Origin of the sequence: Streptomyces melanosporofaciens, assembly GCF_900105695.1 — a bacterium.
Lineage (GTDB): Bacteria > Actinomycetota > Actinomycetes > Streptomycetales > Streptomycetaceae > Streptomyces > Streptomyces antimycoticus.
In genome coordinates this window covers 6,059,522-6,520,894 of sequence record NZ_FNST01000002.1, presented here as the reverse complement: position 1 = coordinate 6,520,894, position 461,373 = coordinate 6,059,522, and the positions used below count along the sequence as shown (strand labels likewise).

The following is a 461,373-nucleotide window of genomic DNA, read 5'->3' as shown; positions in this document are numbered from 1 at the left end:
CGGTGAGCGTCATGCGCCCCAGCAGATCGCGGACCCGCTCGGCCACGGGTGCGGTGGGGTCGCGGTAGAGGTGGCCGGTCACCGCAGCTCCAGGACGCGCACCCCGTACGGGCCGAGCGACACCTCCGCGACCGGTGCGCCGGAGGCGAGGTCGTGCGGGGTGCCGTCGGCCTCGGGGCGGACGGTGAGCTCCTCGGCGCTCTGGCTGACCAGCCATACGAAGCGGCGCCCGTCGTCATGGACGAGGAGGTCCGCGCCGACGTGGGGGCTGTCGACCGTCACCGGGCGGCGGGCCCCGGCGACATCGGCGAGCGCCGCGTACAGCCGGTGGGTGTCCTCGGGGTTGGCCCGCGCGGTGCGGGCGGCCATGTGCTCCAGGGGGTAGGTGGCCAGGACGGTGCGGCCCTGCCCGGTGTCGTGCACCAGGAGGGCGGGCCGCCCGTGGGCGTCGACGGCCACCACCCGGGCATCGCGCGGAACGACCGGCAGATACGCCCGGCTGTCCTCGTTGCCCGCGACGGGGAAGCGCAGCGAGGTCCTGGCCGCGAGCCCGCCGAAGTCCTCGGTGAACGTCATCTCCAGGACGTCGTCCTCGATGGGCTCGGCGACACCGTAGGAGAGCTGCAGTTCGACGCCGAACAGCCCGTCCAGGTCGTCGAACCACGGGCCGCGGGTTCCGGGGTGCTCGCCGGAGCAGAACGAGAGGTAGACCGTGGCACCCGCGCGGGCGCGGCGCTCGAGCTCGCGCCGGGTGCGGGTGGTGAGCTGGCGGGTGGCCGGCAGCAGATACAGGGCGGCGTCGCCGGGCAGTCCGTCGGCCTCCCGGGTGAAGCCCACCGGCAGGTCGGCGGCGCGGGTGGCGACATAGCTCTGGTGCAGGGAGGTGAAGATCAGCGGGCGGTCGGCGGGCCTGCTGTAGGGGTAGCCGCGCTCCAGGAAGGCGGGCACGACCAGCGCCGCGTCCGCGTCGGCGCGGCGGCAGTGTACGAAGTCCACGTCCTTCAGCACCTCGGCGAACGCGGCGAGTTCGAGCAGTGGCGCCTTGGGGGCGCCGGTGCTGTCGGTGATGCCGAAGTGCATCTCGAAGGGGTGGTGGTCGTACGGCGAGCGGTCCCACAGGTCGTCGTAGTCGGTGTTGTTCCAGGCGATCCAGCCCGTGGCCCCGCCGAGCAGGGAGTTGTGGAGGGTCTGCCGGTAGTAGACGGCCGCGTTCCGGTCGGAGACGGTGTCCGTGGAGAGGCCGAACTCCTCCAGGACGACGGGCTGTCCGGTGACCGACGCCAGTTCGCATTCGAAGGCGGCGCGCAGATGCTGGCGGGGCCGGTCGGTGTCCGAGCGGTACACATGCGGGCCCACGAAGTCCACGTACTCGGCGGTCTCGCGCAGGGAGAAGCCGTTGTCGCGGCCGGTGACCTCGATGCCCCACGCGCCGTCGCCGAGGGAGACCGGCTGGGTGCCGCCGGCCGCCCGTACGGCGTTGCACATGGCCTGCGCCCAGGCGGTCACCACATCGCGGGAGGGCGGATCCACCTGGTAGATCCGGCCGTAGCCGGGCATCTCATTGGTGATGAGCCAGCCCGTGACGGCCGGGTGGTCCTTGAAGCGGCGGGTCATCTGGGACACGAACCACGCCTGGCGGCCGACCATCCACACGTCCTCGTAGAGGTCGCGGCCACCGCGCCAGGCGGGATCCCAGTTCTCGCCCGACATGTGTCCGACGATGAAGGTGGGCACCGTTCCCATGCCGATCTCGGTGTGGGCGTCGAGGAAGTCGCGGAAGCGTTCGCACAGCGTCTCGTCGACGCGGTCGGGCTGCGGATGGAAGTCCGGCCAGTAGAAGAACGACCGGGTCATCGTCAGACCGTGCTCGTGCAGCACCCGCAGCTCCGCGCGGACCGTCTTCGGGTCGTAGTCGCGCCACATCAGGGGCCCGCCGGTGCGGGACCAGAAGTTGGCGCCGAGCCAGGGCAGGACGGCGGGGTGGTGGATGAGCTGGGCGCTGTGGCGTCGCATGGTCCTTCTCGGGTGTCGGTGGTGCGGGTGGGGGGTGGATGTGGGTGTCAGCCGGGGGCGGGGCCGGTGGACTCGCGGACGACCAGCCGCGGCCGGTCATCGAGCACCGTCTCCTCGACGTCCTCGCCGCAGCGTGCCAGGAGCAGCCGGGCGGCGGCCGCGCCGACCCGCCGCACCTGCTGGTCGACCGTGGTCAGCCCAGGGTGCAGCCAGCGGCCGAGCGTCAGGTTGTCGTAGCCGACGACGGACAGATCGTCGGGGACGCGCAGCCCGCCGCGCTGGGCGGCGCCGATGCCGCACATGGCCATGGAGTCGTTGGCGTAGACGATGGCCGTGGCGCGGTCGGCGGGCTCCAGCAGGGCCTGGGTGGCGGCGACGGCGGACACTTCGGTGAAGTCGGTGTGCAGGACCGCGTAGGGGCGCAGGCCCGCTTGCCCCAGGGCCGCCTCGAAGACACCGCCGCGCAGCCGGGTGTGCCGCAGGTCGGCGGGGCCGGCCACATAGGCGATGCGCCGGTGTCCGAGGCCGAGCAGATGGCGGACGACCTCCTCGACGGCGGCGTCCTGGTGGCCGAGGCCGACGCGCGGCACGGCGGCGGCGCGGTCGGGGGGACCGAGCAGTACGGCGGGCAGGCCGAGGCGGGCCAGCAGGGCGGGGCGCGGGTCATCCGCGCGGGCGTCGGTCAGGACGGCCCCGTCGACGCGGCCTTCTGCCGCCAGCCGCTTGTAGAGGGCGTTCTCCTCCTGGGCACCGGCGACCAGGTGCAGCAGCAGACCGTAACCGCGGGGCGCCAGTTCGCCCTCGATGCCGGTGATCAGCTCGCTGAAGTGCGGGTCCGCGCCGAGCACGTCGGTGGGGCGCCGGACGACGAGGGCGAGGGTGCGGGTGCGGGCGCTGCGCAGGGCGGCGGCGGACGCGCTCGGCGACCAGCCGAGTTCCATCGCGGTGTCCAGGATGCGCGCCCGGGTCGCCTCCGAGAGCCGTCCCTTGTCGTTGAACGCCTGGGACACGGCCGCGGTCGACACCCCGGCGGCGGCCGCCACCTGCTTGATGGTGGGGCGCCGTCCCGGCTTCACCGTGGGTGTGCTCACGCCTTGACCGCCCCGTTGATGAGCGCCTTCTGCATGCGCTTCTGGAGCACCGTGTAGACGACCCAGACGGGGACCAGGGTCAGTACGGTACCGGCGGTGAGGACGCCGTAGTCGGTGCCGGTGATGGCCTTCAGGGTGGGCAGGGCCACCTGCACGGTGCGCTGTTCGGGGTCGGGGCCGATGATGATCAGCGAGTACAGGTACTCGTTCCAGAAGGTGAGGAAGTTCAGCAGGAGCACGGTCGCGATGCCGGGCAGGCACATCGGTATGTAGATGTGCCGCAGCACCGTGTAGGTGGACGCCCCGTCCATCCGGGCGGCCTCCTCCATCTCCCTGGGGATGGTCCGCATGAACTGCACCAGGATCACCACCGACAGCGGCATCGCCGTCGCGGGCAGGAAGAAGACCATGAACAGCCGGGTGTGGAACAGCCCGGTGGCGGCGGCGAGCAGGAAGGTGGGGAAGAGCGCCGCGAACGTGGGGATGAGGAAGCCCAGCGAGAAGATCTTCTCCATCGCCGAGGCGAGCCGGCTGGTCGAGCGGGCGAGCGCGAACGCCGCGGGCAGCGCAAGCAGCAGGGTCAGCGCCAGCGCGAGGACCGTCACCAGCGCCGAGTTGACGACGGCCGTCCCCAGGTCGGCGCTGTCGTAGGCGGTGCGGAAGTTGCCGAAGCCGAAGGACGAGGGCAGCGCGAAGGGGTGGGCGAAGATCTCCTCGTTGCTTTTGAACGCGGAGGCGAGGAAGTAGTAGAGCGGCACGATCAGCAGCACCGCGTAGGTCCACACCAGGAGGTGTGCGGGCAACCAGCGTTTGCCGAGTTTCATGGTGAGCCGCCTTCGGGTCAGTAGTTCTGGCGGAACGCGCGGCGGATGGTGAGCAGCCCGACGAGCCCGGCCAGGAAGAGGATGACGCCGACGGTCTGGCTGTAGCCCAGGTCGGCCGCGATGAACGCCTTCTGGTAGACGAGGAAGGACAGCGTCGTGGACGAGCTGCCGGGACCGCCCTGGGTGAGCAGCAGCACGTGCTGGGCCGAGCCGAAGAGGGTCCACAGGAACTGCAGCATGGTGACGACGCCGACATAGTCGCGGATCACGGGGAAGTGGATGCGCCACATGGTCCGCCAGTGCCCGGCCCCGTCGAGCTGCGCCGCCTCGCCGAGGTCGTCCGGGACGCTGTCGAGCCGGGCGGCGAACAGGACGGCGGTGAAGCCGATCCCGCTCCACACGTCCAGGGCGATGAGACAGGCCAGGGCCGTCGAGGGCGAGGCGAGCCAGGCGTCGGTGAGCGAACCGAGCCCCACCGACTGCAGTGCGCCGTTGGCCAGCCCGTCCGGGGACAGCGCCGCGTAGAACACCATCGCCTTGGCGGGGGTGGAGATCAGGCCGGGGATGAACAACAGATAGCGGATGACACGGTGCCCGGGCGGCTTCTGCGCCACGTAGTAGCCCAGCATGTAGGCGCACACGATCATGATGGGCAGCGCCACCGCGAGCTGGACGGCGGTGTTGCGCACCGCGTCCCAGAAGACGGGGTCGTCGAGGACCGTGCGGACGTTGCCGAGACCGGCGAAGGACACCGGCTGGAGCATGCCCGGCCAGTGCAGGGCGGCGATCACGAAGATGGCGATCACCGGGCCGATCATGAAGACCGCGTACCAGACCAGCGCCGGGACGGCGAGGATCGTGCCGCCCTGCCGGGGCGTGCCGATACGGCCCGTGGTGGAGGGCGGTGCGGGCCGGCGGACCGCGGCCCCGCCCGGGGTCGGCGTCAACGTCGTCATGAGGTGGCTCCCGTGGAGTCGGGCTCGGGATAGGAGTGAGCGGGCGGGCGGTTCACGCGGAGCGGTACGCGGTCTCGAGCGCGGCGCGGACCTTCGCGGCGCTGGTGCCGCGGGTGAAGGACGTGCTGGTCGCGGTGATCAGCGGCTGGGCGGCGGCGGGCGGGACGTACACATCGGGCAGCAGCGCCTGGCTCACGGCCCCGCCCAGCCGCTGGGCCGCGGCGACCAGCGGGAAGTCCGTGCTGAGGGTGTCCGAGCGCAGCGCCATGTCGCGGCCGCTCTCCTTGATGAACCGGGAGACCGTGTCCGGCCGGTACATGAAGCGCAGGAACTTCTCGACGGCGTCGATCTTCTTGGTGCCGTTCGGGCTGATCCAGAATCCGATGAGGGTGTAGGTCCGCAGGATGGTGGGCTTGTCGTGGACGGCGCCGCCGGTCAGGGGCCAGCCGCCGACCTCGGTGTGCCGGGCCACCTTCTCGGGCACCTTGGCCAGCGCCGAGGACATCGCCGACTCGATCGCCGCGGCCTGGGTGTTGAACTGCGTGGTCATCGTGTCCGAGGTGAGGCCCTGCGCCTTGTCGGCGAAGACGCCCGCGTCGCGCAGCGTCACGAAGTAGTCGATGCCCTCCCGGGCACCCCTGCTGCCGAAGTCCCCCGTGGTGTAGGCGTGCCGGGCCTCGTCCTCGGTGAGGAAGGTCTGGATGATCTGGGCGAGCAGTTTCTGCCCGGTCCAGTCATTGCCGCCTACGGTCACGGGCGCGATCCCCTTGGCGCGCAGCTTGCGGGCCGCGGCGATCAGCTCGTCGCCCGTGGTGGGTATCGCGTCGACGCCCGCGCGGTCCAGCAGGGCCCGGTTGAAGGCGATCGGCCAGTTGGTGGCGAAGTAGGGGAAGGCCCGCACCCGGCCCTTGGCGTCGGTCCACTCGGCCAGCGCCTGCGGGAGCACACGCCTCCGCAGCCCCCAGTCGTCCAGGTAGCCCTTGACGTCGACCGTGGCGCCGACGTCGGTCCATGCCAGCGTCTTGTCGTAGAGGTTGACCATGACGACGTCCGGCTCCTTGCGGGCCAGCCGCGAGGTCTCGTAGACCTGCGCGAGGTCGTCGCCGTTGATGAGGTTCTTGACCTTGAGTCCCGGATTTTCCTTGCGGAACCGGTCGAGGGCCGCGAGGTAGGTCGGCGATCCCGGTGCGGTGGTGCCCAGCTGGCTGTGCACGACGAGGGTATCGGGATCGGAGTCCGCTCCGGTCAGTGCGGAGCAGCCGGACAGGCCAGGCAGGACGGTCGCGGCGGCCAGGCCGGAACCGGTGGCGAGGAAGCCGCGCCGAGTCAGCGGTGAGTGCACTGCGGGGGTCTCCAACCAGGCGGTTAACGAGTGGTTAATCGATCTACCTCGAGGGTGAGAGGAATGTAGGAGCCACTTCGCCTCTGGTCAAGCCCTTGCCGGGACCGAAAACACCGGCGCCGGGACGGCGCGTACGGAAAAGCGGAACGGCGCCCGCCGGGAGGTCCCGATGGGCGCCGAAGCCGAGCTCCGCGTACTGGCGGCGGTGCGACCGTCCGCGCGGGCGCTACTCCCAGGCCCGCCGTATCGGGGCGCCGGGGTCCGCCACCTGCGTCCATGCCTCGGCGATGCGCATGGTCGTCCGGCGCACGCTCTCGTACGGCGGCCAGCCGGGGTCGCCCGTCCTCGCGAACCGGATCCAGGTGGCGTGGACGCGGGACGCGAGACCGGCGGGCGGCTCGGCCGGGCCGAGAAGCGCCTCGGGGCCATGGAGCCGCGGCAGATCGGTGCGGTCGAACACGAACGGCAGCTCCATGACATGCGTGGCGCCGAGCCGCCCGTCCAGGGCCCGCGACCGCCAGGCGAACTCATAGACGTGTGTCCGAGACGAGGGGTGCTGGGCGTGGGCGACCGCGAGCCGCCGCGTGCCCGCGCCGAACAGGGCGTCCGTCATGATGGCGGCCCGCAGTTCCCCGGCGGACGCCCCGGGCCGCTCGCGGCGGTAGACCTCCACCAGTTGCTCCGGGGCGGGGTGGGAGCGTGCCGCCACGGCGTGGACGTCCTCCTCGGTCGAGGACGCCAGGTGCCCGAGCGGGGCCAGATAGAGGTTGCCCTCCTCGGCGTTGGTCCCGAGCAGCAGATCGATGCCCGCGCCGCGGCCGGCGGCCACGGCCTCGGCCGGCTGCTGGTCCAGGACGAGGCTGAACGGGCTCAGGCCGATCAGCGGGTCGACGTGGCCGTCGACGGTGAGATCGATGCCCGCGAGGTGGGGCATGGCCTGAACGAAGCGCTGGTCGGGGACCGACGCCAGCGCCTCCGCGGTCGGGGCGGTCCCCAGGATGCGGGCGAGTTCCCGGGTGACCCGGTCGGCCTGGGCGGGGGCGAACGCTCCCAGGCCGTTGCCGCTCTGGATGATCGCCCGCTGGAAGAGACCTTCGGCCCGTGGGTCGGCCACCACCGCGCCCACGATCGTGGCGCCCGCCGACTGCCCGAAGAGCGTCACCCGGGACCGGTCGCCGCCGAAGGCCGCGATGTTCTCCTCGACCCAGCGCAAGGCGGCGATCACATCCAGCAGGCCCCGGTTGTCGGGGGCGTCGGGGAGGTGCAGGAAGCCGGGTACACCGAGCCGGTAGTTGAGGGTGACCAGGACGACGCCGTCACGGGCGAAGCCGGTGCCGTCGTAGAGCGCCGACCGGGTGGACCCGGCCACGAATCCGCCACCGTGCACGAACACCATCACGGGGAGGTCGTCGCGTGCGGTGTCGGGCGTCCAGACGTTCACCGCGAGGTAGTCCTCGCCCGGGACCCAGCCCTGCCCGAAGTACGGGGACATGTCGAGGTCGCCGAAAGCGTCGCGCTCGGGCTGCGGTGCCGTGGGGCCCTCGGCGGTGGCATCCCGGACACCGTCCCACGGCGGGTGGGGCACCGGCGGGGCGAACCGGGCGGCACCCCGTGGCGGGGCGGCATACGGGATGTGCCGGAAGACGGTGGCATGCTCCTCCCGGCGGCCACGGACGGCGCCTTGGGAGGTGGCCACGATGGGGGCGAAGGTGTTCGTCATGTGCGGGGTGTGTCTCTTTCTCGGTCTCGCTCCGGTCCGGATCACAGACGGTCCGGATCACAGACGGTCCGGATCACAGACGGTCCGGGGTCACAGGCGCGCGAAGGCCGCCCACTCCTTGATGGCGAACCCGCCGCCGTCGCGCCGCACCTCCGCGGCGCCATGACCGCCCAGGTGGGCGGGGAAGACCAGGGTGTTCTCCTCGGCCGCCCGGCCGAGGATCCGGCGGCGGGTGGCGCGGGATTCGGCCGGGTTCTCGCAGAAGCAGCTGTTGGTGTCGGGATCCGCGATCTGCACCGGGCTGTGCAGCAGGTCCCCCACGAAAAGCGCGCGATCGCCTCGGGAATCGAGAGCGAGCACGGACGAGCCCGGGGTATGTCCGGGGGCGAGTTCCAGCCGCAGATTGGCGTCGATGTCGAGACTGCCGTCCCACAGCAGCGCCTTGCCCGCGTGATGGACCGGGGCGACGGAATCCTCGAAGACATTCTGATTGCCCCGGCCGAGCAATGACGTGTGCTCATTCTCCGGATTCCAGAACTCGAAGTCGCGCTCGGGGAGGATATAGGTGGCGTTCGGGAACGTCGGAACCCACTGGCGGCCGTCGAGGCGGGTGTTCCAGCCCACGTGGTCGACGTGCAGATGTGTGTTGATCACGATGTCGACGTCCTCCGGGCGCACCCCGGCCCTGGCGAGATTCCCCAGGAAGTCGGTGTTCAGATAGCTCCACACCGGCGCGTAGGGCCGGTGCTTGTGATTGCCCACACCGGTGTCGACGAGAATGGTCTTGCCCTCACTGCGCAGAACCCAGGTCTGAATCGCGGACCGCACATTGTCGGTGTCGGGGTCGTAGAAGTCCGGGACCAGCCAGGACGCATTGTCCCCCCAGACCTCCTCCGAACTTTCCGGGAAGAATACCCGGGGGGTCAGGTCGACCGGGCCGTAGTATTCCTCGACGCGAGTGATGGTGACATCGCCCAGCGTTATCTGCTGCATGGATATTCGCCTCGTGGGTCAGAAAGTCGATTGGCAGCAGAATCCTCGTCGGAGGGGCCCGGGGACGGTATCCGTCACCTGACTGCACCTGCCCTCCGACGACGGCCACGTGACCGATAACACGTCACCGCCGCTCCGAAAATTTTTCGGAGACCAGCTCGGAAAGATCCTCTTCATGGCCGACATCGACATGTACGCACCGAAGACCAGCAGCTCAAGGGCGGAGAGGCAGAGGAATCAGCGAACGCTTCTACCGGAAGAGTTCCGGAAGGAAGCGTTGACGTTGCGTCAGTCCCGCAGCATACTCCGCAACGATCGTTGCCCATCGGCACACCACTGCCACCCGCTCGGCCTTCGAAGAAGGGACAGCAATGGTCATCAATTCCCGTCAGGAACACAGAGATCGGCACCCTCGGTTACCCATCCGAAGGGCGTTCAGCCTCGGTGTCGTCGGCTTCCTCACCGCGGCCAGTGTTCTCGCCCTGGCCGGCCCCGCCAGCGCCGCGAGCACCCTCGGCGGTGCGGCGGCCGCCAAGGGCCGGTACTTCGGTGCCGCCGTGGCCGCCAACCACCTCGGCGAATCGCCGTACGCCGCCACGCTGGACACCGAGTTCAACGCCGTCACCCCCGAGAACGAGATGAAGTGGGACGCCGTCGAAAGGTCCCGGAACTCGTTCACCTTCGGCTCCGCCGACCAGATCGTCGGCCATGCGCAGGGCAAGGGCATGAAGATCCGCGGCCACACGCTGGTCTGGCACTCCCAACTCCCCGGCTGGGTGGGCGGTTTGAGCGCCACCGAGCTGCGCTCGGCGATGAACAACCACATCACCAAGGTGATGCAGCACTACCAGGGCAAGATCTACGCCTGGGACGTGGTCAACGAGGCGTTCCAGGACGGCAACAGCGGCGCGCGGCGCAGTTCGCCGTTCCAGGACAAGCTCGGCGACGGCTTCATCGAGGAGGCGTTCCGCACCGCACGTGCGGCCGACCCCAACGCCAAACTCTGCTACAACGACTACAACACCGACGGTCAGAACGCGAAGAGCAACGCGGTCTACAACATGGTGAAGGACTTCAAGGCCCGCGGGGTGCCGATCGACTGCGTCGGCTTCCAGTCGCACTTCAACGGCCAGTCCCCGGTCCCCGGTGACTACCAGCAGAACCTCCAGCGCTTCGCCGCCCTCGGCGTCGATGTGCAGATCACCGAGCTGGACATCGAGGGCTCCGGCACGGCCCAGGCCGACAGCTACCGCCGCGTCACTCAGGCGTGCCTGGCCGTGTCCCGCTGCACCGGCATCACCGTATGGGGCATCCCCGACAAGTACTCATGGCGGGCCAGCGGCACGCCGCTGCTGTTCGACGACAACTACGGCAAGAAGCCCGCGTACAACGCGGTGCTCGCGGCGCTGGGCGGCAGCAGCGATGGTGGCGGTGGTGGCGGCCGGACGTGCACCGTGTCGTACGCCGAGACCCAACGGTGGGGCGACCGTTTCAACGGTCAGGTGACGGTGCGGGCCGGAAGCTCCGCCATCAGCGGCTGGACGGTGACGGTGACCGTGCGTTCCGCGCAGAGCGTCGCCACGACCTGGAACGGCAGCCCCAGTTGGGACAGTAGCGGCAAGGTCATGACGATGCGGCCCAATGGCAACGGCACCCTGGGCGCCGGAGCGGCGACCAGCTTCGGCTTCACGGTCATGGCGAACGGGGACTGGTCGGCCCCCACGATCGGTTCGTGCACCGCCTCCTAGCCGACGGACAGCAGCAACCTCATGCACGACGGCGCCCCCGTGTTCGCCACCGCGGTGAGCGGTGCGGGGCGGGGGGCGCCTGCCACCACGCGGCCCAACGTGTCCAGGACGTGCAGGGCCACCCGGGACCGGGTGCCCGGCCCGGCCGTGCGCGGGCCGTTGTGGCCGCGCCGGTCCAGCTCCTCCAGGACGCTCACCGGCCGGCGGCCGGCCGCAGGGCGGGCAGCACCGCGGAGCCGACGCTCTCGATCAGCTCGGTGGGCGGATCGTAGGAGCCGACGTGCTGGAGGAACACATCGGTCACCCCGTCGGCGTGCAGCGCGGTGAGCCGTTCGGCGATCTCCTTGGCGGTTCCGAACAGGCAGAACTCCTGGGCGAAACGGAGCACCGCCGCATCGCTCACCCAGGCCGAGCAGATCTCGACGGCCGCGTCCCAGTCCTCGGCGTGGACGAGGTCCGGGTAGATCCCCTCCACCCGTGCGGGTACGTCCAGTTCGATCCCGGCCAGGGCGAGGAAGGGCGCTCCGCCGTTCTGGGCGATCGAGGCGCAGATCGGCTTGAGCAGCCGGGCTTCGGCCTCGATGTCGTCGGTCACCGCGCAGAACGCCGAGACCGTCAGCGGGATGGCCGCCGCGGTGCGGCCCGCGGCCTCGGCGCCCTCCCGCACCCCGGCGGTGGCACTGGCGAGGGTGTTCCGCGAGACGCCGCTGAGCAGGATGACACCGTCGGCGATCTCCCCGGCGAGCCGCAGATTGCGGGGGCCGCTGGCGGCCATGTGGATCGGCACGTTCGGATCCGGGTCCCGCAGTCGGGACCGTACGCCGTTGAAGTCCCACTCCTCCCCCGCGAACAGCGCCCGCAGCGTGGCGAGCCCGTCGCGCAGCTCCGCCCCGGTGCTCTGGCGCATGCCGATGGGGCCGACCGAGCTGTTGCCCACGCCGAGGCCGAGGGTGAACCGGCCGGGGGCCAGCTCGGCGACGCTGCGGGCGGCCGAGGCGACGACGGCGGGATGCCGGGTGGCGAGGTTGGTGACCGCGCTGCCCAGGCCGATCCGCTCGGTGCCCAGCGCGGCGGCGGTCAGGACCGTGAACACGTCCCGCCACAGCAGCTGGGAGTCCGGGAACCACACCTGGTCGAAGCCCAGTTCCTCGGCCCGCCGGGCTGTTGTGGCCAGCCGGTCCACCCGGTCGCACGGCGGTATGCGGACCCCGACGCGGATCCCGCTCACGGTCTCCTCCTGACGGCTCGACGTGGTGTCAGTACTATGTACGGCATGATGTACGACAGTCAATGGACCTGTGCGGTGCCGTTGTCGGCCACGCGCGGAGCCGGATCGCGCGGAACCGGATCGCATGGCGGCCGCGGTGCGTCGCCCTCCTCCCGGAGGAACAGGCCCGCGATCACCGAGACGACCGACATCGCCGCCATGTACACCGCGATGCCCAGCCATCCGCCGGTGGTGTGCAGCAGATAGGTGGCGATGTCGGGGGAGAACGCGTTCCCGGCGATCAGCCCGACGGTGAAGCCGATCGACATACCGGTGAACCTCAGACGCACCGGAAAGACCTGGGAGAAATGCGCCGCCACCACCCCGTAGTTGGCGGAGTAGCCGATGAACAGGAGCGTGAAGCCCAGCAGCATCAGCCAGTACTCCCGGGTCTGCAGCAGCGCCAGCCAGACGAATCGACGTCGGCTCAGCGATCGCAAGTGGTCGTACTAGGTACCGTTCGCTGTATGCCGTCAAGGATCCTGACAGCTCCCCTGGCGGATCGGGAGTCCATGACGGATAGGGAGAGAAGACAGCTCAGCCCCGGGCCGAAGGACCCGGGGCCGGGGAGACCAGGCAGCGAGTCTCAGTCGCCGGTCTGCCGCAGGACGCCCTCGATGAGGCAGTCGAGCCCGAAGAGGAACTGTTCGTCGCTGGGCAGTGTGGTCATGTCCTCGGCGAGCTCCACCATGTTGGGGAAGTCCGCACGCGGCAGGGCCCCGTAGAAGTGCCTGCGCCGCCGCCGCAGTTCCTCGGCCTCGGGATGGTCCGCCTTCCCCCACGGGCGGGGGGCCTGGTAGCTGGCGAATCCCAAGCTGTACTGCACGATCAGCCCGTAGACCCGCACCGCGTCCCGGTCCACGAACCCCGCCTCGCGCAGCCTCCCGATGACCGCCTCGAACGCGCCCCGCATGGACTGCGGACCGGTGCTCACCCGCGTGGCGAAGAGCCGCACGATGCTGGGGTGCTCCCGCATCATGTCGAGGAAGGCCAGCGCCAGGGCCTGCACGACCGCCTCGGGCGAGGTCTCCTCGGCGGTGGGCAGCCGGAAGTTCCCCATGACGTGGTCGGCGATCCCGTCGAGGATCTCCTCCTTGCTGCGGAAGTAGCCGTAGAGCGTCATGGCGCCCACGCCGAGGTCCGAGGCGAGCCGACGGATGGTCAGCACCTCGATGTCTTCCTCGTCGCAGATCCGGGTGGCCACCTCGATGATGCGCTCAGCAGTGAGCGCCCTCGCACGCGACCGCGGACCCGCCACCTGGACTCTCCTCCTCGCACACCACCGGAAACCGGCGACGCGCCCGGCGCCGTCGTACCGCATACCGTACAGCCGCCCTCGGGCGTTTTCCCCCTCGGGCGAACCGCCGGTCCGGCGGAGGTGAGACGTGGACGGGACGAGGTGGCCGGAGCCGATCCGGCGGTCAGGGGGCGGTGTTCGCGCGGGCGGCCAGGTCGAGGGCGATGTCCGTGATCATGTCCTCCTGGCCGCCGACCATCCTGCGGCGGCCGACCTCGACGAGGATCGCGCGGGTGTCCAGACCGTGGCGTACCGCGGCCGCCTCCGCATGGCGCAGGAAGCTGGAGTACACGCCCGCGTAGCCGAGGGTGAGGGTCTCCCGGTCGACCCGGACCTCGCGGTCCTGCAAGGGCCGGACGACATCGTCGGCGGCGTCCATGAGGGGGAACAGATCGCAGCCGTGCTTCCAGCCCATCAGGTCGGCGACGGCGATGAACGCCTCCAGCGGGCAGTTGCCCGCCCCCGCGCCCTGGCCCGCGAGGGAGGCGTCCACACGCGTGACGCCGTTCTCGACGGCGACCACGGTGTTGGCCACGCCGAGGGCGAGGTTGTGGTGGGCGTGGATGCCGAGTTCGGTGTCCGGGTCGAGCACCTCGCGGTAGGCGCGGAAGCGGTCGCGCACACCGTCCATGGTCAGTCGGCCGCCGGAGTCGGTGACGTAGACGCAATGGGCGCCGTAGGACTCCATCAGCCTGGCCTGGCGGGCGAGTTCGGCCGGTTCGGCCATATGCGACATCATCAGGAACCCGGCCACGTCCATGCCCATCTCGCGGGCGGCGGAGATGTGCTGGGCGGAGATGTCGGCCTCGGTGCAGTGGGTGGCGACGCGCACGGAGCGGATACCGAGGGCGTGGGCCCGCTTCAGGTCGTGCAGGGTGCCGATGCCCGGCAGCAGCAGCGTGGTGGGAATCGCCTGGCCGGCGGCCCCGACGACGGCCTCGATCCAGTCCCAGTCGGTGTGGGCGCCGATGCCGTAGGTGACGCTGGAGCCGGACAGCCCGTCGCCATGGGCGATCTCGATCGCGGCCACCCCGGCGGCGTCCAGGGCGGCGGCGACGGTGCTCGCCTGCTCGACGGTGTAACGGTGGCGGACGGCGTGCATACCGTCCCGCAGGGTCACGTCCTGGATGTACAGGGCGGGCGGGGCCGACGGGGTGGGGGCGGCCCGGCCGGCGTCGGTCGTGGTCATCGTGCGGTCTCCTCGCCCGAGCGGTGTGCGGCCAGGCGCTCCGCGGTGCGCAGCGCGGCCGAGGTCATGATGTCGAGGTTTCCGGCGTAGGCCGGGAGGTAGTGGGCGGCGCCCTCGACCTCGAGGAAGACCGAGACCTTCACCGCGTCGGTGTGCGCGGCCTCGGCGGGCAGCAGCGAGCGCAGCGGGTCGTCGGAACTCACCTGGTCGAACTGCACCTTCTGCTTGAGGCGGTATCCGGGCACATACGCCTGGACCCGGCCGACCATCTCCTCGACGGAGGCGGTGACCTCCTCGGTGTCGCAGCCGGAGACCAGGCAGTGCACGGTGTCCCGCATGATCAGCGGCGGCTCGGCCGGGTTGAGGATGATGATGGCCTTGCCGCGGGCGGCGCCGCCGACGCGCTCGATGGCGGAGGCGGTGGTCTCGGTGAACTCGTCGATGTTCGCCCGGGTGCCGGGGCCCGCGGAGCGGGAGGAGATGGACGCGACGATCTCCCCGTAGTGGACGGGGGTGACCGCCCCCACCGCGGCGACGATCGGGATCGTGGCCTGGCCGCCGCAGGTGACCATGTTGACGTTCGGCGCGCCGAGGTGGGCGTCGCCGTTGACCGGGGGCACCACATAGGGGCCGATGGCCGCCGGGGTGAGGTCGACGAGGGTACGGCCGAGGGGGCGCAGCACCTCCTCGTGGCGCTTGTGGGCACCGGCGGAGGTCGCGTCGAAGACGAGGTCCACGTCCGCGAACTCGTCCAGCTTCACCAGCCCGTCCACGCCCTCGTGGGTGGTGGCCACCTTCAGGCGGCGGGCGCGGGCCAGCCCGTCGGAGTCGGGGTCGATGCCGGCCATCGCGGCGATCTCCAGGGTGTCGGAGAGCCGCAGCACCTTGATCAGGAGGTCGGTGCCGATGTTGCCGGACCCGATGATCGCCACCTTGGTGCGGGTGTTCGTCTCGCTGCTCACCGGTTGTCTCCTTCCGCGGCGAACCCGACTCCTACGGCGCCCAGGTTCGAGATACGGGCTTGGAACACATCGCCCGGGGCCGCCGGGACCATCGGTCCCAGGGCCCCGGTCAGGAGGAGGTCGCCCGCCCGCAGCGGGTCGCCCCGCTCGGCGAGGGCCGAGGCCAGCCAGACGGCCGCGTTGAGGGGGCCGCCGAGGCAGTCGGCGCCGGTCCCCTCGGAGACCATCTCGCCGTTGCGGGTCATGCTCATCTGCACGCTGCGCAGGTTGACCCCGGTCAGCGGCACCGGGAAGGCACCGAGGACGTACATCCCGCAGGAGGCGTTGTCGGCGACGGTGTCGACGATGGAGATGTCCCAGTCCCGCACCCGGCTGTCCACGATCTCCAGCGCGGGGAGTGCGAAGTCGGTGGCGCGCAGCAGGTCGACGACGGTGCACTGGGCGTGTGGCAGGTCGCTGCCGAGCACGAGCGCCACCTCGGCCTCCACCTTGGGCTGGAGCAGCCGCCCGGCGGCCACCTCACCGCCCTCCGGCACGGCCATGTCCGCGAACAGGGCGCCGAAGTCCGGCTGGTCCACGCCGAGTTGGCGCTGCACGGCCAGGGACGTCAATCCGATCTTCCGGCCGACGATCCGGCGGCCGGCGGCCTGCTCGCGTTGCAGGTTCAGCCGCTGCACCGCGTAGGCGGCCTCGATGTCGCCGTCGTCCAAGAGCGTGCGCACCGGCGGGCAGGCGGTCCCGCCGCGGGCGGCCTCCGCCAGTGCGTCGGCGGCCTTGACCACGGCCCCGGGGAAGGCGTCCGTCGGGACGCGGTCGGGCACATTCGGCACGGGCTACCTCCTGAGGTGGAACGTGGGTGCCGGGCCCCCGGCGCTCCCCATGTGGCCTCCGGTATAGACGCGCGGGCCGCCACGAGCCAACTTTTGTTCCGTTACGCGGAACGCGGCGAACAGCGGCTTGCCGGACGAGGCGGCACTGACCTGCCCTACGCCTCTCCGGCCGAAAGGGCGTACCGCCTCACGGAACTCTCCGGGCGAGGGCGCCGCCCGCGCCGCACCGCTCTTGACGCCACCCAAGGACTTCCGTACAAAGTACGACCAGGATCGCGGGCTCGCCAACCTGCCACATCGGGAGAGTGCACATGCTGACCGCCCACTACGCCTCCAGCCGCTTCGGCCAGCTCCACTACGTCGAGTGCGGTGCGGGCGAGCCGGTGCTGCTGCTCCACCAGACCCCGCGGTCATGGACCGAGTACCGCGATGTGCTTCCGCTGGTCGGCGCCACCCACCGAGCGATCGCGATGGACACCGTCGGCTACGGGGCCTCGGCGAAGCCCGCCGACGATCAGAGCATCGAGATGTTCGCCGATGGGGTCGAGGACCTGGTGGCCGGGCTGGGGCTGGAGTCGTTCCACCTGGTCGGCCACCACACCGGCGGTGTGATCGCGGTGGAGGTGGCGGCGCGCCTGGGCTCCCGGGTGCGGAGCCTGGTGCTCTCGGCGACCCCGTTCATCACCCCTGAGAAGCGCGCCCGGGCGGCGTGGAAGCGCCCGGTCGACTGGGTGCAGCCGAAACCGGACGGCTCCCACCTCATGGAACTGTGGAACCGGCGGAGGCATTTCTACGCGCCGGGGCAGGAGGCCGCGCTCAACCGGTTCATGGCCGACGCCGTGCGGGTGCTGGACCGGGCGGAGGACGGCCACATCGCCGTTCGGCTGTTCGCGATGGACGAGCGGCTGCCGCGGATCACCGCCCCGGCCACGGTCATCTGTGGGCAGGACGACGATCCGTCGATGCCCAGCTTCCAGCCCATGGTGAACGCCCTGTCCGCCACGGGGCACACTGTGCCCGGAGTCGGTGTGCCGTTCCCCGAACAGCGGCCGGAGGAGTTCGCCCGGCTGGTGCTGGCAGCCGTCGCAGCCGCCGGGGCGGCGGACCGCTGACGACGGCGTGGTGTCAGGGGGCGGGGAACAGCGAGCGGTAGAAGGGCGTCTCACGAAATCCGTCCCCGTGGTGCGTGGAGCCCCAGCTCAGGGGCACCGCCGGACCACCGGCCCGCTGCAGCTGGCCGACGAGCGCGTAGTCGGGGTGCACGCCGTCGTCGCTCAACGTCGTGGTGAACTCAAACTCGAACCGGTCGCCCGGCCGCACCGGCAGGCCCTCCTCCGACAGCGGGGCGTAGACCGGGGTCCAACTGCTCGACTGGAACAGCGAGTCGATCGGCTCGTCGCCCTCGGCCACCCATAGACGCATGCCGAGCGCGAGCCCGGTGAAGCGGCCCTCCCGGGTGAACGTCAGCTCGGCGCCGTCGACGCCCTCCGGCTGCAGCTCGCCGTTGAACTCCAGCGGCTCCACCTCGGCGGCCCCGGACATATACGACCGCTTCCGCACCTTCGGGTCGCCCTGCACCCCCTCGATGACCACCCGCAGGTCGAAGGGGCGGCCCACCGCGGCGAACACCTCCTCCACGTAATGGAGGACGGGGGACGGAAAGGCGGGCGGTTCCCCGAGCGTCGCGCTCTTCAGGTCCAGGGCGACGGCGGTGGTGGCGCTGCGGTGCGGAATGAACACCCCGCCGGGCTTCACCAGGCGCTCCCGCGCGTCCCGCAGGACGGACCCCGCCCCCTCCGAACCGGCGAGCGTGCCGATGATCTCGGAGACACACATATCGACGGGCTCGGGTAGCTCGATCTCGGTGGACAGCCCCTCCACCACCGTGACCCGGTCGGCGAAACCGGCCTTCTCGATGTTCCGCCGGGCGATCTTCGCGGACTCGGGGATGACCTCCACGGCCCATACGTGGCGCGCTCCGGCGCGGGCGGCGGCCAGCGCCCACACCGCGTCCTGGCCCGTGCCGATGTCGAGCACCGTCCGGCCGGGGGCGTAGCGGCGGACGGCTTCGTTGTACGCGCCCATCCGACGCTCGTCCTTGATCATCACCTCGTACGCGACCTCGTCGTACACCGGGTACTCGCCGATCGAAGCGAACAGCCACACCGGGCTCGACTCCAATGCGCACGCCCGCACCGGCACCTTGCGACCCGGTACCGCCAACTCTGCGAGGAAGGAACGCGGCATCTTCAGACCTTTCCCTGGAGTGACCTTTCACGACCAGCATGCAGGTATAAAAACACGGAATTCCCTAGCGATCGAACTCAACCCGAGTGAATAAAGTCCGAATATAGTCCGGTTAAAGCAATGTAAAAGCGAGAGAAGTGAGGCGATCGACGCCCGATATCGCCGCCGCGCGGCCGCGGCCGCGCTCGCACGCCGACAACGGCCATCGAGGGGCCCCTGCGCCGCCATGAAGCGGCCTCATCGAACAGACGTGCCCCTATAAGCGGCATGTTCGCGATGAGGTGAGGGGTTGCTCGCGAAGGAAAAGTCGGCTTGATTTCGCGGATGGAGCCCTGAATCTGGCGCTGGACCGTCCGAAAGTCATCGGAACTCATATGCAAGCTGGTTATCCGTAGTAATTGGCGAGACAGGCACTCATGCCCGATCGTTGAAATGGCGACTTCCGCGATGCCCGTGATGTCGGCGATGCCCGCGATCAGCGCGGGACGCGTCGTACGGCTGTTCCGCCCGCGACGGATCAGGCGCCGTTCATCTGACCGCCCCTGTGTGGTCACGGACCTTGACCACAGTGACGTCCGGGGTCACCGGTTCTTCACATGATGCGCGGGAGTGTCAATGGACGCAGCGGGGCGCAACCAGCTGGGCAGACGGACGCTGTTGCGGGCCACCGCCGTGATCCCGGCAGCGGGCACGGCCGCCGTCGTATCGGGTACGACACCCGGTCACGCGGCCACCGCGAAGGCCGGCGGCCACCGGTACGACCCCAAGTCGCCGCGGTTCAGCCTCGCGGTGCTGCCGGACACGCAATACCTCTTCGACGCCGACAGCTCCGACCCGGAGCCGCTCCGGGCGACCTTCCGGTACCTGGTGTCCCAGCGCGAGGACGCCAACATCGCCTTCATGGCGCACCTGGGCGATGTCACGGAACACGGCTCGCGGGAGGAAATCACGCTGGCCGCCACGGCCTTCGGGACCATCCACGGCAAGGTCCCCTACAGCGTCCTGGCCGGCAACCACGACATCGACTCCGGCACCGACGACCAGCGCGGCGACAGCGCCTATCTCGACGCCTTCGGTCCGCGGCGGTTCTCCGCCATGCCCACCTTCGGCGGCGCCTCGCCCGACGGCTACAACAGCTACCACGTCCTGCCCGCGGGCGGGCGGGAGTGGCTGATCCTCGCGCTCGACTGGCGGATCTCCGACTCCGGGCTGCGATGGGCGCAGAAGGTACTCGACGCCCACCCCACTCTGCCCGCCGTCCTCACCACCCACGACCTGGCCTGGGCCGACGACGCGGGCAGCGCACAGCTCTCGGACAACGGCCGGCGGCTGTGGGACGGCCTCATCCGCGGCACCGACCAGATCTTCCTCGCCCTGGGCGGGCACTACTGGCCCCCCGGGCGCACCGTCCTGACCAACGACGCCGGCAACGACGTCCATATCCACATCACCAACTACCAGGACCGGTACTACGGCGGCGCCGGAATGATCCGCCTCTACGCCTTCGACCTGGTCCGCGATGTGATCGACGTGGAGACGTTCTCGCCCTGGTTCCTCGGCCGCGCCCCGGAGCAGAGAACACCTCTGGAGGCGGAGACCATCGAACTGACCGGGCCCGTCGACCGGTTCAGCCTGAGCATCGACTTCGCACGCCGCTTCTCCTCCTTCGCCCCGGTCGTACCGCGCGAGCCGCGCCCGGCCTCCGCCGTCATGCCGCGCGGCACCCTCGCGTACTGGCGCTTCGACGCCTCGGGAATCGCCGCGGGCGCGGGCGCGGACGGGCCGGTCGGCACGGATACGGTGCTCCGCGACCTGTCGGGCCACGGCAACGACCTTTGGGTGACACGTCTGCACGACAGCGGGCCCGAGGTCCTGACGTGGTCCGGCGAGCACCACGGCGACCAGCCGGCCCATGCCAGCCTGCGCTTCGACGGCGGCAAGGGACCCGACCGCGGCGCGGTCCTGACCACCTCCGCCACGGCGCCGCTGAACTCCGAGACGTTCACCGGTGGTTACACCATCGAGACGTATCTCAAGCTCCCGGACCCCTTCGAGGGCGACCACGCCTGGATGGGCATCCTCAGCTGGGAGGGACGCAACGGCGACGCCGGCAAGACCACCGGCTGGTCGCCCGACGAGCCGACGTGCAGCCTCAATGTGACCCCCGAGCGCTTCCTGCAGTTCGTGGTCTATCCGCACGTGCAGGACGCCGATCCGACCTCCTGGAGCCACGCCCTGCCGGTGGGCCGGTGGACCCACGTCGCCGTCGTCAACGACGGCCGTCACACCGTGGTGTACGTCGACGGCTCGAAGATCGCCCGCAATCCCACCCAGCCGTCGACGGGGATCGCCACCCTCGGCAAGCCCTTCGTGATCGGTGGCACCCAGTTCGAGGAGAAGTTCGGTCAGGGCTTCTACGGCTGGATCGGCGACACCCGCGTCGTCAAACGAGCCCTGCGGCCACAGGACTTCATGACCGCCCCCGTCTAGTGTCTTCTGACTGGTCCTCGGAGAGGTCCCGTGCGGGATCCATGAGTGCGTCACGGAGTTCATCGGCGGCCGGGTGGCCGATCTCCTCGGCGATCTCAAGAGCCTGTCGCCAGACCAGTCGAGCCGCTTCGTGATCGCCCGCGGCCAGATGGGTGTCGCCCAGATGACGCAGTATCTCCGTCTCGTTGAACCGGTCGCCGACCCCCCGGACGAGGTCGAGGGCCCGCTCGTAGCAGCCGGTGGCATCCGCGTACCGAGCGAGGTGGTGATGTGCGTAGCCGAGGCTGTCCCACGCCCCCGCCTCCGCGTGCCGGTCATCGATCTCCCTGTTGAGGGCCACCGCCTGTGCGCAGTAATCCAGTGTCCGCTCGTACTGGCCGAGCATGGCGTGCAGCCACCCGGCGTTGTTCAGCGCCATGGCCTGTCCGCCCCGGTGGTCGGCCCGCCGGTACAGCCTCAGGGCCCGTTCGTTGTGGTCGAGCGCCTCCCGTGGTCGGCCTTGCCGGTCGCACACCCAGCCCAGGCCCCGGTACGTGTGCGCCTGACTGACCCGGTCGCCCAGGTGGTCGTAGAGCTCCAGTGCCTGGTGGAAGTGGGTGTGGCCCTCGTCGAGGCGGCCCATCTGGGTGTAGGCCACGCCGAGGCTGCGATGTGCGTCGGCCTGCCAGGACCGCTCACCCAGCCGCCGCGCCGCCTTGAGCGCGGTACGTTGGCTGGCCGCCCAGTCGTGCAAGTGCCCCCGGTAGTCGAAGAAGGTCTCGAGGGCCCTGGCCAGTTGCCAGGCGTGTGCGTCGAGCCCCAGACCGGCCGCCAGATCAACGGCCGCGTACAGCACCCGGTGCTCTGCGGTGAACCAGTCCAGAGCCGCACCGCGGTCCGCCATCTCCTCCGGCACGACCCCCGGCCGGGCGGCGGCCAGGGGGATCTGATCCCGGTGTGCGTCCAGCAGCCCTGCCGCGGTGTGAGCGGTATGGAGGTAGAAGTCGGCGAGCCGGTGCAGTGCGGCCTCGCTGACGGAAACCGGTTGACCGTGGCCCTGTTCGGTGGCGTAGAGGCGGATGAGGTCATGCATGCGGTGGCGACCGGGGGTGTGTTCCTGGACCAGGTGGGCGGCCCGCAGTTTGCGCAGGAGGACGCGCACCCGTGCCACGGGGAGTCCAGTGAGGCTCGCGGTGGCGGACACGCTGATGTCGGGGCCCGGCGCGAGGCCGATCAGCCGGAACGCCTGCGCGGTATCGGGTTCGAGTGCGTGGTAGGAGGAGGAGAACACGGCACGCAGGTCTGCGGCCATGTCGCCGGTGTCCAGGGCATCGAGTCGGGTGGCGGCTTCCTGGACTTCCTCGGCCAGGGCCGACAGCGGCAGGTCCGGACCGGCCGCCGCGCGGGCGGCCAGGATGCTGATGGCCAGGGGCAGACCCGCGCAGTACGTCAGGAGCGTGGCGACGGCGTCGGGTTCGGCGGCCGTCCGGCGGTGGCCGAGATGACGGATGAGTAAGTGGCGTGCCTCGGTGTCCGGAAGTACGTCGAGGTCGAGTGAGCGGGCGCCATGGCTGACGGCCAAGCCGGTCAGCTGGCGGCGGCTGGTGATGAGCACGGTGCAGGTGGAGCTGCCGGGAAGCAACGGCAGGAGCTGGGCGGTGTCGCAGGCGTTGTCGAGCACGATGAGCAGGCGCTTGTCCGACGTCAGGCTGCGGTACAGCCCGGTCTGCCCGTCCAGCTCCGCGGGGATCTCCGCGGGATCGGCGCCGAGGGCGTCGAGAAAACCTCGTACCGCCACCGCCGGTGCGAGCGGTTCGCCGGAGGGGTCGAAGCCACGCAGGTTGATGTAGAGCTGCCCGTCGGGGAAATGTTCCAGACGGTTGTGGGCCCAGTGAAGGACGAGCCAGCTCTTGCCGACGCCGCCGACACCACCGATCGCGGAAACCATCACCGTGCCGCCGGGAGCGGCCTGGGGGTCCAGCAGGCGGTCCAGGGTGGCGAGTTCGGGGATACGTCCGATGAACACCGGTGGTGATGCGGGCAGTTGCCGTGGCACGGGTACCGGGCGTCGGCCCGAACCGGCTGTGGAGGGGGTCGCCGGGGCGGTGAGGGCCGGATCGGCGGTGAGAATCCGCTGGTGGAGATCTTGCAGCGGCGGACTCGGGTCGGTGCCCAGTTCCTCTGCCAGTCGACATCGGATTTCCTGGTAGTGATGCAGGGCCTGGGCAGGGCGGCCGCTGCGGTACAGGGCGACCATGAGCTGTCCGGCCAGACGCTCGTCCAGCGGATGTGCCTCCGAGCGGGTGGACAGTTCGGCCAGCAGTCCGGTGTGGCGGCCCATGCGGAGCCGGAGGTCGGTGTGATCCAGCTCCGCGGCGGTCCGTTCCCGCTCCAGGGCCTCGCGGAGCGTGGTGAACCACGGGGTGTCCAGGGCGGTGAAGGCCCTCCCCCGCCACAGCCCCAGCGCTTGGGCGAACAGTGCCGAGGCACGCTCGTCCTCGTCGGCGGCGCGGGCTTCCCCGACCAGTCGGCGGAAGCGGTGCAGATCCACCGCCGTCTCCTCGACCGAGAGGACGTAACCGCCGGATCGCCGGACGATGCTCACCTGCTCGGCGGCGGGAGCCAGTGCCTGGCGGAGACGGGAAAGGTAGCTGTACAGCGTCCCCTGAACGCGTCGCGGAGGACGCTCTCCCCACACCCGGTCCACGAGTTGGTCCACCGCCACCACGTGATTCGCCTCGACCAATAGTGCGACGAGTACGCACTGCTGCCGGGCATGTCCCAGGTTTACCTCTGTGCCGTCGACACGTACTTCGACACTGCCCAATAAGCCGAATGACACCATCGATTCTTCCCCCCGTTGTCGCATCCCCTGCACCCTTCATAGCCGCTGCGACCGGGCGATTCAAGGTTCGTCCAAGGTCTGTCCACGGCCGCCTGAGCACATTGGTTTCCGCGGCGGTCCCCCACGGGACCGACCACCGCATGGTGAATCAACACAAAGGAGAGCGTCCGTGAACACGGAAAAGCTGGAGTACGAGCCGCCGGTGCTGGCCGAGATCGGCGACTTCGCCGAGCTGACCCGGGTCACCTGCTGCGGCAGGTGGCTCGACAACCCGTTCGGCTGGACCGCCTGGTTCGACCTCTAAACCCCTGGCCCGCGTATGGGCCGGCCTCACGGCCCGGGGGACGGACGCATTCCGCGTCCGTCCCCCGGGCCCTTCCGGACCGGCTGCGGCCGTCAAACCGAGGAGCTGATTCTTCATGGTCACAGAGCAATGGGAATACGAGACACCGATTCTGGTCGAGGTCGGCCCGTTCGCCGACCTCACCCGCGACCAGAACATCGGCCGGTGGCTCGACAACCCGTTCTTCGGCTGGTGGTTCGACTTCTAAACCCCTGGCCTTGACCACGACCAGGCGAAATGGCGGACCCGGGAATGATCCTGGGTCCGCCCGACAGGGAGATCGACATGGAATTTCTGATCCTTCCGGATCACCCGGCGAGTGCGGGAATCACGACTCTCTTGCCGGACTCGGCGCGCTCACACATGATTCCGCATAGCTCCGGTCGCCCGTTGATCGTGGGTTGTTGGGCCGACCGCGAGGTCGTGACCGCTTCCGTGGGGCAGAACTCCGTCGCGGTGCTGGGAACCACCACGCTGACCTCCGCCGCATTGGCGGAACGGCTCCGCACCGTCCGCACCGTCCACGATCTGGACACGCTGGCCCGGTCGCTGCCGGGCTGCTTTCACCTGGTCGCGTCGATCGGTGGCCGCGTGCGGGCCCAAGGCACCGTCTCGACCGCGTGCCAGCTCTTCCACGGCCGCGTCGACGGCGTGACCGTGGCAGCCGACCGGCCGCAGACCATAGCGTCGATGACGGGAGCCGGCGTCGACGAAGAGCTGATCGCGTTGCAGCTGCTCACCCCCTTCGGTCCGCCCTGGCCACTGAACATGACGAGCGTATGGCGGGGAGTGCGGACGCTGCTCCCGGGCCACTACGTGGACATCCACGCCGACGGGACCGAGCGCACCACCCGCTACTGGACGCCGCCCGAGCCCGAACTCCCGCTGGAACCAGGCGTCGCCGCGCTGCGCGAGGCCCTGGAGGCGGCCGTCGCGGCACGTACCTCACGGGGCGACACCATCAGCGCCGACCTCTCCGGCGGGAAGGACTCGACGAGCCTGTGCTTTCTCGCGGCCCGGCATGACACACGGCTGGTGACCGTCCATGCCCAGTCCTCGGACCCCGCGAACGAGGACAGGGCCTGGGCCACCCGGTGCGCGGACCGGCTGCCCCATGCCCGGCACCTGGTGGTGCCCATGAACGCCACCCCCGGGCTCTACGCGGAAGTGGCGAACGGCGACACCGCCCAGGACACCGATACGCCACTGTCCTTCGCCCGTCGGCCGATGATGGAACACGTCGCGCGCCTTGTCGCCGACCACGGCTCCGCCATACATCTGCAGGGCACCGGCTCGGACGAGCTGTTCATCCCCAGCGCGCTGTCGCTGCACGCGCTCGCTCGCAGCAGCCCGCTCAGCGCGATCCGTCCGGCTCGGGCGATGAAGTCGATGCGCCGCTGGACGTGGGCGACCACGCTGCGCGTTCTCCTCTACAACCAGTCCTACCCTCAGTGGATGGCCTCGGCGGCGGAGAGCATCACCACCGCACGCGCCTGGGGCACCGCCGTCGACTGGGAGATCGCACCGAAGATGCCTCCCTGGGCCACCCCGGATGCGATCGACGCGGTACGCCGCCGGATCCGCCAGGCCGCATCGCAGAACCCCGAACCGCTGGCCCCTCTGCCCGTACACCACGAGATGCTGCGGTTGACCCAGGTCAACGGCACAGCCGTGCGTACGAGCTCGCGGATCGGCGCCGGATTCGGTGTCTCCTTCCAGGCTCCCTTCATCGACGACCGGGTGCTCGAGGCGGCGATGTCCATCAGGCCGGCCGACCGTATGGCGCCCGGCCAGGTCAAACCGGTCCTCGCCGCGGCGATGCACGGAATAGCACCCGATGACCTCCTCGCCCGGCAGAGCAAGGCCGACGCCAGCCCCGAGCTGTACATCGGGCTGCGCCGCCACCGGCGCCGTCTCATGGAACTGTTCGAGGACTCACGGCTCGCCCGGCTGGGGCTGGTGGACGTCGACGGCATCCGCACCGTCCTGAACAGCCTGCACATCGACACCAGACCGCTCATGCCCTTCGAGCTGACGCTCGCGGGCGAACTGTGGCTCCGGGCGCTGCCGACCCATGCGAGGCCTGCCGGAACACACTCACCCCAACCCGCCCGAGGAGCATCGTGACCTTCTCCCTCGCCTCCCATGTGACCAGCACCGAAACGGACACCGGCATGGTGCTGCTCGACGAACGCACCGGCCGGTACTGGCAGCTCAACGACACCGGCGCGCTGGTGCTCCGCTGCCTCCTCGCGGGCGGCACCGTCGGGTCCGCCGCATCGGCCCTGCGCGAACGCTTCGCCGGAGCGCCCGAAGCGGCGACGGCCGACGTCGAGAAACTGGTCGACGCCCTTCGAGCCGCGAAGATGGTGGCCTCATGAGCGTGCGAGCCCTGAGCCTCGAGACTCCCACCACTCCGCCGTGGCATCTGCGTCCGGCCGCGCTGACCGCGGTGGGGATCGCCCGGGTGCTCACCTACCTGCCGCCCCAGCGTCTGCGCACGGTACTGGAATGCGCGCGGCGCGGATCCCGGCCCGCGACAGAGACCCAGACCCTGCGAGCCCGTAACGCGGTGGTGGCGGTCAGCGTGCCCTGCGCCGGGCCCCGGTGCCTGCAACGTTCCATCGCCGCCGCACTGCTGTGCCGGGCGACCGGCACCTGGCCGGACTGGTGCACCGGCGTACGCACCCAGCCCTTCCAAGCCCACGCCTGGGTGGAGGTCGACGGCAAGCCCATCGGCGAGAACATCGACGAAATCCGGTACTTCCACGTCCTCATGACGGTACGGAGTCGCCGGTGAACGGCGATGGTGGTACCGGTACCACCGTTCTGGCCCGTGGACTCGGCAAGAGTTACGGCGCCGTTCCGGCCGTGCGCGACCTCGACCTCACGGTCTCCTCCGGCGAGATCTTCGGCTTCCTCGGACCCAACGGCGCGGGCAAGAGCACCTCCATCGGCATGCTGAGCACGCTGCTGCGCCCCACCGCGGGCCGCGCCGAAGTGGCCGGCCACGACATCCGTCACGAGCCCGATGAGGTGCGCCGCCGCATCGGGCTCGTCTTCCAGGAAACGACCCTCGACGCGGACCTGACCGCCGGGCAGAACCTGCGGTTCCACGCGGATCTCTACGGCCTCCCCCGGCGCGAGGGACGCGATCGAGCCCTCACCCTGCTGGACCTGATGGGCCTGGCCGAGCGGCACTCCGATCCGGTCCGCACCTTCTCCGGCGGTATGCGCCGACGGCTGGAGATCGCCCGTGGACTGATGCACACCCCACGGGTGCTGTTCCTGGACGAACCCACGACGGGACTCGACCCGCAGACCCGAGCCGTGATCTGGGAACACCTCCACGCGTTGCGACAGGAGCAGGGCATCACCGTCTTCCTGACCACACATCACCTCGAGGAGGCCGAGCACTGCGACCGGATCGCCATCATCGACGACGGGCACCTGGTGGCCGAGGGAACACCGGCCACGCTCAAGGCCGTTGTCGGCGCCGACCTGGTAGTGCTGCGCACCGGCGACGACGACACGGCCGTACGGACCATCCGCGAGCACTTCGGGCTGGAGGCGACTCCCGGGCCCCGGGGGATCGGCCTGCGGGTGTCGGACGCGGCGGGCTTCGTGCCCCGGCTGTGCGCCGAACTCACGATTCCTGTCCACTCGGTGACCGTGACTCCGCCGACCCTGGACGACGTCTTTCTGCACTACACCGGCCGCACCATCCGGGAAGTCGATGCCGGCGGCCGCGGAACGAAGGGATAGACCGTGGCCCCCACCGAAGCCTCCGAGACCACGCCGACGGCACTCCTGCCCACAGCCTCCTGGAGCGGCAACACCCACGTCCGGAATCTGCGCACGGTCCGGGTCATGTGGCAGCGTGAACTCATCCGGCTCTCCCGAAGCCCCGTCGGCCTCCTCATGAGCCTGCTCACGCCTCTGATGTTCTTGATGGTCCTGGGGACCGGACTGAACTCCGCCATGCGCACCGCGGGCAATGACGCGGACTTTCGCTCCTATTTCCTGCCCGGCATGCTCCTCATGGTCGTCCAGGCACCCGCGGTGAACACAGGAGTGTCGATCGTATGGGACCGCCGGGCCGGTTTCCTCCGCGAGATGCTGGTCGCCCCGGTGCGCCGCGGCGCGTTGATCGCCGGTATCTGCCTGGGCGGCGCGACCGCCGCCACCGCATACGGCGCGCTGGTGCTCGGCATCGCCGGGGTACTCGGCGTCACCTACGACCCGCTTCTGTTCGCACCGGTGTTGATGGAATTGCTGGTGACCACACTCGCACTCACCGCGCTGGGGGCACTGGCCGCCGTGAGCATCACACGCATAGAAACCTTCCAGGCCGTCGTCGGAATCTCGATGATGCCTCTCCTCTTCTTGTCCGGAGCGCTCTTCCCCGTCAGCGGGCTCCCCGGGTGGTTGAACGGCGCGGTGTTGGCGAACCCCCTGACCTATGCCGTCGACGCGATGCGGCGCACGCTGTCCGACGCCGGCACCGGCGGCGGGCCGCGCTGGTGGGGCTGGCAGCCGCCCATCGCGATGGAAATGGCGTTCGTCGGCGCACTGGCGCTGGTTGCCCTGGCCACCGCGGCACGGCGCTTCTCCAAGGTCGACTAGCTTCCCTCCGTTCGGAGTCTTCTGGATCGGAGGGGGTAGGTGGCGTTCGTTCCACCTGATCAACGCCGCCTTCCCCCTACGGCCAGGAGAGACATATGCCCAGAGCCCTCGTCACGGGTATCGCCGCCACCGCCGTCGCCACCGTCCTGCTCACCGGATCCGGGGCCGTGAGCGCCACCGCCACGGCCACGGCGCCACGTGAGCCGCATGCCACCGATGTCGATCGGGTCCGTATCCAGGACGACTTCGACTCGCTCGGCCCCGAGGTCCGGGGGATGAAACTGGACTCGGGGCGCACCGCCCACTACATCGATGACGGCCCCCGGGACGGAAAGCCGGTGCTCTACATCGGCGGCACGGGCACCAGCGCGCGGGTGGCCCATATGACGGACTTCCTGCGCAGCACCCGGGAGTCCCTCGGGCTGCGGTTGATATCGGTCGAGCGCAACGGCTTCGGGGACACGGAGTTCGACAAGAGCCTGGGGAAGGCCGACTTCGCGAAGGACGCGCTTCAGGTGCTGGACCGCGTCGGGGTGCGCAAGGTCAGTGTCATCGCCATCTCGGGCGGCGGTCCGTACGCCGCCGAACTGGCGTCCCTGGCCCCGGACCGGGTCCAGTCACTGCACCTGGCCGCCGCTCTGCCGCCGTACGGCGCCCAGCCTCCGTACTGCTCGATGTCCGACGAGGAACTGGGCAAGTCGCTGGAGAAGCAGATCGCCGATCCCCGCGTCTGGTGGGCGCTGCCGGACGACAGCCCGACCAAGCGCATCCCCGGCTTCGCCGACACCGCCTTCGAGGACGGCGCCCGCACCTACAACCAGCGCGGCCAGAAGGCCGACCCCGCACCTCAGGTGCATGAGCAGAAGCTCTACTGCCGGCGGCCCGGCCCCGATCTGTCGAAGCTGACGGCCCCGGTCACCCTCTACAGCGGGAAGAAGGACACGACCGTGCCGCCCGGCACGATCGACACCTGGAAGCAGCACCTGCCCGGCCACCCGGCCGTGCGCAGCTATGCCGACTCGGGGCATGATGTGCAGTACCGGCACTGGGACCAGATCCTCGTCGACCTCGCCGGGCACACGGACCGCACCGTGATCTGCTACCGGGGCCGCAGCTCCATGCCACCGGCCCGGATTGCCGACCCGCTGGTCGCCAAGGGCCGCGCCACGCTCGGCAGCTGCGCCTGGCAGAAGCCCGCCGCGGACAGCCCCGTCGGCTGACCCGGGACCCCGCCGCTCATCACTCCCCCGCGACCGGCCGCCGCGCCCAGAACAGGGCGTGGCCGCTGTCGCCTTCGGGGACGAACTCCTCGCCCTGGACGCTCAGTCCGGCCTGGGTGAGCCAGTCCCGGTAGGTCGCGGCGTCGGCGTGGCTCCACCACATCGTGGCGCCGCCGCCGAGCCAGTTGTCGTCGGTGCCGGTCCAGGCGCTGTGTCCGGTGGTGCCCAGGAACCAGCCGCCGGGACGGAGCCAGGTGGCGATCTTGGCGAGGAGGGGAGGCTGCTCGGCCAGCGGGATATGGATCAGGGCGTAGAGGGAGACCACGGCGTCGAAGGAGGCGTCCGGGAACTCCACGGCCGTGGCGTCCGCCCGGCGGAACTCGGCCTCCGGCACCAGTTCCCGCGCCCGGCGGATCTGCACCTCGCTGATGTCCACACCGGTCACCCGGTGCCCCGCGGCGGCCAGCGCGCGGGCCACCGGCAGGCCACAGCCGCACCCCAGGTCCAGCACGGCGGCGGCGGGCGGAACGCGCTGCTGGAGGGTGTCGAGCCAGGGCCGGTACTTGGATTCGGTGGCGTAGGACTCCTCGTAGTGGCGGGCGAGCGCGTCGTACCCGCGTCTGACCAGGTCCTTGGGATCGTCGATGTCCACAGCGGAGCACGGTAGTGCGGGGCGGACGCGCTCCGCGAGCGGTTTTCGGGCGCGGTACGGCGCCGTTCGCGTCGGCCGGCGAAACGGGAAGAGAGCGCGCCCGGGCAGAGTTAGTAGAAACATGAACAACAGCGTGGACGTCGCGGTCATCGGTGCCGGACAGGCGGGGTTGTCCGGGGCCTATCACCTGAGGCGGGCCGGGTACGAGCCCGGTACCGGCTTCGTGGTGCTCGACCACGCGCCCGCGCCCGGCGGGGCGTGGCAGTTCCGGTGGCCGTCGCTGACGTACGGCAAGGTGCACGGGATGTACGACCTGCCCGGCATGCGGCTGACCAGCGACGACGCGGATCCCGAGCGGCCCTCGTCCGAGGTGATCCCGGCGTACTTCGCCCGCTATGAGCGTGCCTTCGATCTGCGGGTCGTCCGGCCGGTGCACGTCGACGCCGTAGAGGACGGGGACGACGGCCGACTGCTGGTGGAGACCTCGGCCGGGACGTGGTCCGCCCGCGCGCTGATCAACGCGACCGGGACCTGGGACCGGCCCTTCTGGCCGCGCTACCCCGGGCAGGAGACCTTCCGGGGCCGCCAGCTGCACACCGCGCGGTACCCGGGGCCCGGGGCGTTCGCCGGGCAGCGGGTGATCGTCGTCGGGGGCGGTACGTCCGGGGTGCAGCATCTGCTGGAGATCGCCGAAGTGGCGGCGGAGACGACCTGGGTCACCCGCCGCCCGCCGGTGTTCCACACCGGGCCGTTCGGCGAGGACCAGGGGCGCGCCGCCGTCGCACTGGTGGAGGAGCGGGTCCGGCGGGGGCTTCCGCCGCAGAGCGTGGTGTCGGTGACCGGCCTGCCCATGACGGAGGCGATGGAGCGGGCCCGGGCGAAGGGCGTGCTGGAGCGGCTGCCGATGTTCGAGCGGATCACCCCGTCCGGGGTGGCCTGGGCGGATGGGCGTCACGTCGACGCGGACGTGATCCTGTGGGCCACCGGTTTCCGCGCCGCGATCGACCATCTCGCCCCGCTGCGGCTGCGCGAGCCGGGCGGCGGGATCACCGTCGAGGGCACCCGGGCCGTTCGGGATCCGCGGGTGCATCTGGTCGGCTACGGGCCCTCGGCCAGCACGGTCGGCGCCAACCGGGCGGGCCGGGCGGCCGTACGGGAGATCCAGGAGCTGCTGGGTGCCCCGGACGACAGCCAGTGGTCACCGGAGAAGGTCGCCGTCGGGCGTTGACGGGGTGCGGGCCGGGCCGGTGCTCCCCCGGACGACGAGGGTGGGGTTGAGCACGATGTCCCGGTCGGCGGTGCGCCCCTCGTCGAGTCGCTCGACGGCCGCCCGGACGGCGACTTCGGCCGCCTCGGCGGCGTCCTGGCGCACCGAGGTGAGGTCGATGAAGGACAGCCGGGCGAGTTGACTGTCGTCGTAGCCGACGATGGACACGTCCTCGGGCACGTGGACGCCCGCGCGCAGGAACATGCCGAGCAGACCGTGCGCGCAGCGGTCGTTCCCGGCGATGACCGCCGTGGGCAACTCCGCCCGCGCGAGCAGGTCGCGGGCGGCCCGGGCCCCGGACTCCTCTGTGTAGTCGCCGGGGTGGATCTGGATGTGGTCGGCGAGTCCGTGGCGGCGCATGGCGGCGCGGTATCCGCGTCGTCGCTCCTCGGCGGCGGGCATGGCGCCGCCGTCGATATGCGCGATGGCGCGGTGTCCTTGGGCGACGAGATGGTCGACGGCCTGGCGTATCCCGTTCCTCTCGGCGGTACGGACGACGTCCGTACCGGCGGCTCGCGTCCGCGGGTTGATCTCCACGATGGAGGGCCCGCCGACGTGTGCGGCCGGGTGGTGCCGCTCGAACGTCGTACCGATGGTGATGATGGCTTCACAGCGCAGTCCGAGCAGCTCGTCCATCGCCTGACGCTCGTCGCGGGTTTCGACCATGGCGTTGAGCACGAGGGTGTAGCCGTGCTTCCGGGCGGCGGGGTACAGGGCCTCGACGATGCCCACGTCATGCGGCTGGCGCATGGTGAACAACACGCCCAACTGGCGGCTCCGCGTGCGGCGCAGAAGCTGGGCGGCGGTGTCGGGACGGTAGCCCAGTTCCTCGGCCGCCTGGAACACCCGTCGGCGCGTATCGGCGCTCGCGCCGGGCTGGTTGCGGAACACCAGTGACACCAGGGCCTGCGAGACACCGACACGCGCGGCGACATCGGACATGGTCGGGCGCTTGGGGCGCCCCATCGGGGCTCCCCGCCCGTCCGAGGGGCCGGTGCTCCCTGGATCCCCCATCCCTGCCTCCTCGCGCTTCATGTCTTGACATGCATCGCACACCGCCCTCATAGTACGTGGCACTTGTACGTACTAGTTGTACTGACAAAAGGACAAAGTCTCTCCGCAGCCGCACGATCGTGGCTGGCTGGGCGGCCGCTCACCCGACATCGGGAAACAACCGCACGTGTCGGGGCGCCACCACACCTTCCGCTGCCTCCACGAGGAGCCAACGACGATGAACACCCGACTCGGCCCCGAGCACTCGGGCATCGCACCCCAAGAACCCGAACTACCGCTGGACACCAAAGGCCCGCATTCACGACGGCTCGGCCTGGTCGCCGTCATCGTGACCTTCGGCGGACTGCTCTTCGGCTATGACACCGGCGTCGTCAACGGTGCCCTCGATCCCCTCACCGACGACCTCGGCCTGACCGCCCTCACCGAGGGAATCGTCGTCAGCAACCTCATCTTCGGCGCCGCCTTCGGCGCCATGATCGGCGGAATGCTGTCCGACCGGCACGGCCGCCGCCACAACATCCTGCTGCTGTCCTTGGTGTTCATGCTCGGCACCCTGGGCTGCGTACTGTCGCCGAGCTGGCAGGTGCTCGCCCTCTTCCGCTTCATCCTCGGCCTCGCCGTGGGCGGGGCCTCCGCGACGGTACCGGTCTACCTGGCCGAAATCGCCCCGGTCGAGCGCCGCGGCTCCATCGTCACCCGCAACGAAGTGATGATCGTGACCGGCCAGTTCGCCGCGTTCGTCATCAACGCGGTCATCTTCAACCTCTGGGGCGAGACCGATGGCATCTGGCGGCTGATGCTGCTCGTCGCCCTCCTTCCGGCGATCGGGCTGTTCATCGGCATGCTGCGGCTGCCGGAGAGCCCGCGCTGGCTGGTCGCCCAGGGCCGTGAGGACGAGGCACTCGCGGTCCTGTCCCAGGTCCGGACCCCCGAGCGGGCCCGCGCCGAGATGGCGGAGGTCCACCGCCTCGCCGAGGAGGAGCGGGTCGCCAAGACCGCGGGCAGGGTGGATCTCGGGGTGCGATGGGTGCGGGTGCTCATCCTGATCGGGGCGGGGCTCGGCTTCTGCCAGCAGTTCACCGGCATCAACTCCGTCATGTACTACGGCACGCAACTGCTCGGCGACGCCGGGTTCTCGGGCGACTCCGCCATCATCGCGAACACCCTCAACGGCGCCTTCAGCGTCATCGGCATCGCGGTGGGCGTGTCGGTCATCAACAGGCTCAAGCGGCGCACCATGCTGCTCGGCGGGTTCGCCCTGACCACGACGTTCCACCTGCTCGTCGGGCTCTCCGCGCTGCTGATGCCCGAGGGCACCGCGAAGGCGTGGTTCATTCTCGTCTTCGTCGTGCTCTTCGTCTTCTCCATGCAGGCCACCATCGGTCCGCTGGTCTGGCTCATCCTCTCCGAGATGTTCCCGTTGAAGATCCGCAGCCTGGCCATCGGCATCAGCATCTTCGTGCTCTGGATGGCGAACGCCCTGGTCGCCCTCGGCTTCCCGCCCATCGTGAAGGCCATGGGGATCTCGAACACCTTCTTCGCCTTCGCCGCCTTCGGTGTGCTGGCGCTCCTCTTCATCGCGACCTGTGTGCCCGAGACCAAGGGCCGCTCACTGGAGGAGTTGGAGGACGACTTCCGCACCCGCTACTCCGCACCCGCCCCAGTCCGAGAGGAGGGCTCCACACCGTGACCGTCCTGACCGCCATCGCCGAGGGCCGCGAGGGAGACCACGCGCTGACCGCGGGAATCGCCGAGGCCCGTCTGCTGGGCACCGATCTGGTGCTGGTCAACCTGCGCCTGTCCGTGCTGGACCGCTCCGGCCTGCCCGGGGACCTGAAGATCACGATCGTCGAGCGCAGCGGCCCCGGTGACCGCGACCCGGTCGCCGCCGTTCTGGACGAGATCGAGACCCGGCCCGATCTCGACCGGCTGGTCATCGGCCTCCGCCGACGCTCGCCGGTGGGCAAGGCACTGCTGGGCAGTGTGAGCCAGCGGCTGCTGCTGGAGAGCCCCATCCCCGTCGTCGCGGTCAAGCCCCCGGCCTGACCGGGGCCCGTGCGTCGGGAAGGGCCCCGGCGTCAGAAAGGACCCCGGCCCGGTGCCGGGGCCCTTCCCGATGGGTGTAGCTCCGTTTGAGTCGTGCACCACCGCGCACCCTCTGTTGGCGCTGCCGTTGTCAGCCGAGCCGCTCAATCGTGCTTTGAAACGGCACCGCCTCCAAGCTGCCACATTTCATAGTTCCCACATTCTGCCGTGATCTCGGCCGCCGCCTGAGCCGCGGAGAAGAAGTCGTCGACCACCGGCGAGGTGTGCGATGCCGCCACCGCGAGGCACACCTGGTCGGACGCCAGATCCGGGACGGGCACGTAACTGATGTCCGGATGTGAGTAGAACACCGTCGCCGAACGGGCCAGGAACGAGATGCCCCGGCCGGCCGCGACATGCTCGAGCGTCTCGTCCACCCCGCGCACCAGATACCCGGCGTTGGGGTGCGGCCGCCTGGTGGGCTGCGTGCTCGTGTCCATATGCCAGACCAGCGGCTCGCCGGCCAGGTCGGCCTCGGTGATCTGCTCCCGGCCGGCCAACCGGTGGCCGACGGGCAGCACCGCCACCCGCGGCTCGGTGTACAGCGGGGCGACGCATAGGCCGGCCTCGTCTATGGGCAGCCGCACATAGCCGACGTCGATGCGGCCGTCGAGCAGCATCGCGGCCTGGTCGTCCCATTCGATCCGCTGCACGTCCACCAGAACGTCTGGGTGCTGGGCGGCGAACAGCTGTACCGCTGGGGCAACCGCGATGCCCGCCCGGAAGCCGACCGTTATCCGCCGGCTGCCCCGCGCGGCCACGGTCACCCGGCGGCGGACCGCGTGCGCGGAGGCCAGCAGCGGGCCGGCGTCGGTCAGCAACTGCCTGCCGGCGTCGGTCAGCACCACGCCGTGGCTATCCCTTGTCAGCAGCGGGGTGCCGAGATCCTGTTCCAGCGCGCGGATCTGCCGACTGAGCACCGGCTGCGCGATGTGCAGCTCATCGGCGGCGCGGCCGAAGTGCAACGTGCCGGCGACGGCGACGAAGTAGCGCAACTTGCGCAGGTCCAGATCCATGGAACCTTCCCGTCCGGCGATGCCTTCAGGGTATCACCACGGCTGAAAGAGGTCTTGGACACTCCACTCAGGCCAATGTCATTCTTAATTAGGCACCCAATGGGGCCGGAGCGAATTCGGCACAAGAATTCGACATCGGGACTTGACAGCAGGACACAAAACCAGAATTAACAATCAGAAAGCAGGCTCACCAATGAGCAGTATCAGCATTATCGGCCTGGGGAACATGGCCGGCGCCCTGGCCAACCGGGCACTCGCCGGCGGCAACGCCGTCGAGATTATCGGCCGCGACTCAGCCAAGGCCAAGGAATTGGCCGCCGCGCTCGGCGGCGCCACTGTCGGGACGGCCGGCGCCGCCCCGGCCGGGGACATCGTTATCCTCGCGGTGCCGTACGCCAGCGCGGCAGCAGTGGTGAGCGAGTACGGGGACGCACTACACGGCAAGGTCATCATCGACATCACCAACCCCGTCTCCTCCGATTTCAAGGGCTTTGTCACCCCCGACGGCAGTTCCGGCGCGCAGGAAATCACCAAGGCCGCCCCCGCCGGCGCGCATGTCGTCAAGGCGTTCAACACCCTGTTCTCCCATGTTCTGGCGGCCGGCCCAGTCGAGGGTCGCCTACTGGACGTGTTCATCGCCGGCGACGACGAGCAGGCAAAGGCACGCGTGTCAGCGTTTATCGAGAGCCTGGGACTGCGTCCGATGGACACCGGGCAGCTGCCAATGGCGCGGGCACTGGAGAACGTCGCCCTTTTGCAGCTGGGCCTCGTCGCCCACTCCGTCAAGCACACCAATTTCTTCCTCAGCGTCAGCATTCTCAGCTGAGCACACCCGCACCACCACTTCTCGCACCACATCATGCCAGTCGATCTACGGCACGAGAAGAACAGCCCCTCCATTTACCCTTACAAGGAAGTAGCATGCGCATTTTCGTCACTGGCGGGACCGGCCATTCCGGTTCGTACATCATCCCCGAGCTCATCGCCGCCGGGCACGAGGTCACCGGCCTGGCCCGGTCGGACACGGCCGCGGCGGCGGTGTCCGCACTCGGCGCGAAGGTGCGTCGCGGCGACCTCGAGGATCTCGACGGGCTCAAGGAGGCGGCCGCGGACTCCGACGGCGTCATCCACGTCGCGCACAGGCAGGATCTGCTTCCGTCCGGCGGGATCGACGCCGTCGCCGCCGCGGAGCTCCCGATCATGCTCGCGTACGGCGAGGCACTCGCGGGAACCGGAAAGCCGCTGGTCGCAGCGGGGAGCATAGGCTCGCCCGGGAACCTGGGCCGGCCGGCCACCGAGGAGGACCCGGCCCTTCCCGGCGGCGATGAGTACAGGGGCACCCTGCGGGTTCGTAACGTCGTGGAAACCGCTGTAGTCGGCCTCGCCGAGCGGGGAGTGCGGTCTTCGGTCGTGCGGATTGCCAACATCGCGCACAGCACGACCGACCGTGCCGGCTTCCTCCCCACGCTGATCGCGCTCGCGAAGGAGAAGGGTTTCGTCGGCTACCCCGGAGACGGCGCGAACCTGTGGAACGCCGTACACGTCCGCGATCTCGCCTCCTTGTTCCGCTTGGCGCTGGAGAAGGGGCCGGCCGGCACATATTGGCACGCGGTAGAGGACGGGGGCATCCCGTTCCGCGAGGTCGCCGAGGCCATTGGCAGCCGTCTGGGCCTGCCGGCCGTGAGCGTTCCCGCGGACGTACTGATGGTGCCGGGATACTTTGGGTTCCTCGCGCACATAGTCACGCAGAACTACCCGGCGTCCAACCTCATCACCCGCCGGACCCTCGGCTGGGAACCGGCTCAGCCCAACCTGCTCGCCGATTTGGACAACGGCCATTACTTCTCCGCCATCTGACGGCAGTTCCGTGTGGGTGGCGTGGCCGTCATCGTCTGGGTCAGCCAGCGCCCGGTCTGGACGTGAACGTCGAGTCCCGCACCACCAGCTCCGGCTGGAGCACGATCCGCCGGTGCTGGTGGGTGGCGGCCTCGTCGCCGGTCTCCTCGATGAGCAGCTCGGCCGCCGTCCGCCCCATCCGGAAGGCCGGCTGGCGCACCGACGTCAGCGGCACCGCGGCCGCCGCCGCGAACTCGATGTCGTCGTACCCCACCAGCGCCACCTCCCCCGGCACCGACACCCCGGCCGCGAAGAGGGCCTGCAGCACTCCGAGCGCCAGCAGGTCGTTGGCGCAGAACACCGCCGTCGGACGTGGTGAGATGCCCAGCAGCCGCGCGCCCGCGTCCCGGCCCGAGGCCACGTCCAGCCGCTCGGCCTCGATGTGCACCATCGTCTCCGCCGCCAGCCCCTCCTCCGCGAACGCGCTGAGCAGCCCGGCGCGCCGGTCCTGGCACTGCGGGAGCAGCATCGGACCGCTGACGTAGACCACGGAGCGGTGTCCCTGGGCGATGAGGTGGCGGCCGGCGAGCGCCCCGCCCTCGATGTCGTCGACCGACACCGAGCAGCCGTCGGCGCTGGGCACCTCGCGGTCCACGAAGACGAACGGGATGTCGTGGCGCCGGAAGCTCTCCAGGTTGGCCCCGGTGACATCGGCCGGGGTGACCAGCACCCCGCGCACCCGGTGCTCGGCGAAGAGTCCGAGGTAGTCGGCCTCCTCCTCGGGGCTCTGTGCGCTGTTGCACACCATCACCCCCAGCCCCGCCTCCCGCGCCGCACGCTCCGCACCGCTCGCCACGTCCACGAAGAACGGGTTCGCCATGTCCAGCACCAGCAACGCGATGATGCGGCTGCGCCCCGCGCGCAGTTGACGCGCGGACTCCTGGCGTACGTAGCCCAAGCGCTCGATCACGCCCTGCACCCGGTCGCGCGTGGCCTCGGCGACCATCTCGGGCCGGTTGATCACGTTCGAGACGGTGCCGACGGACACTCCCGCCTGCCGCGCGACGTCCTTGATCCCCACCATGCGTCCCACGACCCGGAGCCTCCGTCTTCCCGCGACCCACCGCGGTCGCGGGAACATGGTAGTGCTCTGTTCGACCGGTCGGGCAGGACCGGGCCGCGGTCCCACATCGCTCGGCACCGCTCCGGGCCACCGCGGGACCGGTTTCAGCGGGAGCGGACCAGGCTCGACCCGCGCACGACGAGTTCGGGCTGGAGGACGATCCGCTGGTGGCGGTGGTCCGCTGCCCGCTCCCCCGTCTCCTCGATCAGCAGCTCGGCCGCCATCCGCCCCATCCGGAACGCCGGCTGGCGCACCGACGTCAGCGGCACCGCGGCCGCCGCCGCGAACTCGATGTCGTCGTACCCCACCAGCGCCACCTCCCCCGGCACCGACACCCCCGCCCCGTACAGCGATTGCAGCACCCCCAGCGCCAGCAGGTCATTGGCGCAGAACACCGCCGTCGGACGCGGTGACATGCCCAGCAGCCGGGCCCCCGCGTCCCGCCCGGACGTCACGTCCAGCCGCTCCACCTCGACATGGCGCAGCGCGGACTCGCCGAGCCCCTGCTCGCGCAGGGCGCGCAGCGCGCCCTCGCGGCGGTCGCGGCACTGGGCCAGCCGCATCGGCCCGCTCACATAGGCGAGGGTGCGATGGCCGAGGCCCAGCAGGTGGCGGACGGCGAGTTCGCCGCCGGTGACATCGTCGACCGACACCGAACATCCCTCGGCGCTGGGCAGCACCCGGTCGACGAGGACGAACGGGATGGGCTGCCGCCGGAAGGAGGCGAGGTTGCGCCCGGTCATATCGGCCGGGGTCATCAGCACCCCGCGCACCCGCTGTTCGGCGAAGAGCCCGAGGTAGTCGGCCTCCTCCTCGGGGCTCTGCGCGCTGTTGCACACCATCACCCCAAGCCCCGCCTCCCGCGCCGCGCGCTCGGCGCCCCGCGCGACATCCACGAAGAACGGGTTCGCCATGTCCAGCACCAGCAACGCGATGATGCGGCTGTGGCCGGCCCGCAACTGGCGCGCGGACTCCTGGCGTACGTAGCCCAGGCGCTCGATCGTGGACAGCACCCTGGCCCGGGTCTCCTCGGACACCGACTCCGGGCGGTTGATGACGTTGGAGACCGTGCCGACCGAGACCCCGGCCTCGTGCGCCACCTCTTTGATGCCCACCCCGGATGCCATCCGTCAGGCGGGGAGCGTGAAGTCGATGACGCGGAGCGCGGGGCGTGTGGTGCCGCTGGACCTCCGCTCGTACATGAACGACAGGACGGCGATGGCCAGTGGTCTCATGTCCGTTCCTTTCCTGGTGCGCTTGTGGGCGGCGGCGCGGGCTTCTGTTCCCGCCCCGCCCCTTCCCACAGCATCGATAGGCGGCTTGCCCTTGGACCCCGTGCATTCCGGGGGCACCCCGGCCCCCGGGGCCGGCCAGGCCGGAGGCCGGGGCCCGCCCGTCGGTCCGGCAGGAACGGGGTCCCGGACCGGGACCTACTCGAGGTGGAAGACCTCCGTCAGCGGCTTCATCGCCTCGTCCGGCCGCGCGCCGTCGAGCGCTTCGAAGAAGGGCGCCATTTCGGCCTGCCAGCGGGCGTTGACCTCGGTGGCGGCCATCGCGGCCCGGGCGGCCTCGAAGTCCTCGGTCTCCAGATAGCCCACCAACAGCCCGTCCTCGCGCAGGAAGAGCGAGTAGTTGTGCCAGCCGGTCTCCGCGAGCGCCGCCCGCATCTCGGGCCAGACGGCCTCGTGCCGCTCGCGGTACTCCTCGATCCGGTCCTGGCGGACCTTCAGCAGAAAACACACCCGCCGCATCGCCGAACCGCCCTCAGAAGTCGAACTTGTCGATGTTGGCCTTGTCGAAGACGGTGGGCGGGCCAAGGATGATCTCGCCGTTCTTGCCGACCGTGTACTCGCCCAGCTTCCCGGCCTTGAACTTCTCCCCCTCGGCGCCGGTGATCTGCCCGGAGGCGAGCGCTGCCGCGGCGTACGAACCGAGGTAGCCGAGCTTCTTGGGGTCCCAGAGCGAGAACTGCTCGACGGTGCCGTCCTTGACGTACTTGCGCATCTGGTTGGGCGTGCCGAGTCCGTTCAGCACGACCTTGCCCTCGTACGAGGAGCCGCTGATGTAGCGGGCGGCCGCCGCGATGCCGACCGTGGTGGGCGCGATGATGCCCTTGAGCTTGGGATACGCCTTGAGCAGGCCCTGGGTCTCCTGGAAGGACTTCTGGTCGTCGTCGTCCCCGTACACGGTCTTGACCAGCTTCATGTCCTTGTAGGCGGGCTTGCTCAGCTCGTCCTTCATGAAGCGGATCCAGGTGTTCTGGTTGGTGGCGTTCTGGGTGGCGGACAGGATCGCGATCTCGCCCTTGTAGTCGAGCTGTTTGGCGAGGTGCTGGACCTGGCTGCGGCCGATCTCCTCGGAGCCGGCCTGGTTGATGAAGAGCTGACGGCAGGCCGGGGCGGTGTCGGAGTCGTACGCCACCACCTTGATGTCCTTCTTCATGGCCTGCTTGAGCGGGCCGCAGACCGCGTTGGGGTCGTTGGCGGCGATCAGGATGGCATCCTGGCGCTGCTGGACCAGGGTGTTGATGTACGACACCTGGGAGGAGGCGCTGGCGTCGGACGGGCCGACCTCCTTGCCCTTGCCGCCGAACTCCCCGGCGGCCGTGATCCCCGCCTGGTCGATGAGCTTCTCGTACGGGTTGTTGATCTGCTTGGGCAGGAAGGCCAGCTTGAGGCCCTTCTTCAGCGGTGCCCCGGGGTCGGCCTTGGCGTCGGTCTTGGCGGGGCCGCTGTTGTCGTTGTCCTTCTTGGTGGTGCCGCCACAGCCGGCCAGGGCCACGGCCAGGGCACAGACCGCGGCGGCGGTGGCGGCGGCGCGGCGGCGCGCGGGAGAGCTCTTCATGGGGAGACCTTTCGCGGTGCGTGGGTGGATCAGCTTGTCGAGGCGGCGGCGCGCCGGTGACGCCAGGCGCTCACGGTGGTGATCAGGCGGGGGGTGAGGACGGAGGCCACCAGCAGCAGCCCGGTGACGATCACCTGGACCTCGTTGGCCACGTCATTGAGGGTCAGCAGGTTCTTCAGGACGCCGATGAGCAGAACCCCGGCGACGGCGCCGAACAGCGTGCCCTTCCCGCCGTCGAAGTCGACACCGCCCAGCAGGACGGAGGCGATGACGAGCATTTCGAAGCCCTGGCCGTTGTCGGCCCGCGCGCTGCCGTACCGCAGGGTGAACACGACCCCGCGAAGGCCGAGATCAGCCCGCTGACGACGAACAGCAGCAGCTTGACGCGCTTGACGCGGATGCCCGCGAAGTAGGCGGCGTCCTCCTGGGCGCCGATGGCGAACAGCGACCGGCCCAGGCCCGTGGCGTGCAGCACCACGGCCGCGATGACGGCCAGCACGATGAACAGCGCCACCGGATAGGTGAGGAAGGTGCCGGGCACGGTGGTGGTGTCCACGGCCCACTTGGCGTACGTCTCGGGGAAGTCGGTGATGGCGCCCGTGCCGAGCACCACCGAGGCCAGCCCCCGGTAGAGGGCGAGCGTGCCGATGGTGACGGCGAGCGAGGGCAGCCCGACCCGGGTGACCAGCCAGCCGTTGATCAGCCCCCCGACCACCCCGACCAGCAGCACGATCGGCACGATGGTCTCGAACGCCCAGCCCGCGTCCCACAGTTGGCCGGTCAGCGCGCTGCCCAGGCCGAGCATCGAGGCCACCGACAGATCCACCTGCCCGGCCACCACCAGCAGGGTCATCGGCAGCGCCATCAGCGCCACCTCGGCGATGTCGTTGAAGGCGAAGGCGAGGTTGTCGCGGCTCGCGAAGCCGTCCGTGGTGCCCAGTCCGGTGAGGAAGACGGCCACCAGCAGCACCCCGACGGCGGTGTCCCACCTGAGCTTCATCGTGCGCTCCTCTTCCTCAGCGCACGGGTCATGCGCACCCTCACGATCCGGTCCACGCTGATGGCCGCCAGCAGCAGCGCACCCGCGATGGCGTCCTGCCAGAAGGAGTCGACCTTCAGCACGGCCAGGGCGCTGCCGATGGTGGTGAGCAGCAGCGCGCCCAGCGCCGCGCCCCACACCGTGCCGGTGCCGCCGACGATGGCGACGCCACCGACCACCACCGCGCTGACCACGGTCAGCTCCCAGCCGTGGGCGTTGTCGGCGACGACGGTGCCGAAGCGGGCCAGCCACAGCGCGCCCGCGAAGCCCGAGACGGCGCCGGAGAACAGATACGCGCCCAGCACCCGCCGCCGGATCGGCACCCCGGCCAGCCGGGCGGCCTCCGGGCTGGAGCCGATGGCGTACAGCTCACGGCCGCTGCGGTAGGTGCGCAGGACGTACGCGGTCCCGGCGAGCACCGCGAAGGCGATCAGCGGGAGATACGGGATGCCCAGCACGCTGCCGCTGCCGAGGTCCAGCACGGGCTGCGGCACATCGGCCGCGTTGATCTGCTCGCCCTGCGCCCACCAGTAGTCGACGCCCTGGATGATGTAGAGCATCCCGAGGGTCACCACCAGCGCGGGCACCCGTCCGAAGCTCACCAGCGCGCCGCTGACGATGCCGCAGCCCGCGCCGACGAGCAGGCCCAGCAGCAGAACCGTCAGCACCCCGTGGTCGGTGCCGGAGACGAACTTCCCGCAGGCGAAGGCGGACAGGCCCACCACGGAGCCGACCGACAGATCGATATTGCGGGTGATGACCACCACCGACTGCCCGACCGCGAGCAGTACCAGGATCGCGGCGTTGAGCAACAGGTCCTTGATGCCCTGGCCGCCCAGGAAGCGCGGCTCGGCGATCCAGGTGAACAGCACCAGCAGCAGGAGTGCGCCGGCGATGCTGATCTCCCGCGCGCGGAAGACGGCGTCGACGAGCGAACGCGCCGAGCGCGCCGTCTTTGGCGCGGCGGCGGGCTTCCCGGGTTTCTCGACGGTCACGCTCACGTCCGTGTCCTTTCGCCGGTGAGCCCTGTCGCGGCGGCCATCACGGACTCCTCGGTGGCCTCGGCACGCGGGATCTCGGCGACCAGCCGGCCCTCGTGCATCACCAGGACCCGGTCGGCCATGCCCAGCACCTCGGGCAGATCGGAGGAGATCATCAGCACCGCGAGGCCGTCGGCGGCCAGCGACGACAGCAGCCGGTGCACCTCGGCCTTGGTGCCGACGTCGATCCCGCGCGTGGGCTCGTCGACGATGAGCACCGTGGGCTCGGTCGCCAGCCACTTGGCGAGCACGACCTTCTGCTGATTGCCGCCGGAGAGCACCCCGACGTGGTCGGCGAGGCTGCCGTACTTGAGCTGGAGCCGGACCGCCCAGTCGGTCGCCCGGCCGCGCTCCAGCGTCCGTTGCACCAGTCCGGCGCGGCCCAGCCGGTCGAGGCCGGTGAGCCCGATGTTCCGTTCGATGGACATCTCCATCACCAGGCCCCGCTGGCGCCGGTCCTCGGGGACGAGCGCGAGCCCGGCGTCCATGGCGGCGGTCGGCGAACCGGGCCGCAGTACCGTCCCGTCGACCCGCACCTCGCCCGCGTCCGCCCGGTCCACGCCGAAGACGGCCTGGGCGACCTCGGTGCGCCCGGCGCCGACCAGCCCGGCGAGCGCGACGATCTCACCGCGCCGCACCTCGAAGGAGACGTCCCGGAAGACGCCCTCACGGGTCAGCCGCCGCACCGACAGCGCGGTTTCGCCCACCCGGCTGTCCTGCTTGGGGTAGAGCTCGGCCAGGTCCCGGCCGACCATGCGGCGGACCAGATCGTCCTGGGTCAGCCCCGTCAGCGGCTCGGAGGCCACCCACCGGCCGTCCCGCAGGATGGTGACCCGCTGGCACAGCTCGAAGATCTCCTCCAGGCGATGGGAGATGAACAACACGGCGGCGCCCTCGGCGCGCAGCGTCTCGACGACCGAGAAGAGCCGGGCGGTCTCGCTTCCGGTCAGCGCCGCCGTCGGCTCGTCCATGATCAGCACCCGGGCGTCGAAGGAGAGCGCCTTGGCGATCTCGACGATCTGCTGATCGGCGATGGACAGACCCCGGGCGGGCCGGTCCGGGTCGAGCTCGACGCCGAGCCGCGCCATCAGCGCGGCGGTGGAGGTCCGTACGGCCCTGTGGTCGATCCGGCCGAGGGCCCGACGGGGCTGACGGCCCATGAAGATGTTCTCGGCGATGGACAGATCGGGGAAGAGCGTGGGCTCCTGGTAGATGACGGCGATGCCGACGTCGCGCGCATCGGCCGGGCCGTGGAAGACCACCGGCTCGCCGTCCAGCAGCACCCGGCCGGAGTCGGGCCGGTGCACCCCGGCGAGGGCTTTGATCAGCGTCGATTTGCCCGCCCCGTTCTCACCGGCCAGGGCATGGGCCTCACCGGCGAAGAGCTCGAGCGAGACATCGCGAAGGGCCCGTACGGCGCCGAAGGATTTGTTCACCCCCTCGAGGGCGAGGACCGGCACACCGGTCGAAGCAGGCTGGCTCACGGAGTCTCCTGACGCATACCCAGGGCGGGAAATGAAATGTTTCAATGCTGGATTCCGGGAAGCTAGCCCTGCGCTTTGCGGCCGTCAAGGGGGTGTGCACGGGATATGCCCACATCGATCCAGCCCCCTTGACGCGCCCAGAACTCCGGCCCTACGGTCCAGGCGCCTTGGGTTGAATCGTTTTCATTCCATGGCTCATGCCAGTCGTTCCTACCAGCCTCCCTGGAGGAAGACCGTGATCAGCAGACGCCACCTGCTCGCCACCACCGCTGCCACCGGTACGGCCCTCACGGGTCTGCCCGCTCTCACCCCGTCCGCCACCGCCGAGGACCGCCCCGCCGCCGGGCTGCGGGTCCGGAGCACGACGGTGGAGTACGCGCCCCATCCGCTCGGCCTCGACGCCCGCCGCCCCCGGCTGAGCTGGATCCTCGACTCGGACGCCCGCGACCAGTTGCAGAGCGCGTACCACATCCGGGTCGCCACCTCCCCCGACCGGCTCGGCGACCCCGATGTCTGGGACAGCGGCAAGCAGAGCTCACGCCAATCGGTCCTGGTGCCCTACGACGGTCCGGCCCTGCGGCCGCGCACCCGGTACCACTGGTCGGTGCGGGTCTGGGACGATCACGGCCGCCCCTCCCCGTGGTCCGCCCCCGCCTGGTGGGAGACCGGGCTGCTGGGCGACGGGCAGTGGCAGGCGCGCTGGATCACCGCGCCCGCCGCGCTGACCGCGCCCCCGGCCCTGGACGGCGCCTCCTGGATCTGGTTCCCCGAAGGGGATCCGGCCACCGAGGCCCCGGCGGCCACCCGGTGGTTCCGCTCCTCGGTTCGGGCCACGGGCACCGTCCGCCGCGCCCGGCTGGTGGTGGCCGCCGACGACGGCTTCACCGCCTATGTGAACGGCACCGAGGTCGCCGCCCGCGAGGCCCTGGGCGTGCTCAAGGCGTGGAGCCATCCGGCCACCGTCGACGTCACCGAATTCCTGCGGCAGGGCGCCGCCACCCTCGCCCTCTCGGCCACCAACGCCGAGAAGGGCCCGGCGGGGCTGCTGGCCACCCTGGAACTCACCACCGACGACGGCACCACCACCCACCACCACACGGATGCCACGTGGCGCACGACCGACGCGAAACCCCCCGCCGCCTGGCCGGACCCGGACTTCGACGACAGCGGCTGGGCCACCGCCAAGCAGCTGGCCGCCTGGGGCGGCGGGCCCTGGGGCAGGGTGCTCCCCCTCCAGTCCCCCGCCCAGCTGCGCCGCACCTTCCGGCTCACCAAGCCCGTCGCACGTGCCCGGCTCTACTCCACGGCACTGGGCCTCTACGAAGCGCGCCTCAACGGCGTCCGCGTCGGCCGCGACCAACTGGCGCCCGGCTGGACCGACTACCGCAAGCGGGTGGCGTACCAGACCTACGACGTCACCGACGCCCTCCGCCCCGGGGCCAACGCCCTCGGTGTGACCCTCGCCCCGGGCTGGTACGCCGGGAACATCGCCTGGCTCGGCCAGGCCCAGTACGGCGACCACCCCGCCCTGCTCGCCCAGTTGGAGGTCGTGTACGCCGACGGCAGCACCGAGCGCATCACCACCGACCAGCAGTGGCGCGCGGCCACCGGCCCGCTGCTGACGGCCGATGTGCTGATGGGCGAGGAGTACGACGCCCGTAAGGAGACCCCGGGCTGGTCCTCACCGGGCTTCGACGACACCGGCTGGCACCCCGCCGTCACGGCCGCGGACATCACCGCCGAGGTCGTGGCCCAGACGGACGCCCCGACCCGGGTGGAACGCGAGATCAAGCCCGTCGAGGTCACCGAACCCGCCCCCGGCGTCCACCTCTTCGACCTGGGCCAGAACATGGTCGGCAGCGTCCGCCTCACGGTCTCCGGCCCGGCCGGCCGAAAGATCCGGATCCGCCACGCCGAGGTGCTGGGCCCCGACGGCACAGCCTATACGGCCAACCTGCGCACCGCCCGCCCCGTCGACACGTACACCCTCAAGGGCGGCGGCCCCGAGACCTACGAGCCGCGCTTCACCTTCCACGGCTTCCGCTACGTCGAGGTGACGGGCTACCCCGGAAAGCCCTCCCTCGACGCGGTCACCGGGCGGGTCATGCACACCGCCGCCCCGTTCACCCTGTCCTTCCACACCGACTCGGCGATGCTCAACCAGCTGCACTCCAACATCACCTGGGGTCTGCGCGGCAACTTCCTGTCCATCCCCACCGACACCCCGGCGCGGGACGAACGGCTCGGCTGGACCGGCGACATCAATGTGTTCTCCAGCACCGCCGCCTACGCCATGGAGTCCGCCCGCTTCCTCACCAAGTGGCTCCAGGACATGCGCGACGGCCAGACCGACGACGGCTCCTTCCCCAATGTGGCCCCCAACCTCGGCGATGTCGGCGACGGCGTCGCGGGCTGGGGCGACGCCGGGGTGACCGTGCCCTGGAACCTCTACCAGGCGTACGGCGACACCCAGGTGCTGCGCGAGAACTGGCCGGCCATGCGCCGCTGGATCACCTACCTGGAACAGCACAGCACCGGCCTGCTGCGGCCCGCCGAGGGCTACGGCGACTGGCTCAGCGTCGAGGCGGACACCCCCAAGGACGTCATCGCCACCGCCTACTTCGCCCACGCCACCGACCTCGTCGCCCGCACGGCCCACGTCCTTGACGAGGACCCGGCCCCGTACGAAGACCTCCTGGCCCGCATCAAGGCGGCCTTCAACCGCGCCTATGTCTCCCCCGACGGCAGGATCAAGGGCGACACCCAGACCGCGTACGTGCTGGCGCTCTCCATGGACCTGCTCCCCGCCGCCCTCCGCAAGCCCGCCGCCGACCGGCTCGTGGCCCTCATCCAGGAGCGCGACTGGCATCTGTCCACCGGTTTCCTCGGCACCCCCCGGCTGCTCCCGACCCTCACCGAGACCGGTCACACCGATGTCGCCTACCGCCTGCTCCACCAGCGCACCTTCCCCTCCTGGGGGTACCAGATCGACCGGGGCGCGACCACGATGTGGGAGCGCTGGGACTCCATCAAGCCGGACGGAAGCTTCCAGGACGTCGGGATGAACTCGTTCAACCACTACGCCTACGGCTCGGTCGGCGAGTGGATGTACCAGAACATCACCGGGATCGCCCCCGCCGCCCCCGGCTTCCGCGAGATCCTCATCCGGCCCCGCCCCGGCGGCGAGGTCCGCTCCGCCGAGGGCCGCTACGACTCCCTCTACGGCCCGGTCACCACCCGCTGGTCCCAGGGCGAGGACTTCACCCTCACGGTGTCCATCCCCGTCAACACCACCGCACAGGTCTGGGTCCCCGCCCGCCGCGCCTCGGACGTGACCCGTCGCGGCGGCCGCCTGCTGCGGATGGCGGACGGATGCGCGGTGTTCGCCGTGGGCTCGGGGACCCACCACTTCTTGACGCGTGGTGGACCGCGCGGCTAGGTTTCTTGAATCGTTTCATGAAGGAGATTCATGTCTGACGTTCCAGCCGTGAAGGCGGCCCTCAAGAGCCAGGCGGTCGAGACGCCGTCATGGGCGTACGGCAACTCCGGAACCCGGTTCAAGGTCTTCGCCCAGCCCGGTGTCCCGCGCTCCCCCCAGGAGAAGCTGGACGACGCCGCCCAGGTGCACGCCTTCACCGGAGTGGCGCCCACCGTCGCCCTCCACATCCCCTGGGACCGGGTCGAGGACTACGGGGCGCTCGCCAAGTACGCGGAGGAACGCGGCCTGAAACTGGGCGCCATCAACTCCAACGTCTTCCAGGACGACGACTACAAGCTGGGCTCGGTCACCCACCCCGACCCGGCGGTCCGCCGCAAGGCGCTGGACCACCTCCTGGAGTGCGTCGACATCATGGACGCCACGGGCTCCCGTGACCTCAAGCTCTGGTTCTCCGACGGCACCAACTATCCCGGCCAGGACGACATCGCGGCCCGCCAGGACCGCCTCGGCGAGGCCCTGAGCGCCGTCTATGACCGTCTCGGCGACGACCAGCGGATGCTGCTGGAGTACAAGTTCTTCGAGCCCGCCTTCTACACCACGGACGTCCCGGACTGGGGCACCGCCTACGCCCACTGCCTCAAGCTCGGCCCCAAGGCCCAGGTCTGCGTCGACACCGGCCACCACGCCCCCGGCACCAACATCGAGTTCATCGTCGCCCTCCTCCTGCGCGAGAAGAGGCTCGGCGCCTTCGACTTCAACTCCCGCTTCTACGCGGACGACGACCTGATGGTGGGCGCCGCCGACCCCTTCCAGCTCTTCCGGATCATGTACGAGGTGGTCCGGGGTGGCGGGCTGACCTCGGGGGTCGCCTTCATGCTCGACCAGTGCCACAACATCGAGCCCAAGATCCCGGCGATCATCCGCTCCGTCATGAACGTCCAGGAGGCCACGGCCAAGGCCCTCCTGGTCGACGGTGACGCACTGGGCGAGGCCCAGCGCACGGGGGACGTGCTGGGCGCCAATGCGGTGCTGATGGACGCCTACAACACGGACGTACGGCCGCTGCTCGCCGAGGTCCGCGAGGAACTGGGCATCGATGCCGACCCGATGGGCGCGTACCGGGGTTCGGGGTGGGCGGAGCGGATCGTTTCGGAGCGGGTGGGTGGGCAGCAGGCGGGGTGGGGGCGTAGCGCCTGCGCCGGGCCCTTCCCCACCCCGCCCCTTCCCGAATCCGGGGGCAAGCCCCCGGGCCCCCGACCCGCGCCGCCCACGGCCGCCGGCCCCCAATCACGCACCTGCGGGACACGTCTCCCGCCGCCACCGAGACCCATCCGCCGAGACCGGCCCGGTCCACACAAAGAGGACGTCATGACCGCAGAACCCCACCCCGAGGCGGCCGCGCTCCTGGAGCGATCGCATCGTCTCGGTGCCGACCCCCGCAATACCAACTACGCGGGCGGAAACACCTCCGCCAAGGGCACCGCGACCGACCCGGTCACGGGTCAGGACGTCGAGCTGATGTGGGTCAAGGGCTCCGGTGGCGATCTGGGCACGCTCGCCCACTCCGGGCTCGCCGAGCTCCGTCTGGACCGGATTCGCGCACTCACCGGGGTCTATCCGGGGGTGGATCGCGAGGACGAGATGGTCGCGGCGTTCGACTACTGCCTGCATGGCAAGGGCGGGGCCGCGCCGTCCATCGATACGGCTATGCACGGCCTGGTCGACGCCGCCCACGTCGACCATCTCCACCCCGACTCCGGCATCGCCCTCGCCTGCGCGGCCGATGGCGAGGCGCTCACCAAGGAGTGTTTCGGCAACCAGGTCGTCTGGGTGCCCTGGCGCCGGCCCGGCTTTCAGCTGGGCCTGGACATCGCCGCCATCAAGAAGGCCAACCCCCAGGCCATCGGCTGCATTCTCGGTGGCCACGGCATCACCGCCTGGGGCGACACCTCCGCCGCGTGCGAGGCCAACTCCCTCCACATCATCCGCACCGCCGAGGAGTTCCTCACCACTCGCGGCAAGGCGGACCCGTTCGGCCCCGTCGTCCACCCCACCCTCCCCCACGCCGAGCGCCGCGCCCGCGCGGCCGCCCTGGCGCCCGTGATCCGCGGTCTGGCCTCCTCGGACCGCCCCCAGGTGGGCCACTTCACGGACAACGACACCGTGCTGGACTTCGTCTCCCGCGCCGAACACCCACGCCTGTCGGCCCTCGGCACCTCCTGCCCGGACCACTTCCTCCGCACGAAGGTCCGTCCCCTCGTCCTGGACCTCCCGCCCGACACCCCCCTCGACGAGACGATCACCCGCCTCAAGGAACTCCACACCACCTACCGCACCGACTACGCGGCCTACTACAACCACCACGCCACCCCCGACTCCCCTCCCATGCGCGGCGCGGATCCTGCCATCGTGCTCATCCCCGGTGTCGGGATGTTCAGCTACGGCAAGGACAAGCAGACAGCCCGCGTGGCAGGCGAGTTCTACGTCAACGCGATCAACGTCATGCGCGGTGCGGAAGCGGTGTCGACCTACTCCCCCATCGAGGAGTCGGAGAAGTTCCGCATCGAGTACTGGGCGCTGGAAGAGGCCAAGCTCCAGCGCATGCCGAAGCCGGGGCCCCTCGCGACCCGCATCGCCCTGGTGACCGGCGCCGGCTCAGGCATCGGCAAGGCCATCGCCCACCGCCTGGTGGCCGAGGGCGCATGCGTAGTGGTGGCGGATATCAACACAGGCTCGGCCACAGCCGTCGCACAGGAGCTGGGCGGCCCGGACAAGGCCATCGCCGTCACCGCCGACATCACCTCGGAAGAAGAGATCAAGGCGGCATTCGCCCAGGCCACCCTGCACTTCGGCGGGGTGGACATCCTGGTCAACAACGCCGGGATCAGCATCTCCAAGCCCCTCCTCGAAACAACCACCCACGAGTGGGACCTCCAGCACACCATCATGGCCCGAGGCAGCTTCCTGGCCTCCCGCGAAGCGGCACGGACCTTCATCGCCCAGAACATGGGCGGCGACATCGTGTACATCGCCTCCAAGAACGCCGTGTTCGCGGGCCCGAACAACATCGCGTACTCCGCGACCAAGGCCGACCAGGCCCACCAAGTCCGCCTGCTCGCCGCAGAGTTGGGCGAGCACGGCATCCGCGTCAACGGCGTGAACCCCGACGGCGTAGTCCAGGGCTCCGGCATCTTCGCAAGCGGCTGGGGCGCACAACGCGCCGCCGTGTACGGCGTCCCCGAGGAGAAGCTGGGCGAGTTCTACGCCCAGCGCACCCTCCTCAAACGCGAAGTACTCCCGACCCACGTGGCGAACGCGGTCTTCACGCTCGTGGGCGGCGACCTGACCCACACCACGGGTCTGCACATCCCGGTCGACGCGGGGGTCGCGGCGGCGTTCCTGCGCTGACACGCGCGTGAGGGGCACGGGGTCGCAGGGGTGGGGTCCTGGACGCTTACGCGTATGTGTGGCGCCAAGCTCCGACCAGCCCCGCGCCCCCGGCCAACGGCGCCGTGAATATACGGTCCAGGGCCCCGCCCCGGAGGCCCCCCGGCCCCCGCCCCGTACGTACCCACAGCAACCACCCACGCACCCCACCCACCACGAGGTCCACGTGTCCACCAAAGAGCACCGCTTCGCCGCCGTAGACCTCGGTGCGTCCAGCGGCCGCGTCATCGTCGGTGAGGTCGCCCCCGAACGGCTGACCCTCCACGAGGCGCACCGCTTCCCCAACCAGCCCACCCGCGTCCTGGGCACCCTGCACTGGAACATCCTGTCCCTCTACCAGGGGATCCTGAACGGCCTGAAGGCAGCAGCGAGAACCACCACCCACCCCCTGACCAGCATCGGCATCGACACCTGGGCCGTCGACTACGGCCTACTGGCCGCCGACGGCACCCTCCTGGCCAACCCCGTGCACTACCGCGACACCCGCACCACCAACGCACCCGAAAAGGTCGCGAAAGTGCTCTCGCCCCAGGCCCTCTACGCCGCCACCGGCATCCAGCACCTCCCCTTCAACACCATCTACCAGCTCATCTCGGCCCAGGGCACCCCCGCCCTCACCGCCGCCCACCGCCTCCTCCTCATCCCCGACCTCATCTCGTACTGGCTGACCGGCGAGCCCGGCACCGAGCTGACGAACGCCTCCACCACCCAGCTCATCGACCCCCGCACCCGCGACTGGGCCACCCCCGTGGCGCAGGCCCTGGGCATCGATCTGGCACTCTTCCCGCCCCTGCGCCACCCGGGCGAACCCGCCGGCACCCTGCGCCAGGAGGTCCTCGCCGAGACGGGCCTCACCACCCCCGTCCCCGTGACCGCCGTCGGCTCGCACGACACCGCGTCCGCCGTCGTCGGCGTCCCGGCCACCGCGCCCGATTTCGCGTACATCGCCACCGGCACGTGGTCCCTCGCCGGGCTGGAGCTGGACGCGCCGGTACTCACGGAGGCGAGCCGCGCGGCCAACTTCACCAATGAGCTGGGCGTGGACGGCACGGTCCGCTATCTGCGCAACATCATGGGGCTCTGGATGCTCCAGGAATGCGTCCGCGCCTGGGAAACCCAAGGCACCACAGCCACCCAGACCACCACCACCGACCTCACCGCACTCCTCCAAGCGGCAGCCCAAGCCACCCCCCTCCGCTCGGTCGTCGACGCCGGCGACCCCGCCTTCATCGCCCCGCACCACATGCCCGACCGCATCGCCGACGCCTGCCGCCGCACCGGCCAGCCCGTCCCCCGCACCCCGGCCGAGACCACCCGCTGCGTCCTGGACTCCCTCGCCCTGGCCCACCGCCGCGCGATCGACGACGCCGTGCGGCTGTCCGGCCGTACGGTCCGCACCGTGCATATCGTCGGCGGAGGCGTGCACAACGCGCTGTTGTGCCAGCTCACGGCCGATGCCTGCGGGCTCCCCGTGATCGCGGGCCCGGCCGAGGCGGCGGCCCTCGGAAACGTACTGGTCCAGGCCAGGGCGGCCGGAGTGATCAGCGGCGGGCTGTCCGAATTGCGCGCGCTGCTTCACAGCACCCAGCCACTGAGGCAGTATGAGCCCACAGGTGATCATTCGGCGTGGGACCGGGCAGCCGCCCGGCTGGGGGACGCGCAGGTCACAAGGGCCGCCACCGGCCTGGGCGACGAGGAGGAACCGTGCGCGTAGCGCTCTTCATCACCTGCGTCAACGACACCCTCTATCCACACACCGGCCAGGCCGTGGTCACGCTCCTCGAACGGCTCGGCGTGGAGGTCGGCTTCCCGGAGGCGCAGAGCTGCTGCGGCCAGCCGCAGTTCAACACCGGCTACCGCCATGAGACCGAACCGCTGGTGCGCCGCTACGCCGCCGCGTTCCGCGACTACGACTATGTGGTGGCCCCCTCGGGGTCCTGCGCGGCGATGGTGCGGGACAACTACCCCCGGATCGGCGCCAAGGCGGCCGCCGAGGGTCGTGGCCAGGAGCTCGCGGACGCGGCGGCCGAGGCGGTCCCCAAGACGTACGAGCTGACCGAATTCCTCACCGACGTCCTGAAGGTCACCGACGTCGGCGCGTACTACCCGCACACCGTGACCTACCACCCCACCTGCCACGGGCTGCGGATGCTGGGGCTCGGCGACCGCCCGCGTTCGCTCCTCGCCGCCGTGAAGGGGCTGAACCTGGTGGAGCTGCCGGGGGCCGATGAGTGCTGCGGCTTCGGCGGTACGTTCGCCGTCAAGAACGCGGCCGTCTCGGCGGCCATGGGGGCGGACAAGGCGCGCAACATCACGGCGACCGGCGCCGAGGCCGTGTGCACGGTGGACAACTCCTGCCAGATGCACATCGGCGGCACACTCGCCCGACAGGGCTCCACGGTCCGCCCCGTCCACATCGCCGAGATCCTGGCCAGCACGGAAGGAAACGTCTGGTGAACCGACACCGCCAGGCGAGCGGACACCATCAGGTGAGCGAACCCCAGAGGGAAGGACACGACTGGTGAGCGGAACCCACCAAGCCACCTACCTGGGGATGCCCGCTTTCCCGGCGGCGGCCGACGCCTCGACCCGGAACACCCAGCTGCGCGCCAACCTCCGCCACGCCACCCACACCATCCGCGCCAAGCGCGCCGCGGCGGTGGCCGAACTGGACGACTGGTCGTCGCTGCGCGCCGCGGGCGCGGCCATCAAGGACCGTACGCTGCGCCATCTCGACCACTATCTGGAGCAGTTGGAGAGCGCGGTCACGGCGGCCGGTGGCCACGTCCACTGGGCGGCGGACGCGGACGAGGCGAACCGGATCGTCACCGAGCTGGTGCGAGCGACGGGCGAGCGCGAGGTCGTCAAGGTCAAGTCGATGGCCACGCAGGAGATCGGCCTCAACGGCGCCCTCGCCACCGCCGGGATCACGGCGTACGAGACCGATCTCGCCGAGCTGATCGTGCAGCTCGGCGACGATCTCCCGTCACACATCCTGGTCCCGGCGATCCACCGCAACCGGGGCGAGATCCGCGACATCTTCGCGGAGAAGATGGCCCAGTGGGGCCGCCCGGCCCCGGAGCGGCTGACCGACGCGCCCGCCGACTTGGCGGAGGCCGCGCGGCTGCACCTGCGCGAGAAGTTCCTGAATGCCAAGGTCGGGATCTCCGGCGCCAACTTCATGGTCGCGGAGACCGGCACACTCGTGGTCGTGGAGTCCGAGGGCAACGGCCGGATGTGCCTGACCCTCCCCGAGACGCTGATCTCCGTCGTCGGCATCGAGAAGATCGTCCCCACCTTCCAGGACCTGGAGGTCTTCCTTCAGCTGCTGCCCCGCTCCTCGACCGCCGAGCGGATGAACCCGTACACCTCCACCTGGACCGGCACCACGGACGCGGACGGGCCCCGCGCCTTCCACCTCGTCCTCCTCGACAACGGCCGCACCGACACCCTCGCCGACACCGTGGGCCGCCAGGCGCTGCGCTGCATCCGCTGCTCGGCGTGTCTCAATGTGTGCCCGGTGTACGAGCGGGCGGGCGGCCATGCCTACGGATCGGCGTACCCGGGGCCGATCGGCGCGATCCTCACCCCCCAACTGCGCGGCGTCCAGAGCGAACTGGACGCTTCCCTCCCGTACGCCTCCTCCCTGTGCGGGGCGTGTTACGAGGTGTGCCCGGTCGCCATCGACATCCCGGAGATCCTGGTCCACCTCCGTGAGCGCGTGGTCGAGGGCGGGCCCGTCTCCGTCCGCGGCACCCGCACCGTCATCAAGCCCGCCAAGGGCCACGCCGCCGAGCGCGCCGCGATGCGCGCCGCCCGCTGGGCCCTGGACCACCCCCGGGTGCTGCGCACCGGCCAGCGCCTGGCCTCCCGCACCCGCCGCTTCCATCCGCGTCGGCTGCCCGGTCCGGGGCGGGCGTGGAGCGATACACGGGAGCTGCCGAAGGTGCCGGAGGAGTCGTTCCGCGACTGGTGGCAACGCACCCGGGGCGAGAGCGGCACGGAGGGAAGGAAGACCACATGACCCCGCAAGCCCCCGGCTCCCGGAACCCCGGAATCCAAAGCACCCAGAGCACCCAGAGCGCCGGCACCCAGGCCGCCGGCGCCCAGAGCCCCGACTCCCGCGCCCTGGTCATGGCCCGCGTCCGCCGCGCCCTGGCCGATGTGCCGCGCGCCGAGACGCCCGACGCGGTGCCGGTCGAGCGCACCTACCACCGCGTCCACGGCGACCGCACCCCCGCCGGGACCGTGGACCTCCTCGCCGAGCACCTGGCCGACTACCGCGCGATCGTCCACCGCGCCGACACCGCCTCCCTCCCCGCCCTGATCGCCCGCCTCCTCGCCGACCGCGGCGCGACCAGCGTGGCCGTGCCCCCCGGCCTCCCCGACTCCTGGCTGTCCGCCGTCCCCGACGCGGTGCGCCGGGTCCCGGACACGGCGGAGCTGACCCCGCATGACCTGGACGCGGTCTCCAGCGTGGTGACGGCCTGCGCGGTGGCCATCGCCGAAACCGGCACCGTGGTCCTGGACGCCGCCCCCGACCAGGGCCGCCGCCGCATCACCCTCGTTCCCGACCACCACATCTGCGTCATCCGGGTGCCCGACCAGGTCGTGGACTCCGTCCCCGAGGGCCTTGAACGCCTGGATCCGGCCCGCCCGTTGACGTGGATCTCCGGCCCGTCCGCGACAAGTGACATCGAACTCGATCGCGTCGAAGGCGTCCACGGCCCCCGCACCCTCGAAGTGATCCTCACCGGGCCGCCGGCCGGGCCGGAAACCGCTGGTCAGAGCTGACGAAGCGGGGGACGCATACCCCGGCCACGGCGGGGCATATGCCATAGGGGCAGGCGACGGAACACCCGTGCGGGCGATGCGGTCTTCCTCACATACCGCCGGTAACACCGCAGTTGGGCGGTTTACGCCGATGCCGTTGTCGGTAGGGGCCTCTACTCTTATGGCATGCGTCCGACTCCTACTCAACAACCTGCCTTACTGACCACCTCCTCCACCGACCAGGCCAATGAGGCGATTCGCGTCTTTCTGCGGGCCCGGGCAGGCCGGGCACTGCGGCCTTCGGAGCGGGCCGAGTACAGCCGGTTGCTGAAGGTCTACACCCGGGCGCTGCGCGGCGAGGTGGAGAAGGCCGCCTGAGCGGCACGAGCGGCACGAGCCGACCACATCTGAAAAGCGGGGGACGCCATGGGGGCTGTGGGCAAGGTCGTCTTCGGAGCGGTGACGGCGGGGCTTCTGGGCGTCGCCGGGTACGGCGGATACAACCTCTACACGGGCGTGACCGGCGGCGATACCACCGCGGCCCATGACGGTCCGGTGACCGCGGACGAGACCCGGCGGACCGCGCGGGAATTCCTGGACGCATGGGCGGACGGCAATGACATGCTGGCCGCCGGGCTGACCAACGACGCCGAGGCGGCCATCGGCGCGCTGAGCGGCTATCGCGACGACGGCCATGTGGAGAAGGTGACGGTCACCCCGGGCACGGCCCGGGGCACCACGGTGCCGTTCACCGTCAAGGCCGAAGTGGTCTTCGACAAGACCCGTTCGAGCTGGACGTATGCATCGCGGCTGACCGTGGTGCGCGGCCGGACGACCAAGAAGCCGCTGGTCGACTGGAGACCCTCGGTCCTCCATCCCAAGCTCGCGGCCGATGAGTCCGTGCGGACGGACCTGGCGGACAATCCGCCGGTGCGGGTGCTGGACCGCGACGGCAAGGAGCTGCGGCAGGGCCGCTATCCCTCGCTCGACCCGGTACTGATCGCGCTGCGGGCGAGATACGGGGCGGACGCCGGGGGCACGGCGCGGGTGGAGGTGTCGGCGATCAAGGCCGACGGGACCGCCGGAGCGACGCTTCACGTGGTGAAGAAGGGCACGCCGGGCACCCTGCGCACCACCCTCGACGCCGGGGTGCAGAAGCGCGCGGAGAAGGCGGTGGCCACCCGCGACGGCGCCTCCGTGGTGGCGCTGAGGCCCAGCACCGGGGAGATCCTGGCGGTGGCCAACTCCGACCAGGCCGAGTTCAACGCCGCGCTGCAGGGGCAGACGGCGCCGGGGTCGACGTTCAAGATAGTGACCGCGGCGACCCTGCTGGAGGCGGGCAAGGTCAGCCCGGGCCATCTGGTGCCGTGCCCGAAGACGGCGGCGTACGCACAGGGCATGACCTTCCACAACGTCGAGGACAGCGAGAACCCCGGCGCCACCTTCGCCCAGGACTTCGCGGCGTCCTGCAACACCGCGTTCGTCTCGCTCGCCGGAGCCGTGCCCGATGGCGCGGTGGCCCAGGAGGCGCGGACCGTGTTCGGCCTCGGGCTGAACTGGCGGGTGGGCATCACCACCTTCGACGGCGAGGTGCCGAGCGGAAGCGGCGACGACAAGGCCGCCGCCATGATCGGCCAGGGCACGGTCCAGATGAACCCGCTCACCATCGCCTCCGTCGCGGCCACCGCCCAGACCGGCACCTTCAAGCAGCCCGTGATCGTGCCGCGCTCGGTCGACCACCGGGAGATCGCCACCAGCGACCGCAGCCTCAGCCCCGCCACCAGGTCGCAGCTCAGGGCGATGATGCGGCTGACCGCGACGAGCGGCACCGCCGCCCGGGCGATGTCCGGGCTCACCGGCGACATCGGGGCCAAGACGGGGTCGGCCGAGATCGACGGCCAGCCCAAGACCAACGCCTGGTTCACCGCCTACCGCAACGATGTGGCGGCCGCCGCCGTGGTCACCGGCGGCGGCCACGGCGGGGATGCCGCCGGGCCCGTCGTCCGCGCGGTACTCGAAACCGGCTGACCCTCGGCACTCGAAACCGGTACTCGAAGCCGGCACTCGAAACCGGTACTCGAAGCCGGTACTCGAAACCGGTACTCGACGAGCGGTACTCAAAGGCCGCTACCCCCTGCCCTCCCCCGCTGCCCCGCCACTTCGTACAGGGGTTGGGCTAAGGGGTTGTCCATGGTCCGACCCACGCTCTAGCCTGGCGCGGCAGCCGACAGAGCACGGCACGGCACGGCAGAACGCGACACAGAGCACGGCACCGCATCTGCCCGCGCAGAGGGGATTCCGGCGTGAAGCGCACCTCCCGCGACATACGCACCGCCAACCGCTACGGGGTGCTGCGCCATATCGTCGCCCAATCCCCCGTCTCCCGGCAGGAGGTGGCCGCCGCGACGGAGCTGAGCCTGGCCACGGTCGCGAATCTCGTCGGTGAGCTGCTCGACCTCGGGATGCTGGTCGAGGTCGGCTACGAGGACTCCGACGGCGGCCGGCCGCGCGGTCTGGTCGCGGTCAACTCCTCGGGCGCCGCGCTGATCGGCGTGGATGTGGCCGAGACGTATATCCATGTCGAGCTGTTCGATCTGGCGCTGACCGTCCTGGCCCGCGCGGACGAGGAGTTGCGCCCGCAGGAGAACGACCCGGGCAAGGTGGTCGCGCGTATCGCGGACGCGGTGTCCTCGGTGGTCGAGCAGGCGGGCGTGGCCGCGGACCGGGTGCTGGGCGTCGGCGTCAGCATGCCGGGGCAGGTGGACCGCGAGGGCGGGGTCTCGGTGTTCGCGGCCAACTGGGACTGGCATGACGTCCCGCTCCTGCGGCTGCTGGCCGAGCACCTCCCCTACCCCCTGCACCTCGACAATCCGTTGCGCGCCTGCACCGTGGCCGAGCAGTGGTTCGGGGCGGCACGCGGGCGGAACGACGCCGTGGTGGTCAACCTCGGTACGGGCGTGGGGGCCGGGCTGGCGCTCGGCGGCACCCTGCACCGAGGGGCCAGCAACAGCGCCGGGGAGTGGGGGCATACCACCCTCGTCCTGGACGGACGGCAGTGCCACTGCGGCAACCAGGGATGTGTGGAGACCTATGTCGGCGCCCCCGGCATCATGCGGAATCTGCGCGAGCTGAGCCCGGACAGCCCGCTGCTGCACCCGGACGACCAGACGGCCACCATCGAGGCGCTCGGCCGGGGCCTCACGGCAGGCGATCCGGTGGCCATGAAGGTCGTGCACACCACGGCGCGCTATCTCGGCGCCGCCCTCGCCGATCTGATCAATCTGCTCAACCCGGAGGTGATCGTGCTCAGCAGTTGGGTCGCGGCCGCCCTCGGGGAGCCGCTGCTCGCCGAGGTGCGCGCGGCGGTGGCGGTGCGCGCGCTGCGCCGCCCGCTGGCGAACACCGAGATCGTGCTGTGCCCGATCCCGTCCAACCCCGTGAGCCTCGGCGCGGCGACCTTCGCCCTGGAGGGCTCGCTCGCGTCGGTGGGACTGAAGAACCGCCACACCACACCAAGAAGCCGTGCCAAGGGCTGACCGAGGAGAACGATGAGCTCCACGCAGCACACACCACTGCCCTACTACGAGGACGTCTCCCCCGGCGCGGGAGCGCTGCCGCCACGCCCCTGGACCCCATCCTCCGACGCCGCGCGGCTGAGCCTGAACGGGACGTGGTCCTTTCGGCTGTCGCCGACCGCCACCGCCGAGGACGACTCCTTCGCCCGCCCCGGCTACGACGCCCGCGGCTGGGACGAGCTCCCGGTGCCCGGCCACTGGGTGCTGCACGGCCACGGGGCGCCGATCTACACCAATGTGCTCTATCCGTTCCCGGTGGACCCGCCGCACGTCCCCGCCGAGAACCCGACCGGCGACCATCTGCGCGTCTTCGACCTGCCCGGCGACTGGCCGGAGGGCGGGGAGGCGGTGCTGCGCTTCGAGGGCGTCGAGTCATGCGCCCGGGTCTGGCTCAACGGCGAGGAGCTCGGCACCTTCAAGGGCAGTCGGCTGCCGCATGAGTTCGAGGTCGGGAACCTGCTCGAGCCGTCGGGGAACGTACTGGCCGTCCGCGTCCACCAGTGGTCCTCCGGGAGCTATCTCGAGGACCAGGACCAGTGGTGGCTGCCCGGCATCTTCCGCGAGGTGACGCTGGAGCACCGCCCCGAGGGCGCGCTCGCCGATTACTTCGTCCACGCCTCGTACGACCACACCACCGGCGAGGGCACGCTGCGGATCGACTCCGACCCCGGCGGCCGGGTCACCGTCCCCGAGCTGGGTCTTGACCTGGCCACCGGGGAGAGCGCCACCGTCCCCGTCCAACCGTGGACGGCGGAGACACCGCGGCTGTACCAGGCGCGGCTGACCACCGTGGGCGAGAGCGTCTCGCTGCACGTGGGCTTCCGCACCGTGGCGGTCGAGGACGGACTGCTCAAGGTCAACGGACGGCGGGTGCTCTTCCGCGGCGTCAACCGGCATGAGTTCCACCCTTCGAACGGGCGGGCCGTGGACCTCGCGACCATGCGCCGCGACTTGGTGCTGATGAAGCAGCACAACATCAACGCCGTGCGCACCAGCCACTATCCGCCGCATCCGGCCTTCCTCGGGCTCTGCGACGAGCTGGGGCTGTGGGTGATCGACGAATGCGATCTGGAGACCCATGGCTTCGGCGTCCTGGACTGGCGGAACAACCCGGTGGACGACGACCGCTGGACCCCGGCGCTGCTCGACCGCGCCGAGCGCATGGTCGAGCGCGACAAGAACCACCCGTCCATCGTGATGTGGTCGCTGGGCAATGAGTGCGGCACCGGACGCGGGCTGTCCGCCATGGCCGACTGGATCCGGGAGCGCGACCCGTCCCGGGTGATCCACTACGAGGGCGATCTGTCGTGCGCCGATACGGACGTCTACTCGCGGATGTACGCGCCGCACGAGGAGGTCGACCAGATCGGCCGGCGCACCGAGGCACCGTGGGGCGATCCGGAGCTGGACGCGAAGCGCCGGGCGCTGCCGTTCATCCAGTGCGAGTACGCGCACGCCATGGGCAACGGGCCGGGTGGACTGGGCGAGTACCAGCGGCTGTTCGAGGCGCATGAGCGCTGCCAGGGCGGCTTCGTCTGGGAGTGGATCGACCACGGCTTCACCCGGCGGGCCCCCGACGGCCGCTTCTACCACGTGTACGGCGGGGACTTCGGCGAGGAGCTGCACGACGGGAACTTCGTCTGCGACGGGCTGGTCTTCCCCGACCGCACCCCCTCCCCGGGGCTGATCGAGTACAAGAAGGTCATCGAGCCGGTGCGGATCGAGGGCGACGGGGCCGACGGCACGGTCCGGATCACCAACGGCCATGACTTCGCCGATCTGTCCCCTCTCGTCTTCTCGTGGAGCTATGAGGCGGAGGGCGAGGCGATCGGCTCGGGTGAGCTGGCGGTGCCGCCGCTGCCCCCGGGCGAGTCCGCCGAGCTGAAGCTCCCGGCACCGCCGGCCGCCGAGGCGGGGGCGGAGACCCGGTGGACCGTCGAGGCGCGGCTCGCGGCCACGACGGCATGGGCCGAGGCGGGCCATACGGTGGCCTGGGCGCAGTTCCCCGCCACCGCGCCCGGCACCGGCCGGGCGCGCACCCTCGCCTCGGGAGAGGCGCCACGCCGCGACGGCGACCGGATCGTGCTCGGCCCCGGCGTCTTCGACGCGGCCACCGGCGCCCTGACGTCACTCGGCGGACTGCCCGTCACCGAACCGCCCCGGCTGGACATCTGGCGCGCGCCCACCGACAACGACAACGGCGCGTCCTGGCAGCCGGACGAGCGCTGGGGCCTGATCTGGCGCCGGTTCGGACTGCACCGGGTGCGGCACCGGACCGACGCGGTGGAGACGACGCCGGACGGTGCGCTGACCGTCCGTACCCGCGTCGCGCCCGCCGCCGTCGACTTCGGTCTGGAGACGGTCTACCGCTGGACCGCCGATGAGGGCGGACGGCTGAGCCTGGCGGTCTCCGTCAACCCGCTGGGCGAGTGGACCTGCCCGCTGCCGCGCCTGGGCCTGCGGCTCGGGGTCCCGGCCGCGCTGGGCCAGGCCGAGTGGTTCGGCGGCGGCCCGGGCGAGGCGTACCCGGACACGCGTGCCGCCGCGCGGGTGGGGCGGTGGGCGCTGTCGGTCGACGAGCTCCAGACGCCGTACGTCCGCCCGCAGGAGAACGGCGCCCGGATCGACGTCCGCTGGGTGCGGCTGACCGCGCCCGACGGATCGGGGGTGCGGATCGAGGGCGAGCCGGCCTTCTGGTTCACCGCGCGCCGCTGGACCACCGAGCAGCTCGACGCGGCCGAGCACACACCGGATCTCGAGGCGTCGAACGAGACGGTGTGGGTGAACCTGGACCACGGCCAGCAGGGCATCGGCACCCAGTCCTGCGGCCCGGGGGTGCTGGACGAGCACCGCCTGGACGTGGCGCCGGCCGAGTTCTCGTTCACGTTCTCGCGGCTGAGCTGACGGTCGCGTACAGCCGGGGCGGGCCACGGCGACCGGCCCCGGCCGTACGCGCCTACACCACCCGCACCGCGCCCGCCGGTCAGAAGAGTGCGGGGGCAGTCCAAGGGGCTGCCCCCGCCGGGGTTCGGGGGCGGAGCCCCCGGAACGGGTCCGGTGCGTAGCCCAGCGGGGGCCGGGGCAGCGTCCCGGTTCGGGAAGGGGCGGGGGCAGAGCCCCCGCGCCTGTCGCCAACACCCCCGCATCACGTGTTGTCGGCCTGCCGTACCCGGCCGCGCAGGCGGCCTTACGCGCTCCTGCCGCGCAAAGCGTCGAGCGCCCGGTCCGCGTGCACGCTCATCCGGAACTCACTCTTGACGATCTCCAGCACCTTGCGGTCGGTGTCAATCACGAAGGTGACCCGCTTGGTCGGCACCGCCGCGATCCCGCGCTTCACCCCGAACCGCTCCCGTACGGTCCCCTCCGGATCCGACAGCAGCGGATAGCCGAAGGAGTACGCATGGGCGAACTCCGCCTGCTTCTCGATCGAATCGGCGCTGACCCCGACCGGCTGGGCGCCGAGCTCCTTGAACTCCGCCGCGATGTCCCGGAAGTGGCACGCCTGTTTGGTGCAGCCGGGGGTGAAGGCGGCCGGATAGAAGAACAGCACCACCGGACCGTCCGCCAGCAGCCCACTGAGCGAACGGACGGCGCCGTTCTCGTCCGGCAGCTCGAAGTCCTCGACCACATCACCGATGTCCATGGGTGCACGCTACCCGCCCCCCGCCCGGAGCGGCGGGGGAAACGGACGTGCTCAGCGGCCCGTCAGCAGCGCAGCCGGGCGGTATGGCCGTCGATGCGCAGGATGCATTCGGTGAACAGCGTCATCGACGGGCTGTCGTCCGTGGGGACCAGCCGCAGCCCGAGGTCCATGATGGACCGGATGACCTGGGCGGTACGGCTTCCGTCGGGGTCCGGTCCGCGCAGCGCGGACCATGCCTCGAAATGCGCCCGGACGGCTTCCCAGGCCGGTCCCGGCGTGAAGTGGCACAGAAAAACCGGCTGGTCGACCCCGTACTGGCGTAACTCGCCGACTGCGGCCTCACCTTGCATAAGCCACCATGTGGCACTCATCTCGTCCCCAACTCCGTACATGGGAGTGGATGCCCATCATACGGGTGCCGAGGACCCGGCGAGGGTCGACTCCATGTCGAGGGCCCATCCCAGCAATCGCTCGTCCGCCCCCGGCCGGGCCACGCACTGCATCCCCAGCGGAAGGGAGCCCGCTGCCCGCCCCGCCGGCAGGGCGAGGGCGGGGACTCCCGCATAGCTCCAGGGGAGGCTCATCACGGAGTCGCCGGTGCTCTTCAGGCCGTACGGCGCGGGGCCCGTGGCGGCCGGGCTGATCCACAGATCGATACCCTCCCGGTCCATGGCGGCCACCAGCCGGTCGCGGAAGGCGGCACGTTCGCGCAGGGCCGCGGCGTACGCGTCGTCACCGATCCGCTGCCCCTGCCGGATCGCCTCGGCGGTCTCCTCGCGGTACCGCTCCGCATAGCGCCGAAACCATACGGCGTGGGTCCGCGCCAGTTCGTAACGCCCGATCACCACCCGTTCGGCCACGACCCGGTCGAAGTCGTCCGGGAAGGGCATGCGGCGGACCGTGAATCCGGCCGCCTCCAGGCGCCCCGCCCGCTCCTCGAAGGAGCTCCTGGCCTCGGCGCCGGCGCGGTCGAGGTAGGGGCCGAGCGGGATGCCGAGCACCGGCCGCCGCCCCGTCACCGCCTCGCCGTCGCCGGACGGCCGCCAGTCGTCGCACAGCACGGCCGCCGCCGGGGCGAGGGTCGCCATGTCGGGGGCGAAGAGGCCCACGGTGTCGAAGGTCGGGGCGTTGGCGATCACGCCGTCGGAGGGGATGCGGCCATGGGTCGGCTTGAAGCCGACGACCCCGCAGTAGGCGGCCGGGCGGATCATCGAGCCGATCGTCTGGGTCCCGATCGCCAGCGGCACCATCCCCGCCGCGACGGCCGCGGCCGAACCGCTGCTGGAGCCGCCCGGAGTGTGGCCGAGATGGTGCGGATTGCGGGTGGGACCGGGAGCGGTCACGGCGAACTCGGCGGTGACGGTCTTGCCCGCCACCAGCGCACCCACTGCCCGCAGCCGATCGACGAGCGAGGCCTGCGGCCCGGCCAGCGCCTCGGCGGGAACGTCCGAACCGGCCTGTGTGGGCAGCCCGTCGACCTGCACGATGTCCTTGACGCCCACCGGCACGCCGAACAACGCCGGCCGCCCGCCCGGACCGTCCCACCGCTCATCGGCCGCGCGCGCCTCGCGCAACAGCCGCTCACGGCGGCCGGGTTCGGGGACGAAGGCCCGAATCTCCCCGTCGGCGGCCTCGATCCGGTCACAGACATGGGCGGCCGCGGTGGCACAGAAGGTATCCACGAACCCCGAGGCTACGCCGCCCCCGCGTCAGCCCACCTCCTCAGCGGCCCCTGCCCGGGGGTTGTCCCTGCCGGCGCCGGGCGGGCGGCCGGTGACGCGTTTGAAGGCACGGCTGAAGGCGGCCTGCGAGGTGTAGCCGAGGCGCTGCGCCACGGACTGGATCGGCACGGTGTCCTGCGCCAGCCACTGGCCGGCGAGGAGCATCCGCAGCTCCGTGGCGTAGCGCAGCGGCGGCATGCCGATCGTGGTGTGGAATCGGTCCGCGAAGACGGACCGGGAGACATTGCATTCCGCCGCCAGCTCGGCCACGGTCCAGTGATGCCCGGGCTGCCGGTGCAGGGCCAGGATGGCGCAGGCCAGGCGGGGGTCGCGCAACGCGGCCACGAGGCCGGAGGTGTTGTCGCATCCGCATTCGATCCAGCCCCGCACGATCATGGCCGCCGCCACTTCGGCCAGCCGGGCGAGAATTCCGGCGAAACCCACGCGTCCGGCGCACACTTCGCGCCTCATGGACGTGAGGATCGGCATGAGCCCGGGGTAACGCTTGCCCCTTCGACGAGGGACTGCTGCGGCTGGACGAGCCCGTGCACACCTGCGTGGAGCTGCCCCAGTTCGCGGATGAGCACGGGCGCGGGATCACCCGGCGGCATCTGCTGGACCAGACGAGCCGGTGGGAGGGCGAGCTGTGGGGAAAGCCGACGCGCGTGGACGCCCAGAGCGTCCGCGAGGGCACGGAGTCGGCGGGCGGACCGCCCGGTGAGGGGTGGGCCCACAACGATGTCCGGGTGAATCTGACGGCGCTCGCGCTCACCGTCCTGTTGCGGCGTCCGCTGCCGGAGGTGCCGCGCACCCGTGTCATGGAGCCCATCGGGGCCTGAGCCTCATGGTCATGGCACGGCTACGGCAACTCCCACGTGGACGTCGGCGGCATCCGCCTGCCGGCGCCCGCTGGGGCGGCGGGCTGTGGATCAGCGCGCTCGACCCGGCCCGCGTCGGCGGGCTCTGCCCTGCGGGCGGGGAGTGGGCCGGGCGCCGGGTCGTCTCCCGCCGCTGGATCGCGGAGCTGTGGACACCGTGTTCCGCCAAACCGGAGTACGGGCTGTCCTGGTGGCTCAACGACGGCCGCGTGGTGTGGCCGCAGCCCCGTCGACCGGGCGCTGCGCCCGGGGCAACGGCGGCAACCACCTCTGGTGGGTGGACCCGGCCCGTGACCTCACGCTCGTCTCACGCTGGGGAGCCGATGTGGAAGCCCTCGTCGTGGCGGTCTCGGAAGCGGTCCGCCCCGGATGACGACCGAGGCCACCGCTCAGCGGGCCTCCACATCGGCTGTCTCCGTCAGCTGCCGCCCGTCACCTTGACGTAGTCGACGACCAACTGCTGCGGGAAGGAGGTGTTGCCGTCCGGGTCGCCGGGCCAGTAGCCGCCGACGGCCAGGTTGAGAATGATGTAGAAGGGGTGGTCGAAGACCCAGCGGTTGCCGTTGAGGTCGGCGGGGGTGCGGGTCTGGTAGACGTTGCCGTCGACGGACCAGGTGATCTTGTTGGGCGACCAGTCGATGGCGAAGGTGTGGAAGGCGTCGGAGAACTTGCCGCCGTTGGGGAGGGTGTAGCCGGCGCCGATGCCGCCCGAGCCGGAGTAGCCGGGGCCGTGGAGCGTGCCGTGGACGGTGCTGGGCTCGAAGCCCACGTTCTCCATGATGTCTATCTCGCCGCAGTTGGGCCAGCCGGCGCTGCCGATGTCATTGCCGAGCATCCAGAACGCGGGCCACATGCCCTGACCCTGCGGCAGCTTCATCCGGGCCTCGACATGGCCGGAGGCGGTGGTGAACTTCTGCGAGGTGTTGAGGCGGGCGGAGGTGTACTCGCACCGGCCGTACCAGCAGTTGTAGTTGGCCGGGTTCTCCTTGCGGGCGGTGATGACAAGGTTGCCGTTGCCGTCCAGCGCCGCGTTCTTGTTGCCGTCGGTGTAGTACTGCCGCTCGTGGTTGTTGACGTTGTCGCCGGTCTCCACGCCCCATTTGGAGCCGTCGACCCCGCTGCCCGCCGGGCCGTCGAAGTTGTCGGTGAACTCGGCGGCGGCGGCGTTGGTGGCCTTGGGGGCGGCCGTGGGGGTGGCCGTGGCCGGGGCGGTGAGCCAGGGGGTGGCGGCGAGCGCGGTCGCGGAGAGCAGACCGATCACGGTGTTGCGCACAGTTTTTCTCATGGAGCGGTGGTGCCTTCCTGTGTGGGGGATGGGACCGGTGGGTGCCGGTCCGGTGGGGGGAAGGTGTGCGTCCGGCGGCTGGGGGCCGGGTTCCGCGGCGCTAGGGCACGGGCGTACGGGTGGGAGGGGTGCCCATCAGCGCTCGTCGGGGTGTGGCGGTCGGGGGACGGTCGGGAGGGGTGCCCGTCAGCGCTCGATGGGGGGCGGTGGCCGGGCGACGGGCGGGCCGGTGCGCGTCCTCGGTGAGGAAGCGGCCGACGGGGACGGTGGCGGCGCCGAGCGCCACCGCGTGAGGGCCGAGCCGGCACAGCCCGATGGTGGTGTGGGCGTACGGCCGGCGCAGCGCCTGCGCGGCGACCGTCTCGCGGATCCGCGGCAGCATGCGGGCGCCGAACAGCAGCCCGGCCCAGCCGCCGAGGATGATCCGCTGCGGGTTGAAGAGGTTGACCAGGTTGGCGATTCCGGCGCCCAGATACACCGCCGCCTCCTCCAGGACGCGCTGTGCGGCGGACGAGGTGTCGGCGGCCGCGAGCAGCGCGGCGAACGTGGACTCGTTGTCGGCGCCGGGGGTGGTGCGGCCGCGCCGGGCCTGCCGGAAGCGCTCCAGGACCGCCTCGGCGCCGACGTACGCCTCCAGGCAGCCGCGGGCGCCGCACCGGCAGCGGCGGCCGCCGGCCTGGACGGTGGTGTGGCCCCACTCGCCCGCGCTGTTGGTGGAGCCCCGGTAGGGGGCGCCGTGGGTGATGACGCTCGCGCTGACGCCGGAGCCGATGACCGCGACGACGGCGTGCTGGACGCCGCGTCCGGCGCCGAACCACATTTCGGCCCGGCCCATGGCCTCGGCGCCGTTGTCGATGTGCAGGGGCAGCGCGGTGCCGGTGCTCAGCAGCCGCTCCAGGGGGAGGGTGTTCCAGCCGGTGGCCGATACGCCGATGCCGACGCCGAGGATGTGCCCCTGGGGGATTGCGGCTTCCTCGACGACGGCGTCCAGACCGGTCAGGATGTGGCCGACGACGGCTTTGGCGTCGCGCTCCCCGGGGGCTAACGGGTAGACCACACCGGCCCGTTGGGTGAGGGTGAGGTCGAACAGCCCGACGCGGACCCGGGTGTCGGCGACCTCGACGCCGATGACGTACCGGTGCTCGGGGACCATCCGCAGCCGGGCGCCGGCCCGGCGGCCCGCCGCGCCGAGGGCCGATCCCGCCTCGGCGACGACACCTTCGGTGGCGATGCCCTTGGTGACGGCGTCCTTGGTGGCGGCGTCCTTGACGACGGTGCCGGTGGTGATGGTGGTCGGGGTGATGGAGTTCGGGGTGATGAGGCCGTTGGTGACGGCCCCTTCGGTCACGACGCCTTCGGCGATCAGTTTGCCGATGACCGTGCGCACGGTGGTGGCGCTGAGCCCCGTACGGCGGACGAGCTCCTGCCGGGTGAGCGGGGCGTGGAAGTACAGCGTCCACAGCAGTGAGGCGCGGCTGCCGTGCCGCGGATCGCGCACGGTGGTGCGCAGCGAGGGCTGGGCTGCCTGCGCCTGGGCCGTCATCGGTCACCTCCGGGGAGACACAATGTCCAGCCCTGTTCGAGTCATGTCAATAGGTCTGGACCTTCTTGTCTCAAAGAATTTGAGGCGGGCCCCGACCCAACTCCCCCTGAACCGACAGAAGTCGAACCCTCAGCGCGCTCCGCCGGTGGCGAGGAAGTGTGCCAGCGGAAGGGTGGCCGCACCCAATGCCACGGCGTCGGGCCCCAGTTCGGCCAGCCCGATCTCGGTCTGCGCGTACGGCCGGTGCAGTGCGTAGGAGGCGGTGGCGGCCCGGATCCTGGGGAGGACCCGGCCGCCGAGGAGCAGTCCGGCCCAGCCGCCGAGGATGATCCGCTCGGGGTTGAAGAGGTTGATCAGATCGGCGATACCGGCACCGAGATAGGCGGCGGTCTCCTCCAGCACCTCGCGCGCCCGCGTCTCGGTTCCGGCGGCCCCCACGATCGCGGCGAACGCGGCCTGCTGGTCCTCACCGGCGCCCTCCGCGCCGCCCTCCTCGACACCGTCCGCGCCGCCTTCCCCGGGCGGTCGCCGGGCGCCGCGCGCCCGTAGCGGTCGAGCACCGCCTGCGCCCCGACGTACGCCTCCAGACAGCCGACCGCACCGCAGCGGCAGGCGCGCCCGCCGACCTGGACGACCGTGTGCCCCCACTCCCCCGCGCTGCTGGTCGCGCCCCGGTACGGAGCCCCGGCGGTCACGATGGCCGCGCCGACGCCGGAGCCGATCAGCGCGATCACCGCGTTGTCCGCGCCGCGGCCCGCCCCGAACCACATCTCGGCCTGCCCCTGCGCGGTGGCGCCGTTGTCGATGAACAGCGGCAGATCGGTGCCGGTGCGCAGCAGCCGCTCCAGCGGCACCGCGTCCCGACCGGCGGTCGGACCGTGGACGAGGACCTCGTCGCCCTGTTCGACGACGCCGGGGACACCGACCCCGACGCCGATGACCGCCTCCGGCTCCGTGCCGCTCTTGGCGACGACCGCTTCGAGGCCGGCCAGGATGTGGCCGACGACCGGCTCCGGGTCCCTCTCCAGCCCGCCGGGCGTCAGCGGATGCTCCCACCGGGCCAGTTCGGTGAGCATGAGGTCGAACAGCTCCACCCGCACATGGGTCTCGCCGACGTCGACCCCGATGAGATGGCCACTGCCCGGCGCCACCCGCAGCAGCGTACGGGGGCGGCCGCCGTCGGACTCGACGGACCCGGCCTCCTCCACCAGCGCGTCGGCGAGCAGTTCGCCGACGACGTTGCTGACCGAACCGGAGCTGAGCCCGGTGAGCGCCCCCAGTTCCTGACGGCTCACCGGACCCTGGAAGTACAACTGGCGCAGCAGCGTCGAGCGGTTGCCGCGCCGCAGGTCGCGGACGGTCCGTCGGTTCATCTGACCCATCGGGCTCCTTCCCCCGGCCCGAACCTACCTGACGCGGCCGCTCTTGACGCCGACTGGTTTCATCGCTTAACTCACGGTCTGAATGAAGTCTCGCGCTTCACCTTTTGAACGGTCGATGACGTCCGACCGTCAAGGGCAGCCGACGGGCCGGCCAGAGCCGCCCCTGGCCGCCGCCGCGCGGCCCGCTACTCCGTGCCCGGCGCCTGGAACAGCGCGAGCAGATCCTCCCGCCCGAACATCCGCGCCGTCTCGACGGCCGAGGGCGATCCGGAGCGAGGGTCGGCACCCTTGGCCAGCAGCACCCTCAGCACCTCCTCCTCGCCCTTGAACGTGGCCCCGGCGATGGGCGTCTGGCCCCGTTCGTTCACCCGATTGGGGTCGGCGCCGCGCTCCAGCAGGGCCGACACCGTCGCGGGGTGGCCGTAGTAGGCCGCCAGCATGAGCAGGGAATCACCCTTGTCGTTGGTGAGGTTGGCCGGGACGCCCGCGTCCACGTAGGCGGCGAGCGTATCGGTGTCACCCTGCCGGGCCAGGTCGAAGACCTTGGACGCCAGTTGCAGCACCTCCGGGTCGTGGGCGGGCTCGCTCTCGGGGTTCGATGGGGTCATGGCCTGTCGCCTCCGGCTTCGCTACCTCGGTATGTGATCACCCACCCTAAGGACGGCGACCGAGTCACCCGAGGAGGTGGTCACCCCACGGGAGGAGGCGGTCGACGCGGAGCGCCACGCCTCCATGGTGATGATTACACCGATAATCCACCCAATTGCACCTTTCGCCCGACCCATACATGCTGTGATCCTGGAACCACTCATGGTGACTGACCGTCCCCCATCAGCCAGGAGACCGTGATGATCCTGTCCATTTCCGGCGTCGTACTGCTCGGCATCGTCGTCTTCATCTTCTTCCGCAAGGACGGGCTGAAGGGGTCGCACGCCATCATCTGCGCGCTCTTCGGCTTCTATCTCGCCTCCACCGCGATCGCTCCGAGCATCAAGGCGGGCGGTGCGAGCCTCGCCAGCCTCCTGGGCGGGATCAAGATCTGACGTGGCCCGGAGACCGCTCCCCCGCCTCCGCCTCGGCGGCGCCGAAGGCACCCCGCTCATCCCGTTCCTCCGTGGCCGCGCGTTCGCCCGCACCGCGGCCGACGGCGTCGCCGATGTCCTCCACCCCCTGGTCGCGCTCTCCCGGGGGGTGCGCCTGCTCGCCGCCACCGGGCGGCGCAAGTGGGTGGAGCTGCCGGGCGACCGCCGTGGGCCGGTGTTCACCCTGGTGGTCGCCTGCGGCTTCGTTCTCTTCCTTTTGCCGTACGGGCCACTGGCGGCGGCGATCAGTCTGATCGGCGCCGCGGGCTGGGCCGGGCGAGGGCGCGCCCCCGCCGAATCCGGGACGCCCGGCACGGACGGGGCCGAGCGGCTGCGCACGCTCTACGAGGCCCTGGTGCCGTACTTCTCCGCCTCCGAGGACCCCAGCCCGCTCTACAGCCACGGCGGCGACTGGTCCACGGTGTTCGACTCCTTCGCCTTCGACGACGGCGGACGGCTCACCCGACTGCGGCTCCGCTACCCCGCCTACTTCACCGACGGCGAGCCCGCGGCCCGGACCCGGATCGAGCAGTTGCTGTACGCGAAGTCGGGACGCGGCCGTGAATATCTGTTCGAGTGGGACGAGGAGGCCAACGGCCTCAGCCTGACCGTCCTGCCCGCCCTGTCCACCGCGATCCACGCCCAGCGCTTCGTCACCGCACCTGGTGAGACGGTGCTGGGCTTCACCGACCCGTCCTCGGTGCAGCGGACGCTGCCGGTGCTGGCGGAGCCGGAGAGCTGCGAGGAGAGCGCGGGGGACACGGTGGGCACGGGGGTCGAGAGGGCGACGGGGGACGGGCCGGAGACCCATGACGTACCGCCGGTGGTCTGGCGCACCGGCCCCCGCTCGACCGAACCGCATCTGCTCGCGCTCGGCCAGCCCGGCAGCGGCACCACCACCCTGCTGCGCTCCATCGCGCTGCAGGCACTGCCCCATGGCGAAGTGCTGGTGGTGGACGGCGGCGGCACCGGCGAATACGCGTGCCTGGGCGGGCGTACGGGGGTGCTCGCGGTGGAGTCCGGGCTGGCCGGGATGCTGGCCACGCTGGAGTGGGCGGGCCATGAGACCGAGCGCCGGCTGATCGGCGCCAACCGCGCCCGCCAGCTCGGGCATGCGCCGCCGGAGGACATCCAGCGCCCGCTGTGGATCCTGCTGGACCGGCCGTCGGTGATGAGCCATCTCGCGGCCGCCGACGGCCGCACCGACCCGCAGGAGCTGCTGGCCGTGCCGCTGCGGCACGGACGGGCGGCGAACGTACGGGTCGTGGTGGCCGATCAGCTGGATGCCGCGGAGGCGCTGAGCGACGCCGTGCGGCGTCACACCCGGGCCCGGGTGGTGCTGGGCCCGGTCTCCTCCGAGCAGGTCACGGCCGTCCTCGGGGCGCCGCCGCACACCACGCCGACGCCCGAGGTGCCGCCGGGCCGCGGCTATGCCCGCCTCGGCGCGGGCCCGGTGCACCGCCTCCAGGTGCCGGCCACGCCCGATCCGTACGACGAGGCGGTGAGTGAGGCCGAGCGGCAGGCGGTGCTCCGGCTGCTCCCCGCCCCGGACCCCGCGGCGCCCCAAGCCCCGGCGCCCGTGGGCGGATGACCCGCCGGAGCGCCCCGGCGAGGTGACCCGCCGGGGCACGTCCCGGCGGGTCAGGCCACGTACGTACGGGGCGATTCGGCCTCGATCGTGGCGCCCGAGGCCACCAGATCGGCGGCCGCGGCCAGCCGGGTGGCGGCCTTCTCGGCGACCGCTCCCCCGACGGTGAACGGAAGCCGTACGTACCCCTCGAACGCGCCGTCCACTCCGAAGCGGGGACCCGACGGCACCCGGACCCCCAGCCGGGCGCCCGCCTCCGCGATGCGCGAGCCGGAGAGGCCACCGGTGCGGGCCCAGAGGGTGAGCCCGCCGTGCGGGACGGTGAACTCCCAGTCGGGCAGATGGCGTCGGACGGCGTCGACGAGCGCGTCCCGGTTGTCGCGGGCGAGCGCCCGGCGCACCTCGATGGCCTCCTCCCAGCCGCCGGTGTTCAGCAGCCAGGCGACGGCGAGCTGTTCGATGACGGGGGTGCCCAGGTCCGCGTAGGCGCGGGCGGCGACCAGACTGCGGATGACATCGGGCGCGGCGCGCACCCAGCCGATGCGCATCCCCGCCCAGAAGGACTTGCTCGCCGAGCCGACGGTGATCACGGTGCTGCCGCCCGGGTCGAAGGCGCAGACCGGGCGGGGCAGCGCCACCTCGTCGTCCAGGCGCAGCTCGGTCATGGTCTCGTCGGCGATCAGGATCGTTCCGGCGGCGCGGGCGGCGTCGACGAGCTGCCGGCGCTGCTCCTCGGTGGCCAGGGCGCCGGTGGGGTTGTGGAAGTCGGCGATGACATAGGCCAGCCGGGGCGCGGCGGCGCTGAGGACCTGGCGCCAGGCCGGGATGTCCCAGCCCCCGAGTTGGTCGGCCACGGCGACGGGCACGAGCCGGGCGCCCGCCTCCCGCATCAGCTGGAGGATGTTGGCGTAGCTGGGCGATTCGACGGCGACCCGCTCCCCGGGCCGGACCATCAGCCGACTGGCGGCGGCGACCGCGCCCATGGCGCCGGTGGTGACCATGATCTGCTCGGGCATGGTCGGTATGCCGCTTGCGGTGTAGCGGTCGGCGAGCGCCTGGCGCAGCGCGGGCAGCCCGGCGGGGTAGTCGCCGTGGGTACGGGCGTAGGGCGGCAGTTCGTCCAGGGCGCCGTGCATGGCGCGGGTGAGCCACGGTTCGGGGGCGGGCAGCGCGGCACAGCCGAGGTCGATGACGGAGGCCGCGGCCTCGGGCGGGAGCGGATCGAGCCCCCGGGTGGGCAGCGGGCTTCCGGCGGGCATGGCGGTCCAGCTCCCGGCGCCGCGCCGGGACTCCAGGAACCCCTCGCCGCGCAGCGCCTCGTAGGCGGCGGCGACGGTGGTGCGGCTGACCGCGAGCGCCGCGGCGAGCTCGCGCTCGGCGGGGAGGCGCGCCGCGACCGGAACCCGGCCCTCCAGGATGAGCAGCCGTACGCCGTCGGCGAGGGAGCGATAGGCGGGGACGCGGCGGCCCCCGGTCAGTGAGGCCGCGGCCCCGGCGACCACTCCGTCACGGGTGTGCTGCGATCCGAGCAGCCGGGCCAGTTGGGGTGCGCCGACCGCGGACGTCCATGGACTCATCGAATGCGGTCCACCTTTCGGAAATTGGCCGTAGAACTGGACTGGTTCCAGGCCACAGAGTGACATGCCGCAGGCCACTCACACCAGGAGCTCGCATTGTCCGATCGCCTTCCACGCCGCCTTGTCCAGCTCTACGTGGGGCTCGTCCTGTACGGCACGTCCATGGGGCTCCAGTTGCGCGCCGCCGTCGGTCTCGACCCCTGGGACGCCTTCCACCAGGGCGTCGCCGAGCACACCTCGCTGTCGATCGGCACGGTGACGGTCGTCGTCGGCCTCGCCGCGCTGCTGCTGTGGATCCCGCTGCGCGAGCGGCCCGGACTGGGCACGGTGTCGAATGTGATGGTGATCGGGCCGGTGGTGGACGCCACCTTGTGGCTGATACCGGAGCAAAAGGCGCTGGCGGTGCGGATCCCGATGCTGCTCTTCGCGATCGTGCTGTGCGGCGTGGCCACCGGACTCTATATCTCGGCGCGGTTCGGGGCGGGCCCGCGGGACGGGCTGATGACGGGGCTGCACCGGCGCACCGGATGGTCGCTGCGGCTGGTGCGGACCGGGATCGAGCTGGCGGTGCTGGCCACCGGTTTCGCCCTGGGCGGGTCGGTGGGGCTGGGTACGGTGCTGTTCGCGCTGACCATCGGACCGCTGTCGCAGTTCTTCCTGCGCGTCTTCGCGATTCCCGCGCCCGCCGGGACGCCGGGCCCCGCGGCCGCCGGGGCGCCGGGCCCCGGGATCGTGGCGCGCGGCGGCGCCCAGCCGCAGGTCCGGGACCTGATTTAGGGCTGGCGCGATCGGAGCGGTAGTGTACGCCCTTGGCCTACCAGGCGGACCGTTACTGCGCGCTAAAGTACCAGAAACGCTGGGTGACATCTGCTGCCAGATGTGACAAACCGGGCGCCTGTGGGTAGAACAACGGGGCGGCACGACGGGCGACGCATGTCCCAATACGGGAATCTTCACCGCCGACCGGACGTTGACCGGATGACGACGACAGCGACACCTGTCCTGTGGGCGACAAGCCCGGGAGGCACGATTCATGAGTGAGCGAGCTCTCCGCGGCACGCGACTCGTGGTGACCAGCTACGAGACCGACCGCGGCATCGATCTGGCCCCGCGCCAGGCGGTGGAGTACGCATGCCAGAACGGCCATCGATTTGAGATGCCGTTCTCGGTAGAGGCGGAGATCCCGCCGGAGTGGGAGTGCAAGGCGTGCGGCGCCATGGCACTCCTGGTGGACGGCGACGGACCTGAGGAGAAAAAGGGCAAGCCTGCGCGCACGCACTGGGACATGCTCATGGAGCGGCGCACCCGCGAGGAGCTCGAGGAGGTGCTGGCCGAGCGGCTGGCGGTCCTGCGCTCCGGTGCCATGAACATCGCCGTGCATCCGCGGGACACACGTAAGTCTGCCTGATCCAAGCGGCGGACTTGAGATAGCGAGGGCCGGGGCCACTGCTGAGCAGTGGCCCCGGCCCTTGTGCGCGTTGACGTGACCCCAGGTGGGGCGGTGGCCGCCGGTGGCCCAGCCCCGGCCCCGGCGGCTCGGCCCCGGCCCCGGTGGCTCGGCCCCCGATCCCGGTGGCTCAGCCCCGGTCGCGCGGCCGCAGCCCGGGGCCCGGTTCTTCATCGCCGTCCCGGTCCCGGTCGTGCCCGTCCCCGTCCTTGATCACCTCGCCCTGGATCACCGTGCCCTGCTCCGCGCGCGCCTGCGCGCCCCGGCGCTCCCACTCCTCACGGGCCTGAAGGAAGGGGTCGGAGGGCGATCCGGGGACGAACCCCATCCGGCGCGACAGCGCGCTCTCCGCCCGGCGCCGCAGCAGCGCCCGGGTCGGCGGGAACAGGCACACCAGCGCGGCCACGTCCGATATCAGCCCCGGCACCATGAGCAGCAGCCCGCCGAGCATGGTGAAGGAGCTTCCGGGCCGCGCCGCGGGCTCCTCCTCGCCGCCCGGCCGCATCGACGCGGCCAGGCTCTGCCACGCCCGGCGGCCGCCGCGCTTGACCACGGCCCCGCCCACCACCACGCCCGCGACCAGCAGCAGGAAGACGGTCAGCCCACCGGCCAGGTCCGCCACCAATGTCAGCAGCCAGATCTCCAGAACCAGCCAGGCGGCGATCCCCAGCGGCACGAAGGTGCGGGCGCGTGAGCGCTTCGGGCGGGTCGGGTCGCTCTGCTGCGATGCGCCGGTCATCATGCCTCCAAGTGTGCCCGGGCCCGTGCGCGATTCGGAGCCCGGGGCCGCGTGGCCAAGGGGATCGAGGGGATCTCATGGGTTCCAACGTGCGAGGTGTCCCAGAGGCTCCAGCACTCCGAAGAAGGGTCCGAAGCGGGGTCCGAAGCGGAGTCCGAAGAAGGGTCCGGCCAGGAGCCCGAAGCGGAGTCCCGAGGAGACCGGACGGAATCCGCGGGGAATCGGCGGTGGCGGTCCGGGTACCCGCTGTCGGCGGAGGTGTCGAATGACGGGTGTGCTGGAGGTCCTGGTGTGGTGGGCGGCGCTGACCGGGATCTGGCTGGTGCTGATCGGCACCGTCGACCCCCTGGAGATCCTGGTCGGGGCGGCCGCCGCACTGGCCGGCGCCCTGCTCGCCCGCGCCGGACGCCGGGCGGTGACGGACCGGTGAGCACCTCCGACGGCTGGCTGGCGGCGGCGCTGGTACCGCTGCTCGCGCTGGGGCCGGTGCTGTGGCGGATCGCCTACGGCTCGCCGAAGGACCGGCTGATCGGCCAGAACCTCACCTCGCTGCTGGCCGGGCTGGCGCTGCTGCTGGCCGCGCAGGGCTTCCACCGGACCTCGTACACCGATGTGGCGCTGGTGGTCAGCGTGCTCGGCCCCACCGGAACGCTGATCTACGCCCGCTTTCTGGGCGTCCTGCCCGACTCGCGGCTGGTGCGGTGGACCGCGCTGGTGGGGGTGCCCGCCACGGTGCTGCCGCTGTGCGTGGCGACCGGGCCCGGCCGGGCCATGGCGAAGCTGCTGCTGATCGGCGCACTGCTGATCGCGGGCAGCGTGGTGACCAGCGCCCGCAGTGGAAAGGGGGGCGTCACGGCATGACCGATGTGCTGATCGTCGTCGCGCTGCTGCTGGTCGCGGGCGCCGCCACCGCCGCCGTGCTCAACCGGGACCCGGTGCGGCAGGCGCTGGTGCTGTCCTTCCTCGGCCTCGCGCTGGCCCTGCTGTTCACCTTCCTCCAGGCGCCGGACGTCGCGCTCTCGCAGCTCGCCGTGGGCTCCGCGGTGACGCCGCTGATGATCCTGCTGACCGTGCGCAAGGTGCGGCGCCGCCCGGGGGACCGCGACGGCGCGGACAAGCGGGCGGGCCGTGAGCGATGAGCGCCCGGGTCCGGCTGTGGGTCTTCCTGGCGGGCGCCGCCGGGTTCGCCGTGCTGTTCGCCGTCGCCTGCTTCGGCCTGCCGGCGTTCGGCACCGTCCACCACCCGTACGGCGTCCGGGCGGTACAAGCCTCCTTGAGCCATCACACGGCCAATGTCATCGCGTCGGTCAACTTCGATCTGCGCGCCTTCGACACGCTCGGCGAGGAGACCATCCTCTTCTCCGCCGTCCTCGGCACCGTGGTGCTGCTGCGCCAGGCCCGGGACGAGCACCGCAAGGATCCCGAGCCCGCCGTGGTCCACCCCCGGGTGCGCCGGTTCGCGCTGCTGATGCTGCCGCTCGCCCTGCTGGTGGGGCTGTATGTGATCGCGCACGGTCAGGTCAGCCCGGGCGGCGGCTTCCAGGGCGGGGTGGTCGCCGCCACCGCGCTGCATCTGCTCTACATCGCCGCCGACTACCGGGCCCTGGAGCGGATCCGGCCGCTGACCCTCTACGAGATCGGGGAGGCCGCGGGCGAGGTGGCCTATGTCATCACCGGGCTCGCGGCCGTCCTCGCCGGGTCGGCGTTCCTCGCCAACGTCCTGCCGTTCGGCACCTTCGCGACCCTGTCCTCGGGCGGCACGGTGCCATTGCTCAACGCGGCCGTCGGCCTGGAGGTCGTCAGCGGGGTCGTGGTCCTGCTGGCCCGCTTCCTGGACCAGGCCGTGGAGATCGAGGAGACCGGGGCGGACGACGGGAGCCCGCGCGGCGCAGGGGACAGCCCGGACAACGGAGACGACGGAGACGACGAGAGGGAGCGAGCGTGACGGTCCTGCCGTACCTGGTCGCCGGATGGATCTTTCTGATCGGTGTGTACGGGCTGGTGACCAGCCGGGACCTGATCCATGCCGTGGGGTGCCTGGCGGTCACCCAGTCCTCCACCTATGTGCTGCTGCTCGCCGTCGGCTACCGCAACGGCGGCACCGCCCCGGTCTTCGCCGACGCGCCCACCGACAGCCGGGTGGTCGACCCGGTCGTCCAGGCGCTCGCCCTCACCGACATCGTGGTCGGCGCGACCGTGACCGCGCTGCTGCTCGCGCTCGTCGTCCAGCTCCGCAAACGCCATGGCACGGTCGACCCGGACGCCCTGTCCGAGCTGAAGGGCTGACCGGGTGGACACCGCGCGACTGCTGCCGCTGGTGGTGGCGGCGCCGCTGATCGGCGCGGCGGTGCTGGTGGCCACCGGACGGCGGCTGCCCCGGCTCGCCTCCGACGTGCTGGCCTGCGCCTTCGCGACCGCCACCGCCGTACTGGCACTCCTGGTGCTGTTCCGGGCCGGGCATCTTGGACCGGAGGCGTATCCGGTGGAGTGGGTGGGCGGCTGGCGGCCGGTGGGCGGCCGCGGGGTGGGCATCGTGCTGGTCGGCGATCCGCTGGGCGCCGGGCTCGCGGCGCTGACCTCGCTGCTCGTCGTCGCCGTCCTCGTCTACTCCTGGCGCTACTTCGAGGAGCCGCCGCGCCGCCACACCGGCTCCTTCCCCGCGCTGATCCTGGTGTTCCAGGCGGGCATGTGCGGTTTCGCGCTGACCGGCGATCTGTTCAACGCCTTCGTCTTCTTCGAGCTGATGGGCGTGGTCGCCTACGCGCTGACCGGCTTCCGGGTCGAGGAGCCCAAACCGCTGCAGGGCGCGCTGGCCTTCGGGGTGGTGAACTCCCTCGGCGCCTACGTCACCTTGCTGGGCATCACGCTGCTGTACGCGCGCACCGGGGAGTTGGGGTTCGCCCAGATCGGGCGGAAGCTGGACGCGGGTGAGCCGGACGGGCTGGTGCTCGCCGCGTTCGTCCTGGTGACGACGGGTCTGCTGGTGAAGGCGGCCGCCGTCCCGTTCCACTTCTGGCTGCCCGACGCGCATGCGGTCGCCCCGACGCCGGTATGCATGCTGCTGTCCGGGGTGATGGTGGAGCTGGGTGTCTACGGGGTCGCCCGGGTCTACTGGACGGTCTTCGCCGGGCCCGGCGGTCTCGCCCACCCCGACTTCACCCGGGCCCTGCTGGTGCTGGGCGTCCTCACCGCGCTGCTGGGCGCGGTGATGTGCTGGCAGCAGCGCCATCTCAAACGGCTGCTGGCGTTCTCGACCGTGTCCCACACCGGGCTGTTCCTGATCGGCGTCGCCGTGCTGACCCCCGAGGGGATCTCGGGCACGGCGCTGTACGTGCTCGGCCATGCGGGGGTGAAGGCGGCCCTCTTCGCCTGCGCCGGGGTGCTGCTGGACCGATACGCGTCGGTGGACGAGCACGAGTTGTTCGGCCGGGCCCGGGAACTGCCGGAGGTCGGGGCCCTGTTCGCGGTGGGCGGTCTGGGCTTGAGCGGGCTGCCGCCGTTCGGCTCCGGGCTCGGCAAGGCCATCGCCGAGGAGGCCGCGGGGCACACCGTCGGATGGCTGCCCGCGCTCTACGTCCTGGTGTCGGCGGTGACCGGGGGCGCCGTGCTGCGCGCCGGGCTGCGGATCTTCGCCGGAGCGGGGCGGCGGCCCCGGGACGGGCAGGAGAGCGGTCCGGAGACCACCGGCGAGGAGGAGCCCGAGACCGGCCGCCGCCTCGGGCGCATCCCGGTGCCGCTGCTGGCGGTGCCCGCCGCGCTGCTGGCCGGGTCGCTGGCGGTCGGGGTGATCCCGGCCGTCGCCTCCGCGGTGGACCGGGCCGGGGCGCTGTTCACCGACACCGGCGGCTACCGGCGGTCGGTGCTGGACGGACGCGCCGCGGCCGTCCCGGCGTCCGTGCCGCCGCACTGGCAGGCGACCGGGATCCTGCTCGGGCTGCTCTCCACGGCCCTCGCCATCACCCTGGCCACACTGGCGGTACGGCGGCCGGTCCGCACCGGGACGGCCGCCCTACTCGCGCCCGTACGGCGATTGCAGTCCGGGCATATCGGTGACTACGTCGCCTGGCTGGTCGCCGGGACGGCGCTGCTCACGGTGCTGACCGTCCCGGGGGTCCGCTGAGACCGAGACGTGCCCGGTCTCCTGGTCAGCGGTGGCGCAGTGCCGAGATCAGCTGACTCTTGGACATCTGGGATCTGCCCTCGATGCCCGCCTTCTGGGCCTCGCGGTACAGATCCTCCTTGGTCCGCGTCTCCATGCTGCCCGACTTGGCGCTCCCTCGGGCCGCCATGCCGCGCGCTGTCGACTTCCCGCTCTTCGTGGTCGCTTTAGCCATGTTCCGCCTCCTTCCGCCTCAAGTGTCCGGTACGGGACGGAAGGACGCCTGTGGGACTACTCCGAGCGCGGAGGCGGAGCACCGCAAGCCCGGAGCCGGGCTTACGGCTCCTTGCGGCCCAGCATCTTGTTGACCCGTGAACCCACGCCCCAGGACATGACCCGCCAGGCCGCCTCCGTGACGATGTCGCGGCTCATCTTGCTCTCGCCGCGCTCGCGTTCGATGAAGGTGACCGGAACCTCGATGACGTGGAAGCCCGCCTTGATGGCCCGCCAGGCCAGGTCGATCTGGAAGCAGTAGCCCTGGGAGGCGACCTCGTCCATGCCGATGCCCTCGAGCGTCTCCTTGCGGAACGCGCGGTAGCCCGCCGTCATGTCACGGATCGGCACATCGAGGAGGAGGCGGGAGTATGTGCTGCCGCCCCGGGAGATGAACTCGCGGGACTTGGGCCAGTTGACGATGCGGCCGCCGGGCACCCAGCGGGAACCGATCACCAGATCCGCGCCCTTGAGCGCGGTGAGCAGCCGGGGCAGCTCCTCGGGCTGGTGGGAGCCGTCGGCGTCCATCTCCACCAGCACGCCGTAGCCGTGCTCGATGCCCCAGCGGAACCCGGCCAGATAGGCGGCGCCGAGGCCCTCCTTGCCCTTGCGGTGCAGCACCTTGACGCGGTCGTCCTCGGCGGCCAGCTCATCGGCGACCTTGCCGGTGCCGTCGGGGCTGTTGTCGTCCGCGACGAGGATGTGCGCGTCCGGAACCGACTCCAGGACCCGCTCGACGATCGGCTTGATGTTCTCCGCCTCGTTATAGGTCGGGATGATCACCAAGGTCGTACCGAGCGGACCGTACTTCCGCCGGCCACCGTCGTCCTGCTGCGAGTGGCGCGGCTCCACGTCCGCGCCGCCGGTGAGCGGCTCGTCGCCTTCGCTACGCGGCGCGTCGGCTCCGGCGGGCGGCTTCGCGGCATCGGTACGCGGCGCGTCGGCCTGCACGCCGGGCTCCTCGGCTCCGGTGCCCCGCTCCTCGGCCTTCGCGCTCGGCTCACCGGCTCCGGCCAGCGGCTCCGCGGCCTTCTCGCTCGGCTCACCGGCCTCGGGTGCGTCGCTCACGGCGTCGGATTGGTCGCTTCTCCGCCCGTGAGACGCATCGTCACGGTCGTTGCTCCGGCGCGGCTCCTCGGCCTCGCGTGCGTCGCTCACGGCTACTGCCCCTTCTCGTCCGTACGTCCCCGACGGCCGATCGTGATCGCGGCCGCGCAGGACAGAACGCCCACCATAGCGAGCACCCACTCGGGGATCGCACCGACGCGGTCGGCCAGGGTCTTGCCGTCACGCAGCGGGATGCGCGCGGTGAGCACATCTTGCGTGAATTCTTTCGTCCGCTGCTCGATCGTGCCATCCGGGGAGACCACGGCGCTGATCCCGCTCGTGGCCGCGGTGATCACCGGCCGACCGTGTTCGATCGCCCGCAGCTTGGACATGACCAGCTGCTGCTCGGGCTGGCCGCTGCGCCCGTAGGTGGCGTTGTTGGTCTGGACGACGATCGCCCGGGCGCCCGCGTTGACCGTGTCGCGGACGATCTCGTCGTAGGCGACCTCGAAGCAGATCACATCGCCGAGCCGGGCGGGGCCGACCTTGAGCACGCCGGTGTGGTCGCCGGGGTAGAAGTCGCGGGGCACCCGCTGGAGCCGGGTGATGATCTTGCTGAGCTCCTGGCGGAACGGGACGTACTCACCGAAGGGCACCGGATGCTGCTTGGTGTACGAGGCGCCGGGGCCGCTCTTCGGGTCCCAGACGATGCCCTGGTTCTCCACATAGCCCTGTTTGGTCGGATGGTCGACCAGGGCGCCGACCAGCACCGGAACGCCGATCGCCTGCACGGCCTCGTCGATCCGGGCGTAGGCCTCCCGATACTGGAAGGGATCGAGGTCGGAGGCGTTTTCCGGCCATATGACGAGATCGGGCTTGGCGATCCGGCCGGCCTTGACGTCCTTCGCCAGGTTCAGAGTCGCCTTCACATGGTTGTCGAGGATCATCATGGGGCGGCCCAGGAAGTCCATACCGGGCTGCTGCACATTGCCCTGGACGACCGCGATGTCGACCGAGTCGGCGGCGGCGGTGGGGATGGGCACCGCGAATCCGGCCGCCGTCACGGCGGCGGCGACGGCCACGGCCCCGGCGGCGGGCAGGGCGCCGCGCGGCGAGAGGCCCCCGGCGCGCTTCAGCCGCCACAGGACCAGCGCGGCGGAGGCGAGCGCCCCGCCCGTCACCGCGACGCCGAAGGTGACCAGCGGGGCGCCGCCCAGCGCGGCCAGCGGGGTGTAGGGCGAGCCGGTGTTGGCGAAGGCCAGCCGGCCCCAGGGGAAGCCGCCGAAGGGCACCCGGTCGCGGGCCCACTCCTCGGCGATCCACAGACAGGCCGTCCACAGCGGCCACAGGGCCGGTACCGGCAGCCGGGAGACCAGGGCCAGGCCGGCTCCCATCAGCGCGAGGAAGGCCGCCTGGATGATCGACAGGCCGATCACCGCGTCCCAGCCCACCACGCTGAGCCACTTCAGCAGCAGCAGGAAGAACGGCACCCCGAAGGCGAAGCCCGTCCAGGCGCCCTGGCGGGCGGTCCGGCCGTGGGTGAGCAGGGCCAGGGCGGCGACGGCCACCAGGGACAGCGGCCACACCCCGAACGGCGGAAAGGCGAGGCCGAGCGCGAGCCCGCTGACCGCCGCGAGCGCGCTGCGCCGTGCCTCGCGGCGGGCGAGCAGGCCCAGACGGCGCCACCGGCCGGGCCGCCGCTCCCCGGTGGACGGCTCGGTCGCGGGCGCCGTGGTCCCGCTCTCGCCGCCCGCACCGCCCTCACCGGGGGTCTCGCCGCCTTCGACGGCGCCGCCGGTGGGCGGCGTGACGGCGGAGCCGGGCCGCCGGCCCGGACGGTCTGCGTCCGGCCCGGTGGGGGCGGTTTCGGCGGTGGTGTCGGAACCCGATGGCACGGTGCGGCCTTCCTACAGGTCGTGCTGTGGTGAAGTGACCGTATAACGCGGGCGCCCAGAAGTTGTCCCGAGGTGCGGATTGTGACCTCGGGCTATGGAAACGCTTCGGCCATGGCGGGGGTTCCTCGCCCGGCGGCGGCCCCGCCCCCGCGTCGGGGGCGGTCCGCCGGTGTGCGCGTGCGGAGTGGGGGCCCGACGCCCTTCGGGCCGACCTGGGACCCGCTGGCTGCGGATCGACCGAGAGCCGTTGTCTACTGAGCGTCCGGGCCCCTCCCGGGTCGCACCTGCCGACCCGGCGATCCCTCCCTCGCCCCCGTGCGCTGGACCTGGCTCCCAGTGGTGGCGCACCACGGCGGCGCGTCTCCCTCTGGCCCAGCGGCGTTCGACGACTGCGTGAAGATTCCCCGGTCGGGCGTCCAGTGGTGGACGAGGCCGAACCTACCGGCCACCGACCGCACCCTGTCAACAGCCACATGACCTGCGCCGTTTCCTCAAATGACCAGGTCAGTACGGACGATGTTCAGATGCCACGACAGGCCGGGGGCTCATCGTTCGGCGGTACGGGGCACCCGCGCGTCACTCGTCCGGCCGGAGGTGGACGGTGTGTCCGCCCACCACCGTGCGCACACAGACGGGCAGTTGACCGCCGGGGGTGAGGTCGGGCAGGCCGGGGGTGCCGGAGCGGGGATCGGTCGACCATCCGGCGACCCGCGTGTCGGGCACCTGCACGATGAGTTCACCGGTGCGCCAGATCGCGTAGTCGGCGGGCGCGCCGGGCACCAGGACGCCGGCGTCGTCCCGCCCGATGGCCCGCCAGCCGCCGCGGGTGTGGGCGGTGAAGGCGGCGCGGACGGAGATCCGGTGCTCCGGGGTGCGGTGGAAGGCGGCGGCGCGCACGGTGCCCCAGGGGTCGAGCGGGGTGACGGGGCTGTCGGAGCCGAGCGCCAGGGGCACACCGGCGCGCAGCAGCGCCGCGTACGGGTTGAGGGTGCGGGCCCGCCCGAGGCCGAGCCGCTGGGCGTACATGCCGTCCTCGCCGCCCCACAGGGCGTCGAAGGCGGGCTGGACGGAGGCGGTGAGGCCGAGGTCGGCGAAGGCCGCGATGGTCTCGGGGGTGAGCATTTCGGCGTGTTCGACGCGGTGGCGGGCAGCGCGGACGCGGGCGAGCCCGGCCTTGTCGGCGGCGGCCCGTACGCCCTCGACGACGGCCGTGACGGCGGCGTCGCCGATGGCGTGGAAGCCGGCCTGGATCCCGGCCTCGGTGCAGGCGATGACATGGGCGGCGATGGCCGCCGCGTCCAGATAGGCGGTGCCGCTGTGCGGCGTGTCGGCGTACGGCTGGTGGAGACACGCCGTGTGCGAGCCGAGCGCCCCGTCGGCGAAGAGGTCGCCCGCCGCGCCGATGGCACCGAGTTCGCGCACCTTGTCCAGGTCGGCGGCGCTGCTCGCGGCCTCGGCCCAGTAGCCGTACACCCGCGGCCCCGGCTCCCCCGCGGCGAGCTTCAGCAGCCCGGTGAGGTCGTCCTCGGAGGAGATGTCGGGCCCGGCGCATTCGTGGAGGGAGCCGATGCCGAGCGAGGCGGCGCGGGCGAGGGCGGCCCGCTGGGCGTCGGTGCGCTGCCGCTCGGTGACGGCCGCGTGGGCGGCGGCCCGGACGGCGTGGTGGGCGGCGCCGGTCAGGGGGGCGTCGGCGTGCTGGCCGGCCAGGTCGGACACGCCGGGGACGCGGTCCAGGAGGGCGGTGGTGACGACGGCGGAGTGCACATCGACGCGGGTGAGGTAGAGGGGGCGGCCGCCGGTCGCCTCGTCGAGTTCGGCCCGCGACGGCGGCCGTCCCTCGGGCCAGCGGGCGGCGTCCCAGCCGTGGCCGAGCAGCACCCGGTCGGCGGGGTGGGCGGCGGCGAAGGCGCGCACCCGCTCCAGCGCGTCGGCGAGCGTACGGGCGCCGGTGAGATCGAGTCCGGTGAGGGCGAGCCCGGTCGCGGTGGTGTGCACATGCGCATCGGTGAACGCCGGGGTGACCAGCGCCCCGTCCAGCTGGATGATCTCGTCCACGCCGTCCGCGAAGCTGTCCGCGGCCCCTTCGGAGCCGACCCAGGCGATGGTGCCGCGCTCGACGACCATCGCGGTCGCGAACGGATCGGCGGGGCTGTGGACCTCACCTCCGCGCAGCAGGACGGTACGGCCTCCGGGGGCCTGGGCGGGGGTCGGGTCGTTCACGGCGGGCTGCCTCGGGGGTATCGGATGAGGGGGATCGGAAGGGGCCCGGCAAGGGGGCCCGGGCGTTCAGACGCGCGGCGGGCGCGCCTCGTAGGGCGTGGAGAGGACCACGGTGGTGCGGGTGGAGACCCCGGCCAGCGAGCGGATCCGGCTGAGCAGGTGCTCCAGCTCCAGCGGGGTGGCCACGCGCACCTTGAGGATGTAGTTCTCATCGCCCGCGACGCTGTGGCATGCCTCGATCTCGGGCACCTCGGCGAGCCGCTCGGAGATGTCGTCGGGCGCGCTGGGGTCGAAGGGTTTGACCGAGATGAACGCGGTGAGGGGGAGCCCGACGGCCTCGGGGTCCACGACGGCGGCATAGCCGCGGATCACACCCCGCTGTTCGAGACGGCGAACCCGCTGGTGCACGGCCGATGTGGACAGGCCGGTGGCCTTGCCCAGGTCCGTGTAGCTCATCCGGCCGTCCTTGACGAGCAGCTCCACGATCTGTCTGTCCAACTCCTCCACAGCCGATCACCTTATGTGGTCGGGAGGGGTCCGGCACAACGGGCGGGCACAGCGGACACAGACGCCCGTACGCCGCACCTGCACCGGGCATGTGACGAACACCACATCTCCTCATGGGTGTCCTATGAGTTGCCGCGATTACCTATGCGGTCGCGAGGGAAATGCTTGCTGTGGTCGAGGCCGACGCGCCCGACCAGCCCACCCGAGGGGGAAACACATGCCTCATCTCGAGCGCCTCGACGCAGGCGACATCGATACCGACGAGCACAACGACACCTATGAGATGTTCCGGGTGATCTGCCCGGACTGCGCTCACCCCATCGCGCTCCTCGCCGACGAGGACGTTCTTCCCGAGCACGCCCTGTGCTCCTCCCCGTGGGACCCGTTCGGGCTCACGGTCTGCGCCGGCACCGGCCGCCGGGCGGCCGACGCCGCCCCCGCCGACGCGTCGCTGGAGGCGCGGGAGCGGGACGCCGCACTGCTGCTGACGCTTCCGGCGGGCCTGGACTGGCGGACGCAGCCGTTCTCGCACCTCGGCGGCCCCGGCTCGCAGCCGGTCCGCTCCCCGGTGACGCGGCGGTAGGCGAACGGCGGGGGCGCGTGCCGCGCCCCCACCGAAACACCCGGCTCAGCCGGTCTCAGGTCCCGCGAGAGCGCGGGCGATGACCACCCGCTGGATCTGGTTGGTGCCCTCCACGATCTGCAGGACCTTCGCCTCGCGCATATAGCGCTCGACCGGGAAGTCCACCGTGTAGCCGTATCCGCCGAGCAGTTGGACGGCGTCCGTGGTGATCCGCATCGCGGCGTCCGTGCAGAACAGCTTGGCCATCGCCGCCTGCTTGGAGAACGGCCGCCCCGCGTCCCGCAGCCGTGCCGCCGCCAGGTACAGGGCGCGCCCGGCCTCGATCTGAGTGGCCATGTCGGCGAGCATGAAGCGCAGCCCCTGGAAGTCGGCTATCGGCCGGCCGAACTGCCGCCGCTGCGCGGTGTACGCGAGCGCCTCGTCCAGCGCCGCCTGGGCGACGCCGACGGCACAGGCCGCGATGCCCAGACGGCCCGCGTCGAGGGCGGACAGGGCGATCGCGAACCCCTGGCCCTCCTCGCCGATGCGCCGGGCGTCGGGGACCCGCACCCCGTCGAGATGGATCTGGGCGGTCGGCGAACCGGCCATGCCCATCTTGTGCTCGGGTGCGGCCGCCGAGAGCCCGGGGGTGTCGGCCGGGACGAGGAAGGCGCTGATGCCCCGGGTCCGCTCGGGGCCGGTGCGGGCGAGCACGGTGTAGAAGTCGGCGATACCGCCGTGGGTGATCCACGCCTTGGTGCCCTGAAGCGTCCAGGTGTCCCCGTCGCGGGTGGCCCGGGTGGTGAGCCCGGCCGCGTCCGAGCCGGAGGAGGGCTCGGAGAGGCAGTACGCGCCGAGCAGACCGCCGCCGAGCATCGCGGGAAGGTGCTCGGCCAGCTGCTCCTTGCTGCCGTAGCGGGCGAGGGCGTGGCAGGCCAGGGTGTGGACGCTGACGCCGAGGCCGACGGTCAGCCGGGCCGCCGCGAGCTCCTCCAGAACCTGCAGATAGACCTCGTACGGCTGGTCGCCGCCGCCGAACTCCTCGGGCTGGACCAGCCCCAGCAGCCCGGACTCGGACAGCAGGGTGAACAGCTCGCGGGGAAGTGCCCGGCGGCCTCCTCCTCGGCGGCCCGGGGCTTGATCTCCCGTTCGATCAGCTCGCGGACGAGCGAAATCAGGTCGCGGGCCTCCTCGGTGGGCAGCTCGCGTTCCACCGGCTGCGGGCCGTGGTCGGTCATGGCGGCGCTCTCCTCTCCCCTGTTCAGGCGCTGCGGCGACGTGCGCCGGGGTGTGGCGGCGCCGCCGGTGGTGCTGCCGCCGGCCGGCCCCGCCACTCGGATCGCGAGGGGTGGTGACCTGTACCGCGGCGGTTGGAGTATGCCCGATCCCGGGCCTTCCGCCACCGGTTGCCCGATCTTCGATCAACTTCGCACACGTACGCCCACCACCTTCTTACGCGCATTCCCACCAACGGCGCACGCGCGGAGCAAATTGGCCCAGACCATTGACCCCACTGGTCTAGTCCTTCTACCTTTTCCCCACCCTGTCCTGCGCGTTCATGTCAAGCTATGGGCAGGTCGTCGGGCAGTTCACTCTCCCCTCACCCCCACCGAGGAGATTCCATGCTCAGACCAGGCAGACTGTCGGCCGCGCTCGCGGCGCTCTGTACGGCGGTCCTGACCGCCACTCTGCTCGCGGGCTCGGCCACGGCCGGTGAGCCCCAAAGCGCCGGCATAGCCAAGGCCACGCCCAAGGCCGCACCGAAGGCCGCCGAAGCCCCCGCCACGCAGGCCGCCGGTAACAAGGTCGTCGGCTACTTCACCGAATGGGGCGTCTACCAGCGCAACTACCACGTCAAGAACGTCGAGACCTCGGGCTCGGCCGCCAAGCTCACCCACATCAACTACGCCTTCGGCAATGTCACCGGCGGCAAGTGCGCCATCGGTGACGCCTACGCCGACTACGACAAGGCGTACGACGCGGCGAGCAGCGTCGACGGCAAGGCCGACACCTGGGACGCGGGCGCCCTGCGCGGCAACTTCAACCAGCTCCGCAAGCTGAAGAAGCTCCACCCGGGCCTCAAGGTGCTGTGGTCCTTCGGCGGCTGGACCTGGTCCAACGGGTTCACCGAGGCCGCCAAGAACCCCGCGGCCTTCGCGCAGTCCTGCTACGACCTGGTCGAGGACCCGCGCTGGGCGGATGTCTTCGACGGCATCGACATCGACTGGGAATACCCCAACGCCTGCGGGCTCAGCTGTGACACCAGCGGTAAGGACGCCTTCAAGAACCTGATGGCCGCGATGCGCGCCAAGTTCGGTTCGTCCAATCTGGTGACCGCGGCGATCACCGCCGACGCCTCCTCCGGCGGCAAGATCGAGGCCGCCGACTACGCGGGCGCCGCGCAGTACGTCGACTGGTACAACCCGATGACGTACGACTTCTTCGGCGCGTGGGCCGCACAGGGCCCCACCGCCCCGCATTCGCCGCTCAACTCCTACAACGGCATTCCGCAACAGGGCTTCGACACCAACGCCGCCATCAGCAAGCTCAAGGGCGCCGGCATCCCGGCCTCGAAGCTGCTGCTGGGCATCGGCTTCTACGGACGCGGCTGGAGCGGCGTCACCCAGGACGCCCCCGGCGGCACGGCGACCGGCGCCGCGCCCGGCACCTACGAGGCGGGCATCGAGGACTACAAGGTGCTCAAGAACTCCTGCCCGGCGACCGGCACGGTCGCGGGGACGGCCTACGCGCACTGCGGCAACCAGTGGTGGAGCTACGACACCCCCGCCACCATCGCCGGCAAGATGAACTACAAGCAGCAGCAGGGCCTGGGCGGCACCTTCTTCTGGGAGCTCAGCGGCGACACCACGAACGGTGAGCTGATCAAGTCCATCAGCTGACCCTCGTACGGACCTCGTACGAACCCCGTACGAACCCCGTACGAACCCCGTACGAACCCCCCTGATGGCGCGGGCGGGGAGCCTTCACCGGCTCCCCGCCCGCGTTGTCGTGTGCCTTGTGGTCTGCGGGGCCCGACGTGCGCGGTGGGCTCGACCGGCGGCCGACCCGGGCTCGACCGGTGGCCGACCGGCCCTCCAGCGTTCAAGCGGCGCGCGAGGGGGCGCGGGAAGCGTAGGGGGAGATCCCGGTAACGCCGCACACCCGGTGTGAACGCGCTCCATCCGGTGCCCGTACCCGAACGCGGCTTGTTCTGACTGTTGCGGGGCATCTGCCCCACAAGGAAATCTGAGCGCACGGGTGGCCCGCACCGCCCCGTGCGCATGAACCAAAGGAACGATCATGAGCTCCGAGCAGTGCCCGAGCTGCGGTGGCCAACTCGCCGTGAACCAGGACGGGTGGAAGATCTGCCACTCCTGCGGCTATGCCTCCCCGCCCGGGGTCGTGCCCGCCCCCTCTTTGCCCGCCCAAAGCTGACGGCCGACTCCCCTGCGCCGCCCGCCGCTTAGTACCGTCTCCTCGTATCCCTGAAGCACCGAATCCCCGAAACCCTGGAACCCTGGTCCTCTGAACATTCCGCCCCCGTACCGCTGAGCGAGGCACCATGGTCAATCCCTGGCTGGCGATGGCGTCCGGCACCGACCCCGCCGAGCGCACCCGTACCGTGCGCCGCGCCCATGAGGCGTTTCTGACCGAGGGAGCACTCAGCTCGGCCGTGCGGCCGGTGGTGGCGGAGTCCTGGCGGCGCTCGGCCGACGCGCGGGTCGCCCAGGAGCGCAACGCGCCGATCGACCTGGCGGACGACGCGCTGGACACCTATCGCGCGGACCATCCGCTGGCCCGGGTGATGCCGCTGTTCCGCGAGCTGCTGGGCACCATCGCCCACGACGGCGCCCATCTGCTCGCGGTCTGCGACGAACAGGGCCGGCTGCTGTGGGTGGAGGGGCACGCGGGCGTACGGAACCAGGCCGAGCGGATGAACTTCGTGGCCGGGGCCCGCTGGGACGAGAGCCATGCGGGCACCAACGCGCCCGGGACGGCGCTCACCGTCGACCATGCGGTGCAGATCTTCGCCACCGAGCACTTCAACCGCAGCGTGCAGCCGTGGACCTGCGCCGCCGCCCCCGTCCACGATCCGCACACCGGACGGCTGCTGGGCGCGGTGGACATCACCGGCGGGGACCATCTGGCCGCCCCGCACAGTCTGGCCCTGGTCCAGGCGACCGCCCGTGCCGCCGAGGCGCAGCTGGGCGCCGGGGAGCCGCGGGCGCGCGGACCGCGGATCTCCCTGACCGCGCTGGGCCGGGACGAGGCGCTGCTGGTCGTCGACGGGCGGCGGCTGCGGCTCGGGCGGCGGCACAGCGAGATCATGGTGCTGCTGGCGGGTCATCCGGAGGGGCTGTCCGGCGACCGGCTGACGCTGGAGCTGTACGGGCCCCGGGCCGACGATCGCTCCCCGGTGACACTGCGGGCCGAGCTGTCGCGGCTGCGCCGCCTGGTGGGCCCGCTGCTGGGCTCGCGCCCGTACCGGCTCTGCGCGCCGGTGAGCACCGATCTGGCCGACGCCGCCGAGGCGTTGGCCTCCGGCGACGCGTATACGGCGCTGCGGGCGTATACGGGGCCGCTGCTGCCGCTGTCGGAGGCGCCGGGGGTGTGCCGGATGCGGCGGGTGCTGGAGGACGGGCTGCGGCGCACCGTGCTGTCCCACGGCGATCCGGAGCTGCTGCGGCGCTGGGCGCAGACGCCGTGGGGCGAGGACGATCTTGAGGTGGCGGAGGCGCTGCTGACCGCGCTTCCGGCCCATGCGCCGGGCCGGGTGGTTCCGGCGGCGCGGGTACGGCGGCTGCGGGAGCTGTACGGACTGGCGGGCGTGGCCCAGCACGGAGACAGCGCCCACAACGGAAGCGGCGCCGCCCACAACGGAGGCGGCGCCGGCCCCGGAGACGGCGCTGAGCGGCAAGGGAGCGGCCACCGGGACGCAACGTCCCCGCAACGTGGCCGCGGCTAGCCTCCCCGTCGGCTCCGCCCGTGTCGGCGCGGGCGGGGCCGGGACGCACACGCACGACGCGTCCGACAACGGGACACCATCACGCGTACACCCCGGGAGGCCGCCCCATGACGCGTTTCGCAAACCCCGGCTCCGAGGGCTCGGTCGTCAGCTACCAGCCGCGCTATGACCACTGGATCGGCGGCGAGTACGTCCCGCCGGCCCGGGGCCGCTATTTCGAGAACCCGACCCCCGTGAACGGGCAGCCGTTCACCGAGATCGCCCGGGGCACCGCCGAGGACGTCGAGCGGGCCCTGGACGCCGCCCATGCGGCCGCGCCCGCCTGGGGCCGTACGGCACCCGCCGAGCGCGCCTCGGTGCTGCTGAAGATCGCCGACCGGATGGAGCAGAATCTGGAGGCGCTCGCGGTCGCGGAGAGCTGGGAGAACGGCAAGCCGGTGCGGGAGACGCTGGCCGCCGATATCCCGCTGGCCATCGACCACTTCCGCTATTTCGCGGGGGTGATCCGGGCCCAGGAGGGCAGCCTCTCCGAGCTCGACCACGACACGGTCGCGTACCACTTCCACGAGCCGCTGGGCGTGGTCGCCCAGATCATCCCGTGGAACTTCCCCATCCTGATGGCCACATGGAAGCTGGCCCCGGCGCTGGCCGCGGGCAACGCGGTGGTGCTGAAGCCCGCCGAGCAGACGCCCGCCTCGATCCACCTGTGGATGAGCCTGGTGGCCGATCTGCTGCCCCCGGGTGTGGTCAACATCGTCAACGGCTTCGGCGTGGAGGCCGGAAAGCCGCTGGCGTCCAACTCCCGGGTGGCCAAGGTCGCCTTCACCGGGGAGACCACCACCGGCCGGCTGATCATGCAGTACGCGAGCGAGAACCTGATCCCGGTCACCCTGGAACTCGGCGGCAAGAGCCCGAACGTCTTCTTCGACGATGTCTCGGCCGCCGACGACGACTTCCTGGACAAGGCGCTCGAAGGGTTCACCATGTTCGCCCTGAACCAGGGCGAGGTGTGCACCTGTCCCTCGCGGGCCCTGGTCCAAGGCGGCCACTACCAGGCGTTCATGGACGCGGCCGTGGCCCGTACGGAGAAGGTGGCGCAGGGCCATCCGCTGGACACCGACACCATGATCGGCGCCCAGGCGTCCAACGACCAGCTCGAGAAGATCCTGTCGTATCTGGACATCGGCCGTCAGGAGGGCGCCCGCGTCCTCACCGGCGGCAGCCGCGCCGAGCTCGGCGGCGAGCTGGAGGGCGGCTACTACGTCCAGCCCACGATCTTCGAGGGCGGCAACCATATGCGGGTCTTCCAGGAGGAGATCTTCGGGCCGGTGGTCGCGGTGGCGCGGTTCACCGACTTCGAGGACGCGATCGGCATCGCCAACGACACGCTCTACGGGCTGGGCGCGGGGGTGTGGACCCGCGACGGCACCACCGCGTACCGCGCCGGCCGCGCCATCCAGGCGGGCCGGGTGTGGACCAACTGCTACCACGCCTACCCGGCACACGCCGCCTTCGGCGGCTACAAGCAGTCCGGGATCGGCCGCGAGACCCACAAGATGATGCTGGATCACTACCAGCAGACGAAGAATCTGCTGGTGTCGTACTCCCCGAAGAAGCTCGGCTTCTTCTAGGCGCATGAAAAAGGCGCCTGACCTGGGTTTTCACCCGTCAGGCGTCTTCCACTCCACCCGCTCTCGACCAAGCCCGAAAGCCGTCAAGGAACTTGGCGTAGTGGCGGAAGAGAACCTCGATGCTCTGGCCGGCGCGGCGGGCGCATTCGGCCGGGTCCACTCCGGAATAGAGCCAGAACGAGATCCCGGCATGCCGGAGCTCGTGAGGTCGCTTGGCCAGGCCAGAAGTACGCTCGGTAGGAGTCAGGGCGTGCTCCCGGGCCCGCGCCCACGTGATGCCGTAGGCGGCAGCGTCCACGTAGTTGCCAACCTGGTTTCGGAAGAGTCGGCCATCGGGTGCCACGCCGAACCGTTTCACATGGGCACGCAGCATGCGTACGAATGGCGGCGGGATGGGAACAGGTCGCGTCGCGCTTGCCGCGCGACTCTTGAGCGAGTGCACCTCGTGCACCTCGCCGTCGTCGGTCCACTCCTTGCCAGACGTGACAACCCCGTCCGAGAGGTTTCCGCTTCATCCAGCCCAGCGCGTGGAGCCACTCCTCGGTGGGCTCGCGCTGCCAGGCGTTCTTGTTGAATGCCCACGAGTACAGGGCACGCCGCAGTACCCGCGGATCGGAAAACGCAACGCCAGGGCGTACCAGGGCGGGCGTGGCCGTGGCGAAGGCATCAGCCAGAATGCGGCGGGTGTTCCCTGGCGTGCGGTCCCACCTTTGCTCGATGTATTCCTGCGCCAGGTCATACCACGTAGTCAATCTTGTAGACCATGCCGTTGATCACCCGGCGGTCCTCCACCCGCGGCCGACCCGTCGCGGCCCGTGGAATGAGCGGAGCGAGTGATTCCCAGTCCTCATTGGTGAGTTCATGACGGCGCACCACGCCACCATGATCCGCCATCTAGCGACCTGCGAAGACGGACCCTAGATGGCGGCCCCGGCTTCGAGGTCGAAGGGGACACCTGTGAGCTGCTCGCTCGCCGCCCACAGCCGCCTGCCCTCCGCGGGGTCGTCGGCGCCTGTGGGGAGCTTGGCGGGCTTGGGGGTGCCGGAGGTCTGGTCCCGTCCGGCGGGGCCGATGAACCGGCCCGACTGGACGTACGGGCTGGTCGCCGCGTATAGGGAGGGCCAGGCGGCACCCTCGGCCGAGCCCATGAGCAGGCGTGCGGCGATCGGGGTGACCATGCGGCTCAGAGCGCTGTTGCCGTGCTGCTGCAGACCGGTCATCGCCGACCCCGGGTGGACGACGAGCGCCTTGACGGGGCTGCTTGCAGTGCGGCGCGCGAGTTCGAGGGTGTAGACGATGTTGGCGCGCTTGGACTTGGCGTAGGCGCCCATGGCGCGGTAGCTCCTTTCGCTCATCAGGTCGTCCAGCCTGCCCATCGGCCACCGCGCCGCGATGGCGCTGACGGTGACCACGCGCGGTGCGGACGAGCGGCGCACGGCGGGCCAGACCTGGGCGTCGAAGGCGAAGTGGCCGAGGTGATTGGTGCCGACCGTCATCTCGAGGCCGTCGTGGGTGGTCCGCCGCTCGGGCAGGTTCATCACGCCGGCGTTGTTGAAGAGCAGGTCAACCGTCTCGGTCTCGGCGATTCGGGTGGCCGCGTCGCGGACGGAGGAGAGGTCGGCGAGGTCGAGCACGAGGGTGTCCGTCCGGGCCTCGGGGGTCGCGGCGCGCACAGCCTCCGCGGCCTGGTCCAGCTTGGTCTGGCTGCGGCCGGCCAGGATGACGCGGGCCCCATGCCGGGCGAGCGCGCGGGCGGTCTCGAGTCCGATCCCGCTGTTCCCGCCGGTGATCAGCGCCGTGCGGCCGGTCTGATCGGGGATGTCGTCGGGAGTCCAGTGGTTCACCGTTGTCACGCTCCTCGGATTCGTTGATTTGTGCTCGGTCATGCGGCGCTCGGCAGTCTCGTGATACCGCGCTGGAAGAGCATGCCGAGGATGTCCTCGGCGAAGGCGCGGCGACGACCTGGATGATGTCCAGGCGCATGCCGCTGAAGGCGCCGGCGGCACTGGGCCGCCATGAACTTCCTGTAGTCGTCGGTGCCGCGGTGTTCCCCCAGGCTGCCGCCGCGCCAGATCATGTCGTCCGCCCAGAGTTCGTCGATAACGTCGAGACAGCCCCCGTTGACAACTCCGTCGATGAAGGGCGTCGGTCCTGGTGCGCAGCCCAGGACCTCCCCCTTTTCAGACCGGTGGTCTGTTTGACTGCGACCCCAACGTAGAAGACCACCGGTCTGATGTCAAAAGACCGACAGTCTGTAACCTGGGGGCATGACGAACTTCCAGCGCGCGCGCAGTGAGGAGCAGCGTGAGGTACGGCGCCAGGCCATCCTCGACACCACTGCCGCCATGCTCGAGGAGATGCCCATCGGCGAGATCAGCCTGAACGAGCTGAGCCGCCGCGTCGGGCTGGCGAAGTCCAATGTGCTGCGCTATTTCGAATCGCGTGAGGCGATCCTGCTGGAGCTGCTCGACCGTGCCTGGCGGCAGTGGGTGGCCGACTTGCCCGCCCTTGCGCACGCCGGCATCGACCAGGACGCTCCGGTGAGCCGGCGTGCAGAGCAGTTCGCCGCCGTCATCGCGGGCTCCCTCGCCCAACGCCGGGTCCTATGTGACCTGCTGAGCGCGCAGGCGGGCGTACTGGAGCACAACGTTTCCCCGCAGGTGGCCGCCCGCTATAAGCGCGCGGCCGTGGCCAACGTCGCCGACATCGCGGCCTTGGCCTACCAGCACCTTCCTGAGCTGGGCAACAACGCACCGCAGTTGACCGCAGCCGTGATCATGGCCGTCGGCGCCGTGTGGACACACGCACGGCCCTCCCCGGCGATGCTCGCCGCCTACGAAGCCGACCCCTCACTCACCGCGTTCAAGCTGGACTTCGTGACTGCCCTGCAGGAGATGCTGGCCACGCTCACCGCGGGCACCATCGCCCGCGCCTCCGCCTGAGCCCGGTTCTGCCCCACTCGCCCTGGAACATCCGCGCGCGTCATCATCAAGGTTTCGGCAGACGGCACGTCCAGGCAGTAGCCGTGGGCCGGGCCGCGGTGGCCGGCGCGCGGCGGCGCGTCGCGCCCAGGTACGACAAGACCGCCACCTCCTCCGAAGGAGCGGTCTCTCTCGCCTCGTTCCGCTCTGGGCGAGATCCGGTTGACGACGGACCCTGGATGTCGCAGTAGACGAACTCGATTGCGGATCCGGGCTGTCATCACCCTTGGAGGGGGCGCAACGTGCAACGCCCGCCAGGGAGCGGCGGCCTGTACTTGCCGTCATCACCCCTGGAGGGGTCGCAACGGCCACGTCTGGGCATGTCGCAACTGCCGGTTCTCCGCGAACGTCCAGGTCATCGTGGATGCGGACACCCGGCTGGTGATCGCGGCCGCGCGTTGGATGCCGGGGACCACGGCGGACGCGCATGCCTGGCGAGCATCCGGGCTGAGCGAACACTGCCAGGGTGTGACCGTGCTCGGTGACGGCGCCTACCAGGCGGGTGTTCAGCTCGTGGGGACGGTGACGACGATCTTTCCGACCTGCCCACCGGCCTCCAGGTATCGGTGGGCCTCGGCGATGTCCTCCAGCGGGAACGTCTTGTCGACGGTGGGGGTCAGCTCGCCCTTGGCGAGGCCGTCGGTCACGAAGGCGACCGCTTCGGCGCGGCGCCGGTCGTCGGTGGTGATCTCGAAGAGTTCGAATCCGCGGATGGTGAGGTGCTTGAAGAGGACCTCGCCGACGTTGAGCGGTGCGGGGGCGCGGTCGAGGAGGCCGTAGAGAATGAGGTGGGCTTCGTGAGCGGCGGCGGTGACCAGGTCGGCCAGGGCCGTTCCTCCGACGGCGTCGAAGATGACCCGGGCGCCCTGGCCGTCGGTCAGCTCCCGCACGCGGGCGGGCAGGTCCTCCTCGGCGGTGGCGATGACCTCGTCGGCGCCGGCGTCCAGGAGCTGTTGGCGCTTGGCGCTGGTGCGGGTCAGGGCGACGGCGCGGGCGCCGGCCTTGTGGGCGATCTGGATGGCCGCGAGGCCGACGCTGCTGGAGGCGGCGGAGATCAGGACGGTGTCGCCGGGGCGGACGCCCGCGAGGTCGACCAGGCCACCGTAGGCGGTGATGAACTGCATCCACACCGAGGCCGCCTCCTCGAAGGACAGGCGCTCGGGGTGAGTGACGACCGCGTGGGCCGGGGCGAGGACCGCTTCGCCGTGCACGGCGTAGTCGGTCATGGCGAAGGACGGCACCAGGCTGACCGCGTCGCCCACACTCAGCCCGCTCACGCCGTCCCCGAGGGCCTCGACCACCCCGGCCGCCTCGTAGCCGATGCCGGAGGGGAAGACGGGGTCGATGCCGTACTGGCCCAGACGGAACATCGACTCCGCCCGGTTCAGGCCCAGCGCCCGGGTGCGGATCAGGACCTCGCCCGGCCCGGGCTCGGGCAGGGGGGCCTCCTCCAGGTGCAGGACTTCGGGCCCACCGGTCTCATGGAAACGGACGACGCGGTTCATGCGTGGCTCCCTGGTGCGGTTGATGCGCTGGGGAAGCCGGTGTCTCACCGGCCTCCTCGTTCACCCTGCCCCAAGGTTCGATGAGCGTCAAATTTCGACCACCATCGAAGTATGTAACGTGTCGGAGCCTCCGCCGCCTCCCCGATCCTCAGTCGGCGCCCGCACCCGCCTCCGCCGCGCAGGCCGCGATCACGGCCGGGAGCAGGCCGGGGAACCGCTCCTCCATCTCGTCGGCGCGCAGCGTGTTCATCTTCGTCACCCCCACGTAGTACTGCCGGATCACCCCCGCTTCGCGCAGCACGTTGAAGTGATGCGTGAGCGTGGAGGTGGAGACCGGAGCCTCGAACGTGCCGCAGCTCATACCCTCGCCCTTCCGGACGAGCTGGGACACCACCATCCGGCGCACCGGATCCGCCAGCGCCTCCATCACCTGCTGAAGATCCACCTGGGCCAGGTCGGGGTGGTCCACTGTCCGGGCGGCGGTACGGGGGCGAGCCACTGTTCTCTCCTGGAGGCGATGTCGACGACCCACCCATAATACGACCGGCGTCGAAATAAGGACCTGAGTCACTCGTGGATGGGGGTGGCGGTACGAGGGAGCGAGGGTGGCTCAGGGCGCGGTGTGGGCGACCATCACGTGAGCGTCCACCTCGCGGGCAACGGCGCGACAGCAGACACGGCAGCCGCGCTCTACTGCCATCGCAACACCGTGCAGCATCGCTCCAACCGCTTCCCCGAGCTCACCGGCGACGACGTACGCCACCCCGAGAGCGGCCCTTATCGCGCCGGCCATGCGGGCCCGCGGTCGCAGGGCCGGGACTCAGGCCGATCATTTCGTTTGGAGTTCCAAGGGGCCGCGCCATGAAGACCGGTCCGGTCGGCCCAAGGACACCGGATACAGTGCGCGAGACGGCAGCCCGGTCAGGGAGGGGAAGCGTGACCGACACCAGCGACACCCGGCCCGCCGAGGGTGAAGCGCAAGCGCCGCGGCAGAGCCGACCGCGCCGCCTGATGCACTACATCCCCCTGATCGCCCCCGTTCTGCTGTGGGCCGTGCCCTGCTGGGTGCTCCTGCACACCGGCCAGCACTGGCCGCTGCCCGTCACGCTGGTCGGCACCGCCCTGTTCGCCCTCGGTCTCATCGGTATGCCGCTCGCGATGGCGCGCGGCCACGGCCGGCGCCAGCAGGATCGGGCGGCGATCATCGGCGACACCCTGTTGGGCACCAGCTGGGTTCTGTTCACGTGGTCCGTTCTGCTCGGCGTCCTCCTGCGGCTCGCCCTGACCGTGGCCGGCGTCGGCGAGAGCCAGGACCGGGCCCGAATCGTCACCTGGGCCGTCCTCGGCATCACCGCCGTACTGCTCGGCTGGGGGTACGCCGAGGCCCGCCGCGTGCCACGCGTGCGCCGACTCGACGTGCGACTCCCCCGGCTGGGCGCCGGGCTGGACGGCATCCGCGTCGCCCTCATCACCGACACCCATTACGGCCCACTCGATCGCACTCGCTGGTCGGCGCGGGTATGCGAGACGGTGAACACTCTGGAAGCCGACCTGGTCTGCCACACCGGCGACATCGCGGACGGCACGGCCGAACGCCGCCGCGCCCAGGCCGCCCCACTCGGTACCGTGCGGGCCACCCGGGCCCGGGTATACGTCACCGGCAACCACGAGTACTACAGCGAGGCCCAGGGCTGGGTCGACCTGATGGACGAGCTGGGCTGGGAGCCGCTGCGCAACCGCCATCTGCTGCTCGAACGCGGAGGCGACACCCTCGTGGTCGCCGGGGTGGATGACGTCACCGCCGAGTCCTCCGGCCTGGCAGGCCACCGCGCCCACCTCGCCGGAGCCTTGAACGGCGCCGACCCCGGCCTACCCGTCCTGCTCCTGGCACACCAGCCCAAGTTCATCGACCGGGCAGCAGCCGCCGGCATCGACCTCCAACTCTCCGGCCACACCCACGGCGGCCAGATCTGGCCCTTCCACCACCTCGTCCGCATCAACCAGCCCGCCCTCGCCGGCCTCAGCCACCACGGCCCCCGCACCCTCCTCTACACCAGCCGCGGCACCGGCTTCTGGGGCCCGCCGTTCCGCGTCTTCGCCCCCAGCGAGATCACCCTGCTCGTACTCCGCTCCCCACACCTGCCCACCTCGACATAGCACTCGGCGGGCCGGCGGGACCGCCGCAGCCTCCCCAAGGCGATCTTCGCGACCCGCGGCGAACCGCGAGGCCCGCCTCCGTCGGATCCGGAGGCGGGCCCGGTGGATCGCCGTCCTGGCGCCGGGGCGTGCGGTCGCCTTACGGCGTGTAGACGGCGTCGCTGCCGTACAGTTCCCTGGTGAACGCGGAGACGTCGGCGCTGCGATTGGCGCCGTCGAGGTTGTACGTCAGATAGACGCCGTACCCCTCACTGACGGTGCGACGGGCGAGGTCGGCGGCCGTGCTCTGCGCGGTCCGGCCGATCTCGACAGCCGCCGGCGACAGCTTCGACTTGGGCAGTGCCAGGCCGGGAACCTGCCAGGAGCCGTAGTACGGGTTCCAGGCGTAGTCGAACTTGGACGAGATGTCGACGCCGCCGTAGGACAGGCGCGACGCGGCCGGGCCGATGTTGTAGAGGCTGATGATCTTGTCCGGCATGTTCGCGCGCAGCGCCGTCACCAGGTGCACGAACGAGCTGTCGTTGGGCTGGCCCGTGCCGTTGTTGCCGTAATCGGCGTACTCGTCGTCGAAGTCGATGCCGTCGAGGCCGTACTTGGCCACGGTGTCCGACAGTTGTTTCGCGAACGCCGAAGCCGCCTGCTGGGAGGGGAAGTTGGCGAAGCCCGCGCCCTCATGGTTGCCGAGCACCGAGAGGACGACCTTGATGCCCTTTTGCTGCAGGGGCCGTATCTCCGTGGCGGCGTTGTCGAGGACACGCTGCACGTTCTCGTTGAAGTGCAGATACGCCGCCTTCGTACCCGTGTCGTAGTTGATGTTCGCCGCGAAGATCACGGCGACGTCGAAGACGTTGCCGCCGCCGCCCGCGAGGGTGTACTTGCCGACGTTCCGCATGCTGTTGTTGTTCACCTCGACGTACGCCACCGAGGTCGGCCCCTGTTTCGCGGGAGCGGGAGCGGGGGCCGCCGCGCTGGTCGTGGCGGTGGCGGCGGTCCCGGTTAAGGCGAGGGCCGCGACCGCGGTGAGCGCGAACGCGGCCGTCCGTATTCTGCTCCGTACCAGACTGAACATCGTTGACCGGTCTCCCCTCGCATGGGTCGGCGCCCGACCTGTTCGGAAGCGCCGAGTGAGCCCCCCAAGTCTTCCGCTCCCGTCACCGAATCCCGGGAATCGCGCGTGGATTCTTCACGACTCCCACGCACCGCCCCCCGCGAGCAACTCCGCGAGCACCACGCACTCCTGGCCGTGCCGGGGGCTTCGCCATTGACAGGCTCGGCTAATCACATTAGCTTTTAGCTAACGCAATTAGCCAGAGCTGAGGGGTGTCATGACCGAGTACCTGGCCGTCGACGGCGGCACGATCGCTTATGAGGTGGCGGGCTCCGGCCCGCTGATCGTTCTCGCCCACGGCATGGGCGACAGCCGCGCCGCCTACCGTGCCGTGATCCCGCCGCTGGTGGCGGCGGGCTATCGGGTCGCCGCGGTCGATCTGCGCGGCTGCGGCGGCTCCAGCGCCGGCGGGCCGGCCTGGAGCCGCACCGCCATCGCCGGCGACCTGCTCGCCGTGATCCGCCACCTGGGCGGCCCGGCCCTGCTCGTCGGCCACTCGATCTCCGGCGGCGCCGCCACCATCGCCGCGGCGCGGGAGCCCTCACTGGTCACCGCGGTGGTCGAGTTGGCGCCGTTCACCCGCAAGCAGTCGATCCGCCTCGGCGACCTGCGGGTCAAGCGCTTCCGGCAGGGCATGCTGCGGCTGTTCGGCACGGTCGTGTTCGGCAGTGTGCCGCTCTGGCGCTCGTACCTCGATATAGCCTCCCCCGGAGTGAAACCGGCCGACTGGGCCGAGCGGCTCGGCCGTATCGACTCCCTGCTGCGCGAGCCGGGCCGGATGAAGGCCCTGCAGGGCATGGGCCGCACCGCCCCGACCGACGCCGGCGAGCAGCTCGGCAACGTCCGCTGCCCGGTCCTGGTCGTGATGGGCACACTCGACCCCGACTGGGCCGACCCGCACGCCGAGGGCTCGGCGATCGTCGATGCCCTGCCGTCCGGTCTCGGTCGCCTTGAGATGATCGAGGGCGCCGGGCACTACCCGCACGACCAGTTCCCCGACCAGGTGGTTTCGCTGATGCTCGCCTTCTTCCGCTCGGACGCCGCTCATGCCTAGGGCCGGCCTGGACCCGACGGCCGTGGTCGCGGCCGGTGCCGCCCTCGCCGACGAGGTGGGCCTCGCCCAACTGACGATGGGTCTGCTGGCCGAGCGGGTGGGCGTGCGCACCCCCTCCCTGTACAAGCATGTGGGCGGCCAGGAGGACCTCAACCGGCGCATCGCGGCCCTGGCGTTGAGCGAGGCCGCGGACGCCGTCGGCGGCGCGGTCCAGGGGTACGCGGGCCGCGACGCCCTGGCGGCCGCGGCGCGCGCCTTCCGCGCCTTCGTCCTGGAGCACCCCGGCCGGTACGCCGCGACGGTCGGCCTGGAACCCTCCGGCCCGGACGACCCGCTGGCCCTCGCGAGTCGGCGGCTGCTCGACGCGTTCACGGCGGTCCTGCGCGGCTACGACATCGCGGAGCCCGACGTGGACCATGCCCTGCGCATGCTCCGCAGTTTCTGCCACGGCTTCGCCACGTTGCAGGCGGCGGGCGGCTTCCAGTGGAGCACCGACATCGACGAGAGCTTCGAGTGGCTGATCGCCTTCACCGACCGGGGCCTGCGCGCCATGTGAGGGCGCTGCCAGGGTGGAGGGCCACCGTCGGGCAGTGGACTGGCCGAGGGCCACCATCAGGATCAGCAGCATGACCAGTGCCCCCAACCCGATGCCGGCCACGCGGGCGCCGCCTCGAGGGTGGAACATCCCCGTGATCGTCCCCAGCGTCGCCCATGGCACCGCGTACCGTGTGATGGCTATCAGGGCATCGCCGTGAGCCGTCCGATCCGACGTCATGGCGGCGCCGCTACATGAAGCACACCATCCGGTAGGTGGACCACCGCGCCGCGGCCTCGTCCGCGGGCATCGGCCGCACCCGGTCCAGAAGGCGCCCCTCGCCGTCCAGTCCGTAGGCGGCCAGGCCCGGCTCCTCGGCGTACACCCGCACCCCGGCGTCCAGCAGCCGCAGCACGTCACCGCGCGGATCGGTGAGCGTTTCGATCACTCGGTTGCCGAGCCGCAGCGGGGGCACATGGGCGTCGCGCGCCGCGTACGTCACGGCCTGGCCGCGCAGCAGGATGTCGATCCCGCCGAGTTGGCGGTGCAGTTCGAGCGCCAGGTACAGGGCGTCCGCGAACTGCTTCTCCACGGCGCCGCGGTAGGCGCGCTCCACGATGGCCAGCACCTGGGGCCGCTGCGGTGCGGCCGAGGGCAGGTCGGGACGGTCGTGCATCTCACATCACCCCGACCATCAGCGTCTTGCCGGTCGCGGCGCTGTTCGCGGCGAACGTGGAGGGCCGGCGCAGCACGACCTCGGGCACATGATCGTGGACGCCCCGGTCCTCGCTGCAGAACTGACAGCCGTACCAGTAGAGCTGGTCGGGGAAGGCCGCGAGCATGTCCTGGACGAGCGTGGCGGTCGTCGGATAGGAGGTGGTCCAGGAGGCGATGTTGCGCTGTTTGGCCGCGCCGAGCGCCTGCCGAGTGAGGTGGGTGGCGTGGCCGCAGGTCCACACCTGGACCCGGCCACCGCGCTCCAGCATCGCCTGGACCAGCCGCAGCACACTGGTGGTCTGGTCGGACTCATGCGGTGCGCCCATGAGGATCACCATGACGTCGGTGTACGGAACGGGACGGCCCATCAGTGCCACACCACCTTCACCGCCGGGTTGAGGACCGCCTCGGCCACCGCGCCCATATCGGTGCGGTGGGCCGCGGGCAGGAGTCCGGCGCTCGCCAGGCCCCGCTGGGCGAGCGAGAAGTCGTCCACCCAGACCCGGCCGCCGGCCCCGATGAAGGCCTCCAGTTCGGGTGAACGGCCCGGGACGGCCAAGGCCACGGCGTCCTGAATGAGGAACAGCACCACCGGATGGCCGAGCCGCGCCTGGGTCACCGCGTCACGCGGGAATCCCACCCCGCCCGGCACGGCCGCCGCCTGACTCTCGATCAGCAGGAACCCTTCACGCACTGTGGTCATCGATTGCGCTCCCCCTCAAGTCGAGAATGCGGCAGACCGTGCTGGTGGATCTTCCGCAGCCGCCCGCGGTGCACGGAAACCACCCGAGGAATTCCCGGGCAATACGCCGATGAAAAGCCGCTGACGACCGGTCCCCGAGCATGACAAACATACGGGGAGGTCTGCGAGCTTCTCACATTTATCCGTGTCGGCCCCGGGAGTGCAACCCCCAGGCAGGAAGTTGGCAGTCGGCGCCGGCGGGAATCCGAGGCTGCACAACCCCTGATTGCTGGCCGATACACACAACGGAATCAAGAATTACGCATGATCCGGAACTCCGGATTACGCAATTCCCTTGGCAGCCAGGAGGCGAATCCATCCGGCCCCGCCCGCCATCCGGACGCCCCCTCTGAATCATATCGAAAGCCCTGGTCACGCACGCCGTGCATTACCCCGCACGGTCGGCGGAATTCCTCATTTCGCCTCTACGGAATCATCCGTTACGCAATCGATTATTCGATGCGGGGTGTCCAGGCGTTGTCCCGCTGCCCAGGATGAGGGCTCAGCCGGACGGCGCGTGATCCCAACCGTGGAATTGCTGATTCTGCCGCCGCTGTCCACCGCGTGTGGCCGGCGGACATCGATACCCGAGAGGCCCTGTGGTGGAGACCATCCGTGTCGAAGAACTGAGCAAGTCCTATGCGAAGACCCAGGCGCTGTCCGAGGTCGGATTCACGGCTCGGGCCGGGACCGTTCTGGGGCTGCTGGGCCCGAATGGATCCGGCAAGACCACCACGGTGCGCATTCTGTCCACCCTGATCCGCGCGGACAGCGGGCGGGCCTGGATCGACGGACACGACGTCATGGCCCAGCCGCACCTGGTGCGGGCGGCGATCGGTCTGACGGGCCAGTACGCGGCGGTGGACGACGAGTTGTCGGGGCAGCACAACCTGGAGCTGATCGGCAGGCTGCTGGGCCTGTCCCGGGGGGCGGCGCGCGGCCGGGCCACCGAGTTGATCGAGCGGTTCCGGCTGGAGGACGCCGCGGGCCGGCTGACGAAGACGTACTCCGGTGGCATGCGGCGCCGACTGGACGTGGCGGCGAGCCTCGTGGGGCGGCCTCGGGTGCTGTTCCTGGACGAGCCGACGACCGGGCTGGACCCGCGCAGCCGCACCGAGGTCTGGACGCTGGTGCGCGAGCTGGTGGCGGACGGCGTGACGGTCCTGCTCACCACGCAGTACCTGGAGGAGGCGGACCACCTGGCGAACGATCTGGTGGTACTCGACCAGGGACGCGTGGTGGCCACCGGCACCCCCACCGAACTCAAGGCCCGGGTCGGCGGCCTCGCCCTGCAGATGCGGGTGGCGGATCCGGCCCAGGGCACGCGGGCCGCCGCGTACGTCGCCGAGGCGACGGGGGTGGAGCCGGCCGTCGACGCGGACACCGGCCTGATCGACGCCGCCGTCGCGGATGTGACGGCGCTGCGACGGGTGGCAGCGCGGCTGGAGGCGGAGGGGATCGGCTTCGTCGAGCTGGGGCTGCGTCAGGCCACTCTCGATGAGGTGTTCTTCGCGCTGACCGGCCGTACCGCCCAGCCCGCCGACCCCGTCCAGGACCCCGATCCGGCACCGGTCACGGCCGGGGCCGCCGAAAGGAAACCGCGATGAGCACCGCCCAGCACAGCACCCCGGCCCAGCTCCCCGTCGACCCGGGCCGCGGGGCCCTGGTCAGCCATACGCTGATCCTCGCCGGACGCCATCTGACCAAGTTGCGCGCCTCGCCGCAGATCGTGGTGTTCAGTGTGTTGCAGCCGCTCATCATGATGCTGCTCTTCATGGTGCTGTTCGCCGGGGCGGTGTCCGGGAGCCAGTCGGCCTATCTGCAGTTCCTGCTGCCGGGGATGCTCGCGCAGAACGCGGCGTTCATGGTCACCACCGTGGGTCAGGCCATCAACAGTGACATCGACAAGGGGATCTTCGACCGGTTCCGGAGCCTGCCCATCGCCCGGCCCGCACCTCTCATCGCGCACATCCTCGGGGACCTGCCACGCCAGGCCGCCACCACGCTGACGCTGCTCGCCTTCGGCTTCTGCATCGGCTTCCGCGTCCACACCGATCCGCTCTCGGCGGTGCTGGCCGTGGCGTTGGTGCTGTTGGTGTCGTTCGCGTTCTCCTGGATCGCCCTGACGATAGGGCTGATCGCGGACAAGCCCGAGTCGGTCAACATGCTCGTGATGATCCTGCTGTTCCCGATGGCGTTCGGCAGCAACACGATGGTCGCGACCGACACCCTTCCCGGATGGCTCCAGGCCTGGGCGAAGATCAATCCGGTGACGCATCTGACCGATGCCGTACGGGCCCTGCTCACCGGGCCGGCTTCGGATTCCGGTTCGGCTCTGGGCAGCACGCTGCTGGCCTCCGCGGTGATCCTCGCCCTCTTCGTACCGCTGGCCATCCGCGCCTTCACCCGCCGCCTGTAACCGGCCGTTCCACACCATTTCGTTCTTCCGGATCAGCCAGGTCCGAGTCACTGCAGAAGGGGACGTCGACGTGTTTAGCGAGACCTCGGGGCGCGCCACGAATGAGCGTGGGGGAGCGGACGGCCGCGAGCGGCGGGAACTGCCGCTGACCGCCGCGCAGCTGGGCATTTGGCATGCGCAGCAGCTCGCCCCGCTCAGCACCGCCTACCAGGGCGGGGAGTACCTGGAGGTCGCGGGCCCGGTGGACGCCGCGCGGCTGGAGGCAGCGGTCCGGCGGACGCTGGAGGAGGCCGAGACGCTGCGGGTACGGGTGGTGGACGGACCCGACGGGCCCCGGCAGGTCATCACGCCCCTGGGCGACTGGACGTTGCCGGTGGTGGATCTGCGCCACGAGCCCGATCCGCGGGCGGTGGCCGAGCGGGCGATGTGGGAGCGGCTGCGCACCCCGCTGGACCCGGGCGGGGAACCGCTCTTCGGATGTGTGCTGTTCGCCCTCGCGCCGGACCGTTTCTTCTGGTTCCACCACTACCACCACCTGGTGGGCGACGGGTTCACGGTGGCCGCGGTGGCCCGTCGGGTCGCGGAGCTGTACACCGTGGCGGGCACCGAGGGTGTGGCCGCGGGCACACCGTTCCCCCCGCTGGCGGGGCTGGTCGAGGCGGACGCCGCATACCGTGCATCGGAGCAGTTCGAGGCCGACCGCGCGTTCTGGGCACGGGAGCTCGCGGACGCACCGGCACCGGCGTCGCTCAGTGCCCGGCCGCCCGCGCCGCCGCGGGAGAAGGTGCGGCGCGGGATGAGCCTGGAAGCGCCCCAGTTGGAGCGGCTGCGGGACGTGGCGCGTGAGGCCGCGCTGCCCTGGCCGATCGCGGTGCTCACGGCGGTCGCCGTCTATGTGCAGCGGATGTCCGGGGCCGGCGAGGTCACCCTCGGCGTGCCGGTCGCGTCCCGGATCGGCCACGCGCCGCAGCGGACTCCGGGCATGATGTCCAACCTGCTGCCGCTACGGCTCGATCTGGGTCCGGGCCTGACCGTCGGCGAGGCGCTGCGCCAGGTGTCCCGGCGGCTGCGCGCGGTCCTTCGGCACCAGCGGTACCGCTACGAGGATCTGCGCCGCGAGCACGGCGGCCCTGACGCCCTCACGCCCCTGTTCGGCCCGCAGGTCAACATCATGTCCTTCGCCGCCGAACTGACATTCGACGGTGCCCCGGTCGCCGTTCACAATCTGTCCATCGGGCCCACCGACGACTTCTCGGTCGTCGTCTCCGTCCACCCCGGCGGCACCGGGCTGAGGATCGAGCTGGACGGCAACGCCGACCGCTATGACGAGGCCGAAGTCGCCGCGCACCAGCAGCGGCTGGGACACCTTCTGGAGCGGCTGGCCCGGGCCGATGTGGACACTCCGCTCGGCCTGCTGGACATCACCACGCCCGCCGAGCGCACCCGTGCCCTTGCCCAGGCCGCGCCCCTCCCCCCTGCGGCGTCGCCGGAGGCGCGGGCCACGCTGCCCGGCCTGTTCGCGCACCAGGCCCGGCGTACGCCCTACGCCGCCGCGCTGACCTACGGCGACACCACGCTGACCTACGGCGAACTCAACGCCCGGGCCAATCAGCTGGCGCACCGTCTGATCGGGCACGGTGCGGGCCCGGAGCGGCTGGTGGCCATCGCGCTGCCGCGCTCGCTCGACCAAATCGTCGCGATCCTGGCGGTGTTGAAGGCGGGCGCGGCGTATGTGCCGCTGGATCCCGCGGCGCCGGCCGAGCGGCTGGCCCTCATCCTCGGCGACGCCCGCCCCGCGCTGCTGGTGACCGCCGCCGAGGTGGACGCCGCGGTCGGCGCGCACACCGGGGACGCGCTGCCGCGGCTGGTCGTCGACGCGCCCCAGGTCCGTACGGCCATGGCCCAGGAGCCCGCGACCGACCCGGTCGTGGCCGCGCTGCGGCCGGACTGCCCGGCGTATGTCATCTACACCTCGGGCTCGACCGGGCGGCCCAAGGGCGTCGTGGTCACCCATCGCAACGTCACCCGGCTGTTCGCCGCGGCCGCCGGGCACTTCGCGTTCGGCCCGCGGGACGTGTGGACCATGTTCCACTCGTTCGCCTTCGACTTCTCCGTGTGGGAGATGTGGGGTCCGCTGCTGCACGGCGGGCGGCTGGTGGTCGTCCCGTTCGACGTCTCCCGCTCCCCCGAGGACTTCCTGGACCTGCTGGCCGAGCAGCAGGTCACGGTCCTGAACCAGACTCCGTCGGCCTTCTACCCGCTCATCCAGGCCGACCGGGAGCGGCCCGGGCGCCACTTGGCCCTGCGCCACGTGGTGTTCGGCGGCGAAGCGCTCGACCTCGGGCGGCTCGAGGGCTGGTACGACCACCGCGCCGAGGACACGCCGGTGCTGTCCAACATGTACGGCATCACCGAGACCACGGTCCATGTCACCCACCTCGGGCTCGACCGCGCCACGGCGGCCCGCGCGACCGGCAGCCTCATCGGCGGCCCGCTCGGCGACCTTCGGGTGCTCGTGCTCGACCAGGCGCTGCAGCCCGTGCCCGAGGGCGCGGTGGGCGAGATGTACGTGACCGGTCCCGGCCTCGCCCGCGGCTATCTGGGCCGCCGCGGGATGACGGCGAGCCGCTTCGTGGCCGCGCCCTTCGGCCGCCCGGGCGAGCGGATGTACCGCACCGGCGACCTCGCCCGGCGGCGCGCGGACGGTTCACTCGCGTACCTGGGCCGGGCCGACGACCAGGTCCAGATCCGCGGGTTCCGCGTCGAACCCGGCGAGATCGCCGCCGTCCTCGCGGATCTGCCGGATGTCGCGCAGGCCGCCGTGGTGCCCCGGACGGACCGGCCCGGACAGACCACGCTGGTGGCCTATGTGGTGCCCGCCTCCGGTGCGCGGCCGGAGGTGTCGGCGTTGCGCGCGGGGGCCGCGGCGGCACTGCCGGACTACATGGTCCCCGGCGCGTTTGTGACCCTGCCGGCGCTTCCGCTGACCGTCAACGGCAAGGTCGACCGCGCCGCGCTGCCCGCACCCGACCCGGGTGCCGAGGTGTCGGGGCGGCGGCCGCGCACCGAAGAGGAGACGGTGCTCTGCGACATCGTCGCCGAGCTGCTGCATCTGGAGCGGGTCGGCATCGACGACGACTTCTTCACCCTGGGCGGCGACAGCATCGTCTCGATCCAGCTGGTCGGCGCGGCTCGCCGGGCGGGGCTGCGGTTCACCACGCGTGAGGTGTTCCGGTGCCGCACGGTCGAGGCGCTGGCCGCGGTGGCCGAACGCGGCGCGGCCCAGGGCGGTGACGGCGACGACGGCACCGGGGAGGTGCCCGCGACCCCGGTGATCCGCTGGCTCCAGGAGCGGGGCGGCGCCATCGACCGCTACCACCAGGTGATGACGTTCACCACCCCGCCCGGCGCGCGCCACGAGGAGCTGACCGCGGCCCTGCAGGCGCTCCTCGACGGCCATGACGCGCTGCGCGCCCGGCTGCTGGACGACGGCGACGGCCCGTGGCGGCTGGCCGTCGCCCCGCCCGGCGCCGTACGGGCCGCTGACCGGCTGCGGCGGGTGCCGCTCGCCGATGCCGACGCACCGGCCGAGGCGACCGCGCACGCGGTGCGCGCCGCGGTGGACGGGCTGGCCCGCGCGCCGGAACGATGCTGCAGGCGGTGTGGTGCGACGCGGGGGACGACCGGCCCGGGCAGATGGTGCTGGCCGTCCACCACCTGGTGATCGACGGCGTCTCCTGGCGCGTCCTGCTGCCCGATCTGGCCGCCGCCTACACCGCGGTGCGCGAGGGCCGCGACCCGCGGCCCGCACCCGCGGGCACCTCGCTGCGCCGCTTCGCCGGGCTGCTGGCCGAGCAGGCGGCGACCGGCGCCCGGGACGGGGAGACGGCGTACTGGCGGGCGGTGCTGACCGCCGCCGAGGAGCCGACCTTGGGGGCCCGGCCGCTGGACCCGGCGGCCGATGTGGCCGGGGCGCGGCGGCAGTTGACGGTCACGCTGCCCGCCGGTCTGGCCGAGTCCGTGCTGACCACGGTCCCGGCCGCGTTCCACACCGGGGCGCGTGAGGTGCTGCTGGCCGGGTTCGCCGCCGCCGTCGCCGACTGGCGTCGGGAGCACGGCGGCGCGGCGCCGGAGGTGCTGCTGGACCTGGAGGGCCACGGCCGCGACGCGCCGGCCGACGGGGCCGACCTGACCCGCACGGTGGGCTGGCTGACGGCCCTCTTCCCGGTCCGCCTCGGCCTGGGCGCCCTGGACTTCGCCGAGCTCGCCGCGGGTGGCACGGCCGCCGGACGGGCACTGCGGGAGGTCAAGGAGCGGCTGCGGGAGGTCCCGGACGGCGGCGTCGGCTACGGCGTACTGCGCTATCTGGCCCCGTCGGGCACCCTGCCGGACGACGGGGCCCGCCCGCAGATCCTCTTCAACTACCTGGGCCGGTTCGGTGCGGCCGACCCCGGGCGGCCCTGGACGCCGCTGCCCGGCCTGGAGGGGTTCGGCGGGGGCGACGACCCGGCGATGCCGGTCTCGCACGCCCTGCAGGTCGACGTGGTGGCCCAGGACGGGACCGGCGGGCCCGCGCTCACCGCGGTGCTGTCCTGGCCCGACGGCGTCCTGGACGAGGCGGCGCTGGAGGCGCTCGCCCGGAGGTGGCGCCGGGCGCTGGACGGCCTGGCCGCCCATGCCGCCCGCCCCGGCAACGGCGGCCTCGTACCCGCCGACGTCCCCCTGGCCGGGCTGACGCAGGACCAGCTGGACACGCTGGCGGCCGAGTCGGGTCCGCTCGCCGACGTGCTGCCGCTCGCCCCGCTCCAGCGGGGCCTGCTGTTCCACGCCACCTACGACACCGAGCAGCCCGACGCGTACACCGTCCAGTTCCGCTTCACGCTCCAGGGCACGGTCGACCCGGAGCGGCTGCGGCGGGCGGTGGAGGCCACGCTGCGCCGCCACCCCCAGCTGCGCGCGGGCTTCTGGGACGACGGGTCCGGAGTGCCGGTGCAGTTCGTGCCCCGGGCGTTCACGGTGCCCTGGCACCGGATCGACCTGCGCCATCTGGACGAGCGGGCGCGGGCGGCGGAGCTGGAGCGGGTGTCGGCCGAGCAGCCGCGGTTCGCCCCGGACCGGCCGCCGCTGTTCCAGTTCCTGCTGGCGCGCACCGGCGAGGACCGGCACGTCCTGGTCTTCCGCCATCACCACCTGCTGCTGGACGGCTGGTCGGTGCCGCTGCTGCTGCGCGACATCCTCTCCGCGTACGCCGCGGAAGGGGCGCAGGCCGGCTCGGCCACGCCCCCGGCCGTGCCCTACCACCGGTATCTCGACTGGCTACGCGGCCAGGACCGGGGGGCGGCCGAGGCGGCCTGGCGGGCGGCGCTGGCGGACCTGCCGGGGCCGACACGGCTCGCCCCGGCGGACGCCCCGCCCGCCGGCGGAGCCGTCGAGGAGCTGGCCGTGGACCTCGGCGCACCGCTCACCGCTGCCCTGGAGGCCGCGGGCCGCCGCCACGGCATCACCCTGGGCACCGTGGTGCAGGGGGCGTGGGCGATCGTCCTGGGCGCCCTGACCGGGTCGCGGGACGTGGTCTTCGGCGGCACCGTCGCCGGGCGGCCCGCGGAGGTCGACGGCGTCGAGTCGATGGTGGGCCTGTTCATCAACACCCTCCCGGTGCGGGCGAGGTTCCGCCCGGACGAGCCCGTACACGCCCTGCTGGAGCGGCTGCAGCAGGAGCAGGCGGAGCTGACCGTCCATCACCATCTGCCGCTGGCGCAGGTCCAGCGTCTGGGCGGGGTGGGCGAGCTGTTCGACACCCTCCTGGTGATCGAGAACTATCCGTTCCCGCCCGAATCGCTGCGGACGGCCGACGGTGCCTGGCACGTGGCGGGCATCGACGGCCGCGACGACACCCACTACCCGCTGAGCATCGCGGTGATGACGGGCGACGCGCTGCGGCTGCGCCTGGGCCATCGCACCGATGTGTTCACCGCCGAGCAGGTGCGGACCGTCGCGTCCTGCCTGCACCACGTCCTGGCGCGCCTCGCCGACGACCTGGAGCAGCCGGTGGGCCGGGTGCGGCTGCTGGACCCCGCCGCGCAGCGCACCGTCCTCGGCTGGGGCCGGGGCGCGGCCGCCTCGGCCGCGGCCGGCACCGTCGGCGGGCTGCTGGAGGATGCCGCCGCCCGCACCCCGGACCGCACGGCGCTGGTCGGCGAGGGCGGCACGCTGACCTACGCCCAGCTCGACGAGCGGGCCAACCGGCTCGCCCGGCTCCTGGCCGCCCGGGGCGCCGGGCCAGAGCACACGGTCGGGCTGCTGCTGCCCCGCGGCCTGGACGCGATCGTCGCCATGTTCGCGGTGCTCAAGGCGGGCGCCGCGTACGTCCCCATCGACCCCGGGCTTCCGGCCGAGCGGATCCGCTTCGTGATCGAGGACACCGCCCCGGCCGCGGTCGTGACCGCGACCGGACGGGCCCCGGCCCTCACCGGCACGCCCCTGGTCGTCCTCGACGACCCGCGGACCGCGGCCGAACTGGCCGCGCTGTCCGGGCTGGCCCTGGCCGACGAGGAGCGCGGCGGCCCGGTGCGGCCGGAGAACCTGGCCTACCTCATCCACACCTCCGGCTCCACCGGTGTGCCCAAGGGCGTGGGGGTCGAACACCGCAACCTGGTGGGCCTGTTCGCGGCCCACCGGCGCGACCTGATCGAGCCCGCGGTGGCGGCCGCGGGGGGACGCCGCTTCCGGGCCGCGATGACCGCGTCGCTGTCGTTCGACACCTCCTTCGACGGGGTGCTGTGGATGCTCGCGGGCCATGAACTGCACGTGGTGGACGACGACACGCGCCGCGATCCACGGGCCCTGGTGGCGTACGTCGCCGAGCACCGCGTCGACTTCCTCGACATCACCCCCTCCTATGCCGCGCGGCTGCTGGACGCGGGCCTGCTGGAGGCCGACGCGGCGCCCGCGGTGCTGATGCTCGGCGGCGAGGCGCTCGGTCCGGACCTGTGGGGCCGGCTGCGCGCGGCGGCCCCGGCGACCGCCGCGCACAACTTCTACGGTCCCACCGAGTTCACGATCGACGCCCTGTCCGCTCCGCTGACGGCCGCGGAAGACCCCGTGGTCGGCCGGCCGCTGCGCGGTGCGCGGGCGTACGTCCTGGACGACGCGCTGCGGCCGGTGCCCCCGGGCGCCCCCGGGGAGCTGTATCTTTCCGGGCCGCAGCTGGCGCGCGGCTATGCCGGGCGGCCGGCGCTCACGGCGGACCGGTTCGTCGCCGACCCGTTCGCCCCGGGCGGCCGGATGTACCGGACCGGCGATGTGGTGCGCTGGTCGGCCGAGAGCCAGATCGAGTTCCTGGGCCGCGCGGACGAGCAGGTCAAGGTCCGCGGGCACCGCATCGAGCTCGGTGAGATCGAGGCGGCGCTCACCGGTCACCCCTCGGTGGCCCGGGCCGCCGTGGTGGCCCGTAGCGACACCCCGGGCGTGACCCGGCTGGTGGCCTACGCCGTCGCCGCCGCGGGCCCCTGCGATCCGGCGGAGCTGCGCGAGCATCTCGCCCGGACACTGCCGGAGTACATGGTTCCGGCCGCGGTGGTACCGATGGCCGAGCTGCCGCTGACCGCGAACGGCAAACTGGACACCGGCGCCCTGCCGGCGCCCGACTTCGCCGCCGCGGCCTCCTCGCGGCCCGCGGCCACCCCGGCCGAGCACACGCTGTGCGCACTGTTCGCCGAGGTGCTGGGGTTGCCCGCGGTCGGTGCCGATGACGACTTCTTCGCCCTCGGCGGTGACAGCATCATCTCCATCCAGCTGGTCAGCCGGGCCCGCCGGGCCGGGCTGGGCTTGAGCCCGCGCGATGTCTTCACCCGCCGCACCGTGGCGGCCCTCGCGGCCGCGGCCACACCGGTGACCTCGGACGAGACGGCCGACACCCCTGGCCCGTCGGCCTCGGGTGAGCTGCCGCTCACCCCGATCGTCGCGGCGCAGCGCGAACTCGGCGGCCCCATCGACGGCTTCCACCAGGCGTTCGTGGTGACGGTGCCCGCGGGCTCCACCGCGGAGGCGCTCACCGAGGTTGTGCAGGCTCTCGTGGACCACCATGCCGCGCTGCGGCTGCGGCTGGACACCGGGGACGGCGACTGGCGGCTGACCGTACGCGAACCCGGCCGGGTGTCCGCCGCTCCGCTGCTGACCGCGGTCGAGGTCACGGCGGCCGGAGCGGACGGGGGTGCCGACCCGTACGAGGACGCCTTCGCCACCGCGCTGCGCACGGAGCTGCCGCAGGCGCGGGCCCGGCTGGACCCGGCGGCGGGCACCGTCCTGGACGCCGTGTGGTTCGACGCCGGCCCCGAGCGTGCCGGGCGGCTGCTGCTGAGCGCGCACCACCTGGCCGTCGACGGGGTGTCCTGGCGGATCCTGCTGGAGGATCTGGCCCTGGCCTGGCAGGCGCGGGCCGCCGGCCGACGGGCCCAGCTCCCGCCGGCCACCACCTCGCTGCGGACCTGGGCCACCGGCCTGGCCGCGCTGGCGCACACCCCGGAGGTGGAGCGGGAGCTGGAGGTGTGGACGGGGCTGCTGCGCACCCCCGACCTGCCGGTGGCCGACCGTCCGCTGGACCCGGCCCGGGACGTGGCCGCCACGGCCCGCACCCTGACCGTGACCGTGTCCGCCGCGCACACCGCGCCGCTGCTCACCACCCTGCCCACCGCCTTCGCCACCGGGGTGAACGAGGTGCTGCTGGCCGGGTTCGCGGTCGCCGTCGCCGACTGGCGGCGACGGCGGGGCCAGCACCCGGACGGTCCGCTGGTGGACGTGGAGAGCCACGGCCGGCACGACCTGCTGGAGGGCGCCGATCTGTCCCGTACGGTCGGCTGGTTCACCGAGCAGCACCCGGTGCGGCTCGACCCCGGCCCGCTGGACTGGGCGGACGCCACGGCCGGCGGCCCCTCCCTCGGCCAGGCGGTCAAGCGGATCAAGGAGCAGATCCGGGCCGTCCCCGGCGACGGCGCCGGGTACGGCCTGCTGCGGTACCTCAATGCGCGCACCACCGCGACGCTGGCCGAACTGCCGCGCGCCGAATGGGGGTTCAACTATCTGGGCCGGTTCACCGCCGGGCGGACGGACGAGGACTGGGCGCCGGTCGGCGCGGCCGGGCCGCTCGGCGGGGCCGACCCGCAGATGCCGCTGGAGCACGCCCTCGACCTCACCCTGGTCACCCAGGACCAGCCGGCGGGCCCCACCCTGGTGGCCACCTGGACCTGGGCGGGCGAGCTGCTGTCCGAAGCGGAGGTGCGGGAGCTGTCACAGGCGTGGCTCCGGTCGGTGGAAGCGCTCGCCGCCTACGCCGCCCGGCCCGGTGCGGGCGGCCGCACCCCGTCCGATTTCCCGCTGGTGTCGCTGTCCCAGCACGAGGTGGAGCGGCTGGAGGCCGCCAGGCCCACGCTGGTGGACGTGGTGCCGCTCGCCCCGCTGCAGCAGGGCCTGATGTTCCAGAGTCAGCTGAGCGAGGGCCAGGTCGACCTGTACACCTCGCTGCTCACCCTTCAGGTGCGCGGCCCGCTGGACACGGCGCGGCTGCGCGCCGCGTGGGACGAGCTGATCCGCCGCCATCCGCTGCTGCGCACCGAGTTCCGGCAGGACGGACTGCGGGAGACCGTCGGCGTGGTCGTGGACGCGGTCGAGCTGCCGTGGACCGAGGTGGATCTGTCCGGCTGCGCGCCAACCGAACGCGAGAGCCGGCTGGCGGGGCTGGTGGAGCGGGAGCGCGGCCACCGCTTCGACCTGGGCAACGCGCCCCTGCTGCGCTTCACGGTCGTCACGCTGGGCCCCGACCGCCGCGCGCTGCTGTTCACCAACCATCACATGCTGGTGGACGGCTGGTCGATGCCGATGCTGTTCGCCGAGCTGTTCGCGCTGTACGGCGGTGACGGCGCCCAACGGCCGCCGTTCGCCTACCGCGACTATCTGGACTGGCTGGGCCGGCAGGACCGGGCGGCGGCCGAGCGCGCCTGGAGCGAGGAACTGGCCGGTCTGGGGGACGCCACGGTGCTGGCGCCCGGGGAGCGGTCCGGCGCGGTCGTGGTCCCGGAGCGACTCACCGCCGAGCTGCCCGAGGAGACGACGGCCGCGCTGACGGCCACCGCCCGCGCGTTCGGCCTGACCCTGAACACCGTGGTGCAGTCGGCGCTCGCCGTGCTGATCGCACGGGCCACCGGGCAGAACGACGTGGTGTTCGGCACGACCGTCTCCGGCCGTCCGGCGCAGTTGCCCGGTGTGGAGGACATGCTGGGCATGTTCATCAACACCATTCCGGTGCGGGCGGCGGTGCGCCCCGAGCAGACCCTGGTGGAGACGGCCAAGCTGCTCCAGGAGCGGCAGGTGCGGTTGCTGGACCACCATCACCTGGGGCTGGCCGACATCCAGCGGGCCGCGGGACGGCGCGAGTTGTTCGACACCGTCATCTCGTTCCAGAACTTCCCGCTGCAGCAGGCGCTGCCCGACCTGGGCGCGACCGGTCTCGAGGTGACGTCCGCGGAGAGCACCGACGCCAGCCACTACCCGTTCGTCTTCCACGCCTTCCCCGGGGAGCGGCTGGAGCTGCGCATCACCTATCAGCCCGATGTGCTGGATGCGGCGGGGGCCCGGGCCATGCTGGACCGGCTGGCCCGGGCGGTGTCCGCGTTCGCCACCCGGCCCGAGGCCCGGGTGGGACGGCTGGACCTGCTCGCCGACGGCGAGCGCCAGGCACTGCTCTCGGTCGGCAGCGGCCCGGACGAGCCGGTGGCCAACGGCCATCTGGCCGCGCTGTTCGAGCGGGTGGCCGCCCGCGCGCCCCAGGCGTGCGCGGTCCGCTGGGAGGACCAGGAGCTGAGCTATGACGAGCTGAACCGGCACGCCAACCGGCTCGCCCGGCGCCTGGTGGCGATGGGCGCCGGGCCCGAGCGGTTCGTGGCGGTGGCCCTGCCCCGGTCCGTCGCCTGGATCACCGCGGTGCTGGCGGTGGCGAAGGCCGGGGCCGCGTATCTGCCGGTCGACACCGACTACCCGCATGAGCGCATCGCCTTCATGCTCGACGACGCGCGTCCGGTCCTCGTCATCACCGCCGACACCGTCCAGGACCCGCTGCCGCCCGCCGATGTGCTGCCGCGGCTGTGCCTGGACGACCCGGCGGTCGCGGACGCGCTCGCCGCGGCGTCCGACACCGACCTCGGCGACGCCGACCGGGCCGGCGCCCTGGCCACCGCCAACGCCGCCTACATGATCTACACCTCGGGGTCCACCGGTCGCCCCAAGGGCGTCGTCGTCACCCACACCGCGCTGGCCGCGCTCGCCGATCTGCACACCCGCCGGCTCGGCGCGGGCCCCGGCAGCCGGGTGCTGCAGTTCGCCTCGCCGAGCTTCGACGCCTCCGTGTGGGAGGTGTGCATGGCGCTGCTGACGGGCGCCACCCTGGTGCTCGCCCCCAAGCACCGACTGCTGCCGGGGCCCGCGCTCCTCGAGCTGATCGCCGAGCACCGGGTCACCCACGCCACCATTCCGCCGACCCCGCTCGGGGCGGTGGGCGAGGAGGATCTGCCCAGCCTGACCGCCCTGGTGGTGGCGGGCGAGGCCACCGGCGCCGATCTCGTCGCCCGCTGGGCCCCCGGCCGCACCATGATCAACGCGTACGGGCCCACCGAGACCACGGTCTGCGCGACCGTCAGCGGCCCGCTGACCGGCGGCCGCCCATCCATCGGCCGCCCCATCCCGCACGCCCGGGTGCGGGTCCTGGACAGCACGCTGGCCCCGGCCCCGGCCGGTGTCACCGGCGAGCTGTACATCGCGGGCCTGCCGCTGGCCCGCGGCTACTGGGGCCGTCCGGACCTGACCGCCGACCGGTTCGTCGCCGACCCCTTCGGTCCGCCCGGAGCTCGCATGTACCGCACCGGCGACCTGGTGCGCTGGCTCCCCGACGGGGAGCTGGACTTCCTCGGCCGGGCCGACCACCAGGTGAAGCTGCGCGGCTTCCGGATCGAACCCGCCGAGATCGAGGCCGTCCTGTCCGGAGCGCCGGGCGTGGCCGAGGCGGTCGTGACGGTACGGGAGGACCAGCCGGGCGAACCGCGCCTGGTCGCCTATCTGCTGGCCGAGGACGGCCCCGGTCCCGACGTGGACGTGGTCGCCGCCACCGCCGCCGCGGCGCTTCCGGACCACATGGTGCCGCGGGTGTTCGTGCCGATGTCCCAGTGGCCGCGGACGCCCAACGACAAGCTGGACCGAGCCGCGCTCCCGGCACCGCAGGCGCCGGCCGCGGCCGGCCGGCCCGCGCGCACCGTGCTGGAGCAGGTGCTGAGCACCCTCTTCGCCGAGGTGCTCACGCTGCCCTCGATCGGCGTGGACGACGACTTCTTCCAGCTCGGCGGGCACTCCCTGCTCGCCAGCCGGCTGGCCGGCCGCATCCGTTCCACGCTCGGGGCCGAGGTGCCGGTGCGGACGCTCTTCGAGAACCCGACGGTCGGCGGGGTCGCGGCCTGGTTCGGCCGGGAGACGGCGGCACTGCGCCCCGCGCTGCGCCGGATGTCCCATCCGGACCGGCTGCCGCTGTCCCACGCCCAGCGGCGGCTGTGGTTCATCGACCGGTACGAGGGCGCCAGCGCCACGTACAACATGCCGATCGCGATGCGGCTCCACGGTCCGCTGGACGCCGGCGCGCTGCGCGCGGCGGTGGCCGATGTCATGGCCCGTCACGAGGCGCTGCGCACGGTCTTCCCCGACGAGGCCGGCGTCCCCTGGCAGCGCGTCCTGGACCCCGAGGGACTGCGGATCGACCTGCCGGTGACCACGGTGGCCGCCGACGGGGTCGCGGAGGCGCTGACCGAAGCGGCCCGCCGCCCCTTCGATCTGGCGGTGGACCCGCCGCTGCGCGTGGAGCTGTTGCGGCTGGACGAGCGGACGCATGTGCTGCTGGTGGTGGTGCACCACATCGCCGGTGACGGCTGGTCGATGGACCCCCTGTGCCGGGACATCAGCACCGCCTACGCGGCGCGACTGCACGGCCGGGCCCCGGACTGGGAGCCGCTTGCGGTCCAGTACGGCGACTACACCCTGTGGCAGAGCGAGCTGCTGGACGAGGAGGCCGGGCCGGACAGCCCGTTCGCCCGCCAACTGCGGTTCTGGACCGAGGCCCTGGAGGGCGCGGCCGAGCAGCTGGCCCTGCCCACCGACCGCCCGCGCCCGGCCGTGCCCAGCTACCGCGGCGACGATGTGGTCTTCCGGGTGGACGCCGAGACGCACACCGGGCTCACCGAGCTGGCCCGCCAGTGCGGGGTGACGGTGTTCATGGTGCTCCAGGCCGGGCTCGCGACCCTGCTGACCCGGCTCGGGGCGGGGACGGACATCCCACTGGGCAGCCCCGTCGCGGGCCGCACCGACGAGGCCGTACAGGACCTGGTCGGGTTCTTCGTCAACACCCTGGTGCTGCGCACCGACACCTCGGGCAACCCCGGCTTCCGGGAGCTGCTGGACCGGGTGCGCGGAACCGACCTGGCCGCCTACGCGCACCAGGACATGCCGTTCGAGCGGCTGGTGGACGCCCTCAAGCCCGAGCGCGATCCCTCACGCAACCCGTTGTTCCAGGTCGCCTTCGGGCTGCAGAACGACGCCACACCCGTGGTGGACCTGCCCGAGGTGCGGGGCGAGGAGGAGTTCGTGGGCATGAAGGTCGCCCGCTTCGACCTCATGTTCGGCTTCACGGAGACGCATGACGCCGACGGTCTGCCCGCCGGGATGAACGGGTCCGTGGAGTACGCCACCGACCTGTTCGACGCGGAGACGGTCGAAGGCTTCGTCCGGCGGCTCATCCGGCTGCTGCGCAGTGCGATCCAGGACCCGGACCGCGGCTTGGACGCGCTCGCGATCATGGACGAGGAGGAACGCCGCCGCATACTGGTCGACTGGAACGACACCGCGCGCCCCGCCCCCACCGGCACCCTGGTCAGCCGCTTCGAGGAGCAGGTGGCCCGCACCCCGGCGGCCCCCGCGCTGCTCGGCGGCGACCGCACGCTGGACTACGCCACGCTCGACCAGGAGGCCAACCGGCTCGCCCGGCTGCTGGTGGAGCGCGGCGTCGGCCCCGAGACACTGGTGGCGATCGCGCTCCCGGCGTCGGTCGAGCAACTCGTCGCGGTATTCGCGGTGCTCAAGGCGGGCGCGGGCTATCTGCCGCTCGATCCGCGCCACCCCGTCGAGCGCGTCCGGTTCATGCTCGACGACGCCCGGCCCACGCTGCTGCTGTGCACCGCGCAGGGCGCCTCCCAGCTGCCCGCGGACGATACCCGGCCCCGGCTGTACCTCGACGCCCCGGATACCCGGGCGGAGCTCGCGGCGCGTCCCGGCCATGCCCTCGACGACGCGGAGCGGCGCCGTCCGCTGCACCGGAGCAATGTCGCGTACGTCATCTACACCTCCGGCTCGACCGGTCGCCCCAAGGGCGTGGCCGTGGCCCACGCCTCCGTCCTGCAATACCTGGACTGGGCCCTGGACATCTATCCGGCGCTGCGCGGCACCGCGCTGCTGCACTCGCCGATCTCCTTCGACCTGACGGTGACCGCGCTGTTCGGGCCGCTGCTCTCCGGTGGCCGCCTGCACGTGGCCGGGATGGAGGAGGACCGGCAGACCGTCGAGGCGCTTGACGCCACCCCGTTGTCGTTCCTGAAGGTGACACCCACCCACCTGCGGCTGCTCGACGCGCTGCCGCCGGAGTTCTCCCCCGCCGACGACCTGGTGATCGGCGGCGAGGCGCTGACCGACGCCGCGCTCGCCAACTGGCGCGCCCGCAACCCGCGGACCACCGTGCACAACGAGTACGGCCCCACCGAGACCACGGTCGGCTGCAGCGTCCACCGGATCGCGCCGGGCGACGAGGTGCGCCCCGGCGTGGTGACCCTCGGCGGGCCCGCGTGGAACACCCGGATGTATGTGCTGGACGCGCGGCTGCGGCCGGTTCCGGTGGGTGTCCCCGGCGAGCTGTACATCGCGGGCGGGCTGCTGGCCCGCGGCTATCTGTACCGGGCCGCGCTGACGGCCGAGCGGTTCGTCGCCGACCCGTTCGGCACGCCGGGCGAGCGGATGTACCGCACCGGCGACCTGGTGCGCTGGCTCCCCGACGGCCGGCAGGAGTTCGTCGGCCGGGTCGACAACCAGGTCAAGGTGCGCGGCTACCGCATCGAGACCGACGAGATCGAGCGCAGCCTGCGGGACCACCGGGAAGTGGACGAGGCCGTGGTGATGGTGCGCGAGGACCACCCGGGGGATCCGCAACTGGTGGCGTACGTCGTGCCCGCGCTGGACGGTTCCCGGGAGGAGACCGGCTCCGCCGAGGAGCAGATCGACCAGTGGCAGCAGGTGTACGACCTGATGTACGGGGCCGAGCGGCCGGAGGAGTTCGGCGAGGACTTCAGCGGCTGGGCCAGCAGCTATACCGGCGAGGACATCCCCATCGAGGAGATGCGCGAGTGGCGGGACGCCACCGTGGAACGAATCCGTGCCCTACGGCCCCGCCGGGTGCTGGAAATCGGCGTCGGCAGCGGACTGCTGCTGGCCAAACTCGCCGGTGACTGCGAGGCGTACTGGGGCCTGGACTTCTCCGCCGAGGCCATCGCCGTACTGCGCCGTCAGGTCGCCGCCCGGCCCGAACTGGCGGAGCGGGTGCGGCTGCGGGTGAGCGCGGCGCAGGAGCTGGAGGGGCTGCCCACCGGCTTCTTCGACACCGTGGTCATCAACTCCGTCGCCCAGTACTTCCCGCACGCCGCCTACCTCACCGACCTGCTGGGGTCCCTGGCGGAGCTGGTGGTCCCCGGGGGCGCGGTGTTCCTCGGCGACCAGCGCAACCTGCGCACCCAGCGCGCCTTCCAGACCGCGATCCGGCTGCGGCAGCGCGCCGAGCACCAGGACGGGGCCGCGGTGTCCCGGGCGGTCGAGCAGGCGATCATGATGGAGAAGGAACTCCTGGTCGACCCCGAGTACTTCGCCGCCGTCGCCCGCGACATCCCCGCCTACACGGCCGTGGACGTCCGGGTCAAGCGCGGCCACGGCGACAACGAGCTCACCCGCCACCGCTTCGACGTGGTGCTGCGCACCGGCCCGGTGGACGCACACGACCTCGGCACCGTCGAGCGGCTGCGCTACGGCGTGGACCTCACCGACCTGGCGGACCTCGAACACCGGCTGGCCCGGCGCGGCGGTGAGCCGATCCGGGTCACCGGCATCCCCGACGCCCGGCTGGCCGGGGAGCAGGCCGCCCTGCACACCCTCACCGAGGGGCGCCAGATGGCCGAGGTCCTGGCGGCTCTGGGCCACCCCGACGAGCCGGGGATCGATCCGGAGACACTTCACTCCCTGGCCGAGCGGCACGGGCTGCCCGTCCTGGTCACCTACGCCTCCGGCGCCCCGGGGCGGCTCGACGCCGTCTTCGGCGCCGACGGGCCGGCCCTGACCGATGTGTACCTTCCCGCCACCCGGCTGGAGCCCGGCGCATACGTCAACAACCCCCTCGGCTCACGCCGGCTGGGCACCCTGGTGGCCGACCTGCGCGCCCACGCCGAGCGGCAGCTGCCCGAGTACATGGTGCCCGTCGCGTTCGTCCCGCTCGACGAGCTGCCCATGACGGTGAACGGCAAGCTCGACCGCCGGGCGCTGCCCGCGCCGGAGTTCACCGGCGGCACCACCTCACGGGCGCCGCGCACCGAGCTGGAGGCCCTGGTCTGCGCCGTGATGGCGGAGGTCCTGGCCCTGCCCACGATCGGCATCGACGACAACTTCTTCGACCTGGGCGGCGACAGCATCATCTCCATCCAGCTCGTCAGCCGGCTGCGGGCCGCCGGTGTGGTCCTCACCGCCCGTGATGTGTTCCGGCACAAGACGGCGGCGGACATGGCGGCCGTCGCCGATACACCCACCGACACCACACCGGAGGGGGCCCCGGCGCCGAGCGCGCCACCGCCGCCCGACGACGGGACGGTCGACCGGTCCCTGGTGTCGCTCTCGGACGACGAACTCTCACTGCTCGAATCTGACTGGAGGTTGCCGGAATGAGCACATCGGCAGTTGAAGCGATCCTGCCGCTCACCCCGCTGCAGGAGGGGCTGCTCTTCCACAGCCTGTACGACGACCGCAGCGTGGACCTCTACACCTCGCAGCTGAGCGTCGAGCTGGAGGGCCGGCTGGACGCCGACGCCCTCCGGGCGGCCGCGGCCACCGTGCTGCGCCGCCACGCCAACCTCCGGACGTCCTTCCAGCACCGCAGCTCCGCCCAGCCCGTGCAGCTGGTGATCCGGGAGGTGCCGGTCCCCTGGACCGAGCACGACCTCGGCGGGCTGACCGAGGAGGAGCGCGCGGCCGAGGTGGCGCGGCTGACGGAGGAGGACCGCACCCGCCGGTTCGACCTCGCGCGCCCGCCGCTGCTGCGGTTCACCCTGATCCGTCTGGGTGCCGAGCGCTGCCGGCTGCTCTTCACCCACCACCACATCCTGCTGGACGGCTGGTCCATCCCGCTGCTGCTCAGCGAGTTGTTCGCGCTGTACGCGCGCGGCGGCACCAATGACAGCAAACTGCCGCCGGTCCCGCCGTTCCGCGACTACCTCGTCTGGCTGGCCGGGCAGGACCGGCCGGCGGCCGAACAGGCGTGGGCCGAGGCGCTCGACGGCCTGGCCGAGCCGATGGTGGTGCGGCCGGTGGCACCGGACCGCATGGCGGTGCTGCCCGAGCGGGCCACCCTCGACCTGAGCCGTTCGCTGACCACCGCGCTGACCGCACTGGCCCGGCGCCATTCGCTCACCCTCAACACGGTCGTCCAGGGGGCGTGGGCGCTGCTGTTGAGCCAGCTCACCGGGCGCCGCGACGTGGTCTTCGGCACCACCGTCTCCGGCCGCCCGCCGGAGCTGCCGGGTGTGGAGAACATGGTCGGCCTGTTCCTCAACACCCTGCCGGTGCGGGTGCGCATCGATCCCGGCGAGTCCGTCCTGGACATGCTGGTACGGGTCCAGGCCGAGCAGACGGAGCTGCTGCCGCACCAGCACCTGGGGCTCGCCGCGATCCAGCGGCTGGCGGGCGGGACCGAGCTGTTCGACACCATGACGGTGTTCGAGAGCTTCCCCGTCGACCACAACGCCGAGAGCCTGCCCGGCACCGGGCTGCGCGTCGTGGAATCCGAGGGCACCGACTACAGCCACTATCCGATCGCGCTGATGGTGCTGCCCGGGGAGCGGCTGCATCTGCGGCTGAGCTACCAGCCCGACCTGTTCGGCGCCGAGGAGACCGCGGCCCTGCTGGACCGGGCGCGACGGCTGCTGGAAACCCTCGTGGCCGAGCCGGAGCAGCCGGTCGGGCGTCTCGACCTGCTGGACGCGGCCGAGCGGCAGCGGCTGCTGGTGCGGTTCAACGACACCGGCCGACCCGTCGAACCGGCCACCCTCGCCCAGCTCTTCGAGGCCCAGGCCGCCCGCGCACCGGAGGCCGTCGCCGTCGAGTACGAGTCGACCACCGTCACCTACGGGGAGCTGGACGCGCGGGCCAATCAGCTCGCCCGCCAGCTGGCCGCCCGCGGCATCGGGCCGGAGCGGGTCGTGGCGCTGGCGCTGCCGCGCGGCATTCCGTTCGTGCTGTCGGTGCTCGCGGTGGCCAAGGCCGGGGGCGCGTACCTGCCGGTCGATCTGCGCTACCCGCGGGAACGCATCGCCTTCCTCCTCGACGACGCGCGGCCCGCGGCGGTGCTCACCACCAACGACGCCACCCGGTTGCTGCCCGCCACCGGCGCCGCCGAGGTGCTGCCGCTGGACGACCCGCGGCTGGGCGCCGCGCTGGCGGACACCGCGCGCACCCCGCTGACCGACCAGGAGCGCACCGCTCCCGCGCACCCGCTGCACCCGGCCTACGTCATCTACACCTCCGGCTCCACCGGGCGCCCGAAGGGCGTCGTGGTGAGCCATCTGGGTCTGGCCAACGCCGTCGCGGTACAGCGCCACATGCACCGGGTGGGGCCGGGCGACCGGGTACTGCAGTTCGTCTCCCCCAGCTTCGACGCCTCGTTCTGGGAGCTGTCCAAGGCCCTGTTCACCGGCGCCACCCTGGTGTGCGCGCCCGAGGAGCGCCTCGCGCCGGGCCCCGACCTGGCCGCGCTGCTCGACGAGGGGCGGATCACCCATCTGATGATCCCGCCGTCGCCGCTGTCGATGATGCCGGCCGGCAGCCTCGGCACGGTGCGCGGGCTGATGGTGGGCGGCGAGGCGTGCTCGGCCGAACTGGTCTCCGCCTGGGCGCCCGGACGCCACATGGTCAACGCGTACGGGCCGACCGAGGCCACGGTCGCCGCCACCATGACCGACGGGCTCACCCCGCAGGGCGCCGCGCCGTCCATCGGCGCACCGCTGGACAACGTGCGTGCCTATGTGCTGGACCAGGCGCTGCGGCCGGTGCCGGTGGGCGCGGTGGGCGAGCTGTATCTGAGCGGGGTGGGGCTCGCCCGCGGCTATCTGGGGCGGGCGGCGCTGACCGCGGAGCGGTTCGTGGCCGATCCGTTCGGCGCGGCCGGGGAGCGCATGTACCGCACCGGCGACCTGGTGGCCTGGACCGACTCCGGGGAGCTGACGTTCGCCGGCCGGGCCGACGACCAGGTCAAGATCCGTGGCTTCCGCATCGAGACCGGTGAGATCGAGGCCGCCCTGCGTGGCCACGCCGCGGTGCGGCAGGCGGTCGTCACCGTCCGCGAGGACCGCCCCGGCGACCGCCGCCTGGTGGCATACGTGGTGGTGGAGGGGGCCGGTGCGGACGAGGTGCGCGAGCACGTCGCGGAGCGGCTGCCCGGCTATATGGTGCCCGCCGCCTTCGTCGTCCTCGACGAGCTTCCGCTGACCCGCAACGGCAAGGTGGCCAAGGCCGCGCTGCCGGCGCCGGCGGCGCAGGGCGCCCGGCGCGCGCCCTCGACCCCTGAGCAGGAGATCGTCTGCGGTCTCTACGCCGATGTCCTCGGCGCACCCGAGGTCGGTGCCGACGACGACTTCTTCCAGCTGGGCGGGCATTCGCTGCTCGCGATCCGGCTGGCCGGGCGGATCCGCTCGGCCTTCGGGGTGGACGTGCCGATCCGCGTCATCTTCGAGGCACCCTCGGTCGAGGCGCTGACCGCCCGGATCACGGCCGCGCTGCCGCAGGGTGACGCGGCGTCCGCGGCCGGGGCCCGCACGGTGGAGGTCTCCCGCGCGGACCGCCGGCTGTGGTTCATCAACCGCTTCGAGGAGCATCGGGCCGCCACCCACAACGTGCCGTTCGCCGTGCGGCTGACCGGCGACCTCGACCAGGAGGCGCTGCGCGGCGCGCTGCACGATGTGCTGGCCCGGCACGAGGCGCTGCGTACGGTCTTCCCCGAGCGGGACGGCGAGCCGAGCGGTGCGGTGCTGCCGCCGTCGAGTGTGCGCGTCCCGCTCACGGTGGCCGACTTCGACGAGGCGGCGGTGGCCGCCGAGGTGGCCGGCGGATTCGACCTGGCCACCCGGCTGCCGGTGCGGTTCGCGCTGTTCCGCGTCAACGACGGCGAGGCCGTCCTGGTGACGGTGGTGCACCGGATCGCGGGCGACGACTGGGCGGGCGGACGGCTGCTGCGCGACCTGGCGTCCGCCTACCGGGCCCGGACCGGCGGCGAACCGGTGCGCTGGGAGGCGGAGCCGGAGCCGGACCGGGCCCGGGACGAGGAGGCCCTCGCCTGGTGGGCCGGACACCTGTCGGGCGCGCCCGAGGAGCTGCCGCTGGCCACCGACCGGCCGCGCCCGGCGGCGGACGCCCAGCCCTCGCACGCCGTCCCCGTCCGGCTGGGCGCCGCGGCGCGCGAGCGCCTCGGCGCGCTCGCCGAGCGGGCCGGCACCGACCTGGAGACGGTGCTGCGCGCCGCGTTCGCCCTGGTGCTCGGCGGCCTCGGGGCCGGCCATGACGTGCCCGTCGCCACCCTGTCCCACCCCGCCGGGGAGACCGGCTCCGCGGCTTTCGGGGCACATCTGTCCGTGCTGCGCGTCGACACCTCCGGTGATCCGACGGTGGCCGAGCTGCTCACCCGCGTCGGCAAGGCGGCCGCCGAGGCCCGGCGCCACCCGGTCCCGTTCGAGCGGCTGTTGCGCCGTCTGGAGCCGGATCTGATCGCCTCGCGCCATCCGCTGGCGCAGGTCGCCCTGACCGTACGGAGCGGTGGGGGCACCGCGCGGTGGCCCCATCTGGTGGTGCGCCCGGACGACGCGGCCCTGGGCGTGGAGAAGTTCGACCTGGCGGTGGTCCTGGCCGATGAGCCCGGCGGCCAGGAGCTCACCGGGCGGCTGCACTACCGCTCGTCGCTGTTCGACGCGGAGTCCGTGGCGCGGCTGTGGGAGCGCATGACATCGGTGCTCACCCAGCTCGCCGACGCGCCCGGCGGGCGGCTGTCGCGGCTGCGGCTGCTGACCGGGGCCGAGCACGCGCGGCTGCTGACCGAGTGGAACGACACCGCCGTCGAGGTGCCCGCCCTGGCGGGCACCGTGCAGCGCCGTTTCGCCGAACAGGCCGCGCGGGTGCCGGACGAGCCGGCCCTGCTGTGGCAGGGCGGGCAACTGACCTACCAGGAGCTGGACACGGCCGCCAACCGGCTGGCCCATCTGCTGCGCGCCTCGGGCGTGACCGCGGGCTCCCGGGTGGCCGTGCTGCAGCGCCGCTCGCCGGATCTGGTCGTGTCGCTGCTGGCCGTGCTGAAGGCCGGAGGGACCTACGTACCGCTGGACGCACGCGCGCCGCTGGCCCGCACGACCCTCATCGTCGCCGAGACGGGCGCCGCGGTGGTGCTGACCGACACCGCGTCGGTCTCCGAGGCGCCCCCGGCCGGCGGTCCGGTCATCGTCGTGGACGACGAGCCGCGGCTGGCCGAACAGCCGGCCGAGGACCCACACGTCGCGGGCCATCCGCAGCAGCTCGCGTACATCATGTACACCTCCGGCTCCACCGGTCGTGCCAAGGGCGTCGCCGTCACCCACCGTGACCTGCTGGCGTTCGCGCTCGACCGCTGCTTCGCCGGGGACGCCCACCACCGGGTGCTGCTGCACGCCCCGCACGCCTTCGACGCCTCCAACTACGAGTTGTGGATGCCACTGCTGAGGGGCCGTCAGGTGGTGCTCGCTCCGCCGGAGGACCTGGACGTGGCGTCCCTCGGGCGGCTGCTGAGCGAGTACCGGGTGACGGCGCTGCATCTGACGGCAGGGCTGTTCCGGCTGGTGGTGGACGAGGACCTGGAGTGCCTGGCGCCGGTGCGCGAACTGCTCGCGGGCGGCGACGTGGTGCCCGCCGCCTCGGTCGCCCGGCTGCTGGACCGCTTCCCCGGCATGGTGTTCAAGGACACCTACGGTCCGACCGAGACCACCAGTTTCGCCACCTTCCACCGGATGGACGCCGCCACCCCACCCGTCGGCACCGTGCCGATCGGCGGCCCGATGGACAATATGCGCGTCTATGTGCTGGACGGCATGGTGCGGCCGGTGCCGGCCGGGGTCACCGGCGAGCTGTACATCGCCGGTGAGGGGCTCGCACGCGGCTACTGGGACCGGCCGGGGCTGACCGCCGCGTCCTTCGTGGCCGACCCGTTCGGCCCGCCGGGCTCCCGCATGTACCGGGTCGGCGACCTGGTGCGGTGGACACCCGAGGGCAGACTGCTGTTCGCGGGCCGCGCCGACGACCAGGTCAAGATCCGCGGGTTCCGCATCGAGCTGGGCGAGGTGGAGGCGGCCGTCTCCCGGCTGCCGCGGGTGGCCCAGGCCGCGGTGATCGCACGCCGCGCCGCCGACGGCCCGCAGCGGCTCATCGCCTACCTCGTGCCCGCCGACGGCGCGGCCCTGGACGCCGAGGCGGTGCGCCGCCGGCTGGCCGACGAGTTGCCGGACTACATGGTGCCCTCCGCCGTGGTCACCCTGGACCGGCTTCCGCTCACCGCCAATGGGAAGGTCGACCGCGCGGCGCTGCCCGCGCCCGAGGTCGCCGTCTTGGGCCGGGCCGCCCGCACCCCGCGCGAGGAGCAGCTGCTGAGGTTGTTCGCCGACCTCCTGGGGCGGCCGGACGTGGGCGTCGACGACAGCTTCTTCGCCCTGGGCGGCGACTCGCTGCTCGCCACCCGCCTGGTCAGCCGGGTCCGGGCCGCCTTCGGTGTGGAGCTGCCCATCCGGGCGGTGTTCGACGCGCCGACGGCCGAGGCGCTCGCCGCCCGGCTGGACGACGCCCGCGCCGGACGCAGCGCGCTGCGGGCCATGGAGCGGCCGGAGCACATCCCGCTGTCGTTCGCCCAGCGGCGGCTGTGGTTCATCAACCGGTTCGACGGCCAGAGCGCCACGTACAACATGCCGATCTCGATCCGGCTGCGGGGCCCGCTCGACCAGGCCGCGCTCGCCGACGCGCTCGGCGATCTCGTCGGCCGGCACGAGAGCCTGCGGACGGTGTACCCCGAGCGGGACGGCGTGCCCTACCAGCGGATCCTGCCCGTGCGAGAGGCACGCCCCGACCTGACGGTGGTGGAGGCCGGCCCCGGGGACGTGGACGAACGGCTGGAGGCCGAGGTCCGCCGCGGTATCGACCTGACAGCCGAGGTGCCGCTGCGGGTGTCGCTGTTCCGCCTGGCGCAGGAGGACCACGTCCTGCTGTTCGTGCTGCACCACATCGCCGGTGACGGCTGGTCGATGCGGCCGCTGGCGACCGACCTGGCCACCGCCTACGCCGCGCGCTGCGACGGGATGGCGCCGCGGTGGGAGCCGCTGCCGGTGCAGAACGCCGACTACGCCCTGTGGCAGCAGCAGGTGCTGGGCGACGAGGACGACCCGGACAGCGTCTTCTCCGGGCAGCTGCGCTACTGGCAGGAGCAGCTCGCCGCGCTGCCGCAGGAGCTGGCGCTCCCGGTGGACCGTCCGCGCCCGGCGGTCGCGAGCCACCGCGGCATGCCCGTGTACTACCGGCTCGACGCGGAGCTGCACGGGAAGCTGCTGGCGCTCTCCCAGGAGACGGGCGCGAGCCTGTACATGGTGTTGCAGGCCGGGCTCGCCACGATGCTGCACCGGGTCGGTGCGGGCACCGACATCCCGATCGGCAGCGTGATCGCCAACCGCACCGACGAGGCGCTCGACGACATGGTCGGGTTCCTCACCAACATGCTGGTGCTGCGCACCGACACCTCCGGACGCCCGACCTTCCGTCAGCTGGTGGACCGGGTGCGGGAGACCGACCTGAGTGCCTACGGCAACCAGGACGTGCCGTTCGAGCGGCTGGTGGAGGCCGTCAACCCGCCTCGTTCGCTGGCCCGGCACCCGCTGTTCCAGGTGCTGCTGAACCTGCAGAACCTGCCGGACTACGCCAGCGAGATGCGCGGCCTGGAGGTGACCTCGTACGTGGTCAACCTCGGTGCGGCCCGGTTCGACCTGGCCTTCGGCTTCTCCGAGGAGTACGACGCCGACGGCGCCCCCGCCGGGCTCCAGGGCGACATCCAGTACAGCGTCGACCTGTTCGACCAGGCCACGGCGGAGGACTTCGCCGCCTGTCTGGGCCGGGTGCTGCGGTCCGCCGTGGACGACCCGGACCGGACCGTCGACCACCTGGCGATGCTGCCCGCCGAGCGGCGCGACCGGCTGGTGTCGGGGTACGCGGCGGGCCCCGCCGGGCAGGTGCCCGCCGCGCCCCTGCCGGAGCTGTTCTCCGCCCAGGCGGCGCGCACCCCGGACGCGCCCGCGGTGGTGCGCGGGCCGCTCACGCTGACGTACGCGGAGCTGGCGGCCGCCGCCGGCCGGCTCGCCCGCCACCTGAGGGCGGCCGGCGCCGGACCCGGCGCGCTGGTCGCGGTCGCGCTGCCCAGGACACCGCTGCTGGTCACCGCCCTGCTCGGGGTGGTGACATCCGGTGCCGCGTATCTGCCGATCGACCCCGGCAACCCGGCCGACCGCATCGCCTTCATGCTCGGCGACGCGGCGCCCGCACTGGTGCTCACCGACACCGCCACCGCGGCCCGGCTCCCGGAGTGCGCCGCGCCCGTGGTCCTGCTGGACGCGCCGGAGACGGCGGCGGTCCTGGCGGCGGCCGAGAGCGGACCGATGGCCGACGCGGAGCGCACCCGGCCGTTGTCCATGCGGGACGCGGCGTATGTCATCTACACCTCCGGCTCCACCGGGCGGCCCAAGGGCGTGGTGGTCGAGTACCACTCGCTCGCCGACTACCTGGCGCACACCACCGCCGAGTACGCGTCGGCGCGCGGGGTGGCGCTGGTGCACTCGCCCGTCTCGTTCGACCTGACCGTCACCGGCCTGTACACCCCGCTGCTGGTCGGCGGCTGCGTCAACCTCGCCTCGCTCAGCGAACCCGCGCCGCCGGAGGAGGCCGGGCTGGCCGCGGCGCCCGCCACGTTCCTCAAGGCCACCCCGAGCCATCTGCCGCTGCTCAGCGCGCTGCCCGACGGCTACTCGCCCTCCGGCGACCTGCTGCTCGGCGGCGAGCCGCTGCTCGGCACCAGCCTGCGCGAATGGCGCGAGCGGCACCCGGACGTGACGGTGCGCAATGTGTACGGGCCTACCGAGGCCACCGTGAACTGCGCCGAGTACCGCCTCGCCCCCGGGGCGCCGCTGCCGGACGGGCCGGTGCCGATCGGACGGCCGCAGACCAACGCCCGGCTGTATGTGCTGGACGCGGGGCTCGAACCGGTGCCCGAAGGCGTGACCGGGGAGCTGTATCTGGCCGGTGAGGGGCTGGCGCGCGGCTATCTGCACGCGCCGGCGCTGACCGCGGAGCGGTTCGTGGCCGACCCGTACGGCCCGCCCGGCGCCCGGATGTACCGCAGCGGCGACCTGGCCAAGTGGAACCGGGCCGGGGAGCTGGTGTACGTGGGCCGCGGCGACGACCAGGTCAAGCTGCGGGGCTTCCGGATCGAGCTGGGCGAGATCGAGGTGGCGCTCGCCGCCCATCCGGCCGTCGCCGGCGCGACGGTGATCGTGCGCGAGGACCGGCCGGGCGACCAGCGTCTGGTGGCCTATCTCGTCCAGGCGCCCGGCGCCGCGCCCTGCGCACCCGCCGACCTGGCGGGGCATCTGGCCGGGCGGCTGCCGGAGTACATGGTGCCGCAGGCGTATCTGACGGTGGACGAGCTGCCGCTGACCGCGCACGGCAAGGTGGACCGCGCGGCGCTCCCCGCGCCGGTGGCGGACCGGCGGGACGGGCCGGGCGCGGCCGGTGCGCGCACCCCGCAGGAAGAGCTGCTGTGCCACCTGTTCGCGGACATGCTCGGGGTGCCGGACGTCGGCGTGCACGACAACTTCTTCGATCTGGGCGGGCATTCGCTGCTCGCCACCCGGCTGGTCAGCAGGATCCGCTCGGTCTTCGGGCTGGAGCTGCCGATCCGCGCCGTCTTCGAGGCGCCCACGGTGGCCCGGCTGACCGCGCACCTCACCCAGGCCGGGGCGGGCCGCCGCGCGCTCGCGCCGATGCCGCGCCCGGCCGAGGTACCGCTGTCGTTCGCCCAGCGGCGGCTGTGGTTCCTCAACCGCTTCGACGACGCGGCCGACTCCGCGTACAACCTGCCGATCGCCCTGCGGATGACCGGTGCGCTCGACCGGGACGCGCTCACCGCGGCGCTGGGTGATCTGGTGGCGCGGCACGAGGTGTTCCGCACCGTCTTCCCCGAGTCCGCCGGCGTCCCCGTCCAGCGGGTGCTCCCGGTGGACGGGGCCGCGCCGCGGCCGGACGTCACCGAGACCACCGAGGAGCGGCTGCCCGGGCTGCTGGCGGCCGAGATGCGCGGCGGCTTCGATCTGACCGTCGAGCCCCCGCTCCGGGCCCGGCTGTTCGCTCCGGCCGCGGATACCCATGTGCTCACCCTGACGATGCACCACATCGCGGCCGACGGCTGGTCGCTCGCCCCGCTCATGGCCGACCTGGCGACCGCCTACCGGGCGCGGGCCACCGGCCGCGAGCCCGGCTGGCAGCCGCTGCCCGTGCAGTACGCCGACTACGCGCTGTGGCAGCGCGCGGTGCTCGGCGACGAGGCCGAGCCGGACAGCCCCATCGCCCGGCAGCTGCGCTACTGGGAGGAGACGCTGGCCGGGCTGCCCGACGAGCTGTCCCTGCCCACCGACCGCCCCCGCCCGGCCGTGGCGAGCTACCAGGGCGCGCACGTCCCGGTGGAGATCCCCGCCGAGCTGCACCGCCGGATCGGCGAGCTGGCCCGGTCCCGGCAAGCGAGCGTCTACATGGTGTTGCAGACGGGCCTGGCCGCGCTGCTCTCGCGCCTGGGCTGCGGTACGGACATCCCGATCGGCAGCCTGATCGCGGGACGCACCGACGAGGCCCTGGAGGACCTGGTCGGATTCTTCGTCAACACCCTGGTGCTGCGCACCGACACCTCCGGAGAGCCGACCTTCGCCGAGCTGCTGGACCGGGTGCGCGCGACCGACCTGGCGGCCTATGCCCACCAGGACCTTCCGTTCGAGCGGCTGGTGGAGGCGGTCAACCCGGGCCGCTCGATGGCCCGCCACCCGCTGTTCCAGGTGGCGCTCAACCTGCAGAACGCCGCGCGGGCGGACTGGAGCCTGGGCCTGCCGGGGCTGACGGTCGAGCCGGAGGGCTTCACGCTGGAGACGGAGAAGTTCGACCTGTCCTTCACCTTCACGGAGCACCACGCCGCGGATGGCACACCGGCCGGTATCACCGGCACGGTCGGCTACGCCGTCGACCTGTTCGACGGCGAGCGGGTGGCCGGTCTGACGGCCCGCCTGGTGCGGCTGCTCTCCGCGGCCGTCGCCGCGCCCGACGAGGCGGTCGGGGAGCTGGAGCTGCTCGACCCCGAAGAGCGGTCGGCGCTGCGCACGGCGGGCACCGGGCCACGGCGCACGGTCCCCGCCGACGGCGTCGACGCGCTGCTCGCCCGGCGCGCCGCGGCCACCCCCGGCGCCCTCGCGGTGCGCGGCCCCGACGGGTCGCTGACCTACGGCGAACTGGACGCCGCCGTGACCCGGCTGGCCCGGCGCCTGATCGAGCGCGGCGCGGCGCCCGGCAGCCTGATCGCCGTGGCCCTGCCGCGCGGCACCGGCATGCTGGTGGCGCTCCTCGCGGTCCTGCGCTCGGGCGCGGCGTATCTGCCGCTGGACCCCGCGCACCCCGCGGAGCGGCTGGCCGCCACCCTCGCCGACGCACGTCCGCTGCTCGCACTCGCCACCCGCACCACCGCCGCGGCCCTGCCCGAGGGCACGACCCTGGAACTGCTGGACGACGCCGGGCCGCACCGCGGACCGGATGCGCCGGCGCGGCCGTGGGCCGACGGCGAGCGGGCCGCGCCGGTGCATCCGGAGCACCCCGCGTACGTCATCCACACCTCGGGATCGACCGGACGGCCCAAGGGGGTGGTGGTGCCGCGGCGCGCGCTGGCCAACTTCCTGGGCGATATGGCCGAACGGTTCCCGCTGGGGGCCGCCGACCGGCTGCTGGCCGTCACCACGGTGTCGTTCGACATCGCCGCGCTGGAGCTGTACCTCCCGCTGGTGAGCGGCGCCGCGGTGGTCATCGCCGACCGCGACACGGTGCGCGACCCGGCGGCGCTGCTGCGGCTGGCCGACGAGGCGGACGCGACCGTTCTGCAGGGGACGCCGTCCCTGTGGCAGGCCCTGGTCGCGCACGCCCCGGAGGCGCCGCGGGGCCTGCGCGCCCTGGCCGGCGGTGAGGCGCTGCCGCGCGAACTGGCGGACCGGATCACCGCGGCCGGCGCGGAGCTGACCAACCTGTACGGGCCGACGGAGACCACCATCTGGTCCACGACCGCGGCGCTCGGCGCCCGCCCGGGCGCCCCGGCCATCGGCGCCCCGATCGCCAACACCACCGTCCATGTCCTCGACGGGCGGCTGCGGCCGGTCCCGGCCGGGGTCGCGGGCGAGCTGTACATCGGCGGCTCGGGTCTGGCCCACGGCTATCTGGGGCGGCCCGGTCTGTCGGCGGAACGCTTCGTGGCCGACCCGTACGGCCCGGCGGGCACCCGGATGTACCGCACCGGGGACCTCGCCCGGTGGGGCTCCGACGGATGCCTGGAATACCTGGGCCGGGTCGACCACCAGGTGAAGCTGCGCGGGTTCCGCATCGAACCCGGAGAGATCGAGGCGACGCTGACCGGCCATCAGGACATCGCCCAGGCGGCGGTGCTGTTGCGCGAGGACAGACCGGGCGACCAGCGGCTCGTCGGATACGTCGTGCCGGCGCCCGGCCGGACGGCCGACACCGGGGCGCTGCGCGCGCATCTCGCGGCGTCTTTGCCCGAGTACATGGTCCCCTCGGCACTCGTCGCGCTGGACGCGCTGCCCATGACGCCCAACGGCAAGCTCGACCGGCGGGCCCTGCCGGAACCGGCGGCCACGGGCCAGGGCGCCCAGGGCGGTGCCCCGCGCTCCCCGCGCGAGGAGATCATGTGCGGGCTGTTCGCCCAGACCCTCGGCATGGACGCCTTCCCGGTCCATGACAGCTTCTTCGAGTCCGGTGGCCATTCGCTGCTGGCGACGCGGCTGATGAGCCGGGTGCGCACGGTCTTCGGCGTCGAACTGCCGATCCGCGCCCTGTTCGAGCACCCCACCGCGGCCGGGCTGGTCGGCCGGCTCGACGGCGCCGACCGGGCGCGCCCCGCGCTGCGCCCGCGGCCCCGCCCGCAGGTGCTGCCGCTGTCGTTCGCCCAGCGCCGGATGTGGCTGCTGCACCGTCTGGAGGGGCCGAGCCCCACGTACAACATGCCGTTCGTGGTGCGGCTCTCCGGCGACCTGGACCGGGACGCGCTGCGGACCGCGCTGGACGACGTCCTCGACCGGCACGAGAGCCTGCGCACCTTCTTCCCCGAGGTCGACGGCGTGCCCCGTCAGCGGATCCTGACCGGGGACGACGCCCGGGTGGAGATCGCCGCGCGCCAGGTGACGCCGTCCGAGGTGGAGGCCGCGACGGCCGAGGCGGTCCGGGTCCGGTTCGACCTGACCGCCGACCTGCCGGTGGCGGCGTCCCTGCTCTCCCTGTCGCCCACCGAGCACGTCTTCGTGCTGGTCGTCCACCACATCGCGGGCGACGGCTGGTCGATCGGCCCGCTGGCCGGGGACGTGGCCCGGGCGTACGCGGCCCGCTGCGCCGGGCGGGCACCCGACTGGGAGCCGCTGCCGGTGAGTTACGCGGACTACGCGCTGTGGCAGCGGGAGCTGCTGGGCGAGGAGTCCGATCCGGACAGCCTGTTCGCGGCGCAGGTCGGCCACTGGGAGCGGGCCCTGGCGGACCTGCCCGACCAGCTGAACCTGCCCACCGACCGGCCGCGCCGGGCGGTGGCCGGCTTCGAGGGCGCACGGCTGGGCATCCGGCTGTCCGCGCGGCTGCACACCGCGATCCGGGCGCTGGCCCGGCAGCAGGGTGCGAGCACCTTCATGGTGATGCAGGCCGCGGTGGCGGCGCTGCTGAACAAGCTCGGCGCGGGCACGGACATTCCGCTGGGCAGCCCCATCGCGGGCCGCACCGACGAGGCGCTGGACAAGCTGGTCGGCTTCTTCGTCAACACCCTGGTGCTGCGCAACGACCTCAGCGGCAACCCCTCGTTCGCCGAGCTGGTCGGCCGCGCCCGGGAGACGTCGCTGGCCGCGTACGCCCACCAGGACGTGCCGTTCGACCACCTGGTGGAGGTGTTGCGGCCGGACCGCTCCGCGGCACACCAGCCACTGTTCCAGGTGATGCTGGCCCTGCAGAACGCCACGGCGGCCGCGGACCTCGAGCTGCCCGGGCTCACCGTGACGGCCGCGGACGGCTTCACCGGCGCCTCCCGCTTCGACCTGTTCTTCAGCTTCGCCGAGCAGTTCGACGACGACAGCGGCGCGCCGGAGGGCATGGACGGATTCGTCGAGTACAGCACCGACCTGTTCGACGCCGCCACGGTCGCCGGGCTGCTGGAGCGCCTCGAGCGGCTGCTGACCGCCGTGACCGCGGATCCGGGGCGACCGGTCTCCTCGATCGATCTGCTGGGCGAGGAGGAGCGGGAGACGGTGGTGCGGCGGTGGAACGACACCGCCACCGAGGCCGTGCCGGACAGTGTGAACGGGCGGTTCGCCGCCCAGGTGGCACGCACGCCGGACGCGGTGGCCGTCGTCGCGGGCGAGCGGCAGCTGACCTACCGGGAGCTGGACGAGGCGTCCGACCGTCTCGCGCGGCGCCTGGTCGCACTCGGGGTCGCCCCGAGGACCGGGTCGCCCTGTTCCAGGAGCGCTCGCCCGGGCTCGTGGTGTCGATCCTCGCGGTGCTCAAGTCCGGCGCCGCGTATGTGCCGATCGATCCGCGCTACCCGGCCTCCCGGCGCGGCCACATCATGGCGGACAGTCAGGTCTCGGTGCTGCTCACCGACCTGGCCTCGCCCGCGCCGGAGTGCGCGCACGACGCCACCGTCCTCGTGGTGGACGCCCCGGCGCCGGCCGACGGGCAGCACGCACCACTCCCGGCGGCCGTGCGCCCCGAGCAGCTGGCGTACGTGATGTACACCTCCGGTTCGACCGGGGTGCCCAAGGGCGTGGCGATCACACACGCCGACGTCACGGCACTCGCGGCGGACCGGGCGTTCGCCTCGGGCGCGCACCGCCGGGTACTGCTGCACTCGCCGCAGGCGTTCGACGCCGCCACCTACGAGCTGTGGGTGCCGCTGCTGAACGGCGGCCAGGTGGTGGTGGCCCCGCCGGGTGACCTGGACCTTCCGACACTGGAGCGGGTCGTCGCCGAGCACGCGGTCACCGGGCTGTGGATGACCGCCGGGCTGTTCCGGCTCACCGCCGAGGAGGCCCCGTCCTGTTTCGCGGGCGTGGCCGAGGTGTGGACCGGCGGCGACGTGGTGCCCGCGGAGGCGGTGCGGCGGGTCATGGCGGCCTGCCCGGGGACCGTGGTCGTGGACGGCTACGGCCCGACCGAGACCACCACCTTCGCCACCCGCTTCCGGATGCCGGACCCCGATGGCGTCCCTGCCCAGATCCCCATCGGACGGCCGCTGGACAACATGCGCGTCCACGTTCTGGACGACGGGCTGTGCCCGGTCCCGCCCGGCGTCCCGGGCGAGCTCTACATCGCGGGCGCCGGACTGGCACGCGGCTACCTGGAACGGCCGGAGCTGACGTCCGAGCGGTTCGTGGCCGATCCGTACGGCCCGGCGGGCGGCCGGATGTACCGGACGGGTGACCTGGTGCGGTGGAACGCCGAGGGCGCGGTGGAGTTCCTCAGCCGCGCCGACGACCAGGTCAAGATCCGCGGGTTCCGGATCGAACCGGGCGAGATCGAGGCGGCGCTCGCCGGCCACCCGGACGTCGCCCAGGCGGCCGTCGTGGTGCGCGAGGACCGCCCCGGCGACCACCAGCTGGTGGCGTATGTGGTGCCGGGCACCGACGGCACCGCCGAGGCGACCGGCTCCGCCGAGGAGCAGATCGACCAGTGGCAGCAGCTGTACGCGCAGATGTACGGCGCGGAGCGGCCGGAGGAGTTCGGCGAGGACTTCAGCGGCTGGGCCAGCAGCTACACCGGCGAGGACATCCCCATCGAGGAGATGCGCGAGTGGCGGGACGCCACCGTGGAACGAATCCGTGCCCTACGGCCCCGCCGGGTGCTGGAAATCGGCGTCGGCAGCGGACTGCTGCTGGCCAAACTCGCCGGTGACTGCGAGGCGTACTGGGGCCTGGACTTCTCCGCCGAGGCCATCGCCGTACTGCGCCGTCAGGTCGCCGCCCGGCCCGAACTGGCCGGCCGGGTCGAGCTGAAGCTGCGCGCCGCGCATGAGCTGGAGGGGCTGCCCACCGGCTTCTTCGACACCGTGGTCATCAACTCCGTCGCCCAGTACTTCCCGCACGCCGCCTACCTCACGGACCTGCTGGGGTCCCTGGCGGAGCTGGTGGTCCCCGGGGGCGCGGTGTTCCTCGGCGACCAGCGCAACCTGCGCACCCAGCGCGCCTTCCAGACCGCGGCGCGGCTGCACGGGTGGACCGGACAGCAGGGCGCGGCGGAGCTGTCCCGGGCCGTCGAGCAGACGATCCTGATGGAGAAGGAACTCCTGGTCGACCCCGAGTACTTCGCCGCCGTCGCCCGCGACATCCCCGCGTACACGGCCGTGGACGTCCGGGTCAAGCGCGGGCACAGCGACAACGAGCTCACCCGCCACCGCTTCGACGTGGTGCTGCGCACCGGCCCAGTGGACGCACACGACCTCGGCACCGTCGAACGGCTGCGCCACGGCGTGGACGTCACCGACCTGGCCGATATGGAGCGCGTGCTGGCCGGGCGCGGCGGCGGGCCGGTGCGCGTGACGGGCATCCCGGACGCCCGGCTGGCCGGGGAGCAGGCCGCCCTCCAGGCCCTCGCCGAGGGACGGGAGGTCGCCGAGGCCGTGGACGCCCTCCACCGCCCCGCCGAGCCGGGCATCGACCCGGAGGCGCTGTACGCCCTGGGCGACCGCCTCGGGCTGGCCGTGCTCGTCACGTACGCCCCGGGCGCACCCGGGCGGCTGGACGCGGTCTTCGGCGCCGACGGGCCCCTTCTGACCGACGTGTACCTGCCCGCCACCCGCCTGGAGCCCGCGGCCCACGTCAACAATCCGCTCGGATCACGGCAGTTGGGCACCCTGGTGGCCGACCTGCGCGGCTACGCCGAGCAGCGGCTGCCCGCGTACATGGTGCCTGCGGCGATCGTCCCCCTCGACGCCCTGCCGACCACCGTCAACGGCAAGCTCGACCGGCGTGCCCTGCCCGCGCCCGACTTCTCCGGCGCGGCCACCTCGCGGGCGCCGCGCACCGAGCGGGAGACGCGGCTGTGCGCGGTGATGGCCGAGGTGCTGGCCCTGCCCACGATCGGCATCGACGACAACTTCTTCGACCTGGGCGGCGACAGCATCATGTCGATCCAGCTCGTCAGCCGCGCCCGGCGGGCCGGGCTGCTGATCGGCACGCGCGATGTGTTCCAGTACCCGACCGTCGCGGAGCTGGCCGGGGTGGTCCGCCTCGACGACGACGCCGCGGACGGGGCCGACGAGCCGGACACCGGTGAGGTGCCGCTGCTGCCCATCGTGCACTGGCTGCGCGAGCGGGGCGGCCCCATCGAGGGCTTCCACCAGTCCCGCGTCGTCCCGCTGCCCGCGGGGGCCACCCGCGAGCCGCTGGTGCGGGCGCTGGAGGCGCTGCTGGAGCACCATGCGGCGCTGCGCATGCGGCTGCACCGGGACGAGGAGCGGTGGCGCCTGGAGATCCCGCAGCTCCCGGCGGCCGGCGCGGAGCAACTGCTGGAGCGCGTGGACGTGGCGGGCCTGGACGAGGCGGCGCTGGAGGCCGCGGTCACCGCGCACCGCGAGACGGCGGCGGCCCAACTCGCCCCGGACGACGGGGTGATGGTGCGGGCCGTGTGGTTCGACCCGGGCCCCGACCACGGCGGGTATCTGCTGCTCCTGGTGCACCACCTGGCCGTCGACGGAGTCTCGTGGCGGGTACTGGTGCCCGATCTGGCCGAGGCGTACGAGGCGGCGGCCCAGGACCGGGAGATCGCCCTCCAGCCGGTGGGCACCTCGCTGCGCGGCTGGGCCACCCGGCTGCACCGGCTGGCGGCCGAGCGGCGTGCCGAGACCGGGTTCTGGGAGGAGGTGGTGCGCGCACCCGAGCCGACGCTGGGCCTCCGCCCTCTCGACCCGGCCCGCGATACCGTCGCCTCGACCCGGTTCACCCACGTCCGGCTGCCCGTGGAGCTGAGCACGGCGCTGCTGACGGACGTACCGCGCGCCATCCACGGCGGGGTGGACGACATCCTGCTCACCGCGCTGTCGCTGACCCTGACCCGGTGGCGCGCCGCGCGCCGCGGCGACGCCCGCGACGACGTCCTGGTGGCGGTGGAGAGCCACGGCCGGCACGACATCGTGGACGGTGTCGACCTGACGCGGACCGTCGGCTGGTTCACCGCGATGTACCCGGTGCGGCTCGACCTGTCCGGTCTCGGCCCCGTGCGGGCGGGCGGGGCGGCCGCCGAACGGGCCGCGAAGGCGGTGAAGGAGCAGTTGCGGCGGATCCCCGACCACGGGATCGGCTACGGGCTGCTGCGTTACCTCGACCCGGAGTCCTCCGCCCGCCTCGCGGGCGGCGCCGAACCGCAGGTCGCGTTCAACTACTTCGGCCGGTTCGCGACACCCGGCGCCCCGCTGCCGCCGACCGCCGCCGAGCCGGTGTACGAGACCGGCCGCTATGACGGCGACACCGACGGGCAGCGGCCGTTCGGCCATGCCCTGGAGATCAACGCGCGCGCGGACGACACGGCCGACGGCCCGTCCCTGAGCTGCGTGTGGAGCCATCCGGACGGGCTGTTCACCGACGAGGAGGTCCTCGAGCTGTGCGCGGGCTGGGTCGAGGCGCTCCAGGCGCTGGCCGATCTGGGGCGCCGGCCGGGCGCCGGCGGGCGCACCCCCTCCGATCTGCCGCTCGTCCAGCTCACACAGCGCCAGATCGAGCGGCTCGAAGCCGATCTGCCGGGCCTGGCGGATGTGCTGCCGCTCACCCCGCTGCAGGAGGGGCTGCTCTTCCACGCGCGCTTCGACGACGCCGGCCATGACCCGTACACCGTCCAGTTCCTGTGGAGGCTGGACGGTCATGTGGACCGGGACGCGCTACGGGCCGCGGCGCGCACCCTGCTCCGGCGCCACCCCAACCTGCGGGTGGCCTTCCGCCAGGACGACCTGGACCGTCCGGTGCAGGTGGTGGTCGACGACCTGGCGCTGCCCTGGTACGAGCACGATCTGCGGACCTTCGGCGGCGAGGAGCTCGACCGCGAGGTGGAGCGCATCGTCGCGGAGGACCGGGCGCGCCGCTTCGACCCGGGCCGGCCACCGTTGATCCGCTTCACCCTGATCCGGGTGGCCGAGGACGCGTACCGCTTCCTGTTCACCAACCACCACATCCTGCTCGACGGCTGGTCCATGCCGATCCTCCTGGGCGAACTGGCCGCCCTGTACGGGGCGGCGGGCGACGACCGGGCGCTGCCCGTCCCGGCGGACCACCGCGCGTACCTCACCTGGCTCGCCCGGCAGGACCGGGGCGAGGCCGAGGACGCCTGGCGCGAGGCGCTGGCCGGGCTGCAGGAGCCGCTGCTGCTGGCGCCGCGGGCCGGCGCCCAGGTCACGGCCGTCCCGTCGCGCCGGATCGTGGAGGTGGACGCCGAACTGAGCGCGGCGCTGGCCGAGGTGGCGCGCCGTCACGGGCTGACCCTCAACACGGTCGTGCAGGGCGCCTGGGCCACCCTGCTGGGCCGGCTCGCCGGCCGCGACGACGTGGTCTTCGGCGCCACCGTCTCCGGGCGGCCACCGGAGGTGCCGGGCATCGAGACGATGGTCGGGCTGTTCATCAACACCCTGCCGGTCCGGGTCCGCCTGGACCAGTCGGAGCCCCTGTCGGCGCTGCTGGAGCGGATCCAGCGGCAGCAGTCGGCGCTGATGCCCTATCCGTATCTGCGCCTGTCCGATGTGCAGCGGCTGGCGGGCCTCGGCGAACTCTTCGATTCGGCCACGGTGTTCGAGAACTACCCGGCCCCGCCGCCGGGCCTGGACACCGAGCCGGGCGAGGTGGACGTCAGCGGAGACGAGACGCGCGAGGCCACCCACTATCCGCTGGCCCTGTGCGCGTCCATGCGCGGGGCGACACTGCGGCTGCGGCTGGACCACCGGCCCGATGTGGTCGACGCGCCGACCGCGGCGGGGCTCGTGGACCAGCTGATGCGCTGGCTGCGGGCGCTGGCCACCGACCCGGACCAGCCGGCCGGCGAGGTCGACCTGCTCGGCCCGGGCCAGCGCGACCAGGTGCTGCGGCGGTTCAACGACACCGCCCGCGCCGTCCCCTCGTCGCGCTGGTCGGAGCTGGTCGCCGAGCAGGCCCGGCGCGCCCCGCGGCGCACCGCCGTGGCCTGCGGACAGGAGCGGCTGAGTTACGCGGAGCTGGACCGGCGCGCGAACCAGCTCGCACGGCTGCTGGCCGAGCGCGGCGCGGGGAAGGGCTCACTGGTCGCTCTGGTACTGGAGCGCACGCCCGATACGGCGGTGGCCGTGCTGGCCGTCGCCCGGGCGGGCGCGGCGTACCTGCCGGTGGACCCGCGCTATCCGGCCGAGCGGTGCGCGTTCATCCTGGACGACGCGCGTCCGGCGCTGATGGTGGCGACCACGGACACGGTCCGTCTGCTGGAGGAGGCCGGCGGGAACCGGCCGACGCTCGTCCTGGACGACCCCGCGGTACGGGCCGCGTGGGCGGCCCACAGCGACGCACCCCCGATCCCGGCCGGGCCCGCCTCACCCGACGAGGCCGCGTACGTCATCTACACCTCGGGCACGACCGGACGGCCCAAGGGCGTCGTGGTCACCCACCGCGGCATCGGCAATCTGGCAGCGGCGCAGACCGAGCGGTTCGCGATCCAGGCGGACAGCAGCGTGCTGCAGTTCGCCTCGCCCAGCTTCGACGCGGCGGTCTCGGAGATCGTCACCGCCCTCACGGCGGGCGCCACCTTGGTGCTGGCCCCGGCGGCCGAGCTGATGCCGGGTCCGGCGCTGGCCGAGGTGGTCGCCCGGCACGGGGTCACCCACGCCACCATCCCGCCCACCGCGCTGGCCGCGGTGGCACCCGACGGACTGCCCGGGCTGCGCACCCTGGTGGTCGCGGGCGAGCCCTGCCCGCCCCATCAGGTGGAGCAGTGGGCGCCGCGGCTGCGCATGATCAACGCGTACGGGCCGACCGAGCTGACCGTGTGCGCCACGATGAGCGATCCGCTCACCGCGGGCGCCGCGGTCCCCATCGGCCGGCCCATCGCCGGCACCTGCGCCTACGTGCTGGACGCGCGGCTGCGGCCGGTGCCACCCGGGGTGGCCGGCGAGCTCTACGTCAGCGGGCCCGGCCTGGCGCGCGGCTACCTGGGCCGCGGCGCGCTGACGGCGGAGCGGTTCGTCGCCGACCCGTTCGGCACGCCCGGGGGGCGCATGTACCGCACCGGCGACCTGGTCCGCTGGAGCCACGACGGGCAGCTCACCTTCGTCGGCCGGGCCGACGAGCAGCTGAAGGTACGCGGCTTCCGGATCGAGCCCGGCGAGATCGCATCGGTGCTCCTCGGCCATCCGGACGTGGCCCAGGCCGCCGTCGTGCTGCGGGAGTCCGGCCCCGCCGGGCGCCGCCTCACGGCGTACGTGGTGCCGCACGACGGGGGCCGGCTCGACCCGATGGTGTTGCGCAAGCACCTCGCGGGCCAGGTGCCCGACTACATGGTGCCCGCGGCGTTCGTCGCCCTGGACGCCCTGCCGGTCACCCCGCACGGCAAGCTGGACCGACCGGCCCTGCCCGCGCCCGACACCGCGGGCAGCACCGGCGGCGGCGCGCCCAGGACACCGCGCGAGGAGGTCCTGTGCGGGCTGTTCGCCGAGGCGCTGGGAGTCGGCCGGATCGGGATCGAGGACAACTTCTTCGACCTCGGCGGCGATTCACTGACCGCGGCCGGGCTGGTCAGCAGGGTGAACCTCGCCTTCGGCACCGCGGTGAGCATCACCGCGCTGTTCGACAGCCCCACCGTCGAGGGCCTCGCCGAGCGGCTGACCGCCGGCGACGAGGGCGACCCGCTGGACGTGGTGCTGCCGCTGCGGGGCGGCGGCGAGGCCGAGCCGGTGTTCTGCCTGCCGCCGGCGGGTGGGCTGAGCTGGACGTACGCGGGGTTGTTGCGCCACATCGACCCCGAGCACCCGGTGTACGCGCTCCAGGCGCGCGGCCTGGCCCGCGATGAGCCGCTGCCGGAGTCGGTGGCGGCCATGGCCGAGGACTACCTGGAGCAGATCCGGGCCATCCAGCCGCACGGCCCGTACCATCTGCTGGGCTGGTCGCTCGGCGGTGTCCTGGGGCATCTGATCGCCACCCGGCTGCAGGCCGCCGGGGAACACGTCGCGACGCTGGCCATTCTCGACGCCTACCCCGTGGTCAACGCCCATGAGGCGGTCGAGGAGCGACCCGAGGACGTTCTGCGGCAACTGCTGGCATACCTCGGCCACGACCCGGCGGAACTGGGCGACGGCCCGCTGGACCACGCACGGGCCCGCGCCCTGCTCGACGACGGCGACAGCGCCATCGCCGGGCTGGAGGAACGGCACATCGAAGCCCTGGCGCGGGTGGGCACCAACATCTCCCGCATCACCGCGGACTTCCGCCTGGACCGGTTCCGCGGCGAGGTGCTGGTCTTCCACGCCGCGCAGGGCAAGGAGGGCTCGGCCCACACCCCCGAGTTGTGGGACCCGTACGTCGACGGGCGCGTGGTCCGGCACGACGTGGCCTGCGCCCACAACGACATCACCAAGGCCGCCGCCTGGGCCGTGATCGGCCCGGTGCTCGCCCGGTCCCTGCGCGACGCGCGCACCACCCCGACCCCGTCCGACCGTTGACGGACCTCTCCACCGAAGGAGCACATCCGATGCGACAAGCGACCGACGCGCGCCAGGACCCGGCGGGCCCGTCCGGTGACGGCGTCCCCGTCTTCCAGCTGATGGACCCGGAGCTGGTGCGCGACCAGTACGGCTTCTTCGCCCGGCTGCGGGAGAAGTCGCGCGTGTGGTGGGCGGAGCTGCCGGACGGTTCCCGGTGGCTGGTGCCCACCCGCTACGAGGACATCCGGCTGGCCCACCTGGACCCGGTGCTGCGGCAGAAGCCGGACCCGGAGGACGACCCGGTCTCCGACGAGGAGGGCGGCATCTGGCGGATCTACAACGAGCATCCGGTGGTGACCGACCCGCCCAAGCACACGCGGCTGCGCAAGCTGCTCAGCGGTGCGTTCACCGGGCGGCAGACCGAGCGGATGCGGCCGCGGGTCGAAGCGACCGCCGCCGAGCTGCTGGACCGTCTGGCCGAGGAGGGCGCGGACGGCAGCCCCGTGGATCTGATGGAGAATTACGCCTGGCAACTGCCGCTGGTCCTGATCTGCGAACTGCTGGGCGTCCCCGAGGACCGTCGCCAGGTGTTCCACGACTGGTCGCGGAACGCGCGCGACTTCACCGGCGGTGACACCCACGAGGGCCGGGAGGAGATCGCCTACCGGATCATCGACGTCATCAAGGAGCTCATCGCCGAGCGGCGCGCCCACCCCACCGAGGACCTGCTGGGCCAGATGGTGCAGGCCCGGGACGCCGACGAGGGCAGGCTCAGCGAGATCGAGCTGATCTCGACCGCGTTCATCGTGCTGCTCGCCGGGTTCGAGACCAGTGTGGGCCTCATCGGCAACGGCGTGCACGCGTTGTTGCGCAACCCCGAGCAACGGGCGCTGGTGGAGAGGGACCCGTCGCTGATGCCGGGCGCGGTCGAGGAGTTCCTGCGGTTCGACCCGTCGCTGTTCCTCACCAACGTCCGGATCTCCGGCGCCCCGACCACTGTCGCCGGGGTCACCATCCGCAAGGGCCAGCCGGTCCTGCTGTCCCTGGGCGCCGCGAACCGGGACCCCGAGCAGTTCCCGGACGCCGACCGGCTGGACGTCACCCGCCATGCGGGCGGCCATCTGACGTTCGGCTACGGCATCCACCACTGCCTGGGCGCCCCGCTCGCCCGGATGGAGGGGGCGATCGCCATCGGGCGGCTACTGGAGCGCTTCCCGCGGCTGCGGCCGGCCGGTGACGGGGACGTGCCGTTCATCCCCAATCCCATCTCCCGCACCCCGCTGAAGCTGTCCGTGCTGCTCGTCTGACCTCCCGCGGGGTGGATCCCCCGATCCAGGATCCACCCCGCGGGCCCCGCGAGCGTCTTTGGCCCGGCCCTTGCCCCGGCCGGGCCGGAGCCTCACGACCGCGCACAGGCGGGGCAGCCCGCGGTGGTGCGGTGGTATTCCCAGGCCGCCCCCGCCAGCGCGACGCCCCACAACACCCAGGAGGCATAGAACGTGAGCGGAACCCACGGGCGCAGCCCGATCTCCTCGACCGGCGGCGTGGCCGGGTCGTTGACGTACCGCACACCCGCCACCAGCGCCGCCGGGGCCACCTCGGCCAGCACCGCGAGGCCGAAGCAGCTCGGCACCAGCACCAGCGGCCGTGGCACCCGCGAACCCCCGACGGCCGGGACCCAGCGCGGGAACGTCCGGCCCCAGGGCCGTACCAGCGCCAGCGACAGGAGCGATCCGGCGAGGGCGGGCACGACCGGCAGCCAGCCGCCCGGGACCGCGTGGATCACCTCGGGGCGGGTGATACCGATGTCGCTGCCGCCCTCCCAGGCCAGCTTCACCACCGGGTACGGGAGGGACAGCGCGCACGCCGCGTAGCCACTCCACGCCAGGGCCCGCGGTGCGGCCGGGCGCGGCCGGCGCCCGCACCGCGGGCAGCTCCCCGCTCCCTCCCGCGCCTGCCACCGGGCGGCCACGAGCGTCAGCGCGGCCGAGCCGAGGGCGAGGCAGCGGGCCGCCACCCGGCCCGGGTCCACTTCGGCGGCGTCCGGGGCCGCCGTTCCGGCCGTACGGCGCAGGGCCACGGCCAGCGCGTCGAACAGGAGGTGGCTCCCGCCCTGAACCAGTCCCGCGGCCGCGCCGCGCGCCGCCAGCTGAGCGGCCCCGCGCGTCCGGTGCCGGGCCGGCGGTACGGCCGTGAGCGCCGCCAGCGCCAGGCCACCCGCGGCGGAGGCGCCCTTCAGCAGCCGCTCGCCGGGGAACGGCTCCCGCTCACGGCGGCGGGCCAGGGCGGTCGCGGCGAACGTGGCGGCGCACCCCGCGACCGCCCACGTCGCCCGGACCCGCCCCCGTCGTTGTGTTGACGCCATGTCAGCTCTCCCGTCCATCCGTTCGCCGCTGCCGAGCACACCGTACGAACGCGCCCGTGCGACAGGGCAGTCGGCTTCCAAGAATCGAGAATCGGCAGATCCCATGTCCCAGATCACCGACCCCCTGCTCCTCACCGCACCCCCCGACCTGTCCGACCCCCGCCGCTACACCGAGGACGGCATCGAGGAGGTCTGGCGGCGGCTGCGCGCCACCCACCCTGTCTTCCTCACCCGGCGGCCCCACGCCGACGACTACTGGTCCGTCCTCGGCCACGATCCGGCGGCCCGAGTGCTCAAGGACGCCGCCGCCTTCTCGTCCGCCGGCGGCATGCGCCTGGACGCCGAACCGGTGTCCAACGCGGCAGCGGCCGGGAAGATGCTCATCGTCACCGACCCGCCCCGGCACGGCGGCATCCGCCGCGTCATCAACTCCGCGTTCACCCCGCGCATGGTGGGACGGCTCAACGACACCATCCGGCAGACCGCGGCCGAGGTCATCGAGGCCGCGCTGGACCAGGGCGACGTCGACTTCGCGCAGGTCGCCGCACGCCTCCCGGTCTCGGTCATCTCCGACATGCTCGGCGTGCCGCGAGCCGACTGGGACCTCATGCTCAAGCTCACCATGATCGCCTTCGGGGCGGACGAGAACGCCGGCACCGACCCCCAGCGGATCGCCGAGGCGCACACCGAACTCCTCGTCTACTACGACAACCTGCTGGCCCGGCGGCGGCGCGACCCGCAGGAGGACATCGTCAGCGCCCTCGCCCACGGCACCGTGGACGGTGCGCCCCTGACGGACGAGGAGGTCCTGCTCAACTGCAACGGGCTCATCTCCGGTGGCAACGAGACCACCCGCCACGCCACCATCGGCGGGCTGCTGGCCTTCCTCCGGGCACCCGACCAGTGGGCCCGGCTGCGCGCCGAGCCCGAGCTGCTGCCGTCCGCCGTCCAGGAGATCCTGCGCTTCACCAGCCCCGCACTGCATGTGCTGCGCACCGCGCGGCGCGAGGTGGACCTCGGCGGCCACCGGATACGGCCCGGCGACCAGGTGGCGGTGTGGCTGCCCGCGGCCAACCGTGACGAGGCCGTGTTCGCCGATCCCGACCGCTTCGACATCGCCCGTAGCCCCAACCGCCACCTCACCTTCGCCACCGGCACGCACTTCTGCCTCGGCTCCGCGCTCGCCACCAGCGAACTGACCATCTTCTTCGAGGAGTTCCTGGCGCGGGTGGGCCAGGTCGCGCCACGCGGCGCGCCGCGGCGCATGCAGTCCAACCTCATCTGGGGCTTCACCTCGCTGCCCGTCACTCTCACCCGCCTTGCGACCCCGTCGCGCTGACCCGTGCCGGCATCACAGGCCGGCCCTGAGGACCTCTAGGAGAGACCAGAGATGACCACTGTGAACCTGTCCGCCCAGGACCGCCGGGAGACGGGCGCCCTGGCGGCCGAACTGGCCGCCACCGCTCCCGGCCTCATCGACGATCCGCACTGGGTGGCCGAAGCCCGAAGAATGTCCTGCCGTCTTCCGCTGCGGCTGCGGGAGGCCACCCGCCTCTATCGCCACGACCCCGGCCGCGACGGCGTTCTGATCGTGCGCAACCTGCCGGTGGACGAAGCGGAGCTGCCCCTGACCCCCACCGTGCCCGAGTCGGTGGAGCGCACCGCCACCGTGCCCGCTGCCGTCGCCGTGATGGTCACCCTGCAGATCGGCGAGATAGCGGCGTACCGGGACGAGAAGTCCGGTGCACTCGTGCAGAACGTGGTGCCCGTGCCCGGCCGCGAGGGGTCGCAGAGCAACGCCGGCTCCACCCCGCTGGAGCTGCACGTGGAGAACGCGTTCCATCCGCACTGCCCCGACTACGTCAGCCTGCTCTGTCTGCGCAACGACGAGCCCCTGAACGCGGGCACGATGGTGTCGTCGATCCGCACCGCCCTGGAGCTGCTGAGCCCCGGGACGCTGCGCGTCCTGCGGGAGGACCGCTTCACCACCGCCCCGCCGCCGTCCTTCCGCGGCGGCGGCCCCGGCCCCGCGCACGCGGTGCTCAGGGGAGACCCGGACGATCCCGACGTGAAGGTGGACTTCCACGCGACGACCGCCAATGACGACGAGGCGAAGGTGGCGTTGGAGGCCCTGCGGGGCGCGTTCCTCGACGGCGCGCGGACGCTGGTCCTGCGGCCGGGCGAGATGGCCGTGGTGGACAACCGCATCGCCATCCACGGGCGCACGGCGTACCAGCCCAAGTACGACGGCTACGACCGGTGGCTGCAGCGCACCTTCATCCATCTGGACCACCGCCGTACCCGGGCCCACCGGGCCGGCAACGGCAACGTCCTGTTCTGATCCGCTCCTGATCCGCTCCTGATCCGCTCCTGATCCGCTCCTGATCCGCTTCTGCTCCGCTTCTGATTCGCCCGGCCCCGCGGGTCGTGCGGGCAGGGGCGGAGTGTCATCCGCGAGGCTCATCCGCCCTCCCCGCGCGGTGGAGGGCGTCGCCCCCGGGACGGATGCACCCGCCGCCGCTACCGGACAGGCTTGAGTATCGGCACCGCGAAACCGGAGGTCACGGTGACTGTTCCCGCGCGAACCCCGGCCCGCCCCGGGCTTCCGTCCCCGGAGCTCGGGTGGCGGGTGTGGCCGCGGCGGTGGCCCCGGTGGGCGCCCCACGCCGCCGCGGCGTGGGGCGTGATGTACGCCGCCGTCCAGGTGGTCTGGGCCGCGGCGGGCGCCACCGTGCCCTGGTCGCCCCATGTGGCCTACGCATCCGGCGTCCAGCTCGCGCTGGCCGCCCTGGCCCTGCTGGCCGCCGGGGCCTGCCTGGCCACCCCCCGGCCGTTGGCCCGACGCGGCCGGGTGGCGGTGACGGCGGTGCTGGCCGTGGCGGTCCCCGTCTTCGCGATGGGCATGGCGAGCCTGCCCGCGTACGTCGTCACCTTGGCGTCGTTATCGGGTGTGGAGAGCGCCACCGGCTTCGCCCATGTGCTGCTGAACACCGTGGGCCTGGCCCTGCTGCTGCTGGTCGTCGTCTCCCACCGGCGGCGGCTGCGGGGCCGGTGTCCGCGGTGCGGGGCCGGGCACACCGGCGACGGCAGCGGACCGTTGGTCCACCCGCCCGCCTCCGTGGCGTCCCGGCGGACCCGGATCCAGGTGTACCTGCTGATGTGCGGGCTGCTGCCGTGGGCGGTCGTCAAGACCATCTGGACGCTCGGCGGCGACGCGCTGAGCGTCACGGCGGAGAAGTGGCACGAGGAGAACGCGGGAGGCTCGGGCGCGGCCAAAGCACTCGCCTCAGTGGGCATCGACGTCACCGTCCTGGCCGCGCTGGCCGGGATCTTCCTGCTGCTGGGGTTGATGTACCCCTGGGGCCAGGTGTTTCCCCGCTGGACACTCCTGCTCACCGGGCGACGGGTGCCCCGCCTCCTGCCCCTCCTCCCGGCATGGCTCTCGGCGATCGGCCTGTCCGTCTACGGCGTCGTCCTCGTGATCTACGCCCCGCTCAGTGCCGCGGATGTACTGCCGCGGATCAAACCGGACGGGGCGTTCACCTCCAGCGCCGGAATCACCTGGATGGTGCTCTTCGGCGGGCTCGCCTTCGGCGGCCTGGGCTTCGGCCTGATCGCCGCGGCCCGCTCCTACGCCGCCCGCACCCGCCCGGTCTGCGCGATCGCCACTGCCACGGACGCGACACCCGGGAACAGGTCCGCGAGATGATCGCATCATGGCTGAGATCGTCCTGATGTCCGACCCGAAGGTCGCGGCCGTACCTGTTCAGGAGTGCGGTGAGAGGCACCTTGGGCACCGCGCTCACCGCTGCCGGCCTGGTCGACTACCCAACGGAGTGGTGGCACTGGTCATACGGAGACCGCTACTGGGCCCTGCGAACTGGAGCGCCAGTCGCCCGCTACGGCCCATGGGCCCGGACTGACCGCGGATTTCAGAAAGACCGGCCTACGGTGGGGCATGGTTACCGACGCGGCGACCCCGAAAGTCACCTCGCCGCGCCTCGTGCCTGCCGGGCGCAGCCGCGGCGCACTGGGACAATGGAGTTCATGCGCTCGTCGCGGCAAGGGGATGCTTGGTGAAGCTGGGGGCGGCACGTGCCATCGGGGCGGAATGGGTCGCTCGGTATGCCCGCTCCGATGCGGCGTTTCGCGGGGCGTATGTCAGCGGCTCGACGGTCGGGCTCCCGGACGACGCCGAGTTGGCGCCCTCCTCCGACATCGACATCGTCGTCATCACCGCCACCGACGACCCGCCCGCCAAGCCGGGCAAGCTCCGCTACCGGGGCACGCTGCTGGAAGTCAGCTACCTGCCCTGGTCGCAGCTCGTCTGCGCCGACGACGTCCTCGCCTCCTATCACTTGGCCGGCAGCTTCCGCACCGACACGGTCATCGACGATCCCACCGGGCACCTGCGCACACTGCAGGCATACGTCGCGGGCCACTTCGCGGCGCGGCCCTGGGTGCGCCGCCGATGCCAGGACGCCCGCCGCCGGATCGAGACCCGGCTCTCGGCGATCGACGCCTCGGCGCCGTTCCACGCACAGGTGCTGTCCTGGCTGTTCCCCACCGGCGTGACCACCCATGTGCTTCTAGCCGCCGCCCTGCGCAACCCCACCGTGCGTCTGCGGTACCTGGCCGCTCGCGGGGTCCTCGGCGACTACGGGCACCTCGGCCGCTACCCGGAGCTGCTGGATCTCCTCGGCTGCCGGGATCTGCCCGCCCGGCGCATCCGGCATCATCTGCGTGAACTCACCGAAGTGTTCGACGCCACCGCCGAGGTCGCGAGGACCCCGTTCCTCTTCAGCAGCGACATCACCCCGCCCGCACGGCCGATCGCGATCGACGGCAGCCAGGAGCTCATCGACCGTGGCGACCACCACGAAGCCGTCTTCTGGATCGTCGCGACCTTCGCCCGCTGTCACACCATCCTGGCCGCGGACGCCCCCGAGCTGCACCGCGCCTTCGCCCCCGCGTTCCATGCGGCCGTCAGCGACCTCGGTATCAGCTCGACCGAGGACATCTTCCGCCGCGCCGAGGAGGTCACGCGGTACCTGCCCCGCCTCTGGCAGACCGCCGAGGACATCATGGCGAGCAATCCCGGGATCAGCGGATAGACACCCGCATCATGAGCGAGTCGCCGGCCCGTCGGCCGGGTTCGCGGCGTCGGCGACGATTTCCCGCAGTGCGGCGACATGGCCGTTGAAGGCGTCCCGGCCGGTGGGGGTCAGCCGAGCGCGTACCTTGCGACGGCTGCCGCTGAGGCGGCGTTCCGTGGCGACGTACCCGGCCTCTTCGAGTGTCGCGAGCTGCTTGGACAGTGCCGAGTCGGACATCGCCAGCCGGTCCTTGAGGAAGGCGAACTCCGCCCAGTCGGCGGCCGCCAGCGTCGCCACCAGCGACAGTCGGGTGCTGGGATGGATCAGCTCGTCGAAGCGCGCCTTCGTCATGCCCGCGCCCAACGACGCAGAACGCGCAGGATCTCCGGTCCACCGAACCCGACGACGGCCGCGATCAGCGCCGCCGCCCAGATGCCGGCGTGGGCGGCGCCGTCGGCGTCGAGCGCGAGGGCCACCAGGACAGTGGCGCCGACGAGTCCGAGCAGCATGCCGACCACGACCAGGGGGATGCGGTGGCCGGCGACCGCCGCGCTCACCTGCAGCCGATCCGTGCGCCGACGGCCGTCGAGCAGGCGGGAGGCGAGCCACCCGTGCCCGATGCCAAAGGCCACGGTCGCGATCCCGGCCGACCACTGCGGCAGCACGTTGCCGAGTACGCCCAGCAGAAGCCAGCCGCCCGCCATCGCCCACCAGTAGCCGCGCGGCAAGCCAACTTCCTCGGCCACCTGGCGTTGGGCCCGGTCTATCGCGCCCAGTGCGGCGCCGGCCTGCTCAGGAGCGATGTTCTCCACGACGAGACCTCACTTTCCTATCGGGAAAGCAAGCGTCCTACTTTCCTGGCAGGAAAGTCAAGCGTCGCGGTGAGGGAGGGATGCGCCTAGTGTCCCGGTCCGGAGATCCTGTCCAACCACCGTTCGACCTGGTTGATCCAGGACGGTAGGTCGGGGTGAAGTGCAGGCGGAACCGGGGATGCGCAAGCAGCCACTTGTGCACCACCGGCGCCTTGTGGGTGGAGAGGTTGTCGCAGATCACGTGGACCGCCAGGCCGGGATCGGTCTGGCGGTCGATCTCGTCGAGGAAGTCACGGAAGTCGACCGCGCGGTGCTGTGCGGACAGCTTCCCGATCACCTTGCCGGTGGCGGTGTTCAGGGCGGCGAACAGGTCCACGGTGCCGTGCCGGACGTAGTCGAAGCTGCGGCGCTCAGGGGTGCCCGGCACCATCGGCAGCACCGGCGCTGTCCGTTCCAGGGCCTGGATCTGCGGTTTCTCGTCGACCGCGAAGACGGCCGTGTTCGCCGGCGGGGCGAGATACAGTCCGACCACGTCACGGATCTTGTCGATCAGCAGCGGGTCCGGAGAGACCTTGAAAGTTTCGTGCGCCAGGGCTGCAGTGGTTGCAGGTCAGGAACGCCTTCGGGTCTTCGTAGACCTGGAGGCGGGGGTTGGCGACCAGCGCGCGTAGTTCGCGTTTGCCGAGGTAGGTCCCGGCGTAGCGGTCCTCCTCGGCACCGTCGTCGACGAAGGAGCTCGGCGACACCAGCGCCTTCTCCACCAGGACGTGGAAGGGGTCCGTGTCGGTCGCGGCCAGCAGCGCCGAATGGTCCGTCCAGGCGAGATGCGCGATCTGGTGGGCGACGCTCCAGCCGGGCGCCGGGGTGGCGAGCGCCCACTGCTCGGCGCTCAACTCGGCCACCAGCCGGTCGAGTTCCTCGCTCTCCTCGCGCAGGTCGTCGAACACGGGCGTCGGATCGGACACGGGACGCTCCCCTCGGGCATGGCAGCGCCGAAGAAAACAAGCAAGCATGCTTGCATAATTGTGGCCGTTCGGTGCACGACCCGGGGCGAGGGCTGCGCGGACCCTGTGTGCTCAATACACTCGGCGATCGCGCCCATCGCGGCGCACACTCGCATATCGGGGGACGAACGATGAGCAACTGGAACCTGGGCGGACAGCCGCCCCAGGGGCCGCAGCCGTACCAGCCGCAGCCACCTCAGCCCTATCCGCCCCAGCCCTACGTGCCGCCACAGCCCCAGCCGCCCTACCCGGGGCCGCCGGTGCCGCCGCCGGGCGGGCCGATCACCCGGCTGCGGCGGCGGATCGGCCCCATCCACACCGCGCGCAGGGTCTTCACCCCGTCACGGCCGGGCATCGTCTCGGATCCTGAGGTGGCGCGAATGCGGAAGATCAGGACCCTGGTCGGCGTGGGCGCGTTCCTGTGGATGTCCTACGCCTACAAGCTCGCCCCCAAGCTCAGCGATGCGGCGGATGAGCAGGTCGACAAGTCGTGGACCAGCGCCCTCGTGCTGGCGGCGACCCTCCCGGTGGTCGTCGGCGTCCTGTACGGCCTGGCCGCTCCGGCGGCGCGACGGGACCTGCTGCGCCGGGCGGGGCGGTGCTTCGGCGCGATCGTGGCCATGATGGCGGCGGCCTCCGTCTTCCCGATCATCGTGCTCTCAGGGTTCTTCGAGGGCCAGGAACCCCTCGTGGAGGGCCACTTCACCGTGACGAAGGGCCTCATCCTCGCGTTCATCCTCTTCGTCCTCTTCTGGGTGACGCCGTTCGTCGTCTGGGGCGTGGGACTCGCCGTCCAGCACGTGTTCCGCACCGCGGACATCCACGAGACGGTGCCGCCGCTGCTGATCATGGCGTTGGCGTGGGAGATGGCACTGATCGACATGTTCACCGGCGCCCACGAGGGCGTGCCGACGGTGATCCGGTACGTGTTCATCCTGGGCGCCCCGCTCTCCGTCACGGCGGTGGGCCTGTGGGAGCTGCACCGGCTGCGCGTGCACTACGGGCTGGGGATGCGGGGACTGCTGATGCGCTAGGAACGGCGCCTCGCAGGACGTACTAGTGATCTGGTTTTGAGGTCGTGGGTCGCCACGTGAGGCGTCCCCTCTTTCAGATTGAGGCGTTCTGCTGCGGCGGGTAGCGCGCTTGCGCTGTGCTGCGTGGATGGGCGATACCCGGCTGGAACCTGTCGTGTTGTCGGACCAGTGCTGCCACGGACAGCACGAGGCCGGCCAGCAGGAGCCACCTGTTCACGCTTACTTCCCGGTCGAGTCGTGCGGACAGCTCGACAAGGTCATCGCAGAGTATGTACGTCTCCGGTCCACCGAACAGCGACAGACCGCGTTCCAGTACCGCGGCCAGCACGATGAACAACCCGAGGACCGGCAGCAGACTCGGATCTGTCTCCGACCCCGATCCCGGCCCTGTCCCCGTCCCGACCTGCCGCGCAACCCTCATGGCCCCCACCCTTCGACTGCCCGGCGGGGCATCCGGCCGAGCCCAGAGATTATCGCCCCCCACGCTTCGGGGCGCGGTTGCCCAAGTCGGTGAACGTAGGTGGTCAGAGCCCTAGCGGCGCGCCAGGCCGTCGACCATCAGGGCGAGCGTGAAGTCGAACCGGTCGTGGCCCTCACCCGCGGTGAGTTCGGCGGCATGACGGGTGGTGTGGGGGAAGGTCTCGGCAGGCAGCGTGGTGAACCGGCGCAGCAGTTCGTCGCGGTCGAGGACCCACGCCGCGTCGTCCTGCGTTGATCGCCGGCCCGCGATCGACATCTCCAGGCAGTAGGCGGCCACGTACAGCAAGAGGGCGTCGATGGCCCAGGCGGCGGTCTGCGGGGCGACGCCGCCGGCGAGCAGGATCGCCAGCATTCCCTCGCTGACCCGCACGATCTCGAGGTCGGTGGGGGCCATGGCGAGCGCGGCGCGGGAGATTCCGGGGTACTTCAGGTACTGGTCGCGCACCTGCGCACACACGCCGCGGATCTGCTCCCGCCAGGCCGCGGGGTCGGGCTCGGGCAGTACGAGCTCGGCGCACAGCCGCCCGATGAGCAGCTCGTCGAGGTCGGCCTTGTTGACCACATGGGCGTAGAGCGAGGCGGGTCCGGTGTCGAGCGCGCCGGCCAGCCGACGCATGGTCAGCGCCTCGTAGCCCTCGGTGGCGACGACATCCAGCGCGGTGTCGATGACCTGCTCCACGGTGATCGGGGCCTTGCGGCGGCGCGGCCTGGGGCCGGCGTCGGGGTCGGGGTTCGGCGGCTGGTGGCGCGCCGCGCGTCGCTCTCTCGGGTTCACCCGACCCATCATAGCTTGACACGAACACTGTTCGTACGTAGAACACTGTTCGTGACAGCGAAGGTGAACCAGGACATGGACGTGACCGTGGTCGGAGCCGGGCCGGTGGGCCTCGTGCTCGCCGCGGAGCTGGCGCTCGCCGGGGCGAGGGTGCAGATACTCGAGCGGCTGGCCGAGCCGAGCGAGGCGATGAAGGCGGGGGCGATCAATGTGCCGACGGCCGAGGCGCTCGACCGCCGCGGCCTGCTGCCTGCCGCCGAGCAGGTGCAGCGGGAGCTGTTGGAGCGGGTGGGGTCGTTCGCCCGCACGGCCGACGACCAGCCGAACGGTGGCGGCCGACGCGCGCCCGGGTCGCGGTTCACCGGGCATTTCGCCGGCCTGGTCCTCGACGCCGACCTCGTGGACTGGTCCGATCCCGACCTCGCCGCCCACACCGCGGTCGACGGAGGTCGGCTGGTGCCGCAGCGTGAGCTGGAGGAGCTGCTGGCGGAGCATGTCACGCGACTCGGCATACCGGTGTGTCGCGGGGTGGAGGTCACCGCGCTCGACGACACCGGCGACGGCGTGCTCGTCGGCACCACCGCCGGCCCGGTTCGCACCGGGTGGCTGGTCGGGTGCGACGGCGGGCGCAGCGCCGTACGCCGCCTCGCGGGTATCGACTTCCCCGGCACCGACCCCGAACTCACCGGACACCTGGCGGTCGCCGACATCGCCGACCCTTCGATGCTCGCCGACGGATGGGTGTGGTCGACCCGGGGGCATACCGCCACGGGCCACAGCCCGGGCGAGTGGTCACCGTGGAGTTCGGCGGCCCTCCCGCCGACCGCTCGGCGCCGGTCACCCTCGATGAGGTGCAGACCAGTCTGCGCCGGGTCTCGGGCACCGACGTGACCCTGACCGCCCTGCGCGGCACCGCGACCCGCTGGACCGACAACGCCCGCCAGGCCGCCACGTATGGGGCGGGGCGGGTGCTGCTGGCCGGCGACGCCGCGCATGTGCACTCGCCGTTCGGCGGTCAGGGGCTCAATCTCGGGGTCGGCGACGCGATGAACCTCGGATGGAAGCTCGGTGCCGTGGTCGCCGGATGGGCACCCGAAGGGCTGCTCGCCACCTACGACGCCGAGCGTCGTCCCCTCGGCGCCTGGGTACTGGACTGGACGCGGGCCCAAATCGGGGTGATGCGCGGGGACGCCACGTCGGCCGCGCTCCGGGAGGTCGTCGCCGATCTGCTGAGCACCCGGGAGGGTACGACCTACGCGGTCAAGAAGATCTCCGGTGTCACACAGCGCATCGACCTGCCCGGCGACCATCCGCTGATCGGCCGGTACGTCCCCGACCTGCGGCTGAGGGACGGCTCCCGGCTGGTCGACCACGGACACGGGGGTGGCTTCCTGCTGCTCGACCGCTCTCCGGACGGTACGTTCGCCCGCCGCGCCGCGGCCTGGCGCGGGCGGGTGCGCAGCGTGACCGACGGCCATGCGACGCCGACCGGGGTGTTGGTACGCCCGGACGGGGTGGTCGCGTGGGCCTCCGACACCACCGACCTCGCCGCCGTCACCGGCCTCGAAGCCGCCCTGCACCGATGGACCGGCGCGCCGACGTCCTCATCCGAGCACGAGGCGGTGGAGCCGGTGGAGCCGGTGGGGTGAGCCTCCTGTCGTTCGGCCGGCGAACCCGTCGCGGACGGGCCCGGTTGCGGGACGCCACGGGCAACGTTCTCGCAACGTGGCGGGGGGTTCGCTGGGTCCGGCCCCTGACCGCTCGGTGAGCATGATCGGAGAGGGATCGCCCATGGAGCGTATCGCGCTGACCCCGGCCGCGGCCGAGCTGATCCGCCAACTGCGGGCGGAGCACGGCCCGTTGATGTTCCACCAGTCGGGCGGCTGCTGTGACGGCAGTGCGCCGATGTGTTATCCGCTCGGCGAGTTCCGTACGGGCGGGTCGGATGTGCTGCTCGCGGAGCTGGAGGTGGACGGGGTCGAGGAGCCGGTGGGCTTCTGGATGTCGGCCTCGCAGTTCGAGCGGTGGGCGCATACGCATCTCACGGTGGACGTGGTGCCGGGGCGCGGCAGCGGCTTCTCCCTGGAGGCGCCGGAGGGTGTGCGCTTCCTGATCCGCTCACGGCTGCTGGACGACGCGGCGAGCTGAGCGCGGGGCGCGGCGTTTACCGGGGCCGCGGCGTTTACCGGGGCGCGGCGTTTACCGGGGCCGCGGCGTTTACCGGGGGCGTGGCCCGCGGGGCGCGGCGTCTGCAGGGCGCGTGGCCTGCACGGCGCGTCGCCCGCGTGAAACAACGCCTGCGAGGCGCGTCACCCGCACGACGCATCGCCTGCGGGCGCATCCTCTGCGCGGCGCGTCACCCGCCGGGGCGGCGATGCGCACCGCCCCGCCGCCGGCGCCGAGCGCCGCGCGGGCGACGCGCCGCGTAGGCGATGTGACGCGTAGGCGATGTGACGATGTGGCGGCCTCAGCTCGCGTCGGCCAGTGCCAGGGTGTGCAGTCGCTCGGGCGGGCCCGGGCGGGCGTAGTACCAGCCCTGGGCGGTGTCACAGCCCAGCCCCCGCAGATGCTCGGCCTGTACGGCCGTCTCCACGCCCTCGACCGTCACCGCGAGGTCCAGCGTGTGGGCGAGCGAGACGATGCCCTCGACGATCTTGACATCGACCGGATCGGCCGGGGCGCGCTGCATGCCCCGGGTGAAGGAACGGTCCAGCTTGAGCGTGGAGACCGGGAGCCGGCGCAGGTACGACAGGTTGGAGTAGCCGGTGCCGAAGTCGTCCAGGGCGATGTCCACGCCGAGGTCGGCGAGTTGCCGCAGGGGCCGCAGGGCGCTCTCGTCGGCGCCGATGAGGTCGTTCTCGGTGACCTCCAGGCATAGCGCGCTGGGGCACAGCCCGGCGCTCTCCAGAACCGCCACCGTGTCGGAGACCAGCGTGGGGTGACTGAGCTGGCAGGGCGAGAGATTGACGTTGACGCGCAGCGGCTCGCCCTCGTCATCGGCGGCGTCACGCCATTCACGCGCCTGCCGGGCGGCCTGCTCCAGCACCCAGCGGCCGAGCGGGACGATCAGCCCGGTGTCCTCGGCGAGCGGGATGAACTGGTCGGGGCCGAGCACACCGTGCACCGGATGCAGCCAGCGTACGAGCGCCTCCGCACCGCGCACGGTGCCGTCGGTGAGCCGTACCAGCGGCTGGTACTCGATGAAGAACTCGCCCTTCTCCAGGGCGGAGGGCAGCCCGTTGGTGAGGCTGTGGCGGGCGATCACCCGGGCGTTGGAGTCGGCGTCGGCGATCTCGTAGCGATTGCCGCCCGCGGCCTTGGCCCGGTACATCGTGATGTCGGCGCTGCGCAGCACCTCGGCCCGGCCGATCTCCCCGGCCCGGCCGTCGACCACGCCGATACTGGCCCGCACCCGCAGTTCACGGCCCTCGATCCGGACGGGTTCGGCGAGCGCGGCGAGCATCCGGCGGGCCAGCCCGGCGCCGTCGGCCTGCGCCGCGGGGCCGGTGACCAGGGCGAGGAACTCATCGCCGCCGACCCGGGCGAGCAGCTCGTCGGGAGCCTTCACACAGCGCTGGAGGCGTTCGGCCACGGCCTTGAGCATCCGGTCGCCGACGACGTGCCCGAGGCTGTCGTTGACGGCCTTGAAGCCGTCCAGGTCCAGGTAGCACACGCCGAACCGCTCGGCGTCTGCGCCCGCGGCCAGCACCTGGTCCAGCCGCTCCAGGAACAGGGTGCGGTTGGGCAGTCCGGTCAGCTCGTCGTGGGTGGCCTCGTAACGCAGCCGCTCCCGCAGCTGCCGGTGCTCGGTGATGTCCTCGGCGAGGGCGAGCTGGTACTGCGGGGCGCCGCTGGAGTCGCGCAGCAGGGTGACCGTCAGGTTGGTCCACAGCTCGCTGCCGTCGTCGCGGTAGTGCGGCTTCTCGATGCGGAAGTGGTCGCGCTCCCCGCTGACCAGCTCGCGGTAGAGCTCATGGGCGCCCGGTACGTCGTCGGGGTGGACGAACTCGGTGACGTTGCGGCCGGGGCGGAAGAAGTCCATCCCGCCGAACATCCGGGCCATGGCGTCGTTGACGACGAGCACCTCGCCGTCGAGTCCGGCGATGCCCACGCCGATGACCGCGCCCTCGAAGACGGCCTGGAACTTGGCCTCGCTCGCGTGCAGTGCCTTCTCGGCCTCGGTCCGGGCGGCCAGCGCGGCCCGCGAGATCGCCTCCTGCTCATCGCGCTCGCACTTGCGCAGCTCGCGGACGAACCCGGCGGCGAGGGCGTGCTGCAGCCGTACGCAGCGGGCGCGCGCCTCCTCCTCGGCCAGGGGCTCGTGGCCGGGCGCGGCGGGCAGCTCGGCGGACGACGACTCGCCGGACGGATCGGCGCAGGACACCTCGGCGGACGACGAGCAGGACACCAGGTGCGCGTCGATGACGCCCAGGATGGCGGGCAGCGCCTCGGGCTCCGTGCACTGGGCGTTCACCAGCGCGGCCCCGACCGCGTACGCCGCCTCGGTGTCGAAGGGAGAGCCGCGCAGGGCGGCGCTCAACCGGTGGGCCAGCGGCAGCAGATAGACCTCGAACTCGTCGGGGGTCATCGTCGTGGCCGCCAGCGGGTGGACGGCCCGGCACCAGATGCCCGCGAACCGCCTCAACTGATCGTTCTCCGTGGGGGCGGGGTGCCCGGCGGCGTCCCCGGCGCCGCGGTCACATCTCGGCCCGCCCGATTCGGAGGTCATATCGCGCGCTCCCCCGGGCAGCCGCCATGGGCTGAGTCCCTGTCGCATGCCGCGTCCTCGCCTGTGGCGTCGATGCCCTCCGGCCGCCAGGCGGCTTCCACGTCCTGCACTTCCTTCGCCCTCTTCCGGCTTCCGGGGCCGCCCTCGGGTCGTCCGCGTCCTCGGGGAAGTTGAGCACGACGAAGAGCGGCACGGCAACCCGCTGCTGAGGCGAGATTACTGATCAACCGTTCGATGGGGAAAGGAAAAACGGAAAACTTCAATCCGGATCTGATCATGGAGACGCGCGCCGCGGGAGGATGTCGAGCACCTGTCACGGGCATCTGCCAGCGGCTCTATCCCCGCGCTGACCTCGCCCCTCCAGAGGGCGGGCCATTGAAAGCGGCTCCGCTGAACCCGTCAGGATCCGCCTGCTGACGCGCCGCCAATCTTGCCCGTGGACAGTCGGATTGGGAAATCCATCACGTCCGCGCGCTCGGCCGCCACACCGGGCGGGGAGACGGGACACACGCCCCCGGCCCGTCCACTCCCCCTCCGGGCCCGTCCGCTGCGCCCAGGAGATCGAAGCCCCCGCACCCATTTTCACCCTCATGCGGTGAATTGCCATGAAGTGGGTACTCGGGCGGGCGGATCGCGGATCCCTCGAGATGCCATCTCGAGAAGGCATGAGGACGCACAGGACACATGAGGACGCACGGAGTGACCCCAATGGCCCCACCAGGTGTCGCCCACGATCTGCTGCTGCACCGCTGTCTGACCCTGTTCACCAGCTTCGACGGGATCGACGGCCAGGACGGGGCGGAGATACTGCGCCGGGCGATGGCCCAGGTCAGCGCGGTCGGGACCGGCCACGCGGAGGCGGGATACCTACGGCTCGGCGAGGGCCTGGTCCGCTGTTCGCACGACGGTCAGCGAGCCACCGAGGCCCTGGACGCGCAGGTGAGGGAGCTGGCCGGACGGGACGGGCCGGTGCGGCTCCCCCGGCGGGCCTGGGGCTGGGCATTCGGGCTGCGCGAACCGGATGGGCTGCGCGAACCGATCGGGCCCAATACGCCGGACGGCCTGCACGGCGCCCTGGTCGTGAGCTACCGCGACCGGCCCGGCGAGGACGAACGGCTGCTGCTCACCCTGCTCGTACGGCAGACCGCCGCGGCCCTGTCCGCCGCCGCCGCGCACCGCCGTGAGCGCGCCCAGGCCCTGGAGCTGCGCCGGGCGTGGGACGAGCGGGAGGCGATACGGCGGCGGCTGGACTCCTCGCTGACCGATCTCTCCCAGCTGCGGGAAGTGCATGACGCCCTCGCCCGCTCGGCCGCCCACGGCGACGGCGAGGACGGGATCGTCCGGACGCTGTACCGGATCACCGGGCTGGCGGCGGCCGCCGAGGACCGGTTCGGCAACCTCCGGGCCTGGGCGGGCCCCGGCCGCCCGGATCCCTACCCCAAGCCCGATCCGGCGCAGCGCGAGGAGCTGCTGCGAGAGGCCGCCCGCAGGCCGCGTCCGGTGCGGGTGCGGGACCGACTGACCGCGGTGGCGGATCCGCGCGGCGAGGTGCTGGGCGTGCTGTGCCTGGTGGACCCGGACGGCCGGGCCGATGAGCGGGCCGTTCGGGCGCTGGACCACGCCGCGACCTCGCTGGGCCTGGAGCTGGCCCATCTGCGTGAGCTGGCCGAGGTGGAGCTGCGGCTGCGGCGGGAGCTGGTCGACGATCTGCTCTCGGGCGCGGACGACACCAGTGCGTACGCCCGCGCGGAGGCGGTCGGCCACGATCTGCACGGTCCGCACCATGTGATCGTGGTGCGCTGGAGCGACCGTCCGGCCGACGATGTGTTCCTGAAGTCCGTGAGCCGGGCGGCCACGGGCATGGGCCTGCGGATCCTGCCCGCCCTGCGCTCGGACGCGGCGGTCCTGGTGGCCCAGAACGCACCGGGCGAGCGGTCGCTGCACTCGGCGCTGAGCCGTGAGCTCGGCACGGACAGCGGGGCGATCGGGGTGGGCGCCTCCTGCGACACCCCCCACGAGGTGCCCCGCTCGTACCAGGAGGCGCTGCGGGCGCTGGAGGTGCGCCGCCGTTCCAACAGCGCGATCGGCATGACGTTCTACGACGACCTGGGGCTGTACCGGATCCTGCGCACCGGGAGCGACCACCGGGAGGTGGAGGGGTTCGTCCGGGAGTGGCTGGGCCCGCTGATGGACTACGACGCCCTGCACCACACGGACCTGGTGGAGACCCTCTCCCAGTACTTCGACCGCGGCGGCAACTACAGCGAGACGGCCGCGGCGCTCGTGATCCACCGCTCGACCCTGCGCTACCGGCTGCAGCGCATCCGCGAGATCAGCGGAATCGATCTCGCGGACGTGGACAGCAGGCTCAACCTCCAGGTCGCCACCCGCATTTGGAAGGTCATGCGCAGCGGCCCCGAGTGAGCGGTGCGCCACCGGGCACCCGTGACCGACGCAACGGCACGACACGACGAGGCGGGATGGGCAATGAGCGACAAGAACGAGAGCGTGGCACGCACCCTGCTCGACCAGCAGGGCACGACCTTCGCCGCCCAGGCCGGGATCAAGCTCCGCGACACCCCCGGCCCGCTCTACCAGCTACTGGTGCTCGCGCATCTGCTGTCCGCGCGGATCAGCTCCGATATCGCCGTCGCCGCCGCCCGCGCCCTCTTCGACGCCGGGATGCGCGACCCACGGCGGATGGCGGAGGCCACCTGGCAGCAGCGGGTCGACGCGCTGGGCGAGGGTGGCTACCGGCGTTACGACGAGCGGACCGCCACCCAGCTCGGTGAGGCGGCCGAGCTGGTGAACCGCGAGTACGGGGGCGATCTGCGGCGGATGCGCGAGGCCGGGGACCCGAAGAAGCTGCTGCCGGAGATCAAGGGCATCGGGCCCGCCGGGGTGAACATCTTCCTGCGCGAGGTGCAGGGCGTCTGGCCCGAGTTCGCCCCGTACTTCGACCGCAAGGCGCTGGAGGGCGCCGAGCGCGTCGGGCTGCCGAAGAGCGCGGGGTCGCTGGGGCGGCTGGTGGCCGAGAAGGACCTTCCCCGGCTGGCCGCGGCCCTGGTCCGCGTCGCGCTCCACGCGGACGCCGCCCGAGAGGTGCGCGCCGCCGCGTGACGCGTCGAGGCGCCACGTAACGCGTCCAGCCTCCGCGCGACGTGTCCAGCCGCCGCCTGACCCGTTCAGGTGAGGAGCTGCGAGCGGCCGACGCGGGCAGCACGATCACCCAGGGGCAGGCGCTGTACGACTCCCGGCCGGCCGCCGGTGACATCCTCCGCGTGGGCGCCGTCGGGCCGCGGGCGCACCGGACCCGGGTGGTGGTGTCGGCCCTCGGTATCGCGATCGGCATCGCCACGATGGTGGCGGGGTGGGTCTCTCCACCTCCAGCCGGGCCGATCTGACGGCCCGGCTGGACCGGCTGGGCACCAATCTGCGCACCGCCGGGGCCGGCGAGGACACGATGGGGAACGATGCCGTCCTGCCGAAGACGGTCATCCCGCCGTGGTGCCCGCGTCCAGCCATGCGGTGCCCCGGTCCAGCACCGTGACCCGCAGATCGCCCTGGTCCAGATAGGCCGAATTCGCTCCGGTGATTTCCAGCTCACCGCGGGCACTGGGCTTCAATTCCTTGGCTATCTTCACGACTCGATTGTCATAGAAATACAGCCCCGGAACGGCGTAACGGGACTTGGGTTGGGCCGGTTTCTCCTCGATGGAACGGACTGTGCCCTCCTCGTCGAAGTCGACCACGCCATATGCTCTGCGTTCGGAAACCGGATAGGCGAACACCCGGGCACCCTGGACGCAGGTATGGTTCCGTAGCTGCGTTCCCAGTCCGGTGCCATGAAAAATATTGTCGCCCAGGATCAGGGCGACGGATCGCTCTCCAATGAATTCCTCGCCGAGAAGGAACGCCTGAGCCAGCCCTTCGGGCTTGGGCCGGGACGCATCACCAGGATCTCTCGAATCCCGGCCAGGACCAGTGTCGACAGCGGATAATAGACCATCGGCTTGTCATAGACGGGCAGGAGTTGCTTGGACACCGCTTTGGTGATCGGCCAGAGCCGTGAGCCGGTACAACCGGCGAGAATGATGCCGCGCATGGAGTGCCACTACCTATGATCGCCGGACTCTCGATCGCAACCGAGCCGGGTCGGACTCGCGGTGCTGCGACGGGGGCGTGAGAGCTTTTCTCACGTCCCCGTCTCCGCTACCAGGGGCTACCAGGGCCAGTCGCCGCAGAGGGCGAAGCCATCGCACTGGCTCGGCTCGGATCGGCGGTCGTCCAGGCTGCGGAGCAGCCTCTCCAGATAGTCGTCCGGGGACTCTGCGGCGGCCGGGCTGTCCCAAGGGGCGTCCGGGCCGGCCCAGGAGGCGTCCGCTTCCTCGGCGGCCTCCAGCTCTTCGGAGGCGTCCAGTTCCTTCGTCACGTCGCTCAACGCCGGGCCTTCCGTTCCGCGGAGCCGCTGGGGCTCGGATGGCGGCCCGGAAGGCCGAGCGTGCAGGCCGCGGACACCACTGCCGTACGGGTGGCGGTGATCGGCGTGACGCCGCGCACGGAGATTCCGGCGGTCGCCATCTCCGCGCCGAGCTCGTCCGGGCCCGGCAGGAAGCCCGAGCCGTTCGCCAGCCAATCGATCGCGGAGGCGGCCTCCTCCGGCGACGGCGCACCCACCGCCGTACCGGGCAGGAAGTCGTGCACCACGACCGGGTCGCCCTCCGCCAGCGCCGCCCGGACCCGGCCCAGCAGCTCCGCTCGCGCCGGGGCGTCGAGCAGGTGCAGGACGTGTGACAGCAGCGCGCAGTCGTGCCCCGCCGGGACGGGGTCGCCGCGCAACTCCCATGGCTCCAGGGCGATTCGGTCGTCCAGCCCGGCGTCCGCCACCGCGCGGGCGGTGTGCTCCAGCATCTCCCGGCGGTCGTACACCGTCGCTCTGAGACGCGGGTACATCCGGCACAGCAGGATGGCGTAACCACCGCTGCCGCCCGCCAAGTCGGCCAGGTGGGCGCGGTCGCGCCACAGCGGCAGCCGGGCCAGGTGCGGTGCGCTGGCCCGGGCGCCGCGCAGCATGGCCTCGGCCAGCGCGCCCACATAGCGGTCGTCGATCTCCGGCGGGCGGCGGTGCCCGCGCAGCGCGGCGACGATGCCGGTGCCGTTCAGATGGTCTCGGGTGGCCCATCCCTCGATGCGCAGCAGGGGCAGCGCCCCGCTCGTCACCTCGGTGTGAAGGGCCTCGTCGAGCGCGAAGTGATCACCATTCCGAGTGAGAATTCCATTCCATACCAGAACGGTGAGGAAATTATATGCCATGGTCCGGTCAATCTTGGCCCGGTCCGCGATCTCGGTCGGAGTGAGAGGTTCTCGCGCGAGTTCCGTGAGCAACCCCAGCTCGTCCGCGGCTTCGATCATGGCCAGAATCTTTCTGGCACGGACCAACTCATCCAGAGCGTGAATGCCAGCCTCCCCCGTAGTCCCCCGTAACTACAGGGCAGAGTCTGTATCACGTAAAAATCCATGTCAAGGTCTTGGATGTCGACTGGAGATCGACAGAAGATCGGCACCCGGCCGGGCCGTTCCAGCCTTATGTCTGTGCTCCGACAAAGAAAGGGCTTCCCCGGGATGCCGCCCAGCTCAGCACCCTAGTGGAATCGAAAGTTCCGCTTCCGAAAGAAGGTTCAAATCTTTGGAAAGCCGGGGCCGCGGCGCTCGGCATTACCTCGATTTACGGCAGGCCGAGATCGCGGGTAACACCACCATCGGGCGATGACCGCGCTTTCTCCGGTACCGGTCCCCAACGGTTTTACGCTATCGTCGCTCCGCCAGAACATTGACTGGCCGAATCGATCGAAGGAGTATTCCGGTGAGTGTGAAGTTTCTGGGTCTTCGAACGGTTGTCTACCCGGCGCGCGACCTGGAGGCCGCCAAGCTCTGGTGGAACTCGACCCTCGGTCATGAGCCCTACTTCGACGAGCCGTTCTATGTCGGCTACGACGTCGGCGGCTACGAACTCGCGCTCGACCCCGACGGCGACCCCGACGAAGGCCCGATCGTCTACTGGGGCGTGGACGACGTGTCCGAAGCCGAGGCGCAGTTGCTCGCCGCGGGCTGCGAGTCCCGCTCGTCCTGCCGCGAGGTCGGCGGCGGCATCGAGGTCGCGGTCGTGCGCAACCCCACCGGCGATCTGATCGGCCTCATCTACAACCCGCACTTCCAGGCCGCGTGACCACACCCCGGGCCGGGCGTCAGCCGCGGGTGGCCGCGCGGCCGGTGCCGCGCCGCCTGGCCCCGGCGTCGCACGGCCCGGGTCGGTGGGTCAGACCCGCGAGTTGACGGTCGTACGACGGATCTCGCGGGCGAACGCCCCCAGCCGGTCCAGCCCCTCCGCGACCACCGCCGGGTCCGTCGCGTAGGTGATGCGGACGTGTCCGGGCGCGCCGAAGGCGGTCCCGGGGACGAGGCCCACGCCGGTGGTTTCCAGGAGCCGCTCGCAGAAGTCGTCGGCCGTGGCCAGTGGCCGTCCGCCGTGGTCACCGCCGAGGAGGCGGGAGATCTCGGGGAAGAGGTAGAACGCCCCGGTCGGCAGCAGGCATGCGATGCCGTCGATCGCGGTCAGCTGAGCGTGGGCGATATCGCGCCGCTCCCGATACCCGGCCAGCCGCCGCCACGGTACGTCGTCGAGCGCGCCGAGCGCCGCATGCTGCGCGACGGCGGCCACGTTCGAGGTGGACTGGCTCTGGATACGCCGGATCAGGGCGCTGATCGCGGGGGACGCCACCGTGTAGCCGACCCGCCAGCCCGTCATGGCGCATGACTTGGACACCCCGTTGACCAGCACGGTCCGCTCCCGGAGGGCGGGGAACGCCGTCATGCTGGGCGCGGTGCCCTCCTCGTGGAAGAAGTGCTCGTAGATGAGGTCCTCGACCACATACAGGTCGTACCGCTCGACGACCGCGGCGAGTTCGGCCAGCTCCCGCTCGGTGTAGGTCGCGCCGGTCGGGTTGCCGGGGCTGTTGAGGACGACGGCCTTGGTGCGCGCGGTGACGGCCTCTTCGAGCCGTGCGGCGGTGAGCTTGTACCCGGTGCCGGCGTGAGTGGGCACGATCACGGGAGTCGCGCCCACCGCCCGCACCTGCTCGGGGTAGGTCACCCAGTAGGGAGCCGGGACGATCACCTCGTCGCCCTCCTCGCACAGCACGAAGAACGCGTTGTACAGCGCGTGCTTGGCCCCGGCCGACACCACGATCTGGTCCGGCGCGACGTCCAGCTCGTTCTGCTCGTGGAGCTTGCGCTGGATACGGGCGCGCAACTCGGGCAGCCCGGCGACGTCGGTATAGCGGTCGACGCCGGCCGCGAGGGCGCGCAGCGCGGCGGTGCGGCCGCCCTCCGGCATGGCGAAGTCGGGCTCTCCCACGCACAGGTTCAGCACCCGCTCGCCCGCGCGGACGCGTTCGTTGAGCCGTGCGTTCAGCGACAGGGTGGGCGACGGGCGGATGGCGGTGGCGTGGCGGGACAGGGTCTTCATGCTGACCTCTCGGCGGTGGGCGATGACCGGATGGCGGATGCGGAGCGCCGCGGGTCGCCTGCGGCTCCCGACACCGCCGGCCGGGCGGCTGCCACCCGGCCCGACTCAGACCATAAGATTCGATGACTATAGTGATTGTCAACGTTTGTTCGGTTTGCTCGGAAGATTATCGCGGCCCCCGGGAGGGGTCCCGGACTAGGGGCGACTACTCCTCACCTGACTTGACTTTAGTTAATCAAGGGGCCTAGAGTCGCCACATCCGCCTGCCAGCGTCGTCGGTGTTTCGGAAGGCGGCCTCTCGATGTCCGCCAAGGTGCAGGGGGGATGCGGGCGTGTCGGAACAGGAATCGGGGGCGGAGGCCGCTTCGGTCGGCCCGTTCCCCTCGATCGGCTCGGAGCGAGACCCTGAGGCGACCGCCGCGGCGCTCGCGGACGCGGTCTCCGCCGGCTGGTCCTGCGTCGTTACCGTGGGCGTCCCGCTCTGCTCGGATGGGACCAACGCCTGGTTCGGGTCGGGGATTTACGACCCCTTCAGCGAGCGCACGCTGCTCACGCCGCCCGAGGGACTCAGCGCGGAGGGAGAGTCCGATCTGCGCTTCGCGCAGGCCGTCGCCGAGCGGCTGCAGGCGCTGCCGACAGCCGGGCCGGGGTCGGTGGCCTTCTCGCTCTCGATCTTCGACGGCAAGATGGTCCACGGCATCGGGCGCGCGGCGGCGCGGCGCATGCACTCCAACATCACCGCACACCCCGAGGAGTTCCTGCCTCCCGCCGCGCTGGCCCTGTACCACGCGGTGGGCGGACGGCTCGCGTTCGACTTCTCCCTCAACTACCGCAAGCTCGGGGACCGTTTCGTGGACCGGCTGCGCGGCGAGGTGCGTCCGGTCATTCCGTCCGTGCCCACGGGGCGGCTGATCGATCTGTTCCTCGGACGGGCTGTGTTCCGCTCCGGCGCGTGGACGCCTCGCAGCCCACCCCCGGGATGGGCCAGGTGCTCTGCGCGACGCCGAATACGCTCTCGGTCGGTCAGCACCTGGCCGACCTCTCGCCGCTCGACGGGCGCGGCCGCATCCAGACCGGCCCGGAGGCCGTCCCGCTGACCAATGAGAACGGCGCCTATATATGTGAGGTGACCGCGATCGGGCGGCTGCTGGCGATGCTCGCCCACGCTCCCGCGCCCGCGGAGGGCGGCGGCGTTCTCACGCTCAGCGTCCTCAACACCCGCGACCCGGGAAACCACAAGATCCACCGGATGAGCTGGTCGGCGGGCGAACTGGTCACGGCGCTACTGCCCCATCTGCAGCCGGATTCCTGGGCGCGCCGGCCCCTGGTGCACTGGGCCTCGGTGACGGACGGCGAGACCTCCGCGGCCATCGGTTCCACCTCCGACACCCTGGCGCGGCAGGATTTCCTGGCCGACCTCAGGGCGCGGATCCAGCGGTCGTCCTCACCGCGCCGCCGCGAGGAAATCATCGCGGGTGAGCTGGAGCGCATCCGGATGAGGGTGCAGAACGCCGATCCCGCCAAGGCGCCCCTGCTGTTCCTCTACGGGCCGGGCGACTACGACAGCCACCGGGCCTCCGGCGTGCCCGCGCCGGACGGCACGAGCGCGGCGTCGGACGGAGTGAACCACCAGGCGCCCGGCACCGCGCTCTCACAGAGCTGCTTCCTGAACTGATCAGGCGACGCATTCCGCTCCGGCGAACTGTTCGGCTCAGGCGACCAGTTCCGCGATGACGCGGGCGGCGGCCTCCGGCCGGTATTCGCGGCGAAGCCGGCCGGCGACGTCCTTCGCGGCCAGCCGGTAGCTGCCGTCCGTGAGCAGCCGCTGGAGTTCCGCTCCGAGAGCAGCCACGGACGCATCGAGTCGAAGGTGACGGCGCGCGCCCAAATCGGCGGCCCGGCGGGCGTAGTTGAACGCGTCCTGCTCGAACGGGAGCACCAGCATGGGGACCCCGAAGGCCAGGCCCCGTACAAAGGTGCCATGACCGCCGAGCGTCAGCTCCCCGAGATCCCCGGCGTGATCATGGTGTTCGGGGTGCTGCACGGACGCCATCTGGCCACCCTCGCCGCGCTGCGCGGCCTGTACGAGCCGTACAACTCCTACCGCCGGATCATCGGTTTCGACACCTTCACCGGATTTCCCGAGCTCTCCGAGGTCGACCAGGTGAGTCCGAGTGCGGCGGTCGGTAGGTTCGCCGTTCCCGACCACGAGGTGGACCATCTGCGTGAGGTGCTCGCCGCGCATGAGGCGGGCGACCCCATTCCGCATGTCCAGCGGACCTTCGTGGTCCAGGGGGACGTCCGGGAAACGGTCCCGCGTTATCTGGCGGAGAATCCGGAGACGGTCATCGGCATGGCCTTCTTCGATCTCGACCTGTACGAGCCGACGCGTGAGCTGCTCCAGGCGATCCGTCCCCATCTCGCCAAGGGCAGCATCGTGGCCTTCGACGAGCTCGGGCATCCCCGGTGGCCCGGGGTGACCGCCGCGATCCGCGAGACCCTGGGCCTGGACCACATGACGCTGCGGCAGCTCCCGTTCCGCGAACAACCGGTGATCTATCTGAAGTGGGACGAGTGAGCCCGAAGCGCCGGGCGGGGCGAGCGGGTGGTCAGGCGGGGCGCAGCCGGCGGGGCAGCGACGCCACCACGATCTCGTAGGACTGCCCGAGCAGTTCGCGCACCTCTTCGGCTTCGAGGCCGCCGCTCAGCAGCACGGTGACCCAGTGCCGCTTGTTCAGGTGGTAGCCGGGCAGCACGGTGTCCGGGTGCTGGGCGCGCATCGCGAGGACCTCGTCGGGCGGCAGCTTCACGCTCACACGAGGCGGTACGGCGCCCTCGCTGAGGAGTGCGAAGATCTTGCCTCCGACGCGGTAGACGGCCGGCGAATCGCCGAAGGGGAAGTCCTCGGCCGCGCCGGGCAGGGCGAGGCAGTGTGCGGTGACGTCGTCGGGTTTCACGGTGCGAGCCTATCCACGGGCGGTGGCACCGGGACGGCTATCGCGGCCGGACGCCGACGGCGATGAGGCTGCTGGCGTCGAGGTGGGAGTGGCCGGCGGCGGCCATGTCGGCGTGCAGCCGGTCCCGGACGCGACCGAGCTGTTGTTCGTCCATGCCGAGCACAAAGCGGCGGGGCGCCGCGCCGAGCAGGAACATCCAGGCGTCGTCGCCGAGCAGGGGGACGCGGTAGTCGACCCGGTGCACCGCGACGTCCACGAGGCCGAAGGAGCGCAGCCAGGCGGCGAGTCCGTCGGCCGAGTCCACTCGGGTGCGCGGGTCGGGCGCGGTCGGCGGTGCGGGCAGCGGGCGGACCGCGGAGGCGGCCTCGCGGGCGCGGCGGACCATGCTGTCCATCCCGCCGCCGACCCAGGTGCTCAGGGCGATCCGGCCGCCGGGGCGCACCAGGTCCACCAGATGGCGGGTGCCGGCGTCCATGTCGGGGAAGAAGAACACGCCGTAGCAGCACTGGACGAGGTCGTAGGGCGCGTCCGCGCGCCATGCGGTGACGTCGCCGCGGTGGAACCGCAGATGGGCGAGACCTTGCCGGTCCGCCTCGGCCCGGCCCTGGTCCAGCAGGGCGCCGGCCATATCGACGGCGTCGACATGGCCGGCGGCACCGACGGCGCGGGCGGCGGGCAGGGCCGACGCGCCCGAACCGCAGCAGGCGTCGAGGACCCTCTCCCCCACGCGGGGCCGGGAGACGCCCGTGGCGAGCGCCCCCAGCGGCCCCCACAGCCGCGAATACCAGGAGGCGAACTCGCGGCGGGTCTGGCTGAACAGCGCGCCCACCGGGAGGGTGGGCACGGCGGATATGACGGTCATGGTGTCTTCGAGTCCTTCCAGTTCCACCAACGCAGCTTTTCCGGCTCCCGGCCGCCCTCGGCGTAGTAGACGGCGCACCGGAAGACGTAGAGCATGCAGCGGTCCACATAGGCCCCTTGTTCGAGCATCAGCCGGTCGTACAGTTCCTCGGGATCCTGACCGACGAGTTCCTCGACGCGGTGGATGCCCATGCCGTGCAGGTCGCCCTCGACGGCCTTGCCGACGCCGGGGATCTGCCTCAGGTCGCTCTCCATGCGCGTGCTCCTCACTCTCCCAACGCGCGGTCGCGCATCGCGAGTGACAGTACGAGAGCGAGCAGCAGGACGGGCACCGCGACGAAGAAGACGGTGCCCAGCGAGTCGGCGTACGCCTCGGTGAAGCCCTGCCGCAGGTTCTCGGGGAGCTTGTCGAGCGCGTCGGCGGTCAGATTGGTCATGGACTGGGCGCTGTCGCCGGGCACGTGCCGGGGCAGTTCGGTGGCCAGCCGCGCCGAGAACACCGCGCCGAACGCCGAGATCCCGAAGGAGGCCCCGACCAGCCGCGCGTAGGTGACCGTCGCGGTCACCGCACCGATCTGGGCGGGCGGCGCGCAGCCCTGTACGGCCACCATGAACACCTGCATCGACAGGCCGGAGCCGACGCCGAGCAGCACCGAGTAGACCACCACGAGCGGCCACGGCGTGTCGGCGTCCATGGTGGACAGCAGATACGACGCCAGCGCCGCGACGGCCATGCTGGCCACCGGGAACCAGCGGTACTTCTTGGTCTCGGCGATCCGGCGGCCGACCAGGGTGGAGGCGACGAGCAGGCCGAACATCATCGGGATCAGCAGCAGGCCGGAGGTGACGGCCGACGCGCCGGAGGCGGCCTGCAGGAAGAGCGGCAGGAAGTTGACGGTGGCCAGGATCGCGAATCCGGCCAGCATGGTGATCGTGTTCGACAGGACGAAGGTGGAGTTGCCGAACAGGCTGAGCGGGATCATCGGTTCGGCCGCGCGCCGCTCCACCACGATCCACGCCGGGATGAGCACGACGATCGCGACGATCAGCGCGATACCGCGCGTGGACAGCACCGCGTCCAGGCTGCCGACGCGCCCTGCCAGCAGCGCCACGCAGACCGAGAGGGCCGCCAGCAGCGCGGCACCCGTGTAGTCGATCTTCGGTCGGCCGCGGGTGGCCGCGGTCGGCAGCAGGAACGCCACCACGGCGAGGGTGAGCAGGCCGAGCGGCAGATTGACGTAGAACACCCAGCGCCAGCCGATCGCGTCGGTGACGGCGCCGCCGACGAGCGGGCCGGCGACGCTGGCGACGGCGAACACGCTGGTGGAGTACCCGGCGTACTTGGCGCGCTCGGCGGGCTCGAAGAGCTGGCCGATGAGCGAGAAGGAGGCGACCACCAGCGCGCCGCCGCCGATGCCCTGGATCACCCGGAAGGTGATCAACTGGCTCATGTTCCCGGCCAGTCCGCACAGCATCGACCCGGCGATGAACACCACGACGCCGCCGAGGTAGACCAGGCGGTGGCCGAACAGGTCGCCCAGCTTGCCGCCGACGATGGTGGTGATGCTGAGCGTGAGCCCGTACCCGGTGAACACCCAGGCGAAGTGTTCGAGCCCGCCCACGTCGTGCACGACGCTCGGCAGGGCCGCGGCGACGACGGACTGGTCCAGGGTGGACAGCAGCATCCCGAGCAGGATGCCGCCGAAGACCCACAGCCGACGGCTGAGGCTTGGGGGGGCCGCCGCCGGGGCGGGCGCCGTCGTTTCAGCGGTCACAGAGCTACTCCCTCGGGGGGTTCGGCGGTCACCGGGCCGGCCCAGCGGTGGGAGGGGACCGGATCGGCGGACCGGGAGTCGAGCGGGCGGTCCTGGACGTAGGCGAGGCCCAGCCGCAGCGCGGTCTCCGCTTTGGCCAGTTCACCACCCAGGTAGCCCGCGTGGGCGGGGTCGTCGGTGAGCCCGTGGGCCACCGCCGCGAGGGTGAGGGCGGTCGCGCTGCGACTGCGCAGTTCGTGCCCGCTCGCCAGGTCGTCGCCGTAGTGCCGGAGCACGATCCGGCCGGCCGGGCGGTCGAGCGAGATGACGAAGCAGCCGGCTCCGGCCGAGGCGATCGGACGGACCCGGCCGACCGCGGCCAGCGGCACCAACCGGGGCGTGCTGGCCGCCAGTTCCTCCCCCAGGACACCGGCCCCGCCGATCACATCGCCCGCCCCGTCCGCGTCGTCGGTGTGGCGGGGCAGGGCGTCGACGGCGGCCAGCACGGCGGCCGGGTCGTCCTGGCCGCGCAGGTCGTGGACGGTGATCCGGCGGCGGAAGGCGGCGACGACGGGCGGCCGCAGATTGGGCAGATGGGCCCGGTGACCGTGCGCGCCGATGATGGTGCCGTCGGGCGCGGTGCCGTGCGCGGCCAGCGCCAGCAGGCTCTGGCCGGGGTGGAACAGCCGGGAATCGTGCCCGCACACCACCAGATGCCGGACCGCCGGACGGGCGAGGGCGCCCCGGACGAGCTCCTCGATCCCCAGGTTGGCGGTGGCCAGCGGGGCCGCGACCGCCACCCGGGGATGTCCGGTCAGCCGCGCGGGCAGCGTATGCGTGCGCAGCGTGCAGACCGCGACGTCGGCGATCCGGTGGGTCACCACGTGGGGGCACCCCCGTTGTACGAGCGGGGCGCGCCGCCGGGGGTCACGGGTGGGAGGCTGGAGCTGATGGCGGTGACGTCCGCGCCGAACCGGTGCAGCCGCATCCCGACGCGGAGCTGCTCGGCGCGGATGCGGTCGATGCAGGTGCGGAAACGGGCCTCGATCTGCTCCAGTTGGCGGCGGCGCTTGGCGGGGTCGAGGCGGTCGGTGAGGACGTCGTCGAGGTTCTCCATGAAGAACTCGTGGTTCTGCCGCCCCATGTCCTGGCGGGTCTCGTGCAGGAAGTCCTTGAACCGCTCCAGGACCTCCATCGCCCCCGGAAGGGCGTGGAAGCGGCGGTAGAGCCGGGAGACGAAGGTCTGCACGACGACGTTGAACGTCTCGAACTCGAACACCGCCGACTGGTCGGTGATGACGCCGCGCTTGTGGTAGTCCTCGTCGTTGTAGAGCGAGGCGAAGTGGACGGCGAGCCGCTCGACGCGCTCGTCGCTGTGGCGGTAGTCGTAGGGGTCGAGGTTGTCCTCGTAAGCGGGGCCGAGGAGGCCGTCGTCCGCCAGCTTGCGGGCGATGGACGTGCCCGGGTAGACCTCCAGCCGCTCGGTGAGACGGCGCAGGTTGTGCCCGGCGTGCTCGCGCAGGAAGTCGGCGTTCTGGGTCAGGGTCTCGACCGTGGCGTAGGGGTGGAACGGAATGAACCCCATGGCCAGATAGATGCCGTGCTCGCGCAGCAGCCGGATGATGCTGATGTTGTCCTCGACGGTGGCGCGCTTCTCCCACAGCAGCAGCTCTTCGGGGACGCCGGATTCGATGCCGACGTTGACCTTCTCCAGGCCGCTGCGGACGAGCAGGTCGAGCAGGTCGTGGTCCTCGGCGCAGTCGGACCAGTTCTCGGCGCGCATGCAGACGTTGTAGTAGATGTCGAGACCGCGGTCGAGGATGCCCTCGGCGATGGCGCGGACCCGTTTTTTGCCGACCCGGCCGCCGTCGGGGTCCTCGAAGGTGGAGTCGATGAAGTCGAAGGTGCGGAACCGGTGGTCGCGGACGAGCTGCTCCACCTCGTCCAGGACGTAGTCGGGGCCGACTCCGCGCCATGCCTTGCCCGCCTGGACGCGGTTGCCGAGGTTGGGGGCCGAGCAGAAGGTGCAGCGGGCGACGCAGCCGCGGCTGGTGCTGACCCGGACGTATTCGAGCTTGTTGCCGTGGGCGATGAGCTGGTCGCGGACGGGGTACGGCAGCACCTCCAGGTTGTGGACGAGCGGGCGGGCCGGGTTCTGCCGGTATCCGCCGTCCTCGTCCCGGTAGCCGATGCCGGGGCAGTCGGCGATGTCCTCGCCGAGGGCGAGCCGCTGGGCGAGGTCCAGGATGATGGGCTCGCCCTCGCCGACCGCGACGATGTCGGCGTGCGGGTTGACCCGCAGCACATCGGTGCCGGTGAACGTCCCGGCGGGGCCGCCGCAGGCGATGACCACCTCGGGCATCTCCTTGCGCAGGGCCGCGCAGAACTCCACGCAGCTCGGCACGTTCAGGCTCATCAGCGTGAAGCACACCAGGCCGGGGGCGTAGGCGGCGATGGCGTCCACGACCTCCTGGTGGTGGCCGTGCTCGGCCTCGCGGATCTCGCAGGAGAAGCCCGCCGCGCGCAGCGTCGCGGCCATGTAGGCGACGCCGAGGTGCTCGGGTGACATCACCAGGTCGCCATCCAGCAGGATCACGAAGCTGACCCGGAACGCGGCCGGGTCGGTGATCCTGGCGTCGAGCGCTATCTCGAAGTGTCCCGGCTTCTCCCGGGGTGCGAGCCCGAGCTCTTTCCCAGACGTCAGCATCGGATGTCCTCCTCGTTCCGCGGCCGCATGACCCGCACGTCGGTGCCCTCGGTTCCGGGTGGCGGGTCGATGCCCAGGGAGGCCAGGACGGTCGGCGCCACGTCTCGCATGTGCAGGGGGTCGGTGCCCAGGTCGCCCCGGCACCAGAAGGTGGCGTCCGGGCGGGTGTGGGTGCCGGTCAGCGGGGCGTCCCCGATGATCCGGTCGGTGGCCCACGCCCCCCGGATCTGTACGCCGGGGGCGGGCATGACGACCAGGTCGGGGGCGTCGTCCGCGTACGGCCCGGCGTAGATCTTCGGCCCGGAGAGCACCTCGGAGACAACGGGGGTGCCGGCGCCGCCCTCGGCGATCCGGCCGTCCTCGGTGAGCCGCAGGGCGAGCAGCCGCGCGGTGAGCTCGCCGGGGTCCGTGTGGGGTCCGCCGCGGGGGAAGCGGTCGGCGGTGTTGAGGTAGATACGGCCGGGGTCGAGCGCGAACGCCCGGGTGTGCTCGTCGATCTCCTCCAGGGACTCGGCGCCGGGCGGCAGCGCGAGGTACCCGGCCCGCCGCAGCCACGCGTTCAGATAGAACTGCGTATGCGCCGGGCCGAAGCCGTGGTCGCTGGCGAGGAACAGCGCGCCGTCCCCGGCACGGTCGGCCAGCTCCGCCACGGCCTCGTCGACCCTTCGGTAGAAGTCGAGGATGCGCCCGTGGAGCCGGGCCGCGGGGTCGGTGAGCGAACTCCACAGGAAGTGGTGGACGCGGTCGGTTTCGGTGAGCACGCACACCGCCAGGTCCCAGCCGCCCGACAGGACGTGGGCGAAGGCGGCGCGGCGGGCGGCGAGGGCCGCCTCCGCCCGGTCCAGGAACCCGTCCGGGTCGGCCGTCACCTCGCCGACCTCGACATCGAGCTGGTAGTCCAGGGCGCGCAGCGGGCCGCGCAGCTCGGGCGGGTACACGGCGCGGTCGAAGTCGGGGGCCACGAACCCGGACACCAGCGTGCCGCGCAGCGGCGGCGCGGGGTAGGTGCTCGGCACGTTCATGATCACGCTGCGGCCGGCGTCGCGGTCGACCGCCTCCCACAGCGGCGGGGCCTTCAGATGGCCGTAGTTGGGGAAGTAGGTGCGGTAGGTGCCGGGCCGCAGGTCCACGAATCCGTAGATGCCGTGGGTGCCGGGGTCGGCCCCGGTGAGGAAGCTGGCCCAGGACGTGGAGCTGATCTCGGGGACGGGCGCGCTCATGGCGCGCAGGCTCCCCTGCGGCAGCAGGTCCGCGGTCTTCGGCATGACGCCCTGGTCGGCCAGGTCGCGCAGCAGCCAGTACGGGAGGCCGTCCAGCCCGATCACCATCGCGCTCATCGCCGGTCCTCCCCCGCGATCTCGTCCACGATGCCCAGGCCGAGGATGCGGACGGAGCCGTCGGTGAGCATGAAGCGGCCCAGCGGCGCGCACACCCGTACGTCGTCGCCGTCGGCGGGCCGGTCGAGCATCACGGTCAGCTCGGCGACCTCGCTGAACCGCACCGGGCCCCGGTCGGTCGCGTCCGGGGCGCGCCGGGCGCTGTCCCAGTGGCGCTCCACCCGGGCGATGCGGCCGGTCAGGTCGGCGCCGGCCCGCCGCAGGGTGCAGCGGGCGCCCTCGGCGAACCCGTCCTCGGCGGTGCACAGCACGCGGACCCGCCACCGGTCGCCGCGCAGCGGCCGCCGGTCGGGGGGTGCCAGCAGGGTGCCCGGCGCACAGGGCGGCCCGGACAGGACCAGTCCGATGTTGTCGCCCGTGGTGGCCGACTCCTGGGGCGGCTCGCCGAAGCGCTCGATGCGCAGGGCGGTGCGGGCGTCCTCGCCGGGCGCGACGAGGCGGTCCCCGATGCGCAGTTCACCGCTGAGCACACGGGCCAGCACCCGCCCTTCGACGACGTCCTGGGCCTCGACCCGCAGCGGCGCGCCGCCGTCGCCCCAGGGGGTCAGGTCGGCGAGCGTGTCGAGCAGGGGGCGGCCCGCGTACCAGGGCAGCCGGGTGCTGGCGGCGGTGATGTTGTCGCCGGTCATCGCGCTGACCGGGACGGCGGCCACCAGCGTCAGGCCGATCTCGTCGGCGAGCGCGGCCACCTGCCGGGCGGCGGCGTGGAACTCCGCTTCCGCCCAGCCGGCCAGATCCATCTTGGTGATGGCGCAGACGACGGCGGTGACGCCCATCATGGCCAGGACCCGCATATGGCGCCGGGTCTGCTCGGCGGCGCGCTCGCGACAGTCCACCACGATCACGGCGGCCTCCGCGCGGGACGCCCCGGTCGCCATGTTGACGAGCAGTTCGGCGTGGCCGGGCACGTCGATCAGCACGTACCGGCGGCTTCCGGTCTCCAGGACGGCGCTGGCGGTGTCGAGGGTGAACAGGTCGGCGCGCTCCTCGGTCAGCCCGTCGAGCAGGAACGCCAGCCCGCCGTCCTCGACGGGCACGTCCAGCCGGTCGGTCGTGACGCTGCCGGTGTCCAGCAGGAGCCGGCCGAGCAGGGTGGACTTGCCGTGGTCCACCTCCCCCACGAACGCCACGCGCAGGGTGTCGCCGTCACGGGCGGTGGCTGCGGGGGTCGGTCCCCCCTCGGGCAGTACGGGTGTCGTCACTGATGCCGCCTCACATGTATCCGAGGGCGCGGAGCTTCTCCATCGCCGCCGCGTCTTCCTTGTCCTGCGCCCGGCCCGCGCGCTCACCCTCGCGGGAGCGGCGGACCTCGATGACCACGTCGGTGACCGTCCCGGCGTCGCTGCGCACCGGGGAGCAGCAGCACTCGCAGCCGATCGACCGGTAGCGGTTCCCGTCGTTCGCGAAGTACAGGTCGGGGACGGGGATGCCCTCCTGCCGCACGTACTCCCAGATGTCGATCTCCCGCCAGGAGAGCATCGGGTGGACGCGCATATGTCCGCCCTCGTCCACCGCGGCCTGCCGCAGGTCCCAGAATTCGGCCGGCTGGTTGCGGTAGTCCCAGCCGAAGGACCGGTCCCTGGGGCTGAAGACCCGCTCCTTGGCGCGCACCCCGTGCTCATCCCCGCGGATGCCGAGCAGCACGGCGTCGTGTCCGCCGGCCTCCAGGGCCTCTTGGAGGGCGTTGGTCTTCAGGGCCGTGCAGCATGCGAGTTTGGTCGCGGCGGTCGGGCCCATCCCCGCGGCCAGCGCCTTCTCGTTGCGATGCACCCGCAGGTCCAGGCCCCACTCCCGCGACCAGCGGTCGCGGAACTCGTACATCTGCCGGAACTTGTAGGAGGTGTCGATGTGGATGACGGGGAAGGGCACGTCCCCGAAGAACGCCTTGCGGACCAGCCACAGGAGCGTGGTCGAGTCCTTGCCCATCGACCACAGCAGGGCCGGGTTGGTGAACCGGCCGCGCACCTCGCGCAGCACCTGCACCGTGTCGTTCTCAAGGTCGCGCAGCGCCGAAGGCACTCACGTCACCCCTTTCGGAAAGAACCCCCACCACGAGGGGATGACAGCCCCGGAACCGCCCGGGGAACCGGCCGTTCGGCTTGGTCAGGCCGATGGACAGAAAGCAGGGCCCCGCCAGGTCGGGCAGCGGCCCCTCCAGCGGCGCCGGGAAGGCGCGGACCAGCCGCGCGTCGCGCACGATCCAGTCGTGCTGCGCACCGGAGGCATCGGTGAACTCCAGCCGCAGGAAGGAGCGGCCACCGGTGGAGCGCCGCCCGTAGATCCGGCTCACCTCGGCCGGCACCAGACCGGCGCTGCGCTCGCCCGCGAACGCCTTGTCCACGGTCGCGTCGGCGGTGTCCTTCAGCAGCCGCTCGCGCGTGGCGGGGTCGAGGGCCGGGCCGGCGGGCCGGGGAGGCGCGATGACGGCCCGGTCCTCGGGGCGGGCGTCCGGCTCGGTGCTCGGGCCGAGGCCGATCCGGACGGGCTGGAAGAACGCGTACGGACCCTCGGGGCCCACCTGCTCGGCGGTGACGGGCTCGGGGCGGATCCAGCGGCCGTCCCGGTCGAGGCCCGCGACGCACGCACCGCCGTCCGCGTCGAGCGTCACCGCCAGGGGCAGGAGGGTGCCGGTCATGAGGCACCCGCCGGGGCCGGGCGGAGCGCGGGGGCGGTCAGTGCCGTGCCGGGCAGGTCGGCGGCGGGGTCCAGGCCGAGCATCGTCAGCAGCGTCGGCGCGACATCCAGCGGCCGCGCCGGGCCGCCGCGCCCGGCGGTGAACACCGCGCCCGCCCCGGCCCAGTAGGAGTCGCGCCGATGCCAGCCGCTCTGCAGCATCCGGTTGGTGCGGCCGGACCAGAACGGGTCGCCCAGCGGCAGATACCGCCAGTCGGCCGGGTCGAGGACGAGGTCGGGCGCGGCGTCGGCGGCCGGGCCGCCGTGCAGCTCCTCGCGCGGGATGGCGCGGGTGAGGAACCGCGTGCCGGTCGCCGGGTTGATGTGCTCCTCCAGGACGGCGGCGACATCGGCCAGCGCGCGGGCGCGGTCCGCGGGGCGGACGGTGCCGTCCCGGTAGCGGCCCGCGAGGTTGAGGTTGACGCCCTGCGCGCCCTGCACCGCCTCGAACGCGGTCGTCCGCGACCAGTCGGGCGTGCCGTCCGGGCCGAGGGTGAGCAGCCCGGCCGCCGCCAGCGCGTCGTTGACCGACCGGTAGGAGCGCAGGGGCCCGAACCCGATCTCGGAGAACGCCAGCAGGTTGGTGTGGTCGTCGAGCCGCTCCAGCAGTTGGCCGAGCACCCGGTCGGCCAGTTGGTAGGCGCGCAGCACCGCCTGGTCGGCCTCCGGGACCGGGCTGCCCGGCTCGGTCTCCTGCCAGTACACATGCGAGAGCCGGTCGATGGCGGTGAGGTTGAGGACGGTCAGGTCGGGGCGGTCCCCGACCCGGCCGTCCAGCATCGCCAGGGCCGCGTCGGCGCGCTGCCGGTCGGCGTTCAGCACACCGGCGACGAACGGGTCCTTCGGGCCGCCGGTGAACCAGACGGTGACATCGTGCACCGGCCGCACACCCTCGCGGGCCAGCAGCACCGGCAGGTTCCGCGGATGGCAGGCCCGCACGGTGGCGCGCATCGGATAGCTGAGGCAGTACCCGTCGACCGGCTCCACCGGATGGGTGCCGAACAGGTTCACCAGCGCGACCCGGCGGCCCGTCAGCTCCGGCCGCCGCCACAGGAACGGGCGGCGGGCGGCGGAGCCGTCGAGCACGGCCGGCCGGTAGTCGGGGGCGTGCACGTCCCAGTAGGAGAAGCACCCGTGCTCATCGGGCGCGAATCCGGTGAACGCGCTGAACAGCCCGGGCGCCTCGTAGGGGACGAAGTCCGACCGCAGCGGCCCGCTCGCGCCGAGCGCGCGCAACCGGTGCAGGTTCGGCAGCCGCTCCGGGCCCCACCGGTCGATCAGCTCCGGGCACGCCCCCTCGGTGATCAGGACGATCGCCCGTGCCCGGGCGCTCATCCGCGCCCCCCGTCCGGTCCGGCCAGCCGCAGCGCGGCGGCGGAGCCGCCCGGCGCGACGGTGGACACGATCGCGGCCGCGCCGGGCTCGACGGCGACCCGCGCGACCGCCGCGACGACGGCCAGCAGCGGCCCGGCGGCCAGCGCGCCGCCCAGCGCCTCGGGCTGGAAGCCGGAGGCGAGCAGCTTGACCTCGCCGGTGTCGGACAGATTGCCCTTGCCCACGTGGTACGAGAGGTGCGGCCGGTCGGCGCCGTCCGCGCCGACCGCCGTCAGAGCGCGGGTCAGCGCGCCCGCCGCCGCGTCGGTCCGGTCCGGTGCCTGGGGCTCCGACCAGCTCGCGCACCCCGTGACGACCGCGCGCACCGGCGCGCCGCGCTCACGCGCGCCGTCGGCGCGCTCCAGCACCACGCATGCCGCGCTGTCCGCCGGCTCCTCCACGGACCGGCCCTGACGGCTCGCCAGCAGCCGCGCCGCGTCGCGGGTCGGGGCGTCGCCCGCGTCGCCGCCGCCCGCGATCACGATGTCGCAGGCCCCGGCCGCCAGCAGCGCCCGGCCGACCTCCACCGCCTGCAGACCGGCGGCCGGTCCGCTGATCAGGGTGACCATCGGGCCGGTGACACCGGCGGCCCGGCACACCAGGGTCGCGGCGAGCTGCGGCCCGTGGTCCAGCGACATCGACGGGGTGATCCGCGTCGGGTCGGCGGACAGGTGCGGGCACAGCGTCTCGGCCATCGCGCTCAAGCCCCCGACGGCCGTGCCCATGACCACCGCCACCCGGCGTCCGGCGAGCGGCCCTTCGGCGGGCAGGGGTACCGGAAGGCCCGCGTCGGCCATCGCCTGCGCCGCCGCGCCGAACCCGAGCTGCGCCGAGCGGCTGAGGTACTGGTAGCCGGCCGCCGCGTCGATGTGGTCCAGCACGGAGTAGGGCCGGGTCCGCTCGGGTGCGGCGCCTGGACCGTAGGCGGCCTCCAGGGCGTCCGGGCCGTCGCCGAGCCTGCTCACCGCGCCGGTCCCGGTCACCACCACGTCGGGGACGGGTACGAAGGCGCCCTCCGCGGCGGGTGCAAAGTCCTGTGGGCGGAACGCCAGGACGGCGTTGGTGCCGCCGCCGCCCAGCGAGTTGGACACCGCCGCGCGGATCCGCTGCGGACGGCCGCGCAGCGGGACGTAGTCCAAGGTGAGCGCGGGGTCGATCCGGTCGAGCTTGGCCGTGGGGTGCACCCACTGCTCGGTGAGGCAGTACACGGTCGCGATCGCCTCGATGATCGGGGACGCGGCGGCCAGATGCCCGACGATCGACTTGGTGCTGCTGATCGCGACCTGACCGGCCCGGTCGCCGAAGACCAGCTTCGCCGAGGCGGTCTCCAGCCGGTCGATCAACGGGGTCCCGGTGCCATGCGCGTTGAAGTAGTCGATGTCCTCCGGCGCGAGCCCGGCGTCGGCCAGGGCCAGCCGGATCGCCTCGGCGTTGGACGCGCCGTCCTCCGGCGGGATGATCGCGTGCGGGTTGTCGTCGCAGGTGATGGCCCAGCCCGCGAGCCCGGCCAACGGTGTGCCGCCGCGGGCGGCCACGTCGGTGGCGCGCTCCAGGATCAGCGCCCCGGCCCCGTCCCCGAGGACGCTGCCGTCCCGGTCGGCGTGGAAGGGGCGCAGGTCGTGGCCGACGAACCCGGCGCGCTCCGCCCCCCAGTAGGAGGTGGCCTTGAGGTGGTCGGCGCCGACCACCACGGCCCGGTCCACGGTGCCCTGACGCAGCGCCAGCAGCGCCATCGCGGTCGCGGTGGTGCCGGACGCGCACGCGTTCGTCACCGCGTAGCGGGGGCCCTCGATGCCGAGCCGGTGCGCCAGGACATCGGCGAGCACCCCGATCGGGAAGCGCACCATCGCCTCGGCGAGCTCGTCGTCCACCTGTGGGTCGGCCCCGGCGGACAGGGCCCGGCGGGCGGCCAGGAAGTCGTCCCAGCGGTCCTCCAGCGCCCGGTTGTCACCGCCGGTCGTGCCCACGTAGAGGCCGGTGACGCCCGGTGCGGGCCCGCCCGCCTGGGCGAGCGCCTCGCGGGCGGCGTCCACGGCCATGTCCGACAGCCGCCAGGGGCCCGTCCGGCGTGGGTCCTCGATCTGGGCCGAGCGGTTCTTGCCGCGCGCGACCGCGATGCCGCGCAGCTCGTGCAGGCCCGACTCGCCCTTGCGCAGCGCCTCGAACAGCGCGGTGCAGCCGTCACCGAATACGGTGACCGCGCCCATGCCCGTGATGACCACCGGGAAGCTCACGCTCGTCGCCCCCCGTCAATCCCGGGCGGCGGCGGTCTGCGCCGCACGCTCGTCCACGTAGGCGGCGAGCGTGTCGAGCGAGTCGACCAGCTCGACGCTGAGGTCCTCGTCCTGGATCTGTATGCCGAACTCGTTCTCCACCCAGATGAGGAACTCCAGCCCCATCACCGAGTCGATGCCGACCGCCTCGCGCAGGCCCGTGTCGGGCACCGCCTCGGGGGCGAGATCCAGCCGCAGTGATTCCACCAGCACGCGGCGCAGACGGTCCTTGGTGTCGTTCATCAGGCCTCCGTACGTTGTCGGGCGGCCCGGGAGGGCCGGATGTTGTGCCAGTCGTGGCTCGAAGGAGTGGCCGCGGTCGCCGGATTGGTGGCTTTCACCGGATGGGTCGCCGTCTCACAGGTAGCCCATGGCGCCCAGCGCCCTGGCGGTCAGATCCTCTTCGCTCAGTCGCGCCGTTTCCCGGGCTCTCCCGGACGCCACCGCGGAGGCGGTCTCCCCGGGGGCGAGGAAGGCCCGTCCACCGTCGGCGCCGTCCCAGCCTCCCCACTGGAGCGGGCGGCCGTGGACGGCGGCCGGGAACGTCAGTCCGGCCTCCTCCAGCAGCGTGGGCATCAGATCGGCCAGCGCGACGGGCGCGGTGCGGCGGCCGGGCGCAAGGCTCGTCCCGCGCAGCGCCCACATCCCCAGGTAGCGGTGCATACCGGTCTGCTCGCTGGGCCGCCACAGCGGGCCGCCGATCGCCGGGCTCGCCAGCACGCCCTCGTCGGCGGGGATGAGCAGCAGATCCGGGGCCGCGTGGGTCATCGGGCCCGGGTAGGCGTCCTCGCGCGGCAGCGCGGCGGCGAAGACCGGTGCGCCGGTGTCGGGGGCGCGCAGCCCCAGCAGCAGCTCGGCGACCTCGGCCAGGACGGGGCCCGGGTCGGTCACCATGCCCTCGCGCTGGCGGCCCGCGAGGTTGACGTTGACCGCGTAGCAGCCGGGCGTGGGCATATAGGCGCGGGTGCGGGTGAAGTCCACCTCGCGTCCTTCGGCCCGGAACCAGTCGGCGAGGCCGTCGCCTTCGGCGGGCGATGCGGCGGCGGGCCGGGTGGCCAGCAGCCCGGCCTCGGCGAGGGCGGCGTTGACCGCGACGTTGTAGCGGCCCGGCCCGAACCCGTGGTCCGACAGCAGCAGTACGGGCGTCTCGTCGCCCACCACGTCGAGGATCTCGCCGAACACCTCGTCGATCGCGATGTAGGTGGCGCGGATCGCGTCGGCCCACTCCTGGCGGTCGGGGCGGTGTGGCGGTCGTGGCAGGCGTCGGCGAAGTGCCAGTAGTGGTGGCAGATGCGGTCGATCTCGGTGATGACCGCCATGAAGACATCGACCGGGCGCTCCCGCAGCACGTACTGGATCGTCCGGCCGCGCGCCCGGACGTGCTCGACGGCGGCCTCCGCGTAGGACAGATCGCCTTGGAACATCGCGGCGATGTCGGCCTTGAAGCCCGCGCCCGCCCTGGCCAACTCCCCCAGCAGTCCCGGCGGTTGGCTGTAGCGCAGGGTCCGCGCCAGCGGCCAGGTGAGCTGGTAGCCGGGGACCTCGCGGGGCGGGTGGGACATCGGGACGTTGACGAGCCCGATGCTCCAGCCCTGCCGGGCGAACCACTCCCAGGCGGTGTCGCAGCCGTAGTCGCCGGTGCCGACCAGGCGGTCCCCGTAGACCGGGTCCTGGGTGTCGAAGAATTGGTAGATGCCGTGGCCGCCGGGGCGGCGCGCGGTGACGAACGTGCTCCAGCCGGGCGCGGTGTGCGCCGGCCAGGTGGTGGTGGTCGGGCCGTGTGCGCTGTCGGCGAGCAGCTTCCCGAGCACCGGCAGCGCGCCCTCGGCGACCAGCGGCTCGATCAGCTCGAGGCTGCCCCCGTCGATGCCGAGCACGACGGCCTTGGGTGGTGCGGAATGCGGCATGGTCGGTCCCCCCTGCTCACCGCTTGTGGAGCCACGGTATGCAGCCCGACAACTAAAGTCAAACATCCTCATTGACTTTGGTCATCGCGCATCGCCATCATCGAGGTCATGAGCGCTACCTCCGCTGTCGTCTTCGACCTGGACGGCGTCCTGCTCGACACCACCGAGAACATGCGCCGCGCCTTCGCCGCCACCTGGCGGGCCGCCGGGCGGCCGGGCGATCCGCCGTTCACCACGTTCCTGGCCCATATGGGCGCGCCGCTGCCCCGGATCCTCGATGCCCTGGGCCTGCCCATCGAGTTGGCGGCGGTCTACGCGGCCGAGAGCACCCGCCATATCGAGCTGGTCACCGCGCACCCGGGCATCCCGGTGGTGCTGGCCTCGCTCGCCTCGGCCGGGGTGCCGACCGCCGTCGCGACCGGCAAGACCCACGAGCGCGCCCTGCAGGCGCTCACCGCGGCCGGGATCGCCCACGGCCTGGACGTCGTGATCGGCAGCGACCAGGTGACGCGGCCCAAGCCCGATCCGGAGATCGTGCTGACCGCGCTCGCCGCACTGCCCGACGCCCCTGGCGCGGCACGGGCGTTCTTCGTCGGCGACAGCGTGCTGGACATGCGCTCCGGCCGGGCCGCGGGCGCCACCGTGGTCGCGGCGGGCTGGGGGCAGACCGCCCCAAAGACGCTGCGCGCCGAAGGCCCCGACCACTACGCGGGGACCGCCCTCGACCTGCTCGCCGTGTTCGGCCTGCCCTCCCCCGTGCGGGAGACGTCTCCGGGAGCCCACGATGGCTGAGCTGCTGCTGCTCAACGGCCCGAATCTGGCGCAACTCGGCCGGCGCCGCCCGGAGATCTACGGCACCACGACGCTCGCCGGGATCGAGGAGATGGTCGTCAAGGCCGTCCCCGGCCACACGGTGCGGGCCGTACAGGACGAATGCGAGGGGGCGCTGGTGCGCGCCGTGCACGCCGCCGGCGACTGCGCGGGCGCCATCGTCAACCCGGGTGCGCTGATGATGGCCGGGTGGAGCCTGCGCGACGCCCTGGAGAGCTTCCCCGCCCCGTGGATCGAGGTCCATCTGTCGAATGTGTGGGCCCGCGAGGAGTTCCGGCACCACTCGGTGCTCTCGCCGCCGGCCTCGGGCGTCATCGCGGGCCTGGGCGCCGATGGGTACCGGGTCGCGGCGCTGGCGCTGCTGGCCACGATCGAGGTCTGATGCGCCGCGTCGTGGTGAGCCCGCATCCCGATGACGCCGTGTGGTCCTGCGGCGGGATGTTCGGCGCGTGGGCGGCCGGCCCCGACGCACTGACCGTGGTCACGGTCTTCGACGGCGGTCCCGCGGCCGCCGTCCGCCGCGCCGAGGACGCCGCCGCGCTGGCCGCCTGGCCGGTCCGGGCGGTCGGCCTCGGCTTCCCCGACGCCGTGCACCGCGGGGACCGTTACCCGGGCCCGCTGTCGCGCCGCCGCGCCGTGCACCCCGACGACGCGGAACTGGCCGAGGCGGTCGCGGCCGCGCTGGCCCCGTATCTGCGCGAGGGAGACCTGCTGCTGCTTCCGCTGGCCGGACGCACCCATGTGGACCATGTCATCGCGCGTTCGGCCGCCGAGCGCGCGGCGGCCGGGACCGCCGTCCAGGTCGCGTACTACGCCGAGTTCCCCTATCGGCCGCCCTCGGCGGGCGGGCCCGGCATGGAGGTCACCGAGCACCGGGCCGACTTCTCCGCCTGGCTGCGCGGTGCTCTGGCCTACCGCTCCCAGGTGACGGAGATGTTCGGTGGACCGCTGCGGTTCGGCCGGGCGCTGGCCGGGCACGCCCGCACCCCCGCGGTGTGGCGGGAGCACCGCCTGGCCGCTCAGGACTCCGCGGCCGCGAAGTAGGCGGCCAAACTCCCCGTCAGCAGCAGCGGCAGGGCGCGGACGTCGGCGGTGTCGTGAAGCGCGGCGAACCGCTGGTGGGTGACTTCATGCTGCTCCCAGCGGTCGGGGCGGGCGTGGGTGAGGTGGACGCCGGGCGCGCCCCGGTCCACCGTGGGCCGGTGCCCCGCCGCCAGCAGCCGCACCCCCAGTTCCAGGTCCTCGCAGCCCCAGCGGGTGCCGAAGCCCTCGTCGAACCCGCCCGCCCGGTCGAACACCGCCCGCGACAGCGACAGGTTGGCGCCCACACAGGCCAGCCAGCCCAGCCGGGCCGGGGCCGTCCCGGCGGCCACGGCCAGCACGGCGGCCTCCAGGTTGTTGCGGACCAGCCGCTCGCCTCCGTTCACCACGGCCGCCGCCGCGACCGGGTCGGGGCCATGGGCCGCCAGCCAGCGGCGGGCGACGGGGAATTCCATCAGCGGACCGTGGACGAAACCGGGCCCGGTGCCGTGGGCGGCGTGCGCGGACAGAAAGCCGGGGCCGGTGAGGATGTCGTCGTCCACGAACAGCAGGCGGGTGCCACCGGCCGCGCGCGCACCGGCGTTCCGGGCGGCGGCGCGGCCTCGGCGCGGCCCCTCGACGACGCGGACCGGCGCGTCCGCCGGGACCGCCACAGGAGCCTCCCCGTCGCCGACGACCACGATCTCCGCCGAGGGCGGTCGGTCGGCCAGCAGACACGCCAGCGTGGCACGCAGCGACTCCGGCTTGTCCTTCGTCGGGATGACGACGCTCAGCCCGCTCATACGGCCGTGCTCTCCGGCAGGGCCGGCGGGCGGCCCGACGCCCGGTAGGCGGCCTCCAGCAGGTCCACCACGGCGGCGGACTCGGCCAGCTCCGCCTCCCAGTCCAGGGCCCCGGAGGCGAAGTCGGCGATGGCCTCCACCTGCGCGTCGTACTCCCGCCCGACCGGGTCCGGCAAGGTGACGCGGCGGTAGGAGTCGGGGCCCCAGGCGGTCAGCGCCGGCTCGGCCACCCGGTTCGGGCTGAACCCGAACGTCCCGGTCAGCACCCGGCGCTCGGCGCCGCCCTCGACGACGAACCGCGTGCGGTCGGTGGCCACTTCGCTCTCCCAGGCCGCCCGCAGCACCAGCCGGGCCCCGCCCTCGAACTCGGCGCGCACCGTGCCGTCCACCTCGACGTCCACCGGACCCGTGCCGGCTCCGTCGCCGCGCCAGGCGGCGCGCCCGGGGATGTGCCCGGGGGTGTGCCCACCTGCGTGCTCGCCGCCCGGCGTGCGCAGTTCGGCCGCCACCGCTAGGAGCCGGGGCCGGCCCAGCAGTCCGAGCGCCACATCGGCCAGATGCCAGCCGAGGTCGAGCAGCGCTCCACCGCCCGCCGTGGCGCGGCCGGTGAACCACGAGCCGGGGCGCGGCACCCCGCCCGCGCGCAGCCAGCTCGCCCGTACGGTCAGCGGCCCGGGCGGCAGAGCACCGGCCAGGCGCCGTACGTCCTCGCGGCGCACGGCGGCCCGGCTGACCAGCAGCCCGACTCCACGCGCCCGCTCGGCCAGCGTGTCGAACTCCGCGCGGCTCAGGCACAGCGGCTTCTCCACCACCACGGGTATGCCGCGCTCCAGCACGGCGGAGGCCAGCTCGGTGTGGGTGTGGTTGGGGGTGCCGATCACGACCACGTCGGGACGGGCGTCCAGGAAACCGGTCCAGGAGGTGGCCGCCGGGACACCGGCGGCCTCCGGGTCGTGGACGGCCGCCAGTTCCAGGCGCGGATGGCGGCGGATCCGCGGCAGCCAGACCGTCCGGTTGACCCAGCCGTATCCGAGCAGGCCCACCCGCAGCGCAGCGGTCACCGCGTCACCACGGGGTCGCAGGCCCGCGCGGCCAGTGCGGCGACCACGGTGGCCACGCGCTCCACCATCTGTGGTTCGGCCAGCAGCACCCGGTGGTGGATCCACAGGCCGTGGGCGCCCAGGTCCTCCGCGACCGCGCACCGCTCGGCCAGCTCCGGTACGGGCGTCGTGGGCACCGGGCCCGCCTGGAAGGACGCGGTGCGGTAGACGGGCGGGAAGTTGACGCACGCCGGGACGCCCGCCGCCGTCAGCCCCGCCACCAGCGCGTCGCGCGCCGCCCGGCCCGCCGACGGGTCGAGGGCCACCAGGTACATGTAGTGCGGGTTGACGTCCATCCGTGGGTCACGGGCCTGCAGGCGCAGCCCGGGCACCTCCGCCAGCAGCGCGTCGAGCAGGGCGGCGCGCTGCTCCCGGATCCGCGTCTGCCCGGCCAGGCGGGCGAGTTGGGCGCGCAGGATCGCCGCCGTGAACTCGCTGACGCGGTAGTTGGAGCCGCCCGTCTCGTGCTGGTAGGTGGTGTCGCCGCGGGGCCGCCCGCAGGTGTGCATCAAGTACGCCCGCTCGTACGTCTTCTCGTCGGGCAGGGTCAGCGCCCCGCCCTCCCCGGCGGTCATCAGCTTGCCGTTCTGGAAGCTGTAGCAGGCGACCGTGGGGAACGCGCCGACCGGCGTCCCGTCCCACACCCCGCCCTGGGCGTGCGCGGCGTCCTGGATGAGCGCGAGGCCGTGGTCGGCGGCCAGGTCCCCCAGCCCGTGCATATCGGCGAGGTGGCCGGCCATATGGACGGGGATGACCGCGCGGGTCGCCGGGGTCAGCGCGGCGCGGACGGCTTCGGGGGTCAGGCAGTAGGTTTCGGGGTCCACGTCCGCCGGGACGGGGATCGCGCCGACGTTCTGCACGGCCAGCGAGGTGCTGATGAAGGTGAACGCGGGTACCACGACCTCGTCGCCGGGCCCGATGCCGTGCAGTCGCAGGGCCAGTTCGAGCGCGGCGGTGCCGTTGGTCACCGCGAGTGCGCGCGGCGCGCCGTTGTACGCGGCGAACTCGCGCTCGAAGTCCTCGTTCTCGGTGCCCGCCGCCCGCCACCACTGACCCTGCGCCAGGACACGGTCCAGCGCCGCGCGCTCCGTATGGTCGTGCTGGGGCCACGGCGGCAGGTCGTCGGGGTCGATCCGGCGGACGGGGGCCGGGGGCGCGGCTGTCGGGTCGAGGATCACGTCAGAGTCCTTTCGTCACAGGAGTACTGCCGCCGGGCGTCACCATCGCGCGCCTCCGTCCACCAGCAGCGTCTGCCCGGTGATGTAGCCGGAGCGTGGCCCGGCCAGGAAGGCCACCGCGTCGGCGACCTCCTCCGGCGTGGCGAGGCGGCGCAGCGCGATGCGCTCGGTGACGGCGCGGTTCTCCTCCTCCGTGTAGAGCGAGGAGCCGGGGCCGGGCTGGACGGCACCGGGCGCGACCACGTTGACGGTGACGCCGAAGCGGCCGAAGTCCCAGGCGGCCGACGCCGCCCACGCCGACAGCGCGGCCTTGGTGGCCGCGTACTCGGCCTGGCCGGGCATTCCGACGCTTCCGGCGCGGGATCCGACCAGCACGATCCGGCCGCCCCGCTGCCGCAGCATCCCCTTGCCGACGAGCCCGGCCAGCCGGGTCACCGAGTGGACGTTGAGGTCCCACAGGCCGTCGTCGTCGCCGGGGGTCAGGACGGAGCGCCGCAGCGTCCTGCCGTGGGCGCACACCAGGACGCCGGGCACGACGCCGCGCTCCTTGATCCGGCCCATCGCGGCGGCCGGGTCGGTCAGGTCGGCCCGGACGGGTTCGAGCGCGCCGATCTTCGCGGCGAGTTCGGCCGTCCGCTCCACGCCCTGGTGACACACGGGCAGGACGGTCATGCCCGCGTCGGCGAGGGCGTGGCAGATCGCGGCACCGAGCAGGCCGCTCGCGCCGGTCACCAGCGCCACGGGCGGACCGGTCACGGCCGCTCCCGGGCGGCGAGCAGCAGCGTGCAGGCGGGGCGGCCGAGGTGCAGGGTCCGCCGGACGGTCAGCCCGGCGGCGGCCAGCCCCGCGGTCGCCGCCGTCTCGGTGGGCCAGGCGGTACCGCCGTGGGTGAGCCAGTCCAGCCGGGTCTCCGGCGGAACGGCCTCGGGCGCGTCCAGGAACACGTCGTCCACCAGCAGCCGCCCGCCGGGGCCAGCCGCTCGGCGACGGCACGCAGGTCGGCCGCCGGGCCGTGGATCGCGTTGGCGAGCACCACCAGGTCGAAGACCCCCTCGGGGAGCGGCCCGCGCCCGGCGTAGGTGCCCTCGCCTGCGACCCGGTGGTAGACACCGGGCCCGGCGGACACCTCCAGGAGGCTGTGGCCCGCGGCGAAGCGGGCCAGCGCCAGGCCGCTGCGGGCGCGGCGGTGGGCGGCCTCCCCGTGCAGGGCCGTCTCGTAGACCTCGCGCAGCCGCTCGGAGGGCCCCTCACGGTCGAACGGGCGCCGCGCGGCCCCGGACCGGACGACCTCCGCCAGGGCCTCGCGGGTCACCCACGACCGCGACAGCTCCGCCTCCAGCGCGACCAGCGCCGTCTCCGCGCCGCCGGTCCCCTCGCCGGTGGTGGGGACGGGGTCCTCGGGGCGCAGCAGCCCGGCGTCCTCGGCGGCGCGCAGCAACTCGGCGCAGGCGGCCTCGTCCAGGCCCAGCCGCACCGCCAGTTCCGGCGCGGTCCTCGCTCCTTCGCCGAGCGCCTCGACGATGCCGAGGTCCACCAGCGTGAAGAGCAGTTCACTGCGCTTGTAGGCGGTGGCGGCGGCGACCAGGGCGTCCCGGCCCGCCAGGGCGAGCGCACGCGGCGGAAGGGGTTTGCCGACCCGGCCGCGCGGCACCTCGCCGACGCACCGGACGCGGTCGGGGACCTTCTGCGGGCCGAGCAGCGCCTTCGCGTGCCCGCCGAGGCCCAAGACGTCCGCGCCCGGTCCGCGCACATGCACCACCTCGGCTTGCAGCGCGACCGAGGTGCCGTGCCGGACGGGGTAGACGCGGGCGTCGGCGATGTCGGGGTGGCGGCACAGCGCGGCCTCGATCTCCTCCGGCGCGATCCACCGGTCCCCGCGCCGGATGGCACGCGTGCGGCGCCCCAGCAGCCGCAGCCCCGCGGCGGGGTCGTAGGCGGCCAGGTCGCCCATGGGGTGCCATGCCTCGCCGTCCACCCGCACCAGCAACTCGCCCTGCGCACCGGGCCGCATATCGGCCCCGTCCGGGGCGACGACGCGGAACTCCACGCCGTCCAGCGGGAATCCGACACAGCCGGGCGGGCTGCCGGGCGCGCCGCTGAACAGCGCCCCGGTCTCGGTGGAGCCGTAGTTGCGCGCCAGGCCGATGCCGAACGCGGCGGTGAACCGCTCCTCCAGCGCCGCGTCCACCGGCCCCGCGCCGACCATGGCCAGGCGCAGCGCGTTGTCCGGCACCGCTCGGCCGGTGCGCTGCGCGAGCAGGCGCGCGACGGTCGGGACGAGTGCGAGCACGGTGGCTCCGGCGGCGATGTGCTCCGCGCAGCGGCCGAGCGCATTGGGCGGGACCGCGGCGATCGTGCACTCGGCCTCGAACGCGGCGTGCGCCCAGCCGAGCGCGTAGGCGTGCCACAGATGCAGCGGTACCAGCAGCGTGTCATCGGCGCCCAGGCCCGCGTACCGCGCGTGCCGGCGCCCCTCGGCGCGCAGGGAATCGGCCGAACGTGCGACGAGCTTGGGCGCGCCGGTGGTTCCCGAGCTGGGCAGCAGTACGGTGCCCGGCGGATGGGCCGAGGGCGCGGGGTCGCCGGTGACCGTGACGCGGTCGCCGTCCACGACCACGAGGCGTCCGCCCCCGGCCGCGCCCAGGAGCCTGCGGTGCTCGGCGGGCGGCGCGTCGCGGTCGAGCAGCAGCACCACGGCCCCGGCGTCGATCAGCGTCCGGTAGGCCGCGAGCCAGGGGCCACCGTTCGCTCCGGCCAGCGCGACGGTCGTCGCGGGCTCGACCCCGTCGAGGCCGTCGAGCCCGCCCGCGGTGATCGCCAGGTCAGCCACCGCAGCTCACCCCGTCGCGCCCCTCCTTGTAGAGGCGCTTGCGCTCGGCGATCAACTCCCGGATCACCGGCGGGGCGTAGGTGGGGGCCTGGCACAGCTCATCGAGGGTGATCTCGTCCTCGAAGTACATCGACAGGGTGTCCCAGGGCGTGAAGCAGCCCTTGCACGCGTTGAGCCGGGGCCGCTCGGCCAGCAGCGCGGTGTACAGGCCGGTCTCGCCGACCCGCCGCAACGACTCGGCGTGGTCGTCCTCCAGCAGATTGCCCATATTGGAGAACCAGATATTCGGGCACGGGGTCACCATGCCGTCGCTGAAGGTCGAGATGACCAGGCGCGGCAGATGGCAGCGGAAGGTCCGCTCGCCCTCCCGCAGGAACGACAAGAGCCGGGCGAAGTAGGGGCGGGGCGGCAGCACCGCCGCCAACTCGTCGTAGCGCTCCACCAGCTCCTCGATATGGACGATCTGGTCCGGCCGCATCGCGAACCGCTCGGAGTCGGGGCCCCGCACCGGGAACGGGAAGAAGGTCGGTGGGCGCTCCCGGTCCGCGAGCCAGCGGGCGAACGCCGGCACCTCGGGGGCGCTGCGGTCGTTCAGCACGCCGTAGATCTCCACCGGCAGGGCGCTGTCGAGGATCGTCTCGATCCGGCGCAGCACCTTGCCGTGCAGCGATTCGGTCTGCACCCGGTGTGAGTTGCCGGAGAACAGATGGCTGTCCAGCGACACCTGGAGCACGACATTCTTCCAGCCGCGCAGCTCCTCGAGGTGCTCCTCGCGGACCAGCACCCCGTTGGTCTGGACGATCAGCACCTCGTGCTGGGCGGCCTGCTCGCGCAGATAGTCCATGATCCCGGCGACCAGGAAGATCTCCCCGCCGGTGACCTTGAGCATCGGCGCGCGGAATGTGTCGTCGATGCGCCCGGCGATGAGCGGGAGGCGGCGCCCGAGGAGGCTGCCCTCGGCGTAGCGGTCCCGGGTGGGCGGCCCGAATATCAGCTGTGCGTGGTGCGACTGCTTGAGATTGCTCTGGCCGGTGAGGCAGTACGTGCAGCTGAGATTGCACGAGTCCTCATTGATGACCAGGTCGTTTCCGAGGAGTGTGTCGATCACGGCGCGTCCTTCCGGCAGCGGACGCCCCAAACGCTAACTTTAGTTGGTGACTATCGTCAATAGGCCGAACTGCCTCCACCACCTGCAGGTCAAAGGATGGTCAGGAGGGGAGTTCCCGGCTACAATAGTCACAGCCATGAGAGCCGAACACAGTCAGCAGCCAGAGTTCGGTCAGCGTGTCCGGCGGCGACGCGAGGAGTTGGGCTTCTCCCAACGCCGACTCGCTGGCGACATCGTGACCGCCAGCTATATCTCCCTCCTGGAGTCCGGTCAGCGCTCCCCCACACTCGACCTCGTGCTCCACCTCTCCGAGGTGCTCCAGATGCCGCTGGAGGAGCTGACCGGCCGTGACAGGTCTTCCGCCGCTCCCACCGAGCCCGGCGGCCTCGACCTGGTCATCGCGCGCTCCGCCGCACGCGGCGCCGCCGAGCTGGGCGACCACGCCCGCGCGGCCGAGCTGCTCGCGACCGCCTACACCACCGCGGTCGAGCGCGGCACCACCGCCCTCCAGCTCGACCTCGGCCTGGCGCTGCAGGAGGAGCTGCGGTCGGCCGGGCGGCAGCCCGACCGGCTGGCGCTGCTGGAGCGCCTCGCCGATCAGGAGTGGGCCAAGACCGATCCGCGTCTGCGCGTCGTCCTGTTCACCGAGCTGGCCACCGCGCAGCGCGACACCGGGCGGCTGACGGACGCGCGCAAGTCGGCCTATACGGCGCTGGGCGAGATCGGCCCGGCCGAGCTCACCGGCGCGTTCGAGCATGTCCGGCTGCTCGGCATCCTGATCTCGGTGCTCTGCGAGCTCAACGACCTCGGCCAGGTCGAGCTGCTGCTCAAGGAGATGCTCTCGCTGGCCGAGGGCCACCGGCCGCCCGTGCGCGGCCGGGCCCACTGGGTCTCCAGCATCGCCTACTCCCAGCTCGGCATGGCCACCTCCGCCCGCCACCACCTGGACCTGGCCCGCGCCCAGCTCACCACGCCCGACACGCCGGTGCGCGACTGGCTGCGATTCATGCGGTCGGCCGGCAATGTCCTGCTGGACGACGGCGACCCCGGCGCGGCGCTGCCGTGGCTGCAGGCGGCCGAGCAGGTCGGCCCCATGGTCAACGCCCCCGACGAGACCACCCGGATCGTCGCGCTGCGCGCCCGCTACGACCTGGCCGTGGGCGCCGCCGCCCAGGTCGTCGAGGTCTACCCCCGGCTCAGCGCGGGCTCCGCGCCGCTGACCGGCCCCGACCTGGTCCGCGCCAACCTCATCCAGGCCGAGGCGCTGGCCGACCTGGGCCGTACCGAGGAGGCCCAGGCGTTGCTGCGCCGCACCGCGGCCCTCTGCGACGAACTGACCGCGTATGAACTGGCCGTCCGCGTCTGGAAGCGCATCGACACGCTTCGCCCATGAGGATATTCGTCACCGGGGGCGCCGGTTTCATCGGTTCCCCGTTCGTACGGGCCCTGCTCGCGGGAGAGCCGACGGTCTCCGGGGGCGCCCAGGTGACCGTGTTCGACAAGCTCACCTACGCGGGCAACCTCGCCAATCTCGCCCCCCTGGCCGGCCATCCCGCTACCGCTTCGTCCAGGGCGACATCTGCGACGCCGAGGCCGTCGACCGGGCCATGGCCGGTCATGACGCGGTGGTGCACTTCGCCGACGGCTCCCATGTCCGCGACTGGTTGCATGTGGCCGACCACTGCCGCGGCATCGCCCTGGCGCTGGACCAGGGCCGGGCGGGCGGGGTCTATCACATAGGCGGCGGCGCCGAGGTGTCCAACAAGGAGCTCACCAGCATGCTCCTCGAGGCCACCGGGCAGGGCTGGGACATGGCCGCGCCTGGTGGGAACCGCTGAAGAGGAAGGCCGCCCTGCTGCGATGAGCGGATCGCGTGCCGCCCGGCAGCGGGCGGCACGCGTCCCCTTCGGCCGGCACCCGCTCAGCGGATGCCGAGTTCGCTGAGCACCCGGCGCTGGGCGGAGCTGGGCTTGGCAGGGAAGTAGAGGTAGCAGACGCCTCCGGTGCCCGAGACCACCTTGCCGTTCGCGTCGTACCGCTTGGTCCGCAGCCAGATGTTCTCCCACTGGCGCCGCTTGTAGATGTGGCGGACCGCGTCGTTGCTGGGCGAGGCCGGGTCGTTGGCGATGACGTCGCCGTCCGCCGTGAAGCCGATGACGGTCATCAGATGGCCCGAGGTGCCGTATCCCGCGCCGTCCAGCTCGGTCTTGAGGAAGGACTGCGAGGTGATCACCGGAATGCCGGCGCCGATCAGCTTCTCGGCGTCGGCGAGCGAGCCGAGCCGGGTGACCACGCCCTGCAGATCGCGGTAGGTGGCGGCGTAGGCGGCGTTGAACGGCCAGTTGCCGCAGCCGTCGTACTGGTAGTCGAAGGTGGCCCGGGCGGCGTGGCAGACCTGCGGATCGGCGTAGTCCGGGTTGACCCAGGACAGGTCCGCGGCGGAGGGCTTACGGCCCCAGTACTCGATGATCATCTGCGAGGAGGTGGGGCTGCACCATGCCTCGCCGCCGTTGTCGTACTCCGGGTACTGGCCCTTGTGGATCTCCTGCGAGTAGCGCGGTACGCCCAGTTCGCGCCCCGTGGGCAGGCTCGGCGTGGAGGCGGGCACCTCGAACCGGTCGGGGACGTCGGAGCCCATCGCGCCGACCCGCCACACCGTGGGGGTGAGCTTGGAGCCGGGCTTGCGGTAGAGGGTCAGTCGCACCTGGTACTTCGCCAGCCGCAGCCCGCCGGCCGGGTCGTCGATGGAGAAGGTGTCGGTCCACACCGAGCTCTTGTCGTCGCTCTGGTCGTCCACCGAGGTGCGCCGGATGGAGGAGGCGCCGTCGTCGGAGGCCCAGCGGCCCATCACATACCAGGGGGTCGCGGAGCCATCGCTGTAGGTGCCCCCCAGCTCGATCTGGATCCAGGTGCCGGCGGGGGTGCGGGCGTTCCAGGAGACGATGGCCTCGGTCGCGGGCACGGAGAGCGTGCGCACCGGGGAGGTCCAGGTGGCGTACTCCCATGCGGCCTTGGTGCCGGTGTGCGGATCGGTGTAGTCCACGCTGCCCAGCGGGCGGGAGATCACGATGCCGGGGCGGGCGCCGGCCTCGGCGCGGACGCCCTTGGCGGCACCGGCCAGCCAGTCGGCGTGCCCGCTCCAGCCGTGGTACTCCGCGACCCGGGCGGCCTTCGAGCCCGCCGGGGCCGCGGCGGCCTGGGGGCTCCCCGAGCTCGGTGTCGCGGCGGCGGCCGGACGGGCCGTCCCGGCGGTCGCGGCTGTCGTGGTGACGGCGGCGGCGCCCGCGACGCCGAGGGCGGCGGCGAGCACGGAGCGGCGAGGCGTGGATCCAGATCTGGTCATGCGGGGTTCCCCCAGTCGTCGTCCAGTCCAGTGGGCGGCGCGTGCGCGACAGTCGCACAACTATGGCCGCTGCGAGTGGTCTCAGGCCAGTGATTCCCCCGGTACCCGCTCCATCAATATTGGTGTGAACCAATGGAGTGAACGAGCCGGAAGGGCCGTATGGTGGTCCCCGATGCGAACATACCCACCGGTTGGCAGCCTGGACGCGCTGGCGCGGCGCCTGCGTGCGCTGCCGCCGTCCTGCGGGCCGGTCCGGCTGGTCGCGGTCGACGGTCACGCCGGCTCGGGGAAGACCACCTTCGCCGGGCGGCTCGCCGAGGCGCTCGGCGGTGCCCCCGTCCTGCACACGGACGACTTCGCCACCCATGAGGCGCTCTTCGGCTGGGCCGGGCGGCTGCGGAGCGAGGTCCTCGCCCCGCTGGCCCGGGGCACGGCCGCGCGCTACGCCCCGTACGACTGGGTGGAGCGCCGCTTCGCCACCACCCGGCGGCGGCTGGATCCCGCGCCGGTCGTGCTGCTGGAGGGCGTGGGCAGCGGCCGCCGGGCGGTGCGCCCGCGGCTGGCCCAGCTGTTGTGGATGGATCTGCCGGAGCGGGACTCGTGGCGGCGCGGACAGCTGCGGGACGGCCCGGAGCTGTCCGCATTCTGGGACGGATGGCTGCCCGCCGAGCGTGCGCATTTCGCCGCCGACCCCTCCCGCCCGTACGCCGGAACGTTGGTTCTGCAGCGAAAGGAGGGGTATGAGGTGCTACCGGGACCTGCGGCGAACGACGGAAACGCCCCCTGGCCTCACACAGCGTGAACCGGTGCTTCCGACCGGGTCCGACGCCCGCACCCGACGCATGACGCGTACCCCAACTCGGCTTGACCTGGGGCCCATACAGGTCTTACGTTCTCAATGTGCGACTCGTACGAGTCGTCCCACAACGCGAAGCCCCCGGTTGTTCCCCCGTGATCGGGGGCTTCGTCCTGTCTGGCGCCGGTTTTCCGCTGCTTTGCGCCGCCGCTCCCTCACCCTGGGTGACGATCCACCCCAGGCCCTGCGCGCCCCTTACACGCCCCCGCGCACACCTAGCCGACCTTGTGTGATTGCGACGAACAACAGTGCGGCACCCTCGGCCCATGCGGGCTGCGCAGGTACGATGCGAAAGGGGCATTCGCCCCTGCGGCATCCACGGGGGCTGGGGTTGTGGGGGACGTGATGGATTTCGGCACGCAAGGTTCGCACGCCCCGGCCGACCTCGCCTGGCTGCGGGCCGTCGACGCCTACACGATGGGCGCGTACGCACAGGCCGAGGAGGAGTTCCGGGCCGCCACGCGGCTCGATCCCGGAATGGCCGACGCCTGGCTCGGACTGCACGCGCTGCGGGCCGACACCGCGGCCGCGCTGCTGCGGATGTACCGGCACCGCGACCGCTTCGGCGAGCAGCGCGCCCGCCACCGCCGCACCCTCAACTCCTGGTATTGGCTGGGCTGGTGGGTCCAGCCGGTGCTGGAGACCAGCCGGGACCTGCTGCTGGCCCACGCCTCGCACTGGCTCGACGGCCGCCATGTGCCCGAGCTGGACCGGGCGCTGGCCGGCTGCCCGCCGGTGGAGGCCGATCCGCAGGCCCGCTTTCTGCACGCCTGCCGCGCCTATCTGGTCAAGGACTGGGAGCAGCTGGTGCGCCACACCGAGCCGCTGCTGGACGATCCGTTCCTCGGTATCGAGGCGGGTCTGTTCGCCGGGATGGCGCGGGTCCGGCTGGAGATGTACAGCCAGGCCGAACCTCTGCTGGCCGCCGCCTTAATGCGCTGTCGCAGCGAACAGCCCCAGCGCAAGGAGCTGCGCTACTGGCTCGCCCGCGCGCATGAGGGCACCGGGCGCAGCGCCGCCGCGCTCCCCCTCTACCGCGCCGTGCACCGCATCGACTCCACCTTCATGGACACCTCGGCGCGGCTCGCGGCGATAGCCGAGTCCGACGGGCTGGACGAGCCCGCGGATCTGGCCGCCGTCTCGCTGGCCGGCGCCGGTGGCCAGGACGCCACGGACGGCCGGGACACCACCACCGACCCCGCCGATACGCTGCCCGCCGACGGCCGCGATCCGCGGGCCGCGGCCGAGGGGCCCGAGGGCCCGCCGCTGATGGGCCCCGCCGTGGTGGGCGCGGGGGCACCCGCGCGCGGGCCGGTCTGCCCTCCCAGCCCGGCCCCTCGGATCCGGTGCTGCTGGAGAGCGCGCTGCAGGAGCTGGAGCGCATGGTCGGCCTGGAGCCGGTCAAGCGCCAGGTGCGGGCGCTGTCGGCGCAGCTCCACATGGCGCGGCTGCGCGCCGGGCAGGGCCTGCCGGTCCAGCCGCCCAAGCGGCACTTCGTCTTCTCCGGCCCCTCCGGCACCGGCAAGACCACCGTGGCCCGCATCCTCGGCCGGGTCTTCTACGCCCTCGGGCTGCTCGGCGGCGACCATCTGGTGGAGGCCGGGCGCGCCGATCTGGTCGGCGAGTACCTGGGCCAGACGGCGGTGAAGGCCAATGAGCTGATCGACTCGGCGCTCGGCGGGGTGCTCTTCGTCGACGAGGCGTACTCCCTGTCCAACTCGGGCTACAGCAAGGGCGACGCATACGGCGACGAGGCGCTTCAGGTACTGCTCAAGCGCGCCGAGGACAACCGCGACCGGCTCGTGGTGATCCTCGCCGGCTACCCCGAGGGCATGGACCGGCTGCTGGCCGCCAACCCCGGCCTCGGCTCCCGCTTCACCACCCGCGTCGACTTCCCCAGCTACCGCCCGCTGGAGCTCACCCGCATCGGTGAGGTGCTGGCGGCGGAGAACGGGGATGTGTGGGACGAGGAGGCCGTGGAGGAGCTGCGCAGCATCAGCGGCCATGTGGTGGACCAGAGCTGGATCGACGAGCTGGGGAACGGGCGGTTCCTTCGCACGCTGTACGAGAAGAGCTGTGCCTACCGGGATTTGCGGCTCTCCGGGTGGAGTGGCACTCCGACGCGCGATGACCTGGCCACGTTGCGGCTGCCGGATCTGATGCAGGCGTACGGGGAGGTCCTGTCCGGTCGCGGTCCCATGTACCGCGACCCCCAGGACCCGCCCCTGGGGTAGCGCGCCTGCGGCGGGCTTTCTCCCCTACCCGCCCCTTCCCGCAACCGGGGCTCCGCCCCGGATCCCCTCCTCAAGCGCCGGAGGGGCTGATTTCATGCGAGTAGGGGAAGGCCCGCCGCAGGCGCGACCGCGCGGTCAGCCGACCATCGCCCGCTCCTCCTTGGACAGGGAGGCCGCCGCCTCGCCCCTGGGCTCGGCCACCCGGTCCCGGGCCCCACCGCGGTGCGCGGGGTCATGGACCTCGCCCACCAGCTTTTCCAGGACGTCCTCCAGGGCGACCAGCCCCAGCACCGTGCCGGACCCATCGGCGACCGCCGCCAGGTGGGAAGCGGCCCGGCGCATCGCGGTCAGGGCGTCGTCCAGCGGCAGCTCCGCCCGGAGCGTCTCGATCGGATGCCAGACCCGCTGCGGCACCGCCCGCTCCGGGAACTCCAGCTCCAGGACGTCCTTCACATGCAGATAGCCCATGAAAGCGCCGCCGGGGCCGCGCACCGGAAAGCGCGAGTAGCCGGTGCGCACGGTCAGCTCCTCGATCTCCCGGGGGGTGACCGAGGGGTCGACGGTGACCAGACCGGCCGGGTCCAGGAGGACGTCGGTGATCGGGCGGCTGCCCAGCTCCAGGGCGTCCGCGAGCCGCTCGTGCTCACCGGGATCGAGCAGCCCGGCCTGCCGGGAGTCCTCGACCAGATGGGTGAGCTGCTCACTGGTGAAGACGGCCTCGACCTCGTCCTTGGGCTCCACCCGGAACAGCCGCAGCACCAGCCGGGCGCACGCCCCCAGCAGCGCGGTGACCGGCCGGCACAGCCGCGCGAAGGCGACCAGCCCGGGGCCGAGCCACAGCGCGGTCTTGGCCGGCGCCGCCATGGCCAGGTTCTTCGGCACCATCTCGCCGATGAGCAGATGGAGGCAGACGACCACGGCGAGCGCGATGGCGTAGCCGAGGGGGTGCACCAGCTGCTCGGGCAGATGGACGGTGTGGAAGACCGGCTCCAGGAGCTGGGCGACGGTCGGCTCGGCAACCGCGCCGAGCGTCAGCGAGCAGATGGTGATGCCGAACTGCGCGGCCGCCATCATCTGCGGCAGGTTCTCCAGGCCGGTCAGGACCGTACGGGCGCGCCCGGAGCCCTCGGCCGCGCGCGGTTCGATCTGGCTGCGGCGCACCGAGACCAGGGCGAACTCGGCGCCCACGAAGAAGCCGTTGGCCAGGACCAGCAGGGCAGCGAAGAGAAGCTGTACGAAACTCATCGTCCCCTCCCCTCCCCGGCCACGGCGCCGGCAGTCACCTTCGGCGGCGTACCCGGCTTCGTACGGACGATGCGCACCAGCTCCGCCCGGTGGTGGCCGACCTGGCGGACGGCCAGCTTCCAGCCGGGCAGCTCGGCGGTGTCGCCGGGGACGGGGATCCGCGCCAACAGATCGGCCACCAGCCCGGCCACGGTCTCGTACGGCCCGTCGGGCGCGTCGAGGCCGATCCGGCGGAGGGTGTCGACGCGGCAGCCGCCGTCGGCGTCCCAGGCGGTGCGGCCGTCCTCGGTGAGGGCCTGCACCAGGTCGGGGGTCTCCGACGCCTCGTCGTCGTGCTCGTCGCGCACCTCGCCGACCAGCTCCTCGACGATGTCCTCCAGGGTGACCACCCCGGCCGTGCCGCCGTACTCGTCGACGACCACGGCTATCGGCTGTTCGCTGCGCAGCCGCTCCAGCAGCGGCTGGACCGGCAGCGTCTCGGGAACCAGCAGCGGGGGCTGGGCGATCCGGCTGACCGAGGTGCGCAGCCGGTCCCCCGCGGGCACCGCGAGGGCGTCCTTGAGGTGCACCATCCCGATGACCTCGTCCAGCCGGTGGCGGTAGACGGGGAAGCGGGACAGCCCGGTGGCTCGGGTGAGGTTGAGCACATCCACGGCGGTCGCCGAGGAGTGCAGCGCGCTTACCCGCACCCGCGGGGTCATCACATGCTGGGTGGTCAGCTCGCCCAGGGACAAGGTGCGGACGAACAGATCCGCCGTGTCCTGCTCGATCGCGCCGGCCCGCGCCGAGTGGCGGGCCAGCGAGACCAGCTCACCGGGGGTGCGGGCGGAGGCCAGCTCCTCGGTGGGCTCGACGCCCAGCGCCCGCACCAGCCGGTTGGCCATGGTGTTGAGCAGGGCGATCACGGGCCGGAAGAAGCGGGCGAAGGCGTACTGCGGGCCCGCGACGAAGCGGGCGACCTGCAGCGGCCGGGAGACCGCCCAGTTCTTGGGCACCAGCTCACCGATGACCATCTGGACCGCGGAGGCCAGCAGCATGCCGAGGACGACGGCGACACCGGAGACGGCGCCGTGCGGCAGTCCGACCGCCTCCAGCGGCGCGGTCAGCAGATGGCCGAGCGCGGGCTCGGCGAGCATGCCGACGATCAGCGAGGTGATGGTGATGCCGAGCTGGGTGCCGGAGAGCTGGAAGGACAGCTCGCGCAGCGCCTCGACGACGGTACGGGCGCGCTTGTCGCCCTCGTCGGCGGCTCGCTCGGCGTCCGGCCGCTCGACGGTGACCAGGCCGAACTCGGCGGCCACGAAGAAGCCGTTGGCGAGGATCAGGACAAGTGCCGCGGAGAGCAGCAGGAGGGACAGGGTGGTGCTCATGCCGCCGCCTTGTGGTCGGCGGCGGCGCAGGTACTACAGGACGATCCGTCCATCTGCGGAGGGAGTCACTCCTCGGGTCGCAGGGGAGCCCGCCGGGGCGCACGGGGTGCGTGCGCACAGGGAGAGGCGGGGCGGGGCACCGTTCGGCCCCGGCAACAGGGTAATCAAGGATGGGGCGTGACGGGCAGGCCCCTCACGCCGTTGGAGTGCCGATCAATGTGCCGACAAGTTCCGGGGAACCGCCCGGCAGGGGCGGAAACGGACATAAAGGGGCAGCTCAGCACCGCTGGGGCCGGGCGGACCGGCCGGGCGGCTCAGTCCACGGCACGACCTGTGCCGTGTTGCTCGGCGAGGGCGCGCAGGGCCCGCGCGTCGCTGATGGCCCGCGCCTTGGCGATGCCGGGCTGGATGCCCATCGCGGGCAGGCTGGTGCCGTCCGCGAGGTCCAGATAGACCCACGGGTCGCCGGGGCGCAGATTGACCCGGAGCACCTCCGCCCACTCCAGCCGCCGCTTGGTGGTGAGGTTGACGACGGTCACACCGTCCTCCTCGGCCACCACCTTGGGGCGGCTGAGCAGCGTCAGCACCCCGAAGAACAGCAGTCCGGTGATGATGAAGCTGGCCTTCTCCCCCGGCCCCAGCCGCTCCAGCAGCAGGGCGACCACCGTGAGGACGACCAGGACGGCGATGCCCACGGTCATCAGGACGGCGCGGGTCCTGGTCGGCCGGAAGGTGACGGGCAGGGCGGGCGGGGGCGCGGCGGCGGACACGTGGGTCGGCCTCTCGGATGAGGAGGGAACGGGAGAGAAGGCGGGGCGGGGCGTGCCGTCAGAGGCGGCAGGCGTGGATGCCCGTGGTGAGGATGGCCCGGGCCCCCAGGTCGTAGAGCTCGTCCATGATCCGCTGGGCGTCCTTGGCGGGGACCATCGAGCGGACCGCGACCCAGCCCTCGTGGTGCAGCGGGGAGACGGTGGGCGACTCCAGGCCCGGGGTGAGCGCGACGGCGCGCTCCACCTGCTCCACCCGGATGTCGTAGTCCATCATCACGTACCGCCGGGCGACCAGGACGCCCTGCATCCGGCGGAGGAACTGCTGGACCTTGGGGTCGTCGCTGGGGTCGCCGGTGCGGCGGATGACGACCGCCTCGGACTCCAGGATGGGCTCGCCGATGATCTCCAGCCCGGCGTTGCGCAGGGTGGTGCCGGTCTCGACCACATCCGCGATGATCTCGGCGACACCGAGCTGGATGGCGGTCTCGACGGCGCCGTCGAGGTGGACCACGGCGGCGTCCACGCCGTTGTCGGCGAGGTGCTTGGTGACCAGTCCGGCGAAGGAGGTGGCCACGGTCATCCCGCCGAACTCGCTGACGTCCTTCGCCGTGCCGGGACGGGTGGCGTAGCGGAAGGTGGACCCGGCGAAGCCGAGCTGCATGATCTCCTCGGCCTGGGAGCCGGAGTCCAGCAGCAGATCGCGGCCGGTGATGCCGATGTCGAGCCGGCCGGAGCCCACGTACACGGCGATGTCGCGGGGGCGGAGGAAGAAGAACTCCACCTCGTTCTCCCCGTCGACGAGGACCAGCTCCCGGCGGTCCTTGCGCTGCCGGTAGCCCGCCTCATGGAGCATCGCCGACGCAGGCTCGGACAGTGAACCCTTGTTGGGGACGGCGATGCGCAGCATGAGTGCTCTTTCCTTCGGTTGCGAGGGTGAGGGTGCGGGCGGGGGGTGTCAGAGGTGGGCGTAGACGTCGTCGAGGGTCAGCCCCTTGGCGACCATCATCACCTGAAGGTGGTACAGGAGCTGGGAGATCTCCTCGGCGGTCGCCTCGTCGCTCTCGTACTCGGCGGCCATCCACACCTCGGCGGCCTCCTCCACGACCTTCTTGCCGATGGCGTGCACACCGGAGTGGACCAGTTCGGCGGTGCGGGAGGTGGCGGGGTCGGCCGTGGCGGCCTTCTGCTGGAGCTCGGTGAAGAGCTCCTCGAACGTCTTCTTGGGCATGGTGTCCGTCATCCTACTTGGGCCGTGCGACACCCCTCAGCGCCAGGGTTCGGCGACCGAGCGCAGGGTGGTGGCGGTGGCGACGGCCGCGGTGACCGCCTCATGGCCCTTGTCCTCGCTGGAGCCCGCGATCCCGGCCCGGTCCAGGGCCTGCTCCTCGGTGTCGCAGGTCAGCACGCCGAAGCCGATCGGCACGCCGGTGTCCACGCTGACCTGGGTCAGCCCCTGGGTGACGCCCTGGCACACATAGTCGAAGTGCGGGGTGCCGCCGCGGATGACGACGCCCAGGGCCACGATCGCGTCATAGCCGCGGCCGGCGAGCACCTTCGCGACCACCGGCAGCTCGAAGCTGCCCGGCACCCGCAGCACGGTGGGCTCGTCGATGCCCAGCTCTCCGAGGGCGCGCAGGGCGCCGTCGAGCAGCCCGTCCATCACCTTCTCGTGCCACTGTGCGGCGATGACGGCGACGCGCAGGTCCCCGCAGTTCTTCACGGACAGTTCGGGGGCGCCCTTACCGCTCACGTCTCTCCTCGGTGCTTTCTCTGATGTACTGGTGTATGGGGGTACTTGAGGTGGTCACTGGTTGCCGCAGGCGGAAACGGGCTCGGCGCGGTCGCCGTCCAGCCAGGGCAGGTCGTGCCCCATCCGGTCCCGCTTCGTCCGCAGATAGCGGAGGTTGTGCTCCCCGGCCTGGACGGGCATCGGCTCCCGGCCGGTGACCCGCAGCCCGTGCCGGACCAGCCCCGAGGTCTTGTCCGGGTTGTTGGTCATCAGCCGCAGCGAGCGCACGCCGAGGTCGGCGAGGATCTCCGCGCCCGCGGCGTAGTCCCGCGCGTCGGCGGGCAAGCCGAGCTCCAGATTGGCGTCCAGGGTGTCCCGGCCCAGCTCCTGCAGCTCGTACGCGCGCAGCTTGGACAGCAGCCCGATACCGCGTCCCTCGTGGCCGCGCAGATACAGGACGATGCCACGGCCCTCGGCGGTGACCCGCTCCAGCGCGGCGTGCAGCTGGGGGCCGCAGTCGCAGCGCAGCGAGTGGAAGACATCGCCGGTGAGGCATTCGGAGTGGACGCGGACCAGCACGTCCTCACCGTCCCCGATCTCGCCCTGGACCAGCGCGATGTGCTCCACGCCGTCGGACGCGCGGTAGCCGAACGCCCGGAAGTCGCCGAAGGCGGTGGGCAGCCGGGTCTCGGCCTCGCGCCGCACGAGCGGCTCGGCGGGCTTGCGGTACGCGATCAGATCGGCGATGGAGACGATCGCCAGGTCGTGCTTGCGGGCGAAGGCGACCAGGTCGGGCAGGCGCAGCATCACGCCGTCCTCGCCCGCGATCTCGCAGATCACGGCCGCCGGGCGCAGTCCGGCCAGCCGGGCCAGGTCGACCCCGGCCTCGGTGTGGCCGTCGCGGGCGAGCACACCGCCGGGGCGGGCGCGCAGCGGGAAGATATGGCCGGGGCGCACGAGATCGCCGGGGACGGTGCCCGGGTCGGCCAGCAGCCGCAGGGTGGTGGCCCGGTCGGCGGCGGAGATCCCGGTGCTGACGCCGTGTTCGGCGGTGGCGTCGACCGAGACGGTGAAGGCGGTCCGCATGGACTCGGTGTTCTCTTCGACCATCTGGGGAAGCCGGAGCCGGTCGAGGTCGGCGCCCTCCATGGGCGCGCAGATGAGTCCCCGGCACTCGTTCATCATGAACGCGACGATCTCCGGGGTGATCATCTCGGCGGCGGCGACGAGGTCGCCCTCGTTCTCCCGGTCCTCGTCGTCCACGACGACGACGGGGCGGCCCGCGGCGATGTCGGCGATGGCCCGCTCGATGGGGTCAAGGGCCAGTTCGTCGGGCCAGTGCGCGGCTCGCAGGGGAGCGGCCGGGCCACTGGGAAGCGGTTCGGTGACCGCGTATGCCTCGCTCATGCTGTGGCCTCCTTGTCCTGCGTGCCGTTGTCCAGCAAGCCGTTGTTCCGCAGGGCGTCGGCCTGCGGGCCGTTGCTCTGCAAGCCGTTGCCCTGCAAGCCGTTGCCCTGCGGGGCGTTGTCCCGTCCCAGCAGCCGCTCGATGTACTTGGCGAGCACGTCCACCTCGAGGTTGACCGGGTCCCCGGCCTGTTTGACGCCGAGCGTGGTGAGCGCGAGGGTCGTCGGGATGAGGCTGACGGTGAAGTAGTCGAAGCCCGCGTCGACGACGGTCAGGCTGATGCCGTCGACCGTGATGGAGCCCTTCTCGACGACATAGCGGCTCAGCTCGGCGGGCAGCGAGATCTTCACGATCTCCCAGTGCTCGGAGAGCTTGCGGTCCACGATGGCGCCGGTGCCGTCCACATGGCCCTGCACGATGTGGCCGCCGAGCCGTCCGCCCAGCGCCATGGGGCGCTCCAGGTTGACCCGGGAGCCGATGTCGAGCGCGCCGAGGCTGGAGCGGCCCAGGGTCTCGGCCATGACGTCGGCGCTGAACCGGGTGCCCTCCGCGTCCTCGATGAGGTCGACGACGGTGAGACAGACGCCGTTGACGGCGATGGAGTCGCCGTGCTTCGCCCCCTCGGTGACGACGGGACCGCGCACCTGGAAGCGGGACGCGTCGCCCAGGTGCTCGATGGCGACGATCTCACCCAGTTCTTCGACAATTCCGGTGAACACTTCAGTTCTCCTCGGCGAGGGGGGCGGGGGCGACGGGAACGGCGGTGACGCGCAGATCGGGGCCGAGCCGGGTGACGTCGGCCGTCTCGAGGCGCAACGCCTGCGCGATGGTGGTGATTCCGGCGTCGGCCAGGGCGGCGGGGCCCGCGCCGAGCAGGACGGGAGCGAGATAGCCGACGACCTTGTCGACGGCGCCCGCGGCGAGGAACGCGCCGGCGAGGGTGGGCCCGCCCTCCAGCAGGACGGAGCGCACTCCGCGCTCGTGCAGCGCGGCCAGGAGCGCGGGGATCGCGAGGCCGCCGTCCGCGCGTGGCAGCCTTACGGTCTCCACGCCCGGCCGCCGGGGCAGATGGGCGGTACTGACGTCCTCGGCGACGGCGAGCAGTGTGGGCGCGGCGTCGTCCAGGACCCGGGCGCCGGGCTTGATGGTCGCGCCCGTGTCCACGACGACCCGCAGCGGCTGGGTGACTCCCTCCCGGTCCCGTACGGCCAGGTGGGGGTCGTCGGCGCGCAGGGTGCCGGAGCCGACGACGACGGCGTCGGCCTCCCCGCGCAGCCGGTGCACGTCGGCGCGGGCCTCGGGGGAGGTGATCCACCGGCTGGTGCCGTCGGCGGCGGCGCTGCGGCCGTCCAGCGTCGCGGCGAACTTCCACAGTACGAAGGGGCGGCCGCGGCGCATCGCGGTCAGCCAGGGCTCGTTGACCGCCTCGGCCTCCTCGGCCAGCAGCCCGGCCTCGACCTCGACCCCGGCCGCGGCGAGGGTGGCGGCGCCGCCCCGGGCCTGTGCGGTGGGGTCGCCGACGGCGTAGTGGACGCGGGTGATCCCGGCGGCGATCAGGGCCTGGGAGCAGGGGCCGGTGCGGCCGGTGTGGTCACACGGTTCGAGGGTGACGAGGGCGGTGCCGCCACGGGCCCGCTCCCCCGCCGCGCGCAGCGCGTGAACCTCGGCATGCGGACCGCCGGCCCGCTGGTGCCAGCCCTCACCGACCACGCGGCCGCCGGCGTCGAGGATGACGCAGCCGACGACGGGGTTGGGGCTGGTGTGGCCGAGGCCGCGGGCGGCGAGCGCGACGGCATGGCGCATCGCTTGGGCTTCGGCTGCGGTGGCCACCGGGTCCTCCTGCCTCTTCGGGCACGGACTCCGGGGCTGTCGAGATGACAAAGGAACGGGAACGCCGCCGCCGGCACGCCAGGTTCGGCAAAGAGCCCGCCCTGCCTGCGCAAGGACGGACCGCCGAGGCGGCGCACCGGTGATGTCGCTACCGCCGCGCACTGCCTCCCATCCGGACTTTCACCGTCGGTCCAGGAATTTCACCTGGTCAACCGACCGCTGGCGGCGGACGGGTCGCGGACTGTAACCGCCGGTTCGGATTTTCACCGACCCCGGAGTGCGCTGACGTCACTGGTACGCCCCTAGTGTGCCATGGCCATCAGCGCAGGTGGGAGGCAAGACCAATGTGGCCTCCCTCACCCGCCCCGGGCCGGGCCGGATCCCCCGCCCCTTCCCGAAACCGGGGACAGGCCCCCGGCCCCGGCACACCCACCACCGGCGGCCCCGGCGGCCGCCGGAGGCGGGGCCCACACCTGCCCCGTTCGCCTCCGGGGCGCCGGGCCGCAACGAACTCCGCGGCACCCACGCCGGTCCCGACCCGGAGACACAGCCCGACCCGACAACCCCGGGCCGACACCTTGCACCACCACCGCCCCGAAGACCGCCGCGGCCACCGCCGCGAACCCGACTCCGCCCCCGGCACCTGCGGGGTACCAGGGCCTAGGCGGGCTGCGCGGCTGCAGGCCGGTCCCGAGCGGGGGCCGGGAGCTCGCCAAGGACACACCCCCGGCCCCAACCTCGCCCCCGGCACCTAAGAGTTGCAAGGGCCTACACGGGCTGCGCGGCTATGAGCCGGTCCCGCACGGGAGCCGACGGCTCACAGCTGCCCCGGCCAAGGACTCACCCCCCGACCACGGCAACCCGAGCCCACGCCTCCACCACCAACGGGCCAAAGTCCGCTGCGACCACCCGCCATGGCCCCCACTCCGCCCCGGCACCTAAGAGGCGCCAGGGGCTGCGCGGCTACGAGCCGGTCCCGAGCGGGGGCCGGGGCTTGCGGGGGGCGTAGCTCCGGCCCCGGCAGCCCCGGGGCGACGCCTCCCGCCACGGGCAGCCGCGGCGGTCGCCGGGCGCGGGTTCACGTCTGTTCCGGCCGCCCGCGGGAGGCCCGAGTCCCGGCAGACTTCGCCGCATCTACGTCAGCCCAGAACCGGGAGCGGGGGCCCGGGGGCTTGCCCCCGGTTTCGGGGAGGGGCGGGGTGGGGGAGGAAAGCCCGCTGCCCCACTACCCCTGCGCGATGCTGTCCAGTTGCTCCACCGCCGGCCGCAGGGCCCACAGGTCGCCGCCGGGCGGGGCCTGGAGTTTGTTCACCGCCGCGCGGGCCTTGCGGTCCCCGGCGTCGGCCGCCGCGTGGACGATGTCGCTCGCCGCGTAGGCGCGGAGGTCGAGCTCCGGGTACGGCCAGGGCGCGGCGCCGGTGGCCGCCGGGAGCAGGACGTCGACCGCCTTGAAGAGGTTCGCGCCGCCGGGCCCGGTGTAGTGCCACAGGTCCACGCCGACGTGCTTGCCGATGGCGGCCATCCGGGTGTATGCGACGAGGTTGAAGGTCGAGTAGTGGAAGCTGCGGGTGCGCTCGAGCTCCTGGGGCTGCGTGCCGTCGGCCGCGATCTGGGTGTCGATGCGCTTGGTGCGGGCGTCGCGGAGCACCTGGCGGGCCCGGTCCCGGTCGCCCACGGCGGTGGCGATGGCGGCCACCTGCATGTCGTAGAAGGTGCCGTGGTTGTTCTCGGCGGCGCCTTCCTCCTTGCCGAAGTCGCTGTTCACCAGCCAGTCCAGGAACTGCTTGTTCCAGGTGCGGAAGCCCTCGTGATCGCTCTTGGACCAGCCGGGGGCGCCGGTGTCGAGGAGGGCCGCGGCGTCCAGGAGGCTGGTGAAGCCCTGGGAGAAGTCGATGATCCCGATCGAGCGGCCGTCGTACATGCAGGGGATGAACTGGGCGTGGTTCAGGCTCGGGTTCATCCGGGTCGCCGGGGTGACGAACCAGGTGCGCAGGATGTCGGCGGCGTGCTCGGCGTAGGCCCGCTTACCGGTGTAGTACCAGGCCAGGGAGAGCTCGTAGGCGGATTCGAAGACCTTGCCGACCTCGGGACGGTCCGTCATCTTGTCCACGTCGGGGTTCCGTTGGCCATCCTTCTGAACGTAAGGGCAGCCGTACGGATTGTCGTCGGTCTTGGGTTGGCTCGGCCACCAGTAGGGGGCCTGGCTGAAGTAGTCGTGTTTGTCGCCGCTGGGCGGCACCTGGTCCTTGTCGGTGACCGTCCAGGGTCCCTGGTCCATCCACTGGTCGGCCTGGGCGGTCAGATCACGTACGGTCCGCCGCAGATTCCGGTCTCCCAGCTGCAGTTTCAGCTTGGTGAGGGACAGTCGGGGCCCGTCGAGCACCACCGTCCGGGGCACCGAGCCGGAATGCCGCACGGACTCGGCGCCCTGCGCGGAGGGGGCGGCGGGGATCGCCAGGACGGCCAGGAGGGCGGAGGCGGTGACGATCGCCCGGGCGAACCGCCCGCGTCCCGCTGGAGGTGCACCCATTGAGCACTCCAATCAGATATCTGAACGCTATTCAGACTTGAGATCGGGCTCAGAGTAAGGCGGCTCCATGGGCACGACAAGAGATCGCGCAGGAATGCCCTCACCCCGGGCAGGCGAATGCCCTCACCCCGAAAGGGCGGGTGACCGACGGCTACGGCGGGCGCTACGGCGCGCCGAACAGCTCGTTCTGCGCCGCGTCCAGCGCCGTCAGCACGGCACCGCGCAACACCCCGCCGCCGCCCACGACCCCCGCGCGCACCCGCGTCCGCAGCGGCGACAGCCGGGCGACATGGTCCTCCACCCGCCGCGCGAGCCCCTCGCCCCCGGCCCGGCCGACCTCACCGCCGAGCACCGCGCACCCCGGATCGAGCACCGCGCAGATCGCCGCGACGCCCAGCGCGATACGGGCCGCCAGCGTGTCCAGGAACGCCTCGCCGCGCTCCCCCGCGTCGAGCGCCGCGCGGATCGCCGCCTCCGCCGCGCCGGAGCCCTCCGTGCCCGCCCCGCGTTCGCCGCCCGCCGCGGCCTCCAGACCGTACTCCTGGGCGAGTTCGCAGACCGCGCCGCTGCTCACCAGGGAGTGGAACCCGCCGTCGCAGCCGGTGGCGGAGGGCAGCCCCGAGGTGCCCGGCACCGGCAGAAAGCCGATCTCCCCGGTGCCGCCGGACGCACCGCGCCGCAGCACCCGGTCGAGCACCACGGCCGCGCCGATGCCGTGGCCGAGCCACAGCAGGACGAAGGTGTCGCGGTCGCGCGCCGTGCCCATCCGCTGTTCGGCGACGGCCGCCAGATTGACCTCGTTCTCCAGCAGCACCGGTGCCGCGAGGTCGCGGTGGAGCGCGGTGGCCAGCTCCCGGTGCCAGGAGGGCAGTCCGCCGGTGGAGTTGAGCTCCCCGGTGGCGGGGTCGATGAGACCGGGCACCCCGATGCCGATGTGGTGCAGCCGCGCCGCCCCGGCCCGCTCGGCGGCCCGCTCCACCAGGGCCACCGCGGCCGCCACGGTGCGCGCCGGATCCCCGTCCGGGGCCACCGGAAGCGACTCCTCCGCCTTGGTCCGGCCCAGTAGATCGGCCACGCATACGGCCACGCTGTCCGTACGGACGTCGACCCCGGCCACATGCGCGCTGTCGGCGACGATCCCGTACACCCGCGCGTTGGGCCCCCGGCGCTCGGCCCCGGTCTCCCCCACGACCGCCACCAGCCCGGTCTGCCGCAGCCGCTCGACCAGGTCCGCGATGGTGGGACGGGACAGCCCGGTCAGCGACTTGAGCTGACCCGCGGTCAACGGCCCCTCGTCCTTGAGCAGATGCAGGGCGAGGCGGTCGTTGATGGCCCGCGCCGTACTCGGTGAGGCGGTGCGGCCCGCCACGGACACGCTCGTCGACGTCATGCCGGGATCCTTCCAGAAGGCCACGGGAAAAGCCCTATCTATCAGGGACCCTTCCTGATAGTTTCCCGTGGACCACGGCACGGGCCGGCGCTACGGGGAGGGTGCGACAGGTATGGGCAGGCTCAAGGAAGCGGGGGCGTCCGAGATGCGCCCCGTACGGCGGGCGCGGATCGCCGTGGCGGCCGTGTTCGCCGTGCACGGCGCGGTGACCGGCAACTTCGCCACCCGTATCCCCTGGATCCAGGAGCGGCTGGACCTCAGCGCCGGTCAACTCGGCCTCGCGCTCGCCTTTCCCGCCATCGGGGCCTCGATCGCGATGCCCCTGGCCGGGCGGATCAGCCACCGCTTCGGTGCCCGCACGGCGCTGCGCGGACTGCTCGCCCTGTGGACCGCCTGGCTGGTGATGCCCCCGCTGGCGCCCGGTCTGGTCTGGCTGTGCGGTGCGCTGTTCGTCTTCGGGGCGACCGCCGGGATGTCCGACGTCGCCATGAACGCCCTCGGTGTCGAGGTCGAGAACCGCCTCGGCCGCTCGATCATGTCCGGGCTGCACGGCATGTGGAGCGCGGGAGCGCTCACCGGCTCGGCTGCGGGCACGATCGCGGCGCACGCCGAGGCCGACGCCCGGCTCCATCTCAGCATCGCCGCCGGGGTTCTCACGGTGCTCGGCGCGGTGGCCTGCCACTGGGTCCTCGACCTGCGCAGCGCCCCCGAGGAGCACCCACCGCCCCGGTTCGCCCTGCCGCCCCGCTCCGCGCTGATCATCGGCGCGGTGGGTTTCTGCGCGGTCTTCGCCGAGGGGGCGAGCCTTGACTGGTCGGCGGTCTATCTGCGCGATGTCATGGACTCCTCCCCCGGTGTCGCCGCCGCCTGCACCACCGCCTTCTCCTGCACGATGGCCGGTGCCCGGCTCATCGGGGACGCGGTGGTGAGCCGCTTCGGGCCGGTGCGGACCGTACGGACCGGCGGCCTCCTCGCCACCGCCGGCGGCATCCTGGTGGTCACCGCCCCCGGCGCCGCCCTCGCCATCGCCGGATTCGGCCTCATCGGACTGGGCATCGCGGTCGTGGTGCCGCTGGCCTTCGCCGCCGCCGGGCACAGCGGCCCGGCCCCGAGCCAGGCCATCGCGGGCGTCGCCACGATCACGTACACCTCGGGGCTGATCGCTCCGGCGGCCATGGGCTCGATCGCGGACCTGACCTCGCTGACGGTCTCGTTCTGCCTGGTCACAACGTTGACGCTGGGGCTGGTGGCGGGGGCGGGGGTGCTGCGGACCCCTACGGAGACGGACACCGCGGTCCCTGCCGCCGACCCCGAACCGTCCGCGTCCCGGGCCACGCTTCCCTGACGGGGCGGGGATGGGGCCAGGACCACTGTTCGGTGAGCGCCGAAGTGATCCGGCCCTACGGTCGGTGATATGAGCGACAAGAGCGACGCCCCGGCGCCAGAGCGCCACACCGCCTTCCGCCGGCTCCACCACGGCGAGCGGCCGCTGCTGCTGCCCAACGCCTGGGACCACGCCTCCGCCGCCGCCCTGGTCCGGCGCGGCTTCCCGGCCATCGGCACCACCAGCCTCGGCGTGGCGGCGGCGGCCGGGCTGCCGGACGCGACGGGCGCCGCCCGCGACGAGACCCTCGCCCTCGGCCGCGGCATCGCCCGGCTCCCTGCGCTGGTGAGCGTCGACATCGAGGGCGGGTTCAGCGAGCGGCCCGAGGAGGTCGCGGCGCTCGCGGCCGAGCTGGACCGGGCCGGGGTGGTCGGCGTGAACATCGAGGACGGCCGCCCGGACGGCACCCTCGCGCCCCTGGCCCGGCAGTGCGCGGTGCTCGCGGCCGTCAAGGAGCGGGTGCCCCGGCTGTTCGTGAACGCGCGGACCGACACCCACTGGCTCGCCGCGATCGGTGGTGACACCCCGCCCTCGCTGTCCGCCGCCGCCGAACGCATCGAGGCGTATCTGCGGGCAGGCGCGGACGGGATCTTCGTGCCCGCGCTCACCGATGAACACGAAATCGGCGCCCTGGCCGACGACCTCGGCGAAACCCCGCTGAACATCCTCTTCACCCCCGGCCGCCACACCTATGAGCGCCTCGCGGAGCTCGGGGTGCGGCGGATCAGCTGCGGTTCGCTGCTCTTCCGGGCCGCCCTGGACCGCGCCGTCGAGCTGGCCTGGACGATCGCCCACCCCGACGCGCCTGCCCCGGCCCATCAGGCCGCCGACCTGCCCTCCTACGCCGAGGCGCAGTCACTGGCCGAGGACTTCACCGAGGACGTCGCCGAGGGCATCCCGACATAGCTGCAAGGCGCACAATTTCGGCCAACTAACATTGCTGCGAATTCCCCGTAGCGATGAAGTGGAGCAGTCATGGGCCTCGGCGTGCGCTGGACCCTGCACGGCGATGGGCGCACCCCCGCCCCGGGCGCCGTCGTCAAGCCGGACGAGCGGCTGTCATGGCCGAGGACGGCGGGGCTCGGCGCACAGCATGTCGTGGCCATGTTCGGGGCCAGCTTTGTGGCCCCGGTGCTGATGGGGCTCGACCCCAACCTCGCGATCATGATGTCCGGCGTCGCGACCATCCTCTTCCTGCTGGCGACCCGCGGCCGGATCCCCAGCTATCTGGGGTGCAGCCTGTCCTTCGTCGGCGTGGCCGCCGCGATCAGGGCGCAGGGCGGCGGCAGCGCCGCCGTCACCGGGGCGATCCTGGTGGTCGGCGGGGTGCTGCTGCTGAGCGGTCTGGCGGTACGGAAATTCGGCGCCCGGATCATCCACGCGGCGATGCCGCCGGTGGTGACCGGCGCGGTGGTCATGCTGATCGGGTTCAATCTCGCACCGGTGACCGCCGGTACGTACTGGCCCGCCGATCAGTGGACCGCGCTGCTGACGATGCTGGTCACCGGGGCGGCGGTGGTCTGTCTGCGGGGCTTCTGGTCGCGTATCGCGATCTTCCTGGGACTGGTCTTCGGCTATGCGGTCTCCTGGGTCCTCGACCGCCTCTTCGGCAGGATCCACTCGATCGACGGCAGCGGACGGGTCACCGACCACTGGCGGCTGGATCTGTCCGGTGTGGCCAAGGCGGACTGGATCGGTCTGCCCTCGCTGCACGCGCCCAGCTTCCACTGGTCGGCGGTGCTGGTGGCGCTGCCGGTCGTGATCGCGCTGATCGCCGAGAACGCCGGGCACGTGAAGGCGGTCGGCGAGATGATCGGCGATCCGCTCGACGACCAGCTGGGCACGGCGATCGCCGCGGACGGCGCGGCGACCATGATCTCCACATCGGTCGGCGGCCCGGCCAATACGACGTACTCCGAGAACATCGGGGTCATGGCGGCCACCCGGGTCTACTCCACCGCCGCGTACTGGGCGGCCGCGGGCTTCGCGCTGCTCTTCGGGCTCTGCCCCAAGTTCGGCGCGGTGGTGGCGGCGGTGCCGGGCGGGGTGCTGGGCGGGATCACCGTCATCCTCTACGGCATGATCGGGCTGCTCGGTGCGCAGATCTGGGTGCACAACAAGGTGGACCTGCGCAATCCGCTCAATCTGGTGCCGGTCGCGGCGGGCGTCATCATCGGCGTCGGTGGCGTCAGCCTGAAGGTCGGCCAGAACTTCGAGCTGGGCGGGATCGCCCTCGGCACGATCGTGGTACTGCTCGGCTACCACGTGCTGCGCGCCCTGGCCCCGGCCCATCTCAAGCCACAGGAGCCCCTGCTGGACGCGGGCACCAGCGGATACGACGACGACCGGCCGGCCTGACCGCCGGAGCACCTATCCCCGCGGGGCGAGGTCCTGTCCTCCCCGCGGGGCGAGGTCCTGCAGGCCCAGCACCCGGAGCAGTTCGAGCCGCTCGGCGGACTCGCTGCCGGGGCGGGCGGTGTGGACGATCAGCCGCTGGGCGTGTTCCGAGCTCAGCAGGACCTCGCAGTCCAGCTCCATCGTGCCCACCACCGGGTGGACGAACCGCTTGACCGAGGAGTGCCGTACGGCCACCTCATGGGCCTCCCACAGCGCCGCGAACTCCGGGCTCACCGACAGCAGTTCGGCCACCAGGGTCGCCGGGCCCGGATCGTCGGGTCGGGCCGCGAGCACGGCGCGGAGGTTGGCCACATGCAGCCGGGCGTGCTCCTCGATCTCCTCGCTCGGGAAGATCCCGGGGACGCCGGAGTCGTCGCCGGGCCGGGTGAAGAAGCTCCGGACGATATTGCGGTCGCCGGGCGGCCGCGCCGTGATGTCGCCGACCAGCGCCGCCGCCATCGCGTTCTGCGCCAGCACCTCGCCCCAGTCGGTGATCACCTGGGCCGGGGTGTCGAACAGCCGGTCCAGCACCCTGAGCAGACCGGGCCGCACATGCCCCGAGGTGCTGCGGTCGCGCGGCGGCTCCTCCCCCACCAGATGGAAGAGATAGTCGCGCTCGTCGTCGGTGAGCCGCAGCGCCCGGGCCAGCGCGGTCAGCATCTGGCGGGACGGGCGCGGGCCGCGGGCCTGCTCCAGCCGGGTGTAGTAGTCCGGTGACATGCCCGCGAGCTGGGCCACCTCCTCCCGGCGCAGTCCGGGCGTACGGCGCCGGGGGCCGGGCGTCAGCCCCACCTCGGCGGGGCCGAGGCGGGCGCGGCAGCGGCGCAGGAAGTCGGCGAGCTCCGATCGATGCACGCTCCCATGGTCGCCGCGCCCGCGCCGGGTATCCAGGGTCTGCCGATCCCTGGATGGGCAGGTCTCTCCCGGCCCCGCCGAGGCCGTCGCAGGCTGTGGCCGAGCGATCGAGACGAAAGGCGGATGCTGATGCCCTTGATTCTGGTGACGGGTGCGACCGGCCAGGTGGGACGGCGGTTCACCAAGCGGCTGCTGGAGCGGCCCGCGGCCGGTACCGAGGTACGGCTGCTGGTGCGCGACGAGGAGCGCGGTGCGCCGTTCGCGGCCCAGGGCGCGCAGCTCACGGTGGGCGATCTGCGCGAGGAGAAGGATCTGCGGAGGGCCATGGAGGGGGTGCATGCGGTCGTCAACATCGCGGCAGCCTTCCGCGGGGTGCCGGACGAGGAGGCGTGGGCGGTCAACCGGGACGCGGCCGTCGCCCTCGGGCGGGCCGCGGTGGAGGCCGGGACGAGCCGGTTCCTCCAGGTCAGCACCAATCTGGTGTACGGCGCCTCGCGCGGCCGGCCGTTCACGGAGGACGACGAGAGCGTGCCCGGCGGTCTGCTCTGGCGCGCCTACCCCGCCTCGAAGGCGGAGGCGGAGCGGGAGCTGCTGGCGCTGCACCGCGAGCACGGCCTGGATCTGCGGATCGGCAGCCTGGCCTTCGTGTACGGGGACGGCGATCCGCATATGGCGAACTTTCTGCCGCACTCGCGCAACTGGGCCGGGAGCCAGCGGCTCGCCATGGTCCACCACGCCGACGCGACATCGGCGCTGCTGCGGCTGCTGCGCGCCCCGGGCGGCACGGCCGGCGGCTCGGTGTCGGGCCGCAAGTACAACATCGTCGACGACGCCCCGGCGACCGTCGTCGAAATCCACCAGCTCATGGGCGCGCCGCTGCCCGAGGGCATGACCGAGCGGACGAACGACGACCCCTGGTCCGGGATCACCTCCAACCTCCGGCTCCGGGATGAGCTGGGCTGGCGGCCGCTGTATCCCTCGATCTGGACCGCCCGCGACGCCGGGGTGCTGTGATACGGCGGTTGACGGGACGTTAGGCCGTCCAGGGGAAGCGGCGGCGTATGGCGGGCCCGCACCCCTCCGGCCTGCCACCCTGGCGTCCATGACGATGCCCACGCACGCGCGGCTCGCCCCGCGCACCGTGCAGAGCGTCGTGGCGCGCATGAGCGCGCTCGGCGCGGCGCTGCCGCCCAGGGACGGGGTGGCGGTCTTCAACGGGGTGTATCTCTCGGTCACCGAGGAGGTCGGCCGCCGGCTCAGGGACGGGTACTTCCACGACCCGTCCGCCACCCAGGAGCTGGACGTGCGGTTCGCCGAGCGCTATCTGGCGGCGGTCGACGCGGTGACCACGGGCGGGCGGCCGCCCGCCTGCTGGCGGCCGCTGTTCCAGCTCCGGCGCCATCCGGGAGTGCGCCCGGTGCAGTTCGCACTCGCCGGGATCAACGCCCATATCGGCCATGACCTGGCGCTCGCGCTGCTGGACACCTGCCGGGCCCGGGACCTCGAACCGGACGCCCTGGAGGGCGACTTCGACCGGATCGGCGCGCTGCTCACGGGGATGGAGGAGCGGATCCGGGAGGAGCTCATGCCCGGCCCCGACCTGCTGGACGTGGCCGATCCGCTCACCCATCTCGTGGGCTCCTGGAGCCTGGAGAAGGCGCGGGACGCCGCATGGGCGGCGTTCCGCGCGCTGTGGGGGCTGCGCGGGGTGCCGGACCTGGCGGAGGAGTTCGCGGAGCGCGTGGATGCGACCGTGGGTCTGGTCGGGCGCTTTCTGCTCACCCCTCTGCCATCGGCGCAACGGCCCGCCGGCGACGCCACGGCCCGCCCTTGACGTAGCGGCCCGCCGTCGCGGCGTAATGGCCCTGGGACCGGCTCAGTCCTCGGGGAGCTCGACGGGCGCGATCTCGTCGTACAGATCGCCCGGCCCGGGGTTCTTCGGGTCGGTGGCGCCGCCGAAGCGGTGCATCACGCCCCACACGGCGTTGAGCGCGGTCTGGATGGCGCCCTCGGCCCAGCCCGCCGTCCAGGAGATGTCGTCGCCCGCGAGGAAGATGCCGCGCTTGTCGGCGGGCAGCCGGTCCTGCATGAAGTGGGTGAACAGCCGGCGCTGGTAGCGGTAGTGGCCGGGCAGATTGGCCTTGAACGCGCCCATGAAGTAGGGCTCGTTCTCCCAGGACACGGTGACCGGGCTGCCGATGATGTGCTTGCGGATGTCGACGTGCGGATAGATCTCCGAGAGCGACTTGAGCATGACCTCCATCCGCTCGTTCGCCGACAGCGGCAGCCACTTGAGGCTGTCGTCGCACCAGGTGTAGGAGAGGCAGATGACGGCGGGCCGGTCCGGGCCGTCGTCCAGCAGGTAGGTACCGCGGGTCATCCGGTCGGTGAGCGTCATGCTCATCGTGTCCCGACCGGTGATCTCGTCCTTGTCCAGCCAGAACGGCCGGTCCACCGGCACGAAGAGCTTGCTGGACTCCATGTAGTGGGTGCGCTCGATGGCCGTCCAGTGGTCGATCGGGAAGAGCGAGTCATCGCAGTCGATCTTGGAGAGCAGCATCCAGGACTGCGCGGTGAAGACCACCGCCCGGTACGAGCGGATGTCACCGCTCGCGTCCGTCACCACGACGCGGTCGCCCGCTGCCCGGTGCAGCCGGGTCACGGCCGGGCGGGGCACACCGCCGTGCAGCGAGGACAGCGAGGTGCCCTGGGGCCAGTGGACGATCTTCTCGGGCTCGCGCTCCCACAGCCGCAGCGGAAGCTGCTGGCTGCCACCGACGATGCCGCGGTGGTGGTCGTCGGCCTCGGTGTAGACGACCCGCAGGATCTCCAGGATGGAGTTGGGGAAGTCGGTGTCCCAGCCACCGGTGCCGAAGCCGACCTGGCCGAAGATCTCGCGGTGACGGAAGGAGGTGAAGGCCGCGGAGTCGCACAGGAAGCCGTAGAAGGTCTGGTTGTCCAGCTTCTCGACCAGCCGCGACCAGATCTCCCGGATGCGGGGGACGTTCCGCTCGCGGATGGCGCGGTTCATGTCGGAGAAGTCCGCGCCCTCCTCCAGGCAGGCGTTCCAGGCGTCGGCCACCTCGCGGTAGACCGGCGGCAGATCGTCGATGGTGCGGGCGTAATGGGACTCGCCCTTGAGGTCGACGACGGTCGAGGGGGTGTCGGGGGCCAGCGGGTTGGGGAACGGCCGGGTCTTCAGGCCCACCAGGTCGATGTAGTGCTGGAGGGCGGTGGAGGACGGCGGGAAGCGCATCGCGCCCATCTCGGCCGTCAGCGCGTCGTCACAGCCGTCGAAGCCGACGGTGCGCAGCCGGCCGCCGATCCGGTCGGCCTCGTGGACCACGGGCCGCAGGCCCATCTTCATCAGCTCGTACGCGGTGACGAGGCCGGAGAGACCGCCGCCGATGACCGCGACCTCGTTGCCGTGCTCGGTCGCGGGTATCTGGCCCAGGCCCGCCGGGTGGGCGAGGAAGTCGTCGTAGGCGTAGGGGAAGTCCGGGCCGAACATGGTCATGGGCGGAAGGGCCTGATGGGCCTGCGTTTCCTGCTCGTCATGGACGGCGGTGGGCACCGTGGACGTCATGGGGTACGGATTCCTTGCTGGTTGGTGCTCAACGGGGTGTTTCGGGGCGGCGGGGTCCGGACGGATCGGCCGAGGACTGATCAGCCGAGGGAGGAGTACAGACCGGGGCGGCGGTCGCGCAGATACGGGTTGATCCGGCGCGAGGTGGTCAGCAGCTTGGGGGCGACATCGCCGAGGAGGAGTTCCTCACCGCGGCCGGCGCGCAGACAGGTGGCGCCGTCGGGCCCGGCCAGACAGCTCAGGCCCACGAAGTCGAACTCGCCCTCGACACCGCTGCGGTTGACGTACGCGATGTACATCTGGCTCTCGAAGGCCCGCACCGGAATCACGGATTCGGCGACGAACTCGAAGGGGTGCATCTGCGCGGTGGGCACCAGCAGCAGATCCGTCCCGGCGAGGGCGTGGGCCCGTACGTTCTCCGGGAACTCCACGTCGTAGCAGATCAGGATGCCGACGGTCAGCTCGCCGATGGTGGCCTGGACGACGGGGGTCTCGCCGGGGGTGAACGACGCCCGCTCGAAGCAGCCGTAGAGATGGGACTTGCGGTAGTTGGCCAGTTCGGCGCCGTCCGCGCCCACGAGCCGTGCGGAGTTGTACACGGCGCCCGCATGGCTCTCGGGGTAGCCGTAGAGGATGGCGAGACCGTGTGTCGCGGCGATCTCGGCCACGGCCCGGCCGCTCGGCCCGTCGGCGGGCTCGGCCAGCTCCCGTACGCCGCGGCCGCCAATCGCGTATCCCGTGAGGAACATCTCCGCGGTGACCAGCAGCCCGGCCCCGTCGGCGGCGGCGCCGGCGGCGGCCTCGTCGAGGACCTTGAGGTTCCCGGCGGGATCGCCGGGGTGACCGGAGTTCTGGAGCAGAGCGGTGCGCAGCGGCGACATGGCAGACCTTGAGAGGAGGAGTACGGGTATAAAAACAGTACGTTGCCTCCGGATCGCCCAACAAGACGGCTTCGTTGCGTCCGGCGTCGATTCATGACGCATGGGGATCGGTCCACGTCGATTCATTGCACGCGCTGGACCCGGGCGTGTGCGGGGCCGGGGCACGTACGGGGGCCATGCCTGGGCGGGGGCTGCTCGGACGAGCCCCGAAGGGGCGCGGGGCGGTGTCGATGTGCGGCTCCGCCGCGTGGGCGCGCCCGGCCACAACGCCGCCGCGGACGCTCACCGGCAGGTCGGGGCACCCCCGTCGATCAGGGCGCACCCGGCGGAGCGCTTATGTGGGCGCGCCCGAGCTGAACCGCCGCAGCAGGGGCGACAGCACCAGCACGGACTTGGTGCGCTCCACGAACGCCTCCCCCGCGATCCGCTCCAGCACCCGCTCGAAGTGGCGCATATCGGAGGCGAAGACCTGGACGACGGCGTCCGCGTCGCCGGTGACGGTCGACGCGGACACCACCTCGGGATAGCGCGACAGGCCCCGGCGGATGGCCTCCGGCGAGGTGTTGTGGCGGCAGTAGAGCTCGATGAAACCCTCGGTCTCCCAGCCCAGCGCCACCGGGTCGACCCGCACCGTGAAGCCGGTGATGGCTCCCTCCGCGCGCAGCCGGTCCACCCGCCGTTTGACGGCGGGCGCGGACAGTCCTACCAGCTCGCCGATGTCGGCGTAGGAGCGGCGGGCGTCCTCGGCGAGGGCGTGGACGATGCGTTCGTCGAGATCATTCAGTCGCACTGGGGGGCAATCACTTCTCTGCTGTGGCCAGTCGGGATCGGCGCAAGCCGTATGCGAAGTACAACACAAGGCCGACGGCCATCCAGCAGCCGAACACCACCCAGGTCACGAACTGCAGGCTGCCCATCATCCACAGACACAGCGCGAAGCCGATCACCGGGAAGAGCGGGGACAGCGGCACCCGGAAAGTACGGGTCATCTCGGGCCGGGTCCGGCGCAGCACGATCACGGCGATGTTGACCAGCGCGAAGGCGAAGAGGGTGCCGATGCTGGTGGCGTCGGCGAGCTGGCCGAGCGGGATCGCGGCGGCCAGGACCCCGCAGAAGAGCGAGACGATCACGGTGTTGGCGCGGGGCACCCCGGTCCTGGCGTGGACGGTGGAGAAGACCTTGGGCACCAGCCCGTCCCGGGACATCGCGAAGAGGATGCGGGTCTGGCCGTAGAGCACGGTCAGCACCACGGAGGCGATCGCGACGACCGCTCCGGCGGCCAGCAGCACGGCCCAGGCGTCCTGTCCGGTGACATCCTTCATGATCGAGGCGAGCGCGGCCTCGGAACCCGAGAACTTCTTCCACGGCAGGGCGCCCACCGCCACGGCGGCGACCAGGCAGTACAGCGCGGTGACGATGATCAGCGAGAGCATGATCGCGCGGGGCAGGTCGCGCTGGGGGTTCTTGGCCTCCTCACCGGCCGTGGAGGCGGCGTCGAAGCCGATGTAGGAGAAGAAGAGGGTGGCACCGGCGGCGCTGACACCCGCCATGCCCAGCGGCATGAACGGGGTGTAGTTGCCCGCCCGGATGCCGGTGAAGGCGACGGCACAGAAGAGGATCAGCGCCGCGATCTTCACCGCCACCATGACCGCGTTGGCGCGGGCGCTCTCCTTGGCGCCGCCCAGCAGGAACGCCATGGCCAGCAGCACCACGAGCAGGGCGGGCAGGTTGAAGATCCCGCCGTCCCCGGGCGGGGCGGCCAGGGCGTCGGGGATGGTGACGCCGAGGGTGCCGTCGAGCAGTTCGTTCAGGTACTCGCCCCAGCCGACGGCGACGGCCGCCACCGAGACGCCGTACTCCAGGATCAGACACCAGCCGCAGATCCAGGCGATCAGCTCGCCCATCGTGGCGTAGGCGTAGGAGTACGAGGAGCCGGAGACGGGGATGGTGCCCGCCAGCTCGGCGTAGGACAGCGCGGAGAACAGCGCGGTGAGCCCGGCGATGACGAACGACACGATGACCGCGGGACCGGCGTCCGGTACGGCCTCGCCGAGCACCACGAAGATGCCGGTGCCCAGGGTGGCCCCGATGCTGATCATGGTGAGCTGCCACATGCCCATCGAGCGCCGCAGACTGCCGCCCTCGCCCTGGCCGCCCTCGGCGACCAGCCGCTCCACGGGCTTGCGCCGCATCAGCCGGGCGCCCAGTCCGCCGACCGGAGGGTCTGGTTCCGGTTGATGGGTGGCGGGCGGTGCTGCGCCGTGCTCCAACACAGGGGTGGCTCCTTAATCGCTGCCATCTGGTGGTGGCGACCGACTGCGGACATACGGGTGCCCGAAGAGCAAACCCGCAGGTGGGAATCGCCGAGCAGTCGGTCCCCGCCACTCCACGTCAGCGCAAGACCCTATGAGCCGTCCGCCGACGGCCGTAATGCACCATGGTTGCGCATACCCGTGGCAACGTTGCGCGCGGGGGCGCGCGGCGGGGAATCGTTGCGAGACACTGCGCGAGTCAGCGCTCGTTTCACCCGAATGCCGCGATACTGCACCATTTTAGCGGTCGTTGGTGGGGACGTGACCACTGACAGCCTGCAACCACCCGATCACTCCCGCCTCAGTGCCGAACCCGTGTTCCGGCCCCGAGACCAGGGGGGTGACAGCGAGCGCTACCCGCTCGAATACTGCGCGAGAGTCTGGGAGGACTTCATCCGGGCGCTGGGCCGGATCGAGGCGGACTTCCTCCAGCGGTCCGATACGCCGGAACCGGGCGTCAAGGCATGACGTACACCGAGCCGAGGCCGGGCGGCTACGGGCCCCCACCCACCGGCCACCGGCACGCCCCCGCGCCCCCTCCCGGGGAGCGGTACGAGGCGGCAGCCGATTATGAGATGAATCCTTTCCCCCTGCCCGACCCGGAGACCATCGAGGGCCGCTGGGACCTGGAGGGGGACCTGGCCCGGCTGCTGCAGACGACCTCCCCCGAGGAGTCGGTGCACACCACCGGCCCCATCGGACCGGTGGCCCCCCTCCACGCCCCCTCCCCCACGCATGTGCGGGGGCGCGGCAAGCGCCGCAGGGTCCGTTTCCGGCTGCCGACGCTGCCGTGGCTGCATGTGATCAGCCTGATCTTCGCGGCGGTCACCACGGTCATCGTCGCCATGCTGAGCGTGCTCGGCGGAATGATCTCCTACCGCCCGCTGCGCTATCTGGCCTCCCCGAGCACCTCGGAGTCCATGGCGGCGTGGTGGCCCCTGCTGGTCTACGGACCCTGGCTGGTCGCCTCGCTGTCGGTGCTGCGGGCCGCCCTCCACCGCCGGGGCGCGGCGCACTCATGGGCCGTGGTGGTGCTCTTCTCCACCATCGCGGTGTTCCTGTGCGTCGCACACGCCCCGAGGAACGCGCCCAGCATGGCCGTGGCCGGTCTTCCCCCGGTCGCCGCGCTGGTCTCGTTCCACCAGCTGGTCCGGCAGATCACCCTCACCAGCCCGCCGCGCCACGCGCTGCCCCGCACCCGGGGTGAGCGCGGAGTGCCGAGGTGAGACCCCACCACGACACACCACCACAGCCCCACTCACCCCGAGCCGAGTGGGGCTGTGGTGTTGGGGGCTCGAATCGCCTCGGGGCGAGCCGAACTCCTGGACCTCAGTCCCAGCTTGCGTGGAGCGGCTTGCCCTCCGCGTAGCCCGCGGCGCTCTGCACGCCCACCACGGCCCGCTCGTGGAACTCCTCCAGCGACCCGGCGCCCGCGTAGGTGCAGGAGCTGCGCACGCCCGCGATGATCGAGTCGATCAGGTCCTCGACTCCCGGTCGGGCCGGGTCCAGGAACATCCGCGAGGTGGAGATGCCCTCCTCGAACAGCCCCTTGCGAGCCCGCTCGTAGGCCGACTCGTCGCTGGTGCGGTTGCGCACCGCGCGTGCCGACGCCATGCCGAAGCTCTCCTTGTACGGCCGGCCGTCGGCGGTGTGCTGGAGGTCGCCGGGCGACTCGTACGTCCCCGCGAACCAGGAGCCGACCATCACGTTGGACGCCCCGGCCGCGAGCGCCATGGCGACGTCGCGGGGGTGCCGGATGCCACCGTCCGCCCAGATGTGCTTGCCGAACTTCCGCGCCTCGGCGGCGCATTCCAGCACCGCGGAGAACTGCGGGCGGCCCACACCGGTCATCATGCGGGTGGTGCACATGGCGCCCGGCCCGACGCCGACCTTGATGATGTCGGCACCGGCCTCGATGAGGTCGCGCACGCCCTCGGCGGCGACCACGTTGCCCGCCACCACCGGCACCCGCGGGCCCAGGCCCCGGACCACCTTGAGCGTGCTGATCATCGACTCCTGGTGGCCGTGGGCGGTGTCCACGACGAGGGCGTCCACCCCGGCGTCCAGGAGCGCCTTCGTACGGCCCTCCACGTCGCCGTTGACCCCGACGGCGGCCGCGATCCGCAGCCGGCCGCCCGCGTCCACCGCGGGCTTGTAGAGCGTCGCGCGCAGCGCGCCCTTGCGGGTCAGGATGCCCGCCAGCTTCCCGTCCGCGTCGACGGCGGGGGCCAGCTTGCGGTGGGCGGCGTCGAGGCGGTTGAACGCCTCCTGGGGGTCGATGTCGGCGTCGAGCACCATCAGCTCGCGCGACATCACCTCGGACAGCTGGGTGAAGCGGTCCACCCCGGTCAGGTCGGACTCGGTCACCACGCCCACCGGACGCCCGTCCTCGACCACCACGCCCGCGCCGTGTGCCCGCTTGGGCAGCAGCGACAGCGCGTCGGCGACGGTGCCGGTCGGGGCGAGGACGATCGGGGTGTCCAGCACCAGATCGCGGCTCTTGACCCAGCGGATCACGTCGGTGACGACGTCGATCGGGATGTCCTGCGGAATGACGACGAGGCCACCACGACGGGCGACCGTCTCGGCCATGCGGCGGCCGGCGATCGCGGTCATGTTGGCGACGACGAGCGGAATGGTGGTGCCGGTGCCGTCGGGTGCGGCCAGGTCCACCCCCTGGCGGGAGCCGACCGCGGAGCGGCTCGGCACCATGAACACATCGTCGTACGTGAGGTCGTAGGGAACCGGGGAAGATCCCACGTGGCGCCCCGTACCGGGCTCGAGGAAACGCATGAGTCTCACATTTTCACGCGAAACGACGCAGGTCACTCCCATAGCGGCACAACAAAACACCCCCGCATTCGTAGAATCCTCCAAAGAGGCGCTGCGGGGGCGGCTCCGGTGCCGACAGGCAACCTGCCTTACATCGAAACGCTACCCGAGCGCCCGCCCCAGGGCGAGTGACCCCAGCGGCGGAGCACCGCCGGGCGCGCCCGCGAGCGGTCGGGGGCCGGCCAGGAGCCCTTGCCCGCGGCGGCCGGCCCGCTACACGCCGTCCGGGTCGGCGCGGTCCAGGGCGGGGTGGGCGGCGGGGGTGGTTTCGGCGAGCAGGTAGTCCGCGGCGGCGGTGTCCGTCACCAGGCTGGTGACCAGGCCGGACCTCAGCACCGCCCCGATCGCCTCGGCCTTGCGGCGGCCGCCCGCGATGGCCACCACCTCGGGGATCCGGCGCAGTCGGTCGGCCTCCACGGTGATGCAGCGCTCGCCCAGGTCGCGGCCGATGCGGCGGCCCTCGGCGTCGAAGAGGTGGGCCGACATCTCGGCGGCGGCGCCCAGGCTCTCGTAGTGGGCCCGCTCCTTCTCCGTCAGCATGTCGTAGACCGTGGAGATCCCGGCCTCCCAGGAGCCGATGGAGACGCAGGCCACGGTGACCTTGTCGAAGTACTCGAAGGCGCGGGCGATACCGGTCTGGCCGCGCAGGGCGTCCGCGGTGGCCGTGTCCGGCAGCAGCATCGGCGCGTAGATGGGGTGCGCCTCACCGCCCGAGACGGCGGCGGCACGGCGCACCGCCTCGACCGAGCCGCGCTCGGCCGTGCCCGCGTCGTACACGCCGGTGAGCTGGACGACGGTGCACGGGGGCAGCCGGTGCAGCGCGGCCGCCATGTGGATCGTGGACCGCCCCCAGGCCAGCCCCAGCACATCCCCCTCGGTCACCAGCTCGCCCAGCAGGTCCGCGGCGACCTCGCCGAGGTTCTCCGGGTCCGGGGTGTCCGCCTCGGCGTCGGCCGGCGACTCCACGACGACCGCGTGGCGCAGCCCGTAGCGGGCGCGCAGGGCGTCGGAGCGCTCCGCGTCGAGTTCGGCGGGAACCCTGATTTCGATGCGCACCAGATCGCGCTCGAGCGCCGTCTCCAGCACCCGCGCTACCTTGAAGCGGCTGACGCCGAACTCCTCGGCGATCTGGATCTTGGACTTGCCCTCGAGGTAGAAGCGGCGCGCCATGGCCGCCGCCTGCACCAGCTCGGCGGGTCCCATCCGCGTGGCTGAACGGCCCGTCGACACCGCGGTCTCCTCACTATTCACTGTCCGGACTCACCGTTCATCCTGTCAGAAACGGCGGAGTTGGTTCGCCCTTCACCCTTGAGTTCACCGACCGGTAGCTACGTCGCCTCATGTTCCGGGGGTGCCGGTTGCCTTCTCGGCGAGCTGACGCAGTGCCTGTACGGCCTTGGCCGGGTCGTCGGCGCCGTAGACGGCCGAGCCCGCCACGAACACATCGGCGCCCGCCTCGGCGCACCGCTCGATGGTGGCGGCCGAGACCCCGCCGTCCACCTGGAGCCACATCTGAAGCCCATGCTTGTCGATGAGCTGCCGGGTGCGGCGGATCTTCGGCAGCATGATGTCCAGGAACGCCTGGCCGCCGAAGCCCGGTTCCACGGTCATCACCAGCAGCATGTCCAGCTCGGGCAGCAGATCCTCGTACGGCTCGATGGGGGTGGCCGGCTTGAGCGCCATCGAGGCCCGCGCACCCTTGGCCCGGATCTCCCGCGCCAGCCGCACCGGCGCGGCCGCGGCCTCCACATGGAAGGTGACGGAACCGGCGCCCGCCTCGATGTACTGCGGCGCCCAGCGGTCCGGGTCGTCGATCATGAGATGGCAGTCCAGCGGGGTTTCCGTGGCCTTGCCCAGCGACTCGACCACCGGAACCCCGAGGGTGAGGTTGGGGACGAAGTGGTTGTCCATGACGTCGACGTGGAGCCAGTCGGCACCCTCGACCGCCTTCGCCTCATCCGCGAGACGGGAGAAGTCCGCGGACAGGATGCTGGGGTTGATCTGCAAGGCCATGCCACCAAGCCTCCCACGGTCCGTGCCGCTCCATGGAGCCGGGATCATCACAACGGCCCGCACCGCCGTGATCACTCGGGTATCCGCTCCGATCGACGCACGGCGCCGGAGCCAGGACCATGAAGAAGTCGAAGGAAACCCCTAGACCTCACGTGCACACAGGCAACCCACCATGACGAGAGACCGAATACCCCGGCGTCCCCGCACCGCGGTGTGCGCGGCGCTCACAGCGGCCGTCGTCGTATCGCCGGTCGCCGGAGCCGGAGCCGGGGCCGGACCCGCCTCCGCCGCGGCCGCGGCACCGCGCCCGGTCTGCGTCTCGCACCAGTCCGGGCTGGCCGGCAAGCTGTCCAAGGACATCGCCAAGGCGCTGCGCGGCCGGTCCGGCAGCATCGCGATCAGCCTCCGCGACCACGCCACCCACACCCGCTGCACCCTGCGCGCGAACCAGCGGTTCGACTCCGCGAGCGTGGTGAAGGCGACGGTCCTGGGGACGCTGCTGTGGGACGCGCAGCGCCACCACCGGCCGCTGACCAAGGGCGAGAAGACCCTCGCCAAGGCCATGATCACCAAGTCGGACAACGCCTCGACCAGCAAGCTGTGGAAGAAGCTCAAGACCTCCCGGGTCAAGGCGTTCCTGCGGGCGGCGGGCATGGACGCCACCGTGCCCGGCAAGAACGGCTACTGGGGCCTCACCCGGATCACCGCGAACGACCAGGAGCGGCTCCTGGACCTGATCACCCACCCGAACACGGTGCTGAGCGACGCCTCCCGCCGCTACATCCTCTCGCTCATGGGCAAGGTCATCCGCGAACAGCGCTGGGGCACCCCGGCCGGTGCCCCGGGCGGGGTGCGGATCCAGGTGAAGAACGGCTGGCTGGAGCGGTCCACGCACGGCTGGCGGGTGCACAGCATCGGCGCCTTCACCGGCGGCGGCCACGACTACACCCTCACCGTGCTCACCCAGGACAACCGCACCATGAAGGCGGGCGTGGCCACCATCGAGGCGGTGGCGCGCGCGGTGCACAAGGACCTCAACCCCGCCGCCCACGCGGCCACCGTCTACGCCCCGACCGACCGGCCGCAGGAAGCGCTTCCGGCGGTCCCGAAAGACTGACGCGCCGCTCGCCGCGGCCGTGCGATGCCTTGGAGCCGCACACTCGGGAAGCCGCGAGAAGAACGGGCGCGGTCAGCCGGTCCGGCGCGAACGGGCGCGGTCAGCCGGTGCGGCGCAGCAGGGCCAGATACATGGCGTCCGTACCGTGCCGGTGCGGCCAGAGCTGGATGTCCGGGCCGTCGCCCAGCTCCGGCACCCCCGGCAGCAGCGGACGGGCGTCGATCCACTCCGCGGCGACGGCCGGGCCGCCACGCCCCTTCAGGACGTCCTCGACCACGGCCCTGGTCTCGGCCGGATGCGGGGAACAGGTCGCATAGCCGACCACGCCGCCGATCCGCGCCGAGGCCAGGGCCTCCCGCAGCAGCCCGCGCTGCAGCGGGGCGAAGCCGTCGAGGTCCTCGGGGCGGCGCCGCCAGCGCGCCTCGGGGCGGCGGCGCAGCGCACCGAGCCCGGTGCACGGCACATCCACCAGCACCCGGTCGAAGGAGCCCGGCCGCCACGGCGGGCGGGTGCCGTCCGCGGCGATCACCTGGTACGGGCCCGGGTTGCCCGCCAGGGCCCTGGCCACCAGCCGGGCCCGGTGCGGCTGCTTCTCGGCGGCCAGCAGCGCGGCGCCGCGCTCCGCGGCGAGCGCGGCGAGCAGCGCGGCCTTGCCGCCGGGACCCGCGCACCCGTCCAGCCAGCGCCGGTCCTCCCCCTCCAGCGGCGCGTTCGCCAGCGCGAGGGCCACGAGCTGGCTGCCCTCGTCCTGCACCCCGGCACGCCCCTCGCGCACCGCCTCCAGCGCCCCGGGCTCCCCGCCCTCGGTGAGCTTCACCGCGTACGGGGACCAGCGGCCCGGCACCGCGGACCCCTCGCCGACCGCGTCCAGCAACTCCCCGGCCGTGGACCGGCCGGGCCGGGCGACGAGGGTGACCTCGGGCCGCTCGTTGTCCGCGGCCAGCAGCTCCTCGATCCCGGAACTGCCGCCGCCGAGCGCGTCCCACAGCGCGGAGACGACCCAGCGCGGATGCGAGTGGCGGACGCCCAGATGCTCCTCGGGGTCCTCGTCGTAGGGCGGGGCCACCCGCTCCAGCCAGCCGTCGAGGTCATGGGCGGCGATCCTGCGCAGCACGGCGTTGACGAACTTGGCCCGTCCGTCGCCGAGCACCACCCGGGCCAGCTCGACGCTCGCCGAGACGGCGGCGTGGGTGGGGATACGGGTCCCCAGCAGCTGATGGGCGCCGAGGTTCAGCACGTCCAGCACGGGCGGATCCACCTCGCGCAGCGGGCGGTCCACGCATTCGGCGATGATCGCGTCGTAGGTGCCCTGATGGCGCAGGGTGCCGTAGACCAGCTCGGTGGCGAGCGCCGCGTCCCGGGCGTCGAACCGCGGCCCGCCGTCCTCCGCGCTCTCCCGCGCCTTGCGCAGCAGGGGCGGGAGAACGAGGTTGGCGTACGCGTCCCGTTCGTCGACCGCCCGCAGCGCCTCGAAGGCGAGGATCCGCACGGGGTCCTTCTGCGGGCGGCGGTACGGCTTGCCTGGCCGGTTCGGGGCGTGGGAACGGCGACGACGGGGCTGGTCGGTCACGGGAAATGTGCTCCGGGGGACGGATCGGGCTTGAAGGGACCAGCCTACGTCGCCGGGGCCCCGGCGGCCGTGGGGCCGCCGTCCAGGGCCGCTCCGTCCGCGGCCGCCGCCTTCGCGGCCATGCCGGTCGCGCGCGCTCCGTCCACGGCGCATCCGTCGCCCGTCGCGTCCGGCTGCTCGAACTGGGTGCGGTACAGCTCCTCGTAGCGGCCTCCGGCGGCCAGCAGCGCGGTGTGCGTACCGCGCTCCACGATCCGCCCGCCCTCGACGACGAGAATGAGATCCGCCGCCCGGACTGTGGACAGCCGGTGGGCGATCACCACCGCGGTGCGCCCCTCCAGCGCCTCGCCGAGCGCCTCCTGCACATCGGCCTCCGAGGTGGAGTCCAGATGCGCGGTGGCCTCGTCGAGGATCACCACCCGGGGCCGGGCCAGCAGCAGCCGGGCGATGGTCAGCCGCTGGCGCTCACCGCCGGAGAGCCGGTAGCCGCGCTCGCCCACGACGGTGTCCAGGCCGTCCGGCAGGGACGCGATCAGCCCTTCCAGCCGGGCCCGGCGCAGCACCTCCCACAGCTCCTCGTCGGTGGCCTCCGGCCGGGCCAGCAGCAGATTGGCGCGGATCGAGTCATGGAAGAGGTGGCCGTCCTGCGTGACCATGCCGAGGGTGGCGCGGATGGAATCGGCGGTCAGATCGCGGACGTCCACCCCGGAAAGCCGTACGGCGCCGCCGTCGGCGTCGTAAAGCCTGGGCAGGAGCTGCGCGATGGTCGACTTCCCGGCGCCGGAGGAGCCCACCAGCGCGACCATCTGGCCCGGTTCGGCGCGGAAGGACAGCCCGTGCAGGACCTGGACGCCACCGCGGGTGTCCAGGGTGGCCACCTCCTCCAGGGAGGCGAGGGAGACCTTGTCCGCGGCCGGGTAGCCGAAGTCGACGCGGTCGAACTCGACGGACACGGGCCCGTCGGGCACTGCCCGGGCGTCCGGCTTCTCCTTGATCAGCGGCTCGAGGTCGAGCACCTCGAAGACCCGCTCGAAGCTGACGAGCGCGCTCATCACCTCGACCCGCGCCCCGGCCAGCGCGGTCAGCGGCGCGTACAGCCGGGTGAGGAGCAGCGCGAGCGCGACGACGGCGCCGGGGTCGAGCCGCCCGTGCAGCGCGAACCAGCCGCCGAGGCCGTAGACCAGGGCGAGGGCCAGGGCGGAGACGAGGGTCAGCGCGGTCACGAAGGAGACCTGGACCATCGCGGTCCGCACCCCGATGTCCCGCACCCGCCGGGTCCGCGCGGCGAACTCGGCCGACTCGTCGGCGGGCCGGCCGAAGAGCTTGACGAGGGTGGCCCCGGGCGCGGAGAAGCGCTCGGTCATCTGGGTGCTCATGGCGGCGTTGTGCGCGGCCGCCTCGCGGCGCAGCTTCGCCAGCCGTCCGCCCACCCGGCGCGCGGGCAGCAGGAAGAGGGGCAGGAGCACCAGCGTCAGCAGGGTGATCTGCCACGAGATCCCGATCATGACGACCAGGGTGAGCAGCAGCGTCACCATATTGCCGACCACCCCGGAAAGGGTGTCGCTGAACGCCCGCTGCGCGCCGATGACGTCGTTGTTGAGCCGGCTGACCAGCGCACCGGTACGGGTCCGGGTGAAGAACGCCACCGGCATCCGCTGCACGTGGTCGAAGACGGACGTGCGCAGATCGAGGATCAGCCCCTCGCCGATGTTCGCCGACAGCCAGCGGGTCAGCAGCCCGATCGCCGCCTCCGCCACGGCGATCGCGGCGATGAGCCCGGCCAGCCCGAGCACCGTGTCCTGTCCCGAATGGTGGACGATCGCGTCCACCACCCGGCCGGCCAGCAGCGGTGTCGCCACCGCGAGCACCGCCGTGACCGTGCTCAGTACCAGGAACAGCTGCAGCTGACGGCGGTGCGGACGGGCAAAGGCGCCGATCCGGCGCAGTGTCTCGCGGGAGAAGGGCCGCCGGTCGTCGCTGGCATTGGACGCCTGATACAAGGAATGCCAGGCGGTCACTTCGATGTCCATCACGTACCTCCGAGGTCTCGTGAGGAACGTAGGACTTCAACATAGGTTGAAGTCAACATCCGCCGCCCCGGCGCGCCCGACGGCCGCCTTTCAGCCCTGTGGCGCCGCTCAGGTGTCAGCACTGTGGACGTGCTCGGGCTTCTGCCCTGGGGGCCTGCTGAGGATCGCCGTGCCGCTGGGTCGGCCTCGACCCCGTGGCGTACCGCTGGAGCGGCTTCGGCCCCGTGGCCCGCTCAGGCTCCGAGCCGCTCGCCCTCCGCGATCCGCACCCCGCGCGCCCAATCCGCCGCGAGCATCGGCTTCTTGCCCTGCGGCCGCACCCACGTCAGCTCGACGGCATGGCTGCCGGTGCCCACGAACACGGCCTTCTTGGTCGCCGCCAGCCGCCCGGGCTCCAGATCCGTACGGTCCGCCACCGGCCGCGCCGAGACGACCTTCAGCCGCTCCTCGCGGAAGGTGGTCCACGCACCCGGGGCGGGGGTGCACGCCCGCACCAACCGGTCGACGCGCAGCGCGGGCGCCGTCCAGTCGATCTCCGCGTCCTCGACGGTGATCTTCGGGGCGAGCGAGATGCCCTCGACCGGCTGCGGCACCGGGAGCAGGGTGCCGTTCTCGATGCCGTCCATCGTCGCCTCGAGCAGCCCCGCACCGGCGAACGCGAGCCGGGTCAGCAGATCGCCGCTGGTGTCGGTGGCCCGCACCTCCTCCGTCACCACCCCGAACACCGGCCCGGAGTCCAGCCCTTCCTCGATCTGGAAGGTCGAGGCGCCGGTCATCTCGTCGCCCGCCAGCACGGAGTGCTGCACGGGAGCCGCGCCCCGCCACGCGGGGAGCAGCGAGAAGTGCAGATTGACCCAGCCGTGCGCCGGGATCTCCAGCGCGGCCTTGGGCAGCAGCGCGCCGTAGGCCACCACCGGGCAGCAGTCGGGGGCGATCTCGGCGAGCCGGGCGAGGAACTCCGGGTCACGCGGCTTGGCGGGCTTGAGCACCTCGATACCCGCCTCCTCGGCCCGCTCGGCGACCGGGCTGGCCACCATCCGGCGACCGCGCCCGGCGGGCGCGTCCGGACGCGTCACCACGGCCACCACCTCGTGCTTCTCCGACGCGATCAGCGCGTCCAGAGCGGGCAGGGCGACCTCGGGGGTACCGGCGAAGACGAGCCTCATAGGTGGCGAACTACCTCTCACACAGCGGATACGGCGGAACCTCGGACAGCTCTGCAGTCTATGGTCCGCCGGCCGAGGGGGCGTACGGGCGGACTCCCGCACGCCCCGGACCGTGACCGACGGGCGGGTGCCGCGTTGGTCAAGGCAGATTGACCGCATCGGGCCGCTGCCGCGGCCCGATGCGTTTCCCGCCGCCCACTCGACTCCCCCGCCCCAGCATCAGCCCCCTCCATCCCCTGACCCCCATCCCCCGTCAACGCCCGTTCGAGAGGCTTCTCCATGGCCGACCACGCAACTCATGACGCCCAGGCACGGGCCAGCCTGCACCTCCTGGTCCGGGACATCGAGCGGGTCCGCCGGCAGGTGGACGCGCTGCGCACGCTCACCGCCCAGCTCGGCAATGTCTACCGCCCCCGGCGCACCGGCCCGTCCGCCGGTTTCGTGGTCTACGGACGCGCCCCGGCCCCCACCGTGCGGCTCGCCCAGGAGCTGCGCGACAGCGTCGAGACGCTGGTCACGGCCGCCGTCGACTTCGACCGGTCGCTGGGCTTCTCCTGGGACGCGGTGGGCTCGGCACTCGGCGTCACCAAGCAGGCGGTGCACCGCCGTTACGGCTCCCGCCGGGCCGCCGCGCAGAACGCCCCCGAGGGCGGCGAACCGACCCCGGGCCGTCCGGCCGAGCCCGCCGCCGTCCCCTCGGTGCCCGCCGCGCGCACGGTCCCGCCGCAGTCGACGCCCTCACTCCGCGAGGACCCCCGCCCCAGCCCCTTCCCCGGCCCCCGCCACGGCTGAGACCCGGCTCCCCATTTTTTGAGGCTCGGTTCGCCTCCGGGCGCCTCAGTCTCCCCAGCTACCGCTGGGAGGTGCCCCCTGTCGACGGCCGACCGTGCTCGGTCGCCCACGCGGCGGAGCCGCACCCCAGCCGGGAACAGCCGAGGTCAGCCGGGCCCCAAACCGGGGCCGAGGTCCGCCAATGCCTAAACCGGGACCGGGGCCGGCCAACGCCCAGACCGGTGCCGAGGCCACCCAATACCCAGACCGGGGCCGGGGCCGAAGTCGGCCAATGCGCAAACCAGAGTCAGCCCAGGTCAGCCCCGGTCAGCCAATGTCCAAGGGATCCACCCGCACCGCGGGATCCTTCTCCCCCCTCGCCAAACGGCCCGCCTTCGCCTCCTTGAGGGCCGCCGCGAGGGCGCTGCCCTGGCCGGGGCGTACCCGCAGCAGCGCGCGCTCCCAGACCTCGCCCGGGGGCGGGTCTCCGGGGCGGCGCGGACGTCCGGGAGGCGCCGGGGGAAGCGGGACCGGGCCCAGGGTCTCGGCCCCCTCGGGCAGCCCGGCCGAGGCGATCAGCTCGGCCACCGCCTCCGCGGGGCCGGTCACCGCCGCCATCCGTGAGATCGGCGGAAAGCCCAGCTGGGACCGTTCGGCCAGCTCACGTGCCGCATAACCGGCCGGGTCCCAGCGCACCAGGGCCTGGACGGGCCGCTGCGTCGGCTCGGCCATGATCACCACGGTGCCGCCCCGGCCGTCGCCCCCCTCGCCCCCGTCACCGTGGCCACGGACCAGCGAGGCCGCCTCCAGCCAGTGGCGCAGCGCGTCCTCACCGGCCCGCAGATCGGGGCGGCCGAGCAGGGCCCAGCCGTCGAGCAGCAGCGCCGCGGCGTAACCGCCCTCGGCGACCGGCTCGGCGCCCGGCGTGCTCACGACGAGGGCCGGACGGTCGGGAACGGACGTCAGCACATGGTCACGGCCGGAGGTGCGCACGGGCACGGCCGGAAACGCGCGGCCCAGCTCCTCGGCGGTGCGCCGGGCGCCGACTATGGACGCCCGCAGCCGGACGCCCCCGCATTCACGGCAGTGCCAGGCGGGTTCGTCCCGCCCGCACCATCCGCACACCAGATGCTCCGCGTCCCGCGCCTCCAGCGGGCCCGAGCAGTGCGCACAGCGCGCGGGCTCCCGGCAGCGCTCACAGGCCAGCTTCGGCACATAGCCCCGGCGCGGCACCTGCACCAGCACCGGGCCCCGGGTCAGCGCCTCCCGTACGGTCTGCCAGGCGAGTGTGGGCAGCCGGGCGGCACGGGCCTCCGCGTCCCGGGCCACCTCGCCCTCGTCGACCGTACGGATCAGCGGTGCGGCCGCCCGGACCTGCTCGCGGTCGGCTTCGAGCGGCCGGGCCCAGCCGTTCTCCACCAGCTGGGCGGCCTCGACGGTGCGGCCGAGGTCGCCCAGCAGAAAGCCCGTCTTCTCATGAACGGCGCGCAGCAGCAGCACATCGCGGGCGTGCGGCTGCGGCAGCCGCTCGTCGCTGTGGCTGCGGTCCCCGTCGTCCCAGATCCCCACCAGCCCGAGGTCCCGGACGGGTGCGAACATCGCCGCCCGGGTGCCCACCACGGCCCGGACCGAGCCCCGGCTGACCGCCAGCCAGCGGCGGTAGCGCTCCTCGGGCCCGAGGTCGGCGGTGAGCAGCACATGCCGCCCCGGGCCGCCGAGCACCTCCGTGAGCGCCGCGTCCACCCGCTCGGCGGTCCGCCCGTCGGGGACGACGACGAGCGCCCCGCGCCCGGAGGCGAGCGTGGCGGCCACGGCGGTGGCCCACTCCCGGGGCCAGTGCGGTCCGGGCAGCGCGGTCCATACGGCCCGCGGCCGGTCACCGCGGGCAAGCGCCTCCAGGAACCCGGGCCCGGCCGGATAGCGCGCCCAGCTCCCGGGCGCGGGCGGCTCCGGCGGCGGCAGCGGCGGCGGTGACGGCTCGCCCTCGGCGCGGGCGTTGCGCTTGGGCATGGCCAGCTGCAGCACATCGGCGAGCGATCCGGCGTACCGGTCGGCGACCGCCCGGCACAGCGCCAGCAGCCCCGGCCCCAGCACCGGCTCCGGGGAGACCACCTGCGCGAGGGCGGCCAGCGGACCGCGGTAGTCGGACTCGCCGACGCGCTCGATGATGTACCCGTCGAGCAGCCCGCCCCCCTCGCGCCGCCCCTCGCGCACCTTCCCCGTCCCGGCCCCGAACCGCACCCGCACCCGCACCCCGGGCCGGGCCTCGGCGTCCATCTCGGCCGGCACCGCGTAATCCCACAGCTTGTCGAGGTGGACCGGCCCCTTGTCGACCAGCACCCGCGCCACGGGCAGCTCCCCGGCCAGCTTGGCCCCCCGCCAGGTCCGCGGCCTGGCCCGCTCCCCCTTGGCCTTGCGCACGGTCTCCCGAATGAGCGCGAGCTGCTCCCCGTCCGACGCCTCCGCCGGATCCCTCGGCCGCTCGTTGTCCCTGCTCACAGATCAAGTCTTAGCAGACCGCACGGACAGCGACGGACGCGAAGGCCCGGACGCCGAGGGGGCGTCCGGGCCTTCTCCGAAACCGTGACCGAAGCGGGGGTCCTACAGGCCCGCCGCCGCGCGGAGGGCGTCGACGCGGTCGGTGCGCTCCCAGGTGAAGTCGGGGATCTCACGGCCGAAGTGGCCGTACGCCGCGGTCTGGGCGTAGATCGGGCGCAGCAGGTCGAGGTCGCGGATGATCGCGGCCGGGCGGAGGTCGAAGACCTCGGAGATGGCCTTCTCGATCTTCTCGGCGTCGACCGCGGCGGTGCCGAAGGTCTCGACGAAGAGGCCGACCGGCTCGGCCTTGCCGATGGCGTACGCGACCTGCACCTCGCAGCGCTGGGCGAGGCCGGCGGCCACCACGTTCTTGGCGACCCAGCGCATGGCGTAGGCGGCGGAGCGGTCGACCTTGGAGGGGTCCTTGCCGGAGAAGGCGCCGCCGCCGTGGCGGGACATGCCGCCGTAGGTGTCGATGATGATCTTACGGCCGGTGAGGCCGGCGTCGCCCATCGGGCCGCCGATCTCGAAGCGCCCGGTCGGGTTGACCAGCAGGCGGTAGCCCTCGGTGTCGAGCTTGATGCCGTCCTCGACCAGCTCGTTCAGCACGTGCTCGACCACGAATTCCCGGATGTCGGGCGCCAGCAGCGAGTCCAGGTCGATGTCGGAGGCGTGCTGCGAGGAGACGACGACGGTGTCCAGGCGGACCGCCTTGTGGCCGTCGTACTCGATGGTGACCTGGGTCTTGCCGTCGGGGCGCAGGTAGGGGATGGTCCCGTTCTTGCGGACGTCGGACAGCCGGCGGGAGAGCCGGTGCGCCAGGTTGATCGGCAGCGGCATCAGCTCGGGCGTCTCGTCGCAGGCGTACCCGAACATCAGGCCCTGGTCGCCCGCGCCCTGCTTGTCCAGCTCGTCCTCGTCGCCCTCGACCCGGAGCTCGTAGGCGGAGTCCACACCCTGGGCGATGTCGGGGGACTGTGAGCCGATCGACACCGAGACGCCGCAGGAGGCTCCGTCGAAGCCCTTCTTCGACGAGTCGTAGCCGATGTCGAGGATCTTGTTCCGCACGAGCGTCGCGATCGGGGCGTACGCCTTGGTGGTCACCTCGCCGGCCACGTGCACCAGGCCGGTGGTGATCAACGTCTCGACGGCGACCCGGGAGGTCGGGTCCTCCTTGAGGAGGGCGTCGAGGATGGTGTCGCTGATCTGGTCAGCGATCTTGTCGGGGTGACCCTCGGTCACGGATTCCGAGGTGAACAGGCGGCGGGACACATCGCTCCCTGGGGTTGCAGCGGCTGCTGGCTGATCATGGTCGGACCGCTCGGGAGCTGCGCCCGGTGCGGTTCCTGGGCCAGTTTATCCGGCAAGTCCACCGGTCAAGCATCCCCGTCCCACAGAACGGGCAGGCCCGTGACCGGGAACATACCTTGCCTCAAGCCGAAATACAGCCCCACCCCGCCGTGGCAGGAATGTGTCACGAGCCCGATCGGCCGCAGTACGGCCCCCGCCGAGGGCGTCCGCCGGGCCCCGCCGAGGGCGTCCACCGGGCTCTGCGTGAGGCCCGCCGGACCCCGGCCGAGGCCCCGCCCGGCTCAGCCCGAGGCCCGGGCCGGGCTCAGCCCAGGCGGCGGGCCACCAGGTCCCAGACGGTGTCGGCGAGCGCGCCCTTGGGGCCGTAAGGCACGGGCGTCTCGGTGCCGTCGGCGCCGAGCACCACGGCCTCGTTGGTCTCGGCACCGAAGGTCTTGTGCTCCCCGACCTCGTTCACCACCAGCAGATCGCAGCCCTTGCGGGCCAGCTTGGCTCGGCCGTTGGCGAGCACATCGTCGGTTTCGGCGGCGAAGCCGACCACGATCTGGCCGGGGCGGGCGCGCTCCGCGGAAATCTCGGCGAGGATGTCCGGATTCCGTACCAGGGCGATCGGCTCCGGCTCCTGGCCGTCGCGCTTCTTGATCTTCCCCTCGGCGTAGTGCGCGGGGCGGAAGTCGGCGACGGCGGCGGCCATGACCACGGCGTCGGCGTCCGCGGCGGCCTTGAGCACGGCCTCCCGAAGCTGTGCGGCGGTGCCCGCGCGCACCACATCGGCGCCGGCCGGGTCGGGCAGCTCGCTGTTGGCCGAGACAAGAGTCACGCGCGCGCCCCGGGCGACGGCGGCACGGGCCAGGGCGTACCCCTGCCGGCCGGTGGAGCGGTTGCCGAGGAAGCGCACCGGGTCCAGCGGCTCACGGGTGCCCCCGGCGCTGACCACGACATGGCGGCCGGCCAGATCGGTGGTCCGCGCCTCGGCGCCACGGGCCAGCACCCGGCGGCAGATCTCGAAGATCTCCCCGGGGTCCGGCAGCCGCCCCTTGCCGGTGTCCACACCGGTGAGCCGCCCCACGGCGGGTTCGATGACGATCGCGCCGCGACGGCGCAGCGTCGCCACGTTCTCCTGGGTGGCGGGGTGCTCCCACATCTCGGTGTGCATCGCGGGCGCGAAGACCACCGGGCAGCGCGCGGTGAGCAGCGTATTGGTGAGCAGATCGTCCGCCAGGCCATGGGCGGCCTTGGCGAGCAGATCGGTGGTGGCGGGGGCGATCACGAGCAGATCGGCGGACTGGCCGATGCGGACGTGCGGCACCTCGTGGACGGAGTCCCACACCTCGGTCGCCGCCGGATGCCCGGACAGCGCCGACCAGGTCGCCTCGCCGACGAAGTGCAGCGCCGAGGCGGTCGGCACGACGCGTACGTCATGGCCGGACTCGGTGAGGCGGCGCAGCAGCTCGCACGCCTTGTAGGCGGCGATCCCGCCACTGACGCCCAGGACCACTTTGGGCTTGTCCATCGCTCGGCTCCCCACCGGGTACGTCGTCTGTCGTACGTCCAGTCACGGTACGCCGGGTCGCGTCACGTACCCATGACACACCACGAGCCCGGCAGTGACTGCCGGGCCGTGGGTGAAGCGGTCGAAACCTACTGAGCCGGGCCCTCGATGGCCTCGGAGGTCAGCAGGCCCGCGTTGATCTCGCGGAGCGCGATCGAGAGGGGCTTCTCGTGGACGTGGGTGTCCACAAGGGGACCGACGTACTCGAGCAGGCCCTCACCAAGCTGGGAGTAGTACGCGTTGATCTGCCGCGCGCGCTTGGCCGCGTAGATCACCAGGCTGTACTTGGAGTCGGTGGCCTCGAGCAGCTCATCAATCGGAGGGTTGATGATCCCCTCGGGCGCGGTCATGGGAGAGGACACTCTCTAGCCTTCCTTATAACGCCTCATGGCAAGAGTGAATCGAAGATCAAGCCACTCGCATCAAGGCTAGCAGCTCATTCGCCACGTCCTCGACGGAGGTATTGACCAAGGTCGTATCGAACTCGGACTCGGCCGCCAGCTCGGTTCGAGCGGCCTCCAGGCGCCGCTCGATGACCTCGGGCGCCTCGGTGCCCCGGCCGGTGAGCCGACGCACCAGCTCCTCCCAGCTCGGCGGCGCGAGGAAGACCAGCCGCGCCTCCGGCATGGACTCGCGGATCTGTCGTGCGCCCTGCAGATCGATCTCCAGCAGCACCGGCTCGCCCGCGCCGAGACGCTCCATGACCGCCTCGCGCGGGGTGCCGTAGCGGTTGCCCGCGAATTCGGCCCACTCCAGCAGCTCACCATTGGCTATGAGCTTGTCGAACTCCCCGTCGTCCACGAAGAAATAGTGGACGCCGTCCCGCTCGCCGGGGCGCGGTCGGCGGGTCGTGGCGGAGACCGAGAGCCAGACCTCGGGATGTTCTTTGCGCATATGAGCGACGACCGTGCTCTTACCGACCCCTGAGGGGCCGGAGAGCACGGTCAGTCGCGGTCGTGCGGAGTGTGCTGCCATGGAGCGATTATCCAGGTTCCCGGGAGTGCCTGGAAACGCCGGGCCTCGTCAGCCGGCGGCGCCGCCGAACTCGCGCTCGAGCGACGCGATCTGGTTGGAGCCCAGACCCCGCACACGACGGCTCTCGGAGATGCCGAGCCGCTCCATGATCTGCTTGGCGCGGACCTTGCCGACGCCGGGCAGGGACTCGAGGAGAGCGGACACCTTCATCTTGCCGATGACGTCGTTCTCCTGGCCCTGCTTGATGACCTCGTGCAGGGATGCGCCGGAGTGCTTGAGTCGATTCTTGACCTCGGCGCGCTCCCGGCGAGCCGCGGCGGCCTTTTCGAGCGCGGCTGCGCGCTGTTCAGGGGTAAGGGGCGGAAGAGCCACGCCTACGTCACCTCGGATGTCGAACTGTCGGATATGGACCGGTGAGGAACCTAGTCGCCCCTCACCTGGGGAGCAACGCGCAACGCAGCAGCGCGTTCGCTCTCGTCGGAGACTAGCGGCCGATCCCGCTCCAGTCAGCGAGAACAGACGAAAAGTCCTGGTCAGACTCGCTCGACTCGGACATTTACGGACAAAATAGCCGGGTTATTCGGCCACAGCACGCACTTCCTCAGCCATTCGAGAGGCCGCCGCGACCAGCGACGCGACGTCCGGACCGTGCCGGAGCACCCCCCTGCTGACGCTCGGAACGACATTTTTGATCGCGGGGCCGAAGACCGCCGGAAGATCGGCGGGGGTCGCGCCCTGGGCGCCGATGCCGGGGGCCAGCAGCGGCCCGTCGATCGTCAGATCGACGCACGCCTCCTCCGGCGCCCGGCCCAGCGTCGCGCCGACGACCGCGCCGTACGAGCCGAGGCGGCCCTCGGCGGCCTCGGCCGCGTTCTCGGCCTTGAGCGACTTCAGCACGGTGTCCGCGACGGTCGAACCGTCGGGCCGTACCGCGTGCTGCACCTCGGTGCCCTCCGGATTGGAGGTCAGCGCCAGCACGAAGACGCCCGCCCCCGCCGCCCGCGCCGCGTCCAGCGCCGGGCGCAGCGAGCCGAAGCCGAGGTAGGGGCTGACGGTGACCGCGTCCGAGAACAGCGGGCCGGCCGGATCCAGATAGGCGGAGGCGTACGCGGCCATGGTCGATCCGATGTCGCCGCGCTTGGCGTCCATCAGCACCAGCGCACCGGCGGCCCGGGCGTCGGCGACGGCCCGCTCCAGCACCGCGATGCCGCGGGAGCCGAACCGCTCGAAGAACGCCGACTGCGGCTTGAGGACGGCGACCCGCTCGGCGAGGGCGTCCACGACGGTCCTCGTGAACCGCTCGAGCCCCGCGACATCGTCCCCCAGGCCCCAGTCGGCGAGCAGGGAGGCGTGCGGGTCGATGCCGACGCACAGCGGGCCGCGGGCGTCCATGGCGGCGCGCAGCCGCGTACCGAAGGGGGTGGGGGCAGGGGTCGTCATGGGTCTCTCCTCAGGAAATTCAGCCCCTCCGGCGATCGAGGGAGCAACCCCCAGCCCCTCCGACGATCGAAGGGGCAACCCCCCAGCCCCTCCGGCGTTTGAGGAGCGGGGCCCGGGGGCTCGCCCCCGGTTCGGGAAGGGGCGGGGTGGGGAACAACGCCGCCGGAGGCATTACGCGGCGGCATCGGCGCCGACCGCGTCGGCCAGGGTGTCGTACGGGGATGCCGCAAGCCGCGCGGCCAGCCCGCGGTGGATCTCCCGGCACCAGAACGGGCCCCGGTAGATGAAGGCGCTGTAGCCCTGCACCAGCGTGGCACCGGCCAGAATCCGCTCCCAGGCGTCGTCGGCGGTTTCGATCCCACCGACCCCGACGAGGGTCAGCCGGTCCCCCACACGGGCGTACAGGCGGCGCAGCACCTCCAGGGAGCGCGCCTTCAGGGGGGCGCCGGACAGGCCGCCGGTCTCGGCGGTGAGCCGGGAGTCGGAGGCGAGGCCGAGGCCCTCGCGCGCGATGGTCGTGTTCGTGGCGATGATGCCGTCCAGGCCGAGCTCGACCGCCAGATCGGCGACCGCGTCCACGTCCTCGTCGGCGAGATCCGGCGCGATTTTGACCAGAAGTGGCACCCGGCGATCGGTGACCGTGCGGTCCGCGGCCTCGCGGACCGCGGTCAGCAGCGGCCGCAGATGGTCCACGGCCTGGAGATTCCGCAGTCCGGGGGTATTGGGCGAGGAGACATTGACGACGAGGTAGTCGGCGTGGGCGGCGAGCCGCTCGGTGGAGGTCACATAGTCGGCGACGGCCTCCGCCTCCGGGACGACCTTGGTCTTGCCGATGTTGACGCCGAGCGTCGTGGCGAAGGCCGGGCGCCGGGCGGCGAGGCGGGCCGCGACCGCCGCCGAGCCCTCGTTGTTGAAGCCCATCCGGTTGATCAGGGCTCGGTCGGCGACCAGCCGGAAGAGCCGCCGCTTGGGGTTGCCGGGCTGCGGCTGGGCGGTGACCGTGCCGATCTCGACATGGTCGAAGCCCAGCATGGCCATGCCGTCGATTCCGGCGGCGTTCTTGTCGAATCCGGCGGCGAGCCCGAAGGGCCCGTGCATCCGCAGGCCCAGCGCCTCGGTGCGCAGCGCCGTGTGGCGGGGGGCGAGGACGGCGGCGGCGAACGTCCGCAGGACGGGGACGCGGGCGGCCAGCCGGATCCAGGAGAAGGCCAGGTGATGGGCCTTCTCCGGGTCCATGCGCCGGAAGATCAGGTTGAACAGGAGCGCGTACATGAGGGGCTTTCTGAGCGGAAGCGAAGGGGTGGGCTCATGAAGAGGGGGACACCGGCCGGTGTCCCCCTCCCTCGCCTCACTCCTCGCGGGCGGCGGTCAGATGTTCCGCGTGTTCCTGGAGCGATCGGACGCCGACCGCGCCCCGGCCCAGCGCCTCGATGCCCTGGACGGCGGCCGCGAGCGCCTGGACGGTGGTCAGGCAGGGCACCCCGCGGGCGACGGACGCCGTACGGATGTCATAGCCGTCCAGCCGCCCCCCGGTGCCGTACGGGGTGTTGACGATCAGGTCGACCTCGCCCTCGTGGATGAGCTGGACGATGGTCTTCTCGCCGTTCGGGCCCTCGCCCTCGCTGTGCTTGCGCACCACGGTCGCGTTGATCCCGTTGCGCTTGAGCACCTCCGCCGTGCCCGAGGTGGCCAGCAACTCGAAGCCGAGGCCGACCAGTTCCCGGGCCGGGAAGATCATCGAACGCTTGTCGCGGTTGGCGACGGAGACGAACGCGCGCCCCTTGGTCGGCAGCGCGCCGTACGCCCCGGCCTGCGACTTGGCGTAGGCCGCGCCGAAGACCGAGTCGATGCCCATGACCTCACCGGTCGAGCGCATCTCCGGGCCGAGGATGGTGTCCACCCCGCGCCCGGAGGCGTCCCGGAACCGCGACCACGGCATCACGGCCTCCTTGACCGAGATCGGCGCGTCCAGCGGCAGCGTGCCGCCGTCGCCGCTGGAGGGCAGCAGCCCCTCGGCGCGCAGCTCGGCGATGGTGGCGCCCAGCGAGATCCGGGCGGCGGCCTTGGCCAGCGGTACGGCGGTGGCCTTGGAGGTGAAGGGGACGGTACGGGAGGCGCGCGGGTTCGCCTCCAGCACGTAGAGGATGTCCCCGGCCAGCGCGAACTGGATGTTGATCAGTCCGCGGACGCCCACCCCGCGCGCGATGGCCTCGGTCGAGGCGCGCAGCCGCTTGATGTCGAAGCCGCCGAGGGTGATCGGGGGCAGGGCGCAGGCCGAGTCGCCGGAGTGGATCCCGGCCTCCTCGATGTGCTCCATGACGCCGCCGAGGTAGAGCTCCTCACCGTCGTAGAGCGCGTCCACGTCGATCTCTATGGCGTCGTCGAGGAAGCGGTCGATGAGCACGGGGTGCTCGGAGATCAGCCCGGCGTGCCGCTCCAGGTACGCGGCGAGCGAGGGCTCGTCGTAGACGATCTCCATCCCACGGCCGCCGAGGACGTAGGAGGGGCGGACCATGACCGGGTAGCCGATCTCGGCGGCGATGCCCTTGGCCTGCGCGAAGGAGAAGGCGGTGCCGTATTTGGGCGCGGGCAGCCCGGCCTCGGTGAGCACCCGGCCGAAGGCGCCGCGCTCCTCGGCGAGGTTGATCGCCTCGGGCGAGGTGCCGACGATGGGCACGCCGTTGTCCTTGAGCGCTTGGGCGAGGCCCAGCGGGGTCTGGCCGCCGAGCTGGACGATCACACCGGCGACCGGGCCCGCCTGCTGCTCGGCGTGGACGATCTCCAGCACGTCCTCCAGGGTGAGCGGCTCGAAGTAGAGCCGGTCGGAGGTGTCGTAGTCGGTGGAGACGGTCTCCGGGTTGCAGTTGACCATGACGGTCTCATAGCCCGCGTCATGCAGCGCGAAGGAGGCGTGGACGCAGGAGTAGTCGAACTCGATGCCCTGGCCGATGCGGTTGGGGCCCGAGCCGAGGATGATCACCGCGGGGGTCTCGCGCGGGGCGACCTCGGACTCCTCGTCGTAGGAGGAGTAGAAGTACGGGGTCCTGGCGGCGAACTCGGCGGCGCAGGTGTCGACCGTCTTGTAGACGGGCCGGATGCCCAGCGCGTGCCGCACCTCGCGGACCACGTCCTCGCGCAGCGAGCGGATTCCCGCGATCTGGGCGTCGGAGAAGCCGTGCCGCTTGGCCTCGGCGAGCAGCTCGGGGACGAGCTTGTCGGCGGCGGCGACCTCGTCCGCGATCTCGTTGATCAGGAAGAGCTGGTCCACGAACCACGGGTCGATCCGGGTGGCGTCGAAGACCTCCTGCCGGCTGGCCCCGGCGCGGATCGCCCCCATGACGGTGTTGATCCGCCCGTCGGTCGGGACGGTGGCCTTGGTCAGCAGCTCGGCCTTGTTCCCGGGCTCCCCGGTGAAGTCGAACTGGCTGCCCTTCTTCTCCAGCGAGCGGAGCGCCTTCTGCAGCGCCTCGGTGAAGTTGCGGCCGATGGCCATGGCCTCGCCGACCGACTTCATGGTGGTGGTGAGCCGGGCGTCGGCGGCCGGGAACTTCTCGAAGGCGAAGCGCGGCACCTTGACCACGACGTAGTCGAGCGTGGGCTCGAAGGACGCCGGGGTCTGCTCGGTGATGTCGTTGGGGATCTCGTCGAGGGTGTAGCCGACGGCCAGCCGGGCGGCGATCTTGGCGATGGGGAAGCCGGTGGCCTTGGAGGCGAGCGCCGAGGAGCGGGAGACGCGCGGGTTCATCTCGATGACGATGACCCGGCCGTCCTCCGGGTTGACCGCGAACTGGATGTTGCAGCCGCCGGTGTCGACGCCGACCTCGCGGATGACGGCGATGCCGATGTCCCGCAGGATCTGGTACTCGCGGTCGGTGAGCGTCATCGCCGGGGCGACGGTGATCGAGTCACCGGTGTGCACGCCCATGGGGTCGAAGTTCTCGATGGAGCAGACGACCACGACGTTGTCGTTGCGGTCGCGCATCAGCTCCAGCTCGTACTCCTTCCAGCCGAGGATGGACTCCTCCAGGAGCACCTCGGTGGTCGGCGAGAGGGCCAGGCCCTGGCCGGCGATGCGGCGCAGCTCGTCCTCGTCGTGGGCGAAGCCGGAGCCCGCGCCGCCCATGGTGAAGGAGGGGCGGACCACCACGGGGTAGCCGCCGAGGTCCTCGACGCCCGCGAGGACGTCGTCCATGGAGTGGCAGATGACCGAGCGGGCGGACTCACCGTGGCCGATCTTGGCGCGGACGGCCTCGACGACCGTCTTGAACTGGTCGCGGTCCTCGCCCTTGTGGATCGCCTCGACATTGGCGCCGATCAGCTCGACGCCGTACTCGTCGAGGGTGCCCGCCTGGTGCAGGGAGATGGCGGTGTTGAGCGCGGTCTGGCCGCCGAGGGTGGGCAGCAGCGCGTCGGGGCGCTCCTTGGCGATGATCTTCTCGACGTACTCCGGGGTGATCGGCTCGACATAGGTGGCGTCGGCGATCTCCGGGTCGGTCATGATCGTGGCCGGGTTGGAGTTGACCAGGATGACCCGCAGGCCCTCGGACTTCAGCACCCGGCAGGCCTGGGTGCCGGAGTAGTCGAACTCGGCGGCCTGGCCGATGACGATCGGGCCGGAGCCGATGACCAGGACGGACTGGATGTCGGTGCGCTTAGGCACGCTGGCCCTCCATCAGGGACACGAAGCGGTCGAAGAGGTACGCGGCGTCATGCGGACCTGCGGCGGCTTCGGGGTGGTACTGGACGCTGAACGCGGGGCGGTCGAGCAGCCGAAGCCCCTCGACCACGTTGTCGTTGAGGCAGACATGGGAGACCTCGGCTCGGCCGAACGGGGTGTCGGACGGCGCGTCGAGCGGGGCGTCCACGGCGAAGCCGTGGTTGTGGGCGGTGACCTCCACCTTTCCGGTGGTGCGGTCCTGCACCGGCTGGTTGATCCCGCGGTGGCCGTACTTCAGCTTGAAGGTGCCGAAGCCGAGCGCACGGCCGAGGATCTGGTTGCCGAAGCAGATGCCGAACAGCGGCGTGGAGCGCTCCAGCACGGCCCGCATCAGGGAGACGGGGTGGTCGGCGGTGGCCGGGTCGCCCGGGCCGTTGGAGAAGAAGACCCCGTCCGGGTCGACCGCGTAGATGTCCTCGGCGGTGGCGGTCGCGGGCAGGACGTGCACCTCGATGCCGCGCTCGGCCATCCGGTGCGGGGTCATGCCCTTGATGCCCAGGTCGATCGCGGCGACGGTGAACTTCTTGGTGCCGATCGCCGGGACGACGTAGGTCTCGGCGGTGGCGACCTCGCCGCTGAGGTCGGCGCCCTTCATCTGCGGGGCGGCCTGCACCTTCGCGAGCAGCGTGGCCTCGTCGGCGACAGCCGCGCCGGAGAAGATGCCCACGCGCATGGCGCCGCGCTCGCGCAGATGGCGGGTGAGCGCGCGGGTGTCGATCCCGCTGATGCCGACGACGCCCTGGGCGGTGAGCTCCTCGTCGAGCGAGCGGCGGGAGCGCCAGTTGGAGGGCGTACGGGCCGGGTCGCGCACCACATAGCCGGAGACCCAGATGCGCTGGGACTCCGGGTCCTCGTCGTTGACGCCGGTGTTCCCGATGTGCGGGGCGGTCATCACGACGACCTGGCGGTGGTAGGAGGGGTCGGTCAGGGTCTCCTGGTAGCCGGTCATTCCGGTGGAGAACACGGCCTCGCCGAAGGTCTCCCCCACGGCCCCGTAGGCCCGGCCGCGGAAGGTGCGGCCGTCCTCCAGGACGAGTACGGCAGGGGCGCTGGCGCCCCGGGTGGAGGTCGTCATCGTTCGGCGCCTTCCGTCTGGTTGCTGGGGTTGTTCTGGTCGCTGTCGGAGGTGGTGAGGGCGTCGACCCAGGCCGGGTGCTCGGCGGCGTGGTCGGAGCGGAAGCCCGAGTCGATCAGCTTTTCGCCGAGCTGCCAGGTGATCACCAGCAGCCCGCCCTCGGCGAGGACCTTGCCGGCGATGCCCTTGTCGAGCCGGGCGCCGCGTAGCTGGGCGGCGGGGATGAAGAAGTCCCTGGCGCCCGGCCGAACCACGCTCACGCCCTGGTCGGTGAGGGTGAGCTCGACCCGGCTGCGGGTGCCGAGGCCGTGGGCGACGATCCGGTCCAGCCACTGCCCGGCGGTGGTGGAGCCGTGGTAGCGGCCGCTGAGTGTAAGGGGCTTATTTCCTTTGAGGGTGGTGGCGGGCGACGGGTGGGCGAGCTGCGGGTCACCGGAGTCGGACGGGGCCTGGGGCAGCTCGGGGAGGTCGCCCTGGAGAGTGCCGCGCCACTTCCAGCCCTCGCGCATCAGCCAGTAGACCAGCGCGATGACCAACAGCAGCCCGACGACCCAGCCGATCCGGGCGGCCCAGTCCGTCACGTCCTGCGATTTCTGCTCGGCCGCGAGGCCCGCGAATCCCGCGAGTCCCGCCACCGGATGGTTCACAGAGGTCACGCCAGCTTCCCGTCCACAACCGTCGCCCGGCCCCGCAGGAAGGTGTACGTCACGCGGCCCGGCAGTTCGCGGCCCTCGTAGGGGGTGTTGCGGCTGCGGGAGGCGAAGCCCGCGGGGTTCACCACACCACGGTAAGCGGAGTCGAGCAGGGTGAGGTTGGCGGGCTCCCCGGCGGCGATGGGACGGCCGTGGCCGGTCAGGCGGCCGATGGCCGAGGGCCGCACCGACATCCGGTCGGCGACGCCCGTCCAGTCCAGCAGCCCGGTGTCGACCATGGTGTGCTGGACCACGGACAGCGCCGTCTCCAGGCCGACCATGCCCATGGCCGCGGCGCCCCACTCGCAGTCCTTGTCCTCGTGCGGATGCGGGGCGTGGTCGGTGGCCACGCAGTCGATGGTGCCGTCGGCGAGCGCCTCGCGCAGCGCCATCACATCGGCCTCGGTGCGCAGCGGCGGGTTCACCTTGTAGACGGGGTCGTAGGAGCGTACGAGCTCGTCGGTGAGCAGCAGATGGTGCGGGGTGACCTCGGCGGTGACGTTCCAGCCCTTGGACTTGGCCCAGCGGACGATCTCGACCGAGCCCGCGGTGGACAGATGACAGATGTGCACCCGGGAGCGGACGTGCGCGGCGAGCAGCACATCGCGGGCGATGATCGACTCCTCGGCGACGGCCGGCCAGCCGCCCAGGCCCAGCTCGGCGGAGACGATGCCCTCGTTCATCTGGGCGCCCTCGGTGAGCCGGGGCTCCTGGGCGTGCTGGGCGATGACGCCGTCGAACGCCTTCACATACTCCAGCGCGCGGCGCATGATCACCGCGTCGTCCACGCATTTGCCGTCGTCGGAGAAGACCCGCACCCCGGCGGCGGAGTCGTGCATCGCGCCCAGCTCGGCGAGTTTCTTGCCCTCCAGGCCCACGGTGACCGCCCCGACGGGCTGGACATCGCAGTAGCCGGACTCCCTGCCCAGCCGCCAGACCTGCTCGACGACGCCCGCGGTGTCGGCGACCGGGAAGGTGTTGGCCATGGCGTGGACGGCGGTGAAACCGCCGACCGCGGCGGCCCGGGTGCCGGTGAGGACCGTCTCGGAGTCCTCCCGGCCGGGCTCGCGCAGATGGGTGTGGAGGTCGACCAGGCCCGGCAGCAGGATCTGCCCGGCGACGTCGATCACGGTGGCGCCGTCCGCGTCCAGCCCGGTGCCGACCGCGGCGATGTGCTCCCCCTCGATCAGCACGTCCCGCGGCTCACCGCCGAGCACCTTCGCCCCGCGAAGCAGCGTCTTGTGGGTGTCGCTCATGGTTACTTGCTCTCCTCGGTGCGGGCGGTGGCGACGGCGGACTCGTTCCCGCCGAGCAGCAGATACAGGACCGCCATGCGGATCGAGACGCCGTTGGCGACCTGCTCGACGGCGGTGCAGCGGTCGGAGTCCGCGACCTCCGCGGTGATCTCCATGCCGCGGTTCATGGGGCCGGGGTGCATCACGATGGCGTGCTCCGGCATCCGCGCCATGCGGTCGCCGTCCAGGCCGTAGCGGCGGGCGTACTCCCGCTCGGTGGGGAAGAACGCGGCGTTCATCCGCTCGCGCTGGACGCGCAGCATCATCACGGCGTCGGTCTTGCCGACCACCGCGTCCAGGTCGTAGGCGACCTCGCAGGGCCAGCTCTCCACGCCGAAGGGGACCAGCGTCGGCGGGGCGACCAGGGTGACCTCGGCGCCCAGGGTGGCCAGCAGATGGACGTTGGAGCGGGCCACCCGGCTGTGCAGGATGTCGCCGACGATCGTGACCCGGCGCCCGGCCAGGTCCTGTCCGACGCCGGAGACCTCCGGGATCAGATGGCGGCGCATGGTGAAGGCGTCGAGCAGCGCCTGGGTGGGGTGCTCATGGGTGCCGTCGCCCGCGTTCACCACGGCGCCGTTGATCCAGCCGGAGGTGGCCAGCCGGTGCGGGGCGCCGGAGGCGTGGTGGCGGATCACCACGGCGTCGGCGCCCATCGCCTCCAGGGTGAGCGCGGTGTCCTTCAGGGACTCGCCCTTGGAGACCGAGGAGCCCTTGGCGGAGAAGTTGATGACGTCGGCGGACAGCCGCTTGGCGGCCGCCTCGAAGGAGATGCGGGTGCGGGTGGAGTCCTCGAAGAAGAGGTTGACGACGGTACGGCCGCGCAGGGTCGGCAGTTTCTTGATCGGCCGGTCGGCGAGCCGGGCCAGTTCCTCGGCGGTGTCGAGGATCAGGACGGCATCGTCGCGCGAGAGGTCGGCGGCCGAGATGAGGTGGCGCTTCATCCGGTTGCTCCGTGGGTGAAGGAGGTGTGCGGGCGTGCGGGCGGGCAGGCGCGGGGACCGGTGTCATGGCGGCACCGGTGGTCCGTCGGGCGGGTCCCCCGGGGTCGCCGGGGCGGCACTCGCCGTCGGTGAGGGGCGCTACTTCCCGTCCGCGGGGGTGGTCTCGCGCAGCCCGAGGAGCACGCTGTCGCGGCCGTCCTCCTCGGTGAGCTGGACCTTGACCGTCTCCCGCAGCGACGTGGGGAGGTTTTTGCCGACATAGTCGGCGCGGATCGGCAGTTCACGGTGACCACGGTCGACGAGGACCGCGAGCTGGACCGCGCGCGGCCGCCCGATGTCACCGAGGGCGTCGAGCGCGGCGCGGATGGTGCGGCCGGAGAAGAGCACATCGTCGACGAGGACCACCAGACGGCCGTCGATGCCGTCGTCGGGGATCTCGGTACGGGCGAGTGCGCGGGCCGGGCGCAGCCTCAGGTCGTCGCGGTACATCGTGATGTCGAGCGAGCCGACCGGGATCCGGCCGGGCTTGCCGGTGATCTCTTCGAGCCGGGCGGCCAGCCGCCGGGCGAGAAAGACACCACGGGTGGGAATGCCGAGCAGCACCACGTCATCGGCGCCTTTGGCGCGCTCGACGATCTCGTGGGCGATGCGGGTGAGAACGCGCGCGATATCCGGTGCTTCCAGCACCGAGCGCGCGGCGTCAGAGGTTCGGGCGTCCATACGAAACGGACCTCCTTCTCCGCCTCACGGGACGGACCTTAAAGGACGGTCGGATTTGCGCCATTCACACTAGCAGGAGTCCCGGGTGCTCCTGCCATCACCCCTGGCCGGAGCCCCTCCGCTCCGTTCGGCTTGACGAATGGAAATTACGCTGCGTAACCTCACAGTGAGTGACCAGCCGCGCGGCACAGCCGCACGTCGATACAGCGTCCGGGGAGCTTTATGTCCAGCGAATACGCCAAACAGCTCGGGGCCAAGCTCCGCGCCATCCGCACCCAGCAGGGCCTCTCCCTCCACGGTGTCGAGGAGAAGTCCCAGGGCCGCTGGAAGGCCGTGGTGGTGGGATCGTACGAGCGCGGCGACCGCGCCGTGACCGTGCAGCGTCTCGCCGAGCTGGCCGACTTCTACGGCGTCCCGGTGCAGGAGCTGCTTCCGGGCACGAGCCCGGCCGGGGCCGCCGAGCCGCCGCCGAAGCTGGTACTGGACCTTGAGCGACTGGCCCATGTGCCGGTCGAGAAGGCAGGCCCGCTGCAGCGGTATGCCGCGACGATCCAGAGCCAGCGTGGCGATTACAACGGCAAGGTGCTCTCGATCCGCCAGGACGACCTGCGCACCCTCGCCGTTATCTACGACCAGTCGCCGTCCGTGCTGACCGAACAGCTGATCAGCTGGGGTGTGCTGGGCGCCGACGCCCGCCGCGCGGTCCAGCACGAGGACGTCTGAGTCTCCGTCCCCTTTCCCCCTTCACCAGCAGAAACGTGCCGCCGGGGGCGGTGGAGCCCTTCCGGGTCCTCCACCGCCCCCGGCGGCTTTGTCGTATGACGCGCCTGTGCGGCGTATGACGCGCCTGTGCGGCGTCCGTCGTATGGCCCGGCGGTCCGGCTCGTGGTCCGGCGTGACGGCCCCGTCGCGGCTATGCCCGGTGCTCCGGGTGCTCCTGATCGCGACGCAGACTCGGCTTCAGCTCCTTGATACGGCCCAGCAGACCGTTGACAAAGGCCGGCGAGTCGTCGGTGGAGAACTCCTTGGCGAGCTGCACCGCCTCGTCGATCACCACCGCGTCCGGGGTCTCGTCCTCCCACACCAGCTCATACGCGCCCAGCCGGAGGATATTGCGGTCGACGACCGGCATCCGGTCCAGCGTCCAGCCCACCGCATAGGTGGCGATCAGCTCGTCGATCCGGCCGATGTGCTGCGCATATCCCTCGACGAGCTGCATCGTGTATTCGCTGACCGGCGGCTGCCGGTCGTCGGTCCGGGCGAGCCGGATCCAGTCCGCGAGCACGATCTGCACGGTGGTGCCGCGCTGATCGGCCTCGAAAAGGATCTGGAAGGCACGCTTACGGGCCTTGTTGCGGGCAGCCACGGTTAGTTGTTCACCCGACCGAGGTACTCGCCGGAGCGGGTGTCGACCTTGATCTTCTCACCGGTGGTGATGAACAGCGGCACGCCGATCTCGTAGCCGGTCTCCAGCTTGGCGGGCTTGGTGCCACCGGTGGAGCGGTCGCCCTGGACACCCGGCTCGGTGTACTCGATCACCAGCTCGACGGCGGCGGGGAGCTCGACGTACAGCGGGTTGCCCTCGTACATCGCCACGACGGCCTCGAAGCCCTCCAGCAGATAGCGGGCGTTGTCGCCCACGACCTCGGGGGTGATGTAGATCTGGTCGAAAGTGTCCATGTCCATGAACACAAAGCTCTCGCCGTCCTTGTACGAGAACTGCATGCCGCGCTTGTCGACATTGGCCGTCTCGACCTTCACGCCGGCGTTGAAGGTCTTGTCGACCACCTTGCCGGACAGCACGTTCTTGAGCTTGGTGCGCACGAAGGCGGGGCCCTTGCCGGGCTTGACGTGCTGGAACTCGACGACGGACCACAGCTGGCCGCCTTCGAGCTTGAGCACCAAGCCGTTCTTGAGGTCGTTCGTGGATGCCACGGTTGCGGGTTCTCCTGGACTACAGCTGGCGGAGACCAGAAAGCCGCCGGCGCACCCTGTTCTTCAGAGTGCGAGCAGCTCTTTGGTCGTGATGGTGAGTAGCTCGGGTCCGCCGTCCGCCTCGGGGCGGACGACGAGCGTGTCATCGATCCGGACACCGCCCCGTCCCGGGAGGTGGACCCCCGGCTCGACGGTGACCGGCACACAAGCGTCCAGTTTACCCATGGCGGACGGTGTGAGCCGAGGGTCCTCGTCGATTTCCAGGCCCACACCGTGTCCGGTGCACGGTTCGAGGGCGTCTCCGTAGCCCGCCGCGGTCAGCACCTGGCGGGTCACCCGGTCCACATCGCAGTACGCGCGGCCCGGCAACAGCGCCTCCCGCCCGGCCCGCTGGGCGGCGAAGACGGCATCGTACAACTCGACCTGCCAGTCCGCGGGCGAGGGTCCGATGACGAAGGTACGGCCCACCTGGCAGCGGTAGCCGCGGTAGTCGGCGCCCAGGCAGATGGTGAGGAAGTCGCCCTCCTCGACCCGCCGGTCGGTGGGCAGATGGCCGGGGCGCCCCGCGTTGGGCCCCGCCGCGACGACGGTGGGGAAGGCCGGGCCGTCCGCGCCGTGGTCCACCAGCCGGCGCTCCAGCTCCAGCGCCAGATGACGCTCGGTACGGCCCACCAGGATCGACTCCAGCAGCTCGCCGAGCGCCTGGTCGGCCAGCTCCCCGGCGATCCGCATACAGGAGATCTCCTCGTCGTCCTTGACGAGCCGCAACTGCTCGACGGCGCGGTCCAGATCGGCCAGACGGAGCCGGGGGGCGGCGGCGCCGAGCGCCCGATGGCGGGCGACGGTCAGATCGTGCTCCTCGACGGCCAGCGAGTCGGCGCCGTCCGCCGCGGCCAGGTCGGCGGCGGCCACCGCCGGATCGCCGTCCGCGCCGGGCAGGACGAGCAGCCGCGGCTCCTCCGAACGCGTCGGGCCGAAGGAGAGGTGGGGGGAGAGCGGTGGGGCGGACGGGATCTCGGTGGCCACCAGCACATCCTGGACGGGGCCGAGCAGCAGCACGGCCCCGGGCGGCACGGCGCCGCACAGGTAGCGCACATTGGCGGGCCGGGACACCAGCGCCGCCGCGCTCCCGGCCGCGGTGCACTGATCGTGCAGACGGGCACGTCGGGCCGCGTACACCTCGGACATGTCCCCGAGCGTACGCACGCTCGGGGGCCTTGGCTCCTCCAGTGGCTCCGGCGAGTGAGCCGACGCCGCCCGCGGCGGCGCAGAGCGCCCCGGAGGCGAACCGAGCCGCAAAAAACCGGGGCGGCCTTGGTTACCAGCTCGGTGGGCTCGCGATGGAGCGGGTGACGACCTCGTCGAGCATGCGGGCCGTGGTCTCCACGTCATACGTGGAGTTGTCGATGATCGGCAGGCCGGAGCCGTACCACCCGGCCATCCGGCCGTGGATCCGCGCCACCTCCTCGTCGCTGAGGCGGCGGTTGCCGGTGCGGGCCGCGTTCCGCTCCAGGACGATCTCCAGGCCCGGAAGGACCACCACCGGCAGCAGACCGGGTCCGACATGGCGCTTCCAGCCGCCGAGGCCGACGACCGGGCGGTCCGGGAAGACGGCGTCGTCGAGGATGCAGGAGATCCCGTTGGCCAGGAAGTTACGGGCGGCGAAGCCGCAGGTGCGGCGGGCGAGACGGTACTGCGCCTCGGAGTTCTCGTTCCACCCCGACTGGGGGTTGGCGAAACCGGACCGGACCCACTCCCGCACATCGTCCAGGCTGATGTGCGCGGTCGGCACCCGGCGCCGGTCGGCCCAGTGGCGCGCGACCGTCGTCTTGCCCGCCCCGGCCGGTCCGATCAGCAGCACCGCCACCGCCGCCTGCGAGACATCGGCGAGCGACGGGTCGGCCGGGGGGTGCGGCAGCGGCACCGGACCGCCGGGCGGGAGCTGGATATGGCCGGTGGTGTTCACCGTCTCCAGCGGAGCCCCGGGGTGCGCGGGCGGGGCCGGCGGAGGCGATACCGGATGTTGCGCGGGCGGTGCGGGGTGCCCGGGCACCGGAGGCGCGGGCGGGGCGGGGGGATTGGGGTGAGGTCCCGGGTGATGGTTCGCACTCGCGCCCTGGGCCCAGCCCGCACCCTGCGGACCGGGCACCGGCCCCGGCTGGTGGGGCGGTGGCAGCGGAGCTCCCACTGCATGCTGCATCCGGTGGCACTCCGTCTCGTACAGGCAGTTCTCATCGGACAACTGTCACGTGTGATAGGGCGGTGAGGCCGCTCCTACCGAACGGTACCTGCCCAGAGCGTCGCTGTGTGAACGCCCCGCAAACCCGTTGTGTGCCCACCACGCCTTGCCGGCCAGGCAATTCGTCCGACAAGGGCCGCAACTGCGAGGGCTGGGGAGCTGTTCGAAAGCCCGCGGCGGTGCCGCGGGCTTTCGAGGGCGATGACAGAGTTGTGACGGAGCGAGACGGACGCCTCGGCGTCAGCGGGAGATCTCGGCGTACGCGGCGAGCAGCACCGCCGGGTCCGGGCCCTCCAGGACGGTGGGCTTGGCGAGACCGTCCAGGACGATGAAGCGCAGCAGGTCACCGCGGGACTTCTTGTCGACCCGCATGGTCTCCAGCAGCTTGGGCCACTGGTCGCCCCGGTAGGTGAGCGGCAGGCCCACGGACTCCAGGACGGCGCGGTGGCGGTCGGCCGTGGCGTCGTCCAGACGGCCCGCCAGCCGCCCCAGCTCGGCGGCGAAGACCATGCCCACGGAAACGGCCGCGCCATGGCGCCAGTTGTAGCGCTCGTTCTTCTCGATGGCGTGGGCGAGCGTATGCCCGTAGTTGAGGATCTCCCGCAGCCCGGACTCCTTGAGGTCGCTGGAGACGACCTCGGCCTTGACCCGGATGGAGCGCTCGATGAGCTCGGCGGTATGCGGTCCGGCGGGGGTGCGGGCGGCGGCCGGGTCCCGCTCGATCAGCTCCAGGATCTCCGGGTCGGCGATGAAGCCCGCCTTGATGATCTCGGCGAGCCCGCTGATGTAGTCGTTGACCGGCAGCGAGTCCAGCGCGGCCAGATCGCACAGCACCCCGGCCGGGGGGTGGAAGGCGCCGACGAGGTTCTTGCCCTCGGCTGTATTGATCCCGGTCTTGCCGCCGACGGCGGCGTCGACCATGGCGAGCACGGTCGTGGGGACGGCGATCCAGCGCACGCCGCGCAGCCAGGTCGCGGCGACGAATCCGGCGACATCGGTGGTCGCGCCGCCGCCGACGCCGACGATCACATCGGTGCGGGTGAAGCCGGTCTGCCCGAGCGCCTTCCAGCAGTACGCGGCGACCTCGGCGGTCTTGGCCTCCTCGCCGTTGGGCAGCTGGATCGCGACGGCGTCGTACCCCTGCTCGGCGAGGTCCTGGCGGATGGCCTCACCGGTCTCGGCCAGCGCCTCGGGGTGCAGGACGGCGACGCGCTTGGCCGCGCCGAGCAGCCCGGGGAGCTCACCGAGGAGCTGCCGGCCGATCAGCACCTCGTACGGCGCGGTGCCCGCGGTGCCTCCGACCTGGATGCGCGTAGGAGTATCGGCCACAGGGGGTGTCATGCGTTCTTCAACTCCAGTACGTCCAGGACGGCCTCGGCGACGTCCTCGGGGGTGCGGTCCTCGGTCGACACGGCGGCGCGGGCGACCTCGGTGTACAGCGGGCGGCGCTGCTCCATCAGCTCACGCCAGCGCTGGCGCGGGTTGACCGTGAGCAGCGGGCGCGGGGCGTCCAGACCGGTGCGCTTGACGGCCTCGGCGACGCCCATCTCCAGGAAGACGACGGGGAGGCCGACGAGCAGCTCACGGGTGCCCTCGTCCAGGACGGCGCCGCCGCCCAGCGCGAGCACGCCCCGGTGCTCGGCGACGGCGGTCCGTACGGCCTGCCGCTCCAGCTCACGGAAGTGCGGCTCGCCCTCGTCGATGAAGATCTCCGAGATCTCCTTGCCCGCCGTCGCGACGATGTCGGTGTCGCTGTCGCGGAAGGTGGTGCCGAGCCGCTGCGCGAGCACCTGCCCGACGGTGGTCTTCCCGACGCCCATGGGCCCGACCAGCACGACGACGGGACCCTCCCCGACCTGCCCGCTCACCGAATGGCCAGGTTCTCGAGGAAGCTCTGAACGTTACGCCGCGTCTCGGCGATCGAGTCGCCGCCGAACTTCTCGGCGACCGCGTCCGCCAGGACCAGCGCGACCATCGCCTCGGCGACGATCCCGGCCGCCGGGACGGCGCAGACGTCGGAGCGCTGGTGGTGGGCCTTGGTCGGCTCGCCCGTGGTCACATCGATCGTGGCCAGCGCCTTCGGTACGGTCGCGATCGGCTTCATCGCGGCCCGGACGCGCAACAGCTCGCCGGTGGTCAGCCCGCCCTCGGTACCACCCGAGCGGCCCGAGGAGCGCCGGATGCCCTCGTCCGTGGAGACGATCTCGTCATGGGCCTTGGAGCCTGGCACCCGCGCGAGGTCGAAGCCGTCACCGACCTCGACGCCCTTGATGGCCTGGATGCCCATCAGCGCAGCGGCCAGCCGTGCGTCGAGCCGGCGGTCCCAGTGCACATGGGAGCCGAGGCCCACCGGCACGCCGTACGCGAGCACCTCGACGACGCCGCCGAGGGTGTCGCCGTCCTTGTGGGCCTGGTCGATCTCGGCCACCATCGCCTTGCTCGCGTCGGCGTCCAGGCAGCGCACCGGGTCGGCGTCCAGCTTCTCGACGTCGGAGGGCTTGGGGTAGACGCCGTAGGGCGCCCTCGCGGCGGCCAGCTCCACCACATGCGAGACGATCTCGATCCCGGCCGTCTCCTTGAGGTAGGAGCGGGCGACGGTGCCCAGCGCCACCCGGGCGGCGGTCTCGCGGGCGCTGGCGCGCTCCAGGATCGGCCGGGCCTCGTCGAAGCCGTACTTCTGCATACCGGCCAGGTCCGCGTGGCCGGGGCGGGGCCGGGTCAGCGGGGCGTTACGGGCGAGTCCCTCGAGGATCTCGGGGTCCACCGGGTCGGCGGCCATGACCTGCTCCCACTTCGGCCACTCCGTGTTGCCGACCATGATCGCAACCGGGGAGCCGAGGGTCAGTCCGTGCCGTACGCCGCCGATGAAGGTGACCTCGTCGCGCTCGAACTTCATCCGGGCACCGCGGCCATAGCCGAGCCGCCGGCGGGCCAGGGCGTCCGCCACCATGTCGGTGGTGATCGGCACCCCGGCGGGCAGCCCCTCCAGCGTCGCCACGAGTGCGGGGCCGTGCGACTCCCCCGCGGTCAGCCAGCGCAACCTGCTCAACGGTGCTCCCTCATGCGCGTGCCTCGACGTCTTGCGGCGCGACCCGGTCCGCGCGACTCCGGCCCGCACCTCCGATCCTCCCACGACCCGGGAGTCCCATCGGTGCATGGTCCATGGGGTGGACGGTCGCGGCGGGCCGGGGACGGCCCGGGGGCAGTCGCGGCGGGCGGGTCAGGGGCCGACGAGGGGCCCATGAGGCGGGTCAGCGGGCCGCCAGGGCCTCGCGCATCGCGGCCAGGGGCGCGGGGGCGCGGCCCGTCATCTGCTCGACCTGGAGTACCGCCTGGTGGACCAGGAGGTCCAGACCGCCGACGACCGAGCCGTCGTGGACCGCCCAGGCGGCGGCGAGCGGGGTCGGCCAGGGCTCGTAGAGGACGTCGAAGAGTGCGCCGGGGCGGTCCGGTACCGACGCGGCGAGCGCGTCGGTGGTGCCCGCGGGGGTGGTGGCGATCACCAGGGGCGCGCCGAGCGCCTCGGCCGCGTCGCCCCAGTCCGCCGTGCGCACCGGGACGCCCAGCCGCTCGCCCCACTGCCGCATCTCGGCGGCGCGGGCCTCGCTGCGGACGTACGCGGTGACCTCGCCGTCGCAGATCCGGGAGAGCGCGGCCAGCGCGGAGGAGGCCGTGGCGCCGGCGCCCAGCACGGCGGCGCGCTCCACCCGCCCGACGCCGCGCTCCCGCAGGGCCGCCAGCATGCCCGGGATATCGGTGTTGTCCCCGTGCCTGCGGCCGTCGTCGGTGAAGACGACCGTGTTGACGGCCTCCACCGATGCCGCGGTGTCGGTGATCTCGTCCAGCAGCGGGATGACGGCGCGCTTGAGCGGCATGGTCAGGGACAGCCCGGCCCAGGCCGGTCCCCCGTCCTCGCCGAGGTGTTTGAAGAAGTCCGGCAACGCGGTCTCGTTCACCTCGAAGCGGTCGTACGTCCAGCCGGTCAGGCCCAGTTCGCGGTAGGCGGCGCGGTGCAGCACCGGTGACAGGGAGTGGGTGATCGGCGAACCGAGCACGGCTGCCCTGCGGTTTTCCGACATCTTTCCTCAGCCGTTGTTCGTGCGCTGCTTATTGAACTTGTCGACCCACTTCTGGTGATCCGCGTAGGTCTTGGAGAACTGGCTCGTCTTGCCGTCGAGCGAGATGAAGTAATACCAGCCGTCGCTGGTCGGGTTCATCGCCGCTTTCAGCGCGTCATGGCCCGGGTTTCCGATCGGACCGGGCGGCAGTCCCTTGTAGAAGTACGTGTTGTACGGGTTGTTGTACTGCTTGATCTCATTGATCGGGATATCGATCTTGCTCTGATTCTTGATGTAGTTGTACGTGGAGTCGAATTCCAGCTTGCCGTACGTCTCGGGATTCGCGGGCTTGAGCCGGTTGTAGATGACCTCGGCCATCTTCCGGAAGTCGTCGTGGGTGACGCCCTCCGCCTGGACCAGGCTGGCCACGCTGATCAGCTGGAGCGGGGACTTGAGGCCCAGCTCCTTCGCCTTGCCCTCCAGGTCCTGGCTGCCGTAGTTCCGATTGGCCTCGGCGACCATCTTCCGCAGCACGTCAGCGGGTTTGGCGCCCTTGCCCACGCTATAGCGGGACGGGTAGAGGAACCCTTCCAGCGGATCCTTGATCTTGCTGTTGTCGTCGGCCCAGGAAGGCAGCCCGAGGTTTTTCGCCTCCTTCTTGGCGATGTCCGCGGTGGTCCCCGCCTTGACGCCGACCTTCTTGTCGATCGCCGCGTAGATCGCGGCGTCGCGCATGCCCTCGGTGACGATCAGGGCGTTGCTGCTGGTGGGGTCGAGCATCAGCTTGACCGCCGCCGCGCCGGACATCTCCTTGCGCAGGCTGTAGGTGCCCGGCTGGACGAACTTGCCGCTGTCCTCCACCGCCTCGACGAAGGCGCCACTGCTCTTGACCACGCCCTTGTCGGCGAGGATCGAGCCGATCTCGGCATTGCCGGAGCCGGAGGGAACCTCCACCTCGATCCGGCCGGTGCCGTCGCCGGAGTAGTCGGGTGCGGGGCCGAAGCGGGTCTGCCAGAAGTCGTAGGCGTAGTAGCCGCCTCCGCCGACGGCACCCACCAGGACGACGGTGACGAAGAGGCACGCCACGCCGCTGCGGCGCTTCTTGGGCTTGCCCTTGCCCTTCTTGCCGCCGCGCGCGCCGGGCTCGTCGTCGTCATCGTCATCGTCCGCCGCGTCGTCCAGGCCCCGGCCGCCGCCGTCCGTGAAGAACGGATGGTCGTCCTCGGCGTCCGCCCGGGCGGACTGCTCCTCGGGGGACTCACGCTGGCGCGGCACCTGGTGCTCTGCGGGCACCGTGGGCATCTGCTGTGTCTGCGGGGGCACATGAGCGCCCTGAGGTCCCGACGGGGCCTGCGGTGACTGCTGTTGTCCCTGGTAGACGTCCTGGGCCGGGTAGGAAGCGCCCTGGCCCCCGTAGGGATCCTGCGGGTCCATGCCCCCGTACGAGCCGTCCTGGGGCGGGTACGGAACACCCTGGCCGGGGTACTCCTGCGGGTGCCGCTGATGCGGGTAGCCGCCGTCCTGGCCGTCCCACTGGGGCTGCTGGTGCTGCTGGTGCTGCTGGGGATCCTGCTGGTATCCGTGCGGATACTGCTGGTGCCCGTAGGGATCCTGGGCGTACGCGTCCTGCCCGTAGGAGCCCTGACCGTAGGGATCCTGGCCGTAGACCTCCTGTGCGTAGGGGTCCTGCGCGTACGGCTCCTGAGCGTAGGGGGCCTGCGCATGGGGATCCTGACCGGCCACCGTGGGCTGGCCGCTCCACTCCCGGTCCCCGTACAGCGGATCCTCGGGATGCCACGGTTGGGAGCCGGGTCCCCGGCCGTACTCAGTCATCGATCCCCTAGCGACGGAGGTGGTCACCGCCCGGCGTGTTCGTGGCACGGGTGGCGGCGGCCATGTCGCGCGGAACGTTACCGTACCGCGATCAGATGACCACTTCGACGGCTTCTCCGGGGGCCCGGCCCGAGACCCGCTCGGTCTCCAGCGCGCTCTGCAGGATCACCACGGCGGCCGCCTGGTCAACGACCGAGCGGCCCTTCTTCGACGTCACCCCGGAGGCGCGCAGCCCCTGGGACGCTGTGACAGTGGTCATACGCTCGTCGACGAGCCGTACCGGCACCGGGGCGACCCGACGCGCCAACTCCCGTGCGAAGGTGCGCACTTTGGTCGCGGCCGGCCCCTCGCGCCCGCTGAGCGAGCGCGGCAGGCCGACCACCACCTCGAGTGGTTCGTACTCCTCGACGAGCGCCGCGAGCCGCTTGTGGGCGGCCGGGATGTCACGTCCCGGCACGGTCTCCACGGGGGTGGCCAGGATCCCGTCGGGGTCGCACGAGGCGACCCCGATCCGGGCGTCCCCGACGTCGATGGCGATCCGCCTGCCGCGTCGCACGGCGATCAGGCCGATTCCTGGACAAGCCGCTCGACGGCCTGGACGGCCTCGCCGACGGCGTCCGGGTTCTGCCCGCCGCCCTGGGCCACGTCCGGCTTGCCGCCGCCTCCGCCGCCGAGCGTCTTGGCGGCGGCGCGGACCAGGTCACCGGCCTTCAGACCGCGCTCACGGGCGGCCTCATTGGTGGCGATCACGGTCAGCGGACGGCCGCCCGCCACGGTGAAGAGGGCGACGACGGCCGGGCGGTCACCCGGGATGCGCCCGCGCACGTCCAGGACCAGCTTGCGCAGATCGTCGGCGGAGGTGCCGTCCGGCACCTTGGCGGCGACCAGGGCCGTGCCCCGGACGTCCTTGGCGCCCTGGGCGAGACCGGCGGCGGCCTGCAGCACCTTCTCGGCGCGGAACCGCTCGATCTCCTTCTCGGCCTCCTTGAGCTTGCCCAGCATGCCGGAGATCTTCTCCGGGAGCTCCTCGGGGCGGCCCTTGACCAGGTCGGTGAGCTGGGAGACGACCGTGTGCTCACGGGCGAGGAAATTGTAGGCGTCCACGCCCACCAGGGCCTCGACCCGGCGCACACCGGAGCCGATGGAGGATTCGCCGAGCAGCTTCACCAGACCCAGCTGGGCGGTGTTGTGCACATGCGTGCCACCGCACAGCTCCTTGGAGAAGTCGCCGATGGTCACCACGCGCACCCGGTCGCCGTACTTCTCGCCGAACTCGGCGATGGCGCCCTGCTTCTTGGCCTCGTCCATGCTCATCACCTCGGCGGAGACGTCGAGTTCCCGCGAGAGCACTTCGTTGATCTTCTGCTCGACGTCCATGAGGACCCCGCCGGGCACGGCGGCCGGCGAGCCGAAGTCGAAGCGGAAGCGGCCGGGCGAGTTCTCCGAACCGGCCTGGGCGGCGGTGGGGCCCAGGGCGTCGCGCAGCGCCTGGTGGGTGAGGTGGGTGGCGCTGTGGGCGCGGGCGATGGCGCGGCGGCGCGTGACGTCGATCCGGGCGTGGACACCGGCGCCGACCGTCACCTCGCCGACCTGGACGACGCCCTTGTGCACGCTGACGCCGGGCACCGGCTGCTGGACGTCCCGGACCTCCACCACGGCGCCGGTGTCCAGCTTGATCCGGCCGGTGTCGGCGAGCTGGCCGCCGCCCTCGGCGTAGAACGGGGTGCGGTCCAGGACGACCTCGACCTCGTCGCCCTCGGTGGCGGCGGGCGAGGACACCCCGTCGACCAGCAGACCGACGATGGTGGACTCGCCCTCGGTGTGGCTGTAGCCGGTGAACTCGGTCAGGCCGGAGCTGTCGGCCACCTCGCGGTAGGCGGACAGGTCGGCGTGGCCGGTCTTCTTGGCCTTGGCGTCGGCCTTGGCGCGCTCCCGCTGCTCCTTCATCAGCCGGCGGAAGCCCGCCTCGTCCACCGAGAGGCCCTGTTCGGCGGCCATCTCGAGGGTGAGGTCGATCGGGAAGCCCCAGGTGTCGTGGAGCAGGAACGCCTTGTCGCCGGCGAGCACGCTGCCACCGGCGGCCTTGGTGTCGGTGACGGCGGTGTCGAGGATGTTGGTGCCGGCCTTGAGCGTCTTGAGGAAGGCCGACTCCTCGGCGAGGGCGACGGTCTCGATGCGCTTGCGGTCGGTCAGCAGCTCCGGGTACTGCTGGCCCATCGTCTTGAGGACGACGTCGACCAGCTCGCCGACGACCGGCTCGGTGGCGCCGAGGAGGCGCATGTTGCGGATGGCGCGGCGCATGATGCGGCGCAGCACATAGCCGCGGCCCTCGTTGCCGGGGGTGACGCCGTCGCCGATGAGCATGACGGAGGTGCGCATGTGGTCGGCGACCACGCGCAGTGCGACGTCGGTGTCATGGGCGGCGCCGTAGGCGACCCCGGTCAGCTCGGTGGCCTTGTCCATGACGACGCGCAGGGTGTCGGTCTCGTACATGTTCTGCACGCCCTGCAGGATCATCGCGAGGCGCTCGAGGCCGAGGCCGGTGTCGATGTTCTTGCTGGGCAGCTCGCCGAGGATCGGGAAGCTCTCCTTGCCCTCGCCCGGACCGCGCTCGTACTGCATGAAGACCAGGTTCCAGATCTCCACGTAGCGCTCGTCGTTGACGGCCGGGCCGCCCTCCTCGCCGAACTCCGGACCACGGTCGTAGTTGATCTCGGAGCAGGGGCCGCAGGGGCCGGGGACGCCCATGGACCAGTAGTTCGGGCCCATGCCCAGGCGCTGGATGCGCTCGGCGGGGACGCCGATCACCTCGCGCCAGATGCGCTCGGCCTCGTCGTCCTGCTCATAGACGGTGATCCACAGCCGCTCGGGGTCGAGGCCGTAGCCGCCCTCCTCCTGGGAGCCGGTCAGCAGCTCCCAGGCGTACTTGATGGCGCCTTCCTTGAAGTAGTCGCCGAACGAGAAGTTCCCGCACATCTGGAAGAAGGTGCCGTGCCGGGTGGTCTTGCCGACCTCTTCGATGTCCGGGGTGCGCACGCACTTCTGCACGCTGACGGCGCGGTCGAAGGGCGGCTTGACCTCGCCGAGGAAGTACGGCTTGAAGGGGACCATGCCCGCGGGGACCAGCAGCAGCGTCGGGTCGTCCGCGATGAGCGACGCCGACGGCACGACGGTGTGCCCGCGCTCCTCGAAGAAGCGCAGCCAGCGGCGGCGGATTTCAGCCGACTCCATCAGTGGTCCTCATTTCCGGCTTTGTGGAGCTTGTGGGGAGTGGTGTGGGTGAGCTGGGCCCGGCCCCGCTGGGCCGGGAGCTGCTTGCGGTCGTCCGGCGGTGGCGCCGAGAGCCCGAGCGCGTCCTTGAGCGCGGCCTCGCGGTCGGCCATGCCGTCCCGTACGTCGAGGGCGAAGACCTTGATCCGCCGGCCCGCCAGCACCGCGCGGTCGGCGGCCTGCGCCGCCAGACTCTCCGGGGTGAGCTGGTTGAGCTTGCGGTTGACCTTGGTGGTGGCCCACACTCCGGCGGCGACGCCGGTGGTGAACCAGAATGTGCGGCGGAACATCCGGTCTGTCAGCCCTTCGATCCACGGTTGCGGCGGCCGCCCCAGCGGGCGGACGGCAGGGTCTTGCCGATGACGACGGTGCGCGCGGGCGCGGGCTCGTCCTGCGCCCGCCCCTTGCGGCCGATCGCCCGCCGGACGCCGTAGCCGAACGCGGCCACCTTGACCAGCGGACCGCCGAAGGCGGCGGAGACGGTCGAGGAGAGCGCGGAGGCGTTGGAGGTGACCTCCTGGACGTCGGAGGCGATCGAATCCACCCGGGCGAGCTGGGTGTTCGCCTCGCGCACGGTCGCGGACGCCTCGCTGAGCAGCGGGACCGCCTGGTCGGTGACCTCCGCCAGCAGCCTGGTGGCCGCCTTGAGCGTCTGGGCCAGCCTCACCAGCGCCAGCGCGAGGAAGGACACCAGGATCGCCCAGAAGACGGCCACGAGGATCCCGGCCACCTCTCCACCGGACACGTCGCACCGCTCCCTGTCGCCGCTCGTCGTCGTTGTTCGTGTTGGTCGTGCTCGTCGTGATCGCTCGTCGTTCGGGTCGTTCGTCGCCCGCCGCTCTCGGGCGGTATCCGGGCGCGGGCGGCAGGTATCGACCTTATCGCGCCACGGACGCGCACCCGAAACGGATAACGGCCGCCGGGCGCGCTCCCGGACCCGCCATCGGACAAGCCCGCGGGTTCCCCGTCGACCGGCGTCGAGGGGAACCCGCGGGCTTGGCTGGGTACTGTGCGCTCCGCTGTATCAGCGGGCGTAGTACTCGACGACGAGCTGTTCGTCGCAGATGACCGGAATCTCCTTGCGGTTGGGGTCCCGGTCGAGGCGGAAGGCGAGCGCCATCAGGTTGACCTGGAGGTAGCGCGGGGTCTCGCCGTCGGGGGCGTAACCACCCTCGCGCGCCACCTGGAAGGGGTGCTTGTCGCGGCTGCGCTCGCGGACCATCACCACGTCGTCCGGGCGGACCCGGAAGGACGGCTTGTCGACCTTGCGGCCGTTGACCTCGATGTGGCCGTGGGTGACCATCTGGCGGGCCTGGTAGATGGTGCGGGCGATGCCCGACCGCAGCACGAGCGCGTCCAGACGGCGCTCGAGCTCGATGACCAGAGCCTCGCCCGTCTTGCCGCCGGCCTTCCGGGCGCGGTCGTAGGCACGCGCCATCTGGCGCTCGCTGATGTCGTACTGGGCGCGCAGGCGCTGCTTCTCCAGCAGCCGGACCTTGTAGTCACTGGTCTGCTTGCGGCCACGGCCGTGCTCGCCCGGCGGGTACGGGCGGGCCTCGAAGTACTTGACGGCCTTCGGGGTCAGAGCAATGCCCAGCGCCCGCGACTTCTTGACCTTGGGACGCGACTGGTTCACGGGGAACGAACCTCCATGTAAGTTAGGTGAGCCTTACCTTAGCCGAGGAGAACGCATGTTTCGACCTGGGATCCCCCTGCCCAGCACTGGTCAGAGCCCCGAGGAGGGTCAGCCGCGTCCCATGGAAGACGCCCTGCGGCCGTCGCCGGCAGAGCGCGTACGTACTCTCGTTGAATCCAAGGCTACGGCTTCGTTGACGATTCCCGGAATCGAGGCCCTGGACGACCTGGGGGCCGATTGTCCGGCCGCCCGGACGGTCGCCCCGGACGGAGATGTGCTGCTGCTGGTCCCCAGCGGCTCCCCCGCCGCCCGGGCCGCCGCACACGCCCAGGACGACGAGCTGACCTGCGTGATGGAGATCACCGACGTCGCCCCCGTCGCCATGCCGCGGCGGATCCGCGGCCGCGCCTGGGTGGCCGGCTGGATCACCCCCGTCCCCTGCGGTGAGCGCACGCGCGCCGCGGCGGCGCTGCTGGCCGAGCGGCATCCGGTGGGCGAGCTGCTCGGCCTCGACCAGGCGCCGCGGCCCCGGCGGTCCGGTGGTCCGGCCGCCGGCGTGGGGCCCGCCGGGAGCGCCGCCTGGACGCTGCTGCGGCTGGAGGTCGGCGAGGCGTGCGTGGACGACCTGTGGGGTGCGGACGGCGTCGAGCCGGACGACTTCACGACCGCCGACCCCGATCCGCTCGTGCGGCACGAGGCCGATCTGCTCCAGCATCTGCACGCCGCCCACGGCGAGCAGGTGCGCGGGCTGTGCGCGCTGCTCGGCGACCGCTCCGATGTGGTCTGCACCCGGGGCGCGGCCACCCCGGTGGCGCTGGACCGCTTCGGCCTGCGGGTGCGCTTCATGGACGCGGCGGACCGGCCGTTCGACGCGCGCTTCGACTTTCCCGAGCCGGTGCGGAACGTGACCGAGCTGCGGTACGCGATGCACGCCCTGTTCGACGCGGCGACGAGCTGAGCCGGTACGCCGGGTGAGCGGGTGGCGCCGCGCGCGGGGCGACCGTTACGACGAGGTCTGAGCCGGACCGTCGGCGGACGGCGGCGGGTCGCCCCGCAGTCGCGCCCGCACCCGCTCCACCACATCCGCGTACCGCGCCTCGGCGCCGTACCGCGTGGGCTCGTAGTACCGCTTGCCGTGGATCTTGTCCGGTGCGTACTGCTGCGCCGCGATCCCGCCCGGCAGATCGTGCGGGTAGAGATAGCCCTGCGCGTGGCCGAGCTTCTTGGCGCCCTGGTAGTGACCGTCGCGCAGATGCGGCGGCACCGGCCCGGCCAGGCCCGCCCGCACATCCGCCAGCGCCGCGCCGATCGCCGTGGTCGCGGCGTTGGACTTGGGCGCGAGCGCCAGGGCGATCGTGGCATGGCTCAGGGTGAGCGCGGCCTCCGGGAAGCCGATCAGGGCGACCGCCTGCGCCGCCGCCACGGCGGTGGGCAGGGCGGTCGGGTCGGCGAGGCCGATGTCCTCGCTGGCCGAGATCATCAGCCGGCGGGCGATGAACCGCGGGTCCTCCCCCGCCTCGATCATCCGGGCCAGATAGTGCAGCGCCGCGTCCACGTCCGAGCCGCGGATGGACTTGATGAGGGCGCTGGCCACGTCGTAGTGCTGGTCGCCCGCGCGGTCGTACTTCACCGCGGCCCGGTCGACCGCCTCCTCCAGCGAGGTGAGGGTGACCTCGGACTCGCCCTTGTCCAGGGCCGCCCCGGCGCCCGCCTCCAGCGCGGTGAGCGCCCGCCGGGCGTCGCCACCAGCTATGCGCAGCAGATGCGCCTCGGCGTCCTCGGGGAGGGTGACCGCTCCGCCGAGCCCGCGCTCGTCGGTGAGCGCGCGCCGCAGCAGCCCGCGCAGATCGTCGTCGGTCAGCGGCTCCAGGGTGAGCAGCAGCGAGCGGGAGAGCAGCGGGGAGATCACGGAGAAGTACGGATTCTCGGTGGTGGCCGCGATCAGCGTCACCCAGCGGTTCTCCACGGCGGGCAGCAGCGAGTCCTGCTGGGCCTTGCTGAAGCGGTGGATCTCGTCGAGGAAGAGGACGGTGTCCCGCCCGTACGCCCCGGAGGAGCGGCGCGCGCCGTCGATGACGGCCCGGACCTCCTTGACCCCCGCGGTGATGGCCGACAGCTCGACGAAGCGCTTCTGGGTGGCCTGGCTGACCACATACGCCAGTGTCGTCTTGCCGATGCCGGGCGGGCCCCAGAGGATCACCGACGACGGCCCGGCCGGACCGCCGCCGCCCTCGCCCACGAGCCGGCGCAGCGGCGATCCGGGGCGCAGCAGATGCTGCTGGCCCACGACCTCGTCGAGGGTGCGCGGACGCATCCGCACGGCCAGCGGGCTGCTGGCCGGATCCTTCTCCTGGCGGTCCTCTGCGGCGGCGGTGAACAGGTCTGGCTCCACGACCGGAAGCCTATGCCACCCCTCTGACAACGCCGCCGGGCTCGGGGTCCAGCCGCCCGGCTCGGGGGGCCAGCCGCCCGGCTCAGCGGCTCACCGCCAGGCTCAGGGTTCGGCAAGGTGCGGGCTTCAGCCCTGAGCGCCCGTCCAGAAGTCCCACCAGCGGGTGAGGATCAGCATTCCGATGACCCCGATCCACATCACCGGGACCACCCAGTGGAACTCCATGAGCCCGCGCCGCAGCCCGTCGGGCGCGGGAAGGTATCCGTGCTTGAGGTTGTGGCCGGTGACGTAGCAGAACATCACGATGGTGGCGACCCAGGCGAGGCAGCACCACAGGCACAGCGAGCCGATGACGTACAGCGACTCGTACTGCAGCCAGGTCACGAAGCCGACGCCGAAGAGCGTGCCCGCGTTGAAGGTCAGCCAGTACCAGCGCGGGAAGCGCGCCCCGGTCAGCAGGGACATGCCCACGCAGATCACGATGCCGTAGGCGACCAGGCCGAGCATCGGGTTCGGGAAGCCGAACGCCTGCGCCTGGTCGCTCTCCATGATGTTGCCGCAGGAGACGACGGGGTTGAGGCTGCAGCCGGGCGTGAAGACCTTACCGTCGGCCTTGTACTCGAGGATCTTGTTCTTGTCGATCGTGATGACCCAGGCGGCGAGGAGCCCGAGCGCACCGGTGATCACGAGCAGAAGGGCGAAGGCGCGGCTGCCCCCCGTCCCGGTCCGCACGCCCTCCCGCGCCTCACCGGACTCCACGTCGTCCATCACTGTCGTCGCCATACTCGCCGTCACTCGCCGTCCGTCGCTCTCCACCGTGTCCAGCCCCGTCGGGCACGGCCATTGTGCCGCACCCGCCCCGCCGTACGGCCCGCTTATCCAGGCCATGCCATGGTGCCCTGTCCTCCGTTCGGAGGACATAAGACGGGCTTCCCGGTCGCCCCCTGTGCGGCGCGGCACCGTCACGCTCATGGATGTGGCAGACGAGGCCATACGGGTGCGCGGACTGCGCGAGCGCTATGGCGCGGTGACCGCGCTGGACGGCGTTGACCTGGGCATCCGGCAGGGTGAGGTGTTCGGCGTCCTGGGGCCCGACGGGGCGGGCAAGAGCACCACGGTGGAGATCCTCCAGGGCCATCGGAGCCGGGACGCGGGGGAGGTCACGGTGCTGGGCCGGGACCCCGCCTCCGGGGGACGGGAACGGCGTTCCCGGATCGGCATCGTTTGGCAGGATGAATCCACCCCGGCCGAGTTGACGGTGCGCGAGTCCGTGCGGCACTTCGCCCGCTACTGCCCGCGCCCGCGCGACCCCGACGAGGTCATCGGCGACGAGGTCATCGGCCTGGTCGGCCTGGAGGCCAAGGCGGGCAGCCGGATCAAGGCGCTGTCGGGCGGCCAGCGGCGCCGGCTGGACGTGGCCCTGGGGGTGATCGGCGATCCGGAGAGCGCCCCCGCCTCTCCGAGCGGGAGACGGCCGTGCTGCGGCTGGTCGCGCAGGGGCGCACCAACGCGGAGACCGGTCGGCGTCTGTTCATCGGCGAATCGACGGTGAAGACCCATCTGCTGCGGGCCTTCGGCAAGTTGGGCGTGGACGACCGCACCGCGGCGGTCACCAGCGCGATGCGGCTGGGGCTGCTGTAGGGGCAGCACAGGCGAAAGCGAAGGGGGCCCGGGGAAATCCCCGGGCCCCCTTCGGGCGTCGCTCAGGCGAGGCGCGAGCGGATTGCCTCGACCACCTCGGCCAGGGGCACCGGCGCCTGTTCGCCGGACTCCATGTCCTTGAGCTGGACCACGTCCTCGGCGAGGTCGCGCTCGCCCGCCACGATGGCGTAGCGCGCACCGCTGCGGTTGGCCGCCTTCATCGCGGCCTTGAGGCCCTTGCCGCCGTAGGCGAAGTCCGTGGCGACTCCCGCCGTGCGGAGCTCGCCGACCACGCCGAAGAGGACCTTCCGGGCCTCCTCCCCCAGCGGCACCGCGAAGACGCTGACGGCATCGGGCAGGTTCAGCTCGATGCCCTCGGCCTCCAGCGCCAGCACCGTACGGTCCACGCCGAGCGCCCAGCCCACCGAGGGCAGCGCCGGGCCGCCGATCATCTCGGACAGCCCGTCGTAGCGGCCGCCGCCGCCGACCGCGGACTGCGAGCCCAGTCCGTCGTGGACGAATTCGAAGGTGGTGCGGGTGTAGTAGTCCAGGCCGCGCACCAGCTTCGCGTCGTCCTCGAAGGTCACGCCCCGCGCGGTGATCAGCTCGCGGACCTCCGCGTGGTACGCCTTGCACTCCTCGCACAGGTAGTCGCGCAGCAGCGGGGCGCCGGTCAGCTGCTCGCGCACCGCCTCGCGCTTGTCGTCCAGCACCCGCAGCGGGTTGATCTCGACGCGCGCCCGGGTGTCCTCGTCCAGGTCGAGGCCGCGCAGGAAGTCCTGGAGGGCGGCCCGGTAGACGGGACGGCAGGTGGCGTCGCCCAGCGAGTTCAGCAGGATGCGGAAGTTCCGCAGCCCCAGCGAGCGGTACGCGTCGTGGGCCAGGATGATCAGCTCGGCGTCCAGGGCCGGGTCCTCGGCGCCGATCGCCTCCGCGCCGACCTGCGAGAAGTGGCGGTAGCGGCCCTTCTGCGGCCGCTCGTAGCGGTAGTACGAGCCCGAGTACCAGAGCTTGACCGGCAGGGATCCGGCCTTGTGCAGATTGGCCTCCAGGGCGGCGCGCAGCACCGAGGCGGTGCCCTCGGGGCGCAGCGCGAGCTCGTCGCCGCCCTTGGTGGTGAGGGTGTACATCTCCTTGGTCACGATGTCGGTGGACTCGCCGACGCCGCGCGCGAAGAGCTCCACGTTCTCGAAACCGGGGGTCTCGATATAGCCGTAGCCGGAGCGCTTGAGCGGTGCGGCGATCGCCTCACGCACCGCCAGGTACGCCGCGGAGGCCGGCGGGATCAGGTCATACGTGCCCCGGGGGGCTTTGAAGGTGCTCAACGGAAGTCTCTCGTCACATTCCTCGTCGCGGAGCCGGGCGCTGCGCGCCGTCTCCCAGGCCGGCGGCCACCTCGCGCAGATACGGGTTGGTGGCTCGCTCACGGCCGATGCTGGTCTGGGGGCCATGGCCGGACAGCACCACGGTCGAGTCGTCGAGCGGCAGGACCACACGGGCCAGCGACTCGAGTATCTCGGCGTGATCGCCGCCGGGCAGATCGGTGCGTCCGATGGAGCCGGCGAAGAGCAGATCGCCCGAGAAGAAGACGGACGGGACGTCCGCCTGCTCGGGCATCCGGAAGGTCACCGACCCCTTGGTATGGCCCGGGGCGTGCGCGACGGTGAGCTCGAGACCGGCCAGCCGCAGCTCGGCGCCGTCGGCCAGCTCCTTGACGTCGTCCGGCTCGCCCACGGTGAGTTCGCCCATCAGCGGCATGCCGATGGAGCGTCCGAAGGCCTTCTCGGGGTCGCTCATCATGAAGCGGTCGGACGGGTGGATCCAGGCCGGTACGTCATGCGCGCCGCAGACCGGGACGACCGAGGCGACATGGTCGATATGGCCGTGGGTGAGGACGACGGCGACGGGCTTGAGCCGGTGCTTGGCGACCGCCTCCTCGACGCCTTGGGCCGCCTGATGGCCCGGGTCGATGATCACGCACTCCTCACCGGCGGCGGGGGCGACCAGATAGCAATTGGTCCCCCAGGCCCCGGCGGGGAACCCGGCAATGAGCACGATCGTCCTTAGAAGTCGTCCGGTGGAAGATTGTCGGCGGCTTCAGAGCCTACCGGCGGCGCCCCCACCACAGCGAACCCGTATACGGTACGGCCGAGCCCTCACGCACAACAGCAGGACACTGACGGCACACGCCTTGAGGAGACGACCCGGTGGTCAGTAACGAGCAGCGGCGGCGGCAACTCGCCCGGGAGAAGTACCTTCGCCAGCAGCAGCGGCGCGAATCCGCCCGGCACAAGACGCGCCAGCGCAATGTCGTGATCGCCGCCGTACTGGCCGTGGTCCTGGCCGGTGGCGGTGCCATCGCGGCCACGGGCGCGCTGTCCGGGAGCGACAAGGACAAGACGAAGGACGACGCCGCCGCGTCCGGCACCCCCTCGGCCGCCCCCACCAGCAAGGCGCCGGACCCCTGTGCCAAGGAGGCGAAGGCGGTCGCGGACAAGAAGCCGAAGAAGCTGTCGTGGAAGAAGGAGCCGGCGCTCACGGTCGACAAGTCGGCCTCCTACACGATGAAGCTGGAGACGACCTGCGGGGACATCTCCGTGGCCATGGACGCCGGGAAGGCGCCGCACACGGTCAACTCCTTCGGCTTCCTGGCCGGCAAGGGGTACTTCGACCACACCAAGTGCCACCGGCTGGTGAATTCGGGGATCTTCGTGCTGCAGTGCGGTGACCCGCAGGGCACCGGCGCCGGCGGCCCCGGCTACACCCTGCCGGACGAGAACCTGAAGGACCCCTCGATCAAGGGCGGCAAGTACCCGGCCGGGACCGTCGCCATGGCCAACCAGTACAACCCGCAGACCAAGCAGGGCAAGAACACCGGCGGCAGCCAGTTCTTCCTGGTCTACAAGGAGAGCGAGCTCCCGCCGTACTACACGCCCTTCGGCACCGTGGACAAGGCCGGGATGAAGGTCCTGAAGAAGATCGCCGACGCCGGGGCGGGAGCCCCGGACCAGACGATGAACACCGCCCCCAACGCCAGCGTCGTGATCAACAAGGCGACGGTCGGCAAGTCCTGAGGTCGCCGACGCGCGTACTGCGAAATTTCGGTCGCGCAGGATACGGACAGCCGGGGCACCGGTCGCCTATGTTGGCGTTGTGTAGGGTGCCTGCCCCGGAGGCCGCCGCCCTGCCGTGAGACCGGCCAGGGCGCATCCCGGCCGGAAGAAACTGTGGACGATGCCGGCGGGCCGCGCGCCCGCCCCGGCATCATGTGGAGGAGGCGCTGTGAGCAGCGAGCCTTGGGGCCGCGTCGACGAGGCGGGGACCGTATACGTGCGGACGGCCGACGGTGAGCAGGTCGTCGGATCGTGGCAGGCGGGATCGCCGGAAGAGGCCCTCGCCTACTTCGAGCGCAAGTACGACGGTCTGGTCGTCGAGATCGGTCTCCTCGAGCGCCGGGTCAAGACCACCGATCTGTCGGCCAAGGACGCGACGGCGGCCATCGACCACATCCGGCACCAGGTCGACGAGCATCACGTGGTCGGCGATCTGGACGCGTTGAGGAAGCGGCTCGACAAGCTCGCCGGGGACGTCGAGGCCCGCCGCGAGCAGCGCAAGGCGGCCAAGGCGGTCCAGGCCGACGAGGCCCGCAGGGCCAAGGAGGACCTGGTCGCCGAGGCCGAGCAGCTGGCCGCCAGCGAGCAGTGGCGGGCGGCCGGGGAGCGGCTGCGCGCCCTGGTGGACACCTGGAAGGGCCTGCCGCGCCTGGACCGCAAGACGGACGACGAGCTGTGGCACCGCTTCTCGCACGCCCGCTCGGCGTTCTCCAAGCGCCGCAAGGCGCATTTCGCGGCCCTGGACGCACAGCGCGAGGAGGCCCGTCAGACCAAGGAGAAGCTGGTCGCCGAGGCCGAGGCGCTCTCCGGCTCCACCGACTGGGGTCCGACCGCGGCCCGGTACCGGGAGCTGATGGCGGACTGGAAGGCCGCGGGCCGTGCGCAGCGCGAGGCGGAGGAGGACCTGTGGAACCGCTTCCGCGGTGCGCAGGACATCTTCTTCCAGGGGCGCAGCGAGGTCTTCGCGGAGCGCGACGCCGAGCAGCGGGAGAATCTCACGCGTAAGGAGGAGCTCGTCGTCGAGGCCGAGAAGCTGCTGCCGATCTCGGACCTGAAGGCGGCCCGCGCGGCCTTCCGGTCGGTCAACGAGCGGTGGGAGGCCATCGGCCATGTGCCGAGGGACGCCCGGGCCCGGATCGAGGGCCGGATCCACGCGGTGGAGCGCGCCATCCAGGAGGCCGAGGAGGCGGAGTGGCGGCGGACCAACCCCGAGGCGCGGGCGCGCGCCCAGGGGCTCACCGGCCAGCTGCAGGACGCCGTCGACAAGCTGCGTACCCAGATCGACGCGGCCCGCGCGGCGGGGAACAACGCGAAGGCCGACAAGCTCTCCAAGGAGCTCGAGGGCCGGCAGGCGCTGCTGGACCAGGCGCTGAAGGGTCTGCAGGAGTTCGGCGGCTGATGTCGATCCGCTGATCCGGCCGATACGACGGCGGCGGCCCCCGGTGCGAAGGCACCGGGGGCCGCCGCCGTGTGGTCAGTTGTTCAGCGGGCGCGGGCCGAGGTGACTCGGTAGACGTCGTAGACGCCCTCGACGCCCCGTACGGCCTTCAGGACATGGCCCAGGTGCTTGGGGTCGCCCATCTCGAAGGTGAAGCGCGAGGTGGCCACCCGGTCGCGGGAGGTCTGCACGGCCGCCGAGAGGATGTTGACGTGCTGGTCGGACAGCACGCGGGTGACGTCCGACAGCAGCCGGGACCGGTCCAGCGCCTCGACCTGGATGGCGACCAGGAAGACCGACGACTGGGTGGGTGCCCATTCGACGTCGAGGATGCGCTCGGGCTGCTGGGAGAGCGAATCCACGTTGACACAGTCGGCGCGGTGCACGGAGACGCCGCTGCCGCGGGTGACAAAGCCGATGATGGGGTCGCCCGGGACCGGCGTACAGCAGCGGGCCAGCTTGACCCACACATCCTCGACGCCCTTGACCACGACGCCCGGATCGGCGCTGGAGCGGCGCTTGGTGCGTCGGATGGGCGGGGCGGTCTCGGCGATGTCCTCGTTGGCCGCCTCCTCGCCGCCGAGCGCCTGGACCAGCTTTTGCACCACGTTCTGCGCGGAGACATGGCCCTCGCCGATGGCGGCGTAGAGCGCGGAGATGTCGGGGTAGCGCATCTCATGGGCGAGGGTGACCAGCGAGTCCCCGGTCAGGATCCGCTGGATGGGCAGGTTCTGCTTGCGCATCGCCCGGACGATCGCGTCCTTGCCCTGTTCGATGGCCTCGTCGCGGCGCTCCTTGGAGAACCAGGCGCGGATCTTGTTACGGGCGCGGGGCGACTTGACGAAGCCCAGCCAGTCGCGGGACGGTCCGGCGCCGGCCGCCTTGGAGGTGAAGACCTCCACCAGATCGCCGTTGTCGAGGGTGGACTCCAGCGGCACCAGCCGCCCGTTGACCCGCGCCCCGATGGTGCGGTGGCCGACCTCGGTGTGCACGGCGTAGGCGAAGTCGACCGGGGTGGCCCCGGCCGGAAGCGCTATGACATCGCCCTTGGGCGTGAAGACGAAGACCTCGTTGCGGGAGAGATCGAAGCGCAGGGACTCCAGGAACTCGCCCGGGTCCTCGGTCTCCTTCTGCCAGTCCAGGAGCTGCCGCAGCCACGCCATGTCGTTGATGGCGTCGTCCTTGCCCGCCTTACGGGGCACATCGGTGCGCACCTTGGAGGCGCCGGCCACCGCTTCCTGCTTGTACTTCCAGTGCGCGGCGATGCCGTACTCGGCGCGGCGGTGCATGTCGAAGGTGCGGATCTGCAGCTCGACCGGTTTGCCGCTGGGCCCGATGACCGTCGTGTGCAGCGACTGGTACATGTTGAACTTGGGCATCGCGATGTAGTCCTTGAACCGCCCGGGCACCGGGTTCCACCGCGCGTGGATGGTCCCGAGCGCCGCGTAGCAGTCGCGGACGGTGTCGACGAGCACCCGGATGCCCACCAGGTCGTAGATCTCGGCGAAGTCACGGCCGCGCACGATCATCTTCTGGTAGACGGAGTAGTAGTGCTTCGGCCGGCCGGTGACGGTCGCCTTGATCCGCGCCGCTCGCAGATCGCCCTGGACCTGGTCGGTGACGACGGCCAGGTACTCGTCGCGCTTGGGGGCCCGCTCGGCGACCAGCCGCACGATCTCGTCGTACATCTTGGGGTAGAGGATCGCGAAGGCGAGGTCCTCCAGCTCCCATTTGATGGTGTTCATGCCCAGGCGGTGGGCGAGCGGGGCGTAGATCTCGAGGGTCTCGCGGGCCTTCTTCTCCTGCTTCTCCCGCTTGAGGTAGCGCATGGTGCGCATGTTGTGCAGCCGGTCGGCCAGCTTGATGACCAGCACCCGGGGGTCCCGGGCCATGGCGACGACCATCTTGCGCACGGTCTCGGCCTGGGCCGCCTCGCCGAACTTGACCTTGTCCAGCTTGGTGACGCCGTCGACGAGCAGCGCGACCTGGTCGCCGAAGTCCCGGCGCAGGGTGTCCAGGCCGTACTCGGTGTCCTCGACGGTGTCATGCAGCAGCCCAGCCATCAAAGTGGCCGGATCCATACCCAGCTCGGCCAGGATCGTGGTCACCGCGAGGGGTGGGTGATGTACGGATCGCCGCTCTTGCGCTTCTGGCCGCGGTGCCAGCGCTCGGCCACCTGGTACGCGCGCTCGATCTGGCGCAGCGTCGAGGCTTCCGCCTTGGGGTCGTTGGCACGCACGATCCGCAGCAGCGGCTCCAGCACCGGGTTGTACGGGCTGGAGCGCTGGACGCCCAGGCGCGCCAGGCGGGCCCGGACGCGGTTGGACGAGCCGGAGCGGGGCGCGGGGCTCTGTACGGGGCGCGCGGGGGGCGTGGTGGCGGGCAGGTTGCTGGAGCGGCCCGTGGGGGGCTTCGGGCTCGTCTGCTCGGGGCCGCGCCGGACCGGGCTGTCGCCGCTGTTCTTGGGCACGCCGGAGGCCGCCGTCGGTTCGGCGGCGGTGGGCGCGTCCGGCTGTGCGGAGGGGGTTCCGCCCGGACGGACTTTGGGCGAGAGCGGCTGGGCCTCGTCTGGCAAGAGCACTCCTCAAGCGGTCCGGACCTCGAAAGGTCAGGCTGCCATGGTATCGATCCCGCCACTCCGCTTGCCTGCCGACCGCCAAGCCGGGCATGACGGGGGCATGTGGCGGCATGACGGAGGGCGGGGACCGGCGGTGCGCGGTCCCCGCCCTCCGGCGGTCTCTCGGCCCGGTGCGCGGGTCCGTGATCCGGCTCAGACCGTGATCAGGGCCTCCAGCGGGGCGCTGTCGAGCGCGGCCAGCAGACGGCCGCGGCCGTCGAGGAAGCCGAGCTCCAGCAGCACGGCGACTCCGGCGATCTGGGCGCCGGCCCGCCGGATGAGCCGCAGGGACGCCTCGGCGGTGCCGCCGGTGGCCAGTACGTCGTCGATCACCAGGACCCGGTCGCCGGGCTCCAGCGCGTCGGCGTGTATCTCGATCTCGGCGGTGCCGTACTCCAGCTCGTACGCCTGGCCGAGGGTCGCCCCGGGGAGCTTGCCGGCCTTGCGGACCGGTACGAAGCCGATTCCGGCGCGGACGGCGGCCGGGGCGGCGAGGATGAAGCCGCGGGCCTCCAGGCCCACCACCTTGTCCGCCCGGTGCCGGACGCACAGCTCGGCGAGCGCCTCGGTGAGCGCGCCGAAGGCGGCGGCGTCGGCGAGCAGCGGGGTGATGTCCTTGAACATCACGCCCGGCTTGGGGTAGTCCGGCACGTCCTGGATCCGGCTGAGGAGCAGCGTGCGCAGCTCCTCGGCGGCGGCCGCGCCGGATCCGTCGGGCCTGCCGTCGGGACTCTCCGCCGCGGTCTTCGTCGTCTCGGTCATCGTCGGGCTCCCCCGCTCATCGCCGCTTGCCGGACGGCCGGCCGCGCCCCCGGTTACGGGAGGCGGGCTGGCGGCGCTGGCCGACGACCCCGGAGGGGACCGCGGCGGCGTCCTCCAGGTCGGGGGCCTCCTCCTCGTCGGACGCCGAGTCGGCGGCCTCGGCCTTGGCGGACGCGGCGCGCTTGGCCTTGACCCGCTTGGCGAGCGCCTTCATCTTCGGGTCGCGCTCCTTCAGATCGGCGACCAGCGGGGTCGCGATGAAGATCGAGGAGTACGCACCGGCGGCGAGGCCGACGAAGAGCGCCAGGGAGATGTCGTTGAGCATGCCGGCGCCGAGCAGACCACCGCCGATGAACAGCAGCGCGCCGACCGGCAGCAGCGCCACGATCGTGGTGTTGATGGACCGCACCAGGGTCGAGTTGAGGCTGCGGTTGGCGATTTCGCTGTAGGTGAAGCGGGTCTGCTTGGTGAGGTCCTTCGACGCTTCCTTGAGACCGTCGAAGACCACGACGGTGTCGTAGAGCGAATAACCGAGGATCGTCAGCAGACCGATCACGGTGCCCGGCGTGACCTCGAAGCCGACCAGCGCGTAGACACCGACGGTGATGGTGAGGTCGTGGATCAGGGCGATCAGGGCGGCCAGCGCCATCCGCCATTCGAAGGCGATGGCGAGATAGATCACCACCAGCACCATGAAGATCGCCAGACCCTGCCATGCCTTGCTGGCGATCTGCTCGCCCCAGCTCGGGCCGACGAGCTGAGTGTCGATCTTGCCGGTCTCGACGCCCAGCTCCTTGGCGAGGTTCTCCTGGACCGGCAGGGCCTCCTTGGTGCCCAGCTCGCTGATCTGGATCCGCAGGCCGCCCCGGCCGAGCTCCTGGACCACGACGGTGTGGCCGCCGGACGCGTCCTCCGCCGTCTGGCGCAGGTCGGAGGCCGAGACCTTGGTGTTCGGGGTGGTGAAGACCGCGCCGCCGGAGAACTCGATGCCCATGTTCAGGCCGCGCACCGCCAGGCCCACGATGGCCGTGATGGTGATCAGTATCGAGATGCCGTACCAGATCTTCCGCTTGCCGACGAAGTCGTAGCCGACCTCGCCTCGGTAGAGCCTGGCGCCGAGAGTGCCGAGTCGCGACATCTCACGCCTCCTTCGTGTCGGCGGGGCCGGGGGCGGCGGGACGGCGACGGCGCAGTGGCGGCGTGACCCCGAGGCGCTTGGGGTCCAGTCCGGACCACGAATGGCCGTTCCCGAAGAACGGGCGGCGGGCGAGGATCGTCATCAGCGGCTTGGTGAAGAGGAACACCACGGCGACGTCGAGCAGTGTGGTGAGCCCCAGGGTGAAGGCGAAGCCCTGCACCTTGCCGACGGTGACGATGTAGAGCACCGCGGCGGCCAGGAACGACACGAAGTCCGACACCAGAATGGTGCGCCGGGCCCGCGGCCAGCCGCGCTCGACGGCGGGGCGCAGCGAGCGGCCCTCGCGGATCTCGTCGCGGATCCGTTCGAAGTAGACGATGAACGAGTCGGCGGTGATACCGATGGCCACGATCGCACCGCAGACCGCCGGCAGGTTCAGCGCGAAGCCGATACCCGGGCCGAGCAGCACCATGATCGTGTACGTCAGGATCGCGGAGACGCCGAGGCTGGCCATGGCCACGAGGGCGAGACCGCGGTAGTAGACGACCAGGTAGATCACGACGAGCGCGAGGCCGATGGCACCGGCGACCAGACCGGCGTCCAGCTGCTCACCGCCGAGCGCGGCGGAGACGGTGGTCTCGTCCGCGATGTCGAAGGACAGCGGGAGCGCACCGTAGGACAGCACGTTGGCCAGGTCCTCGGAGCTCTGCTGGGTGAAGCCGCCGGAGATGGTGGCCCGGCCGCCGGTGATGGCGCCCTGGGTGACCTCGGGGTCGGAGACGACCTCGCCGTCCAGAACGATCGCGAAGCGGTTCTGCGGGGACTGCTTGGTGGTGAGCTCGCCGGTGGTCTTGGCGAACTTCTTGGAGCCCTTGCTGTTGAAGTCGAGCTGGACGATCCAGCCCGCTCCGTTCTGGCTCTCGAAGACCGCGGAGGCGTCGTCCACGTCGGTGCCCTCGACCTCGGAGGGGCCGAGGACGAACTTGGCGTCGCCCTTCTCGCTGCAGGCCAGCACGGGGTCGCTCGGCTTGGCGTTGGCCGCCTTGTCGGCGGCCGCGGCGCGTGCGGCCGGCTTGGTGCAGTCCAGGGCCGCGAACTGCTTGGCCAGGTCCTCCTGGCTGGTGGAGCCCTTGGGGCTCTTGGACGGGTCGGGCTTCGGGGTGTTCGACGGCGAGGGGGTCTCGCCGGGCTTCTTGTCGGCCTTCAGGCCCTCGGAGAGGGCCCGCCCCTGGGTGCTGGGGCTGGCGGAGGAGGACGAGGAAGCCGACGAGGAGGCCGAGGGTGTGCCGGACGGCTTGCCGCCCTTGTCGTCGCCCTTGTCATTGCCCTTGCCGCTGGCGCTGCCGGACGGGCTGGGGGTGGAGCTGGGCTGATCGGGGGTCTTCTGGCCGCTGGTGGTCGTGGTCACCGGCCGGAAGTAGAGCTGGGCGGTGGTGCCGACCTGCTGCCGGGCCTGCTTCGCGTTCGTCCCCTTGGGGATGTTCACGATGATGTGCTTCTCGCCCTGCGTCTGGACCTCGGCCTCGGACACACCCAGACCGTTGACCCGCCGCTCGATGATGCCCACGGCGGTGTTCATGTTGTCCGTGTTGATCGCGTTGGGCTTGCCCGGTTGGTTCTTGGCCTCCAGCGTGAAGCTGGTGCCGCCCGCGAGATCGATACCCAGTCGCGGCGTGGTGTGACCGGAGACGAACATGCCTCCGGTCAGCGCCACGATGGCGATCAGGATGACGGCCAAGGCGCGCCCGGGCCTGCCCTGTGACCCGGAGGACCTGCGGCCCTTCTTCGGTGCTGCCACCTTCTCGTATCTCCCTGTCCAACCGCCCCGCATCGGGTGTGCGCGGAGCGGCCACGAAGTCTTGTGGGGACGAGCCCACGCCGGAGCCTAGACCGTTCAGGGAACCGCGGCGCACCAAACGGGGGCGCGCCGCGGTTTCCCGGATGTCGGACTTACTTCGCGTCGGTGCCGCCGTCCCGCTTCTCGTCCTCGGAGGTGCCCGCCGCGGCGGCGTCGTCCTTGCCGAGGTCGATCTTCTTGACGTCCGTCTTCCCGGCCTTCTCCTCCGCCTCGTCGGCCGCGTCGGCCTTGTCGGCGGAGGAGTCGCCATCACCGGCGTCGGCGGCCTCGGTCAGCGAGGAGGCGTCGTCGGGAACGACAGGGGTGTCGGCGGCGTCGGCGTCCTCGTCGGGGTCGATGCCGTGCACGATGCGGTTGTACTCGGCGTCGTCCAGGACGGCTCCCACCGCGTTCTTCGCGTAGATCGCGTGCACGCCGGGGGCCACCTCGAGGAGGACCGTGTCGTCGTGGACCTCCTTGACCGTCGCGTACATGCCGCCAATGGTCCGCACGCCGGTGCCCGGGTGCATGTCATTGCGCATCTGCTGGGCCTGGCGCTGCTTGTTCTTGGCCGATCGCGTCATCAGGAACATGGCCCCGATAAGCACGATGAACGGCAGGAGAGTCACGATATTCACGGGACGGAAATTCCTTCACACGACCGCGGGGAGCGGCCTGGTCTACGGGGGTGGGTACACCGCACGGTGAGCGGACGGCATACGGACGGCATCGGCGGAGTCTAAGCGAGCCCACGCCAATGGAACAACGCCCGGCGCGGTACCGGGGTTCCTGACCCCGCCATTATTGGTCCTCTACGCCATGATGCCGGGTAAGCGCGCGCTTATGCCTCGGGATGGCCCGTCATGCCTCGAAGAGCCCCGTCTGGCCGCCGCCGGCGGCCCGCGGCGGCGGGGTCAGCCCCAGATGGGCCCAGGCCGCCGGGGTGCCGATCCGCCCCCGGGGCGTACGGGCCAGCAGCCCCTCCCGGACCAGGAAGGGCTCGGCGACCTCCTCGACCGTCTCGCGCTCCTCCCCCACCGCGACCGCCAGGGTCGACAGGCCCACCGGGCCGCCGCCGAACAGCTTGAGCAGCGCGCTGAGCACCGCCCGGTCCAGCCGGTCCAGGCCGCGCTCGTCCACGTCGTACACGGCGAGGGCGCTGGCGGCGATCTCGCGCGTGATCACGCCGTCGGCCTTGACCTGGGCGTAGTCCCGCACCCGGCGCAGCAGCCGGTTGGCGATCCGGGGGGTGCCGCGGGAGCGGCCCGCGATCTCGGAGGCGCCCTCGGCCTCGATGGTCACATCGAGCAGCCCGGCGGAACGGTGGATGACCCGCTCCAGCTCGGCCGGGGCGTAGAACTCCATATGGCCGGTGAAGCCGAAGCGGTCGCGCAGCGGGGGCGGCAGCAGCCCGGCCCGGGTGGTGGCCCCGACCAGCGTGAACGGCGGCAGCTCCAGCGGAATGGCGGTGGCCCCGGGCCCCTTGCCGACGATGACGTCGACGCGGAAGTCCTCCATCGCCATGTACAGCATTTCCTCGGCGGGCCGGGACATCCGGTGGATCTCGTCCAGGAAGAGCACCTCGCCCTCGGCGAGGGAGGAGAGGATCGCGGCCAGATCGCCGGCGTGCTGGATGGCGGGGCCGGAGGTGATCCGGATCGGGGCGGCCATCTCGGCGGCGATGATCATGGAGAGGGTGGTCTTGCCCAGTCCGGGCGCGCCGGAGAGCAGCACATGGTCGGCGGTGCCGCCGCGCTGCCGGGCCGCCTTGAGCACCAGGTCCAGCTGCTCGCGCACCCGCTCCTGCCCGACGAACTCGCCGAGGTCCTTCGGGCGCAGCGCGGCCTCCACCGCCTGGTCGTCGCCGTCGGCGTCGGCGCCCACCAGCCTGCCGCCCGGGCCGGGCGGGGCGTCGTCGGCGGTGGCCGATGGGGTCTCGTCCCAGTTCACTGCGTTTCGCCTCGCGATGTCGTCTGGAGTGGTGCCGCCGGTCGCGGCCTGCCGCGGCCGCGGTGGCTCACCGTGTGCGGTTCAGGGTCTGCAGGGCGGCCCGCAGTAGCTGAGCCACCTGGGGCTTGCGGCCCGCGGCCACCGCCTCCTCGGCCTGCGGGGTGACGGCGGCCACCGCCTCGTCGGCCTCCCGGGTGGCGTAGCCGAGGCCGACCAACGCGGTGTGCAGCTGATCGCTCCAGCCGGGGGCGGCCGCGGAGCGGGCGCCGGGCACGGCGGAGCCGAGCGGCTCGCCGAGCCGGTCCTTGAGCTCCAGCAGCAGCCGCTGCGCCCCCTTCTTGCCGATGCCGGGGACGGCGGTGAGCGCCTTCTCGTCCCCGGTGGACACCGCGAGCCGCAGCGCGTCCGGGGAGTGCACCGCCAGCATCGCCTGGGCCAGCCGGGGGCCGACCCCGCTGGCGGTCTGGAGCAGCTCGAAGACCTGGCGCTCGTCGTCGTCGGCGAAGCCGTAGAGGGTCAACGAGTCCTCACGGACGACGAGGGAGGTGGCCAGCCGGGCCTGCTGGCCGACGCGCAGCCCGGCCAGGGTGGCGGGGGTGCACTGGAGCGCCATCCCGATCCCGCCGACCTCGATCACGGCGGTGTCCGGGGCGACGGCCGCCACCGGACCGGAGACGAACGCGATCATGAGATACGGCCTTTCGTGGTGCGGGCGGCGCCGGTGTCGTTCGTGGTGCGGGCACTGTTCGTGCTGCGGTGGGCGGCGACGGCCTGCTGGAGGCGGTTGGTCGCGGGGGCCCGCCAGATATGGCAGATGGCGAGCGCCAGGGCGTCCGCCGCGTCGGCCGGCTTGGGCGGTGCGTCCAGCCGCAGCAGCCGGGTCACCATCGAGCCGACCTGCGCCTTGTCGGCCCGACCGGATCCGGTCACGGCCGCCTTGACCTCGCTGGGGGTGTGCAGCGCGACCGGCAGCCCGCGGCGGGCCGCGCACAGCATCGCGACGGCGCTGGCCTGGGCGGTGCCCATGACGGTGCGCACATTGTGCTGGCTGAACACCCGCTCCACGGCGACGAATTCGGGCCGGTGGGCGTCCAGCCACTCCTCTATGCCGCGCTCGATGAGGACGAGCCGGCCGCCGATCGCGAGGTCCGCCCCGGTCCGGATGACGCCGACGCCGAGCATCCGCAGTGGACGGCCCGCGACCCCCTCGACCACGCCGACACCGCACCGGGTCAGCCCCGGGTCCACGCCCAGCACACGCACCGCGCCCCTCCCCTCACCGCTGCTTCGGTCACCTGTTCCTGCAGGCTAGCGGCTGCCGCCGACAACACCGGCACGGACAACGCCGACGGGCCGGTGGGGTGATGCCCCGCCGGCCCGTCGGCGTTGGCCGAAGGCGTCGACCGCCGTGCCGATCCGCCCTCAGGCGTCCACCTTGGCCATGACCTCGTCGGAGACGTCGAAGTTGGCGAAGACGTTCTGCACGTCGTCGCTGTCCTCGAGAGCGTCGATCAGCTTGAAGATCTTGCGCGCGGCGTCCTCTTCGAGCTCGACCTGCATCGTGGGCACGAAGTTGGCCTCGGCCGAGTCGTAGTCGATGTCCGCCTCCTGGAGGGCGGTACGGACCGCGACCAGGTCGGTGGCCTCGCTGATCACCTCGAAGGACTCACCGAGGTCGTTGACCTCCTCGGCGCCCGCGTCCAGGACCGCGCCCAGCACGTCGTCCTCGCCGAGCTCGCCCTTGGGGACGATGACGACGCCCTTACGGTTGAACAGGTACGACACGGAGCCCGGGTCGGCCATCGAGCCGCCGTTGCGCGTCATCGCGACGCGGACGTCGGAGGCCGCGCGGTTGCGGTTGTCGGTCAGGCACTCGATGAGCACGGCCACGCCGTTGGGGCCGTAGCCCTCGTACATGATCGTCTCGTACTCGGCGCCACCGGCCTCGAGACCGGCACCGCGCTTGACCGCGCTGTCGATGTTCTTGTTCGGAACCGACTGCTTCTTCGCCTTCTGGATGGCGTCGAAGAGCGTCGGGTTGCCCTCCGGGTCGGAACCGCCCATCCGGGCCGCAACCTCGATGTTCTTGATCAGCTTCGCGAAGAGCTTGCCGCGCTTGGCATCGATCACGGCCTTCTTGTGCTTCGTCGTAGCCCATTTAGAGTGGCCGGACATCCGCCTGTCTCCTTCGCGTAACCCATTGCTGTACGAACGCCTGAGATCCTACCGGGATCGGCTCAGCCTGCGGCGCGGACCAGATCCACAAAAAGCTTGTGCACCCGGTGGTCACCCGTCAGTTCGGGGTGGAACGAGGTCGCCAGGACATTGCCCTGCCGGACGGCGACGGTGTGCCCGTCGAACGTCGCGAGCACCTCGGCATCGCCGCCCACGGACTCGACCCATGGCGCGCGGATGAAGACCCCCTCGACCGGGCCGCCGTCGATGCCCTCGATGTCGACGCGGGCCTCGAAGGACTCGTTCTGACGGCCGAAGGCGTTACGGCGCACGATCATGTCGATGCCGCCGATGGTCTCCTGGTCGTCCCGGCCGTCGAGGATCTTGTCCGCGAGCATGATCATGCCCGCGCACGTACCGTACACCGGCATTCCGGCCCGGACCCGCTCGCGCAGGGGCCCCAGCAGCCCGAAGATGACCGCCAGCTTGGACATGGTGGTCGACTCGCCCCCCGGGATCACCAGGGCCTCGACCTCGGCGAGCTCCTCGGGGCGGCGGACCTGCCGGGGCGTGGCCCCGGCCGCGGTGAGCGCGGCGAAATGCTCGCGGACATCGCCCTGGAGGGCGAGCACACCGATCACGGGCCCGCCGGGGGTGGACGTGGACGAAGTGGACGACGTAGTCACGGAAGCGAAGACCTCTCGAACGTCAGGAGCACCACGCGCCGGGCCGGGACGCCGGACGCGTGGTGCCATGTGGTGCCGTGCGGGCGCCCGTTACCAGCCGCGGCTGGCGTAGCGCTCGGACTCGGGGAGGGTGTCGCAGTTGATGCCGACCATGGCCTCGCCGAGGTCCCGGGACGCGTCCGCGATGACCTTGGGGTCGTCGTAGAAGGTGGTGGCCTTCACGATCGCGGCGGCGCGCTTGGCCGGGTCGCCCGACTTGAAGATGCCGGAGCCCACGAACACGCCCTCGGCGCCCAGCTGGCGCATCAGCGCGGCGTCGGCCGGGGTGGCGACACCGCCGGCGGAGAACAGCACCACCGGCAGCTTGCCGGTCTGCGCGATCTCGGCGACCAGCTCGTACGGGGCGCGGATCTCCTTGGCGGCCGCGTAGAGCTCGTGGTTGTCCAGACCGCGCAGGCGGGCGATCTCGCCCTTGATCTGACGCAGGTGGCGGACCGCCTCGACTACGTTGCCGGTGCCGGCCTCGCCCTTGGAACGGATCATGGCCGCACCCTCGGCGATCCGGCGCAGCGCCTCGCCCAGGTTGGTGGCGCCGCAGACGAAGGGGGTGGTGAAGGACCACTTGTCGCTGTGGTTGACCTCGTCGGCCGGGGTCAGGACCTCGGACTCGTCGATGTAGTCGACGCCGAGCGACTGCAGTACCTGCGCCTCGACGAAGTGGCCGATCCGCGACTTGGCCATGACCGGGATGGAGACGGCGCCGATGATGCCCTCGATCATGTCCGGGTCGGACATCCGGGCCACGCCGCCGTCCTTACGGATGTCGGCCGGCACCCGCTCGAGTGCCATGACCGCGACGGCACCGGCGTCCTCGGCGACCTTGGCCTGCTCGGGGGTGACGACGTCCATGATCACGCCACCCTTGAGCTGCTCGGCCATACCGCGCTTGACGCGGGCGGTGCCGGTCGCGGGGGCGTCGGAGTTGGGCGTGCTGGCGGGCGTGATGGACACGGTTTGACCTCACTCGATAATGAAAAGTGCGATGAGCCCATCGTAGGGCCGTTCGATACCGGAACATGACCCGGCCATCTGGTCCAGGTCACGAGCGTGTGTGCTACACGAATGACAAAACCGGCTCGGGGCGGGGCACGGCAAGGGCCAATCGAAGGCCGGTGGCTCGAAACAGCCGGTGAATCCTCAGTCCGCGGAAGGCGTCAGGACGCGGGCTCTGACGCCCGGGGCCCTCCGCACGGCTTCCGTCAGCGCTCGGCCTCCTCGGCGCCCGGCACCCGCCCGAGGGCCGCCGGGGGCTCGTCGTCCATCTCGAAGGCGAGCGGAAACGGGGCGTGACCCGCCAGCCGGAACCAGCGCACCGTGCGATGGCGGCGCAGCGCCCGCGCCGCCCGCACCGCGTCGTTGTGGAACCGCCGGGCCATCGGCACCCGCCGAACCGCCTCCGTGAGCTCCCCCAGCGCGTCCTCGCCGCCCGGCGCCTCCCGTACCGCCTCCGCCTGTGCGCTGTCCTGGAAGACCGCCCGCAGCGCCTGGCTCAGCTCGCTCTCGGCGACCTCGCGGTGCTCCTCCTCGGACTGCCGGGCGGCGTGCGCGGCCTGGTACAGCACGATCGACGCGGCCGGATCGAGCACTCCGGCGGTGGCCAGCTCCTGCGCGACGGAGGCACGCCGCAGCAACTGCGCGTCGAGTGCGGCCCGCGCCGCGTCCAGCCGGCTGTGCAGCCGGTCGAGGCGTCCGGCGGTCCAGCTCAGGTAGACGGCGACGACGACCAGCGCGACCGCGATCCAGATCAAGGTGCTCACGGCCCGCCACGCTACCGCCTGCCGCCCCGGGAGTCCGGGGTCGCGCCCTCAACGCCGGAGTCGCCCGGAGCGGCCGTGTACGGTGCCCTACGCCCCTCCCGAGCCGCCCCTGGGCCCCGCTAGGGCCTGGCGAGTCCCAGACGCGCCCACAGCCGCATACGGTCGTCCGCGGCCACGGACGCCGCCCCGTCCGTCACCGTCTCGTAGACCGCGAGGATGTCCGCGCCCACCGTCGACCAGTCGAAGCGCCGTACGTGGCGGCTGCCCCGCTCCCGCAGCTCGGCCAGCCGCTTGTCGTCGCCCAGCAGCCGCACCGCGGCCGCCGCCAGGGCGTCGGCGTCCTCGTTGGCGAACAGCTCACCCGCCGCTCCCCCGTCCAGCACCTGGGCGAACGCGTCCAGATCGCTGGCGAGGACCGCGGCGCCCGCCGACATGGCCTCGACGAGGATGATGCCGAAGCTCTCGCCGCCCGTATTGGGCGCGACATAGACATCGACGCTGCGCAGCAGCCGCGCCTTGTCCTCGTCGCTGACCATTCCCAGGAACTCGACGCGCTCCCGCAGCGGCGCCGGCAGAGCGGCCACGGCCTCCTTCTCGTCGCCGCGCCCGGCGATCAGCAGCCGCGCCCCCGGCCGGGCCTCGAAGATCTTCGGCAGGGCGCGCATCAGCACCGGCAGCCCCTTACGGGGCTCATCGATCCGGCCGATGAAGCCGATCGTCTCCCCCTGCCACTCCTCCTTCGGCTCGGCGTCGGCGAAGAAGTCCACATCGACGCCGTTGGGGATGACGACCGCGTCGCCGCCGAGGTGCTCCACCAGCGTCCGGCGCGCGTACTCGCTCACCGCGATGCGCGCGCTGATCTTCTCCAGCGCCGGCTGCAGGATCGGATACGCCGCGATCATGGCCCGGGAGCGCGGATTGGAGGTGTGGAACGTCGCGACGATCGGCCCCTGGGCCGCCCAGCAGGCCAGCAGCCCCAGCGAGGGCGAGGTCGGCTCATGGATGTGGATGACGTCGAAGCCGCCGTCGTGCAGCCAGCGGCGCACCCGCGCGGCCGACAGGAAGCCGAAGTTCAGCCGGGCCACCGAGCCGTTGTACGGCACCGGCACGGCGCGCCCGGCCGAGACCACGTACGGCGGCAGCGGCGTCTCGTCGTCCGCCGGGGCCAGCACGGAGACCTGGTGGCCGCGCCGGATCAGATGGTCGGCCAGATCGCGGATATGGAACTGGACGCCGCCTGGGACATCCCAGGAGTACGGGCAGACGATCCCGATCCTCAAGGCTTCTCCATTCCGGAACTTCCGGGACTTTCGGGAGTTCCAGGACTTCCGGGACCGCGATCCAGATCCGCGAGCCACAAGCGCTGCAGCATGTGCCAGTCCTCCGGGTGCTCGGCGATCCCCGAGGCGAAGGCGTCGGCCATCTTCTGGGTCATGACGGCGGTCCGCTCCGCGCGGTTCCCGTCCGCGGGCACCTCGACCGGCGGATGCACCCGCCCGCGCATCACCGGCGACTCGTCGTACCAGAGGGTCACCGGCAGCAGCAGGGCACCGGTCTGCAGGGCGAGCGCGGCGGGCCCGGCCGGCATCTTCGCCCGCTCGCCGAAGAACGACACCTCCACGCCCGAGGCCGACAGATCACGGTCGGCCACCAGGCACACCAGACCGCCCGAGCGCAGCCGCCGCGACAGCGTCCCGAACGCGCTCCCGCCCTGATGCGGCAGCACCTCCATGCCCAGCCCCTCGCGGTAGGCCACGAACCGGTCGTACAGCGACTCCGGCTTCAGCCGCTCCGCGACCGTGGTGAAGGGCACCCCCAGATGTGTCGTCACCCAGGCCCCGGCGAGGTCGTAGTTGCCCATATGCGGCAGGGCCAGGACCACGCCCCGGCCCTCGGCGAGACCGTCCACCAGATAGTGCAGGTCCTTGACGTCGAAGCCGCTCTGTATGCGCTCGGGGCTCCAAGCCGGAAGCCGGAAGGACTCCATCCAGTAGCGCAGATACGAGCGCATGCCCGTCCGCGACAGCTCGGCCAGCCGCCGCGGCGAGGCGTCCGGGACCACCCGCGCCAGATTGGCCTCCAGCCGCAGCACGCCCTTACCGCGCCGCTTCCACGTCTCATCGGCGATGCGCTGCCCGAGGCGCACGGCGACCGGCTCCGGGAGCTTCTTCACCGCGCCCCAGCCGAGCCCGTACAGCGCGTCGGTCAGCCTGTCCTTCACCGCGTCTCGCCCCCCTGGGGCACCGCCCGCTCCTCGGCGTCCGCCTCGGCTGCCTCCCGGCGCACGGTCACCACCCGCTGGACGAGGGTCACCGCGCTGCCGACGGCCACGATCCACAGCGCGATCGGGAGCAGGATGTCGATATGCGGCACGCCGAACTTGTGCAGACCCGAGAAGCCGCAGGCCACCAGGGAGATCACCAGCCGCTCGGCGCGCTCCACCAGCCCGTTGACGTTCACCGGCAGCCCGATGCTCTCGCCGCGCGCCTTGGTGTACGAGACCACCTGGCCGCTGGCGAGGCAGAAGATCGTCACCGCACACAGCACATTGTCGTTCCCGCTGCCCGCGTACCACAACGCCAGACCGCCGAAGATCGCGCCATCGGCCACCCGGTCCAGCGTGGAGTCGAGGAACGCGCCCCAGCGGCTGGAGCGTCCCAGCTGCCGCGCCATATTGCCGTCGACCAGGTCGGAGAAGACGAACAGCGTGATGACGACCGTTCCCCAGAAGAACTCCCCCTGGGGGTAGAAGACCAGTGCGCCCGCGCACACGCCGGCGGTGCCGGTGAGGGTCACCGCGTCGGGGCTGATCCCGAGACGGATGAGCAGGGCGGCGAACGGTGTGAGAACACGCGTGAAGAATGCACGCGCGTACTTGTTCAGCATGGCCTTCCCGGGGGGTCGATACGGGCCGGGTGGTCAAGAGGCCACCGGCGCGCCCATCGTAGCCACGCCCCGGAGGGGCGCCGTGCACCTGTCGGACAGCTCCGTGACCCCACGCGCGCTACGGCCGCATGTGTGACGTATGGACGCACCGTTACAGCGGTGGAAAGCTCGAAGTATCGCAAGGTGTCGACCGGGAGGCGAGACACATGGGCGACAAGACGAGTACACACCCAGGGGCCGCCGGAAGGGCAGCGGCGGCCGACCGGCCCAGCTCCCTGCGGAATGTGGTTCTGGTCGGCCACAGTGGGACGGGAAAGACGACGCTGGTGGAGGCTCTCGCACTGGCGACGGGCGCGGTCAACCGGGCGGGCAGAGTCGAGAACGGCGGCTGCCTCTCCGACTACGACGAAATCGAGCACCGGCAGCAACGTTCGATTCAGCTGTCCCTGGTCCCCGTCGAATGGGGCGGGATGAAGATCAATCTCCTGGACACCCCGGGCTACGCCGATTTCGTCGGGGAACTCAGGGCCGGTCTGCGAGCGGCGGACGCGGCCCTTTTCGTTGTCTCGGCCGCCCAGGACGCCCTGGGCATCACCGGGGCCACCCGCATGATCTGGGACGAGTGCGCCGCGGTCGGAATGCCCCGCGCGATCGTGATCACCCACCTGGAAGCGGCGCGCGCCAGCTTCGAGGAGATGACCGAGCTGTGCCGGGACAGCTTCGGCGGCGACGACCCCGACGCCGTCCTGCCGCTCTACCTGCCGCTGCGCGGCGAGCCGGGGCCCGACGGGCACGCCCCGGTGACCGGCCTCATCGGGCTGCTCACCCAGCGGGTCTTCGACTACTCCTCGGGGGTGCGCACCGAATCGCCGCCCCGGGCGGACCAGCTGCCGCTGGTCGAGGAGGCCCGCGGCCGGCTCATCGAGGGGATCATCGCCGAGAGCGAGGACGAGACCCTCATGGACCGCTATCTCGGCGGTGAGGAGATCGACGTCAAGACGCTGATCGAGGACCTGGAGAAGGCCGTCGCACGCGGCAGCTTCCACCCCGTACTGGCGGCGGCACCCGCCGCCGAGGGGTCCAAGCAGGGCCTGGGCACCGTCGAACTGCTGGACCTGGTGACCGGAGGCTTCCCCTGCCCGCTGGAGCGCGAGACGCCCGCCGTCACCACCCCGCAGGGGGCCGCACGCCCGCCGCTGAGCTGCGATCCGGAAGGGCCGCTGGCCGCCGAGGTGGTCAAGACCTCCTCCGATCCGTATGTCGGCCGGATCTCCCTGGTGCGGGTCTTCTCCGGTACGCTCCGCCCCGACGAGACCGTCCATGTCTCCGGCCACGGTATGGAGGACCGCGGCCATGAGGACCACGACGTGGACGAGCGGGTGGGCGCCTTGTCCGCGCCCTTCGGCAAGCAGCAGCGCACCCTCGCCCAGGCCATCGCGGGCGATCTGGCGTGCGTGGCCAAGCTGACCCGTGCCGAGACCGGCGACACGCTCTCCGCCAAGGACGAGCCGCTCCTCATGGAGCCCTGGCAGATGCCCGATCCGCTGCTGCCCGTGGCCATCCGGGCGCACAGCAAACCGGACGAGGACAAGCTGTCGCTGGGGCTGTCCCGGCTGGTCGCCGAGGACCCGACGATGCGCCTTGAGCAGAACCCGGACACCCACCAGGTGGTGCTGTGGTGCCTGGGCGAGGCGCATATGGACGTCGCGCTGGAACGGCTGCGCAGCCGGTACGGGGTCCAGGTGGACGCGGTGCCGTACAAGGTCTCGCTGCGCGAGACCTTCGCGGGCAAGTCGGCCGGGCGCGGCCGCCATGTCAAGCAGTCCGGAGGCCATGGGCAGTACGCGATCTGCGAGATCGAGGTGGAGCCACTGCCGGAGGGCTCGGGCATCGAATTCGTGGACAAGGTCGTCGGCGGCGCGGTGCCCCGGCAGTTCATCCCGTCCGTCGAGAAGGGCGTACGCGGGCAGGCGGCGCGCGGCGTCGCGGCCGGCTACCCCCTGGTCGACGTGCGCGTCACGCTGCTCGACGGCAAGGCGCATTCGGTGGACTCCTCCGACGCCGCCTTCCAGACGGCGGGCGCGCTCGCGCTGCGCGAGGCGGCCGCCGACGCCCGGATCGACCTGCTGGAACCGGTGGTGGAGCTGGGCGTACTGGTCTCGGACGACTATGTCGGCGCCGTCATGAGCGATCTGTCCGGCCGGCGCGGCCGGGTCGTCGGCACCGAACAGTCGGGTGGCGGACAGACCCTGATCAAGGCGGATGTGCCGGAGATCGAGATCGGCCGGTACGCGGTCGATCTGCGATCGCTGTCGCACGGCACGGGACGGTTCAGCCGCTGCTACGCCCGGCATGAGGCGATGCCCCATCAGCTGGCCGAGCGGATGCGCGAACAAGTGGCCGCCGAGGCGTAGTTCACGGCCCGCCCGTGGCGTATCTCACTCTCGGCCCAGGGCGTATTTCACGGCCCGCCCGCCCCCACCGCGCCGGGGCGGGCGGGCCTTCGCCGTCCGCCGTCCGGCGGCCGTTCCGCGGGTGGCCCGCGCCACCAGGGTTTTCCACAGGCCGCACACGCACTGGCGACAGGCGGTGCACACCCCGGATACGCTGAGGTCGCAGCGCAAGAGCGTGCCGTATTGGGGGCGTTGGTGACGGACGGATTCGACTTCAGTCCCGGGGCGCAGGTTCCCCTCTCGGGAGCGGCGGGACAGACGGCAGCGACCCAGGCACTCGCCTCGGCCGCCTACCGCGACGACCCCGTGGCAAAGCTGCTCGACGCCAATTCGGAGTGGACGGTCTCCGAGGTCAAGGCGCCGAGAATGTCGCTCTTCGAGCCGAACCTGGGCGAGGCGTTCGCGCGCGCCGTCCAGACGAGAATGCTCGGCGGCGGCCGGGGCCAGGTGGTCCAGTCCTTCGGCATAGAGCCGCAGACGGTCGTCGAGCACTGTCTGGCCGCCAACCGCATCCGCAAGACCCGCGACGCCCGGCTCACCGCCGTCATGGTGATCTTCGGGCTGCTGTTCCTGCCCGGGACACTGCTCTGGCTCGGCGTCTTCCAGCTGCGCCGCTCGGTCGCCGGGGCGCAGGACAAGCGGATGGGGGCACTCGGCACGGCGCTGCTGCTGGCGCTCGGCGTGATGGTCGTGATCTTCCTGATCAAGCTGCCCTTCGGCGGCTTCTGGGGGATATATCTGCGCGGCGTCGTGGTCGCCCCCGTGATCGGCTGGTACATCGCCAAGCAGATCTGCGAGCGCACCGCCAAGGAGCTCCGGGACTCCTGGGGCGGGCTGGTCTCGGGCGGCGGCGTCGGCGCCAAGGTGCCCGAGACGGTGCCCAACCACCCGGGCCAGACCGCCGCCGAGGAGCTGCGCAAGGCGCTCCACAAGCTCACCGCCGAGCAGCACAGCAATGTGGTCTTCTACGCCGGCCCCAAGGGCATATTGGGCATGGGCACCCGCTGGGGCAGCTGGCAGCTGGCCGAGGATCTGGTCTCGGCCGACCCCGACAAGGAGATCGACCCCTTCCGCAGTTGGGACGTCATACGCGCGATCCATGACCAGCTCCGCATGCTGGAGCGCACCCCGCTGCACACCGGCGGCTTCCCCAAGCCCTCCGTGCGCCACTGGGTGGTCTCACCGATCGGCGAGGGAGCCAAGTCGATCGAGCGCGGCGGCACCTCCGAGGAGGAGGGCTTCCAGATAAAGGGCGTCGAGCTGCAGCGGATCTGCGACAAGCAGCAGTTCGGCTCCGGAGACCGGCACTATCTGGGTGTGCAGTTCGTGCTCTGGGACGGCCAGTTGGTGATCACCCTGATGATCACGGTGACCCTGCTGCACAAGACGCTGCGGATCGAGGTCACCGGGCATGCGCTGGGCCCGATCCATCCGCTGTTCCACAACAAGCCGTCGGCGCCCAGCAAGACGGTCGCCAAGACCTTCCGGTTCTGGGAGACCAAGTCCATCCCGCTGCCGCTGGTGAACGCCAAGGAGGTCGTGCGGCTCACCGCGCGCGCCCCGTTCACCTGGTATCCGCCGATACTGGACCACCTCGGGGGCAAGCTGGTCCTGCCCGAGCCGTTCGGTCTGCGGCACGCCTGGGCGGACAAGCCCTGGCGGCACCGGTTCATGGCGGACGACGCGCTGCGCACCGCCACACCGGTGCTGCGGGTGGTCCATGAGGCGGCCCTCGGGGTGCTCAAGCACCACGGCGTGGACACCGAGCGCTTCGGGAACCGCTCGCTGGCGCTCAGCGGCCAGATCCAGGAGGCGGCCCCGAAGAAGGCCGACCTGTACGACGCGTAAGCCGCCGTACGCACCGCATGGGAAGGCCCCGGCCATGCGGCCGGGGCCTTCCCATGCGGCATGCGGCTCGGCTGCTTGGCTATGCCTGGGCCTTCGGCCAGGCGTCGGCCAGCAACTGGCGGGTGTCGGCGAGGAGTTGCGGCAGCACCTTGGTGTTGCCGATGACGGGCATGAAGTTGGTGTCCCCGCCCCAGCGCGGCACCACATGCTGATGCAGATGCGCCGCGATCCCGGCTCCGGCCACCGCACCCTGGTTGAGCCCGATATTGAAACCGTGCGCACCCGAGGCGGTACGGAGCGCGGTCATGGCGGCCTTGGTGTATTCCGCCAGCTCGATCGTCTCCTCGGCGGTGAGCTCGGTGTAGTCGGCGATGTGCCGGAACGGGACGACCATGAGATGGCCGCCGGTGTACGGGTACAAATTGAGCACCGCGTACACGGAGGCGCCTCGAGCGATGATCAAGCCATCCTCGTCCGACTTCTCCGGAATGGAGCAGAACGGACAGCCATCGCCCGCGCCCGGGCCCGTCGGCTTGTTCTCCCCCTGGATGTAGGCCATCCGATGGGGCGTCCACAGGCGCTGGAACGCGTCAGGCGTCCCCACTCCGATCTGCTGTTCCGGCTCACTCGTCATGCGGGCCAGCATATTCGCCCGGCCGCGGTGAGGAAGAGCCGAGGGGCGGCCCTGGTCAGGGCCGCCCCTCGGAATCCCGGCCTCCGTGGGAGACCGCGGTGGATCAGACCTGGATCCGGCGCTCCACGGCGTCGGCGATCTCGGCCAGCGCCTCGTCGATCGGGATGCCGTTCTTCTGCGAGCCGTCGCGGTAGCGGAAGCTCACGGCGTTGCCGGCCACGTCCTCGTCACCGACGATCACCATGAACGGGATCTTGGACTTCTGGGCGTTGCGGATCTTCTTCTGCATCCGGTCCGAGGACGAGTCGACCTCCATCCGCAGGCCCTTCGCCTTGGCCCGCGCGGCGAACTCCTCCAGGTACGGGACATGGGTGTCGCCGATCGGGATGCCGACCGCCTGGACCGGGGCGAGCCACACCGGGAAGGCGCCCGCGTAGTGCTCCAGCAGGACCGCGAAGAAGCGCTCGATCGAGCCGAAGAGCGCCCGGTGGATCATGACGGGCTGCTGACGCGAGCCATCGGCCGCGGTGTATTCCAGCTCGAACCGCTCCGGCTGGTTGAAGTCGACCTGGATGGTCGACATCTGCCAGGTACGGCCGATCGCGTCCCGCGCCTGCACCGAGATCTTGGGGCCGTAGAAGGCCGCGCCGCCCGGGTCCATGACCAGCTCCAGGCCCTGCTTCTCGGCCGCCTTGCGCAGCTCCTCGGTGGCCTCTTCCCACTGCTCCGGCCCACCGATGAACTTGTCGGAGTCGTCCCGGGTGGACAGCTCCAGGTAGAAGTCGCTCAGACCGTAGTCGCGCAGCAGATTCAGCACGAAGGTGAGCAGGTTGTCCAGCTCATCGGCCATCTGCTCCTTGGTGCAGTAGATGTGCGAGTCGTCCTGGGTGAAGCCCCGGGCCCGGGTCAGTCCGTGGACGACGCCGGACTTCTCGTACCGGTAGACCGTGCCGAACTCGAACAACCGCAGAGGCAACTCGCGATACGACCGCCCGCGCGCCCTGAAGATCAGGTTGTGCATCGGGCAGTTCATGGCCTTGAGGTAGTAGTCCTGGCCCTCGAACTCCATGGGCGGGAACATGCCGTCCATGTAGTGCGGCAGGTGGCCCGAGGTCTCGAAAAGGCGCGCCTTGGTGATGTGCGGGGTGTTGACGAACTCGTACCCCGACTCCTCGTGCCGCTTCCGCGAGTACTCCTCCATCTCCTTGCGGATCACCCCGCCCTTGGGGTGGAACACCGCGAGGCCCGAGCCCAGCTCGTCGGGGAAGGAGAACAGGTCCAGCTCCGCGCCCAGCTTGCGGTGGTCGCGCTTCTCGGCCTCGGCGAGGAAGTCCAGGTACGCCTTCAGCTCGTCCTTGGTCGGCCAGGCGGTGCCGTAGATCCGCTGGAGCTGGGGATTCTTCTCACTGCCCCGCCAGTACGCGGCGGCGCTGCGCATCAGCTTGAAGGCCGGGATGTTCCGCGTGGTCGGCAGGTGCGGACCGCGGCACAGGTCCTTCCAGCACAGCTCGCCGGACTTGGCGTCGAGGTTGTCGTAGATGGTCAGCTCGCCCGCGCCGACCTCGGCCGACGCGCCCTCGGCGGCGTCCGCGGCCGATCCCTTGAGCCCGATCAGCTCCAGCTTGTACGGCTCGGCGGACAGCTCCTCGCGCGCCTCGTCGTCGGTGACCACGCGGCGGGAGAACCGCTGCCCCCTCTTCTGGATCTCCTGCATCTTCTTCTCGATGCGCTTGAGATCGTCCGGGTGGAACGGGGTCTCGACGTCGAAGTCGTAGTAGAAGCCGTCCTTGATCGGCGGGCCGATGCCCAGCTTCGCCTCGGGGAACAGCTCCTGCACCGCCTGGGCCATGACATGCGCGGTGGAGTGGCGCAGGATGTCCAGGCCGTCCTTGCTGGTGATCTCCACGGGCTCGATCTCGTCGCCCTCGGCCGGCTGGTACGCCAGATCCTTGAGCTGTCCGGCCACGCGCACGGCGACGATCGAGCGGTCGCCGGAGAAGAGGTCCGCCGTCGTAGTGCCCGTGGCCACCACGCGTTCTTCCCGCTCGGAATCGCGTTGGATGATCACACGGACGTCTGACACCGGTCTCTCCTGACTGATGGATGGCTCACCGCGGCGAATGCGGCGCAGCGTGAATCGTACCGAGCCGACGGGTGGGACCGCGAAACGGTTGTGCACGCCGTCGCCGGGCGCCGTCACGCGCCGGGGCGGCGGTCAGGGGCCGCCGCCGCATGCCTCCTCGAAGAAGTCCAGGTTCTCCTGGAGCGATTTGACCAGCCGGTCCCGCTCGGCCTCGTCCACCTGGACCGGGGTGACGCCGGTGGCCCCGCTGAGCCGCCGGAAGCCGCCGCGGCTCTCCAGCCGCCCCCGCACCCGGATCGGCAGCCCCACCAGATGGGCGTGGCCGGCGATCCGGTAATCCTCCTCGTCCAGGGTGATCCGCACCTGTGGGACATCCGCCCCGGAGAGCACCCGCAGCCGCACCGTCCCCGGACCGCCGGGGCCGGTACGGCGCAGCCGCACCACCGCACCGGTGAGGCATACGGGCACGGACGGCTCGTCCCGGATATAGCGGGCGCCCGCCTCCCGCAGCCCCGGCAGATCGCCGGGCGAGAACTCCACCGGATCGGGCCGGGCCGCGAACCCCGGCGGCGGACCGGCGGCCGGTGACCACTCCAGCGCCACCCGCGCCCCCTCCGTGCCCTGGACCAGCGCGACCACCGCCTCGGTCAGCTCCCGGCAGGCCCCCGCCGCGACCGCCGCGTCGTACACCTCCATGCCGCCGGTCGTCCGGTGGTAGTCGGCGGCGTCACGGAGGGCGTACAGCGCGCGCAGCAGGGTGACGGCGGTGGCGCGGCCGTCCTCCGCGACGGGCACGAAGACGGTCAGCTCACGGCCGCCGGACTCCGCGCCCGGGGGCCCGGTCAGCACCCGCTCCAGGGACGCCTCGGCGGCGCGGCGGTGCCGGGCGCCGTAGTAGCCCGCCCGGGCGCGGGCGGCGAGCGCCGCGGCCAGCAGGGTGTCGCGGGCGGCGGCGCGCAGCCGCTCCTGCGCGGTCCAGGCGGAGGTGCCGCCGGGGGATTCGGGCACCTCGCGCCGCCAGCGGATCTCGTCGCTGGGCACGGCGAGGCCGGTGAGCACCTCGCGGGCGGAGGGGGCGGCGCTGCGGCTGAGCGCCATCAGCGCCTCGCCGAGCAGATCGCCGCTGTCGGGGAAGTCCCGGCTCTCGGGCACCAGCAGGCTGGTGGCGCCCGCGGTCCGGCCGGGCGGCGTCCAGCGGGCGTAGCGCCCCGGGGTGCCGCCGCGGCGGCGCCAGCCGTGCCGGGCGAGCAGGGCGCCGAGGACGGCCGGATCGGTCTCGTCGGGGTGCGGGACCGCCGGGGGTGCCGGGTCGTCCTGGGGCCACGGTCGGTCCATCACGGTCTCCCTCCCGCCCCGACCCGGGTCATGATCTCGCAGAGCGCGCGGTCGTCGAAGACCCGCGAGGTCGGGATCCGCACGGTGGTCCGGCGGCGGCCCGTGATCGGGTGGCCGGCCAGATTGATCCAGTAGCAGCAGTGGCGCAGGGACAGTCGGTCATGCCCGGCTCGCAGCCAGTCCTCCTGGCTGCGCGGCACGATCATCAACACGAGGATCTTGTGCACGGAGACCGGGCTCCGGGCCAGCTTGATCAGGTGGTCGTTGTCGAGGGTGAAGGCGAAGGTCGGGCCCGGGGGGTCCGGTGCGATCTGGTACGTGGCCTTGAGCTGCACCTTGATGGTGACCTCGTCGTCCACGGCGTGGCCGGGGGCGCTGTGGCTGACATGCCAGTCGATGCCGTGGTCGGGAAAGGGCTGGGCCAGTGAGCAGCCCGCGGCGGCGGCGACCGCGTGCAGATACCCCACTTGAAGGGTCTCCATGCAGGCGGTGGTCGCGATCTGGCCACGCGCGGGGGGTGTTCCGCTCAGGGCAAGGCCGCTCACCGTCGGGGCCGGGTCGGGTTTCGCGAGCGTCATGTCCGTGACGCCTTCCGGTCGTCGCCGGCATACGTACACCTGTGTTGTCTCCGCGTCAGGACCTCGGCAAACAGCGGCGGTTCGAGGTGCGCGCTCCGGGTATCACCTGGTCGGGGCGGGATGCAGGAGTCATCGACGGGAAGAGCACGAGGAGTTGGGGCCATGCCGTCCTGGTTCGAGGGGCCGCTTGCTGCCTTTGACACGGAGACCACGGGTGTCGATGTCGAGCATGACCGGATCGTGTCGGCGGCGCTGGTGGTACAGCGCGGGACCGGAAGTCTGCCGGAGATCCGGCGCTGGCTGGTGAGTCCGGGGGTGCCGGTGCCGCCGGCCGCCACCGAGATACACGGTCTGACCGATGCCCATCTGCAGCGTCACGGCAGATGGCCGGCGCCGGTGATGGACGAGATGGCGCGGGCGATAGCCGAGCAGACCGCGCGGGGCACCCCGCTGGTGGTGATGAACGCGCCGTTCGATCTGACCCTGCTGGACCGGGAGTTGAAGCGGCATCGCAACTCCAGCCTGGCGGGCTATCTTTCGCTGCGCTCGATGAGCGTGCTGGATCCGCGCGTGCTGGACAAGCATCTGGACCGCTATCGCAAGGGCCGCCGCACCCTGCTCGATCTGTGTGCGCACTACGGAGTGGAGCTGACCGGCGCGCATGACGCGGCGGCGGACGCGGCGGCCTCCCTGCACGTGGTGCGGGCGGTGGGCCGCCGGTTCGCCTCGCGTCTGGAGACGCTCACACCCGCCGAGCTGCACGCCCGCCAGACGATCTGGTACGCGGCGCAGGCCCGGGGGCTGCAGGCGTGGTTCGCGCTCAACGGCTCGGACGAGGTCTGCGATCCCGCCTGGCCGCTGCGTCCCGACCTCGCGGCCGCGGCCTGACGCTCGGGGGCGGCGGCGCCAGCGGGCTCAGGTGCGGCGGAGCGAGAAGGGATGGCCCGCCGGGTCGGAGTAGATCCGGGTGTCGCGCAGGCCGCCGTTGTTCTTGGTGTCCAGCGGGCGGGCGCCCAGGTCGATGACCTGGCGCTCCGCGGCGTCGATGTCCTCCACCAGCAGGTCCAGATGGGCCTGCTGGGAGTCGTCCGGCCGCGGCCAGCTCGGCGGGGCGAAGCCGTGGTCCCGCAGGAACGCCATCCTCGACCCGCCGGGTGCGATGATCTCGAGCCGGTCGGGGGTGGTCATCGGCTGGATCTCGGCGCCGAGCACCCGGGCGTAGAAGTCGGCGAGCTCTTCGGGTTCGGCACAGTCCAGGGTCAGGACGGCTGCGCTGGCTACGGCCATGAGTTCCCCTCCATATCGTCACCCACGGAAGTTTTATCCGGATACCCAGCTCTTGGCCGGACAAGCACACGGACCGGCCTTGCCGGCGGACAGACATGAGGCCGGGCCGCCTGCTGGCGGCCCGGCCTCATGGGGTGGTGGGCGATACTGGGTTCGAACCAGTGACCTCTTCGGTGTGAACGAAGCGCTCTCCCACTGAGCTAATCGCCCGGGTTGTCCTCATCGGGGTCTCCCCCGGCGGAACGACCTGAACAATACAGGTCGTGGCGGGTCTGGTTCAAACCGTATGTCCGCCGGAGGGCGGGGAGGCCGGACCGGCGGGCCGCGCGGCCAGATGCGCCCGCAGCCCCCGCCGTCCGGAGCGCATCATCAGGGCGTGGTTGGCCCGGAAGACGGGACGGCCGGGGAGCGCGAGGCGGCGCAGCAGCGGCTTGCGGGCCACCACCTCCTGTTCGAAGAGGGCGCGGGTGCCGGTCCCGTGGGGCAGCACCGTCCAGCGCGCCCATCCCTCCAGATCGCCCGAGAAGCCGATCTCCAGCACGCCGTCCACCGGGTCCTGGCGTGCCTCACTGACGATCACCCGCAGGTCGTACGGGACCAGGGAGCGGAAGCGGGCGGCGCCGCTGCGCTCGTCGATCCGCCGGACCTCACGGACCTGTGGCCACCACCGCGGATACTCGTCGCCGTTCGCCAGCGCCATGAAGACGGCGGCGGGGGCGGCGTCGAGGTCCCATCGGCTGTGGAATCGGTAATGGCACCAGTCCATGCCCTCAAGTGTCGTCGGAACCGTGACCGCGTGGCCAGCCCGGCAGCTTGTCGCCGACGAGCGCGAGGTTCTGGATCGCGGCGAGGCCGTACTGGGCGGTGGCGTTGGTGCTCACCCAGGCCGCCTCGACGCCGGGCTCCAGCACCTGCGGGCCTTCGAGCTCGACCGTCTTCCATCTGGTGGTGGCGTCGGGGTAGCCGTCGCCCTCGCGGTATTCGGTCACCTTCTCGGCCGTGAACGGCCGAGCTTGGGTGGCTCGGTGGTTCACACCTTGTCGCGCTCCCGACTGCCCCCTATGACGGACCGGTCACGGGGCGCATCTCGCTTCAGGCCGGGGTGGGCCCTGGAGCGACGGGCATGGTGACGAATACCCGCGCCGAGCGTGCGCGATGGCGCACGTTGACCCCGGCGACGAGGTCGGCGGGGCCAGCGAGCCCGCACCGACGACAACGGAAATGGTCCCGGTCGGGTCGGTTGGCCCCACCGGTGTGCCCCAAGCGCGGACAGCGCTGCGAGGTATGGGCCGGATCCACTTCGAGGAACGGCACCCCGGCCCGGCGGGCCTTGTCAGCAAAGTGCTGTCCCAACTGGAGGAAGGGCCAGGCAGAGAGCGTGCCGCGCTGGTCCCAGGTGGCCGGGTCGGGCAGCTTCTCGCCCTTCACCTGGACGGTGCGGATCTTCGCGCCGGGGTCGCGGCGCAGCCCGGTGATGCCCTTGACGGCCTCGGTGAGGAATCCCTTGCCCTCGCCGGCGACGCGGATGTGGCGGTCGTACGCCTGGTCGCGCATCGGCACGGAGAAGCGGACGCCGAGGCCGCGGACGAAGTCCCCAGACTCATGACCGGCGGTCTGGTCGCCGTCGTAGGTGATGGTGTGCACCATGCGGAACGATTCGGCGCCCGCGTAGAAGTAGAGCCGGACGCTGAAGGGGAGCCAGGCCCGGCAGCCCTTGCGGTGCTTGCCGTCGATGCGGACGACGGCGCGCACGGCGCCCGCTGCTCGACCTTCGCCCCGCTGATCTCGCCGTCGAACCGCTCCCACGCGGCGCTGCCGCCCGGGTCACCCCGGTGTCGACGGTGATCCTGCCTCCGCTCTCGGCGACGGTGACCCTCTTGGCGGGCGCGGCGGGTAGTGCCGGTGGTGAGCTTGTAGGCGCTGCCGGTGAGCCCCTCCCCCGCCGCGTGCGCGGTCCACTTGAGCGAGCCGTCGGGCCAGTGGGCGGTGTCCCAAGTGCAGGGGCACCTCCTCGCCGTCGGCGGTGGTCAGCGCGAAGGTCCGGTCGCCGGGGTGGGCACCCTTGGGCCAGGGGACGCCGAAGGTGGAGCCCGCGGCCGCGCCCAGGCCGCCCTCTCCTCCAGCCAGGTGATGTCCACGGGCTCGTCGGCGGACTTCTCGGCGGGGGTGTCGGCGGCGGCCTGCGGGGCGTTCTTGGCGAGCAGCCAGGAGAACGGTATGGCGGCGCCGGTGACGGCGGCGGCCTTGAGGAGGTTGCGTCGGGCGAGCACGGGGGGCTGGTGGCAGGTGGCGCCCGCTGGGTGCCGGCGGTGCCCGGTCAGGCGCGGGCGCGGCGCTCCACCGCGACCGCACAGCCCGCGAGGGCTCCCGCCGCCGGGGCGATCAGCGGCAGCATCTGCCAGGCGGCGACGGCGAGCACCGCGAGCCCGCCGATGAGCAGCAGCGATCCGCCGGGGTCGGCGGCCAGGCCCTGGCGTAGGGCGGTACGGGCGGCGGTCGGCCAGGCGGTACCGGGCCGCCGTACGGTCGCCGTCCGCAGCCCGAGGACGAGCACCGCGAGCAGACCGGCCACGCTGACGGCGATCAGCGCGGGCCCGCCGGGCAGGGCTCCGGTGCGGGCCACCCGCAGATCGAAGGCGAGCAGCGCGAGCGCCGCCCACCACAGCAGGGAGAACCGCCAGCCGCTGCGGGTGGCCTCCCGCAGCCCGGCCAGGAAGTCCCGCCAGGTGGACCGCTCACCGTCCAGATGACGGCGAAGGTGCGCACAGCCGGCGGCGAAGGCGGGCAGCAGGGTGATCACCGGGAGGGCGGCGAGCACCATCCAGACGCCGGTCAGCAGGCATTCGGCGAACAGCGCGAAGCGCAGTGTGCCGCGGGCGGGCCGCCGCGCGGTGCGTCGTACGGCGGCTTGGCCCATAGCGCTTCCCATGGCCGCCTCAGCCCTTCAGTCCGGAGGTCGCCGCGCCCTCGACCAGATAGCGCTGGAAGGCCAGGAAGAACAGCAGCACCGGCAGCAGGGCGACGAGCGACATGGCGACCATGCCTCCGTAGTCGGCGACGGAGTCCTGGTCGATGAAGAGCTTCAGGCCCAGCGAGACCGTGTACTTGTCCGGTTCGTTGAGATAGAGCAGGGGCCCGATGAAGTCGTTCCAGGACCAGATGAAGGTGAAGATCGCGCTGGTGATGAGGGCCGGGCGGCACAGCGGCAGCACGATGTTCCAGTAGATGCGCAGATGGCCACAGCCGTCCAGCCGGGCCGCCTCGTCCAGCTCCCGGGGCAGCCCGCGCATGAACTGCACCATCAGGAAGACGAAGAAGGCGTCCGCCGCCAGGTATTTGCCGAGCAGCAGCGGCACATACGTGTTGATCAGGTCCAGCTTCTGGAACAGGATGTACTGCGGAATGATCAGCACCTGGAACGGCAGCAGCAGGGTGGAGATCATGAGCGTGAAGAGCGCGTCGCGCCCCGCGAAGCGGATCCTGGCGAAGGCGTAGGCCGCCAGCGAGCAGGAGAACAGTACGCCGATCACCGAACCGCCCGCCAGCAGCAGCGAGTTGGTGAAGAAGGTCGAGATCGGCACGTCCGCGATGCCATCGCTGAGCCGTCGGTAGTTGTCGGTGATCGGATCGGTCGGGAGCAGTTGGAGGCTGCCGATGATCTGGTCACCGGGCTTGAACGAGCCGCCGATCACCCACACCACGGGGTAGAGGATCACCGCCAGTACGGCGAGCGCCCCCACATGCCAGATCACGGAGCGCGCCCTGCGCTGCCGCCCGACCGCCACAGAAGCACTCACGGCGCCTCCCGCTCAGTCCCGGCGCGCTCCCAGGCGCGGGCTTCCTTCGTCACTGCTCGCTCCTCCGTCACTGCGCGGCTCCTCAGCCCAGCCCGCGCAGCGCGCCGGGACACGCTCATCTGGCATCCTCCTCGTAGTGCACCCAGCCGCGCTGGGTCTTGAACAGCACCGCGGTCACCAGGCCGATGCCGAGCATCAGCATCCAGGCCATCGCGGCGGCGTAACCCATGCGCAGATTGCGGAAGCCCTGCTCGTAGAGGTACCAGCCGTAGACCAGCAGGGAGTCGCCCGGTCCGCCGGTGTTGGTGCCCGACCCCGCGATCACCACCGCCGAGGTGAAGACCTGGAACGAGTGGATGAGCTCCAGCAGGAGGTTGAAGAAGAGCACCGGTGAGATCATCGGCAGGGTGATGGACCGGAACCGCCGCCAGCGGCCGGCGCCGTCCATCTCGGCGGCCTCGTACAGTTCGCCCGGCACCTGCTTCAGCCCGGCCAGGAAGATCACCATCGGCGCGCCGAACTGCCAGACGGTCAGGGTGATGAGGGTGGGCAGCGCCCAGTCCGGGTCGCCGATCCAGCCACCGACGTCCCATCCGAACAGACTCATCGACTTGTCGACGATCGCGTCGTCGTTGAAGATCGCCCGCCAGACGATGCCGACGCTCACGCTGGCGCCGATGAGCGAGGGGGCGTAGAACGCCGAGCGGTAGAAGCCCTGGCCCTTGCGGGGCTTGACCAGCAGCAGCGCCACGGCGAGCGCCGCCGCCAGCTTCAGCGGGGTGCCGATCAGTACGTACTTCAGCGTCACCTCGACCGAGGTCCACCAGCGGTCGTCCTGGAAGAGGTCCTGGAAGTTCCTGAACCCGATCCACCGCGGCGAGTCGAAAAGGTTGTAGTCGGTGAACGCCAGATAGAGCGAGACGAGCATCGGGCCGAGGGTGAGCAGCAGGATTCCGATGCACCAGGGCGTCAGGAAGAGATAGCCCGCGAGGTTCTCGCGGCGGCCCTGGCGCCGCTCCGCCGCGGGAGCGGGGCGGGTGCCGGGGGCGGCCGCGGCCCGGGACTTCCCGATGGGAGGCCGCGCTCCGTCCGTCGCACGCGTCGTGGTCGGTGTCACGGAAGCTCTCCTCACGAACCGAGCGCGGACTCGGCCTCGTTGAAGAACTGGTCGACGGCCTTGCCCATCGAGGTCTGCCCCAGCGCCACCTGGGTGTAGATCCTCAGGAAGGCGGCCTCGGCGACATCGGCACCGGCCGGATGCGGGGTGATCGGCTCCAGCTTGGCGCTCACGCTCTTCTCATACGCGGCGATCTTGGCGTCGACGCCCTGGGGCTTATAGGCGTCGTACTGGGAGTTGGTGGCCGGGATGCCGCGGTTGTAGCCCATGATCTTGCCCACCTCGGGGTCATGGGTCATGAAGTCGATGAACTGGGCGACTTCCTTGGGGTGCTGGGTGCGGGCGGAGCCGCTGAGCATCAGCGAGGAGAGGTACTGGCCGGTCCGCTTGCCGTCGGTGGTCGGGATCGGCCCGAGGTCGAGGTCGGTCCTGGTCTCGGCGGCGAAGCGGACCAGGAAGTTGTCCCAGGTGAACTCGGAGGCCGACAGGTCGGCGCTGATCGACGCCTTGGGCTTGGCCTGCTCGGACTTCTTGCCGGGCACCAGCTCGTCGGCCTTGGCGTGCTGCTGCCACCGGCCCCACCACTTCGTGAGGTCGTCCTCGGTGAAGCCGAGCTCACTGTCCTTGGTGAAGAACGCCTTGCCGTTCTGCCGCAGATACAGGTCGTAGAGATACATCACATTGGCGTTGTCGCTGGCGCCGTAGAGCGTGTCGTCGCTCTTGCGCACCTTCTCGGCGGCCGCGAAGAAGTCGTCCCAGGTCCATCCGGCCTCGACGGTCACTCCGGCTTTCCGATACGCGTCCGGGTTGTAGAAGAGGGCGAAGGTATTGGCGCCGACCGGCACTCCCAGGAGCTTGCCGTCGATATCCCCGGCCTTCTCCAGCCCGTTACGAAAACCCTTCAGGCTGAGATTTCCGGCCTTGGCCTGACCATTCAGATCCAGCAGCAGGTTCTTGTCGCCGTATTTGCGCAGGAAGGCGTAGGAGTTCTGGAAGACGTCCGGGGCGTTTCCGCCCGCGGCCTGGGTGTTGAACTTGCTCCAGAAGTCGGTGTATTCCGAGAAGTCCGTCTTGACCTTGATATTCGGATGTTCCTTCTCGAACAGCTTCACCGTCTTCTGAATCAGCTCGGCGCGGTCCTTGGCGCCCCACCAGGAGTAGCGGATGGTCACCTTGCCGTCCCCCGAGCCACTCCCCCCACCACAGCCGGTGGCCAGCAGCCCCAGCGCGGCCACCACGGCCGCGACCGCACGGACCCCTCTCGCCCTCGCCGTCCATAGCCGAGCACCCATGACACGCCCCTCCCCGGGCAGGCCGTCCGACTGCCCCCGTTGGTTGAAACGTTTTAGGCAAGCGCTTGCCGGGACAAGTTAAGGACCAGCGACGCATACGTCAACGGTTCGGACAGGATCGATCAGGATTGAGGCGAAGCGCTTCGACAACACCGCCGGGGACGGCATCGACGGACTCCCGTCAACACCGCCGGGGACGGCATCGACGGACTCCCGTCGCCGGACACCTTCGGACAGCCGCCGGACACCTTCGGACATGCGGCAACGCCGAGGGCCCGGAAGGCGGATGCCTTCCGGGCCCTCGGTCCAGGGTGGGCGATACTGGGTTCGAACCAGTGACCTCTTCGGTGTGAACGAAGCGCTCTCCCACTGAGCTAATCGCCCTGGCGCACGGCCAACATTAGCGTATGCCGGACCGTGCTCATGACCAGTCCTACGACCCCGGACCGGTCACTGCTCGATCTTCCACGGCATCACGATGCCGAACTTCCACACGTAGACCGTCACCGCCGCGGCGCAGATCACCACCGCGATCGTGGTCAGTATGAGATTGCGCCGGCGCACCCTCGGATCCAGGGCGCGGTGCGCCGCCTCCGTGACCTTGCGCTTGGTCCAGGCCAGCACCAGCTGGGCCCAGACGAACTCGGTCGCCCAGATCGCCATTCCGGCGAAGATCACCAGCCACCCCGGACCGGGCAGGGGCAGCAGGAGAATGCCCAGACCCACGACCCCGAGGCCGACGACGAAGACGCCGACCTGCCAGCTCAGGTGGAGCGGGCGCGACCGCTTGATGAACCGCGGCGCCCGGGAACCCCATACCGGCTCCCGCTTCGGCGCATCGCCCCCCGTCGCGGCCTGGGGCGCCGTTTCGGCAGCCCCCCGCCGCCCGTCACTCTCCGCATTCATGTGACCCAACCTACCTGATCATTTGAAGTCACCGGAACGGCGGTAGTACTCATGTCGGAGCTGGGCCGCAAGAGCTACCGGAAGCGCCGCAAAACGGTCAGAGGGGTTTACAACGGCACCGTAGGTGGCATGTCGATTTCGCCGACGTGCGAATCCCCGAGCGCACACTGAGCGAAAGGCCCTGGCGCTTATGAACACCACGGTCAGCTGCGAGCTGCACCTGCGCCTCGTTGTGTCGAGCGAATCCTCACTGCCTGTACCCGCGGGCCTGCGGTATGACACGGCCGACCCTTACGCCGTGCACGCCACCTTCCACACCGGAGCCGAAGAGACGGTCGAATGGGTGTTTGCCCGCGATCTTCTCGCCGAGGGCCTGCACCGGCCCACCGGCACCGGCGACGTCCGTGTGTGGCCGTCCCGCAGCCACGGCCAGGGAGTCGTCTGCATCGCCCTGAGCTCCCCGGAGGGGGAGGCACTGCTCGAAGCCCCGGCGCGGGCCCTGGAGTCGTTCCTGAAGCGAACCGACGCGGCGGTGCCGCCCGGTACCGAACACCGCCATTTCGACCTCGACACAGAGCTCTCCCACATCCTGGCGGAGAGCTGAGACCCGGCGAGAGCTGAGCGCTCGGCCGTCCGACTCGGGGAGACGGCGCAAGCCTGGGCGCGATCTACACGACATGCGCAACCTTTCAGTACCGACCATCCCGACCACGGCAACCGACAACGGCAGAGGCAGGCGGCGGTGCCGTCGCCGCGGCACCCCCCGCGGCGACGGCACCGTCGCGTGTCGGCGCGGCCCCGTCGCATGCCCGCCCGGGGCCGTCCGGTGACCGCCCGGCGCCCGGCAGGGCTAGAGTCGGGCAGATCGAGGGCAGCCCAGGGGCAGCCGCCGACCCAGCCGGCCAGGGAGCCAATCGTGCTGATCAACCACGACACCCGGTGCGCGCTCGACGCGGTCGTCGATCTGGTGAACACCGCGCCCGAGGGCGCGGACCAGGATGACCTCGCCGATGTCGCCGCCCTGCGCCGGTTCGTCGAGCGCAATGACATCAGCGACATCGGCACGCTCGGGGAGCGCGACCTCACCGCGGTCCGGGCCGTACGGGACCGGTTCGCCGAGGTCTTCTCGGCGGCCGGGAACGAGGCCGCCACCCGCCGCTCCGCCGAGCTGCTCAACGCGATGATCGCCGCGGCCGGCACCACACCCCGGCTCACCGACCATGACGGCTTCGACTGGCATGTGCACTACTTCGCGCCCGGGGCCTCGCTGGCCGACCACCTCGCCGCCGACTGCGGCATGGCGCTGGCGTTCCTCGTGGTGGCGGGCGAGCGGGAGCGGCTGCGCCGCTGTGAGGCCCCGGACTGCCGCCACGCCTTCGTGGACCTGTCCCGCAACCGCTCCCGGCGCTACTGCGACAGCCGCACCTGCGGCAACCGGCTGCATGTCGCCGCGTACCGCGCCCGGCGCCGCGAGGCCGCGAGCTGACCGCCCGCGCCGGGCGGTCGGCGGCCGGGCGGAGGGGGAACGGGCGGGGCGCCGGCTCACCACCGGTGGAGGTCGTGAACGGCGGTCACGAAGAGCAGGGTGCCGATGAACGCCAGGAACAGCATCAGCGGCGGCTGCGAGAGGGCGAAGAGACAGCCACGGGTCTCGTCGCTCGGCGGAACAGGGGGTCCTTCGATGGGGGATTGCTCCCCGGGCGGTGATTGCAACATCTCGCGGAGATCATGACCCAGCCCTCACCCCGCCTGCGACCGGTGATCGTTTTTTGATCGGTCGCTTGTCAGATCCCGTGCTTTTTGAGTATGGCCTCGATGTCGGAGAAGTCATCTGTGCCAGAGCTCGTTCCGCCCTTGGCCTTCGGCCGCTCCGCGGCCTTCGCCCCGGCGGCTCCTCGGCCGGGCCCCAGCGCGGGCTCCGAGGCCCCCGCGGACACCCCGGCCCGTTCGGCCGCGGCCGCCGCCTTGCGCTCCTTACGGGTGCCGCCGGAGCGGCGCTCGACCGCGCGGCTGATCATGAACAGCACCCAGGAGAGGCCGAGCACGCCGAAGCCCAGCCAGACGGTCGGCTTGAAGACCAGGTCGGCGACCCAGTCGAGGATGCCGGTCATCGCCAGGCCCAGCGGGACCAGGGCGTAGGCGGCGATCCGGGTCGCGGCCAGGAACCGCTTGCGGTAGGCGGTCACCCCGGCGATGCCCAGACCGGCCGCGGACAGCGCGGCACAGATGGTGTCGGTCAGCATCGTTCCTCCCGCGACTGGCGTTCCGGTATGTCCATCGTGCACCCCGTAGGACGGCCGGGGCCATGGCCCCGGCCCGGGATCAGGGACATCTCCGGGTACGGAGCGGGGACCAGGGGCTGGAAGACTGGCCCCATGAGCCACACCGACCCCTCCCCTCGCCCCGTGCTCGACGTCTGGTGCGAGCTGCAGTGCCCCGACTGCCGTACCGCCCTGGGGGATCTGCGCGCACTGCGCGACCGCTTCCAGGACGCCCTGGACATCCGGCTGCGCCACTTCCCGCTGGAGCGCCACCGGCACGCCCACGCGGCGGCCCAGGCCGCCGAGGAGGCCATCGCACAGGGGCGCGGCTGGCCGTATGTCGAGGCCGTCCTGGAGCGCACCGAGGAGCTCGGCACCCGCGGTGAGCCGCTGCTGGTGGAGGTGGCCCGGGAACTGGGGCTGGACGCCGAGGAGATGGACACCGCGCTGGTCGACGGCCGGCACATCCTGATCGTGGACGCGGACCAGGCCGAGGGCAAGGCGATGGGGGTCACCGGCACCCCCACGTATGTGATCGGCGGCGAACGGCTGGACGGCGGCAAGAGCCAGGAGGGACTGCGGGAGCGCATCGAGGAGATCGCCGCCCGCCTCGTCGCCGAGCGGCCGTAAGGCCCCGGCAGGGCTACGGAAGGCCCTTGGAGCAGACCCTCGGGCCGGCCCTCGGAGCGGCGGCCCCTCGGAGCCGGCCCTCGGAGCCGGCCCTCAGAGCAGCGGCTTGTAGAGCTGGTACTCGGTCGGCTCGTAGCCCAGCGACTCGTACAGCCGCAGCGCCGGGGTGTTGCCGCCGAAGACATGCAGGCCCAGGCTGCGCGCCCCGTGCGCCAGGCTCGCGCGCTCGGCGGCCAGCATCAGGGTGCGGCCGTGTCCGCGGCCACGGTGCTCCTCGGTGACCTCGACGGCGAAGACGTACGCCTCCCCGCTCTCGGCGGCGTCGGGCTCCCCCTCGCGCAGCGCGACCCAGAGGGTGCCCACGTCCGCACCGCCGTGGGCGAGGACGCGCAGCAGGGCCCCCGGGGTGTCCGGGCCCTGCGGCAGCAGCGTCGCGTAGTCGGTGTCCGCCTTGGTCTCGGCCTGCTGCCGGGTGACTCCGCGCTCCAGCAGGTCGGCGATGTATCCGGCCCGCTCGCGGGCGCGCCACACCGGGTACTCGGCCTCCGCCATGGGGCGTATCGCGCTGTCCCCGGGCAGTGCGGGCGGCTCCGTGAGCCGCTTGACCATATTGCGGCCGCGCTCGCGGTAGCCGAGCGCGGCCGCGAGCCCGAGGGCGGTCGTGGCCGATGCGGGGACGCTCACCACCAGCTGGGTGCAGCCCCAGCCGCGCAGCACCTCCTCGGCGGCGAGCGCGGCGACCGTGCCGCGGCCCCGGTGCCGCTCGCCCTCGTCGATGTGGAGCCGCTCGATGCGCCCGGCCGCCGGGCCCAGGCGGGCGTCGGTGGTGAGCTGGAGGGAGCCGACGGGGCGGCTGTTGACGCACACCTCGTACGAGCGGGCACGCCCGCCGCCTTCGGTGGGCTGTTCGGGCGCGATGGGCCGCAGAGTGGTGGTCACGAGGGTGTTCTACCGGTCCGCCGGGCCGACGTCACCCGTTTTCGGCGCGGATCCGCCGCGACCGGCAGGTCAGGGGTCGATGTCCGCCGCGGCCCGCTCGGTGAAGATCCGCAGGGCGTCGGCGGTGACCGGCCCGGGGGCGCCGGGCAGGGTGCGGGTGTCCACCCGGTGCACGCCCTGTACGTCGCGGGTCGTGGAGGTCAGGAAGACCTCCTCGGCCCGGCTCAGCGCCTCCAGCGGCAGATCGGTCTCCTTGGCGCCCACCCACTCCAGCACCAGGGCGCGGGTGATCCCGGCGAGGCAGCCGGAGGAGAGCGGCGGGGTGTGCAGCTCGCCGTCGAGGACCACGAAGACATTGGTGCCGGTGCCCTCGCAGAGCGCGCCGACCGTATTGCCGAAGAGGGCCTCGGAGGCGTCCTGCTCACGGGCACGGGCCAGCGCGACCACGTTCTCGCCGTACGAGGTGGTCTTCAGACCGGCGAGCGCCCCGCGCTCGTTGCGCGCCCAGGGGACGGTGATCACGGCGGTGGCGTCGGGCCGTCGGGACGCCTCGGCCAGCGCTACCACCAGGGTGGGCCCGGCCGTGCCCCGGTCGGAGCCGAGCGGCGAGAGTCCGCCGGTGTAGGTGATCCTCAGCCGCCCGAACGGCACCGGGTGGGCCTTGAGCACCTCCATGCAGCCCCGCCGCACCTCGTCCAGGTCCGGCTCGGGAAGTCCCAGGCCCTCGGCAGAGCGGGCCAGCCGCCGCAGATGGCGGGTGAGGGCGAAGGGCTGTCCCTCGGTGGCCTTGACGGTCTCGAAGACACCGTCGCCGACCGTGAGCCCATGGTCGAAGACGGACACCCTGGCGCTGTCCGCGTCGCAGAGGGATCCATCGAGCCAGATGGCCGGTTTCATCGTGTCGCCCTTCCCGTCGGCTGCTGTACGCCCGACGCTACCGCGAGCAGCCGGGCGGCCTTGAGTTCCGTTTCGTCCCATTCGCGCTCCGGATCGGAGCCCCAGGTGATGCCCGCCCCGGTGCCGAACCGCAGCACGGCCCCGGCCGGGCCGCGGTCGATCCAGAAGGTGCGTATCCCGACCGCCAGCTCACCGGTGCCGCGGTCGGCGTCGACCCAGCCGATGCCGCCGCAATACGGGCCGCGGGGCGCGGTCTCCAGCTCCTCGATGACGCGCAGCGCGCTGGACTTGGGCGCGCCGGTGACCGATCCGGGCGGGAAGGTGGCCGCGAGCAGTTCCGGCCAGCCGGTGCCGGGGGCGAGTTCGCCCCGCACCGTGGAGACGAGGTGGACCAGTCCCGGATGCGGTTCGACCGCGCAGAGGGCGGGGACGGTCACCGAGCCGGTGGCGCAGACCCGGCCCAGGTCGTTGCGGACCAGGTCCACGATCATCACGTTCTCGGCGTGGTCCTTCTCCAGCAGGTCTTCGGGGCCGCGGCCGGTGCCCTTGATGGGGCCGGACTCCACGGTGCGCCCGGTGCGCCGCAGAAACAGTTCGGGCGAGGCCGTGGCGACCTCCACCCCACGGCCGGGCAGCCTTACGGTGCCCGCGTACGGGGCGGGGTTGCCCAGGGCCAGCAGCGCGGTCAGCGCGTCCACATCGGCCATGGCCGGATCGGGCAGCGGCGCGGTCAGCACCCGGCAGAGATTGGCCTGGTAGACCTCGCCGGCCGCGATGCGCCGCCGGATGCCGCGCACCCCGGCGGTGTAGGCGGCCCGGTCCAGGGACGAGGTCCACTCCCCGGCCGCGGGGCCGTACCAGCCGCCGGGCGCGGGGGGCGGCACGGGCTCGGTCCGTACGTCCCCGAAGCGTGCACAGACCAGACGGCCCTCGAAGTCCGCGACTACGGCCCAGAAACCCTGGGTGTCCAGGGCCGACGGGTCGCTGGTCACATCGCGTAGATCGGTGGCGAGCAGGCCGCCGAAGCGGGCGAGCGGGGGCAGATCGTGCACGGTTGCGAGTCTATGGTGCCCAGGTCAGGGCGGCCTCGGGAGGGCGTGTGGCAGCCGAGCAGGGCAGCACGCTGCGGAAACGGAATTTGAGCTGGCCGGGGAATCCGCTAGAGTTCAACACGTCGCCGGGACGCGGAAGCGCCCCGGACATACGACACCTGCGGACGTGGCTCAGTTGGTAGAGCATCACCTTGCCAAGGTGAGGGTCGCGAGTTCGAATCTCGTCGTCCGCTCGGAGTGGGGGTTTCGACCTCCACGGTTGGTGGAGTGGCCGAGAGGCGAGGCAACGGCCTGCAAAGCCGTCTACACGGGTTCAAATCCCGTCTCCACCTCGGACGATTAGCTCAGCGGGAGAGCGCTTCCCTGACACGGAAGAGGTCACTGGTTCAATCCCAGTATCGTCCACTCGGATCCTCGCGGATCCACCTGCGCGATTAGCTCAGCGGGAGAGCGCTTCCCTGACACGGAAGAGGTCACTGGTTCAATCCCAGTATCGCGCACGCAGTCCCGCGGACGATTAGCTCAGCGGGAGAGCGCTTCCCTGACACGGAAGAGGTCACTGGTTCAATCCCAGTATCGTCCACACTGAACGGCGGAGGGCCGGAGCGAAGAGCTCCGGCCCTCTGACGTTTCTCGGCTCTCAGTCCTCAGTTCTCATGACGAGAAGAGCATGTGCCCGAAGCCCCGCTTGTGGTGGCCGTGGTGACCACCGTGGTGCCCGTGCTGCGGCGCGCCCCACGCGGGCGCGGGCGCGGCCGGGTACCCCTGCGGGCCGGGCGCGGCGGGCGGCATCTGCTGGGTCCACTGCGTCTCAAGGCGGGTCAGCGCCTCCAGCTCCCCGTAGTCCAGGAAGATCCCCCGGCAGCCGCTGCACTGCTCTATCTGCACGCCATTGCGGTTATACGTGTGCATCGGCGCATGGCACTTGGGACACTGCATGGTCCGCTCAACTCCTCATGCTTCGGACAACAACGCGCCGGACATCCCTCCGACCGCGTGGACTTCACCCTACGGCCTCCATGTACCGGGCGATGCGGACAGCCGCCTCCACCATCGCCTCCTCGGCCTCGTCCAACGCCCGTCCGGCGGCCGCCGCTTTGGCGAGCGCGAGCGCGGCGGTCTGCACGGTGAGGGCGCGGGCGGGCACGTCCAGCCGCGGCCAGGGGTCGCCCTGCCCCGCGGCGGAACCGCCCGCCGCCCGGTACGCCCCCAGAAACCGGTCCCAGTCCTCGGGGGCGAGCAGCCCGGCGGCGTACCAGGCGGCGGGCCGCGCGAGGTCCCAGGCCGGGTCGCCGAGGCCGAGGTCGTCGATGTCGATGAGCACCCAGTCGGCGGCGCGGTGGCGGATGAGCTGACCGAGGTGGAGATCGCCGTGGCAGAGCCTGGTGACCTCCTGCCGGTCCGTGCGCTCGCGGCGATCCGTGCGGTCCCTGTGGTCCCGGCTGTCCGCGCGGTCCAGGTCCACGCGGTCGGTACGGTCCGTGCGGTCCACGCCCCGCGCCCAGTCCGGCAGACCGGCCCAGGCGTGCAACACGGCCCGGATGGCCGCGCTGTCGGGGAGCGCCGCCGCCCGCAGCCGGGCGATGGCTCGGGCCGCCTTGACCGGGCCGCGCATCGCGGGGAGGGGGCCGGGCAGTTCGGCGACCGGCACGGCGTGCAGCCGGGCCAGCAGCTTCCCCGCCTCGACCCACGGGGCGGCGTCCGGCGCATCGGGCGCCACGGGTTCGCCGTACGGCCAGAGGGTGACCCGCCGGCCGTCGGGCAGCGCGGCCATGCCGTCGTCGACCGGCGGCAGCAGTATCCCCGCGCACCGGGGGTGGGCCGCGACCCCGAGCCGGACGGCCAGCTCGGCCGGATCCGTGCCGGGCGGGTGCGCCTTGGCGACGACATGGCCGCACCGCACGACGGTGGCGTCGGGCCGGTCGGCCAGGACGATCACCTCGGCGGTGGCGTCACACCGGCCCCGGCGAAGGGCGGCGACGAGCTGCGCCGCGGTTTGGCTCACGGCTCCCCCATGTCATCGGCTGCCCCGGGATCGTAGCCCCTGCCGGACGGGGTGCCGGTGCTCCGCCCCTCCTGATGTCGGGCGCTCACCCGAGTGCGGGCCGTGGGCGGATGCGGCGTCACGCTCCATGGTTACAGAGTTTGGATTCTGTAACCTCAACCCGATACGGTTCGGCGCCATGGACGCATCGCATACGGGAACGAGCAACTCAGAGGACCTGCCGAGCAATTGGGGGCGGTGGGGTGAGGACGACCAGCTCGGCACGCTCAACCTCATCACCGCGGAGGCCCGGGCCAGGGGCGCCGCGGAGGCCCGAACGGGGCGGACGGTGTCCCTCGCGGTTCCGGTCCGGCCGGCGCCGCTCATCAGCGGCCCCTTCGCGCCGTCCACCCAAGACGCCTCACCGGTTCAGCAGATGATGGTGTACGTCGGCTCCCCCGCGCCGGCGATGGCGGACGTGATGCTGGTGACCAATCACCATCCGCGCTCGACGCACCTCGACGCGCTGGGGCACGCGATCCGCGACGGGCGGGTCTATCCGGGGCGGCCCGTGGACGAGGCCGTGACACCGGCCGGCGCCCGGCACGGCTCCACGACGGCGTTCGCCGCCGGGCTCGCCACCCGGGGGATCCTGCTCGACCTGGCGGCCGACGGCCCGTTGCCCAGTGGCCACGCGGTCACCGCGCGGGACCTCGAGGCGGCCGAGGAACGTCAGCGCGTACGGCTGGAGTCCGGGGACGCCCTGGTGGTGCGCTGCGGATGGCCCATGACGCCCGACCCCGAGCGGCCGATGCCGGGGATGAGCCTGGACGCGGTGCGCTGGATGCACCGGCGCGGCGTGTCGCTCTACGCGGGCGACATCGGCGACGCGCACCCGGACCTGGACCCCGCCTGCCCCTTGCCGCTGCACCGGGTCGCTCTGCCGATGATGGGCCTGCCGCTGATCGACGCCGCCGAGGTGGACGAGCTCGCCGCCGTCTGCGCGGAGCTGGGCCGCTATGCTTTTCTGCTCACGGTGGCGCCGCCACGTATCCACGGGCTGACCGGGGTGCCCGTCAACCCGCTCGCGGTCTTCTGACGGGCCACTAGGAGGAACTGGCAGTGAGGGAGCAGTCGGTACCCGCCGCCGGGGCCGGGAGCCGCGCGGTGCGGTGCGTACGGAACGGCGAGCGCTGATGCGTTCGGGCCCGGCGCTCGACGCCGAGACCATCCTGACCGCCACCGAGGACGTACTGCGCCGCCATGGACCGGCGAAGGCCACGGTGCTCGACGTGGCGCGGGCCCTGGGGGTCAGCCACGCCAGCGTCTACCGGCACTTCCCGTCCAAGGCGGCGCTGCGCGAAGCCGTCACGCGGCGCTGGCTCGGCCGGGCGCGCGAGGACATCGCGGCGGTCGCGGCCGACACCCGACAGGCCGCGGCCGAGCGACTGCGCACCTGGCTCACCACGCTGTTCGCCGCCAAGCGGAAGCTGTTGTCCGAGGACCCGGAGCTCTTCGCCACCTACCGAGTCCTGGCGGCCGAGCACAGTGACGCGGCCGCCGACCATGTGACCGACCTGATCGGGCAACTGCGCGTCATCATCGCCGACGGCGTCACCGCCGGTGACTTCACCTGTGCCGACCCCACCGCGACGGCCCGGACCGTCTTCGACGCCACGATGGCCTACCACCACCCCGCGCACGCCCCCGAGTGGCAGGCCCCGGGCACCGAGGCCGCCTTGGAGGCCGTCTGCGCCCTGCTCATCAACGGCCTGCGCTTCCGCTGATCCGTCCGGATCGGGACGGGCTGCGCCGTGGCCGCAGGACGCGTCAGCCCGCCTCGTCCGCATTGCTGAGCTTTTCGACGAGGGTCTCGTCCGGGCCGACGGAGCGCCCGTCGCTGGAGCGGATCTCCAGCGGGCGCAGCGGGTGCCCGTTGCGACGGTCGAGGAGTCGCGAATGCTCCTCCCCCGGGCCGAAGCAGTGCGCCTCGCCCCACTGACGCAGCGCCACGACGACAGGGAAGAGCGCGCGGCCCTTTTCCGTGAGCACGTATTCCTGGTAGCGGCTGCCGTCGGAGGCGGGCACGGTGGTCATCACTCCGGTCTGCTCCAGCATGCGCAACCGGCTGGTGAGGATGTTCTTGGCGATGCCCAGGCTTCGCCGGAACTGGCCGAAGCGGCGACTGCCGTCGAACGCGTCGCGCACGATCAGCAGGGACCACCAGTCGCCGATGGCGTCGATCGACCGGGCAACGGGACACGGTTCGGCGTCGAATCGCGTGCGGGCGACCATCGCACTCCTCCTCGCAACACATCTGGTTGCAACATGCTACCTCCTGACTTAAGGTCCGGTCAGGTAGCAAGTTGCAACCATCAATGAGGGGGAGACGCTCCATGCCGAGCGACTGCTCGACGGCCGACGGCCGGACGGCCGTGAACACCGCACTCACTCCACCCGGGCCGCCATCCGCACGCCTGATCCTGCTCTTCGCCGTTGCCTGCGGCAGCGCGGTGGCCAATGTCTACTTCGCCCAGCCCCTGCTGGTCACGCTCGGCGAGCAGTTCGCGCTCGGCCCCGGCCTGCTCGGCGCCATCGTCGCGATCACCCAACTCGGGTATGCCGCGGGTCTGTTCCTGCTCGTCCCGCTCGGCGACCTCGTCGACAGGCGCAGACTGATCACACTCCAGCTCGGCCTGCTCGCCGCCGCGCTGCTGCTGGCGGGTCTGGCGCCCGGGACCGCCACGCTGCTCACCGCCCTCGCGGCGGTCGGTGCGCTCGCCGTCGTCGCCCAGACCATGGTCGCCGCAGCGGCCCACCTCACCGCTCCCGCCTTTCGGGGCGGGTCGTCGGAGCGGTCACCAGCGGGGTGATCACCGGCATTCTGCTGGCCCGCACGGTGGCGGGCGTCGTGGCCGACCTGGCGGGATGGCGCGCCGTCTACCTCTTCTCGGCCGTGGTGACCGCGACGCTCGCCGTGCTCCTGCGCCTGGCCCTGCCGACCGACCGGCCGCCGACCGTCACCATGTCGTACCGGCGCCTGCTGGCATCGACCGTCGCCCTGTTCGCCCGCCACCCCCTGCTCCGGGTCCGCGGCATGCTGGCGCTGCTGGTCTTCGCGGCCTTCAGCACGCTGTGGAGCAGCGTCGTCCAGCCGCTCAGCGGTCCCCCTTGGTCGCTGACGCACACCGCGATCGGCGCGTTCGGGCTCGCCGGAGCGGCCGGAGCCGCGGCCGCGGGAGCCGCCGGCCGATGGAACGACCGCGGCCTCGCCCAGCGGACCACGGGTACCGCACTGGTCCTGCTCACCGTGTCATGGCTCCCCCTGGCCTTCACCCGGCAGTCGCTCTGGGCCCTGGCCGTCGGAGCGATCCTCCTGGACTTCGCCGTCCAGGCCGTGCACGTCACCAACCAGTCCCTCGTCTACGCCGCCCAACCGGACGCGGGAAGCAGAATCATCGGCGGCTACATGGTCTTCTACTCGGCCGGCAGCGCCCTCGGCGCCATCGGCTCCTCCGCGGCGTACGCGGCGGCCGGGTGGACAGCGGTGTCCGCCCTGGGAGCGGCATTCAGCGGCGCAGCCCTGCTGCTGTGGGCGACGACCCGGCGCCTGGGCCGAGTGGCGTGACGTCCTGAGCCCCACTGCGGCCAGGCGCCACGCGCGATGCCCAAGGCGACCAACGGACTTGTCGGGGCGATCATGTGACCGGGGTGTGCCCCGTGTCGTTGGCGTGGCCAGGGGGCGGGGTGTCCTACCTCGTCCGCGCCCACCAGCACGCAGCGGCGCCCGCACCGGTCTGCCGCCGGCACTTGTGTCAAAGGTGGCCGGAGGACCGGGCAACGGCGTCCGCGACCCACCTCCCCGGCTCCCGGCGGTCGGCACGGCCAGGCACGGCCGCGCCGACCGCAGGCGCCGTATCCGGCTTCAGCCGTCTGACGGACGTAGGCATCTACCGCAGCGCATAGACCTCGCGCGCCACAAAGCGGCAGGTTTCGACGAAGTCACGCGCTGCCGGCGGAGTCACCACATCACCGTGCACCGCCTTATTTGGCGGCACATCCAGAGGTACCGGCGCCGCGAGGCCGCCGCCGTCACCCCGGAAGCGAAGCGGGCCGCGGCGGACAAGGTGCGCCAGCGGCAGGCCCCCGTACGGCCGCTCGTGGCCGCGCGGGGGCGCCTTTGTCATTAGCGCACTTCTTGCTCTGTAGCGCTCCACACCCGTCGCGCACGCTGGGTACCGTTCTGAGGTATACGCCCGACGGATGGAGCACGGATGCATCGCCGCCCGCTTGAACCCTACTGGCGCCACGCCGCAAAGGGGGCGCACTGATGTTGGAAGAAGCCGAGGAGATCGGCCGTCGCGCACGGCGCGCACGGCTCCGTCTCGGGATGCCCCAGGCCGACCTCGCCGCCGCCCTGGGGAAGTCTCAGGGGTGGGTGTCGAAGATGGAACGCGGCCTCATCGAACTTGATCGGGTCGGCCTGCTCAATCTGCTCGCCGCCGAGCTGCATGTGCACCCGAATGACCTGATCGGCCGTCCGTACAACAGCTCACCCGACGAGAATCAATGGCAGGTCGCCGCGTCATCTGTCCTGCGCGAGCTGCGCCGGTACGACCTCGCCCCCATCTTCGACGGCACCCCGCGGCCGGCTGGTCAGCTCTGGCAGGAGACCACCCGACTGCACCGCCTACGCGACGCCGCGGCGAACGTCGCGATCATGCAGGTGCTTCCCGACCTGTTCCGGGAAGCGCGCGCCCTCGCCGAGGTATCCACCGGTCATGAGCGCGAGGAAGCGTTCGCGATCTACGCCGTGTGCTGCAAGTTCGCGCACACCGCCGCACACGCCCTCGGCCACCCCGAATTGGTCGCCATGGCCTGTGAACGGGCCGCATGGTCAGCGCGGCTGTCTGGTGACTCAGTCATGCCAGCCGTGGCCGACTGGATGCGGGTATGGGACATGTGGGCAACCGCAGATTGGGCGGACGCCGTCGCCCTCTCGGACAAGGCGCTTCGAAGCGTCCAGCAGGGATACGACCAGGGCGAACCGCTGGCCATTCGCGCATGGGGCTCGTTGCAACTGCGCGCGGCGGTTTCGGCAGCACGGGGCGGGCACCGGGCGGAGGCCGAAGACCGCATCGCGCACGCCAGGGACGCCGCAGATCGGTTGGACGAATGCTCCGGTCCCCCGGTGTACGACCGGCATTCGCTCACGTTCTCGCCGGGCAACGTCCAGATCCACGCCATCAGCGTTGCGCTTGAGATGCGCGAGCAGCGAAGGGCTCTGGCCATAAACCGCAAGACCAGTTCGGAACTTGTCGCCGGGCTCCCCAACTCCCGCCAGGGACACCACCACATGGACCTTGCCCGCGCGTGGCTTTGGGATAACAACCGGGACAAGGCGTTGAAGGAACTGGAGAAGGCCGAACGCATCGCGCCCCAGCTCATCCGCAACCACCCCATTGCGCGGTCAACCCTGCGTAGCCTCGTCTACGCCGAACGAGCGAGTACCCGCGAGAAGCTGCGCCGCATGTCAGACCGCTTTCACCTCGATGGATGAGGGTGATATTCCTGCGGTTCATATTCGGCTGCTGCCCTGCTCCTAGCTTCGGGGCATGGCCGAACAGACTTCGAAACAACTTCCCGCGCAGGGCGCCGAGTTAAGCGCAGGCGCCCCGTTTCGCCCCCGGCTCGGCGACCTCGCCTCAGACCTCGCGGAGAAAGGGCGGATCGGCGTCGTCGTCGCTGTGCCGAGCGCAAGCTCGGCGTCCTACCACCTGCGCCCGCCGGGAGGCGGTCGGGAATGGTCGGCCCCGTCCAGCGGTGCCACCTTGCGCCCCGTGCCCGTGCCGGTCACCCACGTCAGTCCCCTGAAACGGGATGTCATCTACGACCACCGGTCGCAGCAGGCCGCCCTACCGGTCATGGTCCACCACGAGGACGGCGGCATGTCCGAGTCGGTCCTGATTCTGGAGCCCGCGCAGGTCGAGCTGTACCGAATCCAGCTCGACCACATCATCGAGCAGCGGCACCAGGCCCGAGGGGGTAAGCCGTGAGCGCGGCTGTGCTGACGCTCGCTCCGCCTGGCTCGGCACACATTTCCGCGCGGCTCCCCCTCGCCTTCCACTGTGCAGCGACCGCCCACGACCTAAGCGGCACCCGCGAGGTCATACTCGCGACCTATCGAGCGCCCACGCCGCGGCTGGCCGCCCGATGGATGCAAGCCGAAGCGCTGTACCTGGCCCGCCTGCTCGACCCTCACCCTGGCGCGCCTTACCTCGGGAGGGCTTCCGTCGTCCCCACCGGACCTACGTGCCCCCGCCCTCACACCTACCTGTACGCATGGGCTCAAGAGCCTGGCCAGTACGAGCAGGCTTTGTCGACACTCGCAGCCGCCAAGCCGTACCGCATCAGCGTCACCGACTACGACGCCCGGTACAACCTGCTCGCCGCTCCCCTGCCGACGCCGCCCAAGCCCCCACAGTCCCCCGCCCCCGCCGGGTGCCAACCCACCCCGGCGAGGGCGGGCCGGCGCCGCCGGAAACCGGCGAGGCACGCCGCCCGCTGACCGCCGCCCCCGCGTATTTACCGGTTCCCCCGCGGCGCGGGGGCGGTGCACCACCCCAGGCGACCGCAGGGTCAGGGTCGCACCCATCTATTCATGGAGGCTCGCGTGAGCACAGCTACCGTGATCGGTATCCAATCCATTGAGCTGGAAATCACCGGCACCTGCCAACTCCGGTGTACCCACTGCTGCACCAACAGCAGTCCGCAGGCACCCGCCGGGCACATGACCCGCGACGACTGGTCGCGCGTCATCGCGGACGTGGCCGAGCTGGGCATCCCCATGGTGCAGTTCATCGGCGGCGAGCCGACCCTCTCACCGCACCTCCCGCAGTTCATCGACGAGGCGCTCGACGCCCGCCTCGGCGTCGAGGTGTATTCGAACCTCACCCACGTACGGCCGTCCCTCTGGGACTCGTTCAGCCGTAAGGGCGTCTGCCTCGCCACGTCCTACTACAGCGACGACAGGGCCCAGCACGAGGAGATCACCCGCACGCGCGGAAGCCTCGACCGCACCAGGGCGAACATCGCCGAAGCGGTCCGCCGCGGTATCCCCATGCGCGCCGGCATCGTCGAAGTGATCGAGGGGCAGCGCGTCGAGCAGGCCAAAGCGGAGCTGCACCGGCTCGGCATCAAGGAAATCCAGGTCGACCGCATGCGCAAGGTCGGACGTGCGGCCCAGCAGGACACAAGCATGCCGACCGCTGCCGAGCTGTGCGGACACTGCTTCCGGCACCGCGTGTCCGTCTCCCCCGACGGGGCCGTGTCCGGCTGCATCCTCAGCCGCTTCATGATCGCCGGCAACGTCCGCGAACAGCGTCTCGCCGAGATCCTGCACAGCGACCGATGGGGCGAGATGATTGCAGCCGTGCCCGAGCCGCGCGCAGGCGCCTGTACCCCGGACGATTCGAACGACTGCGACCCGGCCCGTACGCCCGCCTGCAACCCGAAGCACTTCGCGCCCGCCCCGCCGCCCTCCCTTGGAGTCCACGCGTGAACTGGACCACCCGCGCCGCCGCTCTGGCCGACATCTCAACACACCGGCACTCCCGATGGGCGCCGGCCATCGCCGCTACACCACGGCACCTGTTCATCCCCCGATGGTGGAAGCGCGGTGCCGACGGCTGGGAGCTGCACGACGGCCCCTCAGACCCGAATCGCTGGCTCAACGCGGCGTACCGCGACACCTCGCTGGTGACCCGTGTCGGCCCCTTACACGCCGACTACGCCACGGCGGCCGACCGGCCGCACGGTCGGCCGACGTCCTCGGCCACCCTGCCGAGTCTGGTCGTGGGCATGTTCCAGCATGCCCACATCGACGATGGCGACCGGCTGCTCGATGTGGGCACGGGAAGCGGGTACGGGGCCGCCCTCGCCGCTCGCCGACTGAGCGACGAGCAGGTGACGAGCGTCGACGTCGACCCCTACCTGACCGAGATCGCCCGCAAGCGGCTGAGCGAGGCTGGGGTCGCTCCCACGCTCGACACGATCGACGCGACCGGGGACCTGCCGTACGACCCCGCGAGCTTTGACCGAATCATCGCCACTGTGTCGGTACGCACGATTCCCGCAAGCTGGCTCCGGGTACTCTGCCCCGGCGGTCGGCTGGTGACCACGATCGCCGGTACCTCCCTCCTCGTCACGGCCGAGAAGGACAAGGACGGAGGCGCGACCGGGCGCGTCGAGTGGGACCGGGCAGGGTTCATGCACGCTCGCCACGGTGACGACTACCCGCCCGGTGCGGCCGTTCGCCTCGCCAAGGCCGCGGAGCTGGACGGAGATGAAGTGACCAGCGGTCCGTATCCCGTCGTCGACGTGGCGAACGCGTGGGACCTCACTTCCATGCTCGACATCGAGGCACCCGGTATCGAGCACGAGTACCGGGAGGACGGCGAGCAGCGTGTCGCGCTCATGGCACATGCCGACGGATCGTGGGCCCGAGCGACGGCGACCGGGAACGAGCGGCCCACCGTGCACCAGGGCGGCCCCCGCCGACTGTGGGACGCCCTCGACAAGGTCCGCGACTACTGGCTCAGCAACGGCGAGCTACCGGTACGAGGGGCCCGGGTGGACATCACACCCGATGGTCGTACGTTCCTCGGCCGCGGAAAGTGGTCTGCCGAACTGAGCTGATCGCATAGCCCCCATACCGGCCCCGGTTGCCCCTTAATCCCCCAGGGGGCGGCCGGGGCCCCTGTTCGTGCCGCCGCCCAAACGCACCGGGCCCTGCTCGTCATCGCTCCCCAGCGATGCCGAACAGGGCCCGTTCGACGCCCGGACCCGGACCTGTTTTCGCAGGTCCGGAGCTAGTCACCGTTGCGGGTGTTTTACCGCAACAGCTCCCCAGCTGTCCGGGCATTCGTGCCGTCCGCCGCACCCCCGTCCCCACGGGGTTAATGGCCGGAAGTCCCCGGCCCGGGCCGCTCTCCCAGGCCTGGGGCGCTCAGCGCCCCAGCATTCCCGCCACGGACGACGCTTGTGTGACGACGGCATCCCAGCCGCCGAAGGTGATGGTCAGGAGAATGGCCATCGGCAGCACCATCGCCGCCGCGACCAGAGGGTGGCGGGTGCCGGTCTGCGGGCCGCCGAAGGCGTCGGCCGCCGCGCTGATGGACCTGCGACGACGCGTGTGGATGACCGTGCGTCCAGCCGTGTCCGCCATCGTCCCTCCTCCGTCACATCTGGGGGCGGCGAGCGTCTGACCTCGGGGGACGAGTGCTGCGCCCGCCGCTTGAGCACAACATTAGGCGCGCACCCCGGTCCTCGGCGTCATGCCTTCGTACCGATTGCCGGGCCTCCCGGAGGATGACCCCGGGAGGCGTCGACTACTCCCCTGGGTGGAGATGCGCCCTCACGCCTTGGGGTCTTCCCGGAGGGGTCCGGGGAATCGATCCTTCCGGAGCCCTTCCGGGGCCCCCGGAGTGTGTCCCTCCGAGCGCGTGCGAGCTCTACTCACCGTCTCCCTCCTCGCCCCGCGGCACCGGCTGCTCCACCAGTGCCAGGACGCGGTTGGCCATGAAGCGGGCCGTCCGCACCACGGACCCATTACGGGTGACTTCGCTCACTTCCACCACCCCCCGCCGGACCGCTGTCTCGACCCTCCGGCCCGCCCTGCTGGCCACCACTTCATACGTCCGCGTCGTGTCCCCCGCATCCACGACTATCTCCACACGATCACCCTTCACGGTCTCAATCCCCCTTCTGAGACGGCCTCTTGAGATCACGCAGCACGGAGCCGGGCGTGGATTGCCACGATTCCGGCCCACTTCTCCAGGATCTCAGGCACCACTGACAATCCATCGGCCGACGCATGCGCGGCCTCTCAGCGCGCGGGGCCGTCAATCCGTAAGCTGTGCACGTCAGACGGACAGCGACGGACAACAGCGGCGGACTGACGGCAGATCAGCGGCAAACGGCAAGCAGACGGCAGCGGATGGGGCTCCCCACCAGGGGTTAAGGGAGGGGCTCCCCACCGGAGGTAGGGGACGGACATGGCGATGATGCGGCTCCGGCGCGAGGACCCGCGTGTCGTCGGTTCCTTCCGGCTGCACCGGCGGCTCGGCGCGGGCGGCATGGGGGTGGTCTACCTCGGCTCCGACCGGCGCGGCCAGCGGGTGGCCCTGAAGGTGATCCGGCCGGATCTCGCCGAGGACCGGGAGTTCCGGTCCCGGTTCGCCCGGGAGGTCTCCGCCGCGCGGCGGATCCGCGGCGGCTGTACGGCTCGGCTGGTGGCCGCCGACCTGGAGGCCGACCGCCCCTGGTTCGCCACCCAGTACGTACCGGGCCCCTCCCTCCACGACAAGGTGAACGAGGAGGGCCCGCTGCCCGCCGCCCAGGTCGCGTCGATCGGGTCGGCGCTGGCGGAGGGGCTGTTGGCGGTCCATGAGGCGGGGGTCGTCCACCGCGACCTCAAGCCCTCGAACATCCTGCTCTCCCCCAAGGGCCCGCGCATCATCGACTTCGGTATCGCCTGGGCGACCGGGGCCAGCACCCTCACCCATGTCGGCACGGCGGTCGGCTCGCCCGGCTTCCTCGCGCCCGAGCAGGTGCGGGGCGCGGCGGTGACCCCGGCGACCGATGTCTTCGCGCTGGGCGCGACGCTCGCGTACGCCTCGACGGCGGACTCGCCGTTCGGGCACGGCAGTTCCGAGGTGATGCTGTACCGGGTGGTGCACGAGGAGCCGCAGTTGCTGGGCGTCCCCGACGCCCTGGCGCCGCTGCTCCACGCCTGTCTGGCGAAGGATCCGGAGGACCGGCCGAGCACCCTGCAACTGTCGCTGCGGCTGAAGGAGATCGCGGCGCGCGAGGCGCATGGGCAGGGGCACGGTGCCGGGGGCTACGGCGGCGGGCCGGGCCGGGCCCCGGCGCGGCGCCCCGAGGCGTACGCCGACCAGCACACGGAGCGGCGCCCGGGCAGTACGCCGACGCCGCGCAACGGGTCGCCGTCCCCGCGTCCGGGAGCCAGTACGGGCGGGGCCTCGGGCCGTCCCACGGGGCGGAACACCCCGGCGCGTCCGCAGCAGGCGCAGCGCCGGAGCGCGCGGCCGCCCGCGCGTACGGACCGCCCGGGGCGTCCGGCCAACACCGTGCGCACCTCACCGGGCGGACGCCGCCCCAGCGGGCCGAACCGCCGGCTGCTGCGGCAGCGGCTGACCGTGTTCGTCGTGGTGACGCTGCTGGTGGCGCTGGGGATCGCGGCGGCGCAGGGCTGTCAGGGCCCGGCGAACGGCCTGGGCGCACCGCACGGGCCGACGGGGTCGGTCTCGTCGGCGGCGCCGCGCGGGCCAGTACCGCATTCGGTGACACCCCACCCCGTGGAGTCGCGGTCGGCGGCACCGCGCTGAACGCTCCGCTGGAAGCGCACTGAGATGCCGTCGATCGTCTGCGGCGCCGTCGTGGCCGGTCGCGCCCACGCGGCGGAGCCGCATATCGACACAGCCCGCGCCCCTACGGGGCACCTCGAACCGCAGCCGGTTTCCGTTTCGATCTGCTTGGGCAGCGCCCGCGGTGGGCAGCCCGCACCGTAGGGCGGCGCTCGGTAGCACCGCACGCCGTGGCACCGCGCCCGGCCGCCGCTGCGCCGGACCGGCCGTAAGGGTCAGAGCCCCGGTCTGCCCGAGGTGACGGCGTAGAAGGCGACCGCCGCCGCCGCGCCCACGTTGAGGGAGTCCACACCGTGGGCCATCGGGATCCGGACCCACTCGTCCGCGGCCATCAGCGCCTGGGTGGAGAGTCCGTCGCCCTCCGCGCCCAGCATCAGCGCGACCCGCTCCAGGCGGTGCGGGGCCGCGTCGTCGATGGTGGTGGCCTTCTCGTCGGGGGTCAGGGCGAGGATCTTGAACCCGGCGTCCCGGACCGCCTCCAGCCCGCGCGGCCAGCTCTCCAGGCGGGCGTACGGCACGGAGAAGACGGCGCCCATGGAGACCTTGACCGAGCGCCGGTAGAGGGGGTCGGCGCAGTCCGGCGAGAGCAGTACGGCGTCCATGCCGAGGGCTGCCGCGCTGCGGAAGATGGCGCCGGTGTTGGTGTGGTCGTTGACGGACTCCATGATGGCGACGCGGCGGGCGCCCTGAAGCACCGATTCCGCGTCCGGCAGCGGCTTGCGCTGCATGGAGGCGAGGGCGCCGCGGTGGACGTGGTAGCCGGTGACGCGTTCGGCCAGTTCGGGGCTGACGGCGTAGACGGGGGCGGGGACGTCCTCGATGACGTCCCGCATCACATCGACCCACTTGGACGACAGCAGCATCGAGCGCATCTCGTAGCCGGCGAGGCGGGCGCGCCGGATCACCTTCTCGCCTTCGGCGATGAACAGGCCCTCGGCCGGCTCCCGCTTGCGTCGTAGCTCCACATCGGTCAGACCCGTGTAGTCGCGCAGCCGCGGGTCGTCCGGATCATCGACGGTGATGAGATCAGCCACTTAAGTGATACTGCCTTGTCCTGGATGCGGTGCCAATGAGCCCGACGCGAATAAGTTACCGGCGGTTACGTCCGCTTACGTCAGCGGTGGTCACGGGGCGAGAGGGCGACGACATCGCCGATCACCACGACCGCCGGGGGCCGTACGCCCTCGGCCGCGACCTTCTCCCCGACGGTGGCGAGGGTCGCGTCCACCCGCCGCTGGGCCGGGGTGGTGCCCTCCTGGACCACGGCGACGGGGGTCTCGGCGGCCCGGCCGTGGGCGACGAGCGTCGCGGCGATGGCGCCGATCTTCTCCACGGCCATGAGCAGCACCAGCGTGCCGCGCAGCCGGGCCAGCGCCGCCCAGTCCACCAGGGAGCTGGGGTCGTCAGGGGCGACATGGCCGCTGACCACCGTGAACTCATGCGCGACGCCCCGGTGGGTCACCGGGATCCCGGCCGCGCCCGGGACGCTGATGGAGCTGGAGATGCCGGGGACGACGGTGCACGGGATACCGGCCTCGGCGAGCGCCTCCGCCTCCTCCATACCGCGCCCGAAGACGAACGGGTCGCCGCCCTTGAGACGGACGACCGACTTGCCCGCCTTGGCGTGCTCGATCAGCGCGTTGTTGATCGCCTCCTGGGCCATGAAACGGCCGTACGGGATCTTCGCCGCGTCGATCACCTCGACATGCGGCGGAAGTTCATCGAGCAGATCGCGCGGGCCGAGCCGGTCGGCCACCACCACGTCCGCCTCGGCGAGGAGGCGGCGGCCGCGCACGGTGATCAGGTCCGGGTCGCCCGGCCCGCCGCCCACCAGCGCCACCCGCGGGCCGCGGCTGCGGTGGCGGGGAGCGGCGAGGGTGCCGTCGCGCAGCCCCTCCACCACGGCGTCCCGGACGGCGGCGGAGCGGCGCGGGTCCTGTCCGGTGAGCACGGCGACGGTGACGCCCTCGCTGCGCCCGGTGGCCGGGGTCCAGGCGGAGGCGGCCTCGGCGTCGTCGCTGCGGACGCACCAGATGCGGCGCGCCTCGGCCTCGGCGGACGCGGTGGCGTTGGCCTCCGGGTCGTCCGTGGTGATCAGGGCGTACCAGGCGCCCTCGAAGTCGCCCTCCTGGTAGCGGCGGCGCTCCCAGCGCACCTCCCCCGCCTCGGCCATGGCCTCGACGGAGGCGGTGGCGGACGGCGAGATCAGCAGGATGTCCGCACCGGCCGCTATCAGCGCGGGCAGCCGGCGCTGGGCGACCTGGCCCGCCCCGAGGACGACCACACGCCGCCCGGAAAGGCGCAGTCCGACGGGGTATGCGAAGTGTTCGGACATGGCGGTGCGGCTCTCCTCGTGCGAATGCGCGGCCGCTGCGGCGCTGGAGCGGCTGATCGACTGGGGCTTGATCCACTGGAGCTTGCTCGACTGGGACGTGATCGGCTCTGGTGCGGAGCCCCCGCCGACACCCTACGCGGCGGGGGCGCGCATCAGTTCTTCTCCGTGACCCCTGCGGAGTCGAAGGTGGCCACCTCGTGCATCGCCCGCGCGGCGCTCTGCACCACCGGGAGGGCGAGCAGCGCCCCGGTGCCCTCGCCGAGCCGCAGATCCAGGTCGACCAGGGGGCGCAGGCCCAGCTTGTTCAGGGCCGCCACATGGCCCGGCTCGGCGCTGCGGTGACCCGCGATGCAGGCCGCCAGCACCTCGGGTGCGATGGCCCGGGCGACCAGCGCGGCGGCGCCCGCGCTCACCCCGTCCAGGATCACGGGCGTACGCAGCGAGGCGCCGCCCAGCAGCAGCCCGGTGATCGCGGCGTGCTCCAGGCCGCCGATCGCCGACAGGACGCCGATGGGGTCGGCCGGATCGGGCTGGTGCAGTTCGAGACCGCGCCGTACGACATCGATCTTGCGCGCGTGCATCTCGTCGTTGATGCCCGTGCCGCGTCCGGTCACCTCGGCCGGGTCGGCGCCGGTGTAGATGGAGACCAGGGCGGCCGACACGGTAGTGTTGGCGATCCCCATCTCTCCGGTGAGCAGCGCCTTGTTCCCGGCGGCCACCAGATCGCGGGCCGTCTCGATGCCCACCTCGATGGCGCGCAGCACCTCCTCGCGGGTGAGCGCGGGGCCGACGGTGAAGTCGCCGGTGCCCGCCCGCACCTTGCGCGGCAGCAGCCCGGGGGTGCTGGGCAGATCGCTCGCCACCCCGACGTCCACCACGCACACCTCGGCGCCCACCTGGGCGGCGAAGGCGTTGCAGACCGCGCCGCCGCCCAGGAAGTTGGCCACCATCTGGCTGGTGACCTCCTGCGGCCAGGCGGTGACGCCCTGGGCGTGCACCCCGTGGTCGCCCGCGAAGATGGCGACGGCCGCGGGCTCCGGGATCGGCGGCGGGCACTGCCGGGACAGCCCGCTCAGCTGGGCGGAGATGATCTCCAGCATGCCGAGCGCACCCGACGGCTTGGTCATCCGCTTCTGCCGCTCCCACGCCTCGCCGAGCGCCTTGGCGTCCAGCGGGCGGATGCCCCGCAGGGTCTCCTGGAGCAGATTGTGCGGGTCGCCGCCGGGCAGGGTGCGGCGGCCGTACGTCTCCTCGTGGACGACCCAGGACAGCGGGCGGCGCTTGGACCACCCGGCCTTCATCAGCTCCGGCTCCTGCGGGAACTCGTCGACGTACCCGATGCACAGATACGCCACGACCTCCAGATGGTCGGGCAGCCCGAGCTCCCGCACCATCTCGCGCTCGTCGAAGAAGCTGACCCAGCCGACACCGAGGCCCTCGGCGCGGGCGGCGAGCCAGAGGTTCTCCACCGCGAGGGCGGAGGAGTACGGCGCCATCTGCGGCTGGGTGTGCCGGCCGAGGGTGTGGCGGCCGCCGCGGGTGGGGTCGGCGGTGACGACGATGTTGACCGGGGTCTCGAGGATGGCCTCGATCTTCAGTTCCTTGAACTGCTTGGCCCGGCCCTTGGGGAGGGACTTGGCGTACGCGTCCCGCTGGCGCATGGCCAGCTCATGCATGGCGCGCCGGGTCTCCGCCGAGCGGATGACGACGAAGTCCCACGGCTGGGAGTGCCCCACGCTGGGCGCGGTGTGCGCGGCTTCGAGGACGCGCAGCAGCACCTCGTGCGGGATGGGGTCGGACCGGAAGCCGTTACGGATGTCCCGGCGCTCGCGCATCACGCGGTGGACGGCGGCGCGCTCGGCCTCGTCGTACCCCTCGGCGCGGGGGCCGATGGGGATGGGGATCAGCTCGGGCTCGATGTCGGTGTCGGTGTCGGTGTCGGTGTCCGGTGTGGATTCCTGGGCCTCTTCGGACGTGGCGTCCGCTGCGGGCTCGGGGGCCGTTTCGGGATCCGTTTGGGGCTCGGACTCCGGCTCGGGGGCGTGCGCCTCGGGGTCGTCCGTGGCCGCGGGCTCGGCGGCTTCCGGGTCCGTGGGCTCCGGTTCGGCGGTCCCGGCCTCGGGCTCGGTGGCTTCGGTCGCGCCGGCCTCGGGCTCGGTGGCTTCGGTCGCGCCGGCCTCGGGCTCGGTGGCTTCCGGGCTATCGGCCTCGGGGGTACCGGCCTTCGGCTCCGTGGCTTCCGGCTCGGTGCTCTCGGGCTCGGTGGCTTCGGCTTCGGGTGCCGTTTCGGGCGTCGTGGCCTCGGGCTCGGTGGGCTGGGCTTCCGCCTCTGCTTCTGCCTCGGGCTCCGCCGTGACCTCGGTGGCTTCGGGTTCGGCCTCCGGCGCTGCCTCGGCCGCCGCTTCCGCGTCCGGCTCGGCGGTCTCGGGTGCCTCCGCCTCAGCGGCTTCGCTCTCGGTGGCCTCGGCCTCCGGGGTGTCCGCCGCTTCGGCTTCGAGAGTCTGCTCCTCCGGGGACTGCTCCTCAGCCACGACCTCGGTCTCCGGGCTCTCCGCCTCGGGCTCCGGCTCGGCCGCCGCCTGCTCAGGCGTCTCGGCGGGCGTCTCCGGCATCGCTGCCTCCGCCTCCGGGACCACCTCGGCCTCTTGGACCACCTCCGCCTCCGGCGGGGCCTCGGCCTCCGGCTCGGTGGGCGCCTCCTGCTGAGGCGTCTCGGCAGCGGCCGGCTCCTCGGCGGCCGCCTCCTCGGGCTGAGGCTCCTCGGCGGCCACTATCGCAAGAGCCGGGTCCACGGCCGCCTGCTCCACCGATTCGGCGGGCTGGTCCGGGAGTTCCTGAGCGGTCTCCTGGACGGGGGCCCCGGCGGCGGGAGCGTACGGCTCCTCGGCCGTGACCGGCTCATGGGCCAACTGCGCCGGGATCTCGGGCGTGGCCTCCGCGACCGGGGCGGGGGCGGGCTGGGCCTCGGCCTGTTCGGTGACGGGCTCGGTCTGCGCCTGGGCCGGGATGTCGACGACCTGCTCCTCGGCCACAGCGGCCTCCGGGGCGGGGTCCATGACCGGCTCCCCGCCCTGGGCCGGGATGGTCGCGCCCATCTGGTGCGGGTCCGGGACCGCCGGGTCCCCGTACGCCGGGTCCATCGCGACCGGCTGTGCCTCCGGTGCCATCGCCTCGGGCTGGACGAACTGCTGGGGAACGGGTTCCGCTTCGGGCCCCTCCGCGACCTGAGGCTCCTCGGCCGTACCGGCCGTCTCCGCGGGCGCGGGCGCGGCGGCCTGCGCGGCCTGCTGCGCCGGCGGGGTGGAGTCCCAGGCGTCCCCCGGCTGCGGGGCGTCGACCATCTGCGGGAGGTCCGCGAGCTGGGGCCCGGGGAGCCGATTCACGTCGTCGGGCTGCGGGGTGAAGTACTGCGGCCCGGCGGCGTACTGGGGCGCGGTGGAGTAGTCGGCCGCCAGCGGCTGCTCGAGCATGATCGGCTGCTCGGGAACGAGGAACTGCTCGGGCGCGCCAAGCTGCTGCTCGGGCCCCGCGAACTGCTGCTCGGGCCCGGCGAACTGCTCAGGCCCGGCGAACTGCTGCTCGCCCTCGGCGAACTGCTCGCCCTCGGCGAACTGCTGCTCGGGCCCGGCAAAGTGCTCGGGCCCGGCGAACTGCTGCTCCACCATCCCACCCTGCTCAGGCCCCGGAACGCCCTGCTGCGGCCCCGCCCCGTACTCCGGCTGGGACGCGACCTGATGCGGCACCTGCGGCTGCGGCTCCGGCACGGCCTCCGGCTCCGGAGCGGCCTGCGGCTCGGGCTCCGGCTGGCGTGCGGGCGCGGCGTGCCGGCCCGCGGCCGGGCCACGGTCGGCGAGCGAACGCACCACGCCGTTGGAGGTGTCGGGCACCGGCGGGCCCATATGGAGCGGCCGCCGGGCGGGGGCGGCGGGCGCCGCGTACGCGGCCTGGGCGGGGGCCGACTGCGGTACGGGCTGCTCCGCCACGGGCTGCGGCTCGGGCATCTGGGTCTCGGCGTACGCGGCGGCGCCGGGGTCGAGCGCGCCCGCCTCGTATGCCCCGGTCTGGTACTGGGCCTGCTGCTCGCTCCAGGCGCCCTGGGCACCCGGCATCAGCAGCAGATCGTCCTCCTCGCCGACGTGTTCGGGCCCGTCGAGGAAGGTGTAGGCGGCGCCGTGAGGGACACCGGGATGCGGCTGTTCGATGTAACCGGCGTCGGCAGGCGGGGCATGGACATCCGCCGGGTGCGGATGTCCGAGTCGTCCGCCTGCGTTCTCCGGCAGTCCCTCTCCCGGGACCTGGCCGGTGTCGGTCATGCGTACCCCTCGCCCATCGCTAGTGCTCCTTCCAACCGCATACCGCCGAGAGCAAGCCCCCTGAGCAAGAACGAGCATGCGCCGTGCGCGGCACGTAGACACGCCCGAGGCTTGCCTACCGCCACCCCTCCAAGGAAGGGGCGTTTTCCGGCCTTTGGCCAATAAAGCGCCGAACGCCGGGCAGCGGTACAGGCAGTACAACGATCCGCCAGCCTACCCCGGGCGGTGCCCCGGGCAGGTCACCGGGGCGAAGCTCGGGGCGAACGTCACAAGGACAAAATCACTGGTGCGGGCGGTGACCGCAGAGCATGAAGGCGACCGCGCGCTCCCGTTCGGTCCAGCCCCGCGTGTCCAACTCGACGGACTGCAGCAGCACGCATTCGACGGCGTAGCCGCCGTCCTCCAGCGCCTGGCCGATGGCCTCCGCCTCGTCTCGGGTCGCGGCGTGGGTGACGATGCGCTCGGGGCGGCGCGCGGCGCACGCGGCGACGACGGGTGCGCCCCCTCCGCCGACCCGCACCACGTCCGGCTCCGGCAGATCCTCCAGCACCTCGGGGGCGACGCCCTGGACGACCTGGAGCTGTACGCCGAAGCGGCGGGCCAGGGTGTCGGTGCGCTCGCAGGCGTCCGGGTCGCGGTCGACGGTGATGACGGCCGCGCCGAACCCGGCGGTCTCGACGGCCGCCGCGCCGCTGCCCGCTCCGATGTCCCAGACCAGGTCGCCCAGGCGGGGGCCGATGCGGGCGAGTTGGAGGGCGCGTAGCTGCGGGGACTCACTCTCGCCCAGCACGGTCCCGTACGCGGGGCCGGGCAGCGCCCAGCCGCGGACGGCGCCCGGGTAGCCGGGGTCGCGTCCGGCGATCCAGCCGCCGCTCTGCAGCGCGCCGCGGGCGGCACCGGCCGCCGGGCCGCCGCGGACGGGAGTTATGCCGGAGCCGCCGATGACGATGACGACGTTGGGGTCGCGCCAGGCGTGGTCTGCGGCCTTGTCGGAGGTCAGGACGGTGACCTGCTCGCGTTCTGTGCCCAGCGCCTCGCAGATGACGAAGGTGCGGTGCACCGGGCCGAGCAGCAGTGCGAGTTCGGCGGGGCCGGCGCCGGGCGAGGTGAGGACGGCGACCTTGGTGTGGGCGCGGCAGACGTTGACCGCGCGGCGCAGATCGCGGCTGTGGGCGACGACGACCTGGGCGTCGTCCCAGGGCATCCCGGCCCGGGCGAAGGCGGCGGCGACGGAGGAGACGGCGGGGACGACCTCGACCTCGAGTCCGTGCTCGGGGGCGCGCAGGGCGCGGACGACGCCGAAGAAGCCGGGGTCGCCGTCGGCCAGGACCACGGCGGAGCCACGGTGCTGGGCGATTCTGCGGGCCGCGAGGTCCACGCTGCCGAGCCGGATCCGCTCGGCGCCCGGCGGGACTTCGGGCAGCGCCAGGTGGTGGGCGGCGCCGGCCACGAGCGTGGCCGCCGCGAGGGCGGAGCGGGCCGCGTCCGTCAGCGGGGTGCCGTCCCAACCGATCACCGTGACGCGGTCGGCCATCGTCCTTGTTCTCCCCTATGTGTGGCGGGTTCGGGTCTGTCGGGTGCGTCGCGGTGGGCCGCGTGCGTCGCGTGGTGTGCCTGTGAGGGTTCACGGGCGGGTCGCGGCCGGTGTGCCGCGGATGCGCGGGGCACGGTCCCGGATGCGGCCAAGGCGCGGGTGCTCGGCGCGGACGAAGAGTACCCCGGCTGGTCCGGACCGCTGGAGCGGGGGCGGGCGTGGGGGTGGTGCGCCGGGGGCGCGGGCGGCGCGAATGCGCCTGATCTCCGCCCCGGCCGGGGCGCGGTGGGGCGTCAGCCCCAGTCGGAGTAGGTGGGATAGATGCCGAAGCCCTCGGGCTCGGAGATCCGGTCGGGGGCGCCGTCGAGGTCCTCGGCGAGCAGACTCCAGACGATGAGGTCGGTGCGCATATCGGTCCAGCCGCCGTCCTCCGTCTGGGTGCGGGCTATCCAGGCGTTGCGCAACACACCCTCGCTGATGCAGCCGACCTTCTGGGCGACCTGCTGGGCGGCGGTGTTGCCGGCGGCGGTGCGCAGCTCCAGGCGCTCGAACTTCTGGTCCTGGAACAGCCAGCGGGCCACGGCCAGTACGGCCTCCGAGGCATAGCCCTCACCGCGCGCCCAGGGCGCGACGATATAGCTGGCCTCGGTGGCCAGCAGTCTCCAGTCGGTATGGCTCAGATGCACGATGCCGACCAGCCGCTGGGTGAGGAATTCGGCGACCGCGAAGACGATGCCCCGGCCCGTGGTCCGTTCCGCCGGGGCGAGCCGCAGCGCCTGGTCGCGGGCGTCGGCGGGGCTGTACGGATTGGGCGCCCGGGTCCAGGCGATGATGCTTTCGTCGTTCATCATGTCCGCGAGCGCGGGTATGTCCGCTTCCTCGAACGGGCGCAGCACCAGCCGTTCCGTGCTGATGGAGATGTCCGGGAAGGTGGATGTCATGCGCCGCTCCGTAACCGGGGGTCGTTCAGGGCCGTAGAGAGGCCCAGCATGCAGCATCACGCAGGGGAAATGCAGCACGGGGGGTGAATCGGAAGGCCCCGCATCCGGTTGTGGTCCGGATGCGGAGCCCTGGGGATCCGCCGGTGGGCGGGAAGGTTGGCGCGATCGTTGCGGTGGTTCCGCGGCGCGCCGGGGATCAGAAGGACGGCAGCACGGAGCCCTGGTACTGGTCCTTGATGTACTTCTTCACCTCGGGGGAGGTGAGGAGCTTGGCCAGCTTCTTGACGCGCGGGTCGTCCTCGTTGCCCTTCTTCACGGCCAGGAAGTTGGCGTACGGGTTGTTCTTGGGCGATTCGATGAGGATGGCGTCCTTGGCGGGCTTGAGGTGCGCCTCGATGGCGTAGTTGCCGTTGACGACCGCGGCGTCCACATCGTCGAGCGACCGCGGGAGCTGGGCGGCCTCCAGCTCCTTGAACTTCAGGCCCTTGGGGTTGGTGACGATGTCCTTGGGGGTGGCCTCGTTGCCCACGCCGCTCTTGAGCTTGATGACCCCGCCCGCGTCCAGCAGCTTCAGCGCGCGGGCCTCGTTGACCGTGTCGCTCGGAACGGCCACGGTGGCGCCCTTCTTGAGCTCGTCAACCTTCTTCACCTTGTGCGAGTAGAGGCCGAGCGGCTCGAGGTGCACGGTGACGACGGGCACGATGTCGGTGCCCTTCTTCTTGTTGAAGTCGTCCAGGAACGGCTGGTTCTGGAAGTAGTTGGCGCCGACCGAGCCGTCCTGGGTGGAGAGGTTCGGCGTGTTGTAGTCGGTGAACTCCCGGACCTCCAGCTTGAGGCCCGCCTTGTCGGCCAGGTGGTCCTTGACGTAGTTGAGTATCTCCGCGTGCGGGACCGGGCTCGCGGCGACGACCAGCGCGCCGTTCTTGTCGTTGGAGGACGAGGGACTGCAGGCCGCGGCACCGAGGGCGAGCGCGCCGGCGGCGAGGACGGTGGTGACGGTCTTGGTGGTGTTACGCACGAAAAGTGCCTTTCTTCGGGGGCGCACGTATCCGTCGCGGGCGCGGAAGCGGAATGACGGGCGGGCGGTACGGGAGGGGGACGGGAGGTGGGTGGGGGCTCAGGGGACCTTGGTCGGCTCCACGGACTCGATCTCGGCGGGCGCGGCCTCCGGCTCCGGGGCCGGGGCGGGCTTCCCGGCCCGGGACGGCCCGCCGCGCAGCAGCACCAGCCGCGGGGCGACCGAGGAGCGGCCGCGGTGCGACAGGCCACGGGCGGCGAGGTCGCCCGCGAACTGGATGACGGAGATGACCACCGCGAGGATGGCGACGGTGATCCACATCAGCTTGGTCTCGAACCGCAGATAGCCATAGCGGACCGCCAGGTCACCGAGGCCGCCGGCGCCGACCGTGCCGGCCATCGCGGAGTAGCCGATGAGCGCGACGATCGTGGTGGTCGCGCTGGAGATCAGCGCGGGCAGCGACTCGGGCAGCAGCACCTTGCGGACGACGGTCCAGGTGGAGCCGCCCATCGCCTGCACGGCCTCGACCAGCCCGCCGTCCACCTCGCGCACCGAGGTCTCCACGAGCCGGGCGTGGAAGGGGATGGCGCCGATGGCCAGGGGCACGATCGCGGCCTCGGGGCCGATGGTGGTGCCCACGATCGCCCGGGTGAAGGAGATCAGGGCGACCATCAGGATGATGAACGGCATCGAGCGGGCGATGTTGACGATCTGCCCGACGACCTTGTTCACCATGACGTTCTGCAGCACTCCGCCGCGGTCGGTGAGGACCAGCAGCACACCGAGCGGCAGTCCGCCGACGACGGCGATCACCGCCGACCAGCCCACCATGTAGAGGGTGTCCCAACAGGCCTGCTCCAGCAGGGGCTCCATCTCGGACCAGGTCACTTGGCGCCCTCCTTGAGCAGCGGGGTCGGGTTCGCGCGCGGGCCGTCGGCGATGGCCGCGACATCGACCTGCAGGCCCTGCTCCCGCAGGAAGCCGATCGGAACGACGTTCTCCTCGAACCGGCCGGGCAGCTCGATCCGCATCCGGCCGACCTGGTGGCCGCCGACGGTGTCCATCGCGGCGCCCAGGATCGAGATGTCGATGTTGTACGTACGGGAGAGCTGGGAGATGACCGGCTTGGTGGCCGCCTCGCCCTGGAAGGTGACGTCCACGACCGTACGGTCCTCGCCCGAGGGCACCCCGCCGACCGGGAAGAGCTCCTGGGCCAGCTCGGAGCCGGGCGTCGCCAGCAGCTCGCTGACCTGGCCGGACTCCACGATCCGGCCGTCGCGCATCAGCGCGGCCGAGTCGCAGATCGTCTTGACGACGTCCATCTCGTGCGTGATGAGCAGCACGGTCAGGCCGAGCTGCTCATTGAGGTCGCGCAGCAGCTGGAGGATCGAGCGGGTGGTCTCGGGGTCGAGCGCGGAGGTCGCCTCGTCCGAGAGCAGCACCTTGGGGTCGCCGGCGAGCGCGCGGGCGATGCCGACGCGCTGCTTCTGGCCACCGGAGAGCTGCGCGGGGTACGCCCCGGCCTTGTCGCCGAGGCCCACCAGCTCCAGCAGCTCCAGGGCCTTGCGGGTGCGCTCCTTGCCGGAGACGCCGAGGATCTCCAGCGGCAGCTCGACGTTGTCCCGTACGGTGCGCGAGGAGAGCAGGTTGAAGTGCTGGAACACCATGCCGATACGGCTGCGGGCCTGGCGCAGCGCGGAGCCGGCGCTCTGGCGGCGCCCGGCGAGTGCGGTCAGGTCCTGGCCGGCCACGGTGACCGTGCCGGAGGTGGGGCGCTCCAGGAGGTTGACGCAGCGGATGAGGGTGGACTTCCCGGCGCCGCTCTGGCCGACGACGCCGTACACCTCACCCTCGCGGACATGCAGATCGACGCCGTCGAGGGCGGTGACCTCGCGGCCTCGTGAGCGGTAGACCTTGGTCAGGTCCGTGGTGGTGATCACAGGGTTTCCGTCACTGTTGAGTGCACGGCGGTTGGTGCCGCCGGGCACGGCTCGTTCATTTCGGAACGCGGCAGGGCGGACCCGAGGGGATGCGCGATGTGTGGGCGCGGTTCGGGTTCCGGTGACGCGGGGCGGCGCGGTCCGGCGCGCTGGGCGCACGGGTCCGGCTCAGCCGGTCTCGCTTCGGGGCGCGAGGCTCAGGCGGGGGCCCTCAGCAGTCACACATTCGACACCGACAACGAGCACCGGGCGTGGGGTTCGCCTCGGTCGCAGGGATGCGGCAGCTCGTCGTGGTCATGGCTGCAAGTAAAGCAGACACGTGTACGGGCCCATCAAGCATGTCCGTATAGCGGACGCACATGACCGGTCCGTGGACGGCGGAAGGGGTGGCCGGGCCCCGTTCAGACCCGGCAGGTGATCTCCACGACCCCGTCGAGGAGCCGTGCGGACACGGCCGACAGGTCCTCGACCACGATGTCGGCGACCAGCTCTTCGCGGGCGGTCGTTGTGGTCAACGCCACGGTCCGCATCCCGGCCGCGCGGCCCGCCGCGAGCCCGGCCGGGGCGTCCTCGAAGACCACACAGCGTGCCGGGTCGACTCCGAGCCGCTCGGCCGCCAGCAGGAACGGCTCGGGGTCGGGCTTGCCGTGGGTGATGTCGTCGGAGGTGATCAGCGTTCCGGGGCGTATCGCCACCTCGGCCAGGCGGGCCTCGGCCAGCGGGCGGTTGGCGGAGGTCACCACGGCCCAGCGCGCGGCGGGCAGCCCCGCCAGCAGCTCGGCGGTGCCGGGGAGCAGCTTCACCCCGCCCGATACGTCCTCCAGCTCCAGCTCGTCGATGCGCGCCCGGGCCCGCGGGGCGCGGTCGGCCGGGAGCAGATCGGCGATGATGTCGTCGGCCGGGCGGCCGTGCAGCTCGACCCGGGCGAAGTCCTCCGCCGGAATCCCCTGCTCCTCGGCCCAGCGGGTCCAGCAGCGATGCACCGAGTCCAGGGAGGAGACGAGGGTTCCGTCGTTGTCGAACAACAGCGCGTCAGCGGAGATCTTCATGAGCCGCAGCGTACGTGGGGGTCGCGGACGCCCTCGGGCGCGGGGCCGAGCGCAGCGCGGGCGGGCGGGCCGATTACCCTCGTCCCATGGTTGTCACTCCCTGTGTGCGCCGCCCTCGGGTGCGCCGCCGCACCGCGCGGAGGTCCCGTTGATCGACGCGCTGACGGTCGCGCTCGGTGTGACCGCGCTCCTCCTCGCCGCGTGGTGCGGCTTCGCCGCCTACCGGGACCAGCCGACCAAGGACTGGCACTTCATCGGCATGGCCGTGGTGGCACTGCTGTCGATCGTGCAGCTGGTCATAGGAGTGGTGCGGCTGGCGGGCGGTGCCGACCCGCAGCAGGGGGTGGCCATCTTCGTGGCCTATCTCATCGGCTCGGCGCTCGCGGTGCCGGTCGCGGCGTTCATGTCGCTCACGGAGCGGACCCGCTGGGGATCGGCGACGGTCTCCGCGGCGGCCGTGGTGCTGGCCGTGCTCGAGGTGCGGCTGTACGACATCTGGGGAGGCGTCGGTGGCTGATGCACGGGAGGCAGGGAACGCGCAGGAGACACGGGAGGCGTCGGTGACCGAGGACTCGGCGGCCGGGACGACGGCCGGAAAGCCCGAACCGACCGCGCGCACCGGACTGGGGCAGGGCCCCGGGCGGCTGCTGGTGCTGCTCTACGGGGTCTTCACCGTGGCCGCCGCGTCCCGCTCGATCTACCAGCTCATCGCCCAGTACCAGGAGGCCCCGCTCGCCTACATCCTCTCGGCGGTCTCCGCCGTGGTGTACGCGTTCATCACGGTCTCGCTGGTGCGCGGCGGCGAGGGCGCGCGCAAGGCGGCGATGGTCTGCTGTGCGGCGGAGCTGGTGGGGGTGCTGACGGTGGGGACCTGGACCCTTGCCGACCCCTCGGCCTTCCCCGACCAGACGGTGTGGTCCGACTACGGGATGGGCTATCTGTTCATCCCGGTCTTCCTGCCGGTCACGGGCCTGCTGTGGCTGCGCAAGGCCCGCCGGGGCGCACCGGATGCGGCGTCGCGGGCCTGACCCACGCTCGGGCCTGCCGGGGCTCCGCCCCTGATCCCGGCCCTCGGTCGCCGGCCGGGCCGGCAGTCCGGCCCGGCCGGCGACCTCAGGCCACGGCCTAGGCGCTGGCCGCGTACGCGGCGGCCGTGGCGTCCTTCTCCAGGGTCACCAGGCTCAGCCGGCGGTTGACCTCCTCGGTGCCCACCTGGGCGTAGCCGTAGCGGCGGTACAGCCGCAGATTGCCCTCGCTGCGGTGGCCGGTGAACAGCCGGTACCGCTTGGCGGCCCGCTCCTCGGTCAGCCGCTCCTCGATAGCCGCGAGGAGCCGTCCGCCCAGGCCGTGCCGCTGCATCCGCGGGTGGACGATCAGCTTGCCGATGGCGGCGGTCCCCTTGTCGTCGACGACTCCGCGGACCGAGCCGACGACCTCCGCGCCGAGCCGGGCGACGAGCACGCAGCCCCCGCTCAGTTCGGCGCGCAGGTCGTCGAGCGACTGCGTCAGCGGTTCGATCGAGTAGTCGCCGTAGAGCTCCGCCTCGCCCTGGTAGCACAGATACTGCAGCTTCAGGATCTGCTCGGCGTCGTCCGCGGTCGCCGCGGAGATGGTCACGCTCATGCCCATGTGCGCATGCCTCCCCTATTCTCAGTCCCCCGGTCGCGGTGAGGGTAGGAGTGCGACCGAGGGTTCATGGCCTGGGTGGAGGCGCCGCGTGGTGGGCGTCCGCCTCCGAGGCGCCGGTTGTCTATCGCTCCTTTCCCCATGGTTCAGGAGCCGCAACCTCCGCCGTGAGCATTCTGCGCAGGCAAGCCAGACATCGGGAACGTACCGGGCCCAGACTGCCCTGTGACATTCCCAACTGGCGCGCGATCTCGCGGTACGTGAGGTCGGAGCGGGAGAGCATCGCCGCGAGCAGTGCGGGGCAGCGGCCGGGCAGTCGCCGTACCGCCGCGCGCAGCGTCCGGCGGGTCTCCGCGGTCAGTGCGGCGTGTTCGGCGGGGTGGGACTCGGGGCCGCTGAGCGGGCCGCCGGCCATCGGGTCGTACGGGACCTCGCGGCGCGCCCGGCGCCTGGCCCCGCGCACCTCGGCCCGTACGGCGCAGCGCAGCCAGCGGGCGGGGTGGGGCGGCGGTCCGGTGTCCCGGGTGCGTTCCAGCAGCCGTAGCCAGACGGCCTGTTCGAGTTCGGCGGGCTCGACGCCGACGCCGTATGCCTCGGCCGCCGCTTCGGCGGCCAGCAGCGGGCCCAGTTGCTTCACAAGGTCCATGCCGGGCGGGACGAGGCCGGGTCGTGGGGTGGTTGCCGGGTGACGGTGGTCTCACCCGACCGGGGAAGCGGCGGGGCCGCCCCTTGACGCTCGCGCGGCCCCGCCGTCACCCACCCGTACGTGCGGAACTACTTGCGGAAGTCCGCCGCCGCGAGGAGGGCGGTGTCCGCATTGTCGGAGAAGATTCCGTCAATTCCGGTCGCGAAGTATGCCTTGAACGCCCCGAAAGCGTCACCATAGGCGTTGGGGTCGGTGCCGCGGCGGAAGTCGGCCGGGAGGAAGGTGTTCTCGTTGCGCATGGTGTACGGGTGCAGGATCAGCCCCGCCGCGTGCGCGTCCTTCACCACGCTGGTCGGCGTGCCCAGCTTGCCGTCCGGCGTCCGGGGGATGATGACCGACAGGTCGGGGCCGATGCCCTGGGCGTAGCTCGCGATCCACTTGAGGCCCTCGGGCTTGACCAGGTCCGCGACCGTACGCGGGTCGTTCGCCTCGACGAAGTCCCAGGGCCGGCTGTCGATGGTGGACAGCAGCACGACGGACGGGGTGCCGACCAGCTTGCGCAGCCGCTGGATGCTGCTCGGCTCGAAGGACTGGAGGAACAGCGCCGCGTCCTTCTTGTGGCGGCCGTACCGGCGCAGCAGCTTGGCCAGCGGCTCTTCGAGACCGAGGCCCAGCTTGCGGAAGTAGGTGGGGTGCTTGGTCTCCACGTACAGCCACACGCGGCGGCCGCGCCTGCGGCCCTCGCGCTCGGCCCACTGGAGCACCTCTTCGAAGGTGGGCACCTCCCAGCGGCCGTCGTAGAGGGTGTTGCGCTGACGGTTGCCCGGGATGCGCTCCTTGGCGCGCAGCGTCTTGAGCTCGGCGAGGGTGAAGTCCTCGGTGAACCAGCCGGTGAGCTTGGTGCCGTCGACCGTCTTGGTGGTCTTGCGGTCGGCGAACTCCGGATGCGCGGAGACGTCCGTGGTGGCCGTGATGTCGTTCTCGTGGCGGCAGACCAGATGGCCGTCCTTGGTGGGGACCAGGTCCTGCTCGACGATGTCCGCGCCCATGTCCAGGGCGAGCTGGTAGGAGCCGAGGGTGTGCTCGGGCCGGTAACCGCTGGCGCCGCGGTGGCCGATCACGGTGGGAACCGGCAGCTCATGGCCCCGGCCGGACGTCTCCGCGGCGGCGGCCGCGCCCGGCGCCGTCTGCGTGCCCGCGGCCGTCGCCGTGCCCGCACCGCTCAGCGCCACCGCTCCCGCGCCGAGGGCCGCGGCCCCCAGGAGGGCGCGCCGTCCGGGCTGTTGCTCCCGCTCCATCTGCACTCCTTGATGTGGTGTTCAACACCTGTCAAATCCAGTCAGAAGATGGGCTGATGGTAGGCGTGGGCGGCTTTCCTGCGGGAGACATCGGACGAAACGCGGGGGGAACGCGGGTCAACACTGCGTACCAGGTGGGTGAACCTGGTGTGCGCCGGGGCGCAACCGGCGAGTATCGTCCTCATCGGCGCTCCGGTGCGGTACGAGGTTGACGGACCGTACAACGGTGCGTCCCAGACCTTGACCCCGACCGGAGGGCCCGTGTCCCGATTCGCGTTTCTGAAGGCAGTACTCGGTCCGCTGATGCGCCTGATGTTCCGCCCACGGGTCGAGGGGGCCGAGGGCATTCCGGGCTCGGGCCCGGTGATCCTCGCCGGAAACCATCTCACCTTCATCGACTCGATGATCCTGCCGCTGGTCTGTGACCGTCAGGTCTTCTTCATCGGCAAGGACGAGTACGTCACGGGCAAGGGCCTCAAGGGCCGGCTGATGGCCTGGTTCTTCACCGGCGTCGGCATGATCCCGGTGGACCGGGACGGCGGACGCGGCGGCGTCGCGGCGCTGATGACGGGCCGCCGGGTGCTGGAGGAGGGCCGGGTCTTCGGCATCTACCCCGAGGGCACCCGCTCCCCCGACGGCCGCCTCTACCGCGGCCGTACCGGTATCGCCCGCCTCGCGCTGATGACCGGCGCGCCCGTGGTGCCGTTCGCGATGATCGGGACCGACCGGATCCAGCCGGGCGGCAAGGGGCTGCCGCGGCCGGGCCGGGTGCAGGTGCGCTTCGGCGAGCCGCTGGAATTCACCCGCTACGAGGGCATGGACCGCGACCGCTATGTGCTGCGGGCCGTGACCGACGAGGTGATGAGCCACGTGATGCGGCTGTCGGGTCAGGAGTACGTGGACATCTACGCAACGAAGGCGAAGGCGGCCGCCTGACGTTTCGGGCCCACCGCGGCGGTCCGGTGTTCGGGCCGCCGCGGTGGTGTGTCGGGGGCGCCGAGGTTCCGCGGCCGGGCGGCGGTGGTTCCGTCTCCGGCGAAGTACCGGGGATGGCGAATCCGCGGCCTGCGCTCCGGCCAAACCGCCGTCACATGGCGTTCCGGCCAACCTGACGGGCGCGGCGAGCTGTCGGGTCCGGTCGGCCTCGTCCGTCGGCATCGAGGCGGAAGATCTGATTCCGCTACCCGCTGGTCACCACCGGGCCCGGGCACTATGGTGCCGCGGGTGACCACGATGACCGTGCCCTCCCCCGACTTCGTGACGCTGCGCGGTCGGCGATTCGCCCTGACCGATTTCGGCGGGCCGGGCGATCCGGTGCTGGCCCTGCACGGCCACTTCGGCCGGGGCAGGATGTACGCGCCCCTGGCCGCCGCACTCGCCCCCGAGCGGCGGGTGATCGCCCTCGACCAGCGGGGCCACGGGCTGACCGGCGGCGGTGGCCCGTTCACGCTGGACGAGTATGTGGCCGATGCCGCCGCGCTGCTGCGGGAGCTGCACCTGGGCCCGGTCCCGGTCGTCGCCCACTCCACCGGCGCGGTCGGCGCCTACGCCCTGGCCGCCCGCCATCCGGACCTGGTGAGCGCGCTCGTCGTCGAGGACATCGGCGCGGTGACGGACCGTCCGGTGGTCAGCCATCCGGTGCTCGATGTCTCGGGGTGGCCGACCTGGGCCGTGGACCGGGAGAAGCTGCGCGCCGATATCGAGTCCCGGGGCATTGCGGACGCCTCGTACTTCCTCGACAGCGCGGAACGGGACCCCCAAACGGGCGGCTGGCGGCTGCTGTTCGAGCCCAGCCATATGATGGCGTCCCAGCAGGCCATGTGTGGCGACTTCTGGGACGACTGGCTGGGCTCCTCCTGCCCCGCGCTGCTGATGCGCGGCGAGCACAGCTCGCTGCTGCCGCCGGGCCACGCCCACGAGATGGCCACCCGCCGCCCCAACACGAGGCTGCGCGAATTCGCCGGATGCGGTCACTGGATCCACGACGACGCGCCCCGGCCGTACGCCCGCGCGGTCCGTTCGTTCCTGAGCGCGCTGTAGCCCCGCGGCCCGAACCGCCCCGATCCATCAGGACCAGGGCAGCTCGGAGCGGTGGTGCCAGTAGCTCTCCGGGGTTTCGGCCGGCCGCTCCAGTTCGGTGAGCTGACGCTCGTCCAGGCGGAGGTCGGCCGCGGCCAGGTTGGAACGCAGCTGGGCCGTGGTGGCGGCGCCGGAGAGGACGACGCCCACCCAGGGTCGGTGCAGGACCGCGGCCAGCGCGACGGCGTCCGGAGTCGCGCCCGTCTCCTCGGCCACCTGGCGCAGGGCCGCCGGAAGCCGCTCGGCCGCCTCGGTGAGCCGGCCGTTGGCCACGGCTTCCTTGACGATGACCGCACGGCCCGCCGCATGGGCCTCGGCCAGCGCCGCCCCGGCCGAGGGCTCCAGCAGGTTGTACGTGGACTGGACGGTACGGAAGAGCGGGCGCCCGTCGACCTCCACGGCCAGTGCGGCGCGGATCGCCTCGGCCTGGCGCGGACCGCTGGTGGACACGCCGACCGTCACCCCCTCGGCGGCCAGCTCCGCCAGCCGCGTCTGCAGCTCGCGGTCGGTGAGGGCGGGGCTGTCGGGGGTCACCGAGTGGATCTGGTAGAGGTCCAGCCGGTCGCCGAGCAGCGCGTCGGTCAGCCCGCGCTGCCGCTCGAAGGTCTGGACGCCATGGTCCTTGACCTCGTGGGTCTCGGCGTCCGTACGCCAGTCGGCGACATACGTATAGCCCCACTTGGAGCCGACCACCACGTGCGGCGCGGCGTCCGGGCGGTCGCGCAGCCAGCCGGCGAGGAACTCCTCGGCCCGGCCGTAGGAGCGCGCCGCGTCCAGATAGCGCACCCCGGCGGCGTAGGCGGCGTCCAGCAGCTCCTGGCTGCGCTGCCGCATCACCTCGACCGGGCGCTCGGCCGGGAGGTCCCGGTCCCGGCCGAGGTTGATATAGGCGGGGCGGCCGACCGCGGCCAGGCCGAGCCCGATCCGGGCCACCCCCGCCCCGGGGGTCGCGATCTCCGCGAGTCGTTCGAAACCCATGGCCTGGTCCCCACCTCTCCCTGATGAGCCGATGTTCAGCGCTTGGCGCCCGCCCACGCGTACTGAGCGGCCAGGTCCTCCTTGACCTCCGCGAGCTGGGCCCGCACCGCCACGGGGGCGGTGCCGCCGCGGCCGTCGCGCGCTGCCAGCGCGCCCGGCACATTGAGGACGCCGCGGACCTCGGGCGTCAGATGCGGGGAGATCTTGGCGAACTGCTCGTCGGTGAGCTGGTCGAGCTCGATGCCCGTCAGCTCGCACTCCTTGACGCATTCCCCCGCGACCTCGTGTGCCACCCGGAACGGCACGCCCTGCCGCACCAGCCATTCGGCGATGTCGGTGGCCAGCGAGAACCCGGCCGGGGCCAGCTCCTCCATGCGCTCGCGGTTGACGGTCAGCGTCGCCATCATCCCGGTGAAGGCCGGGAGCAGCACCTCCAGCTGATCGCAGGAGTCGAAGACCGGCTCCTTGTCCTCCTGGAGGTCGCGGTTGTACGCGAGCGGCAGGGCCTTGAGCGTGGCCAGCAGCCCGGTGAGGTTGCCGATCAGCCGGCCGGACTTGCCGCGCGCGAGCTCCGCGATGTCCGGGTTCTTCTTCTGCGGCATGATCGAGGAGCCGGTGGAGAAGGCGTCGTGGAGGGTGACGAAGGAGAACTCCTTCGTGTTCCAGAGGATGATCTCCTCCGCGATCCGCGACAGATCGACGCCGATCATCGCGGTGATGAACGCGAACTCGGCGACGAAGTCACGGGAGGCCGTGCCGTCGAGGGAGTTGGCGGACGAGCCCCGCTCGAAGCCGAGGTCGGCCGCGACCGCCTGCGGGTCGAGCCCCAGCGAGGACCCGGCCAGCGCGCCCGAGCCGTAAGGCGAGACGGCGGTGCGCTCGTCCCACTGCCGCAGCCGCTCCGCGTCCCGCGACAGCGCCTGGGCATGGGCGAGGACATGGTGGGCGAAGAGCACCGGCTGGGCGTGCTGGAGGTGGGTGCGGCCGGGCATCGCGACGTCGGGGTGTGCCTCCGCGAGCCCCACCAGGGCCTGCTGGAGGTCGGCGATCAGCCCGCCGATGATCCGGGCGTGGTCGCGCAGATACATCCGGAAGAGGGTGGCGATCTGGTCGTTGCGGGACCGTCCGGCCCGCAGCTTGCCGCCGAGGTCCGGGCCGAGCCGCTCCAGCAGCCCGCGCTCCAGCGCGGTGTGCACGTCCTCGTCGGCGATGGTGCCGGTGAAGTCGCCGGAGGCGACATCGGCCTCCAGCCGGTCCAGGCCCGCCAGCATCCGCTCCAGCTCATCGGCGGTGAGCAGCCCCGCCGTGTGCAGCACCCGGGCGTGGGCGCGGGATCCGGCGATGTCGTACGGCGCCAGGCGCCAGTCGAAGTGCACGGAGGCGCTGAGCTTCTCCAGTGCCTCGGACGGGCCGTCGGCGAAGCGGCCGCCCCAGAGCCGGACGTCGCCGCTGTTGCCGTTGCTCACGCTGTTGCTCCTCAGGCCAGGGGGTGTGCGACCGCCTCCCCGCCGCGGGGCGGGGAGGCGGCTTCGATGGGGTCGCGCACGTCTCGTACGTCGCCGTACGTCTCATACGCGGGTTTACGTCTGGTACGCAGGCTACTGCTGCAGATCGCGCTTCGCGGCGATCTTGCTGGACATCCCGAAGATCTCGATGAAGCCCTTGGACAGCGACTGGTCGAAGGTGTCGCCGCTGTCGTAGGTCGCCAAGTTGAAGTCGTAGAGCGACTCCTGCGACTTCCGCCCGGTGACGACGGCCCGGCCGCCGTGCAGGGTCATCCGGATCTCGCCGGAGACCTGCTCGTTCGCCTCGGCGATAAAGCCGTCCAGCGCCCGCTTGAGCGGCGAGAACCACAGACCGTCGTAGACCAGCTCGCCCCAGCGCTGCTCGACCTGCCGCTTGTAGCGGGCCAGCTCGCGCTCGACGGTGACGGCCTCCAGCTCCTGGTGGGCGGTGATCAGCGCGATGGCGCCGGGCGCCTCGTAGACCTCCCGCGACTTGATCCCCACCAGCCGGTCCTCGACCATGTCGATCCGGCCGACGCCCTGGGCGCCCGCCCGCTCGTTGAGCCGCTGGATGGCCTGCAGCACGGTGACCGGCTCGCCGTCGATCGCGACGGGGACGCCCTTGTCGAAGGTGATGATCACCTCGTCGGCCTCGCGCGGGGTGGCCGGGTCGGCGGTGTACTCGTACACGTCCTCGATCGGCGCGTTCCAGATGTCCTCCAGGAAGCCGGTCTCCACGGCCCGCCCGAAGACGTTCTGGTCGATCGAGTACGGGGACTTCTTGGTGGTCGCGATCGGCAGGCCCTTGGCCTCGCAGAAGGCGATCGCCTTGTCCCGGCTCATCGCGTAGTCCCGGACCGGCGCGATGCAGGTCAGATCGGGTGCGAGGGAGGAGATGCCCGCCTCGAACCGCACCTGGTCGTTCCCCTTGCCGGTGCAGCCGTGGGCGACGGTCCCGGCGCCGTGCTTACGGGCGGCGGCGACCAGGTGCTTCACGATCGCGGGCCGCGACAGCGCGGACACCAGCGGGTAGCGGTCCATGTACAGCGCGTTGGCCTTGATCGCCGGAAGGCAGTACTCCTCGGCGAATTCGTCCTTCGCGTCCGCGACCTCCGCCTCGACCGCCCCGCAGGCGAGCGCGCGCTTGCGGATGACGTCCAGGTCCTCCCCGCCCTGGCCGACGTCCACGGCGACGGCGATGACCTCGGCACCCGTCTCCTCGGCGATCCAGCCGATGGCGACGGACGTGTCCAAGCCGCCCGAGTAGGCGAGTACGACGCGCTCGGTCACGGGTGCCTCCTTACGGTCCATTGACGATCCATGCGTGCTTTGGCATAAGTATGCACTGGACCGCATGCTTCGTCAAAGCGGAAGGCGACGCGAGCCGCGGCGCATGGTCGCGAGGCTCCGTATCACAGCGCGACACGATGCGATACGCCGCATTACACTGGAGCCATGAAAACCATCACGCAGCGCGAGCTGGCGGCCCGCTCCAAGGCGGTGCTCGACGATGTGGAAGCGGGCGAGACGTACCACGTGACCAGGAACGGCGTCGAAATCGCCGAGGTCCGCCCCCTGGAGACCCGTCGCCGTCGCTTCGTCCCCGTCGAGGAACTTCAGCGCGAGTGGCGCAACGCCCCGCGTGTGGATCATGCCGCGATGCGGGCCGAAGCCGATGACTTCTTCGGCGACGAGGACCGGGTCAGCGATCAGGATGACCCGTGGGGGAAGTCAGGTGGCTGAACACGTGGCGGAACAACGGCCGCAGGGTCTGCTGGACACCTGTGTCGTCATCGATCTCGTGGACATCCCGTCGGACCGGCTCCCGGTCGAGGCCGCCGTCCCCTCCGTGGTCCTTGCCGAGCTGACCCAAGGCGTCGCCATGGCCACTGATCCGGTGGAGACGCTCACCCGAGCGCAGCGCGTGGCCGACATCGAGGCGCGTTTCTCCACCGTCCCCTTCGACCGGGAAGCGGCCCGCCGGTACGGGACCATGGTCGCCCTGACGCTCAAGGCCAACCGCAATCCTCGCCCGCGCCGCATGGACCTGATGATCGCCGCCACCGCCGCCGCGCACGGGCTGCCGCTCTACACACGGAACCCGGACGACTTCAAGGGCCTGGAGAGCGGCCTTGAGGTCATCTCCGTCTGACCGGGCTCGCGGACCGCTCGTGCCGCCGACGGGGGTGATGTCACCATGGTCGGTGCTGGGGAGAGACCGCTGCGGACCGAAGGGGAGTCGGGGCCCGTGGAGAAGAAGCAGATGATGGTGCTCGGCGCGATCGTGGTGGGGGTGATGGTGATCAACAACCATGGTGACGGCAACACCCGCGACGGCAAATCGCCGAATCCGCATCAGACGGCCCGGTACCCGGTCCACTTCGAGAAGAAGAAGGACGACGGGGAGGACACCAAGAGCGGGAAGGGCGGCAAGAAGCAGCCCATACCGCGCTCTACGGTGTCCTACCCGATCAAATTCGACCGCCGCTGAGACCGATCGCGAGATCGATCGCGGTTCCCCGTCGGGTGGAACGCGGCGACGACTCCCGCCCGCCCGGGGCCGTTCACGGCGCCGTGGGACGACGTTCGGAACCGGAACGCACGCTGACCGCCATGAATCACCTGAATACTGCCCCCAGTCGACGCCGATTCCTCGCCGTGGCGGCCGGCCTCGGCGCCACGGCCGCCGTCGGGACGTCCGGGGTGGCGGCCGCCGCCCCGGGTCCGCGACGGCTGCGCGTGGCCACGTTCAACATCCACCACGGCGCCGGCCCCGCCGACGTACTGAACCTGGAACGCGTCGCCCGGGTGATCCAGGACCTGCGGGTGGACGTCGTCGGCCTGCAGGAGGTCGACCGGTTCTGGAAGCGCAGCGGCTTCGTGGACCAGCCCGCCTGGCTGGCCGAGCGGCTGGGGATGCATCACGCCTTCGGCGCCAACCTCGACGTGGACCCGGAGGAGCCCGGGCGGCCGCGCCGTCAGTACGGCACCGCGGTGCTCTCCCGCGGGCCGATCCGGTCGTGGACCAACACCCACCTTCCGCTCGTCCCCGGCCATGAGCAGCGCGGCCTGCTCCAGGCCACCCTGGAGGTGCGCGGTAGCTGCCTCGACTTCGCCGTGACGCATCTGCAGCACGACGACAACAAGGAGCGCGAGCGGCAGGCCGCCCGGATCGTCGAGCTCCTCGGCTCCTCCCCCGAACGCACCGTCCTGGTCGGTGACCTGAACGCCACGCCAGAGACCCCGGAGATCGGGATCCTGACCGGCGCGCTCGACGACGTATGGCCGCGGGTCGGCAGCGGCGACGGCTTCACCTACGACGCCCTCAACCCGCACGCCCGGATCGACTTCCACCTCGCCTCCCGCGATCTGCGCCCGCTCACCGCCCAGGTGGTCACGGCGGACCCGGAGGCCTCCGACCACCTGCCCGTGGTGAGCGACCTGGAGATGCCCGTACGCCGCCACCGCCGGTGAATCCCGGAACCTGTGATTCCGGGCCCGGACCTGTGAACCCCGACCGAAACCTGTGAATCCCGTCGGCCTTTGAGTCATCCCGCACTCGCGGCCGTATTCCCTTGCGCCGGAGCCCAAGGGAAGGGGACAGGCCGTGACGACGCTTTTGAACAGCCGGGCCGGGCGGCGGCAGGCCATGCGCCGCATCCAGCCTCGCCGTTCGCCGGCCGTGCCGTTGATCCTGCTCAGCTGGGCGGGCGCGGCGGCGGTGCTGTCGCTGTGGTGGCAGAACACTCCGAACGTCGAGGGCACCGCGCAGTGGCTGACCCACGCCGGGCGGCTCAGTGGGCTGCTCGGCGGCTATGTCCTCGCCCTCGTCGTCCTGCAGATGGCCCGCGTTCCGGCACTGGAGCGGCGCGTGGGGTCGGACCGGGTGGCGCGGTGGCACGCGATGAGCGGGCGGTACGCGCTGTGCCTGATCGTGGCACATGTCGGGCTGATCATCGCGGGATACGCGGAGCAGGCCGGCACCGGCTTCGTCGACCAGTCGGTGACCGTGGTCACCGACTACCCGGACATGATCAAGGCGACGGTCGGCACCGCGATGCTGGTGGTGATCGGGCTGATCTCGGCGGGGACGGTGCGCCGCCGGATGCCGTACGAGGTCTGGTACTACCTGCATCTGCTCACCTACGCCGCGGTGTTCCTGACGTTCTGGCACCAGCTCGCGACCGGTGCCGAGTTCGTCGGGAACAAGACCGCGGAAACCGCCTGGTACGCGCTGTACGGCACGGTCACCGCGCTGGCGGTCTGGTACCGGCTGCTGGTGCCGCTGCGGCTGAACCTGCGGCACCGGATGCGGGTGGAGGCCGTCGTACCGGAGGCGCCCGGGGTGGTGTCGGTACTGATCAAGGGGCGCAAGCTGCACCGGATCGGGGCGCAGGCCGGGCAGTTCTTCCGGTGGCGGTTCCTCGCGCCGGGCATGCGCTGGGGCTCCCATCCCTACTCGCTCTCCGCGCCGCCCCGGCCGGAGCTGCTGCGGATCACGGTGAAGGCGGTGGGCGGCCACAGCACCGGGCTGGCCTCGCTGCAGCCGGGGACCCGGGTGTGGGCGGAGGGGCCGTACGGCGCGATGACCGCGGCGCGCCGCAGCCGCGGCAAGGTGCTCATGATCGCGGGCGGGGCCGGGATCACCCCGATCCGGGCGCTGTTCGAGACGCTGCCGGGCAAGGGCAGCGACCTCACCCTGCTGTACCGGGCCCGCAGCGTCGAGGACCTGGCGCTGTGGAACGAGCTGAAGCAGATCGCGACCGAGCGCGGGGCCCGGCTGCTGTACGCCGTGAACGGCCCGGACGGCGCCCGGCCGGAGATCACCGCGGAGCGGCTGGGCCATCTGCTCCCCGATATCGAGGACCACGACGTCTATCTGTGCGGCCCACCGGGCCTGGCCGAGCACGCGTATGGAGCGCTGCGCGAGGCGGGCGTTCCGGATCGCCGGATCCACCACGAATCCTTCGAGCTGTGACCGAGACGCCCGAGCCGTGACCGAGACGTTCACGCCGTGACCGAGACATCCGGGCCGTGACCCAGTCGTTCGAGCTGTGACCGAGGGGAAGCCATGAAGAGGAAGCATCCGCTGCGCCGCATCGTCCTGGGCACGGCCGCCACCGTCTCCGGTGTGGTGCTGCTGCTCGCACTGAAGCAGCCCGGTTCCGGGGGCGGTGAGACCGTCGCCCAGAACCAGCCGGGGCAGGCGCCCCCGGTCGCGGCCACGGCACAGCCGGGCGGGGGCGGCGCGGGGGCCGGGGCGGGCGCGGGCGGCGCCCGTACGGTCACCGGCGACGTCGCGCAGACCCAGTACGGCCCGGTCCAGGTGAGCCTCACCGTCAGCGGCGGGAAGATCACCGGCGCACAGGCGGTCAAGACGCCGAACTCCGGGCCGCAGAGCGACCAGATCGCCAAGGACTCCATCCCGAAGCTCAATCAGCAGGCGGTGGCGGCGGCGAAGGTGGACACGGTCTCCGGTGCCACCTACACGAGCGAGGGCTATGCCAAGTCCTTGCAAAGCGCTCTCGACAAGGCGGGTGCCCGATGACGTACCAGACGGACGAGCCCGGGCCGCTGCGCCATGTCGAGCACGTCATGGGCACGGTCTTCTCCTTCGACATACGCGAGGTCGCGGCCGCCGACCGGCCCCGGGTGCAGGCCGCGCTGGACGGGGCCGTGGTGGGGCTGCACCGGGTGGACGAGCTGTTCTCCACCTACCGCCCGGACAGCCAGATCAGCCGGCTGGGGCGCGGTGAGCTGACGCTGTCGCGGTGCGACCCGGAGGTCCGGGACGTGCTGCGGATGTGCGAGGAGGCCGAGCACCGCAGCGGCGGCTGGTTCAGCGCCCGCTACGCCGGTGGCCGGCCCGACCCGACCGGCCTGGTCAAGGGCTGGGCCGTGGAGCGCGCCGCCCGGATGCTGGTCTCCTCCGGCGCCGGGTCGGTGTGTGTGAACGGCGGCGGCGACGTCCAGGTGCACGGCGGCCCCTGGCGGGTGGGCATCGCCGATCCGCTGCGCCGGGGCGAGCTGGCGGCGATCGTGGAGGCACACGGCGAACTGGCCGTGGCCACCTCCGGCCCCGCCGAGCGGGGCTGCCACATCCTGGACCCGCACACCGGACGCCCCCCGGCGCAGGGCCTGGTCTCGGTCACGGTGATCGCCACCAGCCTGGCCGACGCGGACGCCTGGGCCACGGCGGCCTGCGCCATGGGCGCCGACCGCGCCCGCCCCTGGCTGGGACGGCTCCCCGACGCCGAGGCGTTCGTCATCACCGCCGACGGCTCCACCTGGCACACCAGCGGCTTCGCCCGCTATTCGGCGGAGCTGTGCGTATAGGACGCGGCGGGGCTGTGCGTACGAGACGGCCCTCGAGCGGCTGCTGCCCCTGAGCTTCGTTCAGCCCTCGTGGTCGCGGATCGCCTCGGCCAGCACTTGGACATGGCCGTGGTCGAGGTCCTTCACGGCCGTGAGGAGGGTCAGCGGGCCGGAAGTGGCCAGGGCGTGGAGGTGGTCGAGGGCCTCCTGGCGCTCCGGGGTGGTGAGCTCGGCGCGGTAGCGGCGGGTGAATTCGGGGAAGCGGTCCGGTTCATGGCCGTACCAGCGGCGCAGTTCGGTGGAGGGGGCGGCGTCCTTGACCCATTCGTCCAGGTGGGCGTCGGCCTTGGCGAGGCCACGGGGCCAGACGCGGTCGACCAGGACGCGGGTGCCGTCGTCCGGGCCAGGGGTGTCGTACACCCGGCGGATGCGGATCGCGGGCCCGGTGGCGGACGCTCGCGCGGAGGCTTTCTTGGCGGCCATACGCCCATGGAAGCATCGCCCCGGCGGCCACATGCAGGGATAATGCTCCACATGGGAAAGGTGTACGAACGCATCGAGGGCAGACTCCGCACTTTCATCGAAGAGCAGAAGATCTTCTTCACCGCCACCGCACCGCTGGACGGGGACGGCACGGTGAACCTCTCCCCTAAGGGGCTGGCCGGCTCCTTCGCCGTACTCGACGAACTGACCGTGGCCTACCTGGACTTCGCGGGGAGCAACGCGGAGACCATCGCCCATCTGCGGGAGAACGGCAGGATCACCCTGATGTGGTGCGCCTTCACCGGCCCGCCGAACATCGTGCGCGTGCACGGCCGGGGCGAGCCGGTGTTCCGCGACGATCCGCGGTTCGGCGCGCTGCTGAAGCACTTCCCGGGCATCGACGTGGACGCCCACGGTTTGCGGGCGGTCATCGTGGTGACGGCCGAGCTGATCCGGGACACCTGTGGCTTCGCGGTCCCCTTCATGGACTATCGCGAGGAGCGCACGCTGCACGGCGACCGCTTCCGGCGGGAGGACGACGCGTCGCTGGACAGCTACTTCCACAAGAAGGAGCACATCGCCAGCAGCATCGACGGGCTGCCGGGGCTGCCGCTGCCGCTGCCGCCCCTCGGCTCGCCATAGTGGGTGTAGTGACCACATAACGAGACGGTGTTGCGGAAGGCACCTCCGGAAGCGTTCGATCACGCGGTGCGATCCGAATCGAAGAGCTCCGCGGCGGACCCCTCGACGACGGCGGCTCAGCCGCCCTCGCCGTCGCCGGAGTCCACCTCCACCGACCGGGCGGCCCGGCGGGCCGTCACCGTCTTCCCCGTCCTGGTCCTCGCCGCCGGGGCGGCGGGCCTCGCCACGCCCGGCACCTTCAGCGGGTGGGCACCGAATGTGCCCTATCTGCTCGGCGTGATCATGTTCTGCATGGGGCTCACCATGACCCCGCAGGATTTCTCCGGTGTGGTCAAGCGGCCGTGGGCGGTGGCCCTCGGGCTGGTCGCGCACTATGTGATCATGCCGGGCCTGGGATGGCTGATCGCCAACGCCCTCGGCCTCTCCCCCCAGTTGGCGGCCGGAGTCATCCTCGTCGGCTGTGCGCCGAGCGGAACGGCCTCGAATGTGGTGACCTATCTGGCACGCGGCGACGTGGCCCTGTCGGTCTCGGTCGCCACCGTCTCCACGGTGCTCGCGCCCCTGGTCACCCCGCCGCTGACGCTGCTGCTGGCCGGGGAGTTCCTGCCGGTGGACGCGGGGTCGATGGTCACCGACATCCTCAAGACCGTGCTGCTGCCGGTGGTCGGGGGGCTGGTGGTGCGGCTGGTCGCCGGGCGGTACATCCACCGGGCGCTGGGGCTGCTGCCCTGGCTGTCGGCCGTCACCATCGGCGTGATCGTCGCGGTCGTGGTGGCGGCCAGCGCGGACGCCATCAAGTCGGCGGCGGCGCTGGTGCTGCTCGCCGTGGTGCTCCACAACGGACTCGGCCTGGCGCTGGGCTATGGGGCCGGGAAGGTGGCCCGGCTGGGCCCGCCCGCCAGCCGGGCCATGGCCTTCGAGGTCGGCATGCAGAACTCAGGGCTCGCCGCCTCCCTGGCCGCCGCGCACTTCAGCCCGCTGGCCGCGCTGCCGGCGGCCGTGTTCTCCGTCTGGCACAACGTCTCGGGCGCGGTGGTGGCGGCCTGGATGTCGTACCGAGCCCGCGGGGCGGAGCAGCGGGCGGCCAACGGCTGAGCTGAGCGCTCCGGTGGGAGTGCCCTGACCTGCCGTCGAACGTCCGCGGCGCCGTCGTGGCTGGTCGCGCCCACGCGGCGGAGCCGCACATCGACACAGCCCCGCGCCCCTTCGGGGCGCAACCGAAACCTCACCGGACCTCAACGAGCCCGTCTAGCGCTCCTTCTGGGCCAGGCGCAGCAGATGGTCGGCGAGCTGCTGGCCGCCCACCGGGTCGCGGCTGATCAGCATGAGGGTGTCGTCGCCCGCGATGGTGCCGAGGATGTCGTGCAGCTCCGCCGAGTCGATGGCCGAGGCGAGGAACTGGGCGGCGCCCGGCGGAGTGCGCAGCACCACGAGGTTGGCCGAGGCCTCCGCCGAGATCAGCAGCTCGGCCGCCAGCCGGGCCATCCGCGCCTCGCTCGCCGACTCGCCGAGCGGGGCGCGCGGCGTGCGGTCGCCGCCCTCGCTCGGCACCGCGTAGATCAGCTCACCGCCGGTGTTGCGGATCTTCACCGCGCCCAGCTCGTCCAGGTCCCGGGAGAGCGTCGCCTGGGTGACGGAGAGCCCGTCGTCGGCGAGCAGCTTGGCGAGCTGACTCTGGGAGCGCACGGCCTGCCGGTTCAGGATGTCCACGATCCGGCGGTGGCGTGCGGTGCGGGTCTGCGGCACGGCCGGTCCGCCGTGGTTGGCGTCCTGCGCGTCGGTGTGCTGCGCCTCGGTCATCGGTGTCGTCAGTCTCCGGCTCGTCGTTCCCCGTCACCCTCGCGTGCGGCGTCCAGAACGGCGGGCAGTTCCCGGAGGAAGGTGTCCACCTCCCCGTCGGCGATGACGAGCGGCGGGGCGAGCCGGATCACATCCGGCGCGACCGCGTTCACCAGGAGTCCCGCGTCCTGAGCCGCCTGCTGCACCTGCGGTGCGAGGGACTCTGTGAGCACGATACCGAGCAGCAGCCCGGCGCCGCGGACCCGGGCTACCAGAGAGTGGTCGAGCGATTCGATTCCGTTACGCAGCCGCTCCCCCGCCCGCTTGACCCGGTCCAGGATGCCGTCGGCGGCGATCGTGTCGAGGACGGCGAGTGCGGCGGCGCAGGCGACCGGGTTTCCGCCGAAGGTGGATCCGTGCTGCCCCGGGGTCAGCAGGTCGGCCGCGGGCCCGAAGGCGAGGGTGGCGCCGATGGGCAGCCCGGCGCCGAGCCCCTTGGCCAGGGTGACGACATCGGGCTCGACGCCCTGCGCCTGGTGCTCGAACCAGTGTCCGGTCCGCCCGATGCCGGTCTGGATCTCGTCGAGCACCAGCAGGGTGCCGGTGGCCCGGGTGATCTCCCGCGCCGCCGCCAGATAGCCGGCCGGCGGCACGATGACGCCGTTCTCGCCCTGGATGGGCTCCACGATGACGAGGGCGGTGTCCGTGGTGACGGCCGCGCGCAGCGCCGCCACGTCCCCGTACGGCACATGCGTGACGTCGCCGGGCAGCGGAAGGAACGGCTCCTGCTTGGCGGGCTGGCCGGTCAGCGCGAGCGCGCCCATGGTGCGGCCGTGGAAGCCGCCGGCGGTGGCCACCATATGGGTGCGCCCGGTGCGCCGCCCGATCTTGACGGCGGCCTCGACCGCCTCCGCGCCGGAGTTGGAGAAGTACACGCGCCCGGAGCGGCCGAAGAGCTGGAGCAGCCGCTCGGCGAGCGCCACCGGGGGCTCGGCGACGAAGAGGTTGGAGACATGGCCGAGGGTGGCGATCTGGTCGGACACGGCCCGGACGACGGCGGGGTGGGCATGGCCGAGGGAGTTGACGGCGATGCCGCCGACGAAGTCGAGGTATTCCGTGCCGTCCGCGTCCCAGACCTTGGTGCCCTTGCCGTGGGTGAGCGGGAGGCGGGGGGTGCCGTAGTTGTCCATGAGCGCCCCCTGCCAGCGCTGCTTCAGCTCCGCGTTGCTCACTGGTCCTCCCCCTTGTCGCCCTGGTTGTCCTGGTGTCCCTTGTCGCCCTTGCTGCCCTTTTCCTGCTGGTCGATCACGGTCCCGTCCGGCAGGACCATCGTGCCGATGCCCTCGTCGGTGAAGATCTCCAGCAGGATGGCGTGCGGTACGCGTCCGTCCAGCACCCGGGCGGTGGTGACCCCGTGGCGCACGGCGTACAGACAGCCCTCCATCTTCGGCACCATGCCGCTGGCCAGCTCCGGCAACAGCTTCTCGAGCTGGCTCGCGGTGAGCTTGCTGATCACATCGTCGCTGTTGGGCCAGTCGGCGTAGAGGCCCTCGACATCGGTGAGCACCACCAGCGTCTCGGCGCCCAGCGCGACGGCGAGGGCGGCGGCGGCCGTATCGGCGTTGACGTTGTAGACATGGCCGTCGTCGGCGCTGCGGGCGATGGAGGAGACGACCGGGATGCGGCCGTCGTCCAGCAGGGCCTGGACCGCGCCGGTGTCGATCTCGGTGATCTGGCCGACCCGACCGATGTCCACCTGCTCGCCGTCGATCTCGGCGAAGTGCTTGGTGGCGGACATCAGATGGGCGTCCTCGCCGGTCATGCCGACGGCGAGCGGGCCGTGCCGGTTGAGCAGCCCGACCAGTTCGCGCTGGACCTGCCCGGCCAGCACCATCCGTACGACGTCCATGGCGTCGTCGGTGGTGACCCGCAGCCCGGCCTTGAACTCGCTCACCAGACCGTGCCGGTCGAGCTGGGCGCTGATCTGGGGGCCGCCGCCGTGGACGACGACGGGGCGCAACCCCGCGTGGCGCAGGAAGACGACGTCCTGGGCGAAGGCGGCCTTCAGCTCGTCGTCGACCATGGCGTTGCCACCGAATTTGATCACCACGGTCTTGCCGTGGTGCCGGGTCAGCCAGGGCAGCGCCTCGATGAGGATGCGGGCCTTGGGCAGCGCGGTGTGTTTACGGGCGGTCGGCTCGCTCATGACGAATACGCGCTGTTCTCGTGGACGTAGTCGGCGGTCAGGTCGTTGGCCCAGATGACCGCCGAGGCGCTGCCCGCGGACAGGTCGGCGGTGATGCGGACCTCGCGGTAGCGCATGTCGACCAGCTCGCGGTCCTCGCCCACCGAGCCGTTCTTGCACACCCAGACGTCGTTGATCGCGACGTTGAGCTGGTCCGGTTCGAAGGCGGCCGAGGTGGTGCCGATCGCGGAGAGCACCCGGCCCCAGTTGGGGTCCTCGCCGTGGACGGCGCACTTGAGGAGGTTGTTACGGGCGATGGAGCGGCCCACCTCCACGGCGTCGTCCTCGGTGGCCGCGCCCACGACCTCGATCCGGATGTCCTTGGAGGCGCCCTCGGCGTCCCCGATCAGCTGGCGGGCGAGATCGGCGCAGACCTCGCGGACCGCCTCGGCGAACTCGGCGGCCTCGGGCGTGACACCGGAGGCGCCGGAGGCCATCAGCAGCACCATGTCGTTGGTGGACATGCAGCCGTCGGAGTCGATCCGGTCGAAGGTGGTGCGGGTGGCGGCGCGCAGCGCGGTGTCCAGCCCGGGGGTGTCCACGTCGGCGTCGGTGGTGAGGACGACGAGCATGGTGGCCAGGCCCGGGGCCAGCATCCCGGCGCCCTTGGCCATACCGCCCACGGTCCAGCCGGCGGGGCTCTGCGCGACGGCCGTCTTGTGGATGGTGTCGGTGGTCCTGATGGCGATGGCGGCCTTCTCGCCGCCGTGCGGGGAGAGCGCCTCGGCGGCCTTGCCGATCCCGGACAGCACCGCGTCCATCGGCAGCCGGACGCCGATGAGCCCGGTGGAGGCGACGGCGACCTCGCCCGCGCTGTGGCCGAGGGCGTCCGCGACCTTCTCGGCGGTGGCGTGGGTGTCCTGGAAGCCCAGCGGGCCGGTGCAGGCGTTGGCGCCACCGGAGTTGAGGACGACGGCCGAGACCTGGCCGCCCCCCAGGACCTGCTCGGACCACAGGACGGGGGCGGCCTTGACGCGGTTGGAGGTGAAGACGGCCGCGGCGGCGAGGCGCGGGCCGGTGTTCACGACGAGTGCGAGGTCGGGGTTTCCGTTCTCCTTGATGCCTGCCGCGACGCCGGAGGCCGTGAAGCCCTGGGCTGCCGTAACGCTCATGGAGCGACTCCGATCGTGGAAAGTCCCAGCTCCTCGGGGAGGCCGAGGGCGATGTTCATGCTCTGCACCGCGCCACCGGCGGTGCCCTTGGTGAGGTTGTCGATGGCGCTGATCACGATGGCGCGGCCGGCCGCCTCGTCATGGGCGACCTGGAGCAGCGCGGCGTTGGATCCGTGGACGGCGGCGGTGGAGGGCCACTGGCCCTCGGGGAGGAGGGTGACGAACGGCTCGTCGCGCAGCGCCTTCTCGTACGCGGCCCGCAGGCTCTCCCCGGTCACCCCGGGCCGGGCCGTGGCGCTGCAGGTGGCGAGGATGCCGCGGGGCATCGGGGCGAGGGTCGGGGTGAAGGAGACCGAGACCCGCTCCCCCGCCGCGGCCGACAGGTTCTGGATCATCTCGGGGGTGTGCCGGTGGCCGCCGCCGACGCCGTACGGGCTCATGGAGCCCATGACCTCGCTGCCCAGCAGATGCGGCTTGGGCGCCTTGCCCGCGCCCGAGGTCCCGGAGGCGGCGACGATCACCGCCTCGGGCTCCAGCAGCCCCGCGGCGTACGCCGGGAAGAGGGCGAGGGAGACGGCGGTGGGGTAGCAGCCCGGAACCGCGATGCGCTTGGTCCCCTCCAGCGCGGTGCGGGCTCCGGGGAGCTCGGGGAGGCCGTAGGGCCAGGTGCCGGCGTGCGGCGAGCCGTAGAACTTCTCCCAGTCCGCCGCGTCCTGCAGCCGGAAGTCGGCGCCGCAGTCGATGACCAGGACCTGGTCGCCGAGCTGCTCGGCGACGGCGGCGGACTGCCCGTGCGGCAGCGCCAGGAAGACCACGTCATGCCCGGCCAGCGCCTCCGCGGTGGTGGGCTCGAGCACCCGCCCGGCCAGCGGAAGCAGATGGGGCTGCAGCCCGGCGAGGGGCTGCCCGGCGTTGGAGTTGCCGGTCAGGGTGCCGATCTCGACCTCGGGGTGGGCGAGCAGCAGGCGCAGCAGTTCCCCGCCCGCGTATCCGCTCGCGCCTGCCACCGCAGCACGTATGGCCATTACCGTCTTCCTCCCTCACACGATGGCATGACTATACGATTGATCGCAGCTTTATGCAAAGACCCGTCCGCGGCCGGCGCTGCGTTTGCGGGACGTGAGTGAGGCGTGAGTGAAGCGTTTCCGACACGTCAGTGGCCCCGGGAAAAGTGGTGTTCACACCGCGGGAAACGTCGAAGAAGACTCCCGCTCGAAACGCAGGAGAACCTGATCATGCGTACTTCCCGGATTCGCACCGCCGCCCTGGCCACCGTCACCGCCGCGCTCGCACTGGGCCTGACCGCCTGCGGCGGCGCCGACGGCGACTCGAAGGCGGCGGGCGGCGACAAGGCCGCCGGCACCTCGCAGAGCCGGTCCGTGTCCGACGAGGACGCCAAGGGCGGCGCGGAGCAGGCCAAGAGCGGCGGTGACACCAAGACGGGCGAGCGCTCGACGACCGCCTCGGGCGGGTCGGACGAGGTCGCGAACAAGGCCGCAACGGCCGCCCAGCAGTGCCGCGGCGACGAGATGATGGTCACCGCGGTGCACGAGCTCGCCGACCGGCAGGGCGACCACCTGCTGATCACCGCGTCGAACGAGGGCGACAAGCCGTGCTGGGTCGCCTCGTACCCGTCCGTGAAGCTGGGCGACGACGACTCCGTACTGCCGCTCTCCAAGAAGGACAACGCGGGCGGCGACCAGCGCATCACGCTCCAGCCCGGCGGCACGGCCTACAGCGCGGTGAACCTCTTCGACTACGGCTCGGACAACCAGACGGCGCAGTCGTTCGCCATCGCGCTGCGCGGCGCGGACGGCCAGGACGGCCCCTTCTACTCCGTCGACAGCAAGGGCGACAAGCCGCGGTTCAGCTGGAACGAGGCCGACGTGCTGAACTGGAGCACCGAGAAGCCGTACGACTTCTGACGGTCACATCGCTCCGCTCAGCCCGGACGCCTCGCGTCCACCGGACCCAGGTCCGGGCGCTTGGCGGTGTGGCCGTCGCCGGAGGAGCGGCCGCGCAGCCGCCGGGTGAGCCAGGGGCCGAGGAAGGTGGCGGTCCAGCGCAGTTCGGCGGGGCGGCGCGCCATCCGGTGAGCACGGGCGTCGCCGGCGGGGGCAGCGGGTGGGTCCAGGTGTCGTCGGTGCCGGGAAGGCCGAGGGCGTGGGCGAGGGCGGCGGCGATGCGCTGATGGCCGAGGGGGCTGGCGTGCAGGCGGTCGGTGCTCCACAGCCGGGGGTCGGCGACGACGGGGTGCCGGCTGGTTTCGGCGACGGTGACGCCGTGGCGCCCGGCGGCTTCGCGGATGCGCTGGTTCAGGACGACGACGCGCGGGGCGAGGGGCCGCGCCAGCGGGGTGATACGGGCGGGGTCGGGGAAGGTGAGCGTGGCCACGCGGGCGCCCTGGGAGGTGAGCGCGGCGAACATCGCCTCCAGGTGGTGGGCGACATGGTCGGCGTCGAAGCGGGGGCGCAGCAGGTCGTTGACCCCGGCGACTACGGTGGCCAGATCGGGGCGGAGGGACAGGGCGGGCGCGAGCTGCTCGGTGTGGACCTGCGCGGCGAGACGGCCCCGTACGGCGAGGTTGGCGTAGGAGAGGCCGGGGTTGTGGTGGGCGAGGTGTTCGGCGAGGCGGTCGGCGAAGCCGCGCAGACCGGTGGCCTCGTCGCCGTCGCCCAGGCCCTCGGTCTGGCTGTCGCCCAGCGCGACGTAGCGACGGTAGGGCGCGTCAGTGCCGGGCATGGGTGTGCTCCCTCTGTCGCAGGACCGTGATCGTGCGCTCGCACCAGTCGCGGTTGCCCTGTTCGAGGGCCAGGCCGCGCAGGCAGGTCAAGTACGGGCCGATGGGGCGGCCGTGGCGGAGGAACTCCTCCTCCGTACGGTCACCGCGGATTTTCCGCAGCAGCTTGCCGAAGAGGTCGATCTTGGCCCGGGCGAAGGCGGCCCGCTCGGTGAGCTGGGCGATCAGGGTCTCGGTGTCGACATGGTCGGCGGCCTGGACCTTGACGAGCAGGTCGTCGCGGATGAAGGAGGGCTTCGCGAAGGCGGCCGTGAACTCCTCCAGCTCCGCCAGCCCGGCATCGGTCACCTGGAACAGGCGCTTGGTGGGGCGGGTCTCCTGGGCCACCTCCCGGCCCGCGATGAGCCCGTCCTTCTCCAGACGGGTCAGCTCGGCGTAGAGCTGCTGTGGCTGGGCGTGCCAGAAGTTCGCCACGCCGATGTCGAACGCCTTGGTCAGCTGGTATCCGCTGAGCTCCCCTTCGAGCAGCGCTGCCAGCACGGCGTGCCGCAGGGCCATGGGATCGCCTCCTTCATGCCGTTGCCTTCATGTCTCTGCCGCCCGAATGCCTCTGCCGTCATGCGCTGCCGCCGGAATGCCTCTGCCGCCGGACACGGAACCATGGTAGTCATGAAAATGACTAATCACATCCATGACTAGTGAAGGTGGGGCCGCGATGAGCGCTGCCGACCGTTTCCGTGCCGCCGTCGACAACAAGGACCTGACGGCCCTGGACGACCTGTTCACCGAGGACATCCGCCTCTACAGCCCGGTCAAGTTCACCCCCTTCGAGGGCAAGCCGATGGTGCTGGGCCTCTTCGGGGTCCTGCTGCGCACGTTCGAGGACTTCCGCTACGTCGGCGACTACACCGGCACCGCGCAGACCAGCGCCGACGGCACCTCCGCCCCGTCGGCGGTGCTGCTCTTCCGCGCCCGGGTGGGCGGCAAGGAGATCCACGGCATCGACCTGCTGCACCTCGACGACGACGGCCGGATCAAGGAGTTCACCGTCATGGTCCGGCCCCAGTCCGCCGTCCACGCCCTCGGTGAAGCGGTCCTCGCCGGGCTGGTCGAGGACGGCCTCGCACCGGCGCCCGCGGGCCAGTAGACGCACGTCCGTCGCCACCGAGGCCACGCGGACAGCACGCGATGTGGGGCCCCAGCGTGCCGGAGCCCCACCTCACCTCACCGTCCGGCGGAACGGGGCAGGAGCCGTCCGCCGTCCCCGGGAGTCCCGGAGGCATGGGGATGGGCAACTTCTCAAAACCCTGCTCGCGCTGCGACGCGGGCACTCGGGGTCGCGGCCAGTCACGGCCACGGGGGGAAGCACCCGCCGGACGGGCCGGGGCCGTCGGAGCGCGCCACACTGAAGGGGTCCCGCGCCACGCCACCATCCACGACCTCGGAGGAAAGGAAGCGGTCGTGACGGACCGGAATCGAGAGTCGGACAGCAGGCGGCTGCTGGCCGGGCTGCTGACCGCCAGCCATCTGATGCCGCTGGAGCTGCTGCCGGCCAGTGTGGCCGAGCATGCGGCACCCGCCGGTATCACCGAGGTGGGGATCTACCTCGCCGATGTACATGGAGCTGCTCTCCGCCCTGGTGGCGCTCATCGTGGTCAGCAAGCGCGAATTCAGCGACGTCTACGCGCGGCTGGTCGGCAGCGAGTCGATGAACATCGCGGCCGAGATGCAGTGGCGCCTGATGCCACCGACCACCTACGCGGACGGCCGGGTGGCGCTCTCCGCCGTCATGGAGCCGGCGTTCGAGATCAGCGGGGACGCCTACGACTACGCCACCGACGGACCGAGGGTGCGCTTGTCGATCTTCGACGCGATGGGACACGACACCGCCGCCGGCCTGACGGCCAACCTCGCCCTGGGGGCGTGCCGCAACGCCCGCCACCAGGGCGCCGATCTGGTGCGGACCGGCGAGCGGGTCGACGAGGTGCTCATCGAGCAGTTCCAAGGGGCCCGCTACGCCACCGCTATCCTGGCCGATCTGGACGCCCGGCGCGGAGAGCTCAGCTGGGTCAACTGCGGCCATCACCCTCCGCTGATCATCCGCGGCGGCCGCTGGACCACCCATCTGCGGTGTCCTCCGGCCCTTCCCCTCGGCATGGGCCTGGGGGTGGAGGCCACGCTCTGCCGCGAAAAGCTGCAGCCCGGCGACCGGGTCGTGCTCTACACCGACGGCATCACCGAGGCCCGGCGCCCCGGCGGTCGCGAGTTCGGGCTGACCCTGTTCACCGACTTCCTCATCCGGCACCACGCCGATGGCCTGCCCGTTCCGGAGACCCTGCGCCGTCTAATCCGCGCCGTGATGGCCCACCACGACGGCCATCTCCAGGACGACGCCACGGTCCTGTTCTGCGAATGGCTCGGCCCCCAGCCCGGCCCCACCGATCAGGCCGCCGCCCTGATGGGCCTGCCTTCCGCAGGGCCGTAACAGGATCTGTGGCGGACGCGAGACGTGGCGAACAAGCGCCGTGGCGGACAGGAGCCGAAGGGGACAGACGAAGCGCCCCGGCCGGAGGTACCGGCCGGGGCGCTGCGATGCGCCGGGGCGTCAGCCGAGGGTGGCGAGGGCCTGGTTGAAGGTCGTGGACGGGCGCATGACCGCCGCGGCCTTGGCCGTGTCGGGCTGGTAGTAGCCGCCGATGTCGGCCGGGGAGCCCTGGACCGCGAGCAGTTCGTCGACGATTGTCTGCTCCTGGGCGGAGAGCGTGTCGGCGAGCTGGGCGAACGCCTTGGCCAGGGCGGCGTCGTCGGTCTGCTTGGCCAGCTCCTGGGCCCAGTACAGGGCCAGGTAGAAGTGGCTGCCGCGGTTGTCGATACCGCCGACGCGGCGGCTGGGCGACTTGTTCTCGGCGAGGAAGGTGCCGGTCGCCCGGTCGAGGGTGTCGGCGAGGACCTGGGCCCGCGCGTTGCCCGTCTTCTGCGCGAGGTGCTCGAAGCTGACCGCGAGGGCGAGGAACTCGCCGAGGCTGTCCCAGCGCAGGTAGTTCTCCTTGACGAGCTGCTGGACGTGCTTGGGCGCCGAGCCGCCCGCGCCGGTCTCGAAGAGACCGCCGCCGTTGATCAGCGGGACGACCGAGAGCATCTTGGCGCTGGTGCCCAGCTCCAGGATCGGGAACAGGTCGGTCAGGTAGTCACGCAGGACGTTGCCGGTGACCGAGATCGTGTTCTCGCCGCGGCGGATCCGCTCGAGGGAGAGCTTGATCGCGTCGACCGGCGAGAGGATCCTGATGTCCAGGCCCTCGGTGTCGTGCTCGGGCAGGTACGCCTTGACCTTCTCGATGAGGTTGGCGTCGTGCGCCCGGCCCTCGTCCAGCCAGAAGACGGCCGGGTCGCCGGTGGCGCGGGCGCGGGAGACGGCCAGCTTGACCCAGTCCTTGATCGGCACGTCCTTGGTCTGGCACATCCGGAAGATGTCACCGGCGCCGACGACCTGCTCGATGACCGCGTTGCCCGCCTCGTCCAGGACGCGGACGGTGCCCGTGGTGGGGATCTCGAAGGTCTTGTCGTGGCTGCCGTACTCCTCGGCCTTCTGCGCCATCAGGCCGACGTTGGGCACCGAGCCCATCGTGGCCGGGTCGAAGGCGCCGTTGGCGCGGCAGTCGTCGAGGACGGCCTGGTAGATCCCGGCGTAGCTGCTGTCCGGGATCACCGCGAGGGTGTCGTGCTCCTCGCCGTCCGGGCCCCACATGTGGCCGGAGGTGCGGATCATGGCCGGCATGGAGGCGTCGACGATGACGTCGGACGGCACATGCAGGTTGGTGATGCCGCGGTCGGAGTCGACCATGGCCAGCTCCGGGCCCTCGGCCAGCTCGGCGTCGAAGGACGCCTTGATCGCCGCGCCCTCGGGCAGGGCCTCCAGGCCCTTGAGGATGCCGCCCAGACCGTCGTTCGGGGTCAGACCGGCGGCGGCGAGGGCCTCACCGTGCTCGGCGAAGGTCTTGGGGAAGAAGGCCCGTACGGCGTGGCCGAAGACAATCGGGTCGGAGACCTTCATCATCGTGGCCTTCAGGTGCAGCGAGAACAGCACGCCCTCCGCCTTGGCGCGGCCGACCTGCGCCGAGAGGAATTCGCGCAGCGCCGCCACGCGCATCACGGAGGCGTCCACGACCTCGCCCGCCAGCACCGGCACCGACTCGCGCAGCACGGTGGTGGAGCCGTCGTCACCCGCCAGCTCGATGCGCAGCGAACCGGCCTCCTCGATCACCGCGGACTTCTCGGTGGAGCGGAAGTCGTCGGTGTCCATGTGGGCCACATTGGTCTTGGAATCGGCCGTCCAGGCGCCCATGCGGTGCGGGTTCGCCTTGGCGTAGTTCTTCACCGAGGCGGGGGCGCGGCGGTCGGAGTTGCCCTCGCGCAGCACCGGGTTCACGGCGGAGCCCTTGACCTTGTCGTAACGGGCGCGGATCTCCCGCTCCTCGTCGGTCTTCGGGTCGTCCGGGTAGTCCGGCAGCGCGTAGCCCTGCTCCTGCAGCTCGGCGACCGCGGCCTTGAGCTGCGGGATCGAGGCCGAGATGTTCGGCAGCTTGATGATGTTGGCCTCGGGGGTCTTGGCAAGGTCACCGAGCTCGGCGAGGGCGTCGGGGATGCGCTGGCCCTCTTCGAGGTGCTCCGGGAACTGGGCGATGATGCGCCCCGCCAGAGAGATGTCCCGGCTCTCCACGGTGACCCCGGCCGTCGAGGCGTATGCCTCGATCACCGGCAGGAACGAGTACGTCGCGAGGGCAGGGGCCTCGTCCGTGTGCGTATAGATGATGGTCGAGTCAGTCACCGGGTGCTCCGCTCCACGTCTGCAACATTGCTCGACATCAAGATATCCGGTGCCGGGCGCTTTCCCGAAAGGGCCCTGGGCAGAACGACGCGCCCTGGTCACCGCCCGCGCTTCCTGGGATCGTCCCGTCCATGCCGACGACCCTGCGGGGCGCACAGGTGGTGCTGCGCCCCACCGACCCCTCCGATGTCCCCGTCCTGGCCGCGATCCGCGCCAAGCCCGAGGTCTACGCGCGCTGGCGGGGCGGCGGGGACCTGGTGGCGGCGGTGCGCGAGGATCTGGCCGACTCCGGCGCCGAGCATCTGAGCATCGAGTACGGGGGCGCGGTGATCGGCATGATCCAGTGGGCGGCCGAGGCCGAGCCGGACTACCGGCACGCGAGCATCGACATCTATCTGGACCCGGCGGTGCACGGGCGGGGGCTGGGCACCGACGCCGTACGCACCCTGGCCCGCCATCTGATCACCGACCACGGCCACCACCGGATCGTGATCGACCCGGCGGCGGACAACGCCGCCGCGATCCGCTGTTACGGCAAGGTCGGCTTCCGGCCCGTCGGCCTCATGCGCTCCTACGAACGCGGCCCCGACGGTACGTGGCACGACGGCCTGCTGATGGATCTGCTGGCTGAGGAGATCACGCAGGCTCCGTGAGCGCTCCTGTCACCCCCCGTCCACGCCCGGCCGTCACACCCCGTCCACGCGCAGCCGCCACTCGCCCGCCCGGCCGGTGAGGGTGACGGTGGAGAGCGGGCGTATGTCGACGTTCCAGTAGCAGTGCGGCGGGGCCTTGATCGCGTACATCAGGGCGGCGCGGACCACCCCGGGGTCGGCGACGGCCACCATCTTGGCGTGGTCCTCGGCCGGGCGGGTGTCCAGCCAGCCGCCGATCCGCATGATGAACGCGTGCAGCGACTCCCCGCCGTGCGGTACCGAGCGCGGATCGCCGAGCCAGGCGTCCACCTCCCCCGGTTCGCGCGCCATCACATCGGCGAGGGAGCGGCCCGCCCAGCGGCCCATGTCGCAGTCGCGCAGGGCGAGTTGGACCAGCGGGGTGAAGCCCAGCGCATCGCCGGTCTCCCGGCTGCGGGCCGACGGCGAGCAGTAGCGCAGCTCCGCCGCGGCCAACGGTACGAGCGCGGGGGCCGCGCGCTCGGCGGCGAGCCGGCCCTCCGGATCCAGCGGCCGGTCGTCACCGAAGCGCTCCCCCAGCCGGGAGGAGCTGCGGCCGGCGGCGACCAGCGTCAGCCGAAACGTCATCCCGGCATCGTACGGTCACGGCCACGGCTCCAGGACCCGTAACCAGGAGAAGAGCAGGGCCTTTCGGTGTGCGCCGGGTCACCGGGCGGCTCGAAGCGGCCGTCTCATGAACACCGCGCGCACCGCGGGTGGCGGGCAGGATGCGTACGCCCTGAAGGGGCGCGGGGCCGCGTCGATATGCGGCTCCACCGCGTGGCGGGGGCTCCGCCCCTGGACCCGGGGTGTGGGGCGAAGCCCCGGCCCGGGGTGCGGGGCGGAACCCCGGCCCGGGGCCCGGGGCAGAGCCCCGATCCGGGGTCTGGGGCAGAGCCCCAGTTTCGGGAAGGGGCGGGGAGGGGAACGGCCCGCCGCAGGCGGCAGGACCCGCCGGACACCGCTACGCCCTCCCGAGCACCTCGTCCCACGCGGTGCGCAACCGCCGTACGCCCTCGGCCAGTTCGCCGACGCCCGCCACCGACGCGAAGCTCAGCCGCACATGGGGCGCGGGCGGTTCGGCGCAGAAGTACGGGCCGCCGGGGGCGACGGCGACCCCGGCGCGCAGCGCCGCGGAGTCCAGCGCGGTCTCGTCGGTGCCCTGGGGCAGCCGCAGCCACAGGTGGTAGCCGCCGGGCGGGACATAGCGCAGCTCCAGGGCGGGCAGCTCGCGCCGTACGGCGGTGACGAGCACCTCGCGACGGGTGCGCAGCTCGGCGGCCACGTTGCGCAGATGGCGGGGCCAGGAGGGGGCGCCGACGAGTTCCAGGGCGGCCTCCTGGAGCGGGCGGGGCACGAAGAAGCTGTCGACGACCTGGATCGCCCGCAGCCGCCCCAGCGCGGGGCCGCGGGCGGCGAGCGCACCCACCCGCAGACTGGGCGAGGTGGCCTTGGTGAGCGAGCACACATGGACCACCACCCCGTCGGGGTCGTCGGCGGCGAGCGTGGCGGACAGCGGGGGCGCGTCCTCGTGGACGAGCCGGCGGGCGAAGTCGTCCTCGACCACGAACGCGCCCGCCTCACGGGCGATCCGGATCACCTCGCGGCGCCGCTCGGGGGCGAGCATCGCCCCGGTGGGGTTCTGGAACAGCGGCTGGCAGACGAAGACCCGGGCGCCGGTCGCCCGCAGCGCCTCGGCGAGCAGCTCGGGCCGGACCCCCTCGGCGTCCACCGGCACCGGGACGGGGCGCAGCCCGGAGGCGCGGGCGGCGGCGAGCACCCCGGGGTAGGTCGGGGATTCGACGAGGACGGGCGCGCCGGGCGGGGCGAGGGCGCGCAGCGCGCAGGTGAGCGCGGACTGGCCGCCCGCGGTGATCAGTACGTCGGCGGCGCCGAGGGTTCCGCCCGGGCCGCCGATCTCGCGGGCGAACCAGGCGCGCAGCTCGGGGAGCCCCTCCACCGGCGGGCGGTCCCATGCCCCGGGCCGCCGTCCGGCGCGGGCCAGGGCGGCGGACAGCGCCCGCTCCGGCTGGAGCGAGGAGTGCAGATAGCCGTTGTTGAACTCCAGGATCCCGGGCGGTGGGGCGGCGAGCGTGGCCAGGACGCCGGAGGCGTCCACCGAGCGCCGCACCGGCTCGCCGGCGGTCTCCACGCTCAGCGCGACCTCCTGCCAGGAGGTGTCACCCGGCCGGGGCGCCCCGGCGCCGGGCCGGTCGGCACGGAAGGCACCGGCGCCGGGGCGGGTGACCACCAGCCCTTCGGCGGCGAGTGCGGCGAGGGCACGGGAGACGGTGACCGGGCTCACCCGGTGGCGTTCGACCAGGGCACGACTGGACGGCAGCTTCTCTCCGGGTGAGTAGCGGTCCAGCTCCTTCCGCAGTGATTTCGCGAGTTCGGCCACACTGCTACGCTGTTCCATGACAGCACAGGATAGCGCTACTGATGACAGTGCGATAGCGGTGAGCGGTGGCCCCACCGGGGGCGACACCGCTGGGGGCGACACCGTCCGGGGCCGGGACGCCACCCCGTCACCGTCCGCCGCCCGCACCGGCACGGTGCTCGCCATGCTCGGCGTGGCCGCCTTCTCCCTGACCTTCCCCGGCACCGCCTGGGCGCTCACCGGCCTCGGCCCCTGGACGGTGACCACCTGCCGGGTGGTGCTCGCCGCGCTGATCGCGGGCGGCGCGCTGGCCGCCCTGCGGGTGCCGGTTCCCGCCCGCCGCCACTGGCCGGGGCTGCTGGTCGTGGCGGCCGGGGTCGTCGTGGGCTTCCCGCTGCTGACCACGCTCGCCCTGCAGACCTCCACCACGGCGCACGCGGCGGTGGTGGTCGGCCTGCTGCCGCTCACCACCGCCGCGCTCTCCGCCGTACGGACCGGGGTACGGCCCTCGCGGACGTTCTGGGCGGCGGCGCTGGCCGGGGCCGTGGTCGTGATCGCCTTCGCGCTGCAGCAGAGCGGCGGCGCGCCCACCGTCGGTGATCTCTATCTGTTCGCCGCGCTGCCGGTGTGCGCGGCGGGTTACGCCGAAGGCGGACGGCTGGCCGGCCATATGCCCGGCTGGCAGGTGATCGGCTGGGCGCTGGTGGGCTGTCTGCCGCTGTCGGTGCCGGGCGCGGTGCTGGCGCTGTCCGCCGAGGACGTCCACCTCGGCGGCCGCGCGGTGGCCGGGCTGCTGTGGCTGGCGGTGGGCTCGCAGTTCGTGGGCATGGTGGTCTGGTACCGGGGGATGGCCGCTATCGGGGTGACCCGGGCCAGCCAGCTCCAACTGGCCCAGCCGCTGCTCACATTGGTGTGGTCGGTACTGCTCCTCGGCGAGAAGCTGACTCCCGCCGCTCCGATCGCCGCCGTGGCGGTGCTGGTGTGCATCGGGGTCACGCAGCGGGCGCGGGTCCCGGCGACGCGGGCCGTACGGACCCCGGCGGCGGGCCGGGCCCAGGGGTCCACGGCGGTGGAGCGGGTCCCGAAAGCGACCGACCGGGCTCCCGAAGCGGCGGACCTGATCCCCGAAGCGGCGGGCCGGGCCCCCGAAGCGGGGGACCGGAATCATCCCCCGGCAGGGGCAAACCAGGACAACCGGCCATAGACTGGCCTCAGGGATCGCATTGCCCTCAGCAGATCGCATTGCCCTCCAGCGGACAGGAGGTCACGCACATGGAGGCGACCGTAGGCGACAAGCTGCTGGTGCACGGCAGGGTTGTCGGGATTCACGATCGTGTAGCGGAGATCATCGAAGTGCTCGGGACCGACGGGGAACCGCCCTACCGCGTGCGTTACGAGGACGACGGACACGAGTGCCTGTTCTCCCCCGGGCCCGACTCGGTCGTCCGCCATCTGGCCGCCGGACCCGGGCAGCGTTAGCCGGCTCGCGGCCCCGGCTCAGCGGGGCGGACGGACACGATGGGGATAGTGGTCGGCGACCACACGCGCCATGGCGCCGTTGCGGTCGGCGGCCACTTCCTTGGCCGAGAAGTACACATTGCCGCGCACCTGCGGAAAGCCCTGGTCGAAGGTGAGGTGCCGGGACAGCTCCGCCGGGTCCTGCCAGGGCGCGGGCTGCGCGGGGTCGCCCGCCTTGTAGAGCGCCTCGCCGATGTAGAGGTTCACCCCGGTGCCCCGGACCACCTCCGACCACCACGGGACGAGCGCGGCGTAGTCGGCGGCGGCGAAGCCGATGTTCCAGTAGACCTGCGGGACGATGTAGTCCAGCCATCCGCGCCGCACCCAGGCGCGGGTGTCCGCGCAGAGGTCGTCGTAGGTCTGCACCCCTGCCGTGGTGGCGGAGCCGAGCGGGTCGGTGGCCTGGTTGCGCCAGACACCGAAGGGGCTGATCCCGAACCGCACCCGCCGCTTCAGCCGCTTGACGCGCACGGCCGTCTCGTACACCAGCCGGTCGATGTTGTTCCGCCGCCAGGCCGCCCGGTCCGGGAAGCCCGCGCCGTAGCGCGCGTAGGCCGCGTCGTCGTCGAAGACCTGGCCGGCCACCGGATACGGGTAGAAGTAGTCGTCCCAGTGAACGGCGTCGATGTCATAGCGCGCGACCGCGTCCAGCATGGCGTCCTGGACGAAGCGGCGGACCTCGGGCAGCCCGGGGTTGTAGTAGAGCTTCCCGCCGTACGGCACGACCCACTCGGGGTGCACCCGGGCCGGATGGGTGGGGATCAGCCGGGAGGGGTCGGTGTGGTTGGCGATCCGGTACGGGTTGAACCAGGCGTGCAGCTCGAGACCGCGCCGGTGCGCCTCGCGCACGGCGGTGCCCAGCGGATCCCAGCCCGGGTTCCGGCCCTGGACGCCGGTGAGGCACTCCGCCCACGGCTCGTACGGTGAGGGCCACAGCGCGTCCGCCGTCGGCCGCACCTGGAAGACCACCGCGTTGAGCCGGCGGCGCACGGCGGTGTCCAGGAAGCTCAGCAGCTCGGCCCGCTGCTGGTCCGCGGTGAGACCGGGTTTGGACGGCCAGTCGCGGTTGGCGACGGTGGCCAGCCACATCCCGCGGAACTCGGGCCGGTGCTCACCGCCCCGCCCCTGCGCCAGCGCGTCGCCCGCCGTGACGGTGGCGGCCAGGGCTCCGGCGGCCGCCACCGTCAGACTTCTGCGCGTGATCGGACCCATGCCCAACTCCTCGCCTCGGTCGTGTCGCCAACGTAGCGCCGCCGCCCGCCACCGGCCGGGGTCGCGGCCTCAGGAGGCCGTCTCCCTTCCGGCCGCGGCCGAGCACCGCTCCAAAGGACAACGCCTACGCACCACGGGCGCCACCCGGTGGTGACCGGGCGGCCCGTGCGGCGGCGTCGCGCGTCCGGGGCGATCTGGCCGTGCGGCCGGCGCGGAGGCAACTCCCGCTGATGATGGGGCCCTTGTGGGGCGCCCGGCAATGCCTATCGCGAATCCGGGCCGCGGAAGCCCAACACCCCTTGAGTACCGCTTGACTTCACCCTTCTCGCACGGCCATCCGGCCGCTAGCATCGGATGACGCACGCATGGGAGCGCTCCCAAACACCTCGCCCGCAGGGCCCGCACCCCTCACTACCCCCACGTCCGGAGAGGAAGTTCCCGTGCGCAGCAAAGGCAGCAGACCGCTCGGCGCGCTCATGGCCGCGCTGGCACTCGTCGGCGGCTTACTCACCGCCGCCGCCTCCCCCGCGGCGGCCCGCCCCGAACCGGCCCCCGTCCGGGGCACCGTTCAGGCCGATGCCTCCACCTGGAAGAACGTCCGCGTGGACGGCGGCGGCTTCGTCCCCGGCATCGTCTTCAACCGCAAGGAGAAGAATCTCGCCTACGCCCGCACCGACATTGGCGGGGCGTACCGCTGGGACCAGTCCGGCAAGCGGTGGGTGCCACTGCTGGACTCGCTGGATTGGGACCACTGGGGCTGGACCGGGGTGGTGAGCCTGGCCAGCGATTCCGTGGATCCCGACAAGGTCTATGTGGCGGCCGGTACCTACACCAACAGCTGGGACCCGGGCAACGGCGCCATCCTGCGCTCGTCCGACCGGGGCGCCAGCTGGCAGTCCACCACCCTCCCCTTCAAGCTGGGCGGCAATATGCCCGGCCGCGGCATGGGGGAACGGCTGGCGGTCGACCCGAACAAGAACAGCGTGCTCTACCTCGGCGCGCCGAGCGGCAACGGGCTGTGGCGCTCCACCGACTCCGGGGTCACCTGGTCGAAGGTGACGTCCTTCCCCAACCCCGGCACCTACGTCCAGGACGCGAGCGACACCAGCGGCTATCTGAGCGACAACCAGGGCGTGGTGTGGGTGACCTTCGACGAGCGCACCGGTTCTTCCGGCAGCGCGACGAAGACCGTCTACGTGGGCGTGGCCGACAAGAACAACACCGTCTACCGCTCGACGGACGCGGGCGCCACCTGGTCGCGGGTGGCCGGGCAGCCGACCGGCTATCTCTCCCACAAGGGCGTCCTCGATACGAAGAACGGCTGTCTGTACCTCACCACCAGCGACAAGGGCGGCCCGTACGACGGGGAGAAGGGCCAGGTGTGGCGGTATGCCACGGCCACCGGGGAGTGGAAGAACATCAGCCCCATGACGGACGCCGACACCTACTTCGGCTACAGCGGGCTCACGGTGGACCGGCAAAAGCCCGGCACGCTGATGGTGACCGGCTACAGCTCCTGGTGGCCGGACACCCAGATCTTCCGCTCCACCGACTCCGGCGCCACCTGGACCCGGGCCTGGGACTTCACCAGCTATCCCAACCGGTCCCTCCGCTACACCCAGGATGTCTCGTCCGTCCCCTGGCTGACCTTCGGCTCCAACCCCTCCCCGCCCGAAGTGACCCCGAAGCTGGGCTGGATGACCGAGGCGCTGGAGATCGACCCGTTCGACTCCCGCCGGATGATGTACGGCACCGGTGCGACGGTCTACGGCAGCGAGAACCTCGCGAACTGGGACACGGGCGGCACCATCACCATCACGCCCATGGTCAAGGGCCTGGAGGAGACGGCGGTCAACGATCTGGCGAGCCCGCCCACCGGCGCCCCGCTGCTCAGCGCGCTCGGTGACATCGGGGGCTTCCGGCACACCGATCTCGACGCGGTGCCGACGAGGATGTACACCTCGCCGACGTTCACCACGACCACCAGCCTGGACTACGCCGAGACCAATGCGAACACCGTGGTCCGGGTGGGCAACAACGACTCCGCCCCGCGGATCGCCTTCTCGACCGACAACGGCGCCAACTGGTTCCAGGGCAGCGAGCCGTCCGGGGTCACCGGCGGCGGCACGGTGGCCGCGGCGGCCGACGGCAGTGGCTTCGTCTGGGCCCCGGAGGGCACCTCGGCCGTCTACCACACCACCGGTTTCGGCAGCTCCTGGGCGGCGTCGAGCGGTATCCCGGCCGGGGCGGTCGTGGAGTCCGACCGCAAGAACCCCAAGAAGTTCTACGGCTTCAAGGCGGGCACCTTCTACGTCTCCACCGACGGCGGCGCCACCTTCACCGCCAGGCCGTCCTCCGGGCTGCCGGCCGACGGCCCGGTGCGGTTCAAGGCGCTGCCGGGCGCCGAGGGCGACATCTGGCTCGCGGGCGGCAGTACGGCCGGGGCCTACGGGCTGTGGCACTCCACGGACTCCGGCGCGACCTTCACCAAACTGAGCGGCGTTCAGCAGGCGGACACCATCGGCTTCGGCAAGGCGGCGCCGGGCGCCTCGTACCAGGCGCTCTACACCAGCGCGAAGATCGGCGGGGTGCGCGGCATCTTCCGCTCCACCGACGCCGGGGCGAGCTGGACCCGGATCAACGACGACGCCCACCAGTGGGGCTGGACGGGCGCCTCGATCACCGGCGACCCACGGGTCTACGGACGGGTCTACGTGGCCACCAACGGCCGCGGCATCCTGCGCGGCGACGCCTCGTGACCGTGGTGTGAGAGCCCCGTGCGCACGCCGGGGACGGGGGCGGGCGGGGGCCGGGAATCCGGCCCCGGCCCGCCCCTCGCCGATAACCGGAGGGTAACGTCTGGGGCGACAGGGGGACGACACAACGGACAGTTGGACCAGCGAAAGGCACGATGTGACCGACATCGAACGCGTCGGAGTGGTGGGCTGTGGCCAGATGGGTGCGGGCATCGCGGAGGTGTGCGCCCGATCCGGCCTTGACGTCATGGTCGCGGAGACCACGGGCGAGGCCCTGGAGATAGGGCGCACCCGGCTGACCAACTCCCTCGGCAAGGCCGCGGAGCGCGGCAAGATCACCGAGGAGCAGCGCGACGCGACGCTGGAGCGGCTGAGCTTCACCACCGACCTGGGGGAATTCGCCGACCGTGACCTCGTGATCGAGGCGGTCGTCGAGAATGAGCAGGTCAAGACGGAGATCTTCCAGGTCCTCGACCAGGTGGTGACCCGCCCGGACGCGATCCTCGCCTCCAACACCTCCTCCATCCCGCTGGTCAAGCTGGCCGTCGCCACCTCCCGGCCGGATCAGGTGATCGGCATCCACTTCTTCAACCCGGCGCCGGTGCAGGCGCTGGTGGAGCTGATCCCGGCGCTCACCACGGGTGACGAGACCATCAAGCGCACCGAGGCACTGGTCCACGACATCCTGGACAAACACGCCATCCGCGCCCAGGACCGCGCGGGGTTCGTGGTCAACGCGCTGCTCATCCCGTATCTGCTCTCCGCCATCCGGATGTTCGAGTCCGGGATCGCCAGCCGCGAGGACATCGACAACGGCATGGAGATGGGCTGCGCCCATCCGATGGGCCCGCTCAAGCTGTCCGATCTGATCGGTCTGGACACGATCGCGGCGATCGCCGACTCGATGTACAGCGAGTACAAGGAGCCACTGTACGCCGCTCCCCCGCTGCTGCTGCGGATGGTGGACGCGGGCCGGATGGGACGCAAGTCGGGCTCGGGCTTCTACACGTACTGACGACCAGCGCTAACGCCCGCCCGAAGAGGTAGCCCGTGGGCCCCAGCGGACATCAGTAGGGGCGGCTATCCGTGGTCCGGGATGGCCGCCCCTACTGATCATTTATAGCGCCAGGGAGTCCTCAGGGGGGTCGGCGTGAGCTCACGCATCGATGAGTCTGTCAGGGATTTCTACGGCCGGATCATAAGCCGGTCCGCGCCCGCACGTCCCCTCTGGCCTTCGGGCCGGGCAAGGGCTTTCGTCGTGCTCAGCTGTCGTCCGAGGGAGCTTGAGCGCGGCCTCACTATGCCTGCCGAGTGAACCGCTTCACACGACATCGGCCCTGCCTCATACCCTGGCAGTGACGAGCTGAACAGAGAGGGGCAAGGCCATGTCATCTGATGCTACCCCGGACCCGCTGGACCACCCGCTGGTCTTCGGCCAGCGGATGCAAGTCCTCCGAACACGCCGGGGCATGAGTCGTACTGTCCTCGCCGGTCTCCTGGGCAAGTCCCCGAGCTGGGTGAAGCAGATCGAGAACGGCACTCTCCACACTCCCGGACTTCCCATGATCTTGCGCATCGCCGAGGTGCTACGCGTCCGCGACCTCGCCGAACTCACCGGCGACCAGAGCTTGCCCATCGACCTCTTCATCGGCCCCGGTCATGCCAGGCTGCCCGCCGTACGAGCTGCGATCGACACCTACCCGCTCGCCACTGATCGAGAGGCGCCGTCAGCCGCACACCTGAGCGCACGTCTCGAAAGCGCCTGGGCCGCCCGCCACTCGGCGCCCAACCACCGAGAAGTGATCGGGGGTCTCCTGCCGGACCTCATCCGGGACGCGCAACTCGCCGTCCGCCAAGCCGACCGCGCTCCCGAACGGCGAGCAGCTCAAGCGGTCCTCTCCGAGGTCTACAGCCTCGGCCAGTTCTTCATCGCCTACCAGCCCGACTCCGCCCTCCTCTGGCGCGTGGCCGAGCGTGGCATGGTCGCAGCCCAGGAGAGCGAGGACCCACACGCCATCGGCGTCGCCGCATGGCTCACCGCTCAGGCTCACCGAGACAGCGGCCCTGCCCACTTCGACGCAGCCGACGCCGTCACTCTGGAGACGCTGCGCTACCTCGCGCCCCTGCTGCCGGACGCGTCGGACGATGTCCGCGCCATCGCGGGCGCCCTGCAGTTCGAGGCCGGATACACCGCCGCTCGCCGTGGCGACACCGGCACCGCGTGGGGCTACTGGGACACCGCTGGGAAAGTGGCCAAGCGGCTGCCCCCCGACTACTACCACCCCGTGACCTCCTTCTCCCAGGCCATCATGGGCGCGCACGCGGTCACGGTCGCGGTGGAACTCCGAGCAGGTGGGGAGTCCGTGCGGCAGGCCGCGAAGGCGGACGCGAAGACAATCCGTTCGCGGCCGAGGAGAGCGCGGCACCGGATCGAGGAGGCGCGCGGCTACCAATTGGACGGGCAGTCGGAGACCGCGCTGGCGACGCTTGACAAGGCGTATGAGGCCGCGCCGGAGACCATCCGGTACAACGGCTACGCGCGCCGCATCATCTTGGAAGAGGCAGAGTCGAAGTCTCCTGCGCATCGCCGTCGTGCTGCCGAGTTGGCGGTGAAGATCGGCGTATTGGCGGCCTGAATGTTCGAGGGGCAGAATCTCTGCCCCTTCTCCGTCCCCCGCGCTCTTACGGTCGGTTATCACGTGATCGCTGATGACACCGGGGGCTACTGTGCCGACGAATCCCCAAGTCCTGCCGTGGACTCCACCGCCAGCTGTGGACGTCGAGGCGTTACCCGCGGGCAAATGGTGGGACGCCGTCCGCGCAGCCCCGACCGTCGGCGAGCGCGCGCTGGAACTCCTCGGCGAGGAGAGCGGTGCCGTCATCCAGGACAGGCACGGCCCTTTGTACTGGCTCGTCGCCGTGGGCTCTGCTAAGAGCTGGCACCTGCGGCAAGTCCGCGTCCTCGCCAAGCTGGAGCACGAGAGCACCTACCTCGGTGTACCGCCCGTCTCCTGGACCGAGGGGCCCCGCACGCACTGGCGCGTCCCGCTCTCGGCCGACCACTACCTGACCGACGCCTGGAAGCTATGGGAGGCGCTGGCCGAGGCCGACCGTGCCGAGTACGGCCGCGTGCCCGAGGGCCGTCAACTCTGCTACCGCTGCGCGCTGCCCACCGACGAGCCCATCCCGGTCGAGGTGGAGGATAGCCACGGCGATGTCGCCAAGGTCACGTACGCCTGCCCCTCGCACGCGCCGCTCTACTCGAAGCGCCGACCGCGGACCCTCACCAGCGCGGAGGCCGCCGAGCACGAGGGACGCCGATGACGGGTAGCCAGACAGCGGCCACCGCGCGACCGAGCTCCGCCGGGATCGACCCGAACGCGCTGACCTACCAGCAACTCCAGGGCTGGAGCTGTGCCCTGTGCGGGCTGCCCCTCGGTGCGGACCGGCTGCTGGGCACGGTCACGATCGCACGGGGCGCTACGCACACGACCTATGAGGTGCGCGGCTGCGCTCCCTCCTGTGCGGAGACCTCTACCGGCCCGGCCGCCGAGAGCGAGTGGCGTGCAGCCCTGGAGCATGCCGCGGGCTGCCGGGCCTGCCAGACGCCCGGCGGTGGCTGCTCGGAGGGCGAGCAGCTGCTGCACGCCTACGAGGAGGCCGCGAGGCAGGCCCGGTCAGGGGGCAACACATGATGGGCCACCGCAAGACCACCCCCGCCGAGCGGGCAGCCAGAGCCGAACAGATCCTGCGTGACGCCGGGTACCGGCCCCTCATCCCGTATCCGGGCCTCGCCAGCTCCCCCTGGGCAGCGGTGCGCACGACGTGCGACACCGTCCGGTACCCCACGGTGACGGAGGTATTGCAGGACCAGTTCAAGCACGTGCGGCCCGAGCAGCCGCCCCGCAGCCGCCAGGAGAGGCGCGGTCATCCGGGAGGTGCTGAGTGAGGCACCGCCGACAACCCCCCGCCATGCGGGCCGGGCCGCTGGCCTTCCGCGCCGTACGGATCGGCCTGCTGCTCTGCGTGGTCCCCGCGTTGCTGGTGCTCACGGTCTGGCTCAGCTTCGTGAGCACGCCGGACTCGTAGACCGGGTGGGCCGTCGGCGGTCCGGTGCCCCCGTGCCGGACCGGGTCGGCGGCCCGCCCTTCCAGACACCCTGCGGTCGGTGCAGCCCAGGCGCGGCCGCCGACCGCAGGGCAGGGACTCCGGCCCCAACGTGGGGACCGCGGGGCCGGAGTCCCCTCACAGAAGATCCGCACACGAATGGAGAACGCCATGACACTGACCATGGACCGGACCCAGACCCGCCCCGTGAGGCCGTTCGGGCTGTCGAAGGCCGTCCCCGTCGCCGACGAGACGCTCGTTATGCCGCCCCTGCACCTCTGCCCCGAGCGGCAGATCAACGTCACCGCGGCCGGGATCCCGTTCATCAACGAGCCGAGCATGAAGACGCAGATGACGACCACCACCCAGACCAGGGAGGACAGCCAGCTGGCGACCGACAACGAGAACGACACGGACTGACATCGACGACCTGAGGATCTGAACCATGACCGTCCTGGTGCTGACCCGGCCCACTGATGCGACCGCTGACCTGGTCATAGCGGAGCTCAACGAGCGATCCATACCCGTACGCCGTCTCGATCCCGGGGTCTTCCCCGAGACCCTGAACATGACGGCCCGGATCGGTCCCGATCTGACGTCGTGGCAAGGCGTCTTACGCGGTCGGCACCAGGACGTGTCTTTCAGCGACATCCGGTCGAGGCCCGCGAGTTCGTCTCAGCGCTGCCCGGCCAAGTCGCCGCATACAAAGCGCTCGGCACCACCCACCCCGGCGACCACGATGACCGGCCACAAGCCCTGTGGACAACACAGGTCCGGCCCGGAGAGATCGATGAGTCTGTCCGGCGCACCGCCCACCAATTCCAGGAGTGGGTGGACAAGGACTACGAGGTGCGGCTCACCGTGGTCGCGCACAACCTGTTCGCCGCCGAGATCCACGCCGGATCAGACGCCTCCCGCATCGATTTCCGCACCGATTACGGCAGCCTGACCTTCAAGCCCTGCGGCGTGCCCGAGCACATCGCCGGAGGCGTCCACATGCTGACGTACACCTTCGGACTGCAATACGTGGCCCTGGACTTCCTCGTTAACCCACAAGGGCGCTGGTACCTGGTCGACGTGAATCCCAACGGGCAGTGGGGATTCATCCCGGACCTGCGCGCCCCCATCACCCGAGCACTCGCTGACCTATTGGAGAGCGCCCACCCATGATCACTGATACGCCCTCGTCCGATCAGCTGCGGCAGCACATGGCCGACCAACTCGTGAGGACTGGCTACATCCGGTCCAAGCCGTGGCGCGCCGCCTTCCTCAACGTCCCCCGCCACGAGTTCGTCCCCGACTTCACCCTCCGATCCCAGGGCAGCCTGCACAAGTACAGCCAGGGCGACCCCGCATGGCTGGCCGCGGCCTACCAGGACGTCTCCCTGCTGACCCAGTTCGACCAGGACGGCACCGCCACCAGCTCGTCCACGCAGCCCTCCCTCATGGCCCAGATGCTCGAGGCGCTGGACGTGCGGGACGGTGACACCGTGCTGGAGGTCGGCGCGGGCACCGGCTACAACGCCGCGCTGCTCTCCCACCGCCTCGGAGCCGATCACGTCGTGACTGTCGACGTGGACCCCGAACTCGTCGCCGCCGCGGCGTCCCGCTTGCGGCAGGCCGGGTACGAACCCACCCTCGTCGCCGGGGACGGCATGGCCGGGTGCCCGGAGCGCGCACCGTACGATCGGCTGCTGGCGACGTGCGGGGTGGGCCGGATCCCGACGCCCTGGCGGGAGCAACTGCGCCCGGGCGGGGTGATCGTGGCCAACATCGGCTGCGGCATCGTGCGCCTGGTGGTCCAGAACGACCACTCCGCCGGCGGCAAGTTCCTCCATGGCCTGGCGACCTTCATGAACGCCCGGCCGACCCCCGACACGGTGGGCACCACCGCGGGGAAGCTCGTGCAGCCGCTGCTGATGTGGTCCGGCCAGACCCGGGAGATCATCCTCCCCGCGGTCCTGGACTCCCTCGGGCCGCAGTTCCTCGCCTCGCTGCTGCACCCTGCGGTGAACGACTTCGCTCTGGTGGATGACGAGGGCCGGCATATCCGGTGCCTCTTCGACCCATGCACCTCGTCGTGGGCACGCATCACCATGACCGGGGCCGGGGTCATGACCGCTCGGCTCGACCACGGCGGGCCACGTGATCTGTGGGCTGAGCGGGAGCCGCTGCTCACCCAGTGGCGAGACGCCGGGCGGCCGGGGCACGAGCGCTACGGCCTGACGGTCTCACCGGACGGCGCTCATCTGTTGTGGCTGGACGAACCGGACGGTATGAGCTGGCGACTGCCGATCTAGGACTGCCTGGCGCTCTGCGCGGCGATGCCGGTCACGTGGCTGGCCTACACATACGCCGGCCGCCGACCACTGTCGCGTATCACCCCTTCGGGAGCCGTGGCTCCACCCCGCGCACCAGCTCGGGCAGCCGTACGCCCAGGGCATCGCCCCGCTGTACGCCGCTCCCCCGCTGCTGCTGCGGATGGTGGACGCGGGCCGTATGGGACGCAAGACGGGCTCGGGCTTCTACTCGTACTGAGCTTCCACTCGTACTGAGCCGGACTCGCGCCAGGTGACGGCGCCGCTGACCGGATCGTTCCGCCACCGGCCCCGATCGTGCCTGGTCGATGGCGTTCGCCCCAGGTCAGACTGGGGACCATGAAGCGAGCGCTGATCGTCATCGATGTCCAGGAATCCTTCCGCGCCCTCCCGTCCTGGGAGCGGATCGCCAACCCGAAGATCGCGGATCCGGTCGACCGACTGGTCCGCCTCGCCCGTGCCGAGGGAGACCAGGTGATCTGGGTGCTGCACACCGAGCCCGGCAGCGGAGGGGTGTTCGACCCGGAGCAGGGGCGGATCCGGCTGCTGGAGGAGCTGGAGCGGCCCGCTCCGGGTGAGCCGGTCCTCCACAAGACCGCCCACAACGCCTTCACCACCACCCGGCTCCAGCAGCTGCTGACCGAGGCGGGCGTGCACGAGCTGGTGGTCTGCGGGATCCGCACCGAGCAGTGCGTGGAGACCACCGCCCGGGTCGGCAGTGATCTGGGGTACGGGGTCGTGTTCGTCACCGACGCCACCACGACCCACCCGATCGGCGCGTTGAGCGCCGAGGCGATCGTGGAGCGTACGGAGGCGGTGCTGCGCGACCGGTTCGCCCGGATCGCCACGGTGGCCGAGCTGGAGGCGGAGTCAGGAGCCTCCACGGCATGAGCCAGGTCGTGTTCGTGCTGGTGCCCGGGGTCCATCTGCTCGACCTGGCCGGACCGGCGCAGGTCTTCGGCACGGCGGCGGACCTCGGGCTGCCCTACGAGCTCGGCTATGTGGCCGAGCGGGAGCTGGTCCCCACCGCTCAGGGTCTGACACTCAACGCACGGACCGAGTGGCCGGTGACGGGCCCGGACGACCTGGTCGTGGTGCCGGGCTGGCGGTTCTCACCACCGCACGACGGCCGGGTTCCCGGCCCGGAGTCCCTTGAGCGGCTCTGCGCCCACCACGCGGCCGGGGGCACCGTGGCCAGCGTATGCGCCGGGGCGCTGGCGCTGGGACGGGCGGGGCTGCTGGACGGCCGCCGGTGCACCACCCACCATGAGCTGCAGGACGAGCTGGCGGCCCGGCACCCCCGGGCGACGGTGGTCCGGGATGTGCTGTTCACCACCGACGACCGGGTCGTGACCTCGGCGGGCATCGCCAGCGGTATCGATTTGGCGCTGCAGGTGCTGGCCATGCGGCACGGACCGGCGCTCGCCACCCAGGTGGCCCGGAACATGGTCGTCTACGCCCGCCGCAACGGCGATGAACCGCAGGCCAGCGCCATGCTGCGGCACCGCTCCCATCTGGACGACGTGGTCCACCAGGTCCAGGACGTCATCGACACGCGGTTCACCGAACCGCTGTCGCTGGCGCGTCTGGCCGTCGGGGCCGGGGTCAGTGAACGCACCCTCACCCGGCTGTTCACCCGCGCCACCGGCGGGCTCACCCCGCTGCGCTACCAGCAGACGCTGCGGCTGGAGCGCGCGGAGCATCTGATCGGCCAGGGCTCGACGGTGACGGCCGCGGCGCGGGAGGTGGGGTTCGACGACGCGCGCATGCTGCGCCGCCTCCGGGCGCGGGCGCTCTGACCTCGTCAATGCGAGATCGTCAGTCGGAGCCGTCGAGGCCGTCACTCCGCGTCGTCGAGATCGCGGCCCGCGTCGGCGCCGAGGACGCCGTCCAGCTCGGAGATCGCCCCGACCAGCCGGAGGACGTCCCCGGCGCCCTCGAGCGCGAGCTGCACCTCGGCGACGCCGGTATCGGCGGGCCGGGCCTCCTCCTCGGTCCGGACGATCCGGGTGGTACGGCCCCGGCCCTTCCACGGCGCCCGGTCCACCCGGACCCGTAGCACCCGGTACCCGGCGGCGGTACACAACTCCAGGACGCGTGGCAGCAGCCCGGCGCCCACCCGGTAGGAGAGCTGCAACTCCACCCGTTCGGCCGACCAGAGGGCCGGCAGCCGGCGGGTGAGCAGCGGATAGCCGCGGATCACCAGGAAGTGCACCGCGGTGACCGCGGTGGCCAGCAGGGCCAGACCACCGCCGCAGGCCATGCCCACCGCACAGGTGAGCCAGACGGTCGCCGCGGTGGTCAGCCCGTGGACGGCGTCGCGCCGGACGAAGATCAGGCCGCCGCCGATGAAGCCGATACCGGAGACGACCTGCGCCGCCACCCGTGAGGGGTCCAGGCCGACGTGGTCGCGCAACAGCACATCGGTGAAGCCGTACTGGGAGACCTGCATGAACAGCGCGCTGCCCACGCCCACCAGGGTGTGGGTGCGCAGTCCGGCACTCTTCTGCTGCACCGCCCTCTCGAGCCCGATCAGGGTGGACAGCACCAGCGCGACGCCGAGCTCGGCGAACTGCCGGACTCCCTGGTCCATACCGAATTCCCACATCGGAGCGGCGATCAGTCGCACATCCGTCCCTTCTGTCCGGTCCATCCGGTCTGTCCGCCCCTCGCGGTCCCTCCCCTCGGCCGCCGTCCCCCATGAGTACCCGCTGAGTACGGCCTTTCGCACGGGGTGTGCGCCGGTGACTCACACACCATCCCCACACACGCTCCCGCACCACCTGGGCATGCGCTTGACTCGGAGCGTCACCACCGCATGGACGTTACATCCGGAAGGGGATCAACCCGTGACCACCGAGCCCGAGCAAGCCGCGTTAGCCGTGGAGCTCACGGAACTGCGCCGGACCGTCGAAGTGGGCTTCACCCGCGTCGACGGCCGGCTCGCCCTGCTCGACCACCGAGGAGAGCAGGCTGAGGAGGACGTGAACCAACTGGGCGGACGGATGCGGATACTGGAGCACGGACGCTGGCCGCTGCCCTCCATCGCCGCCTTGACCGGGGTGACCGCCCTGGCCCTGGCGATATGGCAGGCAGCGGGACACTAGCGCCGGCGCGGACGGCGGCCCGGCCTACCCGAGCCTGATGTGGTGGAGCAGCAGCAGCGCCGCCGCCATATTGGCCGCGGGCACCTCACCGCGTGCGACCAGGTCGGGCACCATCTTCAGCGGCACCCACTCGCGGCGGTCCGACTCGAAGTCGTCCTCCGGGTGCCCGACGTACGATGCCTCCTCGGCCCAGTAGATGTGGTGCCGTGCGTCGGTGAGCCCGTTGGACGGCTCGACGGAGAGCAGATGGCGCAACGGGCCGGGGCGCCAGCCGGTCTCCTCCTCCATCTCCCGGGCCGCGGCGTCGGCGATGTCCTCACCGTCCTCGACGACGCCCGCGGCCAGCTCCCAGCCCCAGGCGTCGGTGATGAACCGGTGGCGCCACAGCAGCAGCACCTCGTTGGCCGCGTTCACCACCGTGGCCACGGCCACGGGGCGGAGCCGGATCAGATAGTGGTCCAGATGGCGCCCGTCGGGGAGCCGGACATCGGCGAGGTTGACCCGGAACCATCGGTTCTCGTACACGGTCCGCTCCCTGAGGTTCTTCCATCGCACTGTCAGCCACCTTTCGTCGAAACGGGAGGCCATCGTGGGCCACCCGCTGACGAGAGTGCGGACCGCGAGCGGAACCGCTGGTCACAGAGGGACGCGCAGTGCCCCGTCGATGAGCGCGGCGGCCTCGGCCGTCGCGGCGCTTCCGCTGGCCGCGAGGTGCTCCCGTACCGCCCGCAACCGGTCGCGTAACCGCTGGGACTCCATGCCCGCGCGCGCTCGGTCATCTCCACCGCCGTGGCGCCCGCCCGGTCCACGTCGCCCTGACGCAGCTCGATATGGGTGAGCATGGCGAGCCGGTGCACCCGGCCCCGGTCGTGCGCGGGGGTGCCGACCGCGGCGGTGGCGTGCTCGCGGGCGCCGCCGAGGTCGCCGAGGCTCAGCAGCGCCTCGGCCACCTGGACGTTCACCAGACCCGGCTGGACATAGCCGGTCTCGTCGGGCTCCTGGCCCGGTCTGATCCGGTCGGCGGCGGTCTCGGCACGCCGGATGCAGGACAGCGCCCCGGCGCCGTCGCCGAGCCGGGCGTACGCCTTGGCCTGCATGGCGTAGAGGTCGGCGGCGAGCGCGGGGGTGATCTGCGAGCCCGCGGCGCGCAGCGCCGATTCGGCGAAGGCGACCGCCTGCCGGTACTCCTTCATGAAGAGGGACTGGTTGACCAGCAGCGCTATGACATAGGCGCCCAGGCCGCGGTCGCCGCTGGCCTTGGCGAGCCGCAGCGCCTGGTGGAAGTAGCGCTGGGCCAGGCCGTGCGTATTGGAGTCGTACGCGCAGATCCCGGCGATGGCCACCAGGCCGCCGGTCGCCCGGTGCAGCTGGCGGCCGGTGTCGTCGGCGTAGCTGCCGCGCAGCAGCGGTGCGGCCTCGGAGTTGAGGAACCCCACCACCCGGGTCCGGGTCGCGACACCGCCGGCCTTGCGGTACATCTGCTCGTAGTGGGCGCGGGCGGCGCGCAGCGTCTCGATGTCGGTCATGCTGACCCGGGTCAGACCGCGCCGGGAGACATCGGAGTCCTCGGGAGGATTCTCCCACTCCCACACCGGGATGACGGCCGGGGTGCCGGTGACCGCCGGAGCCTCGACGACATGCGGGCGCTGCTGTTCGTCGGAGCGCCACAGCGCGGTGGCGCGCTCGACGAATCCGGAGAGCGGGGTGGCGGGCCCCCGGCGGCTGCCGGGGGTGCCGAGACCGATGTCGTCCAGGGTGAGGGCGCGGTGCAGCCGCTCGCCCAGCACCTCGCAGATGAGGTCCGGCACCTGGCCGCGCGGCCGCTGACCCTTCAGCCACCGGGCCACCGCGGTGTGTTCGTACCGCAGCTTCATCCCCCGGGCCCGGCCCGCCTCGTTGACATGCGCGGCCAGTCCGGCGTGGGAGACTCCGGCCTCGTCGAGCACGGAGTCGAGCAGTGTGTTGGGCTCCATCTCGCCCTCCCGAAACGCTCGGTGGCGCCAGCGTAGTGGAGGGGGATTCGCACGGGGTGTGAACGAGCGGCGTGGGGTGGGGCGTTGGCCTTTCCCAACCCGCCCCTTCCCGATACCAGGGCCCCGCCCCTGGACCCCGCAGGCTGCCCCCGCTGGGGAGGGGACGGGGAGGGGAGCAGCCTCCCCGCCCGCGCCCGTTGACAGGGACCTCACCCCCGGACCCCGGGAGCTGGGGCGGAGCCCCACCACGCGGCGGAGCCGCAAATCGACGCTGCGGGAAGGGGCGGGGAGGGGCCCAGTCCGCCGCAGGCGTCAAGGCCCGGCGGACATCCCCTAGCTCCGGTGGGCGTCGGCGGCCGGGAGGGTGAGGGCCGTGGTGGCGGGCACCGGGCAGCGGTCGAAGCGCAGCGCGAGCAGCGCGACGTCGTCGGCGAGCCGCCCGCCGGTGTGGCGCAGCAGCGCCGAGCGCACCCCCGCCACGACCGCCGCGGGGACGAGCGGCCCGGGGCCCGCGGCCTCGGACAGGACGCGGCGCAGAGGGAAGAACGTGCCGTGGGCGTCGCGCACGTCCTCGGCGCCGTCGGTGTGCAGCACCAGCGTGTCGCCGACGCCCAGGGCGCTCCAGCGGGCGGTGGGAAGCTCGGCGGGCAGCGGGAAGAGGCCGAGCGGCGGCAGCACCTCGCCGGGCGCGGTCTGCCGGGCCAAGGCCGGGCCGACCGGCTGTTCGTAGAGGCGGTACGGCCAGGGGTGGCCGCAGTTGAGCGCGGTGACCTCGCCGTCCGCGCCCACCTCCATGAGCAGGACGGTCACGAACTCCTCGTCCACGTGGCTGTCCAGCGGGCGCTCCCCGCTCGCGCGTGCCCGCAGATGGCGCTCCAGGGCGCGGTCGAGTCGGCGCAGCACACCGCCGAGCCGGGGTTCCTCATGGGCGGCCTCGCGGAAGCTGCCGAGGACGGCGGCGACGGTGCCGATCGCGGGGAGGCCGTGCCCGCGCACATCGCCGATGATGACGCGGACGCCGTACGGGGTGGCCAGCGCCTCGTAAAGATCGCCGCCCACGGCGGCGCCCCGGCTGGCCGAGAGATGGCCGCCGGCCAGCTCGATGCCCTCCAGCCGGGCCGGGAGCGGCCTCAGCACCACGTCCTGCGCGGCGGTGGCCACCGCCCGGAGCTGTTCCAGTTCGCGCACCAGCCGCAGCTTGCGGCCCGCTGTGAAATAGCAGGCGGCGGCCACGCCGAGGACGGCGCAGCAGGTGACCAGGGCGGCGTGCGGCTCCTTCCCGTCCCCGTCGGGCTCCAGGGCGGTCGGAGGCGCGAGGGCCAACAGCAGGCCGGCGCCGCCGAGCAGCACGATGCATCTGCGGCGGCCGCTACTCGCGCAGGCGATGGCGGGTGCCGCGGCGAGGAGCGTGACGGTCTCGGTGTGATGCGGGTTCAGCAGGGCCCAGCAGAGGGCGCCGAGCACCCACAGACAGGGGACCACACGGGTGACCTCCCGCAGACTCCGTGCCCTCCGTACGAACGCGCCGCCGACTGCCGATGTCCCGATCATGTGTCGCCCCCAACGCCGGCCAATGAGGCGGTCGGCCGGGCCCCTGGACGATCGATCCCGCGCGGGCCGTGCGACCGGCACGATTCTGGCGACAGCTCCTGCCAATTGGACCAGCCCCCTCCGGATCTCACCTGATCGGGTGACCACGCCCCAGGCAGCCACCCGAACACCCCACCGCCCCGCGGACGCGGTGTCGGCTGTTTGCCGCTCACCAGGACGACGCGGCACGGGGCCACGACCCCGAACCCCGCCTCGCCGGGCCGCAGCCCGGCCCCCCGCCGGAATCGCCGACGACACCCACCCGCGAAGGCGGTGACGGCGCCCCCGCACGAGCGAGGGGTGGGCGACCGCGCACCGGGCGGCCCGACAAGCCGCACCACGCCGCGAACGCGGTGTCGGCGCCGTCCAAAGCCGACGGCGCGACACCGCCACCATCGTGGCCGCCCGCGGTGCGACCCACACGAGGGGGCGGGCGAGCGCGCACTGCGCGGCCCCCAAGTGCCCACCGTGCCGTAGCGGGTGCCCGTGGCAGGGGGCCGCGACGCGCGCTATCCACGCGGAAGCCGTCGCGGGCAGGGCCGACGACGAGGGACGGGGGCACGGAAACGGGGAGGCGCGCAAACCCCGCCCCCGGGCCGCCCGGAGCACGGCGAGGCGGGTGGGCTGCCGGGCAGGGAGCGGGCGCGGCGATGGGGCTCGCCCGGGTCGGGGCCCGCCCCACCGGTGGCCACGGCAACGACCGACGCGACCCGGCGAGGCGCGTGGACCGGCGGTCCCGGGCTGAGCGTCGGCGATGGGGCGCAGCCCCGGTCGGGGCACCCCATCGGTGGCCACCGCGGCGACCGACGCGAGCCAGCAGGCCCATGAGCCCCGAAGCCCGGAGACGAGGTTGGGGCGCGGCCCGGGCCGAGGGCGCCCCATGGCGACGAGCGGCGGGGCCAGCGAGGCGCGCCGCCGTGCCCGGGCCTGGGCGCGGACATGGCCCGGCGCTGAGGCGCCCCCATCGGTGGCCATGGCGCCGAGCGGCGGGGCCAGCGAGGCGCGCCGCCGTGCCCGGGCCCAAACCGATGGGGCGCGGCCCGGACCGGGGGCGCCCCATTCATGGCCACCGCGGCGACCAACGCCGGCCGGCAAGCGCCTGGGCCGCCGCCCCGGGTCCAGACGTGGCGATGGGGCACGCCCCGTTGTGGGGTGCGCCCCATCGCCGTGTTCGCGGCGGCCGGCGGAAGCCGGTTGGCGTCAGGCTCCGCGGAGGGTGGCGCCCGTGCGGTTGGTGGCTGCCGCTACCGCGGCGTCGCGGGATGTCGCGATCTCCTCGGCGGTCAGCGTGCGGTCCGGGGCGCGGAAGCGCAGCGCGTAGGCCAGGGACTTCCTGCCCTCGCCGAGCTGCTCACCGGTGAAGACGTCGAACAGGCGGAGGGATTCGAGCAGTTCGCCCGCGCCCTCGCGCAGCGCCGTCTCCACATCCGCCGCGGCGACCGAGGCGTCCACGATCAGCGCGACGTCCTGGGTGGCCACCGGGAAGGTGGAGACATGGGGGGCCTCCACGACGCCGGTGCCGGCCTGCTCCAGGCGGTCGAGCTCGATCTCCATCGCGCAGGTGCGCTCGGCCAGGCCCAGGGCCTTGGTGACCCGCGGGTGGAGCTCACCGGCGTTGCCGACGAGGATCTCCTCGCCGTCGACGACGGCCAGCAGCGCGGCGCAGCGGCCCGGGTGCCAGGGGTCCTGCTGGTCCTGGCGGACGATCAGCTCGGTCCCCGCCTCGCGGGCCACGATCCGGCCCGCCTCGACGGCGTCGGCCCAGCTCACCGGGGTGCCCTTGCCCCACCAGCCGGACTGCTCACGGTCGCCCGCGAGGACGACGGCGACGCGGCGCGGCTGGTGCGGCAGCGCGGCGTTGAGCCCGGCGATCTCCTCGTCGGTGGGACGGCGGTCGACGGGGAGGGTGGCCGCGGCCGGCTCGTGGCCGGTGGCGCGGAAGACCAGGCCCGTCTCGAAGAGCGCGAGGTCGTGCTCGCCGCGCCCGGCGTTGCGGCGCAGCGCGCCGAGCAGTCCGGGCAGCAGCGTGGTGCGGAGCGCGGGCTCGGCGTCCGACAGCGGGTTGACCAGCCGGACCAGATCGCGCCGCGGGTCGTCCGCGGCCAGCCCGAACTGGTCGAGGGCCTCCTCGCCGATGAACGGGTAGTTCAGCGCCTCGACGTAGCCGGCCCCGGCCAGCGCCCGGCCGACCCGGCGGTGCAGCCGCTGACGCTCGGTCAGCCCGCGCCCGGCGGGCGGCTGGGGCAGCGTCGAGGGGAGGTTCTCGTACCCCTCGAGCCGGATGACCTCCTCGGCCAGGTCGTTGGGGTCGGTGAGGTCGGGCCGCCAGCTGGGGACGGTGACGGTGAGGTCGTCGGCGCCGTAGACATCGCAGCCGATCTGCTGCAGCCGGCGCACCACGGTCTCGCGGCCGTAGGACACGCCCGCGACCTTGTCCGGGTGGTCGGCGGGCAGCGTGATGGTGTGCGGTGCGCTGGGCGCGATGATCTCGGTGACGCCCACCTCGGCGCTGCCGCCCGCGAGCAGCACCAGCAGGTCGACGGTGCGCTGCGCCGCCGCCGAGGTGGCCTCGGGGTCGACGCCGCGCTCGAACCGGCGGGACGCCTCGGAGGACAGCTTGTGACGGCGGGCGGTGCGGGCGACCGAGACGGGGGCGAAGTGGGCCGCCTCGATGACGACCTCGGTGGTGCCCGCCGCCCCGCCGGTCCCGGCGTCGGCGGTGACGTCCGCGATCTCGGTGTTGGCGCCGCCCATCACACCGGCGAGGCCGATGGGCCCGCTCTCGTCGGTGATGACGAGGTCCTCGGCGTCCAGGACGCGCTGGCCGCCGTCGAGGGTGGTGAGCTTCTCGCCCGGCTCGGCGCGGCGCACGCCGATCGCCCCGTTGATCCGGGTGCGGTCGTAGGCGTGCAGCGGCTGGCCGATTTCGAGCATCACGTAGTTGGTGATGTCGACCGCGAGCGAGACCGGCCGCATCCCGGCCTTCTGCAGCCGGCGCTCGAGCCAGATCGGGGAGTGCGCCTCGGGGTCGAGCCCGGTGACGGTGCGGGCGGTGAAGCGGTCGCAGCCGATCGGGTCGGTGACCTTGACCGGGTGGCCGTGGCTGTTGGGCGCGGGCACGTCGATCAGGGCCGGGTCGCGCAGCGGCAGCTCGTAGGCGGTAGCGGTCTCGCGGGCGACACCGCGCATCGACAGGCAGTAGCCCCGGTCCGGGGTGACGGCGATGTCGAGGACCTCGTCGACCAGTTCCAGCAGCTCGATGGCGTCGGTGCCGACCTCGTACTCCGGCGGCAGGACGATGATGCCGTCGTGGTCGTCGGACATGCCCAGCTCGCTGGCGGAGCAGATCATGCCCTCGGAGGTCTTGCCGTAGGTCTTGCGCGCGGAGATCGCGAAGCCGCCGGGCAGTTCGGCGCCGGGCAGCACGACCACGACCTTGTCGCCGACGGCGAAGTTCGTGGCGCCGCAGACGATGTTCTGCGGCTCACCGGTGCCTCCCCCAGAGCCTCCGGCCTGGGAGGTGCCCCCCGCCTGCCCGACGTCCACCTGGCAGTAGCGGATGGGCTTCTTGAACCCCTCCAGCTCCTCGATGGCCAGCACCTGCCCGACGACCAGGGGGCCCTTGAGGCCGGCGCCGAGCTGCTCGACCGTCTCGACCTCGAGCCCGGCCGAGACGAGTTTGGCCTGTACGTCACGGCCGGTCTCACCGGCGGGCAGGTCGACGTACTCCCGCAGCCAAGAAAGCGGGACCCGCATCAGATCTCCATCCCGAAGGGCCGGGTGAAGCGCACATCACCCTCGACCATGTCTCGCATGTCTTCCACGTTGTGCCGGAACATCAGCATCCGCTCGATGCCGAAGCCGAAGGCAAAGCCGCTGTACCTGTCCGGGTCGACACCGCAGGCGATGAGCACCCGCGGGTTGACCATCCCGCAGCCGCCCAGCTCGATCCAGCCCTCGCTGGAGCAGGTGCGGCAGGGCCGGTCCGGGTTGCCCACGGACTCGCCCCGGCACACGTAGCACAGCATGTCCATCTCGGCGGACGGCTCGGTGAACGGGAAGAAGTTCGGCCGCAGCCGGGTCGTCATGCCCTCCCCGAACAGCGCCCGGACCATGTGGTCGAGCGTGCCCTTGAGGTCGGCCATGGTCAGGCCCTCGTCGATGGCGAGCAGCTCGACCTGGCTGAAGACGGGGGTGTGGGTGGCGTCCAGCTCATCGGTGCGGAAGGTGCGGCCCGGGCAGATCACATAGATGGGCGGCTCTCGGTCGATCATCGACCGGATCTGCACCGGCGAGGTGTGGGTGCGCAGCACCACACCGGACGACTCGCCGTCCTTCGCGCCGCGCACGAAGAAGGTGTCCTGCATCTCGCGGGCGGGGTGGTCGGGCGGGAAGTTGAGCGCGTCGAAGTTGAACCACTCGGCCTCCACCTCGGGGCCCTCGGCGACCTCGTAGCCCATCGCGACGAAGACGTCCTCGATGCGCTCGGAGAGCGTGGTGATCGGGTGGCGGGCGCCGGCCGGGGTGCGGTCGTACGGCAGTGTGACGTCCACCGCCTCCTCGACCAGCACCCGGGCGTCACGCTCCGCCTCGAGCTCCTCCTGCCGGGCCTTCAGCGCCTGGTTGACCTGGCCGCGGGCCTGACCGACGCGCTTGCCCGCGTCCGCCTTGGCGTGCGGTGGCAGGGCGCCGATCTCGCGGTTGGCGAGCGCGAGCGGCGAGCGGTCGCCGGTGTGGGCGACCTTCACCTCGCGCAGCGCCTTGAGGTCACCGGCGGCGGCGATGGCGGCGAGCGCCTCGTCCCGCCTGCGGGCGATCTCTTCCGGTTTCAGTGCCTCGACCTCGACAGGGTCGTACGACTTATTGGGTGCCGACATCTCTTCCCGTACTTCCGTTTGTCCCCCAGCTACCGCTGGGAGGTGCCCCCGGCTGCGCGACCCCGGCTCGACTGGCTGCGACCGCTGCGTCCCCTGCAAGGGACGCCAAAGGTGCCAAAGCCCGAGTCTAAGGGGCGCGGGAGGGGTGCTGTTCCGGGGGACACCGCGCGGCGGCCGCCGCGCGGGGGTCCGCCCCGTGCCGAAGAAGCCCGCGGGTGGCTCAGGCCAGATAGGCCGGGGTGCCCACGGGCAGGATAAATCGGAACTCCGCGCCGCCACCGCGGGCCCGGTCGACGGTGATCGTCCCGCCGTGCGCCTCGACGATGCCCTTGACGATGTAGAGCCCGAGGCCGGTGCCGCCGCGCTTGCTGCCCCGCCAGAAGCGGGTGAAGACGCGGCTCATCGACTCCTCCGGGATACCGGGGCCTTCGTCGCTCACGGTGACGGCGGTCCTTTCGACAGGGGGGCCTTCCGCGACCGGCTTGGCCGGTGTCGCGGGCGCTATGTCAATGGTGACCGTTCCCTCGCCGTGGCGCACCGCGTTTTCCAGCAGGTTGCCCAGCACCTGATCGATCTTGTCCGGATCGGCCCACAGTCTGGGCAGCGGCCCCCTGGCCCGGATCAGGAACCGCTCGGCGGTGTGCCCGGCCGCGGTGAGCGCCTGCACATGGCGGCGGACGGCGGCGGCGAGGTCGACCGGCTGGCGGCGGACCTCCAGCCGGCCGGAGTCGATCCGGGAGATGTCCAGCAGCTCGGCGATCAGTCGGGTGACCCGGTTGGCGTCGGCGTCGACGGTCTCCAGCATCAGCCGCTTCTGGTCGTCGGTGAACCGCTCCCATTTGGCCAGCAGCGTGGCCGTGAACCCCTTAACGGACGTCAGCGGCGAGCGCAGCTCATGGGCGACGGTCGCGATCAGCTCGGCATGGCTGCGCTCGGTGCGGCGGCGGGCCTCGGTGCCGCGCAGACAGACGACCACCCGGCGCACCGGCCCGGTCGGCCGCTCGCGCACATAGCGGGCCGAGACCAGCACCTCGCGCCCGCCCGGCAGCAGCAGATTCCGCTCGGGCTGACCGGCGCGGATGGCCAGCCCGCCATAGGGATCGGTCAGCGCCCACCAGCGCCGGCCGTCCAGGTCCTCTAACGGCAGGGCCACCTCGAGCCGGCGGCCGAGCGCGTCCGCGGGGTCGGTGGCGGTGATCCGGGCCGCCGCCGCGTTGAAGCACGTGACCAGGCCGGTCTCATCGGCCACCACCAGGCCGTCGGGCAGATCGTCGGGGTGCGGCGCGAATCCGTCCGGCGCACCGCCGGGCAGGCCGGGGCCCGGCCCGGTGGACGAGAGGTCGCGCCTCCCGCCGGGTGGCCCCGCTCCGGGCGCATGGGCGTCGGCCGCCCTGGCGCCGGAGGTCCTGACGTCCATCCCCACACCCCCTCTCGGGTCCCCTCCCAGAGGGGGCAACCCTACTAGGTCGATGTGACGGAGCGGCACCCTGCGGGAGCGCGCTGCGCACGAGCGGAGGCATAGAGGCACACGGCGGCGGCCGTGGCGAGATTGAGGCTCTCGGCCCTGCCGTGAATCGGAACGCGCACCACCTCGTCCGCGAGTGCGCGGGTAGCCTCCGGCAGGCCCCACGCCTCATTGCCGAAGATCCAGGCGGTGGGGGCGCCCAGCAGCCCGTCGTCCAGCTCGGAGTCCAGGTCCCGCTCCCCCGCCCCGTCCGCGGCCAGAACCCGCGCCCCGGCCTCCCGCAGCCCGCTCACCGCACGCTCGACGGGCACCCCGACGGCGACCGGGAGATGGAAGAGGGAGCCGACGGATGCGCGTACGGCCTTGGGGTTGTAGGGGTCCACGGAGGCGTCCGTCAGCACCACGGCGTCCGCCCCGGCGGCGTCGGCGCACCGCAGCACGGTTCCGGCGTTGCCGGGGTCGCGGACGTTGGCGAGGACGGCGACGAGCCTCGGCCGAGCGCGCAGGATCTCCTCGAACGGCGAGTCGAGGAAGCGGCACAGCCCGACGACGCCCTGGGGCGTGACGGTGTCCGACATCTCCGCGATGACCTCGTCGGACGCGGTGAGCACGGGAAGGTTCGCGGCGCGGGCGGCGGTGAGGATGTCCGCGTGGCGCTCGGCGGCCTCGGGGGTGGCGTACACCTCCACGAGATGCGCGATGGCCTCCCGTACGGCCTGCGGCCCCTCGACGATGAACCGCCGCTCCTTCCCGCGGAAGCTGCGCTTGGCAAGCCGCCGGGCGGCGGTGACGCGCGGCGATTTGAGCGAGGTCAGCTCGGGAGCGGGCATGGGTTCTCGATTCCTGGTCGTGAGCGACGATCGTGCGGGCGCGGCGGATTTCCCCCACCCCGCCCCTCCCCGAAACCGGGGGCAAGCCCCCGGCCCCGGGGAACGGCGGCAGCCGGGGCCGCCTTGGCCGCGCCGCGCGGCCGACGCGGAGCCCGGTTGTGGAAAACGTTCCGCCAGGGGGCGCCTCCCAGCGATAGCTGGGGGAGGAACGGGTGGGCACAACCCGGCCACCGGCCCGCACCCGGCAACGAAACGCCAAAAGCCAACCGGCCGCACCCCGCCTCAGGCCATCCGCGAAGCGGAACACGGTGAGCACAACCCGGGCGCCGGGCCGCACCCGGCAGCGAAACCCCAGGGGGCACAGCGCGAGGGCACCCACATGCGCGGACCCGCAGGTACGCGTTCACCTGCGGGTCCGTGGCGTACAGCTCAGCGCAGCGCTTACGCGGCCTTCGGCGCGTTGATGTCGCTCGGCAGCGCCTTCTGCGCCGCCTCGACCAGCGCGGCGAACGCACCGGCGTCGTTCACGGCGAGGTCGGCCAGGATCTTGCGGTCCACCTCGATGTTGGCGGCCTTCAGACCCTGGATGAAGCGGTTGTACGTCATGCCGTTGGCGCGGGCAGCGGCGTTGATGCGCTGGATCCACAGCTGCCGGAAGTCGCCCTTGCGCTTCTTGCGGTCGTTGTAGTTGTAGACCAGAGAGTGGGTGACCTGCTCCTTGGCCTTGCGGTACAGGCGGGAGCGCTGGCCCCGGTAGCCGCTGGCCTGCTCGAGGATCGCCCGGCGCTTCTTGTGGGCGTTGACTGCCCGCTTGACGCGTGCCACTTGTTAACTCCTTGTACGGGGCCGCGGGTGACTCACGCGGCCCGGAAACGAATAGGTCCCGGTCTGGCGCTCGCCCCGCCGAAGCGGGGCGGTGGCGTCACTTGCCGAGAAGCTTCTTGATCTTCTTGGCGTCGGCGGGGGCCATCTCGACCTTTCCGGCCAGGCGGCGCGTCAGCGTGGACGGCTTGTGCTCGAGAAGGTGGCGGCGACCGGCGCGCTGGCGCACCACCTTGCCGGAGCCGGTGAGCTTGAAGCGCTTGCTGGCACCGCTGTGCGTCTTGTTCTTCGGCATGTCGCCGTTCTCTCCTCGTCGGGACGCCTCCGCGGTTCGGCACACGGAAGCGTCATGTGTTTCGGTTGGTGTCCGGAGCCGTTCGGCCCCGGGTGGGCGGTCGAGGCTCGCGCCTCTCAATCACGCCTCGGCGGGCTCCTCGGCAGGCTCCTCGGCGGACGCGTCCGGGGACTGGTCCAGGTGAGGAATTCCCTGGCGCTCCGCCTTGCGGGCGGCCTGCGCCTCGCGGGCTTCGGCCATCGCCTCGGTCTTCTTCTTGTGCGGACCGAGAACCATGATCATGTTTCGGCCGTCCTGCTTCGGGTTGGACTCCACGAAGCCCAGCTCCTGGACATCCTCGGCGAGCCGCTGCAACAGCCGGTAGCCGAGCTCGGGCCGGGACTGCTCACGGCCGCGGAACATGATCGTGATCTTGACCTTGTCGCCCTGCTTGAGGAACCGGACGACGTGACCCTTCTTGGTGTCATAGTCGTGCGGGTCGATCTTCGGCCGGAGCTTCATCTCCTTGATGACCGTGTGCGCCTGGTTCTTACGCGCCTCACGGGCCTTCATGGCCGACTCGTACTTGAACTTTCCGTAGTCCATGAGCTTGCAGACCGGCGGGCGAGCGGTCGCCGCCACCTCGACGAGGTCGAGGTCGTACTCCTGCGCAAGCTCCAGGGCCTTGGCAAGCGGCACAATGCCGACCTGCTCGCCACTGGGACCGACGAGTCGCACCTCGGGGACGCGAATCCGGTCGTTGATGCGGGGCTCGGCGCTGATGGATCCTCCTCGGTTGCACCACGCGACCGTCTGGCGGACTGCCGCGTAACGTCTGTTTCGGTATGACCACCGCGCCGTAACGCACAAAACGCCCCGACGGGTACACAGGCGGGGCTCCTCATTGACCGGGAGCACCGCCGCGATAACACCGCGGGGCGCAGCCTGACCGATGACCTGCCGACCCGGGGGGCCGGGAGGTGGGAGCTGGGGAGCCTCCACTTGTGGGCCGGACACGCACGTGACCGGCCGGTCGTTTATCTACGATACCAGGATCGGCCCGGGATGCTCACCCGGTGCGTCCTCGGCATCCGCCGTGCCCCCCCCCTGTTGCCCGGCGTTCCCTGGCGTTCCCCTGCGCGCCCCCGCCGCTCCCCGGCGTTCCTGTGAACTCACCCGCCCCGTGCGTACGGCGCCGGGCGGCCGCCTAGGCTGGGCCCCACCATCCCTCAGGAAGTGAGCCCCGACCACCATGAGCGACGCCAACGCCGGGCAGCCGCCGGCCCCCGACTTCGACCGGATGACCCGGGACATCGCGGATGTGCCCGCGGTCGAGGTGATCACCACGGTCGCGGTGCACCTGATGAGCGCCGCCGCGGTCAACCTGGGCCTGGCCGAGGAAGGCCCCCAGCACAAGGACCTGGACGAGGCGCGGAAGCTGATCAATGCCCTGGCGGGGCTGGTCACGGCCAGCGCCACGGAGATCAGCTCCTTCCACGCCGCTCCGCTGCGGGACGGCCTGAAGTCCCTGCAGCTCGCCTTCCGCGAGGCGTCGGTGGTGCCGGACGAGCCGGGGCAGGGGCCGGGCGAGAAGTTCACCGGCCCGGTCTTCGGCTGACGGCTGGCCCCTGGGGGCCGGGCCCCTCGGGAGCCCGTGCCCCCTCGGGAGCCCGCACGCCCTCGGGGCCCGTGCCGCTCCTCCGGGCCCGGGCCTCCGCGTGGCGTGCGGCTCAGGCCGCCTCCGGGCCCTTGGTCTCCTGACCGCCCGCCTCGGGGCGGCGGCCGCCGCGCAGCCGCCCCCACGGTCCGGTCGCCGGGGGCGGATGGGCCTCCTCCTGGTCGGCCTGCCCCGCCGGATGGAGATGGGTGAACCGGTGCACCACGGCGGCGAGCACCCCGCCGACCAGCGGTGCCACGATGAACAGCCACAGCTGGCCCAGCGCATCGCCGCCCGCGAAGATCGCGGGGCCGAAGCTGCGCGCCGGATTGACCGAGGCCCAGGTCAGCGGGATGCCGATCAGATTGACCGCGGCGAGGGCGAGGCCCACCGGGATCGGTTCGCCGCCGACCAGGGCCACCGAGTGGGTCACCGCCAGGAAGACGAAGACCAGCAGGAAGGTCAGCAGCACCTCGGCGAGGAAGGCCCCGCCCGCGCCCATGCCCACCGGTGAGCGGCCACCGTAGCCGTTGCTGCCGAAGGCGTCGGCCGTCTGGAGCCTGGGCACCTGGTTGGCGAGCAGGAAGAGCACCGCGGCACCCACGATCGCGCCGACGAACTGCGCGACCCAGTACTGGACGGCCGTACGGATGTCGATGCGCTTGGCCAGCAGCACGCCGAGGGTCACCGCCGGGTTGATGTGGCAGCCCGAGATGCGTCCGAACGCGTAGGCGATCGCGATCAGCGTGAAGCCAAAGGCGAGCGAGATCCCGAGGGCGTTGATGTAGTCGCCCGCCAGGACCAGCGAACCGACTCCGAAGAGGACCAGCATCGCGGTCCCGATGAACTCCGCTACGACCGTTCTCGTCTCCATGGCGCTCTCCTCACGCAGATTCCGACCGCCAGTCGCCTAAGCATTGTGGGGGGAATTGAGGCGATTCGCCTGTTGGTCCGAATGGGGAGGGCCGGGCCCCGCCCTAGCAGCGGGCCGGGCCCTGCTCCCTCAGCGGCTGAAGAGCGGTTCGCCGGGAACCTTCGCGTCCGGCGGCAGCAGCGCCAGGGTCAGCCCGCGCACCAGCCGTGCCCGCAGCACCTCGTCCACGGCCAGGGCGCCCGCCACCCGGTGCGCCGTCTCCCGCGCGGGCGCCTCCGGCGCGAGGGCGAGCGCGAGCATCCCGTCGGCGTCCGCCGCCGGGGCCAGATGAGCCCGGAGCACCTCCGGCTCGGCGGCCAGCACGGTGCGCACGGCCTCGGTCACGGCCGGGTCGGCGAGCGGATCGGCGCTGGTCCGCCCCTCGGCGAGGGCCAGCAGCGCGGAGCCGGTCAGCTGGTACGGCACCGGGCCCGCGAGGTCCAGGACCAGCGTGTCCGCCTTCTCATGGGCGGCGGCCTCCAGCGCCTGGCGCAGCGGTACGGCCACGGGCCGGGCGTCCGGGCGCCAGCGGGCCAGTGTCTCGAGCGAGGTGAAGGCGGGCAGGGCGCGCCGGCCGCCGGGGGCCTCCAGCGTGGGCACCGCCATGTCGCTGCTCTTGTCGCGGCGCAGCCCCTCGGGCCCCTCCTCGACCTCGCCGAGGATCGCCACCACCGGGACCAGGAGGCGGGCGTCGGTGAGCGCGGCGAGCACCTCGGGCTCGGCCGAGCGGTCATCCGCCCAGGCGGCGAGCGCCGCGGTCAGCCGGGGGTCGGCGGAGCCGTCGTCGCCGGAGAAGCCAGGGTCGGGAATGTTCTTGAGCGCCACGCCATGAGGGTATCGAGGGCGAGGAGAACCCGACGCGGCGGGCGGCGGCGAGCGGCGGAGAGGGAGGCGGCGTGGAGCGGATGACGGACGACGTGACGGAGCGGGGGCTGAGCGCGGCACTCACCGACGCGCTCGGCCCCGTGGCCCAGGGCTCCGGCGCGGACTTCTCCGTCGCCGTCCTGGACACCCGCTCGGGGACGAGCGGGGTCCACGGCGACGGCTCGTACGCCACGGCGAGCATCGTCAAGGTGGGCATCCTCGCGGCGCTGCTGCTCAGGGCGGAGGACGAGGGGCGACCGCTGACCGCCCAGGAGCGGTCGCATGCGGCCGTGATGATCGAGCAGAGCGACAACGACGCGGCGACCGCGCTGTGGCAGACGATCGGCGGTGCCGCCGGGCTCGACGCGGCGCACCGGCGGCTCGGCCTGACCGCGACGCGTGCCGGGAGCGGAGGGAGCTGGGGCGTGACCCTGACCACCGCCGCCGATCAGCTTGCCCTGCTGCGCGCGGTCTTCTCGGACGACTCGGCGCTGAACGGCCGTGCGCGGAGGTATCTAGGGGCGCTGATGGGGCGCGTCGTCGCCCGCCAGAGCTGGGGAGTCTCCGCCGCCGCTGACGGGGACGGCTCCGGGACTCGGCTGAAGAACGGCTGGATGCCCCGCGATGCCACCGGGCTGTGGGTCGTCAACAGCATCGGCGAGGTGCCGGTGGACGGGCGCGCCTATCTGGTCGCGGTGCTGTCCGAGGGCAGCGCGGACCTGGACAGCGGGGTGGCGCTGGTCGAGAAGGCGGCACGCACGGCCGTGACGGCGGCCCGCGCCCACCGACCCCGGTAGGCGATACGCCGGAACGACCCCGAGCCGACCACGACCGTGGGGCCCCGGCCCGACGCCCTACGGAACCCGGTGGGCGCCCCGCACAGCACGCCCAACCCGACGACCGCCGCGGTGCCTCAGCGCGCGCGGATCCCCGTGAGCAGCGCGCGCAGCCTCGGTGGCACCCGTAGGGGGCCCGAGCCGCGCCATAGGGCGACCGCGGCGACCACCAGGGCCGCGCCGGCGATTCCGGCGAGCAGCGCCATCTCGTTCGGCCCGGACTCGTCGTGCGCGCCCTGGGCGTGGCCGGGACCGTTGCCGAAGAAGCGCTCCGGGGACGAGGCCACGGCGGGCCGCTGGGCCTCCGGCTTCATCTTGCCGCCCGCGGCGATCGCCGCCGCCGGGTCCACCAGGCCCGCGCCGAGGGCGTCGCTGTGGCCGCCCTCCGGGACGTCCTGGGCGGTCCGGGTCAGGAGTTCCCGGATCTGGCGCGGGCTCAGCTCGGGGTGGGCGGCGCGGACGAGGGCGACGGAGCCGGAGACGAAGGCGGCGGCCGCGCTGGTCCCCCAGCCCTCGTAGTAGCGCTTGTCGGGGTCGGCGATGACCACGTCGACGCCGGGTGCGCAGACGGTGGCGTACCAGCGGCGGGTGGAGAAGGCGGCGCGGGAGCCGTAGCGGTCCACGGCGGTCACGGCGATCACGCCGGGGTAGGCGGCCGGGTAGGAGACCCGGTCGCCCTTCTCGCCGCCGTTGCCCGCGGAGGCGACCACGGCCACGCCCTTGCGCAGCGCGTACTGCACGGCGGCGTCCTCGGCGGCCTCGGGATGGGCGGAGGCGCTGTCGTCGCCCAGCGAGAGGTTGATGACGTCGGCGCCGTGGTCGGCGGCCCAGCGGATACCGGCGGCGAGCGCGCCGCCACGGGACGAACGAGCCTTCTTACGGGCGGTGTCGGAGTCCTCGAGGATCACCCGCACCGGCAGGATCCGCGCCTTCGGCGCGACGCCCAGGACGCCCTCGCCGCCGGCCGCGCCGTGGCCATGGCCTGCGATGATCCCGGCCATGGCGGTGCCGTGGCGGGCCCAGGCGCGTTCGCCGCGCCGGGCGCCGAAGCCGATGAGGTCCTTACCGGGCAGCACTTGGCCTTCGAGGTCGGGGTGGCTGTCGTCGACGCCGGTGTCGAGGACGGCGACGGTGACCCCGGAGCCCTTGGTCGTCTGCCATGCCTTCTGGACGTGGAGGGTGTCCAGCGCCCACTCCTGGGCCTGTATGCCGTCGGCGTTCGCGGGCGCGGCGGTCACCAGGGTCAACCCGGCGGCGGCGAGGGCCACGGCGAGGCGCCGCCCGATCCGGGTCATGACGTGGTCTCCGTGACGGTGGACAGGGCCCGGCGGAATATGGCCTCGATCGCGTCGGCGATGGCCCGGGCGTCGTTGCCGAGGCCCGACTGCGCGGGGGCCGAGGTGGCGCCCCGCTGGGTCGCCTCGCCCGCCGACTGCGGGTCGGTGACCTTACGGCCGTCGGCGAAGCCGCTGACGGTGTAGAGGACGACGGGGGCGTCGGTGAGGATCCGGATCCGCCAGCTCGCGCGCTGGTCGTCGCCGAAACCGGCCGCCGCGGTGCCCTTGGCGGCGTACGCGCGGGGCATCAGATCGGTGCGCTCGTCCAGCTTCTCGGTCATGAAGCGCTGGTGCAGCGCCCGCATCCCGGTGGGACCGGAGGTGGTGATCAGCAACCCGACGGTGGTGACGCTGGTGCTGGTGGCGTCGGTGTACGTGGCGCGCACCAGCCGCTTGCAGCCCACCGGGGCCAGCGCCTTGGCGAGCAGGGGGTCGAATCCGCCGCCGCAGCTGCTGTCCGGGGCGACGGCTATTCGGGTCCAGAGGCGGTCGGCGCCGCCGGGGCCCTCGCCCTTGCCGCGCAGGGTGCGCGGGAAGAGGTCGTCCACGGGGACGCTGTGCCAGGCGGAGCGGGCGTGGGCGTAGGTGTCGGCGGTGGACGGCGGGGCGTCGGGGTCCTCGCCCAGCCAGCTCCCGGCCGCCGCGCCGCCGAGCAGCCCGAGGCCGAGGACGAGGCTCGCGGCGGCGGCCGCCGTACGGCTGGGCGGGCGGCGCCGGCCGCGCCGCCCGCCGTCCGCGAAAAGCCCTTCGGTGCGCGGCGGTACGGAGGGGCGTGGGGGCACCCGGGTGCCGGACGCCCCGGCGGTGCCCCTGGGAAACGGGACCTTGGCCCGTACGCCGAGGATGGGGGTGTCCGGGTCCGGGGTGAAGCCGGGCGGGGTGGCGGGGCGCGACGGGGGCACGGAAGGCTGCGCGGGCGCCGTGCGCGGGGGATGTGCGGGGCGTGGTGGGGGCGTGCTGTGGGGTGAGTGCGCCTGTTCCGCGTCGGTGCTCACCTGCACTCCCTCGCAGCCGTCGACACCTGTTTCACCTGGCTCCGTCCGGTTCGCCGCACCACCCACCGCCTTTCGGGCAGTCGGGCCCGTATACGGACAACACGCCGCTGACCTGCCGGTCGTGGCGTGCGCGACACTCTACGGGCAGCCGGGGGCCCTGCGCACCGGCCGCCCTCTACCCAGTGGTAATGGCGGTCTGGCAAGCTGCGTCCATGTCCGCTGCCGCCGCTGACCGGGCCCGGTACGACCGGGCCACCGCCCATCTCGAAGCGCCCGTGGCGATTGTCGACCTGGGAGCCTTCGACGACAACGCCCGGGATCTGGTCACCCGGGCGGGAGGCAAACCGATCCGCGTCGCCAGCAAATCGGTGCGCTGCCGGGCGCTGTTGGAGCGGGTGCTGGCACGGGACGGCTTCGCGGGGATCATGAGCTTCACGCTGCCGGAGTCGCTGTGGCTGGCGCGCGAGGGGTTCGACGACGTCCTGCTCGCCTATCCCTCCACCGACCGGGACGGCTTCGCCACCCTGACCAGCGACCCCAAGCCGGCCGAGGCCGTGACGGTCATGGTGGACGACCTCACCCAGCTCGATCTGATCGACAGCGTTCGCGCCGGGACCGAAGAGGTCCGGGTCTGCCTGGAATTGGACACCTCGCTGCGGATGCTCGGCGGGCGGGTGCGGGTCGGGGCGCTGCGCTCACCGCTGCGCGAACCGGAGCAACTGGCCGAGCTGGCGCGGGCGATCGACCGCCGCCCCGGCTTCCGGCTGGTCGGGCTGATGGCGTACGAGGGGCATGTGGCGGGCGTGGGCGACGCGGTGCCGGGCAGTCCGCTGCGCTCGCGCGCGGTGCGGCTGATGCAGTCCGTGGCGCGCCGGGAGCTCGCGGCGCGCCGGGCCGCGGTGGTGCGGGCGGTGCGGGCGGTGGCGGACCTGGAGTTCGTCAACGGCGGCGGTACGGGCAGTGTGCAGCACACCGCCGCGGAGGACGCGGTGACCGAGATCGCCGCCGGGTCCGGGCTCTACCAGCCGCGCCTCTTCGACAACTACACCTCCTTCCACGGGCGCCCGGCGGCCCTGTTCGCCCAGCCGGTGGTGCGCCGCCCCGGGGTGGGCGTGGTGACCGTGCTCGGCGGCGGCTATCCGGCGTCGGGCGCGCCGGGCCGGGACCGGCTGCCGGTGCCGTATCTGCCGGAGGGGCTGGTGTACGACTCGATGGAGGGGCCGGGCGAGGTGCAGACCCCGCTGCTGGGCACGGCCGCCGACGATCTGCTGATCGGCGACAAGGTGTGGTTCCGGCATGCCAAGGCCGGTGAGCTGTGCGAGCGGTTCGACACGCTGCGGCTGATCGAGGGCGACCGGGTGGTGGCCGACGCGCCGACGTACCGGGGCGAGGGCAGAACGTTCCTCTGACCGGCACGCTCCTGCGGCCCGGACGGACCGCCGACTTCGGCCCGGCCCGGACTCGCAACGCGCCTGGACGACCGCCGGCTCAGGCCCGGACGGCCCGGCGACGCGCCTATATGGACCGGCCGTCGCCCGCCAGCGCCTCGATGCCCTTGACGATCTTGTCCATGTCGCTGAGCGGCGGCGCCTTGTCGCTCTGGTCGAACCCGAAGCGCACCACGACCATCGTGTTCGGCACGGTGGGCGACGGGAAGGCCAACGACTGGACGATGCCGTCGTCGCCCTTCTTCGTCACCACCTTCCAGCGGACCAGATAGCCCTTCCCGCCCGCGACCTCGACCGCCGACTCCTTCAGCTCCTTGTGGGAGGTGATCCCGCCGTACGCCTTACGGTCGCTGTCCCCGTCGGTGCCGTAGGACTCCTCGGCGTTCTGCGCGATGTCCTCCTTGGCTATGCCCTTGGCGGAGGTGGCCTTGTAGCCCTGGGCGGTCCGGGAGAAGGCGCCGCCGCGCACACATTCGGTGGACGGGTCGCCCGGGCAGGGGTAGCGGGAGGTGGTGACGCCCGCGCCGCCGGAGCTGCTGCGCCCCGCCTGCCAGCCGGTGAGCACCGGCAGGCTGATGCCGTTGCCGGGGTCCGGGGCGGTGTCGGGGTCGTAGCTGGGCGGTGCGGTGGGGGCGCCGGTGGGCCCGTCCGAGGGGCTGTCCGGGCCGGGGAGGTCCGGGGCCGGGTCACCGCCGTCCGACGGGGCCGAGCCGCTGGGGGCGGCGGGCCCGGTCTGGGCGTTGCCACCACCGCCGTCGCCGCCGTCGCCCAGCAGCACGATGCCACCGACGATCGCGGCGACCACGACGCCGGCGGCGACCGCGACCGCCGCGATCCTCGGACCGCGGCCCCGGCCGTGGCCGCCCTGCCGCCCTGGCAGGTAGGGCGGCATCGGCGGCGGGCCGAGGGCCGGGTCCGTGGCGCCCGAGGCATCGCGGGTGTACTCGGTCCAGGCGGAACCGTCCCACCACCGTTCCATGGCGGGGCCGTTACCTGCGTAGCCGGGATCGGGGTACCAGCCGGGGGGCGTGTTCATGGTCACACGGTCAGCCTATGGCCAGGGGTGCGGTCCGTACACCGCGGATGGCGGGACTGCGCACAGGACTACAACGGGGTGACATATGCCCCGGCGATCCCGCCGTCCACGAGGAACTCGGCGGCGTTGACGAAGGACGCGTCATCGCTGGCCAGGAAGGCCACGGCGGAGGCGATCTCCTCCGGTTCGGCGAACCGGCCCACCGGCACATGGACCAGCCGGCGCTGGGCCCGCTCCGGGTCCTTGGCGAACAGCTCCTTCAGCAGCGGGGTGTTGACCGGCCCCGGGCACAGCGCGTTGACCCGGATGCCCTCGCGGGCGAACTGCACGCCCAGTTCGCGGGACATGGCCAGCACCCCGCCCTTGGAGGCGGTGTAGCTGATCTGCGAGGTGGCGGCGCCCATCACGGCCACGAACGAGGCGGTGTTGATGATGGAGCCCCTGCCCTGCCGCCGCATATAGGGCAGCGCGGCCTTGCAGCACAGATAGACGGAGGTGAGGTTGACCTCCTGGACCCGCTTCCAGGCGTCGAGTCCGGTGGTGAGGATCGAGTCGTCGTCGGGCGGCGAGATACCGGCGTTGTTGAAGGCGATGTCCACCGAACCGTAGGTGTCGAAGGCGGTCTTGAAGAGCGCCTCCACCTCCTCGGGGTCGGTCACGTCCACCCGGACGAAGAGCCCGCCGACCTCGTCGGCCGCGGCCTTGCCCGCGCTCTCGTCGATATCGGCGCAGACGACCTGCGCGCCCTCGAAGGCCAGGCGGCGCGCGGTGGCCAGGCCGATGCCGCTGCCCGCTCCGGTGACGACGGCGGTACGGCCCACCAGACGGCGGCACACGGGGGTCTCGGTCACGTCACTGCTCCTCGGTGCTGATGAAGACGTTCTTGGTCTCGGTGAAGGCGGTAAGGGCGTCGGGGCCCAGCTCCCGGCCCAGGCCGGACTGCTTGTAGCCGCCGAAGGGGGTGGCGTACCGCACACTGCTGTGCGAGTTGACGGACAGGTTCCCGGCCGCGACGGCGCGCGAGACCCGGACCGCGCGGCCCACGTCGCGGGTCCAGATCGAGCCGGACAGGCCGTAGTCGGTGGCGTTGGCCAGCCGTACGGCGTCGGCCTCGTCCTCGAAGGGCAGGACGACGGCGACGGGGCCGAAGATCTCCTCCACGGCGGCGCGGTCCCCTTGGCCGGTGGCCTCCAGCACGGTGGCCGGGTACCAGAACCCCTTGCCCTTCGGGGCCTCGCCACGGATCGCGGCGGGCGCGTCCTCGGGTACGTAGGACCGTACGCGCTCCCGCTGGGCGGCCGAGATCAGCGGGCCCATCGCGGTGGCGGGGTCGGCCGGATCGCCGACCGCGAAGGAGGTCACGGCGGGCGCCAGCAGCTCCATGAACCGGTCGTAGACGCCGCGCTGGACCAGGATGCGGCTGCGGGCGCAGCAGTCCTGGCCGGTGTTGTCCAGGAAGGAGCCGGGGGCCGCGGCCGCCGCGCGCTCGATGTCGGCGTCGGCGAAGACGATGTTCGGGCTCTTGCCGCCGAGTTCGAGGGTGACCCGCTTCACCCCCTCCGCGCATGTGGCCATGATCCCCTTGCCGACGGCCGTGGAGCCGGTGAAGACGACCTTGGCGACGCCGGGGTGTTCGACCAGCGCGGCGCCCGCGACCGGCCCGGCCCCGGGCAGCACCTGGAAGAGCCCCTCGGGAAGGCCCGCCGCCAGGGCGAGTTCGGCCAGCCGGAGCGCGGTGAGCGGGGTGGTCTCGGCCGGTTTGAGGACCACGGCGTTCCCGGCGGCCAGGGCGGGCGCGGTGCCCCAGGCGGCGATCGGCATGGGGAAGTTCCACGGTGCGATGACCGCGACCACGCCGAGCGGCTCATGGAAGGTGACGTTCAGCCCGCCGGCCACCGGGATCTGGGCGCCGCTCAGCCGCTCCGCTCCCCCGGCCGCGTAGTCCAGCAGGTCGCGCACATTGCCCGCCTCCCAGCGGGCGTTGCCGATCGGGTGGCCCGCCTCGCGGACCTCCAGCGCCGCGAGCTCCTCGATGTGGTCGTCCACGACGGCGGCGAAGCGGCGCAGCAGCCGGGCACGGTCGGCGGGCGCGAGCCCGGCCCAGCCGCGCTGCGCCTCGGTGGCGCGGGCGACGGCGGCGGCCACGTCTGCCGGGGTGGCGGCGGGGACGGTGGCGATGACCTCCTCGGTGGCCGGGTTGAGGATCTGGTGTTCGTGGGGGTGCTGGTGGGAGGGTTCGTTGCTCACTCGGTGGTTCCTCACATGCGCTCGAAGGACCGGAAGCGCTCCCAGTCCGTGACGGCGGTGTCGTAGGCGTCCTGCTCGACGCGCGCCATGTTGAGGTAGTGCTCGACCACCTCGTCGCCGAAGGCGGCCCGCGCTATGGGGCTGTTCCGCCACAGCTCGGCGGCGTCGCGCAGCGAGGTCGGGACGTGCTCGGCGTCTGCGGTGTAGGCGTTGCCGGTACAGACCTCGGGGAGCTCCAGCTCCTGCTCGACGCCGTGGAGCCCGGCGGCCACCATTCCGGCCACGGCCAGGTACGGGTTGACATCGCCGCCCGGGAGCCGGTTCTCCAGCCGGTGGGAGGGGCCGTGGCCGATGACGCGCAGTGCGCAGGTGCGGTTGTCCGGGCCCCAGGCGACGGCGGTGGGCGCGAAGGAGCCGGGGCGGAACCGCTTGTAGGAGTTGATGTTCGGCGCGTAGAGCAGGGTGAAGTCGCGCATCGCCGCGATCTGTCCGGCGAGGAAGTGGCGCATGGTCTTCGACATGCCGTACGTGCCGTCGTCGTCGGCGAGCACGGGGTGGCCGGCCTCGTCGCGCAGCGAGAGGTGGATATGGCAGGAGTTACCCTCGCGCTCGTCGTACTTGGCCATGAAGGTGAGCGCCATGCCCTCCTGGGCCGCGATCTCCTTGGCGCCGGTCTTGTAGACGACGTGCTGGTCGCAGGTGGTCAGGGCGTCGTCGTAGCGGAAGGCGATCTCGTGCTGGCCGAGGTTGCACTCCCCCTTGGCCGACTCGACGGTCATCCCGGCGGCGCCCATCTCATTGCGGATGCGGCGCAGCAGGGGCTCGACCCGGCCGGTGCCGAGGACGGAGTAGTCGACGTTGTACTGGTTGGCGGGGGTCATCCCGCGGTAGCCGGCGTTCCACGCCTGCTCGTAGCTGTCCCGGAAGACCATGAACTCCAGCTCGGTGCCGGTGTACGCGGTCCAGCCGCGCTCGGCGAGCCGGTCGAGCTGACGGCGCAGGATCTGGCGCGGGGAGGCGACCACGGGGCTGCCGTCGTGCCAGGCGAGGTCGGCGGTGAGGAGGGCGGTGCCGGGGTTCCACGGGGTGCGGCGCAGGGTGGCCGTGTCGCCGTGCATGGCGAAGTCGCCGTAGCCGCGCTCCCAGGAGGACATGGCGTAGCCGTCGACGGTGTTCATCTCGGTGTCGACGGCGAGGAGGTAGTTGCAGCCCTCGGTGCCGTGCGCCAGGACGTCGTCGAGGAAGAAGCGGGCGGCGAACCGCTTGCCCTGCAGCCTTCCCTGCATATCGGTGAAGGCCAGGACGACGGTGTCGATCTCCCCGGCGGCGACCAGTCTGGTCAGCTCGTCGACCGAGAGCGGGGGCGTGCGGTCTGCCACGGTGGGCCTCCTGCGTCGAAGAGTTTTCGGGGAGTCCAGGGAAATCGGAGAGGGTCCTGGGGGCGCGGGGTGGCCTTAAGGTAATACTGCAGACCATTGATTGGGAAGTAGGTGCGGACGGTTCGATGAGCGAGAGCGGGAGTGAGCACGGGAGCGCGGCGGACGACCGGCTGGCGCCGGTGCTGCGCCCGGTGCGGGCGGGGAACGGCTTCGAGGAGGCGCTGGAGCAGATACTCCAGGTGCTGCGGCTGGGGCTGGTCCCCGACGGCGGCCGGCTCCCGGCCGAGCGGGAGCTGGCCGACCGGCTGCGGATCAGCCGGGTGACCCTGCGCGAGGTGCTGAAGGTGCTGCAGGACCAGGGGCTGGTGGAGAGCCGCCGCGGCCGCTACGGCGGCACCTTCGTCCGGGCCAGGCCCGAGCCCGCCCAGGGCGGCGAGGACGAGCTGCGGCGCCGGGTGGCGGCGGTCGACGTCGAGGACACCCTTCGGTTCCGCGAGGTCCTGGAGGTGGGCGCGGCGGGGCTGTGCGCCGCGCACGGGCTCGGGGACGGGCAGGTTCGGCGGCTGCGGGCGGCTCTGGACGCGACCCGGGACGCCCCGCTGGCCGACTACCGCCGCCTGGACACCATGCTCCATCTCACGCTCGCGGAGCTGGCGGGCTCACCGTCGCTGGCCGCCCAGTACGCGGCCGTCCGCGCGACCGTCAACGACCTGCTGGACTGCATCCCGCTGCTGGTGAAGAACCTCGAGCACTCCCAGGCCCAGCACGGGGCGCTGGTCGAGGCGGTGCTGGACGGGGACGCGGACGGGGCGCGCGAGGTGATGCGGGAGCACTGCGAGGGCACGGCGGCGCTGCTGCGCGGCTTCCTGGTCTGACCGGGCGCGTGGGCGGATGAGCACCGGCGCTTGACCACGGTTTTACGCAGAGGTCTTGCGCATCGCTGACCGGCGGACAAAGGTATGGTCCCACACCTTTGCCATCGCCCCCTCGCGTGGAGCAGGAGTCCCCCATGGCCGACGGAACCGAGTCCGCCCGCACCGAATCCGCCCGCGCCCCCGTCGGCGGCGCCCCGCCGGGCGGTGCCCAGGCGCCGTCCCGCGAGGACGCGTATCTGGAGCGCCGCACCCTGCGGCGCGGCAGCGCGGGCCCGCTGCTGCTGACCGGCCTCGGCGTCGCCTATGTCGTCTCCGGCGACTTCTCGGGATGGAACTTCGGCCTGTCCGAGGGCGGCTTCGGCGGGCTCGCCATCGCCGCCCTGCTGATGGGCCTGATGTACGCCTGCATGGTGTTCGCCCTGGCCGAGCTGGCCGCGATCCTCCCCACGGCGGGCGGCGGCTACGGCTTCGCGCGGCGCGCCCTCGGCCCCTGGGGCGGCTTTCTCACCGGTACGGCGATCCTCATCGAGTACGTCCTGGCCCCCGCCGCCATCTCCATCTTCATCGGCGACTACGTCGAGTCGCTGGGCCTCTTCGGCCTGGAGTCGGGCTGGCCGGTCTATCTGGCGTGCTTCATCCTCTTCATCGGCATCCATCTGTGGGGTGTGGGTGAGGCGCTGCGGTTCAGCCTGGTCGTGACCGCCATCGCCGTCGCCGCGCTGCTGGTCTTCGCCGTCGGCGCCCTCACCGACTTCGACGCGGGCTCGCTCGACGACATCCCGGTGGACCATTCGGCCGCCGGTGCCACGTCCTGGCTGCCGTTCGGGCTGCTCGGCATCTGGTCGGCGTTCCCCTTCGGCATGTGGTTCTTCCTGGGGGTGGAGGGGGTGCCGCTCGCCGCGGAGGAGACCCGGGATCCGGCCCGTACGCTGCCGAAGGCCATGGCCTGGTCCATGGGCATCCTGCTGCTCCTCGCCCTGCTCACCTTCCTCGCGGCCACCGGGGCGCGCGGCTCGGGCGCCGTGCAGGAGGCGGGCAATCCGCTGGTCGAGGCCCTGCAGCCGGACGGCAAGGCGACCGCGCTGTCCCGCGTCGTCAACTACGCGGGCCTCGCCGGGCTCGTCGCCTCCTTCTTCTCCCTGATCTTCGCCGGTTCGCGCCAGCTCTTCGCCCTCTCCCGGGCCGGTTATCTGCCCCGCTTCCTCTCGCTGACCAGCAGGCGCAAGGCCCCGTTCCTGGGGCTGCTGGTCCCGGGCGCCATCGGCTTCGCCCTCGCGGCCTGGACCGGTGACGGCGCCCGGATGCTCAACACCGCGGTCTTCGGCGCCACCATCTCGTACGCCCTGATGTCGCTCTCCCATATCGTCCTGCGCCGCCGCGAGCCGGGCCTGGACCGCCCTTACCGCACCCCCGGCGGCACGGTAACGTCGTCCATCGCCTTCGTCCTGGCCTGCTCCGCGCTGGTGGCCACCTTCCTGGTGGACAAGGACGCGGCCTTCATCGCGCTCGGCGTCTACGCGGTGGCGCTGGCCTACTTCGCCTTCTACAGCCGCCATCGCCTGGTCGCGGCCGCACCGGAGGAGGAGTTCGCGGCGCTGGCGGAGGCCGAGGCGGAACTGTCCCGCGATTGAGTGCACAGTGAGCACACTTTGAGTGCACAGTTCTTCGAAGATCGGAGTCCCCGGTGTCCAAGCCCCTGATCGGCGTCAGCACCTATCTCGAGCCCTCGGCGAGCTGGGGCGTCTGGAACCTCCCCGCCGCGCTGCTGCCCGCGGGCTACCACCGGCTCGTCCAGCGCGCGGGCGGCCTGGCGGCGATGCTGCCGCCCGACGAGGACCCGGCCGCCGCCGCACGGATCGTCTCCCGTCTCGACGGGCTCGTCATCTCCGGCGGTCCGGATGTGGAGCCCGTGCGGTACGGGGCCGAGGTGGACCCGCGCACCGGGCCGCCCGCGCGGGAGCGGGACGCCTGGGAGCTGGCTCTGATCGACGCGGCCCTGGCGTCGGGCACTCCCCTGCTGGGCATCTGCCGCGGCCACCAACTCCTGAACGTCTTCCTCGGCGGCACCCTCGTCCAGCACCTGGACGGCCACGCGGGCCGGCCCGGCGTCTTCGACCACCACGAGGTGAAGCCGGTCCCGGACACCCTCCTGGCCGAGATCCTCCCGGACCCGCTGTCCGTCCCCACCTTCCACCACCAGGCCGTGGCCCGGCTGGGCGAGGGTCTGGTCCCCTCGGCCTACTCCGCGGACGACGGAACGGTGGAGGCGGTGGAGCTGCCGGACGTGGAGGGGTTCGTGCTGGGCGTCCAGTGGCATCCGGAGGCGGGCGACGACGTACGGATCATGCGCGCCCTGGTGGAGGCGGCGGGGGGCTGAGGCGGATCGGGCCCAGGCGGATCGGACGGAGGCGGGCCGGGCCCGGGCGGGCCCGGTTCAGCCGAGCTTGAGCAGCAGCTCGGCGAGTTCGCCCGGCATGGTGATCATGCAGTCGTGGCCGGTCTCCAACTCCCACACCTGCGCCGGGGAGCCGTTGGGCTGGATCGCGGGGACGGGCCGCCGGGTCATGCCCGGCGGCACATTGGCGACGCAGTGGATATGCGTCCGCGGGATCGCGTTCACGGCCGGGTTGTCCAGCCGGACGGGTTGCTGCAGGCAGCGCACCGACTGATCCGACATCATCGAGCGCAGCCACGCCACGTCCGCCGGATCGGTGACCCCGAACAGACCCCAGGACGGGTCCATCCCGACCAGAGGCGGAATCCGCCAGCCGCTCTCGGACGCCAATGCCTGGTCGATCATGGCCTGGGTGAAGGGCATGACATCGGCCGCGGTCTCGCCGTCCTCCGGGACCATCGCGTCGAGGTAGACCAGCTGGGCGATCCGGTCCGGGAGCTGGTTGGCCGTGGACGAGATGACCAGCCCGGCGTAGCTGTGCCCGACGAGCACCACGTCGGTGAGGTCCTCTTCGGCGATCAGCCTGACGATGTCGTCGACATGGGTGTCGAGCCCCACCTCGGGGCCGAGCAGATGCGCGGTGTCGCCGTAGCCGGTCAGTGTCGGAGCCAGCACCCGGTGCCCGGCCGCCGTCAGCAGCGGGACCACCCGCTCCCAGCACTCTCCACTGTGCCAAGCGCCGTGCACGAGTACATATGTCGACATATTTCCGCTCCATCCGCATCAAAAATAAACGGGACGCTGTCCCGGTTAAAAATATGGGACAGCGTCCCGCTTAGCAAGCGGGGACCGGTGCGGCGGTCAGGAGTTGATCTCGAACGGTTCGCCGTAGACCGCCCACCGAAGCGGGGGCGTCAGGTCGAAGTTCTTCTCATTGAGGAACTTCCGCTGCTCGGTGTCGACGCGGCTCGTGTCGCTGTGCGCCTCCTCGCTCTTCATGGCCTCCTTACGGGCGTCGAGGAAGGCGTTGAGGTACGTGGTCTCGTTGCCGCCCTGCGCCGGGGGCTTGGCCTTGGACAGCGCGGTCTTACGGATGCCGCCGAAGCTGTACTTGCTGTCGCCGGGGCCGTGCATCACGATCGCGTCGTAGTAGATGAACTGGCCGAGCGCGCCCAGTCCGTCGCTCTTGCCCTGCTGGACGGCCGGGTTGAAGTAGACGCGGTCGCGCTCGTGCTCCTGGGCGTCCTGGAACGCCTTGTCGGCGGCGGCCTTCTTCCAGTCCTTGGTGAAGTTCGGGTCCAGGCCGTCATGGGAGTCGGTGCCGTCGACGTCGCGCAGCGCGGGGAGGTACTTGGCCAGGACGTTGCCGGGCTTCTGCTGGGTGTAGTACTCGACGAGTTCCAGCATGTCGCCGGTGCCGGAGCAGAATCCGATGATGCCCGCCGTGTAGCCGCGGCCGTCGCCTATGTCCTCGATGTACTGGAACTGGGCGCGCCAGTCGAGCGAGGAGTTCTCGGCGCTGGAGACCAGCTTCATGGCGATTTCCTTCTTCGCCGGGTCGTCCAGGTTGCTCGCCGCGGCGGCCTTGTGCGCCGAGTGGCGGTGCACGTCCGCCGACGAGGGCAGGTGGTCGGACGCCTGCCCGACTCCGACGCCGGTGAAGACGAGCGCGGCCGGTACGGTGACGGCCACCGCCGCGAGGCCGATCCTCCGGGGCATGGGGGACATGGGGACTCCGTTCCTTGTCGACTGTGGGGGAAGTGCGCTCGGCCGTCCCAGGACACACCGGGGCAACCCCGGGCCCTGGGACGATCCGTTAGGAACCTTTCCTAACCATTCAAGCGAGCACGTCGTGTCCACCACAAGGGTTTCGACACCATTCGACAAAGAAGCCCTGTGCCGGTCCGCCTTCGGGAGGCGACGCCAACTGCCTTGCTACGACTGGGGTATGGGCATCGCGGGGTCCGCGCCACCAGCCGCTCCGGACCCCCCGGACCCCCGGGACCCGCCGGTCGACCCGGACGTGCCGGTGAGGCCCGCCGGCTCGGCCGCGCCCTCGGCCCCGGCCGGCGTCTTCGTCACCGGACGTGCCGCGATCGCCCGCCACCACGGCTCCAGCGGCAGCCCCTGCCCCGGCTCGAACGGCTGCCCCGGACGCGGAACGGCCACGTTCGCCCCGGCCTCCCCCGCCGCCGACACCGTCCCCTCCGCGGGCTCCTCCCACGGATGCGGGGCGAGGTTGAAGGTGCCCCAGTGGATCGGCAGCATGATCCCCTTCGCCGGGTCCCCGCCCTGCAGATCGAGGTGGGCCCGCATGCCCTCCTCGGGGGTCATATGGATGTCCGGCCAGTACTCGGAGTACGCGCCGATCTGCACCATGGTCGCGTCGAACGGCCCGTACGCCGCGCCGATCTCCGCGAAACCGGGGAAGTAGCCGGTGTCCCCGCTGTGGTAGACCCGGTGCTCGGGACCGGCCACCACCCAGGAGGCCCACAGGGTGTGCTGGGAGTTGCGCAGCCCGCGCCCGCAGAAGTGGCGGGCCGGAGTGGCGGTGAGCGTGAGCCCGGCGACCTCGGTGGACTCATGCCAGTCCAGCTCGGTCATCCGATCGGCCGGGACGCCCCAGCGCTCCAGATGGGCGCCGACCCCGAGCGGGACGACGAACATGGCGTGGCTGCGCACCAGCGCCCGGATCGTGGGCATGTCCAGATGGTCGTAGTGGTCGTGGGAGATGACCACCGCGTCCACCGGCGCCAGCTCCCGCAGCGCCACCGGCACCGGGTGCAGCCGCTTGGGCCCGACCATCGAGAAGGGCGAACAGCGCTGCCCCCATACGGGGTCGAACAGCACCCGCCGCCCGTCGATCTCCGCGAGCACGCTGGAGTGCCCCATCCAGGTCAGCCGCAGCCCGGAGGCGGGCGGCGTGGCCAGATCGGCGACGGTGGTGGGGTGCACCGGCACGGTCCCGGCCGGGGCCCTGCGGACGCGCTCGTCCTTGCGGAAGTAGGTGGACGCGAACTTCAGCATCGAGCCGGACGGGGCGATGCGGGCGCCCACCGGGTTCACGAACACGCCGTTCGCGAAGTTCGGCGACCGTCGGATGCGCTCCATCCGCTCCCCGGCGGGATCCGCCCCGAAGGCGGCGGGGCGCAGGGCGGCGGTGAGCCGGGAACGTGTCGGATGGGAGCCGGTCACGGATCCTCCAGGGTGAGAGGGCGGGGGCACTCCAACGCACGGTGCCGTTGGGCTGCAATCACACAACTCTTACGAGGGGTGACCTTGTTCCGGAACGGTGCGCTCGGCCGAGGTGAACGACACCAACAGATGGTCCTCCAGCGGGCGGTAGCCGAGACGCTGGTAGAGGGCGTTGCTGGTGGGGTTGTCGAGATCGGTGAAGAGCAGGACCTCCCGCACCCCGGCGGCCCGCGCGGCCCGGCTCACGGCGGCCGTGGCGGCGCCCGCGTAACCGCGTCCGCGCAGCTCAGGCGGGGTGTAGACGAGGGCGACCCGGGCCATGCCCGCGACCGTACGGCTGATCCCGGCGCAGGCCACCGGCCGTCCGTCGAGCTCCCACAGGGTGATCCCGTCGTGGCTGAGCTTGTCGTCCACCTGGACGGCGACATCGGCCATCAGCGCCTGGGTCTCGCGGGCGAACCCCTCGTACCAGGTGACCAGCAGATCGCGGTCGGCGGCGGTGGCGGTCCGGGGACGCCCCGGCGGCGCGGGATCGGGCGGGGTGAGGGTGCCCAGCCGGTAGAGCCGGTGGTTCTGCTCGACGCTGCTCATCGCACCGGTGAGGCCGGTCCAGGCGGTGGCGAAGGTCTCGGCGGTCTCGCGCCCGGCGTTCACTCCGGTGATCTGCCGCTCGCCGTTCCCCGCGAGGGTGCGGGCGAGGGCGCCAGCCGCCTCGTCGGGCAGGGGGGAGAGCAGCGGAGGGTAGGGCGGGGTGCACAGAAACGCACCCTCCACCGAGCCCTGCCCGGTCCACCATCCGTAGACCGGCGGCTGGTCGCCGTATCTGCCGCTGCCCCCGGCCACCAGGGAGGAGACCACTGTGAGCAAAGTGGTGTGCCGGGCCGGACGGGCGCCCAGAAAGTCGCCCGCCGCGGCCCGGAACTCATCGAGGTCGTACGTCACCGTCCACGCCATGTGCTCCAGGCTGGCGCGGAGCGGCGGAGCGGCGCACCTCAATTTCCTCGCTTCTGACCGGATGACCGCTCGGCGGCCCGGTCAGCGGCCGCTCAGCAGCTCAGGTTGGAGCCGGGGGTGGTGCCGAGTATCTGGACGAACCGCTGGTAGGCGTCGATCCGGCTCTGCACCTGGCCGGGGTTGCCGCCGTTGCACTCCAGGCTGCCGTTGATGGCGCGGATGGTCTCGCCGAAGCCGCGCTGGTTGACCATGGCGTTGTGCGGGGTCATCGAGCCGGCCCCGGTCTGGGTGTTCCAGAACCACAGGGCGGTCTTCCAGGACACCGCGGCGTCCCGCTCCACCAGCCAGGGGTTGCCGAGCAGGTCGATGCCGAGTGCGTCGCCCGCGGCCTTGTAGTTGAAGTTCCAGCTGAGCTGGATCGGTCCGCGGCCGTAGTAGGCCGCCTGGCCCGCGGGGCAGCCGTAGGGCTGGTTCCAGTCGCAGTAGTGCGGGTAGTTGGAGGTGTTCTGCTCCACGATGTGGACCAGGCCGCCGGTCTCGTGGTTGACGTTGGCCAGGAAGGCGGCCGCCTCCTGCTTCTTGACGGTGTCGCTGCCGGTGTTGGCGAAGCCGGGGTAGGCGCTCAGGGCGGCGGTCAGACCCTGGTAGGTGTAGAACGAGTTCCGGTTCGGGAACATCTGGTTGAACTGTGCCTCGCTCACCACGAAGCCGCTCGGGTTCTGGCCCTCGCCGCCGCAGTTGAAGGGCTCCCAGTACCAGGTGCTGATCACCGGGTCATAGCCCGGGTTGTCGTGCTCCGCGCGGTAGTACTTGCCGTCGGTGTACCGGACGATGTCGCCGGCGACATACGCCCTGCCCGCGGCCCAGTTCGGGTAGTCGCAGGCCGCCTGGGCGGTCGTCCCCGCCGCCGAGGCGGACGAGGCCATGGGCATGACAAGCACACTCGCGCACACCGCCGCGGTCGCCGCGAGCGGTGCCAGAACACGTCGTCTCCACATGGGGCCGATCTCCTTCGCGTGGGGGCCCTGCAATGCTGAGGGACACTCAAGCGGCTTGGTCTATACCAGTCAAGGTATAGACCAAACCTTTGTGCCGGAATGAGCAAAGGGGTGGCCCTCGAAACAAGTCCGTTGGCGGCAAGAGGACCTGATAGGCGATCAGGTCTCGCGCTCGGGACGGTAGGTGTCGGCGTCCACTCCGAAGGTCCAGGCGACGCCCTCGCGGGCGGTGCGGACCCGGGGCGGCGCCATCGCACTTGCCGCCGCGGTCGTCATTGCCGTTGCCGTCCACTCCCCCGGCTCTCAGAAGACGCCCGCAGACGAGCCTGACCATACCTACACGGACGCCGAGGCGGCCGAGTGGACCACGCTGGACCCGCTCTTCGCTACAGCCGCCATCCGCACCGAGGCGCCGGTCCGCCATGCCGGACCGGCGCCTCGGTGATCTCGGTGGACGGCGACGGCACGGTGCGCCGCTGCCCTTTCGTCCCGACGGAACTGGGCCATCTCTACGACGGGTCGTACCGCGCGGCGCTGCGGCCCCGGCCCCGCCCCGCTAGCCGTCTGCGACTGCCATATCGGCTATGCGCGCCTGGAGTCGCTCCCCCTGTACGACGTGTTCGCGGGCGGTGTGCTGGAACGCGTCCCGGCGCCGCCCGCGCCGGTCGGTTCGTGGTCGGTCGGTCACACTGTTTCCCCCTCGATCCCCCTGGTCATGACGAGCGTCGCGGAACCGCACGTCACAGGAACAGAAAGTCCGCTTCGCCGGCCTTCGCCCCCTGGATGAAGCGTTTCATCTCCACCGGGGTGTAAATCAGTGCCGGTCCGTCCGGATCGGTCGACTGGCGCAGCGCCACCCGCCCGTCCTTCAGCCTCATCGCCTCGACGCAGCTTCCCCCGTTGCCGCCACTCCAAGGCTTGTGCCAGCCCTCGCTGCCGAGGTCCCTTGCCGGCATGCCGCTGTAGACGCGGCTCCCGCATATGCGATCCATCGTTCAGATCTCCTTGCGAATGCGACTCAGAATGGCCTGAGTCGTCTGTGCAGGCGCGGCCTGCGCGCACATCCGGTCCAGGGCCTCCAGGAATGCCGATACGTCATCGCGCTGGTCGAAGTAGGAGCCGCTGACCAGCGACTCCGTGTACGCGATATCCGGCAGCTCCGGGATCGGGAACCGGAAGATATGGAAGGGGCCGTACATCGCCGGGTGCGGGCCGGCGTCGAACGGCATGATCTGCAGCCGGATATGAGGGGCCTCCGCCTCCTCGATCAACCGCGCGATCTGGGCACGCATGGTCTCGGAACCGCCGATGGGGCGGCGCACCACCGTTTCGTCCATGACCACCCACAGCATCGGCGGGTTGTCCCGGGTCAGCAGGGCCTGACGTTCCATACGGAGGGCGACATTGCGCTCGATCTCCGACTCGGGCGCATGCGGCATGCCCGCGCGGAGCACCGCGCGGGCGTAGTCCTCGGTCTGCAGCAGCCCGGGAATGTAATGCGGCTCGTAGGCCCGGATCAGATTGGCCTCGACCTCCAGGCTGACGAAGGTGTTGAACCACTCCGGCAGGACGTCGCGGAACCGGTGCCACCAGCCTGCCTTGTTGGCCTCGCGCGCGAGGGAGAGGAACCCCTCGACCTCCTCGGGGTCGGCGACGCCGTAGGTCCGCAGCAGCTTCTCGACGTACGGGAGCTTCAGGCCGACCTCGGCCTTCTCCATCCGGCGGATCGTGGCATGCGTGACGTCCAGGGCGCGCCCGGCCTGTTCGAACGACAGCCCGGCCTTCTCCCGAAGGTCCTGGAGCCGTTTTCCGAGCACGACTCGCAGGACGGTCGGGGCTCCGCCCGCCCGCGCATCCGCCACTACCGTCCCCCTCCAAGTACCTTCACGACACAGCAGTCTGGCATGGGCTCAGCATTCCGAACAGCCTGCGCTTGCGATTCTGTAATTTACAGATTGAACCTTGCCATACGCGAGCGTGACAGAGCATAGTGTCGGCGTGGCTCCTTCCTATGAGGCTCTCCGGTTAGGGCGCGGCGGCACCGTGGTCGCTCCGCCCCGCCACGACGTGTTTCGTCTGCCGGCGCTGAGCACGTCCGTCGCCGAGGCGAGAAGGCATGTCGTCCGGCGGCTGCGCTCATGGGGCATCGACCAGGACACCCGGGACAGCGCGGAGTTGATCGTCTCCGAGCTGTTCACCAACGCGGTGCGCCACACCTCCAGCGAGGAGGTCCGCTGCTCACTGCAGCTCATAGGGACCCGGCTGCGGCTCGAGGTGGCCGACCAGGGCTGCGCCCGTACGGTGCCGGAGGCCAGGTCGGTGACCGCGGACCAGGAGGGCGGCCGCGGGCTGATGCTGGTGGAGGCCCTCTCGGAGGCCTGGGGAGTCAGGCCGAACCAGGGGGGCGCGGGCCGCGCCGTCTGGGCCTATCTGGCGACGTAGCGGCTCCGCGACGCCACGACCGCACGAACAGGCACGGACGAGTACGACTCACGCACGATCCAGGCACGACCCAGGCACGACGGCACGCACGACCTACGTAGGAGCAGGCACGGCGCGACGCGACGTTCGGCGGCCGGAGCGGCGCGAGCACAGGGGCTCGGAACGAGCGGTGCCGAGGGAATAGGGGCAGCGACAGCGCACGAGGCGGTCAGCCTCGGGGTGCCAACGGGGGTCTGCCCCTATTCCTCCGGGACCGCTTCGGGTCACGGAACGTTCAGGGCCGCAGCGGCAGCAGATCCGGCCGCTTGGGCTCCACATGGTCACCCGACGACTCACCGCGCAGTCGTCGGCCGATCCAGGGCACCAGATATTCGCGCGCCCAGTGGATGTTGTCCCGGCGCACCTCGGCGGCGGTGCGCTGCCCCTCCGGGGGCCAGGGCTGATCGGGGTCGGCGGGGACGTCGAGCCCGAGCACCTGACCGGCCCTCAGCGCGACCCGGGTGTGCCCGTCCGGCGACAGATGCAGCCGGTCGGCGTCCCAGGCCCGGCGGTCCTGCACCGAGCGCAGCGACCACAGGTCGAGCACCGGGCAGTCGTAGCGGTCGGCGATCGCCCGCACATGCGCCGTATACGTGGCGATCTTGCCCCGCAGATGACGCAGCACCGGCACCCCTCTGGTGTCGAAGCCCGTGCACAGCAGCACCGTGCCCACCCGCACCTTGAGGTCGGCGACGGCCGCCTCGTAGCGCTCGGCGACATCGTCGGGATCGCTGCCGGGGCGCAGGATGTCATTGCCCCCCGCACAGAAGGTGACCAGATCGGGGCCGAGCTCGATGGCGCGCGCCACCTGCTCCGCGACAATCTGGTCAAGGAGCCGACCGCGTACGGCCAAATTGGCGTAGCGGAAATCGTCGTGAGGTCGTTGGTCGGACAGCAGGACCGCGAGCCGGTCGGCCCATCCGACGAACACTCCATCAGGACCGGGGTCGCCGACGCCCTCGGTGAAGCTGTCGCCGACGGCTGCGTACGACCCGATGGAACCGTTGCTGAATCTCTCCTTATCGTCTGCCACGTCGGGACATCATTCACCCGACAGCGTGACTTACGCCATCGTAACCAGGGCTTGACGTGGGGTGATCTATCCCACCTGGTCAGTTTCGGCGAAGGTGGAATACGGCGGCGTCGAGGTCGCCGCCCAGCCCGGTGCGCAGGCCCCGGTGCGCGAGCACCGCTCCCCGGTGCACCTCCCCGGTCTCCAGATCCCGGTAGCCGGCCGCCGGGTCGAGCCCGCGCAGCCGCAGCGGGGGCGGTGCGTCGCCGTAGTGCTGCGCCTGGATCCAGGCCAGCACCACGGTCTCCTCGCCCCTGACGTACTGCACCGCGCTGAGCCCGTCGCCCTCCGGCGGCCGCAGCCGGTACAGCTCACCGTGCTGGACGACCGGGCGCACCCGCTTGTAGAGCGCCACCCACTCGCGGGCCTCGGCGCGTTCCGCCTCGCTCCAGCGGGTCAGATCGCCGCCGACGCCCAGCACTCCGGCCATCGCGCTGACGAAGCGGAAGCGCAGCGAGCTGACGCGTGCGTTGCCCATGGCGTTGGGGCTGTCGGTGACCCAGGCGGCCATCACCCGGGCCGGGTGGAGCTGGCTGAAGCCGTGCTGGATGGCCAGCCGGTCCAGCGGGTCGGTGTTGTCCGAGGTCCACACCTGGTCGGTGCGGCCCAGGACGCCCAGGTCGATCCGGCCGCCACCGCCCGAGCAGGACTCGAAGGCGACCTGGGGGTGTGCGGCGCGCAGCCGCTCCAGCAGCTCGTACAGCCCGCGTACGTGGTCGATCCACAGCCGCCGCGGGTAGGCGTCGCCGGGCCAGCCGGCGTCCGAGAAGGAGCGGTTGAAGTCCCATTTCACATAGTCGATGGGCGCACCGGCGAGCAGGGTGTCCAGCCGCTCCCACAGATACTCGCGCACCTCGGGGCGGGCGAGGTTGAGCACGAGCTGGTTGCGGAATTCGGCGCGGGACCGGCCGGAGTGGTGCTGCACCCAGTCGGGGTGGGCGCGGTAGAGGTCGCTGTCGGGGTTGACCATCTCCGGCTCGACCCAGATGCCGAACTGCATCCCCAGGGCGTGCACCTCGTCGGCCAGCGGCTTCAGCCCGTGCGGAAAGCGGTCCGGGTTGGCCGTCCAGTCGCCGAGCCCGGCCCGGTCGCTGGTGCGCGCCCCGAACCACCCGTCGTCGACGACGAACAGCTCGACGCCCATGGTGGCGGCGAGCTGCGCGAGCGAGCGCTGCTGCTCCTCGCTGACCTCGAACTCGGTGGCCTCCCAGGAGTTGTAGAGCACCGGCCGGGACGACTCGGCGCCGGGGACCACCCGCGCGAGCTGCCAGGCGTGCCAGGCGCGGCTCGCGGCCCCGAAGCCGCCGTCGGTCCACAGCCCCGCGAAGACAGGGGTGGTGAACGACTCGCCGGGCGCGAGCAGCAGCTGGCCCGCGTCGTCGTGGCCGACCCCGCCGACCGCCTGGACGGCGCCGTCGGCCAGCCGCTGGACGGCGATCCGCCAGGCCCCGGACCAGGCGAGCGCGCAGCTGTGCACCTCGCCGCTCTCCTCGGTGGCCTCCCCGCCGTCCAGGGCGATCCAGGGCAGATGGTGATGGCTGGTGTGGCCCCGGCGGCTGCCGATCACCTTCTCGCCGGGGGTGAGCTCGGTGCGGGCCAGCCGGCTCTCGGCGGCCCAGCGGCCGTACAGATGGGACAGCCGCCAGCGGTCGCGCGCCGGGAGCGACCAGGCGGCGGAGTCGGCGCGCAGCAGCTCCACGGGCTCCTGGCCGGCGTCGCCGGTGTGGGTGAGGGTGGTCCAGCGCTCGATGACATCGCCGTCGTCCCGCATCCGGTAGTGCAGGGTGATGTCGAGGTGGTGCAGCGGGTCGTGGAAGCGCAGCCGCAGCTCCTGGCCGGTGCCGGGGTCCAGGACGGTGCCGCTGCCGAAGCGCCACTCGGTGCCGCGTACGCCCCCGGCGAGTACGGACAGGGCGGGGCGGACGAAACGCGGGCCGCCCTCGACGGGGTACTCCTCGCGCCCGTCCAGCGGTGATTCGAACGGCCGCTCCGGCGGCCCCGGCTCGGCGGCGAGGGCCTCGGCGTCCTCGACCGCGATGCCCGAGCCCCAGTGGAGATGGAGCAGTTCATCACGGTCGGTGACCCGCAGGGCATAGCTGCTGTGCCGCCCCGAGAGTACCCAGAGCCGACCGCTTCCACCGGTTTCGATCATCGCGCTCCCCCAATTCTCCACAGGTGTCAACATGATCGGGGAGGGCGGGCCGGTGCGGCAATGCCCTCGCACCGGCAGGAGACCGATTGCCCGCTGCACCCATGTCGTATGGTCGGCTCAGCCCGCCTCGTCGACGAGCCGCGTCGGCGGCCGATGGTGAAGGAGAGCCCGTGACGCAGCAGTCGCAGTCGCCGCAGGTCCCCCAGGCCGAAACTCAGCTGGTGGGGGTACGCAACTTCCGTGATCTCGGCGGACTGCCGGCTGCCGACGGCCGCCGTGTGCGGCCCGGCGTACTGTTCCGCAGCGGCCATCTCGCCCATGCCACCGAGGCGGACGCGGCCTTCCTCGACGGGCTCGGACTGCACACCGTCTTCGACTTCCGCAACGCCGCCGACATCAAGCTGGAGGGCCCGGACGTCACGCTCAGCGGGGTCCGGAACGTCAATCTGCCGCTGTCCGACCCGGCCGACGGCGCCGGGTTCTGGACGATGGTGCGCGAGGGCGATCTGGACACCCTGCGCAAGCTGCTCGCCGAGGGCCGGGCCGAGAAGCGCATGATCGGCTCCTACCGCGGCATCATCACCACCCGGATCGTCGAGCACGGCCGGATCCTCAGCGACATGGCGGAGGACAGCTCACCGGTGCTGATGCACTGTTCGGCCGGCAAGGACCGGGCGGGGCTGTCCATCGCGGTGACCCTGCTGGCGCTCGGCGTCGAGCGGGAGGCCATCGAGGCCGACTACCTCGCGTCGGCCGCCGCCCACCGGCGCTACAAGATCTGGCGCAAGGGCGATCCTGGGGACGGCTCCGACCCGATGTCCCCCGAGATCATGGCGCTGCTGCTGCCGCTCTTCGACGCGCGCGCCGAATATCTGGCGGCGGCCTTCGCGACCATCGAGGAGACCTGGGGCGGCACCGACCGCTATCTCGCCGAGGGGCTCGGCCTCACCCCCGAGCGGCGCGAGCGGCTCCGCGAGCGGCTGCTCACCGGCTGACGGCACCGCCCCGGGGCCGACAGCGCCGGTTCCGCGCCCGCCCCGGGGCTCACGGCTCACGGCTCACGGCTCACGGCTCACGGCTCACGGCTCACGGCTCACGGCTCACCACATCGTGTCGGCCCCGGTCTCGGGCTCGGTGATCCAGCCTGCCGTCAGCACCAGACCGGTCGCGCGGTGCACGGCCAGGAAGCCGAACGGCCGGTCGTACCGCACGCTGATCAGCTTCGCCTTCCGCCGCGGCGGCGCCGAACCGGGCGCCATGGAGAACGCGGTCACCGCCGCCGCCCAGAAGCCCTCGGCGCTGAACGAGGCGGTCATGGACTGCTCTCCGGAGGACAGCGCCAGCGCGGCCGGGCTGATCCCCGGGAAGTGGCCGCGCGCGGTGTCCTGGGCGGTACGCACCCCGAACAGCTCGGCCCGGCGCAGCAGATCGTGCCGGGCCTTCACGGTGAAGGCCGGGGTGGTGAGCGTCACCCGGGGCGTGGGGTCCCAGCTCTCGACCTCCATGACCTGGACTCCGGGCCCGGCCGCGCCCGGCGGCAGCGCCGAGCCGGGCCATCCCTCGTACCGCCCGGCCACCGCGCCGATCCCGGCCTCCAGCACCTCGCCGCCCGGTGCGTCCTCGGTGCCGAGGACCAGATGCACATCCAGCCCGTTGCCGCCCGCGACCCCGGAGAGGGTGAGCGGACCGGCGGGGGTGTCGGGGACGACCCGCAGCACCCCGTCGAGGTCGTCCATGGACCGGGTCAGCCCGGCCAGCGACCGGTCCCGCCATGGTCCGCTCTTGGGCATCAGCCAGCCCGGCTGGAACGGCTGCAGCCAGGCCGTCCGCACCGTGAGCGCCCCGGCCAGCACCAGCTGGGTGGCGGGGCTGAGCGGCACCGGCATCTCGGCGATCGCGCCCCGGGTGCACCGGGACGCCCAGGCGTCCAGCTCCTTGCGGTCGTGCTCGCTGTCCCCGGTGAGCGCACCCCGTACGCCCGGCGGCAGGGTGGCCTCCCACTCGGACCGGATCGGCAGGTCCTGGCGGGTCCACAGCCCGGTGGCCGCGTCGACACCGTCCATGCCGTCCAGCGCCCCGAGCAGCTCGCCGCCGAGCGCCGTGGCCCGGTCGGCGCCGACGCCCAGCGCGTCCTCCAGCTCCCGGCGGGCCGGGCCGCCGGCACCGCCCGCGAGCAGGGCGAGCAGCGGCCAGACCCCGGTGGCGGCGAAGACCGTGCCCTCGTCCGCCACGGCGGCCCGCGCCCACCTCGCCGTCATCGTGTTGACGGCCGCTGCGGCGGTCGCGTCGGTCATGCCGGATCCCCCATCGGTCAGCGGTTGGCCACCGCCTGTTTGACGAGAGTCCGGCCGAACTCCCACATCAGGCCGCCGCCCTGGTGTGCGTCGTCCATGACCGCGGTGAACGCCTCGACGAACCGGTCCACTTCCCGCTCGCCGATGATCAGCGGCGGAATCAGCTTAATGACCTCCAGATGGTCCCCGGACACCTGGGTGAGGATGCGATGGCGCCGCAGCAGCGGAACGACGACCATCTGCGCGAACAGCCCCTTGCGTGCCGTCTGCAGCATCGCCCACCGGCTGCGCAGCCCCAGTGAGCTGGGCCTGCCGAACTCGATGCCGATCATCAGCCCCCGGCCGCGGACGTCGTGCAGCAGCTCGTAGCGGTCCACGAGCGCGGCGAGGCGCTCGCGCAGCAGATCGCCGGTGCGACGGGCGTTGGCCACGATCCGCTCGTCCTCCATGACGGCGAGGACGGCGAGACCGGCCGCCATGGCCTGGGCGTTGGCGCCGAAGCTGGCCGAGTGGACCAGCACCCGGTCCATCGAGGAGTAGACCTTCCGGAAGATCCAGTCCTTGCCGAGGGTCGCGCCGACCGGCACATAGCCGCCGGAGAGGGCCTTGGCCACGCACACCAGATCCGGTTCGACGCCCTCCTCGTGGCTGTAGGCGAAGAAGTCGCCGGTGCGGCCGAGGCCGGTCTGCACCTCGTCCGCGATGAGCAGCGCCTTGTGGCGGTGGAGCAGCTCCTGCGCGGCGCGCAGAAAGCCGGGCGGGGTCTCGTGCACCCCCTTGCCCTGGATGGGCTCCACCACGAACGCCGCCACGTCCCCGCGCGCCAGCTCCCGCTCCAGCGCGTCGAGATCGCCCATCTCGATGGCGGTGTCGGGCAGCAGCGGGGCGAACCCCTTGCGAAAGCCGTCCTCGCCGTTGACCGACAGCGAGCCGGTGGTCAGCCCGTGGAAGGCGTGGGCGCAGTAGAGGATGCGCGGCTTACGGGTGGCGTAGCGGGCGAACTTCAGGGCCGTCTCGACGGCCTCGGTGCCGCTGTTGCCGAAGAAGACCCGGTCCAGATGCGGGGCGTGGGACAGCAGCCGCTCGGCCAGCAGACCGGGCAGCGGCTGGCAGTCGAAGCGGGTCAGATCGGCCAGGTCGGCGTCCAGGACGTCGTGCAGCGCCTTGCGGACGACGGGGTGGTGGCGGCCCAGCCCCATCACCCCGAAGCCGGCGAGCATGTCGAGGTAGTCCTGACCCTCGTCGTCCCAGAAGTACGCGCCCTCGCCCCGCTCGTAGACCTTGTCGAATCCGATGGTCTGCAGCATCCGGGGCAGTTGGTGGTTGAGATGCCGGGTGTGCAGGTCGTACCGCTCCGAGGCGCGCTCGGCCAGCAGCTTCCCGAGGTCGAAGCCCGAACGCCGCTGCTGCTCGGCTGCTGTCATGCCTGGCTCTCCTTGGCGGCGACGGTACGGGCCCGGGTGGCACTGCGGGCCCCGGCGGCGGTGCTCGCGCGCTCCGGGCGGACCGCGACACGGGTCAGGGCCGCCCCGATCCGGCCCGCGATCTCGGCGGGGGTGAGCCCGATGTCGGCGAGCACCTCACCGCGCTTGGCATGGGGCAGGAACGCCTCGGGGATGCCGAACGTCCGCACCGGCAGGTCGACTTCGGCGTCCGCGAGCGTCTGGGCGACCGCCGCGCCCACCCCGCCGGTGCGCACATTGTCCTCGACGACGGCCACCAGCCGGTGGCGCGCCGCGAGTCCGGGCAGCTCGGGGTCGACCGGCTTGACCCAGCGCGGATCGACGACCGTGCAGCCGATGCCGCGCTCGGCCAGCAGCTCCGCGGCGCGCAGCGCGACGGTGGCCATGACCCCGGCCGCGACGAGGAGGACGTCCTCGCCCCGGCGCAGGACGTCCATCCCGCCGACGCGGTCGATGGCCGCGATGGGCTGCCCCACCGACTCCTTGGGGAAGCGGATGACGGTCGGCGCGTCGTCCACGTCGATCGCCTCGCGCAACTGGGCGCGCAGTTGGTCGGCGTCGCGCGGGGCGGCGATCCGCAGCCCCGGCACCACCTGGAGGACGGACATGTCCCACATGCCGTTGTGGCTCGGCCCGTCGGTGCCGGTGACACCGGCCCGGTCCAGGACGAAGGTCACCCCGCAGCGGTGCAGGGCGATATCCATGAGCAGCTGGTCGAAGGCGCGGTTGAGGAAGGTGGCGTAGACGGCGAAGACCGGGTGGAGTCCGCCGGTGGCGAGACCGGCCGCCGAGACCGCCCCGTGCTGCTCGGCGATGCCGACGTCCCACACCCGCTCGGGATACGCCTCGGCGAAGCCGGCGAGGCCCACGGGGTGCAGCATCGCGGCGGTGAGGGCGACCACATCGGGCCGCTCGGCGCCGATCCGCACCATCTCCTCCCCGAACACCGACGTCCACGAGCGGCCGCCGGAGGGGATGAGGGGCGCGCAGGTGAGCGGGTCCATGGCGGCGACGGTGTGGAAACGATCCGCCTCGTCCTCCAGCGCGGGCCGGTAGCCCCGCCCCTTCTCGGTGAGGCAGTGGACGAGGACCGGGCCGTGGAACCGCTTGGCGCGGCGCAGGGCCGACTCGACCGCCTCGGTGTCATGGCCGTCGATGGGGCCGACGTACTTCAGCCCGAGGTCCTCGAACATGCCCTGCGGGGCGAAGGCGTCCTTGAACCCCTTCTTGGCGCCGTGCAGCGAGCCGTACAGCGGCTGGCCGACCACGGGGGTGCGTTGCAGCACCTCCTTGCCCCAGGCCAGGAAGCGCTCGTAGCCGTCGGTGGTGCGGAGGGTGGCGAGGTGGTTGGCGAGCCCGCCGATGGTCGGCGCGTAGGAGCGCTCGTTGTCGTTGACGACGATGACCAGCGGGCGGTCCCGGGCGGCGGCGATGTTGTTGAGCGCCTCCCAGGCCATACCGCCGGTCAGCGCCCCGTCCCCGATGACGGCGACGACATGGTCGGTGGCGCCGCGCACCTCATTGGCCTTGGCGAGGCCGTCGGCCCAGCCCAGCACGGTGGAGGCGTGGCTGTTCTCGATGACGTCGTGCTCGGATTCGGCCCGTGACGGATAGCCGGACAGTCCGCCCTTGTGGCGGAGTTTGGAGAAGTCCTGGCGGCCGGTGAGCAGTTTGTGGACGTAGGACTGGTGGCCGGTGTCCCACAGGATGCGATCGGCGGGCGAGTCGAAGACGCGGTGCAGGGCTATGGACAGCTCGACCACGCCGAGATTCGGTCCCAGATGGCCTCCGGTCCTGGCCACCGCGTCGATCAGGAACTCCCTGATCTCCTGGGCGAGCACGTCCAGTTCCTCACCGGTCAGCGCCTTGAGGTCGTGCGGGCCCCGGATGTTCTCCAGCAACGGCATGGTCGGTTCCCCTCCTCGTGTATCAGCCCACGGTGACGTCCGGGGTGCCCGACGGGACCCCCTCGTCCTCCATGCGCCGCGCGATGTTCATGGCCTCGTCGATCAAGGTCTCCACGATCTTCGACTCCGGCACGGTCTTGATGACCTCGCCCTTCACGAAGATCTGCCCCTTGCCATTGCCCGAAGCGACACCCAGATCCGCCTCGCGCGCCTCACCGGGGCCGTTCACCACACACCCCATCACCGCGACCCGCAGCGGAACCTCCATGCCCTCCAGCCCGGCCGTCACCTCATCCGCCAGCTTGTACACATCCACCTGCGCCCGCCCACACGACGGACACGAAACGATCTCCAGCCGCCGCTGCCGCAGATTCAGCGACTCCAGAATCTGGATCCCGACCTTGACCTCCTCCGCCGGAGGCGCCGACAGCGAGACCCGGATCGTGTCCCCGATCCCCTCACTCAGCAGCGCACCGAACGCCACCGCCGACTTGATCGTCCCCTGGAACGCCGGACCCGCCTCCGTCACCCCAAGATGCAGCGGATAGTCACACTGCGCCGCGAGCTGACGGTAGGCATTGACCATCACCACCGGATCGTTGTGCTTCACCGAGATCTTGATATCCCGAAAACCGTGCTCCTCGAACAGCGAGCACTCCCACAACGCCGACTCCACCAACGCCTCCGGCGTGGCCTTGCCGTACTTCTCCAGCAGCCGCCTGTCCAGCGACCCCGCGTTCACCCCGATACGGATCGGCACACCCGCACCCGACGCCGCCCTCGCGATCTCCTTCACCTTGTCGTCGAACTGCCGGATGTTCCCCGGATTCACCCGCACCGCCGCACACCCGGCATCGATCGCCGCGAACACATACTTCGGCTGGAAATGAATATCCGCGATCACCGGAATCTGCGACTTCTTCGCGATCACCGGCAACGCGTCCGCGTCATCCTGCGACGGACACGCCACCCGCACGATCTGACAGCCCGACGCCGTCAGCTCCGCGATCTGCTGCAGCGTCGCCCCGATATCCGCCGTCACCGTCGTCGTCATCGACTGCACCGAGATCGGCGCGTCGCCACCCACGGCCACCGGACCGACCTGGAGACGGCGCGAGACCCGGCGTGGGGCGAGCGGCCTGCCCGGCATGGCGGGCAGGCCGAGTGCGACCGGTTCTGCTGAACTCATGGGGTCACCCGTGGTTTCCGCCGGCGGTCTCCCGGGCGGCGCGCAGCGACTCCTTGAGGGAGCCCATGGTCGCCAGGACCGCGGTGGGCTCATAGCCGCAGTGGGCCATGCAGTTGTCGCAGCGCGGATCCTTGCCGCGGCCGTACTTGTCCCAGTCGGTCTCCTCGACCAGCTGGCGGTAGGTCGGGACATAGCCGTCGCTCATCAGATAGCAGGGGCGCTGCCAGCCGAAGAGCGAGTAGTTGGGGATACCCCACGCGGTGCACGGGAAGTCCGCCTTGCCCTCGAGGAAGTCGAGGAAGAGCGGGCTGTGGTTGAGCCGCCAGCGGCGCCGGTTGCCTCCGGCGAACGCCTTGCGGAACAGCTCGCGGGTCTGCTCGACGCCCAGGAAGTGCTCCTGGTCGGGCGCCTTCTCATAGGCGTAGGCGGGCGAGATCATCATCTCGTCCACCTCGAGCTCGTCATTGAGGAAGTCGAGCACGTCGACGACGGTCTGCGGGGTGTCGGTATTGAAGAACGTGGAATTGGTGGTGACCCGGAAGCCGCGCCGCTTGGCCTCCTTGATGGCCTCCACCGCCTCGTCGAACACCCCCTCCTTCGCCACCGATTCGTCGTGCCGCTCCCGCAGCCCGTCGATGTGCACCGCGAAGGCGAAGTACGGGGAGGGGGTGAACAGATGCATCTTCTTCCGCAGCAGCATCGCGTTGGTGCACAGGAAGACGTACTTCTTCCGCTGCACGAGCTGCCGTGCGATCTCGTCGATCTGTGGGTGCATCAGGGGCTCGCCGCCCGCGATGGACACCATCGGCGCACCCGACTCCAGCACCGCGCCGACCGCCTGGGCGACGGGCATGCGCTGCTTGAGGACCCCTGCCGGATGCTGGATCTTTCCGCAGCCCTCGCACTTGAGATTGCACGCGAACAGCGGCTCGAGCTCGACGATCAGCGGGAACTTGTCCCGCCGCTTGATCATCTTCTGTTCAAAGAGATACGTCGCGACCCGGATGGTCTGGCGGAGAGGCATGGCCATCTAGCTCACCTCCTGGGAGCAGCGAAGAACGGTGCCAGTGAAAGAAAGCAGGAAGAACTGTCCGCAATACCCGGAAAGCTGATATTCCACCGCGCAGCGTGCCGATACGGACGAGTTCATGTTCAGGAGCGTCCACGACCACCCGGACGGCCGCAACCGGACGGACGCCGTGGCTGACGGCGGTGCGCAGGGTCGCGGCGGACTCCATGTCCACCGCGATGGCGCCGGTGCTGTGCAGCGCGGCCCGCTCCGCGCCGCGCACCACATGGTCGGAGCCCACGACGGGGCCGATGTGAACTCTCCAGCGGAGGCCGCCGGAGAGCGGACGTGACAGGGCGTCGGCGAGGATCCGGGTGCCGGTGCATACGGTGCGGCCCGCCGGATCGCGGGTCTCGTCGGCGACAACGATGTCCCCGGGGTGCATCCCGGGGGCCAGTCCGGCACAGAAGCCGGTGGCGATGACGGCGGTGCGCGGCACTCCGCACACCGCCGGCTCTCCGGGCTCACCGGACCTTCCGGTCAGCGCCCGGCCCACGGCGCGCTCGGCAGCCTGCGGCCCCATGCCCGTGCGGAGCACGGTCACGGGCCCGGCGGCGGCGCCGGGACCGGCGCCGCGCAGGGCGAACCGCTCGATGCCGAGCGCACAGGCGATCAGCAGCGGAGCACCGCCGGCCTCCGGGGCCGGATCGGCGGACATCAGCCGCTCCGCGGTCGCGCCCCGGTGGGCTCGCCGTGGACATACCGGCCCAGTGCCGTGACCGGGAAGACCTGCCGGTACAGGTGGTAGTTGATGGAGAAGTCCCAGGGGAAGCCGGTGCCGGTGAAGTACGGCTCGTCCCAGGAGCCGTCCTCCCGCTGGGTCTCGGCGAGCCAGGTGACCCCGCGCTCGACGGCCGCGCCGTCCCGCTCCCCCGCCGCCAGCAGCGCCAGCAGCGCCCACGCCGTCTGCGAGGCGGTGGAGGCGCCCCGGCCCATCCACTCGGCGTCGAGGTACGAGCGCTGGTCCTCGCCCCAGCCACCGTCCTCGTTCTGGACGCTCTCCAGCCAGCGGACGGCCCGGCGGACCGCCGGATGGGAGGCGGGGACGCCCGCGGCGATCAGCGCGGGGATGACGGATCCGGTGCCGTAGACGTAGTTGGTGCCCCAGCGGCCGAACCAGGCGCCGCTCGGCTCCTGCTCGGACAGCAGCCAGGCGATACCGCGCCGGGTGCGGGCGTCGTACGTCCTCCCTTCGTGGGCGAGCATCTCGACGACATGCGCGGTGACATCGGCCGACGGCGGGTCGACGACCTCACCGAAGTCGCAGAACGGCAGCTTGTTGGGGAGCGGGCTGGTGTTGTCGACGTCGAACGCGCCCCACGCGCCGTTCTTGGACTGCATGCCCAGGGTCCAGCGCATGGCGCGCCGTACGGCCGCCTCGATCCGCTCGGGCTCGGGGTGATCGACCCGGCGCAGCGCCAGGACGACCTCGGCGGTGTCGTCGATGTCGGGGTAGTTGTCGTTGTGGAATTCGAACGCCCAGCCGCCGGAGGGGAGGCCGGGCCGCCGCACCGACCAGTCGCCGGGCCGGTCGATCTGCTCGGCCAGCATCCAGTCGGCGGCCTTGACCAGCGCCGGGTGGTCGGGTGCGAGCCCGGCGTCGGCGAGCGCGATGGCGGCCAGGCAGGTGTCCCAGACCGGGGACTGACAGGCTTCGATCATCCGGCTGCCGTCCTCGCGCCACACCGCGAAGCGGTCCAGCGACTCCAGACCGGCGCGCATCACCGGGTGGTCGAGGTCGTAGCCGAGCAGATGGAGGGCGATGACGGAGTAGACGGCGGGTGGCTGGATGCCGCCCCAGCAGCCGTCGTTCTCCTGCCGCTCCACGATCCAGCGGGCGCAGGAGCGCAGCGCGGCCCGGCGCAGCGGGCGGAAGGCGACCTTGTGGTAGGCGTGCAGGGCCCGGTCCAGCCGCTGGAAGGCGCCGTCCCAGGAGGCGATGGGGGCCGGCGGGCGGGGCGGATTGGGTCTGCGAGGGTCGGTGTGGAGCTCGTCGAGGGGGAAGGGGGCCGGGCGCACCGGGCGTTTGGCCGAGACGATCGTCAGCGGCACGATGGTCTGCCGGGCCCAGCAGCCGAAGTCGTAGATGTTGAGCGGCAGCCACTTCGGGAAGTAGATGATCTCCGGTGGCAGCTCGGGCAGATCCTCCCAGCGCCACCAGCCGAAGAGGGCCAGCCAGATCCGGGTGAACACCCTGCCGGCGGCGATGCCGCCCCGGGAGCGCACCCAGGCGGAGGCGGCGGCCATATGGGGCGCGTCGGGCTCGTCCCCGGCCAGCCGCAGGGCGACATACGCCTCGATGGTGGTGGAGAGCTCGGGCGGACCGCCGTGGAAGGAGGCCCAGGTGCCGTCGGCGCCCTGCTGGGAGCGGAGGAAGCGGGCCGCGGCGTCGAGGGTGTCGGGGTCCTGGATACCGAGGAACTGCCGGAGCATCAGATCCTCGGCGTCCATGGTGACGTTGGTCTCCAGGTCGCCCTTCCACCAGCCCCGCTCGTCCTGGCGGGACAGCAGGTGCTCCACCGCACGGGCCGTCGCCTCACGGGCGACACTTAAGGTCTTGGACTCGGATGACTCGGAGGGTTGGACGGTCGGTGTCGCTGTCATGGCTTCCCCTCTGCAGTGTGCTCAGCTGCCGTCTTTGGGGCTTCCGTCGGCCGGCACCCCGGCTGGATGCCGGCCGGCGACTGCGAACTAGCGGTCCATGGCGATCATCTCTCTCGTACGACGACGAAATCGGCGAGCGCCACGAACCGGGCCCGGATCTCGGCGGGCATGTCCACCGAGTCCAGCGCCTCCATGGCGGTCGCATGCTGTCGGCGGGCCTCCTGGGAGGTCCAGTCCCGGCCACCTGACTGTTCGATCAGCGCGGCGCGGACGGCGAACTCCTCCTCCGAGAAGTCGGCGAATTCCTCTTCGGGCTTGTGCGCGTCGGCCGCGAGGATCTGGGCGAGCCGCTCGGAGTCCGGGCCCCCGGCGGCGAGCGCGGCGACCACGGGCAGGGACTTCTTGCGCTGACGCAGATCGCTCCAGGTCCGCTTGCCGGTCGCCTCCGGGTCGCCCCAGATGCCGAGCAGGTCGTCGACGGCCTGGAAGGCGAGGCCCAGGTGGTAGCCGTAGCGCTCCAGGGTGTCGGCGGTGTGGTCGTCGGCGCCGCCGAGCACGGCGCCGATGGAGGCGGCGCAGGCGAGCAGGGCGCCGGTCTTGTTGCCCTCCATCTCCAGGCACTCCTCGACGGTGACCCGCTCGCGGTGCTCGTAGGAGATGTCCTGGGCCTGGCCGTCGATGAGTTTGCGGGTGGCGGCGGTGAGCCGGCGGGTGGCCCGCCCGGCGTCCGCGGTGCCGAGCTCCAGCAGTATCTCGTTGGCCAGGGCGAACAGGGCGTCACCGACCAGGATGGCCTGGGCCGGGCCATGCACCTTCCAGACGGTGTCGCGGTGGCGGCGCTGCTCGTCACCGTCCATCAGGTCGTCGTGGAGCAGCGAGAAGTTGTGCACCAGCTCGACCGCGACCGCGCCGGGCACCCCGGCCTCGGGCGCGGCGCCCGCCGCCTCGGCCGACAGCAGGGCGAGCGCGGGGCGCACGGCCTTGCCGCCGTCGCCCTCCGCCGGGTTGCCCTCGGCGTCGATCCAGCCGAAGTGGTACGCGGCGACGGTGTCCATGGGCGGGGCCAGCCGGTCCACGGCGGCGCGCAGCACCGGCGTGGCGAGCGTGCGGCCGCGCTCCAGCAGCGCCATGACTCCTGCGGTGTCGACAGCTGGGGTCGCCGGGGTCACGGTCTCTCCTCTGTTCTTGGTGGTGGTGCTCATGCCGCCTCCTTGGGCGACTCCCCGCCCGGGGCGGGGAGAGGGTTCACATGCGGGCGGCCGAGGTGGCCGAGGGCCGCCCGGGCGGCGGAAAGACCGCTGCGCACGGCGCCCTCCATGGTCGCGGGCCAGCCGGTGGCGGTCCACGCGCCGGCCAGGTAGAGACCGGGCGCGTCGGTCGGGGCAGACGGCCGCAGAAGGCCGACGCCGGGAACGGGGGCGAAGGTGGCGGTGCGCTCCCGGGTGACGAAGAAGTCGCGCACCTCTGCCCCGCGGGCGACCGGAAGCAGCCGCTCCAGCTCAGGCAGATAGCGGTCGCGCAGCTCGGCCACCGGGCGGTCGATGTCGTCGTACGCGGCGGACTGCGACACCGCCAGATACTGGCTGCCCCCGGCCCCGGGCGCGTTCTTGAGCCCCGAGGCGTCCGTACGGTCGAAGACCCACTGGACGGGGGAGCCGATCGCGGCGAAGAACGGGCGGCGCAGCACCGTGCGGTCGTAGATCACATGCAGATTGAGGATCGGCGCGGTGCCGATGCGCAGCAGCTTCCCGGGGTCCTTCAGGGCGCCGTCGGGCAGCAGGGCGTGCGCCTCGCGCTGCGGTACGGCCAGGACCAGCACGTCCACCTCGGTCGGCGGCTCGTGCCCCGGCCGCCCGGCCATGGCCACGCTCCAGCGGCCCTCGGGGGTGCGGGCCACGGCGGTGACCCGGGTGCGCAGCTCGGTCGTCACGCCCGCCGCGTCCAGGGCGCGGTGGGCGTGGGTGTGGTGCAGCTCGCCGAGCGGGGCGCGGGCCCAGCCGATGTCGGCGGCGTCGGGCCGGGAGAGCAGCCCGGTCTTGAAGACCATCGCGGCAAGGCCCAGCGAGGCGTTCGGCGCGGTGGCGTTGAGCGTGGCCACGCCGACCAGGTCCCACAGGGCCTCGACGGCGCGCGGCGACTGGCCGTGGCGGCGCAGCCAGCCGGCGAAGTCCACCCCGTCCAGCGCCGGGTCCTGCGGGTCGAGCCGGCCCAGGGCGAGCGCGGCGCGGCCCACCTGGGCGCGCTCGGCGAGGGAGAGATGGGGGTAGGTGGCCAGGCTCTTGGACAGATGGAGCGGCACCGGCAGGGCGGTGCGGCGCAGCCGGCCGAGCCGCCGCCCGCTCCGCCCCTGGACGTCGAGGACGGGGATGTCCAACCGGCCCTGGAGCGGGGCGAGTCGGGCGGCGCCGACCCGGTCCAGGAACCACTGGTAGGCGGTGCAGCAGCGCAGGTGGACATGCTGGCCGTTGTCGACGGTCAGCTCGCCCGCCGGGGAGGAGCGGTGGAAGGAGAAGGCAAGGCCGCCCAGCCGGGGGCGGCCCTCGACCAGGGTGACCCGCAGCCCGGCGTCGGCCAGCGCGAGCGCCGCCGCCGTACCGGCGAGCCCGCCGCCGATCACCAGCGCGCTTTGCCCGGCGGGGCGTCGGCCGGTGGCCGGGGCGGGGCCCAGGGTCGAGTGGGTCACACCGGCCTCCCGGTGCCGCGGCGCTCGACCGCGCGGGCGTCAAGACCGGCCAGCCCGCGCATCGCCACATACGCCTTCTCGTGCCCCGGCAGCGAGACGCGGCCGCGCAGGACGGCCGCGGGATCCTTGGCGATCCGGTCCAGGAGTCTGCTGTAGATGCCCGCCATCGCGGACACACACGCCCCGCTGCGCCGGTCCAGCAGCGGCAGCAGCCGGAAGCCCTCGGCGAAGAGCGCCCTGGCCCGGCGCACCTCGAAGTGGACCAGACCGGTGAAGTCGGCGTCCGGCGGTGCGGTGGAGCCGCGGAACGCGTCGGCGCAGCCGAATTTGGCCAGGTCGTCGGCGGGCAGATAGGTGCGCCCGGTGGCGGCGTCCTCGCGGACGTCCCGGAGGATGTTGGTCAGCTGCAGGGCCAGCCCGAGGGTGTCGGCGTAGTAGGGGGCCCGCTCGAGCTCGTCCTCGCTGTGGCCGGTGCCGGGGGTGGTACCGAAGACGCCGAGCGACAGCCGTCCGATGGCGCCCGCCACACAGCGGCAGTAGACCTTGAGGTCGTCCCAGGTCTCGTAGGTCTGCCCGGCCACGTCCATCAGCACGCCGTCGATCAGCTCGTCCAGTGCGTCGAGCGGGATCGGGAAGCGGTGTGCGGCATGGGCGAGGGCGACGGCGACGGGGTCGGTGTCGTCCTCCTCGATCCCGCCGCCCCGCATCCGGTCCAGCAGGGCCCGGGTGTCCGCCAGCCGGGCCCGCTTGGCCTCCGGGTCGAGGGGGCCGTCGCCGATGTCGTCCACCCGGCGGGAGAAGGCGTACAGGGCCGACATCGCATGGCGCTTCTCCGTCGGCAGCAGCCTGATGCCGTAGGCGAAGTTGCGGGCCTGGTGCCCGGTCACGGCCTCGCAATAGCGGTACGCCGCGAGCACTGGCGCGGACGCGTGCGGAGATCCCTTCACGGTCCGGCTCACCCCTCTCTTCGCAGTGTCGCCCCCACCTCGCGCAGCAGGCTGAGCTTGGTGGGCCTGGGCGGTCCAGGGAGTACGTCATGTCCCGCGGCCGCGACCGCCCGCAAAGCGGCCCGCCCCCCGGCCACGAATCCGGCGAGCAGCACCTTGAGCCTGCCGTGGACGCTACCCACCAGGGGGGTGCCTTCATTCAGCAGGGCGGCGGCGCGTTCCGCCTCCTTCGCGACCAGCGCGCGCAACCGTGCGCCGCCCGTGGGGGCGGCGAGGTCGGCCTCGGTCACACCGAAGCGTTTCATGTCCTCGGCGGGCAGATAGACGCGGTCCCTGCGGAGGTCCTCGGCCACGTCCTGCAGATGCTCGATGATCTGCAGGGCGGTGCAGATGGCGTCCGAGTGGCGGATCCGCTCGGGGCTCGCGGTGCCGGTGATGCCGAGGACGAGCCGTCCGACCGGGTTGGCGGACAGCTCGCAGTAGTCGAGAAGCTCCTGGTAGGTGGCGTACCGCCGGATCCGCTGGTCCTGGCGGTTGGCCTCGATCAGGCCGCGGAAGGGCTCGGGGGTGAACCCGTGGCGGTGGACGGTGGGGCGCAGGGCCGCCAGCAGCGGATGGCGCGGCTCCCCGAAGGGCTGGAAGACCCGGTGGAGGTCGGCCTCGAACGCGTCCAGCATCGCGAGCGCGTCGCCCGCCTGGTCGCGGTCCAGTCCGAGCAGCTCGGCGTCGGCGCCGCCGGGGGCCAGATCGCCGTCGCCGATGTCGTCGACCAGCCGGGCGTAGCCGTAGACGGCCATCAGATCGGTGCGCCAGGCGCGGGGCAGGAAGAAGGGGGCCACGGGGAAGTTCTCGTGGGCGGCCTTGTCGAGCACGGCACGAGCGGCTTCCTGCCCGCCGCTGTGGCTGCTCGACGTGGTATGGGACCCGCTGCGCTCGTCCTCGACGGTCACCGTGGACAGCCAGGCGTACGGGCGAGACCCAGGACGCCACGTGGATCCCGGCGACCGGGCCCCGCGGGAGCGCTGGAGATGGGCCGTCTAGCCAATGCCGTCACATCCCCCGTTCTACACCGGTTACCAGGGTCGGCACGATCCGGACACGCCGCTCCGTCTTGTCAACGGGCTCCGGCCCCTGACCCCCGAACAGGGGACAACGGCCCGGCTCCGGCATGATCCGGACGGTGATTGCCACAGCTTACGCCTCTCGGTGTACACGTGTACGGGGCGATACCCCGATGTGACCTCCGATGCGGCGCCGGGCGGGTGACCGGCGAACGCCCCCGGTCCGGTCTCCGGGGGCCATCGCGTGGCCTCAGACGACCTCTTCGTAGAACTCGGCGATGTCCAGCACCCGGCACAGGTCGCGGAGCTCGAACTCGAAGAAGTGCTGGCCCTCGGAGAGCGCGAAGGACATATGGCCGAGCGCCTCCATGGAGATCACTCCGTACAGCCGCACCCAGCAGCGGAGCATCACGGCGATGGCGCCGGGGGGCATGTCGACGTCCTGGTCCTCGCTGAGCGCGGTGAGGGTGCGCGCGAGCCCGGGGTCGAGCTCCTCGACCTCCGGGGCGGGGAAACCGCGCACCCGCCACAGATCGGCGACCAGATCGGAGAAGACGGAGCCGAAGACCCAGCTCATATGGCGCTCGGGCTTGGTCTCCTCACGGCCGAGCCCCGGAGCCCACGGGCCGAGGATGAGCCCGAACTCATGGGGGTGCTTGATCGCCCAGACGCGGAGCGCCCGGGCCCCGCTGATCCACCGGCGGCCCGGCTCCTCCTCGGGATGCTGACCGAGGACCCCGCGCATGAAGCGGGCCATCTCCTCGAAAATGTCCACACGCAGCTGAAGGATCAGCGCATCCCGACTACTGAAGTAGCGGTAGACGGCCGGCGCGGTCATGCCCATCTCACGCGCGATGGCGCGGATGGTCACATTTTCCGGGCCCTCCTGAACCAGGAGCGTCCGGGCGACGTCCTTGATTTCACGGATGGTCGCGATGCGCAGGCGCTCGCGCCGTGAGTACGGTGCGACGTGCGCTTCCCCTGGCGACACGCGTCCCCCTCCCTGATGCTGCGCCGCTCGACAACCCGGCGTACACGCACACGATACAGCGCCTCCGTTTAGTGAACAGCGGCGGTGACAGTGGCTCTGGTTCAACTGCTAGTCCCCCGACCCTGCCACAGATCCGCGGGGTTGCCCCGCCGGATGGCTCAGCGCCCACCGTCCGGGTCAGCGGACGACGCGGAGGAGCGTCCGCACATACGTCGGACATTCATTCGGGAAGAAGGCGCGGGAGTGCTCTCACAATGGCCGGGGAATCACCGATCGCCGTACTCGGCGCCGCCTCGCGGTAAACGCTCTTAGCGGGGGTGAGATTGCGTTCTCACCCGCCTCGGGCGGTGCCGGGAAACGGACCGTCCCACCTGTTCCACCAGGAGCGCAGAGAAAACCGACCGGTCGGCACCGTGGATTTCCACTTCGGCCCGCCGGGAGAGCGCCGAACGCCGGGGGAAAACGGGTCGCGGCATTCCGGTCGGCGGCGCCGGGGCGTTCGGCCGTCCCGGGGTTTCCGCGGCTCAGCCGGAGGATGTCGCCGTCACACGGGATGGTGGCCGCGCGGTTCACCCGGAGGCGATCCGCTCACACCGTCCGGCCCATACGAATAGGATGCGGCGGAAGCAAGGGTGGTTACCTCAAGAGCGATACCGCCCTTGTCTCCCATATCCGGGCAGCCGGGCCGCGCGCTTTCGCGATGAGGCCAGGTCGGCTCCGAGAAGCCCGGACCGGGCGGTTCCCACGGACCTCGCCCCTCGGGTCCTCCCGCACCTCGCCTGTTTTCTCGTCGACATCACGACGGGACGCGCTTTCCCCGAAAAGCGCCCGCGCCTGGTCGACAACGATCTCTCGCGATGGCTCCCCGCCTCCGGTGCGGGCGCCTTCTTCACCACGTCAGTTCGGTTCGCATTCGATCAGCAGTTCACTCCGCGCGCGTTCCTGACGCGGTATCCCGGGCGAGATCGTCCGCGCGAAATCGGGGAAGGCGACGGGGTCGCTCCGGCCCGGAACTCAGCTTCCGCTTACGCCTTCGGACCGCGGCGGAAGGGACGCTCACGACCATGATCATCGCCTTGCGCGCGCCCGACTCCTTCTCCGCCTCGGCCGCGGAGCACACGGCGGCGCCCGATCGCCCATAGCGGCGCGCTTCCCAACTCACCCTCCCCCAAGGCGTTTACGGATTTTTTACCACCCGTACAGCCTTCCGGAAGACGGAAAAGGGCGGGTTCGCCACCAACGGGTGGGTCGGGCCGGATCCGGGTGACGGACGGGCCTACGGGTGGTGGGGGCAGGCGGCGGGTCCGGCGGGGGCGGTCCGCCGGGACGCGCGGGGCCCGGCGGTGCTCCGCTCGCGCGGGGTCACCGTCACCATCACGTTCTGCAGCGGCCGCAGCGAGATCACCGGCGAGCCGTACCTCAGCTCGGTCCCCGGGATCCGGCTGATCCGGAAGCGCTGGTTCACCATGGCCACGATGATGCGCAGCTCCAGCAGCGCCATGAAGTTGCCGACGCACTGCCGGGGCCCCGAGCCGAACGGGAGGTACGCCATCCGCGGCCGCTCCTTGATGGCCTGCGGGGTGAACCGGTACGGGTCGAAGGCCAGCGGGTTGTCCCAGTGGCGCGGGTTGTGGTGGGAGACCAGCGGGGACAGCAGCACCGAGGAGCCCGGTTCGACGTCATAGCCGCCGAGAGTGTCCGCGTTGACCGCCGCCCGGGGGAAGATCCAGATGGGCGGGTGCATCCGCAGGCTCTCGTCGACGACCATCTTGGTGTACGTGAGCGACTCGGCGCTCGCCACGTCCGGCAGCCCGCCCCCGAGCACCGTGGCGATCTCGGCGTCCAGCTCCTCCTGGACCCCGGGGTGGCCGGCGATCGACAGCAGCGTCCAGCACAGGGAGACGGCGGTGGTCTCATGGCCGGCCAGATAGACGGTGAGCAGCTCGTCCTTGATCTGCTGATCGGTCCAGGGCTCACCGGTGGCCGGGTCGGTGGCCTGCTCCATCAGCGCGATCAGCGGCCCCTCCCCCGTCTCCGCGTAGCTGCGGCGCACATCGGCCACGATGCGGTCGAAGACCCGGTGGATCCTGAGGATCTTGCGCTGACGGTCCGTCGGCACCCACGAGGGCAGCATCTCGGTGGCGGTGCCGCGCCGGAACATCACCTCCACCACATCGTCCACGATCGTCTTGAGCATGGCCGAGTCCGGCTTGATGTCGTAGGCGAACAGCGAGCGGCTGAGGGTGATCAGGGTCAGCCGCAGCATGTCGGTCATCAGGTCGACCGGCTCACCGGCGGCGGCCTTCGCCTCCCAGGTCTCCAGCATCTCCTCGGTGGCCCGGATGATGTTGGGGATGATGTCGGTGATGGCGTTCTTGAGGAAGACCGGCTGCACCGCCCGCCGGTGGGCACGCCAGAACTCGCCGTCGGTGGTGAGCAGTCCCTTGCCCATGACCACGCCGAACTGCTCGTAGAGCGGGCCGCGGACGTAGTTGCCGTTGTTCTCCACCAGCACCCGGCGCACCGCCTCGGGCTCGGTCACCTGGTGCACCAGGAAGGGGCCGAGCCGCATCCGGACGATCTCGCCGTGGTCGCGCTGCAGACCGAGCAGGAATGCGGCGGTGTTCCGCTTCCAGGGGCCCAGACTGCCCATCAGCGGGACGCCCTTGGGGCCGGGTGCCAGGCGCGGTGCGGAGGTCGCTGTGGTCATCGGTGGTCTCCTTGCTTTCGCGGCCGCGGCCCGCGGGGCACCGGAAAGAGGCGGCGCACGAAGAGATGGTCGAAAAGGGCGTCGGGCGCGAGGCGCCGCAGGGCGATCGTGCTGTGGGCGAGGAGTCCGACGGGGTAGCGGGCGCGCGGCCGGGAGCCGCGGGCGCCCTTCGCCACCACCTTCGCCACTCGCCGGGCCACGTCGTCGGACTGGATCGCGAAGGTGCCGGCCAGGGTCCGGCGGCTGCCGGTGTAGATCGCCTCGAAGTACTCGGCGCTCTCCCGGCGGAAGGTCTCGTACGTCCGGCTCACCGGCCGCAGATTGGCGACGTAGGTGGCGCCGAAGCGGGTGGTGCGCACCGGTCCCGGCTCGACGAGGACCACCCGCACCCCGAAGTCGGCCACCTCGTTGCGCAGGGAGTCGCTGAGCGCCTCCACGGCGTGCTTGGTGGCGTTGTAGAAGCCCGAGCCGGGGACGGCGTAACGGCCGAAGATGGAGGAGATGTTGACGATGGTGCCGCCGCCGTGGGCGCGCATCGCGGGCAGCACCAGCTGGCTGAGCCGGACCAGTCCGTACACATTGGTCTCGAACTGTTCGCGCACCTCGGCCATGGAGGCTTCCTCGATACAGCCCGACATGGCGTAGCCGGCGCTGTTGACCAGTGCCCCGACCGCGCCGTGCGCCGCCTCGACCTTGGCGACCGCGGTGGCCATGGACTCCTCGTCGGTGACATCCAGCGCCAGGGTGCGGATGCTTAAGCCCGCGAGCTCATCGAGGGTCTCGGGCCGCCGCGCGGTGGCGTATACGGCATGCCCGGCCCGGTGCAGCCGCAGCGCGCACGCGCGGCCGATTCCGGAGGAGCAGCCGGTGATGAGGACCGGGAGGCCGGCCCCGGCGCCCGGGGCCGGCGAGCGGCCGGTCACGCGGGGGGCGCGTCGAACGCCCCGAGCTGGGTGGCGAGGTCGTAGCTGTCCATGGAGAACCAGCTCTCCACGATCTTGCCCTCGTCGTTGAACTCGTCGATGACGATGCCGGGGATCTCCAGCGCGCGGCCCTGCGCCGGGATGATGCCCGCGTAGGGGTCGCCGGTGTGGGTGCCGCGGGCGGTGAACCGGCTGACGACCTTGTTCCCGTCCAGGATCCAGTCGTTCACGGTGACCTGGAGGTCGGGGAAGGAGGCGCGCTGCAGCCGCACCCACTCCTTCAGGTGCTCCACGCCTTCCTTGCCGTTCTCGGCGGTGCCGTGGCTGATGTGGTCCTCGGTGGCGCCCTCGTAGATGACGTCCAGATTGCCCTTGTTGAGGCACTGCTCGTAGTAGCGCTCGAGGACGGCCTTGTTCTGTTCGGGAGTGGACATGGGGTTCCCTTTCTATTCCGTGGTGTTTCCCAGCGGGCCGGAGAGTCCCGAGACGGTCGCCACGGGGTCTCCGGAGTCTGCGTCGGTGATCCGCCAGACGCCGAGCGAGGGATCGCCCTCGATACGGGTGGGTCCGCGCTCGGCGGAGTGCGGTGTGATGCGGCCGAGGACCAGTGGGTCGGCGGTGACCGAGAGCCCGTCGCCCTGGGTGGCGCACCGCCGCACCACGTTCTCCAGCGCGGCGACCGGCAGGGCCGTCCCGGGCACGAGGGGCGTCGCCCACAGGTCGGCCGGCAGGCAGCGCGGGACCTCGGCCACCAGTCGGCCCGAAGGCTCCACCTCCCATGCGCAGAGCGGCACCACGGCGCCGCGCCAGTGCAGGAACGGCGGCCCGGAGCGGAGGGTGGTGGTCTGCTGGACGGCGGGGCTCGGCGGGGCGGGCGGCCGGGGCGCGCCGGTCTCGTGGACGATGCGCAGGTTCGCCTCGGGGCCGTCCCCGGCCCCCTCCCGGCGGTAGCGGACCTCGACGATCCAGTTGTGCCCCTCGTGGAAGCCGCGGGCCTCGCGGACCAGCCGGATCGCGGGGCCGTCTTGGCGCAGCAGCGACAGCGGCACCACGATCTTTTCCAGGAGACCGGCCGTGAGCGCCGGGAAGTCCTCCGGGACGATCCATTCGGCGGCCCGCACGGCGTTCTCCAGCAGGAGGGAGGGCGGCAGCGCGGGGGTGCCGTCGAGGCGGAAGTCGCCGAGCGCGGGGGTGTGTTCGGGGTCGAGGACGACGCGTGCCGTCATCTGGGCGTGCGGCTGGTAGGCGGTCACCTCGCCGAGGTGGAAGATCTTCGGATAGGCGGTGGCGAAACCGGGCAGCGCGGGCACCACGGGATAGCCGATGGCCTGTCCCGGGTCGATGGCCTGGCCCAGCGGCCCGACGAAGGTGACCTCGCCCTCGGAGGCCCCCAGCAGTTCGGCCCGCCAGCGCTCCAGCCCGTCCGCCACGTCGATCGCGGCCATATAGCGCAGGGTGGCGGCGAAGTTGGCGATCAGCCCGATGCGGTCCCAGGTGGGCCAGGCGAGGGTCATCACGGGGAACGCGGCCCGGCGGGCGGCCCACTGGCCGAGCCGGGCCAGCCCGTCGTTGGCCGCGGCGTATTCGAGCTGGCCGACCATGCCGCCGAGGCGTCCGGTGAGGGAGCCGACGCTGCAGAAGAACTTCAGGTCGCGGTCGCGCACCTCCTCGAAGACGTTGAGGAAGCCCTCGATCTTGACCTCGACGGTGCGCAGGATCTCCTCGTCGGTCTTCTTCGGCAGCCGGGCGGAGGTGTCCACTCCGGCGTTGTGCACCACTCCGGCGAGCCTGCCGCCCTCCAGCGCGTCCTCGCGCCGGATGAGCTCGCGCACCTGGGCGCGGTCGGTGAAGTCGCAGCGCGCGTACTCGATGCGCAGCCCCTCCCGCCGGGCGCGGGTCAGATGGGTGGCGAGCTCCCACAGGCGGCGGGTGCGGGCGAGCCGGGCCCGGGTCCTCGCGGGCGACTCGCCCTTCGTACGGCCCGCCCAGACCTCCTTCTCGTACCGCTTCCACCCGGCCTCGTCGACGCCGAACCAGGGCTCGTCCCCGCTCGGGAACGGCTCCCGGCCGGTCACCACGACCCGTACGCCGTGCCGGGCGGCCAGTGAGCGGGCCAGCTCCCAGCCGATGCCCCGGCCGCCGCCGGAGATCAGCACGGTGTCCTCGGGGCCGAGGGTGAGGACGGGCGCGGCCACGGGCCGGTCCTCGGGGGTGAGGGTGAACCGGCGGCCGTCCCGGTGGCCGACCTCGATCTCGCCGGTGCGGCCGAGCTCGGCGGCGACGATGCCGGGCAGATCGGCGGAGGCGGCCAGGTCGATGTCGACGACGCGGGCGTTCACATTGGGGAACTCCCGGTGCAGGGTCTTGGCGAGCCCCGCCCAGATGCCGCCCAGGGGCTGCTCCAGGCCGTCCCGCGGATGCCGGCCCATCCCGCCGCCGAGATAGCTGACGGCGAGATAGAAGAGCCGGTCCGCGGTGGTCTCCGCCGCCCAGTCGTCGTAGACGCCGCGCAGCGCGGTCACGGTCTCGGTCAGCGCCTCCCGCCAGGCCCCGGCGAAGGCGGCGGGGTCCGGGTCGTGGGCCCGGCCCACGGTGAGGTCGACGATGGCATCCACCGGGCCGGGGCCGTCCGGCTCCCGGCGCACCAGCGCGCCGTGTTCCTTCAGTTCGCGCTCCACACCGGCGGCGATGTCCTCCTCGCCGCCGATCAGCAGCACCCGTATCCCGGCGAGCCGGGGGTGCGGCCCGGCGGGGCGCGGCAGCTCGGTGAGCCGCCACACCATCCGGGTCACCGGCTGGACCGGCGAGCCGTCCTCGGCCACGGTCATATCCGGCCCTCCCCCGCTGCTGCCTGTTCGAGGGGGACGGCCTCGCCGGTCTCGGCGTCGATGTAGCCGATGAGGGTGGCCCGCATGTCCTTCATCTGCAGGAGCATCCGGCCGTCGGGACGTACGGCGACGAAGCGGTTGCTGATGGCGTCGGCCGTCAGATCGAAGCCGGGCGGGGTGACGAAGAGGTCGACGGCCTCCCCGGAGGCGGCCAGCTCGTGGTCGCTGATCTCCTCGTACAGATCGATCCGGCGGATCGACAGCGGCGCCGCCACCGGCACCAGATGCCCGTCGTGCCCGTCGATCAGATCCAGCACCCCCACCCGGGCCAGCCCGTCGAGCAGGATGGACGGCACGGTGAACCGGGACCACACCGGGTCGCCGGCCGGAATGTCGGGTGCGTAGCGGGCGCGCTTGCCGCGGGAGTGGATCCGGGTGTCGGTGGTGGAGACGAAGGGGCCGGTCAGCCGCACCGGGGAGCCGGGCTGGTGGTACGGGTCGGGGACCGGGGTCTCCTCCCCCGCCGGCCACTCCTCCCAGCGCGGCGCGGTGGGCGCCTCGGTGTCCAGCAGCACCCGGGCCAGGAAGTGGACGCGGTCCTTGACCAGGACCACACCGCTGGGCGCCACCACGTCCTCGGTGATCCGCACCTGGACGACGGTCACCTCGCCGGGGCTGTCGACCAGCTCGGCGCGGATGCGCCGCGGTCCGGCCGCAAGGTCGCGGTAGACCCGCAGGAAGTGCTCGAAGCGCAGATCCTCGAAGGCGATCACCCGCTTGCCGGGGACCAGGGCGCGGGCGGCCTCGGCGGCCAGTTCGGTGACGAACGTGCCCGGCAGGGTGGCCTCGCCGCGCACCGTGTGGTGTTCGAGATAGCCGTCGGTCTCCAGGTCGAAGGCGCATTCGTAGACCACCGACCGCTCATCGGACTCCAGCAGCCGGCGCAGGAAGAACCCGGGCCGCTCCGCCTCGCCCGTGGTGGCCAGATAGCCGGGGTAGAAGCGCTCCACGGTGGCGCGCTCGGCGTCGCCGAGGTGGACGACGGAGGGGCGCCGCACGGGGGCGTGCAGCTCCTGGACGAAGTGGTGGATGCCCTCGGCGATGGCCATGTTGCTGTACGACCCGGCGCGTTCGTAGTACGCCTTGGTCAGCTCGTTGGCGCCCATGCCGACGCCTTCCCACAGCGTCCAGCCGATGGTGAACTCGTCCGTCCGCGGCTCGGTGGCCCGGGTGTGGGTCGCGGCGGCGGCCAGGAAGTCGTTGGCCGCGGCGTAGTCGGCCTCCCCGAGCTGTCCGAAGTAGCCCAGCAGCGAGCCGAAGTTGCACCACAGCCGGGGCGGCGCGGTGCGCAGGGCGCGCTTGAGGTGGAGGTAGGAGTCCAGCTTCAGATCGCGGATGGCGGTGAACTCGGCGAAGCTCTTGTCCTTGATCAGCCCCGAGCGCTGCAGCCCGGCGGCGTTGACCAGCAGGTCGATCCGCCCCTGCTCGGCCAGGACCCGGCCGATCGCCCCGTCCACCGCCTCGCCGTCACGCATGTCACAGGCGAGGTAGGTGACCCGGCCGGGACCGCTGTGGGCGGCCATCTCGTCCAGGTTCCGCTTCGCCCAGCGGGCGTTGACCATGCGGTCGAAGGCACGGTTGATGTCGGCGACGGTGCGGCCGTCGCGCCGGGCGATCTCCGCCTTGATGTAGCCGGCGCGGCGGGCGGCGAACTCCTCGTCGGTGCCCTCATAGGTCTCCGGCGGCCAGCCGTCCAGGGAGTTGCTGCCGAGGACGTAGATCCGGGGCCGGAAGTGCTCGGCGACCGCCTTGACCACCTCGGCGGTGATGCCCCGGGCGCCTCCGGCGACCACCACGACGGAGTCCGGGCCGAGGACGGCAGGCACCCCCTCGCCCGGGGCGGCCGGCTCGTCGGAGAGCAGATGGCTCTTCCGCACGCCGTCGATGTCGAACACCGCGGGGAAGACCCGCTCGTTCGCGCTCTCCTCCTCGGCCCGGGCGATGGCCTCGGTGAGGTCGGTGGCGGAGGTGCACAGCGTGAAGGCGAGGCAGGCGTCGCGCTCCAGGGCCGCGGTCTTCCACAGCCCGGTGAAGAGCCCGGTGCACGGATGCGGGGTGCCGCCGGGCGCGGCGTCCAGCAGCAGCGCCACGGCCGAGGAGCCGGGGTCGGCCAGGTCGTCGTAGGCGTGCTGGAGCGTCAGGTAGGCGGCGTCGTGCAGGGCGGTGAGGCCGGGCGCGGGGCCGTCCGTGGGCGCCCGGCCGAGGTCGGCGACCACCCTGAGGTGGGTGGCCCCGGGGCCCGCACCGGCCAGGGCCCGGCGGACCGACTCCTCGGTGACCTCGGGCAGATGGTGCCAGCCGGGGCGCTCGGCCTTGAGCGGCGCCGTGGACAGGACGGTGAGGTCCGCCTCGGGCGGCACGGCACCGGCGAGCAGTTCGGGCGCGTCGGTGAGCACCACCGCGCCCGCGGGGAGGAACGGGGTGCGCTCGCGCACGGTGCGCGCGGGCAGTTCGGCAAGGACGGGCACCTGGCGGCGGACCCGTACGGGGGTGCCGTCCGCGAGCCGTCCGTCGGTGGCGAACGCGGCGGGCAGCGCGGCCGGGGCCGCCTCGGCGGGGCCGGGCCCGGCGTCGTCACCGGTCCCCGGGATGGTCAGCCGGAGCCGGGCCCCGGCGGCGCCCTCGCTCTCGTCGGTGGCGATCTCCACGCTCCCCGAGGGCCGGTGCAGCGCCTTGAGGACGGCGAGACCACCGGCCGCGCCCAGATAGCGGGCGTGCTCGGGGGCGGGCGCGCCGCACAGCAGGATCTCGTCCGGAGCGGCCTCGCCGCGCCCCGCCTCGACGGCACCGAGCGGCTCGTCCACGTACGCGAGCACCTCGAGCCCCGCGGCACGGGCCCGCTCCTCGGTGGTCAGGGCGAACAGGAAGGCGCCCTCGGCGAGTTCCTCGGCCTCCGGGGGCAGCAGCTCGCCGATCAGCGTCCGGTACTCCGGGAGGCTGTTGCCGTTGATCCCGCCCGCGAGCGCGAAGTCGAGCTCCCCGGTGCGCAGATAGCGGCCCGCGGAGGTGATGGAGGAGACGGCGGAGGCGAATCCGGAGTCCATCGTCATGTTGGGGCCGTTGAGGTCGAAGTAGTTCGCCACCCGGGCCGAGATGATGTTGGGCATCTGGCCGGGGAAGGAGTCCTCGTTGGAGGCCGGGATCATGTCGCGTACGCGGCCGCCGAGCCGCTCCAGGACGCCCGGCAGCGCATCGGAGCCCAGCTCGCCGAGGGCCTCGGCGATGTCGTCGAGATAGCAGCGGTTGGCGTAGAGCATCGCGGCGCGGGTCGGGCCCATATGGCCGACGAACACCCCGGTCTTGAGCGCCCGCTCCTGCCAGAAGTCCGGCATCTGGTCCCGGAGTTGATGGGCGCACTCCACGATCATCAGCTGGCAGCGGTCCAGGGCCCGGATGGTCTTGGGAGGCAGCCGGACCTTGTTGAACGGCGGCGCCGGGTATTCCTCGCCGAAGCTGTCGCGGGGGCGCGGACCGCCGCCCAGCCAGCGAGTGACCTCCTCGCGGCCCGCCAGCCCCGGCAGATGGGCCGACCAGCCGACGATCGCCACCCGGCTGCCGGGGTCGGGGACCTTGGTGACGGTCGCCGGGGCCCGGTCGGTGACGGCGGCGTTCCCGGCGGCGGGGCGCGGCCGGTGCTCGGAGACGATCAGATGGGCGTTGGTGCCGCCGAAGCCGAAACCGGACACCGCGGCCAGCCGCGGGCCCTCCGGCTTTTCCGGCCACTCCTTGTGCTCGGGGGTGATCTCCAGTCCGGTCTCGTCGAGCCGGAAGTCCTCGCGAGGTCGGGAGAAGCGGAACTGACCGGGGATGGTGTGCTCGGCCAGGCCCAGCAGGTTCTCGATGAGCGAGACCACGCCCGCCGCCCAGCCGGTGTGGCCGATCAGGGACTTGTTGGAGGTGACCGCGGCCGGTCCGGCGGTGCCGTAGTACTCCCGCAGCGTGGTGAACTCGGCGAGGTCACCGGCCGGGGTGCCGGTGGCGTGGGCGTTGACCCAGCTCACCGCATCGCCCTCGACCTCGCCCGCCTCCAGGGCGCGCCGGACCGCCAGGCTCTGACCCGCGGCGTTGGGCGCGTAGATGGCCTTGCCCTTGCCGTCGGAGGACGAGCCGAACGCCCGGAGCACCCCGAGCACCTCGTCCCCGTCGGCCCGCGCCCGGCTCAGTCGCTTGAGGACGACCAGGGCGGCGCCGTCGGCGAAGATCACCCCGTCGGCGTCCTCGTCCAGCGCGTGCACCTCACCGCGCTTGGAGAGCCCCTGGAGCTTGGAGAAGAGCACGGTGCCGCGCGGCGCGAGCGCGAAGGCGCCGCCGCAGACGGCGATGTCCTGCTTGCCCATGAGCAGGCCCTTGGCGGCGATGTCGATCGCGTACAGGGAGGAGGAGCAGGCGGTGTCCACCATGTGCAGCTCGGTCGAGGGCGGCAGCAGACCGCGCATCGCCAGCTCGCCGACGCGGTGCGGCAGAAAGCGCGAGCGGTCCTGGCCGGCCCGCCAGTAGCGGCGGGCCAGGGCCGCTTCGATGTCGCCGCCGAGGGTGGTGCGCTCGCCGTCCTCCAGCGGCAGGTCCCGGAGGATGTCCTGCGTCATCCGGGTGACGCTGTCCAGCACCCCGGCCTCTTCGAGGTGCTGGCTGCCGTCGGGGGTGTAGCCGACGACGAAGGAGCAGCGGTCGGTGTCCTGGTGGCGCACCCCGTCCAGGGCCTGGACCAGGCTGTGGCGCAGCCACATGGTGGTCAGCTCGTGGTCGTCCGCGCCCTCGGCCATGCTGTCGACGGAGCCGGGGGCGGCCTCGAAGTCCGTGATGAAGACACAGCGGTCGGCATACGCCTTGTCCTCGGCGGCGGTGTCGACGGCGTGGAAGTTCTCATGCCGCCAGCGGTCCCGGGGGATCTTGACGAACAGCTCGTCACCGGTCGTGCGGAGCTTCCAGAACTCCTCGGGGCTGTTCGCCCCGGCGACCGCCAGGCCCATGCCGACGACGGCGATCGCGTCGTCGGGGACATCGGGGGGCAGGTCGGGGCCGGGGGCGTCCACGGGCTCGGTGACGGCGGCCTCGGTGACGACGACGGTCGGGGCGGCCTGGGGGCGTGCGGGCTCGGGAGCCACGGCGGGCTGGAGCTCGGGCTCCGGCTCCGGTGCGGCCTCTTCCCGTACGGGAGCGGCGGCGGGCGGGGACAGGAGGGCGGCGCCCAGCGTCAGTCCCCCGTCCGCGAGCACCACCTGCCCGGTGATCCACCGTGAGGCGTCGGAGGCAAGGAAGGCGACGACGTCGGCGAACTCCTCGGCGGTGCCCAGCCGTCCGAAGGGGGTCGCCCTGGCGATCACCTCCTGCATCTCCCGGGCCCGGGGGAACTTGTCCGCGACATCGCTTTCGAGCATGGCGGCCGAGGCGGTGTTCACCCGGATGCCGAGCGGGGCGAACTCCACGGCGAGATAACGGGTCGCCGCCTCGGCGGCCGCCTTGGCGGGGGCGCAGGCCGAGTAGTTGGCCATCACCATCTGCGAGCCGCCGAGCGCCGAGACGGTGACGATCGACCCGCCGCCGGTGCGCGCCATCAGCGGGGCCGCGCCGCGGGCGCAGCGCAGTCCCCCCTTGTAGTTGGTGTCGATGGCCTTGGCGATGTCGTCGTCGGTCACCTCGGCCAGGGGCAGCAGGGCCCCGTTGGCGGCGCTGTTGACCAGGATGTCCAGCCGCCCGTGGCGCTCCTCGATCTCGGCGAACATCCGGTCGACCTGCTCCTGCCGGGCCACCGAGGCCCGTGCGAGCTGGACCCGGGCGCCGCTTGCCACCAGTTCGTCCCTGGTGCGCTTGGCCTGGTCGTGCGAGTGGAAATAGTTGAGGACGATGTCGGCGCCGCGGGCCGCGAGGGTCCGCGCGATCGCCTTTCCCACGCCCTTGGAACCTCCGGTGACCAGGGCCACCTTCCCCGTGAGGTCTTTCATGGAACGACTGACTCCTTCTGCGACGAGGGGGTGGGCGCTTCAGCCCGTGGCGGAGGCGGGCGCATGGGCCCCCTGGTCGTTCATCTGCTGCAGCACAAAGTCGGTGATCTTGCCCATGGTGTTGTAGGTGGCCAGCCGGAAGCCGGACTCGCGCGGCGGCAGTCCGTAACGACTGGAGACCCTGGACAGGAGTTCGACCTGCTTGACGGAGTCGACTCCCAGCTCGGCCTCGAGCTGCACCTCGTCCTCGAAGACGTCCTCGGGGTATTCGAGCGCCTCGGCGTAGAGGGTCCGCAGCTCGTCGAAGAGCCGCTCACGGTCGTACTCCTCCGGCCGCGGTCCGGACGCGGACGAGGCCGCCGGGGCCGCCGGGGCGGGCTCGGGAGCGGCCTCGACAGCGGGCTCGGGCTCCGCGGTCTGCTCGGCGGCGGGCTCGGGCTCGGGGCGCCCGGCCTCGGCGGACTTGCGGAAGGCGTCCAGTTCGGTGCGGACCAGCTCCAGCACCATGTGGCCGCGTTCGCTCCAGTACGCCGCGAAGACGTCGGAGGGCACCGAGGGGGCCAGCAGCTCGGCGAGCCCGCCGCGCTCGGGCGCGGCCAGACCGGCCTCACGCAGCGCCTCGAGCGTTCCGTCGAGCGCGAGCCGTCCGCCGGTCAGGGCCAGCGTGGGCAGCGACCGCACCTCGGAGCCGGCGGTCACCTTGGCGACCAGCTTGGAGAGCGCGGCGCGCCCGCCCGCCTCCACGAACACCTCGGCGCCGCTCTCCCGCAGATGCCGTACGGCCGCGGCGAACCGCACCGGCCGGGTGAAGTGCTCGGCCAGCAGATCGGCGAGCACATCGCCGGGCTCGTAGTAGCGCTGCAGGATCGGCGAGTAGACCGGGCGGTTCAGCGGATGCTGGTCCAACTTCCGTACGTAGGCGGCGAACTCGGGGGCGGCGGGGGCGAGCGCCGGGGTGTGGAAGGGGAAGGGGGTGTCGATCTCGATGGCGCCCACGTCCAGCTGTCCGGCGATCGCCACGACCCGGTCCAGGATTCCGGCGGGGCCGCTGACCACGGTCTGCTCGTCGTGGTTCTCGGTGGCGACGGCCAGCAGCGGCTCGTCCACCAGCTCCAGCAGCTTGCGGGTGCGCTCGGCGCTCGCGGCCAGGGCCACCATGCGGCCGTCGACACCGCCCTGCCGCTCGATCACGGCGACGCGCCGGGCGACGATCCGGACCCCGTCCTCGACCGAGAAGGCCCCGGCCGCCACCAGGGCGGTGATCTCGCCGAGGCTGTGCCCGGCCAGGACGTCGGGGGTGGCGCCCTGGGCGGCGAGGATCTCGTAGGCGGCCAGGCCCGCGCCGTAGATGGCGACCTGGGAGACCCAGGGGTCGTTGTCGAGCAGATCGCGCAGATCGGCCTTGCGCTCGCCGAAGAGCACCTCGGAGATCCGGCGGCCGTAGAGCTCCTCGGTCACGGCGTCGAGCCGCTCGAAGACCCGGCCGATCTGGGGATGAAGCTCCTTGGCCCGGCGGAGCGCCTCGCCGTCGAAGCCGCCTTGTCCGGGGAAGAGAAAGGCGGTCGTGACGCCTGTGGACGGATTGCTGGACATGCCGATGCCTCCATGAGTGGGGTGGTGACGGTGCGTGAGGTGCGCCACCCGCGCGGGTGGCGCGGCGCTGTGGGCGGCCGATGGCCGTGTTGTGAGATCGCGGCCGCGCCGTGGGGGCGTGCCGCGGGCGAGCCGGGCTAGGCGGCGCCGGCGACCGGGGAGTCGAGCAGGAAGGTGCCCATGCTCCCGAGGTTTGCGGCGA

The 461,373-nt window shown here is 72.0% G+C and carries 376 protein-coding genes, 7 tRNA genes, 29 pseudogenes and 1 riboswitch (2 of these 413 only partly in view); of the genes and pseudogenes, 154 read left to right on the top strand and 258 right to left on the bottom strand.

Annotated features, from left to right (window positions below; all coding sequences use genetic code 11):
* The 8 genes from BLV72_RS31090 to BLV72_RS31055 form a co-directional block, all read right to left on the bottom strand.
* Positions 1 to 82 carry the start of a glycoside hydrolase family 3 N-terminal domain-containing protein gene (locus tag BLV72_RS31090; RefSeq protein ID WP_093466417.1) on the bottom strand. Its footprint begins 2,246 nt before the window's first position, so 82 of the gene's 2,328 nt are visible here — the first part of the coding sequence; the start codon lies at positions 80 to 82; its stop codon lies off the left edge, out of view.
* Positions 79 to 2,013, bottom strand: coding sequence for a glycoside hydrolase 5 family protein (locus BLV72_RS31085; RefSeq protein WP_093466416.1), 1,935 nt, complete (start codon positions 2,011 to 2,013; stop codon positions 79 to 81). The genes BLV72_RS31090 and BLV72_RS31085 overlap by 4 nt, the downstream gene beginning before the upstream one ends.
* 47 nt (positions 2,014 to 2,060) lie before the next feature.
* Complete coding sequence (locus tag BLV72_RS31080; protein ID WP_093466414.1) at positions 2,061 to 3,104, bottom strand: LacI family DNA-binding transcriptional regulator; 1,044 nt, start codon at positions 3,102 to 3,104, stop codon at positions 2,061 to 2,063.
* A complete protein-coding gene (locus tag BLV72_RS31075; RefSeq protein WP_093466413.1) occupies positions 3,101 to 3,928 on the bottom strand; it encodes a carbohydrate ABC transporter permease in 828 nt (275 codons plus the stop codon). The genes BLV72_RS31080 and BLV72_RS31075 overlap by 4 nt, the downstream gene beginning before the upstream one ends.
* Positions 3,929 to 3,945: 17 nt before the next feature.
* Positions 3,946 to 4,884, bottom strand: a complete 939-nt coding sequence (locus tag BLV72_RS31070) for a carbohydrate ABC transporter permease (RefSeq protein WP_093466411.1) — start codon at positions 4,882 to 4,884, stop codon at positions 3,946 to 3,948.
* A 52-nt stretch (positions 4,885 to 4,936) separates the two neighbouring features.
* Entirely contained in the window at positions 4,937 to 6,226 is a 1,290-nt protein-coding gene (locus tag BLV72_RS31065) for an ABC transporter substrate-binding protein (RefSeq protein ID WP_093466410.1), read from the bottom strand.
* Between the two features lie 226 nt (positions 6,227 to 6,452).
* Entirely contained in the window at positions 6,453 to 7,946 is a 1,494-nt protein-coding gene (locus BLV72_RS31060; protein ID WP_093466408.1) for a carboxylesterase/lipase family protein, read from the bottom strand.
* Between the two features lie 90 nt (positions 7,947 to 8,036).
* On the bottom strand, positions 8,037 to 8,939 hold the full coding sequence (locus BLV72_RS31055) for an MBL fold metallo-hydrolase (protein WP_093466407.1): 903 nt from the start codon (positions 8,937 to 8,939) through the stop codon (positions 8,037 to 8,039).
* Between the two features lie 371 nt (positions 8,940 to 9,310).
* Here BLV72_RS31055 and BLV72_RS31050 point away from each other — a divergent pair, with 371 nt between their 5' ends.
* Positions 9,311 to 10,687, top strand: a complete 1,377-nt coding sequence (locus BLV72_RS31050; protein ID WP_093466405.1) for a glycoside hydrolase family 10 protein — start codon at positions 9,311 to 9,313, stop codon at positions 10,685 to 10,687.
* On the opposite strand, the gene BLV72_RS31045 is transcribed toward BLV72_RS31050, so the two are convergent.
* The 7 genes from BLV72_RS31045 to BLV72_RS31015 form a co-directional block, all read right to left on the bottom strand.
* Positions 10,684 to 10,884 carry a hypothetical protein gene (locus BLV72_RS31045; protein ID WP_093466403.1) on the bottom strand — a complete coding sequence of 67 codons (201 nt, stop codon included), beginning with the start codon at positions 10,882 to 10,884 and terminating at the stop codon, positions 10,684 to 10,686. The genes BLV72_RS31050 and BLV72_RS31045 overlap by 4 nt on opposite strands.
* Complete coding sequence (locus BLV72_RS31040; RefSeq protein ID WP_093470648.1) at positions 10,881 to 11,906, bottom strand: LLM class flavin-dependent oxidoreductase; 1,026 nt, start codon at positions 11,904 to 11,906, stop codon at positions 10,881 to 10,883. Before BLV72_RS31040 ends, BLV72_RS31045 begins: the two co-directional genes overlap by 4 nt.
* A gap of 68 nt (positions 11,907 to 11,974) precedes the next feature.
* Positions 11,975 to 12,394: an MFS transporter gene (locus BLV72_RS31035; RefSeq protein ID WP_208905783.1), complete on the bottom strand. Its 420-nt coding sequence runs from the start codon at positions 12,392 to 12,394 to the stop codon at positions 11,975 to 11,977.
* Positions 12,395 to 12,540: 146 nt separating this feature from the next.
* The gene (locus tag BLV72_RS31030; RefSeq protein WP_167746426.1) at positions 12,541 to 13,212 is read right to left on the bottom strand and encodes a TetR/AcrR family transcriptional regulator; all 672 of its coding nucleotides are present in this window, start codon (positions 13,210 to 13,212) and stop codon (positions 12,541 to 12,543) included.
* Positions 13,213 to 13,375: 163 nt separating this feature from the next.
* Positions 13,376 to 14,440, bottom strand: coding sequence for a 4-hydroxy-2-oxovalerate aldolase (dmpG, locus tag BLV72_RS31025; protein WP_093466399.1), 1,065 nt, complete (start codon positions 14,438 to 14,440; stop codon positions 13,376 to 13,378).
* On the bottom strand, positions 14,437 to 15,402 hold the full coding sequence (locus BLV72_RS31020) for an acetaldehyde dehydrogenase (acetylating) (protein ID WP_093466397.1): 966 nt from the start codon (positions 15,400 to 15,402) through the stop codon (positions 14,437 to 14,439). The genes dmpG and BLV72_RS31020 overlap by 4 nt, the downstream gene beginning before the upstream one ends.
* Positions 15,399 to 16,232: a 2-keto-4-pentenoate hydratase gene (locus BLV72_RS31015; RefSeq protein ID WP_208905782.1), complete on the bottom strand. Its 834-nt coding sequence runs from the start codon at positions 16,230 to 16,232 to the stop codon at positions 15,399 to 15,401. The genes BLV72_RS31020 and BLV72_RS31015 overlap by 4 nt, the downstream gene beginning before the upstream one ends.
* 311 nt (positions 16,233 to 16,543) lie before the next feature.
* On the opposite strand from BLV72_RS31015, the gene BLV72_RS31010 reads away from it, so the two are divergent.
* Positions 16,544 to 17,344 carry an alpha/beta fold hydrolase gene (locus BLV72_RS31010; protein WP_093466395.1) on the top strand — a complete coding sequence of 267 codons (801 nt, stop codon included), beginning with the start codon at positions 16,544 to 16,546 and terminating at the stop codon, positions 17,342 to 17,344.
* A gap of 13 nt (positions 17,345 to 17,357) precedes the next feature.
* Here the strand turns inward: BLV72_RS31010 and BLV72_RS31005 are convergent, their stop codons facing one another.
* Both BLV72_RS31005 and BLV72_RS47455 read right to left on the bottom strand, forming a co-directional pair.
* On the bottom strand, positions 17,358 to 18,479 hold the full coding sequence (locus BLV72_RS31005; RefSeq protein WP_093466394.1) for a 50S ribosomal protein L11 methyltransferase: 1,122 nt from the start codon (positions 18,477 to 18,479) through the stop codon (positions 17,358 to 17,360).
* 77 nt (positions 18,480 to 18,556) lie between these two features.
* Positions 18,557 to 19,033 (bottom strand): hypothetical protein, encoded by a 477-nt coding sequence (locus tag BLV72_RS47455; protein ID WP_143059816.1) that lies wholly within the window; start codon positions 19,031 to 19,033, stop codon positions 18,557 to 18,559.
* Positions 19,034 to 19,094: 61 nt separating this feature from the next.
* On the opposite strand from BLV72_RS47455, the gene BLV72_RS31000 reads away from it, so the two are divergent.
* Positions 19,095 to 20,969 (top strand): LamG-like jellyroll fold domain-containing protein, encoded by a 1,875-nt coding sequence (locus BLV72_RS31000; protein WP_093466392.1) that lies wholly within the window; start codon positions 19,095 to 19,097, stop codon positions 20,967 to 20,969.
* On the opposite strand, the gene BLV72_RS30995 is transcribed toward BLV72_RS31000, so the two are convergent.
* Positions 20,950 to 23,793 (bottom strand): AfsR/SARP family transcriptional regulator, encoded by a 2,844-nt coding sequence (locus BLV72_RS30995; RefSeq protein ID WP_093466391.1) that lies wholly within the window; start codon positions 23,791 to 23,793, stop codon positions 20,950 to 20,952. The two genes, BLV72_RS31000 and BLV72_RS30995, sit on opposite strands and share 20 nt — an antisense overlap.
* Before the next feature lie 169 nt (positions 23,794 to 23,962).
* Between BLV72_RS30995 and BLV72_RS46750 the strand changes: the two genes are divergently transcribed.
* The 8 genes from BLV72_RS46750 to BLV72_RS30965 all read left to right on the top strand — a co-directional run bounded on the left by BLV72_RS46750 (position 23,963) and on the right by BLV72_RS30965 (position 29,982).
* Entirely contained in the window at positions 23,963 to 24,097 is a 135-nt protein-coding gene (locus BLV72_RS46750) for a lasso RiPP family leader peptide-containing protein (protein ID WP_107417471.1), read from the top strand.
* Positions 24,098 to 24,212: 115 nt separating this feature from the next.
* Positions 24,213 to 24,344 (top strand): lasso RiPP family leader peptide-containing protein, encoded by a 132-nt coding sequence (locus BLV72_RS46745; RefSeq protein ID WP_107417468.1) that lies wholly within the window; start codon positions 24,213 to 24,215, stop codon positions 24,342 to 24,344.
* A gap of 215 nt (positions 24,345 to 24,559) precedes the next feature.
* On the top strand, positions 24,560 to 26,263 hold the full coding sequence (locus BLV72_RS30990; protein WP_167746425.1) for an asparagine synthase: 1,704 nt from the start codon (positions 24,560 to 24,562) through the stop codon (positions 26,261 to 26,263).
* On the top strand, positions 26,260 to 26,517 hold the full coding sequence (locus tag BLV72_RS30985; protein ID WP_093466388.1) for a lasso peptide biosynthesis PqqD family chaperone: 258 nt from the start codon (positions 26,260 to 26,262) through the stop codon (positions 26,515 to 26,517). The genes BLV72_RS30990 and BLV72_RS30985 overlap by 4 nt, the downstream gene beginning before the upstream one ends.
* Positions 26,514 to 26,936, top strand: a complete 423-nt coding sequence (locus BLV72_RS30980) for a lasso peptide biosynthesis B2 protein (RefSeq protein ID WP_093466387.1) — start codon at positions 26,514 to 26,516, stop codon at positions 26,934 to 26,936. Before BLV72_RS30985 ends, BLV72_RS30980 begins: the two co-directional genes overlap by 4 nt.
* The gene (locus BLV72_RS30975) at positions 26,933 to 27,901 is read left to right on the top strand and encodes an ATP-binding cassette domain-containing protein (protein ID WP_093466385.1); all 969 of its coding nucleotides are present in this window, start codon (positions 26,933 to 26,935) and stop codon (positions 27,899 to 27,901) included. Before BLV72_RS30980 ends, BLV72_RS30975 begins: the two co-directional genes overlap by 4 nt.
* Positions 27,902 to 27,904: 3 nt before the next feature.
* The gene (locus tag BLV72_RS30970; protein WP_093466384.1) at positions 27,905 to 28,762 is read left to right on the top strand and encodes an ABC transporter permease; all 858 of its coding nucleotides are present in this window, start codon (positions 27,905 to 27,907) and stop codon (positions 28,760 to 28,762) included.
* Between the two features lie 95 nt (positions 28,763 to 28,857).
* Complete coding sequence (locus tag BLV72_RS30965) at positions 28,858 to 29,982, top strand: alpha/beta fold hydrolase (protein WP_093466383.1); 1,125 nt, start codon at positions 28,858 to 28,860, stop codon at positions 29,980 to 29,982.
* A gap of 19 nt (positions 29,983 to 30,001) precedes the next feature.
* Here the strand turns inward: BLV72_RS30965 and BLV72_RS30960 are convergent, their stop codons facing one another.
* A complete protein-coding gene (locus tag BLV72_RS30960) occupies positions 30,002 to 30,634 on the bottom strand; it encodes a class I SAM-dependent methyltransferase (protein ID WP_093466381.1) in 633 nt (210 codons plus the stop codon).
* Positions 30,635 to 30,755: 121 nt separating this feature from the next.
* Between BLV72_RS30960 and BLV72_RS30955 the strand changes: the two genes are divergently transcribed.
* Positions 30,756 to 31,862, top strand: a complete 1,107-nt coding sequence (locus BLV72_RS30955) for an NAD(P)-binding domain-containing protein (RefSeq protein ID WP_093466380.1) — start codon at positions 30,756 to 30,758, stop codon at positions 31,860 to 31,862.
* On the opposite strand, the gene BLV72_RS30950 is transcribed toward BLV72_RS30955, so the two are convergent.
* Positions 31,833 to 32,867 carry a LacI family DNA-binding transcriptional regulator gene (locus BLV72_RS30950; protein ID WP_244321095.1) on the bottom strand — a complete coding sequence of 345 codons (1,035 nt, stop codon included), beginning with the start codon at positions 32,865 to 32,867 and terminating at the stop codon, positions 31,833 to 31,835. The two genes, BLV72_RS30955 and BLV72_RS30950, sit on opposite strands and share 30 nt — an antisense overlap.
* A gap of 265 nt (positions 32,868 to 33,132) precedes the next feature.
* On the opposite strand from BLV72_RS30950, the gene BLV72_RS30945 reads away from it, so the two are divergent.
* The gene (locus tag BLV72_RS30945; RefSeq protein ID WP_093466378.1) at positions 33,133 to 34,605 is read left to right on the top strand and encodes a sugar porter family MFS transporter; all 1,473 of its coding nucleotides are present in this window, start codon (positions 33,133 to 33,135) and stop codon (positions 34,603 to 34,605) included.
* Positions 34,602 to 34,961, top strand: coding sequence for a universal stress protein (locus BLV72_RS30940; RefSeq protein ID WP_093466377.1), 360 nt, complete (start codon positions 34,602 to 34,604; stop codon positions 34,959 to 34,961). Before BLV72_RS30945 ends, BLV72_RS30940 begins: the two co-directional genes overlap by 4 nt.
* A gap of 143 nt (positions 34,962 to 35,104) precedes the next feature.
* Here BLV72_RS30940 and BLV72_RS30935 read toward each other — a convergent pair whose 3' ends face one another.
* Positions 35,105 to 36,016 carry a LysR family transcriptional regulator gene (locus BLV72_RS30935; protein WP_093466375.1) on the bottom strand — a complete coding sequence of 304 codons (912 nt, stop codon included), beginning with the start codon at positions 36,014 to 36,016 and terminating at the stop codon, positions 35,105 to 35,107.
* Between the two features lie 193 nt (positions 36,017 to 36,209).
* Here BLV72_RS30935 and BLV72_RS30930 point away from each other — a divergent pair, with 193 nt between their 5' ends.
* Positions 36,210 to 36,842, top strand: coding sequence for an NADPH-dependent F420 reductase (locus tag BLV72_RS30930; protein WP_093466374.1), 633 nt, complete (start codon positions 36,210 to 36,212; stop codon positions 36,840 to 36,842).
* A gap of 95 nt (positions 36,843 to 36,937) precedes the next feature.
* A complete protein-coding gene (locus BLV72_RS30925; protein ID WP_093466372.1) occupies positions 36,938 to 37,873 on the top strand; it encodes an SDR family oxidoreductase in 936 nt (311 codons plus the stop codon).
* Positions 37,874 to 37,913: 40 nt separating this feature from the next.
* On the opposite strand, the gene BLV72_RS30920 is transcribed toward BLV72_RS30925, so the two are convergent.
* From BLV72_RS30920 to BLV72_RS30890, 7 genes and pseudogenes are all read right to left on the bottom strand, one after another.
* The gene (locus tag BLV72_RS30920; RefSeq protein WP_093466371.1) at positions 37,914 to 38,936 is read right to left on the bottom strand and encodes a LacI family DNA-binding transcriptional regulator; all 1,023 of its coding nucleotides are present in this window, start codon (positions 38,934 to 38,936) and stop codon (positions 37,914 to 37,916) included.
* Between the two features lie 143 nt (positions 38,937 to 39,079).
* Positions 39,080 to 40,102, bottom strand: a complete 1,023-nt coding sequence (locus BLV72_RS30915; protein WP_093466369.1) for a LacI family DNA-binding transcriptional regulator — start codon at positions 40,100 to 40,102, stop codon at positions 39,080 to 39,082.
* 303 nt (positions 40,103 to 40,405) lie between these two features.
* On the bottom strand, positions 40,406 to 40,726 hold the full coding sequence (locus tag BLV72_RS30910) for an L-rhamnose mutarotase (protein ID WP_093466368.1): 321 nt from the start codon (positions 40,724 to 40,726) through the stop codon (positions 40,406 to 40,408).
* A 13-nt stretch (positions 40,727 to 40,739) separates the two neighbouring features.
* Positions 40,740 to 41,819 (bottom strand): rhamnose ABC transporter substrate-binding protein, encoded by a 1,080-nt coding sequence (rhaS, locus tag BLV72_RS30905; protein WP_093466366.1) that lies wholly within the window; start codon positions 41,817 to 41,819, stop codon positions 40,740 to 40,742.
* Between the two features lie 29 nt (positions 41,820 to 41,848).
* Positions 41,849 to 42,819: pseudogene (locus BLV72_RS30900) on the bottom strand (ABC transporter permease).
* Positions 42,816 to 43,859: an ABC transporter permease gene (locus BLV72_RS30895; protein WP_093466365.1), complete on the bottom strand. Its 1,044-nt coding sequence runs from the start codon at positions 43,857 to 43,859 to the stop codon at positions 42,816 to 42,818. The pseudogene BLV72_RS30900 and the gene BLV72_RS30895 overlap by 4 nt, the downstream one beginning before the upstream one ends.
* Positions 43,856 to 45,382 (bottom strand): sugar ABC transporter ATP-binding protein, encoded by a 1,527-nt coding sequence (locus tag BLV72_RS30890; RefSeq protein WP_208905781.1) that lies wholly within the window; start codon positions 45,380 to 45,382, stop codon positions 43,856 to 43,858. Before BLV72_RS30890 ends, BLV72_RS30895 begins: the two co-directional genes overlap by 4 nt.
* Positions 45,383 to 45,617: 235 nt before the next feature.
* Here BLV72_RS30890 and BLV72_RS30885 point away from each other — a divergent pair, with 235 nt between their 5' ends.
* From BLV72_RS30885 to BLV72_RS30840, 11 genes and pseudogenes are all read left to right on the top strand, one after another.
* Positions 45,618 to 48,821: an alpha-L-rhamnosidase gene (locus tag BLV72_RS30885; RefSeq protein WP_093466362.1), complete on the top strand. Its 3,204-nt coding sequence runs from the start codon at positions 45,618 to 45,620 to the stop codon at positions 48,819 to 48,821.
* A 30-nt stretch (positions 48,822 to 48,851) separates the two neighbouring features.
* A pseudogene (gene rhaI, locus BLV72_RS48145) lies at positions 48,852 to 50,006 on the top strand (L-rhamnose isomerase); the annotation flags it as partial.
* A gap of 183 nt (positions 50,007 to 50,189) precedes the next feature.
* Complete coding sequence (locus BLV72_RS48140) at positions 50,190 to 52,229, top strand: bifunctional aldolase/short-chain dehydrogenase (protein WP_167746628.1); 2,040 nt, start codon at positions 50,190 to 50,192, stop codon at positions 52,227 to 52,229.
* 205 nt (positions 52,230 to 52,434) lie between these two features.
* Positions 52,435 to 53,982 (top strand): rhamnulokinase, encoded by a 1,548-nt coding sequence (locus tag BLV72_RS30875; RefSeq protein WP_093466359.1) that lies wholly within the window; start codon positions 52,435 to 52,437, stop codon positions 53,980 to 53,982.
* Positions 53,973 to 54,725, top strand: coding sequence for a (Fe-S)-binding protein (locus tag BLV72_RS30870; RefSeq protein ID WP_093466357.1), 753 nt, complete (start codon positions 53,973 to 53,975; stop codon positions 54,723 to 54,725). The genes BLV72_RS30875 and BLV72_RS30870 overlap by 10 nt, the downstream gene beginning before the upstream one ends.
* Positions 54,726 to 54,822: 97 nt before the next feature.
* On the top strand, positions 54,823 to 56,292 hold the full coding sequence (locus BLV72_RS30865) for a lactate utilization protein B (protein ID WP_093470645.1): 1,470 nt from the start codon (positions 54,823 to 54,825) through the stop codon (positions 56,290 to 56,292).
* A gap of 110 nt (positions 56,293 to 56,402) precedes the next feature.
* Positions 56,403 to 57,062: a LutC/YkgG family protein gene (locus BLV72_RS30860; protein WP_093470644.1), complete on the top strand. Its 660-nt coding sequence runs from the start codon at positions 56,403 to 56,405 to the stop codon at positions 57,060 to 57,062.
* A 165-nt stretch (positions 57,063 to 57,227) separates the two neighbouring features.
* Positions 57,228 to 57,419, top strand: coding sequence for a hypothetical protein (locus BLV72_RS30855; protein WP_093466356.1), 192 nt, complete (start codon positions 57,228 to 57,230; stop codon positions 57,417 to 57,419).
* Positions 57,420 to 57,467: 48 nt separating this feature from the next.
* On the top strand, positions 57,468 to 59,069 hold the full coding sequence (locus tag BLV72_RS30850; RefSeq protein ID WP_093466354.1) for a penicillin-binding transpeptidase domain-containing protein: 1,602 nt from the start codon (positions 57,468 to 57,470) through the stop codon (positions 59,067 to 59,069).
* A gap of 275 nt (positions 59,070 to 59,344) precedes the next feature.
* Positions 59,345 to 60,577 carry an ROK family transcriptional regulator gene (locus BLV72_RS30845; protein WP_093466353.1) on the top strand — a complete coding sequence of 411 codons (1,233 nt, stop codon included), beginning with the start codon at positions 59,345 to 59,347 and terminating at the stop codon, positions 60,575 to 60,577.
* Positions 60,578 to 60,589: 12 nt separating this feature from the next.
* Positions 60,590 to 63,520, top strand: a complete 2,931-nt coding sequence (locus tag BLV72_RS30840; protein WP_093466351.1) for a glycoside hydrolase family 2 TIM barrel-domain containing protein — start codon at positions 60,590 to 60,592, stop codon at positions 63,518 to 63,520.
* Between the two features lie 283 nt (positions 63,521 to 63,803).
* Here the strand turns inward: BLV72_RS30840 and BLV72_RS30835 are convergent, their stop codons facing one another.
* The 4 genes from BLV72_RS30835 to BLV72_RS30820 all read right to left on the bottom strand — a co-directional run bounded on the left by BLV72_RS30835 (position 63,804) and on the right by BLV72_RS30820 (position 66,451).
* Positions 63,804 to 64,259: a peroxiredoxin gene (locus BLV72_RS30835; protein ID WP_093466350.1), complete on the bottom strand. Its 456-nt coding sequence runs from the start codon at positions 64,257 to 64,259 to the stop codon at positions 63,804 to 63,806.
* Between the two features lie 62 nt (positions 64,260 to 64,321).
* Positions 64,322 to 64,630, bottom strand: coding sequence for a hypothetical protein (locus BLV72_RS30830; RefSeq protein ID WP_059146559.1), 309 nt, complete (start codon positions 64,628 to 64,630; stop codon positions 64,322 to 64,324).
* 36 nt (positions 64,631 to 64,666) lie between these two features.
* The gene (locus tag BLV72_RS30825; protein WP_093466348.1) at positions 64,667 to 65,941 is read right to left on the bottom strand and encodes an amidase; all 1,275 of its coding nucleotides are present in this window, start codon (positions 65,939 to 65,941) and stop codon (positions 64,667 to 64,669) included.
* 27 nt (positions 65,942 to 65,968) lie between these two features.
* Positions 65,969 to 66,451 carry a helix-turn-helix domain-containing protein gene (locus BLV72_RS30820; RefSeq protein WP_244321094.1) on the bottom strand — a complete coding sequence of 161 codons (483 nt, stop codon included), beginning with the start codon at positions 66,449 to 66,451 and terminating at the stop codon, positions 65,969 to 65,971.
* Between the two features lie 74 nt (positions 66,452 to 66,525).
* On the opposite strand from BLV72_RS30820, the gene BLV72_RS50255 reads away from it, so the two are divergent.
* Positions 66,526 to 66,819, top strand: coding sequence for a serine hydrolase domain-containing protein (locus BLV72_RS50255; RefSeq protein WP_244321093.1), 294 nt, complete (start codon positions 66,526 to 66,528; stop codon positions 66,817 to 66,819).
* 469 nt (positions 66,820 to 67,288) lie between these two features.
* On the opposite strand, the pseudogene BLV72_RS30810 reads toward BLV72_RS50255, so the two are convergent.
* From BLV72_RS30810 to BLV72_RS30795, 4 genes and pseudogenes are all read right to left on the bottom strand, one after another.
* A pseudogene (locus BLV72_RS30810) lies at positions 67,289 to 68,143 on the bottom strand (glycoside hydrolase family 16 protein); the annotation flags it as partial.
* A 100-nt stretch (positions 68,144 to 68,243) separates the two neighbouring features.
* The gene (locus tag BLV72_RS30805; RefSeq protein WP_093466344.1) at positions 68,244 to 69,686 is read right to left on the bottom strand and encodes an ROK family transcriptional regulator; all 1,443 of its coding nucleotides are present in this window, start codon (positions 69,684 to 69,686) and stop codon (positions 68,244 to 68,246) included.
* 129 nt (positions 69,687 to 69,815) lie between these two features.
* A pseudogene (locus BLV72_RS30800) lies at positions 69,816 to 71,068 on the bottom strand (ROK family transcriptional regulator).
* 185 nt (positions 71,069 to 71,253) lie between these two features.
* Positions 71,254 to 71,676: an ankyrin repeat domain-containing protein gene (locus BLV72_RS30795; RefSeq protein ID WP_093466342.1), complete on the bottom strand. Its 423-nt coding sequence runs from the start codon at positions 71,674 to 71,676 to the stop codon at positions 71,254 to 71,256.
* 240 nt (positions 71,677 to 71,916) lie between these two features.
* Here BLV72_RS30795 and BLV72_RS30790 point away from each other — a divergent pair, with 240 nt between their 5' ends.
* Together BLV72_RS30790 and BLV72_RS30785 are read left to right on the top strand one after the other, a co-directional pair.
* The gene (locus tag BLV72_RS30790) at positions 71,917 to 72,111 is read left to right on the top strand and encodes a hypothetical protein (RefSeq protein WP_059146566.1); all 195 of its coding nucleotides are present in this window, start codon (positions 71,917 to 71,919) and stop codon (positions 72,109 to 72,111) included.
* Position 72,112: 1 nt separating this feature from the next.
* A complete protein-coding gene (locus BLV72_RS30785) occupies positions 72,113 to 73,741 on the top strand; it encodes an RraA family protein (protein WP_093466340.1) in 1,629 nt (542 codons plus the stop codon).
* A 50-nt stretch (positions 73,742 to 73,791) separates the two neighbouring features.
* Here BLV72_RS30785 and BLV72_RS30780 read toward each other — a convergent pair whose 3' ends face one another.
* Entirely contained in the window at positions 73,792 to 75,315 is a 1,524-nt protein-coding gene (locus BLV72_RS30780; RefSeq protein ID WP_093466338.1) for an SCO1417 family PLP biosynthesis transcription factor, read from the bottom strand.
* Positions 75,316 to 75,411: 96 nt separating this feature from the next.
* On the opposite strand from BLV72_RS30780, the gene yczE reads away from it, so the two are divergent.
* Positions 75,412 to 76,092 carry a membrane protein YczE gene (yczE, locus tag BLV72_RS30775; RefSeq protein ID WP_093466336.1) on the top strand — a complete coding sequence of 227 codons (681 nt, stop codon included), beginning with the start codon at positions 75,412 to 75,414 and terminating at the stop codon, positions 76,090 to 76,092.
* Positions 76,093 to 76,348: 256 nt separating this feature from the next.
* Positions 76,349 to 76,723: an RNA polymerase-binding protein RbpA gene (locus tag BLV72_RS30770; protein WP_014056358.1), complete on the top strand. Its 375-nt coding sequence runs from the start codon at positions 76,349 to 76,351 to the stop codon at positions 76,721 to 76,723.
* Between the two features lie 169 nt (positions 76,724 to 76,892).
* On the opposite strand, the gene fxsA is transcribed toward BLV72_RS30770, so the two are convergent.
* On the bottom strand, positions 76,893 to 77,501 hold the full coding sequence (gene fxsA, locus BLV72_RS30765) for an FxsA family membrane protein (RefSeq protein WP_093470643.1): 609 nt from the start codon (positions 77,499 to 77,501) through the stop codon (positions 76,893 to 76,895).
* 265 nt (positions 77,502 to 77,766) lie between these two features.
* On the opposite strand from fxsA, the gene BLV72_RS48135 reads away from it, so the two are divergent.
* The 6 genes from BLV72_RS48135 to BLV72_RS30740 are packed head-to-tail and all read left to right on the top strand — an operon-like array spanning position 77,767 to position 81,621.
* Positions 77,767 to 77,931: a hypothetical protein gene (locus BLV72_RS48135; protein WP_167746424.1), complete on the top strand. Its 165-nt coding sequence runs from the start codon at positions 77,767 to 77,769 to the stop codon at positions 77,929 to 77,931.
* Positions 77,928 to 78,362 carry an MrpF/PhaF family protein gene (locus tag BLV72_RS30760; RefSeq protein WP_093466334.1) on the top strand — a complete coding sequence of 145 codons (435 nt, stop codon included), beginning with the start codon at positions 77,928 to 77,930 and terminating at the stop codon, positions 78,360 to 78,362. Before BLV72_RS48135 ends, BLV72_RS30760 begins: the two co-directional genes overlap by 4 nt.
* Positions 78,359 to 78,640, top strand: coding sequence for a Na(+)/H(+) antiporter subunit B (locus BLV72_RS30755; protein WP_093466332.1), 282 nt, complete (start codon positions 78,359 to 78,361; stop codon positions 78,638 to 78,640). Before BLV72_RS30760 ends, BLV72_RS30755 begins: the two co-directional genes overlap by 4 nt.
* A complete protein-coding gene (locus tag BLV72_RS30750) occupies positions 78,637 to 79,446 on the top strand; it encodes an MnhB domain-containing protein (RefSeq protein WP_093466330.1) in 810 nt (269 codons plus the stop codon). The genes BLV72_RS30755 and BLV72_RS30750 overlap by 4 nt, the downstream gene beginning before the upstream one ends.
* Positions 79,443 to 79,787, top strand: coding sequence for a sodium:proton antiporter (locus tag BLV72_RS30745; protein WP_059146574.1), 345 nt, complete (start codon positions 79,443 to 79,445; stop codon positions 79,785 to 79,787). The genes BLV72_RS30750 and BLV72_RS30745 overlap by 4 nt, the downstream gene beginning before the upstream one ends.
* A 4-nt stretch (positions 79,788 to 79,791) precedes the next feature.
* Entirely contained in the window at positions 79,792 to 81,621 is a 1,830-nt protein-coding gene (locus BLV72_RS30740; protein WP_093466329.1) for a complex I subunit 5 family protein, read from the top strand.
* A 25-nt stretch (positions 81,622 to 81,646) separates the two neighbouring features.
* On the opposite strand, the gene BLV72_RS30735 is transcribed toward BLV72_RS30740, so the two are convergent.
* The 5 genes from BLV72_RS30735 to BLV72_RS30715 form a co-directional block, all read right to left on the bottom strand.
* The gene (locus tag BLV72_RS30735) at positions 81,647 to 81,835 is read right to left on the bottom strand and encodes a Rho termination factor N-terminal domain-containing protein (RefSeq protein ID WP_093466327.1); all 189 of its coding nucleotides are present in this window, start codon (positions 81,833 to 81,835) and stop codon (positions 81,647 to 81,649) included.
* Positions 81,836 to 81,936: 101 nt separating this feature from the next.
* The gene (locus tag BLV72_RS30730) at positions 81,937 to 82,725 is read right to left on the bottom strand and encodes a polyprenol monophosphomannose synthase (RefSeq protein ID WP_093470642.1); all 789 of its coding nucleotides are present in this window, start codon (positions 82,723 to 82,725) and stop codon (positions 81,937 to 81,939) included.
* Positions 82,726 to 83,033: 308 nt separating this feature from the next.
* Positions 83,034 to 84,815, bottom strand: a complete 1,782-nt coding sequence (lnt, locus tag BLV72_RS30725; RefSeq protein WP_093466325.1) for an apolipoprotein N-acyltransferase — start codon at positions 84,813 to 84,815, stop codon at positions 83,034 to 83,036.
* A 576-nt stretch (positions 84,816 to 85,391) separates the two neighbouring features.
* Positions 85,392 to 87,035, bottom strand: coding sequence for an amidohydrolase (locus tag BLV72_RS30720; RefSeq protein WP_093466323.1), 1,644 nt, complete (start codon positions 87,033 to 87,035; stop codon positions 85,392 to 85,394).
* A 66-nt stretch (positions 87,036 to 87,101) separates the two neighbouring features.
* Positions 87,102 to 87,542, bottom strand: coding sequence for an Lrp/AsnC family transcriptional regulator (locus BLV72_RS30715; RefSeq protein WP_020866923.1), 441 nt, complete (start codon positions 87,540 to 87,542; stop codon positions 87,102 to 87,104).
* Between the two features lie 217 nt (positions 87,543 to 87,759).
* Between BLV72_RS30715 and BLV72_RS30710 the strand changes: the two genes are divergently transcribed.
* Positions 87,760 to 88,125 carry a hypothetical protein gene (locus BLV72_RS30710; protein WP_093466321.1) on the top strand — a complete coding sequence of 122 codons (366 nt, stop codon included), beginning with the start codon at positions 87,760 to 87,762 and terminating at the stop codon, positions 88,123 to 88,125.
* A 45-nt stretch (positions 88,126 to 88,170) separates the two neighbouring features.
* Here the strand turns inward: BLV72_RS30710 and BLV72_RS30705 are convergent.
* A pseudogene (locus BLV72_RS30705) lies at positions 88,171 to 89,342 on the bottom strand (acyl-CoA dehydrogenase family protein).
* A gap of 384 nt (positions 89,343 to 89,726) precedes the next feature.
* Between BLV72_RS30705 and BLV72_RS30700 the strand changes: the two are divergent.
* The 4 genes from BLV72_RS30700 (at position 89,727) to adh (ending at position 94,701) form a co-directional block, all read left to right on the top strand.
* A complete protein-coding gene (locus BLV72_RS30700) occupies positions 89,727 to 91,004 on the top strand; it encodes a glycoside hydrolase family 18 protein (protein WP_093466319.1) in 1,278 nt (425 codons plus the stop codon).
* A gap of 400 nt (positions 91,005 to 91,404) precedes the next feature.
* Complete coding sequence (locus BLV72_RS51150; protein ID WP_280143022.1) at positions 91,405 to 91,539, top strand: hypothetical protein; 135 nt, start codon at positions 91,405 to 91,407, stop codon at positions 91,537 to 91,539.
* Between the two features lie 127 nt (positions 91,540 to 91,666).
* On the top strand, positions 91,667 to 93,070 hold the full coding sequence (locus BLV72_RS30695; RefSeq protein WP_093466317.1) for a GAF domain-containing protein: 1,404 nt from the start codon (positions 91,667 to 91,669) through the stop codon (positions 93,068 to 93,070).
* A gap of 107 nt (positions 93,071 to 93,177) precedes the next feature.
* Positions 93,178 to 94,701 (top strand): aldehyde dehydrogenase, encoded by a 1,524-nt coding sequence (gene adh, locus BLV72_RS30690; protein WP_093466315.1) that lies wholly within the window; start codon positions 93,178 to 93,180, stop codon positions 94,699 to 94,701.
* A 37-nt stretch (positions 94,702 to 94,738) separates the two neighbouring features.
* Here the strand turns inward: adh and BLV72_RS30685 are convergent, their stop codons facing one another.
* The 4 genes from BLV72_RS30685 to BLV72_RS52130 all read right to left on the bottom strand — a co-directional run bounded on the left by BLV72_RS30685 (position 94,739) and on the right by BLV72_RS52130 (position 96,802).
* On the bottom strand, positions 94,739 to 95,143 hold the full coding sequence (locus BLV72_RS30685) for a site-specific integrase (protein ID WP_244321092.1): 405 nt from the start codon (positions 95,141 to 95,143) through the stop codon (positions 94,739 to 94,741).
* Between the two features lie 293 nt (positions 95,144 to 95,436).
* On the bottom strand, positions 95,437 to 95,595 hold the full coding sequence (locus BLV72_RS30680; protein WP_093466313.1) for a transposase: 159 nt from the start codon (positions 95,593 to 95,595) through the stop codon (positions 95,437 to 95,439).
* 23 nt (positions 95,596 to 95,618) lie between these two features.
* On the bottom strand, positions 95,619 to 96,554 hold the full coding sequence (locus BLV72_RS30675; RefSeq protein ID WP_093466311.1) for an oxidoreductase: 936 nt from the start codon (positions 96,552 to 96,554) through the stop codon (positions 95,619 to 95,621).
* 29 nt (positions 96,555 to 96,583) lie between these two features.
* Entirely contained in the window at positions 96,584 to 96,802 is a 219-nt protein-coding gene (locus tag BLV72_RS52130; protein ID WP_425288541.1) for a hypothetical protein, read from the bottom strand.
* A 166-nt stretch (positions 96,803 to 96,968) separates the two neighbouring features.
* Between BLV72_RS52130 and BLV72_RS30665 the strand changes: the two genes are divergently transcribed.
* Both BLV72_RS30665 and BLV72_RS51145 read left to right on the top strand, forming a co-directional pair.
* A complete protein-coding gene (locus tag BLV72_RS30665; protein WP_093466308.1) occupies positions 96,969 to 97,643 on the top strand; it encodes a TetR/AcrR family transcriptional regulator in 675 nt (224 codons plus the stop codon).
* 201 nt (positions 97,644 to 97,844) lie between these two features.
* Positions 97,845 to 98,177: pseudogene (locus BLV72_RS51145) on the top strand (transposase family protein); the annotation flags it as partial.
* A gap of 11 nt (positions 98,178 to 98,188) precedes the next feature.
* Here BLV72_RS51145 and BLV72_RS30660 read toward each other — a convergent pair.
* Positions 98,189 to 99,187, bottom strand: coding sequence for a zinc-dependent alcohol dehydrogenase family protein (locus BLV72_RS30660; protein ID WP_093466306.1), 999 nt, complete (start codon positions 99,185 to 99,187; stop codon positions 98,189 to 98,191).
* Between the two features lie 148 nt (positions 99,188 to 99,335).
* The gene (locus BLV72_RS30655) at positions 99,336 to 99,686 is read right to left on the bottom strand and encodes an ArsR/SmtB family transcription factor (RefSeq protein WP_244321091.1); all 351 of its coding nucleotides are present in this window, start codon (positions 99,684 to 99,686) and stop codon (positions 99,336 to 99,338) included.
* Between the two features lie 78 nt (positions 99,687 to 99,764).
* On the opposite strand from BLV72_RS30655, the gene BLV72_RS52125 reads away from it, so the two are divergent.
* Complete coding sequence (locus tag BLV72_RS52125) at positions 99,765 to 100,052, top strand: helix-turn-helix domain-containing protein (RefSeq protein WP_093466304.1); 288 nt, start codon at positions 99,765 to 99,767, stop codon at positions 100,050 to 100,052.
* Positions 100,053 to 100,123: 71 nt separating this feature from the next.
* A complete protein-coding gene (locus BLV72_RS30645) occupies positions 100,124 to 101,344 on the top strand; it encodes a metallophosphoesterase (protein ID WP_093466302.1) in 1,221 nt (406 codons plus the stop codon).
* A gap of 139 nt (positions 101,345 to 101,483) precedes the next feature.
* Here BLV72_RS30645 and BLV72_RS30640 read toward each other — a convergent pair whose 3' ends face one another.
* Positions 101,484 to 102,413: an endo-beta-N-acetylglucosaminidase H gene (locus BLV72_RS30640; protein ID WP_093466300.1), complete on the bottom strand. Its 930-nt coding sequence runs from the start codon at positions 102,411 to 102,413 to the stop codon at positions 101,484 to 101,486.
* 256 nt (positions 102,414 to 102,669) lie between these two features.
* Between BLV72_RS30640 and BLV72_RS30635 the strand changes: the two genes are divergently transcribed.
* Together BLV72_RS30635 and BLV72_RS30630 are read left to right on the top strand one after the other, a co-directional pair.
* Positions 102,670 to 103,506, top strand: coding sequence for an alpha/beta fold hydrolase (locus BLV72_RS30635; RefSeq protein WP_093466298.1), 837 nt, complete (start codon positions 102,670 to 102,672; stop codon positions 103,504 to 103,506).
* Between the two features lie 22 nt (positions 103,507 to 103,528).
* Complete coding sequence (locus BLV72_RS30630) at positions 103,529 to 104,062, top strand: TetR/AcrR family transcriptional regulator (protein WP_093466296.1); 534 nt, start codon at positions 103,529 to 103,531, stop codon at positions 104,060 to 104,062.
* 229 nt (positions 104,063 to 104,291) lie between these two features.
* On the opposite strand, the gene BLV72_RS30625 is transcribed toward BLV72_RS30630, so the two are convergent.
* From BLV72_RS30625 to BLV72_RS30615, 3 genes are read right to left on the bottom strand one after another with little or no spacing between them, the layout of a single operon-like run.
* Positions 104,292 to 104,717 (bottom strand): hypothetical protein, encoded by a 426-nt coding sequence (locus BLV72_RS30625; protein ID WP_093466294.1) that lies wholly within the window; start codon positions 104,715 to 104,717, stop codon positions 104,292 to 104,294.
* 1 nt (position 104,718) lies between these two features.
* Positions 104,719 to 105,126 (bottom strand): hypothetical protein, encoded by a 408-nt coding sequence (locus BLV72_RS30620; RefSeq protein WP_014056328.1) that lies wholly within the window; start codon positions 105,124 to 105,126, stop codon positions 104,719 to 104,721.
* Positions 105,126 to 105,461 (bottom strand): DsrE family protein, encoded by a 336-nt coding sequence (locus tag BLV72_RS30615; protein WP_093466292.1) that lies wholly within the window; start codon positions 105,459 to 105,461, stop codon positions 105,126 to 105,128. Before BLV72_RS30615 ends, BLV72_RS30620 begins: the two co-directional genes overlap by 1 nt.
* Positions 105,462 to 106,102: 641 nt before the next feature.
* Between BLV72_RS30615 and BLV72_RS30610 the strand changes: the two genes are divergently transcribed.
* The 8 genes and pseudogenes from BLV72_RS30610 to BLV72_RS30580 all read left to right on the top strand — a co-directional run bounded on the left by BLV72_RS30610 (position 106,103) and on the right by BLV72_RS30580 (position 148,644).
* Complete coding sequence (locus tag BLV72_RS30610; protein ID WP_093470640.1) at positions 106,103 to 107,107, top strand: ATP-binding cassette domain-containing protein; 1,005 nt, start codon at positions 106,103 to 106,105, stop codon at positions 107,105 to 107,107.
* Entirely contained in the window at positions 107,104 to 107,919 is an 816-nt protein-coding gene (locus BLV72_RS30605; RefSeq protein ID WP_093466290.1) for an ABC transporter permease, read from the top strand. Before BLV72_RS30610 ends, BLV72_RS30605 begins: the two co-directional genes overlap by 4 nt.
* A gap of 70 nt (positions 107,920 to 107,989) precedes the next feature.
* Positions 107,990 to 111,643, top strand: coding sequence for a non-ribosomal peptide synthetase (locus tag BLV72_RS30600; RefSeq protein ID WP_093466288.1), 3,654 nt, complete (start codon positions 107,990 to 107,992; stop codon positions 111,641 to 111,643).
* Positions 111,568 to 124,974 carry a non-ribosomal peptide synthetase gene (locus BLV72_RS50245; protein WP_093466286.1) on the top strand — a complete coding sequence of 4,469 codons (13,407 nt, stop codon included), beginning with the start codon at positions 111,568 to 111,570 and terminating at the stop codon, positions 124,972 to 124,974. Before BLV72_RS30600 ends, BLV72_RS50245 begins: the two co-directional genes overlap by 76 nt.
* Positions 124,971 to 129,371, top strand: a pseudogene (locus BLV72_RS52120) (amino acid adenylation domain-containing protein); the annotation flags it as partial. The gene BLV72_RS50245 and the pseudogene BLV72_RS52120, both read left to right, overlap by 4 nt.
* Before the next feature lie 39 nt (positions 129,372 to 129,410).
* A pseudogene (locus tag BLV72_RS52115) lies at positions 129,411 to 140,326 on the top strand (non-ribosomal peptide synthetase); the annotation flags it as partial.
* A gap of 63 nt (positions 140,327 to 140,389) precedes the next feature.
* Positions 140,390 to 147,355 (top strand): amino acid adenylation domain-containing protein, encoded by a 6,966-nt coding sequence (locus BLV72_RS50240; RefSeq protein WP_425288540.1) that lies wholly within the window; start codon positions 140,390 to 140,392, stop codon positions 147,353 to 147,355.
* A 29-nt stretch (positions 147,356 to 147,384) separates the two neighbouring features.
* Complete coding sequence (locus BLV72_RS30580; RefSeq protein WP_093466281.1) at positions 147,385 to 148,644, top strand: cytochrome P450 family protein; 1,260 nt, start codon at positions 147,385 to 147,387, stop codon at positions 148,642 to 148,644.
* Positions 148,645 to 148,736: 92 nt separating this feature from the next.
* Here BLV72_RS30580 and BLV72_RS48105 read toward each other — a convergent pair whose 3' ends face one another.
* Positions 148,737 to 149,702, bottom strand: coding sequence for a hypothetical protein (locus BLV72_RS48105; RefSeq protein WP_093466279.1), 966 nt, complete (start codon positions 149,700 to 149,702; stop codon positions 148,737 to 148,739).
* Between the two features lie 103 nt (positions 149,703 to 149,805).
* Between BLV72_RS48105 and BLV72_RS30570 the strand changes: the two genes are divergently transcribed.
* The 5 genes and pseudogenes from BLV72_RS30570 to BLV72_RS30550 all read left to right on the top strand — a co-directional run bounded on the left by BLV72_RS30570 (position 149,806) and on the right by BLV72_RS30550 (position 154,816).
* On the top strand, positions 149,806 to 151,041 hold the full coding sequence (locus BLV72_RS30570; protein WP_093466277.1) for a cytochrome P450: 1,236 nt from the start codon (positions 149,806 to 149,808) through the stop codon (positions 151,039 to 151,041).
* 51 nt (positions 151,042 to 151,092) lie between these two features.
* Positions 151,093 to 152,043, top strand: a complete 951-nt coding sequence (locus tag BLV72_RS30565) for a TauD/TfdA family dioxygenase (RefSeq protein ID WP_093466276.1) — start codon at positions 151,093 to 151,095, stop codon at positions 152,041 to 152,043.
* A gap of 225 nt (positions 152,044 to 152,268) precedes the next feature.
* Positions 152,269 to 153,411 carry a hypothetical protein gene (locus tag BLV72_RS30560; RefSeq protein ID WP_244321089.1) on the top strand — a complete coding sequence of 381 codons (1,143 nt, stop codon included), beginning with the start codon at positions 152,269 to 152,271 and terminating at the stop codon, positions 153,409 to 153,411.
* Between the two features lie 71 nt (positions 153,412 to 153,482).
* Positions 153,483 to 153,611: pseudogene (locus BLV72_RS50235) on the top strand (M15 family metallopeptidase); the annotation flags it as partial.
* Positions 153,612 to 153,778: 167 nt separating this feature from the next.
* Entirely contained in the window at positions 153,779 to 154,816 is a 1,038-nt protein-coding gene (locus BLV72_RS30550; protein ID WP_093466272.1) for a hypothetical protein, read from the top strand.
* 9 nt (positions 154,817 to 154,825) lie between these two features.
* On the opposite strand, the gene BLV72_RS30545 is transcribed toward BLV72_RS30550, so the two are convergent.
* The 4 genes and pseudogenes from BLV72_RS30545 to BLV72_RS51140 all read right to left on the bottom strand — a co-directional run.
* Positions 154,826 to 155,149, bottom strand: a complete 324-nt coding sequence (locus BLV72_RS30545) for a winged helix-turn-helix domain-containing protein (RefSeq protein WP_093466270.1) — start codon at positions 155,147 to 155,149, stop codon at positions 154,826 to 154,828.
* Positions 155,146 to 155,610 carry a hypothetical protein gene (locus tag BLV72_RS30540; protein ID WP_093466269.1) on the bottom strand — a complete coding sequence of 155 codons (465 nt, stop codon included), beginning with the start codon at positions 155,608 to 155,610 and terminating at the stop codon, positions 155,146 to 155,148. Before BLV72_RS30540 ends, BLV72_RS30545 begins: the two co-directional genes overlap by 4 nt.
* Positions 155,611 to 155,726: 116 nt before the next feature.
* Positions 155,727 to 156,181, bottom strand: a pseudogene (locus BLV72_RS30535) (IS630 family transposase); the annotation flags it as partial.
* Between the two features lie 91 nt (positions 156,182 to 156,272).
* A pseudogene (locus BLV72_RS51140) lies at positions 156,273 to 156,575 on the bottom strand (maleylpyruvate isomerase N-terminal domain-containing protein); the annotation flags it as partial.
* Positions 156,576 to 156,745: 170 nt separating this feature from the next.
* On the opposite strand from BLV72_RS51140, the gene BLV72_RS30525 reads away from it, so the two are divergent.
* Complete coding sequence (locus BLV72_RS30525) at positions 156,746 to 157,648, top strand: hypothetical protein (RefSeq protein ID WP_244321088.1); 903 nt, start codon at positions 156,746 to 156,748, stop codon at positions 157,646 to 157,648.
* Positions 157,649 to 157,721: 73 nt separating this feature from the next.
* Here BLV72_RS30525 and BLV72_RS30520 read toward each other — a convergent pair whose 3' ends face one another.
* Together BLV72_RS30520 and BLV72_RS30515 are read right to left on the bottom strand one after the other, a co-directional pair.
* Positions 157,722 to 157,985, bottom strand: coding sequence for a hypothetical protein (locus BLV72_RS30520; RefSeq protein WP_093466267.1), 264 nt, complete (start codon positions 157,983 to 157,985; stop codon positions 157,722 to 157,724).
* Between the two features lie 195 nt (positions 157,986 to 158,180).
* On the bottom strand, positions 158,181 to 158,912 hold the full coding sequence (locus BLV72_RS30515; protein ID WP_425288407.1) for a TetR/AcrR family transcriptional regulator: 732 nt from the start codon (positions 158,910 to 158,912) through the stop codon (positions 158,181 to 158,183).
* Between the two features lie 66 nt (positions 158,913 to 158,978).
* Between BLV72_RS30515 and BLV72_RS30510 the strand changes: the two are divergent.
* Both BLV72_RS30510 and BLV72_RS30505 read left to right on the top strand, forming a co-directional pair.
* Positions 158,979 to 160,552 (top strand): annotated as a pseudogene (locus BLV72_RS30510) (FAD-dependent monooxygenase).
* A 142-nt stretch (positions 160,553 to 160,694) separates the two neighbouring features.
* On the top strand, positions 160,695 to 161,051 hold the full coding sequence (locus BLV72_RS30505) for a DUF779 domain-containing protein (protein ID WP_107119279.1): 357 nt from the start codon (positions 160,695 to 160,697) through the stop codon (positions 161,049 to 161,051).
* A 319-nt stretch (positions 161,052 to 161,370) separates the two neighbouring features.
* Here the strand turns inward: BLV72_RS30505 and BLV72_RS30500 are convergent, their stop codons facing one another.
* Entirely contained in the window at positions 161,371 to 163,632 is a 2,262-nt protein-coding gene (locus tag BLV72_RS30500) for a putative bifunctional diguanylate cyclase/phosphodiesterase (protein ID WP_093466264.1), read from the bottom strand.
* A 708-nt stretch (positions 163,633 to 164,340) separates the two neighbouring features.
* Between BLV72_RS30500 and BLV72_RS30495 the strand changes: the two genes are divergently transcribed.
* The 3 genes and pseudogenes from BLV72_RS30495 to BLV72_RS30485 all read left to right on the top strand — a co-directional run.
* Positions 164,341 to 166,056, top strand: a complete 1,716-nt coding sequence (locus BLV72_RS30495; protein WP_093466263.1) for a PucR family transcriptional regulator — start codon at positions 164,341 to 164,343, stop codon at positions 166,054 to 166,056.
* Positions 166,057 to 166,119: 63 nt separating this feature from the next.
* Entirely contained in the window at positions 166,120 to 166,752 is a 633-nt protein-coding gene (locus BLV72_RS30490; protein WP_093466262.1) for an HhH-GDP family DNA glycosylase, read from the top strand.
* Positions 166,753 to 166,856: 104 nt separating this feature from the next.
* Positions 166,857 to 167,131 (top strand): annotated as a pseudogene (locus BLV72_RS30485) (ABC transporter permease); the annotation flags it as partial.
* Here BLV72_RS30485 and BLV72_RS30480 read toward each other — a convergent pair.
* The 3 genes and pseudogenes from BLV72_RS30480 to BLV72_RS51135 form a co-directional block, all read right to left on the bottom strand.
* Positions 167,127 to 167,737, bottom strand: a pseudogene (locus tag BLV72_RS30480) (sugar nucleotidyltransferase). The pseudogenes BLV72_RS30485 and BLV72_RS30480 sit on opposite strands and share 5 nt — an antisense overlap.
* 117 nt (positions 167,738 to 167,854) lie before the next feature.
* Entirely contained in the window at positions 167,855 to 168,073 is a 219-nt protein-coding gene (locus BLV72_RS30475; RefSeq protein ID WP_093466260.1) for a hypothetical protein, read from the bottom strand.
* A complete protein-coding gene (locus tag BLV72_RS51135; RefSeq protein WP_093466259.1) occupies positions 168,070 to 169,044 on the bottom strand; it encodes a methyltransferase in 975 nt (324 codons plus the stop codon). The genes BLV72_RS30475 and BLV72_RS51135 overlap by 4 nt, the downstream gene beginning before the upstream one ends.
* 451 nt (positions 169,045 to 169,495) lie before the next feature.
* On the opposite strand from BLV72_RS51135, the gene BLV72_RS30465 reads away from it, so the two are divergent.
* The gene (locus tag BLV72_RS30465) at positions 169,496 to 169,858 is read left to right on the top strand and encodes a VOC family protein (RefSeq protein WP_093466257.1); all 363 of its coding nucleotides are present in this window, start codon (positions 169,496 to 169,498) and stop codon (positions 169,856 to 169,858) included.
* A gap of 90 nt (positions 169,859 to 169,948) precedes the next feature.
* Here the strand turns inward: BLV72_RS30465 and BLV72_RS30460 are convergent, their stop codons facing one another.
* On the bottom strand, positions 169,949 to 171,157 hold the full coding sequence (locus BLV72_RS30460) for a pyridoxal phosphate-dependent aminotransferase (RefSeq protein ID WP_093466256.1): 1,209 nt from the start codon (positions 171,155 to 171,157) through the stop codon (positions 169,949 to 169,951).
* 332 nt (positions 171,158 to 171,489) lie between these two features.
* On the opposite strand from BLV72_RS30460, the gene BLV72_RS30455 reads away from it, so the two are divergent.
* The gene (locus BLV72_RS30455) at positions 171,490 to 172,254 is read left to right on the top strand and encodes a hypothetical protein (RefSeq protein WP_093466254.1); all 765 of its coding nucleotides are present in this window, start codon (positions 171,490 to 171,492) and stop codon (positions 172,252 to 172,254) included.
* Between the two features lie 614 nt (positions 172,255 to 172,868).
* Here BLV72_RS30455 and BLV72_RS30445 read toward each other — a convergent pair.
* Complete coding sequence (locus BLV72_RS30445; protein ID WP_093466251.1) at positions 172,869 to 173,102, bottom strand: hypothetical protein; 234 nt, start codon at positions 173,100 to 173,102, stop codon at positions 172,869 to 172,871.
* 36 nt (positions 173,103 to 173,138) lie between these two features.
* Here BLV72_RS30445 and BLV72_RS30440 point away from each other — a divergent pair, with 36 nt between their 5' ends.
* Entirely contained in the window at positions 173,139 to 173,735 is a 597-nt protein-coding gene (locus BLV72_RS30440; RefSeq protein WP_244321086.1) for a class I SAM-dependent methyltransferase, read from the top strand.
* A gap of 31 nt (positions 173,736 to 173,766) precedes the next feature.
* Here the strand turns inward: BLV72_RS30440 and BLV72_RS30435 are convergent, their stop codons facing one another.
* From BLV72_RS30435 to BLV72_RS51125, 15 genes and pseudogenes are all read right to left on the bottom strand, one after another.
* Positions 173,767 to 174,114 carry an MmcQ/YjbR family DNA-binding protein gene (locus BLV72_RS30435; protein ID WP_093466250.1) on the bottom strand — a complete coding sequence of 116 codons (348 nt, stop codon included), beginning with the start codon at positions 174,112 to 174,114 and terminating at the stop codon, positions 173,767 to 173,769.
* A gap of 37 nt (positions 174,115 to 174,151) precedes the next feature.
* The gene (locus BLV72_RS30430; RefSeq protein ID WP_093466248.1) at positions 174,152 to 174,976 is read right to left on the bottom strand and encodes a class I SAM-dependent methyltransferase; all 825 of its coding nucleotides are present in this window, start codon (positions 174,974 to 174,976) and stop codon (positions 174,152 to 174,154) included.
* Positions 174,973 to 175,230 (bottom strand): helix-hairpin-helix domain-containing protein, encoded by a 258-nt coding sequence (locus BLV72_RS30425; RefSeq protein ID WP_059145788.1) that lies wholly within the window; start codon positions 175,228 to 175,230, stop codon positions 174,973 to 174,975. Before BLV72_RS30425 ends, BLV72_RS30430 begins: the two co-directional genes overlap by 4 nt.
* 11 nt (positions 175,231 to 175,241) lie before the next feature.
* On the bottom strand, positions 175,242 to 176,750 hold the full coding sequence (locus BLV72_RS30420) for an MDR family MFS transporter (RefSeq protein WP_093466247.1): 1,509 nt from the start codon (positions 176,748 to 176,750) through the stop codon (positions 175,242 to 175,244).
* Entirely contained in the window at positions 176,747 to 177,613 is an 867-nt protein-coding gene (locus tag BLV72_RS30415; RefSeq protein ID WP_167746421.1) for a DUF4346 domain-containing protein, read from the bottom strand. Before BLV72_RS30415 ends, BLV72_RS30420 begins: the two co-directional genes overlap by 4 nt.
* Positions 177,607 to 179,436, bottom strand: a complete 1,830-nt coding sequence (locus tag BLV72_RS30410) for a B12-binding domain-containing radical SAM protein (RefSeq protein WP_093466245.1) — start codon at positions 179,434 to 179,436, stop codon at positions 177,607 to 177,609. The genes BLV72_RS30415 and BLV72_RS30410 overlap by 7 nt, the downstream gene beginning before the upstream one ends.
* Entirely contained in the window at positions 179,430 to 180,773 is a 1,344-nt protein-coding gene (locus BLV72_RS30405) for an alkaline phosphatase family protein (protein ID WP_093466243.1), read from the bottom strand. The genes BLV72_RS30410 and BLV72_RS30405 overlap by 7 nt, the downstream gene beginning before the upstream one ends.
* Complete coding sequence (locus BLV72_RS30400) at positions 180,770 to 182,035, bottom strand: GTP-binding protein (protein ID WP_167746420.1); 1,266 nt, start codon at positions 182,033 to 182,035, stop codon at positions 180,770 to 180,772. The genes BLV72_RS30405 and BLV72_RS30400 overlap by 4 nt, the downstream gene beginning before the upstream one ends.
* 10 nt (positions 182,036 to 182,045) lie before the next feature.
* On the bottom strand, positions 182,046 to 182,852 hold the full coding sequence (gene cysD / locus BLV72_RS30395) for a sulfate adenylyltransferase subunit CysD (RefSeq protein WP_093466239.1): 807 nt from the start codon (positions 182,850 to 182,852) through the stop codon (positions 182,046 to 182,048).
* On the bottom strand, positions 182,827 to 183,468 hold the full coding sequence (locus BLV72_RS30390; protein WP_093466237.1) for a hypothetical protein: 642 nt from the start codon (positions 183,466 to 183,468) through the stop codon (positions 182,827 to 182,829). The genes cysD and BLV72_RS30390 overlap by 26 nt, the downstream gene beginning before the upstream one ends.
* Positions 183,465 to 184,841 carry an alkaline phosphatase family protein gene (locus BLV72_RS30385; RefSeq protein ID WP_093466236.1) on the bottom strand — a complete coding sequence of 459 codons (1,377 nt, stop codon included), beginning with the start codon at positions 184,839 to 184,841 and terminating at the stop codon, positions 183,465 to 183,467. Before BLV72_RS30385 ends, BLV72_RS30390 begins: the two co-directional genes overlap by 4 nt.
* The gene (locus BLV72_RS30380) at positions 184,838 to 187,114 is read right to left on the bottom strand and encodes a beta-ketoacyl-[acyl-carrier-protein] synthase family protein (protein ID WP_093466234.1); all 2,277 of its coding nucleotides are present in this window, start codon (positions 187,112 to 187,114) and stop codon (positions 184,838 to 184,840) included. Before BLV72_RS30380 ends, BLV72_RS30385 begins: the two co-directional genes overlap by 4 nt.
* A 15-nt stretch (positions 187,115 to 187,129) precedes the next feature.
* Entirely contained in the window at positions 187,130 to 187,396 is a 267-nt protein-coding gene (locus tag BLV72_RS30375; protein ID WP_093466233.1) for an acyl carrier protein, read from the bottom strand.
* 114 nt (positions 187,397 to 187,510) lie between these two features.
* Positions 187,511 to 188,311, bottom strand: a complete 801-nt coding sequence (locus BLV72_RS51130) for an alkaline phosphatase family protein (protein ID WP_280143020.1) — start codon at positions 188,309 to 188,311, stop codon at positions 187,511 to 187,513.
* Between the two features lie 125 nt (positions 188,312 to 188,436).
* Positions 188,437 to 189,060: pseudogene (locus tag BLV72_RS51125) on the bottom strand (alkaline phosphatase family protein); the annotation flags it as partial.
* Between the two features lie 108 nt (positions 189,061 to 189,168).
* Between BLV72_RS51125 and BLV72_RS30360 the strand changes: the two are divergent.
* The 3 genes from BLV72_RS30360 to BLV72_RS30350 are packed head-to-tail and all read left to right on the top strand — an operon-like array spanning position 189,169 to position 190,935.
* Complete coding sequence (locus BLV72_RS30360; protein ID WP_093466230.1) at positions 189,169 to 189,852, top strand: HAD family hydrolase; 684 nt, start codon at positions 189,169 to 189,171, stop codon at positions 189,850 to 189,852.
* Complete coding sequence (locus tag BLV72_RS30355) at positions 189,845 to 190,273, top strand: type II 3-dehydroquinate dehydratase (RefSeq protein ID WP_093466228.1); 429 nt, start codon at positions 189,845 to 189,847, stop codon at positions 190,271 to 190,273. The genes BLV72_RS30360 and BLV72_RS30355 overlap by 8 nt, the downstream gene beginning before the upstream one ends.
* A complete protein-coding gene (locus tag BLV72_RS30350) occupies positions 190,273 to 190,935 on the top strand; it encodes a PIG-L family deacetylase (protein WP_093466227.1) in 663 nt (220 codons plus the stop codon). The genes BLV72_RS30355 and BLV72_RS30350 overlap by 1 nt, the downstream gene beginning before the upstream one ends.
* Here the strand turns inward: BLV72_RS30350 and BLV72_RS30345 are convergent.
* From BLV72_RS30345 to BLV72_RS30320, 6 genes are all read right to left on the bottom strand, one after another.
* A complete protein-coding gene (locus tag BLV72_RS30345) occupies positions 190,911 to 191,714 on the bottom strand; it encodes a glycosyltransferase family 2 protein (protein ID WP_093466225.1) in 804 nt (267 codons plus the stop codon). The genes BLV72_RS30350 and BLV72_RS30345 overlap by 25 nt on opposite strands.
* Positions 191,711 to 192,775, bottom strand: a complete 1,065-nt coding sequence (locus tag BLV72_RS30340) for a Gfo/Idh/MocA family protein (protein WP_167746418.1) — start codon at positions 192,773 to 192,775, stop codon at positions 191,711 to 191,713. The genes BLV72_RS30345 and BLV72_RS30340 overlap by 4 nt, the downstream gene beginning before the upstream one ends.
* Entirely contained in the window at positions 192,772 to 193,992 is a 1,221-nt protein-coding gene (locus BLV72_RS30335; RefSeq protein WP_342030681.1) for a DegT/DnrJ/EryC1/StrS family aminotransferase, read from the bottom strand. Before BLV72_RS30335 ends, BLV72_RS30340 begins: the two co-directional genes overlap by 4 nt.
* A gap of 39 nt (positions 193,993 to 194,031) precedes the next feature.
* Complete coding sequence (locus BLV72_RS30330) at positions 194,032 to 194,748, bottom strand: SDR family NAD(P)-dependent oxidoreductase (RefSeq protein WP_167746417.1); 717 nt, start codon at positions 194,746 to 194,748, stop codon at positions 194,032 to 194,034.
* Positions 194,749 to 194,815: 67 nt separating this feature from the next.
* Positions 194,816 to 196,822: an AMP-binding protein gene (locus tag BLV72_RS30325; RefSeq protein ID WP_093466221.1), complete on the bottom strand. Its 2,007-nt coding sequence runs from the start codon at positions 196,820 to 196,822 to the stop codon at positions 194,816 to 194,818.
* The gene (locus tag BLV72_RS30320) at positions 196,815 to 197,930 is read right to left on the bottom strand and encodes a radical SAM protein (protein WP_093466219.1); all 1,116 of its coding nucleotides are present in this window, start codon (positions 197,928 to 197,930) and stop codon (positions 196,815 to 196,817) included. The genes BLV72_RS30325 and BLV72_RS30320 overlap by 8 nt, the downstream gene beginning before the upstream one ends.
* Positions 197,931 to 198,066: 136 nt before the next feature.
* On the opposite strand from BLV72_RS30320, the gene BLV72_RS30315 reads away from it, so the two are divergent.
* Both BLV72_RS30315 and BLV72_RS30310 read left to right on the top strand, forming a co-directional pair.
* On the top strand, positions 198,067 to 199,323 hold the full coding sequence (locus tag BLV72_RS30315) for a helix-turn-helix domain-containing protein (protein WP_093466218.1): 1,257 nt from the start codon (positions 198,067 to 198,069) through the stop codon (positions 199,321 to 199,323).
* Positions 199,320 to 199,741, top strand: a pseudogene (locus tag BLV72_RS30310) (NAD-dependent epimerase/dehydratase family protein); the annotation flags it as partial. The gene BLV72_RS30315 and the pseudogene BLV72_RS30310, both read left to right, overlap by 4 nt.
* Before the next feature lie 110 nt (positions 199,742 to 199,851).
* Here the strand turns inward: BLV72_RS30310 and BLV72_RS30305 are convergent.
* Positions 199,852 to 201,273: a peptidase C39 family protein gene (locus tag BLV72_RS30305; RefSeq protein ID WP_093466216.1), complete on the bottom strand. Its 1,422-nt coding sequence runs from the start codon at positions 201,271 to 201,273 to the stop codon at positions 199,852 to 199,854.
* A gap of 172 nt (positions 201,274 to 201,445) precedes the next feature.
* Between BLV72_RS30305 and BLV72_RS30300 the strand changes: the two genes are divergently transcribed.
* On the top strand, positions 201,446 to 202,075 hold the full coding sequence (locus BLV72_RS30300; RefSeq protein ID WP_093466214.1) for a uridine kinase family protein: 630 nt from the start codon (positions 201,446 to 201,448) through the stop codon (positions 202,073 to 202,075).
* 399 nt (positions 202,076 to 202,474) lie between these two features.
* A pseudogene (locus BLV72_RS30295) lies at positions 202,475 to 204,363 on the top strand (AAA family ATPase).
* A gap of 135 nt (positions 204,364 to 204,498) precedes the next feature.
* Here BLV72_RS30295 and BLV72_RS30290 read toward each other — a convergent pair.
* The 11 genes from BLV72_RS30290 to BLV72_RS30240 all read right to left on the bottom strand — a co-directional run bounded on the left by BLV72_RS30290 (position 204,499) and on the right by BLV72_RS30240 (position 216,634).
* Positions 204,499 to 205,608 (bottom strand): hemolysin family protein, encoded by a 1,110-nt coding sequence (locus BLV72_RS30290; protein WP_093466213.1) that lies wholly within the window; start codon positions 205,606 to 205,608, stop codon positions 204,499 to 204,501.
* Positions 205,605 to 206,978, bottom strand: coding sequence for a hemolysin family protein (locus tag BLV72_RS30285; RefSeq protein ID WP_093466212.1), 1,374 nt, complete (start codon positions 206,976 to 206,978; stop codon positions 205,605 to 205,607). The genes BLV72_RS30290 and BLV72_RS30285 overlap by 4 nt, the downstream gene beginning before the upstream one ends.
* Before the next feature lie 314 nt (positions 206,979 to 207,292).
* Positions 207,293 to 207,748, bottom strand: a complete 456-nt coding sequence (locus tag BLV72_RS30280; protein WP_093466210.1) for a PH domain-containing protein — start codon at positions 207,746 to 207,748, stop codon at positions 207,293 to 207,295.
* A 58-nt stretch (positions 207,749 to 207,806) separates the two neighbouring features.
* Positions 207,807 to 208,655, bottom strand: coding sequence for an ATP phosphoribosyltransferase (hisG, locus tag BLV72_RS30275; protein WP_093466209.1), 849 nt, complete (start codon positions 208,653 to 208,655; stop codon positions 207,807 to 207,809).
* Positions 208,656 to 208,703: 48 nt separating this feature from the next.
* The gene (locus tag BLV72_RS30270) at positions 208,704 to 208,976 is read right to left on the bottom strand and encodes a phosphoribosyl-ATP diphosphatase (protein ID WP_014056301.1); all 273 of its coding nucleotides are present in this window, start codon (positions 208,974 to 208,976) and stop codon (positions 208,704 to 208,706) included.
* A 36-nt stretch (positions 208,977 to 209,012) separates the two neighbouring features.
* Positions 209,013 to 209,498, bottom strand: a complete 486-nt coding sequence (gene ribH, locus BLV72_RS30265; RefSeq protein ID WP_059145759.1) for a 6,7-dimethyl-8-ribityllumazine synthase — start codon at positions 209,496 to 209,498, stop codon at positions 209,013 to 209,015.
* A 54-nt stretch (positions 209,499 to 209,552) separates the two neighbouring features.
* Positions 209,553 to 210,884, bottom strand: coding sequence for a bifunctional 3,4-dihydroxy-2-butanone-4-phosphate synthase/GTP cyclohydrolase II (locus tag BLV72_RS30260; RefSeq protein ID WP_244321084.1), 1,332 nt, complete (start codon positions 210,882 to 210,884; stop codon positions 209,553 to 209,555).
* Positions 210,881 to 211,603, bottom strand: a complete 723-nt coding sequence (locus BLV72_RS30255) for a riboflavin synthase (RefSeq protein WP_093466207.1) — start codon at positions 211,601 to 211,603, stop codon at positions 210,881 to 210,883. Before BLV72_RS30255 ends, BLV72_RS30260 begins: the two co-directional genes overlap by 4 nt.
* 1 nt (position 211,604) lies before the next feature.
* Positions 211,605 to 212,714, bottom strand: a complete 1,110-nt coding sequence (gene ribD, locus BLV72_RS30250; protein ID WP_093466206.1) for a bifunctional diaminohydroxyphosphoribosylaminopyrimidine deaminase/5-amino-6-(5-phosphoribosylamino)uracil reductase RibD — start codon at positions 212,712 to 212,714, stop codon at positions 211,605 to 211,607.
* A gap of 154 nt (positions 212,715 to 212,868) precedes the next feature.
* Positions 212,869 to 212,999: riboswitch (FMN riboswitch) on the bottom strand.
* 940 nt (positions 213,000 to 213,939) lie between these two features.
* On the bottom strand, positions 213,940 to 215,244 hold the full coding sequence (locus BLV72_RS30245) for an alginate lyase family protein (protein ID WP_093466204.1): 1,305 nt from the start codon (positions 215,242 to 215,244) through the stop codon (positions 213,940 to 213,942).
* Positions 215,245 to 215,407: 163 nt separating this feature from the next.
* Positions 215,408 to 216,634, bottom strand: coding sequence for an ROK family transcriptional regulator (locus BLV72_RS30240; RefSeq protein WP_093470634.1), 1,227 nt, complete (start codon positions 216,632 to 216,634; stop codon positions 215,408 to 215,410).
* Between the two features lie 112 nt (positions 216,635 to 216,746).
* On the opposite strand from BLV72_RS30240, the gene BLV72_RS30235 reads away from it, so the two are divergent.
* The 3 genes from BLV72_RS30235 (at position 216,747) to BLV72_RS30225 (ending at position 220,376) form a co-directional block, all read left to right on the top strand.
* On the top strand, positions 216,747 to 217,979 hold the full coding sequence (locus tag BLV72_RS30235; protein ID WP_093466203.1) for an MFS transporter: 1,233 nt from the start codon (positions 216,747 to 216,749) through the stop codon (positions 217,977 to 217,979).
* A gap of 69 nt (positions 217,980 to 218,048) precedes the next feature.
* On the top strand, positions 218,049 to 218,924 hold the full coding sequence (locus BLV72_RS30230) for an isocitrate lyase/PEP mutase family protein (RefSeq protein WP_093466201.1): 876 nt from the start codon (positions 218,049 to 218,051) through the stop codon (positions 218,922 to 218,924).
* 69 nt (positions 218,925 to 218,993) lie between these two features.
* Positions 218,994 to 220,376, top strand: a complete 1,383-nt coding sequence (locus tag BLV72_RS30225; RefSeq protein ID WP_093466200.1) for a uracil-xanthine permease family protein — start codon at positions 218,994 to 218,996, stop codon at positions 220,374 to 220,376.
* Between the two features lie 12 nt (positions 220,377 to 220,388).
* On the opposite strand, the gene BLV72_RS30220 is transcribed toward BLV72_RS30225, so the two are convergent.
* Positions 220,389 to 221,270 (bottom strand): helix-turn-helix transcriptional regulator, encoded by an 882-nt coding sequence (locus BLV72_RS30220; protein ID WP_093466198.1) that lies wholly within the window; start codon positions 221,268 to 221,270, stop codon positions 220,389 to 220,391.
* Positions 221,271 to 221,399: 129 nt separating this feature from the next.
* Between BLV72_RS30220 and BLV72_RS30215 the strand changes: the two genes are divergently transcribed.
* Both BLV72_RS30215 and BLV72_RS30210 read left to right on the top strand, forming a co-directional pair.
* On the top strand, positions 221,400 to 222,284 hold the full coding sequence (locus tag BLV72_RS30215) for an NAD-dependent epimerase/dehydratase family protein (RefSeq protein WP_093470633.1): 885 nt from the start codon (positions 221,400 to 221,402) through the stop codon (positions 222,282 to 222,284).
* A gap of 88 nt (positions 222,285 to 222,372) precedes the next feature.
* Positions 222,373 to 223,104, top strand: a complete 732-nt coding sequence (locus tag BLV72_RS30210) for a DUF5995 family protein (RefSeq protein WP_093466197.1) — start codon at positions 222,373 to 222,375, stop codon at positions 223,102 to 223,104.
* 42 nt (positions 223,105 to 223,146) lie between these two features.
* Here the strand turns inward: BLV72_RS30210 and BLV72_RS30205 are convergent, their stop codons facing one another.
* The 4 genes from BLV72_RS30205 to BLV72_RS30190 all read right to left on the bottom strand — a co-directional run bounded on the left by BLV72_RS30205 (position 223,147) and on the right by BLV72_RS30190 (position 228,010).
* The gene (locus tag BLV72_RS30205) at positions 223,147 to 224,856 is read right to left on the bottom strand and encodes a flavin monoamine oxidase family protein (RefSeq protein WP_093466195.1); all 1,710 of its coding nucleotides are present in this window, start codon (positions 224,854 to 224,856) and stop codon (positions 223,147 to 223,149) included.
* Positions 224,857 to 224,936: 80 nt separating this feature from the next.
* A complete protein-coding gene (locus tag BLV72_RS30200) occupies positions 224,937 to 225,737 on the bottom strand; it encodes a carbon-nitrogen hydrolase family protein (RefSeq protein WP_093466194.1) in 801 nt (266 codons plus the stop codon).
* Positions 225,738 to 226,071: 334 nt separating this feature from the next.
* Complete coding sequence (locus tag BLV72_RS30195; RefSeq protein ID WP_093466192.1) at positions 226,072 to 226,527, bottom strand: Lrp/AsnC family transcriptional regulator; 456 nt, start codon at positions 226,525 to 226,527, stop codon at positions 226,072 to 226,074.
* A 10-nt stretch (positions 226,528 to 226,537) separates the two neighbouring features.
* Entirely contained in the window at positions 226,538 to 228,010 is a 1,473-nt protein-coding gene (locus BLV72_RS30190; protein WP_093466191.1) for an amino acid permease, read from the bottom strand.
* A 300-nt stretch (positions 228,011 to 228,310) separates the two neighbouring features.
* Between BLV72_RS30190 and BLV72_RS30185 the strand changes: the two genes are divergently transcribed.
* Positions 228,311 to 228,517, top strand: a complete 207-nt coding sequence (locus BLV72_RS30185; RefSeq protein ID WP_059145806.1) for a hypothetical protein — start codon at positions 228,311 to 228,313, stop codon at positions 228,515 to 228,517.
* Positions 228,514 to 229,275, top strand: coding sequence for a DUF2637 domain-containing protein (locus BLV72_RS30180; RefSeq protein WP_093466189.1), 762 nt, complete (start codon positions 228,514 to 228,516; stop codon positions 229,273 to 229,275). Before BLV72_RS30185 ends, BLV72_RS30180 begins: the two co-directional genes overlap by 4 nt.
* 103 nt (positions 229,276 to 229,378) lie before the next feature.
* Here the strand turns inward: BLV72_RS30180 and BLV72_RS30175 are convergent, their stop codons facing one another.
* The 3 genes from BLV72_RS30175 to rpe all read right to left on the bottom strand — a co-directional run bounded on the left by BLV72_RS30175 (position 229,379) and on the right by rpe (position 232,894).
* Positions 229,379 to 230,842 carry a GuaB1 family IMP dehydrogenase-related protein gene (locus BLV72_RS30175; protein ID WP_093466188.1) on the bottom strand — a complete coding sequence of 488 codons (1,464 nt, stop codon included), beginning with the start codon at positions 230,840 to 230,842 and terminating at the stop codon, positions 229,379 to 229,381.
* Positions 230,843 to 231,094: 252 nt separating this feature from the next.
* Positions 231,095 to 232,084 carry a sugar-binding transcriptional regulator gene (locus BLV72_RS30170; RefSeq protein WP_203348700.1) on the bottom strand — a complete coding sequence of 330 codons (990 nt, stop codon included), beginning with the start codon at positions 232,082 to 232,084 and terminating at the stop codon, positions 231,095 to 231,097.
* 135 nt (positions 232,085 to 232,219) lie between these two features.
* The gene (rpe, locus tag BLV72_RS30165; protein ID WP_059145742.1) at positions 232,220 to 232,894 is read right to left on the bottom strand and encodes a ribulose-phosphate 3-epimerase; all 675 of its coding nucleotides are present in this window, start codon (positions 232,892 to 232,894) and stop codon (positions 232,220 to 232,222) included.
* 172 nt (positions 232,895 to 233,066) lie between these two features.
* Between rpe and BLV72_RS30160 the strand changes: the two genes are divergently transcribed.
* Positions 233,067 to 234,011: a serine hydrolase gene (locus BLV72_RS30160; RefSeq protein WP_093466186.1), complete on the top strand. Its 945-nt coding sequence runs from the start codon at positions 233,067 to 233,069 to the stop codon at positions 234,009 to 234,011.
* Positions 234,012 to 234,111: 100 nt separating this feature from the next.
* Here BLV72_RS30160 and BLV72_RS30155 read toward each other — a convergent pair whose 3' ends face one another.
* The 3 genes from BLV72_RS30155 to fmt form a co-directional block, all read right to left on the bottom strand.
* Positions 234,112 to 235,581, bottom strand: a complete 1,470-nt coding sequence (locus tag BLV72_RS30155) for an RsmB/NOP family class I SAM-dependent RNA methyltransferase (protein WP_093466185.1) — start codon at positions 235,579 to 235,581, stop codon at positions 234,112 to 234,114.
* A 44-nt stretch (positions 235,582 to 235,625) separates the two neighbouring features.
* Positions 235,626 to 237,611, bottom strand: coding sequence for an ABC transporter ATP-binding protein (locus BLV72_RS30150; protein WP_093466183.1), 1,986 nt, complete (start codon positions 237,609 to 237,611; stop codon positions 235,626 to 235,628).
* Positions 237,612 to 237,844: 233 nt separating this feature from the next.
* Positions 237,845 to 238,777 carry a methionyl-tRNA formyltransferase gene (fmt, locus tag BLV72_RS30145; RefSeq protein ID WP_093466182.1) on the bottom strand — a complete coding sequence of 311 codons (933 nt, stop codon included), beginning with the start codon at positions 238,775 to 238,777 and terminating at the stop codon, positions 237,845 to 237,847.
* Positions 238,778 to 239,056: 279 nt separating this feature from the next.
* Between fmt and BLV72_RS30140 the strand changes: the two genes are divergently transcribed.
* On the top strand, positions 239,057 to 239,569 hold the full coding sequence (locus BLV72_RS30140; protein WP_093466180.1) for a hypothetical protein: 513 nt from the start codon (positions 239,057 to 239,059) through the stop codon (positions 239,567 to 239,569).
* A gap of 306 nt (positions 239,570 to 239,875) precedes the next feature.
* Here BLV72_RS30140 and BLV72_RS30135 read toward each other — a convergent pair whose 3' ends face one another.
* From BLV72_RS30135 to pyrR, 14 genes are all read right to left on the bottom strand, one after another.
* The gene (locus BLV72_RS30135; RefSeq protein ID WP_093466179.1) at positions 239,876 to 242,047 is read right to left on the bottom strand and encodes a primosomal protein N'; all 2,172 of its coding nucleotides are present in this window, start codon (positions 242,045 to 242,047) and stop codon (positions 239,876 to 239,878) included.
* A gap of 102 nt (positions 242,048 to 242,149) precedes the next feature.
* A complete protein-coding gene (metK, locus tag BLV72_RS30130) occupies positions 242,150 to 243,358 on the bottom strand; it encodes a methionine adenosyltransferase (RefSeq protein ID WP_059146770.1) in 1,209 nt (402 codons plus the stop codon).
* Positions 243,359 to 243,701: 343 nt separating this feature from the next.
* Entirely contained in the window at positions 243,702 to 244,910 is a 1,209-nt protein-coding gene (gene coaBC / locus BLV72_RS30125; protein WP_093466177.1) for a bifunctional phosphopantothenoylcysteine decarboxylase/phosphopantothenate--cysteine ligase CoaBC, read from the bottom strand.
* Between the two features lie 128 nt (positions 244,911 to 245,038).
* Positions 245,039 to 245,299: a DNA-directed RNA polymerase subunit omega gene (rpoZ, locus tag BLV72_RS30120; RefSeq protein ID WP_020867048.1), complete on the bottom strand. Its 261-nt coding sequence runs from the start codon at positions 245,297 to 245,299 to the stop codon at positions 245,039 to 245,041.
* Between the two features lie 58 nt (positions 245,300 to 245,357).
* Positions 245,358 to 245,924 (bottom strand): guanylate kinase, encoded by a 567-nt coding sequence (gene gmk / locus BLV72_RS30115; protein WP_093466176.1) that lies wholly within the window; start codon positions 245,922 to 245,924, stop codon positions 245,358 to 245,360.
* 48 nt (positions 245,925 to 245,972) lie between these two features.
* A complete protein-coding gene (locus BLV72_RS30110; RefSeq protein ID WP_009713618.1) occupies positions 245,973 to 246,296 on the bottom strand; it encodes an integration host factor in 324 nt (107 codons plus the stop codon).
* Between the two features lie 204 nt (positions 246,297 to 246,500).
* Entirely contained in the window at positions 246,501 to 247,364 is an 864-nt protein-coding gene (gene pyrF / locus BLV72_RS30105) for an orotidine-5'-phosphate decarboxylase (protein WP_093466174.1), read from the bottom strand.
* A 171-nt stretch (positions 247,365 to 247,535) separates the two neighbouring features.
* On the bottom strand, positions 247,536 to 248,636 hold the full coding sequence (locus tag BLV72_RS30100) for a quinone-dependent dihydroorotate dehydrogenase (protein ID WP_093466173.1): 1,101 nt from the start codon (positions 248,634 to 248,636) through the stop codon (positions 247,536 to 247,538).
* A gap of 76 nt (positions 248,637 to 248,712) precedes the next feature.
* Positions 248,713 to 252,024 (bottom strand): carbamoyl-phosphate synthase large subunit, encoded by a 3,312-nt coding sequence (gene carB / locus BLV72_RS30095; protein ID WP_093466171.1) that lies wholly within the window; start codon positions 252,022 to 252,024, stop codon positions 248,713 to 248,715.
* Positions 252,017 to 253,156: a glutamine-hydrolyzing carbamoyl-phosphate synthase small subunit gene (gene carA / locus BLV72_RS30090; protein ID WP_093466170.1), complete on the bottom strand. Its 1,140-nt coding sequence runs from the start codon at positions 253,154 to 253,156 to the stop codon at positions 252,017 to 252,019. Before carA ends, carB begins: the two co-directional genes overlap by 8 nt.
* A complete protein-coding gene (locus tag BLV72_RS30085; protein WP_208905777.1) occupies positions 253,153 to 253,812 on the bottom strand; it encodes a PH-like domain-containing protein in 660 nt (219 codons plus the stop codon). Before BLV72_RS30085 ends, carA begins: the two co-directional genes overlap by 4 nt.
* A complete protein-coding gene (locus BLV72_RS30080) occupies positions 253,809 to 255,104 on the bottom strand; it encodes a dihydroorotase (protein ID WP_093466169.1) in 1,296 nt (431 codons plus the stop codon). Before BLV72_RS30080 ends, BLV72_RS30085 begins: the two co-directional genes overlap by 4 nt.
* Positions 255,105 to 255,106: 2 nt before the next feature.
* The gene (locus tag BLV72_RS30075; protein WP_093466168.1) at positions 255,107 to 256,087 is read right to left on the bottom strand and encodes an aspartate carbamoyltransferase catalytic subunit; all 981 of its coding nucleotides are present in this window, start codon (positions 256,085 to 256,087) and stop codon (positions 255,107 to 255,109) included.
* A gap of 138 nt (positions 256,088 to 256,225) precedes the next feature.
* Positions 256,226 to 256,807: a bifunctional pyr operon transcriptional regulator/uracil phosphoribosyltransferase PyrR gene (pyrR, locus tag BLV72_RS30070; protein ID WP_037951650.1), complete on the bottom strand. Its 582-nt coding sequence runs from the start codon at positions 256,805 to 256,807 to the stop codon at positions 256,226 to 256,228.
* Positions 256,808 to 257,029: 222 nt separating this feature from the next.
* Between pyrR and bldD the strand changes: the two genes are divergently transcribed.
* Positions 257,030 to 257,530 (top strand): transcriptional regulator BldD, encoded by a 501-nt coding sequence (gene bldD / locus BLV72_RS30065; protein WP_014056259.1) that lies wholly within the window; start codon positions 257,030 to 257,032, stop codon positions 257,528 to 257,530.
* A 190-nt stretch (positions 257,531 to 257,720) separates the two neighbouring features.
* Here bldD and nusB read toward each other — a convergent pair whose 3' ends face one another.
* The 14 genes from nusB to rpsD form a co-directional block, all read right to left on the bottom strand.
* Complete coding sequence (nusB, locus tag BLV72_RS30060) at positions 257,721 to 258,173, bottom strand: transcription antitermination factor NusB (RefSeq protein WP_078639854.1); 453 nt, start codon at positions 258,171 to 258,173, stop codon at positions 257,721 to 257,723.
* A 2-nt stretch (positions 258,174 to 258,175) separates the two neighbouring features.
* Entirely contained in the window at positions 258,176 to 258,742 is a 567-nt protein-coding gene (gene efp / locus BLV72_RS30055; RefSeq protein ID WP_059146782.1) for an elongation factor P, read from the bottom strand.
* A gap of 63 nt (positions 258,743 to 258,805) precedes the next feature.
* The gene (locus BLV72_RS30050; RefSeq protein ID WP_093466166.1) at positions 258,806 to 259,930 is read right to left on the bottom strand and encodes an aminopeptidase P family protein; all 1,125 of its coding nucleotides are present in this window, start codon (positions 259,928 to 259,930) and stop codon (positions 258,806 to 258,808) included.
* A 130-nt stretch (positions 259,931 to 260,060) separates the two neighbouring features.
* A complete protein-coding gene (locus BLV72_RS30045; protein ID WP_093470631.1) occupies positions 260,061 to 260,942 on the bottom strand; it encodes a Pro-rich N-terminal domain-containing protein in 882 nt (293 codons plus the stop codon).
* Between the two features lie 279 nt (positions 260,943 to 261,221).
* Positions 261,222 to 262,322 carry a 3-dehydroquinate synthase gene (gene aroB / locus BLV72_RS30040; RefSeq protein ID WP_093466165.1) on the bottom strand — a complete coding sequence of 367 codons (1,101 nt, stop codon included), beginning with the start codon at positions 262,320 to 262,322 and terminating at the stop codon, positions 261,222 to 261,224.
* On the bottom strand, positions 262,319 to 262,801 hold the full coding sequence (locus BLV72_RS30035) for a shikimate kinase (protein ID WP_093470630.1): 483 nt from the start codon (positions 262,799 to 262,801) through the stop codon (positions 262,319 to 262,321). Before BLV72_RS30035 ends, aroB begins: the two co-directional genes overlap by 4 nt.
* A gap of 44 nt (positions 262,802 to 262,845) precedes the next feature.
* The gene (gene aroC / locus BLV72_RS30030) at positions 262,846 to 264,030 is read right to left on the bottom strand and encodes a chorismate synthase (RefSeq protein ID WP_093466163.1); all 1,185 of its coding nucleotides are present in this window, start codon (positions 264,028 to 264,030) and stop codon (positions 262,846 to 262,848) included.
* Positions 264,031 to 264,232: 202 nt separating this feature from the next.
* Positions 264,233 to 265,060 carry a shikimate dehydrogenase gene (locus BLV72_RS30025; RefSeq protein ID WP_093466162.1) on the bottom strand — a complete coding sequence of 276 codons (828 nt, stop codon included), beginning with the start codon at positions 265,058 to 265,060 and terminating at the stop codon, positions 264,233 to 264,235.
* Positions 265,061 to 265,066: 6 nt separating this feature from the next.
* Positions 265,067 to 266,872 (bottom strand): endolytic transglycosylase MltG, encoded by a 1,806-nt coding sequence (gene mltG / locus BLV72_RS30020; protein ID WP_093466160.1) that lies wholly within the window; start codon positions 266,870 to 266,872, stop codon positions 265,067 to 265,069.
* 91 nt (positions 266,873 to 266,963) lie between these two features.
* Entirely contained in the window at positions 266,964 to 267,434 is a 471-nt protein-coding gene (gene ruvX, locus BLV72_RS30015; RefSeq protein WP_093466159.1) for a Holliday junction resolvase RuvX, read from the bottom strand.
* On the bottom strand, positions 267,434 to 270,103 hold the full coding sequence (gene alaS / locus BLV72_RS30010) for an alanine--tRNA ligase (protein WP_093466157.1): 2,670 nt from the start codon (positions 270,101 to 270,103) through the stop codon (positions 267,434 to 267,436). Before alaS ends, ruvX begins: the two co-directional genes overlap by 1 nt.
* The gene (locus BLV72_RS30005) at positions 270,103 to 270,432 is read right to left on the bottom strand and encodes a DUF6167 family protein (RefSeq protein WP_093466156.1); all 330 of its coding nucleotides are present in this window, start codon (positions 270,430 to 270,432) and stop codon (positions 270,103 to 270,105) included. Before BLV72_RS30005 ends, alaS begins: the two co-directional genes overlap by 1 nt.
* 8 nt (positions 270,433 to 270,440) lie before the next feature.
* On the bottom strand, positions 270,441 to 270,887 hold the full coding sequence (locus BLV72_RS30000) for a DUF948 domain-containing protein (protein WP_093466154.1): 447 nt from the start codon (positions 270,885 to 270,887) through the stop codon (positions 270,441 to 270,443).
* A gap of 279 nt (positions 270,888 to 271,166) precedes the next feature.
* On the bottom strand, positions 271,167 to 271,778 hold the full coding sequence (gene rpsD, locus BLV72_RS29995) for a 30S ribosomal protein S4 (RefSeq protein WP_059146792.1): 612 nt from the start codon (positions 271,776 to 271,778) through the stop codon (positions 271,167 to 271,169).
* 55 nt (positions 271,779 to 271,833) lie between these two features.
* On the opposite strand from rpsD, the gene BLV72_RS29990 reads away from it, so the two are divergent.
* Positions 271,834 to 272,736 carry a DUF2470 domain-containing protein gene (locus BLV72_RS29990; protein ID WP_093466153.1) on the top strand — a complete coding sequence of 301 codons (903 nt, stop codon included), beginning with the start codon at positions 271,834 to 271,836 and terminating at the stop codon, positions 272,734 to 272,736.
* A gap of 45 nt (positions 272,737 to 272,781) precedes the next feature.
* Here the strand turns inward: BLV72_RS29990 and BLV72_RS29985 are convergent, their stop codons facing one another.
* Positions 272,782 to 274,170, bottom strand: a complete 1,389-nt coding sequence (locus BLV72_RS29985; RefSeq protein ID WP_093466151.1) for a replication-associated recombination protein A — start codon at positions 274,168 to 274,170, stop codon at positions 272,782 to 272,784.
* A gap of 126 nt (positions 274,171 to 274,296) precedes the next feature.
* On the bottom strand, positions 274,297 to 274,953 hold the full coding sequence (locus BLV72_RS29980) for a vitamin K epoxide reductase family protein (protein WP_093466150.1): 657 nt from the start codon (positions 274,951 to 274,953) through the stop codon (positions 274,297 to 274,299).
* A gap of 187 nt (positions 274,954 to 275,140) precedes the next feature.
* Here BLV72_RS29980 and BLV72_RS29975 point away from each other — a divergent pair.
* A pseudogene (locus BLV72_RS29975) lies at positions 275,141 to 275,614 on the top strand (ATP-binding cassette domain-containing protein); the annotation flags it as partial.
* Positions 275,602 to 275,811 (top strand): annotated as a pseudogene (locus tag BLV72_RS29970) (response regulator transcription factor); the annotation flags it as partial. The pseudogenes BLV72_RS29975 and BLV72_RS29970, both read left to right, overlap by 13 nt.
* 62 nt (positions 275,812 to 275,873) lie before the next feature.
* Here BLV72_RS29970 and hisS read toward each other — a convergent pair.
* Together hisS and BLV72_RS29960 are read right to left on the bottom strand one after the other, a co-directional pair.
* Entirely contained in the window at positions 275,874 to 277,136 is a 1,263-nt protein-coding gene (hisS, locus tag BLV72_RS29965) for a histidine--tRNA ligase (RefSeq protein WP_093466148.1), read from the bottom strand.
* Between the two features lie 13 nt (positions 277,137 to 277,149).
* Entirely contained in the window at positions 277,150 to 277,866 is a 717-nt protein-coding gene (locus tag BLV72_RS29960) for an MBL fold metallo-hydrolase (protein WP_093466147.1), read from the bottom strand.
* 152 nt (positions 277,867 to 278,018) lie between these two features.
* On the opposite strand from BLV72_RS29960, the gene BLV72_RS29955 reads away from it, so the two are divergent.
* Positions 278,019 to 278,885, top strand: a complete 867-nt coding sequence (locus BLV72_RS29955) for a peptidylprolyl isomerase (protein WP_093466145.1) — start codon at positions 278,019 to 278,021, stop codon at positions 278,883 to 278,885.
* 208 nt (positions 278,886 to 279,093) lie between these two features.
* The gene (locus tag BLV72_RS29950; RefSeq protein ID WP_093466144.1) at positions 279,094 to 280,323 is read left to right on the top strand and encodes a DUF349 domain-containing protein; all 1,230 of its coding nucleotides are present in this window, start codon (positions 279,094 to 279,096) and stop codon (positions 280,321 to 280,323) included.
* 83 nt (positions 280,324 to 280,406) lie between these two features.
* Here BLV72_RS29950 and BLV72_RS29945 read toward each other — a convergent pair.
* The 15 genes and pseudogenes from BLV72_RS29945 to pgsA form a co-directional block, all read right to left on the bottom strand.
* A pseudogene (locus BLV72_RS29945) lies at positions 280,407 to 282,937 on the bottom strand (RelA/SpoT family protein).
* A 195-nt stretch (positions 282,938 to 283,132) separates the two neighbouring features.
* Entirely contained in the window at positions 283,133 to 283,741 is a 609-nt protein-coding gene (locus BLV72_RS29940; RefSeq protein ID WP_280143019.1) for an adenine phosphoribosyltransferase, read from the bottom strand.
* Between the two features lie 16 nt (positions 283,742 to 283,757).
* The gene (secF, locus tag BLV72_RS29935) at positions 283,758 to 284,879 is read right to left on the bottom strand and encodes a protein translocase subunit SecF (protein ID WP_093466142.1); all 1,122 of its coding nucleotides are present in this window, start codon (positions 284,877 to 284,879) and stop codon (positions 283,758 to 283,760) included.
* Between the two features lies 1 nt (position 284,880).
* Entirely contained in the window at positions 284,881 to 286,677 is a 1,797-nt protein-coding gene (gene secD / locus BLV72_RS29930) for a protein translocase subunit SecD (RefSeq protein ID WP_093466141.1), read from the bottom strand.
* 152 nt (positions 286,678 to 286,829) lie between these two features.
* Entirely contained in the window at positions 286,830 to 287,354 is a 525-nt protein-coding gene (yajC, locus tag BLV72_RS29925; RefSeq protein WP_093466139.1) for a preprotein translocase subunit YajC, read from the bottom strand.
* A gap of 223 nt (positions 287,355 to 287,577) precedes the next feature.
* Positions 287,578 to 288,666, bottom strand: a complete 1,089-nt coding sequence (gene ruvB / locus BLV72_RS29920; RefSeq protein WP_093466138.1) for a Holliday junction branch migration DNA helicase RuvB — start codon at positions 288,664 to 288,666, stop codon at positions 287,578 to 287,580.
* Positions 288,667 to 288,733: 67 nt separating this feature from the next.
* On the bottom strand, positions 288,734 to 289,354 hold the full coding sequence (gene ruvA, locus BLV72_RS29915; RefSeq protein ID WP_093466136.1) for a Holliday junction branch migration protein RuvA: 621 nt from the start codon (positions 289,352 to 289,354) through the stop codon (positions 288,734 to 288,736).
* A complete protein-coding gene (ruvC, locus tag BLV72_RS29910) occupies positions 289,351 to 289,929 on the bottom strand; it encodes a crossover junction endodeoxyribonuclease RuvC (protein ID WP_093466135.1) in 579 nt (192 codons plus the stop codon). Before ruvC ends, ruvA begins: the two co-directional genes overlap by 4 nt.
* A 159-nt stretch (positions 289,930 to 290,088) precedes the next feature.
* On the bottom strand, positions 290,089 to 290,841 hold the full coding sequence (locus BLV72_RS29905; RefSeq protein WP_059146807.1) for a YebC/PmpR family DNA-binding transcriptional regulator: 753 nt from the start codon (positions 290,839 to 290,841) through the stop codon (positions 290,089 to 290,091).
* 62 nt (positions 290,842 to 290,903) lie between these two features.
* Positions 290,904 to 291,527 carry a pyridoxal 5'-phosphate synthase glutaminase subunit PdxT gene (gene pdxT, locus BLV72_RS29900; protein WP_093466133.1) on the bottom strand — a complete coding sequence of 208 codons (624 nt, stop codon included), beginning with the start codon at positions 291,525 to 291,527 and terminating at the stop codon, positions 290,904 to 290,906.
* A 90-nt stretch (positions 291,528 to 291,617) separates the two neighbouring features.
* Complete coding sequence (gene pdxS, locus BLV72_RS29895; RefSeq protein WP_014056223.1) at positions 291,618 to 292,538, bottom strand: pyridoxal 5'-phosphate synthase lyase subunit PdxS; 921 nt, start codon at positions 292,536 to 292,538, stop codon at positions 291,618 to 291,620.
* Between the two features lie 248 nt (positions 292,539 to 292,786).
* Positions 292,787 to 293,344 carry a hypothetical protein gene (locus BLV72_RS29890; RefSeq protein ID WP_093466132.1) on the bottom strand — a complete coding sequence of 186 codons (558 nt, stop codon included), beginning with the start codon at positions 293,342 to 293,344 and terminating at the stop codon, positions 292,787 to 292,789.
* Positions 293,345 to 293,463: 119 nt separating this feature from the next.
* On the bottom strand, positions 293,464 to 294,624 hold the full coding sequence (locus BLV72_RS29885) for a glycosyltransferase family 4 protein (protein ID WP_093466130.1): 1,161 nt from the start codon (positions 294,622 to 294,624) through the stop codon (positions 293,464 to 293,466).
* Positions 294,621 to 295,565, bottom strand: coding sequence for a phosphatidylinositol mannoside acyltransferase (locus BLV72_RS29880; protein ID WP_093466129.1), 945 nt, complete (start codon positions 295,563 to 295,565; stop codon positions 294,621 to 294,623). Before BLV72_RS29880 ends, BLV72_RS29885 begins: the two co-directional genes overlap by 4 nt.
* Entirely contained in the window at positions 295,562 to 296,230 is a 669-nt protein-coding gene (gene pgsA / locus BLV72_RS29875) for a phosphatidylinositol phosphate synthase (protein ID WP_093466127.1), read from the bottom strand. Before pgsA ends, BLV72_RS29880 begins: the two co-directional genes overlap by 4 nt.
* Positions 296,231 to 296,436: 206 nt before the next feature.
* Here pgsA and BLV72_RS29870 point away from each other — a divergent pair, with 206 nt between their 5' ends.
* On the top strand, positions 296,437 to 298,644 hold the full coding sequence (locus BLV72_RS29870; RefSeq protein WP_093466126.1) for an elongation factor G-like protein EF-G2: 2,208 nt from the start codon (positions 296,437 to 296,439) through the stop codon (positions 298,642 to 298,644).
* Between the two features lie 234 nt (positions 298,645 to 298,878).
* Positions 298,879 to 300,531 (top strand): hypothetical protein, encoded by a 1,653-nt coding sequence (locus BLV72_RS29865; RefSeq protein ID WP_208905775.1) that lies wholly within the window; start codon positions 298,879 to 298,881, stop codon positions 300,529 to 300,531.
* 79 nt (positions 300,532 to 300,610) lie between these two features.
* Here the strand turns inward: BLV72_RS29865 and BLV72_RS29860 are convergent, their stop codons facing one another.
* From BLV72_RS29860 to BLV72_RS29845, 4 genes are all read right to left on the bottom strand, one after another.
* The gene (locus BLV72_RS29860; protein ID WP_093466123.1) at positions 300,611 to 301,177 is read right to left on the bottom strand and encodes an HIT family protein; all 567 of its coding nucleotides are present in this window, start codon (positions 301,175 to 301,177) and stop codon (positions 300,611 to 300,613) included.
* A gap of 91 nt (positions 301,178 to 301,268) precedes the next feature.
* Positions 301,269 to 303,248 (bottom strand): threonine--tRNA ligase, encoded by a 1,980-nt coding sequence (gene thrS / locus BLV72_RS29855; protein ID WP_093466121.1) that lies wholly within the window; start codon positions 303,246 to 303,248, stop codon positions 301,269 to 301,271.
* A gap of 132 nt (positions 303,249 to 303,380) precedes the next feature.
* On the bottom strand, positions 303,381 to 304,583 hold the full coding sequence (locus BLV72_RS29850; protein WP_093466120.1) for a hypothetical protein: 1,203 nt from the start codon (positions 304,581 to 304,583) through the stop codon (positions 303,381 to 303,383).
* Complete coding sequence (locus BLV72_RS29845; protein WP_093466118.1) at positions 304,583 to 305,161, bottom strand: DUF4365 domain-containing protein; 579 nt, start codon at positions 305,159 to 305,161, stop codon at positions 304,583 to 304,585. The genes BLV72_RS29850 and BLV72_RS29845 overlap by 1 nt, the downstream gene beginning before the upstream one ends.
* Before the next feature lie 162 nt (positions 305,162 to 305,323).
* Between BLV72_RS29845 and BLV72_RS29840 the strand changes: the two genes are divergently transcribed.
* Positions 305,324 to 306,049 carry a 3'-5' exonuclease gene (locus BLV72_RS29840; RefSeq protein ID WP_059147949.1) on the top strand — a complete coding sequence of 242 codons (726 nt, stop codon included), beginning with the start codon at positions 305,324 to 305,326 and terminating at the stop codon, positions 306,047 to 306,049.
* A gap of 27 nt (positions 306,050 to 306,076) precedes the next feature.
* Here BLV72_RS29840 and BLV72_RS29835 read toward each other — a convergent pair whose 3' ends face one another.
* The 11 genes and pseudogenes from BLV72_RS29835 to BLV72_RS29785 form a co-directional block, all read right to left on the bottom strand.
* Positions 306,077 to 306,448 (bottom strand): VOC family protein, encoded by a 372-nt coding sequence (locus BLV72_RS29835; RefSeq protein WP_093466117.1) that lies wholly within the window; start codon positions 306,446 to 306,448, stop codon positions 306,077 to 306,079.
* A gap of 135 nt (positions 306,449 to 306,583) precedes the next feature.
* Positions 306,584 to 306,658 (bottom strand) — tRNA-Val (locus tag BLV72_RS29830).
* A 67-nt stretch (positions 306,659 to 306,725) separates the two neighbouring features.
* Positions 306,726 to 307,214: an SRPBCC family protein gene (locus BLV72_RS29825; protein WP_093466115.1), complete on the bottom strand. Its 489-nt coding sequence runs from the start codon at positions 307,212 to 307,214 to the stop codon at positions 306,726 to 306,728.
* 4 nt (positions 307,215 to 307,218) lie between these two features.
* On the bottom strand, positions 307,219 to 307,482 hold the full coding sequence (locus tag BLV72_RS29820) for an exo-rhamnogalacturonan lyase family protein (protein ID WP_093466113.1): 264 nt from the start codon (positions 307,480 to 307,482) through the stop codon (positions 307,219 to 307,221).
* 58 nt (positions 307,483 to 307,540) lie between these two features.
* A pseudogene (locus tag BLV72_RS48870) lies at positions 307,541 to 308,718 on the bottom strand (exo-rhamnogalacturonan lyase family protein).
* A 47-nt stretch (positions 308,719 to 308,765) separates the two neighbouring features.
* Positions 308,766 to 309,377 (bottom strand): YesL family protein, encoded by a 612-nt coding sequence (locus tag BLV72_RS29810; RefSeq protein ID WP_244321082.1) that lies wholly within the window; start codon positions 309,375 to 309,377, stop codon positions 308,766 to 308,768.
* 7 nt (positions 309,378 to 309,384) lie between these two features.
* Positions 309,385 to 310,245: a carbohydrate ABC transporter permease gene (locus BLV72_RS29805; protein WP_093466110.1), complete on the bottom strand. Its 861-nt coding sequence runs from the start codon at positions 310,243 to 310,245 to the stop codon at positions 309,385 to 309,387.
* A gap of 115 nt (positions 310,246 to 310,360) precedes the next feature.
* Positions 310,361 to 311,362 (bottom strand): carbohydrate ABC transporter permease, encoded by a 1,002-nt coding sequence (locus BLV72_RS29800; protein WP_093466109.1) that lies wholly within the window; start codon positions 311,360 to 311,362, stop codon positions 310,361 to 310,363.
* A gap of 11 nt (positions 311,363 to 311,373) precedes the next feature.
* On the bottom strand, positions 311,374 to 312,654 hold the full coding sequence (locus BLV72_RS29795; RefSeq protein WP_093466107.1) for an ABC transporter substrate-binding protein: 1,281 nt from the start codon (positions 312,652 to 312,654) through the stop codon (positions 311,374 to 311,376).
* Positions 312,655 to 312,966: 312 nt separating this feature from the next.
* A tRNA-Val gene (locus tag BLV72_RS29790) sits at positions 312,967 to 313,038 on the bottom strand.
* A gap of 66 nt (positions 313,039 to 313,104) precedes the next feature.
* Complete coding sequence (locus tag BLV72_RS29785) at positions 313,105 to 313,560, bottom strand: TIGR02611 family protein (RefSeq protein ID WP_093466106.1); 456 nt, start codon at positions 313,558 to 313,560, stop codon at positions 313,105 to 313,107.
* A 190-nt stretch (positions 313,561 to 313,750) separates the two neighbouring features.
* Here BLV72_RS29785 and BLV72_RS29780 point away from each other — a divergent pair, with 190 nt between their 5' ends.
* Both BLV72_RS29780 and BLV72_RS29775 read left to right on the top strand, forming a co-directional pair.
* Entirely contained in the window at positions 313,751 to 314,164 is a 414-nt protein-coding gene (locus BLV72_RS29780) for an SsgA family sporulation/cell division regulator (RefSeq protein ID WP_003959770.1), read from the top strand.
* Between the two features lie 312 nt (positions 314,165 to 314,476).
* A complete protein-coding gene (locus BLV72_RS29775; RefSeq protein ID WP_059147953.1) occupies positions 314,477 to 315,046 on the top strand; it encodes a CGNR zinc finger domain-containing protein in 570 nt (189 codons plus the stop codon).
* 56 nt (positions 315,047 to 315,102) lie between these two features.
* Here the strand turns inward: BLV72_RS29775 and BLV72_RS48080 are convergent, their stop codons facing one another.
* Both BLV72_RS48080 and BLV72_RS29770 read right to left on the bottom strand, forming a co-directional pair.
* A complete protein-coding gene (locus tag BLV72_RS48080; RefSeq protein WP_165455915.1) occupies positions 315,103 to 315,276 on the bottom strand; it encodes a hypothetical protein in 174 nt (57 codons plus the stop codon).
* A 68-nt stretch (positions 315,277 to 315,344) separates the two neighbouring features.
* Positions 315,345 to 315,803, bottom strand: a complete 459-nt coding sequence (locus tag BLV72_RS29770) for a hypothetical protein (RefSeq protein WP_093466104.1) — start codon at positions 315,801 to 315,803, stop codon at positions 315,345 to 315,347.
* 132 nt (positions 315,804 to 315,935) lie between these two features.
* Here BLV72_RS29770 and BLV72_RS29765 point away from each other — a divergent pair, with 132 nt between their 5' ends.
* Positions 315,936 to 316,451, top strand: coding sequence for a DsbA family protein (locus BLV72_RS29765; protein WP_167746416.1), 516 nt, complete (start codon positions 315,936 to 315,938; stop codon positions 316,449 to 316,451).
* Positions 316,452 to 316,544: 93 nt separating this feature from the next.
* Here BLV72_RS29765 and BLV72_RS29760 read toward each other — a convergent pair whose 3' ends face one another.
* The 3 genes from BLV72_RS29760 to BLV72_RS29750 form a co-directional block, all read right to left on the bottom strand.
* Positions 316,545 to 317,390 (bottom strand): GNAT family N-acetyltransferase, encoded by an 846-nt coding sequence (locus tag BLV72_RS29760; protein WP_093466103.1) that lies wholly within the window; start codon positions 317,388 to 317,390, stop codon positions 316,545 to 316,547.
* A 69-nt stretch (positions 317,391 to 317,459) separates the two neighbouring features.
* Entirely contained in the window at positions 317,460 to 318,287 is an 828-nt protein-coding gene (locus BLV72_RS29755) for an aminotransferase class IV (protein WP_093466101.1), read from the bottom strand.
* Positions 318,284 to 319,339, bottom strand: a complete 1,056-nt coding sequence (locus tag BLV72_RS29750; protein WP_093466100.1) for a chorismate-binding protein — start codon at positions 319,337 to 319,339, stop codon at positions 318,284 to 318,286. Before BLV72_RS29750 ends, BLV72_RS29755 begins: the two co-directional genes overlap by 4 nt.
* 160 nt (positions 319,340 to 319,499) lie before the next feature.
* Between BLV72_RS29750 and BLV72_RS29745 the strand changes: the two genes are divergently transcribed.
* The 5 genes from BLV72_RS29745 to BLV72_RS29725 all read left to right on the top strand — a co-directional run bounded on the left by BLV72_RS29745 (position 319,500) and on the right by BLV72_RS29725 (position 319,922).
* Positions 319,500 to 319,572 (top strand) — tRNA-Gly (locus BLV72_RS29745).
* Positions 319,573 to 319,600: 28 nt separating this feature from the next.
* Positions 319,601 to 319,671, top strand: a tRNA-Cys gene (locus BLV72_RS29740).
* Position 319,672: 1 nt separating this feature from the next.
* A tRNA-Val gene (locus BLV72_RS29735) sits at positions 319,673 to 319,744 on the top strand.
* A gap of 23 nt (positions 319,745 to 319,767) precedes the next feature.
* Positions 319,768 to 319,839, top strand: a tRNA-Val gene (locus BLV72_RS29730).
* Positions 319,840 to 319,850: 11 nt separating this feature from the next.
* Positions 319,851 to 319,922 (top strand) — tRNA-Val (locus tag BLV72_RS29725).
* A 71-nt stretch (positions 319,923 to 319,993) separates the two neighbouring features.
* Here BLV72_RS29725 and BLV72_RS29720 read toward each other — a convergent pair.
* Together BLV72_RS29720 and BLV72_RS29715 are read right to left on the bottom strand one after the other, a co-directional pair.
* Positions 319,994 to 320,278, bottom strand: coding sequence for a TFIIB-type zinc ribbon-containing protein (locus BLV72_RS29720; protein WP_014056196.1), 285 nt, complete (start codon positions 320,276 to 320,278; stop codon positions 319,994 to 319,996).
* Positions 320,279 to 320,342: 64 nt separating this feature from the next.
* The gene (locus BLV72_RS29715) at positions 320,343 to 321,344 is read right to left on the bottom strand and encodes a phosphotransferase (protein ID WP_093466098.1); all 1,002 of its coding nucleotides are present in this window, start codon (positions 321,342 to 321,344) and stop codon (positions 320,343 to 320,345) included.
* Positions 321,345 to 321,522: 178 nt separating this feature from the next.
* Here BLV72_RS29715 and BLV72_RS29710 point away from each other — a divergent pair, with 178 nt between their 5' ends.
* The gene (locus BLV72_RS29710; RefSeq protein WP_167746415.1) at positions 321,523 to 322,422 is read left to right on the top strand and encodes a cyclase family protein; all 900 of its coding nucleotides are present in this window, start codon (positions 321,523 to 321,525) and stop codon (positions 322,420 to 322,422) included.
* Positions 322,423 to 322,519: 97 nt separating this feature from the next.
* On the top strand, positions 322,520 to 323,110 hold the full coding sequence (locus tag BLV72_RS29705; RefSeq protein WP_093466095.1) for a TetR/AcrR family transcriptional regulator: 591 nt from the start codon (positions 322,520 to 322,522) through the stop codon (positions 323,108 to 323,110).
* Between the two features lie 43 nt (positions 323,111 to 323,153).
* Here BLV72_RS29705 and BLV72_RS29700 read toward each other — a convergent pair whose 3' ends face one another.
* The gene (locus tag BLV72_RS29700) at positions 323,154 to 323,618 is read right to left on the bottom strand and encodes a winged helix-turn-helix transcriptional regulator (protein ID WP_093466094.1); all 465 of its coding nucleotides are present in this window, start codon (positions 323,616 to 323,618) and stop codon (positions 323,154 to 323,156) included.
* A 101-nt stretch (positions 323,619 to 323,719) separates the two neighbouring features.
* Here BLV72_RS29700 and BLV72_RS29695 point away from each other — a divergent pair.
* The 6 genes and pseudogenes from BLV72_RS29695 to BLV72_RS29670 all read left to right on the top strand — a co-directional run bounded on the left by BLV72_RS29695 (position 323,720) and on the right by BLV72_RS29670 (position 330,020).
* A pseudogene (locus tag BLV72_RS29695) lies at positions 323,720 to 324,951 on the top strand (MFS transporter).
* 702 nt (positions 324,952 to 325,653) lie between these two features.
* Positions 325,654 to 326,883 carry a helix-turn-helix domain-containing protein gene (locus BLV72_RS29690; RefSeq protein ID WP_093466092.1) on the top strand — a complete coding sequence of 410 codons (1,230 nt, stop codon included), beginning with the start codon at positions 325,654 to 325,656 and terminating at the stop codon, positions 326,881 to 326,883.
* Positions 326,884 to 326,938: 55 nt separating this feature from the next.
* Positions 326,939 to 327,379: a hypothetical protein gene (locus BLV72_RS48865; protein ID WP_208905773.1), complete on the top strand. Its 441-nt coding sequence runs from the start codon at positions 326,939 to 326,941 to the stop codon at positions 327,377 to 327,379.
* Between the two features lie 320 nt (positions 327,380 to 327,699).
* Positions 327,700 to 327,891 carry a hypothetical protein gene (locus BLV72_RS50225; protein ID WP_244321080.1) on the top strand — a complete coding sequence of 64 codons (192 nt, stop codon included), beginning with the start codon at positions 327,700 to 327,702 and terminating at the stop codon, positions 327,889 to 327,891.
* A gap of 105 nt (positions 327,892 to 327,996) precedes the next feature.
* Positions 327,997 to 328,884 (top strand): radical SAM/SPASM domain-containing protein, encoded by an 888-nt coding sequence (locus BLV72_RS29675; protein ID WP_244321079.1) that lies wholly within the window; start codon positions 327,997 to 327,999, stop codon positions 328,882 to 328,884.
* Positions 328,881 to 330,020: a methyltransferase domain-containing protein gene (locus BLV72_RS29670; RefSeq protein ID WP_093466088.1), complete on the top strand. Its 1,140-nt coding sequence runs from the start codon at positions 328,881 to 328,883 to the stop codon at positions 330,018 to 330,020. The genes BLV72_RS29675 and BLV72_RS29670 overlap by 4 nt, the downstream gene beginning before the upstream one ends.
* A 310-nt stretch (positions 330,021 to 330,330) precedes the next feature.
* Here BLV72_RS29670 and BLV72_RS29665 read toward each other — a convergent pair whose 3' ends face one another.
* Together BLV72_RS29665 and BLV72_RS29660 are read right to left on the bottom strand one after the other, a co-directional pair.
* Positions 330,331 to 330,549: a hypothetical protein gene (locus tag BLV72_RS29665; RefSeq protein WP_093466086.1), complete on the bottom strand. Its 219-nt coding sequence runs from the start codon at positions 330,547 to 330,549 to the stop codon at positions 330,331 to 330,333.
* A gap of 286 nt (positions 330,550 to 330,835) precedes the next feature.
* Positions 330,836 to 331,072: a hypothetical protein gene (locus BLV72_RS29660; protein WP_078639914.1), complete on the bottom strand. Its 237-nt coding sequence runs from the start codon at positions 331,070 to 331,072 to the stop codon at positions 330,836 to 330,838.
* Positions 331,073 to 331,378: 306 nt separating this feature from the next.
* Here BLV72_RS29660 and BLV72_RS29655 point away from each other — a divergent pair, with 306 nt between their 5' ends.
* Positions 331,379 to 332,731: a serine/threonine-protein kinase gene (locus BLV72_RS29655; protein WP_244321077.1), complete on the top strand. Its 1,353-nt coding sequence runs from the start codon at positions 331,379 to 331,381 to the stop codon at positions 332,729 to 332,731.
* A 254-nt stretch (positions 332,732 to 332,985) separates the two neighbouring features.
* Here BLV72_RS29655 and BLV72_RS29650 read toward each other — a convergent pair whose 3' ends face one another.
* The gene (locus tag BLV72_RS29650; RefSeq protein WP_086711564.1) at positions 332,986 to 333,804 is read right to left on the bottom strand and encodes a TrmH family RNA methyltransferase; all 819 of its coding nucleotides are present in this window, start codon (positions 333,802 to 333,804) and stop codon (positions 332,986 to 332,988) included.
* 80 nt (positions 333,805 to 333,884) lie between these two features.
* On the bottom strand, positions 333,885 to 335,105 hold the full coding sequence (gene cobA, locus BLV72_RS29645; RefSeq protein ID WP_093466085.1) for a uroporphyrinogen-III C-methyltransferase: 1,221 nt from the start codon (positions 335,103 to 335,105) through the stop codon (positions 333,885 to 333,887).
* Between cobA and BLV72_RS48075 the strand changes: the two genes are divergently transcribed.
* Positions 335,104 to 335,274, top strand: a complete 171-nt coding sequence (locus tag BLV72_RS48075) for a hypothetical protein (RefSeq protein WP_167746413.1) — start codon at positions 335,104 to 335,106, stop codon at positions 335,272 to 335,274. The two genes, cobA and BLV72_RS48075, sit on opposite strands and share 2 nt — an antisense overlap.
* On the opposite strand, the gene cobT is transcribed toward BLV72_RS48075, so the two are convergent.
* The 7 genes from cobT to BLV72_RS29610 form a co-directional block, all read right to left on the bottom strand.
* On the bottom strand, positions 335,258 to 339,418 hold the full coding sequence (gene cobT / locus BLV72_RS29640) for a nicotinate-nucleotide--dimethylbenzimidazole phosphoribosyltransferase (RefSeq protein WP_093466083.1): 4,161 nt from the start codon (positions 339,416 to 339,418) through the stop codon (positions 335,258 to 335,260). The two genes, BLV72_RS48075 and cobT, sit on opposite strands and share 17 nt — an antisense overlap.
* 280 nt (positions 339,419 to 339,698) lie before the next feature.
* Positions 339,699 to 340,952, bottom strand: coding sequence for a precorrin-6y C5,15-methyltransferase (decarboxylating) subunit CbiE (gene cbiE, locus BLV72_RS29635; protein ID WP_093466082.1), 1,254 nt, complete (start codon positions 340,950 to 340,952; stop codon positions 339,699 to 339,701).
* A 293-nt stretch (positions 340,953 to 341,245) separates the two neighbouring features.
* Positions 341,246 to 341,893 carry a GNAT family N-acetyltransferase gene (locus BLV72_RS29630; RefSeq protein WP_093466080.1) on the bottom strand — a complete coding sequence of 216 codons (648 nt, stop codon included), beginning with the start codon at positions 341,891 to 341,893 and terminating at the stop codon, positions 341,246 to 341,248.
* Positions 341,894 to 342,089: 196 nt separating this feature from the next.
* Entirely contained in the window at positions 342,090 to 342,911 is an 822-nt protein-coding gene (locus BLV72_RS29625; protein WP_093466078.1) for a MetQ/NlpA family ABC transporter substrate-binding protein, read from the bottom strand.
* A 99-nt stretch (positions 342,912 to 343,010) separates the two neighbouring features.
* On the bottom strand, positions 343,011 to 343,799 hold the full coding sequence (locus BLV72_RS29620) for a methionine ABC transporter permease (RefSeq protein WP_093466077.1): 789 nt from the start codon (positions 343,797 to 343,799) through the stop codon (positions 343,011 to 343,013).
* Positions 343,796 to 344,851: a methionine ABC transporter ATP-binding protein gene (locus BLV72_RS29615; RefSeq protein ID WP_093470626.1), complete on the bottom strand. Its 1,056-nt coding sequence runs from the start codon at positions 344,849 to 344,851 to the stop codon at positions 343,796 to 343,798. Before BLV72_RS29615 ends, BLV72_RS29620 begins: the two co-directional genes overlap by 4 nt.
* Positions 344,852 to 345,252: 401 nt before the next feature.
* A complete protein-coding gene (locus BLV72_RS29610) occupies positions 345,253 to 345,900 on the bottom strand; it encodes an HAD-IA family hydrolase (protein ID WP_093466075.1) in 648 nt (215 codons plus the stop codon).
* 148 nt (positions 345,901 to 346,048) lie between these two features.
* On the opposite strand from BLV72_RS29610, the gene BLV72_RS29605 reads away from it, so the two are divergent.
* Complete coding sequence (locus tag BLV72_RS29605; protein WP_093466073.1) at positions 346,049 to 346,417, top strand: hypothetical protein; 369 nt, start codon at positions 346,049 to 346,051, stop codon at positions 346,415 to 346,417.
* A gap of 43 nt (positions 346,418 to 346,460) precedes the next feature.
* Complete coding sequence (locus BLV72_RS29600; RefSeq protein WP_208906060.1) at positions 346,461 to 346,928, top strand: hypothetical protein; 468 nt, start codon at positions 346,461 to 346,463, stop codon at positions 346,926 to 346,928.
* A gap of 97 nt (positions 346,929 to 347,025) precedes the next feature.
* Here the strand turns inward: BLV72_RS29600 and BLV72_RS29595 are convergent, their stop codons facing one another.
* The 3 genes from BLV72_RS29595 to BLV72_RS29585 form a co-directional block, all read right to left on the bottom strand.
* Complete coding sequence (locus BLV72_RS29595) at positions 347,026 to 347,529, bottom strand: GNAT family N-acetyltransferase (protein ID WP_093466072.1); 504 nt, start codon at positions 347,527 to 347,529, stop codon at positions 347,026 to 347,028.
* A 121-nt stretch (positions 347,530 to 347,650) separates the two neighbouring features.
* Complete coding sequence (locus tag BLV72_RS29590) at positions 347,651 to 348,172, bottom strand: sigma-70 family RNA polymerase sigma factor (protein ID WP_093466070.1); 522 nt, start codon at positions 348,170 to 348,172, stop codon at positions 347,651 to 347,653.
* Between the two features lie 128 nt (positions 348,173 to 348,300).
* Positions 348,301 to 349,470 carry a glycerophosphodiester phosphodiesterase gene (locus BLV72_RS29585; RefSeq protein WP_093466069.1) on the bottom strand — a complete coding sequence of 390 codons (1,170 nt, stop codon included), beginning with the start codon at positions 349,468 to 349,470 and terminating at the stop codon, positions 348,301 to 348,303.
* Between the two features lie 303 nt (positions 349,471 to 349,773).
* Here BLV72_RS29585 and BLV72_RS29580 point away from each other — a divergent pair, with 303 nt between their 5' ends.
* Together BLV72_RS29580 and BLV72_RS29575 are read left to right on the top strand one after the other, a co-directional pair.
* A complete protein-coding gene (locus BLV72_RS29580) occupies positions 349,774 to 350,406 on the top strand; it encodes a lysophospholipid acyltransferase family protein (RefSeq protein ID WP_228054208.1) in 633 nt (210 codons plus the stop codon).
* A 297-nt stretch (positions 350,407 to 350,703) separates the two neighbouring features.
* The gene (locus BLV72_RS29575; protein WP_167746624.1) at positions 350,704 to 351,510 is read left to right on the top strand and encodes an alpha/beta fold hydrolase; all 807 of its coding nucleotides are present in this window, start codon (positions 350,704 to 350,706) and stop codon (positions 351,508 to 351,510) included.
* A gap of 27 nt (positions 351,511 to 351,537) precedes the next feature.
* Here the strand turns inward: BLV72_RS29575 and BLV72_RS29570 are convergent, their stop codons facing one another.
* The 3 genes from BLV72_RS29570 to BLV72_RS29560 form a co-directional block, all read right to left on the bottom strand.
* The gene (locus tag BLV72_RS29570; protein ID WP_093466066.1) at positions 351,538 to 352,527 is read right to left on the bottom strand and encodes an aldo/keto reductase; all 990 of its coding nucleotides are present in this window, start codon (positions 352,525 to 352,527) and stop codon (positions 351,538 to 351,540) included.
* A gap of 35 nt (positions 352,528 to 352,562) precedes the next feature.
* The gene (argH, locus tag BLV72_RS29565; protein ID WP_093466064.1) at positions 352,563 to 353,993 is read right to left on the bottom strand and encodes an argininosuccinate lyase; all 1,431 of its coding nucleotides are present in this window, start codon (positions 353,991 to 353,993) and stop codon (positions 352,563 to 352,565) included.
* A 132-nt stretch (positions 353,994 to 354,125) separates the two neighbouring features.
* Positions 354,126 to 355,322, bottom strand: coding sequence for an argininosuccinate synthase (locus tag BLV72_RS29560; protein ID WP_093466063.1), 1,197 nt, complete (start codon positions 355,320 to 355,322; stop codon positions 354,126 to 354,128).
* A gap of 165 nt (positions 355,323 to 355,487) precedes the next feature.
* Here BLV72_RS29560 and BLV72_RS29555 point away from each other — a divergent pair, with 165 nt between their 5' ends.
* The 7 genes from BLV72_RS29555 (at position 355,488) to BLV72_RS29525 (ending at position 360,368) form a co-directional block, all read left to right on the top strand.
* Positions 355,488 to 355,775: a type II toxin-antitoxin system Phd/YefM family antitoxin gene (locus BLV72_RS29555; RefSeq protein ID WP_093466061.1), complete on the top strand. Its 288-nt coding sequence runs from the start codon at positions 355,488 to 355,490 to the stop codon at positions 355,773 to 355,775.
* Positions 355,768 to 356,184: a type II toxin-antitoxin system VapC family toxin gene (locus tag BLV72_RS29550; RefSeq protein WP_244321075.1), complete on the top strand. Its 417-nt coding sequence runs from the start codon at positions 355,768 to 355,770 to the stop codon at positions 356,182 to 356,184. The genes BLV72_RS29555 and BLV72_RS29550 overlap by 8 nt, the downstream gene beginning before the upstream one ends.
* 96 nt (positions 356,185 to 356,280) lie before the next feature.
* Positions 356,281 to 356,523: a hypothetical protein gene (locus BLV72_RS29545; protein ID WP_093466058.1), complete on the top strand. Its 243-nt coding sequence runs from the start codon at positions 356,281 to 356,283 to the stop codon at positions 356,521 to 356,523.
* A 122-nt stretch (positions 356,524 to 356,645) separates the two neighbouring features.
* The gene (locus BLV72_RS29540; protein WP_093470624.1) at positions 356,646 to 357,506 is read left to right on the top strand and encodes an endonuclease/exonuclease/phosphatase family protein; all 861 of its coding nucleotides are present in this window, start codon (positions 356,646 to 356,648) and stop codon (positions 357,504 to 357,506) included.
* Between the two features lie 175 nt (positions 357,507 to 357,681).
* Positions 357,682 to 359,010, top strand: a complete 1,329-nt coding sequence (locus BLV72_RS29535; protein ID WP_167746622.1) for a ferredoxin reductase family protein — start codon at positions 357,682 to 357,684, stop codon at positions 359,008 to 359,010.
* A 93-nt stretch (positions 359,011 to 359,103) separates the two neighbouring features.
* Positions 359,104 to 359,580: an FMN-binding protein gene (locus BLV72_RS29530; RefSeq protein ID WP_093466055.1), complete on the top strand. Its 477-nt coding sequence runs from the start codon at positions 359,104 to 359,106 to the stop codon at positions 359,578 to 359,580.
* Complete coding sequence (locus tag BLV72_RS29525) at positions 359,577 to 360,368, top strand: FAD:protein FMN transferase (RefSeq protein ID WP_208905771.1); 792 nt, start codon at positions 359,577 to 359,579, stop codon at positions 360,366 to 360,368. Before BLV72_RS29530 ends, BLV72_RS29525 begins: the two co-directional genes overlap by 4 nt.
* Positions 360,369 to 360,428: 60 nt before the next feature.
* Here BLV72_RS29525 and BLV72_RS29520 read toward each other — a convergent pair whose 3' ends face one another.
* Positions 360,429 to 360,830, bottom strand: coding sequence for a DUF488 domain-containing protein (locus BLV72_RS29520; RefSeq protein WP_093466053.1), 402 nt, complete (start codon positions 360,828 to 360,830; stop codon positions 360,429 to 360,431).
* A 51-nt stretch (positions 360,831 to 360,881) separates the two neighbouring features.
* Between BLV72_RS29520 and BLV72_RS29515 the strand changes: the two genes are divergently transcribed.
* Positions 360,882 to 361,472 carry a pyridoxamine 5'-phosphate oxidase family protein gene (locus BLV72_RS29515; RefSeq protein WP_093470622.1) on the top strand — a complete coding sequence of 197 codons (591 nt, stop codon included), beginning with the start codon at positions 360,882 to 360,884 and terminating at the stop codon, positions 361,470 to 361,472.
* A gap of 66 nt (positions 361,473 to 361,538) precedes the next feature.
* Positions 361,539 to 362,567 carry a bile acid:sodium symporter family protein gene (locus BLV72_RS29510; RefSeq protein ID WP_244321073.1) on the top strand — a complete coding sequence of 343 codons (1,029 nt, stop codon included), beginning with the start codon at positions 361,539 to 361,541 and terminating at the stop codon, positions 362,565 to 362,567.
* 153 nt (positions 362,568 to 362,720) lie between these two features.
* Here BLV72_RS29510 and BLV72_RS29505 read toward each other — a convergent pair whose 3' ends face one another.
* From BLV72_RS29505 to argC, 5 genes are read right to left on the bottom strand one after another with little or no spacing between them, the layout of a single operon-like run.
* Positions 362,721 to 363,272 (bottom strand): arginine repressor, encoded by a 552-nt coding sequence (locus BLV72_RS29505; RefSeq protein ID WP_059147992.1) that lies wholly within the window; start codon positions 363,270 to 363,272, stop codon positions 362,721 to 362,723.
* Positions 363,273 to 363,280: 8 nt separating this feature from the next.
* Positions 363,281 to 364,483, bottom strand: a complete 1,203-nt coding sequence (locus tag BLV72_RS29500; RefSeq protein ID WP_093466050.1) for an acetylornithine transaminase — start codon at positions 364,481 to 364,483, stop codon at positions 363,281 to 363,283.
* On the bottom strand, positions 364,480 to 365,457 hold the full coding sequence (gene argB / locus BLV72_RS29495) for an acetylglutamate kinase (protein ID WP_093466049.1): 978 nt from the start codon (positions 365,455 to 365,457) through the stop codon (positions 364,480 to 364,482). Before argB ends, BLV72_RS29500 begins: the two co-directional genes overlap by 4 nt.
* Positions 365,454 to 366,608 (bottom strand): bifunctional glutamate N-acetyltransferase/amino-acid acetyltransferase ArgJ, encoded by a 1,155-nt coding sequence (gene argJ / locus BLV72_RS29490; RefSeq protein WP_093466047.1) that lies wholly within the window; start codon positions 366,606 to 366,608, stop codon positions 365,454 to 365,456. Before argJ ends, argB begins: the two co-directional genes overlap by 4 nt.
* Positions 366,605 to 367,633, bottom strand: a complete 1,029-nt coding sequence (gene argC, locus BLV72_RS29485) for an N-acetyl-gamma-glutamyl-phosphate reductase (protein ID WP_093466045.1) — start codon at positions 367,631 to 367,633, stop codon at positions 366,605 to 366,607. Before argC ends, argJ begins: the two co-directional genes overlap by 4 nt.
* Positions 367,634 to 367,843: 210 nt before the next feature.
* Between argC and BLV72_RS29480 the strand changes: the two genes are divergently transcribed.
* Positions 367,844 to 368,533 carry a DUF4232 domain-containing protein gene (locus BLV72_RS29480; RefSeq protein WP_093466044.1) on the top strand — a complete coding sequence of 230 codons (690 nt, stop codon included), beginning with the start codon at positions 367,844 to 367,846 and terminating at the stop codon, positions 368,531 to 368,533.
* Between the two features lie 17 nt (positions 368,534 to 368,550).
* On the opposite strand, the pseudogene BLV72_RS29475 reads toward BLV72_RS29480, so the two are convergent.
* A pseudogene (locus BLV72_RS29475) lies at positions 368,551 to 369,350 on the bottom strand (SGNH/GDSL hydrolase family protein).
* Positions 369,337 to 369,906, bottom strand: a complete 570-nt coding sequence (locus BLV72_RS29470) for a PadR family transcriptional regulator (protein ID WP_093466042.1) — start codon at positions 369,904 to 369,906, stop codon at positions 369,337 to 369,339. Before BLV72_RS29470 ends, BLV72_RS29475 begins: the two are co-directional and overlap by 14 nt.
* Before the next feature lie 157 nt (positions 369,907 to 370,063).
* Between BLV72_RS29470 and BLV72_RS29465 the strand changes: the two genes are divergently transcribed.
* Both BLV72_RS29465 and BLV72_RS29460 read left to right on the top strand, forming a co-directional pair.
* Entirely contained in the window at positions 370,064 to 370,495 is a 432-nt protein-coding gene (locus BLV72_RS29465; protein ID WP_093466041.1) for a nuclear transport factor 2 family protein, read from the top strand.
* A 383-nt stretch (positions 370,496 to 370,878) separates the two neighbouring features.
* A pseudogene (locus tag BLV72_RS29460) lies at positions 370,879 to 371,833 on the top strand (PP2C family protein-serine/threonine phosphatase).
* Positions 371,834 to 371,953: 120 nt separating this feature from the next.
* Here BLV72_RS29460 and BLV72_RS29455 read toward each other — a convergent pair.
* On the bottom strand, positions 371,954 to 374,173 hold the full coding sequence (locus BLV72_RS29455; RefSeq protein WP_093466039.1) for an NADP-dependent isocitrate dehydrogenase: 2,220 nt from the start codon (positions 374,171 to 374,173) through the stop codon (positions 371,954 to 371,956).
* Between the two features lie 131 nt (positions 374,174 to 374,304).
* Between BLV72_RS29455 and BLV72_RS29450 the strand changes: the two genes are divergently transcribed.
* Positions 374,305 to 374,826 (top strand): GNAT family N-acetyltransferase, encoded by a 522-nt coding sequence (locus BLV72_RS29450; protein ID WP_093466038.1) that lies wholly within the window; start codon positions 374,305 to 374,307, stop codon positions 374,824 to 374,826.
* A 33-nt stretch (positions 374,827 to 374,859) separates the two neighbouring features.
* Here the strand turns inward: BLV72_RS29450 and BLV72_RS29445 are convergent, their stop codons facing one another.
* Both BLV72_RS29445 and BLV72_RS29440 read right to left on the bottom strand, forming a co-directional pair.
* Complete coding sequence (locus BLV72_RS29445) at positions 374,860 to 375,432, bottom strand: histidine phosphatase family protein (protein ID WP_093466036.1); 573 nt, start codon at positions 375,430 to 375,432, stop codon at positions 374,860 to 374,862.
* A gap of 376 nt (positions 375,433 to 375,808) precedes the next feature.
* The gene (locus BLV72_RS29440; RefSeq protein ID WP_093466035.1) at positions 375,809 to 377,263 is read right to left on the bottom strand and encodes an aminotransferase-like domain-containing protein; all 1,455 of its coding nucleotides are present in this window, start codon (positions 377,261 to 377,263) and stop codon (positions 375,809 to 375,811) included.
* Here BLV72_RS29440 and BLV72_RS29435 point away from each other — a divergent pair.
* Together BLV72_RS29435 and BLV72_RS29430 are read left to right on the top strand one after the other, a co-directional pair.
* Positions 377,262 to 378,233, top strand: a pseudogene (locus BLV72_RS29435) (DMT family transporter); the annotation flags it as partial. The gene BLV72_RS29440 and the pseudogene BLV72_RS29435 overlap by 2 nt on opposite strands.
* Before the next feature lie 263 nt (positions 378,234 to 378,496).
* Positions 378,497 to 378,703 (top strand): DUF1918 domain-containing protein, encoded by a 207-nt coding sequence (locus tag BLV72_RS29430; protein ID WP_014056134.1) that lies wholly within the window; start codon positions 378,497 to 378,499, stop codon positions 378,701 to 378,703.
* An 18-nt stretch (positions 378,704 to 378,721) separates the two neighbouring features.
* On the opposite strand, the gene BLV72_RS29425 is transcribed toward BLV72_RS29430, so the two are convergent.
* Positions 378,722 to 379,954, bottom strand: coding sequence for a glycoside hydrolase family 10-like protein (locus tag BLV72_RS29425; protein ID WP_093466032.1), 1,233 nt, complete (start codon positions 379,952 to 379,954; stop codon positions 378,722 to 378,724).
* A gap of 440 nt (positions 379,955 to 380,394) precedes the next feature.
* Between BLV72_RS29425 and BLV72_RS29420 the strand changes: the two genes are divergently transcribed.
* The 11 genes and pseudogenes from BLV72_RS29420 to BLV72_RS29365 all read left to right on the top strand — a co-directional run bounded on the left by BLV72_RS29420 (position 380,395) and on the right by BLV72_RS29365 (position 390,934).
* Entirely contained in the window at positions 380,395 to 382,713 is a 2,319-nt protein-coding gene (locus tag BLV72_RS29420; protein WP_342030680.1) for a xyloglucanase, read from the top strand.
* Positions 382,714 to 382,867: 154 nt separating this feature from the next.
* Complete coding sequence (locus BLV72_RS29415) at positions 382,868 to 383,725, top strand: 3-hydroxybutyryl-CoA dehydrogenase (RefSeq protein WP_093466030.1); 858 nt, start codon at positions 382,868 to 382,870, stop codon at positions 383,723 to 383,725.
* Positions 383,726 to 384,095: 370 nt separating this feature from the next.
* Positions 384,096 to 385,346 carry a helix-turn-helix domain-containing protein gene (locus BLV72_RS29410; RefSeq protein ID WP_093466029.1) on the top strand — a complete coding sequence of 417 codons (1,251 nt, stop codon included), beginning with the start codon at positions 384,096 to 384,098 and terminating at the stop codon, positions 385,344 to 385,346.
* A 136-nt stretch (positions 385,347 to 385,482) separates the two neighbouring features.
* Positions 385,483 to 386,034 carry a hypothetical protein gene (locus BLV72_RS29405; RefSeq protein WP_425288406.1) on the top strand — a complete coding sequence of 184 codons (552 nt, stop codon included), beginning with the start codon at positions 385,483 to 385,485 and terminating at the stop codon, positions 386,032 to 386,034.
* Positions 386,031 to 386,405 (top strand): hypothetical protein, encoded by a 375-nt coding sequence (locus tag BLV72_RS50220; protein WP_244321071.1) that lies wholly within the window; start codon positions 386,031 to 386,033, stop codon positions 386,403 to 386,405. Before BLV72_RS29405 ends, BLV72_RS50220 begins: the two co-directional genes overlap by 4 nt.
* Before the next feature lie 583 nt (positions 386,406 to 386,988).
* Complete coding sequence (tgmA, locus tag BLV72_RS29390) at positions 386,989 to 387,237, top strand: putative ATP-grasp-modified RiPP (protein ID WP_093470619.1); 249 nt, start codon at positions 386,989 to 386,991, stop codon at positions 387,235 to 387,237.
* 411 nt (positions 387,238 to 387,648) lie between these two features.
* Positions 387,649 to 387,987: an MvdC/MvdD family ATP grasp protein gene (locus BLV72_RS50215; protein WP_244321069.1), complete on the top strand. Its 339-nt coding sequence runs from the start codon at positions 387,649 to 387,651 to the stop codon at positions 387,985 to 387,987.
* Complete coding sequence (locus tag BLV72_RS29380) at positions 387,984 to 389,117, top strand: methyltransferase domain-containing protein (protein ID WP_093466024.1); 1,134 nt, start codon at positions 387,984 to 387,986, stop codon at positions 389,115 to 389,117. The genes BLV72_RS50215 and BLV72_RS29380 overlap by 4 nt, the downstream gene beginning before the upstream one ends.
* Before the next feature lie 130 nt (positions 389,118 to 389,247).
* A pseudogene (locus BLV72_RS29375) lies at positions 389,248 to 389,355 on the top strand (3-hydroxyacyl-CoA dehydrogenase family protein); the annotation flags it as partial.
* Positions 389,356 to 389,474: 119 nt separating this feature from the next.
* Positions 389,475 to 390,026, top strand: a complete 552-nt coding sequence (locus BLV72_RS29370; protein WP_093466023.1) for a cysteine hydrolase family protein — start codon at positions 389,475 to 389,477, stop codon at positions 390,024 to 390,026.
* Complete coding sequence (locus BLV72_RS29365) at positions 390,023 to 390,934, top strand: GlxA family transcriptional regulator (protein ID WP_093466021.1); 912 nt, start codon at positions 390,023 to 390,025, stop codon at positions 390,932 to 390,934. The genes BLV72_RS29370 and BLV72_RS29365 overlap by 4 nt, the downstream gene beginning before the upstream one ends.
* A gap of 41 nt (positions 390,935 to 390,975) precedes the next feature.
* Here BLV72_RS29365 and BLV72_RS29360 read toward each other — a convergent pair whose 3' ends face one another.
* Positions 390,976 to 391,788, bottom strand: coding sequence for an MgtC/SapB family protein (locus BLV72_RS29360; protein ID WP_244321068.1), 813 nt, complete (start codon positions 391,786 to 391,788; stop codon positions 390,976 to 390,978).
* Between the two features lie 196 nt (positions 391,789 to 391,984).
* Between BLV72_RS29360 and BLV72_RS29355 the strand changes: the two genes are divergently transcribed.
* Complete coding sequence (locus BLV72_RS29355) at positions 391,985 to 392,242, top strand: hypothetical protein (protein ID WP_059148009.1); 258 nt, start codon at positions 391,985 to 391,987, stop codon at positions 392,240 to 392,242.
* A 24-nt stretch (positions 392,243 to 392,266) separates the two neighbouring features.
* Here the strand turns inward: BLV72_RS29355 and BLV72_RS29350 are convergent, their stop codons facing one another.
* The 10 genes and pseudogenes from BLV72_RS29350 to infC form a co-directional block, all read right to left on the bottom strand.
* Positions 392,267 to 392,830, bottom strand: a complete 564-nt coding sequence (locus BLV72_RS29350; protein ID WP_086710837.1) for an NUDIX hydrolase — start codon at positions 392,828 to 392,830, stop codon at positions 392,267 to 392,269.
* Positions 392,831 to 392,878: 48 nt separating this feature from the next.
* Positions 392,879 to 394,215 (bottom strand): annotated as a pseudogene (locus tag BLV72_RS29345) (NsdA family TPR-like regulatory protein).
* A gap of 333 nt (positions 394,216 to 394,548) precedes the next feature.
* On the bottom strand, positions 394,549 to 395,766 hold the full coding sequence (locus tag BLV72_RS29340; protein ID WP_244321066.1) for a PP2C family protein-serine/threonine phosphatase: 1,218 nt from the start codon (positions 395,764 to 395,766) through the stop codon (positions 394,549 to 394,551).
* A gap of 1,239 nt (positions 395,767 to 397,005) precedes the next feature.
* The gene (gene pheT, locus BLV72_RS29335) at positions 397,006 to 399,561 is read right to left on the bottom strand and encodes a phenylalanine--tRNA ligase subunit beta (protein WP_093466017.1); all 2,556 of its coding nucleotides are present in this window, start codon (positions 399,559 to 399,561) and stop codon (positions 397,006 to 397,008) included.
* Positions 399,561 to 400,682: a phenylalanine--tRNA ligase subunit alpha gene (gene pheS / locus BLV72_RS29330; protein ID WP_093466015.1), complete on the bottom strand. Its 1,122-nt coding sequence runs from the start codon at positions 400,680 to 400,682 to the stop codon at positions 399,561 to 399,563. The genes pheT and pheS overlap by 1 nt, the downstream gene beginning before the upstream one ends.
* A 220-nt stretch (positions 400,683 to 400,902) precedes the next feature.
* Complete coding sequence (locus tag BLV72_RS29325) at positions 400,903 to 402,099, bottom strand: sensor histidine kinase (RefSeq protein ID WP_093466014.1); 1,197 nt, start codon at positions 402,097 to 402,099, stop codon at positions 400,903 to 400,905.
* A 44-nt stretch (positions 402,100 to 402,143) separates the two neighbouring features.
* The gene (locus BLV72_RS29320; RefSeq protein WP_093466012.1) at positions 402,144 to 402,977 is read right to left on the bottom strand and encodes a TrmH family RNA methyltransferase; all 834 of its coding nucleotides are present in this window, start codon (positions 402,975 to 402,977) and stop codon (positions 402,144 to 402,146) included.
* Between the two features lie 441 nt (positions 402,978 to 403,418).
* Complete coding sequence (gene rplT / locus BLV72_RS29315) at positions 403,419 to 403,802, bottom strand: 50S ribosomal protein L20 (RefSeq protein WP_014056108.1); 384 nt, start codon at positions 403,800 to 403,802, stop codon at positions 403,419 to 403,421.
* Between the two features lie 97 nt (positions 403,803 to 403,899).
* Complete coding sequence (gene rpmI / locus BLV72_RS29310; RefSeq protein ID WP_020867203.1) at positions 403,900 to 404,094, bottom strand: 50S ribosomal protein L35; 195 nt, start codon at positions 404,092 to 404,094, stop codon at positions 403,900 to 403,902.
* Positions 404,095 to 404,214: 120 nt separating this feature from the next.
* A complete protein-coding gene (gene infC / locus BLV72_RS29305) occupies positions 404,215 to 404,856 on the bottom strand; it encodes a translation initiation factor IF-3 (RefSeq protein WP_093470618.1) in 642 nt (213 codons plus the stop codon).
* Between the two features lie 469 nt (positions 404,857 to 405,325).
* On the opposite strand from infC, the gene BLV72_RS29300 reads away from it, so the two are divergent.
* On the top strand, positions 405,326 to 405,691 hold the full coding sequence (locus tag BLV72_RS29300; RefSeq protein WP_014056105.1) for a DUF1844 domain-containing protein: 366 nt from the start codon (positions 405,326 to 405,328) through the stop codon (positions 405,689 to 405,691).
* A 112-nt stretch (positions 405,692 to 405,803) separates the two neighbouring features.
* Here the strand turns inward: BLV72_RS29300 and BLV72_RS29295 are convergent, their stop codons facing one another.
* Together BLV72_RS29295 and BLV72_RS29290 are read right to left on the bottom strand one after the other, a co-directional pair.
* Positions 405,804 to 406,604 carry an aquaporin gene (locus BLV72_RS29295; RefSeq protein WP_093466010.1) on the bottom strand — a complete coding sequence of 267 codons (801 nt, stop codon included), beginning with the start codon at positions 406,602 to 406,604 and terminating at the stop codon, positions 405,804 to 405,806.
* A 129-nt stretch (positions 406,605 to 406,733) separates the two neighbouring features.
* Positions 406,734 to 407,468 (bottom strand): SseB family protein, encoded by a 735-nt coding sequence (locus BLV72_RS29290; RefSeq protein ID WP_093466008.1) that lies wholly within the window; start codon positions 407,466 to 407,468, stop codon positions 406,734 to 406,736.
* Between the two features lie 80 nt (positions 407,469 to 407,548).
* Here BLV72_RS29290 and BLV72_RS29285 point away from each other — a divergent pair, with 80 nt between their 5' ends.
* A complete protein-coding gene (locus tag BLV72_RS29285; protein WP_093470617.1) occupies positions 407,549 to 408,304 on the top strand; it encodes a serine hydrolase in 756 nt (251 codons plus the stop codon).
* 116 nt (positions 408,305 to 408,420) lie between these two features.
* Here BLV72_RS29285 and mycP read toward each other — a convergent pair whose 3' ends face one another.
* Together mycP and BLV72_RS29275 are read right to left on the bottom strand one after the other, a co-directional pair.
* On the bottom strand, positions 408,421 to 409,638 hold the full coding sequence (gene mycP / locus BLV72_RS29280) for a type VII secretion-associated serine protease mycosin (protein WP_093466006.1): 1,218 nt from the start codon (positions 409,636 to 409,638) through the stop codon (positions 408,421 to 408,423).
* Positions 409,635 to 410,675 (bottom strand): hypothetical protein, encoded by a 1,041-nt coding sequence (locus BLV72_RS29275; protein ID WP_244321064.1) that lies wholly within the window; start codon positions 410,673 to 410,675, stop codon positions 409,635 to 409,637. Before BLV72_RS29275 ends, mycP begins: the two co-directional genes overlap by 4 nt.
* 212 nt (positions 410,676 to 410,887) lie before the next feature.
* On the opposite strand from BLV72_RS29275, the gene BLV72_RS29270 reads away from it, so the two are divergent.
* Positions 410,888 to 412,084: an alanine racemase gene (locus tag BLV72_RS29270; RefSeq protein ID WP_093466004.1), complete on the top strand. Its 1,197-nt coding sequence runs from the start codon at positions 410,888 to 410,890 to the stop codon at positions 412,082 to 412,084.
* Between the two features lie 106 nt (positions 412,085 to 412,190).
* On the opposite strand, the gene BLV72_RS29265 is transcribed toward BLV72_RS29270, so the two are convergent.
* The 4 genes from BLV72_RS29265 to BLV72_RS29250 all read right to left on the bottom strand — a co-directional run bounded on the left by BLV72_RS29265 (position 412,191) and on the right by BLV72_RS29250 (position 416,785).
* Positions 412,191 to 413,159 carry a DUF2510 domain-containing protein gene (locus tag BLV72_RS29265; RefSeq protein WP_093470615.1) on the bottom strand — a complete coding sequence of 323 codons (969 nt, stop codon included), beginning with the start codon at positions 413,157 to 413,159 and terminating at the stop codon, positions 412,191 to 412,193.
* 68 nt (positions 413,160 to 413,227) lie between these two features.
* Entirely contained in the window at positions 413,228 to 414,010 is a 783-nt protein-coding gene (locus tag BLV72_RS29260; RefSeq protein ID WP_093466002.1) for a 3-oxoacyl-ACP reductase, read from the bottom strand.
* A gap of 1 nt (position 414,011) precedes the next feature.
* Positions 414,012 to 415,406 carry an aldehyde dehydrogenase family protein gene (locus BLV72_RS29255; protein ID WP_167746412.1) on the bottom strand — a complete coding sequence of 465 codons (1,395 nt, stop codon included), beginning with the start codon at positions 415,404 to 415,406 and terminating at the stop codon, positions 414,012 to 414,014.
* Between the two features lie 11 nt (positions 415,407 to 415,417).
* Complete coding sequence (locus tag BLV72_RS29250; RefSeq protein ID WP_093465998.1) at positions 415,418 to 416,785, bottom strand: glutamine synthetase family protein; 1,368 nt, start codon at positions 416,783 to 416,785, stop codon at positions 415,418 to 415,420.
* Between the two features lie 125 nt (positions 416,786 to 416,910).
* Here BLV72_RS29250 and BLV72_RS29245 point away from each other — a divergent pair, with 125 nt between their 5' ends.
* From BLV72_RS29245 to BLV72_RS29235, 3 genes are all read left to right on the top strand, one after another.
* Positions 416,911 to 417,660 (top strand): FadR/GntR family transcriptional regulator, encoded by a 750-nt coding sequence (locus tag BLV72_RS29245; protein WP_014056093.1) that lies wholly within the window; start codon positions 416,911 to 416,913, stop codon positions 417,658 to 417,660.
* Positions 417,661 to 417,794: 134 nt separating this feature from the next.
* Positions 417,795 to 419,291, top strand: a complete 1,497-nt coding sequence (eat, locus tag BLV72_RS29240) for an ethanolamine permease (protein ID WP_093465996.1) — start codon at positions 417,795 to 417,797, stop codon at positions 419,289 to 419,291.
* A 53-nt stretch (positions 419,292 to 419,344) separates the two neighbouring features.
* On the top strand, positions 419,345 to 420,037 hold the full coding sequence (locus BLV72_RS29235; protein ID WP_093465994.1) for a gamma-glutamyl-gamma-aminobutyrate hydrolase family protein: 693 nt from the start codon (positions 419,345 to 419,347) through the stop codon (positions 420,035 to 420,037).
* A 57-nt stretch (positions 420,038 to 420,094) separates the two neighbouring features.
* Here BLV72_RS29235 and BLV72_RS29230 read toward each other — a convergent pair whose 3' ends face one another.
* From BLV72_RS29230 to BLV72_RS51585, 6 genes and pseudogenes are all read right to left on the bottom strand, one after another.
* Positions 420,095 to 420,820, bottom strand: coding sequence for an alpha/beta fold hydrolase (locus tag BLV72_RS29230; protein WP_093465992.1), 726 nt, complete (start codon positions 420,818 to 420,820; stop codon positions 420,095 to 420,097).
* Positions 420,821 to 420,916: 96 nt separating this feature from the next.
* Entirely contained in the window at positions 420,917 to 421,783 is an 867-nt protein-coding gene (locus BLV72_RS29225) for a chitosanase (protein WP_093465990.1), read from the bottom strand.
* 207 nt (positions 421,784 to 421,990) lie between these two features.
* A complete protein-coding gene (locus BLV72_RS29220; protein WP_093465988.1) occupies positions 421,991 to 423,250 on the bottom strand; it encodes an MBL fold metallo-hydrolase in 1,260 nt (419 codons plus the stop codon).
* Between the two features lie 69 nt (positions 423,251 to 423,319).
* Complete coding sequence (locus BLV72_RS29215; protein ID WP_093465986.1) at positions 423,320 to 424,204, bottom strand: GNAT family N-acetyltransferase; 885 nt, start codon at positions 424,202 to 424,204, stop codon at positions 423,320 to 423,322.
* 92 nt (positions 424,205 to 424,296) lie between these two features.
* The gene (locus BLV72_RS29210; RefSeq protein WP_093465984.1) at positions 424,297 to 425,202 is read right to left on the bottom strand and encodes a glycoside hydrolase family 19 protein; all 906 of its coding nucleotides are present in this window, start codon (positions 425,200 to 425,202) and stop codon (positions 424,297 to 424,299) included.
* Between the two features lie 159 nt (positions 425,203 to 425,361).
* Positions 425,362 to 425,448, bottom strand: a pseudogene (locus tag BLV72_RS51585) (DUF6745 domain-containing protein); the annotation flags it as partial.
* A gap of 85 nt (positions 425,449 to 425,533) precedes the next feature.
* Here BLV72_RS51585 and BLV72_RS50205 point away from each other — a divergent pair.
* Positions 425,534 to 425,989 (top strand): annotated as a pseudogene (locus tag BLV72_RS50205) (STM4011 family radical SAM protein); the annotation flags it as partial.
* Here the strand turns inward: BLV72_RS50205 and BLV72_RS29200 are convergent.
* Together BLV72_RS29200 and BLV72_RS29195 are read right to left on the bottom strand one after the other, a co-directional pair.
* The gene (locus BLV72_RS29200) at positions 425,943 to 426,194 is read right to left on the bottom strand and encodes a DUF397 domain-containing protein (protein WP_078639994.1); all 252 of its coding nucleotides are present in this window, start codon (positions 426,192 to 426,194) and stop codon (positions 425,943 to 425,945) included. The pseudogene BLV72_RS50205 and the gene BLV72_RS29200 sit on opposite strands and share 47 nt — an antisense overlap.
* A 3-nt stretch (positions 426,195 to 426,197) precedes the next feature.
* The gene (locus tag BLV72_RS29195) at positions 426,198 to 427,064 is read right to left on the bottom strand and encodes a helix-turn-helix domain-containing protein (RefSeq protein WP_093465983.1); all 867 of its coding nucleotides are present in this window, start codon (positions 427,062 to 427,064) and stop codon (positions 426,198 to 426,200) included.
* Positions 427,065 to 427,200: 136 nt separating this feature from the next.
* Here BLV72_RS29195 and BLV72_RS29190 point away from each other — a divergent pair, with 136 nt between their 5' ends.
* Entirely contained in the window at positions 427,201 to 427,644 is a 444-nt protein-coding gene (locus BLV72_RS29190) for an ATP-binding protein (protein ID WP_237298680.1), read from the top strand.
* 274 nt (positions 427,645 to 427,918) lie between these two features.
* Here BLV72_RS29190 and BLV72_RS29185 read toward each other — a convergent pair whose 3' ends face one another.
* Both BLV72_RS29185 and BLV72_RS29180 read right to left on the bottom strand, forming a co-directional pair.
* On the bottom strand, positions 427,919 to 428,716 hold the full coding sequence (locus BLV72_RS29185) for an SGNH/GDSL hydrolase family protein (protein ID WP_093465981.1): 798 nt from the start codon (positions 428,714 to 428,716) through the stop codon (positions 427,919 to 427,921).
* A gap of 79 nt (positions 428,717 to 428,795) precedes the next feature.
* The gene (locus tag BLV72_RS29180; protein WP_093465980.1) at positions 428,796 to 430,907 is read right to left on the bottom strand and encodes an alpha-galactosidase; all 2,112 of its coding nucleotides are present in this window, start codon (positions 430,905 to 430,907) and stop codon (positions 428,796 to 428,798) included.
* A gap of 170 nt (positions 430,908 to 431,077) precedes the next feature.
* On the opposite strand from BLV72_RS29180, the gene BLV72_RS29175 reads away from it, so the two are divergent.
* A complete protein-coding gene (locus BLV72_RS29175; protein ID WP_093465978.1) occupies positions 431,078 to 431,902 on the top strand; it encodes a tyrosine-protein phosphatase in 825 nt (274 codons plus the stop codon).
* 105 nt (positions 431,903 to 432,007) lie between these two features.
* On the opposite strand, the gene BLV72_RS29170 is transcribed toward BLV72_RS29175, so the two are convergent.
* From BLV72_RS29170 to BLV72_RS29080, 19 genes are all read right to left on the bottom strand, one after another.
* The gene (locus tag BLV72_RS29170) at positions 432,008 to 433,201 is read right to left on the bottom strand and encodes a serpin family protein (protein WP_093465977.1); all 1,194 of its coding nucleotides are present in this window, start codon (positions 433,199 to 433,201) and stop codon (positions 432,008 to 432,010) included.
* A 17-nt stretch (positions 433,202 to 433,218) separates the two neighbouring features.
* Positions 433,219 to 434,625: an aspartate aminotransferase family protein gene (locus BLV72_RS29165; RefSeq protein ID WP_093465975.1), complete on the bottom strand. Its 1,407-nt coding sequence runs from the start codon at positions 434,623 to 434,625 to the stop codon at positions 433,219 to 433,221.
* Complete coding sequence (gene dxs, locus BLV72_RS29160) at positions 434,622 to 436,571, bottom strand: 1-deoxy-D-xylulose-5-phosphate synthase (RefSeq protein WP_093465974.1); 1,950 nt, start codon at positions 436,569 to 436,571, stop codon at positions 434,622 to 434,624. Before dxs ends, BLV72_RS29165 begins: the two co-directional genes overlap by 4 nt.
* Positions 436,572 to 436,593: 22 nt before the next feature.
* Positions 436,594 to 437,721: a flavodoxin-dependent (E)-4-hydroxy-3-methylbut-2-enyl-diphosphate synthase gene (gene ispG / locus BLV72_RS29155; RefSeq protein WP_425288539.1), complete on the bottom strand. Its 1,128-nt coding sequence runs from the start codon at positions 437,719 to 437,721 to the stop codon at positions 436,594 to 436,596.
* A 43-nt stretch (positions 437,722 to 437,764) separates the two neighbouring features.
* On the bottom strand, positions 437,765 to 438,790 hold the full coding sequence (gene hpnH / locus BLV72_RS29150) for an adenosyl-hopene transferase HpnH (protein ID WP_093465971.1): 1,026 nt from the start codon (positions 438,788 to 438,790) through the stop codon (positions 437,765 to 437,767).
* Positions 438,741 to 439,487, bottom strand: coding sequence for a phosphorylase family protein (locus tag BLV72_RS29145; protein ID WP_093465969.1), 747 nt, complete (start codon positions 439,485 to 439,487; stop codon positions 438,741 to 438,743). The genes hpnH and BLV72_RS29145 overlap by 50 nt, the downstream gene beginning before the upstream one ends.
* The gene (gene shc / locus BLV72_RS29140; protein WP_093465968.1) at positions 439,487 to 441,433 is read right to left on the bottom strand and encodes a squalene--hopene cyclase; all 1,947 of its coding nucleotides are present in this window, start codon (positions 441,431 to 441,433) and stop codon (positions 439,487 to 439,489) included. Before shc ends, BLV72_RS29145 begins: the two co-directional genes overlap by 1 nt.
* Positions 441,434 to 441,537: 104 nt before the next feature.
* On the bottom strand, positions 441,538 to 442,635 hold the full coding sequence (locus tag BLV72_RS29135) for a polyprenyl synthetase family protein (protein ID WP_093465966.1): 1,098 nt from the start codon (positions 442,633 to 442,635) through the stop codon (positions 441,538 to 441,540).
* The gene (gene hpnE, locus BLV72_RS29130) at positions 442,632 to 444,116 is read right to left on the bottom strand and encodes a hydroxysqualene dehydroxylase HpnE (RefSeq protein ID WP_244321062.1); all 1,485 of its coding nucleotides are present in this window, start codon (positions 444,114 to 444,116) and stop codon (positions 442,632 to 442,634) included. The genes BLV72_RS29135 and hpnE overlap by 4 nt, the downstream gene beginning before the upstream one ends.
* Positions 444,113 to 445,075, bottom strand: a complete 963-nt coding sequence (gene hpnD, locus BLV72_RS29125; RefSeq protein ID WP_425288405.1) for a presqualene diphosphate synthase HpnD — start codon at positions 445,073 to 445,075, stop codon at positions 444,113 to 444,115. Before hpnD ends, hpnE begins: the two co-directional genes overlap by 4 nt.
* Positions 445,072 to 445,935 (bottom strand): squalene synthase HpnC, encoded by an 864-nt coding sequence (gene hpnC, locus BLV72_RS29120; protein ID WP_093465965.1) that lies wholly within the window; start codon positions 445,933 to 445,935, stop codon positions 445,072 to 445,074. Before hpnC ends, hpnD begins: the two co-directional genes overlap by 4 nt.
* A gap of 439 nt (positions 445,936 to 446,374) precedes the next feature.
* The gene (locus BLV72_RS29115; protein ID WP_059144333.1) at positions 446,375 to 447,115 is read right to left on the bottom strand and encodes a TetR/AcrR family transcriptional regulator; all 741 of its coding nucleotides are present in this window, start codon (positions 447,113 to 447,115) and stop codon (positions 446,375 to 446,377) included.
* Between the two features lie 1,276 nt (positions 447,116 to 448,391).
* Positions 448,392 to 449,825: a cytochrome P450 gene (locus tag BLV72_RS29110; RefSeq protein ID WP_093465963.1), complete on the bottom strand. Its 1,434-nt coding sequence runs from the start codon at positions 449,823 to 449,825 to the stop codon at positions 448,392 to 448,394.
* A complete protein-coding gene (locus BLV72_RS29105; RefSeq protein ID WP_093465962.1) occupies positions 449,822 to 450,748 on the bottom strand; it encodes an SDR family NAD(P)-dependent oxidoreductase in 927 nt (308 codons plus the stop codon). The genes BLV72_RS29110 and BLV72_RS29105 overlap by 4 nt, the downstream gene beginning before the upstream one ends.
* A complete protein-coding gene (locus BLV72_RS29100) occupies positions 450,745 to 451,182 on the bottom strand; it encodes an ester cyclase (RefSeq protein ID WP_093465960.1) in 438 nt (145 codons plus the stop codon). Before BLV72_RS29100 ends, BLV72_RS29105 begins: the two co-directional genes overlap by 4 nt.
* 12 nt (positions 451,183 to 451,194) lie before the next feature.
* Positions 451,195 to 453,576, bottom strand: coding sequence for an SDR family NAD(P)-dependent oxidoreductase (locus BLV72_RS29095; RefSeq protein ID WP_093465959.1), 2,382 nt, complete (start codon positions 453,574 to 453,576; stop codon positions 451,195 to 451,197).
* Entirely contained in the window at positions 453,573 to 459,578 is a 6,006-nt protein-coding gene (locus BLV72_RS29090) for an SDR family oxidoreductase (RefSeq protein WP_093465957.1), read from the bottom strand. Before BLV72_RS29090 ends, BLV72_RS29095 begins: the two co-directional genes overlap by 4 nt.
* A 39-nt stretch (positions 459,579 to 459,617) precedes the next feature.
* On the bottom strand, positions 459,618 to 461,171 hold the full coding sequence (locus tag BLV72_RS29085; RefSeq protein ID WP_093465956.1) for an acyltransferase domain-containing protein: 1,554 nt from the start codon (positions 461,169 to 461,171) through the stop codon (positions 459,618 to 459,620).
* 137 nt (positions 461,172 to 461,308) lie between these two features.
* A protein-coding gene (locus tag BLV72_RS29080) for an NAD(P)/FAD-dependent oxidoreductase (RefSeq protein ID WP_425288538.1) crosses the window boundary here: on the bottom strand, positions 461,309 to 461,373 show its 3' portion. Its footprint extends 1,135 nt past the window's final position; 65 of the gene's 1,200 nt are visible here — the last part of the coding sequence; its start codon lies off the right edge, out of view; it ends in the stop codon at positions 461,309 to 461,311.

What these genes read in the sequence shown, in the direction of transcription:
- BLV72_RS30795 (WP_093466342.1), bottom strand. Translation starts at nt 71,676, where the DNA reads ATGACCCCATCGAACCCCGAGAGCGAGCCCGCCCACGACCCGGAGGTG.
- BLV72_RS30075 (WP_093466168.1), bottom strand. Translation starts at nt 256,087, where the DNA reads ATGAAGCGCCACCTCATCTCGGCCGCCGACCTCTCGCGCGACGATGCC.
- BLV72_RS52125 (WP_093466304.1), top strand. Translation starts at nt 99,765, where the DNA reads ATGGGGGTGGCGGTACGAGGGAGCGAGGGTGGCTCAGGGCGCGGTGTG.
- BLV72_RS29100 (WP_093465960.1), bottom strand. Translation starts at nt 451,182, where the DNA reads ATGTCCACTCCCGAACAGAACAAGGCCGTCCTCGAGCGCTACTACGAG.
- BLV72_RS30285 (WP_093466212.1), bottom strand. Translation starts at nt 206,978, where the DNA reads ATGAGCACCACCCTGTCCCTCCTGCTGCTCTCCGCGGCACTTGTCCTG.
- BLV72_RS30430 (WP_093466248.1), bottom strand. Translation starts at nt 174,976, where the DNA reads ATGACCGTCATATCCGCCGTGCCCACCCTCCCGGTGGGCGCGCTGTTC.
- BLV72_RS30840 (WP_093466351.1), top strand. Translation starts at nt 60,590, where the DNA reads ATGAGCTCCACGCAGCACACACCACTGCCCTACTACGAGGACGTCTCC.
- BLV72_RS30345 (WP_093466225.1), bottom strand. Translation starts at nt 191,714, where the DNA reads ATGAGCGGGCTGAGCGTCGTCATCCCGACGAAGGACAAGCCGGAGTCG.
- BLV72_RS30315 (WP_093466218.1), top strand. Translation starts at nt 198,067, where the DNA reads ATGAGAGCCGAACACAGTCAGCAGCCAGAGTTCGGTCAGCGTGTCCGG.
- BLV72_RS48865 (WP_208905773.1), top strand. Translation starts at nt 326,939, where the DNA reads ATGGCCGAACAGACTTCGAAACAACTTCCCGCGCAGGGCGCCGAGTTA.
- BLV72_RS48105 (WP_093466279.1), bottom strand. Translation starts at nt 149,702, where the DNA reads ATGGCGTCAACACAACGACGGGGGCGGGTCCGGGCGACGTGGGCGGTC.
- BLV72_RS29210 (WP_093465984.1), bottom strand. Translation starts at nt 425,202, where the DNA reads ATGTGGAGACGACGTGTTCTGGCACCGCTCGCGGCGACCGCGGCGGTG.
- BLV72_RS29940 (WP_280143019.1), bottom strand. Translation starts at nt 283,741, where the DNA reads ATGACCGAGACGACGAAGACCGCGGCGGAGAGTCCCGACGGCAGGCCC.
- BLV72_RS50220 (WP_244321071.1), top strand. Translation starts at nt 386,031, where the DNA reads ATGACGGGTAGCCAGACAGCGGCCACCGCGCGACCGAGCTCCGCCGGG.
- BLV72_RS30620 (WP_014056328.1), bottom strand. Translation starts at nt 105,126, where the DNA reads ATGGGCCGTCCCGTTCCGTACACCGACGTCATGGTGATCCTCATGGGC.
- BLV72_RS29780 (WP_003959770.1), top strand. Translation starts at nt 313,751, where the DNA reads ATGAACACCACGGTCAGCTGCGAGCTGCACCTGCGCCTCGTTGTGTCG.
- BLV72_RS30160 (WP_093466186.1), top strand. Translation starts at nt 233,067, where the DNA reads ATGACGAGAGACCGAATACCCCGGCGTCCCCGCACCGCGGTGTGCGCG.
- argC (WP_093466045.1), bottom strand. Translation starts at nt 367,633, where the DNA reads ATGGCCATACGTGCTGCGGTGGCAGGCGCGAGCGGATACGCGGGCGGG.
- BLV72_RS30290 (WP_093466213.1), bottom strand. Translation starts at nt 205,608, where the DNA reads ATGAGTTTCGTACAGCTTCTCTTCGCTGCCCTGCTGGTCCTGGCCAAC.
- BLV72_RS29095 (WP_093465959.1), bottom strand. Translation starts at nt 453,576, where the DNA reads ATGACCGTGGCCGAGGACGGCTCGCCGGTCCAGCCGGTGACCCGGATG.
- BLV72_RS30425 (WP_059145788.1), bottom strand. Translation starts at nt 175,230, where the DNA reads ATGGAGAGCGACCTGAGGCAGATCCCCGGCGTCGGCAAGGCCGTCGAG.
- BLV72_RS48075 (WP_167746413.1), top strand. Translation starts at nt 335,104, where the DNA reads ATGGCGGTGCGGCTCTCCTCGTGCGAATGCGCGGCCGCTGCGGCGCTG.
- BLV72_RS29285 (WP_093470617.1), top strand. Translation starts at nt 407,549, where the DNA reads ATGACGGACGACGTGACGGAGCGGGGGCTGAGCGCGGCACTCACCGAC.
- mycP (WP_093466006.1), bottom strand. Translation starts at nt 409,638, where the DNA reads ATGACCCGGATCGGGCGGCGCCTCGCCGTGGCCCTCGCCGCCGCCGGG.
- BLV72_RS29705 (WP_093466095.1), top strand. Translation starts at nt 322,520, where the DNA reads ATGCGTTCGGGCCCGGCGCTCGACGCCGAGACCATCCTGACCGCCACC.
- BLV72_RS30410 (WP_093466245.1), bottom strand. Translation starts at nt 179,436, where the DNA reads ATGCTGACGTCTGGGAAAGAGCTCGGGCTCGCACCCCGGGAGAAGCCG.
- BLV72_RS29590 (WP_093466070.1), bottom strand. Translation starts at nt 348,172, where the DNA reads ATGGACCTTGTGAAGCAACTGGGCCCGCTGCTGGCCGCCGAAGCGGCG.
- BLV72_RS29710 (WP_167746415.1), top strand. Translation starts at nt 321,523, where the DNA reads ATGGACGCATCGCATACGGGAACGAGCAACTCAGAGGACCTGCCGAGC.
- pheT (WP_093466017.1), bottom strand. Translation starts at nt 399,561, where the DNA reads ATGCGGGTCCCGCTTTCTTGGCTGCGGGAGTACGTCGACCTGCCCGCC.
- BLV72_RS29810 (WP_244321082.1), bottom strand. Translation starts at nt 309,377, where the DNA reads ATGGGAAGCGCTATGGGCCAAGCCGCCGTACGACGCACCGCGCGGCGG.
- BLV72_RS29655 (WP_244321077.1), top strand. Translation starts at nt 331,379, where the DNA reads ATGGCGATGATGCGGCTCCGGCGCGAGGACCCGCGTGTCGTCGGTTCC.
- BLV72_RS30205 (WP_093466195.1), bottom strand. Translation starts at nt 224,856, where the DNA reads ATGACGTCCACGGTGCCCACCGCCGTCCATGACGAGCAGGAAACGCAG.
- BLV72_RS30950 (WP_244321095.1), bottom strand. Translation starts at nt 32,867, where the DNA reads ATGGGGCGCCCCAAGCGCCCGACCATGTCCGATGTCGCCGCGCGTGTC.
- fxsA (WP_093470643.1), bottom strand. Translation starts at nt 77,501, where the DNA reads ATGACCGGCGCATCGCAGCAGAGCGACCCGACCCGCCCGAAGCGCTCA.
- BLV72_RS29325 (WP_093466014.1), bottom strand. Translation starts at nt 402,099, where the DNA reads ATGGACGTCAGGACCTCCGGCGCCAGGGCGGCCGACGCCCATGCGCCC.
- BLV72_RS29555 (WP_093466061.1), top strand. Translation starts at nt 355,488, where the DNA reads ATGAAAACCATCACGCAGCGCGAGCTGGCGGCCCGCTCCAAGGCGGTG.
- BLV72_RS29165 (WP_093465975.1), bottom strand. Translation starts at nt 434,625, where the DNA reads ATGACAGCAGCCGAGCAGCAGCGGCGTTCGGGCTTCGACCTCGGGAAG.
- adh (WP_093466315.1), top strand. Translation starts at nt 93,178, where the DNA reads ATGACGCGTTTCGCAAACCCCGGCTCCGAGGGCTCGGTCGTCAGCTAC.
- BLV72_RS29765 (WP_167746416.1), top strand. Translation starts at nt 315,936, where the DNA reads ATGAGCCACACCGACCCCTCCCCTCGCCCCGTGCTCGACGTCTGGTGC.
- BLV72_RS29135 (WP_093465966.1), bottom strand. Translation starts at nt 442,635, where the DNA reads ATGAGCACCACCACCAAGAACAGAGGAGAGACCGTGACCCCGGCGACC.
- BLV72_RS30750 (WP_093466330.1), top strand. Translation starts at nt 78,637, where the DNA reads ATGAGCGCCCGGGTCCGGCTGTGGGTCTTCCTGGCGGGCGCCGCCGGG.
- BLV72_RS29110 (WP_093465963.1), bottom strand. Translation starts at nt 449,825, where the DNA reads ATGACCACAGCGACCTCCGCACCGCGCCTGGCACCCGGCCCCAAGGGC.
- BLV72_RS30360 (WP_093466230.1), top strand. Translation starts at nt 189,169, where the DNA reads ATGAGCGCTACCTCCGCTGTCGTCTTCGACCTGGACGGCGTCCTGCTC.
- BLV72_RS30625 (WP_093466294.1), bottom strand. Translation starts at nt 104,717, where the DNA reads ATGCACGACCGTCCCGACCTGCCCTCGGCCGCACCGCAGCGGCCCCAG.
- BLV72_RS30930 (WP_093466374.1), top strand. Translation starts at nt 36,210, where the DNA reads ATGAGCAGTATCAGCATTATCGGCCTGGGGAACATGGCCGGCGCCCTG.
- BLV72_RS30300 (WP_093466214.1), top strand. Translation starts at nt 201,446, where the DNA reads ATGCGAACATACCCACCGGTTGGCAGCCTGGACGCGCTGGCGCGGCGC.
- BLV72_RS29090 (WP_093465957.1), bottom strand. Translation starts at nt 459,578, where the DNA reads ATGAAAGACCTCACGGGGAAGGTGGCCCTGGTCACCGGAGGTTCCAAG.
- BLV72_RS29505 (WP_059147992.1), bottom strand. Translation starts at nt 363,272, where the DNA reads ATGACCGAGGCGCAGCACACCGACGCGCAGGACGCCAACCACGGCGGA.
- BLV72_RS29980 (WP_093466150.1), bottom strand. Translation starts at nt 274,953, where the DNA reads ATGGCGACGACAGTGATGGACGACGTGGAGTCCGGTGAGGCGCGGGAG.
- BLV72_RS30680 (WP_093466313.1), bottom strand. Translation starts at nt 95,595, where the DNA reads ATGGCGGATCATGGTGGCGTGGTGCGCCGTCATGAACTCACCAATGAG.
- BLV72_RS29430 (WP_014056134.1), top strand. Translation starts at nt 378,497, where the DNA reads ATGGAGGCGACCGTAGGCGACAAGCTGCTGGTGCACGGCAGGGTTGTC.
- BLV72_RS29795 (WP_093466107.1), bottom strand. Translation starts at nt 312,654, where the DNA reads ATGGGTGCTCGGCTATGGACGGCGAGGGCGAGAGGGGTCCGTGCGGTC.
- BLV72_RS30515 (WP_425288407.1), bottom strand. Translation starts at nt 158,912, where the DNA reads ATGGGTCGGGTGAACCCGAGAGAGCGACGCGCGGCGCGCCACCAGCCG.
- BLV72_RS30850 (WP_093466354.1), top strand. Translation starts at nt 57,468, where the DNA reads ATGGGGGCTGTGGGCAAGGTCGTCTTCGGAGCGGTGACGGCGGGGCTT.
- BLV72_RS29365 (WP_093466021.1), top strand. Translation starts at nt 390,023, where the DNA reads ATGAGCCAGGTCGTGTTCGTGCTGGTGCCCGGGGTCCATCTGCTCGAC.
- BLV72_RS30235 (WP_093466203.1), top strand. Translation starts at nt 216,747, where the DNA reads ATGGGCAGGCTCAAGGAAGCGGGGGCGTCCGAGATGCGCCCCGTACGG.
- BLV72_RS51150 (WP_280143022.1), top strand. Translation starts at nt 91,405, where the DNA reads ATGAGCTCCGAGCAGTGCCCGAGCTGCGGTGGCCAACTCGCCGTGAAC.
- BLV72_RS29465 (WP_093466041.1), top strand. Translation starts at nt 370,064, where the DNA reads ATGAGCGCTGCCGACCGTTTCCGTGCCGCCGTCGACAACAAGGACCTG.
- BLV72_RS30860 (WP_093470644.1), top strand. Translation starts at nt 56,403, where the DNA reads ATGGCCCGCGTCCGCCGCGCCCTGGCCGATGTGCCGCGCGCCGAGACG.
- BLV72_RS29630 (WP_093466080.1), bottom strand. Translation starts at nt 341,893, where the DNA reads ATGACATCCACCTTCCCGGACATCTCCATCAGCACGGAACGGCTGGTG.
- BLV72_RS30995 (WP_093466391.1), bottom strand. Translation starts at nt 23,793, where the DNA reads ATGGTGTCATTCGGCTTATTGGGCAGTGTCGAAGTACGTGTCGACGGC.
- BLV72_RS30350 (WP_093466227.1), top strand. Translation starts at nt 190,273, where the DNA reads ATGCGCCGCGTCGTGGTGAGCCCGCATCCCGATGACGCCGTGTGGTCC.
- BLV72_RS29170 (WP_093465977.1), bottom strand. Translation starts at nt 433,201, where the DNA reads ATGACCGACGCGACCGCCGCAGCGGCCGTCAACACGATGACGGCGAGG.
- BLV72_RS30245 (WP_093466204.1), bottom strand. Translation starts at nt 215,244, where the DNA reads ATGGGTGCACCTCCAGCGGGACGCGGGCGGTTCGCCCGGGCGATCGTC.
- BLV72_RS30780 (WP_093466338.1), bottom strand. Translation starts at nt 75,315, where the DNA reads ATGAGTCCATGGACGTCCGCGGTCGGCGCACCCCAACTGGCCCGGCTG.
- pgsA (WP_093466127.1), bottom strand. Translation starts at nt 296,230, where the DNA reads ATGCTGAACAAGTACGCGCGTGCATTCTTCACGCGTGTTCTCACACCG.
- BLV72_RS29690 (WP_093466092.1), top strand. Translation starts at nt 325,654, where the DNA reads ATGTTGGAAGAAGCCGAGGAGATCGGCCGTCGCGCACGGCGCGCACGG.
- BLV72_RS30505 (WP_107119279.1), top strand. Translation starts at nt 160,695, where the DNA reads ATGGAGCGTATCGCGCTGACCCCGGCCGCGGCCGAGCTGATCCGCCAA.
- BLV72_RS30835 (WP_093466350.1), bottom strand. Translation starts at nt 64,259, where the DNA reads ATGGACATCGGTGATGTGGTCGAGGACTTCGAGCTGCCGGACGAGAAC.
- BLV72_RS48080 (WP_165455915.1), bottom strand. Translation starts at nt 315,276, where the DNA reads ATGTTGCAATCACCGCCCGGGGAGCAATCCCCCATCGAAGGACCCCCT.
- cobA (WP_093466085.1), bottom strand. Translation starts at nt 335,105, where the DNA reads ATGTCCGAACACTTCGCATACCCCGTCGGACTGCGCCTTTCCGGGCGG.
- BLV72_RS29180 (WP_093465980.1), bottom strand. Translation starts at nt 430,907, where the DNA reads ATGATCGAAACCGGTGGAAGCGGTCGGCTCTGGGTACTCTCGGGGCGG.
- pyrR (WP_037951650.1), bottom strand. Translation starts at nt 256,807, where the DNA reads ATGGACGCCCGAACCTCTGACGCCGCGCGCTCGGTGCTGGAAGCACCG.
- BLV72_RS30240 (WP_093470634.1), bottom strand. Translation starts at nt 216,634, where the DNA reads ATGACGTCGACGAGCGTGTCCGTGGCGGGCCGCACCGCCTCACCGAGT.
- BLV72_RS29380 (WP_093466024.1), top strand. Translation starts at nt 387,984, where the DNA reads ATGATCACTGATACGCCCTCGTCCGATCAGCTGCGGCAGCACATGGCC.
- hpnH (WP_093465971.1), bottom strand. Translation starts at nt 438,790, where the DNA reads ATGGCCATGCCTCTCCGCCAGACCATCCGGGTCGCGACGTATCTCTTT.
- BLV72_RS29445 (WP_093466036.1), bottom strand. Translation starts at nt 375,432, where the DNA reads ATGACGTTTCGGCTGACGCTGGTCGCCGCCGGCCGCAGCTCCTCCCGG.
- BLV72_RS30605 (WP_093466290.1), top strand. Translation starts at nt 107,104, where the DNA reads ATGAGCACCGCCCAGCACAGCACCCCGGCCCAGCTCCCCGTCGACCCG.
- pheS (WP_093466015.1), bottom strand. Translation starts at nt 400,682, where the DNA reads ATGTCGGCACCCAATAAGTCGTACGACCCTGTCGAGGTCGAGGCACTG.
- BLV72_RS30920 (WP_093466371.1), bottom strand. Translation starts at nt 38,936, where the DNA reads ATGGTGGGGATCAAGGACGTCGCGCGGCAGGCGGGAGTGTCCGTCGGC.
- BLV72_RS30665 (WP_093466308.1), top strand. Translation starts at nt 96,969, where the DNA reads ATGACGAACTTCCAGCGCGCGCGCAGTGAGGAGCAGCGTGAGGTACGG.
- BLV72_RS30790 (WP_059146566.1), top strand. Translation starts at nt 71,917, where the DNA reads ATGATCCTGTCCATTTCCGGCGTCGTACTGCTCGGCATCGTCGTCTTC.
- BLV72_RS29665 (WP_093466086.1), bottom strand. Translation starts at nt 330,549, where the DNA reads ATGGCGGACACGGCTGGACGCACGGTCATCCACACGCGTCGTCGCAGG.
- BLV72_RS30100 (WP_093466173.1), bottom strand. Translation starts at nt 248,636, where the DNA reads ATGTACGCGCTCCTGTTCAACCTGATCTTCCGGCGCATGGACCCGGAG.
- BLV72_RS29720 (WP_014056196.1), bottom strand. Translation starts at nt 320,278, where the DNA reads ATGCAGTGTCCCAAGTGCCATGCGCCGATGCACACGTATAACCGCAAT.
- BLV72_RS29480 (WP_093466044.1), top strand. Translation starts at nt 367,844, where the DNA reads ATGCGTACTTCCCGGATTCGCACCGCCGCCCTGGCCACCGTCACCGCC.
- BLV72_RS29265 (WP_093470615.1), bottom strand. Translation starts at nt 413,159, where the DNA reads ATGAACACGCCCCCCGGCTGGTACCCCGATCCCGGCTACGCAGGTAAC.
- BLV72_RS30210 (WP_093466197.1), top strand. Translation starts at nt 222,373, where the DNA reads ATGACGATGCCCACGCACGCGCGGCTCGCCCCGCGCACCGTGCAGAGC.
- BLV72_RS29850 (WP_093466120.1), bottom strand. Translation starts at nt 304,583, where the DNA reads ATGGACCGACCGTGGCCCCAGGACGACCCGGCACCCCCGGCGGTCCCG.
- BLV72_RS30565 (WP_093466276.1), top strand. Translation starts at nt 151,093, where the DNA reads ATGACCACTGTGAACCTGTCCGCCCAGGACCGCCGGGAGACGGGCGCC.
- BLV72_RS31085 (WP_093466416.1), bottom strand. Translation starts at nt 2,013, where the DNA reads ATGCGACGCCACAGCGCCCAGCTCATCCACCACCCCGCCGTCCTGCCC.
- BLV72_RS30830 (WP_059146559.1), bottom strand. Translation starts at nt 64,630, where the DNA reads ATGAGTGCCACATGGTGGCTTATGCAAGGTGAGGCCGCAGTCGGCGAG.
- BLV72_RS29835 (WP_093466117.1), bottom strand. Translation starts at nt 306,448, where the DNA reads ATGGCCGTAGCCAGCGCAGCCGTCCTGACCCTGGACTGTGCCGAACCC.
- ruvA (WP_093466136.1), bottom strand. Translation starts at nt 289,354, where the DNA reads ATGATCGCGTTCGTCTCCGGTCCGGTGGCGGCCGTCGCCCCGGACACC.
- BLV72_RS29520 (WP_093466053.1), bottom strand. Translation starts at nt 360,830, where the DNA reads ATGGCCGCCAAGAAAGCCTCCGCGCGAGCGTCCGCCACCGGGCCCGCG.
- BLV72_RS30635 (WP_093466298.1), top strand. Translation starts at nt 102,670, where the DNA reads ATGACCGAGTACCTGGCCGTCGACGGCGGCACGATCGCTTATGAGGTG.
- BLV72_RS30915 (WP_093466369.1), bottom strand. Translation starts at nt 40,102, where the DNA reads ATGGCATCCGGGGTGGGCATCAAAGAGGTGGCGCACGAGGCCGGGGTC.
- BLV72_RS30375 (WP_093466233.1), bottom strand. Translation starts at nt 187,396, where the DNA reads ATGAACGACACCAAGGACCGTCTGCGCCGCGTGCTGGTGGAATCACTG.
- BLV72_RS29360 (WP_244321068.1), bottom strand. Translation starts at nt 391,788, where the DNA reads ATGGACCGGACAGAAGGGACGGATGTGCGACTGATCGCCGCTCCGATG.
- BLV72_RS31075 (WP_093466413.1), bottom strand. Translation starts at nt 3,928, where the DNA reads ATGAAACTCGGCAAACGCTGGTTGCCCGCACACCTCCTGGTGTGGACC.
- BLV72_RS29845 (WP_093466118.1), bottom strand. Translation starts at nt 305,161, where the DNA reads ATGACGCTCGCGAAACCCGACCCGGCCCCGACGGTGAGCGGCCTTGCC.
- BLV72_RS29770 (WP_093466104.1), bottom strand. Translation starts at nt 315,803, where the DNA reads ATGCTGACCGACACCATCTGTGCCGCGCTGTCCGCGGCCGGTCTGGGC.
- BLV72_RS30855 (WP_093466356.1), top strand. Translation starts at nt 57,228, where the DNA reads ATGCGTCCGACTCCTACTCAACAACCTGCCTTACTGACCACCTCCTCC.
- BLV72_RS30215 (WP_093470633.1), top strand. Translation starts at nt 221,400, where the DNA reads ATGCCCTTGATTCTGGTGACGGGTGCGACCGGCCAGGTGGGACGGCGG.
- BLV72_RS30385 (WP_093466236.1), bottom strand. Translation starts at nt 184,841, where the DNA reads ATGAGCGCCCGGGCACGGGCGATCGTCCTGATCACCGAGGGGGCGTGC.
- BLV72_RS29450 (WP_093466038.1), top strand. Translation starts at nt 374,305, where the DNA reads ATGCCGACGACCCTGCGGGGCGCACAGGTGGTGCTGCGCCCCACCGAC.
- BLV72_RS30005 (WP_093466156.1), bottom strand. Translation starts at nt 270,432, where the DNA reads ATGTTCCGCCGCACATTCTGGTTCACCACCGGCGTCGCCGCCGGAGTG.
- BLV72_RS29320 (WP_093466012.1), bottom strand. Translation starts at nt 402,977, where the DNA reads ATGCCCGCTCCCGAGCTGACCTCGCTCAAATCGCCGCGCGTCACCGCC.
- BLV72_RS29575 (WP_167746624.1), top strand. Translation starts at nt 350,704, where the DNA reads ATGACCGTGCCCTCCCCCGACTTCGTGACGCTGCGCGGTCGGCGATTC.
- BLV72_RS30700 (WP_093466319.1), top strand. Translation starts at nt 89,727, where the DNA reads ATGCTCAGACCAGGCAGACTGTCGGCCGCGCTCGCGGCGCTCTGTACG.
- BLV72_RS30080 (WP_093466169.1), bottom strand. Translation starts at nt 255,104, where the DNA reads ATGAGCGACACCCACAAGACGCTGCTTCGCGGGGCGAAGGTGCTCGGC.
- BLV72_RS29515 (WP_093470622.1), top strand. Translation starts at nt 360,882, where the DNA reads ATGGGAAAGGTGTACGAACGCATCGAGGGCAGACTCCGCACTTTCATC.
- BLV72_RS30615 (WP_093466292.1), bottom strand. Translation starts at nt 105,461, where the DNA reads ATGACCACAGTGCGTGAAGGGTTCCTGCTGATCGAGAGTCAGGCGGCG.
- BLV72_RS29525 (WP_208905771.1), top strand. Translation starts at nt 359,577, where the DNA reads ATGACGTACCAGACGGACGAGCCCGGGCCGCTGCGCCATGTCGAGCAC.
- BLV72_RS29215 (WP_093465986.1), bottom strand. Translation starts at nt 424,204, where the DNA reads ATGGCGTGGACGGTGACGTACGACCTCGATGAGTTCCGGGCCGCGGCG.
- BLV72_RS30175 (WP_093466188.1), bottom strand. Translation starts at nt 230,842, where the DNA reads ATGCGTTTCCTCGAGCCCGGTACGGGGCGCCACGTGGGATCTTCCCCG.
- BLV72_RS30495 (WP_093466263.1), top strand. Translation starts at nt 164,341, where the DNA reads ATGGCCCCACCAGGTGTCGCCCACGATCTGCTGCTGCACCGCTGTCTG.
- BLV72_RS30150 (WP_093466183.1), bottom strand. Translation starts at nt 237,611, where the DNA reads ATGGACATCGAAGTGACCGCCTGGCATTCCTTGTATCAGGCGTCCAAT.
- coaBC (WP_093466177.1), bottom strand. Translation starts at nt 244,910, where the DNA reads ATGGACAAGCCCAAAGTGGTCCTGGGCGTCAGTGGCGGGATCGCCGCC.
- BLV72_RS30770 (WP_014056358.1), top strand. Translation starts at nt 76,349, where the DNA reads ATGAGTGAGCGAGCTCTCCGCGGCACGCGACTCGTGGTGACCAGCTAC.
- BLV72_RS29230 (WP_093465992.1), bottom strand. Translation starts at nt 420,820, where the DNA reads ATGTCGACATATGTACTCGTGCACGGCGCTTGGCACAGTGGAGAGTGC.
- argB (WP_093466049.1), bottom strand. Translation starts at nt 365,457, where the DNA reads ATGAGCGAGCCGACCGCCCGTAAACACACCGCGCTGCCCAAGGCCCGC.
- BLV72_RS30640 (WP_093466300.1), bottom strand. Translation starts at nt 102,413, where the DNA reads ATGTTCAGTCTGGTACGGAGCAGAATACGGACGGCCGCGTTCGCGCTC.
- BLV72_RS30355 (WP_093466228.1), top strand. Translation starts at nt 189,845, where the DNA reads ATGGCTGAGCTGCTGCTGCTCAACGGCCCGAATCTGGCGCAACTCGGC.
- BLV72_RS29700 (WP_093466094.1), bottom strand. Translation starts at nt 323,618, where the DNA reads ATGGTCGCCCGCACGCGATTCGACGCCGAACCGTGTCCCGTTGCCCGG.
- BLV72_RS29295 (WP_093466010.1), bottom strand. Translation starts at nt 406,604, where the DNA reads ATGGAGACGAGAACGGTCGTAGCGGAGTTCATCGGGACCGCGATGCTG.
- BLV72_RS30170 (WP_203348700.1), bottom strand. Translation starts at nt 232,084, where the DNA reads ATGGGACCCGCCGAGCTGGTGCAGGCGGCGGCCATGGCGCGCCGCTTC.
- BLV72_RS30865 (WP_093470645.1), top strand. Translation starts at nt 54,823, where the DNA reads ATGCCCGCTTTCCCGGCGGCGGCCGACGCCTCGACCCGGAACACCCAG.
- BLV72_RS31000 (WP_093466392.1), top strand. Translation starts at nt 19,095, where the DNA reads ATGGACGCAGCGGGGCGCAACCAGCTGGGCAGACGGACGCTGTTGCGG.
- BLV72_RS30525 (WP_244321088.1), top strand. Translation starts at nt 156,746, where the DNA reads ATGAGCAACTGGAACCTGGGCGGACAGCCGCCCCAGGGGCCGCAGCCG.
- BLV72_RS29300 (WP_014056105.1), top strand. Translation starts at nt 405,326, where the DNA reads ATGAGCGACGCCAACGCCGGGCAGCCGCCGGCCCCCGACTTCGACCGG.
- BLV72_RS30660 (WP_093466306.1), bottom strand. Translation starts at nt 99,187, where the DNA reads ATGAACCGCGTCGTCCGTTTCCATGAGACCGGTGGGCCCGAAGTCCTG.
- BLV72_RS30200 (WP_093466194.1), bottom strand. Translation starts at nt 225,737, where the DNA reads ATGTCGCCGCTGCGCACCGCTCTGCTCCAGAACTCCGGTCACCCCGGC.
- BLV72_RS29200 (WP_078639994.1), bottom strand. Translation starts at nt 426,194, where the DNA reads ATGGATCGCATATGCGGGAGCCGCGTCTACAGCGGCATGCCGGCAAGG.
- BLV72_RS29785 (WP_093466106.1), bottom strand. Translation starts at nt 313,560, where the DNA reads ATGAATGCGGAGAGTGACGGGCGGCGGGGGGCTGCCGAAACGGCGCCC.
- BLV72_RS30390 (WP_093466237.1), bottom strand. Translation starts at nt 183,468, where the DNA reads ATGACCGGCACCCTCCTGCCCCTGGCGGTGACGCTCGACGCGGACGGC.
- BLV72_RS29470 (WP_093466042.1), bottom strand. Translation starts at nt 369,906, where the DNA reads ATGGCCCTGCGGCACGCCGTGCTGGCAGCGCTGCTCGAAGGGGAGCTC.
- BLV72_RS29370 (WP_093466023.1), top strand. Translation starts at nt 389,475, where the DNA reads ATGAAGCGAGCGCTGATCGTCATCGATGTCCAGGAATCCTTCCGCGCC.
- BLV72_RS30820 (WP_244321094.1), bottom strand. Translation starts at nt 66,451, where the DNA reads ATGAGGCGCGAAGTGTGCGCCGGACGCGTGGGTTTCGCCGGAATTCTC.
- BLV72_RS30945 (WP_093466378.1), top strand. Translation starts at nt 33,133, where the DNA reads ATGAACACCCGACTCGGCCCCGAGCACTCGGGCATCGCACCCCAAGAA.
- BLV72_RS48135 (WP_167746424.1), top strand. Translation starts at nt 77,767, where the DNA reads ATGACGGGTGTGCTGGAGGTCCTGGTGTGGTGGGCGGCGCTGACCGGG.
- BLV72_RS29245 (WP_014056093.1), top strand. Translation starts at nt 416,911, where the DNA reads ATGAGCGAGAGCGGGAGTGAGCACGGGAGCGCGGCGGACGACCGGCTG.
- BLV72_RS29870 (WP_093466126.1), top strand. Translation starts at nt 296,437, where the DNA reads ATGGGCGACAAGACGAGTACACACCCAGGGGCCGCCGGAAGGGCAGCG.
- BLV72_RS30570 (WP_093466277.1), top strand. Translation starts at nt 149,806, where the DNA reads ATGTCCCAGATCACCGACCCCCTGCTCCTCACCGCACCCCCCGACCTG.
- BLV72_RS29425 (WP_093466032.1), bottom strand. Translation starts at nt 379,954, where the DNA reads ATGGGTCCGATCACGCGCAGAAGTCTGACGGTGGCGGCCGCCGGAGCC.
- BLV72_RS29580 (WP_228054208.1), top strand. Translation starts at nt 349,774, where the DNA reads ATGCGCCTGATGTTCCGCCCACGGGTCGAGGGGGCCGAGGGCATTCCG.
- ispG (WP_425288539.1), bottom strand. Translation starts at nt 437,721, where the DNA reads ATGCCGGGCAGGCCGCTCGCCCCACGCCGGGTCTCGCGCCGTCTCCAG.
- BLV72_RS30270 (WP_014056301.1), bottom strand. Translation starts at nt 208,976, where the DNA reads ATGCCCAAGAAGACGTTCGAGGAGCTCTTCACCGAGCTCCAGCAGAAG.
- BLV72_RS31050 (WP_093466405.1), top strand. Translation starts at nt 9,311, where the DNA reads ATGGTCATCAATTCCCGTCAGGAACACAGAGATCGGCACCCTCGGTTA.
- alaS (WP_093466157.1), bottom strand. Translation starts at nt 270,103, where the DNA reads ATGGAGTCGGCTGAAATCCGCCGCCGCTGGCTGCGCTTCTTCGAGGAG.
- BLV72_RS29270 (WP_093466004.1), top strand. Translation starts at nt 410,888, where the DNA reads ATGTCCGCTGCCGCCGCTGACCGGGCCCGGTACGACCGGGCCACCGCC.
- BLV72_RS48140 (WP_167746628.1), top strand. Translation starts at nt 50,190, where the DNA reads ATGACCGCAGAACCCCACCCCGAGGCGGCCGCGCTCCTGGAGCGATCG.
- tgmA (WP_093470619.1), top strand. Translation starts at nt 386,989, where the DNA reads ATGACACTGACCATGGACCGGACCCAGACCCGCCCCGTGAGGCCGTTC.
- BLV72_RS29905 (WP_059146807.1), bottom strand. Translation starts at nt 290,841, where the DNA reads ATGTCCGGCCACTCTAAATGGGCTACGACGAAGCACAAGAAGGCCGTG.
- BLV72_RS30460 (WP_093466256.1), bottom strand. Translation starts at nt 171,157, where the DNA reads ATGAAGACCCTGTCCCGCCACGCCACCGCCATCCGCCCGTCGCCCACC.
- BLV72_RS29410 (WP_093466029.1), top strand. Translation starts at nt 384,096, where the DNA reads ATGTCATCTGATGCTACCCCGGACCCGCTGGACCACCCGCTGGTCTTC.
- BLV72_RS29225 (WP_093465990.1), bottom strand. Translation starts at nt 421,783, where the DNA reads ATGTCCCCCATGCCCCGGAGGATCGGCCTCGCGGCGGTGGCCGTCACC.
- BLV72_RS30955 (WP_093466380.1), top strand. Translation starts at nt 30,756, where the DNA reads ATGAACAACAGCGTGGACGTCGCGGTCATCGGTGCCGGACAGGCGGGG.
- BLV72_RS31070 (WP_093466411.1), bottom strand. Translation starts at nt 4,884, where the DNA reads ATGACGACGTTGACGCCGACCCCGGGCGGGGCCGCGGTCCGCCGGCCC.
- hisG (WP_093466209.1), bottom strand. Translation starts at nt 208,655, where the DNA reads ATGCTGCGCATCGCCGTCCCCAACAAGGGTTCACTGTCCGAGCCTGCG.
- BLV72_RS30445 (WP_093466251.1), bottom strand. Translation starts at nt 173,102, where the DNA reads ATGCTGGTGCTCCCGTTCGAGCAGGACGCGTTCAACTACGCCCGCCGG.
- BLV72_RS29570 (WP_093466066.1), bottom strand. Translation starts at nt 352,527, where the DNA reads ATGGGTTTCGAACGACTCGCGGAGATCGCGACCCCCGGGGCGGGGGTG.
- BLV72_RS29610 (WP_093466075.1), bottom strand. Translation starts at nt 345,900, where the DNA reads ATGAAGATCTCCGCTGACGCGCTGTTGTTCGACAACGACGGAACCCTC.
- BLV72_RS30045 (WP_093470631.1), bottom strand. Translation starts at nt 260,942, where the DNA reads ATGCAGCATGCAGTGGGAGCTCCGCTGCCACCGCCCCACCAGCCGGGG.
- eat (WP_093465996.1), top strand. Translation starts at nt 417,795, where the DNA reads ATGGCCGACGGAACCGAGTCCGCCCGCACCGAATCCGCCCGCGCCCCC.
- BLV72_RS29990 (WP_093466153.1), top strand. Translation starts at nt 271,834, where the DNA reads ATGTTTCGACCTGGGATCCCCCTGCCCAGCACTGGTCAGAGCCCCGAG.
- BLV72_RS30545 (WP_093466270.1), bottom strand. Translation starts at nt 155,149, where the DNA reads ATGACGAAGGCGCGCTTCGACGAGCTGATCCATCCCAGCACCCGACTG.
- BLV72_RS30805 (WP_093466344.1), bottom strand. Translation starts at nt 69,686, where the DNA reads ATGACGGCCCAGGCGCAGGCAGCCCAGCCCTCGCTGCGCACCACCGTG.
- cbiE (WP_093466082.1), bottom strand. Translation starts at nt 340,952, where the DNA reads ATGGCCGACCGCGTCACGGTGATCGGTTGGGACGGCACCCCGCTGACG.
- dmpG (WP_093466399.1), bottom strand. Translation starts at nt 14,440, where the DNA reads ATGACCACGACCGACGCCGGCCGGGCCGCCCCCACCCCGTCGGCCCCG.
- BLV72_RS50240 (WP_425288540.1), top strand. Translation starts at nt 140,390, where the DNA reads ATGTACGGCGCGGAGCGGCCGGAGGAGTTCGGCGAGGACTTCAGCGGC.
- BLV72_RS30965 (WP_093466383.1), top strand. Translation starts at nt 28,858, where the DNA reads ATGCCCAGAGCCCTCGTCACGGGTATCGCCGCCACCGCCGTCGCCACC.
- argJ (WP_093466047.1), bottom strand. Translation starts at nt 366,608, where the DNA reads ATGAGCGTTACGGCAGCCCAGGGCTTCACGGCCTCCGGCGTCGCGGCA.
- mltG (WP_093466160.1), bottom strand. Translation starts at nt 266,872, where the DNA reads ATGACTGAGTACGGCCGGGGACCCGGCTCCCAACCGTGGCATCCCGAG.
- BLV72_RS51135 (WP_093466259.1), bottom strand. Translation starts at nt 169,044, where the DNA reads ATGATCGAAGCCGCGGACGAGCTGGGGTTGCTCACGGAACTCGCGCGA.
- BLV72_RS29860 (WP_093466123.1), bottom strand. Translation starts at nt 301,177, where the DNA reads ATGCTGGCCCGCATGACGAGTGAGCCGGAACAGCAGATCGGAGTGGGG.
- BLV72_RS30925 (WP_093466372.1), top strand. Translation starts at nt 36,938, where the DNA reads ATGCGCATTTTCGTCACTGGCGGGACCGGCCATTCCGGTTCGTACATC.
- BLV72_RS30735 (WP_093466327.1), bottom strand. Translation starts at nt 81,835, where the DNA reads ATGGCTAAAGCGACCACGAAGAGCGGGAAGTCGACAGCGCGCGGCATG.
- BLV72_RS29085 (WP_093465956.1), bottom strand. Translation starts at nt 461,171, where the DNA reads ATGTCCAGCAATCCGTCCACAGGCGTCACGACCGCCTTTCTCTTCCCC.
- BLV72_RS30980 (WP_093466387.1), top strand. Translation starts at nt 26,514, where the DNA reads ATGAGCGTGCGAGCCCTGAGCCTCGAGACTCCCACCACTCCGCCGTGG.
- BLV72_RS29585 (WP_093466069.1), bottom strand. Translation starts at nt 349,470, where the DNA reads ATGGAGCGGGAGCAACAGCCCGGACGGCGCGCCCTCCTGGGGGCCGCG.
- aroB (WP_093466165.1), bottom strand. Translation starts at nt 262,322, where the DNA reads ATGACACCCCCTGTGGCCGATACTCCTACGCGCATCCAGGTCGGAGGC.
- rpe (WP_059145742.1), bottom strand. Translation starts at nt 232,894, where the DNA reads ATGGCCTTGCAGATCAACCCCAGCATCCTGTCCGCGGACTTCTCCCGT.
- BLV72_RS30755 (WP_093466332.1), top strand. Translation starts at nt 78,359, where the DNA reads ATGACCGATGTGCTGATCGTCGTCGCGCTGCTGCTGGTCGCGGGCGCC.
- BLV72_RS29595 (WP_093466072.1), bottom strand. Translation starts at nt 347,529, where the DNA reads ATGGGCATGAGCGTGACCATCTCCGCGGCGACCGCGGACGACGCCGAG.
- BLV72_RS29755 (WP_093466101.1), bottom strand. Translation starts at nt 318,287, where the DNA reads ATGAAACCGGCCATCTGGCTCGATGGATCCCTCTGCGACGCGGACAGC.
- BLV72_RS29145 (WP_093465969.1), bottom strand. Translation starts at nt 439,487, where the DNA reads ATGTCCGCCGATCCGGCCCCGGAGGCCGGCGGTGCTCCGCTGCTGATC.
- secF (WP_093466142.1), bottom strand. Translation starts at nt 284,879, where the DNA reads ATGTCGCGACTCGGCACTCTCGGCGCCAGGCTCTACCGAGGCGAGGTC.
- BLV72_RS31060 (WP_093466408.1), bottom strand. Translation starts at nt 7,946, where the DNA reads ATGACGAACACCTTCGCCCCCATCGTGGCCACCTCCCAAGGCGCCGTC.
- carA (WP_093466170.1), bottom strand. Translation starts at nt 253,156, where the DNA reads ATGACGACCTCCACCCGGGGCGCCAGCGCCCCTGCCGTACTCGTCCTG.
- shc (WP_093465968.1), bottom strand. Translation starts at nt 441,433, where the DNA reads ATGACAGCGACACCGACCGTCCAACCCTCCGAGTCATCCGAGTCCAAG.
- BLV72_RS29825 (WP_093466115.1), bottom strand. Translation starts at nt 307,214, where the DNA reads ATGGACTGGTGCCATTACCGATTCCACAGCCGATGGGACCTCGACGCC.
- BLV72_RS30035 (WP_093470630.1), bottom strand. Translation starts at nt 262,801, where the DNA reads ATGGGCGTCGGGAAGACCACCGTCGGGCAGGTGCTCGCGCAGCGGCTC.
- BLV72_RS31010 (WP_093466395.1), top strand. Translation starts at nt 16,544, where the DNA reads ATGCTGACCGCCCACTACGCCTCCAGCCGCTTCGGCCAGCTCCACTAC.
- BLV72_RS29540 (WP_093470624.1), top strand. Translation starts at nt 356,646, where the DNA reads ATGAATCACCTGAATACTGCCCCCAGTCGACGCCGATTCCTCGCCGTG.
- BLV72_RS29340 (WP_244321066.1), bottom strand. Translation starts at nt 395,766, where the DNA reads ATGATCGGGACATCGGCAGTCGGCGGCGCGTTCGTACGGAGGGCACGG.
- BLV72_RS30490 (WP_093466262.1), top strand. Translation starts at nt 166,120, where the DNA reads ATGAGCGACAAGAACGAGAGCGTGGCACGCACCCTGCTCGACCAGCAG.
- BLV72_RS30695 (WP_093466317.1), top strand. Translation starts at nt 91,667, where the DNA reads ATGGTCAATCCCTGGCTGGCGATGGCGTCCGGCACCGACCCCGCCGAG.
- dxs (WP_093465974.1), bottom strand. Translation starts at nt 436,571, where the DNA reads ATGCCGTTGCTGGAGAACATCCGGGGCCCGCACGACCTCAAGGCGCTG.
- BLV72_RS30935 (WP_093466375.1), bottom strand. Translation starts at nt 36,016, where the DNA reads ATGGATCTGGACCTGCGCAAGTTGCGCTACTTCGTCGCCGTCGCCGGC.
- BLV72_RS30025 (WP_093466162.1), bottom strand. Translation starts at nt 265,060, where the DNA reads ATGTCGGAAAACCGCAGGGCAGCCGTGCTCGGTTCGCCGATCACCCAC.
- BLV72_RS30260 (WP_244321084.1), bottom strand. Translation starts at nt 210,884, where the DNA reads ATGAGCGAGGCATACGCGGTCACCGAACCGCTTCCCAGTGGCCCGGCC.
- BLV72_RS30050 (WP_093466166.1), bottom strand. Translation starts at nt 259,930, where the DNA reads ATGTCCGAGGTGTACGCGGCCCGACGTGCCCGTCTGCACGATCAGTGC.
- BLV72_RS30140 (WP_093466180.1), top strand. Translation starts at nt 239,057, where the DNA reads ATGGCCGACCACGCAACTCATGACGCCCAGGCACGGGCCAGCCTGCAC.
- BLV72_RS30910 (WP_093466368.1), bottom strand. Translation starts at nt 40,726, where the DNA reads ATGCGGCGGGTGTGTTTTCTGCTGAAGGTCCGCCAGGACCGGATCGAG.
- BLV72_RS29535 (WP_167746622.1), top strand. Translation starts at nt 357,682, where the DNA reads ATGCGCCGCATCCAGCCTCGCCGTTCGCCGGCCGTGCCGTTGATCCTG.
- BLV72_RS30305 (WP_093466216.1), bottom strand. Translation starts at nt 201,273, where the DNA reads ATGACCAGATCTGGATCCACGCCTCGCCGCTCCGTGCTCGCCGCCGCC.
- pyrF (WP_093466174.1), bottom strand. Translation starts at nt 247,364, where the DNA reads ATGACGACCCCTGCCCCCACCCCCTTCGGTACGCGGCTGCGCGCCGCC.
- fmt (WP_093466182.1), bottom strand. Translation starts at nt 238,777, where the DNA reads ATGAGGCTCGTCTTCGCCGGTACCCCCGAGGTCGCCCTGCCCGCTCTG.
- BLV72_RS30405 (WP_093466243.1), bottom strand. Translation starts at nt 180,773, where the DNA reads ATGAGCGCGATGGTGATCGGGCTGGACGGCCTCCCGTACTGGCTGCTG.
- BLV72_RS30180 (WP_093466189.1), top strand. Translation starts at nt 228,514, where the DNA reads ATGACGTACACCGAGCCGAGGCCGGGCGGCTACGGGCCCCCACCCACC.
- BLV72_RS29530 (WP_093466055.1), top strand. Translation starts at nt 359,104, where the DNA reads ATGAAGAGGAAGCATCCGCTGCGCCGCATCGTCCTGGGCACGGCCGCC.
- BLV72_RS30230 (WP_093466201.1), top strand. Translation starts at nt 218,049, where the DNA reads ATGAGCGACAAGAGCGACGCCCCGGCGCCAGAGCGCCACACCGCCTTC.
- BLV72_RS30710 (WP_093466321.1), top strand. Translation starts at nt 87,760, where the DNA reads ATGCCTCATCTCGAGCGCCTCGACGCAGGCGACATCGATACCGACGAG.
- BLV72_RS31005 (WP_093466394.1), bottom strand. Translation starts at nt 18,479, where the DNA reads ATGCCGCGTTCCTTCCTCGCAGAGTTGGCGGTACCGGGTCGCAAGGTG.
- bldD (WP_014056259.1), top strand. Translation starts at nt 257,030, where the DNA reads ATGTCCAGCGAATACGCCAAACAGCTCGGGGCCAAGCTCCGCGCCATC.
- BLV72_RS31055 (WP_093466407.1), bottom strand. Translation starts at nt 8,939, where the DNA reads ATGCAGCAGATAACGCTGGGCGATGTCACCATCACTCGCGTCGAGGAA.
- cobT (WP_093466083.1), bottom strand. Translation starts at nt 339,418, where the DNA reads ATGACCGACACCGGCCAGGTCCCGGGAGAGGGACTGCCGGAGAACGCA.
- BLV72_RS30500 (WP_093466264.1), bottom strand. Translation starts at nt 163,632, where the DNA reads ATGACCTCCGAATCGGGCGGGCCGAGATGTGACCGCGGCGCCGGGGAC.
- BLV72_RS29440 (WP_093466035.1), bottom strand. Translation starts at nt 377,263, where the DNA reads ATGGAACAGCGTAGCAGTGTGGCCGAACTCGCGAAATCACTGCGGAAG.
- BLV72_RS30580 (WP_093466281.1), top strand. Translation starts at nt 147,385, where the DNA reads ATGCGACAAGCGACCGACGCGCGCCAGGACCCGGCGGGCCCGTCCGGT.
- BLV72_RS30225 (WP_093466200.1), top strand. Translation starts at nt 218,994, where the DNA reads ATGGGCCTCGGCGTGCGCTGGACCCTGCACGGCGATGGGCGCACCCCC.
- BLV72_RS46745 (WP_107417468.1), top strand. Translation starts at nt 24,213, where the DNA reads ATGGTCACAGAGCAATGGGAATACGAGACACCGATTCTGGTCGAGGTC.
- BLV72_RS29840 (WP_059147949.1), top strand. Translation starts at nt 305,324, where the DNA reads ATGCCGTCCTGGTTCGAGGGGCCGCTTGCTGCCTTTGACACGGAGACC.
- BLV72_RS50245 (WP_093466286.1), top strand. Translation starts at nt 111,568, where the DNA reads ATGCTGCAGGCGGTGTGGTGCGACGCGGGGGACGACCGGCCCGGGCAG.
- rpoZ (WP_020867048.1), bottom strand. Translation starts at nt 245,299, where the DNA reads ATGACCGCGCCCGAGGGGATCATCAACCCTCCGATTGATGAGCTGCTC.
- rpmI (WP_020867203.1), bottom strand. Translation starts at nt 404,094, where the DNA reads ATGCCGAAGAACAAGACGCACAGCGGTGCCAGCAAGCGCTTCAAGCTC.
- rhaS (WP_093466366.1), bottom strand. Translation starts at nt 41,819, where the DNA reads ATGAAGAGCTCTCCCGCGCGCCGCCGCGCCGCCGCCACCGCCGCCGCG.
- BLV72_RS29350 (WP_086710837.1), bottom strand. Translation starts at nt 392,830, where the DNA reads ATGGCCTCCCGTTTCGACGAAAGGTGGCTGACAGTGCGATGGAAGAAC.
- gmk (WP_093466176.1), bottom strand. Translation starts at nt 245,924, where the DNA reads ATGGCAGCACACTCCGCACGACCGCGACTGACCGTGCTCTCCGGCCCC.
- BLV72_RS30440 (WP_244321086.1), top strand. Translation starts at nt 173,139, where the DNA reads ATGACCGCCGAGCGTCAGCTCCCCGAGATCCCCGGCGTGATCATGGTG.